Raw genomic sequence first — 461,373 nt, 5'->3', positions numbered from 1 at the left:
TGAAGCAATGCTGTTAATGCTTCGTTATAACGTGCACCACTTACCGATCCTAAAAAACAAGCAACCAATTGGTTTAATTGAAGTTAGCGATATTATTCGTTACGAATCTCAAAACAGTTTATTGATTGTAAGCAGCATTTTTCAGCAAAATAGCATCGATGATTTGGTGCTATTGTCGCATCAGCTAAAAGACTGTTTTGTACGAATGATTAACGAAGATGCCAACTCCCATATGGTGGGGCGGGCGATGTCGGAAATTGGCCGAAGCTTTAAACAGCGCTTGCTAGAGTTAGCAGAAGAAAAGCTAGGCCCGCCGCCAGTTCCCTATTGTTTCTTAGCATTAGGCTCTATGGCGCGAGATGAACAGCTGATCGTTACCGATCAAGACAATGCGATTATTCTCGACAACGAGTATCAAGAAGCTGAGCACGGCCAATATTTTGAAGAACTCGCTAAGTATGTGTGTGACGGCTTAGCTGCTTGTGGTTATACCTATTGCACCGGCGACATTATGGCCACTAATCCAGAGTATCGAAAAACCCAAAGCCAATGGGAAGAGTGTTTTGCAGATTGGATTGATAACCCTAATCCTCAGGCGCTGCTTAACTGCTCTATCTTCTTTGACCTTAACGGGGTGTATGGCAGGCCTAAATGGGCTGAGCAGCTCAATGCGTTTATTTTAAGAAAAGCCAAAAAGAACAACCGTTTCTTGGCATGTTTGGCCAGAAATGCCCTAAATCGAACACCACCGCTCGGTTTTTTTAAAGACTTTGTGATGGAGAAAGACGGGCGGCATAAAAACTCAATAAACTTAAAACGACGTGGTACTGCGCCTTTAGCCGATCTTATTCGAGTGCATGGGTTGGCGATTGGCTCTCAATCTCAGAACTCGTTTGACCGCTTGGAAGACATTATTGAAGCGGGAATTTTGCCGCCTTCAAAGGGTAAAGACCTACAGCATGCCATGGAGTTTATTTCTTTGGTGCGTATTCGACATCAAGCCTTAGACATAGAGTCTGACCAAGAGCCTGATAACAATATTGAGCCAGAGAACATGTCTGATTTTGAAAGGCGGAATCTAAAAGATGCCTTTTTGGTATTAAGCAGTGCGCAAAACTTTTTGAAGTTTCGCTACACCGCCAACAGCATGCAGCAGGGTAAATAATGCCCAATATTAACAATCAAGAAATCTTAAACTGGCAGGCCTTTTTAAAGATTAAGGCCGCGGAAAGCAAAGATAAGCGCTTAAGTCATTTTTATAATGCCAGTACTTATGATGCAGAAACCAAAGTTAGAGATATTGATTTTGTTGCTCTAGATTTTGAAACCACCGGTCTAGACGCCAAAAAGAATAGCATTATCAGTATTGGTTTAGTGCCATTTACCTTGCAGCGCATTGCTTGCAAAGAGGCTAAGCATTGGTTTGTAACGCCAGAAGATAAACTTCAAGAAGACTCAATTGTGATTCATGGTATTACCCACTCCGACTTGAAAGGTGCGCCTAGCTTGTTGCGTATTTTGGAGCAATTATTGGATGAGTTGGCCGGCAAAGTGGTGGTGGTGCATTACCGACGTATTGAGCGTGATTTTTTACACGCCACGCTGCGCGGATTAATTAACGAAGGGATTATTTTTCCCTTGGTGGATACCATGCAAATTGAAGCCGACATTCAAGCTGCACGGCCTAAAAAGGTGATTGACTGGTTTAAAAAGCCGCAAGCGGTATCAATTCGTTTAGGTAGCAGCCGAACACGTTATAACCTACCTACTTATCCTCCGCATGATGCATTAACCGACGCCATTGCCACGGCTGAGTTACTGCAAGCGCAAATTTACCATCATTTCAGCCCTGATACGCCCATCAATAAATTGTGGTTATAAAATCTGCTCTACAAAAGCTAGGCAATAAAAAAGCCGAGTGACCTAAGTCATTCGGCTTTTTTGTTTTCAATGGTTAATGATTAACCAAGGCGTTTCTCTGTGCGTAAACCCATTAACAAGCTGATACACATCACCAATAAAATAATGGTGAATGGCAAGGCCGTTGAAATGGCGCCGGCTTGTAAGGCTTGAATGGCTTCTGTGCCACCTACCCATACTAGAGCGGCAGCAATGGCACCTTCAATAGTGGCCCAAAATACTCGCTGAGGAACAGGCGCATCTACTTTACCACCAGAGGTAATGCTATCGATGACCAGTGAACCTGAGTCAGACGAGGTAACAAAGAACACCAACACCAATACCACGGCAAGCAGAGATAAAATGCTGCCCATTGGTAATGCATCAAACATTTGGAACATAGCCAGTGGTACTTCGGTTAGGCCATCAGCGCCTAGGGTACCTACTTTATTAACGATTTGATCAATCGCAACACCACCAAATACAGACATCCATAAAGTGGTTACTACCGTTGGAACGATAAGCACTGCAGTAACAAATTCACGAATTGTACGACCACGTGAGATACGTGCGATGAACATACCAACAAATGGGGACCATGAAATCCACCATGCCCAATAGAACACAGTCCAGCCGTGCATCCACGCTGAATCTTCACGACCAATTGGGTTACTCAGTGGAATAATGTTTTCTAGGTATCCCATTACCGTAGTAGGTACGGTGCCCATAGATACTGCAAATGTTACCAGAGCAACAAATACCACCAAGGCAAGTGCTAACACCATGTTGATGTTACTAATGACTTTAACGCCGCCGTCAATCCCACGAACAACCGATACTACTGCTAACAAGGTCACCAAGAAGATGATACCAATTTGCATCAGCAAGCCGTTGTCTAGGCCAAACACGTGGTGGAAGCCGCTGGCTGCTTGTTGAGCGCCAAGCCCTAGCGAGGTGGCTAAACCAAACAAAGTGGCAAGCACTGCTAATATGTCAACTACGTGCCCAGGCCAGCCCCACGTGCGGTCGCCTAAGATTGGGTAAAACACCGAGCGCATAGAAAGCGGCAAGCCTTTGTTGTAAGCAAAAAAGGCTAACGACAGTGATACCACACCATAAATGGCCCATGGGTGAAGCCCCCAGTGGAACATGGTGGCACCCAGTGCTAATTTTGCAGCTTCTGGCGTGTTGGCAGTCACATTAAGAGGGGTTTCGTACCAACCTGTAAAGTAGGCAACGGGTTCAGCAACTCCCCAAAACATTAGGCCAATGCCCATGCCTGCAGCAAATAGCATGGCTATCCACGACAGCATTGAGTAATCCGTTTTAGCTTCATCACCACCGAGGCGAATTTTGCCAAACGGAGAGACAATCATAGCCAAACAAAAAATGACAAAAATATTAGCAGACCACATAAATAGGCCGTCAAATGCGCCAATAATTTTCCACTTAATTCCGTCTAATGCGGCTTTGGATACTTCTGGGTCAACCAGTAATATAGCGATTAAAAATATGCTGATTAAAGAGGCGCTAATCCCAAAAACAGGGTTATGTACATCAAACCCCCATTTCTGAACATTATCCTGTCCTACGGTGTAATCAGTATTATCAATACTGTATTTATCTTTATTGGTATTCATTAATCCTCGTTTAGCACAACTTCCATGCGATTTTGTAAACGTAGTTTACTTTATTGGGCGATAACTTGCCGCCTATTCTGAAGACAATAAGAGCTGATATTACTGTCTAGATCATAGACAAGAAATTCTTGAGGGTAGGTTTTAATCAGGTATTAGAGCATTCAGTACGGCTATTTCGTTAGAGGAATTGCCTGTAAAGGCGCGATACTCATCGCTTGTCTAAGCCTGAACATTTAGCCTAAGTAGGCTTTGTGAAGGTTTAATGAAGTTTAATTGGAGTAAAACACTGCTAGGTTAATTGCTTAGGATAACAACAAAAGGCCTTAAGCTTATTTATCCTTATTGGCGATAATATCGCTAAGAGCATGTTCTGGCATATCTAATATCTCTACCAAAATAATAAATAGATCTGTGGGTAGGGTGCCTGCATACACCTTACTGCGCAGGTTGCCTTCTTTCATTTCTATATCGCGTTTGGCCAGTTCGTCTGACAAATATTTATACTGAACCCCTTTTAATTGCATCGCCGAACGAATATATCGCTTAATACTGTCCTTATAAGGCTGCAAGGCTTGTCGATTTCTAATACTCTGTTCTGGGTTCATTGCTCTTCGGGCGCTTATAATTTTTGATAACTTGCAACGAATGTTAGTAAACGTTGACACAAGAGTCAAACTTGCTATATTTGTTAGCTATAACTAACACATAAGGAAACGTTATGTCGTGGAATTCAGCATCACTTGAATTACTTGCTAAGGCTCATCCTGATTGGACAGTAGATAATGACGGTGGCTGTTTGTGTATCACCAATGATGAAGGCATTGATGCCTTTGCTTACATTGGCGAGCAACAAATGCTTATTGAAGTTGTGCTATTTGGCTGCGATGTCGTAACAGACAGTGCCAAACTGAATGCCTTGATTTTACGCTCTCATCACTTATTACCGTTATCGGCCATTGGCATTAAGCATATTGGTGATCAAGATTACTACATCGCATTTGGCGCCTTATCAACTAAGAGCCTAGATGAAGTAGTAATAGAAGAGATAGAAACGCTTTATTCAAATGTTAGTGAATTTGTCGAATTGTACAGCGAGTTTACCCAGTAGGAGAGAACAGTATGAGCTTGAAACGAATTTGGAACGCACTTCGAGGCGCAACCAATGAAGGCTTGGAAGCAGTGGCAGACAGCCAATCTATGCGTATCTTAGATCAAGAAATGCGCGATGCTAAATCAGAGCTTGAAGCCTGTGATCGCAACCTAACCACTATTATGGCTAAACGTAAGTTAGCGCAAACTAAAGTTGAAAGCTTAACGTCAGACATTGACACTTACACCAACCATGCGGTTGCAGCGAGTGAGAAAAATGATGAAGCTCTAGCCTTAGAATGTGCAGAGCGAGTAGCGAACTTAGAAGTGCAATTAGCCACTGAGCAAGAGATTTACAACAGCTACCTAAATACCGAAACTTCGCTTAAAGCGAATATTGCGACTGCTAAAGCTAGCGTTAAGCGTTTAGGTATTCAAATTGACCAAGTAAAGGCTACTGAGTCTTTGCAAAAAGCCCAAGTTGCCGGTTCTTCGCACCATGTAGGCGCTAACTCTAAAGTGAAAACGGCTTTAGATAGCCTAGAGCGAATTAAAGAAAAACAAGCGCTACGCAGCGCTGAATTGTCAGCAGCCGAAGAGTTAGCGGCTGAAGATAGCGGTAGCAGTTTAGACGCAAAATTGAAGCAAGCGGGCATTGAGTCTGGCGGTCAATCTTCAGGTAGTGATAAGCTTAAGCAGATACTGGCCCAAAAACAGGCAAAATAAGTGCTGCTTTATAAAGTGCGCCGAATATTTTCGGCGCTTTTTTTTCGTGCTAATGGCACCGCAATAGCTCTCTCGGTGCTATTTTACGTGCTAATTTCCTACTTCAGCTTAATGCTGGTAGGCGAGCATGACCTCATCAACAGTGAAACCTTTCTTTATTGGATGGTCGTTACCGCTTCTACAGTAGGTTACGGCGATTTTGGCCCGTCAACTCCCTTAGGGCGACTTATTGTTAGCTTGTGGGTAATCCCCATTGGCATCAGTATTTTTGCCATTGTGGTGACTAAAGCCGGATTTATCATCAACGACATCTACACCAAAGGAGCGCGAGGCCATCGCATGCTGAAACTATCAAATCATACCGTTATTATTGGTTGGAATGGCAATAGAACACTGCGTTTAATTGAGTTGCTTAAGGCGTCTACCAATGGCTCTTCAGACTCAATTCTATTGTGTGTAGATAGCGAGATAGAAAATCCCTTACCCGGGCAAATAGAGTTTGCTCAGGTTGATTCATATTCTCATGCAGAAACAATGGCGCGGACTAATTTGGCGGAAGCCAGCCGAATTATTATCGATACCGATCAAGACGATGTCACGCTAACCTGTGCATTGTATTGCGCCAAACTTAACCCTAGTTGCCACAAAACCGCGTATTTGCAAGACCAAACCGTTGCCGACTTATTGCGCAGCCATTGTCCTAAAGTAGAAGTTATTCCCTCGGTAACGGTTGAGATGCTGGCGCGTTCGGCAATGGATCCTGGCTCTGCGCAAGTTCATCAGCAGCTGTTGGATACCACCCATGGTATGACCCAATATTCGGTACAGTATTCAGGCTCTGCCTCAATTGAGTTTGCCGCTGTATTTCGTCACTTTAAAGAAAATTTACAAGCCACTATTATCGGTTTTAAAGCTGCCGGAGATAGCCAGCTACAGTTAAATCCCAGTTTAGATACTCAGCTACATCAGGCCGACTCGTTGTATTACATTGCCGAGCGGCGCTTAAGTGACGCTGAGTGTTTTAACTTCAACAATGGATAAACATCATGTTTAAGTCTTTGTTTAAAAGAAATAAACCCGAAACAGATAAGTATGCGGGAACACCCAATGTGATGGGGCTTAAGTTAGGCGGAAGCTTTGAGCTAGACGCCTTAGCGCTTAGGTTAGTGATGGCTGATATGGTAGTGAGCAAAGTAGCCGCTACGCAAATTATTCAGGCTGCCGGCATTGTTGATTTAGACGGTACCACCTTGTACCGTTTCTACACCGACGACGAAGGTTTCTTGCAGGTTGTGGCAAATGGTAGCGGCGAAGAAGACGTAGTTGATGTGAAAATGTTCCACTACTACGATACCTTAGACATTGCCAATCAAGCTGAGTGGGACCAGCTGCTAAACAGCAAAATAGGCGCCAGTAGTTACCAGCTAGAAGGGCATACCTACCACCGCGTATGGACATCTACCACTGAGTACCACAACCCGGTACACATGGAAGAGAAAACCTACCAAGACAACACGGATTTTTCTACTACCGACCAATTCACCATGCTGTTTGAGCGAGAGCTAGATAATGGTGAAATGGAATCGTTATTTTTGTCTGCCGAAGAAGTGGTGAATAACAATGCGCTAGAGCGCTGTTTAGTTATTAGCACTGGCATGACCGTATCATCAACCCAAATTACTATTCACGGATAAAGGACCAGAAAATGGAACAGTCTGAATTACTTATGGCCGTTGCAAACTTTGCAATTTACTTTGCTGCATCAATTGTTTTCTTAATGCTATTTAAAGTGATTTATGTGCGAGTGACGCCACATGATGAGTGGGAGTTAATTAAGGAAGGCAAAAATACCAGTGCGGCGATTGCCTTTGGTGGCGCAGTATTGGGCTTTGCATTGGCATTAGCTGGCGCAGCCAGTAACTCCATCTCATTTGTTGATTTTACCTTATGGGGCGCAATTGCTTTAATCGCACAAATTGCCGCGTTTGTCATTGTTCGTTTTGTCTTTATCCCTGGCATTGTGTCGCGCATTGAAGCCAACGAAGTGAGTGCCGGTATTATGCTAGCCGCTACCAGTGTGTCGGTAGGTATGTTAAATGCAGCCTGCATGACCTACTAGGAGGCCTTATGAAACGTTCTAAGTTTATAAACTTAGCCGCAATGCGTAAGCTGCCCGCGGCTAGGCCTTCGTTTATTGTTAAACCTTTGGTGGTTGCGGTATCTACCGCGATACTGAGCGCTTGTTCAGAACCTCAAGACGATGCCATTGTTATTGAATCGGTAGATGACTGTGTCACTAAAACCACACTCAACGAACAGCAGTGTGTAGCGGTTTATCAAAATGCTGAGGCCGAAGCGGCTCGCACCGCGCCTAAATACAATAGCCGTCAAGACTGTGAAGAAGCCTTTGGTTATGAAGGTTGTCGTGCCAGCAGCAACGGCATTTTTACGCCAATTATGTACGGTTACTTATTTGGCCGAATGATGGATACCAACCGTCCTTCGTCGGTGTATAAATACAATCAACGTGGCTCGTCGTACCGTGATTCTATTATTACCGCCGATGGTTCGGTGATTGGTAAAGCCGGGCAGCGCAACTACAAAGTTAGTCAGTCGGCTTACAAACCTAAAGCTACAGTAAGCCGCACAGTATCGCGTGGCGGCTTTGGTGCTAAGGCCTCTGCCAAGTCATCTTGGGGCGGCTCTAAATCTAGCTGGGGCGGTTAAACGTGCTACGAGTACCGATAAAAGAACGACTCAATTGGCAAGAGCAAGCCAAAGAATATGGCTTTAATTATCACACCATGTACGGTGACAAGTACTGGGATGAGTCGGCCTATTATCAGTTTAGCCTAGAGCAAATCGAAAACGGCATAGAAGCGCCCACCGAAGAAATCCACCAAATGTGTTTAGAAGTGGTGGATAAAGTGGTGCGTGACGAACAGCTAATGCGCCGCTTTTGTATTCCTGAAAAACACTGGGATTTTGTGCGTCAATCATGGCTCAACGGCGAACCTTGTTTATATTCGCGTTTAGACTTTTGCTACGACGGCAAGGGCGACGCTAAGTTATATGAGAATAATGCCGACACGCCTACCTCGGTATACGAAAGTGGCTTTTGGCAATGGTTATGGCTAAAAGACAATGTAGACCAAGGCGTGCTTAACCCCGCCAGTGATCAGTTTAATAGCTTGCAAGAAAAGCTGGTTAATCGCTTTAGCGATTTGCAGTACCTCACCCCCGGCAGAGAGCTACATTTTGCCTGCTGTAAAGATACCGACGAAGATCGCGGCACCGTACAATACATGGAAGACTGTGCCAAAGCGGCCGGCTTAGATACCAAGTTTGTATTTGTTGAAGACATTGGCATCGACGCTGAACAACGCTTTACCAACCTAAACGATGAAGTCATTACCTGGATGTTTAAGCTTTATCCATGGGAGTTTATGTTTGATGAAGAGTTTGGCGATAGTTTAGGCCAGCAAAATACTCGTTGGTTAGAGCCCGCTTGGAAAAGCATTATTTCTAACAAAGCCTTGCTGCCAATGTTGTGGAAAATGTTTCCTAATCATCCCAACTTATTGCCATCATTTTTTGAAGACCAACTTTCGCAAGCCAACTTTAGTGCTGGCATTGTAAAGAAACCAATATTCTCGCGAGAAGGTGCCAATATCTCGATATTGCGCGGCGAAGAGAAAATAGCCAATACCCACGGCCCTTACGGTGAAGAAGGCTACATATACCAAGCCCTGCATGAGCTACCACGCTATGGCGATAACTTTACCCTAATCGGCAGTTGGCTGGTGGACGACCAAGCAGCAGGGATATCTATTCGTGAAGACAGTAGCTTGGTAACCCAAGATATGAGCCGCTATCTACCGCATATTATTTTGTAGGATATTATTCAGGTTCTAGCAGTACTATATAGAAAAGGGAAATCCATTTCCGGTCTCTTGCTACTTATCTATATTGTTATTGGTGCTGCAGTCTCTGTTTGCTCTTGCGAATTTTTGCCCATTTACATCGATCACATGGAAATCGGGATGTCGTCCAGCATTGATTTCTTTTACTAGCTTAGAGCGAGACACTACTCCGCGACCACGAATTGTATAGGATTGGTTTTCACCATTAGTGCCATCTTTGTTACCATTAATGTTCTTAGCCATATTTCATCCTCATTGTATTGTGGGGTAACCACTACTTGATTATAAAACATCCACTCACCTCTGCCTATTGATTTTTTATTTTTAATCGCTAGTGGCTATTGAATGGTTTGTTTCATTTGCTTCAAGCCTGCTACAATACTTGCCTTATTTGATTGAGTGCGCCGTATTTGGCGACAATTGAACCTCACTTTTTTACTATCTGAAGGAAGGGCGAATGCGTTTAGTATCATGGAACGTGAATGGCATTAGAGCGGTGATGAAGAAGGAATTCTTGGCATCGCTAGAATCAATGCAAACCGATGTATTGTGTTTACAAGAAACCAAAGCTCAGGATGACCAAGTGCTAGAAGCATTAGCTGCACTAGAGGGTTACCACATCTACAGTAATTCAGCGGTAAAAAAGGGCTACTCTGGCACAGCCATTCTTACTAAAGAAAAACCGCTGAGTGTTGAGTACGATATGGGCATTGAAGAGCACGACCAAGAAGGTCGAGTGATTGCCGCAGAATACGAGCAGTTTATTTTAGTTACTGTATACACGCCTAACTCTGGCAGTCAGTTAAAACGTTTAGAGTATCGCCAACAGTGGGATGCAGACTTCTTGGTTTACTTGAAAGGTTTAGAAGCACGTAAGCCGGTATTTGTGTGTGGTGACTTAAACGTAGCCCATAAAGATATTGATTTGGCTCGACCAAAGCCTAATTACAACAAAAGTGCTGGTTATACTCAGGCCGAGATTGATGGCATTGATAACTTAACGGCAGCAGGCTTTGTAGATACCTTCCGTTTGAAGAAACAAGATGAAGTTAAATACAGTTGGTGGAGTTACCGCGCGGGTGCGCGTGGGCGTAACATTGGCTGGAGAATTGATTACTTCTTGGTGAGTGAAGCTTTTGCTGACAAAGTGAGCGATGCAGACATTCTTAATGATGTAATGGGTTCAGATCACTGTCCAGTGCAGGTGGATGTGGCGCTTTAAGCTAATAGAGAGATTTACTAAAGGCTGCTCGGTATATTGAGCAGCCTTTTTTTATGGCTGACTAATCGGTGTTCGCCAGTTATTAGCCGAGCATTTGGCTCGTATTCAGGGTGAGCAAGTTCTGGTTGGCTTTTACTGATTTGCTTAAAGCAGCCCAGGTTTTTGCATGCTCAGTTCTTGTTCACTTTGTATTGCTCTCATTGTCATGTTTACTCAGTGATTTATTGCTGAGCGCGCTGTCTATTTGCTTAAAGTACTCATTGCCTGCTTTCATATCATCGTAGTTGGGTAGGCCATGCCTGTCTCTCCAATCACAGCTGCGCTTTACTTGTGCTAACCATAATCGAGTTTGCTGATATTGGTCGTCTACATAAGTTTGCTCTTGGGTTGATAGCGCCGAGCGCTGCGTAAAGTGCTGCTCCAAAACACTATTAACAGCCAAAGAGCGACGCAATTGAGTAAGCCAAGAAAAATTGCAGCGGTGTAGCGCGCTGGGGGCGGAGTCTTCTAGTAATGGCTCACCCTTTAACTCGCTTTCAACAATTATGCTGCTTAACGTGAGCGTTTCTAAATGATGCATTTTAACCGATGCTTCAGCCAATAACTGATAGCGTAAAGGCCCTTTTTCTATAAACAAGGGGTAGTAATTAAAGGCATGACCGGCCATTAGCCAGCTAGCCTCTACTTGGCTTTCTGCTGCTAGGGTAAACTGCCCATTGGTATCTGATTCAACCGCTTTTTCAGGATACTTGCGGTGATAAATGTTGCTCTTTGCTAAGGGGAAGAATTGCGCGCTTGCTCCATTTTTTAGCACCACCACCTGTCCCTTTACCTCTGGAGTAAGATAAACCGTTTGTACGCTAGGAGCACAGCCGTTCAACAACCAAGCTAAACCGACAAATGATAGGATTTTTGCTAACAAGGCAGGTATTAACGCTAATTGGGTCATTCGCATTGCTTACTCCCTAATAGTCATCTTAAATGACTAGTTATATCAGATGGCTAAATAAAGCGCTTCCACAATTGCCGCTTTGGATGAAAACTGTGAACAGTTCAAATTTCCATTACTGCTTTAGCTCTCTGTGGTGAAATGGTTTGAACTTAAGGTAAGATGAAACCCGCCATTTTTACTTAGTAAACTGCCATGATAAAGCTCATTCCTGACCCTAAAAGCTACGATATAGTGCCGCCCGACATGGACTATCGCTATTTTAATGATGCGTCTGCACATCCCTTTGAGGCCAGTAATACTGAGTTTTCTAAAGTTAATGCTTGGTGGTTGGCCGATTGCTCGTTGTTGGCCTATACCCACCCAGGTTTTGCGCGAATGGCCTATCAATTGGCGGGCTTTAATCAGTTTAGTTTTTTCCAAGGTAAAGGCACAGAGTGCATGGCGGCTGGTAACCAAAAGGCACTAATTATTAGTTTTCGCGGTACTGAATTGAAGTCGCTATCGGCATTGTATGAATTGCGAAGTGATTTAGATGCATTGCCTACTCGATTTAGTGAAGGTGGCAAAGTGCATACCGGTTTTCAAAAAGCCTTAGATGAAATCTGGGATGGCGAGCAAGGCTTAGCAGCCTTTATTGAACAACAAATTGCCGAGTATCCAGAACGGCCGATTTGGATGACTGGGCATAGCTTAGGAGGCGCTTTGGCGACCTTGTGTTTTGCCAAAATAACCCAAGCCACCGGTTTGTACATTTATGGCGCGCCGCGACTAGGAGACAGCGACTTTACCCACTTACTTAAGCAGCGACCGGTGTGGCGAGTAGAGCATGCGCGTGATCCTATTCCAATGTTGCCGCCGAACGTACCTGCTATTAAGTTTTGTTTTGAAGATACTGGCGAGCTGGTTTACATCCACAGTGATCAGCGTATTGATTACCAACGGCCAGAGATGAGTTCGGAACAATATAAGGAACTGATTGTAAGTACTTTTCAGGCCCAAGAAGCACGCCGTAAAAGCCTGAGCATAGACCTAGCAGAAATAAACCAGCACCTTTTGGATTCTTTTAAAGAATGGCGTGACAATCTTAAGCGTTTGCATGGTGATACCTCCATAAGCTTTACCGATCATATGCCGATTTATTACTGCTTAAAACTATGGAATAGCTTGCAGGGCGAGCAGGCGGCTGGTGTTTTGGCTGATGCATCCTCAAAACCGAGTGCTTGAGCTTGAAAGTCTTAGCTGAAAAGCACCAACGCCTATTACCGTAGTTGTTTGAACATGGGCGGGGGCCCTTTAAACACTGATTCTACTTATTGATAACCTAAAAGCTGTTGACTGTTTTGAGTTTGGGCATGATTTGGAATGTAACAAATAGGTCTTTAATGACGGGGTTTTGTTCCAGCATTCGTGTTTAATTTCACGAAGAATATGATTAAAACATGCTAGCATCTCTGCCATTCCAGTGCCGAGAATGCGCTAAGCCTCTTTGCCATCGTAAACGTGAAAGAGAATAATCAGGTTTTAAATTTGTATGGACATTAACAACTATCAATTGTCGTTTTCTTCTTTAGGGATGTTTAGAAAACTTTTTCTTATCGCTTGCTGGGCTATCGTAGCGATACTCAGTTTAGGTTGTGCAGTTTGGCTTTTCTTCCCGAATATAATGGGAGAAGAATTAGGCTTTTCTATTTCCTATTTGTTGGTTATGACAGCCGGCGCTATGTCGTATGTATATTGGATTCACAGCGCTATTGCTAAAAGGAAAACTGGCCAGCTATTGGCACTTATCGGTATTCAAATTATTCCATTTTTAAACCCAATTACTGCCTTAGTATTTATTGCCGTTTACCGCTTGAGCAAGCAAGAAATAGAGCTTAACCAACAGTATCAATTACTGCAGAAAACAGCATAGCCGTGTGCTTTTATTCTGGCTGAAGGCCAGTTGTTTGCTGCTGATTAAGCAATAAAAAACCGCAGGCTAGCCTGCGGTTTTTTATCGTTCTAAGACGTTTGAGCGTGGCTTACTTAACTCGGCACAAAAAGCCTTTTAGGTAGTGGCCTTCTGGGTAGGGGCCGCCTACGGGGTGATCTTCCGCTTGCTCTAGGGTTTTCAAAAATTGCATTTCTCGTTTGGCATCAATGGCTGCATCGGCCACGATTTTTTGGAACAAGCTAGTTGGCATAAGGCCAGAACACGAGTACGTGAGTAATATTCCACCCGGACGAAGCATTTGCATGGCCAGCATGTTGATGTCTTTGTAACCACGGCTAGCGCGGTTTAAGCTGGCTTTACTGTCAACAAATTTTGGTGGGTCTAGCACTATCATGTCGAATTGCTCGTCACAGTCGCGGTAAGCGCGCAGCTGCTTAAATACATCAGCATTTAACTGAGTAATCTTGTTTGCATCTAAACCATTTAGCTCAACATTTTGATTGGCAATCTCTAAGGCCGCATCAGACACGTCAATGTTTACTACTTTTTTCGCGCCGCCAGCTAAGGCATAGGTGCCAAAACCACCAGTGTAACAAAAGCAGTTGAGGATCTTTTTGCCCTTGGCCAGTTGGCCAACTAGTTTGCGGTTATTACGCTGATCAAGGTAGTAACCGGTTTTGTGACCAGTTTCTACGTTAATTAACAAGCGCAGGCCGTTTTCTTCTATTTCCATCGGTTGAGCTGGAAGCTCACCATGAATGAGACCTTGGGTTTGTTCTAGGCCTTCTTTTTTGCGCACAGCTACATCTGAACGTTCGTAAATAACATCGTCTGGGAAGCAGTGTTTTAGGGCCTCTACTAAGTTAGCGCGTTGAAACTCTGCGCCAGCGCTTAATAGCTGCAAAACCAATACATTGGCATAGCGGTCAATAGTAATACCCGGTAAGCCATCGTTTTCGCCAGCGACTAAGCGGTAAGCATTGGTATCGGCAAATTCTGGCAAAATGCTACGAGCAGCATCGGCATCTTGTAAGCGCTGAATAAAGTACTGCTTATCAATTTGTTGCTGTTGATCAAAGCTCCATACTCGTGCGCGAATTTGAGAATCAGGCGAGTAAGCGGCGGTGGCTAAGTATTTCCCCTCAGCACTGTATACTTCAACCGTTTCACCGGAGAGCGGCTTGCCCGACACTTTATGAATGCCGTTAGAGAAAATCCACGGATGGCGACGCAACAATGCTTTGTCGCGTTTGGCTTTAAGGGTAATGATGCCGCTCATGTTTTGCTTCCTAATTGGTAATGCCGCGCATTATAAGCGTCTTGCTTGGCAAAACCCAAGTATAGTCTGGCTTTATTCAGCAAAAGCGGGCGTTTTTAGTGGCTTAAGCCGAAATCGAAAAAGCCAAGCTTTAGGGCTTAGCTTTATTAACTACTCACTAAGATGAAGCGGCTTACAAATTGCTCATGGCCTTGCCGTTCATTTCTTTTTCAAGGCCGGTATTTAAGGCCGAGCGCTGGCTGGTGCGTTTACGGTATGCCATTAACTTTGGGGGAAGTTGTTGTTGAAAGCTCATTGCCCAATTTAGGGTGTGACAGAGTAAAACATCTGCCACGGTAAACTGCTCGCCGCATAGGTAGCCTTCTTCTGGCACCCAAAGCTCGGCAATGGCAGCCGCTTTATTAAATTCCCAAGTAGCGGTTTCTAGCATTTCTGGTACGCGTAGTTCTTCAGGTAAAGCAAAGCGATGTTTGCCCATGCTCCAAAGTGCTTGCTCTAATTCGCAAATAGTAAAGCTTACCCAGCGATGATGTAGAGCGGATTGATCACTGCCCGGAGTGGGCAAAAAGTGCGGGCCGTATTTCTCGGCTAAATAAAGGCAAATTGCGGCAGATTCATTAAAGACTAGCTCGCCATCTTTTAATGCAGGCACTTTACCGCAGGGATTAATGCTTAAATATTCTTCGCTGCGGTGTTCACCGGCTTGAAGGTTAAGGTAGTGATAACTCCATTCGAGTTGTAATTCTTCCAGCATCCACGATACGCGCAAAGAGCGAGTGCGTGGCGAGCCATACAAAGTAATCATTGAGGCAATCCTTTTTAGCTACAACAAGGGCAAATTCAGCTATAGCATAGAAGCAAGTGGAGCCTATCGCTATAGTTTAGTGGCTTTAATTGATTAAAAAGCTATCAGTGGCTAAGTGCAGATAGTTAAGCGCTTCAAGCGTTTATCTTATCTCTGCTCTCTTGAATCTAGATGATATTTATTTTCAATCACTTAAAGATAATAGATGTCGGTAGCCTAGGCTCGTTTTCTGGGTCTGAACTGGGTAGACTATGTGCTCATTTTTTAGTGGTAGACGGACTCATCATGCAACAGCAAGTGGTTAAAACTGTTCGCAAAGCAACATGGATTGGCTCTATTGCCAATGTGTTTTTGGCGATTCTTAAGATTGGTGTGGGCAAGCTTACTGGTAGCCAAGCGCTGGTCGCCGATGGAGTACACAGTTTTTCTGATTTAGTCACCGATGCTGCTATTTTAATTGGCTCTCGTTATTGGGCTGCCCCTGCCGATAAAGAACACCCCTATGGTCATGGTCGTTTTGAAACGCTCACTAATATTTTTATTGGTGCATTGTTAATATTGGTCGGCGTTGGCATTGCTTGGGATTCGATAAATTCCTTAACCGCCAATGAAACCAGTAACCCTGGGGTATTAGCCTTAGCGGCTGCATTGGTGTCGATAGTCGTAAAAGAAGTGTTGTACCGTTGGACACTAATTCAAGCCAAACGTGTTAACAGCCGCGCTTTGCACGCCAACGCTTGGCATCATCGCAGTGATGCCCTAAGTTCGTTACCGGTTGCAGTAGCGGTATTGGCCAACTACTTCTTTCCGCATTTGCATTATTTGGATCAAATTGCTGCTTTATTGGTTACAGCGATGATTCTAAAGGCCGCGTGGGAAATTATATGGCCGGCTATGCAAGAGATTACCGAAAAAGAAGCAGATGAAAAGTTAGAGCAGAAAATTCAGCATCATGCGGTTAGTAATGATGAGATAAAAGAAGTACATGCGATTCGCAATCGCCGCGTGGGCAGTGCCATTTTGGTAGACTTTCACTTATTGGTTGACCCAGACATGAGTGTGGATAAAGCACATACCATTAGTGAAGAGTTTAAAGATCATTTGATGCAAGAGTTAGATGAAGTGGTGGATGTAATTATTCACATTGAGCCGTTTAATTGTGCCGAACGAGTCTTAAACCCTTGCTGTGACAGTTGTGATGATGAGCTCGCCAGCGAACAGGTATAGTTAACTTAAGCTAGCAGCAAAAAAGAGCGCTCTTTTTATTGCCTTGATGAAATTATTCTAAGCGCTTGCTATTTGTTTCATAAATATATGGAATCGGTTCCATTTTGCGTTTTTGATGCTTGAGGCTAGCCTGGCTGGTGCTCATGCTGGTTGTAACAGCAATGAGCAAAGCAGAGCGAGCAAATGGCGACCATTAAAGATGTGGCAAAATTAGCCGAGGTTGGCGTAGGCACGGTATCGCGTTCCTTGTCGGGAAATGGTGGAGTATCGGCTAAAGCACAACAGCGAATTAGCCAAGCCATGCTCCAACTAAATTATCGGCCTAATAGCTTTGCTCGCGCCTTATCAACACAGCGTTCCAATATTATTGGCGTGTGGTTACCTTCTTTATCTGGCTCTTTTCACCAGCATATATTGCACGCCATAGAGTTAGAGCTACGACGTCACGATAAACACCTCATTTTGGCCAATGCCGAAGGTGCAGGCAGCAATGAAGCTTGCTTACAGCACCTCGATTACTTAATTCGTCGCGACTGTGATGGGGTATTAATGGTATGTCCAGAAATGGCTGTATCCGACTTGCTTAGCGCACAAGCCAGCTACCCGCCGTTAGTCTTTATTAATCATTCGGTAGATTTACTGTCTGCAGAGTCTTTTAGTGTTGATCATTACTTGGGGGGCAGATTAGCTGCCATCGCGTTACTTGAACAGGGCCACCAAAACATTGCCTGTATCACTGGGCGATTAAGCGCCCAAGATGCCCAGCAGCGCCAGCAGGGCTTTGTGAATGAGTTAGCCAGACAAGACCGCCCAATTAATCCCAGGTTGGTTATTGAAGGTAGCTTTGATTTTGAAGAGTGCAGAGCAGCCATTCATCAATTGTTAAGCAGTGGCCTCGCGTTTGACGCATTGTTTTGTGGTAACGACAAGGTGGCGTTAGTGGCGTTATCAATGCTGCAAAGTGCCGGCATTAAGGTACCTCAACAAGTGGCGGTATTGGGTTACGACAATGTCGACTTTGCTGCTTATGCTTCTCCGCCCTTAAGCACCATTAGCATTCCTATAGAGCAAATGGCCAGTGCTGCCTGTCGGCGAGTACTCAACATGGCTTACGATTTGCAGTTAACGATTCCTAAAGTGGAATCACCTCGTTTTATCGCACGTGCTAGCACACCTTAGAGTCCTTTGATAATCACTAACAAGAGTTAAACCATGGCTAAGTTTATTGAAGACGGAACGCGTTATCAGCTTGACGACCCATGCATAGCGCCGAATAGCGCCGCTTATTTGTGGAACAAAAAAATGATGCTGCATATGAACTGTCGTGGTTATGCAGTGAGTCAATATATGGATCCTGAACCACGACAATACACCCATGTACCTAACTTAGCTGCGCAAAGCTTTATGCAGCCCGAGCAGCCTTATTTTAGTCATCATCCAGGGCGCTTTTTTTATTTAAGAGATAACCAAACGGGCGAGATGTTTTCGGCACCTTATGAGCCGATGCGGGTAAGTTTAGATGCTTATGCATTTGAACCTGGCTTGGCAGATATTCGCTGGAAAATTGAAAAACTGGATATTGAGCTCACTATTACGCTTAGTTTGGCAGCGAATGATGTACTAGAGCTCTGGCAAATACGCGTGGTTAATGTAAGTAACCACCTTAGAGACATTTCGCTTATACCCTATTTCCCGGTGGGTTATGCCTCGTGGATGAATATGGGAGGGCAATACAACACTGAGCTAAATGCGATTGTGTGTAGCAGCGTAACCCCTTATCAGAAAGTAGATGATTACTTCAAAAATCAACACCTAAAAGATCTGACGTTTTTGTCTGCTAGTCGAATTCCTGATTATTATGAAGTATCGCAAGCTGCCTTTGAAGGCGAAGGAGGCTTACATAACCCTAGTAGCCTTCAACATGGCGGTAACCTTGCTAACGGTGAGGCCCATTATGAATTGCCTGCGGCTATTATGCAGTTTCAATATTTGTTAGCGCCTAAAGCTAGCGACAGTTTGCGTTTATGTTTTGGGCCCGCTAAAGATAAGCCTGAAATTCAAAAACTTAATCAACGCTATTTGCAGAGTGATGAGCAGCAAATAAAAGCGGAATCTGAAGATTATTTCTCGCAGGCGCAAGGCTGCATGAAAGTGAACACACCCGATCAGCAGTTTAATCACTTTGTGAATAATTGGTTACCTCGACAGGTGTTTTATCATGGCGATAGCAATCGCCTTACTACCGACCCGCAAACACGTAACTACCTGCAAGACGCCATGGGCATGGTGTATCTCAACCCCCAAGCCTGTAAAAAGGCCATAATCACGGCGCTTCAACAACAGAAATTTAGTGGTGAAATGCCTGATGGCATTTTGCTTAGTGAACAAGCTGAGCTGAAATACATCAATCAGGTGCCGCATACCGATCACCCCGTTTGGCTAGCTATTGTATTAAGTGCCTACCTTCAAGAAACCAATGATTACAGTCTGTTGGAGCTGCCTTTAGCGTGGGCAGACCAAGCAATGCAGAGCAGTGTATTTGAACATGTTTCTAAGGCGATGCAGTTTTTATGCGAGGCTAATGATGAGCGAGGTTTACCGTATATTGCTCAAGGTGATTGGTGCGACCCAATGAATATGGTGGGTTACCAAGGCAAAGGGGTGTCGGGTTGGTTAGCTGAAGCCATTTCTTATGCCTTACAGTTGTGGGTACCAGTTTGCCATAAGCTTGAGCAAACTCAGCTAGCAAACCAATTTGAGCAACATGCCACACAACTTAATCAGCGTATTAATCAGTATTTTTGGGACGGGCAGTGGTATGGCCGAGGGATTACCGATAAAGGCGTATTATTTGGCGTAAGTAAGGATGTTGAAGGGCGTATTTTTCTTAATGCTCAAAGCTGGGCCTTATTATGTGGAGCCGCTAATCAGCAGCAAAGCCAACAAATGGTGGCAGCGATTGACGAGCAGCTCGACACGCCTTTTGGGGTAATGGTGAGCGCTCCTGCATATACCCAAATGCGCGATGATGTTGGCCGAGTGACCCAAAAGTGGCCCGGCAGCGCAGAGAATGGTTCGGTGTATAACCATGCGGCGGCGTTTTATGCGGCATCGCTGTACGCCAATGGTCTGGGTGAACGCGCGTTTAAGGTATTGCGAAAAATGATCCCCTCCAATGAGAATGAGGATTTAAGTATTCGTGGTCAGCTTCCGGTGTATTTGCCAAATTATTATCGTGGTGCTTACTACCAATACCCGCGTACTGCTGGTCGCTCTAGTAACTTGTTTAATACAGGAACCAGTGCTTGGTTTTATCAATTACTGGTTGAACAGTTATTTGGCATGCGCGGTTGCAGCGAAGGCTTGCTGGTAAGCCCGCAGTTACCCAAAGAATGGTTACATGCCTCGGCTCAACGCAAGTTTCGCGGCGCGACATTTGATATTGAGTTTGTGCAACAAGCTCTGTCAGAAAACGCTATACAGAAGTGTATTTCAGTAAGTGCTAACGTTTCGCAAAGTACTACACTTACCCTCTCGAATAAAAGCACCAATACACTGCTAATCAGTGGATTCACACCAGGTGAGCATTACTCGCTAACGGTAACACTAAGCGGTATAGAGACAGAACTTTCGGCTCAAACAACACGTGCGGAAAAGGTTGAATATGACGAACATTAAGCCCCCTATTATCTATATTATTATGGGCGTATCCGGGTCTGGAAAGTCTAGTGTTGGTAAAGCACTGGCGGAATGTTTGGGTTTTCAGTTTGTAGATGCAGACGATTTACACCCCACCAGTAATATTGAAAAAATGAAAAGCGGCCAGCCACTTGATGATCAAGACCGCTGGCCTTGGTTAGAACAAGTGACCCTATCTGCAGCTTCGTTTAGCCAGCGTGGGCAAAGCGTTGTGATTGTATGCTCAGCCTTAAAAAAAGCCTATCGCGATAAATTGAGAGAGATGTCTGGCACAGTGGGCTTTATTCATTTAGTTGGCACGCAAGCTTTAATTGAAACCCGCTTGCGACAACGAGAGCAGCATTTTATGCCCAGTGATTTGTTAAGCAGCCAATACCAAGACTTAGAGTTACCTACAGCTGCGGAGCACGATGTAGTGAATGTTTCGATAACCGGGCGTTTTGATATGGTTATGCAGCGTTGTATTCATGCGGCGAGTCATCTCGCTGAGGCGAGCAAACCATGAACTCGATTATTCAGCAAGTGACTCAAACCATTCGCCAGCGCAGCAAAACCTTACGTAATGATTATGTGCAACGAATGCAGCAGCAAGCCGCAAAAGGCAGCTCTAGGGCGCGTTTAAGTTGCGGTAATTTAGCACATGCTGTGGCTGCCTGTAGTGAGCAGCAAAAAGGGCGCTTGCTAGATTTTACTCGGGTTAATATTGCGATTATTAGTGCTTATAACGACATGTTAAGCGCACATCAACCGTATGCGGTATACCCGCAAAAGATTCAGCATTACTTGGCGAGCTTGGGCCACAGTGCTCAAGTGGCGGGTGGCGTGCCAGCAATGTGTGATGGGGTTACCCAAGGTCAAGAAGGCATGGATTTGTCTTTGTATTCACGTGATCTAATTGCTCAAAGTACCGCTATTGGCTTAAGTCACCAAGGCTTTGATGGGTGTTTGCTGTTAGGAGTGTGTGACAAAATAGCGCCTGGCCAACTGATGGGCGCCCTGTCTTTTGGTCACTTACCTACGGCTTTTGTACCGAGTGGACCAATGCCTAGCGGCATCTCAAACGAGCAAAAAGTGGCTGTTCGTCAGCTATACGCAGCGGGTGAGCTGGATAAATCAGCCTTACAAGAGACCGAAAATAAAGCTTACCACGCACCCGGCACTTGTACCTTTTATGGCACTGCGAATACTAACCAATTGGTATTTGAAGCCATGGGATTAATGCTACCGGGCAGCGCCTTTGTTGAAGTGAATTCACCTCTTCGAGAAAAACTCACCGAGCAGCTTGCTAAACACATGGTAAAAATTGCCATGGGCAGCCCCAATTATCAGCCTTTGTATCGAGTGCTTGACGAAAAGGCTTTGGTGAATGGTTTGGTTGCGCTAATGGCATCGGGCGGCAGCACTAACCACACCCTGCATATGATAGCGATAGCCCGTGCTGCAGGGTTGATATTAACCTGGGATGATTTTGCGCAACTGGCTAAAGCAGTGCCGCAACTCTCAAGTATGTATCCTAATGGCCCAGCCGATATTAATGCTTTTGAGCATGCGGGCGGGGTACCTTGCCTATTGCGTTTGTTAGCGCAACGCGGTTTGTTGCATATGGACGCGAATACCATTTATGGCCAGCTTAGTGATTACTTACAATCTCCTTATTTGGAGAATGGCGAGCTATGTTGGCGCAGTGCAAGTGAAAGCCTAAATAGCAGCGTGATTGCCGCTGACAAGCATCAGTTTGCCGAAAACGGTGGCTTACAATTACTCAGCGGTAACCTAGGCAGGGCAGTGATTAAAACCAGCGCTGTAGCCGTGAGCCAGCAAATAATTACAGCGCCCGCTAAAATCTTTGATTGCCAGCATCAAGTGGTAGAAGCTTACCAACAAGGTCTATTGAATCAAGATGTGGTGGTAGTGGTTCGTTATAACGGGCCTGCAGCCAATGGCATGCCAGAACTGCACAAGTTGATGCCGATACTGGGTAACCTTCAGAAACAAGGGTTTAAAGTGGCATTGGTAACAGATGGTCGTTTGTCGGGTGCTTCAGGAAAAATACCCTCTGCCTTACATTTAAGTCCTGAAACAGCTAAAGGTGGTATATTGGCGAAGTTACGCGATGGAGATTTGATTCAGCTCGATGCAATAAATGGCACTCTTAACTGCCAATTAGATCAGCAGCAGTTAAGTGCGAGAGAGATTGAGCAAGACAGCAAAACTCTGCAGCACTTTGGCACCGGCAGAGAGCTATTTGAACCATTCCGCCGCTTAATTGGCAGTGCCGAAAATGGCGCTAGTGTATTGTTTGATTAGTTAATATTAGTAAGAAGGTGAGACGGCTTAGCCAACACCATTGTTTGGCTTGTGTCGGCACGCTGTGCGGAGCTAAGCGTTAGCTTTACTCTGCACAACTAACGGCGAGTTTAGCGAAATGCCATGACTCACTTTAATACCTACCGCAATGCTCAAGGCTATTGGGATCAATAGCAATATAGTAAGAGTAATTCTGTTCATAAAGGCGACCTCTTGCTACCTACATTACATTAGACCGCGTAAACGGCAATTCCATTCATAAATTAACGTGAACAAGTCCCGCTTAGCCCACTCAAGGCTACTTTATTTGTTGATTTTGGGTTCTTCGTAGTCCTTTTTTTATCGTTTTTCGGTGCTTCAGCTATTCGTGTTCAGCTTTTGATGTAGCAAAATATTTATTCCTATAAGCTCCGCTTACACCTGCTCATTTTCCATTTCTCTTACTTATCGCCACACTTGTGCCATAAAAATCAATTACTTAAGAGAAGTCTCATGAGAAAGAGTAACAAACAGCGTAAACAGCCACCTTCACAGCGTGTATTTGTGGCGGCCGCTTTAGTGTTCGGTGTGTTTAATACTGCGTTAGTTAGCGCTAATCCCTGTGATGGCAATGTGATTACTGATGCGGTAGATGGCGCGATTATTGGTGGTGTAGCGGGGGCTATTGTAGGCAATGCTGGCAATGGAGCGGCCATAGGCGCTGGGGCTGGGGTGATTGCTGGCGCTTATGATGAAGAAGAGTGTGCCCGTTATGAACGCGAGTTTGTTGAAGATGCAATGGCTGAAGATATCTACCAGCAGCATTTAGATGATGAGATTGACGCAGAACTTATTTACGGTGAGTAAGTTAATGATTAGCCTTTTTAAGGCCTGCGTTCAATGCCCCCTTCAGAGTGTGTCCGTATGTTAAAAAAATACGTTTGGACCTTAGCCCTGCTAGCGGGAACGATTAGCGCTAAATCGACCTGGGATCAATTTCGTGACCCCTTAGATGGTAAGCTAGATGTCTCTGAGTGGGCTTTAGAAAATGCCCACGGCTTTTTACTGTTTCCGGCGCTAATTACCGATCCAGCTATTGGAAATGGCGGGCTATTAGGTGCCATTTTTTTCCACGAAACAGAAGAGCAAAAAGAGGAACGCCGGCGAACGAATACTGCAACAACTATCTCGCCGAGCGTTTCTGGCATTGTGGGTGGCGGTACCAACAATGGTACCCAGTTTTTTGGGGCTTTCCACTCTGGTAACTGGCTCAACGATGGCATTCGTTATGAAGGGGGCATATTCCAAGGCTTAATCAACATTGATTTTTACGGCGCGGGAGATCCGGTAAAAATGACTGCCGATGGATTTCTTACTCAGCATGACCTAGATATTCGTATCGCCAACAGTAACTGGTTTGTGAATGGGGGCTACAAGCTGAGTGGTGGAGATCTAAACTTTGAAGGTGTGGGTAAAACGGAGTCTAGAGATGCGGCTTTTTCTTATGGCTTGCTGTACGAATCCTTAGACAACCAGTTCTCTCCAAACAACGGTATTAAGGCTCGCGTAAAAGTATCTGAACACGGCAGCTATGCTGGAGGCGACCACGATTTTACTCGATTTAACTCGTACATTAATGCTTATCAAACGTTGTCGGATAAGTGGCGAGTCTCTGGCCGTGTGGTTGCTACCGCAGTTAGTGAGGGGGCGCCTGCTTGGGAGCTTCCATTTATCGATATTCGCGGTATCCCGGCGATGCGCTATCAAGGTGAACAGGTAGCGTCTGCAGAAGTAGAACTTGCCTACGCGCTAAATTCGCGCTGGGAATTGATTGGTTTTACGGGCGCAGGCTCGGCTTATAATTAAGGCCAAGATAGCGAGTTACAAACTATTTATGGTGGTGGGTTTAGACACTTAATCGCTCGCCAATTAGGCTTGAAGTGGGGTATTGATATTGCGCAGCACAAAAACGATACCGCTGTGTATTTGCAGTTCGGCTCAGCATGGTAGCGCTTAAATGTATGGTAAATCTGAAATAAAAAACGGAGCATTACGCTCCGTTTTAAGTTTATTGTTCAGCTAGCTTATTTAGCCGGTTTTAATTAACTGATTCATATCTTTCACTAGCTTATTAAAGGCTGTTAGCTCTTGTTTATCAATTGCCGATGCCAGCGGGATTTTAGCTGTCATTGCGTTTACCGCACGGCCATTTATATGAAACTCATAATGTAGGTGAGGGCCGGTAGAACGTCCGGTATTACCAGACTCTGCTATGATTTGACCGCGTGTGACTCGCTGACCTTTTCGCACTTTAAATTTATTTAAGTGCAGATAGCGCGAGCGATATTTGCCGCCGTGTTGAATCACTAAGTATTTACCGGCATAAGGGTGGTTTTCTATTCGCGTCACCACACCATCGCCTGCTGCGAGAACCGGGGTGCCAATGGCTACCGGGAAATCTGTACCGTTGTGCGGGGATATTCGCCCTGTTACCGGGTGCTTGCGACGAGGGTTAAACCCGGAGCTAACTCGTTGGGCGCGTTTTAATGGTACCCGCATAAAGGCTCGTGCAAGGCTTTCACCATCTTTATCGTAGTAGTTGCCGTTACTAAATAGGTAAGCGCTATATTCATTGCCACGATTAAACATGCGCACCGCGCTAATTTCGCTCTGACCGGTTAACTCATCATCAATGTATTGGCGGTTTCTTACCACTTGGAATACATCACCCGCTCGAAAATCACGTGAAAAACGAATTTTGTCTTTGAACATGGTGGCCACTTGTTCCACTTCACTTGGGCTTAATCCGGCTTTACGGGCAGATACGTAAAAGCTGCCTTCAATGGTGCCGCTAATGGCTTGTTTTTGCCATTGACCTTCAATGCTAACGGTTTCGTATTCAAAGGTAGTAGGGTCGACACGTTTAAAGACAATTTGTTGAGCAGGGTTAAAAGCCAGTTGTAGAGCTTGTAGCTCCTGTTTGTCGTGATCGATAGTAAAGGTAAGTTCATGCCCTGGGCTTAGAGTATCAAGTGCCAACACCGAGATGTCAGCTTCTAATACTTGATACATTGTGGTTTGCGTTATCTCGAAACGGGTGAAAATCTTACCTAAAGTATCACCTTCTTTGATGGTGTACTGGTAACTGCGTACGCCGCCAACTAGTGGCTCGCTGTTTGACGCGGTAGTGGACTCTGGCGATTGAACTGCTGAGTCAGCTTGTTGCTTGCTAGTGTTTACTGCTGACTGTTTAAACTGCGCTGAACTGGGTTCTGGGCGAGGTTTTTGTTTAACTAAATCAATGGCTTCACGTGAGCTACTGCTTAAGTCGAAAACTAAACCATCGTTTTGTTTAGTGAAGCTGTTTTGTGGCAGCTCGATCAGTTGGCGAGAACCCGCACTTGAAGTGGTGGTTTTTGACGAGGGCCAAAAGCTTGCGATGGTGATAACGGCTCCGCAGGCCAAAATGAGTTGCCAATGTTTGTTGGGCAGCCTGCTTGGGCGGCCAAACAGTTGGGCTTTACTGTTAAACATAGTGTCTTTTACCTATTAAACGCTGTCTTAATGCAGCTGTTGTTATAGTATTTTTAGTGGCTATGGTTGCCATAATCAGTGCTATATTCATGCGCTCTGTCTAGGTTGGCAGCTGGCGCACAAGCCTTGAAATTCGTAACTTTGAGGATGCAGACTAAACCCTTGTTGCCCTGCAAAATGATCTAACTCTAGCTTTAGCTCACTGGATAAATTCATTTGAGTCACACTTTTACAATCGGTACATATAAGTAAGGGGTGCGGTGCAAAGCTCTCTTGCTGCTGGCTTACTAAGTAACGACTTGTAGATTCAATATGCTGAATGAAGTGATGCTGAATTAAAAATTCTAGAGCTCGATAAACCGTTGGCGGTTTGGTTTTAGGCTGCTGCTGTTGCAGCTCTGCGAGCACGTCGTAGGCGCTAAGAGGTGCATTTTGTTTATGTAAAATGGCTAACACGGCGGCACGATTAGGAGTGAGCTTGAGTTTCTGCTGATGACAGTAATCATTTACGCGTTGTATATAATTAGCAGTAATCATGAAATACCGAGTAAAAACAAGGGTTAGCGAGGGGAGCTGTGAACACCCTCAAAATTTGAGCGTTACATTATAACATTGGTCGTGGTTTAGCAAGCTACAAGCCCTATTGAAAGGGCTGTTTGTGATTGTTAGCTCAGTATTTAAGTCTTTGTAAAGGCTGGATTAAAAACCGTCGTTGTTTAGCTACATGTCATCGCCACTTTAATCGCTAAACCACCTTGTGAAGTTTCGCGATATTTGGCGTTCATGTCTTTACCGGTGGCATACATGGTTTCGATGACTCTATCGAGGGATACGCGAGACTCGATGGTTCGCCTCAACGCCATGCGGCTTGAGTTAATCGCTTTTACTGCGGCAATCGCGTTACGCTCAATACACGGCACTTGTACTTGGCCAGCCACTGGATCGCAGGTTAGGCCCAAATTGTGTTCCATACCAATTTCGGCCGCTTCACAGACTTGCATTGGGCTACCACCAAGTAGCTCTGCTAAACCCGCGGCAGCCATGGAGCAGGCAACACCCACTTCGCCTTGGCAACCAACTTCTGCACCCGATACCGACGCATTGGTTTTATACAAAATGCCAATGGCACCTGAACACATCAAAAAACGTTGAACGGTTTCTTCATTTAAGGGTTCGATGAACTTGTTATAGTAAGCCAAAACCGCGGGGATTATACCCGCTGCGCCATTGGTGGGGGCGGTTACCACTCTGCCGCCAGCGGCGTTTTCTTCACTGACTGCTAAAGCAAACAAATTCACCCAATCAATAATGTCCATAGGGTCTTTGCTCATTGAACCGCGCCCTTTTAGTTGGCGTAGCAAAGAAGCTGCTCGCCGTGGCACGCGTAATGGACCCGCCAGTATGCCTTCGGTTTTGCAACCTCGGTCGATGGCTTGTGACATGGTTTGCCAAAGTGTGCTGGTTTGTTGGTTGATGATGGTTTGGGAGTTAAATGCTCGTTCATTGGCTCGAACTAAACCACTTATCGACATTCCGTTTTCGCGGCATTGCTCCAACAAGGATGCTGCTGAATTATAAGGAAAAGGCACGCTAATTGTTTGAGTGTTTGTTTGGCCAAAGTGTTGTTCTTCTACTACAAAGCCACCGCCAGTAGAGTAGTAGGTTATCGATTTGATGTTCTGGTTGCCTTGCCAAGCATGAATCACCATGCCGTTTTCGTGTAACGGCAAACAAGTGGAATGAAAAGTTAATGCCTTAGCAGGAAACGCCACTTGGTGTTGATTGTTGGCTACCTTAAGTATTGCGGTTTGTTCTAAGTGTTGTACAAAGCCCGCAATAGCATCGATATCTACATTGTGGGGTAGATTTCCTGCTAAACCCATAATAATGGCTGTGTCAGTGTGGTGGCCTTTGCCTGTTAACGACAAGGATCCATATACATCAACGGTAATGCTATCTACTTGTTTAAGTATCTTGGCTTGGGTTAACTGTTGAATAAAGTTATGAGCGGCAATCATCGGCCCAACGGTGTGTGAGCTAGATGGGCCTATACCCACCTTAAACACATCAAAAATACTAAGCATCAATTCTCTCGAATAAAAAAGGCAGAAGCACGTGACTTCTGCCCCAAAAATTAGCTGATAAATCTATAGGATCAGGCGGTTTTAAGCCTTAAAGGGTAAAACGGCTGGTGGCTACAATTTATGGCTAGTGAATAGCGGCGCCTAGGGTAATGAGAAAGCGTGATTCGGTAAACTGATTTTTGAGGGTTTTACGCTAAACAGACTTAGAATGCGTAAATATTTAATAAAGGTGGCTTAGATTGGTGGATTTTTAGAAGCTTTGCTCGCTTTGTGGTCACTCAACACTAATTTTGGAAAAAGCGGTTGACTTGTTTAGGCTAAAAACGTTTAATAGCCGCCGTTGCCCGGATAGCTCAGTCGGTAGAGCAGAGGATTGAAAATCCTCGTGTCGGTGGTTCGATTCCGCCTCCGGGCACCACCTTTTAAAAGCCTGCTTTTTAGCAGGCTTTTTTCATTTCCGTCCCTTGGAAAATAATGACACCTTAGTTGCCTGTATTTGGATAATGAATGATGTCGTGAAACACCGCTGTTTGCGGGTGCAAATTTCTATAACCATGTTCTTGATCTGCTGCAAAGCGAAGCGCTTGGCCTTTTTGCAAGCTTAGCCATAGCCCGTTAACCAGTACTTCCATTTCTCCACTTATTACAATGATATGCTCGCTCACACCCGGTTCGTGAGGCTCGGATACGCGTTGATAACCCGTTAATAGGGTGAGCTCGTACATCTCAAAGCCGTATTTTTCTTCATAGGGAAAGAGAGTCGCTACTAGCATGTTGTCGCTGGCAGGTTGTTGACGAAGCTGGTCAGCAGTTCTTATTTGTAGCGAACTTTGTTCACTGATACTGGGCTCTAAAAAGGTAGACAGTGAAGTAGAAAAGCCTCCCGCTATTTTCCACAAGGTGGCAATAGTAGGGCTAGATTCCCCACGTTCTATTTGGCCTAGCATAGCTTTACTCACGCCAGTTTGTTTGGCTGCGGTGTCTAAGCTCCACTTTTTTTGTTGACGTTGTGTTTTTAAGGCTTGAGCGAGGTATTGGTTGAGTGCGTGCAATTAGCCACCTAATGAATTCAAAAAATAATTTGTACGTTATAACGCACAGGTGCTAGGCTTGTCCACACCGTGCGCTATAGCGCACACAAGGTTAACGAGCAAAAGGAGTGCTTAACAATGCGTGACTGGTTTGTTGCTTCCCGTGTTTCAGCGGGTTTTATTGTGGTGTTGGTTGGCTATACCAGTTCCGCGGTGATTGTGTTTCAAGCTGCTGCTGCGGCAGGAGCCAGTGAGCAGCAAATAAGCTCTTGGTTATGGGCCTTGGGAGTGGGCATGGGACTGAGCAGCATTGGCTTATCTTGGTATAGCAAAAAGCCAATTCTTACTGCCTGGTCCACGCCTGGAGCAGCCTTGCTGGTAACTAGTTTACAAGGATTGTCGATTAACGAAGCGATTGGCGCATTTTTGTTTAGTTCTTTGCTGATAACTCTGAGTGGATTGAGTGGCTTTATCGATAAGTTGATTCGCTGGATCCCCCAGTCTTTAGCTTCGGCCATGCTAGCCGGGGTATTACTGCAGTTTAGTTTGCAATTGTTTAGTGCTTTAGAGAGCCAGTTAATCTTGGTAGTGGCTATGATTGCGTGTTATCTCATTGGTCGCCATATTGCTCCGCGTTATGTCATGTTGCTAACTTTGTTGGTGGGATGTGGCGTAGCTTATCAACTAGGTTTGTTAGATTTGTCATCAGTGAGTTTTCAGCTTGCTAAGCCCGAATGGGTTAGCCCAGATTTTTCTTGGCAGGCGCTGATTGGCGTTGGTTTACCTTTGTTTGTTGTGACCATGGCTTCACAAAATATGCCGGGAATAGCGGCTTTGCACGGTAATGGCTATCGCCCTGCCATTTCACCTATCATCGCTTGGACTGGCGTTACTGGCTTGGTTCTAGCACCCTTTGGAGGTTTCGCGTTTAATCTTTCAGCCATTACTGCGTCTATTTGCATGGGTAAGGAAGCCGATAGTGATCCAAGTAAGCGTTACCTAGCGTCTATTTGGGCTGGTATTTTCTATATCGCTATTGGCTTGTTGGGAGCAACGGTGGTGAGTTTATTCGCGGCATTTCCTCAAGAGCTAGTAACAGCAGTGGCTGGTTTAGCGCTATTAAGCACTATTGCCAATAGTTTGGCTGGTGCACTGGCTGATGCAGAGGGTAGGGAAGCGGCGATATGCACCTTTTTGTTAACTGCTTCTTCTGTGAGTTTCTTTGGTATTGGCAGCGCATTTTGGGGGTTAAGCTTAGGCATGTTGGTGCATTATTTCACGCAAGCTGTTAGTAAGAAAAAGCAGTTAATGAAGACTTAAACAGGTGGAACCTAAGACCATTTAGGTATACTAAGGTGATGAGTTGACTGAAGACTATATGTAAACAATATGCTGAAAAAAATAGCGGCTAAGATTGGCTACGGTTTACTTATACTCATGGTGACTGCTGAATTACTGGTATTGAGCTTACGCTGGATTGATCCCCCGATGTGGTCTTGGCGATTGCATCGAAGCTTATACCCACCCAGCAGTTATCCGGAGGATGTTGCTCATCAATGGCGAAACCTGAATGCGATTTCGCCAAGTATGGTGTTAGCTGTGGTGGCGGCAGAGGATCAGCGTTTCCCCCAGCATTGGGGTGTGGATTATTCCGCTATCATGATGGCGTTTAAGAATAATCAGCAAGGTGGCAAGTTGCGTGGCGCGAGTACCATAACCCAACAAACCGCTAAGAACCTTTGGTTGTGGCCCGCTCAGAGCTATTGGCGAAAAGCTTTTGAAGCTGGCTTTAGTCTGCTGCTTGAGTTGAGTTTACCCAAACAACGAATACTTGAAATTTATCTCAATGTGGCCGAGTTTGGACCTGGTATCTACGGAGTAGAAGCTGCCAGCAAACATTACTTTAAGCTGCCTGCTGCCAGATTAAGCCATTATCAATCTGCTAGTTTGGCTGCCTTATTACCAAGTCCCTATCGTTACAGTTTGTGGCCAAAAACGCCATACATGCAAAAGCGAGTTACCTGGATTCAACAGCAAATGCGCCAGCTAGGTGGCGCATACCTCAATTTTACAAAGTAACGTTATAAGGCTGCCTGGTACAAACCTATAGCGAACTGCGACGACAACTTAAGCGCCAGCAAAATTAAGAAAATCGATAAAGAAATGAGAGTAGCTTTAGACAGTGTTTTTAGGAATCCGATGAACATAATGACCTCACTTGTGTTTAGCCATCCTTGGAAATAATTCACTAATAATTATACTCAAGTGCCAGTGAATACTGAACTTACCAACTTGTCTTAGATCAATTTTTTCTGCTGTTTTTTTGTACGATTAATAACACTGTGATCGTTAACTCATAAGGGGTTAAATGTGACACTATTACTTATTGTGATTTAAATCTAAATGATAACGCTTGTTATTACTTTTATCGTAAGTTAATGAAATGTAAATATAATATGCGAAATTATTTGGATAGGTGTATACTTTTTCGATAGCTTAAATGGCAGTATGGAGTGAAGAAATGAAAGCCGATCCGAGCATAATAGCCTTACTAAATAAGGTGTTAACTACCGAACTCACATCAATAAATCAGTACTTTTTACACGCCAGAATGTACCGCAATTGGGGCTTAGAAGCGCTCAATGAGAAGAACTATAAAAAGTCGATTAAAGATATGAAACAAGCCGACAAAATTATGGAACGCATATTGTTCCTTGAAGGCTTACCTCATGCTCATATGTTGGGTACATTGCGGATTGGTGAATCAACGGAAGAGATGTTGCAATGCGATATGGACTTTCAGCTTGAGCAGCTTCCGGTACTAAAAGATGCTATTGCCAGTTGTGAAGCTGCCAAAGATTTTGTAAGTCGTGATTTATTAGAAGAAATTCTAGATTACGAAGAAGATCATGTTGATTGGATTGAAACTCAGCAATATCAAATTGATAAGATGGGCATTGAAAATTACTTAGCTGCTCAAATTACTGAAGGAGACGACTAATGAAGGGTAATAGTGAAGTAATTGACGCGTTAAATCGCCTGTTAATGAATGAACTAACAGCAATGGATCAATACTTTATCCACTCTCGTATGTACGAAGATTGGGGACTAAATAAGCTCTATGAGCGAATCGACCATGAGTTTGATGATGAGAAAGGTCATGCTTCGTTGTTGATCCAGAGAATTTTGTTTTTGGAAGGTACTCCTGATTTAAGTCAGCGTGAGCCTTTACGCATTGGTAAAGATGTACCAAGTATGCTGGAGAACGACCTTAAAGTTGAATATGAGGTCGACGCCTTGCTGAAAGAAACGATGGCCTTGTGCGAAACTAAACAAGACTACGTAACGCGTAATATGCTACAAACTTTAATTGACGATACAGAAATGGACCATGCTTACTGGCTGGAACAACAGCTTGGTTTAATTAATAAGATTGGATTACAAAATTATATGCAAAGCCAGCTATAAAATTACTGGTTTTATTTAGAAGCCGAATGCAGATGCTTTCGGCTTTTTTGTATGTTTCATTACTATGTTTTCTATAGTTGCCAACTCAACATTGACCACGATTTCTCCATAGCAAGTCGTTTTAGTTTAGGGCAGGGGTTTACCACATAGGCCTTGTCTACATGTTCCAATAGCGCTCGGTCGTTAATAGAATCAGAATAAAAGTAGCTACGCTGGTAAGCTTGTGGCTTGTTTTCCTGCCATTCTAGTAAACGAATTACTTTACCTTCTCTAAAGCTGGCAACACCGTCTATATGTTCGCTATAGCTGCCATTTTTAAGCTTTAAATCTACCCCTAGAAAGTCTTTTACGCTTAGCTGCTTGGCGACTTGTTTGACAATAAAGCTTACCGTTGCAGAGATAATAAGCACCTGATGTTGCTGATAAAGGAGAGCATCGATTAGCTTTTGACCTTCAGGGTAAATAATCTGTCGAATGTGTTGTTGTATAAAGTCTTCGACTAACTGATCTATTTGACTACAGCTAAGTGATTGAATAGGACTGAGGCTAAAACGGATGTATTCTTCAAGTGCCAGCTCTCCCTGGGCGTACTGCTCCATCATTGCGGCATCCTGCGCTAAGAAACCAGCTTGAGTGACAATACCTTGTTCTACTAGATACTGGTGCCACAACACTCCACTATCACCCGCTATAAGGGTATCGTCTAAATCAAATATATGTAAGTCCACTCAAACGTCTTCCATTTTCAAGGCTGCTAATTGCCATGCTAGATAAATTGTTGGGGAGGCTCAATGATATTGGGTGAAGCAGATAAAGAAAAGGCCAGCTAAGCTGGCCTTGATTGATTATGCAGAGTCTTTCTTGAGATTCTCTGGCAAGCTGTCAGGTAACGGTGACCAACTGCGTTGCTGAGCTTCTCCATGCAATACCTTACGAAGTTTTTCGTTAGCGGCTGCTGCGTAGATTTTCTCTGTTTTAATTTCTTCTTCTTTACGTTTTAACGCATCTTCCATATCTAACTGAAGATCTTTATGGCGTTTGCTTGTGGCAAAGAATACTAAACCTATAAGTGCTACTAATACCGCAACCACAGCGCCAAATAACCACCAGGCAATGCCTGATTGTTCTGGTTGACCTGCGTCTTCGGTACGTTGCACCAATTCAACAATATGAGCACTTAGCTTATTGTTTTGGTCACGTAATTCGTCACGCTGAGTCTGCATTTGGTTGAATTGGTCTTGTAACTGTTTCTGTTGCTCTGAATTACCAGTATTCTCAGAAATTGTTTTTTGAAGACCTAATATTTGCTCGTTTACACCAGCCAGTTGATTCTCTAGCTGTTGGTTACGCTCAAGTAGTTGAGCTTCAGCATTACTGCTACCAGCTTGCTCTACTTGGCTGTACAAACTTTGGTTAGATGCAGTTAAAGTACGGTTCTCATTACTGATCTTATCGTTAAGCTGTAACAACGCTTGGTAATCAATTAGTTTGCTATTTAAGTCATTCTGCAAACGTTGGTTGATTTTTTGAGTATCATTAAGTGCCGATTGCAACTTATTAATACTACGATTCTTTTTCGTTAAATCGTCTTTTAATACCGCTAACGTGCGCTTCATTTCAGGGCTTGGACCAGAACTCTTAGCTACTGATTTTGCTTTCGGTTTTGGTTTTGGCGCTACTTTAGCTTTAGCGGTAGTCGTTGTTGCTTTTACTTTAGGTACCGGTGGCGGCAACACAGTTTTAGCTTTAGGTGGGGTAGTGGTCTTTTTCGCTGTCGCTGTTTTAGCATTATTAGCGAATTGTCTAGGAAGACCCGTGTAGATTTTTGGATCTTTTTCTACAATCCAAATATCCATACCGTGTTTACTTTTAATCCACTTCCACTCTTCAACTTTCATATGGTGAAGTTCACCGTTAGTTAAAGTGTAAGAAAACTGTTTCGCATCAGGGCGAACAGGAATAGTAAATGCCACACCGAAGTCGTCAAACTTGCTTGGCATTAGTGGATCGGCAGGGGTTGTACCTTTACGCAAGCGAAAATCGGTTCTGGCACCTACTTCTTTGCCATTAACCATTTCTTCGCCAGCCCAGATGTGAAGACCCCAACCATCATAGTTGTTAGTGATACTTTTATAATGCACTGTGACGTTGGCCGCAGTGGCAACTGTACTCACACACCAGAAAAGTAATATAAATATTGATGCTCTTTGCACAATTACTCCATTAACTTGTTAAGTCGCATAACGCCATAGTAACTAAAAAAACAGTAAAGAAGTAGCAACTAGATCACCAATATGGTGTTAAATTTTAAAGAAAAATTGACCTAGCTCCAATTGCAGTAGATTTTTGTACAAAAAAAAGACAGTTTTTGCTGTTGATAAAAATTGCAAGAAAGCAATGGGTAAGATCTTTAGAGGAACAAACTATGAAATATCGTCAACTCGGCGACTCAAATTTAAATGTGAGTGAAATATGCCTAGGAACCATGACCTGGGGTGAGCAAAATTCTCAAGCTGATGCCTTTGCTCAGTTGGATTACGCCTTAGCAAATGGTGTTAATTTTATCGACACTGCTGAGATGTATCCGGTTCCTCCGCAGCAAAGCACTCAAGGTGCTACGGAAACCATGATTGGCAAATACTTCGCTCAACGGGATTGCCGAGATGAGGTTGTTTTGGCATCTAAAGTGGCTGCCCCCTCTAAGAGTGACCGCGGTGGCTACATTCGCAACGATATGAGCTTAACTTGGAATGGTATTCACCAAGCAGTAGAAGATTCATTAAACCGACTACAGACAGATTATTTAGATTTATATCAGGTGCATTGGCCAGATCGCGCGACTAACTTTTTTGGTCAACTGAATTATCAACACCAAGAAGACGCCGCTCAAACACCGATCATCGAAACCTTAGAGGCTTTGGCTGATCTCGTTAAATCCGGCAAGGTAAGATATTTGGGGATCTCAAACGAAACGCCTTGGGGAGCAATGCGATATGTTCAGCTAGCTGAGAAGCACAACCTGCCTAAGATCGTGTCGATCCAGAACCCTTATAATTTGCTAAATCGTAGTTTCGAAATCAACTTGGCTGAAGTCTCTCACCGTGAAAACTTACCTCTATTGGCTTATTCGCCATTAGCATTTGGTGCACTAAGCGGTAAATATTTAAATAATCAGTGGCCAGAGGGGGCGCGTTTAACTATTTATAAACGTTTTGCCCGTTACGGAAGCGATATCGCCGAAGGGGCTATTCAGTGTTATGTAGATGTGGCACGTGAGTTTAAGTTAAGCCCCGTTCAACTCGCACTGGCATTTGTTAATCAGCGTAGCTTTGTTGGTTCTAACATTATTGGTGCCACTTCCTTAGCGCAGTTAAAAGAAAACTTATCGAGCACTCAAGTAGTGATCTCTGATGAACTTGAGCGGCGCCTTCAGGAAATTGGCGACGAGTTTCGTATTCCTTGTCCTTAATAGGTGAGTGAGATGATCAGCGCTGATCGAAAAAATAACTTGGTGCCTTTACTTGAGCAAGTAAGGGCCTGCACCTTGTGTAAAGCTCAGCTTGATCCTCGGCCAGTTATTCAAGCGAGTCCTGAAGCTCGTTTGTTGATCATTGGTCAGGCACCGGGCAGCAAGGTTCATAGAAGTGGCATACCTTGGGATGATATGAGTGGTGATCGACTACGCCAGTGGCTTAACCTAGATAAAGAGATATTCTACAACCCCCAAAAGGTGGCTATTGTTCCGGCTGCATTTTGTTATCCGGGGAAAGGAAAACAAGGTGATTTACCGCCACCTAAACTGTGTTTTGACACTTGGCATAAACGGGTATTGGCAGAGCTGCCTAATATAGAACTTACCTTATTAATTGGCCAATATGCGCAAGCCTTGTATTTGAATACACCCAGTAAAACATCGTTAACCGAAAATGTGGCTAATTTTGCATATTACAATAAGCAGGCCTTATGGCCTTTGCCCCATCCTTCACCACGCAACCGGCATTGGATAGCGAACAACCCTTGGTTTGAGCAGTCTTTAGTTCCTCAGTTACAAAATGCACTAGCAAAGCTGGCGCTTAGCTAGCAGCATGCTTGAGATTTTGGCCGTCTAACCATTGTTTAGGTGACATTTGGGTTTTACTGCGAAAAGCTCGGTTAAATCCCGATAAGCTTTGGTAGCCAACAGACGATGCTACCCACGCTATGCTTTTACCTTGTTTTAGTAGTTGCTGAGCGTGGTGAATCTTCCAATCTACCAGGTAATCCCCCGGTGAGCTGCCAATTACTTTAGTAAAGGTTTCAATGAAGCTAGTGCGAGACATGGCTGCAGCGTGGGATAGAGTCTCTAAGGGATACGTTTTACTTGGGTCTTCATGTAATAAAGCCAATGCTAGGCTGAGCTTAGGATGTATTAACCCGGCTAATAGGCCAGTATCAAGGTTTTGCTTATTAACGCTGTAGCGCAGCAATAAGCTAATTAGCACCTCTACTAAGCGGTCCATAATCACCAATGAGCCATCGGCAGGCTGAAAGGCTTCACTAAATAGTAAATCGATAGTTTTTGAAAACTGTGGGTGTTCAGCTAGCGGCAATACTATTTGCTTTGGGAGGGCGTTGGCTAAAGGGCTACTGTTAGCATTCCCATATCTTATGGTTGCGCACACTAGTTCTGCGGGTTGTTCTGAATCAACCAATAAACGATGTGCAAGCGGTTTAGGAAAAAACACCAAACTGGGCTGAGTCACTTCGATTTTTTTATTGGCTTGCAGAATGCTTAATTTACCTTGGTTCAACACATGAATATGACCCACTAAGTCATCACCGGTTTCCACATCAGATAAGCCACATAATTGGCCTGAATAAAAAACACCAGCAGTAACAGAGAACTGCCTTAGCAAGCCAGATAATTGGTCCATCAATAACACTCCGTACTTTTCGCACCAACAAGCGGACGATTGTATCCCAACAGACCGGACTAAGCGGTTAAATTTTCACTATCGCAGTTAGCGGTTAATTTATGGAGAAATAAAATGAACAGTTTGAAAGCCCTAATCAGAAATACCACCTTAGTAACAGCATTGGCATTTAGTGGCGTGAGCGCAGCTGCAGATATTGGAATGAGCGTAGATAGCAACGATTTAGCGATACAAGGTTACGACCCCGTTGCATACTTTGTTAGTGGCCAACCAACTCAAGGTTCTGGTGATTTTACTGCGAGTCATAACAATGCTATTTACCATTTTGCTAGCGCTAGCAATCGGGACGCATTTAAAGAAGACCCTGCTAAATTCGCGCCTCAGTATGGTGGTTACTGTGCCTTTGGTGTAGCCATGGAGAAAAAGTTTGAAACTGACCCTACGGCCTGGAAAATTGTTGATGGAAAGCTTTATCTAAACTTAGATAAAAAAGTGCAACAACGTTGGTTAGAAAATACTAACGAGCTGATTGTGGATGCTAATCAACATTGGCCAGAGATTAAGCCGATTGATGCTGCCAAACTATAATCTTTTTTGAGCCATTGAAGCCCAGCACTTCGATGGCTCAATAATATTTTTGGTAAAGCTCTTCGATCAATGTGGCCAATTTAAAATCTCGCTCGCTTACTCCGCCTAACTCATGAGTGGTGAGTGCGATATTGACGCGGTTGTAGCAATTACTCCAATCCGGATGATGGTTTTGTTGTTCGGCGTAGTCAGCGACATGGCCCATAAACTCAAATGCTTGTACAAAATCTTTAAAACGGTAGCTGTTTTCAATGCTATTGTTGTTAAATTGCCAGTCAGGTAAATGTTTTAATGCCATTTGAATAGCCGAAGGACTTAAGGCTTGTTCATCACTCATAGTATCTTCCTAAATCAATCACACTTCTATTTAGCCTAGATTAGCTGGGGTGAACTGCCAGTTTCACCAGCATTGGCAAGAGATAAATAGGCAATTGAATTGCGCCCATGTATATCATGTATTCTAAGCCTAAAAAGCTGCCAGTAATGCTGTAGGTTAGCAATACATTGCGGTTGGTTGCGGTAATGGCACTGATAATCGCTAGGTTTTTTCCTTGTCGGTAATACAGCAAAAAACTACTGATAAACAATACTAGGCACACCCCGCTGGCAATGAGCAAATATTCCAGTGCTTTACTGGGAGTTTCATCGAATATTTCTCTAAAAGCTCCCATCAAACCTAAAGGAAAGAAAAACACTAACACGATGGTAAACGGGCGAATTTGCTTTAAAGCTTGTTCAATCAAACTTTGTTTTAGTAGCTTGTGGACTAACAAACTGATCATGATGGGCAAAACAATAAAGATAGCTAAACGCAGACTATAGGTTTGCATATCAAGCTGTAACTGCTCATTGCCGTTAAAGCGACTAAACAGCCAGCCGTTGAGTAGCAATACCAAAGGCATCAGCAAGGTTGAGGCAATGGTCATGGCCATACAGCGCTGCGCATCTAACCCTAAGGACCGCACAATAGCCGGGCTGGCAAATAAGGAACCGGTTGCGCAAGTAGCGGCAATGGCGAGGTAGAGTTTGCTATCAATATTAAGTAACCACGCTAACGTCATGATCAAAATGGTAACGCCAAACGTATGCCAAACAGCGTACAACCAAACAGAGGCTTGAGCTAAGTCGGTTACCAGAGTTTTAATGTTGAGGCTAACAATGGTGAGCAGCATCAGAAAAAACAATACCGCGGGTAATAAGGGTAATAAAGCATTTGAAAAGTTAGGTAGGGCAAAACCTACTAATACGCAGCTAGCCAGTAACTGTGTTGAGAATCGAGAAATAAATGCCAGCAAATCCTTGCCTCTTTAATAGGTAAACTAAGCCCTGTTTACTCTGGTTTACATTATTAAACTGTAATTGGTAATTCAGTTCAAACAAGTGTTTGAAAAATACTATCAAAGAGTTGTATGATTGCAAATGCTACGTTTGGCCAATTGTTTATCTAGGCCCTTATATGGGATGCTAATCTGACAATTATTGTAGGTCGAGCTTCGAACCTGCTGCAAGAAACTAAGGGTAACATGAATTAAAGCGCGAGGTTGAATCCATCGTGCAACACATAATAACTATAAAATAAGGGACAATTGGATGACTAAACCGACCACTGCGGCATCAAGCTACCACAAGCTGGAACACTTCCAAGTATCTAACTTGCTGTACCAGTTTATTAACCAGGACGTACTGCCAGAAACCGGTGTTGACCAAGCCTCGTTTTGGTCAAGTTTAGAAAGCTATCTGCAACACTTCATACCTAAAAACAAGTCTTTGCTTGCTAAGCGTGAACAGCTACAAGCCCAAATAGACCAATGGCACCAACAGCATCCAGCCCCGTTTGATGCCAACCTTTATCAACAGTTTTTAAGCGATATTGCCTATTTAGTTGATGCTCCTGAAAATGTGACCCTAAGCACCTCAAAAGTCGACCGAGAATTAGCCTTGTTAGCCGGCCCTCAATTAGTGGTGCCGGTTATGAATGCGCGTTATGCCCTTAATGCAGCCAATGCTCGTTGGGGGAGTTTATACGACGCACTGTACGGTACAGACGCTATTGACCGAAGCGGGGAGTTGGCACCTGGTAGCAGTTATAACTCACAACGCGGTGCCGCCGTTATTGCTTATGGTCGCGCTTTGCTCGACCAACATTGCCCGCTTGCTCACGGTAGCCATGCCGACGCCACACGCTACAGTGTATTATCAGGCGGCTTGTTAGTGAGCCTAAAAGATGGCTCTAACACTACCTTAGCTGAAGCGTCTCAATTAGCGGGTTTTCAGGGAGATGCTGAACAGCCAAGTGTTATTTTGTTGCAACATCATGGCCTTCATATTGAAATTCAATTTGATGCTGAGCATCAAATTGGTGAGCAAGATAGTGCCAATGTTAAAGATATCGTTTTAGAATCCGCGCTAACCACTATTATGGACTGTGAAGATTCTATCGCGGCGGTTGATGCTGAAGATAAAGTCGAGGTATATAAAAACTGGCTAGGATTAATGCGTGGCAGTTTACGTGAATCCCTCAGTAAAAATGGCCAAACCATCACTAGAGAGTTAGAGCCAAATCGCCACTATGTTAACAGCCAAGGCCACGGTTTTAGCTTAAGTGGCCGCTCACTTATGTTTGTGCGCAATGTTGGCCATTTAATGAATAGTGATTTACTGCTCGACGCCGATGGTAATGAAGTGCCAGAAGGGCTGCTTGACGCCGTATTTACTAGCTTAATTGGTAAACATGATTTGCTTGGTAATAGCCCTTATCGCAACTCGCGCGAAGGCTCTATTTATATTGTAAAACCTAAAATGCATGGCCCTGAAGAAGTCGCTTTTAGTAATCAGGTATTTGGCGCGGTTGAGGAGTTTTTAGGTTTAGCGACTAATACCATCAAACTTGGCATTATGGATGAAGAGCGCCGCACCAGCGTAAACTTACGGGCATGTATTGCCGAGGCAAACCAACGGGTGGTATTTATTAATACCGGTTTCCTAGACAGAACCGGTGATGAAATTCATACCAGTATGCACGCAGCAGCGATGGTGCCAAAAGGTGAGATTAAAGAAAGCGCTTGGATTAAAGCTTACGAGTTAAACAACGTAGAAGCAGGTTTAGCATGCGGTTTACAAGGTAAAGCACAAATAGGTAAAGGTATGTGGGCGATGCCTGAAATGATGGCCGCTATGATGCAAGCTAAGCAAGCTCACCCACAAAGTGGTGCTAGCACCGCTTGGGTACCGTCGCCTACTGCAGCAACTTTACATGCGATTCACTATCATCAGGTGGATGTGTTTTCTGTTCAGCAGCAACTTGCCCAGCATCTAGAACAACACAGTACTCAGCGCCTAGCTGATTTACTGACTCCGCCATTGGCCGAGCAAACAGATTGGTCTGAACAACAGCTTATTGCAGAACTAGATAACAATATACAAGGTATTTTGGGTTATGTGGTTCGCTGGGTTGAGCAAGGTGTGGGGTGCTCAAAAGTGCCAGACATTAACGGTGTGGGCCTAATGGAAGACCGAGCCACCTTGCGTATCTCTAGCCAGCATGTGGCTAACTGGTTAAAGCATGGGGTGGTGAGTGAAAGTTTAGTTAAGCAGCGTTTTGAAGTTATTGCTAACTTGGTTGACCAGCAAAATGCAGGTGATCCGCTGTATTTAAATATGGCTGGTAAGGCGCAGAGTAGTTTTGCTTATCAAGCAGCTTTAGATTTGGTGTTTAAAGGGTGTGAGCAGCCTAGCGGTTATACCGAACCTTTGTTACATGCCTGGCGACGCAAGTTTAAAGCTAGCTAAATTAGAACTTGGTAATAAAAAAGCACCTAAGGGTGCTTTTTTTATATTTAATCGGCCCACTCTGCATTTAATCTATTGATTATTATCAATATAAGATAAATAGAATACTAGACTCAAAAACAAATAATGGTATCGTAGCGGCGCTATTTAACCAGTAATAGCTCACATCAACGATTAGGCATGGATATGCCGTAATGTAGAAAGAATAAAGGATTAACATGTTGTTTATAAGGCTATTATTTGTATTAGTCGCGGCCTCGCTTAGCGCTTGTTCAAGTATTAAAACAGATCAACTTGAAGCCAGTGAGTCGCTATCGCTGGCCGATAAAACCCTCGTTTATACTCGCTATGAGTCACTACCTGATTTTACTGCGCAAACTGCCGCTAATGTTCAATTTGGTTTGTTAGGTTTAGCCACGGCTATATCTAACGGTAACGCGATGATTGTAGATAACAAAGTAGAAGACCCCGCGCTAGATATTGCTCGAGAGTTAGCCAGTGGTTTAAGCAATAGTTATAAGGTTAAGGTGGTTGATGATGCATCAAAAAGCCTAACCAGCCCGGAGATTCCACACATCATCCAATTATACGGTGACTATGACTATATTTTGGATGTTCGAACTCTAGGCTGGGGATCGATTTATTACACTAGCGATTGGGATAACTACCGCGTGAGCTATCAAGTGCATGCTCGTTTAATTGATAGGGAAAAAGGCAGTGTTATTGCCGAAGAAGCATGCGGAAATTTGCCTGAATATGCAGATACAGAATTGGCTCCATCTTATATCGATCTTCAAAATGGTGATGGATTGAAACAGGAGCTGGCACGTTCGGTTGAGTTTTGTGTCGCGCATATTCGTAATATGGCTAAGCTAAACGACGATACCAATGCAAGTAGCGTAAAAGCTAAACAACTGCAGAGCGAAGCTGATTCTACAACTTTGTAATACCTCTACAGCCTCTTAACTTTAAGGGGCTTTTTTGTGATTAAAAATCGAGGCCTATGCCAATAACTACCCGGTAGTCATTTTTTTCTGGCGTAATGTCATCTGCATCCGGCGTGGGGGAGGCAGTGTAATCCCAAATAAAATCGATATCTAAATCTAAATCGTCGGTAATATCTATCGCAAAATTGAGGAGATTATGGTGTTGATAACCACCAGTTTTGGTTTGTGATAAGGTCATTTGATAATCATGGTTGAGCTCAATATCTTTCGTTATATCGATTTCAAAGTTGGAACCAAAAGATAAACCTAAACTGCTTTCTTTATTAGAGGTGCCAGCGGTCACTTCTTCAAAACGGGTTTGTTGCCATGACGGACCCACCGATAACTCCCACTTTTTGTCATCATCCTCAACGGCAATGTAACCCACTTGAGAAGCGAGTTGGCTTTGTAACTTAATGTTTTTAAGGGGAGCGTGATAAAAGTCGGCTAATACCGGGCGAAAGAACCAATCTTGGTGCTTGTATAAATCGTGAGATAACGTAACACGGTGATTGCGTGCCGTGGTTTCATCGTTTGATTCCGACACAACGCCTAGGTAAGTAATAATGGTACGACTTAGGGCGGTTTTGCGTTCGCTGTTTAATTTTCCGTTAATTTCGAGGGTATTGGTATTGCCGCTGGCAATGTTTGCACTCAGCGTGGCTTTGTTTTCCCATCGGTCGGCTTCGCTTTCTGCCACTTGATAGACCGAGATAACGTCGTAACGTGAGGCAAAGTGGGTATCTTTACCTACTATGGTGACTTTTTCTTCATCTACCATTAAGCGGCCTCGAACCACGCCTAATCCTCGTAGATTTACTTGAAACCATTTAGCTGTGCGCAGTCGCTGAATATCTTCAATGTCGATGGATAAGTCATCTAGCTCGTCACTGTCGAATAAGGCTTTTTTCTGATAAAGCTCTTCGAGTTCACCTTGAATCACTTCACCAGAATCTAACTGGATCCAGTCTTTGTCTTCATCTAAGTCTAAAGCACTAAAATAGTCCTGTTGAAACTGCTCGCTCACTGAGGGAATATCTTCAGGTGGGGTTGCCGGCTCATCTTCTGCACTTAAACAAGAGCTAAACATAAGACTACAGGCAAGTAAAACAAGCAGACGCATCAATTTTGCAAGTGCTCCATTAAGCAAAGTGAGAATAGTGCTTTGATATTAGCGGCTTTTTACTCATTACGAAATAAACTCTTTAAGGACAGCGTGTTTTGTTTAAAAACGTTAAGTGATCGTGGCACTTAACGTTTTTAACTGCGCTTTGCTCTATTTTACTTCGGCCTGACGCATCCATTCACGATACTGGTCTGCCCCTTCTTCACCTTCGGCGGGAGACCAAGGCGCAAAGTCGTCGTTTGGTGTTGGTACGTAAGCACCTTCTTTTATCTCTAAGCCAACTGTTCCTGGTTGCATGCAGGCGTAACCATGCCAAGTCTTGGGTGGAATTTCGATAGCGCGGTTAGTGTCGGGCGAAAGGCTATGGCGCTGGATTAGCTCGCCTTCATCATTAAAAATAAGTAAATCTAATTGCCCTTGTAATACCAAAAAAAGCTCCCATTTATGCGCTTCACTGTGGCGGTGAGGGCGCATATAGGTATTTGGCTCAGTAGCAATAAACAAGCGCTGTACGTTGGCATCGAGAGTGTCGTGGAGGTTGTGGTGGCTGCGCTGGCGCGGCGCGGCTTTGGCATTATCACTAAAGTTTGCAAAGTCCTTAGTACTGATGATTTTCAACATCGAAAATAGTCCTATTTATTATGGTGTCTGTGCGGTATTCAGCACGAGCAAATAATTGGCAATATGGTGGCACAATTACCTTCACTCAACAAATGCTTGTTTTGGGTGTAGGGTGTATAGATGTGCAGCGTTAGCATTAGCGAAGAGGAATTAACATGGATGGATACACCGGACAGTGTTTATGCGGTCAAGTCTCTTACCGAGTCGATCACTTAGAGCCTAGAATGGGGCATTGCCATTGCAGTATGTGCAGAAAATTTCATGGTGCTGCTTTTGCCACTTATGGCGAAGCGAAAGCTGAAAATTTTCATTGGTTAAGTGGTCAAAGCAAATTGCAGCAATACCAAGCCGAAAACGGCACTGTGAGACAGTTTTGTGGTCATTGCGGTTCAAGCCTAACCTTTGCGCCAGCGAATGATAGTGGCGAGTTTATTGAATTTAGCTTAGCAAGCTTAGACAGCGAGGTTACGCTAAAACCCGACGCGCATATTTTTGTGGAATACAAAGCCTGTTGGCACGACATTACCGATCACTTGCCTCAGTTTAAAGAGGGCAGAGAGTAAATTCCGTTAGCTTTTTTACAAGTATGAGTTGCGCCTAATACCATGGAGGCGTTTGTAGTGGGTAGAGAAAACGCTCAGTCGCTTACTTCCTTAGCCTTTATTATTTAGCTTTTGTTGGTATTGGTTCGGCGTAATGCCTCGCAGTCGTTTAAAGGCTCGCGAGAAGCTTTGTTCATTGCTGTAAGCTAAAAGCTCTGCAATGGCACTAATGGAGTAGCCTTTAAACATATATTGTATGGCTTCATTACTCAGCACATAGCTGGTCATTGAGGAAAAGTTCCAGCCGTGAACTAATAAACGACGCTGTAACTGTTGCCGTGACATACCCAAGCAATCGGCTAAAAAATCCACTGTAGGTCGGCCATAATATCGAGAGAAATTCACCAATGAATAAAGAGATTTGGCAATATCATGGGGTTGAGGAATATTGATTAGGTCGTCTAGCTGAGCATCGTTAAGTCGCAAAGGAGATTGTTTTTTCCATTGATTATTATCACTCGGCTCTACTACCGAGGCGTTAATCCACACCTCGGTTTGCGCGCTGGAGACGTTCACCTTACAACCAAAAAACGCCTCTAGCTTGGCTTGGTTGCTACTCGGGCCAGTAAGGTTGATTTGCAAGGGGACATAGTTATCTCCGTGATAATAAGTCAGCATGTTTACCATCATCAATGCGATACGAATACTGTCGTGCAGCCGTCCCTGTTTGTTCAAGTATGGGTTGTTGTAACACCACTTAATAATGTGACCCGATTGTAAACCGTGGAAGGTGGAACCCGATTGTAAGCAAGAGGTGCCGTAATTCACTCGACGAAAAGTAATGGCCAGATCTGGAGTGAAGTAGACCCAATTACTAAAGTACTGAATGTTTTCAAAGCGTAAATAATCAACCAGTTTGAGCATAAATAAGGGGTCGTTAGTGAGTTGCTCAGCTCTTTCTAACCAGCGGTTCAAAATGGTGACAGGAATGATTGATAGAGGCTCTTCTAAAAGCTTATTAGGAATGCCTAAATCTTGGCTAGTAATAGCGAACTCGGCTTGCAAGCCATCAATAATAGGCTTGATAAAATTCAGTCGTATAAACGAAATGTTAATGTCTTTCATCAAGCCCTGCTCTTTTTATCGTTAATATAAGTACACTTTAAATCAATATTTTATAGATATGCACTCAAAGTGTACTTTATACGGATATTTTCAACTCTCGACAAGCCCTGGGCGCAGGGATAGTTAAATGTAAAAATCGAGAGGATGAGTCTGGTCATATTTTTTGCTCGAATGGCTAATAAGGCAGTGCTTTGACCACGGGTTTTACTCAGGGTAGGCTGGTTACAAGTAAGTTGGTTCACCATCAAGGACTGTATGAAACCGCTAGACATCGTGTTTGCTCTGCTTGTTGCCAGTATTTGGGGCGTAAATTTCTCGGTGATAAAGCTTGGCTTGTTAGAGCTTCCGCCGGTGCTGTTTTCCGCGTTACGTTTTGCCATTGTTGCTATTCCGGCTGTTTTGCTAGTGCCTTTTCCCAAAACAGCTTGGCGTAATGTTCTAGCGGTGGGCTTTTTCCTCGGCGTCATTAAATTTAGTTTACTGTTTGTCGCGATGAAAGTGGGAGCGTCAGCCGGGCTTTCGTCACTGCTGCTGCAAGCTCAGGTCATGTTTACCATTGTGCTTAGCGCTGTTTGGTTTAAAGAGAAGGTGACTAAATATCAGCTTATCGGGATCCTCATTGCTTGTACGGGTTTCTTGCTGTTTTTTACCGCTAGCTCAGAAAACTTAAGTTTAACTGCCTTGTTATTACTGCTGCTGGCGGGGTTATCTTGGGCAGTGTCTAACCTATTTATGAAGCAAGCGGGCGGAGTAAATGTATTGCACTTTATGGTGTGGGTGAGTTTAATTCCACCTCTGCCTTTGTTGCTGTTTTCTTACCATTTTGAAAATGACCAGCCGCTACAACTACTGCTGAATGCAAGCGGAACTACTTGGCTGGCATTAGCCTATGTAGGCTTTATCTCTACGTTGTTGGCTTTCGCATGGTGGGGGCGTTTACTGGCTAAATACAGCGCAGCCACGGTTACTCCTTTTGCTTTGTTAGTGCCCGTGGTGGGAATGTTTACCGCAAGTTTGGCTTTTGAAGAGCGTTTAACAGGGAGCGAATGTGCGGGAACTAGCTTGGTATTATTGGGATTAATATGCTGTGTATTTGGCGCAAAATTACGCGCTCGTTTAGCGCGATGAGTTGTTGCACTAAATAGCAATTGAAAGCGAGGGCGCTAGGCTCTAAAGTGGCGCTATTGTTACCAAGAGATTTTATGATGTCTGGATTTAAAGAGCTGAATAAACGCAGTGCTAACTCTTATCAGCAGCAACGCCAATTGATTAAGCAAGTATTGGCAGGGAAACCAAAACAGTGTGAAAGCTGCAAGCAAGCCTTGTTTGTGGTATTGCCTGGGCAAGAAAAAGCCCCAGGTGTTTATTGCACCAAGGGCTGTACCGCTATTGAATTAGAAATATCTTTACCTAAGTAAGCTAGTTGCGAGGTCCTTGGCGGCGGTCTTGCTCTAGAAACTGTAAACACTCTTCAATAGCAACTTTAGTTTTCTCTACTAGTTGCTCACGTTCGGCGTCGCTAATAGCACTGAGTACGTCTACATCGTGTCTTATGTAACGTGGCGGCAAGCGGTTAAGCACCAAGCAGCATAAATCCTGTAGAGTATCTAAATCACAGCGCTTGTGAATTCCTAAAGCATGCAGTTGTTCACCCACTAGGAACTCAGTAAAGTTATGAATTTCCTCTGATAAGCGCATGTAATATCCCTCAAATAAATGTATACATTCAGGTTATATAAGAATAGCCAGAGTCGCCACTCTCTGGGTCATTATTGTTATTGTTGTTGAACCGGATTCACATTTAAGGCGTCATTGTATAAAGCTTCGTATTGCCAAACCGATTGTTGCCAGTGAAATCTAGATTGCATGGCGCGACGACGCATCGCTTGAAATTCCTCTGGGTGCTCTAGATACAACAACAGCGCTCGGCGCAAAATATTCAGTAAATCGCTGGGTTCAGGATCATAAAAAATATGGCCAGTGGCTTGGCTAGGATCTTCATCATAATCTGAAACCGTATCTCGTAACCCACCAACGCCGCGCACAATAGGTAAAGTGGCATAAGCTAGGCTGTACATCTGATTTAAGCCGCAAGGCTCAAACAATGATGGCATTAAGAAAAAGTCTGCCCCTGCTTCTACTAAGTGAGCAAGCTCGTTGCTGTAGGCGTGAATAAAGCGCAGTTTGTCTGGCCATTGCTGTTGTAAGGCTTCTAGTTCGGTAACAATACCGCTGTCGCCAGTACCTACAATCACCACCTGTACGTTGTGACGCAAAAATTGTTGCAGTGCCGGTAGTAAAAGATAAAACCCTTTCTGCTCGGTTAAGCGACATACCATGCCAAATATTGGCACATCAATTTGCGCGAGTTGAGTCTCTAATTGCAGAGCTTGCCGACAAACGGTTTTTCCGCTTAAGTCACTACTTGAGTAGTTGGCAGGAATTAGCTTGTCGGTTTCGGGATCCCAATCGGCATATTCACAGCCATTTAAGATCCCCACTAAATCAGAGCGCCGCTGTTCAAAGTAATCACACAAACCGTGAGAGCCTAAACGGGTGAGCAACTCTTGGGCGTAATTAGGGCTTACCGCGTTAATTTTGTCGGCAAATCGAATCCCTGCTTTCAGCAGGTTGATGCAGTTATAGCCATCTAGAATCTGATCCACTAAGCCATCAGCTAAACCTTCTAGTAACTGGAATTGATGCTTCTCAAAAATGCCTTGGAAGGCCGCATTGTGAATCGTAAGAACTGATTTACTGTTGCAAAAAAATGGATGATGGGCGTATTTTTGCTTGAGTAAGTAAGGCACTAAAGCGGTGTGCCAATCGTTACAGTGGAATACGTCAGGTCTGAAGTCTAAAGCTTCAGCTACTTGAAATACAACGCGAGAAAAAAAGGTGAAACGTTCGCCATTATCATCATAAGCAAACTCGCCTTCACTGTAGAGTTGGTCGCGCTCGAAATAGTCATTATGCTGAATCAGGTAAACGGGCACATCTTCCAGCATTAAGCGGTAAACCGCATAATCTATATCGGCACAGCCTTCTGCTGTAGGTAAGCGTAAATCGAGAATCTTCTCGGCTTCGTCGTGGCGTTTTATGGTTTTATAAAACGGCATAATAATTCTTACGTCTTGTCCGTGTTCCTTTAGGGCAAGCGGTAAGGCTTTAGCTACGTCGGCTAAGCCGCCAGTTTTTGCGAGGCTTTCAACTTCTGAGGCTAAAAACAATATCCTGACAGGATGGGCTGTCACAGAGAACTCCTTAACGATTAAGGCACCAAAGGGTGCCTTATATGGTTCAATATTAGAGTAATTGCTTATGTGTTATCAAGGCAATTTAATGCCTAGAAACCAACCTTGGCGTTTTTCGGTATCACTACAATTCCTTCTGGAGATACCGTAAAGCGCTTGCGATCTTCTTCCAAGTTTTCACCAATGATGGTGCCTGGAGCAATTTCAGCGTTTTTATCAATAATGGTGCGGCGAATCTGACAGCCTTCACCAATTCTACAGTTGCCAATTAATACCGACTCACTGACTACTGAGCCTGGGCGTACGTGACTTCTGAAACCCAATACACTGCGATTCACTTCTGAGCCTAAAATAAAGCTTCCTGCAGAAATCAATGATTGGCTCACACTCACTTTTTTGTCGCCAACATCTTTAAAGGTGGCTGGCGGAAGTGGTGGGTAATGGGTGTGTAATGGAAACTTGGGGTTGTACAACGAGAACGCAGGTTCTTCGTCTAACAAATCCATATGAGCGGCCCAGTACGCATCTAGCGTACCTACGTCGCGCCAATAACCGCTGGCGGTTTCACCTGGAATATTGTTTTGAGTGAAGTCATAAGCGAACACTTTACCTTTGGGATAAAGCTTAGGAATAATGTCGTTACCAAAATCGTGGCTAGAATCATCTTCTTTGGCATCATCGTGCAGCGCATCCAGTAGAACTTTTCGTTCAAATACGTAGTTACCCATAGAGGCGAGTACGTGGTCTGGATCACCGGGAATTGTTTTCGGGTTTACCTTAGGTTTTTCCTCAAAGCCTATCATTCGGCCTTCGGTATCAACCTCGATAATACCAAACTGATCGGCTTGGTCTTTAGGCACTTTAATCGCAGCAACGGTGAGGTCAGCTTCGTTATGTTTATGGTTATCAACCATCTGGCGCACATCCATTTTGTAGATGTGGTCACTACCAAAAATACAAACATGGTCAGGTTCGTTAATCTCAATGAACCGAGCGTTTTGATAAATCGCATCAGCCGTACCGTCATACCAGCGTTTACCTACGCGCATTTGTGCCGGCACTGCATCAATAAAGCGGTCGGTAATGCCGGATAAATGCCAAGCTTGGCGAAGGTGAATATTGAGTGATTGCGACTTAAATTGGGTAAGTACATAGATCTTAAGAAAATCTGAGTTCACAAAGTTGTTTAAGGCAAAGTCGATTAGCCTATAACTGCCTCCAAATGGAACCGCGGGCTTAGTACGGCTGTCGGTAAGTGGATAAAGGCGTGTGCCTTCACCACCGGCGAGAATCATCGTTAATATACCTGCCATGGGACTTTGTACCTCTAATAATTATGTCAGTTTCGTGAAATCGTTTTCAAAGTGGCTTGGCTTAGTTTCCAGATATTTACCTTAATGTAAATAGCAGAAACTAGGGTTTTATTAAATCCACAATAAAAATAATGTTCTTGCTAAACACAACAACGCAAAATCTTAAATTTTTTGTTGTCGAGTATGCTTTCGTAGCGCGCGAAGTGTTGCTTTATTAATGCTTCGTACTGCAGGAAGCTATTGGCAACCAACCATAATTCGCCTTGGGCATTTAAGTGCTGTTTGGCTTGGGCAAGAAACGTTTCAGTGGTTTCGTACTGAGTATCTATTCCAGCATGAAATGGTGGATTACTCACGATGAAATCAAAGCGTTGGTTTACTTCGCTTAATCCATCAGAAGCAATTACTGTTCCATTCAACTGGTTTTGTTTTAGCGTGGCTTTAGTGCTAGTCACAGCGTATGCACTTACATCGAGCAGAGTAATGTCTACTTTGTGTAACAAGGCTTGGCTTGCACCAATAATGCCCGCACCACACCCAAAGTCGAGCACGCTACCGTGCAAGGCAGGCAAATTATCTAATAGCAGTTGACTACCGTCGTCTAGTTTACCGTGGTTAAATACACCAGGCAGTGACATCACTTGCAAGCGAGTACTTGGCAGAGCGACTTCAAATTGGCTTAACCACTGTTCAGGCTGAAAGGCGGGAGCCGCTTTAGTGAGAGAACCAAAATATAAACCGCAGCGTCGAGCACTGTCGATTTTGTTCATTTTAATGCCAAACTCCGCGAGCAGTTTTTCGCAGCTTTTAACTCCACCACGGTTTTCTCCCACCACAAATATGTCGGTATCATCACTTAGTTGCGGCAATATGCTGGCAAACAAGTAGGCGGCTTCTTGCTTTGCTTTAGGCATAAAAAACAGCAGCGCATTGCTGTTTTTGGCTAACCGAGGCTCAACTGAAAACTGACAAGAGAGTTTGTCATCATCCGTTTTCTTAAAGTGGGTAAAGTGACCGTAATGACTACAGCAAATTTGCAACGACGCGACTTGCTCAAGCAGGCTAAGCGGGTAGTTGTCGGCGAGTTGGCCAGCTACCACTAAATGCCGATCGGCAAACAGTTGGTCGTGGCGGGCGAGTACTTGGCTGGTAGCGTGTAGCGAGGTGTTCATAATAGGGCTTTATCGCGGTCATAATTGGCTGCAATAATAGAAAGTTTTCGTTGAAAAGGCTATCTCATCGCCGCTTCTAAGTATTTATTTTTAAGGTTACTTGACTTTTAGTGCGTGCTAAGGAAACTAGCTAGCAAGAATTTCGTTTGTTAAGGACACATCTGTGATGTCGATTTCTTTAAAGTTAAAGAAATATAAACGGCCCGAATTAAAACGCGGGTGGTTAACGGCTGGGTGCAACTAAATCGAAATAGTATTTTTGAACCCGGCCACTGTGACCGGGTTTTTTTATTTTAGAAGTAAGTGATGGAGCGGGCATGTTTAAAGGATCGATAGTAGCGTTGGTTACTCCCTTTATTGAAGGTGAGGTTGATTATGCGGCGATTCGCGAGTTAGTTGAATGGCACATTGGCCAAGGGACTCATGGCATTGTGCCAGTGGGAACTACTGGCGAAAGCCCAACCCTAACTCACGATGAGCATATTGCTGTAGTGAAAACGGTAGTAGAGCAAGCTAAAGGGCGTGTGCCTGTTATCGCGGGTGCTGGCTCAAACAACCCTATTGAAGCTATCGAGTACACCAAGGCTGCCCAACAAGTGGGTGCCGATGCAACTTTGCATGTAGCGGGTTATTACAACCGCCCTAATCAAGATGGTTTATTTCAACACTTTAAGATGTTGCACGACGCCACCGATATTCCGATTGTGCTTTACAACATTCCACCACGCGCGGTGGTAGATTTAAGCCCGGTAACCATTGCTAAACTGGCGCAGTTACCGCGTATTGTTGGTGTGAAGGACGCTACCGGCGATTTGTCTCGCCCACTATTTGAACGCCAATTGATTGAGCAAGACTTCTGCTGGTTAAGTGGGGAAGACGCCACTGCGGTTTCTTACAATATTAGCGGCGGCCAAGGTTGTATCTCTGTAACGGCGAACGTAGCCCCTAAACTGTGTGCGCAAATGCAACAAGCCACTTTAGACGGTGACTACGCTAAAGCTAGCGAGATTCAAGATAAGTTGATTCCTCTGCACCAAGCAATGTTTGCTGAGCCAAGCCCAGCTGGCGCTAAATATGCGATGTCTTTACTGAACAAGTGTCGAGCAGAATGTCGCTTGCCAGTTACCGAATTGTCGGACTCTACCAAAACGCGTATTCGCAATGTTATGCAGAGTTTAGAGTTAATCTAATATTATTGTTTTTGTTTATAAGGCCGAGCTTGCTCGGCCTTTTTATTAACTTAGCTTTTTCCCGCATGCTGCTTGGCTGACTTAAGCTAAGCCTATGATTTAACTTTGCTATAGTTAAGTTTACGCAAACTAAAGGGATGTGTTGTGGCAGAGCTAGATCTAGTCAGTTTTTTCCATGGAATTGTTGAGGCCGATAGTGGCTATTGGTTATTGCAGCCAGAAAATGGCAAAGTCTCGGTGCGTTACCCTTGGCAAGACCAACAGTCAGAACACCTTGATTTAGAGCAGTGGTTGGAGCGTATTGATTCCCGCTGTCGAGCTGCCTTTCAGCAAGCCATGCACGCAAGTTTAGCTAATAACCAAGCGTTTTTTTGTCACTACTGCCACAGCGAAGATGAATGGTTGCGGATCCATGGTATGCCGGTTGAAATCCAACAACAGCAATATTTGTTGGCCAGTGTGCTTCCACTCACCATGCCGGTGATTAACGATGAAACTAACCTTCGCGATCCAGAAAGCGGTTTGCTGTCGGCGCCATTGTTTAGAGAGCTGTTGATTCAAGCGATGCGCTTAAGTAAGCGAAATCACGAGCCCTTTGCGATTCTAACCTTACATTACGCCAGCCATGACTCGTCCTTAGTCTGCGCAATTGTTGCCCAAGTGCTTCAGCAACAGTTACGCCGTTCAGACAGCATTGCTCAGTTTAGTGAGGGTGAGTTAATTGCTTTGTTATACGGAGCGAGTCGCACAGCGGCAGATAACGTTGCTAAAAAGCTTACGGGCGAATTACAACGACAGTTAGAGGGCGTGGCCTTAGATAGCCTTAAAATTGGTTGGGCTTATTACCCAGAGCACGGTGATAACGCAGATACCTTGTTAGCGCACCGTTTAGACGCGGTTCAGCAATTATCCCCTTAATCACATTTGCTTGGCTGTTGTTAAACAAAGAACGCTAAACAGTGTTTAGCGTTCTTTGTGATAAACCTAACTAATAAGGCTTACTTCGCGTTCTGAACAATAGTGGCGCTGTCTTTCAACATTTCTAAGTATAAGTCTTCATACTCAGTAGGGTTTAAAATGAGACCATTCGCATCGCTATACTGAGTCACCGTTCCGGTTTCAGCAATACTGCGACTGTCGATGAAGTTAGCCATAAAGTAATCTTGCTGATCTGCAGAAAGCTCGCTGTCGATTAAGGCGATTTCAATACTGTCGATTTGGCTAGTGGCTAGCTCTAGGGCACTACTTTGCATTAAGGCTTGTTGAGCTTTAGGCGCAGCGTAAATTGATTGATAAAAGGTGCGACTATTGTTGTGTGAACGCAATCTTACTTGGCTGCGTTGTAAGGCAAAGTCGCCGCTGTTAAAGCTGTTAGCATTATCGATACAATGATTAGCGTGGCTAAGTTCAACCGAGCAGTTCTCTATCAAATCTAAGTTATCAATGCTGTTTAACTCTGCAAGTTCTAGGTCTAACGCCGCGTTATCAGCGTTAATGGCCATTACGCTATTAAACTGCCAATTACTGTCGTTGGTGGTACCTGAAAACAAGCCAACCCAATGGCTTACTTGGTCGTAATTAGGGGCAATGGTGAACTGGTCTACATCTTTGTATAAGGTTTGCCACTGGTAGCTATTGTTGTTGTGAATGGCCAATACAGAGCTACCATCGTCTACTGCTAAGTTGCTAGCCACTTGCCAATACATTGGCTCTAGGTCAGCGTTACTTAGGCTAGCGGCTACGATGTCGTTACTTTCATCGGTATCGTAAACGTAGCTAGGTTCTAGAAAACCGAAGTAGGCTAAATCGGTATGTTGGCCGTTTTGGCTGGAATAAAAGGCGGTTACTAGTGTGTCTTTTACTGCTGGTAGGGGAGAGCGTACAGGGATGTGAGCTGATAGATCATGGCCGCTAACCAAATCAGCGGAGTAACTGGTTTGATAGTAGCTTACGCTACTTTCTTGCAGTACCGATAATGCTGCGGTATCACTAATATCGGTGACCGAACGGTAGTCTTCACCCGCATAACAATTGCTACCGGTTTGTGATGAGCGAACATTTAGTACTTTGTTACCTAAATACTGTTTCTGCACGCTATACATATATACATCGGGCTCTCCGCTTAAGTTACGGTCTACTTCTTCTAGAGAAACATAGCCTTCATCGGGTACCCATCCGCTATCAAAATTCACGATACCGTTGCTTGGTACATCGGCAGCTTGAATGGTGTGTTCTTCAATAATTGAACCGTCAGCATTGTGAAATAAAACGTTATAACCTGTATTCGCTATCGACGCGGTAATCACTCGGCTGTTGTCGGTCTCAGAGGTTCCGTAGATGACACAGCCCGATTTAACATCGCTTTCTTTTAGTGTTTGTAACTGAATGATCTGCCAGTTATAACGTGGAGTTGAAGGACCAGGTGATGAGCTATCGCTACCCCCACATCCGCTTAACAAAAAAGTGGCGACTAAACTGGGTAATATGGCTTTTTTCACTACTGCTTCCTCAAACTACGAGTCAAAATATTGTTGTTGTCGCTTTATTAGCAATATTCGCACCGTTTATTGCCCATTCATTGCCTTTGAATATGGGTTTCACTTTTATTTTATATTTTTGTTTGCTGTTAATTTAGTGTTTGGCTTTGCTTTGTTACGAGATTGTTAGCTAAAACTGTGCCTTAGCAAGCATTTGTGGTGTTAATTGGTTTTTCGGGTTTGATGTTTGTTTTATATTGCCCCTGTGTAGAGCAAAGGAACCTGAAATGCTGCGATGGGCTAGAAAAGGATGGTGTTTGTGTTTACTACTGTGGCCAATAGGTCTTTTTGCCGCGCCCATTGAAATAAAAGTTGGCGGTTATGACTTCCCTCCCTATGTCAGTCACAACGTTTCAACTAACCGCTACAGCGGGGTGAGTTTAGATATACTTCGCGCGCTTAATCATCTTCAAGACAAGTTTACCTTTCGATTTGTGTCGACTTCTCGGCATAACCGCCATGCAGCTTTTATCCGTAAACGTTTCGACCTCATTTTGTTTGAAAACCTAGAGTGGGGCTGGCAGAGTCTCAATGTTCAGCAAAGCCTTCCATTGGTCTTAGACAATTATTTGTTGCTCACTCATCAGCAAAACCTTAGTGAGCAAGAGCAGTTGTTTGCACCAGGACACAATTATACTGTGGTGCTGTTTGACGCTGCCTATCAAAGCCCGCATTTATCCGATGAAGGGTTTGCGGTAAAAAGCTGCTCCCATGTCATGAACTGTATTAAGTTAGTGGTAAAGCGGCGGGCTGATTTCACCATGGTAAACGAGAGTTTTTATTTGCCCCTTACTCGGCAAAAACCGAGTTTACTTCAATCACTAAAAAGCATTGCGCATTTTAGTCCGGTGCATAGCTTACATGCTCTACAACGGGCTGATTCTTCGTTAAGTGTTGAGCAGTTAAATTTCTTCTTTAAGCAGTTGAGTTTATCTGGAGAGTTGCAAGCCATATTGAGTCACTATGATTTAGCGATTGCAGAATAAGCTTTTAGGCTCTTGCTAATAGCTGTGGGCCGCGAGTGCCTTTTTCTTCCATATACTGAAAATACAAACGAATATGGGTCGCTGATTGATCTACGCTGCGTCCCATTGCTTCGCGAATAGCTTTGCGATTGGCTTGTTTAGCATCATCACTATCGCGCAATTGAGTGGCGCTTAAACCTGGTTGAACGTCGTTATTGCCAAACACTGCCGTACCGGGGTTGGTCATTTGGCGTTGCGCGGTGTATTCAGTAATGGTTTGCCGTGGTGCGCTGTTTTCTATGCGTTGGCGAGCGGCATAAGTTGATTCGAGTGATGCAGCTTGAAGGTTATTATTCACCTGCATAAGTCTTCTCTCCTTAAGTTAAAAAACACAGCCTTAAGTGTTTATCGGCCAGCATTATTTAATCTTTAACTACAGGCTAAATATCGTGCAATGTGGGCATTGTTTGGTGAGGCTAATAGCTCTGCTGGGCTAGCAAATTGACGGGTGGTTCCGGCTTCAATAAATGCCACTCGCTCGGCCACACGCTGGGCATCTTGCCATTGATGAGTGACCATTATTACCGCTAGTTGCCACTCTTCGGCCAATTGCTTAACCAGCTCTAAGCACTCTAAACGTAACATGGGATCTAAGGCGCTAAAGGGTTCGTCTAGCAACAAAATAGGCTGCTGACGGACCAAACAACGGGCCAACGCAGCACGCTGCTGTTGACCGCCAGAGACTTGGTCGGGGCGTTTATTTAGTAAGCCTGCAATACCTAAGTTGTTGGCAATTTGGCTAAGCTGCTCTCGCTGTTGCGCATTAAGTGTCAATGACGGTGAAAGCCCCAGCGCAATGTTTTGCTCAATGCTTAAGTGGTGAAACAAATTGTGCTGTTGAAACAAGCTCGTAACGGGGCGTTGCTTAATCGGTAAGTCTAATAAATCTTCACCTAACCACGACAAGCTGCCACTGCTGGCAGGAACAAAGCCTGCAATAAGCTCTAACAGGGTGCTTTTACCGCAACCACTGGCGCCTAACAATGCCACCACTTCACCGGGGTTCACCTCCAGTTGGTAATGAAACTGCTGTTGCTGGCGAACACAGCATAGTTTAGAGATGCTTAACATGGTGGCGTCCTAGGGTAAGTTCGAGCAAATAAAATATTACCGTGCAGAGCAGCAGCATAATTAAACCGGTAGCGCTGGCTAAAGCATATTGGTAGGTGCTTAGTTGTTGGTAAAGCAGCAACGGCAAGGTTACCACGTCTACACTGCCAATCAGCGCAATTACGCCCATGTCACCTAAAGACAAGACCATACATAAACTTATGGCTAGTGCTAATGGCCGACGGATAAGCGGCCAATAAATTAAATGCAATTGGCTGATTGCCGGTAAATCTAAACTTTGGTTTAGCTTAGCGTATTGTTTAATGGCATCACTTAAGGCCGGTTTTAAGCTGCGAATAAAAAACGGCAGGCTCATTAGTGCGTTAATTAGTGCCACCAAAGGTGCGGTGTAGGCATTGATGTCGGCTCGGCTGATCAGCAAGAAAAACAAGCCAGTGGTGATGACCATCGCGGGCGCTAACAACATGATAGAGGCCAATAGCTCTTGGCCTCTGCCAGCTAACATACGCCGTTGTTTGACAACATTGCTACTGTATTGCCATAAAATAGCCCCGCCCAATATCACTACCCACAAGGTGCTTTGCAAGGCAATGAGCAATGACCAGCCAATACCACTAAGCCATTTATCCCAAGGTAGTTGCTGCCAATTAAGTTGGCTAAGTGGGCTGAATATGCCAAGTAAAATGGAGCCTATAAACAGGTAGTAACCCAGTACCACCGCTTGATGAAGTCGCCGCTGAGTTTTACTGAGTTGATGTTGAACAAGAATGTTCTGTTGAATGCGCTTTGCTTCTTGTTGTTCGCGGCCCAGTAACAACCAACCAAGGCTAACTGCAATCAGCAGTTGTAACACCGCACATTGCATTGCAAATAATGGGTCGAAGTCGTAGCGTAGAGCTTGGTAAATGGCCACTTCAAGGGTGGTGCTTTTAGGCCCGCCACCCAGCGCTAATACAACGGTAAAACTGCCAAAACACAGCAAAAATACTAAGCCAAAAAGTCCGGCTAAACGTGAGCGCAACATGGGCCATTCAATTATCTGCCAACTACGCGATTGGCTAAAACCAAGTTGCTTGGCTTGGCGCCAGTAGCTGGCGGGAATATCGTTATATTGCAAGTAACAATATCGAGCAATAAGTGGCATATTTAAAAAACAGTGGGCAATTAATATCCCGGGTAAACCGTATAACTTCCACGAAAATGGACTTAATTGCTGCCAAAAACCGTTAATGCCAAAACTACCTACGCAGCCTAGCACCACCAAGATTACTGGGCTTACAAAACATAAATTGGCCAAACGCAGCTGCCAATTTATCGATTTAGGCTGTAAATAAAACCAAGCTCTAGCAATGGCCACGCCTCCTATACAAGCAAGGCTTGCCGATAATAAAGCCTGCCAAATACTAAAGCGCAATACGCGCCATAGGTAAGGGTCGTTAAACGCCGACCAGCTTAGCACTTGAGCTTGTTCAGCCAAGCCCCAAAATGCTGCCGCTACCACTAGCGCTATAAATATGCTGGCGCAGTACCCGGCTATTGAGGCAGGCTTAATCATTGAGTAGTTACTGACTTACCGCGTTACGCCACTCTTTAGTCCATTGCTGGCGCTGTTGGCTAACGGTGTGTTGCTCAATACTTAATGGCTTAGGTTGCACTAGCGTAGAAAATGCTTCTGGTAGTTCGGCATCAGGATTAACCGGTAGCATCCAGTTTGTTGTGGCTATAATTTTCTGCGCCGGTGCGCTCACTAAAAAACTGAGGAATTGCTGAGCAAGTTCTACTTGCTGGCTGGTGGCACTAATCGCGGCCACCTCTACTTGGCTCATGTGGCCTTCGCTAAATTCAGCAGCCTGGTAACGGTTTTCTTGCTCGGCCACCATATGGTAAGCCGGCGAGGTGGTGTAGCTTAGTACCAAATCAGCTTCGCCTTTTAGGAACATGCCGTAGGCTTCGCTCCAGCCTTTAGTTACGGTGACTGTTTTATCTTTTAGTTTGCTCCAAGCTTGGCTTGAATCATCACCATAAAGGGCTTTAACCCACAACATTAAACCTTGGCCGGGCGTACTGGTGCGTGGATCTTGATACAAAATGCTGCCGTTAAATTCTTCTACAAGCTGCTTCATCGAGCTTGGCGGGTTTTTGAGTTTTTCGGTGTTATAAATAAACGCGAAGTAACCATAATCAAAGGGCACAAAGTTGTTGTCTTGCCAGTCAATGGCGAGCTTTGGAAGGGTAAGCTGGTGGGCTTGAACCGCGTTAATCGCTTCAGTCTCTGGAATGAGGTTAGTATCTAAGCCCAAAATTACGTCGGCTTTGTTGCGTTTACCTTCTAATTTTAGGCGATTCAAAATGGCTACGCCGTCGTCTAAACCTACCCAATCAATGGTGCAGTCACATTGCTGCTCAAAGCTTTTAGTTAAGGCTGGGCCCGGGCCCCAATCGGATACAAAACTCTGGTAGGTGTACACCGTTAACTCGCTGTTCGCTTGGCTGTTAAAGCCCACAACACTCATCGCACAGCATGCTAGCCATAGCAAATTTTTCATCTTACACTCCTTGATAATAGATTTATGACCGTTGATGGAATCACTCGCTTTGCCTACTTCCGCACTAGAAAAAAACCTACTTAGTTACCTTGAGCGGCACCTAGGATGCATCTTAAAGGTAGACCGTTTAGCGGGAGGGCATCAGCATTCTTGGTTGCTAGAAACCAATACAGAACGTTTGGTATTACGCTTAAATCAACAACAGCCTTGTTATGGCTTGGATTATCAACGCGAAAGAGAAGTATTACAACAGCTTAACCACTTGCCTTGGGTAATTAACATGCATCCATTGAGCTTAAACGGTGAGTTTTTGCTGTATCAGTTTCAAGAGGGTGAAGTAGTAAGCCTTACACAATGGCAACAACCCACGCTTTGGCCGCAATTATTAAAGGTATTGCAGCAACTTCCTCCAGCCGGTAAGGGCTTACCGCATTTTGATATGCTCAAGTACCTACAACGTTATGTCAATGACATTAGTGCCAGCGAGGCTGCAAGCTTTAGACGCCAAGCCTTGCAGTGGATTAAGCAGCAAAATTGGCCGCAGCAACAGGCGTTTAACCACCACGACTTACATCTTGATAATCTACTGCTGAGTAGCGAGCAAAAGTTGTTAGTGTTGGATTGGGAATATGCCGCAACGTCTATGCAAGGCTGGGATGCCGCCAGTGTTGCGCAAAGGTGCCCGGTAACGGCTGAGCAGCGCGCAGATTTAATCGCAATATCGGACTTAAACAGTGGGCAATTTGAGCTACTAGTTGTTGCAGTAGCCTTATTAGATTTAGCCTGGTATTGGCAATATCAGCCACAGTGGCAGGGTTTACATTTGCGCACTCAGCAATGGCTGAATGCGCAAGGTTTAGCTAATTCAATTTAGCAGCTTAGCTTATTCTTCAGCTAAGATTTCGGCGCGCCAATTACCTTCACCGTTTTCACCTAACGTTTCTGCTAGGTAAGGCAGTACTTCCTGCATCTCTTTCATTAATGTCCACGGAGGGTTAATCACAATCATACCGCTGGCAGTCATACCAAATTCGTCACTGTCGTGTTGAATACCTAACTCGAACAGTTGAATGTTACTTATGCCGCTGCGGATCAGAGCTTTTTCAAGTTTGTCGATACGGAAGCGCTCAACAACCGGGTACCATAATGCATAAGTGCCAGACGCAAAACGCTTATGCGATTCAACTAGCGTTTTTACTACTGTTTGGTACTCGTCTTTTACTTCGTAAGAAGGGTCAATTAACACCAAACCGCGGCGTTCTTTTGGTGGCAGCAAGCCTACACAGCTTTGGTGGCCATTCTCTTGGCGAATTTTGCAGCGGCGGTCGCGTTGAAACAAACTGGCAAGCGGGGCTTGTTCGCTAGGGTGTAATTCGTGCAAGAACAAACGGTCGTCGCGGCGTAGCATCATTTTGGCTATCCACGGTGAACCAGGGTAATGCTGGCGGGTTTTCTCAGGATGAATTTGATTCACCAGCTTGAGATAGTTCTTTAATATAGGAGGTAAATCATCGGCGTCCCACAGCTTACCAATACCGTTTTCGTACTCACTTTTCTTTTTCGCTTCTGGGCTATTTAGGCTGTAAGCACCTGCTCCAGCATGGGTGTCGATATAGCAAAGCGGCTTATCTTTTTGGGTTAGGTAAGAAATGATCCGTTGTTGTACTAGGTGTTTAAGTACATCGGCGAAATTACCCGCATGGTAGGAGTGGCGATAGCTTAGCAAAGTGTTATCTCGATATTGATAGAAAAGGGCGCGCAGCAGTGGCTGGCGATATTGCGCTAGTCTAGGTAGAGACCAGCGCAGATGCAAGTTTAACCGCATAAAGCAGCGGCTTAGATGATCTGCTAACGAGATCGCAAAGCGGTTTTTGACAACGAGGCAATGTTGAGCAGAGCCTTGAGTATATTTAGCTTATTTATTGATGAGAAATGAGAGGAGGACATTAAGCTGATTTATATGTAACTTTTTTTGTGCAGACCTGATTTAACCCAAGTGTACTAAGAAGTTACTGGACAAAGGTGAGTTAGAGGTTAATGCCCAGCTTTATCTTTGAATAATTTAGTTTAGGTATTTTATAAATCTGAATCTACTTGTATTACTCCTTGCCTTTTGCTTCTAATTTTCTGGCTTTGCCCAACGCGGAAGCGATAATTCCCGCTGGAATAGATACGACGCCCAGTCCAATCATAAGTATTCCAAATGTAAAAATTCGCCCGCCAACTGTAATTGGGTAAATATCCCCGTAACCAACGGTCGTCAGTGTGATTACCGCCCACCACAAGCTATCAAAAATAGACGAAAAGCCTTCCGGCTGCATTGCATTTTCGAAATAGTAAATACCGACCGATGATAGAAAAACCAACATAATAGTGACAGAAAAGAATAGAACTAGCTCTTCTTTGGCTAACCGAAAAGCGATATGAAAACGCTTTAGGGCATTACTATATTTGGCGAGCTTTAAGACCCTGAATAGACGAAGAAGGCGGAAAACCCTAACCGATCTCAAGTCCAGACCAAGTGATAGATAAAACGGCAAGATTGCAAGTAAATCGATTACCCCAGAAAAAGAGGTGACGAAGGCTGTCTTATTTTCTGCCACCCAAAGTCGCGCCAGATACTCCAAGGTAAAAACAGCAATACAGAATACCTCAATATATCTTAGGTATGTTCTTTCACTCAGAGCTAAACTAGGCAAGGTTTCTAGTGAAAAAGTGATTATTGAAATGATAATCAGTGCTTGGATGAAAGAATCAAATAGCTTACCAAGCTTTGTTCTTCTGGTTTCAACGACTTTTTTAACCGAAGATTTAAATGTATTCATTTATATCTCTTTTGTTTGGTATCTAGTTAGCTTTATTGTACTGAAATAGCGTATAGCAGTATTAGGTGATAGCTAGCGTATAAAGTCTGAACAGAAGCACTTTTGGGGCTTTTGAGTCAGATGGATTCAGCAAATACAGGACCTTTAGATTCAGTATCAATGACCGTTTGACCTGAGCGTAAAGCTTCTTTTAACTCCGCTTGCTTTAACATAGCTTTTGTTTCGTAATAATCCTGTGCTATAGCAGTTTCAATGAAACTAGCCTCTTCATTTGAAAACTGTTCAACAGCTTGTTTTATCTCAGCAAGGTCTACGTTGAAAAATTCTTTACGGCGATTGACCATGTTTAGCCTTTTGTTATCGAATTGACGATGCAGCCCTTTCTCCAATGAGGGAGCGTCTTTAGTATGAATCATTGCATGCACATCGAAGCTGAATGGCACTGACGCATCACCTAACTCTTTAACTCTATCCATTGGTTCCAATCGGCGTGTCATACCAATTTTATATACGTCCTCTCCAAAGGAGCCTATGTTACTAATAATATACACATGTCCTTGCTTGGTTTGCTCTGCCATACTTTGCGCACGCTGGTGTTTTTGTTCCGCCGATTCTAGATCTGATTGAAGTTGAGCAATTTGTGCTTCTAGCTGAGCTTTGGCTTCCTCACTCGCAGACTCTAGTTGCTTCTGTGCGACTTTAAGAGCTTTTTGATATCTAGCTTCTTCCTTGATAGCCTCCTGTTCGGCCTTTTTAATCTCAGCTTCAATTTTAGCCTCCTCGCGCATCTGAGCCTTTATTTCAGCCTGTTCTTCTTTTTCGCGTTGCTTTTTCTCTTTGTACTCATGAGTGAGTCGAAGCTCCTTAAGCTTTTGCTTCAAGTACTCATCTGAAATAATGACTCTATTTGATTCGTTGAGATTATTAATGGCTTCAAAAGCTTTTTGGATACGAGCTTCCATCTTAACTGCATTTTTCCATGTGCAATTCGCAATGGCCGCTTCACACTCGTTATTGAATGCTCTAGCAGTAAGGCGAATACCTCGATTTGTCATTTTGCGGCCTTCAGCCTTCGAATCGCCAACTGTCCACTCAGTTGTGCAGTAGATAGCTCCTGTAATTTCCTTATCGCGAAGTAACTGCTTTTGCTCTTCCTTGCATTCACGGATCTCGCCCTTGAATGCCTCTGATGTTTCGAAGTCAAAATGAGACTCATAAAAGCCTAACTCGAGTAATTCTACATCATCATTGTAAATGCCAATTTGATGGACTAGAGAATCAAAAATAGTTTTCTTTTGTTTGTATTGAGTTTGAAGGTCAGTGATATTTTCATTTACTTGAGCATATTTAAGTTCTGCTTCTTTTTGATACTCAGATAGCTGTTTCTTTCGAAGCTCAACTTCCTTATCTATATCAATAACGCCTGAAAATTTTTGCTCGTAATCTGCAAGGGCTTGATAACTTGCGGCTGTCTCCTCTTTAGTCGATGAAAGTTGCTTCTTTATAGAGTTAAGTTTTGCAACAGCGACTACTAAAGCGATAAAAAGTACACCAGTTGCAACGATAAAAGGCAGTGATGGCAGTGTTTGGAAGAGTGTTTCAGGCATCTTAACTCCACGCGATAAATATCAGTAGGTACAGTTCGTATCTCGATGTGATCTGGTAAAGAGCTAGGTCGGAAAATAAACCTAGTCATTATTTACTATGAAGTCATTAGTATGCTCGACTCAGAGAATATCAGTCAAACAAACTAAAATGGAATTGTGAACGAACACGGTTGTAACAAGAAGTGGGGCATAAACGTCTTAAGAGTCTGCAAAAACAGTTCACCTTCTTTGGGGAGACTAAATAATCTGCTGGCTGGGTTGCGGCGCTGTTTTTAGTAACTTAGCTAAAATGGCTAAACCTTGGTCGAGTTGTTGATTCGATTCGGCTTGTCCTAGCGAGATCCTTACCGCATTAGGGCTGGCTTGATTGTCTACCACAAAGTGTTCGGCCGAAGCCACTTCAACCCCTTGCTGTTGCGCTGCTTCTACAAACTGTGCGCAACGCCAACTGGCAGGTAAACGCAGCCAGCAATGCAAGCCACCTTCTTGGTAGGTGTAATCTAAACCCGCCATGTAGTGATGCAGCAATTGGGCGCGTTGGCCTACTAATCTGCGCTGTTCAAGCAGGGCTTTATCGGCTAATCCGGCTTGAATCCATTGAATGGCTACATCAACCAGTAGTGGGCTAATGTTCCATGTGCTGCCTCTAATTGCGCTGTTTATGGCAACTTGAAGGTGCTGTGGGGCGTGTAAGTAAGCAAAGCGTAAACCCTTAAAAGCGCCTTTGGAAAAGCTGTTTAGGTAAATCACTTGCTCTGGTGCCAGTTCTACAAAAGCTTTAGGGCGTTGGTCGGGCAGTAAACCACATACATCGTCTTCAATAATAATCACTTGGTGTTGTTGGCAAATATCAATAATTTGCTGGCGGCGTTGCTGCGACATAATGGCTGTGGTGGGGTTTTGCAGCGTAGGGGTGAGGTACAAGGCTTTAGGGTGGTATTTTTCAATGTGATTAAGCAGGCTGTTGGGGCAAATGCCGTCATCATCTAAGGTTACGCCTTTTAGCTCTATTTTTAGCTGTTTAGCTAAGGTAATTAAGCCGGGGTAACACAAGGCCTCACACAGTAGCCGCTCGCCTACTAACTCCATAGCGATTAAACATAGATTTAAACCGTGTTGAGCGCCGTAGCTAAAAAAAAGTTGTTCAGGCTTAAAGTGGCTGCCTTGTTGGTTTAGCCATTGGCAAACGGCTTCTCGTTGGCTGGGTAAGTTTTGGCTGTGGTCGTTATCTAACAGTGTATCGAGCTGATCGCCGGCGAGGCTGTAGCTTTGCAGTAAGGGGGTTAAGTGTTGGGCGCGTGATTGAGTAAACGCGGTGTTTTGCCATAACTCAATATGTTGGCTATTGCCCTTTAAGCTTCCCCATTGTTGTTGATAATTGGTGGGACTTTTTACGTAACTGCCGCTACCGGTTTTTGATTCAATTAAGCCCTGATGCTCTGCCTGAGCATAGGCTCGGCTAATGGTGCCTACGGTGACCGCTAAGTGCTCGGCAAGATGCCGCTGTGGCGGAAGTTTATCGCCAGCCTGTAGGTGTTGCTGCTCAACCAGTGTTCTGATTTGTTCCACAATTTGAGCGGCTTTGTTGCCTTCGCTTTCTAACACTTGCCAAATTGTCATCATGACAATAAACCTTTTGATCTCTTCTACACAGTATATTAGCGTGAATATTGTGAGTTGTAGACGGTTTTTTGCGTTTTTGGCTATTTTGTATCGATACAATTATTTGGAGGAGTAGATATGGATATTGCGTTGTTTTCATCAATGATTTTGTTTGGGGTGGTAATGGCTGGTACTCCTGGGCCTAACAACATGCTGCTAACTTTTTCTGGTGCCAACTTTGGTTATAAGCGTTCGGTGCCTCAGATGGCGGGGATCCCAACAGGAATTGCCACCATGATACTGCTGATGGGATTAGGCTTAAGTTGGGTTTTTCAGCAATACCCTAGCGTGCATTTAGCCTTAAAAATCTTGGGCAGCGCCTATTTGCTTTATCTTGCCTTACGTATTTTGCGTCAAAGCAAACTGGCTAAACAAGAAATGGCGAAACCGCTGAGCTTTTTCGAATCCTTAGGCTTTCAGTACTTAAATCCTAAAGCGTGGATGATGACTTCTTCTGCAGTCGCCAGTTTTGCGATTCCGGGCGAGGCTTATTGGGAATCAATTTGGGCCTTAGTATTAACCTTTTTTTTAGTGAATCCGGTTACGGGCTCAATTTGGGTAAGTTTTGGTAAGTTCATCTCTCGTTGGTTAAGTGCGCCTATTGCTAGGCAGCGATTTAATATCACTATGTCTTTTCTTACAGCCGGTTGCGTAGTGCTGTTGTGGGTGTAGTGTTTTCCCTGTAACCATTTAGCTCAGCCTTAGTGTCTATTGGCGTAAATTCACTAAGGCTAAGTTTCCAACTTAAGTCCTGTCTTATTGATCTTCCTTAATAATAATTATGTAAATAGTTGATAGGGTTTTTACTTTAGCTGGCCTATGGCTAAGCAATTATTTACTACAAGGATTGTGTAATGAGAAAGATACTTGGATTGTTACTTTTTGTTGTTATGGCGTCGGCAAATGCTGGGGTGTTGCACTACGACGAAGCGTTAGATGGTCATTTTAATACGCAGCTGTTAAGCACTTTACAGCTAGGGCGAGGGGTAAATGTAGTTACGGGGACATTTGCTACTTCAGCGATAACTAAGTTGGATGCTGAATACGATGCTTACTTGGAGTCGATTGGCTATGGGCGTTTACGTCCCGAGGGCTTTGATTATTCCTCATTGGCTTATGACGATGGCGATATCTTCGATGTACTATTCGAGCTTGAAAGTAATTACAAAATCAGCAGCATAAACTTTAGTATTTTGGGCCAAGAAGCTTTAGTGCAAGGAGGCCATAGTTACCTAGTTACTCAATACTCTTTCGCTGATTTTAACAGTGAAATATATGGATCTAGGGATCGTACGCACTCAGGTCTAGATTTAGGCGTATCTAACCAAGGTTTGTTTCGCTTTCAAGCCACTGGCAGGTCGGCTGATATTTTTCCCGGCTGGGCTGAGTACGTTGGCCAAGAACGAGTGAGTTACCAGTTATCATTAAACGTAGTTAAGGTTACAGAACCGGTGAGTGCTGCACTGTTTGGTTTATGTATGTTGGGGATTGCGTCAAAGCGTAAAAAATTCACAGTGACTTCTTCAATAAAAGCCTAGGGTTTGATGAAGGGTTTTGGTGAAGGTTTAATGTGATTAGAGGCAGATTGATTAACTTAAGTACATTGAGCCGAATTGCCACTGGGAATACGGCCGAGGTATTTGCCTTTGAAGATAGCAAGGTGCTGAAAGTGTATTTTCCGGGGTATCCGGAAGATGAAGCCGAGAATGAGGCGGCGAAAGCACTGTTTGCTTATCAGCAAGGCCTGCCTACGCCAAAGGTGATTGATGTACTGGAGGTGGAATCTCGCCAAGCGCTAATACTTGAAAGGTGTTTAGGGCCAAGCTTAGATAGCTACTTGCTCAAGCACCCTAATGACATTGTGCCTATGGGTGAGCTATTTGCTGGTTTGCATGCAGATGTTCATCGCTGTCAGGCTCAGCCTTTGGACACCACATCACAGCGTTTGGCTTTAAAGATTCAGCGGTCTAATATCGCAGAGCCACTCAAGCTAAAGGCGATTAACCAGCTTAATCTGCAAGCCTTAGATAGCCGCTTATGTCATGGCGATTTTCATCCTGCAAATGTATTGCTGTCGAGCAATGGCCCGGTGATTATTGATTGGGTAGACGCAACTCAGGGGCTGCCAATTAGCGACGTAGCGCGAACTGTGCTGTTGATTTCCACTAGCCAAATAGCCGGCAGCCACGCTGAGCAGCAAGCCTACCAATTGAAGAAACAACAATTTTTAGCGGCTTACCAGCAGCATTATCATCAATTGTGTTCCACCAATAACCATCAACTCAGCACTTGGACGCCAATAGTGGCTGCAGGAAGGCTGTCTGAAAAGCTACCTGTTGCCAGTGCAGCGCAAACTTTAGAGATCGCCCAACAACTTGTTTAGGGTTCATTGTGGCGAGTTAGCCGATGAAAAACAGCTTTTCACTACTTTTTCTAACCACAAATATTTAGCGCTACGATGCTGGTTGTTACTGAAGTTCAGTGAAATATCTAGGTTTAAGCGCTGCTCAGGATCTTCAAAGTGAATAAAGGCATAGTCATCTTTAGCTAGGCCTTCCATAGTGGTGTGTGGCGCTACACATACTGCATTAGTTTGTGAGGTATATTTCAAAATATTACTTAATTGCTGGCTTCGGAATTTGGGCTGCAGTTTTACACCCTCAGTAAACAACTGCTGGATTTGCATAAACTGGTTGTTGTATCCGGGTAAAATCATCCCTGCTAATGGATAATCAAGTAACTGGTTGAGCTTAATGGTGCTACCTGCTAGTTGGTGGCTGGCATTACATATTCCACCAACAATGGCTTTGGCAACCGGGATCTGGCGCAGCTCTTTTGAGACTTCAATGGGGTAAAAGCTAATTCCCGCATCTAACTCTTGGTTGATCAGTTGGCTCTCTGTTGTCGGGCTGTAGCTATATAACTCAAATTCAATGTTAGGCGCATCTTGCATGATCGCCAGAGCAATTTTAAGCCCATGGCTTTCAGACAAATAGCTATTTATCGCTAAACGAAAGCGGCCGGTGAGTGTCGAAGGGTTAAACTCATCGCCTTGTAAAGTAGCCTCTAACAAACCCAATACCTTAGGGAGCTGCTGTTCTAGCTCAACCGCTTTATCGGTGAGTTTTAAGCCTCGCGCTTGGCGCACAAATAAGGGGTCGTCAAAACTACCGCGTATTTTTGCTAGTGCTCGGCTAACGGCTGCTTGGCTTACACCTAAGCGTTCAGCGGCTTTACGGGTGTTTTTTTCTTGTAGTAATACCAACAAGGTCTTCAAAAGGTTTAAATCGAAGTCGGCGAGATTCATGGCTTTCCTTAACGAAGAGTGTGCGCCTCAATACCTAAATGTACCGCATTTTGTTAGCGTGTTGTTAACTTGTCCTCTGAGCACATTTATTAAGAGGCAAATCTGCTAGTGTAAAGCTTGGCTAACAGGGGCAAGGAAACCACATGTTAGCAAGTTGTTGATTTGTATGAGTCAAATCAAGAGAATCTACTTTTTTGTCAATTAGAACATGGACGTATTAATGCGAAATCTAGTTACTATCGCTTTATTTCTGTCGCTGTTTGCTTGTGGTGGAGGTGGGGGAGATGAGTCAAACCCAAGCCAGCCGCAAAATCCCAGTGTTGAAGTAGAGCTAAGCCAAACCGCACGTAAAGGCCAACCAGTTACTTTGCGCGCTAAAGCTTCTGGCGTAGGTACCATTAACAAAATTGAATGGCGCCAAGTTGCTGGGCCTATCATTAGTTTTGAGCAAACCGACAGCTTAGAGTTGCCTATTACACCTGCCAGCAACGCCGAGTTAGCGGCCGATAGTTACACTTTTGAAGTTGCTATTACTAACGACCAGCAACAGGTGACTCGCCAGCAATTAAGCTTTGAAGTTAAACGGGCGATGAGCTCGGCACAAGCGGCGCGTTTGCTGCATCAAGCCACGCTTGGGCCAAAAGGTAGCGAAATAACTCACGCTACAGGAGTCAGTGAGGAAGAATGGTTAAGCGAGCAAATGCAGCTGCCAATCACCGAGCATTTACCCTTAGTACAAAACTATCCCGATAGAGACGAACCAAACCAAATCAATCGCATTGACGCATGGTGGAAAGCATCGCTGAATGCTCCGGACCAACTGCGCCAGAGAGTGGCATTTGCCTTGAGCGAGATTTTAGTGGTGTCTGACAGCAACAATGCCTTGCGCGGCGAGCCTGAGGGCATGGCGCAGTACCAAGACATATTGTTAAAACATGCTTTTGGTAATTACCGAGAACTACTGGAAGAAGTAACGCTATCGCCAGTAATGGGGACGTATTTAAGCCATTTGGGGAATGAGAAAGCCGATGAAGCTTTAAACATTCGCCCAGATGAAAACTATGCCCGTGAAGTGATGCAGTTGTTCACCATTGGTTTAGCTGAGTTGAACCAAGATGGTAGCCCTAAACTTGACGGTGAAGGCAACACCATTGCCACTTACGGCCAAGATCAAATTGAAGGTTTTGCCAGAGTTTTTACCGGCTGGACCTTTGGCGCGAGTGCTCGCTGGAAGCGACCTAGCCGTAACTTCACCATTCCCATGGAAGCCTATTCTGATTACCACTCAGAAAAAGAAAAGGTATTGTTAAATGGCGAAGTATTAGCTGGTGGTCAATCCGCTGAGGATGATCTTAGCGCGGCATTAGACAATTTGTTTAACCACGCTAATGTTGGTCCATTTATAGGAAAGCAATTAATCCAACGTTTGGTCACTTCTAACCCAACGCCACAATACGTAGAGCGTATTGCCAATGTTTTTGACGACAACGGCAGTGGTGTACGAGGCGATTTAGGAGCCGTTGTTAGCGCGATATTATTGGATGAAGAAGCAAGGCAAACCTCTGGAGTATTAAACTATTACGGCAAAGTGCGTGAGCCTTTGTTGCGGACTGTACAGTTTTGGCGTGAGCTGGATGCTAACAGCCCTGCCAATTTGTACTTTACTTGGTCGTTAAACGACAGTCATGGTCAAACACCTCTTGGTTCTCCTTCGGTATTTAACTTCTTTAGACCTGATTATCAGCCTGCTGATTTGTTGGAATTAGGAATAGTGGCACCAGAGTTACAAATTGCTAACGATGCCGCGTTAATTGGCCAGTTTAATAACCAATACAGCAACTTCTTATGGAATATTAAAGAGGTGATTACTGAGCCAAGTGATAAACGCATTTTGCTTAGTATGCAAAACCATGCAGATATACTGGAACTACAAGGTTTAGAAGCCTTACTCGACTATTACGATACCCTGTTTTATAGCGGTGCCATGAGTACGGCACAGCGACAAACCTTGCGTGAAGTACAAGATATTTATGCTGATTGGGGTTTATACCACCAAGTGGCGCTTTTGTTATTTACCGTGTCGGTTTCACCCGACTACGTCATTCAGCTATAGGAGCCTGAGATGAATTATAAAAACAGGCGAGAGTTTCTGTCGCTGTGCCTAAAAGGCGGCGTATCAATGGCAGCGCTTACCAGCATGCAGCTAAAAGCAATGACTAGCTTGGCAACGCCAGCCGCTAGCGCTGGCGACTTTAAAGCGTTGGTGTGTATTTTTCTCAAAGGAGGCAATGACTCCTTTAATATGCTGATCCCTCAAAGTGGTGACCCGCTCGATGCCTATTTAAATAGTCGCCAAAACTTAGCGGTAAGTGACGCTATTGCGATTAACCCGACTACTGCGGTAGACGGTGGAATAGGCCTTAACCCTGCTCTCTCGCCAATAGCGCCGCTATTTAACGCGCAAAACTTGGCGGTGGTTTCTGGGGTGGGTAGCTTAGTGGCCCCGATCACTTTGGAGCAATACAAAGCAAAAAGTGCGGCTATTCCTAATAACTTGTTCTCGCATAATGACCAGCAATCAACGTGGATGCAGGGGCGCGAGAAAGAGAGTATTAACTACGGTTGGGGCGGACGTATTTTAGAGCTGCTTAATCAAAATAATAACTTTGGTTCTAACATCTCGTTGTCGGGTAATAACCTTTGGCAAACTGGCCCTAACGCGATTCCTTTTGCTATGAATAAATCAGGTATTACTCGGGTTCATGCCTACAATAATAGCGAATCGCCGCGCACCCAAGCTTTGCGTCAGCAGCTTGAGCAAATGTTTAACCAAGCAAGCCATCCTTTAGCCAAAAGCTACAGTGACAAATTGGATACCTCAATTGGCAATACTGAGCAGCTCAATACTGCGTTAGAAAGTGCCTCAGAATTTACAGATGTATTCAGCGACAGCAACCTCTCTAAGCAACTATTAGCGGTAGCGAAAACCTTGTCGGTGCAATCGCAGTTTGGCGTAGGCCGACAAGTATTCTTTGTTGGCATGGGCGGCTTTGATACTCACGACGACCAAAATGTGAATCACCCGAACTTATTAATGCAGCTTTCACAAGCCATGGCTGAGTTTGATGGCGCTATGAGCACCTTAGGTTTATCAAACCAAGTGACAACCTTTACCATGTCGGACTTTGGCCGAACCTTGAGTTCAAATGGTGATGGTACTGACCACGGCTGGGCAGGTAACCAATTGGTGATGGGCGGTGCAGTCAACGGCGGCGAAATCTACGGTTCGGTTATCGAGCAGGCTTTAGACAGTGCTTACGATGTAGGTGGTGGCAGAATGATCCCACAAGTGGCCAATGAGCAATATTTTGCCAGTTTGGCTCGCTGGTTTGGTTTGAGTGATAGTGAAGTATTGGACTTGTTCCCAAGCCTAAGTAACTTTAATCAAACTCATCTCTCGATGTTTAGCTAATACCTTACATAAGTAATAAAAAAGGCCAGCTACTGGAGCTGGCCTAAAAACCGTCAACCTATTTTAGGACGGGTCAAAATAAAGTTTATTTGGCTTTAGCTGCTTTATCTTCGTGAGGTAATACCAAGTTAAGAATAATGGCCACAATGCCACACAGGCCAACACCTTTAAGAGTAAATTCACCGAGGCCAACAGCCATGCCACCAATACCAAATACTAAAGTGACTGACACAATCACAAGGTTACGTGGAATAGACAAATCCACTTGCTTGTTAATTAGGGTATTTAAGCCAATTGCTGCAATCGCACCAAATAGCAGGCACATAATGCCGCCCATTACTGGCACCGGAATAGACAATAACAAGGCACCCGTTTTGCCGATAAATGCTAAACCAATGGCAAATACTGCTGCCCAAGTCATGATGATAGGGTTGTAGGTTTTAAGCAGGCTTACCGCGCCGGTTACTTCGCCGTAACTTACTACCGGTGGCGCACCAAAGCTGGCGGCTGTCATGGTGGCTAAACCGTCGCCTAATAATGAGCGGTGAATCCCTGGGTTTTCCACAAAGTTTTTGCCAGTCACATTAGAAATAGCCAGTATGTCGCCAAAGTGTTCAATAGTAACAATTAAGCCGATAGGCGCGATAAACAAAATGGCCTGCCAGTTGAATTCAGGCGTAACAAATTCTGGTATCGCAAACCATGCGGCACTAGCTACTGCACTAAAGTCAACTAAACCAAAGAACAAACTCAATACATAGCCCACAGCTACACCACTGATAATAGGCATTAATTTGAGCATGCCTTTAGCAAAGATAGATACCACAATGGTGGTAAACAACGATGCTAAAGAAATCAGCAAGGCGATGTCTTGCTCTACTAAAACTGCCGAGCCATCGCCTGTTTTACCTAAGGCCATATTTACAGCAACCGGGGCTAAGCCTAAACCAATGACCATAATCACTGGGCCAACCACTACCGGCGGTAAAAAGCGCTCAATAACCTTAACACCGCGTACTTTTACAATGGCACTAATAATAATGAACATAAGGCCTGCAGCCATTAGGCCACTTAAGGTCGCGGGTAAACCAAACTGCTGAATACCTAAAATAATTGGTCCGATAAAGGCGAATGAGCTGCCCAGAAAAATAGGAATTTGGCGACGCGTACAAAACTGAAAGATTAGCGTACCTATACCTGCACCCAATAAGGCGAGGTTAGGGCTAATGCCTGTTAGTAGTGGTACCAAGGTAGTAGCACCAAATGCAACCAGTAGCATTTGCGCACCAAGTAGTGGGGTGTTCATCCGTTTTGTCTCCCTGAACAAAAAAATTCATCTAGTGTAAGCCGAAGGGCGTGATAAAAAAATGATCAAGGTGCTTAGTCTAGAAAAAAGTCTTTGTTTTATTATAGTTGCGCGATCTTTTAGACTTATGTAGCGGTTTGGTTCAAAGTAATCGAAAACCTTAGGAGGTAATGTGGCTAAAGCAAACAAGAATAAAGTCTCTGATGAAGTGGTGGCAACGGCAGACGCCTTAACCAAGGCGAACCAACGCCCTGGCCAAACTAAAGAGCAAAACAAATTAATCTCGGCGGGTATTCAAAAAGGCATTGAGCAGTATAAAAAGCAACACAAAGCCAAAATGCGCGAAGCCGACAAACAGCGTAAAAAGCAATCGAGTAAAAACGCGGAGCAATGCGCTGGTGCTGATCACTTAGCAGAAGCTAAAGATAATACTAAGCCATCTATATTGCCTTGGGTGTTACTGGGCTTGTCATGGTTAGGTTTTGCTGCCTATGTTTATAGTTATTCGCCAAGCTAGGAGAGCATGATGCGTGGCCAGCAAATACTCATTAGACCTTACCTACCAGAAGATGCCATTGCTCATGCTGAGGCCGTGCGTGAAACCGCTGCTGGCGGGCACCGCTGGTTAGATTGGATGGAAGAAGATTACCCAGAAGAAGAGAGTCGATCTTGGCTAGCACTGAGCCAAGCGGCGATAGCTAAAAACATTGCTTTTGATATGGGGATTTTTGCCAATCAAGGTGGACAGTTTTTAGGTGCTATTGCTATTAACCGCATTGAGTGGAATTACCGCGCAGCTAATTTGGGCTATTGGGTAAGAGACAGTGCCAGTGGTAAAGGTATTGCTACCGAAGCGGTGCGTTTAATGGCCGATTACGCTTTTAATGGCTTGCAGCTAAATCGCTTAGAATTAGTGATTGCCGAGCAAAACATTGCCAGCCGTCGAGTGGCTGAAAAAGCCGGCGCACATTACGAAAGCTTAGCTAGGTCACGAGTTATTGATTTTGGCCAACCCTGCCACGCAGCGATTTATTCATTGATCGCCGATGACTTGGCCGCGCCGCAATAAGCTAATTGTCGATACTTTTTAAGGTGCTGCTACTGCGGCTGCGTTGGTTAATAAACTTCAGCATCGATTTGCCCAATAGCCACGGTAAGTCTTGGTTTACCGCTTGGTAACCTAAGTGACTAGCAACATGGTTGGTAAATTGGCTCCAACCTACATTGGCTAAGCGCCAGGCAACGCTTTTTTGCTGCGAAGCATCAATAAACAAATGCACAATGGCGCGAAACCGAGGGGACTCTAAACTGTCGAGCCAAGTCAGCCGCAAACTCTCGCGTGAACTTAAATCCAAATGTTGGATAAAGTTTTGAGTTAAACGGCTATTTACCGCAGAAGTAATAGATTGCAGGGTAGGGAAGCACTCATTGAGTTCTGCTTGGCTAATGCCACACTGCCTAGCAATGTTGCCCATTTCTATTTGTTGCCAATCGCCTTCAAGCAAAAATGCCAATACCTGATCAAGGATCCGTTCCTTAAGTTGTTGCTGTGGCGACAAGCTGACTGGGGACATGATTCGCTTCCTGCGAAAGAGCCCAAGTGTTAGCTTGTGCTCATGGGCTCGTTAAATCGCTCAGGAAAGTCACTGATAACCATATCTAGCCATGGTAACAATGCGGTGATTTCGGTGGGCTCATTTACAGTGTATGTAGACAAACGATAACCCGCCAGTTTGATTTGTTTGGCCTGGGCAACGCTCAAGGTCTTATAGTCGCAATGGCAGGCTAGCGCATTAATGTCTTGAAGTTGTTGCTGCCAATTCTCGGGGATTTCTTCATAGAGCTGGGCTAAGTCAAATTGGCTAGCATGGCGATGCATAAACAGTAACAATTGGTGATCGAAGCTAGAAATAAGCAAACGGTCGAGTGGAAAATCACAATGGGCTATTTCGGCGACTACAGCTTCAACCAATTGTTGACGCGGTTGGTTGTGATACTTCATCTCTAAGTTGAGCTTTAAGCCCAGCTTTTTGGCATGGATGAGGTACTGGCGTAAGCTTGGTAAGGCTTGGCCGGAAAACGAAGGAGAAAACCAAGCGCCAGCGTCTAGCGAATGTAGTTGCGCTAAGGTGTATTCGGTGGCTTTGCCGCTGCCATTGGTGCAACGTTCTAAATGCTCGTCGTGAAACACAATAGGCTGGTGGTCTTTGGTTAAAAAGGTATCAAACTCGACCCATTCTAGGCCTAACTCTGCGGCGCGGTCTAAGCCCGCGAGGGTGTTTTCCGGGGAGCTGCCTGCTACGCCACGGTGTCCTGCAATAACTGCCATGCTAATTCCTCTTTGGTTCTCAGGCGCATGCCATCAATCATTTTAGTGTAGCTGGGTAATGTAAGCAGGCAGTTATACATTTTTATGACACATTTAACAAATCGGCTCCACAATGTTTACAGTAATCAGCGTCGTGGTCGTGACCAGCGCGTTCACAGTGCACACAACGGTGTTCACTTTGCTCACGGCGCATCTCATTAACTAGCTCTGCACCTACAATGCCGGTAGGCACGGTAATAATCGAAAAACCGGTAATCATGACCAAGGCTGCCAGTGCTTGGCCTAGAGGTGTGGCAGGAGAAATATCGCCATAACCTACAGTAGTAATGGTGACAATGGCCCAATAAATACTGCGAGGAATGCTAGTGAAGCCATTTTCTGGCCCTTCAATGGCATACATTAAGGCACCATAAATAGTGGTGGTTAAACAAATACAAAATAAGAATACTAAAATCTTACGACGAGCCAGCATCAGTGCTCGCAATAGCACGTTGGCTTCACTCATATAACGCACTAGTTTTAATACGCGAAGTATCCGTAGGATCCGCAATAAGCGAAATAGCAGCATTACCTGCGCAGCGGGGTAGAGCAGGGCTAAATAAGTGGGCAAAATTGCCAGCAAATCGACCACACCATAAAAACTCTTGGCATATTCTTTAGGTTGCGGCGAGCAGTATAAACGGGCGATATACTCGAGGGTGAAAAACACCGTAAATACCACTTCAATGGCGATAAACCAGGTGTGGTAGAGCTGTTCAAACTCACTCACTGAATCGATAATTACCACGATGACACTGCTGATAATGGCGCTTACTAGCAGTAAATCAAAGCGCTTTCCGGCTGGGGTATTGTAGCCAAAAATTATATCGTAAAGCCGTTTTTGCATAGGGCTTTGGGTAGTGGGTTCACTAGACACAGAGTTCATCCTTGAAGGTTTTAATAGGCTAAGTATATCGATAAATGTTTGAATTTGAAGTGAGTCGCTAAACTCCCGCTAAATATCTATCCTGTCTATTTAGCCGAATGCTTGTGGCTAATATTTGTGTTTTTTGTTCCATTTTTATATTGATACAGTAGCGCATCTAAAATTATGGCATCAAGTGAGACACAACTATGACATCAGTATTAACGCTTAAATCAAGTATTTTGGGAGAGCACTCAAGCTCATCGGCACTGATTGACCAACTGAGTAATCGTTACATTGCGCAACATGCAAAGGTGGTGAGTCGAGATTTAGCCGCAGAGCCTCTGCCGGTGTTGAGTGCTGAAGTAATCTCGGCACTGCAAGGTGGGGATGAACTAAGCGAACAACAGCGGAAAGTATTCGCTTTATCAAACAGTTTAGTGGATGAGCTTAAAGCCGCCGATGTGGTGGTGATTGCTGCGCCAATGTATAACTTTTCGATTCCTACACAGTTAAAGAATTGGCTAGATTTAGTGGTGCGAGCTGGACTTACTTTTCAATATAGCGAACAAGGCCCAGTTGGTTTGATAAAGGATACGAAAGCGATTGTGGTCACGACACGAGGCGGGATTCATAAACACGCTGCTACCGACACTCAAATTCCTCACTTAATGGTAGTGCTAGGATTTTTAGGCATCACTGATGTTGAAGTGGTTTATGCCGAAGCTTTGAGTATGGGTGATGAAACCGCCAAGCAGCAAATGGATGCCGCACAAGAGCAACTAGCTGCCCTCGTTTAGAGTGCAATTCTCCAACACAAAATCCTTAAACCTCTGATTGGCGCGCGACATATACGCATCGCGTCGCCAAGCCAGCCCTAGCTCTAAGTGAAACGGCGGATCAAAGCTTAGCGAATGCAGAGAGTCACCCGGTTGAACTACCATGCTAAGTAGGGTAGTTATGCCAAAATCTCTGGCAACAATCGACTTAATGAGCGGGATCAGGTTGGTTTGAAAAGAGACTTGTGGCACCTGTTGCTGTTCACGACTGATCTGTTCAATCACCTTATGGTGAAAGTACCCCTCGCGAAACAGCACCAATTCATGGTTTAGAAATTCGCGGTGGCTAATGCTGCTTTGTACGCTTAACGGATTATCTTGGCTGCAACAAGCCAGTAGTTCACCTTTGTAAATAGGTTCACAGTGCAGTTCTGGCGGCACATCTTGAGTGACAACAATGCCTAAATCGAGTTCACCGCTAAGCAATTTTTTCCTAACTAACTCGGTACCTGCATCAATCACAGAAAGGTTGAGTTGTGGGTAGAGACTTTTAAAACCCATGAGCAAGGGTGGAAAGAAATAAGAGCCCATCATGCTAGGGATCCCAATGGTTACGGTACCGCTGTCCAGCCCCTTTAGAGACTGCATCGCTTGCTCGGCGTCTTCAGCTTGTTTAAGCAGTTGAATGGCGTGTTGGTATAGTACTTTTCCTTCAGTACTTAAGCTGACATTTCGCTCGTTACGTTGTAGCAGTTGTATCGATAGTTGTTGCTCGAGTTTTTTGATTGTGGCGCTAATCGCTGGCTGGGCAACGCCCAACTGTTTAGCCGCTGCAGTAAAGCTACCCAGTTGCACCACACTGACAAACTGGCGTAATTGTCTTAATTCCACAATCATTGCTCATAAGTAAAAGTTATAGCTTCGATAATACTAATATATTTTATTTATTCAAAGCGGAGGCATAGCATTAGTACATCAGAGCGTGAAGAACGTGCTATTTAAGAGTGTGCTAATGAAGTATCAGCAAAACAGTAAAGGTTTTTGGCAAGTTACCGCTGCGGTGTCTACGGCCTCTTTAGTTACCTTCTTCAATCTTTACCTTGTTCAGCCTCTATTGCCTATTTTTGCTCAGAACTACGCTATTTCACCTTTAGCCGCTAGCGCCATGTTGTCGGCCGCTATGTTGGGTATGGCCTTGGGGTTATTATTCTTGGCCTCGCTGTCAGATGCCGTAGGTCGACGCAAAATTCTATTGGTATCGATTGCTGTTGTTCCGTGTTTAAGCCTGTTTATTGGCTTGGCTCATCCCCAGTCTTTTTATGCCATTATTGCGCTACGTTTTTTACAGGGCGTATGTTTAGCCGGTGTTCCTGCGGTAGCAATTGCTTACTTAGCCGAACAGTTAGACTCACGCGCGTTGATTAAAGCGGTGGGTATTTTTATTGCGGCTAACTCATTAGGCGGCATTGGCGGGCGCTTATTGGGCGGTTGGAGTGCCGACTTACTCGGTTCATGGCAAATGGCCTTTATCGTGGTGGCGCTACTGAGTTTATTAATGGTGGTGTTGGTGTTTGTATTGCTGCCACAAGAGTCAGCCCATACTCGCCAAACTTGGCGCTTATGTAGCAGCCTGGCGAACTATAAACGTCACCTAAGGAATCCCCAGTTAGTATGTGCTTACTTAGTGGGAGGGGTTGCCTTTGGCGTATTCATTAATCAATTTTCTTACCTGACTTTTATTTTGGCCGACGCACCGTATTCGCTACCTGCAAGCTTAACCTCTTTATTATTTTTAAGTTATTTAGGCGGTACATTTACCGCATCTTCAGCTGGGCGAATTGCTCAGCGTTACGGCAGCAAGTTATGTATTTTGCTGGGCTTGTTAGTTATGGCCGTTGCTAGTGCATTGAGTTTATTTGAGCCACTTTGGATGATCTTGCTGGCGATGGTGGTGTCTTCTATGGGTTTTTTCTTTAGCCATGCACAGGCCAGCGCTTGGGTGAATCAACACGCCACTAAAGCCAAGGCCAGCGCGTCGGCTTTATATACGATTAGTTATTATGTGGGGGCTGCTGGTGGCGGTGTGTTAATGCAACCATTTTATAGTGCTTGGGGCTGGCAGGGTATTGTGGCGTTTAATGTTAGTGCGTTGCTTGGTGTAACATTATTGGCTTATTTCATCTTAGAAAAACCGACAGACCAGCTTCATCCAGCTAATCCGTAAGTCATGTTTGTAACTGGTAATTTGGCTAAAGTACGCCGCCTAATCACACTGCTACCTGCTCATCAATAAGGCTATTTAACTCTCCACTAAATGGCTTTTTCTTGCTTATCTCTTTGTATTTATTGTTTTTTGTCAACAAAATGTCACATTTTGTTCGCAGTTATTGTGTTTTTCTGTCATCAATTCTCGTCAGGCTAGACCAGTTAATGGCGCCACTTCGTTGTGGCATTTTTTGTTTTCTCAGGGACGAGTATTATGAACCCCAATAAAATAATGTTAGTAGGCCTATGTGCGCTAAGTGCTAGCTCACAAGCCGATGTATTGATTAGTGAATACATTGAAGGAAGTAGTTTTAACAAAGCGATTGAAATTGCCAACTACGGCGACCAAGCGGTGGATTTAGCCAGTGCTAATTACCAGCTTCGTTTGTTCTCAAATGGTGCCACTAGTGCTACCAACACCCAAGATTTAAGCGGTGTTTTAGCACCTGGCGACACCTTGGTATATGTAAATAGCAATGCAGTTATTGGCAATAATGACAATGCTTTAATTCCTGTAGGCGTAGGTATTGAATCAAGCGTGGTTAACTTTAATGGCGACGATGCGCTTGGTTTGTATGCCAACGATGTATTAGTGGATCGTGTTGGCCAAATTGGCGTGCGAGAAACTTGGAGTGATGGTGGTGCGTCTACTAAAGACCAAACCTTACGCCGTTTAGACGAAAGCACGCCAGACAACAATAATAGCCAAGAGTTCGTGATTTCCTCACGCTGGTTTAACTACGCTAAAGACACCGTTAACGGCTTAGGTTGTATTGGCCAACAAGCTTGTGACGACACTGGCGGTCCAATTGACCCGCCGGTTTCAGACATCGGTCAATGTGGTGACCCTAGTACGGCTATTCACAGCATTCGTTCTGGCAACATATTAGGTCAAGAGATTGTTGTAGAAGCGGTGGTGGTGGGTGATTTCCAAGGGAATGGAACGGATAACCAATTGTCTGGTTTTTTTGTTCAACATGCCAATGCTAACTGGGATGCTGACGCTCAAACCTCAGAAGGTATTTTTGTCTACCACTTTAATGACCCCGTTACCGTGGGCCAACGCGTTAGAGTACAAGCTACCGTGGCTGAGTATAGCGGTGGCAATCAGCTTAAAGATGTGGCGGCTTTATTGGTGTGTGGCAATGAGGATTTGCCTAGCGCAACAACACTAACGTTACCCTTAGTAGACCAAGACTTATATCACTTAGAAGGCATGCGTGTCAGCCTGCCGCAAACCTTGCACGTTACCCCTGCTTACACCTTTAACCGTTATGGTGAGTCGGTGTTGTCGTTAGGTAAACGCTTTAAATCAACACAAGTATACCCAGCAAATACGCCTGAAGCGGCAGCCTTGGCTGACGCTAACATGCTTAACCGATTGGTATTAGACGATGGTTTAAGCTCGCAAAACCCAGACGAGATCAGCTACTTTCCTAACTTTTCTGCTTTGAACAGCTTACGCGCAGGCTCACAGATGACGGGCGTAGAAGGGGTGATTAATTACAGCTTTGGTCAGTTCCGTGTGCAGCCAACAGCGCTTCCAACTGTGATTGATGCTAACCCAAGAACGGCGATTCCAGAGCTTGATGAACTCGGTAACCTTAGTGTTGCCAGTTTTAACGTGCTTAACTTCTTCACCGATTTGGACATTGATAATGCGACGGATTTTCGTGGTGCAGATACCGCAGAAGAGTTCGAGCGTCAGCGAGCTAAAATAGTGTCGGCCATGGTTGCCATGAATGCCAACGTTGTGGGTTTGATGGAAATTCAAAACAATGGCTTTGCAGCAGACAGTGCGATTCAAAACCTGATTGACGCCGTGAATGCGCAATTGCCAGAAGCACAGCATTATGTTGCAGTTAAACCCCAAGTTGATCGTATCGGTAACGATATGATTGCAGTGGGCATCATTTACCAACCAGAAGCGGTGCAAGCCAATGGCGATGCAGAGCTAATTCGCGCTTACCCATTTGATGCTGATACAGCTAAACATCGCGTTCCATTGGTGCAACAATTTAGCATGGTAGATGGCGGCGAAAGCTTTTACGTTGCGGTAAACCACTTTAAGTCTAAAGGCAGCAATTGTAACGCTTTAGGTGATCCAGACATGGGCGATGGGCAAGGTAACTGTAACGGCCAACGAACCTTAGCTGCGCAAACTCTAAGCCAGTTCTTTAGCGAAAAACAAAATGTACTGCTTTTAGGAGACTTTAACGCCTACGCCAAAGAAGACCCCATGTTAGCCTTTGAAGCTGCAGGCTTTAACAACCTAGTTCCAATGTTTGAAGCCAACAGCTATTCATACTATTACGATGAAGAAGCCGGCAGCTTAGACCATGCTTTAGCCGATGCGGCCTTAACGGCGCGGGTATTAGATGCCACCGATTGGCACATTAATGCCGACGAACCTACAGGCCTGGATTACAACACTGAATACAAATCAGATGCGCAATTGGCTAATTTTTACGCCCCAAATGCTTACCGCGCATCAGACCATGATCCTGTGGTGATTAGTCTAGATATGCGCAGCGCAGGTACCATTAGTGTTGCGGCTCAAACCAACTTGGTTGAAGGAATCACAAGCTCATTAGTATTTGAGCGCCTAGAGGGTGATTTTGGTGAAGTAGTGGTGAATTACCAAGTTGTTGCAGGCAATGCCGATGCTAGCGATTTAGCGCTAGTAAGCGGGGAGCTTGTTTGGGGGGCAGACGACATGAGCAGCCAAACGCTTAGCCTTGCTGCCTATGCCGATGAATTGGCAGAGGGCCAAGAAACGGCCTACCTAATGCTAAGTATTGAACAGGGCTCTGCTAAATTGGCCGTATCACAAGTAGAGCTGTTGATTGACGACGCTACCGCGTTAACAGTGTCTATGGCGCAAGCGCAAATAGAAGTAGACGAAGCCGCTGGCAGCATAAATATTCCAGTGGTGCTTAATGGTGAAGCCACTAGCAAGACCAGTGCTTGGGTATTAGTCCTGCCGTCTTCTGCTAGCTGGCGTGATTACCGCGCACCGTTTATTCAACGAGTTACTTGGAATGAAGGTGAAAGCGGTGCTAAAAACGTTCAAGCTCGCATCGTTGATGATCGCCGCAGCGAAGCTGAGGAGCGCTTTAAGGTACTGTTATTCGGTGCTTACCCAACGGCACTAGGCAATATAACTAGTACTTGGGTCACCATTAAAGATAACGATTAAACGCTAGATGTAGCCAATAAAAAAAGGCGAGCTAATCAGCTCGCCTTTTGTTTGAATTGCTTTAACAAGGCCTAGCGTTTGCTGGCAACAATGCTATAAACCAAAGGTGATTCGTAATGCTCGTGCTCATAAATAAACTCACCGCTTTGGCGTTCTTTTAAACCCTCAAAACAGTTGTAAGGGCTATAGTCATACTCATTCAGCTGCTCAATCACCAAGCCTGCTTTTATTAATGCATTCACTACGTCTGATACAGGGTGACCCCAGGTTAACATAGGGCTTACTTCGCCATCATCGTTCTCGGTGTAGGTGCCTTCTTCGTCTAAATCTGCGTCTTCTCGGTGAAAATAGCCATAACCGCTAATTAAGTCGTGTACTGGGTGAAACTCGGCTAAACACAACTTGCCGCCCGCCTTTAAGCTATTGGCCACTACTTGCGCCCATTGGTCTATATCAGGTAACCAGCATAACGCCCCGTAAGAGACAAAGACCCAATCATGAATAGGCTTAGTTTCCTCGCCATAGTGGTAAACATCATCACAAATAAACTCGGCCGTTAAGTTTGTTTTCTGGGCGAGCTCTTTGGCTTGGTTAATCGCTTCGCTGGATAAATCTACCGCTGTGACTTCTGCGCCTAAACGTGCCCAAGAAAGGCTGTCTAAACCAAAGTGACATTGCAGGTGCAGCAGTTTTTTGCCCGCTACATCGCCCATTAGATCTAGCTCGATAGATTTAAGCGAGCTATTGCCCGCGATAAAGCTAGGCGCGTCGTAAAACTCAGAATCTACATGCAGCTCGGTACGTTTATCCCAAGCGGCTTTGTTTAAGGCTAAATAATCCATCGCAGTTACTATTTAAAAGGTGACAATGCAGTAAGTGTACCCAAATTTTGAATAGTTTAGTGGATAAAAAGGGCTCTGCGGCAAAGTTTTTATGATGAATTGTACCGATATATCTTAGTGTTCGCGATTAACGAAGCGATGGTGATTCACCAATAGATCTTCTAGCAAAATAACACCTAAGCAGACGCCGTTCGCTCCTTCTACCACTACGACAGTATTAGGTTTGCTTATGAACTGTGTGAGTAGCAACTCAAAAGATGTATCCATGTCTACAGGTAAATGATCTTTATGCATGACTTGGTGAACCCGTTTGTTTAAGGTCATTAAATCTCGATTCTGCTCGCCTTTAGTATTTAGGTAGGGACTAACGGCTGCGTTTACATCGCTTTGATGCAATACCCCAATACATCGACTTTTCTCGGTAACTAATAAGTACTTTGAATTATGCTTTTTAAGCTTTTCAAGTGCAGTTTTTAGTTTGTCGTCAGGGCCAACTTTGGGGAGTTCTCTTTGCATTATGGTTTGAGCGTTAACAATGTCATCTTTGTGAACATACTGAGTCAGCTGCGGGTAAATATTATCTTCACCATCAGCCAGTATATCTTGCAGGCTTCTAGGCTTACTAAAAATATAACCCTGTAACATATCCACATTTAATTTAGAGAGTAAAAAGAGTTCCTCTTTTGTCTCTACGCCCTCTGCAATGACTTGCCCGCCCATTTTATGGGTGAGCTTACAGAGCATATCTATCATCGAATACTCATTCGACTGCTCGGTTAAACCTGATACAAAGGAGCGGTCAATCTTAACTATATTTACCGGAATTTGCCGCAAATAGGAAAATGAAGAATATCCTGTTCCAAAATCATCGAGAGCAATCGCAATATTATGTGCTTTTAGCTTATCTAACCATTCAGAGTGGTAGTAAGAGTCATCAAAATAGGCAGACTCGGTAAGCTCAAGAGTGATTAGGCTCAAGTCAATACCACTATTCTCAAAAATAGTTAAGGTGTCTTCTAAACAACAGTGTGAAACGCGGTCATTTACCACTGAACGATTGATCGACATGCCTAGCCTAGCGCTGTGGTAGTGTTTTTGTAAAATGGGTAAATCGTTTAAAGCTTGTTTTGTTACTGCAGCGTCAACTTGGTCTATCCAGCTGTATTCTTCAGCAATTTCAATCAGCTCTTGCACATTATAAGGGACTTTTGTGTCTAACTTGATTCTAAACAAGGCTTCAAATTTCGCTATTTTTAGCGAGGGTGTAGCGACAATGGGTTGATAATAAACTTCTATTTTATTTTCTGTTAATGCTTGCTTGAGTAAAGCAGCTAAAATCGACTTTCTGTCGAAACGCTTGGCTAAGCGTCGGTCAAAATAATACAAGGACGATCCATTATCTTGAGGGTTAGCAATGAGTGCCTGAGTGGCATGGCTTAGCAATTGAATCGGTGAAGTCGCATCAATTTGCAGTACCGATACACCACCGTTCACTGTGGCAGATAAGCCTATATCTTCATTGCTGTTGTTTCCTTCAAGGGCTTTCATTGCTTGCTTTAAAGTGGTTTCAATGTCTTCCATTTTTTTAGGTACCACCCAGTATGCAGAAAACATTCTGGCATTAAGTATTCCAAGGTGACCTTGCGAAACCAGGCTACTGAAGCGCTGAGCGATAAGCCATTGGCGAGTCATTGAGCTAGCGGTTTGGGCGAGGGAGACGTTAAACACTAAGCAAATAATGGTGACTTCGTTTCCGAGTTGTTGATAGTCAGCGTTGAGCTTTTTCGTAAAGGCATTTTTGTCGGGCACATGTACTTTGGTACTGCCATTGGGATCATCTTCATCCCAAAGGTCTGTTGCAGTATCTAAACGGTGACTAGAGGATACGTAAACATGGGTATCGCCGGGCAAGTCTATACGCTGTATTCGAGCTTCGTGAGCATACACTTCACCAAGTTTAGTTTTGGCCAGTAGCTCACCTGTCCAAATCTTATGTTGGTCAACATGTTGCCAAAGTTTCTGATAGAAGGTTTGGGTATAGCGGCCGCTTTTCATTATTGCTGCGGGTTGGCCTAGCAGCTCATGTTCGGGGTAGCCGGTGTTGCGACACATCGCTTGGTTCACTTTAAGAATGGTATGGTTTACATCCGCAATCATGAACCCTTCATTCGATTTGTTGAATATGCTTTTAAGAAACTCCAGCTCTTGTTGCTTAGTGAGAAAGTATTGTTTTAGCTCTATTGTTCCGGTGACTTCTTTATTATCTGCCGTTGACCCATCAATAACTATTTCAGCAATATAGCGATGTTGATAGGCGTTAAGTACCGCCGTTTGAATGATTGACTCGCCGGTTTTTAAAGCCAGTTTGATGTGCTTTTTTAGCTGCGTTAGTTGTGCTTTCTCAAAGGCAGCGAATAGTTGAGATAGGGTGAGAATGGTCTGATTTGGGTAGCCCAGTGTTGATATAAGCTGTTGTGGGCAGTTGAATTGGTTTGTATCAAGATTTATTGACCACGCTTGTGGAGTAAATCCTTTTACTCTTTGAAAGGCTGTATCATCTATTACCATTAACCCAATCCCTACCCATTATTACTAATGTCATCATTCCAACATCAAACCTAGCAATAGATTCATTAGAGACTATTAACAATAGCAAATACTTAGAACTTAACTGATTAATTACTTAAGATAGCTATTTTTCCTTATAACACTCAAATCAACCTATAACTTAAACTTATAGGTGCGGGTTTCTGCTTTCTTATATTCCTCGTTAATCTACACCCATCAACGAAATGCAGACTCAACAAACCAAGGGTGAAATGATGAACAAAACACTTATTGCACTAACTATCGCAGCGTCAACTTTCGGCATCTTGCAAACAGCCAACGCGTGTACTACTGCGGCTTATCACAACGGCGAAGCACAAGTTACTGTTCGCACTATGGATTGGAACGGCTACGACAACGCCACTGTGGTAGGCAAGGGGCGTGGCATGGAACATAGCTACAGCGACACCGATGGAGTAAGCACTAAAGCCAAATACGCCGCTATTAAAATTGAATCATTCGCCGATGCAACGGTAGCAGAAGGCATCAATGAGGAAGGCCTTGAAGCGCGTATTTTGTACCTAAGTACTGCTGCTGGCACCGAGTTTCAACAAGATGTTGCAGGCACGCCAAATGTAGATGCTGGCCAAGTTCCTAACTTTGTATTAGATAACTTTGCTAGCGTGGCCGAAGCGCTAGAAGGCTTAAAAGCGGTAGATGTTATTCCTACTGGCATTACCGGCATTCCAGGTCATGAAAATGAAGCCTTATACCCACCGGTGCATTACCAGCTGGTGGATGCCACAGGTGATGTAGCGGTAGTAGAGTACATTGGCGGTGAAATGAAAGTGTATACCGAGCACGGCGCCAGCTATATGAGCAACGACCCAGCTTTTGATTTCCACTTAAACTTAGACAAAGAGCAAGTAGAGCCAAATTCCACCATTCGTGCTTCCGACCGTCGTTTACGTGCCAAGTTAATCACTGAAGATTTATACCAGCGTGGTGTTACCGACAGCCAACAAGCGCTTGTCTCGATGAAGGCGACCCAAGCAACTATTTTCTCAGGCTATAACGAACAAGACCCCTACGCCGATAATGCTACTTTCCCCAGCTTATGGACCGTGTTCACCGACCGTACCAACAAAACCATAATGTTGGACCGCGCGCATACCTTTGCGGTAGAAAGCTACAGCTTTGAAATGTTTGACACAAGTGAGCCTGCACGAGTGGTATTGGGCGAGAACCCAACACCGAACGCTAACTTTACCAAGTCTTTAACAGAAAAATAAATTCATAAGCACATGAACAAGGCGGCCTCGGCCGCCTTTGATGGATAAGCCACCTTGCGAATGAAAATAGTGCAACCTACTTAGTACATAGCGCGTATCATAGGCTCTCTCCTTTCTACCCCTGGGTTGTTTATGTCATTTAGTGCCTTAGGCTTGTCTGATGAACTATTAAAAGCCGTCGCCGAACTCGGTTACACCAAGCCATCACCGATACAAACCGCAGCCATTCCGGCAGCGCTTAAGCAACAAGATATTATGGCAATAGCGTCGACAGGCACGGGTAAAACTGCGGGTTTTACATTGCCGGTTGTACAGCTGTTAGCAGGCGGGTTTCAACCGCAGCCTAAGCATATACGCGCCTTAATACTAACACCAACGCGCGAGCTAGCAGCTCAAGTCGCGGAGAGTGTAAAAAACTACAGCCAATACATGAACCTTAGCGCCGCCGCTGTATTTGGGGGCGTGAGAATAGAACCGCAAAAAGCCCAATTGCAAGAAGGGGCCGATGTATTGGTTGCCACACCTGGGCGCTTAATCGACCTTTATAATCAACAAGCAGTGAGCTTTGACCAGCTAGAAATATTGGTGCTAGACGAAGCTGACCGCATGTTAGATTTAGGCTTTATTGACGAAATGAGCCACATACAAACATTGCTACCTAGCAAACGCCAAACCTTACTGTTTTCTGCCACCTTTTCTAAACAGATTAAATCACTTGCCAAAGGCATGTTAAACAATCCGCAGTTGATTGAAGTGGCCAGCGAACAAAGCAACATTGATAAAATCAAACAAAGGCTATATTCAGTAGACAAAGCACGAAAAAGTGAGTTGTTAATACACCTGATAAGAAAGAATAAGTGGCGACAAATCTTGGTTTTTAGCCGCACTAAAGTGGGTGCTGACGCTCTGGTTACTCAGTTAGAAAAGGCCCGAATCAGCGCTGCCTCTATTCACGCAAATCGTACCCAACATGCTCGAACCCAAGTATTAGAAGGTTTTAAAAGCGGTAGTATAAAAGTGCTGGTGGCTACTGATATCGCGTCTCGTGGTATTGATGTAAGCCAACTGCCTTGTGTGGTGAATTTCGATCTCCCTTACGAGGCAGAAGACTACATACACCGCATTGGTCGCACAGGCCGTGCTGGCAACTCGGGGGTGGCCATTTCATTGTTTTGTGAAGAAGAAACCAAGCGCTTACACGCTATTGAATCCTTAATTGGCCGTAAGCTATCGGGAGAAATTGTTAAAGGTTTTGCTCCTAAACCAAAAGCTATTGCACATTCAGCAGATGACGACGAATATGGCAACTTTGAACCCGACCCAGAGCCGCAAGGCAAGGGCAAAGGGCGCGGTGGTAAGTCATCAAATAAAAAGGGTAATAAGCGCAGGTAAGGTGCTATTAGCAATTTGCTAAACAAAAGCTGTTACGCGTACGAGCGATAGCCTAAGTTGCTTCTAGTTTTATTCTTAAATGAGATTTTTTGCTGGTTTTTCGACGCAGCACTTTACAATTTTTGTTTCTACAAACATCTGATTTCTTCTTAAGTTTATTGTCAGTTCTTGGCTTAGGTAGCTGATGATTCGAGAAAAAAATGATAATCTCACTTCCAATAAATGTGTGTTGAGAGGAAAGGGCCTTTGTTTAAACAAGAAATTTTTCCTCTTAATAAACAGTTATGCAGTTATCAAAATTCAGATTAGATATTAAGGTTTAAGGAAAGTTATGAATTGTACAAGTTGTAATAATGGAGCTTTATTTCCTAGTTTTATTGATGGCCAGTTTCGAGCACATACGTGTTCAAATTGTGGTGGAAACTGGGTTTTAATTGAAGATTATGTTTCTTGGAAAGAAAGGAACGAAGACTACAACTTTTCTGAAGATATCTCGATTGAAGAATCAGAAATCACAGATACCAAAAAAGCAATTCTGTGTCCGTCTTCAGGAACAATAATGCGAAAATTCAGAGTATCTTCTGAAAATGAACATAAAATTGATTACAGTTCTGTTGTTGGTGGGTTGTGGTTAGATAAAGGTGAATGGGAGTTATTAAAGAGTGAGGGATTAGCTGGTTGCTTAAATGCCGTAGTCACACAAAACTGGCAGCGCAATATTCGTAAAGACAGTGCAAAACAAAACTTCTCTGATATTTATGAAGCTAAATTTGGTAATGAAACATACGCTAAGCTGAAAGAAATGCGTTCTTGGTTAAAGTCTCAAGATCATAAAGCAGATTTGAGAGCGTATCTTTTAGCTGAAGATCCTTATTCAGCAGAAAAGTAGTCAAGCAACAAAACAAGAGACTATGGCATCAATAGCTACTATGGATTAGTTGTTGTCGATGTTTAAATCAAAGTCATAGTCATCAAATCTGGTCGTCTACTTTTTTTCAATACCCAACTCCGCGCGTTTCTTCTTGGTCAGCCCTGAGGCAACAATCCGATAAGATTCCGACAGATAATATTCAAGTTCTTCATCTAACTCACTGGATGTATCGGTTTGTTGGATCCATTTCATACCCCTGCTGGCAAAGTAAGGGGCAGGGCGGTGGCCTTCTGATTCAGATAGATAGTCGAAGTTAAGATCGGATGTTTTAAAGGTAAATGCTGGCTTATCTTCTTTTAAGGTAAAACCAATGGCGAACACTTTGCCGCCCACTTTCCATACATGCGCCCCTCCCCATTGCACCACGTAAGTGGTGGCGACCAAAGCTCCACAAAACTGATTAAATTGCTGATGATCCATTGGTACTCCTTGCGATGAGTGTTTGTATAGCTAAGTAAACGGGGCAGGCTATATTGCCTGCTCAATATGGCTTTTGGGTAAGGCTAAACTAATCACGCTAGTTATTACCAGCATGCCAAAGCTCACCCACAAACAAGCGGCTAACCCGGCCATTTGAAACACTACGCCAGACAGTATTGTGCCAAGCAAGCGGCCCATGGCATTAGCCATGTAGTAAAAACCTACATCCATAGATACGCCGTCTTCGCTGGCATAACTTACCACTAGGTAGGAGTGCAGCGACGAGTTAACCGCGAACACTAATCCAAAGATTAGCAAGCCAACAATAATCGTTAATTGTGGTTGCCAGCCTAGTTGAATGAGGTAAGCGAGTACACCAGTGACTGCACTGAGTATTAGTACCCAACTAAGAACCGAAGAGCGACCTGGCACTTTACCTGATTTACTGCCTGTAATTCGTGGTGCAAAACCTTGTACCACGCCATAGGCCACCACCCAGCAAGCCATAAAACTGCCGGTTTGTATGTGCGACCAATCTAAGCTTGCACTTAAAAATACCGGTAGGGCGACGACAAACCATACATCACGAGCGGCAAACAAAAATAAACGTGCCGCTGCCAGAATGTTAATTTGTGGGCTTTTAGAGAATATTTGCGAAAACTTAGGTTTGCTTTTGGCTTTGCCTAAGTCTTTTTCTAGCAGCTTTAAGCTTAATAGCAGCACCACAAACAATACCGCCGCCATGGCCAGCATCGATAGCTGAAAGCCAATTAAGTTAAGCAGCGCACCACCTAGAAAAAAGCCAAAGCCTTTTAGGGCGTTTTTTGAGCCCGTTAAAATAGCCACCCACTTGTATAGGCTATGTTGTTGGTCGCCGCTCACCAAGCCTTTAATGGAGCTTTTGGCGCTCATTTTATTTAGATCTTTAGCTATGCCCGACAAGGCTTGCGCTGCCATAACTAAGGGAATAGATAAAAACGCAGAGGGCAAACCCAATGCCAACAATGCAACAATTTGCATGGCCAAGCCAATGTTCATGGTGTGGTTAAGGCCAATACGCGCCCCTAACCAGCCACCAATTAAATTGGTTACTACCCCAAAAAACTCGTAAAACAAGAACAGCATGGCAATCGCAATCGCCGAATAACCTAGCTGGTGAAAATACAGCACTACCAGCATGCGCAATGCACCGTCGGTAATGGTGAAGTTCCAATAGTTAAAAGTAACTAATAGGTATTGTTTAAGTTGTTGAGGTAGTGCTTTTATCATGTTTGCCTAGGGCCTGTTGATCTTTGGTGTTGAAATTTTGTTCGAGATAAGCGGGCTTTAATTGCGGCGAGCACTTTGAAGCCTAGTGGGCTAAGCGAGAAGTGCTCAACAAAGAGTAAAGTTCGCTTATCTGAACCCTTCGGACAGCATTTATTAGCCATTTATTCAGCGTTAGCGAGTGATTATTAAGCCCACTTAAATTCACACTCACTGCCTTGCCTAAATGGCTAATAAATTGCTGCAAAAAACATCAGCAAGGTTCAACAGGTCCTAGCTTTTATCTGCTAAACCAACTTTGCGAATAAGCTCGCTGGTGCGGGTTGCGTAGCCCATCTCATTGTCGTACCAGGCATACACTTTAAGCATGCGTTTGCCCACCATCATGGTGGATTGCGCATCTACAATGCTAGAGCGTTGGTCACCTTTGTAGTCAATAGAAACTAGCGGCTTTTCTTCGTAACCCAAAATACCTTTTAGCTCGCCTTCGGCTGCTTGTTTAAATAAGCTGTTTACTTCTTCAGCGGTAGTATCACGCTCTAGAGTGAATACCATGTCGGTAAGAGACGCATTGGCTAAGGGGACGCGTACAGCATGTCCGTTTAGCTTGCCGTCTAACTCTGGGAAAATGTCGCAAATTGCTTTAGCGCTGCCGGTAGTGGTAGGTATTAACGATATGCCACAAGCGCGGGCGCGGCGTAAGTCTTTATGCGGTGCATCCAAAATGGTTTGGGTATTGGTTAAATCATGGATGGTGGTCATGCAGCCAGACTCAATGCCCAAGTGCTGTTGAATCACCTTAATTACTGGCGCCAAACAGTTGGTGGTACAAGATGCGGCAGTAACAATTTGGTGTTGGCTAGGCTCAAAAATATCGTCGTTCACCCCCACAACAATGTTGGCTACACCGTCTTCTTTAACCGGCGCAGATACCACAACACGTTTCACGCCCTGGGCTAGGTAAGGTGCTAATTTGGCTTTAGAGCGGTGAACACCGGTAGACTCTAGTACCACATCACAGCCCGACCAATCTACTTTGCTTAAGTCTTTTTCTTGGTAGCATTTAATGGTGTTGTTGTTAATCACAATGCCTTCGGCGTTGTGCTCAACGCTGTGGTGCCAGCGCCCTTGTACTGAATCAAACTCGAGTAAATGGCCCAGTGTTTCGGCATTGCCCGCAACATCGTTAATCATTACAAACTCAAGTTCTGGCCAGTCGTATGCGGCGCGTAGCGCTAAGCGACCAATGCGGCCAAAGCCGTTAATTCCTACTTTAATCGTCATTTAAGGTGGTCCTATTTGGCGAATTGCTGAATGTAGCTAAGTTGTGCGGGAACCGTGAAGGCGTTAGGGCGTTGCGCTTTAACTTTTGCAATGGCGTCGTCTAGTTCAAAACCCATGGCTAACATAATGCGCGCGGCTAACATGCCAGTGCGGCCGCTGCCGCCTTTACAATGAATTGTCAGGTTCATGCCATTGTTTAGCAGTTGTAAAAAGCGCGGCAGTAAGGTTTGAAGCTGTTCTTCCCAGGCTGCATCGGGAACGGTGTCGTCGGCCAGTGGTAAATGAAACCACTGCATATCGTAAGTAACGGCATGCTTTGGTAAATCATCTAAGTTGTTATCTGCCAGCTCTTGCTTGGTCATCATTGTGATAAGTGCAGGGCTATTTTTATAGCAAAGTTGCTGCAGTGAAGTAGATAAATCTACACCTTTAGTACCCGGGCAAGGGGTTAACAATAATTGAGCGCTATCGCTAACATCAACGGCAAAAACAGGATGTGAAGACATAAACGTACCTTAATCTTGATTAACAAATGGGGTGGTTAAATTGGGATTAGCCAACTCTCTAATTCGAGTAATTGGCTGGTTGATATAACTGGGGTTTGCCACGCGAGTGGTAGACAGCGTTTGTGCTACCCACTTTGGTAGCAGTGGATTTAAATGGTAAAAAACCTGTTGACCTTTGCGAGTGGTAGACAGCAATTTGCAGTCTCTTAGCAGCGCCAAATGGCGTGAAACCTTAGGTTGGCTTTCTTCTAGAGCCACACATAGCTGATTAACGCTAAGGCGTTGTTCATCTTCAATCAGCATTAAAATCTGTAGCCGAGTATTGTCACTAAACTGCTTAAATACATCGATAGGGGCTATTTGTAAGGCTGCTGCAGGGTTGTGGTTAAAACGCACAAACTCTGCAAGGCGCAACTCTAATTCAACAAAGACTTGCTCAAATAAAGCATCGCCATTTTCTGCGGCAGGATCAGGTAAATTCCAATGCAAAATTGCCGCATCATTAGGCAGTAGGGCACATTCTTGTTTGGCGCTATCACACAAAGTGATAATAAAGTTAAACAGCACAGGTTGGCCTTTTTGCCGCTGCAGTTGATTCTCTAGCTGTTGAATGGTTTTACTGCTTAAAGCCTTACCACTCAAGCCTTGTTGTGTTAGTAGCGTAAGAGTGCGCGGGTCAATCCCTTTGGGGTGCGTACCGGCACTGTAAGCTATAAAGTGCTTAGCGTAACGCTGGTTAACTATCGCTTCTGCTAACTGAGAGCGAGCAGCATTTGCAGTACACAAAAACAACACAGACAACATGAATAAGACCAAATATGTGAAAAATCGTATATATGATATTTCGTATATTGGGTGGTAGCAAGTTTTTTTGCACTTATTATATGGGGGTCTGTAGGTTTTACTTACAGTGCGATTTTTTACAATCGGATGTAATTCTTATAGATCAAGAGCTTATCTATTTACGATGGTTTCTCGCCATTATGGTGGGATCTTATAACTCGTTTGGCTTAGTTTTATTACTTTGAAGTTGGTGAGTATACAAAGTGCACAACCTAACTCATCTTTGCTGAATCTTAATACTTATGACGTACAATCAAAAGGTTCTATCTTCCAGCGAGGTCAATGTACTCAGCAAAAATAGGTGCTGATTAAGTATTGATAGTAAAAGAATAAAGCCCTGTTCAAACTGAATGAACAGGACTTCTTTATTGCGTTACACACGTCTTGCTAAAATTTTGTTAATAACTAGAAGTGATATCGAGTTCCGAATGCCACTTCAGTGATCTCACTACCTTTAAGTGAAACGTAGTTATAGTCTAGATGCAGTTCAACATTGGATAACACCTGATAACCGAGTCCCAAGCCTAGCGTGAGATCCCCTCCCTGAGTTTGAGTGCGCTTTAGCTTCTCACCTGCAACTTTAGTATCGTAATCTGCTTGCCATTGTAAGTAGCCTAATTTTGCTGCTACTTGCCACTTATCAGTCAACGCAGTTTTACCAATGAGGTTAAGATGAGCACCATGTCCCGAGCTAACATAACCAAATTGTGCTTGATCTAAATAGCTATCGCTATCACTGCTATTTTGCTCAAAAGAGACTTCACGAGAGCCAAGGTTCCAATAGCCAAACTCAACTGCAAAATGATTAGTCACTTGGTAGCCAAGATAAAGAGAACCACTGACACCATTGTCATCAATATCAATATTGGAAGCAGATCCATAGCTGTTTGATATTGCTGTGCCCACATTATCTAGGTCATGGGTTGTTGCTAACCCAAGGTTTGCATTGGCATACCAGCCATGATCCGTCGTGTTGTCCAAACCATTTTTTGCATGAGAGGGCAAAGATACAGCAAGGAAAAGTGACAAGATAGCTTTAGGCAACACCTTTTTTTTATTACGAAAGAGACCACAAAGTCCAAGTAGAGTTAAGGAAAATAACCCCGTAGAGCCGCCTGAAATTATAGTTTCGCTGCTAACATTTGAGCTAATAATTAGTTTAAGGGTGCCTGTAGTACTCTCTCCGTTTGAGTCATAAACGGTATAAGTAATGATATCTTCACCTTCAAAGTCGGCTAAAGGAGTGTAGGTAACAACACCATCAACAATGGAAATACTGCCATGCTCCGCAACTGCCGTGTCAATGAAGATTTCATCACCGTCAACGTCCGAAGCGTGTGCTAATAGATCAAGCGTGACATCAGGGCTGTTTAGTGGCAGTGTTTCTTCGGCATGAACAATGACTGGTGCATTATTAACAGGCACAGATTCATCATAGCTACCGTCAGCATTGAGTCGAACCACAAAAGCATCTCTACCGTTTGTACTGTTGTGCAATTTATAATCAATGGTCTCTACATTGTTTGTTCTTGGTGTTGGGTCAATATCCATCGAACCGGTAAACTGACCACTCATAATCACTTCACCCGTTGTGGATGTTGCGAAGGCACGAACGATTTTATAGCTAAGATCACCGTTCCATTGTTGTATCCATTTGGCATCGCCTTCTTTGTCGAGTTTAACGATGGCAATGTCTTGAATTAATGTCGTAGGGCTGGGGCTATAAGTGGTTACGATCTCATTGGCCCATGTTTGGACATTTTTTGCATCGCCTGTTACTTGTAATCGATCCGTCTCGCCACCTCGGTTGCGAAGAGAAAAACCAAAATAGATAGAATCACCAAAGGCGGCTAAATCATGTGAATAAACCTGAGACCAATTGGTCGAGCCATCATCAGCAGCAGGGTGATTGAAGGTTGCATACCATTCTTTGAGTCCATTGTTTTTATTAATGGCAAGAATGAACGAGTTATGGTTAGCGTTGCTCACACTGGTTGCGACCTTGGCCTCAGAAGGATCAAAGTCCAGAATACCGTCATAGCTACCATTAATGGAGACCAGCGAATCCCCCACAGCAATCATACTTGGTGCGCAATCACCACCTAGTTGCTCGACAGATGGCCCGGTTTCAACTGTTTGTGTCCAAATAGTTTCACCAGTAGCGGCATCAAATTTTTGAATAGCGCAGAAATCCTCATCTTCTTTTGAACCTGTGACTTCATAAGAAGGCTCTGAGGCATGGGAGATTGTTTGGTATGCACCATCAAAACTCGTGCCGTCTTCCGTTGATTTGTGTTTACTGACACTGTAAATGAACCCATTATCAGCTTCTATGTCAATAATGGTATCGGTTTGATCTGAGCCAATATATCGGCTCCAAAGATATTGACCATCAAAGTTCATCTTTAAGATAAAGGCTTCATCAGAAGTATCACCATCCTCTCTTTTGCCGACAACAGATTTATCATCAGGATTAAAATAGACTTCACCTTCAAAATTCCCCGCAATATAAAGGCCGCTATCATCAACAGTTACTGTATTGGGATCAATTTCGCTATCAAGATCGTTATTTGAGTCGTTTTGTAATTTTGCCCATATATTTTTTACCCATATAATATTACCTAAAGGCGATAATTTTATAACCGCTGAAGCTTGTCTGCTTAAAGCATAGGTTTGTTCGTGAAGTAGGGTTTTTGTGCCGTCTTGATTTAAGCGACTAAATGCAATATCTTTTCTTACTTCAGCAATGATATAGACATTATTGTCTCTGTCAGTCGCCGCCGCACGCACTGCTACGTCTTCTTCCCCCTCGACTAAAAATGTCCACTGAGCAACACCACCGGCATTAAATTTTGTCAAGAACCCATCAGATTCATACGCTTTATAGTAAGGATGAAGGGTGGTATTGGTCAGCACCATATTGGGATTGGAGCCATTGGCTGAAAAGTTGATATTTTCACCCCCGGTCTCTCCCCCCACATAGGTATTCCTGTTTTTGTCTAAGACTAAGACATAGGGATCATCGCCAAAATATGCAATCTCATGCTCAATGGTGTCATAAAAATTTTCCCCGCCAAAGGTAAAGATTGGTGAGCGTGAATCCAAGCCTGCATGTGCCAAGGTACTGACTAAGCAGAGGCTAATAAGTAATGGTTTTGCCAACATTACAACTCCGTTTTGTAATTAATGCTTTTTTATTGTGTATGAAGACGATAAACACGGTAGATCGTGAATAGCCATTCATAGATGAGAATGGATTATTTCTTTTATAATGAATACGTTATGAGAAGTGTTAGAAAATAAGTCTTGTAGCGACTTAATTAGCTTATTTATCCATAAGTGCTTGATATTTAAACACTATTAGCTAGTTATTCATTCGTCATCCATACGATCGGCGGTATTATTCACAACAGGTAGTTTAAAAGCAACTAAAATCACTGACTAAATTATATATATAACTAATATTTTAAGGTATTGTGTTTTAATGTTGATGTTTATGGTTGTTTATTGGCAGGTTGCAGGATAAAACTCTAAATTGCTACAGGGCGCAAATGGGCCTTAGGTATTGCTAAGTTGACACCTACAACATACCCGCGTTAGAGACAGGTTAGAAGAAATCCCGAGGTAAGGCGTCGATCTTCATATTGGTTATGGCTGTTTTACTTGCATAAACTTACCGCAAAGGTACTGGGCTGTTCTATCTAAGGCTTGGTTGCCCAAGTTATATAGGTCTATTATCAGATTTCTGTTCGTAACAACCAAGTTTTGCCGTTTGCTCCCTTCAGATCCCACCTCTCAGTGTGCACCTTAGTATAGGCTTACGGGTCTAGATTGAGCCGGTAGAGGACTTTTACTAATCCTAATAGAGAGTGTTTGAATTGATACCCTGACTCATTTCTGTCCAATTTCGAGTTACGGGATGTAAACAACAGTTGTTTGAGAACCTAGAACGTGTCTGCGGTTCTCAGGCCTTACAAGCAGTGGAGAAAGACATTATTAACTATTTCTATAAACTGTTTAATGTAACCGCCTGATTATCAATTTCTCATACTGCTGCTAATCTTTAGCGCATTGAAGCAATATTGCTCCCAGCTTTATTTAAGGAATGTATCCATGCAAAAAACGATATTGATTACTGGCTCTACCGACGGCATTGGTTTTGAAACTGCAAAAATGTTGTTGGCTCAGGGGCATCAAGTTTTATTACATGGGCGCAATGCCACTAAATTGCAGCAAGTTGAGGAGAATTTGGCTGCTTCGGTAGAGGGTGCCAAGGTACAAGGTTATGTTGCCGATTTGTCTAACTTACCGGCTGTTAAGCAACTGGCTGAGGCGATTAGTCATGATCACTCCAAGTTGGATGTGTTAATTAATAATGCGGGTGTATTTAATGTTCCCAATGCCATGACCCAAGAGGGTTTAGACCTGCGTTTTGTGGTGAATACTTTTGCGCCATATTTGCTCACAACATTGTTGTTGCCCTTAATGAATGCGAGTGGGCGAGTGGTTAACTTATCGTCGGCGGCACAAGCCACGGTAAACCTTAATGCTTTAGCGGGGGAGGGTAAGTTGTCTGATGGTGAAGCCTATGCGCAAAGTAAGCTGGCGCTGACTATGTGGTCTCGCTTGATGGGACTCGCGCAAAAATCGCAGGGCCCAATGATGGTATCGGTTAACCCTAAATCACTATTAGGCAGCAAAATGGTGAAAGATGCTTACGGTATCGCGGGTGGCAGTTTAAGCATTGGTGCAGATATTCTTTGCCGCGCCGCTTTAAGCGAAGAGTTTAACCATGCCCACGGCCTGTATTTTGATAACGACCTAGGTCAATTCGCCTCACCTCATTCAGATGCCTTAAACGAGCAAAAATCTGAGGCTGTATTGGCGGCCATTGAAGCGCAAATTGTCAAGCTGGTGTAAGGCTTAACAACTTATATCTTCGCTAGTTGTTAGATTCTTACGCTTTAAGCTAAGCTTTTAGTTTCTGTGGCCTTAATTTGAAAGGAGTTTTTATGTTAGGTGAAGATCATTCCTTAGTGAACGAGTTCCCTGAGTTTTTAGATACGATTACTGCTTTGGTAAAAAGTGACGCTGGTTTTGCTAAAGATACTAAGCATTACAATATCTTAGATAAAGAAATTAGAGTGCTTGAGCTGCAAGGTGGGCCGATTGATGATGAAGCAATGCATAAGCTAAAACATGACCGGTCAGTATTAAAAGATGCGCTTTACCAACGGTTGAAAAGTGCCTGAGTAGCTAACAGTGGGTCGATGGTATCTTTAATAGCTTGATAGCTGGTTATGCCTAAAGTACTGTCGGCCCTTGGCCTATTTGCTGTGATAAACATTCCCACCTTGGTTTATTCTTTCAATCCTCTTTTTTGTTGATACATGCTTTTGTCAGCGTCTGATAGGAGTTGTTTTACATTGGTTTCTTGGCCTTGATACAAGGTAAAGCCAACGCTTAAAGACGGTGAAATACGCTGTTCGTACCAAAGCAAGTCACTGGCTTCTACTGCTTGTTGAATTTTGCTGATGATCTTCTTCGCGCTGGCGTCATTGGTTATGCCACGCAGTACAACTACAAACTCATCTCCGCCAAATCGTGCAACGGTATCCGAGCCGCGAACATTTGCAATAAGTTGAGCAGAGACATGCTTTAACAATTCGTCACCCGCTTGGTGTCCAATACTGTCGTTTACCCGCTTAAACCCATTTAGATCTATGTTGAGTAGCGCAAAGTTGTTGCGCACCATGCTTTTTGTAGTGAGCTCGTCCAGTAAGTTGAGCACGTAACGCCGGTTAGGCAGTTGGGTGAGTTCGTCTAACAAAGAGGCTTTATGAACTTGTTTATAATGCAAAAAGTGCAATACCAGCATTAAGTAAACCAGCAGTGTGGCAATGCCGCCAATAGCGTTGGATAGATCTTTGGTTTCTTGAATGTGCTTAAGCTCATCAATATTGAATTTGGCAGCCATTAACCAACTGCCCGAGGGTAAGCGAATGATGTGCTCTACATCTGCTTGTGAGAAGGTTGACTCTTCACCATAAAAAACCTCGCCTGCTGCGCCGTCGATGGTGTGTTTTCTCAGAGAAATACTGGCGCCGTCAAATCTGTCTAAGCCGGTATCACTGATCATTTTCTGGTAATCCATCACAACACTCACGCCTCCCCAGTACTGTTTGTTCACTGGGTAATCCGAAAAAATAGGATAGCGCGCAATTAAGCCAATTCCTCCCTGCACCAACGGCAGGGGACCTGCGATATAAACCTGCTTCATTTGTTTGGCTTTTAATACGCTTTTTAGCTGTTCTGGCTTGGTTCTAAAATCAAGCCCAATGGCGCCTTCGTTGCCGTCAAGTGGGTAAACCATAGAGATAATATTGTTAGGAGCAATGCCTACATTTCTTACAAAGTTGGCTTTGTTGAGTAACTTTTGGGCAATGGTTTTCCAGTGATTAGTGGCTAGGTCAGGGTCTATGGTAACTACAGTGGCAAGGCTGTCGGCTAAATAGGTATCTTGAAAGATGTTGGCTTCAAATTTTGAACGAACAAGTGCTAAGTTTTTGCTGAGCACCGCCTCTACTTTTTTAGATTCATGAGCCACAAAATATTGAGTGGCGAATTGAGTGCCCGCAATGGCTGCGCTAAAAAATAAAATAGACGATAAAATAAAGACTAAATTAGCTTTCTTTTGTAAGCCTACAAACACTGCATGTTGCTCTATGGGTTGCTTAAGATGTTTATACTTTAGCCTAAGGAAACTGCTTGTTTATAAACGGGCTTAAGTAAATATAGAGTTTGTGATGTTTAACTCTAAGCAGATCACTTTGTTGCTCAAATTAGCAGCATAGTGAGCTAAATAGCGCAATGCAGAGCTGTGTATTGTCACTTAATCATTTCCTGCGCTGCGTTTGCTCGGTATATTAGCCAGCAAATAATCAAAAGAGTTCGTCATGGCTAAAAAGTATTACGTAGTGTGGCAGGGTCGCGAAACCGGCATATTTACCGATTGGCCTACCTGTAAACGACAAATCGATAAGTTTGCAGGCGCGAGATATAAATCCTTTCCTACGAAAGCTGAAGCAGAAGCGGCGTTTGGTGGCAAAGCCAGTACTAGTGGTAGCTCAGGAGCCGCTGCGCCAGCAAGAAAACGTAGCGCCGGGCAAACCGTTAAAACCTATACTGCAGCCGAGATAGATAAACTGGCGGCAGAAGTGAAAATATTTACTGATGGCGGCTGTGAGCCTAACCCAGGTAAAGCGGGATCGGGCATTGCTTTGTATCGGAACAATAAAGTGGCTGAGCTGTGGTACGGTTTGTATAACCCGATGGGGACCAATAATACTGCTGAGTTAAATGCCTTAAACCAAGCATTAATCATGGCCAAACAAGAATTGGCCAATGGTAACCGAGTGGCTATTTTATGTGATTCTAAATATTCGATTCAGTGCGTCACCCAATGGGCGGCAGGCTGGAAGAAGAAGGGATGGAAAAAAGCTTCAGGTGAAATTAAGAACTTAGCACTTATTCAAGAAATGTTTGAACGCCACCAAGAGCTAAAAGACAAGATTCAGGTGTTACATGTTAATGGTCACGTGGGGGTTGAAGGGAATGAGTTGGCCGACCGTATGTCAATTCATGCTATCGCCGAGAAAGACCCGCAGTTTTGCGCTTACCCTCAGCCAATTGATTTAAAAGCTATTTTAGCTTTGCGCGCGGGGTGATGTAATGGAAAACACGCAAGCAAAATCGCTCAGCGAGCAACGTTTAGTCAGTCTTTCTGATGTGGCTAACTTGGCGCATTTTCGTATTCAGCAAGATTTTAAAGATATTGACCCGGTGATTGGCATAAGCCGTAACATGCGAAAAAATGGCGTGCCAGCAGATATTATGACCATTGATTGCTTAAAATCAGGCAAACGAATTATTGTGGTTTTACATGACCAAGATCCCGAGCAAGTGTCTTATCAGTTCTCTTATAAAGACCAAGACCCAGATGGTGAGTTTATAAGTTTGGCTAACGCTGAACTGTCTGAAGCGGTTTTTTATGAATGGATAAAAACTTACTTCACCCCTGCTAATGAGTGAGTGATACATGAGAGCTTAAAAGCCAGAGCGAACAACGGTTCACTCTGGCTTTTTTATGTCTTTAATTTACCTAATCTGTTAACCGTTTCAGCACTGGTACACGAGATAGTAAGATAAAATCTAACAGCAGTACGCTAAGCAAACTGATGCCTGCTAAGGGGAACATGAGCGATACTGCAATCATTACTAGGCTGGCAGATTTCCATAATGGCAGGTTTTGTGGCAGTGGTGGCGCAGCAAGATTCAACGCCCCTTTAGGCCTGCGTAACCACCACATCACCACCCCAGATATCGCAATAAAGACAAAGGCTACACATAGTAAAGTGTTGGCAATAACATTTGCTAACCCCATATCACCTTGGTGAAGCGCAATGCCAGCAGCCATAAACTTAGCCATTAGGCTGTAGTCTGGCCAGGCAGCTTCAGCCAGAACTTCACCGCTGTATTGGTCTATATGGGTGGTTCTATCTTGGGTGGCATCGCTAATATCACCACTCATGGTATTGGCTGAAACGGTAAAAACACCTGTCTCAGAGCTAGGAAAGTTAACTCTGAATCGGCTAAACCCATTGGCTAAAGCAAAGTTTACCACCTGATCGATATTCAATGAGTTAGCTGCATGTAGCGTATTGAGCTGCGCCTTCGAGTTGGGCATTGGGGTTTGCTCTAAGTTCCAAGCTACCTCTTTGCTTTGGCTGTGGTTCATGCTGCTGTGGTCGACTTCAGATAGCGGCACATTGTCCCACTTTTCTGCAGGAAAACTGTTCCACGGTTTTACGAATTTGCCGCCCCAAATACCGGCCCAAGATAAGCCAGACACCAAAAATAGCAGCAAAAATACACCTGTAATAACACCGATGTTGGCATGTAAATCACGCCACAATAGCCTTTTCCCGCTATTGAAACGAATTTTTAGAAAGCCCGCTTTACTGGCTTTGTCTCTTGGCCACCAAAGATATAAGCCGGTGATTAGCAATACAATGCTTAGGCTGGCAGCTATTTCAATTAGCCTGTCTCCTGTATCACCGATGAGTAAAGTGCCATGAATGTCGTTGGCTAGGCTGTACCAGCTTTCATCTCGATTTATTTCGCCTAATACCTCTGCGGTATAGGGATTAACGGTGATAAATAAAGCCGCATCACTTTGGTTTGAAATGGCAAAACGGCTGGCTTTATCTGGCGCGGGTGGAGTGAGGTATTGTTTTACTTGTGTATTGGGATATTGCGCTGCTACTGCAGCCAATTGTACAGAAGGGGCCAGCGGCGTTGTTTGAGGTTCGATATTTATAATTTGCGAGTATTCAGCTTGTTCAATGGCATCGTCGTAAAGCATGACTAACCCAGTTAGCGATAGCACAATTAGAAATGGCACCACAAATAGGCCGGCGTAAAAATGCCAGCGCCAGGCCACAAAATAAAATAACTTCGGGTTTTTAGTTGTTGTTTTTAGAGGTGTTTCAGTCTGTACAGCAGGTTTGCTTAACATGACATTTATCCTTTACATAGCTGCTAAATAGCCTGCTTACACCTTCGATTTGTTATAAATAAAGGCGCAAATACACACTATTCAGATTACTTATTAGTGACTAAATTGGCTTAGAAAAAAGTATCAGTAAAGAATGTTGTGGGAGGTGAGCGTGGGCTTTGCACTAGGTAACGCGTATTACTGGTTTCCAGCCAATAGCTTGGGGTAATGGCCACTAAAGCAAGCAGTTGATACAGCGAATGGGTAAACGCCGAATGACCAACAGTGCTGAACTGACTTAAAGAACAATGATTGCCTTTTGAGGAATGCGGTGAGTTGTCGCTGGCACCTTCTACTTGAACCAGTTTAAAGCCACCTAAAGTACAAATAGACTGCCAAACGCCAGCACTAGAGCTGTGCGCGTTAATCACTGGCATAAGGGTAATCAACAGCCAACTGCATAACCAGGCTGATAGTACCCAATGTTTAATATTTGTACGTTTTATGTTGACTCATCCCTGAGGCGCAGCAAATTCAGCACTTGCTGAAATACCACCGTTAACTTAATTGGTGATCTTATTTAACATTTGCTTATTTGCAAGCAGATGTCGCAATAAAATTGTCAAAAAGGTGAGTAGAAGTCACTAAGCGGCATGCAGCAAGAGTATGGAGGTGGTGTGCGAGAAAGCCGAGCAACGTAAATGTAGGCCTATTTTACAGATCTTTAGTTGGTAAAGCGGGTTTGCTAGCACATTCAAGAAGGCTCAAATTCGGGATGTTTCGCACCAATCGAGTGCAAGGTTTATCTCAGACTGTTTTTTTGAGGGGGTTTTAGCGCCAATATCTGCTTTTTCTACTCCTTAAGTAATAGGTTTTTTAGCGCTTTTTGTTGGTTCATCTCTTGCTATGTATTCCTTATAAAACGCGGGCGAAGAGCATCGACTCGCGAATGAATACGGTGAGGAGTATACAGCGTGTCTCAACAGCAATCTCAACAATGGATTAAAACCACCTGCCCATATTGTGGCACCGGGTGTGGCGTAGAAGCGAAGGTAGCGAATAACGGAACGGTTGAAGTGAGAGGCGACCAAGCCCACCCCGCAAACAGTGGTTTGCTTTGTTCAAAAGGCTCGGCTTTAGGCGAAACAGTGATTAAAGAAGGGCGCTTGCAAAGCGCTTACATTAAAGGTCATAAAGAGCCCCTAGATAAGGCGCTAAGTTATGTGGCCTCTCGCCTAAGCCAAACTCTTGCCGAACATGGTTCTGAATCTGTGGCCTTTTATGTATCCGGCCAATTGTTAACCGAAGACTACTATGTTGCCAATAAGCTTATTAAAGGCTTTATCGGTAGCTCAAATATCGATTCTAACTCTCGGTTATGTATGTCTTCAGCGGTGGCTGGCCACAAACGTGCTTTTGGTGAAGACATTGTTCCAGGAAGTTATGAAGACTTAGAGCATGCTGAATTAGTGACCTTAGTGGGGTCTAATCTTGCTTGGTGTCATCCCATCGTTTATCAGCGGTTAAAGCGCGCTAAGCAAGCAAACCCCAACTTAAAGGTGGTGGTGATCGATCCGCGTCGTACCGACAGTTGTGACATTGCCGATTTACACCTTCCCTTAAATGGCGGCACTGATGTCGCTTTGTTTAATGGTTTGCTCGCATATTTGAGTGAGCACGGAAAACTAGATGCCGAATACATTGGCCAGTTTACCGAGGGTTTTGAAAATGCAGTAGCGAGTGCGGTAGAAGATGCAGGTGATTTACCCGCACTAGCAAAAACGTGCGGTGTTGAGCCCGAGGCTCTGCTGCGTTTTTTCCAGTTGTTTGCGGACAATCAACGCTGTGTAACGGTATTTAGCCAAGGGGTGAATCAAAGTAGCCAAGGCGTAGATAAAGTTAACGCCATTATTAACAACCACTTAGCAACCGGAAAAATAGGTAAGTTGGGTGCTAGTGCATTCTCTATTACGGGCCAGCCCAATGCCATGGGAGGGCGCGAAGTTGGTGCGCTGTCTAATTTATTAGCAGGGCATTTAGATTATGTGCCAGAGCATTTGGCGGCGTTATCGCAGTTTTGGAAAACCGATACTCTTAGCCAAAAGCCAGGTCATAAAGCGATAGACCTCTTTGAAAAAGTGGGCAGTGGTGAGATTAAAGCAATATGGATAATGGGGACTAACCCAGCGGTAAGCTTGCCTGAGTCGGCAAAGGTGAGAGAAGCCTTACTCAATTGTCCCTTAGTTGTCGTGTCAGATTGTATTGCTGAAACAGATACCACGCGTTACGCCGATGTTCTTTTACCTGCAGCAGGTTGGGGGGAGCGTGATGGCACGGTAACCAATTCTGAGCGGATGATTTCTCGCCAACGTGCGTTTGTTAAGACCGAGGGTGATACTAAGCCCGATTGGTATTTGCTGAGCCAAGTGGCTAAAAAAATGGGCTTTGCGCAAGCTTTTGACTTTCAAAGCTCTGCTGACATTTTTAGTGAGCATGCAGCCTTATCGGGGGTATTAGCCGATGACAGTAAACGAAAATTCAATATCAGTGGTTTGAGTGGTAAAGATCAACAGGCCTTTGATGAAATAGAGCCACAACGTTGGCCTATTACCACATATAAAAAAGCCGCTAACCGCAGTTTGTTTAGCGACGGCCGCTTCTCGACTGATTCTGGCAAAGCGCAACTTATTGCGGTAACTAACCAAACCACTCAGCAGCCATTGAGCCAAGCGTTCCCGCTGGTTCTCAATACCGGCCGTGTGCGCGATCAATGGCATACCATGACACGCACAGGTTTGGCACCGCAGTTAAGCAGTCACGCTTCAGAACCTTTGTTAGAGGTTCACCCACAAGATGCTGCTAACCAAGGTTTATGTGATGGTGACGTAGTGAGCCTAACCAGCCAAGTGGGGGCGCTTAAAGTACGTTTAAGTATTAGTGAAGGGCAAAAACCTGGGCACTTATTCATGCCTATTCATTGGAACGCACAATACTCCAGTGATGGCTTAGTTAGCCAAGTGGTTGATAGCTCAGTTGACCCCATTTCTGGTCAGCCTGAATCGAAACATACACCCGTAAAATTAAGCTCGTGGGACTATGTCAGTGAAGCCGTATTACTAACGGCAACTCCATTAACAAAGCAGCAATGCCAAGATTTACCCGCAGACTATTGGGTAAAACAAGGCTTGGGCGATGGCTATTTATACCGTATTGCCGATACTAGCCAAGCGGTGGAGTTAGCCAGTAAATTGAAGCAGTTTTTGCTCACCAATAGCAAGCTGCAAAGCCTCGATTTTGCTGATACCGAGCAACAACGTTACCGTTCAGCCTTAGTGATTGAAGGTGAGCTGTTCTCAAGTTTTAGTGTTACTGCCAAGGGCCAGCTAAATGCCAGTTCTTGGTTAGAATCATTACTACAACAACCTATGTCGGACAATATTCGCCGAGGCGTATTAGCGGGCACTAGTCCAGCTCCTGATTTGGGTAAAATAGTTTGTTCTTGTCATCAAGTGCGCGAGCAAACTATTGCCGATGTGATTACCGAACATGCTTGCGAGAGCGCCGACCAGGTGGGTAGCCATTGCAAGGCGGGTACTAATTGTGGATCATGTGTACCAGAAATCAAACGTATGATAAAAACAGTTACCGTGGAGTAGCGACTAAGCTATTCATAAATAAGCGCAAATTGTCGCTACGGTTTGCGCTTATTTTTTGCGATAGCTTTTTCTCAACACTTCAAGGATGAGGGTATTGGACAATATTAGTCATAAGGTTGTGAGTATCAAATCGGCGATAAAAGCCGAAGACCGTCCGCTGTTAAATCCGCACCATTACTACCCGCATTTTCAACCGATTGTGTTTTTGCCTACCGGTAAAATTGCCGGTTACGAGGCGCTAGCCAGAACACATAACAAAAATGGCAAGGTAGTGAGTGCCGGTGAGATTTTTATTAACAGCCAGTATTCCTTGAGTAATCGCCGAGATCTTGACCGCTCCATTCGAAAAAATGCCTTAGAGCAATTTGCTAACTCGGTGCAGGGCGGTTTCCTCACCATTAACATTGTGCCCGACTGGGTCGATATGCTGAGTAGCAAACTGTGCACCCCCACTATTTCAATGATAGATGAAATAGGTATTGACCCTGCTCGCGTAGTGATCGAAATTACTGAAGCTAGCGGTAACGTGGATAATTTAAAGCGAGTAGTGAAGGCTTATCATCAAGCGGGCTTGAAAGTGGCCATTGATGACTTTGGTGCCGGCGCGTCACAGTTAGACCGTATTATTGCTTTAGAACCAGACATTATTAAATTAGACATGCGTTTGTTTAAAAATGCCACTCGAGGAGGCTTGCCCGCCGATGTGGTATTGTCGGTTTCTGATTTGGCGCAGCGCGCTGGATGTGAGCTAATTTGTGAAGGCGTAGAAACTGAGCAAGAGTTTCACTTTGGCGTAGAATGTGGTGCTAAATACATGCAAGGTTGGTTGTTCCATAAAGCTGATCTTAATTTTCTAGCCCCAGATCTTAGCCAAGACAAAGTAAAAGACTTACTCGCGAGTTATTTAGACCGAAAGAGTCTGAAAACGCTGGAAACCGTTAGGCACAATGCCGAAGTAAAAACCAGTGTGCTAGCTTTGAAACACGCCCTGCAACAATTGCAATCTACGGTGAGCTTAGCTGCACAATTGATGCAAGCGGGTATTCTTAGGTACTTTCTTTGTAAAACCGACGGTACCCAAATTTCGCCTAACTTCGATGTCAATCAGCAAGGTATTACTGAAGATGAGCAATTTGTGGGTTTTAATTGGAGTTTCAGGCCTTACTTTCATGCTTTGGTTGCGTTGGATGCGGTAAAACCTCAGCAGTTAATACTATCGAAAATTTACCGAGACTCAAGCAGCCATATAATGTGTAAAACCTTTAGCACTTACTTAAGTAATGACGTGGTACTGTTGGTGGACTGTAAGGTAGAAGACGACACTTTATTTGTCGAATAAACAGCACTAGCAAACGTAACGGTTTGCTAGTGCTGAATAATTTATTTTAGCATTTCACAAGCAACGAGTATTACCCCGCCCTTAGAGACGGTGAAACGGCGGCGGTCTTCTTCTTCGTTGTAACCAATCACAGTGCCGTCTGGCACTACGCAGTCTTCAGCAATAATTGCTTTGCGAATTTTACAGTTTTTACCAATGCTACAACCATTGAGAGCGATCACTTGGTCAAGTTCGGTATGTTCTTCCACTCGCACGTCTAGCGAGAGCAACGAACGATTTACCTTAGCTCCAGAAACAATGGTACCCGCCGATAATAGCGAATCTGTAGCGTAACCACGGCGATCATCTTCGTTAAATACAAACTTTGCACCCGGACGCTGTTTTTGATCGGTGATGATTGGCCAGTCGCGGTCGTATAAATCAAGCTCTGGATCAGGGTCGACTAAATCCATATTTGCAGCAAAGTATTCGTCGATATCACCTACATCACGCCAGTAAGCGGTGCGGCCTGGGTGGCCTTTATCTGCAAATACATAACCATAAACTTTACGGTTCTTAATCATGTTTGGAATAACGTTGTGACCAAAATCATGAGAGTAACCAGGGGTTAGCAAGCCTTGACGCAGTTCATCGTCTAATACGTCCATGTTGAAGATATAAACGCCCATAGACACTAGCGCCAGCTCAGGATTGTGAGGGTCTGATTTGGGATTTTCAGGCTTTTCCTCAAAATCAACAATTTGTCCTTCGCTATCTAGACCCATTACGCCAAATGAAGACGCTTGAGAAAGTGGTTTGCGAATACAGGCCACCGTTACATCTGCGCCGTTTTCAGCATGAAAGTTAATCATGCGTGAGTAGTCCATTTTGTAGATATGGTCGCCGCCTAGAATCAATACTCGGTCATAGTGCTCATGGTCAATAATGTCGAGGTTTTGATATACCGCATCGGCGGTGCCGCGATACCAGTTTTCTCCAGTACGCTGCTGAGCAGGAATAATGGATACACGCTCATTAAGTGCAGGATTGAGAATTTGCCAACCAGATTGAAGATGCATGATCAAGTCGTGAGCCATATATTGAGTGAGTACTCCAATATTTCGTACTCCCGAGTTGATGCAGTTAGATAAGGTGAAATCAATAATGCGGTACTTGCCGCCAAAAGATACAGCTGGCTTGGCAACTTTGTTGGTGAGTTCTTTTAAACGAGTGCCTTTACCTCCAGCAAGAACCAAAGCAACAGAACGTCGAACTAAGCGGTTACTAGAAGTATGGGAATAGCGGTTTTCGGACATATCGAAAATTTCCTCATGGGCGTGATTGAATTACTATGATAGCGTTTTCATGCTGAATGTAACTGTCATTTATGACAGTTTTGACCCTTTTCTTTTATTAGTTAACTAAAATAAAGGTGATATTTCTATAAAGTGATCTGATACATGTCTTTAAGCCTTAATAACACAGACGGTGTTGCTAGTTTAAGCTTGTGTGATTAATAAACTGTTAATTTTTTGTTATGCGCAATAAGGTTGGAAATCAGCAAGTAAACTGTAAAAAATAAACGCTTTTTTCTAATTGTAATACCAAAGCGATATTTTCACTGGTTTAGCCAGTTTGGCTATTGCTATCGCTCACTCGGAGTCTTTAACTCGCTGATCATTGAGTCGTTTTAAACCAAGATTAAACTGGTCGCGTAACGCTGCTTGATGAAAACCTAATAAGCGAGGGGAGGGTTCAAAAATAGTATGAAAGCTAACCTTTTTAACGGGCTTTTTTTGCTTTAATCGTTGCTTGTTTAAGTAAGAGAATATGCGTTTATCCATAATGATTACATCAACTTGACCGCGATATAAACGTTCTAGTTGAGCATATTGATTAGCCACTTCTGTATAAGACTTAGCGTGGGCAACTGCGTTAGCATATTGCTCGCCTAAGTACTTCTTTGCATTTTGAAAAGCCAGTAGTTTGTACTTAGCAAGCTGACTAATCTGTTGTAAATCTACATCTTGGCTACTCAGGCTAATTGCTACGTTGTGATAAAAGATGACGGGGTCGGAGAGAAAACTATGTTGAACAGTATTGGGGGCGTTAACAATGGCATCAACTGCTTGTTGTTTAAGCATCTTTTCGGCGCGAATATTTGAGGTGAAAATAACCTGATCGACCTGATGCCCGGCTAACTCAAAAGCTTGTTTGATGATGTCCAGTTGAATGCCTGATTGGCTATTTTTAATGATGTAAGGTGGGACCGATTTGCTTGTGGCGAGAGTAATCGTTTTAGCTTGTAAAGTGCCACTCAGTAAGCCGCTGCTGAGAATGAACGCTAAGGTGAGAATGATATTGAGTGGCAACATAGCAAATCCAAAAACGATCCCTTCTCAAGTATGGCAGAAAGGATGGTTTTTTCATTTTACTCTGTGCGTCGCAAAACCTCTTAGGCTAAAGCGGGTGACTCTTGTTTTTTAGTTGAGAGCAGCTGCTTCCAGTGAATCACGCGCAAAGGCAGCTCTGGCGATGCCTCGGTATAGTCAACCAAGCCGAGTAATTCACTCATTGGCACTGGCTTTTTACCTTTTAAAAATACTCCGCGCACCAGTATGCTGGCATATAAGGTTTTGTTGGCAATAAAGCGATGTTCAAAATACCAATATTTCTCATCCCAACCTAATAATTTGCTATGAAGCTCAATTTTGCTCATGGGTTTAATTGGGCGAATATAGGTGACCGATTGCGCGTTGACCACGCCTAGCCAACGTTTTTGTAGGGCAACTGATCCCAACTTGGTTTTGAGCATCATGTCGATGCGACCTAAGTCCCCAAAGCTAAAGTAGCGAGAGTTAGTGAGGTGCATATTTGCATCACAGTCTAAGGGCAATGCACGTAGCGAAATAACAAAGTCGTCGGTAGGATCTTGATGGGTTTTGCTGCCAAACCAATGGCGGATAAACATGCTTAACAAGCGAAAATAGTGATTCATTGGGTACTTAGTTTGCTTTTTACAAATTTTTAACACACGAGGTCGGATGAGTAAAGGGGGGGAAAGAAAAGTCTTCCAAGCTGATGCTCGGAAGACTTAAGTATATTTATAGCGTTATTCTATAACAATACGCTTATGGGTTAAGCCTTGGTGGCAGTCTACGCAGGTTTCACCACGTGCCGCAATTTGCTGGTGGTTTAAGCGAGCACGTTGTGGCTGAGTAGATAGATCAAAATTATCCCCCTGGTGGCAATGTCTGCAGTTGGCTGAGTCATTAGCTTGAAAATCTCGCCATACCGTCTCAGCAAGTGCTGGCCTATGCTCCTCAAAGTTTTCCTTGGTAATGGTGCCTACCATCATGTGGTAAATGTCGGCGGTGGCGGCAATTTTAACTTTGAGCATCTCAAAATAAGGGTGGGGTACATGGCAATCTGCACAAGTAGCGGCGATATTGCTGCCGTCCCCATAGTGACTTGATGCTTTGTACTCCTGCACTATCGTATCCATTTTTAAATGGCAGCTAAAACAAAACTCATTAGTGCTAGACAAGACCAAGCTGCCTTGCACTGAAGCTAAGCCCAGTACCAACACAAATACACCAATGGGTATGCCTATAATGAGTGGTTTTTTGAGCCAAGCCCAAAGCCGTTGCCACCGAGTTGCCTGCTGTTTATTTGTCATATCAGCATCCTCTTTAATAAGGCGGGAGCATTGCTGCTCCCCCTAGTGGCTATTTGCTTTCACTCAAGTAGCGAGCTTTAAAGGATGCTTGCGCTTCTTTACGCGCTTTTTTCACCTCTTCGGGCTCATTGCCGCTAAACCAAGCGTGCTCTGGTCGGTCGAGAATTTCTGCCAGTATTGCACGGGCTTTTTCTGCACCTTCGGTATTGCCTGCGTGCTCTGCTTTTTCTACTGTTTCTAGGAACTGAGGAACCAATTCAATATAGAAACGCTCTGCGACTTCAAACATACCGTGCCATTGAACGTAGTCGGGTGCTTGCATCGCTGCGCCGTGGCGAGCGCGGCGACCTTCGTGGTGCCATAGGTAGAACCATGTCCACTCTATCTCTTCATCAAAGGCTGTTTCGGTAAGCATTTTCTCGCTCTTCAGTATGTCCATCAACTCTTTACCGGGGCGAGCAAATTTGTCGTTATATAAGTTAACTAATGAGTCGAACTGCTGGTAGAAATTATCAACCATCGACTTGGTATGGCAAGATTCACATACATTCATCATGTCGCCACGACGGGCTTCCCAAGATTTAACTTCCTTGCCTTGAGCTTTCGCTTTGGCGTCAATCTTCTCAGAAATGGCTGGGCGTAGTGTCCAAGATATTCTATCGCCTACATCGTGAGTTACTGGTAGCTCACGGGTTGCCGACATATGACAAGTGGCGCAGGTTGGCGCTGCGTCGTAGTCTTCACCCACTATCCATTTGGCCGAGTCTAAGTTCATTCGATTTACATTGGCGTAGAAATTAATACCGTGTTTCGATTCTTCATAGATTTCTTTTTGTGGATGATCTGGGCCTAAGTGACATTTACCACAGGCTTCTGGTCGGCGAGCTTGCTCCATGGAAAACTCGTGGCGTTGGTGACATGCCGTACAAGCCCCTAAGGAGCCATCTGGGTTAATTCGACCAATCCCTGTATTTGGCCAAGTGGTGGGATCTAAATCACCGTTTTCTAATACTTTTACTTCTGAACCATGACACTGCCAGCAGCCATTTACTGCCGCTGGTGATTGGCCGTTAAAGGTGAGTGCGCCTTCTACCACTTCTGCGAGGAAGTTATCTAAAGAGCCGATAATTTGAGCAGCCTTAGCGTGATGGCTTTTGGCAAATTCATCCACTTCTTGGTTGTGGCAAGTTGAGCAATCTTTAGGTGAGACAATAACGGCAATGGTTTGGCCTTCGTGGGTAATGGCGTCTTTATCTTCAGGGCTCGCTTGGTGGCATTCATAACAGCCAACGTTAGCACCATAGTGTTTGGAGCGCCCCCACTGGGCGTAAATGGAAGGATTTTTCTCTTTATGACAAGCGGCACATTCGGCGCTTTCCGTACTGAGTTGTTTAAATGGTTTAAGCACTAAGGCTTTAGGTTCTGCGCTAGTGGCAAATGACATTACCAAGCACAAGGCTGCTGCCAAAGTAAGAATGGCAGTGATAAAACTAGAACTACGGGGATGGTTGTCCATATTTGTACCCTCTGTGGCTTCCTGCTAGAAGTTCTTGTTGTTTGCTTTTTAAGCAAATTAACCTTAGTAGATATATGGATAAAGGAGGGCGATCTAAATCAATTTAATGTGAATTATTTGTAAACTGTTGCGGACGGTTTTTAACTAAATCATTAAGTCCTTGATTAACAGAACTAAAAGCAATGTTGTTAAAAGGCAGCTTTTTAAGAGAGTGCCATTGCAAACTGGCCACATCGTCTTTGGCGTGTAGATTAGGTTTGTGGCTTAACTGGCAAATAAAGAAAGCATCGCAGGTATGATACAGCACCTCGTTATAGCGATATTGATTGGCATAAGAACCAAAGTACTGCAGTTGTTGGCTGGTAATGAGTAAACCTAGCTCTTCTTCTAGCTCTCTTTGTAGACCTTGCTCTAGGCTTTCATGGTATTCAACAAAACCGCCCGGTAAATCCCAACATCCCTTTTTAGGATTAATCGCCCGTTCTACCAGTAATAGCTCTTGCTCAACAATGATCAGTGCTCCCGCGGTGGAAGCCATATTATGAAAATAGCTAAATTGACACTGCTGACAAGCCCACTTTTTAGCATCTCGCTGTTTTAAGCTAGTTTGGCCACACTGAGGGCAAAAACGAGGAGTAGGCAGGTGAATACTCACTTTCTAAGACAATTTGATTGATAGTAGCGAGCTTTATTAGCGATGAAAAGCCCTGTCTATTTGATAAGTTTTATCTGGTGAATTTTACGTTTAAAACAGTGAGAAGGTTTATGAGATGAAGGTTTTTACCGTTTAACTTTCTGATTTTTGTTTGGTTTTCCATTGATTGTATTGAAGTTTTTGACGGACAGTAAAACTGGTGCTAGGTCATTTTCTAGCCGTGAACTCTGGCATATACTGCCTTTAGCTTATTTTCATTATTGCCACTGGCATTCACCTACAAGGATAGTCAATGAAACCGCAGTTAAAACCCAATTGCCCAAATTTTTCATCTGGGCCTTGTGCTAAACGACCCGGCTACCAGCTCGAACAATTAAACAACGATGCTTTGGGGCGTTCACACCGCAGTAAGATTGGTAAGGCACAATTGGCTCAAGCCATTGAGTTAACTCATCAATTATTAGACCTTCCAGAAGGTTACCGTGTAGGCATCGTTCCCGGTTCTGATACTGGCGCAATGGAAATGGTGATGTGGTCACTGTTGGGCGAGAAAGCGGTAGATTTGTTTTCCTGGGAATCGTTTGGCAAAGGTTGGTTTACCGACGTGACCAAGCAACTTAAGTTGGAGCAGGTTAATCACTACAGCAGTGACTATGGTCAGTTGCCAGATATGAACCAAGCGAATCCTGACAACGATTGCATTTTTACATGGAATGGCACCACCTCGGGTGTGGCTGTGCCTAATGGTGATTGGATCAATTCGCAGCGCAGTGGCTTAACAATTTGTGATGCTACCTCAGCGGTATTTGCTATGCCATTGCCATGGGAAAAGTTAGATGTAGTAACTTATAGCTGGCAAAAAGCCTTAGGCGGAGAGGGGGCTCACGGAGTGATTATTCTCAGCCCTAGGGCAGTTGAGCGCTTAGAAAGTTATCAACCTACTTGGCCAATGCCAAAAGTATTTCGATTAACCCAGGGAGGGAAACTCATTGAAGGTATATTCAAAGGCGAAACGATTAACACGCCGTCGATGTTATGTGTGGCGGACTATGTCGATGCCCTCCAGTGGGTGGAATCGCTCGGGGGAGTCAGTGCCAGCATCAAAAAATCCCAACAAAACCTCGAAGTCATAAAGCAGTTTGTAGCCGAAAATGACTGGATTAGCTTTTTAGCTCAACAACCCGAAATCTTATCTAATACCAGTGTATGTCTAACCTTGAAGGCGAGTAGCGATCAAGTTAAAAGCATTATTGCTTTACTCGACCAAGAGCAGGTGGCGTTTGATATAGGGGCATATCGCGATGCGCCAGCGGGCTTGCGTATTTGGTGTGGCGCTACGGTAGAGCAAGAAGATTTAAGTCGCTTTATGCCATGGCTAGCGTGGGCTTATCGGCAGGTGTGCTTATAAGCGTAATGTAAAAAATTAATACATTTTCGTGCTGCAGTTTGTCACGGAAAACACAAGATTTGTTGTTTAGGGAGAAACTGTATGCCGAATATTCGGACCATTAATAATATTCACCAACAAGGGTTGGCGTGTTTTACTGAGCGCTACCAAGTGGCCGAGGGCCAAGCTGCGCCAGACGCTATTATGCTGCGCAGCGCTAATTTACATGACTATGACTTTCCAACAGAAGTTAAAGCCTTGGCGCGTTGCGGAGCGGGCGTTAACAATATTCCCATTCAGCGTTGCTCCGAACAGGGCATCGTTGTTTTTAATACCCCAGGTGCTAATGCTAACGCTGTTAAAGAGTTGGTGTTGGGTGGCATGTTATTAAGTGCTAGAAATATTGCATCGGGCCTTAGTTTTATCAATAGCCTTGATAGCGAATTAGATGCCAGTGCCTTGCAACTGACTGTTGAAGGTGAAAAGAAGCGTTTTGTGGGCTCTGAGCTAACCGGGAAAACCCTCGGTGTCATTGGCCTAGGGGCTATTGGCGCTGAAGTTGCGCATGCTGCTTTAGCTTTAGGGATGAAGGTTGTCGGCTTTGATCCGGCACTTAGTGTTCAAGCTGCTTGGCGTTTGTCATCAGATGTTGAGTGTGCTGATGAATTAAAAGATTTATTAGCGCTGAGCGATTACGTCACTATTCATGTACCTGCAAACAAAAATACAACAGGGCTAATTAATAGTGATAACTTAGCGTCGCTAAAACGTGGCGCAGTGTTACTTAATTTTGCTCGCGGTAGCATTGTGGATGAAGACGCCTTATTAACCGCTTTGTCGCAACAGCAGTTAGCGCAGTATGTAACGGACTTCCCAAGCCTTGCTTTGTTGAATCATCCGCAAGTACTTATGCTGCCGCACTTAGGTGCTAGTACCAACGAAGCAGAACAAAACTGCGCGGTGATGGCGGCTAGGCAGCTTATTGATTTCCTAGAGAATGGCAACATTCACAACTCTGTAAACTTTCCTAATATTAAGCTCAGCCGCACTGAGGGCTTCCGTATCGCTTTTGCTAACGATAATGTACCCAAAGTACTCAGCAATGTATTAGCTTTGCTCTCAGACATGGATATTAACGTTATCGATATGTTGAACAAGAGCCGTAACGATATTGCTTATACCTTGATGGATATTGCCACGCCTGCCACCCAAAGCTTGTTAGACGCCATTGCCGGCGTAGAGCATGTATTCCATGTGAATGCGATTGGAGAGCACGCTTAAGGCTTGTGTTGTTGTTTACGAATTTCCCGGTTTTGCAGCTTCGATAGTGTAAAACTGGGAAACCTTAAGTCCAGCTCAATGGCTAGAATGCGCAACAAAAAGGCTGCCCCACTCGATAGCAATATATTGGTTAACTCTGGTACTTCAAAATACCCCAGCACAACATAACTAACACTGCCTAACAGGCAGGCTGTTACATAAATTTCCGGTTCAAATATCACTAGCTTGGTCTGTAGCATTAAGTCTCGAATGGCCGAGCCTAGGGTTGAACTAATCACTCCCATCAATATCGCTACCAAAGGCGAAACCTCATAACTTAAGGCTTTACTGGTGCCTAATACTGCAAACAATGCAATGCCTGCACCGTCCATCCACAGCAAGATGCGGTCAATTTTGATTACCCAATGGGCAAAGAAGTAAGTCATTACCGAGGCAACAATGCACACAGTTAAGTAGCTTGGATCGGCTATCCAAAATATGTGGTCTGTACGTAGCAGTAAATCACGAATCGTGCCGCCACCAATGCCGGTGACGATACCAACAAATACAAAGGCTAATATATCTAGCTCGCGTTTGGCAGCGGCTAAAGCCCCCGTTAAAGCAAATACAAAAACCGCAATTAAGCCAAATTGATACAGTGTGGAGTGAAAATCTAAAGTCATTATGAAATCGTAAGCCAGTTAAAAACCGCTAAAGTATAGTGAGCTAATGCCAACTAGGCTTTGATTTTTAACAATTGAAGCCTAGCTGTTTTGAGCATATTAGATTAGAGCTGATGACTCTCTAGGTTCAGCTATTCTCTTAAATCATGCCCATTAAGGCGGCTTTTACTGTTGCAGCGGTTTTATTTACTACATCGAGCTTTCGCATAGCCTGACTAATATGAAAATTAACAGTGCGAGCCGTGATATTAAGAATGGTGGCAATTTCTTCAGCGGTTTTACCGTCGGCAGTCCATTTCAGCATTTCTAACTCGCGCATGCTTAAATCAGGCATGTCTATTTTCTCAGTGGTAATTCGTGAAGAAAGACCATGGTGGGCAACCTGAGTTAACCATAATAACTGATAGCGGTAACGTTCTAGTTCTGCGGGGGTAAGCATGTCTGCGGAGCGAGCTAATGTGAGCATTCCAACGGTTCCGTTGGCTTGGCGAGAGGACTGAGCCCAACCATACTCCAATCCAAAAGCGCGAGCATCTTCCATTAATTCAGGCGCTTGAGAAAAAACTTGGTCGCTCCATACAATCGGCAACTGTGAGCTCATTCCATGATGAACAGTAGGATCTACCGTTAAATAATTTTTGGCCTGGTAGGTCTGCTGCCAGATGGTGGGGTAGTTATTGAGCATTTCTGTACGAGGGGCAGATAGGGGGTAAGGAACTCGCAAGCCATACGCACAAAAATCAAAACCTAAAGCATTGGTAATTTTTGATAACTCTTTAAAAAAGGCATCGCTAGAACCTTGAGTCTCTAACAAGCAGAATTGTTCTTCTAACCAAGCTTCCATGAGCGGGCTATCATCTCCTAGTTATGCATATATTGAGCATAATCATTTTGTTGTAGAGTAACCAGTATAGCGCAACTGTTAATGTTGACAATTGAAGCCTTGCCGTCAGAATGCTTTGATGAGGGAGAGTTCAAACAAATAAACAAAAAATATTATGAAAACACAGGCAAGTGTACAGAATGTAATCGATTCTGAAAGATATCAGGTTGTTCCTTCTGACGACGGATTAGTCAGAATTACGATTGAACAACTCAGCGTACTAAATTTTAGCCATATCATCTCTGGCTTAGATAACATTAGCGCTGATGATTTTAATAGTGAACATGCAAAGTTTACCGGCTATACCGAATGGTTATTCGAAAGCGTTAGCGCTATTACCATCGGTTGGGACTGGCATTGGGTGTGGAAGAATGGCGCAATGAAATGCTGCTTAAAAGATCTTCCGCGCAGTAATTTACAGCTTCAAGAAAGCGGCTTTGACGTTAGCCCAAGGCGTAATGATCAATTATTAAAGCAGGCGATTGAACAGTTCTCTTGGCAGGCAACAACTGCAGCAGCGATCAGAAATCGCTACCGCGAGTCACCTATGAACAACTATTAAGTGATATCGATGTAGCAGGCAAATAGCGCATAACCGTTTATTATTTTTGGTGGTCCTGCTCGGTGATAGCGAAATCCTGCATTGCGCAGCATTCGCTCAATACCTAAAGGCGAAACCGATATTAAGCGTTTTGCTCCGTGTTTCTTAGCGCATTCAATCGATGCGGTGAGTAACGCCAAAGCTTCGCTCGACATAAGTTGAGTGGGTGCTTGGCTGTGATTGTCAAAATCGACAGCCGCAAAGCGAGACAGCTCCCAAGTGTCATTGTCTTTGGGACATGCAAGGCCATTAAGCAGCTCAGGAAACACTTCTTCAAGTAAGTAAGGTTGAGTGGTGGGTAATAGTCTTGCACAGCCACTAATATGCTGTTGGTCGTTTTGAGCGATGACATATACCGTGTCTTCACGGTCAAATTGATCTTGTTCTATGCCTTCTGGGGTATCAAGTTCCCAGCCGAGCATTTCTACAAATACTTGATGACGGTAGTGATTTAGGTGTTGGAATGTTGAGGGTGTAAGTTGTTCTGCAACGCCGTTAACAAAGTCCATTAGCATCTCTCCCTTGGTGATGATGCTATGAGTACAATCCAGCTTGCTCACATTTTAAACTGTCAAACCTAACAGCTAGCTAAGCGCTTTAAATTCAGCTATGGCTTTGTTTTTGTTGAATTTATCAATTGAAGCGATCTCGTTTTATTTCTCATTCCGTTAAAAAATTAAACTTATTGGAATTCAATTAGCTAGCGTAGCACCTCACCATTTTGGTGAAGTGCAGTTCTACATTCTTCGATTAAAATATTAGGGAATTGACGGTAATCAGGGTAGGGAGTGAGATAAATATTGGGCGGTAAAAAAAGCCATGTTTTTTGACTTAATTCACCTTTGTTAGCGTTCAAATGATCAAACCTACACCAGTTATTTTTGCCTGCAATGATGTGTGTTGATGCTTCTTTAACCAAATTAGCATCAAAGTGAATCTGGTTTTCGCTCAATAACTTAGTGTGTAAATGGTTTCGCCAATCTTCATTTGGTGCCGTTAATTTTGCGTAAATGGTGAGTATTTTTCGCCAATTATTATTATTGTTTTGCAAAATCTCTTGGCTTAGTTGAGCTGGCGCTAATTGTTGATAGTTAAGCGGCAGCTGAGGGGGCTGACAATTCAAATATAAAACGGCCTTGGGGCGTTCACTGCCTATCATCACGTAAATTCCTTTTTAGTGTTTAGCTTTTAGCATATTTGTCTCTAGCTTTACGCTGATTCCCTGTCATACAACTGCCATAAAATTGTTGCTTCTTTGTCACGTTCTACTTCTAGCCTAACGGCGAATAGAGGGAGAGAGCAATGATTTCAGCGCAGCAGGTACTTAATCAACATTACCCCAGTTTGTCACAGCATCCGCGACGTTATTCACTTGCCAAGTGGTTTTTTTCAAAAGTGTTATTTGAAGATGAGTTTCAATCATTTGGGGAAAAACATCCACACCTCAAAGGGGTTGCTTTTATCGACCAGGTGTTTACCGAGCTCAATATAAGCTATCGAGTAAGCCAAAATGAGCGTGAGCGGATCCCAAGTGAAGGGCGGGTAGTGATAGTGGCTAATCACCCTATTGGTTCCATTGATGGCCTCGCTTTGCTGCACCTAGTTAGCCAAGTACGTAAAGACGTAAAAATTGTTGCTAATGAAATTCTCTCTGCAATTAAACCCTTAGATGACTTATTACTGCCAGTAGATAATATGCGTCGCAATAGCCAACGTAAGCAGCTTAATGCGATTAAAGACTTATTAGATGAAGAAGGCGCGGTAATTATTTTCCCGGCTGGTGAAGTCTCTCGTTTAAAGGGGGTTAAGGTTCAAGACGGCAAATGGACCAAAGGTTTTGTCAGCATCGCTAAAAAAACCAATACGCCTTTACTGCCCATTTGTGTAAAGGCTAAAAATAGTCACCTGTTTTATTTGAGTTCTTTTATCTATCGTCCTTTATCGACTCTACTGTTGGTGAAAGAACTATTTTTTCACCGCAACAAAGTGTTCTCAATGGTGGTTGGCGAGCAAATACCGGTTAAAAGCTTTGGCTTAAGTGGTCTCGATCGTTCCACTCAGGCGCAGTTAATCAAAAAGCACTTGTATCGCATTGGTAATAATAAAAAAGGCCTGTTTCACACTGAAGCCGCTATTGCTCATCCTGAGCAACGCTTAGCGCTAAAAAAAGCCATAAAGCAGTTAGAGAAGATAGGCGAAACGCCGGACGGGAAACAAATTTGTATTTGTTATGGCAATTCCCAGCCGTTGATTTTGTCAGAACTAGGGCGCTTGCGTGAATTAGCTTTTAGAGCGGTTGGCGAAGGAACTGGGCGACGCACCGACACCGACAAATATGATGCTAATTATCTGCATCTCATATTGTGGGATGCTGAACAACTCGAGATAGCTGGTGCATATCGCTTTGCAGATACCAAGCGTTTAATTGAAGAACAAGGCATTAATGCACTGTATAGCCATTCCTTGTTTGAATATGATGTAGACACTAGTCACTTTCTTGAATTAGGAATAGAACTAGGCCGCAGCTTCGTTCAACCTAAGTATTGGGGGAAGCGCAGTTTAGACTATTTGTGGCTAGGTATTGGTGCATTTCTAGCACGGAATCCGCAGTACCGTTATCTATTTGGCCCGGTGAGTATTAGCGCGGCGATGCCAGAAGCAGGACGAGATTTACTGATTCATTTTTATCAGACCTACTTCCCCGCAACTAACAATTACGCGCGGTCTCGCCAGCCTTACCAATTGGCTAAGCAAATCAAAAATAGCATCAATATGTCGTTTAGTGGTGACGACTACAAAGCAGATTTTGCCCAGCTTAAAAGCGCCTTAGCTAGCATGGGCACAGCCGTGCCTACCTTGTATAAACAATATACTGAACTATGCCAACGTGGTGGTGTTCAGTTTATTGATTTTAACGTAGATCCCGATTTCAATCAGTGTATTGATGGTTTGGTATTGGTGGATTTACACCAACTTAAAGAAAAGAAAAAAGCCCGTTACATTGATGCCCACTTAGAAGACGCGTAGAACAAAGGCGGCATTAAGCCGCCTTTTAGAATCTACCATAGTGAGCTTTACTTACGGCGAAGCATCACCACAATTGCTACCGCGGCTAAGATCATTGGGTACCAAGCCGCACTTACCACGACTATTGGGCTTAACGAGAATAATGAACCTATTAACAGTGCTTGCGCGCCATAGGGAATTAAGCCTTGAATGACACAAGCAAAAATATCCATTAGGCTGGCGCTACGAGCCGCTTCAATCTGGTTTTCTTTGGCTAGTTGTTTAGTCAGATCGCCGGCCACTAAAATGGCTACGGTGTTATTAGCTACTGCTAAGTTGGTGAGCGCAGTAATTAAAGCAATGGCGTTTTGTGCGGCAAAAGAACGCGACTTGGCTTTGTTTACTCGTTTCCCAACCCATTGTTGAATGAAGCGTAAGCCACCCTGTTCGCGCATTAGCGAACTTAAACCGCCAATGAACAATGACAGTAAAAAGATTTCCTGCATGCCACTAAAGCCCGCATAAATGTCTTTACCAAAGGTTAATAGTGGGTAATCACCCGACAGAGTGGCAGTACCGCCAGCCAGCACAATACCACTGAACAAGACCACAAATACGTTCACCCCAAAAACTGCCATTAGCAAGATCACGAGATAAGGCAAAGCACTTAAAGGGTTGTTTATTGCTAGGTTTTCTAATTGTGCACTGTCATTTAACACAAACAATAGAACGATGGTTAGTAAGGCAGCAGGTAAAGCTATCCCTAGGTTTTGCCTAAATTTATCCTTCATCGCACAGCCTTGGGTGCGAGTGGCGGCAATAGTGGTGTCAGAGATAATCGATAAATTGTCACCAAACATAGCGCCGCCTAATACAGCACCGGCCATGTACACAGGATCTATTCCAGCGGTTTGGGCAATTCCCAAGGCTATTGGTGCAACAGCCGCTATGGTGCCCATAGAGGTGCCCATGGCGGTGGCAATAAGCCCAGCTACAACGAATATACCTGGTAGTAAAAACCAACTAGGTACGCCATTTAAAGCAAGGTTTACCACTGCTTCTGCGCCACCACTGGCTTTTGCTACCGCACTGAATGCGCCCGCTAATAAGTAAATCAAACACATGGTGATAATATTGTGGTTAGACATGCCCCCCACAAACTGTTCTATGGCTTGGTTGATATTGTGCTTGCTAAGTATTATCGCCAATACAATGGCTGGAATAATCGCAATAGGCGCGGGCAGTTGATAAAAAGCAAACTCAACCCCTTGCCAATGCAAATAGCTACCTACACCAATAAATAGGCATAAGAACAACATAATTGGCAGTAAGGCGCGCGCTGAAGCAGGGGCTTCTTGGGAATTTGAAGGTAACATTAGAACAACACTCTGAAATAGTAAGAGCGTTTAGTGTAATGAATTACAGAGCTCTGTCAATCTAGATGGCTAAACGTCTTTACCTCTTTTTGAAAGAACTAAAGACGTTTAGTTTGTTTAGCCGCTAGCTTGGCTTTGTTGCATTACCGTGGCTAAACGAATGACCGCTTGTTCTAAGTCCTTACTGTCTAAAGCAGTAAAGTTCAAGCGAATAGCTTGGTCGTTTACTGTTGAACGAGCAGGCCAAAACTCATCACCAGGGACTATAGCTACCTTAGCTTTTAGAGCCGCCGTTGCAATGTGTTGGGCTTGGTGTTGCTTTAAACGACACCAAACAAACATGCCTCCTTGCGGTACTGCAAAATCTACATAGTCGCTTAAGTGTTTTTGTAAGGCGCTTACTAGCGCATCGCGGCGGCTGCAGTAATGGGATTTAAGTTGTTCAAGGTGCAGGCCAAAGTCTGGGTGACTAATGGTTGATAGCAACATTTTTTGCATGGGCAGTGCCGAGTGAAGGTCACTGGCCTGTTTTACTTTTATGAGTGGAGCCAGCAGAGGTTTAGATGCCATAGCGTAACCAACACGCATACCCGGGGTCGCTATTTTTGAAAATGAGCCTAAGTAAAAAGCATCGCCTTTACACAATTCGGTCACCGTAGTTAAGGGTTCTCCTTCGTAACGCAGTTCACGATAGGGCGCGTCTTCCACAAATGCGACCTTGTATTTTGCCAGTAAATCCGCCACAGCTTGTCGTTTACCTAGGCTCCAACAACGGCCGCTGGGATTTTGAAAATCAGGCACTGCGTAAAAGAATTTAACGTTGTTGGCTGCAAGTACTTGTTCGAGGTGGGCTAAATTCGGCCCATCTTTTTCGCTATCAACAGTTAATGTTTCTGCTTCCGCTAAGTCAAAAATCTGTAGCGCTCCCAAATAGCTTGGCGTTTCACACAATACTTGGTCGCCGGGGTTTAGATAACAGCGAGCAATTAAATCTAAGGCTTGTTGAGAACCGCTGGTAATAATGACCTCTTCGGCGAAGGGTTTACTGGCGAGAATAAACTCACGCAATTCTGTTAATCCTTCGCTAGCGCCATATTGGTAGATGGTTGGCTGGTTGGCTAATTCCGCCGCAGCTTGAGCCAGTATAGATTGTGGAAATCGATGAGCATCGGGTAGGCCACCTGCCAACGACAACATACCGGGTTGTTGAATGACTTTTAATATATTGCGAATGTAAGACTCTTTAGTGTGTTTTACTCGATTACTTGGCTCTATCATGTGTGCTCAGTTGCGTTAGGCATGCTGTGTATTTGAGTTGACACAATAGCGAGTTTGTAAAATGTAGGTCTTAGTATTTATGTGCAAATACTTGTCCATTTGTGCTAATTTTTGAGACTTGCCAAGATACACAAGTGCCAGGAAGAACGATGTCGCTGAATACAGAGCTAAATAGACAAAGTCGAATAAATGATGTGTTGTATCATATCCATCAAACTATTTCTGAGCCGCAAAATGCGACTGAACTGGCGCAAATTGCTGCTTATTCAAGGTTCCATTTTCACCGTTGTTTTAAGCAACTCACTGGCGAAAATGTTAACGACTATATTCGCCGTACTCGCTTAGAGCGTTGCGCTAATCTATTGATCTTTTCTCCTGGGCTTACTGTGCAGGATGCGGCACTTCAATGTGGCTTCCAATCTCCGGCCTCTTTTTCTCAAGCATTTAAAAAGCACTTTGGCCGTTCGCCTAAGCAATGGCGAGATGGTGGTTATGACGATTACAGTCGTAAAAATTACCAGCAAAGCTGGAGCGAAGAGTTGCAACAGCGAATGCAACATGCCAAGCACCTATCATTGCCTATGGTCACTATTCAGCGCTTAGCACCACAAACTGTGGCTTATGTTAGGCATCAAGGTTAGGGCCGCAGTATTCGTCAAGCTTATGAAAAGCTGCAAATGTGGGCTGATAACCAAGGCCTTGAATGGCACCAGAATAGACTCTTAGGTTTGTACCATTCTAATCCCGATATTGTACCTGCCCCATTGTGTCATTATGTTGCGTGTTTAGCGGTAGACGTGCCTGTTTTGCGAAGAGGGCCTGTGAGTTGTTTAACCATACCAGGTGGAATGCATGCCACTTTAAATCTGTCTGGACAATACGGTGAACTGCTACCGATGTTGCATAAGTTTTATGTTGAGTGGCTGCCAGATAGTGGTTATCGGCTAGGTGATATACCGGCGTTTGTGCGTTACCAACGTTGTCAATTTATTGATAAGGATGAATTATTTGATTTACAACTTTGTGTTCCTATCTCTTTGTAGTTAAAAGATTTTACTTTTTGTTGTTATCGTTTTTGTTGTTTACTATTCTTTTTTAATATAATTGTTATTGTCATATTTATGTCACATCACGGTCATAAAATCTTCGCCCAATTTGGAGCCTAATAAGGCTCCTCTCAGGGAAGAATGCAGATTTCATTTACTGAACTGCTATTGGAGTTTTTATGCGCGTATCTCGATTCTCTCGGTTGTCGGCCTTTGCGTTATTGGCTGTTAGTGCAGTGCTCATTGTTGCGTTGTACTTTTCATTAGTTGAATTGTCTGTCTCAAATCAGCAATTACAAAACTATCAATCTCTTAAGTCTCAATTTAACAGCCAACTAGTGGCTAAGGTAAATAACTACCTTAACACCGGGAATGCCTTGCAACTAAGCGAAGCAGAAAGCTTACTCGAGGATCTAGTTGAGCAGTCAAAACAGCAGCAACTTAGTGGTTTATCGGTAATGCTTAAAGAGTTACTCACCGCTCTTCAAGAGCGTTATCTTGCCTTAGGTAAATTGAGCGGAAACGAACAGGGTCTATTGATTAATGCCGAGCGAGAAATGTTGGGCTGGGCCGATAGCACTGTGGATTACGGCCTAAAAGCGACAGGAAGCGACGCTACTGCTTATATTCAGAATGGCAGTGAATTAATGAATGCCTTAGTGAGCCTAGCCATGCAGCGCAATCGCTATTTCTCTCATCCTAGCGATGTGAGCAAATTGGCTTACGATGATGCGTTTATTCAAGTGAGTGAGTATGCAAGGTCTATTAACCGCCTACCTTTGCTGGGTGTGATGAGCGAAGTTGAAGTGGATGAATTTGCTTTAGGTGACCCTGAAGAGGCCAGTGATTTAGCTGAGGAGTTAAGAGGCGAACTACTGAGTTTGAGCCAGCGTTATCCAAGAGAGTTGCAATCAACCAACGCGCTGATTGAGCAACGGCTGGTTTTACGCAGCGCCTTAAGTGCCGACATAGAACAATTAACGCAGCAAATTTCTCAGGCCGAACAAGGCGTTATTGAACAAAGAAACATGGTGATGGCAAGCGTAGAGATAACCCTGTATAGCGTGGCTGGACTCATTGTATTACTGGCCTTTGTTATGCAGCTAGTCATGCAAACAGCGGTGCTTAAACCACTTCGCGAGCTGCGCAATGGTTTTGCCTTGTTGGTTGAAAACGGTAGTATTCAACGCTTACAAGTACGCCGAAAGAATACCGAAATCGGCGAAATTGCCACTTTTTTCAATCAACTTTTAGCTAAACAAGGCGATCTTGAAGAGCTTAAAAATCAACAATTGTCGGTTGTTTCTAGCTCCTTAGATTCAGTTTCAGAACAAGTTCGCCAAGTTTATTTAACCTCAGAGCAAACGGATCTGCAGGTGGCTGAATCACAACAATTGATGGAACAGTTACGCGCGCTAACAGAGCAGTTAAATCAAGTATCAAGTGATGTTGAAGACAACGCCAACGCTACCAAAAATGCCATGAACGAATCGCAGCAAGACGTTGAACAAGTTATTAGCGCCAGTAAACGTACAACGGCCTCGGTGGTAGAAGGGCGTGAATCACTGGCTACTTTGGTTACCGCCGTTACCGACGTAAGTGCCATTTTAGATGTGATTCGCGGCATTGCCGAGCAAACCAATTTGTTGGCACTGAATGCTGCCATTGAATCGGCGCGAGCGGGCGAGCATGGCCGCGGCTTTGCGGTAGTCGCCGATGAAGTACGTACCTTATCGATGCGTACTCAAAGCTCTTTAGAAGAAATTACCGGTATCTTAAATCAACTTAAACAGTCATCTAATAGCTTAGAAAACAATATTGGTGGCATAGAGGAAGCCAGCGAGCATCAGCAGTTGATTTCATCCAAGCTGATGGAAACCACGCATCAAGTACGTGAACAGGCCCAAACTTCAGCCAATGTTGCTCACCAAGCCAGCGAATATATTCGAGAGCAAAGTGAGCATGTCGACAGTTTTACCTCGAAGATGAATACCGTAAAAACGCAGGTAGAATCGGCCTATAAGCTAGCCACCAAAATTGAGTCAGATGTAAGCCTGCAAGTCACCACCATTGTGAACACCCTTAAACCCGCGTAAACAATAAAGCTAAGGGCTTATTGCCCTTGGCATGTTATACTGCAACATTGGCTCAGTTGGGGCCTATTGCATGCGAAAAGAGAGTGAAAATGCTAGAAATTGGACGCCTTAATCAATTAGCCGTGATTGAAATGGCTGACTTAGGTGCCTACCTAGACGGTGGCGAATTTGGTGACATACTGTTGCCCACTAGAGAGCTTAGTTCTGAGCTGGGTATAGGTGATGAGCTAGAAGTCTTTGTTTATCGAGATGGTGAACGAAATTTATTAGCCACCTTGAAAAAGCCACTGGTTCAGGTGGGTGAGTGCGCCAACCTACAAGTTAAAGAAATTAACGATGTAGGCATTTTCCTTGATTGGGGCTTAGATAAAGATTTGTTCCTGCCATTTAGCGAACAACAGCAGCCAATGGAGGTGGATCGCCATTATGTTGTATACGTTTATTTAGACAATGAACAACGCATCGCTGCCAGTAATAAGTTGGATCGCTTCATTGATAAATCTGACCACAAATATACGCGCGGCGAAAAAGTTAACTTATTAGTCGCTGGGCGTACCGAGCTTGGTTACAAAGTGGTGGTGAACAACCTGCATTGGGGCGTGTTGTATTACGACCAAGTCTTTAAACGTATTCGAGCTGGTTACGCGTGTGCTGGTTATATTCAAAAAGTACGTGAAGACCAAAAGCTTGATCTCAGTTTAGAGCCAATTGGTATTCAAAAGGCGATTGATATTGGCGATAGCATTATTGCCAAATTACATGAAGAGCAGGGCTATTTAGCGCTTAGCGATAAAAGCTCGCCTCAAGCAATCTCTGCGATTTTTGGCGTGAGTAAAGGCACCTTTAAAAAGGCTATTGGCAAGTTATATAAAGACGGCTTAATTACCATTAGTAAAACCGGTATTGTGCTTAACGAGAAAGACTAATTTCGGCAGAAATTGAGTTTAATAGCCCGCTTATGCGGGCTTTTTTGTAAGGCTAAACCCTAAATAGCTTCTTCAAAGTTATGTTCAGTCACTTCACCAGCAATCACCGTTAGTTCAACGTCTTGGTCTTGTGGGTCTGCAATAACAATAGCATCATAAAGTTCTGGGTCATCATCTACTGCGCTACAACTAAAGGCCAGCGTATAGTCCCCAGCGGGAAGGTGAGCAAAACTATAGCTATATAAGTTGGTTTCACTGTCTTGTTGCACCATTTTTGATGAATATGGCGCAACAATGTCAGTGGGTACTTCGGTATCAATTTCAGGGTCAAACTCATCACCCAGCACAGAAAACCCATCAATCGGTTGATTATATAAGTAAACAACGTTGCCGGTATCGGCTTGGCAATCTCCCGCTGAAAGCAGGTTTGGGTCAATGCTGCCAGAAATCTCGCCGACAGTGGTATTGTCAACAATAGTGACACCATGTGGTTTGAGGTTATAGCTTTGTCCATTGGCGGTGCTGACTAAAGATTTTCTTAAGTTGAAGTCAATGGTATAGGCTTGAGTGCCTTCGGTGGTCACTGTAAAACCGCCAAGACGCAGTTTGTTGCTAGGTGTCTTAAGTGGCAAAGTAGCATTGGAGTCTTCCACTACATTACAAAACTCAGTGCTCCCATTTTGATTTTGAGGACATTCAAAAGTATTGATGATTAATTCTCTATAATCACCCACTGGCAGTTCTGTATCACTAAGTACAAGCAGGCTTTCCCCGTTTTGGTAGTCCAGCAAATTAATAGTGATAGGGTCGCCATTGTCATCAACGATTGGCAGTTCTATATCATCTTCCCCTGTGCGCTCTAAGGTGATTGATGTATAGCTCACATTTACTTCTGCAGCGCTATCCACAGGTGCATCTGCTATTGAAAACGACACCATTGCAGTGCTTGGTGGAGTAATATCTGAACCACCATCGCCTCCACAGGCAATTAAACTAAGCGTTAACGACGCAATAAGCGATACGTTGAAAGTATTTTTCATTGGATATTCTCTATTTAGCGTTTATATCTGAATATGCGTGGTCTAGTTAATTTTTGTTATCTCGCCTTTAAGTATAGTTTTGTTGGCGACTCTCGCCATTTTAACACAGTAATAACTAAATAATCTTGTGTAGGGAGGAGCAGCTATAGCAGATAAAAAAAAGCCCAAACCATGTAGTTTGGGCGAACAATTGCAGTTAAGAATTACAGACTATAACGAAGCTTTAACTCGCTAGGGTGAGGGGCTAAATAGGCTTGTTTTGCCACATAGTGTTTTGGGTGCTCACGCAAATAGTGTTGAATAAGGCTGATTGGCACCAGCAGTGGCATTAAACCTTCACGATATTGATGGATCCGCTCAGACAGTTCTTCACGCTGTTGTGAACTTAGGTCGCGCTTGAAGTAACCTTGCAAATGTTGCAATACATTACAGTGATTTTTGCGGCTGCAGTTATGTTTGAGTATGCCCATAAAGCCTTCAATGTAAGCAGCAAAACCATGCTGGTTTTTATTGCTTAAACTGGCTACCAAGGGGCCTAGTTCACGGTATTTGGCAGGGTGATGCGCCATTAAGAGGTACTTAAACTTAGCGTGAAAGGCTTGTACTTTAGCGACCGTTAAACCCTCATGCTCCATGGTTTTCCACTCATGGAAAGCAAATACTCGGTTTACGAAGTTTTCGCGTAGCACTGGGTCGTTTAAGCGGCCATCTTCTTCTATTGGAAGCAGTGGATAAGCCTCCATTAATTTGGCAGTGAACAAACCTACGCCCTCTTTGCTGGCGTTGTTTTTTGCAGGAGAATATACACTTACCCGCTCCATGCCGCAGCTAGGTGACTTAGCTGCCACCACATAACCACTTAAATGACCAAGCTGAGGTAGGCGGCGGTCGGCGTAGTTGTTCATCTTTTCGCTAACATCAAAGCTGCCATCGCTAGCTTGAAGGCTAATCACGTCTTCATGTTGAACTAAGCGAATGGTTTTACGAGGAGTGCCCATACCAATGGCCATTTCTGGACAGGTAGGTTCAAAATCAAAGTAGTTGGCTAACTCGGTTCTGCAAAAGCGAGATTGTTTGTGGCCGCCGTCGTAACGTACTTCTTGGCCAAGTAAGCAGCTGCTAATTCCTACTGAAATTTTGTCGCTTGAGAATCGGTTCATAATGGCATCCCCTGAGAGTAATATTAAGTATTACGTAGCTCAGTGTTTTGCGATCACTATGAGTGAAATTATTTTTTAGTTTGTTGTAGCAAGTAGTTGGTTAAGCTTGCTGGCGAGTCTAGTTCCGGCGCGTATTAGTTGTCTCTCGAGGCTTGAGCGGTGTTGCTCGGCATATTCATCAGCCAGCTTGATGCTGGAGAACTGGTAAGCTGCGGGCACTAAGGCACGAGTTTCTTTTAGCCAGTCTTCATAACTACCTTGAGTGTTTGTTAGCGGATAACTTTGCGTCAAATATTGCGCATATTGCTCTACTGAACCGTGTTTGGTATCAAGCAGTTGGGTATCCCATACTCGGTGCAAATTAGAGGTTTTCCCGTACCATTTTACTCTTGTACTGTTCCCACCACGATCTTTGGCGTAGGCCACATGCAAGGGCTGGTGTAAATCGCCAACAAAATGAATGTAAAACTTTAAGGCTTGTTGGCGCTCTTCATTGTTTAAAGTTTGATCTAGCAAAGTGCTTTCAAAATACTTAAGTTGACTTAATACATCACCCTTACTGCTGCGTTTAGCTTGCTGAAGGCTTTGTCCTTCTGGAATGTTTATGTAATGCCAAGGTCCAGTATGCTTCCATAAAGCGGTTCTGCGTGCTTGGTCAGCCCAGGTTGAAGCGTTAACCAATGACTGCCCATTAAGTAGCAGTTCAATCTGATGGTTTGCTTGTGGGGTTAGTTGTTGCTGAGCGATATAGGCAATGAGCTGATGCCCAAGCACTCCAAAGGCATGGCTAGGTAAGCTAATGAGGGTAACAATGAAGAGTAAGGTTAAGCGGTTCACATAACATCCTTGAAAATAAGAAGGCGCTAGGGCGCCTTCTCAACAAGTTTATAATAAGCTTAGAATAGTCTCAGCACTGCTTACTTCAAAGCTCTTAGCCTGCTCAACATTAACAGTGCTAACGGTTAAATCATCGATGATGATGGCGTAACGCTGTGAACGAACGCCACCAAAACCCGCTGTATCCATTTCCAAGCCGAGGGCTTTAGTGAAGCTGGCATCGCCATCGCCCAACATCATTATTTGCTCTGCGTTTTGAGCTTCGCCCCAAGCATTCATTACAAAGGCGTCGTTTACCGATACACAGGCGATAATATCAATGCCTTTAGCTTTAATGTTGTCGGCTAACACTACAAAGCCAGGTAGGTGGGCCTCGGAGCAGGTGGGCGTGAAGGCACCGGGCACCGCAAATAACACTACTTTTTTTCCTGAGAATAGCTGGTGAGTTGAATGGTTTTGCATACCTTCTTGGTTTAGCTCGGCAAGATTAGCTTCTGGAATGGTTTGACCTACTTCAATCATGTTGCTCTCCATGTGTTGTTGGATACATCGTATTATTCGTAATAACTTTTAAGCGCGGCTTTAGCCTAGAGCGAATAAGCGCTGCTCGCAAGTTACTGCATATTATGGTTCGCAGCAGGCTAACAACTGCTCGCTAAGGTGCGTTTGATCAAGGGCTTGCGAGGCAATCAGCTCGATGCGATTTTCTTCACTAGGCGCTAAGGTTTGTAACTTACCTTGGCCGTTAACTTGATTAATTAGTAATGTGGCTTGTGGCGTTTGTAACACCGCTTTACAGCGTAATAAATCTAAAGATTCGAGCCAAGTGAGCAGTGCAGTTTGCTTAAAACGAGTGTTAGCAGGAAGCTGCCAACCCAGCGAATAAACACCATCTTGATGATGCTGCTTAACGGCAAAGGGCTGCGGTTCCCCAGCAATTTCTGGGTTATCTTCAACCCTTGGTGTGGCGATTGAATTTGCAGTGAGCGACCAGGACTTTAATTGAGGGGATAGCTTAGCTACTGGGCTCAATAACACACTCATATCTAATTGACCATGTTGGCTATATACAAGGGGTTTATCTTGCAGGCCTTGGTGATGTAGGTAATTGGTTAAGGCAAGCTTGTCTTGCGCTTGATACAAGTCATTTTTACTTGCCACAATAGCGTCGGCAATGCTTAACTGCGCCGGAAAGTTCTCGTGTTCAGTGTAACGTTTATCGGTTAATACGCGCGCGTCAACTAAGGCTAAGCTTGTCCCTAATTGAATGGTACCTTGCTTAGCCAGCTGTTCTAAACGTTGCTTAATATTGACCGGGTGCCCTAAACCTGTGGGCTCTATGATTAAGCGTTGCGGCTTAGCCAGTTTGATTAGTTGGTTTAAGGCGACTAGAAAAGGTACACCGGCAGCGCAGCATAAACACCCTCCGGGAACTTCTTTTATAAACACATCTTGTTGCGGTTGTTGGGCTTCTAGTAAGGCTGCATCTAAACCTATTTCGCCAAACTCATTGCTCAGCACAGCCCAGCGCTCATGCTTGGGTTTGTTCGCCAATAAGTGCTGAATTAAGGTGGTTTTTCCTGAGCCCAAGAAGCCACTGACTAAATGGCAAGGAACGGCATCAGCAATAATTTTCACGCCAGTTTACCTACATTAAGTATCTAAATATTCGTTAATTTACAGTAACACAGTTAATGCGAAGATTAGCCTTGGCTGGAGTAAGGGGAATGGTTTACTTGAGCTTAGTGGGTCACGTTTAATCGGTAAAATGTAGATTGAACAAAATCTTCTGCCTGGTCGGATTTTTTCTAAGCATACACACCCGATTTGAAATACATGTACTGGCCACCTTCGTCGTGGTCACTGCCTAACATGTCGACTTCTTGGTATAAATCAGCTTTACCTGGGAGGGTAATGGTGACGATTAGCTTGGTATTTTACACTTGGATGCGGTAGCTCATGGCTGTTGCCTTTAAGTGAGCGTGGGCAAAGTAAATTGAGTCCATTTCATGATGCGGTAATAAAAACGAATAAGTTCATCTTTATTAGTTCGGAACTGACAATAATTACGTGACCTACTTGTCAGTTTTCGCCAGTAGGTCATATTGCCAAAACTGTATCAAGCTTCGCTACTATTCATAAAATACTTCACCTTCTGCGCCACCTGCTAGCCTCTTCAGCTTGTTGTACTTTTTCACATATATACTGAGCAATTGGAAATGCTGAAGTAGCCGCTGGTGAAGGCGCGTTGCAAACATGAAGGCTGCGTGGGCTATTAGCAAATAAAAAGTCATGCACTAAACTGCCATCTTTTAGCACCGCTTGTGCCCTAATGCCTGCTGGGTAGGGGCGTAAATCATGAATGTTTAAACTAGGACAGTACTTCCTTACTCGTTGTAAATAGCCTGATTTAAACAAAGAGTCCTTTGTTTCCTTAAAGCCACTGCCTAAATGCTGTTTAGCCACTTTCCAAAAACCGAGGAAGCTCAGCATTTGTTTAGTATCTGCTAAGTTAAAAGAGGCTTTGTTATAACCCTCTCGTGACCAGCCTTGCACAGCGTTGGGTCCAACCGTTACCGTTCCATCAATCATTTTAGTCAGGTGCACCCCCAAAAATGGCAATTCGGGATCAGGAATGGGGTAAATGAGGTGTTTAATTAACTGATTATGGCGGGGCTGCAGTTGATAGTACTCGCCTCGGTAGGGAATGATTTGGAAGTTGATATCAATGTTTAGCATCTTACATAAACGGTCTGCCATAAGGCCACCGCAGCTAACGAGATACTTGCCGCTAAACTGGCCATGTTGTGTATTCACAGTTATTTGAGAGTCACTCTCTGTTAGCCCGCTCACCTGATGTGAAAGTTTAATTTCACCACCTTGCTGGGTAAAAAATTCAGCTATTTTTTGGCAAATTTGCGGGTAACTCACAATACCAGTATCGTTAACCTTAAGCGCGCCTAAGCCTGCAATATTTGGTTCCAGCTCAGTTAGTTGCTGGGCTGATAACTGGCTTATTGCTATTTCGTTTTCTAAGCAACGAGCGGCTAAATCGTGCATACGGCTTAATTCGAGAGGGGTAGTCGCAACCAGCAGTTTCCCGCACTGAAGGTAAGGAATATCGTGTTGTTGGCAAAACGCGATGGTTTGCTTCAAACCTTGTTTACAAAATTGCGCTTTTAAACTGCCCGGTGGGTAGTAAACCCCGGCGTGAATGACTCCGCTATTATGCCCGGTTTGATGAAAAGCCAACGAAGGCTCTTTTTCTAGAACCACTATTTTGGCTTTGGGGTGATTTTGCTTTAGCTGCCAAGCTGTGGCTAAACCCACAATTCCGCCGCCAATTACGATGTAGTCGTAACTCAATGGATAATCCTTTTGACTCATTACTCAAGATGTTAGGCCTAGTTATTTTGGCACAAAAATTCGAAGCTTAGACTAAAGATATCGATCTGCTGCTGAATTCCAGCTAATGCAATGATAAGGTCAAACTTATCAATGCCCTATAGAGAACTGTAAATGGACTTTACTATTTATCATGGTTTATTACTGCTGGTGGTAGGGCTAATCGCTGGTGTGATTAACACCCTAGCAGGCGGCGGCTCCAATTTAACCTTGCCAGCGCTAATGGTTATGGGGATGCCAGCAGAAGTGGCTAATGCCACTAATCGAGTGGGCATTTTTTTACAATGTTTAACCGGTGTTCTGGGTTTCAAGAAGCATGACAAACTTGATACTGAAGATGTCGTACCTATTTTGTGGCCCACTTTGGTGGGAGGACTAATGGGAGCGGTTGCTGCTTCTTATTCACCAGCTTGGATTATCAAATACCTGTTACTGGGGGCAATGTTGGCAATGGCGGCATTAATGCTGTTTAAACCTAGTGCCGTTGCGCCAGAACCGGGCACCCTTGCTCGCAAAATGGATGATACGCCTTCAGCCAAGTGGAGCTTAGGTTTAGCAGGGTTTTATGGCGGCTTTGTTCAGGCCGGCGTAGGGTTTATTTTGATCGCAGCATTGGCCGGCAGTTTGCGCTACGATTTAGTAAGAGCGAATGCGCTTAAATTAGTGTGTACCTTATCTTTTACCAGTATTGCTCTGCTGGTGTTTATTGCCAGAGGGCAAGTGTTGTGGTTGCCGGGTTTAGTGTTAGCGGTGGGTTACATTATTGGTGCCCATTATGCTGTGAAGTTTGCTATAAAAGCGGCGACTAATACGCTTAAATGGTTTCTGTTTGTTATGACTTTGATTGGCTGTGTTGCCGCCTTATGGTTTTAGTTGAAAGGATGTACTGATGAAAAAGACAGTTATTTTTATTGCGGTATTGTTGGTAAGTGCATGTAGCGGCAAACCAGAAGGCATTGAGCCGGTGAGTAATTTTCAGCTACAAAAATACTTGGGAACTTGGTATGAAGTTGCTCGTTTAGACCACTCATTCGAGCGTGGCATGAGCCATGTGACCGCAACTTATAGCTTACGTGATGACGGCAAAGTAACGGTACTAAATAAAGGCTTTTCTGAGCAGGAGCAACAGTGGTTTGAAGCCGAAGGCATTGCTCAGTTTGTTGACTCACCAGACATTGGGCATCTCAAAGTGTCCTTTTTTAGACCATTTTATGGTGCTTATGTTGTGTTTGCCTTGGATGAGCAAGACTACCAATACGCGTTAGTTGCCGGCCCGAACCGAAAATATTTATGGCTGCTTGCTCGAACGCCTGACTTAGCTCACCAAGTGAAAAGCGACTTGGTTCATGAGGCTAAAGACTTGGGTTACGATGTAGATGCGTTGATTTATGTCGATCATCACTCTGAAGTGATTACTTCTCAAGAATAAGAATTTGTTTTAGTAAAGGAATAAGTATGTGGACTGAGGGTAAAGTAATTGAACGTATTGATTGGAATGATGAGCTATTCAGTTTACGAATTAAGGCCGATATTACGCCATTTATCGCTGGGCAATTCATTAAATTATCAGAGTTAAGGGAGGGTAAGCGCGTAGCTCGTGCCTATTCATTAGTAAATCCTCCTGATACCGATTACCTAGAAGTGCTTGCGATTAAGGTAGAACATGGCTTGCTGTCACCTAATCTTCATCAATTGAGTGTTGGTGATGCCATCGATGTTTCAAGCAGTGCGGCAGGGTTTATGGTGTTGGATGAAGTGCCCGAGGGGAAGCACTTGTGGTTAATTGGCACCGGAACAGGAATAGGACCGTATTTCTCAATGTTAGAAACGGCGCAAGCTTGGCAACGTTTTGAGAAAATTGCGTTGGTCTACGGCGTGAGAAAAATCAAAGATATCGCTTATAAAGATCTTATTGATAAATACCAAGCAGAACACCCCACACAGTTCCAGTTTCAAGCCATGGTTACTCGTGAAGACTGCGCAGGTGCGCTTAAAAGTAGAATCCCTGAAGCCTTAGCGAATGGGTCGTTGGAACAAGGGCTTGGCCTTACATTAAGCGCAGAGCATTCCCAAGTGATCATGTGTGGTAACCCCGAAATGATTACCGATGCGCAAGTGATCTTAGAGCAAAAAGGTTTGAAGAAAAATTTACGACGTAAACCAGGGCAAGTAACGGTGGAGCGTTACTGGTAGTGCGTTTTATGAGCATTGATGTTAATCTGCTCGCATCAAATTTTTAGCTCCTGAACATCAACCTAGTTTTTGGTGGTTACAAAAGCAACGCTTGTTGTCAGTTTTCTTTACAATGTTACAGTTTTACTGAATTTTTGAACTGTAAAGTATTGGAAATAAAGACTTAATTTTATTGGCTTGTTTATTGCTTTGTATTGGTTAGGACGGTTTTTAAATAATATACAGAATGCTATTTTGGGGGCGCTGTGTTTAAACAAATTTTATTAGTAGCAACGTGTGCTGTGTCTATGTCAGCTTTCTCTGCGGAGCAAGTTTGGGATTTTGATGATGGTTCACTATCCGGCACTGGAAACGGTAACTCTCTGGATATGTCTGGATTAAGTGTTACTGGTTGGTCGGATACCGCCAACCCTAATGACGGACGTATTAAAAATACCAAACTTAGATATTCGAACTCATATGGCTTGATGTCTGATAATAGAGATGAGCCGAACAATACTCCGCAACATTCTATCGACAGCTACGGCAACGATTTTGATATGGTTTTGCTAACTTTTGATGAAGCGGTAAATCTAGCGGGCTTCACTTTAGGTTGGGCCAGTGAAGATCACGGAACTAATAGGCAAGCTAGTCACGCAGATGTTTCAGTATTGGCTTATTCGGGTAGTGATGTTGCTACTGTGAATAATCAAAGATGGGCTGATTTAGCTGGTTTAGGTTGGACAACTGAAGCCGAAGTAAGTAATGCCGACGATTACGCTTATCAAGCTATTGATTCAGATGCTGTGTCTAAATATTGGTTGATTGGTGCATACAACCCTATATTCGGTAACTTGAACTGGTCTGCTAACAATGATGGATTCAAGCTTGCTGGTGTAAATACCGAAACACCTCAGTTTGCTGCTACTGTTCCAGAACCAGGTACAGTACTGTTATTTGCAGCGGGCCTATTTGGTATTGCACTACGTACCAGAAAGCGCCAAGCTTAAATATAAAATTCCTTTTCCTGTTTAACGAAAAATACGAAATACTCTGTATTTCGTATTTTTTTGTCTTTTTTTTGCCTCTGGTTCATTAGATACTGTTTGTCGGTTAATTGATTGACCCTCGCTGTAACAAGGAACCTGTTTGCCAATGAAAAAGTCTTTTCTCTCTTTCTTACTTTTGTGTGTTGCCGGCTTTAGCTCTGCTAATGAGCAAGCAAATGAATACGAGTTGGCCGTTAAAGCCTTTCATAGTGGGGAAGAAAACGAAGCTTTTATTCATTTAAAAAATGCCTTAACGGCTAACCCCGAACATCTTTCTTCAAAACTGTTACTCGCAAAGGTGTATTTCAACGCTAATAATTTAGGCTCAGCTGAAAAACAACTGGAGGAAGCACTCAACCTTGGTGCTGATATTAATTTAGTATTGCCAATGCTTGGTAATGTTCTATTGCTGCAAGGAAAGACCTCCGAAGTATTGGCTTTTGAAGAACGAGCGAGCGAGTTTTCGCGACAAACTCAGTTTGAGTGGAAGCTGTTGCGTGGACGGATCTACTTATTAAACTCGCAAGCTGATTTAGCGCGTAAGGAGTTTGAGCAAGCGACGAAGTTAATCCCTAATAAACCTAGTGCAATGAATACCTTGGCTACTTTATATCTGCAGCAGAAAGAGTATGTTCTAGCTGAGCAGTGGGTTAAACGTTCTTTAAGTATTGCTGAAAACAATGAGCGAACGTGGCTATTAAAGGGAAACTTAGAAGCGAACCAAGGCCAGATGAGCGCCGCGCTAGAAAGTTATCAGAAAGCCTATAGTTTAGATCCTGAAGATCCTAAAGTTTTACGTAGTTTGGTGATGACCCACCTTAAAGCTAATCAGCTAGAAGAGGCTAAGCGCTACTTAAAGAAAGTCCAAGAACAGACTCCTAACGATCCTACCGCTATTTTAATAAGTGCTACCTTGTTAAGTGATGAAGATAATGCCGAGTTGGCTGAGCAAGCGCTTACTGAATTATCTCAAAAGGTATCTGCTGCCGAAGGCGAAGAACTGACTGATGCCAATACGCTGTTGTTTATTCAAGGCGCCTCAGAATTTATTTTAAAGAATGATGAAAAAGCCCAGCAGTACCTGAGCCAGTATTTACGGCAGAAACCCAGTGATTTAGGCGCAACAAGAATGCTTGCTAAGGTGTATTTGCGTTCGGGCGAGCCTTATAAACTGCAGCTACTCCTTCAAGAAAACTTTGATTATATTATTCGCGACCTCGGTTTGTCGGTACAGTTGGTATATCTCTATATAGACGCAGGGCGGTTACGTGCCGCGCAGCAGGCTTTTGAGCAAATTCGCGCTTATCATAGCGATTCGAATTATGTGGTTATATTAGAAGCTGAGCTAGCACGAGCGAGTGGTGAAGCAGAGCGAGCTTTAAGTTTGTTGCAAACTTTACCTTATAGCGAAGTAGACGCCCCGATAAAGTGGCTGCAGTTGAAAGGTGAGTTGGCTCTACAAGTTAATAATTATGCCCAGGCTAAATTAGCAGTAGAAGAGCTTATTGGCCGAAACATTAAAACCAGCCCTACGCAAAATTTAATCGCGGCTTACTACATTAAAACTCAGCAGTTTGATCTGGCACTGCGTTATCTTGATGACGTTTTAGCGAGCAGCCCAAGTAATTTGGGCGCACGTTTTAATAAAGCTTTGGTGCTAAAAAGCCAAGGTAAGCCGGAACAGGCTTTAGTATTGCTCAAGCAAATTCTTACTACTCAAAATGACCATGTGGCGAGCTATTTGCTGGCCGCTCGTATTTACTTGCAGCAGCAAGACTACCCACAAGCTATTGAGCAATTGGATAAAGTACTGCTTTATCAGCAAGACAATAGAGTGGCTAGGGAGTTGAAGTTAGATACATATATGCAAACTCAACAGTGGTCTTTGGCATTAGCCGAGGTTGAAAAATTAAATCGTGAATATATTTTAAATGAGCAATATTTAAGCTCTTATGCTGAAATATTGATTCGTTTAGAGCGTTACGACGATGCCGCTTATCCTATTGGATTACTGGACAGTATTTGGAAAGAGCAACCGGAAAACTTAATTACTTTGGCTCAAATGCAGATTCAAGCAAAGCAATTGTCTGCTGCAAAAGCGAGCTTGCTTAAATCTCACGAACTTGACCCTAAAATAATGACAACGTTAGTCTTGTTAGCCAAAGTTGAATTGGCGCAGCAACAGATTGAAGACGCCGAGAAAACGGTCGTTAAACTACAGCAATTGTTCGGTGATAGCAGTGAGTTATATGCACTAAAGGGCGATATCTTGCTGCGTAAAAGTCTACCGCTTGATGCTCAAAAACAATACAGCCAAGCGGTGGCCTTAAACCATTTCAATCGCGAAGCAGTGGTGCGTTTGTATCAATTGTCTAAGCAAGGTGTAGCTGTGAAGGCATTTCATCAGCAACTAGAAGTCTTGTTGGAAGATAGCACCAAAACAGCTTGGCATCGCCGTTTATTGGCAGACAGCTATTTGCAAGACAAGCAATTGAGTCAGGCGCAGACACACTATGAAGCCTTACGAACTATTCCTGAGTTAGAAAATGAGCCGGGCATCTTAAATAATTTGGCTTATATCTACTCTAAAACTGATTTAGACAAGGCTTACAGTACTATTGCTATTGCGGTAGAGCAGGGCTCTAAGAATGCGGCAATTTTAGACACCATTGGGTGGATTGAAATACAGCGAGGTAAGTTTGACCAAGGTTTAGTGTTTTTGCGCGAAGCCTACACAATGAATTCTTCGGATGCTGCGATTCGTTACCATCTTGCTTTTGCGTTGGATAAGTTAGGGCGAAAAGCAGAGGCTAAGCGAGAAGTACAGGAAGCCTTAGAATTAGAACAACAGTTCTCTGAGTACGAAGACGCTAAAGCCTTATTAGACAGCTTAAGCTAAAGGCTTCGCTTCCAATAAAAAAGCCACCTGTAGGTGGCTTTTTAGTTTCACAAATTAGCTTATTCGTTTGTATTTTATACGATGAGGCTGTGCGGCTTCTTCGCCAATGGTTTCTTTAAGCCAAGCTTCATACTCAGTAAAGTTACCCGCATGGAAGTTCACTTGGCCTTCATCGCGGTAATCAAGAATATGAGTTGCGATGCGGTCTAAGAACCAGCGGTCATGCGAAATAACCATGGCACAACCAGCAAACTCTAATAAGGCGTTTTCAAGTGCACGTAGTGTTTCTACGTCTAGGTCATTGGTTGGTTCATCTAGGAGTAATACATTGCCACCGGTTTGAAGCAGCTTAGCGAGGTGCAAACGACCACGCTCACCCCCAGATAACTCACCCACACGTTTTTGTTGATCGCCACCTCTAAAGTTAAAGCGACCCACATATGCACGACTTGGTACTTCAACGTTACCAATTTTTAGAATGTCAGAGCCACCAGACACTTCTTGCCAGACTGTGGCTTTGTCATCCATTGCATCACGGAATTGGTCTACACTGGCGATCTGAACCGAGTCACCCACTTCTACAGTACCTGAGTCTGCTTGCTCAGCGCCGGTTATCATCTTAAATAAGGTTGATTTACCGGCACCGTTAGGCCCAATAATGCCTACTATCGCGCCCTTAGGGATGCTGAATGATAGGTCATTAATAAGAACTCGGCCGTCGTAAGATTTGCTTAGCTTAGTGACATCAATCACCTTGTCACCTAAACGCTGAGCGGCTGGAATGAACAGTTCGTTAGTTTCATTACGGCTTTGGAAGCTTTGAGTATTAAGCTCTTCAAAGCGTGCCATACGTGATTTACTTTTGCTTTGACGACCCTTCGCGTTAGAGCGAACCCATTCCAATTCTTTTTGAATGGATTTCATGCGGGCCTTCTCTTGGGACGCTTCTTGGCTTAAACGATCTTCTTTTTGTTCTAACCAAGATGAGTAGTTACCTTCCCATGGGATGCCTTCGCCGCGGTCTAGCTCTAAAATCCAACCTGCTACGTTATCTAAGAAATAGCGATCGTGAGTTACTGCTACAACGGTGCCTTCATAGTCATGCAGGAAACGTTCTAACCAAGCAACAGATTCAGCATCTAAGTGGTTGGTAGGTTCGTCTAGTAACAACATGTCTGGCTTTTCAAGCAATAAACGACATAGCGCTACGCGACGGCGTTCACCACCTGACAGTTTCTCAATTTTTTGATCCCACTCCGGCAGGCGCAAGGCATCGGCTGCTCGCTCTAACTGGTTCTCTAAACTGTGAGAATCGTGAGTGGCTAAAATAGCTTCCAATTCGCCTTGTTCTTTAGCAAGTGCATCAAAATCAGCGTCTGGTTCAGCATATTCTGCATAAACTTGATCTAAGCGAGTTTGGGCACTTTTAACCACCGCTACCGCTTCTTCTACCACTTCACGAACGGTCTTGTCTAAGTCCATTTGTGGTTCTTGCGCTAAGTAACCGATTTTGGTGCCAGGGTTGGCGCGTGCTTCCCCTTCAATTTCGGTATCGATGCCAGCCATAATACGTAATAACGTAGACTTACCTGAGCCGTTAAGACCTAACACACCAATTTTGGCGCCAGGGAAAAAGCTTAAAGAGATGTTCTTTAGAATGTGCTTTTTAGGGGGGACGATTTTACCGACGCGGTTCATCGTATAAATAAATTGGGCCATTTGCCGTTCCTATAGAATGTCAAAACTAGTGTTTGGTGCAGCTAAAGCATACACCCAAATCAGATTGTTTTTATCTTCCGCTATGATACTGGCTTCCTTGCTGGATGCTAGCTTTGCCAATCACTTTATTCAGCCTGTTGTTGATGTTGTCACTGTTTTATATGAAAAGCGGCTAAATCTGCTGTTGGCCACCGTTGATAACCGAGTGGGTGATGGCTTCGAGTCGAATTTGCTAATAATTAATGCTATGTTGCTGTTATCACTATTTGAAGTAACTGACTGATGAAAAGATTGTTGTTAGCTTGCCTAGCGCTTAGCCTGGCGTTTACGGCTTCCGCCTTAACTTATGACCTACCCAATGATGGTAGCCGTTTATTGGGGGGCAACCAGTGGCACCGGATCCAAAAAGGTGAAACTATCGCGCTTATTGCCGAGCGTTATGGCGTAGGCTTTTTGGCTGTAATGGCAGCCAATAAGGGTGTCGACCCATTTTTACCTGAAGTGGATAGCCAGCTGCTTATCCCCACTCAAATACTACTACCTGATGTTGAGCATAAAGGCGTAGTGGTTAATTTGGCTGAACTACGTTTGTACTACTTTCGACCAAATAACCATCAAGTAGATGTATTGCCAATTGGCATTGGTCGAATTGGTCGTGAAACACCTGAAATGAGTACTTATATTAGCCAGAAACGAGAAAAACCAACTTGGACACCAACTCAGAATATTCGAAACGAATACGCTGCAAAAGGCATCATTCTGCCGCAAGTGGTTCAAGCTGGACCTGAAAACCCATTGGGCGAATATGCGCTGCGATTGGCTTATGGCAATGGTGAGTATTTGATTCATGGCACTAACAAAGAATTTGGGGTTGGCCTGCGAGTGAGCTCTGGCTGTATTCGCTTGTTCCCGAACGATATTGAGTATTTGTTTTCTCAAGTTAATGTGAAAACACCCGTACGTATTATTGATCAATCGATTAAACATTCCTTAGAGCCAAGTGGTGAGTACTTGTTAGAAGTGCATCAGCCGCTAAATCGTTCACAAGAAGATGTAAGCCAAGCAACTTCATTAAAGCTAAGTAGAGATGATATTAAGTTTATTACTCAAGCGGGGGTTGATTCTTCGGTTGTCAATCAAGCGCTGAAAAACCAGCAAGGCATTGCTTTAATGGTGGGTGAAAATCAGGGATAAAAAAAGGAGATGCCATAGCATCTCCTTTTTCACATCGGTTTAAACTTACTTAGTGTAAGAAGAAGCGATGTTGTCGATACGCTCGTTAGCGCGCATAGCTTCAGCTTTAGCTTGGTCAGCACTCATTTGAGCTGACTTGATGTCGCCACTCAAAGAGCTTTGCTCTGCTCGAAGAGCTGCAACTTCGTTAGATAGTGCATCAACTTTGTCGCTTAGAGATTGTACGTTGTTTTCTAAAGCGGTAGTGTTTGAAGAACAACCCGCTAGTAAAATGGTAGAAGCAATAGCGCCTGCAACTAAAAACTTATTCATGGTAAGTCCGTCCTTTATGTTCAAGTCTAACGAATGATATCAATCGTCAATTCGTATTAAGCAAAGCCATTCACTGCGTTGAGTGAGCCGCTGATATGATTATGGCTCAATATTATTAAGCTGCAAGCCCTAGATAGTAAAAGTAAAAGAAAAATAGGGTGATAACAGGGATTTAAGTTATTTTGTTAACATTTTTGCAACAAAAGATGTCGCCTAGTAGGGACATTTCAGGATTATTGCTAGCCTGCTGTTAGTTAATGCTTTTACATTGTTTATTAGAGCGCTGCTTAATATGTTGGTATTCCGCCTTGCGGTTGTCTGCACTTTGGTAACGTTTGGGTAAACTTAACACCACGATAAGGTAGTCCCCCTTAGCTTGTTGCTCTTCTATAGAGAGTGCCAAAAACTCTTGCTGACTGACTGCAACCACTGAGCTTATTTTTGAATTTGGTAAACGTTGTTGCACCCGTGAGTAGGTGCCTTGTTTTTGTTCGATATGAAAATTACCCACAATGTGCATGACTTGTTGGTTCTCTTCATTGCCAAAGTGAGCGGCAATAGACTCAGCCATGGTCTCGTCCCAGGCTAACATGGCTAGAAAATGATTTTGGCTTTGTTGGCTGTCGCCATGATGAGCATTTCCAAATAAGCGTTGCTGGTAAGCGGGATCATCTACGGTAAATTCTTGGCTCAACAAAAGGCGCTGCTCCGAGTCTAGCGTGTCTAAATAGGCCAAACCCTCGTTACCTATACAAGTCACATGCGCTTTAGGGGCGTTGGCGGCAATAACGTTTAAGTGCTTAGCCTTCGAGAATTCAACTAAGGGCCGATAATCGGAACGGTAATTTGGCCAAGCGTTAGTTTGCTTAATCAACCATTCTTCACCGATCTCATTGTTTAAATACTCGTTTACTAAAGCTTGTTGGCTACGATCAAATTGTTCCAAAGATAAGCTTAATTGATGGTGTTGCGCATGCAGAGATTGGAATAAACGTAACTGTGCTAAATGGATCCCTGGGTGACTATGGTACTCACCAAATAACACCACATTTGAATCTGCAAGCAAACTGGCTAGTGTTTCAGTATCGTTGAGAACTTGCTGAGCATGTGGGTCAAAAAGGAGGTAATCATAATAAGTCTCTAACGGGGCAGCGATGCTCGCTTGTTGAAGACCAGTGTTTGGTTGGCTAGTACTGCAGGCCGTTAAGCTGACCAAGATAAACAGTAAACTTGAAAGACGAAATAACATAGGGGTCAATACTCTAAGTGTAGATGATAATCATTATCATCTTAGCCTTTATTAAACCTAAAAGTAATGCTTAAATTAACGTGAATTTATTTCATAAAGATCAAAGCAGGCGGTGAGAGAATTGCAAACAGGTGCCTTTACACTCACTATCTCACTTCGATGCGCCATACGGGGTTTATGTTAAGTTTATGCTATCAAGGTAAACCTAGAGCTTAAAATTTTGCTGTGATCTGAAAAGGACTCAGGTTAGAATGCGCCTTCGAAAAATCACCCACCAACATGTAACAAAAGAGTCAGGAGATACTGATGTTAAAGCGTGATATGAATATCGCCGATTACGATGCCGAATTATGGCAAGCCATTACTAAAGAAGAAGTTCGCCAAGAAGAGCACATTGAGCTGATTGCTTCTGAGAACTACGCCAGCCCACGGGTAATGGAAGCGCAAGGTTCTTACCTTACTAATAAGTACGCCGAAGGGTACCCTGGCAAGCGTTACTATGGTGGTTGTGAGTATGTAGACCAAGCTGAAGAACTTGCTATTGAGCGTGCTAAACAGCTATTTGGTGCAGACTACGCAAACGTGCAACCTCATGCAGGTTCACAAGCTAACTCAGCTGTTTTTATGGCATTACTAAATGCTGGTGACACTGTGCTAGGCATGAGCCTTGCTCATGGCGGTCACTTAACTCACGGTGCCAGCGTAAGCTTCTCAGGTAAAATCTATAATGCTGTTCAGTACGGAATTAATCCGGAAACTGGCGAGCTAGATTACGCTGAAGTTGAAAAGCTAGCTAAAGAACACAAACCAAAAATGATTATTGCTGGTTTCTCAGCATACTCAGGTGTGGTTGACTGGCAGCGTTTTCGCGATATCGCTGACGAAGTAGGTGCTTACCTATTTGTTGATATGGCACACATTGCTGGTTTAGTGGCTGCAGGTTTATACCCAAACCCAGTTCCTATTGCAGACGTAGTGACTACCACTACGCATAAAACCTTAGCTGGCCCACGTGGCGGTTTGATTTTGGCTCGTGCTAACGAAGTTATCGAGAAAAAATTAAACTCTGCAGTATTCCCTGGCGGCCAAGGCGGTCCTTTAATGCATGTTATTGCAGCTAAAGCAGTAGCTTTTAAAGAAGCTATGGAGCCTGAGTTTAAGCAATACCAACAAGCGGTATTGGATAACGCAAAAGCGATGGTGGCGGTGCTACAAGAGCGTGGTTACAAAATTGTATCTAACGGTACTGAAAACCACTTGTTCTTAGTTGACCTTATCGACAAAGACATTACTGGTAAAGACGCTGACGCAGCACTAGGCCGCGCCAACATCACTGTTAACAAGAACTCGGTTCCAAACGATCCTCGTTCACCATTTGTGACCAGTGGTTTGCGTATCGGTACGCCTGCGATTACCCGTCGTGGTTTAGATGTAGCTGCTGCTAAAGACTTAGCGGGCTGGATCTGTGATGTACTAGATAATTTACAAGATGATGCAGTTATCGAACGTGTTAAAGGCCAAGTGTTAGAACTTTGCCAGCGTTTCCCGGTCTATGCTTAAGTAAGCAATCTATAGTCAGGGACTGACAAGATAAATGAAAGGAGGCTTATGGCCTCCTTTTTTGTATCTGTTTTTTAGTCCAACTTAGGGTTTCTACGGGCTAAATGTGAATAGGAACACAAACCAAGGAGGGATAGTTTAGATCTACGCTTAACAAACATGCAGTTGGTATTGTTTTTGCTGAGTTTTTAGATCTAATTGATAAGTCAAATTACCAGCATTGTTGGTAGTTTCAAAAGAGAGAGAATAACAATGGACATGAATCCAGTGGCCAGCGCAAAAAGAATGGTTTTTCTACAGTTTGTAATTTGGGGAAGCTTTATGCTGTTAATCATTGCTCAATAGCGATGACTACACAGTGTTATGGGCAAAGGATTTGCCTGCTGTTTGCTCAATAGTACCTTGATGCAGCACTAAGCGCTTGCCCTGATTTAAATGGGTAGTACAGGCGACCCTTAGTAATGAAGTGAAATTGCCCACTTTGCCTTCTCGCTGCAAAACTTCATGGTAAATTTGGGTTAGAAAACCAGCTAGGCTCAGTTCCGCTTCATCGGCTATTTGCTCTAAAAGCTGCCAGAAAATCGCTTCTAAACGAACACTCGTGACCACACCGTCTAAACGCACCGAACGCGACTTTAACTCAAATAATTCGGCTTCAGTACCTGAATAGATCTCACACATAACAAATCTCACCATGATTAGATCGAAGTCTAATCATGGTACAAAACGTCAAAACTTGCTCTTTCACTTAGGTTATTTTAACAATGCGTTAAATTGAGCTAGCCATTGAGGATGGGCGGGCCATGCGGGGGCGGTGACCAAGTTTCCGTCTGTTATTGCTTGGTCTACGGCAATATCAGCATAGTCGCCGCCGGCTGCGGTTACTTCTGGCGCACAAGCAGGGTAGGCAGAAATGTGTCTGCCAGAGGCAATACCTGCCGCCGTTAACAACTGGGCACCATGGCATACCGCCGCTATGGGTTGCTGCTTATTGGCAAAGATTTTGATGATCTCTAGCACTTGAGGGTTTAAGCGCAGGTATTCAGGCGCACGGCCGCCAGGCAACAATAGTGCGTCAAAATCATCGGCAACTATTTCATCAAAGCTGCCGTTAAGAGTAAAATTGTGCCCTGGCTTTTCGCTGTAAGTTTGGTCACCTTCGAAATCGTGAATCGCGGTTTTTATCTGCTCACCTGATTGCTTTTCTGGGCAAACGGCAACAACATTATGCCCTACCATTTGTAGTGCTTGAAACGGCACCATCAATTCATAATCTTCAACAAAATCGCCCGCAATAATAAGTACTTTAGCCATCACTCTCACCTTAACAATTTGTTTACATTTCAATGGCAGGATAAGGGCTAGCAGAGTGTAAGGGGTAGTAATTGGTTACTACATTACACTTGGGGATCAACGGAACTAATAAAAGTCTATTTCATTCAACAGTTTATATTTGGCTATTTGGGATTATAATTTTTAGATATTTAAAGCAAACTGAGCGTTGGTCTTCGCTTTTCACTTATTAAAAAAACAGTGCTAATGAAATGTTACTTGCTGCAGAGCACTCGTCCATTAATCCTTAAGTTTTCAGCGCTTAAGTTTTTACTGATCTGTACCTTGGCCTGTTAAGCGGATAAAATCGTTACATATCTAACTAAAGGAACACCCATGCACTGTCCATTTTGCTCCGCCCATGAAACTAAGGTTATTGACTCACGTCTAGTGGCTGATGGCCATCAGGTGAGAAGACGCCGTGAGTGTTCAGAGTGCCATGAGCGCTTTACTTCATTTGAGTTAGCTGAATTGGTCATGCCTCGAGTCATTAAAGGCAATGGGATAAGAGAACCTTTTAACGAAGAGAAAATGCGAGCAGGCATGATGCGAGCGCTAGAGAAGCGTCCGGTGAGTGTTGACCAAGTTGAGCAGTCAGTAAATAAAATTAAGTCTCAACTCCGCGCCACCGGCGAGCGTGAAGTTGAAACCAAGTTCATTGGTAAGATTGTGATGGAGCAGCTAATTAGCCTCGATAAAGTGGCTTATGTGCGCTTTGCTTCGGTATACCACTCCTTTGAAGACATTAAAGAGTTTAGTGACGAAATTGCAAAATTGGAAAAATAAGTGAGTTTTAGCCCTCAAGATTGCCAATATATGGCAAGAGCGCTACGCCTTGCTGAGTTAGGAACTTACACTACCGCGCCTAATCCAAATGTGGGTTGTGTACTGGTGAAAAATGGCCAGATTATTGGTGAAGGTTATCATCAAAAGGCTGGTGAAGGGCATGCCGAAGTTAACGCGGTAGTAAAGGCTAAAGAAGCTGGTCATAGCGTAGTGGGTGCACTTGCCTATGTCACCCTAGAGCCTTGCAGCCACGTAGGCCGAACACCCGCTTGCGCAAGCATGTTGATAGAAGAGCAAGTCGCCGAAGTGATTATTGCGATGGTTGACCCTAATCCGCAAGTCGCTGGTCGAGGCATTGGTATGTTAGAACAGGCGGGCATTAAAGTTCGCACTGGCTTAATGGAATCAGCAGCGAGGGCGCTAAACCCTGGCTTTTTATGCCGAGTGGAACGTAAGCGCCCATTTGTACGTTTAAAGCTGGCTGGCTCGATAGATGCCAAAACCGCTTTATCGAATGGCGAAAGTAAGTGGATTACTTCTTCTTATTCACGGAGCGATGTTCAACGTGAACGCGCTCGCAGCCATGCTATTTTGTCTACCGCTACCACTGTGCTTAGAGATAACGCGAGTTTAAATGTTCGCCATAATGAGTTAGGTAGTTTAACCCACCATTTAGAGCAACAGAGCTTACGCCAGCCATTGCGTATAGTGGTGGATCGTCAGCAACGTTTATCTGCGGCTTCTCAATCTTTAAACATATTCAAACATCCCAAGTCACTGTGGCTAGCGGGAACCCAACTTCAGTCGCAAGTAGCCGCTGATAAGCAATTTATCATAAGTGATTCAGACCAGAGCTTGAGTGAGTTGATGCAACAGCTAGCGGAAGCTGAAATCAACGATGTGTGGGTGGAAGCAGGAGCAAATTTTGCGGCCGCACTGATTAAAGCAAAGCTGGTCGATGAGCTAATTTGTTATCAAGCTGGTAAGTTGATGGGCGCCGATGCACAAAGCTTAATAGGCCTAGAGGGTTTTACTGAGATGAATCAGTTAAATTCTTGGCAATGCCTTGAAACCCGCCGCGTAGGCCCCGACATTAAAACTATCTGGATCCCACAAGCAAAGGGTGCACAATAATGTTTACTGGAATTATCGAAGCCCTTGGCATTATCAAGAGCATTGAAAAGCGCAGCGGAGACGTGCGTTTACATATCGCCTGTTCCAGTTTAGACATGGCTGATGTGCATCTGGGCGACAGTATCGCCGTAAATGGTATTTGCTTAACGGTGGTTGAATTTGGTAGTGATTACTTTTGCGCCGATGTTTCCACCGAGACTCTTAGTTTAACCTCTTTGGCTAAATGTAAGCAGGGCGATAAGGTGAACCTAGAAAAAGCCATGCTCGCCACTAATCGTTTTGGCGGCCATATTGTTAGCGGCCATGTAGATGGCTTAGCGGAAGTGGTGAGTATTAGCCCTAGTGCTAGGGCAGTAAACATTTGGTTAAAAGTTCCTAACGAGCTGGCTCGCTATATTGCTCATAAAGGCTCAATAACCATAGATGGGATTAGTCTTACGGTAAATGAAGTTCAACAACAGCAGCTGCGTTTAACCATTATCCCCCACACCGCAGAGCAAACGACTATCTCGCAATGGGCGCCAGGGCAAAAAATTAACCTAGAGGTTGATGTGATTGCCCGTTATGTTGAGCGCCTAATCGGCTATGCTGAAGAGAGTAAAAACGAATCAAACATCAATACTGCATTTTTGGCGCAACATGGCTTTTTAAAGTAGCCAGTAGCAATAATGAAATGCACTAATAACTATAAATAACACCCCTTAGGTAAGAAAGGTTTTGCTATGTCACTAAGCAGTATCGAAGAAATTATTGAAGATTTACGCCATGGCAAGATGGTAGTACTCATGGACGATGAAGATCGCGAGAATGAAGGCGATTTAATCATGGCTGCTGATATGGTGACGCCTGAAGCCATTAACTTTATGGCCACCTATGGGCGTGGTCTGATTTGTTTACCAATGACCAGAGAGCGCTGCCAGCAACTTAAGTTGCCGTTAATGGTGGATGTAAATACCGAGCAATTTGCCACTAATTTCACGGTGTCTATAGAAGCCGCTCAAGGCGTCACTACAGGTATTTCTGCTGCTGATCGCTCACGCACCGTTCAAGCGGCTGTTGCTCGCGATGCAAAACCTAGTGACATTGTTATGCCTGGGCATATTTTCCCGTTAATGGCACAAGAAGGCGGAGTACTAACGCGTGCTGGTCACACCGAGGCCGGAACTGATTTAGCCCGTTTGGCTGGGCGGGAACCTGCTGCAGTGATTGTTGAAATTCTTAACCAAGATGGCACCATGGCGCGTCGCCCCGATCTAGAAGTGTTCTGTAAAGAACACGACTTAAAAATGGGCACGATTGCAGACCTTATTGAATACCGCAATAACAATGAAACCACCATTGAGCGAGTGGCAGAATGTAAAATGCCTAGCCGTCATGGTGATTTTAAGCTGATTACTTACCGCGATACTATCGACGAGAAAGTACACTTTGTGATGCAAGCTGGCGAAGTTAAAGAAGATCAAGCCACTTTGGTTCGTGTGCACTTGCACAATACCTTTAGTGACTTATTAGGCAGTGACCGAGCCGGAAAAATGAGCTGGCCGCTGGATAAAGCATTAGAAAAGATCTCTAATGAAAATGGTGTTTTGGTGTTGTTAAGTACCGACGACGATGCTGAAAACTTGATTGAACAAGTCAAAGCCTTCGCGTTGCAGGACCGTGGCGAAACACCACCACAAAAGCGTCAGCAAAGTGCCTCTCGCACCGTGGGTGTAGGCTCTCAAATATTGGCTGATTTAGGTGTGAGTAAAATGCGTTTGTTAAGCTCTCCGAAACGTTATCACGCGCTTTCTGGCTTTGGTCTTGAAGTTGTTGAGTACATTGACCAGGAATAATTTCCGATGCGCTTTGGCGTAAAATTAAATTAAGGGTCTATCACTTTAGTTGTGCTAGAATGGCGCGATTTTTTTGATGGACTCAAAGAATAGGCAGAACAACCATGAAAGTAATTGAAGCAAACTTGGCGACTCCAAACGCTAAAGTAGCCATTGTTATCGCCCGTTTTAATAGCTTTATTAATGAAAGCTTATTATCTGGTGCCGTAGACACGCTAACCCGTCAAGGCGGTGTAAGCGATGACAACATCACTGTTGTTCGTGTGCCTGGTGCGGTAGAGATTCCGCTAGCAGCTAAGCGTATTGCAGCGTCTAAAAAATACGATGCTATTATTGCTTTAGGTACGGTAATTCGTGGTGGAACTTACCACTTTGAATTGGTAGCTAATGAATGCCACAAAGGTTTAGCGCAAGTGATGATGGAGTACGATATTCCAGTAACATTTGGTGTGCTAACCACTGAGTCTATTGAGCAAGCGATTGAACGCGCTGGCACTAAAATGGGTAATAAAGGTACCGAAGCCGCCCTAAGCGCTTTGGAAATGATTAACTTAGTTAATCAGATAGAAGTTTAATTTGAGGAATTCTCTGTGAAACCAGCTGCACGTCGTAAAGCTAGGCAATTTGCTACCCAAGCAATTTATCAATGGCAAGTGACCAAGGACAGCGTTGCTAACATCGAACATCAGTTCTTAACCGAACAAGACATGAGTAAGGCTGATGTTCCTTATTTTTCTACTTTAATTTCTGGTGTAGTGGCTAACCATGAAAAACTAGATAAAGCGATGAGCTCTTCGCTGTCGCGTAAGTTAGAAGAATTAGACATCGTTGAGCATGCGATTTTATTAATCGGTGTTTATGAGTTATTGATGGTGACTGACGTTCCGCCAAAAGTTGTCATTAATGAAGCCATTGAACTGGCTAAATCATTTGCTGCTGAAGATAGCCACAAGTTTGTGAATGGTGTACTAGATAAAGTTCTACGCTTACAGCAGTTTAAGTCTTAATTAATGTCGTCTCAGCCGTCACTGGGTGAATTCGATATTATCGACAAATACTTCCAGAAAAGCGCGCCTCGCCAAGATGTAATTCTTGGCGTAGGTGACGATGCTGCGGTAGTTGCCTTACCCGATAATAGTCACATTGCCATTTCAACCGATACCCTGGTTGAAGGCGTGCATTTTTTTGCCGATATTCCCCCACGCGCTTTAGGGCACAAAGCATTGGCTGTTAACCTTAGCGATATGGCCGCCATGGGCGCAGAACCGCGCTGGGTGACTTTGGCGATTACCTTACCCGAAATAAATGAAGCGTGGCTGGCCCAATTTAGCAAAGGCTTTTACGACTTAGCCGAGTACTTTAATGTGAGCCTGATTGGAGGTGATACCACCAAAGGTCCGCTTAGCATTACTGTTACGGTGCATGGAGTGGTGCCTCATGGTAAAGCGCTGCGGCGAGATGGGGCTAAACCAGGTGATTGGATCTATGTGACCGGTAACTTGGGGGATTCGGGTTTGGCCTTAGCGCATTTACAAAATCAGCTGAGCTTAAGTCCGCAGCAATTAGAGTTGAGTTTAAAGCAGCACTATTTCCCTCAGCCGCGGGTACTAGCCGGTTATGGATTACGCGATATTGCCTCTGCCACAATCGATATTTCTGATGGTTTATACAACGATTTAGGCCACATCTTAAGAAAAAGCAGTTGTTCAGCGACTTTAAAACTTGAGCAATTACCTTTATCTGAAACCATGAACGAAGCCGTAAGTATTGACCAAAGCATTGCTTTTGCCTTAAACGGTGGAGAAGACTACGAGTTGTGCTTTACCGTGCCGGAATCTAATAAAGGCTCGGTGGATACTTCGCTATCGTTTAGCGGCATACAATATACTTGTATTGGTCAGTTAGCGCCGGGTAAGGGCGAAATAAAATTACAATATAAAGACAAGCCTTATCAGCTAGATCAAGCTGGTTGGGACCATTTCGTATAAGCAAGCTATTCACGAGAACCAATAATGGATAAGGCTTTAGCCCGTTTAAATTTGCGTAACCCCTTACATTTGTGTGCGGTTGGTTTTGGTAGCGGCTTAGCCCCTAAAGCGCCAGGCACTTTTGGCACTGTAGCAGCTATTCCCCTCTATTTACTGCTCGCACCGTTATCGTCATGGTTGTATATCACTTTGGTTGTGTTGAGCTTTATATTTGGCGTGTGGTGTTGTCAAAAAGCCAGTGACGCTATGGGGGTTCATGATCACGGCGGCATAGTGTGGGATGAGTTCGTTGGTTACTGGATTACAATGTTTATGGTGCCCTTGTCACCGCTGAATGTATTGCTTGGTTTTGTGCTATTTCGCTTTTTTGATGTATTAAAGCCCTGGCCGATTAAAGTTTTAGATAAAAAAGTTCACGGCGGCTTTGGTATAATGATAGACGACGTATTAGCTGGTGTTTTTGCCGCCATCTGTTTGCAAGTTGTGCTGTTTGTTCTCGCTTAATTAATCAAATTCTCTAGTTCCTGAATTCTACTGCCCCTCAATCTAGTTGAATCTGCTTATGTAAATCACGCATAAGCTTATTCTTTTCTGCATAAATATGACAATATATCGACTTCCTAATCACTTTAACTGGCTCGGCTTTGATTTGGTTTATAAAATGCTGTTTATGCTATTTACAGTGGCAGATAAAAATACTAGTTTATTACGGGCAAAAAGCGGATCAGGCTTGTTTAGGTCTTACTCAGTTCACAAATGTTGGTGTAATACCGACAATTTGCAGAACAGGGTCTAGATTTATCAAGAACAATAATTATTAGTCTATTCGCAAACACACCGGAAATGCGGCCATAACGGCGGCATACATGACAAGATGTCACACGGAGAATCATAATGAAAAAAGGATTAGCTAAGCTGTCTATCGCACTTGTAGCAAGTGCAATAGCGATGAGCGCGCAAGCTAAAACACAAACGTTTGTCTTCTGTTCAGAAGGCAGCCCAGAAGGTTTTAACCCAAGTTTATACACTGCAGGCACCACATTTGATGCGTCTTCTAAGACCATCTTCAACCGTTTGGTTGAGTTTGAAGTAGGTACAACCAATGTTGTTCCTGGCCTAGCTGAATCTTGGGACGTGTCTGAAGATGGCCTTGAGTATACTTTCCACTTACGCAAAGGCGTAAAATTCCATACTCAAAAGAAAGGCTTCAAACCTTCTCGCGACTTTAATGCTGATGACGTATTGTTCACCTTTGAACGTCAAGATGATCCAGAACATCCTTACCACAAAGTGTCTGGTGGTTCTTACGAGTACTACAGCGGCATGGGCATGAACGAGCTTGTGAAAGATATCGTTAAAGTTGACGATTACACCGTAAAGTTTGTATTAAGCAAGCCAGAAGCGCCATTCATCGCTAACATGGCAATGGACTTTGCATCGGTATTTTCAGCTGAGCAAGCCGACGCGATGCTAGCCGCAGGTACGCCAGAGAAATTAGACTTAGACCCAGTGGGCACAGGTCCTTTCCAAAAAGTACAATACCAAAAAGATTCAATCATTCGTTACGTTGGTAATGCTAACTACTGGCAAGGCGCTCCAGCCATTGACCGTTTAGTATTCTCAATTACACCGGATGCTTCAGTACGCTACGCCAAGCTTAAAGCGGGCGAGTGTCATGTAATGCCTTATCCAAACCCTGCTGATGTTGAGCAAATGCAAAAAGATGCCGACATCAACTTGCTTAGCCAAGAGGGTTTGAACGTTGGTTACTTGGCGTTTAACACTCAAAAAGCACCGTTTGATAACGTTAAAGTGCGTCAAGCATTGAGCCTTGCTGTTAACAAGCAGGCCATTATTGATGCGGTTTTCCAGGGCAGCGGCAAAATCGCTAAAAACCCAATTCCACCAACAATGTGGTCTTACAACGAGAAAACTGTTGATTACGCTTACGATCCTGTAAAAGCCAAAGCTTTATTAGCTGAAGCGGGTATTACTGATCTTAAGACCAACATCTGGGCTATGCCGGTTCAGCGTCCTTACAACCCTAACGCTCGTCGTATGGCTGAAGTAATTCAAGCCGATTGGGCCAAAGTAGGTGTAACCGCTGAGATTGTTAGCTACGAATGGGGTGAGTACCTTAAGCGTTCTAAGCAAGGCGAACACGACACAGTATTATTAGGTTGGACTGGTGACAATGGTGACCCAGATAACTTCCTAAGCGTATTACTAGGTTGTGATGCTGTTGGTGGTGGTAACCGCGCTATGTGGTGTCATCAACCATTTAATGACGTGATCATGAAAGCTAAGCAGATTTCTGCTCAAGCCGAACGTGCTCCGCTATACGAAGAAGCACAGTTGATTTTCAAAGAGCAAGCTCCTTGGATCACTATCGCTCACTCAGTTGCTTACAAGCCTATTCGCAAAGAAGTTCAAGGCTTTAAGGTTGACCCTCTAGGCGGTCACCACTTCTACGGCGTGTCGCTAAAATAAACATGCTTAAGGGGCTGGCAACAGCCCCTTTCCTTCCTTCTGACACAGAGCTGTAGTTATGTTCCAGTTTATTATAAAAAAATTGATGTTGGTGATACCCACCTTCATCGGCATTACTCTTTTAACTTTCACCTTAATCCGCTTGATTCCTGGCGACCCGATTGAGGTAATGGCAGGAGAAAGAGGCGTGTCACCTGAGCGCCACGCAGCATTGCGTGCCGAATTAGGCTTAGACCAACCGTTATTGGTCCAGTATTTTGATTACGTTAAAAACATTGCTAGTGGTGATCTTGGCCGTTCATTAATTACCAAGACACCGGTAACCGAAGAATTCTTAACGCTGTTTCCCGCAACTGTGGAACTGGCGTCTTGTGCTGCTTTATTTGCCATTTTGGTGGGGCTGCCCTGTGGCATTATAGCGGCGGTGAAACGAGGGTCGGTATTCGACCACTCAGTCATGACCTTTTCCTTAACCGGCTATTCGATGCCCATATTCTGGTGGGCGCTACTGTTAATGCTAGTCTTTTCAGTGAACCTAGGGATAACCCCCGTCTCCGGTAGGCTTGATGTGACTTATTGGATTGATGAAGTCACCGGTTTTATGTTGATTGACACTTTGCTGTCTGGCGAAGAGGGCGCATTTGCTTCTGCTTTGCACCACTTAGTGCTACCAAGCATTGTGCTGGGTACTATTCCAATGGCGGTTATTGCCCGTATGACTCGCTCATCTATGTTGGAAGTATTAGGCGAAGATTATATCCGTACCGCGCGCTCAAAAGGCATGGCGCCAATGCGAGTGATTGTGGTGCATGCGTTGCGTAATGCGCTTATTCCGGTGATTACGGTTATTGGTTTGCAGGTGGGTATTTTGCTCTCTGGAGCGATTTTAACCGAGACTATTTTTGCATGGCCTGGCATTGGCAAGTGGCTTATTGAGTCTATTGGTCGCCGCGATTACCCGGTAGTACAAGGCGGTATCTTAATCGTTGCCACCATCATTATTGTAGTTAATTTGCTAGTAGACATTATGTACGGCGTGGTTAATCCACGGATCCGTCATAGCAAATAACGGAGCATAATTTAATGTCAGAACAAACAACTAGTCCTGCCACGACAGGGCCGCAAGTTCAAACACCTTTACAGGAGTTTTGGGGCTACTTTAGCCAAAACACTGGGGCGGTGATTGGCTTGGTTTTTATCATTTGTATTCTAATCGTAGCGATATTTGCCAGCGTTATTGCGCCGCATTCACCGATTGAGCAATATCGTGATGCCTTGTTACTACCGCCAGCTTGGTTAGATGGTGGCAACAGTGCTTACTTGCTGGGCACCGATGACGTAGGCCGGGACATTTTGTCTCGTCTTATCCACGGTGCGCAGTTATCACTATTTATTGGTGTATTGGTCGTGACTCTTTCACTAGGCCTAGGAGTAATACTGGGTTTAACCGCTGGATTTTTCCGTGGTGCAGTAGAAACCGTGATTATGCGTGCTGTAGATATCATGCTAGCAATGCCAAGTTTGTTGTTGGCTATCGCTATTGTGGCAATCTTAGGTCCAAGTATCTTCAACGCCGCGATGGCGATTGCCATTGTATCCTTGCCACACTACGTGCGTTTAACACGTGCCTCTACCATTGCCGAACTAAACAAAGACTATGTAATATCTTCTCGCGTAGCGGGTGCCAGTTCGTTGCGTTTAATGTTCATTACTATTTTACCTAACTGTACTGCACCACTTATTGTGCAAGCGACTTTAGGTTTTTCTAACGCTATTTTAGATATGGCTGCTTTAGGCTTCTTAGGTTTAGGTGCTCAACCACCGACACCTGAATGGGGAAGCATGTTGGCGGATGCCTTACAGTTTGTGCAACGCGCCTGGTGGGTCGTAACTTTCCCTGGCCTTGTTATTCTGTTAACGGTATTAGCCTTTAACTTAATGGGTGACGGCTTACGCGACGCACTCGACCCTAAATTGAAGCAGTAGGAGATTAGTTGTGTCTTTATTAGAAGTTAATAACCTCACTGTTGAATTTGGTGATGGCGATAATCCGTTTCGCGCGGTAGATCAAGTGGGTTACAGCGTAGAGAAAGGTGAAATTGTTGGCATTGTAGGCGAGTCTGGCTCAGGCAAGAGTGTAAGCTCACTGTCTATTATGGGCTTGATAGAATACCCAGGTAAGGTAAAAGCCGATACGCTTAAGTTTGAAGGTCAAGATTTATTGGCCATGTCAGAAAATAAGCGCCGTGCGATTACTGGTGCCGAAATCGCGATGATTTTCCAAGAACCAATGTCGAGCCTTAACCCTTGTTATACGGTTGAGTATCAAATTAGCGAAGCGCTCAAAATTCACCAAAGCGGTGATAAAAAATGGCGCCGTCAACGAGTGATTGAATTGCTTGACCAAGTGGGCATTCCTGACCCTGAATCACGTTTGAAAACTTACCCGCACCAGTTGTCTGGTGGTATGAGTCAACGCGTGATGATTGCGATGGCGATTGCTTGTGATCCTAAACTATTGATTGCTGATGAACCTACCACCGCATTAGACGTGACTATTCAGGCGCAAATTGTAGATTTGTTATTAGATCTGCAAAAGCAAAAGAACATGGGCTTGGTGTTAATTACTCACGATTTGGCATTAGTAGCAGAAGCGGCGCATCGAGTGATTGTGATGTATGCCGGCCAAGTAGTAGAGACGGGCCCGGCGGAACAGATTTTTTCTAAACCTAAACATCCCTATACTCAAGCGCTATTGCGATCGTTGCCTGAGTCATCACTGGGCAAAGACCGCCTAGATGCACTGCCAGGTGTAGTGCCAGGCGCATTTGATCGCCCGATAGGTTGTTTGCTTAATCCACGTTGCCCTTATGCCACAGAGCGTTGTCAGAAAGAACAACCCACTATGCAGGGAGAGGGCGTTCGTCAAGTGCGTTGTTTTACGCCACTTGATGAAGCAGGGAGACCAAGCGCATGAGTGACACTATTATGAAAGCGGCTGCGTTAGATTCAGAGCAACCCGCGAATCAAGAGCAAGAGTCGGTATTGTCGGTCAACGGGGTGAAAAAACATTACCACGTTAAAGCGGGCATGTTTAAGCCAGACGCTACAGTAAAAGCCCTTGACGGGGTAAGCTTTAGTCTTGCAAAGGGGAAAACTTTAGCGGTAGTAGGGGAGTCTGGTTGTGGTAAATCAACCTTGGCTCGCGTACTCACTATGATTGAAACACCTACCGCTGGTGAGTTGTGTTTTGATGGCAAAGATATCTTAAGCTTGGGTAAAGATGCCGCTAAAGCATTGCGCCAAAAAATTCAGATTATCTTCCAAAATCCTTATGGTTCACTTAACCCCCGTAAGAAGGTGGGGACCATTTTAGAAGAGCCTTTGGTCATCAATAGCGACATGAGTAAAGCTGAGCGTAAGCAAAAAGCCCTAGCGATGTTGGCCAAGGTGGGTTTACGCCCAGAACATTATGACCGTTATCCGCATATGTTTTCTGGCGGTCAGCGTCAGCGTATCGCTATTGCTCGCGGTTTGATGCTAGACCCTAAGGTTGTGGTAGCCGATGAGCCTGTCTCTGCCTTAGACGTGTCTGTACAAGCTCAGGTGCTAAACTTAATGATGGACCTGCAAGAAGAAATGGGCTTAAGCTACATTTTCATCTCGCATGATTTGTCGGTGGTGGAGCATATTGCTGATGAAGTGATGGTAATGTATTTGGGTAAAGCGGTTGAATACGCCTCTTGTGAAGAGTTGTTTGCTAACCCTAAACACCCATACACTCAAGCATTGTTGTCGAGTACACCGCGTTTAGACCCAGCCCATCGCCGCGAAAAGATTAAACTAGAGGGTGAATTGCCTTCGCCACTTAATCCGCCGCAAGGTTGTGCGTTTCATGCACGCTGTCGTTACGCCAACGACCGCTGCCATAAAGAACAGCCTGCCTTAGTTCGCGAAACAAATGCACAAGTGGCATGTTTTGCGCGAGAAGAGGGGCGAATCGCCTAAGTATCTCGAAACCAAACAAAAAGCGGGCTTGTCCCGCTTTTTTTATTGCCTCATCCCGTGTAAGTTAGCTGGATAAACTTACCAAGGACTCTTCACGTTGGCATTGTTAGATAAAACCAAAGCTAAAATACACAAAATAGCGCTGTTATTGGTGTTAATTGTAGGCTGGGTAAATGTTTCACCAGCCAAAACCTTGGTTTGGGGAACGGCTTTTCATGCTGAGCCTAACGTAATTGTTGAGGAAGTGGATGCTAACAGTAATTTTATCAACCACTTGTTGTTCGACCCTTTGTTTTTACTTGATCAACAAGGAAGAGTCGCCCCACGCTTGGTGACCAAGTGGAAAATAATATCGCCTACTCAAATTCAGTTTGAGTTACGTAATGATGTTGTTTTTCATTCGGGAAATCCGCTTACAGCTGAAGACGTAGAGTGGACCTTTAACTACATTCAGCAACAGCCTCACTTACAAAGTTTGTTTGCACCAATTAAAAGCTTAAAAGCTTTAAATAGTTCGCAGTTTGAAGTGCTCACCTACCGACCATTCTCAGAGTTGATTCAGCGTTTAAGTTATATATTCCCGGCAGACAAACAGTTTTATCTAGCAAACCAGGAATTAGAAAACGTCGAGATAGTCTCCTCGGTATCGGGAACCGGACCTTTTAAATTGGCCCGTTACATACCGGGCATTGTGACCGAGTTTTCCGTCAACCCTGAATATTGGCGTAACAAGCGCAGTAATATTACGCAAATTAAAGTGGTGCCAATTGTGCAGTCGGAAATGCGCATGGCGAGCTTATTTTCTCGCGATGTGGATGTGGTAGACCATGTACCCGATAACTATGTAGAGCTGTTAAATAAAGACCCGCAACTATCGGTTATTCAGACCGAGGGGCTAAAGTGGTTGGCCATTGAATTAAATCAACGCCATCCCGCGCTGGATAATCGGCGGGTACGCCAAGCGTTAAACTTGGCGATTGATAATGTTAGATTAGCTGAAGTGTTGGGGCCTTACGCTTTAGCTTCTACCCAGTTAAGCATCCCTGGCCTTCCTGGTTACAATAAAGAATTGTTGCCACGCTATAACCTATTACTGGCGCATCAATTGCTGCAGCAAGCGGGTTTTGAAGATGGCTTTACGCTTACTATTGCAGTCCCCAAACAGCTATTTGGCGAGCAGTCTAAAGTGGTACCGCAATTGGTGTCGATGTTGGATCGGGTCAACATCACCCTCGTGCCAGAATGGTTAGATGAACAAGAGTATCAAGCCAATATTGAAAACTGCGCAAGTGATGTGATGTTAACGCGCCGCCAAAGTGATGCTGGTGATGTATTAAGTATTGCTCGTTCTATGTTCATTGAGGATACCGGCACAAGCTTGCAAACGGCTGGTTGCTTGTCTTACCGGAATGAAAAGGTGACCCAGCTTATATTGGCTGGCGAGCAAGAGCTTAATGAAGAAAAACGCGACAAAATTATTCAATATCTCGAGCAGCAGTTATACCAAGAAGCGGTGTTTGTGCCTTTATATTGGCAACGAAAGATATGGGCATTGAACCAGCGGATTAATATTGAAAATATGAATCGGGCTAGTCCATTCCCATTGTTTGAACGTTTACAGGTGTTAGATTAACGAGAAGGCTTATTGTTAAAGTCTTCGATTTTTTGTTGAATGCCTACGCTGTCTAAACCTAGCATTAGGTATATTTCATCTTGGCTACCTTGCTCAACAAAATTGTCGGGTAAGCCAATATTGAGTACTTTTACTTGGTTAAGTTGTTCAGCAAATAAAAACTCATTAACTGCCGAACCCGCCCCGCCCAAAATGGCATTTTCTTCAACCGTTACAATTAGCTCATGGCTTTCGACTAACTGGCGAATACAGTCTTTGTCTAGCGGCTTAACAAAGCGCATGTCTACCAGTGTTGCGTCTAAGTGCTCGGCTACAGGAGCGGCTTTACATAACAGGCTACCAAAGTTGAGAATGGCAATCTTTTTACCTTCGCGTAATACCCTGGCTTTACCAATCTCTATGGCGCTCATTGCATCGTTGATTGGCGTATTGTCTGCGCCGCCACGAGGGTAGCGAACCGCAGCAGGCCCCTGATGTAAATGGCCTGTGTAGAGCATTTGCCTACATTCATCTTCGTTGGCGGGTGCCATAATTACTAAGTTAGGTACTGCTCTTAAGTAGCTTAAATCAAAAGCACCTTGGTGAGTTGGGCCGTCTGCACCAACAATGCCGGCGCGGTCGATAGCAAATAACACCGGCAAGTTTTGAATGGCTACGTCATGAATCAACTGGTCGTAGGCACGCTGTAAAAAGGTACTGTAAATAGCCACAACTGGTTGATAACCTGCAATGGCTAATCCAGCGGCAAAGGTCACTGCGTGCTGCTCAGCGATGGCTACGTCGAAGTATTGTTCAGGGAACTCTTTAGAAAAGCGCACCATGCCCGAACCTTCGCGCATCGCTGGGGTAATCCCCATTAGCTTTTTATCTTTGGCGGCCATGTCACATAACCAATCGCCAAATACTTTAGAGAACGTAGGCGCGGCACCTTTGCTTTTAGGCAGGTTACTTTGGCTAGGGTCAAATTTAGGCACGCCGTGGTAACCAATGGGATCTTGTTCGGCGGGTAAATAGCCTTTCCCTTTTTTGGTCATTACATGCAAAATTTGCGGACCTTTTAAGTCTCGCATATTGCTTAATGTTCGCACTAAGCCTTTTACATCATGGCCATCAATAGGGCCAATGTAGTTAAAGCCAAATTCTTCAAATAAAGTGCCAGGTACTACCATGCCTTTAAGGTGTTCTTCAGCGCGGCGAGCTAGCTCTTTAATCGGCGGCATACCGCTGAGTACTTTCTTCCCGCCTTCACGGAGCGAAGAGTACAACGAGCCTGAAAGAATGTTTGCTAGCGAGTTATTGAGCGCGCCAACGTTTTCCGAAATCGACATCTCGTTGTCATTTAATATCACTAACATGTCGTTGTGGATTGCGCCCGCGTGGTTTAACGCTTCAAAAGCCATACCGGCGGTCATGGCGCCATCGCCAATCACGGCCACCACTTTACGGCCCTGTTGTTCTTTTTCAGCGGCTATCGCCATGCCTAAGGCTGCACCAATTGAGGTGCTAGAGTGGCCTACGCTTAATACGTCGTACTCACTTTCACCACGCCATGGGAAAGGGTGTAAACCTTTAAACTGACGAATGGTTGACATTTTTTCACGGCGACCAGTAAGAATTTTGTGCGGGTAAGCCTGATGACCAACATCCCAAACCAATTTATCAAAGGGTGTGTTGTATACGTAATGCAAGGCAACTGTGAGTTCAACTGCGCCTAAGCCTGAGGCTAAATGGCCACTCGACTGGCTAACACTGTTAAGTAGATACTGGCGAAGTTCGTCACATAGTTCGGGAAGCTGCTGTTGCTCTAGTTGGCGCAGCTGCGGAGGCAGGTCTGCAAGAGCAAGAGTTGGGTAATCTTTAATATTCAGTGTCATATAAAATGCTTATCATTATTTTTATTGTTGACGACTAGTTGTTTCGATGCACGACATAATCAGCCAATGAGGCTAGCAACTCACCATTGTAAGGCAAACTCTCTAAAGCTAACAGCGCTTCTTTACCTAGCAATTCAGCCTTTTCTATGGCGCCGTCCAAGCCTAGCAAACTTGGGTATGTGCTTTTGTTTAGCGCCTCATCAGAGCCTTGAGGTTTACCTAAAGTATCGGTATCACTAATTATATCTAAAATGTCATCTCTAACTTGAAAAGCTAAGCCTAACGCATCGGCATAACGAGCTAAAGCTTGTTGTTCATTTGGCTGGGTAATATTGGCGCAAATTGCGCCTAGCATCACCGCTGCTTTAATAATAGCGCCGGTTTTATGTTGGTGAACGGTTTCTAACTGCTGCAAGCTTATTGTTTGATTGGTTGCTGCAATATCTAAGGCTTGTCCGCCACACATGCCATTATATCCGGCTGCCTGGCTTAACACTTTTAGCATAGCGACTTTTTGCGCATCACTGGCTGGAGCATCAGCAATTAAACTAAACGCCAAACTTTGCAGGGCATCACCGGCTAAAATTGCAGTGGCTTCGTCAAAGGCGATATGGCAAGTTGCTTGGCCGCGGCGAAGATCATCGTCGTCCATGGCAGGTAAATCATCATGAATAAGCGAATAAGCGTGAACGCATTCAACGGCTGCTGCTGCAGTATTAAGTAGCTCTGTGGAAGCTCCGTTTAATTGACCTACGATATAAACAAGCAGCGGGCGAACTCTTTTTCCGCCTAGCAATAAACCATGGCGCATAGCGGCCAATAAACGCGGGTCGTTTACTGTTTGCTGCTCTAGTATTTGGTCTAAGTGCGCATTAATTTGTGATTGATAGTCAGCGATGGTGCTGGCTAAAGTAGTATTCACTCAGAAGACTCCTGAGACAGCGGTTCTAAAGTATCGCCGTTTGGACCTTGACGAAGTATCTCAACCTGTTGCTGAGCTTGCTGCAGTTTTGCTTGTCCAGCGTTAGCAAGGCCGATACCGCGCTCAAATTGTTTGAGTGAATCTTCGAGGCTTAACTCACCTTGTTCTAATTGTTGAACAATGTCCTCAAGTTCATTTAAAGTCTCTTCAAACTTCATCTTTTCTGGTTTTTTTGCAACCACAGCCAAGGCCTCTCTCATACTTATGCTGGCGCAAAGTTACCCTAGGCGTATAGGCAGGTCAAACATGCGACTCAAGTATTTTTATTTTGGTCGATAAATATAGAAGAGCTTGGTGTGTCAAGATATTGATATGCGAACACAAAATTACCTTCGATTCTGTTTTGGGAGTAGACTAGTATTAGTTTAATTAGAATCTCTAGGCTACAGGTTAAAAGGAAAAAGCAGTGGATTTAGCAACGCTGATTGGGATTATCGGCGCCTTCGCGTTTGTTGTAATGGCGATGGTGATGGGGGGCGGGATTGAGATTTTCATCGATATCCCTTCGGTACTGATTGTTTTTTGTGGTTCGTTATTCGTTGTATTGATGAAATACAACCTCGGCCAGTTTTTGGGTGCAATTAAAATTGCGGCCAAAGCTTTTATGTTTAAGGCCGACAAACCCGATGACTTAATTGAGCGCTCAGTTGAAATGGCTGACGCTGCCCGTAAAGGGGGCTTTTTAGCTTTGGAAGAAGCTGAGATCACCAATCCCTTTATGCAAAAAGGCATTGATATGCTAGTTGATGGTCACGATGCTGACGTAGTGCGTGCCACCATGGAGAAAGATATTTCTCTCACCTCTGAACGCCACGAGTTTGGCGCTGGCATATTTAAAGCACTCGGCGATGTGGCGCCGGCAATGGGTATGATTGGTACGCTAATTGGTTTGGTAGCGATGTTGTCTAACATGGATGACCCTAAGTCTATTGGCCCTGCCATGGCGGTAGCCTTGTTAACGACCTTGTACGGTGCCATTTTAGCCAATATGGTGGCGATTCCCATTAGTGAGAAGTTATTGCTGCGTGCCGGTGAAGAAAAGCTAAACCGTAGTCTTATTTTAGATGCGGTATTAGGGATCCAAGATGGGCAAAATCCACGTGTGATCGAAGGCGTGTTGAAAAACTATCTGCCGGAAGGTAAGCGCTCTCTTGGTACAACCGACGAATAGGTGACGCAGTAATGGAAGAACCTTGCAAATGTCCCCCCGAAGGTTTGCCCGCATGGATGGGCACCTTTGCCGATCTTATGTCTTTGTTGATGTGTTTCTTTGTATTGCTATTGGCATTCTCGGAGATGGACGTATTAAAGTTTAAACAAATCGCTGGGTCGATGAAGTATGCCTTTGGTGTGCAGAACCTGTTGGAAGTAAAAGACATTCCCAAAGGAACCTCGGTGATTGCCCAGGAGTTTCGCCCTGGTCGCCCAGAACCTACACCAATTGAAACCATCATGCAGCAGACCATTGACATGACTCAGGCCAAGCTTGAGTTTCATGATGGTGAAGAAGCCGATGCGGGCGGGCAGCAAAAAGCTGCAGGCCAACAGACCGGCGGCCGAGCCTCTGCTACTCAAGCTCAATCTTCACAAAGCCAGTCAGAGACTCAAGCCCAGCAAAATGAAACCGCTAAGCGGATTGCTCAACAATTGCGAGACCAAATTGAAGATGGCGCGATTGAAGTGGAGTCATTAGGTCAGCAAATTATTATTCGAGTGCGCGAGAAAGGCGCATTTCCTTCTGGTTCGGCATTTTTACAGCCTAAGTTTAGGCCGGTAATTCGCCGCGTGGGCGAAGTGATTAAAGATATTCCGGGCATTGTTACGGTGTCTGGGCATACCGATAATCAACAAGCAGAATCGGAGCTGTATCGTTCAAACTGGGATCTTTCTAGCCAACGCGCGGTGTCGGTGGCACATGAGCTGATTAAGGTACAAGGGTTTGCCGAAGAACGCTTGATAGTAAGTGGCGTGGCAGATACTCAACCGCTGCTTAAAAACAATACTTTGGAAAATCGTCGCCGCAACCGCCGTGTAGAAATAGGCATTATGCAAGGTAAAGCCTCTCAATCTGGTGAGATCGCGGTCTCCGACACACAATAGTTATTTACCTCGCCGCTAATACCGGCGAGTTTCTTTTTTTGTCCTCTCTTTTTGCTTCGCTTTGCGTTTTATTCACCAAAGTATTGCACTTGTTCTTAGCCTAAAATAAACAAGATTGGCTCACTGCCATAACTCGCGGTATAATTCGCGCCCAAATTTATCAAGGCCCCAGAGTTATGAAGTTCATCGTTAAACTATTTCCAGAAATTGCTATGAAGAGTAAGCCGGTTCGCAAGCGCTTCAGCAAAATCCTGCAAAGCAATATTCGTAATGTAATTAGTCCTATCGATGAAACGATTCGCGTACGCCTAGACTGGGATCGAATGGTGGTTACTTCGCGTAACGAAAGCGAAGAAAACCGAGCGGCAGTTATCGAAGCCTTGTCGTCTACACCGGGCATTGTGCATTTTCTAGAAGTATCTCAGCATACTTTTACTGATTTACACAGTATTTATGAACTGACTTATGAGGTGTGGAAAGACCGCTTAAAAGGTAAAACCTTTTGTGTTCGAGTAAAACGTAGCGGTAAGCATGACTTTTCATCAATTGAAGTAGAGCGTTATGTTGGTGGCGGTCTTAACCAGCATTGCGAAAGCAATGGGGTGCGCTTAAAGAATCCAGATGAAACGGTAAAACTAGAGATATCTGACGAAGATGTTTATCTGGTTAAGGCCAAACATGAAGGCCTAGGCGGTTTCCCGATAGCCACACAAGAAAGTGTTCTGTCACTCATCTCTGGCGGCTTTGACTCTGGTGTATCAAGTTACCAGCTCATTAAGCGTGGCGCCAAGGTGCATTATTGTTTCTTTAACCTTGGTGGGCGTGCTCACGAACTAGGTGTTAAACAAGTTGCTCATCATCTTTGGAAACGTTTTGGCTCTTCTCATCGGGTGAAATTTGTCGCCGTAGATTTTGACCCCGTGGTAAACGAAATTCTTGAGAAAGTAGACAACGGCCAAATGGGTGTTGTGCTTAAACGAATGATGGTACGGGCTGCTTCTGAAGTGGCTAAAAAACTGGATATTCCAGCCTTGGTGACCGGCGAAGCAGTTGGCCAGGTGTCTAGTCAAACCTTAGTAAACTTAAGCATGATTGACCGGGTATCTGAAACCTTGATATTGCGCCCGCTTATCGCTACCGACAAGCAAGACATTATTGATGTTGCTAAGCGCATTGGCACCAATGATTTCGCGGAAACTATGCCGGAGTACTGCGGTGTTATTTCAAACAAACCGACGGTGAAGGCGGTTGAATCTAAATTGCTTATTGAAGAAGAGAAATTTGATTTCTCTATACTTGAAAAAGTGGTTGAAGATAGCCGCATTACCGATATTCGCGACATTGCTAAAGAAACCGACGAGCAAGTCACCGAAGTTGATAGCGAAGAGGTTGCGCAAGATAAAGAAGCAGTAATATTGGATATTCGCTCTATGGAAGAACTAGAGCTAAAACCCTTTGCAATAGATGGCGTTGAAGTGAAACATATTCCCTTCTTTAAATTAGCCACCCAGTTTGGCGATTTGGATCAAAGTAAGCACTACATGTTGTACTGTGATCGCGGTGTAATGAGCAAACTACAAGCCTTGTACTTACAAGACGCTGGCTTTAAAAATGTTGGTGTTTATAGCAACAAATAGTTCATTTAGTCCTGCTTGAATTAAGCCGACTTTCGTCGGCTTTTTTGTCTGCTAAATAGTTAAAAGTCATTAAAAAATATGAATTTTTGCTAACAGTTAGCATTTTAAACAGCTTTTACTGATAATTGCCTCAAACTAGGAGTTTTATCACACCGTTCACTCTCAGGTGGTATAAACTTAAAGTAGGTTTTAGCACAAAAAGGGGTAGAAGTATGAGCGCTCTATTTTTAGTTACCGCAGTGGGCGAAGATAAACCCGGTACGCTAAATCGCTTAGCCGATATAACGCATTCTCAGCAGGGAAAGTGGCTAAGCAGTCGCGTAGTTAACCTCGATGGGCAATTTGCCTGTATCTTCAAAGTTCAAGTTCCACAAAAAAATAGCCAAACCTTACAAGATGCGCTTCTTAATGTAGACGGTGTTCAGCTTGATATTCACGATTGTAAACCTGCGCATCTATCGCAATCAGAATCTTTGCACTTAGTAATTGATGCTGAAGATAGACCAGGACTGATTAACGATATTACACGTTTGTTGGTGGGGCATGGGGTGAACGTTAATAAGCTCGAGTGTCATCGTGTTAGTGTGCCGGAGGCAGGAGGTAATGTATTTACTGCCGAGCTTGATCTTATGGTGCCAGACAGTGAAAACACAGCGAGCATTATTGCTGAGATTGAAAGTTTGCAAGCGCAAATGGTGGTGAACCAAGCTCACTAAATGTGCGTTAAGCGGGTAAGTTGTAAAGGGCGGCAATAGGCGGCCCTTTTTGTTATCTGCTACTTGAGATTAAACTCTTTCACCGCGTTAAGAATACTGCGAATACTGTATTGGCCAATAAACTTACCATTTTGTACTACGGGCATTCTGCGGCGTTTTTCCTTAATCAGTTTTTCTGCTACTGCCAGTATGTCCATGTCAGTGCCAATAACATCCACCTCTTCAGTCATAAAATCGGCAACACTTCCACCAATCTCTCCGTGGTAAGTACCTTTTAAAATCGCCTGTAAACAGTCTATTTCAGAAATGACTCCAACCACTTCACGTTGCTGGTTTATTACTGTGGCACCCGATACTTTTGCCGCAAGCATGATGTCGATAGCCTCAAACAACGAGGTAGTAGGTTGTACCGTTACCGGATTTTTAGTCATGTAATCGATCGCGCGAATAGAGGTTAACGCCATGCTTTCTTCCTTAAAATTGCAGGGTTTCTTTAAGATATGAATAAAAAAAACGCTTTTTGTCCAGTTGTTTGTATAAAAAACTAGTGCGAGTTAAAAAAACCAGGGTGACTTTAAAATAATTGTAGATGCTATGTTACGTAATAGCCTGATTATTTAGCTTAAAGGCATTTTCGTTCAAAGTACTTACCCAGATAACACTCGGTAGACTGCGACCTTGGTAGTAGAGTGTAAATACTGTGAACAATGAATACCTTAGTCTTTTAAGATAAGCGTTACACTTAAGCCTAATTAGCTAAAAGCAAAAGCGAGACAGCTGGAATGAGCCAACGCAAATTGCATGACTTGTTTTCTCCAAAATCTATTGCGGTGATTGGTGCATCAAACCGTGCTTTACGCCCCGGCAACGTGGTGATGAAGAACTTGATGAGTGCTGGGTTTAATGGCCCAGTAATGCCGGTAACCCCTAAGTATAAAGCCGTGCTGGGCGTGCTTGCTTACCCGAGCATTGAGAAGTTACCGCAGCGGCCCGATTTAGCGGTGGTGTGTGTGAACGCCACTCGCCTGCCAGAGGTAATAGAAAAGCTGGGTCAGTTTGGCTGTAAGGCGGCCATTATTACTGCCGGTGGTTTAGACATAAGTGTTGATGAACCACAGCAAACGGTTACCGAGCAAATACTCGCATTGGCTCAACGCTACGGTATGCGTATTTTGGGGCCGAACAGTTTAGGCATTATGCTGCCCCAGCTTGGGCTTAACGCGTCTTTTGCTCATGCCAATAGCCAAGTTGGAAAAATTGCTTTTGTGTCTCAATCTGCTGCGGTGTGTACCACAGTACTTGATTGGGCTAATGATAAAGGCATAGGTTTTTCCTCGTTTATTTCCCTAGGAGATGCGTTAGACATCGACTTTGGTGAGCTACTCGACTATTTGTCTCGAGATGCCAAAACCCAAGTAATTATGCTGTATATCGATTCGGTAAAAGATACTCAACGTTTCATGTCTGCGGCGCGGGCAGCCTCGCGTAATAAAGCAATTTTGGTGATTAAATCTGGGCGCAGTAGTGTGGGGGCCAAGGCGGCTTCTTTACATACTGGTGGCCTAGTGGGCAACGATGCGGTTTACGATGCGGCTTTTAAGCGTGCTGGTATGCTGAGGGTTAAAGATTTACATGAGTTATTCGCTGCAGTAGAAACGCTGACCTATGCCAATCCTTTGCAAGGTGAACGACTAGCCATTTTGAGTAATGGCGGTGGTCCAGCAGTATTGGCGGTTGATGCCTTGATGGAGCGCGGCGGTAAGCTAGCTGAGTTTTCCGAAGAGACCTTAGCGAAGTTGTCTGAAGTTTTACCTAGCGCATGGTCGGGGCAAAACCCCTTAGATATTGTTGGTGATGCCGATCCTTCACGTTATGCCCAAGCCTTAGACATTGTCGCAAGTAGCGGTGAAGCTGATGCCTTGTTACTAATGCACGCGCCGTCGGCATTGGCGGGAGCCGAGTCTACCGCTGAGGCGTTAATCAAGGTGATTAAGCAAGATAGCAAAGCACGGCGGTTAAATATTCTCACCAATTGGATGGGAGAAGCCACGGCGTACCCAGGGCGTATGGCATTTACCAAAGCGGGCATTCCCACTTACCGCACCCCAGAGGGTGCGGTGGGTGCGTTTATGCACATGGTAGAATTTAGGCGTAATCAGAAACTGCTCTCAGAAACCCCAAGTACTGCTGTGGAAACCGCCGTTGACCAAAGCGCGAAGCAGATTTTGCAAAGTGCTCTAGAACAGCAAAAATTTGTATTAGAAACCCATGAAGCTAAACCTTTGCTGCAAGCTTTTGGTTTGCAAACTATCGATACATGGTTGGTGCATGATGTGGCAGAAGCTATCGCGTGTGCCGAAGATATTGGTTACCCGGTGGCGCTGAAAATTCAATCCCCAGATATTTTGCATAAATCCGATGTACACGGTGTCAGTCTAAACATTAACAACCAACAAGAGCTTAAGATTGCCGCAGAATCAATGCTGGATAGGGTTCAGCAGGCCTACCCTCAAGCCAGAGTTGAAGGGATGGTTTTACAGCGCATGGCCTTAACCGCGGGAGCACAAGAGTTGCGAGTGGCAGTGATTAACGACCCGGTGTTTGGCCCTGCGATATTTTTAGGCGAGGGGGGCTCGGAGTGGGATGAAACCCAAGATGCCGCAGTAGCTTTGCCGCCACTGAATATGAGTTTGTCCCGTTACTTGGTAATTTCTGCCCTTAAGGCGCAAAAAATTAGAGACCGGCGTTTGCCTAATGGGCTAAAAATGGAAGCCTTATGTACCATGCTCACCCGCTTATCTGATTTGGTGATTGATTGCCCAGAGATTGCCCGTTTAGACCTAAACCCGGTACTCGCAGCAGGCGATAACATTACCTTGCTAGATGTAAATATGCGTTTGCAAGCGGCTGAGCAAGGCTTAGGACAACGCTTGGCGATTCGTCCCTATCCCAAAGAATTAGAAGAATATTGCCAGATTAAAAATGGTAGCAAAGTATTGCTGCGTCCTATTTTGCCAGAAGACGAACCCAAGCATTTAGCCTTTGATTCTTCACTTACCGAAGAAGACCGTTACAAGCGCTACTTTGGCGCGAGAGGGCAAATGACGCATGAAGAGATGGCGCTGCTTACGCAAATTGATTACGCCCGCGAGATGGCTTTTATTGCGGTAGACGAGAGCGCTGAAGACGACCGAGCCATCCTTGGCGTAGTAAGGGCGAGCATTGATCCAGATAACCTTGATGCAGAGTTTGCCATGGTGGTAAGAAGTGACTTACAAGGTCAGGGTTTAGGCAAGCAGCTACTGCAAAAGCTTATTGCTTATTATCAGGCAATGGGCACCCAAACCTTGAGTGGGATGACAATGATTCAAAACCGAGGCATGGCAGGCTTAGCCAAACATTTAGGGTTTAGAGTGAAGTTTGAACTGGAAGATGGGGTGATAGAAATGCAGTTAGATTTACAAACTGCTGAAAGAGTAACACCAGCCTAAGAGTGAATCCTTAGGCTTAAAAATGTAAAACTTAAGGGCCTAGAGACTAAAAGCAACAAACTGCTGCATTACAGCGCAGTTTGCATCTATCCGTTGGTCAAAGTCTTCCAGTGCAGGGGTTTCGCTACAAGCGCCCCTTTTAGCCCCTAATCTTACCAAGCAAGATTCAAACGAGGTATCGTAGTGGTTGTGGATTAAGCCCTTATCTAAGGGGCAACCATCGATACTGTTGTCCGCAGCCACTTCAAAAAAGCCCGCTAAGCTGTCGCGTAAACCAAGGCTAAATGCACCGGCGGCTTGTTCAGGCTCAAAAGAATAGACATAACAGTTATGCTGCAGCACGTCTTCGTGGCAAGTGAGTATGCCATCTGTACTAAGTGCTTTTAGCAAGTCTTGTTGAGCAATTAGCAGTTTGCCTTCTGCAGAGCTATCGGCACTTTCAAGCGCACGTCCGGCAGCAAACTCAAAACCTCGGTTAGGGTTTTCACCATATTGGTTGAAACGATGGCCGGCTTTAAACCCAGTAGGGTTTACCAGTGGCAGCAAACTAAGATTAATCTTGTTGAAAACCTCACTATCTAGCTGTGAGAGAAACTTTAACATGCCCCAAGGCCCAGCTGCTTCTTCACCGTGAAAACCAGCACTAATCAGTAAGTTTGGGCGTGAAGAGTGCGGGTTAGGAGATTGGTAAAGATCGAGTGGGTAAGCGTCAATTTCACCAAGTGTTTGCTGCTGCATTCCTAAACGCTGCATTTGCTCGGCGAGTAAAGAATAAAAGCTATCAATATCATTGCTGGCACTTTTGAACTGGCTCGATTGCCAATGAAACTGTTGAAATGAAGAACGGCTCACAAGCTAAGCTCCTGCATGTTATGTGATGAATAGGCTAACACTACCAGCACTTTTGCTTGAGCTCTAGTGTCATTCACTATTTTAGCCTCGGTATTGTTATTGGCTGGCCATAAGCTAAAGTGTTTTAGGAACATGGGCTTAAATGCGTTTTATAAAGATGGTTTTAGGTAGCAGGTTTAGCTGAATAATGAGAATGCTAAATATTAATCGTCATCATCATCGGGGTGTGAATTCACCACTTCTAATAGTTCTTGCTCCAATAGCTCGGCAATGGCTTGGTGTTTTTTATTCAGGTAAAAGTAGCTTGTGATTTCGATAAAGTGTTGGTTAAAGCAGGATTTGATTTGCTGTTTCTCTTGAGCGCTGTAGATAAATTCGACCGAGCGCTTGCTGGCTGCAAAGTAGTCGGCGCGACCTCGCCGCAGCATTTCTACCATTAGTTTTGGCGAGGATACTTTCTCAAAGCCAACGTCAGAGAGTTGATAAAAAATGTTGAAGTAGGGGATACCACTTAAACCAACCGGCTTAAAGTTACTCAGCTGGTCAGGGTGGGAGACGCAGTTCTGATCGTGAGGCACCCAAATCCACAACTTTGAAGATTCAATAGGCACATCTATTTTCAGCATGTTGTCAGTTTTTCTGCTGGGAATATCGTAAGGAAAAGCTTCACCATCTAATAGGTTTAACTCTAACAAGCGACTGGCTCGCGCTTCAGGCAGGGGGATTAGTTCGAGCTCAATATCAATTTGTCTAGCAGCCTCTACTAAGTAATCTAAACCCGGTTCATCTTCACCTTCATCTAAATCAAAGTCGAGCACAGCTACCTTCATTAGCGCCGCAGCGATAACTGAAGTACTGAGTAGACTTAAACTTAAACAAGCCACAAGGTTTTTCAAGAGATTGCTCTTACCAGTTGAATACCCTCAGTATAGGGGGATTTTTTATCTTAACTAACGAATACTACTCATTTTTAGTAAGTTGTGAAGCGCGCTAAAAATATTCGGCGATGGCTAAATAGCGCTGGCGAATATGCTCAATAAGTAATTTGATTTTTTTCGGTTGTTGGCGAGTGAAAGGATAGACCGCGTAAATACCGAGTACTTTGGCGGCTTGGCCTACCAATATCTCCTGTAAGCGCCCTGCGGCTAAGTCTTCATGTACCAAGCAGCGAGGTACATAAATTACCCCGTGTCCTGCTATTGCTGCGGTTCTTAAGGCTCTGGCATTGTTGGTACTAAAGCCACTGTTTACTCGAACGGCTTGAGTTTGCTGCTTGCTGTGAAACATCCACTCCTCAGCGCCACCTTCTTGGTAGCTGTAGCTTAAGCAGCGATGTTTGGTGAGCTCGTCGGGTGTCCACGGAATACCTCGCTTCGCCAAGTAGCGGGGGCTGGCAACCACCACCCAATGTGAGTCAATAATGTGGCGAGCAATTAGCGAGGAATCAGGCAAGCTGCCGGTTCTAATCGCCAAATCAAAACCGCCTTCTAATAAGTCTACAAAGCGGTTATCCATCGACATATCCACGCTTATGTCTGGGTATTGCTCACAAAATGACGCCAAGGCCTCTGCCAGCAGTAATTCGCCAGAAATGGTGGGCACACTGATTTTAATTTTCCCACTCAGGCTTTCTCCGTATTCGCCTACTTCGGCAAAGGCTTCTTGTGCACTTAGCGCAATATCTTTGGCTTGTAGAAATAGCGCTTGGCCTGCTTCGGTGAGCGAGAGTTTACGGGTAGTGCGATATAGCAGTTGTACCGATAACTCTTGCTCTAAACGAGCCACTCGTTTGCTAATCACTGAGTTAGTAAGCTCTCGTTGTTCCGCAACGCGGCTAAAGGATCCTTGCTCAACTACATCGGCAAACAAAATTAAGTCATCTACATTTGGCATTTTTTGGAAATAATTAATTTCTTTGTTTCTATATATGGATAAATGTCGAAGGTGTAAAGTAAATGTTAATAAAAAGTGTGTTTTAGCCTCGGCTTTGTGTGAACTCTCACATTTGGCCTTTGGCACTAAGGTCTTATTTTAGCCAGCGGAGCTTCAACTAAAATAAGCCAATAAACACTAAATCAGCATGACTAGTTTGCATGAGGTAGGGAATGAACCAAGTAGGATTAAGGATGTATCCGAGCAAGCCAAGCAAAGTGTATTTTTATGCCACTTGTTTGTTAGACGTGCTTGACCCCAACGGCGGATTAGCCGCAATTGAACTACTGGAACGCGAAGGCATAGAAGTGATTTGGGTGGAAAAACAAAGTTGCTGTGGCCAACCTGCTTACACGTCCGGTTATCAAGACCAAGCCAAAACGGTCGCCTTAAGTCAAATGGCATTATTCCCCAACAACTACCCGGTAGTGGTAATGTCTGGCTCCTGCGCAGGCATGATGTTTAAACACTATGCCGACTTATTTGCAGCCAGTGAACATGCCGAAAAAGCACAAGCATTTAGCCAAAGAGTGTTTGAATTTAGTGAGTTTTTGGCACGAGTATGCCGAGCAAACCTAACGGACACGGGCGAAGCAAGCTCAGTGGTATTGCATACATCCTGCAGTGGCCGACGAGAAATGGGCATACATACAAGCTCTGAGGCCTTATTGGCTCAGTTAGATAATGTTGAACTCAAACAAGCCGCTTACGATACCGAATGCTGTGGCTTTGGTGGCAGCTTTGCATTGCGGCATGCCGAGATTAGCCAAGCGATGGTGGAAGACAAAGCCTCTCATTTAAAGCTATCGGGAGCCGACTACTTAGTGAGTGCCGACTGGGGTTGTTTAGCTAACATTAATGGCCACTTAGCCTATCGTGGCGAGGCCAGCATGTTTAAAGGCCAACACTTAGCCAGCTTTTTATTAAAGCGCACTAAACCCGCTAGTGAGGCTAAAGCATGAGTGTACAACATTACCAAGCAAGCCAATTTAAACGCCAAGCCAGCGAATCGCTCGCCGACCAACAACTACGCCAGAACTTTCGCGGCGCCATGGATTACTTACAAAAAAAGCGCAAAGACGCCTTTAGTGATGAAGACGAATTAGCGCAATTACGCTTACACGCCGAGAACATTCGCCAGCGCTGCTTAAGTAAGTTACCGCAGTTGCTAGAGCAGTTAGAGCAAAATTGCCAAGCAAACGGTATTCAAGTGCATTGGGCCGAAGATACCCGCCAAGCCCAACAGCTGATTGCTGATTTAATCCAGCAAGCAGGGGGCAAAAAAGTAGTAAAAGGTAAGTCGATGGTTACCGAGGAAATCGAGCTAAATCACCATCTGGAAAGCCTAGGTATAGAGTGCGTAGAAAGTGATATGGGTGAGTATATTGTGCAGCTAGCAGAAGAAACGCCTTCGCACATTATTATGCCTGCTATCCATAAAAATAAGCAGCAAGTGGCGGATTTGTTCTTAGAGCATATCAAGGATTTTAATTATACCTTGTCGGTAGACAAGTTGATCCAAACCGGTCGAGAAGCCTTACGTAACAAGTTTAAGCAAGCCGATGTGGGCATTTCTGGGGTGAACTTTGCGGTTGCCGAAACAGGCACCCTTTGTTTGGTGGAGAATGAAGGCAATGGCCGCATGACCACCACCGTGCCACCCCTGCATATTGCGGTGACCGGTATAGAAAAAGTGGTGGAGCATTTAAGCGATGTGCCGCCACTGTTTAGTATTTTAACTCGCTCGGCCACTGGCCAGCACATTACCACTTATTTCAATATGATTTCGGGGCCGCGCCGCTCGCCAGAGCGCGATGGCCCGCAGCAAGTTCACTTGGTGTTATTAGACAATGGCCGTTCGCAAGCTTATGCCGATGACGTTTTGCGTAAAACCTTGCAGTGTATTCGCTGCGGCGCATGTATGAATCATTGTCCGGTCTATACCCGCGTGGGTGGGCACGCATATGGCACCACCTATCCTGGCCCCATTGGTAAAATTATTTCCCCACATTTACAAGGTTTAGAGCAAACCAGTGATTTAGTCACCGCCTCTAGTTTATGCGGTGCTTGTGAAGAGGTTTGTCCGGTGAATATTCCTATTCCCAGCTTGCTGCAGCGCTTGCGTCACGATGCAAAAATGCCTGCGGAGAGCGGCATTTCGTCACTAAAAGGCCAAGCCAGTGCTGCCAGTTTTAGCGAACACAATGCTTGGCGTTTTTGGGCGTGGTTAAGCACTCATCCAAAGATTTATCACCTCGCCACTCGCATGGTTTTAACCTTAGCGAGATATATTCCTTTACCTATGGGCGCGTGGACCCGTTGCCGTTCTAAACCAGAATTGGCATCACAGAGTTTTCATCAGCAAATGAAACAACGGGCAAATAAAGGAGCGAGCTTATGAGCAACGCAAGTGCATTGGCAAAAGCCAATATTATGCAGCGTTTAAGTGCGGTATCTGCGCTTAGCCCTAAACCGTCTGCTGGTAGCCATCAAGCGTGGCAAAGCCCTAGCCATGAGGTTTGCTTAACACGATTTAAGCAGCAACTAACCAACGCCCATGCTGAAGTGATAAGCATACCCAATGTAGAACAATTAACCGGAAGCTTGATTGAGTTAGCGGAGTTGCACCAATGGCAAAGCGCCATGTTAGGCACTGGGGGAGATTGGCATCAGCTGTTTACTCAGGCTTTAACATCGCGACTAAAACTCAGTGTTTTTGAGCAAAATTTCGAGCAGTACAAGTCAGATTTATTCAACAATACGTCGGTAAGCTTAACTGGGTGTGACGCAGGAATTGCCGACACGGGAACCTTGGTGCTTAAACCTAGTGCCGAAGAGCCGCGCAGTTTGTCGCTATTAGCGCCGTGCCATGTGGCTGTTATCAACGCCAGTCAAATCGTAGATAACTTTGCTTTGTTAATGGCTCAGCAGCAATGGCACCAAGGGCTGCCCAGTAATGTGGTGCTTATATCTGGGCCATCTAAAACGGCTGATATTCAGCAAACCTTAGCGTACGGCGCGCACGGCCCCAGCGAATTAATTGTGATAGTGATTGAGGGCGAATAAGCCGCCAAAAAGTATTTAATTGCCAATTATTGATAATAAATGGAATAGGATTACACCATGAATCAAGCCAACAGCCCGGCGTTAGAGGGATCTTACCAACAACTGTTTGACCAGCTTGCCGCAGAGCTGTTGCCCGAACAGCTGATGACCAGCCACGCTCAAACGCTGGCTTACGGCACCGATGCCAGCTTTTACCGTTTGATTCCCAAGTTAGTGGTAAAGGTAAATAACTTAGCGCAGTTGCAGTTGGTCATGGCTAGCTGTGCCCAATTAGCGCTGCCTTATACTTTTCGCGCAGCCGGAACCAGTTTATCGGGGCAAGCCATTTCAGATTCGGTATTGATATTATTAAGTGATGACTGGCGCCAGCATCAAATTCTGGAAGACGGCGATAAAATTAGCTTACAGCCCGGTGTTATTGGCGCAGATGCCAACCGCTACTTAGCGCCTTTTCAGCGAAAAATAGGCCCAGATCCAGCCTCAATTAACGCGTGTAAAATTGGCGGTATTGCGGCCAATAATGCTTCGGGAATGTGCTGCGGCACGGCGCAGAATTCTTATCACACCATGGCGTCTATTACGGTGGTATTTTCCGACGGCACGGTATTAAATACCGGTGATCCGCACAGCGTAGCAGCCTTTAAACGCAGCCATCAAGGTTTATTAGAAGGGCTGTCTGAACTCGCTCAAAGCACTCTGCAGAATAAAGACTTAGCCGACAAAATTCGCCATAAATATCGACTGAAAAATACCACTGGTTACAGCCTTAATGCGCTGGTGGATTTTAGTGACCCCTTCGATATTTTGCAGCACCTAATGATTGGCTCTGAGGGCACTTTAGCCTTTATTGCCGAGCTGACTTATAACACCGTGGTAGAACATCCACACAAAGCATCAAGCTTGTTGGTATTTGCCGATAGCGACACAGCATGTAAAGCGGTACAAGTATTAGCCGACCAGCCCGTAGCCGCGGTAGAACTAATGGATGGCCGCGCGCTGGCCTCTGTGGCAGACCAACCGGGCATGCCAAATTTTATTGCCAGCTTAGACATGCAGGCCTGCGCTTTACTAGTGGAAACGCGCAGTAGCCAAGCCGATGAACTGACCACACTCTGTCAACAAGTGATGGATAGCGTGGTCAGTTTCCCCCGCATCGGTGAGGTTGCGTTTACCACTAAATCGTCAGAAACCGCCGCCCTATGGGCCATTCGTAAAGGCATGTTCCCCGCAGTGGGGGCAGTGCGGGAAACCGGCACAACGGTGATTATCGAAGATGTTGCCTTTCCGGTAGAGCGCCTAGCCAATGGTGTACATGAACTACAAGCCTTGTTTACTGAGCATGGTTATCACGAAGCGATTATTTTTGGCCATGCCTTAGCAGGCAACCTGCATTTTGTATTCACTCAAGGTTTTGAAGACCCAGCAGAAGTCGCGCGTTATGGCCGCTTTATGGACGCCGTTAGCCAACTTGTAGCGGTTAAATACCAAGGTTCGTTAAAAGCCGAGCACGGTACAGGCCGCAATATGGCGCCGTTTATCGAGCTAGAGTGGGGCAGTGAGGGAGTAGCGCTTATGCAACAAATTAAGCAGCTATTTGACCCCCAAGGTCTGCTTAATCCCGGGGTGATTCTTAATCAAAATAGCCAAGCGCATCTAGAAAATTTAAAACCAATGCCAGCCGCCAACGAGCTGGTGGATAAGTGTATTGAGTGTGGTTTTTGCGAACCCGTGTGTCCATCGCGCAGTTTGAGCCTTAGTCCACGGCAGCGCATTGTATTATATCGAGAGCTTAGTGAATTGCGCCGCAGCGGCAGTAATGCTAAGCGTTTAACCCAACTAGAAAAAGACTTTAAGTACCAAGGCGTAGATACCTGTGCCGCGGTAGGCTTATGCGCCGACCGTTGCCCTGTGGGGATCAATACCGGAGATCTAGTTCGCCAATTACGCGAGCAACATTACGCCAAGTATAAAAATATCGCGCGTTGGACAGCCGATCATTTCTCAAGCGTGGCTAGCATCACGCGTTTAGGTTTAGGAACCGCTGAGTTAGGCCAAAAAGTGCTTGGTTCCAGCGCGATAAGCTCTATTAGTAAAGGCATTACAAAAGTCTCAGCGGGTAAGGTGCCAACCTGGAACCCCGCTTATCCCACCCGCGCTAAATACCAGCCGCCACAGCCGCGTTTTCACAAAGATAAAGTGGTATACATTCCCTCTTGTGCGGCGCGTACTATGGCGCCACAAGCTGATGCCATAGATCCTCGGCCATTGGTAGAGGTAACTTGTAACGTATTAGAAAAAGCCGGTTTTGAGGTAATTATTCCCGACAAGGGAGATGATTTGTGTTGTGGCATGCCTTATCACAGCAAAGGCATGCTCGATATTGCTACAGATAAATCCCAACAGCTTGAGGACATTATTTGGCAGCTTAGCGAGCATGGTCGTTGGCCTGTACTCATGGATACCAGCCCTTGTGCTAAGCGCAGCCAAGAGCAATTTACTCAGCCTCTCGATATTTACGAACCGATTGGTTTTATTCATCAGCATGCCCTAGATAAACTAAACATCGCCAAGCTAGAACAACCCATAATGCTGCATTTAACCTGCAGCTCGCGCCGTATGGATATGCACGATCCCTTGCTAGACATCGCCAATCGCTGCGCCCAGCAAGCTATATTGCCCGAGCATATCTATTGCTGCGGCTGGGCGGGCGACAAAGGCTTTACCACTCCTGAGTTAAATCAAGCTGCGCTAGCGCCATTAAAAGCCCAAGTACCAGAAGGCTGTACTCGTGGTTACAGCAATAGCCGAACTTGCGAAATTGGTTTATCGCACCACAGCGGCGTTGCGTATCAGTCTATTTTGTATTTGGTAGATGAAGTGAGTTTGTGATAAATGTTTTTAGGTGGCGAATAGTCTCTAGTTGTTCGCCATATGATTACTATTCGATGTTGCCTGCTAATTCGATAAGTGCTTTTAGGTCATCCCAGAGCCAGTACTTGCTCTGGGATGATTTGTTATTATATAACGAGGTATTTTTTGATAATGACATAAGCCAATTGTGTTTTGCTTGATGCTGGCGCGGTGAGTGGTTGAGCCCTAAAACTCCACCATCGGGTAGATATTCATACTCATAAGTTTGCCCGTAACCGCTTTCTTTTGTTTCTTTTGACAATATAACGCAGCTCATCGCTCTTGTTATATACTCCGAGATAGAAAGCTCTGGGACTACATTAAAACTATGATTTTCCGGAACAAATTTGGAATTATAATAATTAGTCCTAGTGCTATATGCATCTATCCCTTTATCCTGTTCAATTAAGCCTATAACTAAGGCTACTATATTAATGTGTTGAGTTTTATTCGACTGTCGTTTTGTCACGTCTACAGTTCTTAAACATGCATCTATTTTATTGATTAGCTGGTCAATATCTCGAATTTGTAAATCATAAGCTCTAGCTAAAACTGTGACAGCATTTTGTGTAGGTGACTCTGGCTGAGAAGAAAAATATGGGAATAAATCTATATTGGGATACTTAAAATCTGTACTACTCAAATAATGTTCTAAATCTGGTTCAGGCAAGCTCGCTTTTCTATCAAAAAAGCGTTTTAAATATTGCTGTGATTCGAATTCATTACCGTAAACGGCCTTGATTGAGTGACACAATTGCTTGGTATCGGTGGCAACCACAAATACAAAATTCTTTGTAGAGAAGAAGTGTTTGATTACTTCTAACATTTCGATCGCATAAGTAGGCCTACAGCGATCTAGCTCATCTACTAACACTACAACAGGAAGAGTGGCAGAGTAGTTTTGCTGAAGAATTTCAGCCAGTTGTCCTAATCCTGTACGAATTTCTTTAATAGCTTCTATTTGCTCAGCATAATCTTTAGTTAGCTGAGATCTGAAATTATCGGAATCGTCTTCAAATAATTGTTTGACGGTTTCCATTCCAATATTTGAATCGTTTAAGAGCTTTGCGCTGGCTATACCGGCAAGCCCTATAAGTGAGCCTTTTAAAGCTTTACTAAGAAATTGTTTTACTTGCTTAGTTTTTTCTTCTGAGCCTATACCGCTATTGAAGCTTTCCAATTGTGTCAGTAACTCGCTGGCAACAACTGTTAAAGGGTCTTTTGAAAAATCACTTTCCCATGCATCTATGTAGATAACGGGATGCTTCCTTTGTAGCAATAACGTGTAAAATCGTTTCAGAAACTCAGTTTTACCGGTCCCCCATGCACCATTTAGATTTAATACAAAACCATGTTTCTCACCAGTGATGTAATTAGCTAAAAACTCCCCATATTCATGTCTTTTCAGTTTGCAATTGCTGAAATTATGAGTGCTTTGCCATTTAGAAAATTTGGCATTTGTTATTGACAGCTCTGACATTTAGGTTGCTCGGTTAAGGAGGCAATATCCTTCGATGCTACAATTCTAAAACTTAAGATAAAAGGTATTAGCTACTTTATTGTCAAATTTATTGATACGAATGGGAGGTTAATCTAAAGAGTGATTTTATTTACTGTCCTGAGATCAATATCCTTTTTATCATACAAATACCCTTGTATCATGTTTTTACTCGTTTCCATCAATAAGATCCTGTAATGAACAAAGACACTAGCCTGCAAGCCGCTAAGGTATTACTTAGCAATCGCAATACCGATCAAAAAGTTGCGCGTTTAGCGCCTGAACTTCGCCCTCACACCATTGATGACGCGCTAGAGATACAAGCGGCAATGGCAGAATTACGCCACGATAAGATTGGTGGTTGGAAGTGTTTATTGCCGCCAGCAGAAGACAAAGTGATTGTGGCGCCTATTTTCACTGCCGATGTGCAAAGCGGTGCTCAGTGTGAGCTAATGGCCGATACTGGCATTGCCAAAATTGAACCAGAAATCGCTTTTGTTCTCGCTAAAGACTTACCGGCTCAAGCTGATGATTACAGCGAAGCGCAGATTAACGACGCGATTGGCGATTGCCACATGGCTTTAGAACTTATTCAGCGTCGCTTTGCCGACAGTGAAGAGGCTGCTTTTTTAGAAGTGCTAGCCGATGGCTTAGTTAACCGAGGTTTGTACTTGGGGCCTAAACTAGATAAAGCCAAGGCGTTTGCCGCCAGCAGCATTCAACTAAGCCTTAGTCAAAACGACAACAAACAAAGCTTTGAGGGCAAACACCCAAATCAACACCCTGTCAGCCCTATTTACTGGCTAATTAACTTTATGAGCAAGCGAGGCGTAAGCTTTAAGGCAGGAGAAGCGCTTATTACTGGCTCTTACGCTGGCATTGTAGAGTTGGAGTTTGATGTTGATACCTTGATTGAGTACCAAGATTTAGGCGCTTATCAAGTTAAGCTGGTAAAAGCCCAAGCTAGCTAGGCTTACCGAATGCTTTGGTAAACAAGCTTTCATCTAGAAAAGAGCCTTAGGGGCTCTTTTTTTATGTTTACTGTTAGCCTTTGGGGTTAATGCAGGCCTTTAAAGTAATGGGTATAGGCTGTTCTTTAATGAGGGCGCTTAAATAAATGGCAGAAGCTTTAGAGGGCTGTGATGTGGCCATGAAACCGCAAGTTAGAGGAAGGTGGTAAGGTTATAGGGCAATAAAAAAGGGAAAAACTATGCTTGGCCTTTCCCTTATTAGCGATTAACTCAGTGCTATTTATTTAGCAAAGTTAATAATTGGGAAACACTTGAAGAAACCATTGTCTGCACAGTTGATTAAACCAATTTGAACGCCGTCAATAGTATTTGTTTTGTTGAATATGCCTAACTGGAAGTTAGATTTTTCAGAAATACTGGCAACACCTATATCTGCTTTGGTGTAGCCTTCAGAGTAGTTAACCGCACTCCAGTTTAAGCCATTCACATCGTTAGTTACGTTCACTGCCGCTAAGTTAACACCGGTAGTTGAGCCAGTGTTCCAGTTAAACAAACCTAAAGAAGCACCTTTCATTTCTTCGGTCACTTTAGCGCCACCAAAGAATAAACCAAAGTTAACACCGGTGGTGCGTTTGGTTTCAGACATACCTAGTACAGAAAAATCCACACCTTTTACTTCGTCTACCTGGCCGTGAAGAACCGATAAACGTACGCCGCCAACAGCGTCAGCATCAGGTGCATTGTAGCCATTCATTGTTGAGAACATAACAGGTGCGCTAGCCATTGCAGGGGCAGAGACAAAAGCAGCTAAAGCTAAAGCAGGGATGAATTTTTTCAAAGGTAAATCTCCAAAATACACATCGATATCTTTGCTCTCATATCAATGTGTTAGTCAATTAAATAGGGCGCGAAGTATACATTAGAGATAGGTAATTGAAATACCGCATTGCTTATATCTACTATACGTCCTGTGTAAACTATTTGTTCCTAGTTAAATGGATCGCTGTATTTCTCATCGGCCAGCATATCGTGGTCGCTTAGGGTGTTTAAAAACGCGATCAGTGCTTGTTTTTCATCTTCGCTAAAGTTGAATTTTACCGCTTGGCCATCTGAGCCTAATAATGGCGCTCTTAAATTGGGATGAAGCTGAATACCGCTGCTGTAGTGCTCTATTACTTCATCTAAGTTGGTAAAACGGCCGTCGTGCATATAGGGCGGGCGAATGGCAATGTTACGCAGTGACGGCGCTTTAAATTTACCGTTATCGTTAGCTGTGCCGGTGGTTTCTGCAATACCTAAATCGTCACTAGATTCTGCATCTATCCCGTTAACGGTTGATGTAGTCGTACCTACTGGGCCATTTGGTATCGGGCCAACAAAGGCTTCGCTTACATGGCATCCGGCGCAGTTAGCACTGTCACCATTTTCAAGCTCTCTTGGTAGAAGGAAAAGATCTTTGCCAAGGTTTTCTTGAGCGCTAAAGCCGGGAAAATCCAAGCGTGGAGATTGTACTTCGGCTCTAGCGATATCGTATTTGGCGGTGGTGCTTACCATGCTTCTTATAAACTGTGCCAAGGCTTTTGATATGCGGTCACTTGAAATGCTTTGGTCGCCAAAGGCATCGTTAAATAGCGCAGGGTAATAGGCTTGATTAGCCACTATTTCTTCTAACTCGGCTAAAATAAGCCCCATTTCTACCGGGTCTTGAAAAGGCATAAGTACTTGCTCTTCTAAGGTGGCGGCACGTTCGTCCCAAAAGAAGCTGCCGCTAAAGTAAAAGCGCGCATTGACTATGCTCATCGAATGACGACGGGTTAGCTCACCGTTAAAGCCTTGGCTGAGTACCTTGGGATCGGAAAAGCCGTGCTCGGCTAAGTGGCAAGAAGCGCAGGCCGTAGTGCCATTGGCACTCAGTTTTTTGTCGTAAAACAATACTCGGCCTAGGGTTGCACCGGCATCGGTTATTGGGTTGTCTACTGGGGTATTGTCGAATTCAATAGCGGCATGTTGAAACTGAGATTGCGCGGGGAAGTTGTTTTCGGTGTAGTGCGTTGGCAGCGCAATGTTGGCGTAATTAAAGTGTTCACTGGGTAAGTTGAGTTCAGTTTCTGTTTCGATACCTGGTGGAATAGTCTCTGAGTCATCGTTGTTGCTGCTGGATTCACCTCCTCCACCGCATGCGCCGAGTAGTAAAACCATGCTTAGTTGTAACGCAATGTGCTTGTTCTTCACTGAAATGTACCTTAAAAATCCTTTTTTTTAACATAACAGTTGCTGTGTAAAGATACGTAAACCAGCGCAAACTCTGTTAATAATGTGACGAGTTTCCGCAAATTAGCGGGCTGTATTCGCTAAGCGCTTTTTGCGAAACCAAAGCCTGCTTAGGCTAAACAATTTTGCCGGGGGATATTCCCATCACTCGTTTAAAGGCGCGCGAAAAGGCGGCTTCAGAGTTGTAGCCCAGCTCTTCAGCTAACACCATTAAAGGGATGCGTTGCTGCTTTAAGCGTTGGTGAGCTAAGTTCATTCGCCATTCAGTCAGGTAGTTTTTAACGCTGTTGCCAATAAGCTGGGTAAAGCGAGCAGAAAAACCAGAGCGTGACATGCCACACTCTTGCGCTAATGAATTTACTGTCCAATTTCGTTCTGGCTGGTGGTGAATGGCGCGTAAGGCAATGCCTATGTGTTTGTCGCGTAGCGCGCCTAACCAACCTTCGCTGGCTTGGGGGGATTGCTCAATCCAATGGCGAATGAGCTGAATCACCAGTATGTCGGCCAGGTGAGTAATAATGGTTTCTCCACCTGGCCTTAGCTGCTCAGCTTCAGACGAAATAAGCGCCAAGCTGCTACTTAACCAATCTTGGTGTCCCAGCTCGGTGTGTTGCAATACCAGCACTGGCGGTAGCTGCTGAATAAGCCGCTGGGCAGCCAGTAAATCAAAGCCTAGAACCCCACAGGTTACCTCGGTGAGTTCGCCCGTTTGGTTGATCTTAAGTACTTCGTAACGCTCACTTATCCGTTCCACGCCAGCATCAAACAGCGGCGTGGGAGTAAGTTGTGGATCGCTGCTTAAGCTATGGCCTTTGGCATGGGGCACCAATACTAAAGTCCCTTGCTTAAGTCGCTGAGGTGCTAGGCCCTCTATGCTCAACCAGCATTGGCCTTTGGTTACGATATGAATCATTAATTTACCCGGCAGAATAGGCATGTCGAGTGACCAGTCGCCACGCACCGTTGAGCGGCAATAAAGGCTGCCATCTACGCGTAGTTGGTGCAGAGTCTCGCCCAAAGGATCGTTGGCTTGTGGAAACACCGGTGTGTTAACCCTGGTTGCTGATGGCATAGAGATTACGGCTATTTAGGACGAATAGTTAAAAATTGTAGATGTATAAGCATTAAGTATCCAGTTTTAACACGCGATACTAAGCCCGTGGATGAGCCACTACTTACTTATCTTTAACTAGGAGCACCCAAATGACTTCACACACAACTTTGATTGTTGGCGTAAACGGTAAAACTGGTCGACGCGTAAATAGTTTATTAACAGAGGCTGGGCGCCTTACCCGTGGGGTATCTCGCTCTACGTCTCCCTCTTTTGATTGGTTAAACCCTAGCACTTGGCAAGCCGCTATGCAGGGCTGTGATTCAGCGTATGTATGTTACCAACCCGATTTAGCAGTACCCGCTGCACAAGCGGCGATTGCTGAGTTTATTGAGCATGCAAAACAAGCCGGCATTCAACATGTTGTTTTGCTCTCGGGGCGCGGGGAAGATGGCGCGGTTGCTGCCGAGCGACAGTTAATTAAAAGCGGCTTAAGCTGGAATGTAGTGCGCGCTAGCTGGTTTTCGCAAAACTTTAGCGAAGGCTTTTTAATTGAGTCGGTAAACAGTGGCCAAGTGGCGCTACCACGCGCAGATGTACTAGAGCCTTTTGTTGATGTAGACGACATTGCTGAAGTGGCGGTAGCGTGTTTAACCCAACCGGCATTACACAATCAACTGTTTGAGGTAACAGGGCCCGAGCTGCTGAGTCTACGAGAATGTGTGGCAATGATCGCTAATGCCAAACAGCGCCCCATTGAGTTTGTTGAACTCAGCGTAGAGCAGTTTGTGGGGGCTTTAAAACAACAGCAATTCCCAGACGATATGCTGTGGTTAATGAATGAGTTATTTAGCGAAGTAATGGATGGCCGAAATAGCCATTTGTGTCACGGGGTCGAGCAAGCGCTTGGGCGACCCGCTAAATCATTCGCAGACTATGTAAGCGCAACAGCAGCGCAAGATATGTGGTCATAATTAGTGCCAGCCAGTGGGGAGCAATGTGCCGTTTGCTATCGTTCCTCACTGACTTACCTAGGTGAAGGTTTGAGCTTAGCGCGAATAGCAGGCGCAAAGGCTTGGTATTCAAGACGTTGATAACTGGGTTAATAAACATAGGACAACTATGCTCAATACATGAAAAGCTTTCTCTTTAGATTACGCGCTGGCTTATTGCTTACTTGCCCTATAGCGATTGCCTTCGCGTTTCCCTTTGTTATGCCGCTGATTCACTCTAGTGAGTTTTATGGTCATGGCAGTAATGCCGCGGCTTACAATATTCAACTGAACAATGGTGAGTCTTTAAGTGATTATCAAGGGCGCTTCACTTATTTGTTTTTAGGCTTTCAGGGCTGCAGCCAAGCTTGTCCTCGGCAACTTCTCAACTTAGCCGCACTGGCTAATTCAAATCAGCTCAAGCAGGCACAGTTTCTTTACGTAGACTTAGTAGCAGGTTCGGCGTCCAATGTCGTGGCCGAGCATTCTGTAGACAATGTGCTGTTTCGTCAGGTGGCTAATTTTCAGCAGGCCACAGAAGTGTCTCAGCAATTTCCTGGGTATGTTGCAAGCAACTTCGATGCTCAAATTGTCGATCATTCGGCTTATCTGTATTTGCTCGATCCTCGTGGTGAGGTAAGCCTAGTTTATACCCAAGTGAATCTTGAAATAGACAAAGTAATACAGGATTTCAAACAATTACAACAAGGTGAAATACTATGAACGCAAACCCTGCGCAATTAGCAGATAAGCAAGTGCTGTATATCTTATTGGCTCACCTTCCGGTAGTGGGACTATTAGTGCCGATTGGTTTTGCCAGCCATAGTTTTGCCTTAACGATGTCGATGCTAATATCGATTATTGCGTTACTTAATTACGCGTATTTGCGCGGCAGTCGAGTGTCTTCATGCATTAACGCTATGCTGTTGATGGTGTATTCCATGGTGATGATTCAAGCCCAGCTTGGCCGATTGGAGATGCATTTTCATATTTTTGCCGCCCTTGCATTTGTGCTTATTTATAAAGATTGGTTACCGATAATTGCTGCTGCGGGCATTATTGCCGTGCACCACCTCGTTTTTACTTATATGCAGTTGAGTGGCGTAACAGTGGCAGATGTTCCACTGATGATATATGCCACTGGCTGCTCTTGGGGAACCGCTATTGAGCATGCGGCCTTTGTGGTATTTGAAAGCGGGGTATTGGTGTTTTACGCGATTAATATGGCCAAAGATGCCAAGGTGTCCAATTCAATCATTGTGGCGGTAGGTAAGCTGGCTGCCAACAAAGATTTAACGGCGACTATCAACAACAACAAAGAGCACCCCACGGTTATCGCTTTTAATACCTTAATTAGTGAATTTAACGCCTTATTTGGCGACTTAAAACAATCGATTGTGGATATTAATGGTTTGGTGAGTGGGCTAAATCAACAAAGTGCTGAGACTAAAAACGTTGTATTGCAGCAAATGGAGCAGAGTGATTCGGTAGCCAGTGCATCGGTAGAATTATCTCAAGCTGCACGAAATGTATCTGATAACGCAGAGCATGCCGCAGGCGCCGCTGAATCGGTAGAGACACAGATTAAGTCTGGTTCGCAGCAAGTAGGCGAGTCGGTGGAGGCCACTCAAACCTTGAATAAACTGCTGAGTGAGTCTGAGGTATATACCAGACAGCTGAACGATAACGTTCAAGGGATTAATGCGGTGATTGAGGTGATTAAAGCCATTTCAGAGCAAACTAACTTATTGGCCTTGAACGCTGCCATTGAAGCCGCTCGAGCCGGAGAATTAGGCAGGGGCTTTGCCGTAGTGGCCGATGAGGTGCGGGCGCTGGCTGCGCGCACGCAAAAGTCTACTGGAGAGGTGAATCAAATAATCGACACGCTACAAACGAATGCTTCACAAGTGGTTGATTCAATGCAAAAAGGCTTAGTGTATTCCGACGAATCCAAAGCCAAGATAGAAACCGGTGGCAGTACTTTATCGTTAATTAATCGAAGCGTGAGTGACATGCGCGATGTGAATGCACAAATTGCTAGCAGTACTTCAGAGCAAACTGACGCATGTGATCAAATTGAACGAAGCATTAATGAGATTAGAGATAAGAATGAAACGCTGATGGGGCAAAGTCAGTTGTTAGCTGAAACGGCCAGCACAGTTGCTAATACTCTGGCATCGTTAGAGCAGCGTGTTGCTGTGTATCAAACTCAGGTGTAATTTATTGCTAAACGGCAAAGTATAGGCCTTTGCCGTTTATTATCGCTACTCAGTTAACGGAATTAACTGCGCTTGCTGCTGTTCAGGAATACTGTTTAGCATGGCAATAGTAAGCGATTCTTTGTTTTCTTTTTCGCTTTCTGTTAGCTCGGCAATGGCATTTTCTGGCAACTTGTACATGGCACCTGTTGCTGGATCTACGATTAACATGCCGATTAAGCCGCCAAACAAAATGTTACCAAAATACCAACCGTCTACACTGCTTTTAAGCTCGATAATTTGTTCTTCATAACCTTCTTTATTAAATACTAGCTGGTAGGTTTCGCCTTTAAAAAAACCAGCAGAAGCCTTTAACGTAAGGGTTTCTGGTGTTTGTCCATTCTGAACTGTTACTCCGGCTCTGTTTTTAATAGAGAAGCTGGCTTGGCTGGGAGTAGAATCAATAGCCACTAAATACTTACTGTCACTAACGATACTTGAGCAGCCTGACGCTAATAGAATAGAAAGGGCTATAACACTTTTCTTAAGCATGGATATTTTTCGTCCTTGATGTTTAAAGGTAAAACTTAGCAACACTAAGCAAGCCAAATAGAGAGCACTTAGCCGCCGCTACGTTTGGGTATATAGTAGTAAATTGGTTTAACGATTTATCTTTTGGTTGGCCAATTTGATGTTAGGGTGAGGATTTTAGTGTTTTTATACTATAAATCTATATAAGTTTACGCTGTATCGTGTAATTGTGAGCTGAGCCAATGTTAATGTCTGTGACATTAAGTTGATGTAAAGAAAAGGGAAAAACTATGTATCAAGGAAGTTGTTTGTGTGGGGCTATTCAAGTTGAAATATCGGGAGGTATCAATTCAATTATTCATTGCCATTGTTCTTTATGTAGAAAAAACAGTGGCACTGCATTTGCTACCAATGGCTTTGTGGCGACCAAAGGATTCAAAGTGCTAGAAGGGGTCGAAGATTTTGGTCACTATCAAACCTCTCCGGGGAAGGTGAGGCATTTTTGCAAAGTATGCGCATCACCTATTTATAGTTCCAACCAAGCGGATCCTAGTCGCTTAAGAATACGCTTAGGCATGCTTGATTCGGCGATAGTTGAGCGGCCAACATCACACAACTTTGTTAGCTCTAAAGCTAATTGGGAAGACTTAGATGCAGACCTCATTCGTAACGATGAATACGAGGACTCGCGCTTTTAAGTAAGATGAGAAGTAGAGACTAGCTAGCGCCCATCGTCGAGCAGTTTAAGTAATTCGTTCACCAACCAAGTAGTGAGTTTACTGTCTGGGCTATCGCAGCGTTTTACTATGCCAATTTCAAACTTCATATTTGCTAATAATGAATCACAATGCACCACTTGAATGGCATCTTTTATCCAATCATTTTGCGCAATATGCTTGGGTACAAAGGCCCAGCCTTGGTTTTTGGCCACCAACTCACTAATTAAATAGTAGCTGTCGATATACCAATGGCTGGGGCTAATAGGAACAGAGCTACCCAGACCAGCACGGTTACACTGCACTAGCTGCCGATACTGTTGTAGGTCCTGATAACGCAGTGATTCTAGCTCAACGAAAGGGTGCTGTTTACCCACAATTAGCGCTAATTCAAAATAGCCTAACGAGCCAAACATCACGTTGTCTGGCAAGGCTTTTTGACTCAGCATTAAGCCAATATCTAGCTGTCTATTTTCTATCGCCGCCGAGATGTCGTCTTGGGTACCGTTGGTTACCGTTAGCTGTAGGTAAGGAAACTGCTCGCCTAAACGCATAAACATCGAATGAATAGCTTCAATAGGAATCGCTTCATCAATCGCGATTTTTAAAGCTATTGGCTCTTTATTGGCGGCGGTTAAAGCGCGCGACTGTAATCGATGACATTGTTCTAATACCTGTTGAGCCTCAGGCAGCATTTGTTGACCAAGGGCGGTAAGAACCGGCAGCTTGGCACTGCGATCGTAAAGCTCGAAACCTAAATCGGCTTCTAAATTAGCAATGGCGCTGCTAATGCGTGACTGTGCTTTACCTAGTTTGCGAGCAGCAGCCGAAAATGAGCCTAATTGTGCTGCACTTACAAAGGCTTGTAGCTGATCAATGCTCCAATTCATACTAACTCACTTTTCTTATCTATCCGATATGCGGATAGAAGCTAACTCTTATGTATCTTTAAATCAACTATAATACTCGGTCTTAACCTTGAGTGAGTGGCATGCAGCAGTCTATTTCTATCCCTAATGAGCAATCGGTAAGTGCTAACTTTTGGCGCTTTGCTATTCCGTCTGTAGTGGCGATGTTAGTGAGTGGCTTGTATCAAGTTATCGACGGCATTTTTGTAGGGCATTATGTGGGCGCGCAAGGGCTTGCAGGCATTAATATGTCTATTCCCGTTATGGCGCTAGTTACCGGTGTGGGCCTAATGATTGGCATGGGTGGCGGCAGTATGTTGTCAATGTATCGAGGAGAGAACAACGACCGAGCCTGCCAGAATAGTTTAGCTTCAGCCTTGTTGCTGGTGGTGCTATTGGGATTGCTAATTAGCATAGTTCTGCAATTTGGTGACTCTCGCTTAATTGCTCTGCAAGGCGCAGAGGGCGAAGCGCAAAACATGGCGCAGCAATATTTGGGCATTATGTCGGCCGGGGCGTTAGTGTCTATCGCGGCAAGTGCTTTGCCATTGCTGGTTCGAAATGACGACAAACCCAATTTGGCCACCTTGTTTATTGTGCTAGGCGCTTTACTGAACATTGGGTTGGATTACTTGTTTCTCGCGCATTTTTCTATGGGCTTACGCGGCGCAGCTATTGCAACCTTAATCGCCCAGTCAGTCACTAGCTTATGTTGCGTGCATTACTTTTTCTCAGCTCAAGCTAATACGCCATTAAAAGGCAGCCGGTTTGAATGGACTAGTGCATCACGCATGATACAGCTGGGGTCTTCTAGCTTAATGATGTTTGTGTACTTTGGCTTTGTGATGGCCTTGCACAATAAATTGTTTATGAGCTATGCCTCGGCCACTCATGTAGCGGCTTTTGCCATAGTGGGTTACCTAGGCAGTGTGTATTACTTCTTTGCCGAAGGCGTCGCCAGTGGTTTGCAGCCGCCAGTAAGTTATTACTTAGGGGCAAAACAAATCAATAAAATTGCTCAAACCGTTACCTTAGCATTTTCGGTGACAGTGGGCTCTGGTATTGCCATTGTGGTGCTTCTTAACCTCTTTCCAGAATGGTTTATTGCGGTTTTTTCTAGTGGCGATGAAGCCTTAATGCAAGCCAGTAAAGCCGGCGTGCGTTGGCACTTAGCTGGCATCTTTTTAGATGGCTTTTTGTTTATCAGCGCTGTCTACTTTATGGCAGTGGGCGAGGCGAAAAAAGCGCTATTTGTATCGGCGGGAAACATGCTAATACAGCTTCCATTTTTATGGCTATTGCCACAGTTTATTGGCGTTACAGGCATTTGGATTTCGGTGCCTTTGTCTAATTTAGTGCTTAGCGCAGTGGTATTGCCGATGTTGTATTTTAATCTGCGCGATCTGCAGCAAAGGGCTGAGCCAGCGCCGAGTTTGGTCTGTTTAAATTCGTAAATCACTCGAGCTTAGGTCAAAGCGTTTGGACAGTAAGCACTTTAAACACCCAACAAACACAGAATTAACGTTTTAATTTAAAAAGGAATAGCAGTAAATGACAGGGAAAAGTCTTGCCAAATATGAACAAGAATTGAAATGGTTGGCGCTTGCCTTAGGTATTGTAAGTACTGTGGCCGCTGTGCAGGATTGGTATCCACTCACTATTTTTGTCAGCTTGCCTTTTTGTTTAATTTGGATTTATTGTGCGTGGTTGCATAGCGAACGTCAGCTTAAATACATTAACATCATCTTCTCTATTGTTTATGTCTACGGCATTGTGCGTTATTTTTTAGTGGGCTAACTCGCATCCTGCTGGCTACTGGTGTAGCGTAGGCACATCTTTTGAGTTGTATACGCTACCCGCTGAGTAAATATGGATATTAAACAGTACATTGATTATTTCGACGACATTTCAGACTTAGCGCGCGAGCAGCAATTTACTTTGCTGGAGCAAGCACTAGAGAGCATTAACGCCCGCTTTTCGTTTCCAATTTTTATGGTAATTCGCTACTTGGTGCGTATTGGGTTTATCGCTGTATTAAGTGGTGGAACATACCTTTTATTTGGCTATTCAATCTGGTTATTGCTTGTGTCTATTTTACTAGCCTTACTAGGTGCTAGGCTGCTTATAACAGAAATTACCGATTCACTTATCGCGAAAGCCCTTAAAAACATAGTCAGTAAGAATTAGTATCTTAATGCTGCTATTCTTTACTTTTCTCACCGTTACTAATTAGCGCAAACTGTTGATTATTATGATTTATATCAATTGCTTAGCCTGCTTATTTTAGTAGTCTTTTGAGACTTTTGTAGCCTCAAGGAATAGAGCAATGAGCAAGTGTGGGCAATGTCGCCAATTTACCCGAACTCCCGAAAACCAAAAAGATTTGTGTGGCGCGTGGGAACAACCAACAATGGCAGACCGCCAAGCTTGTGATTTTTTTGCACCTAAAGCAGCAGCGCGAAATTCCGCGTCGTTAACTTCCGAAAATCGCGAATAATTGTGGGTAATGGGTGTGTTCAGTAAGCTAGGTTCTACGTACTTTTAAGCTTGGCGCCAACCTCGTCATTATTGGGATATCTCCGTCTTTCTGCCACATTTTCTCCAATAGCTGCATAACCTGTTGGGCTATTTCTGGCACCGGCTGAGCAATTGAGCTTAGCTGGTAACCTTGCCAAGAAGCTGGTGGTACATCGTCACAGCCTACCACTCGCAGCATTTCTGGAATCGCAACTTTACTTACTTCACGGCAGCTATCTATTAAGCCCATCGCCAGCGCATCTGAGGCGCAGAAAATACCTTCTAATTCCCGTAGTGTGTCTATAGAGCGTACGCCTAACTCAAAACCTGCGCTGTAGCCATAGCGCCCTGCATCTAAACGAATTGGTGGCGTTGCACCTCGTTGGCTGAGGATTTCGCAAAAGCCTTGGTAACGTTCAATCGAGGCTTGACCATCGCTACGCCCAGCCACAAAACCAAGTTTGTTTAAGCCTTGGGTTAATAAGTGCTGGGCAGCTAAACGACCAGCCTCTACGTTGTCGGTTTGTACCGAAGGAATAAGACCGCGTTGGTCGGCTCGGCCCAGTGTAATTAAGGGTAAGGAGAGCTTTTGGCATTGCGCAAAGCTGTCGGCTGGTAGGGAGCCCATTACCGCAATAACGGCGTCTACTTGGTAGCCTGACAGACGTAAAATTGCGGCGTCTAGGTCTTCTGCTTGTTTCACATTTAATAGCATGGGTTGCTTGCCATTAAGCTGCAAAGTAGTGGAAAGCTCCTCAAATAGAAACGATTGAAAAGGGTTGGAGAAATCACTTATCAAAATCGCAACTAAATGGGAGCGTGAACGGGTTGCTGGGGTGCTTAAGGTACGGGCCAAAAAGTTAGGCTGGTAACTTAATTCTTTGGCTGCGGCCAAAATCTTTTCCCGCTTAGCTGGATTGATGCTGGCCCCTTCGGTAAAAGCGCGTGATACCGCAGAACGTGATAGGCCTAAATGGGCGGCAACATCAGATGCGGTCACTTTTTTATTTAACTGATTGATGAGCTTGCTCCTTGTGATTGTCGATACTTAGTAAGTCGCTAATCGCAGCATCTTTAGGCCAGGCCCAAACAGGGCCATGCAGCTGTTCAATAAGATGAGGAGCGGTGCTTAGATTGGCTTCTTGGCAGATAATTTGGGCAGCCATGGCATCCCAGATATTTACTTCCCCCATGTAGCAGGCATCTAACTCGCCAGTGGCAACTTGAGTTAAGCCCCAAGCAGCTGAACCATTAACCCTTACTTGGTGGCCTGCATCAATTAGTGCTTGGCTATGCGCCATATATTGCTGGGGAATGCCTGGTTGATAGTTAAGATTTAAACCCACCACTAACTGTTCTTTGGCCGCTGCCCGCGGCTTTAGTGCCTTAGCTTTTCCATCCACTATTTCAAATGCACCTTTGCCACGCACTGCGTAAAGTAGTCGCTGCAGGGCAGGGGCGACAATAATGCCTAAAGCAGGCCCTTGTTCATCGGCGAAGGCTAGGCTAACTACGAAGTCGGCTTGGCCATAAAGAAAGTTGGTCGTGCCGTCGATGGGGTCAACCACCCAACAAGGGGGCTGGTAGCGGCCACCATTTTCTTCACCTAAAAATTGATGCTGGGGAAAAGCGTTAAGCAAGGCTTGGCGAAGGTAGCTTTCTACCTCTTGATCAGCTTGGCTTACCCAATCTTGGTGACCTTTGCTGGTTATAAGTAATGCGTCGCGTCGCTTAAACCAATCTATAGCTAATTCACCGGCGTGTTTTGCGATGGGTAAGGCGCTGGCTAATATTCGGTCTAGTGAGTTAGGCGACATGGCTAGTTCCTTGGTTTGTTGGATGCTCGATGCTGCATAACACTGTTCCCTCTTCGGCCAAACGGATGTTTGCGGTTGTTTGGACTAATTTGGCTAACCTAGCTCGTACGCTTGGGTCTATGTGATAAAGCCGCCACAGGCTATTTGCTTTACAAGGTAAGCCTTTAATATCTTGCCAAGAGCCATGGCTAGAGTGGTGTTCTAAGGTTTCACATTCCAAAAATACCCAGTCTGATTGAGCCGCTAGTTGTTCGCCTTGCTCTGATAACAGGCCATCGCCAGAATAAAACAAGCGGTGTTGGTCGGTATTACTTAGTTGCAAACTCAAATTGCTGACTGCGTGGCGAGTCGCGGCAGTTTTTATGCTCCAAGGACCAATGGTTGATGTGGTTGCGCTGTCTTGCCAAATAACTTGAAAACCCAACTGCGTTTGCGGCCAATAAGCAAATTCAATTAAAGGTTTTAGCACTGCCCATTGGGTTTGCTGGGCAATGATGTAAATGGGCTTTTTACGGCCTTGGGCATCCATCCAATTTATTAAGCTGGTTAAGCCCAAGCAGTGATCTGGGTGACTATGGGTTACATACACCGCGTCAATTTGCTCTGGCGTTATCTGCTTGGCAAATAGTGCCTTGGGTACCGACGGTCCACAGTCTATTAGCAAACTAAAACAGTCTTGTTTGAGTAACAAACTAGCATTGGTATGCTGGCCGTCGTAAGCGTCTCCACAGCCAATCACTTCGGCACTAAACTTATGCGGCATTAGATACCTCTAGTGCGTTAATACGTTGCTCATTGTGATCAAAAAAATGTAGTGTTGAATCGCTCAGTTTTAGCGGCAGCTGTTGGCCACAGTTATAGAGTTCGCTGCTTTCCACTACAAACTGGCTACCTGCTAGCTCGCCGTAATAAAGCCGAGCGTGGCCTAATGGTTCAACTACCGAAATTGTCATATGGCAATCGGGGTGCAGTTTATCAACAGTTACTTGGTTTGGCCTTAAACCTACCGATTGAGTATTACTAGGCAAGCTAATGTGATTAAGCAGCGAGCTAAACGCATCATGTGGAATAAAGTTCATCACCGGTGAGCCAATAAACGCTGCGACAAACTTATTGGCCGGTTGGTTATAGAGTGTTTCTGGTGCGCCAATTTGAGCAATCTCACCTTGGTTAAGCACCACTATTTTATCGGCGAGAGTCATCGCCTCTACTTGATCGTGAGTAACATAAATCATGGTGGTTTTTAGTTGCTGATGCAGCTGCTTTAAGTAAACCCGCATTTCGCTGCGAAGTTTTGCATCTAGGTTAGACAAGGGTTCATCAAACAAAAACAAAGCTGGCTCACGCACAATGGCGCGACCAATTGCCACCCGCTGGCGTTGTCCACCAGATAATGCCCCCGGCAAGCGTTTTAGCAGCGGGGTTAGTTGCAGTTTTTCGGCGGTTTCGTTTACCAACTGCTTGGTTTTACTTTTGCTTACGCCAGCCATACGCAATGGAAAAGCCATGTTTTTTTCTACCGACAAGTGCGGATAAAGTGCATAGGATTGAAACACCATGGCCACTTCTCTGGCGGATGGATGCACGCCATTTAGGGTTTTGCCGTTAAGGGCAATGCTGCCTTTGGTGATCGATTCTAAGCCTGCAATCATGCGCAGCAGGGTAGATTTTCCGCAGCCCGAGGGTCCAACAAACACCACAAATTCACCATCATTAATGCTTAAGTTTATCTCTGGGATAACTGTGTGGCCGTTGTAGGCTTTACCAACTTGTTTTATTTCAAGAGTTTTCATTTGTAAATGTCCTATTTCAATCCCATGGAAAAACCACGTAACAAATAGCGCTGCATGTAACCTGCGAGTGCCAGCATGGGTAACGAAGACACAATGCCGATGGCCATTAGTTCTCCCCAAGCGGTGCCGTCTTCGGTCATAAAGTTTGAGATAAATAAAGGGATGGTGAATTTGTCGGGGGTATGAATAAACAGTAACGAGAAGAGAAACTCGTTCCAGCCTAAAATCATGGCAAAAATAGCCGTAGCAACTAATCCGGGGGCGCATAGTGGAAATACCACAAAGGCTAAACGTTTGAGCAAGTGAGCTCCGTCCATTGCGGCAGCTTCTTCAATTTCTAGAGGAATATCGCGAATAAAGCTCAGCAACATCCAAATACAAAATGGCAGGGTATAAACCTGATAAGCCAATACCAAACCTAACTGACTGTTTAGTAGCCCAAGGGTATTCATTAAAGAGTAAAGCGGCACGGCAACTACAATTGGTGGCATCATTTTTACTACTAACACCGCCAGCAAAAATAGGTTGTCTAGCTTTGCTGGGAATCGATAACGTACTAGCGCGTAGGCTGCAAAAAAGGCAATGCACAGCGACACCACGGTGGCAGAAAGCGCAATAAATACTGTATTGGCCACCAGTATTGGCAGCTCTCCATTTAGCAGTGCTTGAAAAGAAGCAAGACTGATTTGCTGTGGAATTAGGTTAGCTCCAGCATGGAAGATCTCGCCAGGCGATTTAAAGGCAGTGCTAAACATCCAAACAATGGGCAGAATAAATAGAGCTACCGCAGACCAAACAAAAAAACGGTGTAAATAGCGGCTCATTGTTTGCCTCCCTTCATTACTCGGTGGGCGTAAAACAAGGTCATTAATAGCGAGATGGCTAGCATGACTAATGCTGCCGCACTGGCCATACCTAAGTTAAAGAAACGAAAACCATATTTATAAACAAACATTGAAAGGGTTTCGGTGGCGTTGCCTGGACCTCCTCCCGTCATGACATAAACTTTATCGAAGAGTTTGAAAGCGTCGATAGAGCGCAATAAAAACGCCAACATTAACTGCTTTTGAATTAGTGGCAGTGTGATAAAGGCAAAGGCACGCCAGCCTTTAGCACCATCTACCATCGCTGCTTCGCCAATGTCTTTGGGGATAGATTGCAAGCCTGCCAATATGATTAAAAAAGCCATGGGGGTCCACTGCCAGGTGTCTACTAGCGCAATGGCGTACAGCGCTAAATCGGGGTTAAATAACCATTCTTGAGCTGGTAAGCCAATGGCTACAAGTGCACTGTTTAAAAGGCCAAAATCGTAGTTATACCAGGAACGCCAGATTGATGAACATACCAGTGTAGAAATCATCATCGGGTAAATGATTATGGGCAGAGCAAAGCGGCGGCCAGAGAACTTTTGGTTAAATAGCAGCGCCAGCCATAAACCAAGTAGTACCTGAGCAGAAGAGGCTACAAGTGTAAAAACTAAGGTGTTTTTCATGGCGGCGATGAAAAAGAAATCTTCAAACAATTCTACAAAGTTAGCTAAGCCAACAAACTGATATTGTTTGCTTAGATAATCTACGCTGCCAAAGGCGTTAATCATTACCGAGCCAATAGGGTAAACAGCCAACAGCCCCAGTATTGTTAGGGATGGCAATAACAGTGCGGTCAGCTGTTTACGATTCTCAAATAACATTCAATCACTCCAACTTGGCTCTACTAAGGTAGAGCCAAACATCATGGATGGGTTTTACACTTTTATGACACGGCTAATACGGCGTTGAGCTTGCTCTAAAGCTTGCTCAGGTGACATTTGGCCTAACATGGTCATTTGTAAAAAGTCACCAAGGATGCTTTCTACTTCTGCCCAGTTATGAATACGTGGGCGAGCCTTGCCGGTAGTTAGTGCTTTAGCTTGTTGCGGGTACCAACGGTACTTGCTTACAACCTCAGCATCGTTGTAGATACTCTCGCGTGTAGGAGGGATGCCATAATCTAGCGCCAAGGTTTTTTGAATTGCTGGGCTGGTGGCAAATTTTAAGAACGCTGCCGCTTCGGTTTTGTTTTTGGCGTCAGCTGGGATCGCCAGTTGCCAAATTCCTAACATAGGAGCCGGTGCACCTACTTCTGCTGGTGGGGCCATAATTTCCATATCGCCCACCACATTAGACATTTCTGGGTTATCTAAATTAGGCACCCATGCTGGCCATACTTCAATTGCCATGGCGGCGCTGCCTTTTTGTAGCGAGTCGCGCACCTCATCGGCGTTGTATACGTCAACCCCACGTGGTGCATATTGTTTCATGGCTAAAAAGGCAGTTAGAGCTTGTTTGGCTTCAGGAGTATTCAAGCTGGCTTGGCCGTTAGCGTCTACTACATCGGCGCCGTATCCCCATAAAATAGGTAAAAAGCCAGTTACAATTGGGTTGCCTTTCACCCCTCTAAATACAATGCCGTTAGTATCTTTGGCGCTGTTGGCGTTTATTTTTTTTGCTGCGGCTAATACTTCTGACCACGAGCTTGGTTTTTCAATGTTGTTGGCATCAAATACCGCTTTGTTCCAGGCGAACATAGCGACATTGCCTACCATAGGCATGGCGTACGCTGCGCTGTTTGCGTTTGGGTAGCGGCCAATATCAAAGGGCGCTTGAATAAAGTCTTTATCTTCAACTTCTTTAGGTAGGGCGGTAAGCCAATTGTTTGATAAAAACTCTGGAGCCCAGGTATCGTCCATCAAAATCACATCGTAGTTGCCGGTTTTTTCGCGCATCGACAAACTAATGCTCTCGTATAAACCTTTGCTTGGGCGCTTAACCAGTTTGATATTGGTGCTAGGGTGGGCTTTTTGATATTCATCCACAATGTGTTGCATAGCCTGCCCATAACTACTATCGCGACCGGCAATAACTAATTCTGTAGCGGCACTGCAAAAGGTGGCACTGGCTAGGGCTGTTGCCACAAGTAAGCGTTGAAACATGCTGTATTCCTCGTCCTTTGAAAATAAATAGTGTGATTGCACGCGCGTTCATTTTTCGTTATCCAAGTTAGTCAGCGAAAATGTCAATTGCATGACAGCAATATGAAACTTATGGTCTGGCTTGGTTTTGCTAGATAAAAGAATGAGGAAATGTTGAGGGCTATGAGCCTTGCCATAGCTTATTCGCTCGGCGGTACACGCTGTTTTTATATACTTGGTAAGAAAAACATCATCGATTGGTAAAGAAAGTTTCGGTTAGCCTTCACCGAACAGTCATGATCTGAGAGGTAATTTAGTGTTCCTTTTTTGAACGCGAGTGCAAGGATGAACACATGATTAAATCTATTACTGGTTTAGCGCTTTTGCTGAGCAGCTCTTGGTTATTAGCGGCGGCGCCCTCAGTGACGCTAATCGATCCTAATCGAGATCGCTTTAATGATATTTACTACATGCAACAGCACAATACTCAAGACTACAGCAATCAGTTAACTGATTGGTTGAACTACGGTTTTGGTGCGGTAGAGCTGGATGTCATCGATCGAGGGCAGTGGGAAAACGAGGCTCTAGGCCCTTATGTTTCTCACTCTAGTAGCCCAGGTAAACGCAATTGTTCTGGCGGCAGTAATACCCGCCTAGGTGATTGTTTTAACGATATAAAGCAATGGATTGATAGAAATAACTCAAACTTTCCGGTAGTTGTTTTAGTGGACATGAAGGTGAGCTGGGATCCTGCCAACGCCTGGAACCATGACGAAGTAGCATTGTTAGATGAATGGATGTCTAACCATCTTGGATCTTACCAATATCGCTTTTCTAATTATTTACAAAACTACCTAGTGCCTAAGGCTAGGCAAGCTAATTCTAGTCTTGCTAATTCGCCTGCCAAAAATGTTAGAGCATTAAGCAAAGCCTATGGGTGGCCACTCATTAAAGATATGCGTGGCAAAATTGTAGTGGTGTTAACTGGCGGAAAAATTGGCAGCAAAAATCAAAACTTTCGCTCTGGCTGGGATTGGTTGTGGAATAATCGCGGCGTTTACCCTGCAAGTTTTATGTGCCCTGAAGGCAGCACCGTTGACCATGTAAAAGTAGGTGGTAGCTTGAGCGGAATTTCTCGTGATGATTCGCAACGTTTTATTTGTAACAACATGGCTCAAACCAAGCATTACCAAGAGGTCGCTAACGAGGTAGCAAATAACAAACAAATGATGCATTTGTGGGGCACCTCGCCAGCCGCACCCGATAGTTTTGAATACAACTACGCCGCAGTGGCGCATGGAGTTCAGTTTATCAATCGAGAGAAAAATACTCCGCAGCAGCACACAACTTGGAACAATAGCATTCCTCTAGTGGGTGTTAGACGATCAACTCCTGGTTTTTTTCAGCTTTATAATGCTCAGTCACAACGCTGTTTAGCGGTTAAAGACGGAAGTTATCGCAAAGGTGCAGCCTTGGTGAACGAAACCTGCCGTAACACCGCTAGCCAGCAGTTTGTTTATACGGCCGAGTCACAGTTACGGCCTAAAGGAAATGCCAGTTACTGCGTAGACGTTGACGGCGGACGTGCAAGAAATGGCGCCAAGTTACACTTGTGGACTTGTGATGGTGGCGACAGCGAGCGTTGGTTACTTAAACAAAATGGCAGCTTTACCAACAAACATAGTAGCAATGGCGGCAACAGTGGCAATGGCTTTTGCATGGATACCAACAACGGTGGTTTACTCACCCAATATCATCTTTATTCGTGTAATAGCTACAATGCCAATACACGGTTTGAGTTACGCCCAGTAAGCCGTTGGCAAACCACTCACTAGTGGTATTTGCTTAGCAAGTTAAAAGGCAGCCGTGTTGGATTAAAGGCTGCCATAGCCAATTAGGATAGGCAGTTGTTAAGTAAGTGACTACTCTGCGTGTTAGCTTGTGGCATTTATTGAGGGGCTAGCGCTGGCATTGTCTACAATGACGCACTTTTTACGTATTTCAGGTAGTTAACATGAGCGACAACAACGCTAAACCTGCTTTGCCAGATCATCTTGCGGGCAACCCTCGCAGCCCTTTCCATGTTGCCGAGTGTTTCGAGCACGACATTGGCATTAAACTTAATGGCAAAGAGCGCACCGACGTTGAAGAATACTGTATTAGCGAAGGGTGGGTAAAAATCCCTTCACCTAAAGCTAAAGACCGTGTTGGCCAGCCAATGCTCATTAAACTTAAAGGCGAAGTGGAAGCGTTTTACAAGTAGGCCCGCTACCACAAATAGGTAAGCCATAGTGCTGTTAAGCCATAACGCCTTAACAGTACTATGGCTTTTTTATTGGCTAAAGCAGCCGATAAAGATTAAAAGTGATAATCTGCATTTTATTAGCTTGTTCCGAATAAGGATAAGCTCTTAGATGAAAAAATTGTCCTCCAAATTGCAGCGATATATTCAAAGAGAACTTAGTGCAACTATTTGAAACACCAAGGTTGGTAGTAAGGCCATTATCTTATCAAGACCTTACGGCTTTAGCTGAAATACTACGTGACCCAGAAGTTATGAAGTATTCAGTTCGCGGAGTCTGTGATGAAGACGCTACGCGAGACTTTATAGGCTGGTGTTTAAAATGCTACTCATCTCATAGGCTTGGCCCATGGGCTTTGGTTGAGAAAATATCAGATAAGTTTATAGGCTTTTGTGGAGTTTCACCTGAGATAGTCAGCGGCGTTGAGGAGATCAACTTAGGCTACCGTTTAGCACGTTCATATTGGCATCACGGCTTTGCAACAGAAGCGGTTAAAGGTGTAATAGAATATGTTTTCGAGCAAGAAAGGCGTGAATCCGTAGTTGTTCTTATCGAACCAGAACATGCTGGGTCAATTAGGGTGGCAGAAAAGGCTGGATTCGTTGAATACAGTCTTCAGCAATTTCATAAGCGACAAGTGCGCTTGTATCGAATGACTCGTCAACACTGGAAATTGCGCAATTGATTGTCGTGGCGAACGGTGTCGCGAATTTTTATCTGTTGTCTATTAAGCGATGTGATTTGTTAAACAAGAATTGGTTGAATACAAAATGATGAAAAAGTACATCTTATTAACTTTGTTGAGTTTTTCGTTTGCCATTGGAGCAGCGGATGAACCTCTTGATTGTGAGAATGCTATTTCTACCTTCGACACTAATCAGTGTGCTGCTATTGAGTTGGAAGCGGCAGATGCAAAGTTAAGCCAGTATTTGCAAGCTAGCTTTAAGCACAATGCTTATGATCCTGAGTTGATCATTGCTATTAAGGCAGCTCAAACGGATTGGAAAGCTTATATGTCTTCTCATTGTGACTCTATTTATACACAATGGCGAGAAGGGTCGATTCGAGGTGTTATGGCTATCTCTTGTAAAACGGCCTTAACTAAGCAGCGAACTCACGATATTTGGTCAAACTTTTTAACTTATATGGACAGTACGCCCCCAGTTTTACCCGAGCCTAAATAAGCTGCAGCTTTTCACATTTATCTCAATCAGTTAACGCAAGCACCACCTTCACCTCTACCCCGACCCCGACCCCAATAGTGCCTCTGGCTTAAATGTTCTGTTGACCTAGGTAGAGTGTTTATTCTACCATCGCAGGTAGAATGAACACTCTACTTGAGAACATCAATGCTTGAACAACAAATTGCCGAACAACTTGAGCGGGCATTTAGTGACTATGGGTTTACCGAGCCTAGTGTGGCTAAGTTGCAAAAAGCCTCTGGGGTAAGCTTGCGAACCTTATACCGTTATTACCCTTCTAAAGAATCGATGGTAATTGGCGCTTTGCAGCATAGACATGCTCGTTATATTGAGCTGCTTTCAGCTGAGCAAACAAACTCGCGAAAAGACAATCTGTTAGCAATATTTAGGCAACTAGAACAGTGGATGCAAACACAAGCACCCAGCGGGTGCATGTCGATGAGCGCATTGGCAGCATACCCCGATAACACCTTAATTAGCGAAGCAGTAAAGCAACATAAGCAAGATTTGTTAGCCCTGTTTGAAACGTGCTGTGGCGATGAAGCGCTAGCCATGCAGATCTTTTTGCTGCACGAGGGCGTAAGCGCTGCTTGGCCGGTAATTGGTGCTCCCAGCTTTGAAGCTGCTCAACTCACTTTAGAACAACTTTTAGGTAATTCGTAATGACAACTCTTCCAAAAGTAATGTGTGCCGTGCATATGACCGGTCACGGAGATACCGATAAACTGAGCTATCGCAGCGATGTAGCAATGCCAATTATTGGCGCGCGTGATGTATTAATTAAAGTAGCGGCCGCCGGGGTAAACAATACCGACATTAATACCCGTATTGGTTGGTATTCGAAAAGTGACAAGGCCGAGGACGCCTCTTGGTCGAGTGAGGCTTTGCAGTTTCCGCGTATTCAAGGTGCCGATGTTTGTGGTTACATTGTGGCGGTAGGTGAGCAGGTTGATCCGAGTAGGGTAGGAGAGCGGGTACTTATTGAGCCTTGTTTAACTGAGGTGAATGGCAAAGCGCTAGAGCAAGCTTGGTATTTTGGTTCGGAGTGTGATGGCGGCTTTGCCGAATACACTAAAGTAGCGGCTAGCCATGCCTACAAAATAACCAGCAAATATAGTGATGCAGAGCTGGCGTCGTTTCCTTGCTCTTACTCTACCGCAGAAAACTTACTGACCCGCGCTAAGGTGAAACAGGGTGATAAGGTATTAATTACTGGTGCTTCCGGCGGTGTTGGTTCGGCGGCCATTCAATTGGCTAAAGCACGTGGTGCGTATGTGCTTGCGCTGACTAGCCCAAGCAAGCAGCAAATGATTGAAGAGCTTGGTGTTGATGAAGTGGTACTGCGCAGCGACAAGCTTAGCGATGTGATGTCCGCAAACAGTGTTGACGTAGTCATTGACCTAGTTGCGGGTAGTTTATTTCCTCAGTTGCTTGAGGTTTTAAGGCCAAAAGGCCGTTACGCGGTATCGGGCGCGATTGGCGGAGCCATGGTGGAATTAGACGTTCGCACCTTGTACTTAAAAGACTTAAGTTTCTTTGGTTGTACCGTGATAGAGCCGGAGGTTTTTGGTAATTTGATTGCTCACATCGAGCGCGAAGATATCGCGCCGCTAGTTGCGCATACTTACCCATTAAAAGAGATAGTGGCTGCGCAAACCACCTTCTTAGAGAAAAAATTCTTAGGTAAAATTGTGCTAACGATGTAGCTAGCTACGCGCTATACATTTTGTTTGTCTATTAAGTAAAGCACTTAATCAAAAAGCCCCGAAGTAAAGTTGCTTCGGGGCTTTCGGATCTGCAGAGCGTTACTAGCTTTTGAGTTAATGAGTTAAAGGCTTAAGTGCAAAATGGGGAAAGGTTTTCCCATGTCATCAAGCGGGGAGCGAGAGACAAGCTTAAATCCCATATGTTGATAGAAACCTACCGCAGCTGGGTTTTGTTCATTCACATCTACTTTAGTGCAGTTTAAGGTGTCGATAGCATATTGCAGCAGCAGTTTACCAATGCCTTGCTCACGAGCAGAATTGGCAATAAACAGCATTTCAATTTTTTCATCGGCAGCGCCAACAAAGCCAATAATAGCACCCTTGGCATCTTTAACGCAGCGTAGGGCTACAGCAGGAAAGGCCTGCTCAAGGATGATAGGTTTAAAAAACTCAATGTCATCTTCTGTAATGAAGTCGTGGGTTACTCTCACAGAGTCTTCCCAAAGACTAAGCATTTCAGCGTAATCTTCAGCAAGCACATTTTCTACAATCATTATCTTGCTCAATATTTTTAATCAATTCGAACGGCCAAATAAACCGTATTTTTACCCGCCAATATTAGCAAATAAATGGCTGTGAGTGATAAGTATCGGGTTGGGGCATGGCTGATTGATTAGGAGGCTATTTGCTTTACCTAGTGTTAACAAATCTAATGCGGATATGTCGTAAACCATTTTTATCACTAACGCTTTTTAATATAGGTATTCCGTTATTTTACAAGCGAAGCCTTTGTTGATCCGCGTCAATTCATTTACTGCTCTGTGCTAACGCAAACTAGAGGTATTAAAAAACCAAGGTCAAAAGACCCAAGCACCCGTGGAGCGAGTGATGATAAATATCCCACAAGTAAAATTAGGTATTGTTGCGGTAAGCCGTGACTGTTTCCCTCTTTCATTGTCTGAGCAACGCCGTAAAGCGGTGGCTGCAGCCTGTATAGAAAAAGATATTGAAGTGGTTGAGCTACAAACCATTATCGAAAATGAAAACGATGTAGTGAAGGCGCTGGCCGAAGCGAAGCAAGCTGGCATTAACTCTTTGGCTATTTACTTAGGTAACTTTGGCCCAGAAGGACCACTAAGCATTATGGCGCAGCGATTTGCTGGCCCAACTATGTTTGTCGCTGCCGCCGAAGAAGCCACCGCTGGCCTTAAAGATGCGCGCGGCGATGCTTATTGTGGGGTGCTTAACGCCTCTTACAGTGCGGGGTTGCGCAACTTGGCCGTACATATTCCAGAGTACCCAGTAGGCACGCCTACTGAAGTTGCCAGCATGATTGGTGATTTTGTGCCGGTAGCTCGCACCATACTGGGTTTGCAAGGCTTGAAGATTTTCTCGTTTGGCCCACGACCACAAGATTTTGTGGCTTGTAACGCGCCAATTAAAGCTTTGTTTGATCTTGGCGTAGAGATCATGGAAAACAGTGAGCTTGATTTGCTGGATATCTATCAAGCTGCCGAAGGCCATGCCGACATTCCTAAAATTGTTGCCGAGATGGAAGCGGAACTTGGTGATAACAACCCATACCCAGATTTGTTACCTAAGCTTGCTCAGTATGAAGCTGCCTTGCTAGATTTTCATGCGGCTAATATGGGCGCGTCTACCTTTGGTGTGTTTGCCAATAAGTGTTGGCCGTCGTTTGAGAAGTTCTTTGGTTTTGTGCCATGTTACGTAAATGCACGTTTAGCGCAGCGCGGTATTCCGGTTGCTTGTGAAGTGGATATTTATGGTGCGCTGTCTGAGTACATGATCACCTGTGCCACTAATCACCCTGCTACCTTGTTAGACATTAACAACACTGTGCCACAAGATATGGTTGACGCTAGTGCAGCGGTAATGGGTAACTATACGGCGAAAGACCTATTCATGGGCTTCCACTGTGGTAACACCGCGCCAAGCTGCATGAAAAACTCGCAACTTCGTTTCCAAAAAATTATGCATAGCTTGATGGAGCCGGGCAAAGAGCCTGATATCACTCGTGGCACCTTGGAAGGACAAATTAAACCGGGTGAAATAACCCTATTTCGTTTGCAATCCACCGCTGATACTAAGTTACGTGCCTACGTTGCGCAGGGTGATATTCTCGATATCGACCCGCAATCGTTTGGTGCAATTGCTGCCTTTGGCATTCCTGAGATGCAACGTTTTTACCGCCATGTATTGGTTGAGAAACGCTATCCGCACCACGCTGGTATTGCTTTTGGCCATGTAGCTAAAACGCTGTACCAAGTGCTTAACTTATTGGGCGTGTCTGACATCGATTACAACCAGCCTGCTCAAGAGCGTTTTCCAAACGAAATCCCAAGTGTGTTTTTATAAACGCCTAAATAGGTAAAATTGCAGTCTTGAAAGCCGACCTTAGTCGGCTTTTTTGTTTGACTTATCTAACTTAAATGAGCAGATATTAAACTGTAGAATACATCTAAATTTGCTTATAGTTAGCTTGTCCATTTGGTTCGGCGTAGGGATAAACTAATGAGCAAGCTAAGTAATCGTATAAGTTTTTTATGGCTTTTTGGGGGTGTACTTGCAGCAATGCTTTTTACTCGTGAGCTTAATGCGAAGCCGACTCAACACGCCAGCCAAGATTACAACTTACAAGTAGAGGCTCTCACTCAACTGCCTGGTGTGCCTTGGGGTATGGCTTGGCTTAATGCCGATACATTGGTTATTACTTTGCGCCATGGTGAGTTAGTAAGTGTTAACCTTACTCAAGCTAAACAAGGGAAGAAAGCCTGGAAGAGCATTGCTGGTTTACCGGCAATTTGGGCGCAGGGTCAAGGTGGATTGTTAGATGTTGTACGTGGACCCGATGGAAGCTTCTATTTTACCTACAGCAAGCCACTCAATGGCAGCGGCGTAACAACCCTAGCTAAAGCGCAAATTAAGCAAAATGAATTTGGCCAAGTGATGATGAGTAACTGGCGAGATGTGCTCGTTACCAACTCTGCAGGTTCTACTAATCGCCATTACGGCAGTCGAATTGCGTTCGATGAATCTTATCTGTATTTCTCTGTTGGAGATAGAGGAGAGCGTGATAATGGCCAGAATACCGCTAACCATGCGGCCAGCATTATTCGACTAAATCTTGATGGTAGCCTACCAAGCAACAACCCTTTTGTAGCTAATAGAAAAGTAGCCGACGCTATATATAGTTACGGTCACCGCAATCCTCAAGGTCTCGCTTATGATACAAAGCACCAGCGCCTATGGGCCATAGAGCACGGCCCACGTGGTGGTGATGAGCTTAATTTAATTGAAGCAGGCGCTAACTATGGTTGGCCGATTACCTCTCATGGTAAGGAATACTGGGGGCCGTTAAAGGTTGGCGAAGCAGAAATAAAAGAAGGAATAAACTCACCCTTAAAAGTGTATGTTCCCTCTATTGCGCCTGGTTCATTAATGCTTTACTTCGGCGCTGCTTTTCCGGCCTGGCAAGGTGACTTATTAAGCGGAGCATTAAAGCTACAGCACATTAACCGCATCATTATGGATGAAAACGGTATGCCCGTTGGTGAAGAACGTTTACTTGAAGACTTGAATGAACGGGTGCGCGCACTACTTAGCGATAGCCAAGGAAACATCTATTTTAGTGGTGATAGCGGCAATATCTACAGGCTTAGCCCATTGGCCGTGCCTTAAATCTGTTTTTCAACATAGAGCCTTTGTGTAGTCTAAGCCATAGTATCGACAGATATTTTGGCTACTAGCTGAGCCTTGCCATGCAGTGTTAACCAACAGAGTATTGAAGATTAGCCTAGCGGGTTCGACCGCAACTAATAACTCTTCAGTGGCTCGTGCCAATATCTCAAAATCTTGAGGGTTAATCGGCTGAATACGAGAATAAGTTGATGACTTATTGCGTGAGTAGTATTGGCCAAATATACGTAAAAATGCAGAAAGCTGTTGGAATAAGTTGCGTTTTAAGTTCTCTAAATTTGAATCTTGGAAAAATGGCGGCTGGCAAACAATTTGAGAGATACTGTCGATAAATTCAGAGCTAAACTGCTTGGTTATGTAGGCATTTTCAGTAACAAATAAGCTTGCTTGTTCAGAGTTATTTCGGTTGCCACTTAAAGCATTAATTAGTTGGCTTATACATTGTTCATCATTGGCCGATAGCTGGGTTTGAGCGGTTTGGTTCAAACATGAGAGCTCAGGGTAAAATTGACTAAGTAAGGGCTTATTTTGAGTGATCTTATTTTGAATTTCTGGCCAAAAAATAATGCTGATAGATAGCTCTTGGCTAGATATAGATTCAATATAGTTTTGTATATGTGTGTCTCTATCGTGGCTTACGGCAAACACATAGTCACGATACTTTTGCTGGTCATCTTCAGGCCAAAAGCGACCATCTTTAAACTTGCTTAGTTCAGCATCAATAATTTGCTGAGTGATAATACTGCTTAACAATTTGCACTGTATTGCTGTTTTAGTTTCAGAACAAAATACATCCACCCCATCTTGCTTCTGCCCATTACGCCCATAACGCTGAAACGTTGGAAAAACAGCTGTTTGTGAACTGTTATAAACAGCTGTAACCATGTCTTCAAATTCATCGTCGCTGCGGGGAAGAGGGAGTTTACTAGCTTGAAATGTAGGCATTATTCATCACTGTGGTTACCTGAAAAATGGCAATATATCAAATTGAGCAATTACCAACATCACTCTTTACAGCAACTGTTAAGCCGCTTGGGCAAAGCTGTTTAACAGAACTTCAGCCACTGCTTTCGCGTGTTTTGCTGATGCCGAATCGTTAGTGGTGTGAGCGCCTACTATCGCGCCATCGGCTAAAATAGCTAGCTGTTTGGCAGTCTCTAAAGGTTGGGTGAGTGCTAACTCACTTAACTGTTGTTCGATAAGCTTTATCACCAAGTTTTTGTGTTCGGTGCAGGCAATATGTACCGGATTATCCGCTTGATGGTATTCGGCAGAGGCATTAATAAACATGCAGCCAAAAAAGTTATCTGAGTTAATCCAACTATCAAGAGCATCAAAAAAGGCCATGATGCGGGCAAACTGTGGCTGGCACTTTTGCTGGGGAGCAAGATGTTCAATGCTGTTTTCTAAAAGCGCTAACAGCTGCTGATCACGCCGATATAGGCAAGCAACGATAAGATCTTCTTTCGACTTAAAATGGTTATACAAGGTTTTTTTGGCCACACCTGATTCAGCCAAAATGGTATCAATACCCGTAGCTCTAAAACCGTGTTGGTAAAACAGCCCTTGGGCGGTGTCGATAAGTAAATCGCGTTTAGTACTGGCCATAATGTTTCCTGATTGCTTCGTGATAAGTATACCGCTCTGTCTCCTGATTCGGCAAGCTCTCTGGCTCACAAATTTTTCAAATTTAAATTATCTAATTAAAACAGCTTGTTAGCAGGATATTCAAATTTGTCTCTGCCCTTTTGATGATATTTTTATTGACATGGACAGACCTGTCTCCTAATTTAGGTGGAAAGTAGACAGACTTGTTTACTTTGCTAAAGCGAAGTCATCAGGGTTGTCAGCCAAGAATGTTTAATCAACTAAGGATAAGGTTATGTTAAAGCTTTACGATTTCGAGTTGTCTGGTCACGCCCATCGAGTGAGATTGATGCTGGCTTTGCTAAAACTGCAGTATCAAAAAATTCCAGTTAACTTAGCGCAAGGAGAGCACAAACAAAACGCTTTTCGCTCGATTAATCCTTTTGCTCAAGTACCAGTACTGGACGACGATGGCTTGGTGATTCGAGATTCCATCGCCATTATCATTCACCTTGCCAACACCTATGCGCCGAGCTGGAACCCGAAAAACAGCGAACAACAAGCGCAAATTCAACAATGGTTGGCGCTAGCTGCACGCAACCTCGCCGAAGGGCCAGCTCGCGCTCGTTTAATTACTGTATTTGGCGTCAAGTTTGATCAAGAGGCAGTCATTGAAGCCAGCCACCAAATGCTGTCGATTATTGATGGTTTGCTTGAAGGTAAAGCGTGGATGGTAGGTGAGCGAGCTAGCATTGCCGACGTAGCATGTTACTCCTACATCGCTCATGCACCAGAAGGCAAGGTTGAGTTAGATGCATACCCAAATATTTTGCGCTGGTTAGCGAATGTAGAAGCGCTTGATGGATTTGTTGCAATGCAAAAAACACCCTTAAAAGAAGCCGTTTAAGTTAACGCAAATAGCTCGGCGTTTAGCGATGTAAACGCCGAGCTAGCCTAAAAATTGCTTAAACAGAACGCATTCAATGAATTACGACTCAAATATAGGAAAACAGTATGACCATAGAGCAACGCCTTCCATTACCGCCGTTTAATGCCGACACAGCTGCACTAAAAGTGCGCATGGCTGAAGATGGTTGGAATTCACGCAACCCAGAAAAAGTGGCTTTAGCCTATACCAAAGATAGCCAGTGGAGAAACCGCGATAGCTTTATTGAGGGCCGCGAGCAAATTCAGCAGTTTTTAAGCGAAAAGTGGGAAAAAGAGCAAGCTTACCGTTTGATTAAAGAATTATGGGCCTATAGCGGTAATCGTATTGCGGTGCGATTTGCCTACGAGTGGCAGGACAAAGCTGGCCAATGGTATCGCGCTTATGGCAACGAAAACTGGGAGTTTGATGAAAATGGCTTAATGCAAAGCCGTCATGCCAGCATTAATGACCTAGCAATAAGTGAAGAAGAACGGCTGTTTCATTGGCCGCAAGGGCGCAGGCCAGACGATCACCCAAGCTTGAGTGATCTAGGTTTATAAAAATAACGGAGACATTCATGGGTGTTTTTCATCAAGGCGAATTGGTGGTACAAGCGCGTGCTGGCGTAAAAGAGCATATCGGGCCGATTGGCGACAAGTTTATTCGTGACTTTATGCCCGATCAGCATCGCGATTTTTTTTCGCAGCAAGCCTTGTTATACGCAGGGTTACTCGACAACGAGGGGCACCCATGGGCTTCACCGATATTGGGCGAGCAAGGGTTTATTAGCTCACCCAATGCTCAAACCTTGTCTATAGAAGCGAGAGCATTAATCGAGTATTCGGGGCTAGCCAGCCTAAGTGCTGGCGACAGCTTGGCTTTACTGGGTTTAGAGCTTAATACCCGCAGGCGTAACCGAGCTAACGGGCTGATTAGCTATGCTAGCGACCAGTTGCTGCGTTTTGAAGTAGAGCAAAGCTTTGGCAATTGCCCTAAGTATATTCAAAAGCGCGAATTACAGCTTGATGCTTTTGCAGGGCTAAAAGCACCCAGAGTTACTGATTTCAAAAAACTAGCATCAAACGACCTAGTATTAAAGCAACACCTAGAGCAGTGCGATACCTTTTTCATTACTTCGCGCGCAGTTATAAAAGGGCAAGCAGAAAGCGGAGGTGTTGATGTATCTCACCGTGGCGGAAAACCAGGGTTTGTGGCCATGCTCAAGCAAACAAATAGCTCCAAGCAAAGACTTATCTTTCCAGACTTCTCAGGTAACAACTTCTTCAATACCTTAGGCAATATAGTCGCCGATTCTCGAGTGGGGCTGTATATCCCAGATTTTGAAACCGGCTGTGGGTTTTGGATAAAAGGCCATGCAGAAATACTGTGGGACGAACCAAAGGAATTTACTTATGCAGGCGCTCAGCGTTATGTGCAGGTAAATATAGAGCAATGTTTGCGTTTAGATATTGCAACCTTAGTGCAGCGCTCTGACGTGGAGTATTATCCCGCGCTAGACTTTTGATGGAATAAAAGTAAGCCCTCCTTTCAACTCTGTTTGTTTTCACATTTCTTGTCCACAAGGTCTGGCATTCTTTTGTGCTGATGTTTTTGTTATTTTTCGAGCTAGGTGACTAACGTAGTTTAGGAAAGATGATAATCTGGGTTTTATCAAATGTATGATAAGAGGGAAATTGCCTTGTTTAAACAAGGCAATTTCCCTCTTAATAAGTTGTTAGGTTTACGAATGTCAGAGTCAGAATCACTATTATCAAAAATTAGGAATTCATGCTTGTGTGAATCTAACTCTGTGATAAAAGAGTTGGATAATGGGGCGGTTATAAGAATTGGAAGTGGCGTAGCCAAAGCTAGAAAAGAACAACTGTATAAAACATACGAAATAAGGCTTAAATTTATAAGTGATAGGAAGGGCCTACATGCACAGCGGATCAGCAATAGTATTTCTGAGTTTGTGGAAAATTTAATACTGGAAGACCCTGAATATCTTCAAACAGCTAGAGTGAAAGTTAATCCATACGGCTCATATTTAGTTTGGTTTATACCAAATACATTTAAAATAATAGGTTGCATGTTTACAATATCGCAGAGCGAAGTCAGTGATGGAAAACTAGAAGATTTATGGGACGGTAAGATAACCTAACAAAAATACGCACTGGCAAAATTAAATGTTGGCCCATTTTTTGCTTAAGTCAAAGGCCGCAAAGCAGTCCAACATTCAATTTTCTGTGATATAGGCGTTGATGCTTAGGTATTCCCAATGAACCGCGAGTTTATAGAAACAAACGTTGTCAATTTAAACTCCGAAATGTTCGAGAGTACATTTCTAAATGATTGGAGTTATATACTAATAGATCCTGATTTCTTCTTTGGTGGTGAGCTTGCTGATATTGGAATAGATATATTACGAGATTTAGAAAATGCTAGCAAAGATAGTCTATTGTTTTTCTATTTGACGATGTTTTCAGATATTGAATATCCACCGCCTAACTGGGAAGAATTCTATACAACTTTTAGTATCAATGAATCAGATAAATCTCAATGGCAAATGGCTTTTTCTGGTATGTATTTTACTTCAAGTTCATTGAAGTGGTGTGGGGTATATGTAGATACTTTGGGACAAGAATGTGTTGTTTTTGGATCTGATAATCAATTCCTCGAACAACTTAAAAATAATATTCCAGTGTCCGCAGTTTTAGACGCTGAATACATTATGGATATTCAGCGACGCAGGGGCATATAACAATTTAACAATAAAATCCTCAAATTAGGGCGTTGCAAAAGCCGAAGTTAACAAGGCTACTGGGCCAGCGTACTTGGGAACTCGCCAAATTCATCCCCTGTTGGGACATTGCCAAGGTAACAATAAATGATTGAATTATCTGATGAAAACTGGTCTGGGAGTTTACTTTTGGATGCAACATCAAAAGCCCGTGGGCGAATTGATGGGTACTCGTGGTATTTTCAATTAAAAGGTAAATCGCTAGTGGTAGAAATTGCTGATGACCCACAGATTTTACCAAAAGAGTTGCCATTGGTGGGTTTTGGTTGCGGTGGTTGGTTATATGAAAATGAGCAGGTTTCTTCTACCACAAATGAAGAGGCGCTGATCGAGTATATAAACAAGGAATTGTTGCTTGTATTTTCGCTGTTTAAACAAAATAAACTTAACTATATTCCAGCGGTAAGTTGCCCCTGTAGTGAGTGATTAAACCGAAGAAACACCGAATACGCATCAAGTAAGCTTGCTCACATTGTTTAAATTAATGGGTAAAAACAAAGGCGCTTTCATCTATTTTCATTGGCTCAGTTTGTTGGTGTATCTAGCCGCTTATCACTACTTATTATGCCTCTAGCTAAGAAGCTTGAGCTGCAACACAGCAACAGCTACAACGCTGAAATTGGCCTTTCCGGCTGTGAAAATAGTACACCCACTGCATTTATCGCAGAATATTTGCAGTTTGGACGAGTCTTAAGCTTGATCGCAGTGCCATAAGACCACATACTCTTTTACCATTCAGCGAACCCAGTTTATGGATAAATTGGCAGTGGTTGTTCTGGTATATCGGTTGTAAATAGTGCGAACTCATTTAGTCCCACCAGCTTTCTACTCCATTTCAGTAAAAATATAAAAAGGGCGTTTAAGCCCAAGCATAATTAGGAACACAACATGGCAGCTTTTGGTACGGTTTTTATGCCACAAATGGCATTGGCAAAATACGAAGATCAACAATGGGGTGATAGTGAAATTGTCTCGTCTGACAGTATTAGCCTGCACCCTGGTGCACACGTACTTCATTACTCAAGTACTTGTTTTGAAGGCCTTAAAGCCTTTCGTCATGAAGATGGTAGCGTGCATGTCTTTCGTATGGATGCCAACATTAAACGTATGGCGCAATCTGCCGAGTTATTGAGTTTGCCGGCTTTTAAACCTGAGCTATTAGAGCAAATGGTTAAAGACATAGTGGCTAAATTTGCTAGCGAAGTACCCGCTGCACCGGGCTCTATGTACATTCGTCCCACTTTTATCGGCACCGAGCCTGCAATTGGTAAAGCGGCGGCCCCCACTAACTCTGCATTGCTATATGTATTGCTTTCTCCAGTGGGCGACTACTTTGCAGTAGGTGCTAAGCCTTTGCGTTTGTTGCTTGAAGAAAACGGCATGCGCTGTGCGCCACACATGGGTATGGTGAAATCTGGCGGTAACTACGCCAGCGCATTAGGACCAATTAGCCAAGCGCGTAACGAAGTAGACGCCGACCAGGTATTATTCTGCCCAGAGGGTGATGTACAAGAAACGGGCGCAGCAAACTTTATTTTGATTGATGGCGACGAGCTCATTACTAAAGCGCTAGATAGTAGCTTTTTACACGGCGTAACGCGTAACTCTATTCTTACTCTGGCTCGTGATTTAGGCCTGAAGGTAAGCGAACGCCAACTCACCGTAGATGAATTATTAGAACGCGCTGCTAAGCCGGGTTGTGAAGCCGCTTTATCGGGAACAGCTGCAGTACTTACTCCAGTAGGCACCTTAATTCATAAAGGTAAAGAGCATACTGTGGGTAGTGGCGAAGCGGGTGAAACCACCTTAAAACTGCGCCAAGCATTGAATGACATTCAATGGGGTAAAGCCGAGGACCAACATGCTTGGTTAACCACCATTTAGTCTCTTTATCTAACGTTACTATCAGCCCGCATTATGCGGGCTGTTTTGTTTTATAAAGGCGCTATTTTTGCTGCCTTTAAAAATATTTAAATTTTTTTAAATTAATTTAGCCTCGCTTTTGTTTTAGCTGCGATTACTTCGTTGAGATTGTCTTAAACCCTAATTCGTCACAACAAGGTATTCATACAATGCAAAACTTATCTTTCACCTATTCGCCTGTCGCTCGCTCTGTTGCCATTGGCATCGCTCTCGCGGCCTTGACCGCCTGTGGCCAAACTGGCGATGCAGAACAAGCGCAAACCAACCAGCAACCGCCTGCGACTTCTCCCGCTATTCAAGAGCATCAGGCCTTAGTTAAACCTATGCAGCCGATTGCAAAGCTTGAGCAAAGCCAGAAAAGAACGCGAGTGGCTCAGCAATCTCACATGGCCCTTGCTTCGCACTACGCAAACGATGCGGTTTATTATGAAGTGCAAAACAGCGAAAACTACCAAAAATTCGATAACTTGGCGGTTATCTCGGTGGCCGAGCAACCGGTATCTACCTTTAGTGCCGATGTAGACAGCGCCAGTTACGCTAACATGCGTCGCTTTATTAATAATGGGCGACTACCGCCAAAAGATGCGGTGCGGGTAGAAGAGCTGATTAATTACTTCTCTTACGATTACTCTCAATCAGCAAATCAGCAGCTTAGTGAAGAGCAACCGATTGCTATCGATACTTTGCTAACCGCTTCGCCATGGAATGAACACAACCAACTGATTCGCATTGGTGTTAGTGCTTACCAGCCCGATACCGACATTCGCCCGGCGGCTAATGTGGTGTTTTTGGTGGACGTATCGGGTTCGATGCAGTCTCAAGAAAAATTGCCACTGCTTAAGCAATCAATGTTGCTAATGCTTAATCAACTTAAAGCTCATGACAGTGTGGCCATTGTGACTTATGCCAGTGGCACTGGTGTGGCCTTGCCAGCAACTAAAGTGAGTGACAAGCATGCCATTGAAAACGCCATTAATAGTTTAAGTGCCGGTGGCTCAACCAACGGTTCAGCGGGGATTGAATTGGCCTATAGCCAAGCGCAACAAGGCTTTATTGAAGGTGGAATCAACCATGTGTATTTAATGTCTGACGGTGACTTAAACGTGGGCATTACCGATATCGACGAGCTTAAACATAGGATTAGCCAAAAGCGCAAAGCTGGAGTGCAGTTCTCAACCATTGGTTTTGGCACCGGCAATTACAACGACCATCTTATGGAGCAGCTGGCGGATAACGGTAATGGGGTAGCGGGTTATATTGATACCTTGCACGAAGCGCAAAAACTACTGGTTGATCAGCTAGGGAGTAGTTTGTATACCGTGGCGCACGACGTTAAGTTTCAAGTAGAATTTAATCCCACCATGGTGTCTGAATACCGTTTGTTGGGTTACGAGAACCGCCAGCTAGACAGTGCTGATTTTAATAACGACCAGAAAGATGCCGGAGATATGGGGGCAGGCCATAGCGTTACCGCAATTTACGAAATTACTCCAGTAGGTAAGCCGGGTTTAATTGACCCACTGGTATTTCAGCAACAAAAGCAAAACAAAATGGCGGTAAAACCTAAAAATGAAGCCTTAGCTGAAGTGAGGGTTCGTTACAAAAAAGCCCAGTCGGAGGCTTCCAACAAATATACTCAGCGGGTGAAAAACCAAGACTTCACTCACTTTGATAAATTAAGCACCGACGACCAATTTGCTATTGCAGTCGCGGCCTTTGGTCAAAAACTCCGAGCTAGCGAACACCTTGATGATTTGGCTTATCAGGATATTATTGAATGGGCAAACAGCGGCAAGGGCCAAGACCAATTTGGTTATCGCGCAGAGTTTGTTAAGTTAGCAAGGTTAACCAATACCTTAGCACAGCAGAACAATACTCCTCAGCCTGTGCAGTTGCCAGAGCATGAGTACGCTGTGCAGCCATTACCCGTTACTTTACCGGCAAGGATTAATAACTAACACTATGAGCTCAATGAGTGATGAACAGTTGATGCTTGATTATGGACAGCGCGGTAACTTAGCCGCGTTTGACCAACTCTATCAGCGTTACCGAAAAGCCTTGTTTGTGTTTATTCACCAAAAGCTGCCCGAGGCCGCCTGCAATGAAGTATTTCAAGAGGTGTGGGAAGTTATCATCACCCAAGCGGAAGCCTATCAGCTGCCTATTCAAGACAATGCCAGTGAGGTGCCTACGCGGCACTTTAGGGGATTTTTATACACCATTGCTCGGCGACGTATTGCTGATTACTGGCGGGCCAAAGATCGCAAGACTGACGATGCTGAGCAAAATGTTGATGAGTTTGTGTCAGCCTCCAGCCCTGAAGCTGAGCATCAACAGAGCTTGGATAAACAAGTACTGCTGCGTTGCGTATCCTTATTACCGCAAAAGCAGCAAGAGGTATTTAGTTTAAAACAATCTGGCTTGGCGGTAGCGGAAATGAGTCAAGTATTGGGAACCTCTTTTGATGCGATAAAAAGCCGACTTCGAGTCGCTTACCAACAACTTCGCGAATGCTGGGAGAAACATCATGGTTGATAAGCCGACAACAGATTCAACCCCTAGCGACGATGAGATAGATGCCATCTATCAGCAGGCAACAGAGAATATTCAGCCCTCGGAGCTGCTTGATAAACGCATTCAAGCGATGGCAAAAAAACAGGCGGAAACACTAAAGCCAAAGGCTAAGTCTTATTCTTGGGCGAGTGCCCCTTGGTGGGCTAGCGCTGCGTCATTCGCCTGCGTGGGTGTATTAGGCTGGTGGCTGGTTAGTGAAACGAGTGTGCCACCTAGCGAAATACAGTATCAAAGCCATGTGAGTTTGCTACAAGCTCCGCAGCTTGAAGCGCGTAGCGAAAGTGATGAGGCTTTATCTGAAAGTAAACGGAAACAACATGAGTTTATGGTGGCCGAAGCGCGTAAACGCGAAGAAAAGGCGCGCCAGCAGCAAGCCAAACCCAGCACCAAAACAGCCAAAAGACAGGCGGCGGAAGTGCCTGAGCAAGTGATGATAATTCAAGAACGCGCTTTATTTGATGCCGCCTCTACCCAAATGCCCGCTAGTGTAGTTACTGCTAAAGCCACTGAGCAACAGCGCTCCTGTATTGAAAACATCTTGCAAGGTGTTGAAGCAGAACAACTCAAACCGCTATTGGCTAGTGACCTGGCAAAACTAACTGATCTTGTTAAGCCGCAAGACTTACAAGAGATAAGGTGGCAAGGGCGCACTTGGCAGATATTCGAATACGATTTGGCTTGGTTAGTGACTCAGCAAAGCCCAGACGGAAATTTCAAAGAAGGCTATCGTATACCGGGTGGTTTAACGAGAAATTGTCAGCCCTAATTTAGCCTTAGCTGGCAAAAGTGAAAACTGAACTAGACTTGGCTAAGTAAGGTTTAGGAGCTAAGCAAGCTAAATAGCTGGCTTGTGGTAGGTATTATCTTGGAGGTTTCATGAAAGGAATGATTCGACGTTTAATATTGGCTGTTAGTATTGCGGCTGCGGGAGTTGTAGGCGGGGCAACTGCCAATAGCGAGGGCGTGATTAATGTTGCAAGCCAGCACACGGTTAGCCAAACCGCTGAACGGATGCTGCAGATACTCGAGAAAAAAGGCATGACGGTGTTTAATCATATTAAACATGCAGACGGGGCAGCCAAGGTAGGCATTGAGCTTAGAGATACTGAATTAGTGATTTTTGGTAATCCCAAAGTGGGCTCACCGTTAATGCAATGTCAGCAGTTAATGGCCTTAGATTTACCGCAAAAAGCCTTAGTTTGGCAAGATGAAGCAGGCAAAGTGTGGATTTCTTATAACGATCCTCAGTATTTGGCTAAGCGCCACAACATGCAAGGTTGTGAAGCGGTGTTAAGCAAAGTTAGCGGAGCACTAGCGGGTATTTCTAAAGCCGCCGCTAATTAATTGTTGCTGTAAATTGGCAAGCGTAAGCAAAAAGATAGGCTTTGCTTACGCTATTTAAGCCTAAAACTCGTTTTAAAGTTCGAAAGCTCACAAAAAAATCAATGGTTGTTTTGTGAGCTTTACCTCCCAGTTAAATATTGTAATAGGCCTTGGTTCATGCCTGCCTTAAGCACTTATTGATGTAAAACAAAGAAGCCTCCCATCACATTCATATGACATTTACATCATCAATTGAATTAAATAAATTAACCCTAGTGATATTTAGTTGACTAAACTGTCAGCTTATAAGCATCAAAGGGAGTTAGATATGATTAATGGGTTCAAGAGCCGAAGCATTTCAATACAACTACAGTTGATTATTGGATTGATTATTCTGCTCGGACTGAGCGTTATGGCGGCGCTGGTATACAACAAAGCGTCTAAAGCTTTGTTTGAACAGGCGATGGTTGATCATCAGTCTAAAGTTAACGCTGTTGCTTCAATGGTTGCTGGGCAATTTGATGGTTACCTTGAACGGGCTCACGATCTTGAGGCAACATTTCGCAATGGTTACATGAACGGTGTTACCGTTGCCAACCGTGAAGTGAGCTTTGAATCTACTAGCGTTAAAGACATTCACATTCGCGGAGCGTCGCTAATAGGCGCAAACGGTTTTGTTGACCGTTTTACGCGAGATACCAATGCGGTAGCTACTCTGTTTAGCGCCTCTGGCAATGATTTTGTGCGAGTGTCTACTTCGTTGAAAGATAGCCAAGGCGAACGAGCGGTTGGGACCAAACTAGGCGTTAATCATCCCGGTTATAAGGTGCTACTCAGCGGTCAACCTTATCATGCCAAAGTGAGTCTATTTGGTAAGGATTACCTCACCTATTACTACCCCATTAAAAATGATCAAGGAAAAGTGGCAGCCCTAAGCTTTATTGGGGTGCCGATTGACCAAGCCACTGAGGAGATTTTTAGTAATCTCTCTAAGATTAAGTGGGGCGATACGGGCTATACCATTGTGGTGGATAACGATGCTAGTCACCTACTGGGTAACTATTTATTGCACCCTTCGGTTAAGCCTGGCGAGTCTATTATTGACCGCAGAGATTACGCAGGTAATCAGCCCTTTAAAGCGATTTTTAAAGAACCTTCTGGCAGCGTGTTTTATCCCTATGAATATCAAGGTGTAGTCGGCGAGAAATACCTAGTATTTGCTGAAGTGGATGGGTGGAATTGGAAGCTACTGGGTGGCACTTTTGTTAGTGAAATCACTAAGGCGAGCAGCGATTTATTATGGTTGATTGTAGCGGTGTCTATTTCGGTCGCGGTGGTGGTGCTGATTGGTTTGGCTATGCTACTGCGAAGCATGACCAGACCCTTAGAGTTATTAAGTGAAAACATGCAGCGCATGGGCAATGGCGAAATTAGTGTGAGCTTTCAAGGCGGCCGAGCAGAATCTAGCAATGAGGTAGAGCAGCTTAGTGCCGGTGCAAAAGAGATGGCCAACAAATTGAATGTGTTGGTGAGCAGTATTCGAGAAACTAGCAGTGATTTGCAGAGTAAATCTAACGGTGTTTATAAAGATGCTGAGCATAGCCTAGGCCAGTTAGACTCTCAGCAAGCACAAGTTGACCAAGTGGCTGCCGCGATTGAAGAAATGTCGTCTTCTGCGGCCTCTGTAGCTCAGCAAGTCGAGGAAATTGCGGTGAGTGTGAGAGAGGCAGACAACAATACTCAGGAGGGCGCACAACTGGTTGAGCGCATGGTGAATGAGATTGATTTGCTCAATCAACAACTGCATTCATCTGCTGAAGCCATTGAGCTAGTGGGCCAAGAGAGTAACAATATTCAAGATGTTACTCGAATGATTAACGATATTGCCGACCAAACCAACTTGTTGGCCTTAAACGCCGCGATAGAAGCCGCTCGCGCTGGCGAACAAGGCCGTGGTTTTGCGGTGGTTGCTGATGAGGTGAGAACCTTAGCACAACGTACTCAGGAATCGGTGAAAGAAGTCGAAGGCATTATTGGCAAACTACAAAACAGCACCAATAACGCGGTGAAAATGATGAGCGAAAGCCAAAAACGCGGAGAGTTTTTTACCGAACATGCCGCACAAACTGGCGAAGCACTTAATGGCATTACTGAGCAAGTGGCGAGCATTGCCAGTCAGTCGGTGACCATTGCAGCGACTACTGAGCAGCAATCGCAAGTATCACAAGAAATTGCGGCTAATGCTTCTCAAATTAGTAACTTAACCAGCGATAGCCGCACTACCGCGGCGCAAACGGCAAATAGTGCGACTCATCTACAAGATCTGTCGCAAGAGTTACACCAGCAGGTGGCGCAATTTAGTTAACACGACTAATACTATCGTCAGTGTGGCTGGCGATAGTATGTTGTTATCCGCTAAAGCGGCGACGAAACTCACGTGGGCTTAAGCCGATCACTTTAATAAACACTTTTCGAAACGCTCCTGGGTCTTCGTAACCCACCTTTAGCGCAATAGCCTCAAGTTTAAGCTGACTATTTTCAATTAACTCGCAGGCCTTTTGCACTCTTAACTTTTGCAAATATTGAATAGGTTTTAAGCCGGTTGCTTTTACAAAGCGGCGTAACAAGGTACGTTCAGTAAGAAAGCACTGTTGGCAAAGTAGGGCAATGTTGATTGATGTGGGGTAATGGCTCTGCAAAAAATGCTGCACTTTAATGATGTCATTATCGCCATGCTCGAAACTAGGTTTAAAACTTTGATAATAACGCTGCTCGCGCAGCCCAGTATCAATCACCATGTTTTTACCCAGTTGGCGCATTATCCCTGGGTGGGTACATTGTGCAACCAACTCCAAGCCTAAATCTAACCAAGACATCACGCCCCCTGCGGTAATAACATCTCCATCGTTGATGAGTATGGCGTCACTTTGCAGTTTTACATCTGGGTAATGCTTAGCAAATTCATCGGCTAGGCCCCAATGAGTAGTTACAGTGCGCTGCTTTAACACACCCGTTTTGGCAAGAATAAATGCGCCAGCACAAGCAGAACTTAACAGCACCCCGTGTTGATGTTGCTTGCTTAGCCAGTTGATAAAGTTTTGGCTAGGCGCTAAGTAATACTGATCTTTCAGGCTCGGTGGCACAACAATGATTTGCTGTGAGTTGTTCGCTTTTTGCGGAACCTTATCTGTACATTGTTCTGGTGTAAGCTGTTGGCAGGTAAAGCGGTGGTTATGCTGCATTGATTCCGTTATATCGTTGGCTAAGCTAAGCATTTCTTGAAGGCCAAACACTGCTGATTGTAATGCTCCCGGATAATTAATAACAGTAATAGACGTTGATGTAGTCATGGTAAAAGCTTACTCACATTTAGTATGTTTTGAGGACGAAGGTCTTATAGAACAAACACCTAGCTTCGACCATTGGTAAACTACGAAGTTGCATTTCTCTGGGAATAAAATGCGGGTTTCCCGGTCTTATAGTTTGTTGCTGTATTACTTACAGCTTTACTTGAAAACCAATGTTGGTATAAGTACTCACTTGCTATTGCCTTATTAGTCCAAACTATGTTGTTTAAACAAGAACAGTTTAAAGCCACCGTAAGCCTATTACTGCTCGCAGTAATGTTAAGCGTGTGCGTGGCGAAAAACATCGGGCTTAAGGTAACGTGTCCACAAGCACATGTGGCGAGTGAAGAGCTTGCTGGTGGGCTTGTTATTAATGAAGGTTGTCAACTTAGCGAGCACGTTTTACAGCAGCAACAAAATGTAGAGCAAGTATTTGTGGTGGTGTTGTTTTTGGCCTTCGCAACTTTGGCTGCCCAGAGTGCAGGCTATACACTGCCTTTTGCTAAACCCACTATTCCTCCTCCGCGACGGCTGTATTGTAGCCAGTGTCATTTTCGAGAATAAAACTGAACGCTTTCTCTCGCGTTTACTTTTTTCATTTTTGGAGATGATATTGAACATTTTATTACGACTAATGCTGCTGTTTAGCTTGGCGTTTTCTACCATGGTATTTGCTCAAAGTACTGCTTGGCTTAGCTCACCTCAACATCCCCCTGCTCAAGTACGGCTTATGCTTACCGGCGAGTTAGACGCCGCAACCCAGCGTTTACCTGCGGTTTTGCAAGTTAAGTTGGAAGACGATTGGAAAACCTATTGGCGCTCACCTGGTGAGGGTGGTGTTGCTCCTAGCATTGATTGGCAAGGTTCGAGCAATTTCGAATCGGCTGAATGGTTGTGGCCAGTTCCACAGCGTTATTCATTGCTAGGTCTAGAAACTTACGGTTATCAGCATAGTGTTGATTTCCCGCTATTACTGACTGTGGCTTCCTTAACCCAAGCCACTAAGTTGCAAGGGGTTCTTACCTTATCTACGTGCACCAATGTATGTGTGCTTACCGACTATCCCTTCAGCTTAGATTTTATTCCTGAACAGCTACGGGTAGACAGCGAAGCCATGTATTTATACAACAAGGCCAAGGTAGCGGTTCCACAGGTAGTGAGTGGGAATAACAGTGAGTTTATTTGGGATGCAAATCAGCAACGGCTGCAAGTAAATTTGGCCAAAGGCGTAGATTGGCAACAACCTACTGTGCTGGTGGACGGTGACCCTGATACCACCTTTAAGTTGTTGCAGTTAGAACAAAGTGCCAATGGCCTGAGCGCCATATTCAATGGCGAAAACTGGCTTGGTGAGCCAGAACTATTGGGTAATACGCTCAAGGTAAGTGTATTTGATAAGCAGCACGCTTATGAATATCACGCAACAGTACAAGCTGGCGCAGTAATGCTTGAATCTGTTTCTTGGTTTAAGTTGTTGGCGTTTGCCTTATTGGGCGGCATAATCTTGAACATTATGCCCTGTGTATTACCGGTACTTGGCATGAAGCTTAGCTCGGTGATTGCTGCACCTCATCAACAACAGGCACACATTCGCCGTCAATTTGTGGCGTCTGCCGCGGGTATTGTGGCGTCGTTTTGGCTGTTGGCGGGCTTTGTATTGTTACTTAAGTTTAGTGGCCAAGCCGTGGGGTGGGGCGTGCAGTTTCAGCAGCCTTGGTTTATTGCTTTCATGGTACTGGTGACAGGCTTGTTTGCTATAAACATGCTCGGTGCTTTTGACATTAGTTTACCTTCTTCTTGGCAGACTCGCTTAGCCACCAGCGGCGACAACAACTACTTAGGGCACTTTTTACAGGGCATGTTTGCTACCTTGCTAGCCACGCCATGCAGTGCGCCATTTTTAGGCACTGCGGTAGCTTTTGCATTAGGCGCCGACACCACGAGCTTATTGGTGATATTTACAGCCTTAGCATTAGGTATGGCCTTGCCTTGGTTATTGGTCGCTGCTTTTCCTCGTTTAGCTCAAGCGCTGCCAAAGCCCGGTAAATGGATGGGCACAGTGAAGCTAATTTTTGCACTAATGCTGCTGCTCACCTGTTTATGGCTAGTTAGTCTATTGGCAAACTATGTAGCAACGCCAATATTGCTTGCTGTTGTGACTTTGCTGTTGTTGGTATTTGTTTTGATTTTAGCTAAACAGCATGGCGCAAAAGTACTGCTGATTAGTTTAAGTTCAATGGTCTTGTTAGGCGGTGGTGTCGCTTTACTTGGTGCCTTAACCAGTGAGCGGTGGGCTAAAGCCTTGCCTACCGATTTAGTCTGGCAGCCTTTACAACAAAGCAATATTGCTGAGCAGGTTAAGCAGGGAAACGTTGTGTTTGTAGACGTCACCGCCGACTGGTGCATTACCTGTAAAGCCAATAAAGTAGGGGTGATATTACAAAACCCTACTTATAGCTTATTAAAGCAGCCTTCGACCCGCTTAGTGAAAGGCGACTGGACCAAGCCTTCTAATCAGGTGAGTACATTTTTGCAAAGCTATCAGCGCTTTGGCGTGCCATTTAACATTGTTTATGGCCCTGCGGCTCCACAAGGTATCGCACTTCCCGTTATATTAAGCCACCAAGCCATAGAGCAAGCGTTCGCTCAAGCTGCTGGCTCTGCTATTCGAATTCAGGAGTAAATCTATGATGACTTCAATCACTATTTCCATCATTAAAGCAACGATGAATAAGGCGGCTTTTTTGCTGATCAGCCTAGTATTTTTAGCATTCAACAGTGCACAAGTAAATGCTGAAACATCGAGCTTTAGTGATGAACAACGTGCCGAGCTTAAGCTACTTATCCGCGATGCGATGGTAGAGGATCCAGAGATACTGCGTGATGCGATTATCGCCTTTCAAGCATATCAAGAGCAGCAACAGCAATTAGGTGTAAAAGGCGTCATTCAACAACAAGCAGACCATTTGTTTAATAACCCCAATGACCCTTGGATGGGCAGCGATAAGCCGAGTATTACCATTGCCTATTTTACCGATTTTAACTGCCCTTACTGTAAGCGAGTAGAACCTTCGCTGGCCAAATTAGTTGAAGAATATCCGCAACTGCGGGTGGTGATTAAAATGGTACCGGTATTGGGCCCAAGCTCAGAAGAAGCGGCAATGTTTGCTCAAACTCTTTGGTTAGAACAACCGCAACAGTTTATGGCTTTACATAACAAGCTAATGGCTAGCCCAAGCCGTTTGACCAGTGAGTCTATCGCCAAAGTCGCTAAACTAACGAGCAGTGAAAAGTCACTCGAAGCCTCTAAACAAAATGCTCTGGTAAAACAGATTCTCGATGGCAATATTCGATTAATGGAGCAATTAGGCATTGGTGGTACGCCAAGTTTGGTTTTCTCCAACGATGTGATACCCGGTTTGGTGGCTTACGAGCAAATAAAGCAGGCAATTGACGCTGAGCTAAATACTAAGGAGCAAACACATGGCGAATAAGATTTGGAGCGCCTTTAAACAACTTATATCGCTACTGTTTTTTGTTACGGTGATAAGCATTGGTGTAGACCTTTGGCGCTCACAAGATCTGCCAGAAGGTCAGCTGCCTCAGCTAAGTGCTCAAGGTGTTAATGGCGAGTCGATTGATTTACATGCATTAAGCGAAAATGAACCGGTACTGGTATATTTTTGGGGCTCTTGGTGTGGTGTATGCAACTTTGTTAGCCCTGCGGTAAACACCATGGCTAATCACTTTAACGTGGTTACGGTGGCGTTACGCTCTGGTAATCAAAGCAAGGTGCAAGCCTACTTAAACCATCATGACTATCAATTTAACGTAGTTAATGACCCGCAAGGGCAGTTGGGGTCGCTATGGGGCGTTGGTGTAACACCCACTTTGATGGTGATAAAAGACGGCGAACTGAAACACTACACTGCTGGCTTTACCACGTTGCCAGGAATGTGGTGGCGCATGCTGGTGTCTTAACTGTATTGAAACGAGAGAAAAGCCACATCTAGCGTTGTGGCTTTTCCTATTCTAGTGTGTCTAAAGTCGCGTTATCTACAATTTGTTGATAACGGCCAGAGCTTTTTAACTTAGCGAGGCCACGGTTAAATGCAGCTAATAGCAGTTGATTTCGCTCACTATTTTTCTTTGAGAAAATCACATGGGTATAGGTTTGTTGTACCGACTTAGGATGGTAGGTAAACAGAGCGGCTTGTTCCGCGGTAAAGTGTTGTTGAATGAGTGTTTTTCCCACCATGATGTCGGAAGGAAACAGCTGAACTCTATCAAGCAGCATTTTCTTAAAGTTAAGCAAATCCGAAGAGACATATTCTACATTAATCTCTTCATTTTTAGCCGCAGAGTCAAAGGCATGACCATATGTATAGAGTTCGGTCGCGCCAATTCTATATCCATGTAAATCGCTTATATTTTGCCATTCAAATGGCTCACTGCTGAGATGAAAAAATACCTTTGTGTGCCAAAATACCGGGTCACTAAACAGCACTTCTTGCTCTTTTTGCTCGGTTTTAGCCCAGGTTAAAGAGCCATCTACCTCTCCTTGTTTCACGTACATGTAAGCGCGTGCCCACGGTAAAAATTGGTATTCAACTTGGTAACCCTCTAAGGCAAAGGCTTGACGAACTATCTCAGAGTAAAAACCTTGGTGAGGAAGGTGTTTAGAGGTAAAGGGTGGCCACTCACTATTAGTAAGAGTGATCAGTTCTGCACTTTTAAGGGGCGTAGATAACACTCCTAGGCCCACACAGCCTGCAAATATTAATCGGCGAAAGTACTGAGAAATAAGCAAACCCAATCCTTAGTTTAGGGAGACTAGCGAAATCCATTTCATTGTTTATTAAAGCAGCAATTAGCGTTTAGTGATAGTGTGTTTATTATGTAATTAAATAATAGCGATATAGATCTGAACAAAGTTGCTGAGCCAAATTACGGCTCTCGAACGTAGTGACTTTGAACTAGTTGGTCTAGCAATACAGTAGTTTTTTGGTGCTTGAAGCGTTTGATGCTAGGTAGGTCACCAAACAGAGGGGCGCCTCCACCTAAAAGCATAGGAAAGCGCGTAAGAATAAGTTCGTCGATGAGGTCTTGAGCTAAAAACTGCTGAATGGTAAGTCCTCCATCAATATACAAGTTATTGAAACCCTGTTGATTAAGCTGATTTACTAGAGTTGTTAGCTCACCGTTCATTAGCCGCACATCGCCTGTAAACCCTTCTGGTAATTTTTTTAGGCTGTTACTTAATACCATTACTGGTTTGCTGTAAGGCCATTCACAATCAAAGCTGATTACCTTTTCAAAGGTGTTTCTGCCCATGACTAAAGCATCAATACTTTCAATAAATGCGTTGTAACCTAAGTCCATCCCTTCTGGGTTTGGCACGCTTTCTAACCACTCTAAACCATCATTTTTATCGGCGATAAAGCCATCTAGGCTGACTGCGATGTATACGATATTCGACATTTAATTGCTCCCGATAATCAAAAAGATCTTTAAGTGAGTGCGTCTAACGCTTGAAATAGCGTGTATTACACATATAATTCTACACTGTAGAATTATATGTGTAGGTTAACGAATAATGACTAAAGTGGTCAAGCAAAAACAGCGTGGCAGGCCTAAGCAAAATGCCAACTCACTGACAAAGCAGAAGATTTTGTTGCAGGCAACAGCGTTACAGCAAGAGTCTGGTAAAGTGCCTAGCATAAGGCAGCTAGCCGCAGCTTTACAGGTTGACCCAATGGCTATTTATTACTATTTCGATAATAAAAACGCCTTGTTAGAAGCGTTAACGCTGACCTTGATTGAAGGCATTTATCAGCCGCAAGCCTCTGAGTTGGATCCACTAAGTAATCACTTCTGGAAGTGGGAGTTAACACGTTTATGTGAAAGCTATTTACTGCTGTTACAACAAAATGCGGGTTTATTGACTACTTTGCTGTCGATGAAAACACATGGCCCTGCAGAGTTATTTAGCCAGCGTTTTAGTTTGATATTAAGGCCGCTGAACCTTAGCCAAGAACATATAGAGCAAGCATTGCATTTATTGGTGGATTACCTACATGGTTTTGCTTTAGCAGTAAGTTGCAACAAGACCGAAGACCCTCTAACCATGCGAGTAGACGACAAGGTGATGGCATTTTTTGTTGACGCGCTAGCAGCTAAATCGACTGGTTAAATTAATTGCTGAATAATCCCCCTTAAGGGAAGCTCACTTCTTGTTGGCTGTCTAACCAGGTCGGGTATTTTTGCATGATTGAACGAAACAATGCCGAATCAATGAACTGCTTTAACCAAGCTTGTAGCTGTGGGTAGGGGGCTTGCTCAAACCACTGTAAATCTACCGAGGCAAACTGGCGAATAAAAGGTAATAAGGCCATATCTGCGAGGCTTAATTGCTCGCCCATTAGGTAGCGACTTTGGCTAAGTTGTCGTTCCATTTTTAGTAAAAACAGCTCGCCTTGCTGGCGGTAGTCTTCGGGGCTTTGTTCGGGAAAGCGCACCGCGTATTTGTATTTATCGAGTGCAGTTTTAAATTGTCCGTCGTTCTCTTCTACCCATTGCAGCATTTTGTTGTGATTGGGAGAAAGCCATGCTTGTGGATCGGCTTGTTCAAGTGCCCACAACATAATCTCAACGCTTTCTTCAATCACTTCACCGTTTTCAAGCTTTAATACGGGCACTGTGCCCTTGGGTGAAAGCGCGAGCATTTCCTCTGGCTTGTTTTTCAGCAGTATTTCTCTGAGCAACACAGGTGTTTGGCTTATAGCAATGGCTAGGCGGGCGCGCATTGCATAAGGACAACGGCGAAAAGAATAGAAAGTGGCAGGCATAAGAGATGTTTAGTTTAGGTTCTGTTGGGCTGACCATACCCAGTTGCTCTTTAGCTGGCAAGTGTTGCTTGGTCTGTTATTTCTTTATTAATTTTCGCAGTGGTTGATGAAAAGGTGTTTATTCAAGCGGTAAAAAATAGCGAGAATGGGTTAATTGTGAACTTGCGGTTTTATTTAAACGCAATTTTGTCTCATTCGTAGCTAAAGGGTGTTGATAAAGATTTGATTTAATATTATTTTTTCTACCGCTAGAAAAAATGGAGTGAGAAAGTTCTTTAGGAACCTTTCTTACATTTACGTTTGTAAGCTCGTTTACAGATGTCTCAATTGATTGAACTAGGAAAGTACATGAAATTTATTTTTGCGTTTGTTGCTCTTTTTACCCTCTCTTTTTCATCTAATGCTGCGTACACCGCTAACGTTACCTCAACGATTCAATGGGTAAAGATTTATAACAACAGCACTATTTACTTCAAGTTAAACGACCACCCTGACACGGCTTGTGATTATGATTACTTCATTGTTGATTCGTTAATGGATGATGCGATGACAGAACGATTTTATACAACTCTTTTATCAGCAAAAACAACCAATGCAACAGTACTAGTTGGTTATGGAACTGATGTTGAAGATTGCCGTAGTGGTCGTTCACTCGCTTACGCTTTAACTCATTACTAAGCTATATCGGCTAAAAGAAAAAGGAGGCGCTGAGCCTCCTTTTTTTATGGTTCTTTAAGTAGGAGCGACTTAGTTACAAACTGAGCCAGTTACTGTTGGGATTGGGGCGGGGGCGTTGGCTACGCCTTTATTGCCTTGCAAACCAAAGGTAACAGATTGCCCAGGTTGTATTTGGCCATTCCATGCTAGTGCTACTGCATTGTATGGGTTTGCACCGCTGATGGTGGCATTCCATCCGTTGCTCATGGTTGAGCCGTCACTATAGCTCCAGTTTACATCCCATGAGTTAATCACTGAGCTTGTATTGTTAGCAATGGTAATATTTGCAACAAAACCAGAGCCCCATTCGTTGTCGATGGTGTACGTACAATTAGCGACTACAGGTGCTTCGCTTACGATGATGGTTTTGCTCGTGGTATCTACACCGCCTTTACCATCATCAACACTAAGCATTGCGCTGTAGCTTCCCACTGCCTGATAGCTGTTGCTTGCATTGACTCCAGTGGCGGTATTGGTATCACCAAACGCCCAGCTGTAGCTAAGGGTATCGCCATCTGCATCGCTTGAGCAGCTAGCATCAAAGGCCACAGGGTCACCAACATACGCTGAGGTTGGTGTTGCGGTAAAACATGCTTCTGGAGGAAAGTTACTATTTGGGTCTTCTATCGTTACCGTCACCGTTGCTGGATCTGAGGTAAGCTGCTCATCATCGGTAACCGTATAGGTAAAGCTATCCACTCCCACATAGCCAGTATTAGGCGTGTAAGTTACTTGCGGACCAGTACCACTTACCACGCCATTGCTGGCTTGGCTGTAGCTGTAACTAACAATGCTACCGTTGCTGTCGCTACCTTCTAAGGTAATGCTGGCAGGCGTGTCAATATTCGTGCTGGCGCTAATATCTTTAGCCGTTGGTGGGCAGTTCACATCACAGCTTATCGGGAACAAATCCTCAAATAGAGCATTGGCTGTAGCTACGTCAACCTGTGCCCAGTATCGGTGATAGGTGTATGTTGGGTCGCGGTCTTCGCTAATCGCATTTTGTAATTCAACGTAACCTGGATCGGTATCGTTATAGAAAGGACGCATACTGCTAAAAGTAGTGTTTGCGTTTAGGTCTGCGCCTACTGCATTTACGCCGCTCCAGCCTGCAGGGAAGTATACCGGGTCGTTAATTCTGTCTCGGTAATCGCCGCGTGATTCAGGTGCTGATACCCCTTTGTCGGTGCGGTGGTTTGCCCAAAATCTGTCTAAGATATTCTGAGCAGCATCTTTAGCACCTTGGTGAACTTGCCCTTGGTGTTTTTCTTCAGCGGCCGCGTAATACATCAAGGCTTTAGCTAAGCTGTGAGCTACACCTACATCTTGGTTTTGCGACGTCACCGTTACGTGTAAGTTGGTATTAGCTTGTGGGTTTGCTGGGTCCCATTTTTCTGGTAAGCCGCTAAATTCGAGGCCAGCAGCCAACTTAACATCGTTATTGCTAAAGTCGAGTACTGCTAAGCCTGTAGCTGGAGTGCTATCTAGGATCCAGCCAATCCATTTATCCATAATCGCTTTAGCACGGGTTTCGCCAGTAATGTAGTAGTACTCGGCTACGCGCTCGGTACCCCATGCTTGCCAGCCAAACCACGTGCCTGAACCTGGATCTTCATACACTGGGTTTTCGTCGTACACCATGCCGTAGAAGGTCGCGTCTTGGCGCTCTATCGGATAAGTAGAGTAAGTGCCGTTCCAACTATTGGTTGCCCCGCCAGAAAATGCACCTTCTGCCGATTGAGTCCATTGGAAAAACTCGAGAGAGCGCTCTAAACCTACCGTCCAATCTTCTACCGAGTTAGGAGCCAGTGGTTTTAGCTCTGGGATTTGAGATAGTGCGTACGCAGCCATAGGGTTTTGGTAGGCGTAGTGAATATGGCTAGAGCCAATGCGCCAGCCCCAGTTCTGGCTAGTATCAATTGGGCCGCCCCAAGAGTAATACCACGACATTAAATAGTGGGCAGAATCATAGCCAGTGCCTGCGCTACCTTGTTCATCTTGTGAGCCAATTTTTTTGAAGTATTTATCAAACATGGCTAAACGCAGGTAGTCGCCCATTTTTGAGGTTTTAGCCATTAAGCCAGGCGCCACTACTTCTGGGTCTACACCTTGGTCTTTCATCCATTGCAGTGCCCAGTACATAACTTGTACCACACGTGCATCGGCATCGGGTGCATTGGTGTAACGCCACTGCGCAGCAGGTGCTTGCGGCTCCGACACAAACAAATCTAAAAAGCCGTACTGGCCACCCCACTTAAACTCTTCCCAAGACGGGTGGGGGACAGTTTCCCACACCGATTCTTGCTCGCCACGTTGAAAGGTATTGATGTAAGAAGGGGTAGAGACGCCGTCGCCTAAGTTGCCATATTTGTAGGTATTGTCCATATCCAGTAGCCAGTGCATACCGTATACGTCCCAGGTTCCGTAGGTGCTTGCTAGCCCAGCACTAATGGGGTCTTCACCCACTGCTGCGCCTGAATCAAGCGCCAGTGGATAACTGGACGGTAATGGTCCCTCTGGCACATAAGTGGCTTTGCCTGATGCATAATTTGCTGCCGTTGGCTGCATGGCCGAAGTAGGAATAATTTGGGTTTCAATGATTTCCCAAGCGTCGATTAGTGGTTGCCAATCACCGGTAATTTTACCGTGCACTGCTTCTAACCACAGGATGTATGAGTAGGCTTCTGAGGTTGACTCATGGCCATGGTCTGGCGCTTCAATAATAAAGGTTTCGATAGAATGGTAAGGGCCGCCGTCAGCGCTTAAGTAGCCATTTTCGGGATTATAGATCTCGTTACGCATTTCGGTAAATCTATCTTGATATACCCCTGCATTTGCCACGCTACTTAAACCTGCTGTAGCAAGTGCAACGGCAATAGATAGGCGTAAAGAGGGGCGTTTAATTTTGCTTTTAGCCAGCTTGGACTGCTTGCTAGATGTTTTAGATAAAAACATGTGAATCTCCGTTTCATGTGAAAATACTCATCGTGTAGATGAGTTGAGTATTATCAATAGCAGGCGAGTCGTGGCTGGGCAGCTCTGCGCTAAAAGCTGTATTCTTCGTTCGCTAGCTATTTACCATTTGCTATGCATGTATGTTTATTCAACTTATTTGTGAGCTAGGCTAGTGTTCGCTCTCCGGCGAAGTCTTTGCGGCAAATTGCGCCCTCACGGTATTGACTAATCACATAATTCCCCCATGCGAATAAAGGTATAATTCACCTTTTTTATTTTTATTTTGTATTTACACAATAAAAATTAGAACTGTGAGCGAAGCACAAACTAAAAGAACGGTAAGAAATTTAGCGGGGATATTTCAGGCAAATGCCTCAGAAAATGAGAACTTGCTTAGGCAGCTAAACGTGATTAGCGGAGATTAAATACAAAAAAGGAGGCGCGAGGCCTCCTTTACTTACGGATTATAAAACGAACGGTGGATCTAGTTACACACTGCACCGGTTACGGTTGCTACAGGAGCAGGACCGTTAAATACAGCTTTATTACCTTGCAGGCCAAAGGTTACCGATTGACCCGGTTGGATTTTTGAATTCCAATTTAGTGAGCTGGCTGAGTATGGGTTGCTACCACTAAAGTTAGCATTCCAACCGTTGCTCATTTCTGAGCCATCAGCGTAGTTCCAGCTTACATCCCAACCATCAATCACTTCGTTGCCGTTGTTGGTAATGGTTACTTTAGCCACAAAACCAGCGTTCCAATGGTTTTGAACTTCGTACTTACAGCTTGCACTTGATACTGGCGCATCAGCAATAGTAATGGTTTTGCTCGCGGTATCCACACCACCTTGGCCGTCATCTACGGTTAATACCGCATTATAGCGACCCGCTTGGGTGTAGCTATGTTGAGCAGAAGCACCAGTGCCCTTGCTGTTATCACCAAAGGCCCAGCTGTAGCTTAGCGTGTCGTTATCAGCATCGCTTGAACAGCTTGCTTTGAAGCTGATAGCGTCACCAATGTTGGCACTGCTTGGTGTAGCGCTAAAGCAAGCTTCTGGTGGTAAGTTACCGGCAGGCTCTTCAATGGTAATGGTCACGTTGGTGCTATCTACACCACCTTTACCGTCATTTACCGTTAACATCGCATCGTAAGTACCCGCCATTGTATAGCTATGCTTAATTGACGCACCACTGCCGTTGCTGTCGTCGCCAAAGGCCCAGCTGTAAGTTAAGGTATCGTCATTAGCATCACTTGAGCAGCTTGCTTCGAAGTTGATGATGTCACCTACCATTGCGCTGCTTGGAGTAGCGGTAAAACAGGCTTCTGGTGGAACGTTGCTGTTAAGATCTTCAACGCTAATCGTCACCGTAGCTGGTGCAGAGCTAAGTTGCTCATCATCGCTTACTGTATAGGTAAAGCTATCTACCCCTACAAAACCACTTTGTGGCGTGTAAGTGACTTGTTTACCATTGCCACTTACTGTGCCATTCGCTGGCTGAGTATAGCTGTAAGCTTCAATAGTGCCGTTGCTGTCATTGCCTTCTAAGGTAATGCTAGCTGGCGTACCTACTGAGGTTTTAACCGCTATATCTTTAGCTGTTGGTGCGCAACCATCGGCACAGTCAGCTTCAGGGAACAATTCAGAATACAAGGCGTTTGCTGTTGCAACATCTACCTGTGCCCAGTAACGGTGATAGGTATAAGTTGGATCGCGACCTTCGGCCATGGCGTTTTGTAGCTCTTGATAACCAGGATCCGAACTATCATAGAATGGACGCATGCTTGAGAACGTTGTATCAGCGTTTAAGTCTGCGCCTACTGCATTCTTACCAGTCCAACCCGCAGGGAAGAATACTGGCTCGTTAATACGCTCAGGGTAGTCACCACGAGTTTCAGGTGCCGAAACGCCTTTATCAGTGCGGTGGTTAGCCCAAAAACGGTCCAAGATCATCTGAGCCGCATCTTTAGCTCCTTGGTGAACATCACCTTGGTGTTTTTCTTCTGCTGCAGCGTAGTACATCAGAGTTTTAGCCAAGTTGTGGGCAACTCCAACGTCTTGTCCGTGATCAATAACTTCTACATGTAAGTCGTTGTTAGCTTTAGGATTAGCTGGATCCCATTTTTCTGGTATACCAGAGAAGGCCAGTGTAGCGGCCAGTTTTACATCGTTATCACTAAAGTCTAGAACTGGCAGGCCTTTTTCTGGTGTAGCGTTTAGTACCCAAGCTACCCATTTGTCTAGAATGTCTTTGGCGCGTTTCTCACCCGTAATGAAGTAGTACTCAGCGACTCGCTCAACACCCCATGTTTGCCAGCCAAACCAAGTACCTGAACCTGGATCTTCATATACTGGGTTTTCATCGTATGCCATACCGTAGAAGGTATTGTTAGCGCGATCGGCAGGGTATGTGTCGTACTTGCCATTCCAGCTGTTGGTTGCACCGCCAGAGAATGCACCCTCGGCTGATTGTGTCCACTGGAAGAATTCTAGAGAGCGTTCTAAGCCGGTGTCCCAATCTTGCACAGAGTTAGGCGCTTTTGGCTGCAGTTCAGCAATTTGAGATAGCGCGTAAGCGGCCATTGGGTTTTGGTAAGCAAAATGAATGTGGCTTGAACCAATTCGCCAAGCCCAGTTGGCTGAGGTATCGATTGGGCCGCCCCAAGAGTAGTACCAAGACATTAAGTAGTGAGCAGAGTCATAACCCTGGCCAGCACTACCTTGTTCGTCTTGAGAACCAATTTTTTTGAAGTACTTATCAAACATGGCTAAGCGCAGGTAATCACCCATTTTAGCCGCTTTGGCCATTAAGCCAGGCGCAACTACTTCAGGATCTTGGCCACGTTCTTTCATCCATTGCAGTGCCCAGTACATTACTTGTACAGCACGAGCATCGGCATCAGGAGCGTTGGTGTAACGCCATTGTTTAGCAGGTGCTTGAGACTCGGCAACAAATAAATCTAAGAAGCCGTATTCTCCGCCCCAGCTAAAGTCTTCCCACGAAGGGTGAGGAACAGTTTCCCATACAGACTCTTGCTCACCACGTTGGAAGGTATTGATGTATGAAGGCGTTGAGGTTCCGTCGCCTAAATTACCGTATTGATAAACATTATCCATGTCTAACAACCAGTGCATACCATATACATCCCAAGTACCGTAAGTAGAGGCTAAACCAGCACTAATAGGATCTTCACCAACCGCTGCGCCATTAGTAAGTGGTAGTGGATAGCTTGACGGCAATGGCCCTTCTGGAACATAAGTCGCTTTACCGTTGGCATACTTATCTGCAGTAGGTTGCATTTCAGACGTAGGGATAATTTGTTCTTCGATAAGATCCCAGGCTTTAATTAGAGGCTCCCAGTCACCGGTAATTTTACCGTGAACGGCTTCTAACCACAGTATGTAAGAGTAGGCTTCTGAAGTTGACTCGTGCCCATGATCTGGTGCTTCAATAATAAACGTTTCAACAGAGTGATAAGGGCCTCCATCAGCACTTAAATAGCCGTTTTCAGGGGCATAAATCTCATCACGAATCTCGGCAAAGCGATCCTCATACACTGAGGCGTTAGCAATACCAGAAAAGCTAACACCAATCAGTGCGCTAAGAATTGCAGTGGTTAGTTTAGAGCGTTGTATTAATCCTGTAGCTTGATTTAAACCATGCTGATGGTTCAAACCCAAACGTTTAGCAAATTGCATTGTAAACTCCATTTTAAAAAAGAAGCCCTTTGCAAGGGCGTCGCTGTCACCTTTAGAACACATTGGTCACTGTTGCTGTGTGGGGCTTTATAGCCGCTTCACTTTGCAACAATTATGTATACAGCTCGGTAAAGCAGAGTTCATCGCCAATCCTTTGGTTAGCTTGGGCGTGTTACTTTTTTCACAGGGGAGTAAACACCTAACCAACTGATTGCACGATAAACCCGCGGCTAAAGGTTTAAATTAAATAACAAAAATATCTATAGTTGATTTTGTTACCAAATCTTTAGGTGTGATCTAGAACAGCGAATGATTAAAAATAGAACGGATTTAGCTTGCGGTTTCATGCTGGATTGCATAAATATGTGATTTTGATCGGATTGAGTGTTGCCGTGAATATCAATTATTTAGCAGATTTATACAATAATTACTGCTGTTATAAATATTAACTTATGACTTAAAAGTAGCTTTTATTAACATTTATTGTAATAAAATTAACCATTTATGATCATTTCGATAGGTGTTTAAGTGTTCCTCTATGTGAACATTTCGCGCTAAAAAAGCGAATAAACCGTTAATGTAAGTGTAGCTATTAAATGATATTTATGCATTTTTGTCAAATAAACTGTCTCCTTATTGAGACAGGCTAAATGTTTGTACCTAGCTAGGAATAGACTGGGCTGTAAACGATTTTGGTCAGTTATCTGTTTTTAAGGCGATAGTGCTGTCTTAAATTGGCGACAATGGTGAGGCTTATTTTGCTTAGGCGGTGGGCCAAATGAACTTGGGTAGATTGAAGTAGATAAAGTAGCGCAGTATTGAATTGGCTTAGTTTAGGGCAGTGTTTACGGCGAAACCAATATATGAAGTTTATTTAGGTAAGGCTCGGTTATTTAACCAGGCTAGCTTTCGCAATTTAAACGCGAAAAATGCCGCTGCGAATACAGCTAAACATAGCAAGCCGCTGCTGCCTATAACCAATAATATAAGGCCACAGAATAGTGCTGAAAAGCCTGCCGCGTAACGCATTGCTCCTTTTAGCAATTTTACACCCGCTAAGGCAGCGGCCAAATAAATCACTACGAATAAGCCATTGGCGTATTCCAACAAATAGGCGAAAGAGAAATCCCAATAATCTCGAGCAATCAACACTAAGGCAATTGACGCAGTTACAATACAAGTAGCGACAATTGGTGAGCCGTTGGCGCTGCATATTCTTAAAGGGTGTTGATTGCCTTTTTCCTCAGCCGTGCTGTAAAGCATATTAGCAAAGCTGATGACATAGAGGTTGACCGCACAAAAGCAGCCGAAAAATCCTACCGCAGCCACTAAACTTGCCGCCCATTTTCCACTAGATAAAGCGGCGATATGGGTAATAGAAAGCAGGTTTTGTTGCTCGCTGCCATAGGCATGCATAACGACTACCGCATAACTAACCAGCACATACACAAATGCCGCACTGCCTACGCCCAGCAATACCGACTTAGCAAAATCACGTTCGGGGTTACTGAACTGCTTGGCCACATGGCAAATGGCTTCTATGCCAACAAAACACCAAAACATTAGTGCCATTGACTGGCCCAGCGAGTGTAAAGAAAAACCAGCATGCGTAAATTGTTCGCGTGGGAAAGGCTGAGTGCTCATCACCTTAAAACAAATAAACAAAATGGTGCCAATTAAGGCAAGGCTTAGCAAAGACTGTACTTTAGCAGAGGTTTCTATACGGGCTAGGTTCATACAAAAAACTAGCGCTAGCATGGCGAGTTCTAAGTAGATTAAGGGCAGGCCAAGCCCTCCAAACACTTGTCCAAAGTAGCTGGCGCCGGCAATAAATACTACCGGAGGGCCGATGGGGGCGATGGACAAATAGACCCAGCCAATCGCCTTGGCAGCGTCTTCGCCAAAAGCTTGTTTAACGTAATAGGCGGTGCCGCTTTCGTGTGGGTAACGTTTGCCTAATGCAGCAAAGGTAAATACTACCGGCAACATGGCAATAATCATGATTACCCACGCTAATAAAGAGTACGCTCCCGATTGATCGGCGGCGAGGGCAGGGATAATGAGTACACTAGAGCCAAGCAGTGCCGAGACTAATAAGCTGGCTCCTTGAATTACCGATAAACGCCCTTGAGCCAAGATTAATCCTTAATCACTGTATCTTGCAGAATGCTAATTTAACAAAGTACTTTGTTAATAACCATGCTTTAGAAGTGCTGCTGTAAATGGTTAATAAAAGCGCTCACTTTTTTGGTGAGATATTGGCGATGTGGGTAAATAGCATACACACCAATGCCGTCGTTGAGGTAGTCATCAAACAGGCTCACTAAGCTGCCGTTGGTGAGTTGCTGTTGCACGGCAAATGCCGGTGACAGACAAATACCTAAACCTTGCTCGGCTGCAACAGCTGCTGCTAAGGCACTGTTTACATTGAGTTGCGGATTCACTTTTACACTGTGTATTGAACCTTGGCGGGTAAACTGCCATTTGTTCCCACCTCGGCGGTTGCTGTCTACGATGCAGGCAAGGGTAGATAGCTGCTCGAAGTGAGTCACTTGGTGCTTTGTTACAAATTTAGGGCTGGCGACGAGTACTTGTTGGTAGCTGGCAATCTTTCGCGCAATCAAATTTGAATCGTCTAATTGGCCAATACGTATGGCGAGGTCGAAGCCTTCTTCAACAATGTCTACATAGCGGTCATTTAGCACCAACTCTACTTTTAGCTGAGGGTGCTTTTGCATAAAGCTGGGCAGTATTTTCATTAGGTTTAGCTCGCCAAAAGTTTGCGGCGCACTTAAGCGTAACCGTCCCGACAATTGCTCATTTTGTTGTTGGCTGTATTGGCTCAAATCGTCCACTTGCTCAAGAATAGCTCTAGCCCGTTGATAGACCTCTTTACCCGATTCGGTAATCGACAAAGCACGAGTGGTTCGGCTAATTAAGCGACTATTGAGCTGCGCTTCTAGTTGGCTAACTTGCCGACTGACTATCGCTTTGGTTTTGCCTAAGTGTTGGGCGGCTTGAGTAAAACTGCCGTGTTCTACCACCGCAACAAAACTAGAAAATAACGCTAAGTGATTCATTCGTTCGCCTTGACTGTATACAAATAGTAAACAATGTGTCGATTGTAATGGCTATTGTTTACGAGTGGAAGCGGGACGATACTTTCTTTACGCCAGCCACTTGGTTTGGCCTTAATCAAAGTCACTAGGAGAGTAACAATGGATAACAAACAAGCCTTATACGCTGGCACTTTATTACGCATCAGTTTAGCGGTGATGTTTTTATCTCACGCATGGTTAAAGATTGCGGTGTTTACTCCTGCGGGCACAGCCCAGTTTTTTAGCTCATTAGGTTTACCGGGTGCGCTTGCTTATTTAACCATTGCTGCTGAGTTGCTGGGCGGTATAGCGCTATTGCTGGGGGTAAAAACTCGTGTGGTTACAGCGGGATTGCTGCCAGTGTTATTAGGTGCTTTGTTTTTTGCTCATGCTGGCAATGGTTGGTCGTTTTCAAACCAAGGCGGTGGCTGGGAGTATCCGCTATTTCTCGTGATGGCTTCATTTGCGCAAATACTGCTAGGCGATGGTGCTTATACCTTAAAACCTAAAGTCCTATATAACAACACCGCGAGTGCTTAGCCCGACTCACCGATTCAATCGTAAAAACCACAACTAAGGAACGAATATGTTAATGAATGGCGAGTGGCAAGCGGCCTGGGACCCTTATCAAAAAACCAATGAAAACGGCGACTTTATTCGCCAAGCATCCAGTTTTAGACATTGGGTTACCAAAGATGGAAGCGCAGGTAGAACCGGGCGGGCAGGCTTTAAAGCTGAACCGAATCGCTATCATCTTTATGTGGCCTTAATATGCCCGTGGGCCAGCCGAGCCTTAATGGTGAGAAAGCTCAAAAAACTGGAATCGGTGATTAGTATTAGCATTGTTGACCCGCGCATTACTGAGCAAGGCTGGGGTTTTGCTGGCAAAGGGCTTACGGGGCTAAAGGGCGCGAGTGAAGACCATTTACACCATAAGCAGTTTATTCATCAGCTTTATACGCATGCGGACCCTAAGGTCTCTGGTAGAGCCACTGTGCCAGTGTTGTGGGACAAATTTACCGACACCATTGTAAATAATGAATCGGCAGACATTATCGAAATGCTAAACAGTGCGTTTGACCAATGGGGAGATGCCAGTGTTAATCTGCGTCCCCTGCATTGGTTGGCAGATATTAATCAACTTAATCCATGGTTATACGAGCATATTAACAATGCAGTATATCAAGCGGGGTTTGCCCAAAGCCAAACCGCTTATAAAGAGGCAGTGAGTAGGTTGTTTGCGGGCTTAGAAACACTAGAACAACGTTTAAGTGATGGCCGCAATTACCTATTAGGCGATGAGTTGAGCGAAGTTGATGTAAGGCTGTTTGTTACCTTGGTACGTTTTGACGCTGCTTATGTAGGTGCATTTAAATGTAACCTTAAGCAATTGCAGGATTACTCATTATTGAGTGATTACTTGCAGCGTATTTATGTGCTTCAAGGCGTGTCGGAAACGGTAAATATTGAGCACATCAAGCAAGGTTACTATTCAGTTAAAGCTTTAAATCCTAGCGGTATAGTGCCGATAGGGCCGAAGCTAGCCTTCTTGCCCGCTAATAAGGTGACTTTATGAACAACACCTTAGCGCCGGTACTGTTTTTATCTCATGGTTCGCCAATGCGAGTGCTGGAGAGTAGCCCTGCGAATACCTTTTTAAAAAGCTTAGCGGGGCGAATAGCTACCCCAAAAGCGATTGTTGTAGTGTCTCCCCATTGGGAAACTACCGGTTTGCATTTTACTCAGCAAGCGCAGCTAGAAACGATTTACGACTTTTGGGGCTTTCCTAATGCGTTAAACCAAATTAAGTATTTGCCTGACAGCCCTGAATGGTTGCACCAAACACTTAAACGGAGTTTGCCACACGTTGCGGGAACCAAGCGGGGCTTAGATCATGGCGCGTGGTCGCTACTGCACTTGATGTACCCCAAGCAAAATGTGCCAGTGGTTGGGCTAAGTTTGCCTCGTGACGCAAGCTTGGCGGAGCTATATGCCCTGGGTGAGCAACTGGCTGCTTTACGGGCTCAAGGTATCATGTTGGTCACCTCTGGCATGGCTACGCATAACTTGGCAGCGTTGGCTTACCAAGGTGAACCCTATAGCTGGGCACTGGCGTTTGTAGAGTGGCTTCAGCACGCAGTGGAGCAGTGCAACATTCAAGCCTTGCTTAATTATCGTCAGCTAGCGCCTGGCGCTCAGCAATCACATCCGCGAGATGAGCATCTAAGGCCGCTATTTGTTGCTTTAGGCGCAGCAGGAGCACAGCCTGCTAAGTTAATACACGATTCTTGGGAGCTAAAAAACGGCAATAACTCTAGCTGGCTTTGGGGGGAACTTAATGAATAATCGCGGTATTACTTTACGCCAAGCCCGTAGCCTAATCACAGAGTCTCTAGCGTTAGCGAGAGGCAAGGCATTACCGCCTTTGTCGATTGTTGTTCTGGATAGTGGTGCACACCTAAAAGCCATGGTTAGTGAAGACGGTGTAGGGACTCAGCGCTATCAAATTGCCTTAGGCAAAGCTCACGCAGCATTAGGCATGGGATTTAATACTCGGCAGTTTTATCAATTGGTTAAATCAGAGGTACTGCCAGAAATGTTTGCTGCAACTATTAACGGGGCAACGGGCGGTGAGTTTATTCCTTTACCAGGCGGCGTGCTTATTGTTGAGCAACAACAAGTGATGGGGGCAATCGGTATTTCTGGCGCATCGTCTGATCTAGATGAATGGGTCGCGACTAACGCTATCTCAAAATATTCCTCTTAAACCGCTATGTAATGCGAGGGCTATGTTAAAAAAAGCAAAGCGCTGTTAGATGCCGTTTACTCCTAGAGATTTTAATTTGGCTTTTAGGTAATCTATTGATGGTTTAAATAATAGCTTCTATTGGCTATTCATAGAAAGTGGCTTATTGCCTATTACAAAAGGATGTGAAAAATGAAAGGGCTTATTCTGTTTTTATCACTGGCGCTTAGTTTGTGTTCGCCCGCTATTTGGGCTAATGATAGCGCGTTACAACAAGCCTATGATTACCAACAAAGCGACATCCAATTGCAAGGCTCTGGCGTTGTTGAGCGGATACTTCCCGATGATAATAAAGGCTCTAGGCATCAGAAGTTTATTTTGCGTTTAGACAGCGGCCAAACCCTACTGGTGGCACACAATATTGATTTAGCGCCGCGTATCCCTTATTTAAAAGAGGGTGATACGGTAGCGTTTTATGGTGAATATGAGTGGAACCATCAGGGCGGCGTTATGCATTGGACACATAAAGACCCAAGAAATAACCATGAGCATGGTTGGTTAAAGCATGGTGGTAAAACTTACCAGTAATTATAAATTTTGTAGTGGTTAACCAAGTTAGTCGAACGATGAGTTTCTGAAGTTGTGCTTTTATCTCTATTTTACCTTTGAGCGAAAGGAGAGTAGGGAGTTACACTCTTTTAAGTGCACAGCTTTGTATCGCTGGTTGGGTAAGAGCATTGGTTTAAGGGGAAGAAATAAGTGGCCACATTAGTATTGGCCACTTTTTTTTGCCGGTGGTTTACTGAGTTAGTGATGTATAGCTAACTCAGTTTAAAATGCGACAGTTCGCTAAGTTGCTGCTGCGATTGCTGTTGTAATGACTCACTGACTTGCTGGGTTTGATTGGCATCGCGGTTGGCCAATTCACTAAGCTCAACAATTTTTTCCACATTATTCGCCACTTGTAAGGCCACGGTGTGTTTATCTTGGGCGTTGTTGGCAATTGCCTCACTGCGTTCTTGAACGGTACTTAACAGCTGGGCGACTTGTTCTAGCTGTTGCGAACTTTGCTCGGCTTCTTCAATACAGCTGCCCACCATGGTTTCACCCTGTACCATCATGTCCATAGCCTGTTGTGCTCGACCTTGTAGTTGCTCAATCATGCTAAGAATTTCTTGGGTTGCTTCGCGGCTTCGGGTGGCTAAGCCGCGCACTTCATCGGCCACCACGGCAAAGCCTCGGCCTTGCTCTCCAGCACGAGCAGCTTCAATGGCTGCATTTAAGGCTAGTAAGTTAGTTTGCTCGGCAATGCCTTGGATAACATCTACGATGCGATTAATGTCGTCACTTTGTTGTTTAAGCTCGCTAACTTGCTGGCTGGCTTCCACCACCGTAGTTTGTAATTGGTTAGTGGTGGCTAGGGTCGATTGAGCCGCTTGATGGCTTTGACCAGTAAGTTGATTCACTTGGCCAATATCGTCTCGGCTTTGTTGCGCCTGTTCAGATACTTCATTTACGCCTACTTCCATTTGGCTTACTGCTACGGCCACCAATTGGCTTTGGTCTTGTTGTTCTTGAATTACTTTGTGAGAGTGTTGGCTGGTTGCTAAGCCGCTTTCCGCACTTGCCGCAAGCTGTTTAGCGTTGTTATTCATTTGGCTAACCACGTGATTCATTTGCTCACTTAAATGAACCAGTTGCGTGGCAATCTGGCCAAATTCATCATTAGATGGTTTCCCTTGGTAAGCGCTAAAGTCACCATCAACCATACGTTTTATTTGGCTAAGGGTGTGGCCTAAAGGAATTCGAATATGGCGGCTTACACTCCACGCGACTAATACGGTCACTAACACTGAAAACAGCAATACCGCCAATGTTTGGATTAGTGCGGAGCTAGCACTTTGCTGAGCCGTTTGGTGAGCGGAGGTAATAATCTCACTGAGTTGGTTTGATAGATCGTCTAGCTGCAACAATACCGTGTCGGTTTGTTGATTGAGCTGAACTAAGTGTTGATTTTGACGGGTAAGAATGAGTTGCTGGTTCTTTAAATGATCAAATAGACCATTACTAGCAAATGCTTGAGTAAGCAGTTCAAAGTAGCTACTTAACTCTTCTGCGCTGCCAGGGTCGAGCTTGATGAGTTGTTGTTGCTTCTCTTGCAGTGACGAGTTGTAACTGTTTATTACGCTGAATAATGAGTTAAATTGAGCTTCGTTTTGAGCGTAAAACAGTTTTTCTAATGAAGCAGAGAACGCGCCTATATCTGCTTGCATGCCGGTCACTACCCACTCGGCATTTTCTTCCACCATTTCAATCATAAACTCCATATCGCCTGGAAAGTTCTTCCATTTGTTGGTGAAGTTTTGACGTTGGTTGGTTAGCGTTTGTTGGGCTTGGAGTGCTTCATTACCTAAGGTTAACTGGGCCAGGCTGGTGGTTTTAATGTTGCTCACATCTTGATCTAGTGAACGTAAACCATCAAGAATTGCTGGGTAAGGTTTAGCCAGCTGAGACAGGGAACTCATTCGCTGACTGTAACTACTAAACAAGCTTGATACCTCTTGTTCTAGCTGCTGTGACTGTTCGGCATGTTGACTGCTACTGTGTAAGCCGACTTTACGTGCAGAGTTAAGTAATAGCCCAGAGAGCTGATTAACTTGTTCAGCCATTGGTGCTAATCGACTGACTGTGTTATCCAACTGGGTTTCCAGTTGTCGCATGTTTAGTTGGCCAATTAAGGCTACCACTAGTAGTAATGCTAACAGCACGCCAAAACCGAGCAGCGTTCTGGTTACAACTTGTAGTTTCATTCTGGGCTTCCCTGTTTATTGCTATCCTGCAATCACATCATTAACCATAGTAAGCATTTAGTGTTTGGCTACTTGCTTTCTAATTGATTGATTTTATGGATAAACCTAACGATTCATTCGTTGGTTAATATAAATACCATAAGCTGATATTGGTTGACCAGATAAAAAATTGTAAATTAAGTGAAATCTAGTCGATAAGATTTAACACCAATGGTGAACTGAGTGAATCACCCTGTAATTAAGCCTTAGCATGGTTTTTGTTTGGCGTAGATAATTGCTCGTATATAAGAATAAAATAGCGCTATTTTTAGACGATTTATTTGTTATGGCGATGTTAGTTATTCGGTAGTGCTAAAACCACAAAAAACCAAGTTGATTTATGTGTTAGTGCTCCATTAGTGCTTAACTATTGTAGATTTCTTCATAGATCTCATTCGCTTATTCAACTTACTAAGTTGTTTAGCTTTTATTAAAGGGCTTAGTTATGATGTGCAATATTGATAAGAAAGCTGTCATTAATACTCTTTCAGCTTTAAGGATGAAGATGAAAAAAATACTCACTGCTCTAATTGTTTCAAGCCTATCTGGTGTGGCTTTGGCTAATTCCTGTGATAACGCTGGTTTTGACAATGCCTCTCGCGGAAACGAGCGCTTACGGGGTGATATTAAAGCCTTGAGTGAGCAATATGTTGAAGCGTGTTCTTGGGATTACGACATGCCGCGTGAAAAAGTATGCAGCCTGTTTACCGGTAAGCTTAAGCAATTGAACACGATTAATGACGCGCCGCTAGCAAAGGTATTAAGTCAGGCTGAAATGGCAACCGATGCATGGTATGCCGTGCATGAAAATTGTGCTGATAAGGGCCTTAAAGGCAATGCCGACAGTGCCTTCGAGGCTTATGAAGAAAGCTTTGATGCCTACAACAATCTGATTAAAGAAATCGATACTCGCTATAACCAAAGTTGTCGTCAGCAAATAGAAGAAAACATTAGTAAATACTGCAAATGATTGGCTGATGAGAAAGTTACTCTTCTTTTATACTCCCACTTTGCTAACAGCACAGTATTTAGGAAGAGGCTAGCATGCTTATTTTCAGCATGCCTTAGATTAATTGTTTAACAAGGTAATAAGGACGATTACTGAAATTGCCTATAAACTCAATTATCTGAGTACGACTCATTTTATTCGCACACTTAAGCGCCAAGCAGGCCTTCGCACTGGAGACTACCTACCTTATGTTTTATATGGTTAAATCTTTTCGTTTGGTAGCGAGCGTAATTTGCGGGCTACTGATATCAACGACGAGTGATGCTGCTGAAGAGTTGGGAGTGGAAACACTCGCTTTATCTCAATCGCAATCGCTTACTTTGGTTTTAATGCCTAGCAGTGGCAAACAGCGTGAAGCCTATAAACGCTTGATTGAGCAATTTAGTGAGAACTACCCAGATGTGGCAGTGGGAACCCTTGTTTACGAAAGCGAATACTACAAAAAAAACATTGAAAGCATTTTGCAAAGTAACGACGGCGAAGGTGATTTGTTCTTTTGGTTTGGTGGGGAGCGCTTACGTAAACTCGCCGAAGAGGACTATCTGCTTGATATTAGCTCTTGGTGGCAAAAAGGTGAGTGGAGCGAAAAGTTTAGTGCATCTTCAGAGCAAGCATCTCAGCTGAATCAAGCCCACTTTGCTTTGCCAATTAATTATTATCAGTGGGGATTTTATTATCGTCATTCGATGATTCGCCACTATCCAGATACCTTTACCTCATGGCCGCAACTGCTAAACACTTGCCAAGAGTTAGCCAAACAGGGTAGGCACTTGGTGAGCATTGGAACCAAAGATGCGTGGCCAGTAGCGGGGTGGTTTGATTATATTAATTTACGCCTGAATGGCTTAGCTTTTCATCAGCAATTGTTAGCCGGGGAAATCTCATTTTACGATCCTCGTGTTGAACAGGTTTTTAGCTTTTGGCAGCAAGCCATCTCCGCTCAATGTTTCATTCCTAGTAGCGATCAGCTGCGTTGGAAACAAGCGCTTCCGGCGATGTATCGTGGTAAAGCCGCGTCAGTACTAATGGGTAATTTCTTTGTGGCTACGGTGCCAGAACGGGTAACAAATGATTTAGCGTTTGCGGCGTTTCCGCCACTCAAAGCGGGACAAGACTATTATGAGGAAGCCCCAATTGATGTGATTGTGGCTCATAAGCAAGCTGAAGGAAATGTAGCGGCTTATCAATTTTTAGATTTCTTAGTCTCAAGCCAAGCTTTAGTTGCCCTTAACCAAGACCTAGGCAAAATTAATCCATTGCTCAACGCGCCAGCTAGTAGCGACAAATTTATAAAAGAAGGCGAGCAGTTGCTGCGTAATGCCAAAGGTGTGTCGCAGTTTTTTGATCGTGATAGCCCAAGAGAATTTGCCAGCCCAGCTATGGCAGTGATGGTTGATTTTTTGGAGCAGCGAATTGATGCTAAGCAAGCAATGCAACAAATAGAAGCTATTCGCAGTAAGGTGTTTGATTCCGCTGATTAAGTTTTATCTTTTAGTTTGGGTTTCTGCCTAAGGACTTAATATAGTTCTAACTTTACAAAGATGTTGGCAATGACAATAATGTGATTATTCAAGCCTTAGGAATTTCCCATGAAAACCACAGATAACATCTTATACCGTATTAAAAGCCAAGGTGGCCAAACGGTAAAGATGTTGGCCGAGCAACTGGCTATAACCAGTATGGGTGTAAGGCAGCACTTACAAAGTCTTGAAAAAGAGGGCTTGATTGAACATTTTGACCAAAAAGTAAAAGTAGGTCGGCCCACTCGGTTCTGGCAACTTACTGATAAAGGCCATGGCCGTTTCCCCGATTGCCATAGTGATTTAAGTGTTCAGTTGTTGGGCGCGGTACAACAAGTGTTTGGTGATGCAGGCATGGAACAGCTTATTAGTCATCGCGAGCAACAAAGCTTTAGTGCATACCAACAAGCGCTAGCAGGGCACACGGACATAGCCGATAAACTTGAGCGACTCAGTGCCAAACGAAGCCAAGAAGGTTACATGGCTAGCTGGCAAAAAGATCAGCAAGATTACTATTTTATTGAGGACCATTGCCCAATATGTGTAGCCGCTACCGAGTGCCAAGGTTTGTGTCGCTCAGAGTTAGAAATGCTGCAAAAGCTGTTTGTAGAGTGCCAAGTGGAGCGCACTGAACATATTGTTACTGGTTCGCGCCGCTGCGCTTACAAACTCAGCCCGTTGGATAAAGCATGATAAAAGTTCAGATTTGCTTGTTGTTATTGAGCCCTTTGTTTAGTTCGTTTATAGCGGCCTGTGAGTTGGCGGCTATTCCTTTTAGTGAGCAACGTATGGGTTGTGGTTGTAGTTACTACTTCCCCGCTAAACCGCCGATTAGGCCAAGCATTGTGTTGCAAACTGACCTTGATGGCACGAATCCAATAATGATGCGCAATGGTAAATTGGTGAACCTTTGGGGGGCGCGGCCTAGCGCCCTGTTAATTGAGCCTGGTTATCGTTCGCTGCAAGGTTTTCGCTATCACGCGACTTCAATACAGCTTGAGAATATGATTAGACCAGGCTGTACTTGGGGCGAACCAGGCTGTGAAGTAGTCGGGTATCTAAGCCAAATTGCTACGGCAGAAAACTATCAGCAATGCCAATGGGCCTTACAAGGTGATTGTGGTTGTTAACTTGGACAAAAAGGCATCAAGATGAAGTATGAAGAAGTACTCGAGTTTTGGTTTGAGCAATTAAGTCCCCAGCAATGGTTTAGTGTTGATGAAGGCTTAGACAAGCTTATTTCTCAGCGTTTTAGCGCCTTGTTTGAACAAGCGACACAATGTGAATTGTTTAGCTGGCGTGAGAGTGCAGAAGGCTGTTTAGCTGAAGTGATTGTACTTGATCAGTTTTCTAGAAACATTTATCGCGGCTCGTCTAAAGCATTTGCCAGTGATTCCTTAGCGCTCGCCTTAGCACAGCATGCGGTGAGTAATGGCCAAGATCAGCAGCTAGCAAGTTCACAGCGAAACTTTTTATATATGCCTTACATGCATAGCGAATCTTTGTTGGTTCATCAACAAGCTGAATGCCTGTTTAATCAAACAGGTTTAGAGCAAAGCTATCAATTTGAACTGAAACATAAAGTGATTATTGAGCAGTTTGGTCGTTACCCTCACCGCAATAAAATACTAGGTAGGGAGTCTAGCCAAGCCGAGTTAGATTTTTTAGCCGGGCCAAATTCTTCTTTCTAAACGATCTCATAGACTTAAAGCGCTGACATAAAAATGTCATGTTTTTTTGTGCTGCCAAACCCACTTAGACACTAAGCTTTAAAGGTATTAGTTGGTGTTGGAGTAGTGGGTGAGAAGGTTGCTGTTTAGCCTATTGGTGAGTTTATTTTCAGTTAATGTATACGCTAGCGTGAGTTTGCTGGGGCCGAGTGACGAGCCTCAAAACGTATTTAAACAAGCCAATCAGCAGCCGAGCAACAGCACAGCAATGCCAAGTCATTCTATTGTTGTTAAAGGTGCGCAAACCAATGAAGTGGGCCTTGGAGAACGTTTACTCAGTCGGCTTAATTGGCCTCCTTATGATCCGCAATCGAACTTGCTCGTTACCGATATTAGCGCTTACCAATTGCGTTACCCACAGCTTCAGCAGTCAATTCAGTACTTTCATCCGGAGCCTCTATGGTATGGCTACCCTCAGGCAAGAAATGCACGTGACCAATTACAATGGTTACTGCTGGAGTTAAGTCTCGCGGGCGGGCCTAAGCAGCTTAGTGATTGGTTAAGGCAAATTAATCATGTAGATAACGACAGCCCACAATGGGAAGCTTTGTATACCGATGCTTATCTTGGTGTGATGGCCTTTAGCCAGCAGCTGATGCGTTTAGATTACGCCCAAAGCATGGCATTAAATGACATCGCGACGACGCCATTACACATTTTAATTGATGAGCCGTGGTTAGCACGATTAAGCCGTAGCGATCTTTACCAGCAGCTAACCGGCTTAAGAGGTGAGCTTGACATAGAGCGTTTGCGCTATCGCCAGCAGATTTTATATTGGGTCAATGCTCAGCAGCAGCGTCAGTCTGCAGATAACATTAAGCGCGGCCAGCTGATTCATGCTGGAGGCCGCGACTCTCGGGTTCCGTTAGTACGCCAACGTTTAGCTGAGTTTGATATTGCTAATCAGTTTAGTGACGATTTGGACCAAGCAGAACTAATGGACCAAGCTACAGTGAACGCCTTACAACAGTTTCAGGCACAGCATGGGCTAAAAGCAGATGGTATTGTGGGCAACGATACTTTGTATTGGCTTAACTTTAAGCCGATTCATCGCTCTAAAATGTTGGCTAGAAACTTACTGAGAAAACAACTGTTACAACGCTTTATGCTAGTGTCTGACCAGCAACGAATAATGGTAAATGTGCCTGCTTATCAAATGACGTATATGAACAAAGGTGCAGAGGTGTTTCAATCTAAAGTGGTGGTTGGTCGAGCTTCACGCGCCACACCGCTATTAGTGAGTGAAATTAGCAGTGTGGTTATTAATCCCTACTGGAACGTACCTAGAACCATTGTGCGTAGAGACATTATTCCTAAGCTTCGCCGTGACCCTAGTTATGTAGAGCAACAACGTTTTGAGTTGTTTGATTATCACGGAGCCGCAGTACAAAGTGAGCAGATTGATTGGACTCTGGTAAAAGATACTGGTGCTTTCCCATATCGTATGCGTCAGCGTCCAGGGCCAGGTAATGCCTTAGGGGCTTACAAGTTCCACTTTGATAACCAATTTGCGGTATACCTGCATGATACCTCTTCACCTGAATTATTTTCGGAGCAGCAACGAGCGTTTAGTTCAGGATGTGTTCGAGTGGAAGCGGCTGAAATACTAGCGGCTACCTTGTTAAAACAAGCCGGTTATAGTGATCAGTATAAACAGCATTTAATTGCTAAAGGAGAGCCCAAATGGGTGCCTTTAAGGCAAAAGGTCCCTGTTTATCTCGTTTATTTTACTTCGTGGTTTGATGGCTCTGGCGGTTTGCATTATCGAAAAGATATTTATAACTTTGAAGCTAGCGAAAGCGCTCTGGCAAGCTAAAAAAGCTCAATTTAACAGAAGCTTAATCCAACTGTGTAAACAATGTTTGCTTGCATAAGGCAAATGTTTCTTAGTGCTTTGTTTGATTTTTAGGTCTCTTATCGGTATTTTGCTCCAAAATGGTGGTTTTTTGATCTATTGGGGTGAGTGTAAATGTTAGACCGAAAGATGAAACGGCGGTCGTTGTTGTTGGGTTTGAGCGCTGGGTTAATCGGTCTTGGAATACCAAAAAGCTTCGCAAGTTCAAGTATTGCTAGAGAGTTACCTGGCGAGCGCTTCCTAAGTATGACTAGCTTACATACCAATGAAAGTTGTGAGGTATGTTTTTGGAAAGATGGTCAGTTTCAAGAGAAAGAAGTAAAGCAGTTAGATAGCTTGTTGCGAGATTTTAGGCGCAATGAAGCCACCGATATGGATAAGGCGCTATATATGCAAATGGCACTGCTTCAAGAACGTCTTGGTGGCAATGTTAAGTTTGACATTATTTCTGGATATCGTTCGCCAGCAACTAACGAAATGCTACGCAGTAAAAGTGGCGGTGTGGCGAAGAAGAGTTTTCATATGACCGGGCAAGCCATCGACTTAAGGGTGCAGGGGTATGACTTAGCTAAAGTTCATCGCGCGGCACTAGAGTTGAAATTAGGCGGGGTGGGGTATTACCCACGCAGTGGTTTTATCCACCTTGATACCGCAAGAGTACGCAACTGGCGTGGCTCTTAAGTTAAAAACACCGTCACATGTTAGAAGGCGTAAGTAATTATTACTTACGCCTTTTTTATTACCTGATGTATCGCTGCGAAGGTGGAGTACCGGCTTAATAATCTGAATCATATGCTTTTTTTAGTCACAAGCTTCTTATTGTTTAGCGATTTGTGGTTAATACCATGTAAATTAGGTATATGAATAGATAAAAAATCTATAAATAACCTGAAACATTTCCCAAAAGTTCTTTTTGTAATGTTTTTGTCATATTGGGTTGTTTCAATGCATCCCGACTTAGACAAACTGATTGTTAATTTTTAATTGCGAAGAGAAATCTTATGAAAACCAAGTTAATCACGGCATTAAGTGCTGCTTCTATGTTGTTTGCTGCAAGTTCATTTGCTAGTAACACTGTTACGGTCTCAGGTTCTACTTCAGTATCTGGCATCATGGAAGTACTTGCTGAGAGGTATCAGGCTACTCAGCACGATGTGGTTGAAGTACAAAGTACTGGCTCGTCTGCTGGTATTCGCGCTGCTAAAGAAGGTACCAGCATGATTGGTATGTCTTCTCGTGATGTTAAAGATTCAGAGAAAAACCAAAGCACTCAAGAAGTGATTATGGCGATGGACGGTATCGCAGTAGCGGTTAACAATGCTAACTCAGTAAAAGATTTAAGCATTGAGCAAGTTAAAAAAATCTACATGGGTGAGATTAAAAACTGGAAAGAAGTAGGTGGCGCTGACCAACCTATCGTGGCAGTAACGCGTGAAGTAGGTTCAGGTACTCGTGGTGCATTTGAAGACATCATGGGTCTAACCCGAAAAATTAACGATATTACTGTTACTGCCATCTCTCCACGCGCTCAAGTGGCTAGTGGTAATGGTGCTATCAAAACCTTAGTGGCTAACAACCCATACGCTATTGGTTTTATCTCTCTAGGTTCAGTTGACGGTTCATTAGCTGCTGTATCTATTGAAGGTGCTGCTGCTACTAAAGACAACATCAAGTCTGGTGCTTACGGTATTGCCCGCCCATTCGTATTGTTGGTAAACAACCAGCCAGCCGCTGAAGCACAACAGTTCCTTGATTACATCATGGGTACTGCTGGCCAAGCCATTGTAGCTGAAGAAGGCTACATCGAAGTTAACTAAGTTTCCTATTCGAAACGAAGAAAAGAGGCATAGCAATATGCCTCTTTGTTGTACGTTGATTTTGGAATGAAAATAAAATGAATCAAACGATTGCTGCTCCAACTCAAGAATTTGAGTTTAAAAATCCGGCGCTGATAGATGCGCTTAACCAGTCTGCTCAAAAGGTCGACTGGGTTGGTCGTATTTTTAACTTACTATTTTTGGTGAGTGCATTAATTGGCGTGATATCAGTGGCCACTATTGGCTACTTTTTGGTGCTTGAAGGTTTACCGGCGATTCAGTTTGCTGGCTTAACCAATTTCTTATTAGGTGTAGATTGGTATCCACCTGCGCTATACGGCATTGGAGCAATGATCGTTGCTTCGGTGGTATCGGCTTTAGGTGCGGTAGTCATTGGTGTTCCGGTTGCCTTGTTAACCGCGATATTTTTAGCAGAAGTCGCGCCTAAATGGTTAGCTAACATGATTCGACCAGCGGTTGAGTTGTTAGCGGGTATCCCTTCTGTTGTCTACGGCTTCTTTGGTTTAGTGATTATCGTACCAGCCATCGAATCAACCTTTAATGTGCCAGCCGGTAGTACGTTGTTAGCAGGTATAGTTGTACTGGCGGTGATGATTTTACCCACGGTTATTACTATTGCTGAAACCTCGATTCGCGCCATCCCTAAAACCTATAAAGAAGGCTCTTATGCCTTAGGTGCATCGCCAATGTTCACTATTTTAAAAGTGATGTTGCCGGCTGCGCGCTCGGGTATTTTGGCGGGTGTTGTGTTGGGGGTAGCACGTGCAGTAGGCGAAACCATGGCCATTATTATGGTCATGGGGAACTCAACAGCTATGCCAGGTTCGTTGCTGGATTCAGCTCGCTCATTAACGGCGAATATTGCTTTGGAAATGTCTTATGCAACAGGCATTCATGCAAGTTCGTTGTACTCAACCGGTATTGTGCTATTGGTGTTTGTGATGCTGCTAAATACTAGTTTGCTTGTATTAAACCGTAAGAGGGTGAAGTAATGCGCCGTCGTATTGAAGATAATGTTGCGCTAAGCCTTATTTGGGGCGGAGCCGGCATGACCATTTTATTTTTAGCGTGGATGCTTTGGCATATTCTTAGCAACGGCCTAAGCCATGTTAGTTGGGAGTTCGTTAGCTCTGCGTACACTACTATTGGTGAAACTTCGGGGATTTTCTCGATGATTGTTTCCACCATTTATATGGTGGTGTTATCCATTTCTATTGCTGCGCCCATTGGCATTATGACCGCGCTGTACTTAACCGAGTACGCCAAGCCAGGCAGTCAATTAGTTAAAATTATTCGTTTTTGTACAGAGTCATTGGCGGGTATTCCGTCAATTATTTACGGCCTATTTGGTATGACCTTTTTTGTGGTGACCTTAGGTTTAGGCTTTTCAATTTTATCTGGCGCGTTAACGCTGGCTATATTGATTTTGCCAGTGATTATTCGAACCACAGAAGAAGCGCTGATTGCCGTTCCACAATCTTACCGTGAGGCGTCTTACGGTTTAGGTAGCTCGCGAATCTACACTATTTGGCGAGTGATTTTGCCATCTGCGATGCCGGGTATTGTGACAGCAGTTATTTTAAGTACTGGTCGAATTATCGGTGAATCTGCCCCGGTGTTTTTAACCGCAGGTATGGTAACCAGAATCCCTGAATCAGTGCTGGATTCTGGCCGTACCTTAACGGTTCATTTGTACAAATTAACCCAAGAATTGTTCACTGTTAATGAATGGAATCAAGCCTACGCAACTGCCACCGTACTTATTATTTTGGTGCTTGCTATTAACCTACTGACTAAATTGATCGCGAGTCGATTCAACAAAGCTGCTTACTAAGAGATTGATATGAATAAGTTTGACGTTAAAGAACTTGATTTACATTACGGCGACACCCACGCATTAAAAGGCATTAACTTACCGATCCCTGAAAAGAAGGTTACAGCGTTAATTGGCCCTTCAGGTTGTGGGAAATCTACCTTATTACGAACCTTAAATCGTATGAACGATTTAATTGAGAACGTCACCATTAAGGGCGATGTAAAACTAGAAGGTAAAGACATTTACCAAGATCGCAATGTAGCAGCACTGCGTATGAAAGTAGGTATGGTTTTTCAAAAAGCTAACCCGTTTCCAATGAGCATATACGAGAACGTAGCTTATGGTTTAAAGGCCCAAGGGATCCGCAATAAAAAGGTCTTGGATGAAACTGTAGAAACGGCACTTCGTAGCGCTGCATTGTGGGATGAAGTGAGTGATCGTTTAAACAGCCCAGCATTTGGTTTGTCTGGTGGTCAGCAGCAGCGTTTGTGTATTGCACGTACTATTGCTATTCAACCCGATGTGATTTTGATGGATGAGCCAACCAGCGCGCTAGACCCTATCGCGACTCACAAAATTGAAGAGTTAATGGATGAGCTGCGTAAAAAGTTCACCATTGTGATTGTTACGCATTCTATGGCGCAGGCTAAACGCATTTCAGATAAAACTGCATTTTTCTGGATGGGTGAATTAGTTGAGCATGGCGACACCGAGCAAGTATTTACAGCACCAGTAGACGAGCGAACCCGTGGTTATGTAAACGGCGACTTTGGTTAAGTTTATTGCTTAATAAAAAGCCGCTGGTTACGCAGCGGCTTTTTTGTATTTAGCGATTAATAGGCAAAGACTCTATATGCCATTTAGGGGCATCTCTTCGGCGTTGCTCACAACGCTTCAAAATGGCTTTTTTCGCTTCGTTATTTACCCCTGTCCACGCACAAATTTCATCTAGACGACGAAAGCAACCGACACAAACATCTTCACCATCGAGGGTACACTGGCGAATACAGGGTGATTCAATTTGCTCTTGTAAGTCCATTTTCGTGTACCTCGACAGTTATAATCTGCTCACTCTACCAAGCTATAAGGAAGCTGGGCGATGGTATACAGGCTTTGCTCATCACCTGCTAAGCGAAACTTAGCTTCTGCATCGGTATCATTATTAAGCACCGCTAATAACTCTATATAGCCAGGCTCAAGTTGTACCGCTTGTAACACAGTGCCTTTACCGCGCCAATTGTCACCCATTTGCTGCTCTAAGCGATCACCCGCTTTGGGTAATGTATTGCCATGACCAGCAAGACGTAACGAAGCGCGTTTATTGGCTCCACGATATTTAGCGCGGGCAATGGTTTCTTGGCCTGTGTAGCAGCCTTTAGAAAAGCTTAGTGCATCGAGGTGCTGCAAATTAAGCGCTTGAGGAATGAATTGCTGCTGAGTTTGCTGCTCAATGGTAGGCAAGCCTGACACAATTTGCAGTGCTCGCCACAACTCGTTAGCGTCTAGATCACTGCTCGGTGCATCTTGCCCCCAGTCAGCCGCTTCGGTAATCACCAAATAACGGCGCTTAGGGCCGTCGATATGCACACAAATACCTTGTTCGATTAATCCGCCATGGCTAGCAATTTCTTCACCAAACTTCTCGGCAATGTAATGCGGTGCTTCGCTGCCCATTACTGCCGTGGTATGTAAGGTGGTTTCGGTTTCGATATTTACTTTTGAGAATACCGCATACTTTTTTAATTCTTTTAACTGAGATTCAGCCAAGGATTGAGGCTGCAGGTAGAGGTAGTCTTGCTCTAGGCGCAGTAAACGCAGTACCGACCATATTTTGCCCGTTGGATCGCAATGAGCAGCAAGGCTTTGTTGACCAGGAGATAAGCTATTTACGTCACAGCTCAATTGGCCTTGTAGGTAGCTATTAGCATCTTCGCCGCTCACTCTAACCAAGTGCCATTGGTCTAATGGTTGAACTAATAATGGAGGCAAAGTACATAAAGTTTGTTGAGACATAGTCGACTTCCGTTGAGAGCTAGGTCAAGCTTATTAAGGTGTAATTTGGTGGCTGAAATGGTATCTTCGTTAATACTTTTACAGCGCCGCTAATAAGCCTTTTAATGGGCTTCAGTATTGCTGACCAGTGTAACTCATGTCTACAAGGAACAACATGCAGGAAAATAAGTCACGTTTAAAATGGGCCTGTCGTAGGGGAATGTTAGAGCTTGATGTGTTGTTTATGCCTTTTGTTGATGAGGCTTATGACGAATTAAGCGACGAGCAAAAACAAACCTTTAAACGTTTATTGGCTTGTGACGATCCTGATTTGTTCGCTTGGTTTATGGGCCACAAAGAATGTGAAGATCAACAACTCGCAGACATGGTTGATGTTATTCTCAAGCGCGTCAAAGTGTGAGTTCTCGGCAGCGCGCTCGCGCTGCTACTTCTATTTAGTCTTCGCCAATGGCTTGCTGCAAGTTACTTTGCTGTTAGCTTTTCCTGAGTTGATGCCGCTCTTTGCTTTGTGCCTTTTGGCGACAAGCTGCTTTTTTTACCATTGGTGGCATTACCAACCTAGTGGGTACTTTAGTGCTGAGCAGATTGTGTATCAGCAAGGTGAACATCACGTTAAGCACTTATGGTTGGCCAATTCTCGGGTAGCTTTTGGAGCGTGTTTGGTGGTTTCTAGCACTCAAGATAAGCCTACTATCAAAGTGATTTTTGCCGACAGCTTACCCAATGATGTTTACCGCCAGCTGTGCTTTGTTATCAACTTCCCGCAAGCTTAGTAACTATCTCCTGCTTTAGAGAGCGACAGAGACAAAAAAGGCTTACCGTAGTAAGCCTTTTAAAGCGCGTTTAAGCGTCGTTATCATCTTCTTGGTAGAAGGTTTCTGGGTCTAAAATAGTGGGTTTAATTTTGTCTAGCTTATCTGGATAATCTAGATTGTAATGCAGGCCGCGACTTTCATGGCGGCGCATGGCACAACCTACAATTAACTCAGCAACTTGCAACAAATTACGTAGTTCTAGCAAATTATTGCCCACTTTAAAGTTTGAGTAGTACTCAAAAATTTCTTGCTGCAGCAAGTGAATTCTTCGCATTGCTCGCTGTAAGCGTTTATTAGTACGAACGATGCCTACGTAGTCCCACATAAACAAGCGCAGTTCGTGCCAGTTGTGGTTAATAATAACTTCTTCATCTGAATCACTCACTTGGCTGTCGTCCCAAGGTTGTATTTGATGGCAAAGCTCAACATCATTTAAGTGCTGCTTAATGTGCTGGCTGGCGGCATGAGCAAACACTACACACTCCAGCAAAGAGTTACTGGCCATGCGGTTAGCGCCATGTAAACCGGTATAAGCCACTTCGCCAATCGCGTATAAGTTGGCTAAGTCGGTTTCGCCTTGCAGGTTGGTGACCACGCCACCACATGTATAGTGGGCAGCGGGCACTACCGGGATTGATTGTTTGCGAATATCAATGCCCAGTTCTAAGCAGCGTTTGAGAATAGTAGGGAAGTGAAGCTCAATAAATTCATCGTCACGATGGCTAATATCAAGGTATACACAATCGGCACCTAGGCGCTTCATTTCATAATCGATAGCGCGAGCCACAACATCACGTGGGGCGAGTTCTTCGCGTGAATCAAAGTCTGGCATAAAACGGCTGCCGTCAGGACGTTTTAATAAGGCTCCTTCACCACGAAGCGCTTCGGTAAGTAAAAAATTACGCGCTTCAGGATGGAATAAACAGGTTGGATGGAACTGATTAAATTCCATATTACCCACACGGCAACCTGCACGCCAGGCCATGGCAATACCATCGCCGCTGCTTACATCTGGGTTACTGGTGTACTGATAAACTTTGCTGGCGCCGCCAGTCGCCATTGCCACAAATTTGGCTTTAACTACTTCTACGCGTTCTTTATTACGGTTCCAAACGTACGCGCCAACAACCCGTTTTTCATTACTGGTGGTTTCGGTGATTAAGTCCACGGCATTAAAACGTTCTAGCAAAGTAATATTAGGGTGGCTAAGCACTGCTCTTACTAAGGTTTTTTGAACGGCCTTACCAGTGGCGTCTGCAGCATGCAGAATACGGCGGCGGCTATGACCGCCTTCACGCGTAAGGTGGTACTTGGATTCGCCGTTAGTGGCGGTTTCTTGGTCGAAGGGCACACCAAGGTTAATGAGCCAATCAATACACTGCTTGCTGTTTTCTGCGGTAAATTTAACCGCTTCTTCATCACATAAGCCGTCTCCGGCTATCAAGGTATCATTGACATGTTCTTCTACGCTGTCATTCTTATCAAACACTGCGGCGATACCGCCCTGAGCATAATAAGTGGAACCTTCTTTCAGTGGCCCTTTGCTCAGCACGTGGACTTTGGCATAATCAGCCAAGTTTAAGGCCATAGTTAAGCCTGCAGCGCCACTGCCTATTATTAGAACATCGCTAGTGTATTCCATAGATGCGCTCTTATACGTAGTTAAAAGAAAAATTGGAGTATAAGCTAGTTTAACTGAAACTTACTCAAGTTTGCAGTGTCTCACAGAGGCGCAAAATTTTATTTGGTTGGAAGAGAACTTTTTTGAAAACAAGCAGTCTGAAGAGATGTGCCGCCAAAAAAGCTACCGAAACTCAAGCATTAGGGAGACGGTAGTTACAGATGTCAGAACAGTGGACAGATCAAACGTTGGTCGAACGGACACAGCGTGGCGATAAAGCGGCATTTAATTTGTTGGTACAAAAATACCAACATAAGGTAACAAACCTTATATCACGTTATATCGTGAATCATGGTGATGTAGCAGATGTAACGCAAGATGCGTTTATCAAAGCTTACCGTGCTTTACCTAACTTTCGAGGCGAAAGTGCGTTTTATACTTGGTTGTACCGAATTGCGGTTAATACTGCGAAAAACCATATTGTGGCTCAAGGGCGTAGACCCCCAGCAAATGATGTGGATGCGGAGGAAGCAGAGTTTTACGATGGCGCTGAAGCTTTAAAAGAAGCTGACACTCCAGAAACTTTGTTGTTATCCGAAGAAATAAAAGAGGTAGTTTTTGCTACAATGGAAGGACTACCTGATGATTTGCGCACAGCAATTACTCTTCGAGAGATAGATGGCTTAAGCTACGAAGAGATTGCAAATGTAATGGATTGTCCTGTCGGAACCGTGAGATCACGGATATTTCGAGCAAGGGATGCAATTGAAAAGCGAATACAACCGCTTTTAAGTAGGTAACTTTGGGGATTAATGACCAATATGGCAAATAAAGAACAGTTATCCGCACTGGTTGATAACGAATTAACCGACGCAACACTGTTAGATCTGTTAGCCAATGAGCCAGAGCATACAGAGCAGTGGAGTAATTACCATTTGATTGGTGATGTACTTCGAGGCGACGCGCCAAAGCAAATCGATATAGATATTGCCAGTAAAGTTGCTTCAGCCCTAGAGCAAGAGCCTGCTATTGTAGCGCCTAAACCTCAGGTTACAGAGACTAAAGAATCTTCTGTTAAGGTGGTTCGTTTCTTTAAATACGCTGGCCAATATGCAATTGCTGCCTCGGTAGCTGTAGCGGCGATTATCGGTGTTCAACAATATTCTTTCCAAGCGGGCGATGCCGAACAGCCTCTGCCGGTTTTTAATACCGTGCCAGTGGGTGGTGCAGTAGCGCCAGTTAGCTTGCAGTCTAACCCACAGCCTCGTGAATTAAGCGAAGCTGAGATTATCGAACAACGTAAACGTATCAGTGCCTATTTACAGGACCACCGTTTTCAGCAACGTATCGTAGAGTAATAATATAGCCTATGCGCTTTAAGACTATCGGGATGCCAGTAATGTTGTTGCTGGCATCCTTTTCTGTTTCAGCAGAAACTATCAACACCTCATCCACCGTTGATGCTAGTTCTAGCATTGTTACTCAAACTAGCCCCGCTATTAGCTTGCTTCAAGATTACCAACAAGCTTTTCAGCAGCGACAATATGAAATTTCATACATTATCGTACGCCAAGGCCACATAGAACCAGTGCGGCTAATTCATGGTGTGGTGGATGACGTTGAAGTGGCTCATCGAGTCTACCTCAATGGCCCCGCTAATGAAGCAGTGTATCGAGACGGAACCGTTGCATTCTTTGAACCTGGCCAAACTCCTTATAGCCTTGACACTACTCGCTTGCCGGGTATGTTTGGCAATTTAGCTGCGGTTAATTTAGATAACTTACAAGCAAATTATGATCTAGTGATTGCTGGTAAGAGCCGCGTAGCAGGGCGTCCCGCTCAAGTGATGCGGATTGTGCCTAAATCTTCAGACTTATACGGCTTATATTTTTGGATAGATTATGGATCGCAGCTACCTTTGCGTTTAGACATTGTTGACCAAAATGGTGAGCTAGTAGAGCAGCACATGGCTGTGACTTTATCTGAGTTTGAACAGCCAAGTGAATGGATGATAGAGCTCTCGAGCTTAGATTTACCTAGCACGGTTGTGGGTAAAGAAGCGGTTAACAACGAAGAACATAAAATTAATTGGCGTTTAGGCTGGCAGCCCAAGGGAATGAATATTGCGCAACAAGAGCAGCATTCTTTGGCTGTGCTGTCTGAATCTGTTGACTACATCAAACTCAGCGACGGCTTATTTGATATCTCGGTCTATGCCAACGCAATTGGCCAAACGAATCCTTTACGTGAGCAACTGGTTCGTCAAGGTGCGACAAGTTTGCACACCGTTGTGAGAAAAGGCATTGAAATTACGGTTGTGGGAGAGATTCCTCCAGAAACTGCGTCAAAAATTGCTGACTCCGTAGTTATCGGCCCATACCTAGAGAAAGCTAATGAGCCTGCTCAATAACAGCCCACTGATCATTGAAACCGCCAAAGTGGTGGGAGTTAATGATGGCTATGCAACCGTAGAGTGTGTCAGTAAAAGTGCCTGTGGTAGTTGTGGAAGTGCTGAGCATTGCGGGAATAGCGCTATCGCTAAAGCTTTTCCAACTCGAACTCACCAACTTAAAGTAAAGCTCACTGATTCAGTAGAATTAGGTGACCAGATTGAATTGGGTTTGGTGGCAAAAAATATGCTGCAAAGTGCTTTGCTCGTGTATTTACTGCCCTTGATTATGCTTATCGCTGGTGCCGGTATCGGAAAATGGTTAAGCCAACAGAATATGGCGGGTGATTTGCTTATTGCTTTAAGCGCGTTTAGCGGTTTGTTACTTGGCTTTTTATCGGTACGTTTGATGGCTAGGTATTTTATCCATCATTCGCGTTATCGACCACGAATGCTGAGTCGGCAAAGTTAAGTTTTTTAAAGCGTCCAAAATTGGGCGCTTTTTTAGTTTTATTACTGGTAAAACATTTACTGAAATAAGTACGCATTTTTTTTGGATTTTGATGGATTGTGGTAGTATCCGCGTCAACGATACAATGCGCGATTGCTGCATTTTAAAGAAAGTTGAGCTTTGGTTTGCTCATTGATGATTTTACAAAGGTAATATCTTGATAAATAAGAATATTCGTAACTTTTCGATTATCGCTCATATCGACCATGGTAAATCGACCCTATCCGACCGCTTAATCCAACACTGTGGTGGCTTGAGTAATCGTGAGATGGAAGCGCAAGTTTTAGACTCTATGGATTTAGAGCGTGAACGCGGAATTACCATTAAAGCACAAAGTGTCACCTTGGATTACACGGCCAAAAACGGTGAAACTTACCAACTTAACTTTATTGATACCCCAGGGCATGTTGACTTCACCTATGAAGTATCACGTTCTTTGGCGGCTTGTGAAGGTGCTTTACTGGTAGTTGACGCAGCGCAAGGCGTAGAAGCGCAGACCTTAGCTAACTGTTATACGGCGATGGAAATGGAATTAGAAGTCATTCCTGTGCTTAACAAAATTGACTTGCCACAGGCTGATCCTGATCGCGTAGCTGAAGAAATTGAAGACATTGTGGGGATTGACGCCACCGACGCTACAGTTTGTTCGGCTAAAACGGGTTTAGGTATTGAAGACGTATTAGAAACCATTGTACGTGACGTACCGCCACCAGAAGGTGACGATGAAGCGCCGCTACAAGCACTAATTATTGACTCATGGTTTGATAACTACCAAGGCGTAGTGTCGTTAGTTCGTGTCACTAATGGCGAGCTAAAAGCCGGTGAACGCATGGTCGTGATGTCTACCGGACAAGCTCACGTAGTGAACGAAGTAGGTATTTTTACGCCTAAGCAAACCAATACTGGCGTATTGAAAACGGGTGAAGTGGGCTACATTGTGGCAGGCATTAAAGACATTCTTGGTGCACCAGTGGGCGATACGCTTACCACACTTAAGAATGGTTCTGAGCAAGCTTTACCGGGCTTTAAAAAAGTTAAACCTCAGGTATATGCAGGTTTGTTCCCAACCAGTTCAGATGATTACGAAAACTTTCGTGATGCCTTAGGCAAACTAAGTCTGAATGATGCTTCTTTATTTTATGAGCCAGAAAACTCTACCGCTTTAGGTTTTGGTTTCCGTTGTGGTTTCTTAGGCATGTTGCACATGGAGATTATTCAAGAGCGCTTAGAACGCGAATACGATCTTGATTTAATTACCACTGCACCTACTGTGGTTTACCAGGTTGAAATGAACAGTGGTGAAGAGCTGTTTGTTGATAGCCCAGCTAAATTGCCGCCAACCAATAATATTGCTGAAATTCGTGAACCCATCGCTGAAGTAAACATTTTGGTGCCACAAGAGTACTTGGGTAATGTGATTACCTTATGTGTTGAAAAACGCGGCATGCAAATCAACATGGCTTATCACGGTAAGCAAGTTGCACTAACTTACGAAATTCCAATGGCTGAAGTGGTATTAGACTTTTTCGATAAGCTGAAATCGACTAGCCGTGGTTATGCCTCGTTGGATTACAATTTTAAACATTTCCAAGCGGCGAATATGGTGCGTGTAGACATCATGATCAATGGTGACAGAGTGGATGCCCTAGCATTAATTACTCACAAAGATCACTCTGAGTCTCGTGGTCGCCAGGTCGTAGATAAAATGAAAGAATTGATTCCGCGTCAGATGTTCGATATTGCTATTCAAGCCTCAATTGGCATGCATATTATTGCACGCTCTACTGTTAAGCAGTTGCGTAAGAACGTTATCGCCAAATGTTATGGCGGCGACGTTAGCCGTAAGAAGAAACTATTAGCGAAACAAAAAGCGGGTAAGAAACGAATGAAGCAAGTAGGTAACGTGGAAGTACCTCAAGAAGCATTCTTAGCCGTACTACATATTGGAAAGGACTAACATGGCCACTATATTTCCGCTAATTCTGGTATTGGCTACATTTGTAACCGGAATTATCTGGGCTTTAGATAAGTTTCATTGGGAAAAGCAACGTGCCGCTAAGTTGCTAGATGCTCGAACTGCCGCTGGCGGTGAGTTACCTAGTGACGCCGAAGAGAAGATCACTGCGCCTCCAGGGTGGATCGAAAACGGGCGTTCAGTATTCCCGGTTATTGCCATTGTGATGGTGTTGCGCTCGTTTATTTATGAGCCTTTTCAAATTCCATCTGGCTCGATGATGCCGACTTTATTAGTGGGTGATTTCATTTTGGTTGAGAAGTTTGCTTACGGATTGAAAGATCCGGTAACTCGTTCAACCTTGTTGGAAACCGGTAGCCCAGAGCGTGGTGATGTAGCGGTATTTAAGTATCCTCAAGATACTCGCATTGATTACATCAAGCGCATTGTAGGTTTACCCGGCGATCGAGTGATTTATCGAGGCAAACAGCTATTCATTCAGCCAAAGTGTGAATCCACACCTTGCCCTGAGTTGAAGCCTGTTCCGCTAGACTTTGAAGTGTCAGGTCGCTTTAAACAAGGCCCTATGTCACTAGAAAATTATCATGAGCAACTGGGCGAAGTGAGTCATGAAATATTGATTAATCCAGCAGCTCCAGATCGCGTGCAATACTTTTATCAGCAGCCAGGTACGGCTAAAGATGAGTGGATTGTTCCAGAAGGTCATTACTTGGCCTTTGGCGATAACCGCGATAACAGTACAGACAGCCGTTACTGGGGATTTGTTTCTGATGAGAACCTAGTAGGTAAAGCCGTAGCTATATGGATTAGCTTTGAATTTGAGCGCGCCGAAGATTCAATATTACCAGGATGGATACCCACCGGTGTTCGATTTAATCGCATTGGTGCGATCAAGTAAAAGGTAGATGATGATTAGCTCAAACCCAGAACGCTTGCAGCGTGCGATAGGGTACAAATTTAAAGATGACAGCCTGCTTAACTTAGCATTAACGCATCGCAGTGCCGGAGGTGTACACAATGAACGCCTTGAATTTTTAGGCGATGCGGTACTGAGTTGGGTGATTGCTGACGAGCTTTACCACCGTTTTCCCGATGTATCTGAAGGCGACTTAAGCCCTATGCGCTCTACCTTGGTTAAGGGTAAAACCTTAGCTGAGCTAGCCCGTAATTTTGAGTTGGGTGAATACATTAAATTGGGGCCAGGTGAATTGAAAAGCGGCGGCTTTCGTCGTGAATCTATTTTAGCCGATGCGGTTGAAGCAATTATTGGTGCAGTATACTTAGATAGTGGCACTGATAGCGCCAAAACTATGCTACTGAATTGGTACCAAGATCGCTTAAACACAATTGAACCGGGTTTAAGTCAAAAAGATCCTAAAACTCGTTTACAAGAGATTTTGCAATCACGTAAACAAGCTTTACCTGACTACCAAGTAGTAGACATAAAAGGTGAGGCACATAATCAGCAGTTCACCGTGAGTTGTGCTGTAGAAGGCTTAGATGAACCTGTTGTTGGCACTAGCACTAGTCGCCGTAAAGCTGAACAAGTTGCCGCTGAGTTGGTATTGGAGCGTTTAGTATGAATTATGATACTCGTTGTGGCTTTGTAGCCATTGTTGGTCGCCCAAATGTAGGTAAATCCACTTTACTTAACTCTATTCTTGGCCAAAAGGTAAGCATCACTTCTAAGAAGCCACAAACCACTCGTCACCGTATTCTAGGTATTGATACCGATGATATCTATCAAACTATTTTTGTAGATACTCCCGGTTTACATATTGAAGAACAGCGTGCCATTAACCGCTTAATGAACCGCGCTGCGACCAGCTCTTTGGGCGATGTGTCAATGGTGGTGTTTGTGGTTGAAGGCACCAAGTGGACAGCCGATGATGAATTGGTGCTGGGAAAATTACGCCATTTAAAAGTGCCAGTAGTATTGGCAATTAATAAGGTGGATAACGTACAAGATAAAGAAGAGTTATTCCCGCATATGAAGTTGATGCAGGAAAAATTTGATTTCTCACACATACTACCGATATCAGCCAAGCAGGGGAAAAACATTGAGCAAATTCGAGAATGGGCGCAACAAACCCTGCCTGAGAATGTGCATTTTTTCCCTGAAGACTATATAACCGACCGTTCTTCGCGCTTTATGGCTGCAGAGATTGTACGTGAAAAACTAATGCGTTTTACCGGTCAAGAATTACCGTATTCAACCACCGTAGAAATTGAACAGTTTAAGATGCAAGAGAATGGCGTGTATCAAATCAATGCCCTGATTCTTGTTGAACGCCCTAGCCAAAAACGAATGATTATTGGCAGCAAAGGCGACAAACTGAAAACCATTGGTAAAGAAGCCCGCTTAGATATGGAGCGTTTGTTTGATAACAAAGTGTTCCTAGAAATGTGGGTGAAGGTTAAATCTGGTTGGGCCGACGATGAGCGCGCTTTGCGTAGCTTAGGTTACGGAGACGAATAAGCTTGCCTGAACAGGCACTTACTCCCGCGTTTGTTATTCATACGCGGCCTTATCGTGAAACGAGTTTGTTGGTTCAGCTATTCACGTTAGAATTTGGCAAAGTAAGTGCTGTAGCAAGAGGCGCGCGGGCTAAACGGTCTAAATCGCGCGGCATTTTGCAGCCTGGCGTTCCTTTGCTGGTTGAACTTGCTGGCAAAGGTAGCTTACTCAATTTTAAACAAGTAGAGGCCAGTAATTTAGCTTTGCCTTTGTTTGGCAACTACTTATACAGCGCCCTCTACCTGAATGAACTATTGTACTATTTGCTCGACGAAAACACCGCTTATCCCGGCTTGTATCAGCTGTACCAAGATAGTTTAATGGCACTGGCGAAGCAGCAACCTTTGGAAGCCTGTTTACGTGAATTTGAATTGAACTTGATAGCTGATTTAGGTTTTGCCTTAACTGAGCCAGAACAGCTTGCCGATGGTGTTAACTATCAGTATCGTTTAGACCAAGGATTTGTAGTAACGTCTCTTCGCTTAAGTAATGTTATTTTTAGTTACCAAGAAGTGCTGATGTTGCTAAGTTTTGATCCGCTACAAGCGTCACACCTTGCTTGTGCCAAACGTTTTTGTCGGATCGCGATTGCGCAGTTACTCGGTGGAAGAGAACTAACCAGTCGTAAGCTATTTACCCCAATTAAAACTACCAATAAAGCTGTTCGATAACAGCATTGTTGAAGAAGGAAAGTACGTGAGTGACATTTTATTAGGCGTTAACGTCGACCATATCGCCACTTTACGCCAAGCGCGTGGCACCACTTATCCAGATCCTGTTTTGGCTGCTGGCATTGCTGAAATGGCCGGTGCCGATGGCATTACCATTCACTTGAGAGAAGACCGTCGCCATATAGTGGATCGTGACGTAGCGGTAATGAGCCAAACAGTGCAGACCCGTCTAAACCTTGAGATGGCTGTTACCGATGAAATGATAGAAATTGCTTGTCAGCATAAACCTCATTTTGTATGCCTAGTGCCGGAAAAGCGTGAAGAGCTAACTACAGAAGGCGGCTTGGATGTTGTTGGTAATCTTGAGAAGATTACCGCCGCGGTGAGCAACTTATCTAAAGCGGGTATATTAGTGTCGCTGTTTATCGATGCAGATGATGAGCAAATTGATGCATCGTTAGCCTCAGGCGCACCGTTTATTGAGTTGCATACCGGCCATTATGCCGATGCAAAAGATGAAGCTGCCCAGCAATCAGAATTAAAGAAAATTGCAGCAGCCGCTAGCTATGCCGCTGATAAAGGCCTAAAAGTGAATGCTGGCCACGGTTTGCACTATCACAACGTATTGCCTATTGCGGCATTACCAGAAATTATTGAGTTGAATATTGGCCATGCCATTATTGCTCGCGCGGTAATGGTTGGCATGACTGAGGCCGTAAGCGAAATGAAAGCCTTAATGGTACAAGCGCGCAAGAGCGAGCAATAAGTCGTGGCCGTGGTAGGTTTGGGCACCGATATTGTACAGGTAGCGCGCATTGCTAATAGTAAGCAAATGCAAGCCCTAGCAAAGCGTGTTTTAACCGAAAGCGAACAGCTACGATTTGCTGAACATTCTTCAGCGGCTCGTTTTCTTGCTAAACGCTTTGCTGCTAAAGAGGCTGCTGCCAAAGCTTTGGGAACCGGCATCGCCAAAGGCGTTGGTTTTCAGCAAATTGAAATTAGTAACAACCAATTGGGTAAACCCGAGTTGCATTTTAGCGGAGCCGCTTTAGCGTTAGCAGAGCAGCTAGGGGTAACCAGTCAGTTTATTAGTATTAGTGATGAGCGCGATTACGCGGTGGCTACCGTAGTACTAGAGCGCGAATAAAGGAGAAGTATCTTGGTTGAACGATATCGCGTTCAGTTAGACTTATTTGGTCTAATGAAGCTGTTGGCTTTAGTGGGTTTTGGTGTAGGTGTAATAGCTGGCTTGGCTTTGTTAATCTATACCATTATGAATGGTGGAAACATTATTCAGGCGATATTGCCGATGATTATTTCGCCGTTCAGTAATGCTTTAGTGACGGCTTTATTTGGCCTAGTAAGTTACCCCTTCTACAACTGGTATTGTAATCGCAATAGAGGGCAAGTGCTCACCGGGCGATTCTTAAAAGAACAACAAGACCAAGCTAAAATAGAAGAAGAACAATAACAAAAACCGCTGCAAAGCGGCTTTTTTCTTGGAGTGAATCCCATTGAGCGATTAGTTGAGTTGTTGGTTGATTTGCTTAGCAGCGAGTTTCACTTTTTCAATCTCATCACTTAGCTCAAGCAGTTCAGGCTCAACCCTAGCCACCTCTCCGTGCTGACGTAAGCTATCTTCAATAGTGCCAGCTAAAGACTCTAGACGTTTACAGCCGCTGTAAGCACAACCGCCTCTAAAGCGATGGATCAGCAATACAAATTCATCAGCGTTTAGCTGCTGAGCAAGTACTTGCTCAATGCCGCTTTCTATTTCAGCAAAGCTTTCTTGAAGCATCACAAACATATCTAGCGCAAGAGTTTGATTATTGTTGGCACGTTGCATGGCTAATTGCCAAGACAAGCTGGCGTTTTCAAACTCCAATATCTGCGGTTGCTCTAAGGTAGACACTAAGTTTTCACGACTGAGCAATTTGGCGTTGGGTTGCCAGCGATGAATAAGCTTCTCTAAAGAGGACTCGTCGATAGGTTTGGCAAGGTAGTCGTCTACACCTTGGCCGAGCAGCTGTTCCTTTTCACCGGCTAAGGCATGCGCCGTTACCGCAATAATTGGTGTTTGCTGGTTTTTACTATTTTCACGGATTTTTTGTGTGGCGCTAATACCGTCTAAAATCGGCATTTGAATATCCATCAATATCAGGTTGTAAGAGTTTTCTTCGGCTTTAGTTATTGCCTCTAAGCCATTCGTACAGGTATCTACTTCGGTCACCAACTCTTCCAACATGGCTGAAATTAGCTTGAGGTTGGCGGCGTTGTCATCAACTGCGAGTACTCGCAGGACCAGTTTTGAGCGCGATACTTTGGCGATTGGCGTAACAACAGGAGAGTCGTCGATGCGGTCATCTACCAAGGCGTGTGCGAATTTACGATGATTAATGGGCTTGCTAATGCAGTGTTTCGCACCTGCTTGTAAAATCACTTGGTGAATATCGGGATCGCTTGAGTTAATCAGCGCAATCACTTCGTAAGACACTTTAAGTGCTTGGGTTATTTTTTGTTGAAGAGGCGCTAAATCTTTCCAATCGCTATGGCCGATGACCAAGGTGCCCTGAAAATCGACAAGGGCATTGCGCCACTGTTGCTCAGTGTTAACGGTTTGCAGTGGTAACTGCCACTGCTCTGCTAAGCCAGACACTACCGCTTGGCTAATCTCGTGCGGTTCAAACAATAACACCGAGGTCTTACTTAAGGCGGTAAGTGGAAGCGGTGCACCCAATACCATTTCGGCAAGCTCCATATGGAGCTCAAAACCAAAAATAGCGCCATGTTCAGGCTCAGAGCTTAGTTTAATGTCGCCCCCCATTTGTTGCACTAGCTTCTGGGTAATCACTAACCCTAATCCAGTACCACCATATTCGCGGTTAATGCTGGTGTCTGCTTGTTTAAAGGCTTGGAACAGCTGAGACTGTTGCTCTTTAGAAATACCAATACCAGTATCTTGTACTGAGGCACCAAGTATTACTTTCTGACCTTGTTGTTTAACTAAGCCAACGTTTACAGTTATTTGCCCTTGGTGAGTAAACTTAATGGCATTGCCCAACAGGTTGGTAAAGACTTGTTGCAGCCGCAAAGGATCGCCTCGCAAGCCTTCGGGAACATTAGGTTCAATCAAAAGGTTTAATTCTAGGTTTTTATCTTGAGCGCTAGGAGCGAGTAGGGTGACTACATCGTTTACGGTATCGCGAAAATTAAAGTCGATACGTTCTAGCTTTAGTTTACCGGCTTCTAATTTTGAGAAATCTAGAATGTCGTTAATGATAGCTAATAGGTTGTTAGCCGACTTTTCAATGGTGAGCAGGTAATCTGCTTGGTTATTGCTCAGTTGCGTTTTTAGTAGTTGGCGAGCAAAACCAATGACGCCATTTAATGGCGTTCTAAGCTCATGGCTCATATTGGCCAAGAATTCAGATTTAGCTTTTGCCCCTTGTTGGGCTTCTTTCTTAGCAATATCCAACTCAATGTTTTGAATTTCAATCTGCTCTAAGGTTTCCCTTAGATCACTGGTGGCTTGGTCAATGCTCTGATGCATTTCTTCGTGGTATTCGGCCAAGGATTTCGCCATGGAATTAATACCATGTTTCAGTAAACCCAGCTCACCTGTGTAACTGCCATCTACCCGCGCATCTAAGCGCCCTTGGCGAATTCTATCTACAATACTTACCATGTTGGTGATGGGCTGAGTGACTTGTTTACTTAATTGGAAAGCAAACAACACACTAATCAGTACACCAAATAAAACAATAAATAGGGCAACGGTGGTATCTCTAAACTGCAGTAACAAGGCCCTGTCTTTGTTGTACTGCATTGAGATATAGCCCAATAATTCGGGCTTACCATTGCTAAATGCTGCGAAGCTACCCTCGGCTTCAGCCCAAATGGGGGCGCGTAAAATAATGCGATTGGGGTAAATCTCTACTTGAGTCGATTGCGGGAGCGGTAATTCTGGATCGCTTTGCAACAAACGAATATTGCGGTGGTAGTTACTGGTGACAAATAGCTGATTGTGTTTATCGTAAACCGCAATGCTCTTGATAAGCGGAGACATTTTACGGTGAGTTACACTGATCAGTGATTTAACTTTTTCTCGGTTGTAACGGCTTAAACCTACTTCACTGGCAATAGCCAGCGGTTCAATAACGTTAACCCCTTGTTCAATCACAAAGTTATCGAGTTGCTGATTACGGTTAAAAGTAAAGTAACTCGCTAACAAGATCCCCACGAACAGAGTGGGTATAATGGTGAGAATATATACGCGGGCACGTAAGCCATACTTGGTCATAAACGTTTCTTATGGGAAAATGACATGGTTCCAATCGCTTATGATGACATAAGCCCACCCCTTTTTGTATTCACAGGTTTAATAAGTCTCTTCTATGGCGCAATTTTTTAAAGCTAAACCCAAATCGAACAATGTTAAAGCTCTTAGAGGTGTAGAGGTTTTGCAGCTCGATCACCACTTAAAGGGCGTAGTTAAAGCCAATGGCCAAACATTTTTTGTCGACGATGTGCTGCCAGGAGAGCGCATAGATATTTTGCCGGCGAGTAAGTCTGGCCCTGCTAAGTTGTTAAAACGCTTGAGTTCTTCACCTCAGCGTATAGAACCTGAATGTGAGTTTTATCAACGTTGCGGCGGCTGTAGTGCACAACATTTAGGCGCCGCCGAGCAGCGTGAATACAAACAGCACGCGGTGGCTGCACTGATTTCACGCTTATCCGGTTTTACCGATTTACCGAAGATTGAAACGATTTATGGCAATGAATGGCAATATCGCCGGATTGCTCGATTAAGTTCTTGGTTTGATAAAACCACAGGCTGGCAGTTGGGTTTTAGGCAAAAAGCCAGCAAGCAATTGGTGGCTATTTCAGCATGTAAAGTGCTAATACCCCAACTTTCGGAACTAATTCCTGCTTTACAGCTCTTAGTTAAGGCTTGGCCTAAAACGGTTGGCTTGGGGCATATTGAGTTAATCGATTGCCAACCTCAAACCGTTTGCAAAATTCGCTTAACCAAAGTGCCTAGTGAGAAATTAGAGCTGCAATTAAAGCAGTTTGCCGAACTACATAATATTGGCTTGCAACTGCACACTGAGGAACAGCGATGGCTAGTAGGCTCTGATGCCTATTACACGTTAAACGAGCAACAGCTAAACTTGGCGTTTATGCCCGGTGACTTTATTCAGGTGAATGAAGCAATGAATCAACAGATTGTATCTACTGCTATAGGTTGGTTGCAGCTAAACAAAAGCGATGTGGTATTGGATTTGTATTCTGGTATTGGCAACTTTAGTTTGGCGATTGCCCAGCAAGCTCAGCAAGTGATTGCGGTAGAGGGCGTAGCGGCCATGAGCGAACGTGTGATGTTTAATGCAATACGCAATGATATTAGTAATATTCAAGCCTTTAGTGGTGATTTAGAACAGGCTGAAACCGCAACAGTATGGGAAAATTCAGCAGTCACTAAAGTCTTATTAGATCCTGCTCGTGCAGGAGCAAAACTTGCTATTACTCAGGTTGCCAAGCTTAGCCCAAGCACCGTAGTATATGTGTCCTGTAACCCTGCAACACTAGCTAGAGACGCAGCAGTGCTTAAACAGGCTGGGTATCGGTTAGTTAAATTAGCGCTGGTAGACATGTTCGCCCACACTGAACATGTTGAAACAATGGCCTTGTTCGAACGCTAGGTATTGGCTAGTTTGTTAATAGAGAATAATAAAACAAAGGAAACGTAGCTGTATGGTCTCGGTTCGAGAAACACACCTTAATCAAGAGCTCTTGTTTGATGAAAATCAATGGGTTGAAAGCTTAGATATAGCGGTTGAAGACCAACAGCGCTTATTTGTTGCCTGTAATTATTTTCGTGCCTTAGATGCAGATAAACAGCAAATCCACAGTTGTTTGAGTAAAGGCAAAGAGATGGTGGAGATCCTTGTTACTTTGAACATGGATCTGCCAACCTTAAAAGCGGCGTTGCTGTTTCCTTTTGTGGATGCAGGTCTGCTTTCTAAAGCTAAACTAAGCCCACAGTTTCCCGATGAGGTGATAAAGCTTCAATACGACGCGGCGCAAATGGATGCGATGAAAGTACTGCGCACCGGGCAAAACAAGAGTTTATCTTCAATCCAAATTGATAACGTTCGTCGCATGTTATTGGCGATGGTCGGTGATGTACGTGCCATTGTAATTAAGTTGGCCGAACGTATCTGTTTTTTACGTGAAGTTAAAAACGAAGAAGAAGATGTGCGAGTACTGGCAGCTAAAGAGAGCCAAGACATTTATGCGCCATTGGCTAACCGTTTAGGTATTGGTCAGCTTAAGTGGGAATTGGAAGATTTCACTTTTCGCTATTTGCATCCCATTACCTATAAACAAATTGCCAAGCAGCTCGATGAAAAACGTTTAGACAGAACCCAGTACATCGATGATTTTGTTGCCAAGCTACAACAAGAAATTGAAGGCGCAAAAATTGATGCCCAGGTTTATGGGCGACCAAAACACATTTACAGCATTTGGCGGAAGATGCAGAAGAAGGATCTATCTTTCGATAAGCTGTTTGATGTTCGCGCAATTCGAATCGTCGCTGAAAAGCTGCAAGACTGTTATGCCATTCTAGGTATTGTACATACCTCATGGCACCATATTCCTAGCGAATTTGATGACTATGTTGCTAATCCTAAACCTAACGGTTATCAGTCGATCCATACGGTAGTTATTGGCCCTGAAGGCAAATCTATCGAAGTGCAAATTCGTACTAAACAAATGCACGAGGATTCCGAGCTGGGCGTGGCCGCGCACTGGAAATATAAAGAGGGCGGTGCTGGCTCTGCTGGGCGCAGTGATTTTGAAGATAAAATCGCCTGGCTACGCAAGTTACTGGCTTGGCAAGATGATATTGCTGAAAACGGTTCAATGTTAGAAGAGCTTCGCTCTCAAGTATTCGACGACCGTGTGTATGTATTCACACCTAGTGGCGAGGTGATTGACTTACCATCGGGCTCTACGCCATTAGATTTCGCTTATTACGTGCATAGCCAAGTGGGTCACCGATGTATTGGCGCTAAAATAGGTGGGCGCATTGTGCCGTTTACCTACCAGTTACGCACAGGTGAGCAAGTTGAAATTATTACTCAAAAAGAATCTAGCCCAAGCCGTGATTGGCTAAACCCTAATCTAGGGTATGTGAAGTCGTCGCGGGCTCGAAACAAAATTGCCACTTGGTTTAAGAAACAAGATAAAGATAAAAATCAAGTTGTTGGTAAAGAGTTATTAGAAGCTGAGCTTAACAAGCATGGCTTTAAGATGAGTGACGTAGAAAGCTGTGTAGAGCGCTTTAATGTTAAAACCTTAGATGACCTGCTGGCGGCTATTGGCGCTGGCGACGTGCGTTTAAACCAACTGATTCATCATCTGCAGGCTACTCTTCATAAACCAACAGCTGAAGAACTTGACCGCCAAGCACTTGAGACTATTACCAAGAAAGCCGAACATCACGGACAAAAGAAGAAACGTGCTAAAGATGCCATTGTTATTGACGGTGTCGGTAACCTAATGACCCATATTGCGCGCTGTTGCCAGCCCATCCCAGGCGATCTCATTAAAGGGTTTATCACTCAAGGTCGTGGTATCTCAATTCACGGGGCCGATTGTGAGCAATTAGCTGAGTTGGTTAGTCGCACTCCGGAGCGGGTAATTGACGCGGTATGGGGGGGAAAAGATTCGGGTGGATATAACCTCACCATTCGTATTGTTGCTAATGATAGAGGGGGGTTATTACGAGATATCACCACGGTGTTAGCTAATGACAAGGTGAACGTAATGGGCATGCAAAGTCATTCAGATGTGAAAAGCCAAACTGCCACTATTGATATGGAAGTAGAGATTTATAATCTCGAATCTCTGTCTCGAGTGCTATCTAAGATAAACCAGCTTAACCATATTATTGAAGCTCGTCGTTTACGTTAAGCCTGTTGGAAGCAATAACAAATGAATCAGCGCCCTTACACTATGGATACGCTGCTTGGCATTATGGCTAAGTTGCGAGATCCCGAAGTTGGTTGCCCATGGGACCAACAACAGCACTGGCAAAGCATAGTGCCGTACACAATAGAAGAAACCTATGAGCTGGTTGATGCGATTAATCAGGCGATAGAAAGCAAAGATTTTTCAGACGTAAAACTGGAACTGGGTGATGTGCTTTTTCAAGTGGTTTTTTATGCCCAGTTTGGCCAAGAGCAAGGAGACTTTAACTTTGCTGACGTGGTTGATGGTATATGTGAGAAGCTGATCCGCCGTCACCCCCATGTGTTTACTGAGCAAGACTTTGCCGATGAAGCAGCCATAACAGCCAATTGGGAAGCTGAAAAAGCCAAGGAGCGCGCGGGTAAATCGGCTAGTAAGGCGAGTGTGTTAGACGATGTGCCAATGGCATTACCTGCATTAAGTCGTGCACAAAAGCTACAAAAGCGTTGTGCTAATGTAGGATTTGACTGGCCAAGCGTTGAGCCAGTCATTGATAAAGTGAAAGAGGAACTTGAAGAAGTTCAAGAGGCTATCGCCTCTAAACAACCCCAAGATGTAGCCGAGGAAATCGGTGATTTGTTGTTTTCTTGCGTAAATTTAGCTCGCGCCTGTGATTTTGATGCGGAAGACTTATTGCGCCAAGCCAACCAGAAATTTTCTAATCGATTCAGGGGGGTAGAGGCTCTAGCGGCTGAAAGTGGCAAAGATCTTAAGCAGATGAGCCTTGAAGAGATGGATGCGCTTTGGGATAAAGTGAAAGAAAATTACAAAAATTGATTTACAACAAAACCACTAAATCTTAGTCTTGATACAGTGACATTGATTGTGGTGTTAAAGAGGCTTTGCTATACTATGCCCCCGTCCAAGTATCGCAGATACGCCCTTAACACATCCAACTTCTCAGGTTAGACATGACAACAAAGTACATTTTCGTCACTGGAGGCGTAGTATCCTCCTTGGGTAAAGGTATTGCCGCTGCATCATTGGCTGCTATCCTCGAAGCTCGTGGTCTTAAAGTGACCATTATGAAGCTTGACCCGTACATCAACGTTGACCCCGGCACGATGAGTCCGATCCAACACGGCGAAGTATTTGTGACCGAAGACGGCGCTGAAACTGACCTAGATTTAGGTCACTACGAGCGTTTCATTCGTAACAAAATGACTAAGCGTAACAACTTCACTACGGGTCGGGTTTATGAAGATGTACTACGTAAAGAACGTCGTGGCGATTACTTAGGCGCGACTATTCAGGTTATTCCTCACATCACCAATGCCATTAAAGAGCGCATTGTAGCGGGTGGCGAAGGCGTAGATGTTGCCATTGTAGAAATTGGTGGCACGGTGGGTGACATTGAGTCACAACCTTTCCTAGAGGCAATTCGTCAGTTAGGTACTGAAATTGGCCGCGAGCGCGCCATGTACATGCATTTAACCTTAGTGCCATATCTTGGTGCTGCTGGCGAAGTGAAAACTAAACCGACTCAGCACTCAGTGAAAGAGTTGCGTTCTATTGGTATTCAGCCAGACATTCTTATTTGTCGTAGCGACCGCGCTATTCCGGCTAATGAACGCGCTAAAATTGCGTTATTTACTAATGTGCCAGACCGCGCCGTTATCTCACTGAAAGACGTAGACAGTATTTACAAAATTCCTGCGTTACTTAAATCACAAGGCTTAGACGCGTTGGTGATTGAACGTTTTGGCGTTGAATGCCCAGAAGCTGATCTAAGCGAATGGGAACAAGTGATTTATGAAGAAGCCAACCCAACCAATGAAGTAGTAATTGGTATGGTGGGTAAATATGTTGAGCTTCCTGACGCTTACAAGTCAGTTAATGAAGCACTTAAACATGCCGGCCTTAAAAATCGCTTAAGCATTAAAATTCAATACGTAGACTCTCAAGATCTCGAAGTAAAAGGCACCGATGTTCTGCAACATCTTGATGCTATTTTGGTTCCAGGTGGTTTTGGCGAGCGTGGCGTTGAAGGTAAAATTTTGGCTGCCCAATATGCCCGTGAAAACAAAGTGCCTTATTTAGGTATTTGTTTAGGCATGCAAGTGGCGTTGATTGAATACGCCCGTAACGTAGCTGGCCTGAAAGGCGCACACTCTAGTGAGTTTGACGCTAAGTCTAAATATCCGGTAGTAGGTTTAATCACCGAATGGATTGATGAAGACGGAAAAGTAGAAACACGTGATGTAGATTCAGACTTAGGCGGTACTATGCGTCTTGGTTCACAGCTATGTCACCTAACTAAAGGCTCTAAAGTAGCTGACTTGTACGGTAGTGTAGAGATTTACGAACGCCACCGTCACCGCTACGAAGTGAACAACACGATATTGCCTAAGATTACTGCTAAGGGCTTGCAAGTAACGGGCCTTTCGTCAGATAAAAAGTTGGTAGAAATAATAGAAAACCCAGCTCACCCTTGGTTTGTTGCCGCTCAGTTCCACCCTGAGTTCACCTCAACTCCTCGCGATGGACACCCATTGTTTGAAGGGTTTGTGAAGGCTGCTGGTGAATTTAATAAAGCTCGCTAGAATCAATTAGCGGGTAACGTTTTTTAGAGAGTTAGAAGTTCATTTATATAGAGGAAATTAGTAATGTCTAATATCGTAAAAGTACTTGGTCGCGAAATCATGGATTCACGCGGTAACCCAACTGTAGAAGCTGAAGTTCATCTTGCTGATGGTTCTATCGGTATGGCTGCTGCTCCTTCAGGTGCATCAACGGGTTCTCGTGAAGCCCTAGAATTACGTGACGGCGATAAAGCTCGTTACTTAGGTAAAGGCGTATTAAAAGCAGTTGAAGCTGTAAACGGCCCAATCGCTGAAGCGCTAGCCGGTAAAGATGCATTGGCTCAAGCTGCTCTTGACCAAATCATGATCGACCTAGATGGCACAGATAACAAAGCTAAGTTTGGCGCAAACGCTATCCTAGCTGTATCTCTAGCTGCTGCTAAAGCTGCTGCTATTTCTAAGAAAGTACCACTATACGCTCACATTGCTGACCTAAACGGTACTTCTGGTGTTTACTCAATGCCTCTTCCAATGATGAACATCATCAACGGTGGTGAGCACGCAGATAACTCTGTAGACATCCAAGAATTTATGATTCAACCTGTTGGCGCTGCTAACTTCCGTGAAGGCCTACGTATGGGCGCTGAAGTTTTCCATAGCCTAGCTAAAGTTCTTAAAGCTGGCGGTCACTCAACTGCTGTTGGTGATGAAGGTGGTTTCGCTCCAAACCTAGAGTCTAACGAAGCGGCACTTGCTGCAATTAAAGTTGCTGTTGCAAACGCTGGCTACGAGCTAGGTAAAGACATCACTTTAGCGATGGATTGTGCTGCATCTGAGTTTTACGACAAAGAAGCAAACATCTACGACCTTAAAGGCGAAGGTAAAAAATTCACTTCAGAAGAGTTCAACGTATTCCTACAAGAACTTACTGAACAGTACCCAATCGTTTCTATCGAAGACGGTCTTGATGAGTCTGATTGGGATGGTTTCGCACACCAAACCAAACTAATGGGTGATAAAATCCAATTAGTTGGTGACGATTTGTTCGTAACTAACACTAAGATCCTTAAGCGCGGTATCGACAACGGCATTGCTAACTCTATCCTAATTAAATTCAACCAAATCGGTTCTTTAACTGAAACTTTGGCTGCAATTAAAATGGCGAAAGACGCTGGCTTCACTGTTGTTATCTCTCACCGTTCAGGCGAGACTGAAGACGCAACTATCGCTGACCTAGCTGTTGGTACTGCTGCTGGCCAAATCAAGACAGGTTCATTGAGCCGTTCTGATCGTGTTGCTAAGTACAACCAATTGCTACGTATCGAAGAAGCTTTAGGTTCAAAAGCACCTTACAACGGTCTTAAAGAAGTTAAAGGTCAGTAATTCTTTTTGAATTAAGCCTATAGCTTTATAAAATCCTCGCTTTGGCGGGGATTTTTTTTGCCTTGGATTTAGATAAATCATACAACGCTTATGGAGTAACAATCGGCTTTATGGGATTATCTCTGTCAGGGAGGAACCATGCGTTCGTTTAAAATTTTACTGATACTGATTGTTTTGCTTTTACAGTACCAATTATGGTTTGGCAAAAACTCATTAAATGACTATTTTGCTTTGCGTGATGAAGTGGCAAAACATGCAGTTGCTAACCAAGACCTTGGTCAACGCAATGCAGTGTTGGTTGCAGAAATCGCCGATTTGCGTAGCGGCTTAGATGCCGTGGAAGAGCAGGCGCGCAACGAACTAGGAATGATTAAAGAGGGTGAAACCTTTTACCGAATTATTCCTTCCTCAGAACTTGAATAATGGTTGACTCCGAGTATCACTAATAAATGATTTCTTCTATTAAGCAATATACTGCATTGCTACCAGCGGCAGGTATTGGTAGTCGCATGCAAGCAAGTATCCCAAAACAGTATTTGTCTTTGGGTGAGAAAACAATTCTTGAAACAACCGCTGCTGCTTTTCTCAGTCACCCTGCTATCGCGAAGGTGATTGTAGTTCTCCATCCAAATGATCGTTGGTTTAAAGACTTATCAATTGCTAGTTCTCCACGCATTCAAACAGTTGAAGGTGGTGATGAACGAGCTGATTCTGTACTTGCAGGTCTACAAATCATTAATGATGATGAGTGGGTATTGGTACATGATGCAGCACGGCCTTGTATTACTCATCAAGACATTAGTTTACTTATCGCAAGTTGCGAGCAACATCAGCATGGCGGCATATTAGCCAGCCCGGTGCGCGATACTATGAAGCGAAGCGCTGATGGTAAAGTTGAACACACAGTGTCACGAGAGCGACTTTGGCATGCCTTAACGCCACAAATGTTTTTGGTTCAATCGCTAAAACAAAACATCAGCAATGCTATGGCTGCTGGTGAAAAAATCACTGATGAAGCGTCTGCTATGGAATGGGCGGAACAGCCAGTGAGTATTATTGAAGGTCGCAGTGACAACATTAAAGTGACTTGCCCTGAAGATTTGGCCTTAGCCAAATGGTATTTAAGTCAGCAACAACAAAAAGAGGTAGTAGGGTGAGTATTCGCATTGGGCACGGTTTTGATGTACATAAATTTGGTGGTCAAGGGCCGCTGGTAGTTGCTGGTGTGGCAATTCCTTATGAACAGGGATTTATTGCTCACTCTGATGGCGATGTCGCCTTACATGCTTTGTGTGATGCTTTGTTAGGAGCGCTAGCGTTAGGCGATATAGGGCATCATTTTCCTGATAATGACCAAGCGTATGCGGGGATAGATTCCCGCATTTTGTTACGCCGAGTCGTCGAACAAATTACTCAGCGAGGTTATAAGTTAGCCAACCTCGATTTAACTATTGTTGCTCAAGCCCCAAAAATGGCACCGCACATTGAAGCAATGCGCCTCAATATTGCCGAAGATTTACATGCCAGCATTAGCCAAGTGAACGTGAAAGCCACTACCACTGAAAAACTTGGTTTTGAAGGGCGTAAAGAAGGGATATCGAGTCATGCGGTTGTATTATTGGAGAGTATTTAAATGAGTGATTATTTAACGCTTATTTCGCAGCTTAACTACCTGCACGGTAAACCGAGCTGTAGTGGTTTGCTCAAGCAACACGCCATAGATTTTAAAGTTGATGAAGTGCTGCCGTTCGAGTTCAGTGGTGACGGCGAGCATATGTTGGTGAAGATTGAAAAAACGGGCGAAAACACCTCTTGGGTAGCAAAAATGCTAGCAGAAGCCTGCCAGGTAAACCCCAACGTTATTAGCTATGCAGGCCTAAAAGATCGCCATGCGGTCACCACCCAATGGTTTAGTATTCAAATACCGGGCAAGGACAATGTTGCGTTACCTGAAGAGTTAGGCGAAGGGGTTAGAGTGCTTGCAACCGCAAGGCACAACCGCAAACTCAAGCGTGGTTCTTTGTCGGGAAATAATTTTGTGATTCGCCTACGAGACGTATCGGATATTGAGCAAGCTTTAGAGCGAGCAAGCAAAGTTGCCGAATCTGGTGTACCTAACTACTTTGGCTCTCAACGATTTGGCCGAGGTGCTAGCAATATTGATAATGCTTTAAGCATGTTTGCTGGCAAACGAATTCGTAGCCGAGAAAAACGCAGCATGTATTTATCTGCCGCGCGCAGTTTGGTTTTCAATCATGCTATTAGCCAACGCATTGAGCAGCAGTTGTTCACTCAGGTACTCAACGGTGATGTGATGAAGTTTGCTACGAGCAATGCACACTTTGTAGCCGAACAAGCTGACCAAGATATTCTAGAGCGTTATCAGCAAGGCGAAATTGAGTTGTCTGCCCCCATGGTCGGAAAGGGTGAGCTAGCGAGCCAAGATAAAGCCTTAGAGTTCGAGAGCTCCGTGTTAGCGGCCTATCCAGAAATAGTTTCAGGCCTAGCAGATGCTGGCTTAAAAATGGAGCGTCGCGCATTAGCTCTTCGTTCAAAAGACTTTTCATTTAAAGCCGAGGGTAATGATTTAGTGCTCAGCTTCTTTTTAAGCGCCGGCAATTACGCCACAAGTATTTTGCGTGAAATTGTTAATTGTGAAGGCGAAGGCAATGACCATATTAGTGAGTAACGATGACGGCGTATACGCGCCGGGCATTGTATGTTTGGCTCAAGCGTTAAAGCAGCTTTCACCAGTATTAACCGTTGCACCCGATAGAAACTGCAGCGGCGCGAGTAATTCTTTAACCCTTGAAGACCCGCTGCGGATTGTTTATCTCGATGAAACTACCATCTCAGTAAAAGGCACGCCAACCGATTGTGTTCACTTAGCGATTAATGAGTTAGTCGATGAGTTACCAGAAATAGTTGTTGCTGGAATCAACGCAGGTGCTAATTTAGGTGATGATGTACTCTACTCGGGAACCGTCGCTGCGGCCATGGAGGGGCGTAATTTAGGGCTTCCTGCTATTGCAGTGTCTTTGGTGGGACGCGAGGGCAAACACTATGACAGCGCCGCTAGCGTAACCTTAAAGTTGTTAGCGCAATTGCGCGAGCATGCGCTTCCAAGCAACCAAATTCTTAATGTGAACGTTCCTGATTTACCTTTGACAGAAATCAAAGGCTTTAAGGTAACGCGATTAGGCAGTCGTCATCGCGCAGAGGTCATGGTGAAACAACAAGATCCTAGAGGCCACGATATTTATTGGCTGGGTCCTCCGGGTGAAATGCAAGATGCTGGCGAAGGAACCGACTTTGCGGCAGTCGCAGCAGGCTACGTTTCTATCACACCATTGACGATAGATATGACAGCACACAGCTTTATTGGCAAACTAGATACTTGGATCAAGGATTGGGAGGCAAGGTAATGCAATTTGGCGAAAGCCCGAATAGTTTGAAATTGGTTAATCAACTGCGTCAACACGGAATTCAACATACCGCTGTGTTAAACGCCATCGCTAAATTGCCACGACAGTATTTCATTGATGAAGCCTTAGCTCATCAAGCCTGGGATAACACTGCTCTGCCAATAGGTCAGGGGCAAACGCTATCTCAGCCTTACATTGTGGCAAAAATGACCGAAATACTGTTACAAACTAACCCTAAGAAAGTACTAGAAATTGGTACCGGTTCAGGTTACCAAACAGCGGTATTAGCATCGCTGGTTGACCAAGTCTATTCAGTTGAACGTATTAAAACCCTTCAGTTTCAAGCTAAAAGACGCTTAAAATTGTTGGATTTACATAATGTTGCAACAAAACATGGCGATGGTTGGAAAGGCTGGTCAAGCAAAGGTCCGTTTGATGCGATCATCGTTACTGCTGCAGCTGCTGCTATACCAGAGGCACTTGTTGCGCAGTTAAGTGTTGGCGGCCGAATGATTATTCCAGTGGGTGAGCAACAGCAACAACAAACACTTGTCCAAATCGAAAAACAAGCACAAGGTTTTACTCAACACAATTTAGAGCCTGTGCGTTTTGTTCCTTTAATTAATGGTGAATTAGCGTGAAAATTTTTAGTGCCTTATACGACAAAGTGATGACTTGGTCTGAGCATCGCCATGCCGTTCGATATTTGTCGGGCATGAGTTTTATCGAATCTATTTTTTGGCCGATCCCTGTTGACGTAATGTTAGCGCCCATGGCTTTATCACGTCCAAACAGAGCCTGGCGTTTTGCTATGCTGGCCACTATTTTCTCGGTACTCGGTGCCGCTTTAGGTTATGCACTTGGGCAGTTTTTTTATGAGCCAGTTGTAGAGCCACTGATTCGATCGGTAGGTTATCAACACAAAATGGATGTCGCATTTGAATGGTTTGAACAGTGGGGCGTATTGGTTATTTTTGTCGCCAGCTTTACGCCAGTGCCATATAAAGTGTTTACCTTGACTGCAGGCATTCTAAACATGGCTTTTATTCCTTTCATTCTGATTTCTTTGGTCGGTAGAGGATTACGCTTTTACTTGGTTGCTGGTTTAATGAAGTGGGGCGGCGCCAAAATGGAAGCTCAATTACGTAAGTATGTTGAAATTCTCGGTTGGGCAGTTGTTGTGTTAGCTGTAGTGGCTTATTTGCTACTGCGTTAACTGAATGGTTTATCTGCGTTATGTTTGCCTCATATTAGCCATTAGCTTACTGCAGGGATGTAGTCGAGAAGGTGGTCCAGCGCCAGTAACCGATGCTGGTGTGTATAACGCAGATACACGCGGCGTGTTAAACAGCTCGCAGTATAAAGTTAAAAAAGGCGAGACTTTATACTCTATTGCATGGCGAGCTGGGCTGGACCCCAAACAATTAGCAAAAAGAAATAATATTCCAGCTCCTTACACAATTTATGTCGGTCAAACTATTAATTTGAAAGCTAGCAGTGTTAAAACCAGCAAAGCTAAAACGAATAAGCATAAAACTGTGAAGCCGCAAGTTAAAGATGTTAAGAAATCGTCAAAAAAACTTGAATCAACGTCAACAAAGGCATACGCTAAAAACTCGCCTAAGGTAGTAGTAAGCAGCCAAAAAGGTCCAGTTAAAGGCTGGGTTTGGCCAACAAAAGGTAGAATTATCAAAGGTTTCTCTAATAAAGAGAATGGCAATAAAGGCCTTGATATTCGCGGCAGCCAAGGGCAGAAAATTGTAGCTTCAGCACCGGGTCGAGTGGTGTACGCGGGCAGCGCGTTAAGAGGTTACGGAAAACTTATAATAATAAAGCATAATGACGATTACTTAAGTGCTTATGCACATAACAGTCGTTTACGTGTAAAAGAAAAACAGCAAGTAGTAGTAGGGCAACATATCGCCGATATGGGCGATACAGGAACAACCGATACGCGATTACATTTTGAAATCCGTTTCAAAGGAAAGTCAGTAGATCCAAAGAAATATCTACCGGCACTCTAGCCTAGATTGCACATAATAATAACAGCAATCAGGTCTTGTTCAGGGAGGTTATGCTATGACCCAAGTAAAAACTGCTGTAAAACTAAAAAGTGTTTCAACTGGCGATGCTAAAAGCGCAAGGGTTGACAAAAAAGCTAACAAAGACGACATCATGCAAGCCGATGTTTCCAAGAGTTTAGATGCTACTCAGCTCTATCTTGGCGAAATTGGTTTCTCACCTTTACTTACCGCAGAAGAAGAAGTTCTGTACGCCCGACGTGCCCTTAGAGGTGACGAAGCCGCGCGTAAAAGGATGATTGAAAGTAATCTGCGCTTAGTAGTTAAAATAGCACGACGATATAACAACCGCGGCTTGGCTCTGCTGGATTTAATCGAGGAAGGGAACCTTGGTTTGATTCGCGCAGTAGAAAAGTTCGATCCAGAACGTGGTTTCCGCTTTTCAACTTATGCTACTTGGTGGATCCGCCAAACTATTGAACGAGCGATTATGAATCAGACTCGTACAATTCGTTTGCCTATTCATGTGGTTAAAGAGTTGAATGTGTATCTTCGTACTGCACGGGAACTGGCTCATCGACTAGACCACGAACCTACTGCAGAAGAAATTGCCGAAACACTGGACCGCCCAGTAGAAGATGTGACTAAAATGCTTCGTTTAAACGAGCGTATTAGCTCGGTTGATACCCCGATTGGTGGTGATAACGATAAAGCATTATTAGACATTATCTCTGATGAAAATGATCACGGCCCAGAACACAAAACCCAAGATGATGATATGAAAAATAGCATTGTTGGTTGGTTAGGCGAGCTTAATAGCAAACAACGCGAAGTATTGGCACGCCGCTTTGGGTTGTTAGGTTACGAAGCCTCTACCTTGGAAGATGTGGGCAGAGAAATTGGTTTAACTCGCGAGCGAGTAAGGCAAATTCAAGTGGAAGCATTACGCCGCTTACGTGACATACTGTCGTTACAAAATCTATCTATAGACTCACTATTTAAAGTCTAGTGATGTCATCAAATAAAAAAAGGAAGCTTGGGCTTCCTTTTTTGTTTTTCGTTTGGTGCTGTTAACTATTTGCTTGCTGCTTTAAATTAAACAATAAATCTAATGCCGCTCGTGGCGACAATTCATTTGGGTCCAAATTACGCAGTTGATCTAGTATCGGGTGTTCTTCAACACTGCCTAAGTCCATGCTTAATTGAGCTGCTAAGTCACTTTCTGGAATGCTTGGGGTATCTACCGGTGCAGGGTTAGCCGCTTCTAACTGTTTTAACTTACGTTTAGCTTGTGAAATTACAGCTTTAGGTATTCCAGCTAATGCGGCAACTTGTAAGCCGTAACTTTTACTGGCTGCCCCTTCCTGAACTTGGTGCATAAAGGCGATAGTATCTTGATGTTCCACGGCATCTAAATGAACATTAGCCACACCGTCTAGGATTTCTGGCAATTGGGTTAACTCAAAATAGTGAGTAGCAAATAGTGTTTGCGACTCTATTTTACTTAAGGCTTGTGCTACCGCCCAAGCTAAAGACATACCATCATAGGTACTGGTTCCACGGCCAATTTCGTCCATCAATACCAAACTGTTGGTTGTGGCATTATGCAAAATATTGGCGGTTTCAGTCATTTCCACCATGAAGGTAGAGCGGCCACTGGCTAAATCATCTGACGCGCCAATACGAGTGAAAATCTTATCGATGGGGCCTAGCGTTGCGCTTTCTGCTGGCACAAAACTTCCCATGAAAGCCATCAAACATATCAGTGCGGTTTGGCGCATATAGGTAGATTTACCACCCATATTTGGACCTGTTACAATCAGCAGTCTGCGCTTTTCTGCAAGCGTTACAGGGTTCGCAATAAACGGAGTATCGTTTACGTGTTCAACCACTGGGTGTCGGCCACCCTCAATACTAATTCCCGATTGTTCACTAAAGTGAGGGCGTACATAGTTTAGGCTTTCCGCTCGCTCGGCTAAACAACACAGTACATCAAGCTGAGCTATTGCTTGAGCGCTACGCTGCATATTGCTCAAACTTGGCATGAGCAAATCCAACAGTTCCTCATATAGCCGCTTTTCTAATGCCAAAGCTTTACCTTGGCTAGAGAGCACTTTTTCCTCGTGTTCTTTAAGTTCCGCGATAATGTAGCGTTCCATATTCTTTAGCGTCTGCCTGCGAATATAGTGCTCGGGTACTTGTTCGGAATAAAGGCGGCTTACCTCAATGTAAAAACCGTGTACTTTGTTATACCCAATCTTTAGGTTGGCAATTCCGGATTGTTCGCGTTCCCGTTGTTCTATGTCTTTTAAGAACTGAGTCGCTCCCTCGCTTAGGTCTCGCCACTCGTCCAACTCTCGATGGTAACCTGGTGCAATCACTCCGCCATCCCTAATGAGCACAGGAGGGTTATCAATTATTGCTCGCTCTAACAAGGCTAAGGTATCGGGAAACTCACCAATATTTTTAGCTATTGGCGCTAGTGCTTGTGTAGAACTTAAATAAGATTGCAGTTCTGGTAGTAAACTAAAGGCGTTACGCAACCTCGCTAAATCACGCGGTCGGGCAGAACGAAGGGCTAAGCGGGCCAATATTCGCTCAATATCGCCAATCGACTTAAGCACAGTTTGCACTAGAGGATAAAGGTCGGTTTCTAGTATTTCAGCAATGCAATCTTGGCGCGCACTCACTTGTTGCTGGTTGCTTAAAGGCTGGTGTAACCAGCGATTTAGCAAGCGGCTTCCCATGGCAGTGGAGCTGCGGTCCAATATCGAACTTAGGGTGTTTTCGTAGCCGCCAGCAAGGTTACGGGTTAACTCTAGGTTTTTACGGCTTGCGGCATCAAGTTGAATAAACTGATTTTGGCTCTCAACGATAATTGCATTGATATGCGGTAGGGCAGTGCGCTGAGTATCTTGAACATACTGCATTAAACAACCGGCTGCTGAAAGGGCTAGCGGGTATTCACTTACCCCAAACCCGTCTAAATGCCGAGTACCGAACTGCTGATTTAATACTTTTTGTGCGGTGGCTAAATCGTATTCCCATTCTCCACGACGTCGTAAACCTTTGTATGCTTGCAGCTCCGAATAAAACTCGAAGTCATCAGGGTAGAGCAGTTCCGCAGGGTTTAAGCGTTGTAGTTCGGCTTGTAGTTGTTGTTCACCGGTAAATTGATTAATCACGAATCGGCCACTGGCAATATCTAAATAAGCAAGACCAATTTGTTGTTGCTGGTTTATTACGCTGACTAACAAGTTATCTTGTTTCTCTTCCAGCAAGGCTTCGTCGCTCACCGTGCCTGGTGTGATAATTCTAACAACTTTTCTTTCCACCGGCCCTTTACTGGTAGCCGGGTCGCCAATCTGTTCGCAAATAGCGACTGATTCACCTAATTGAACCAGGCGCGATAAATAATTCTCTGCTGCGTGGTAGGGAATACCTGCCATTGGAATAGGTGTACCAGCAGACTGGCCACGTTTTGTTAAGGAAATATCCATTAACTCAGATGCGCGTTTGGCATCGTCATAAAACAATTCGTAAAAATCGCCCATTCTATAGAACAATAAAATCTCGGGATGTTGAGCCTTTAACGTTAGGTATTGGCGCATCATAGGAGTGTGTTTTTCTAGATTTGTCTCAGTCATGGGTCTTATCGAACTACTCGGTTAATGGCTAAACGAAGCAGCAAGGATAAAAGCTGTCAGCCGAATAGGCAAAACTCTTTTATGAATTTTCTGGAATAAACTTGATACTGTATGAATACCCAGTATACTACTGGTCATTAAGATAGTTAAAAGCACCTACGAGGGCGATATGGATCAGAACAAACAAAAGGCATTAGCTGCGGCCCTAGGCCAAATTGAAAAACAATTTGGTAAAGGCTCAATCATGAAGCTTGGTGACAACCGTACCATGGATATCGAAACCATTTCTACAGGTTCTTTATCCGTTGATATTGCCTTAGGCGCTGGCGGTTTGCCAATGGGTCGTGTGATTGAAATCTATGGTCCTGAAAGTTCTGGTAAAACTACTCTTACCTTAGAAGCCATTGCTCAAGCTCAAAAAGTGGGCAAGGTATGTGCGTTTGTTGATGCCGAACATGCCCTAGACCCTATTTATGCCAAAAAGCTTGGTGTAGATGTAGACAACTTATTGGTATCTCAACCTGATACTGGTGAACAAGCCCTAGAGATTACCGATATGCTAGCGCGTTCTGGTGCCGTTGACATGATTGTAATTGACTCGGTAGCAGCTTTAACGCCTAAAGCTGAAATTGAAGGGGACATGGGTGATAGCCACGTTGGCCTGCAGGCACGTTTAATGTCGCAAGCGTTACGTAAGCTAACTGGTACGCTTAAGCAAACCAACTGTATGTGTATTTTCATTAACCAAATCCGTATGAAAATTGGTGTAATGTTTGGTAATCCAGAAACTACATCTGGCGGTAATGCACTGAAGTTTTACGCATCTGTACGTTTGGATATTCGTCGCATCGGCGCGGTGAAAAGTGGCGATGAGATCGTTGGTAACGAAACTCGCGTTAAAGTGGTTAAAAATAAAATCGCTGCACCATTTAAACAAGCCGAGTTCCAAATCATGTACGGTGAAGGTTTTAACCGTTACGGCGAGTTAGTTGATTTGGGCGTAAAAGAAAAATTGGTCGACAAAGCTGGTGCTTGGTTCTCTTACAAAGGGAACAAAATCGGTCAAGGTAAGGCGAATGCTTCAAATTACTTGAAGGAGCACCCAGAAGTTGCTCAAGAGATTGAAATGACGATTCGTAACAACCTGCTTAACAACACCGAAGTTGTTGAAGAAGATACAGCTACTGAAACTCCGGCTGATCAAGAAGCATAAATTGATTAGGAGCCGAAAGGCTCCTTTTTATTATGACCAATCGTAGCGCACTTCACACCACCATCGATCTGCTCTCAAGGCGTTCATATAGTCAGCAGCAATTGTTGCAGAAATTGCGACAAAAGGACTACCAAGAAGCTGAAATCGCAGATGCGATTAACTATGCCATTGAAAATGCTTGGCTTAACGATCATAACTACGCTAGTTCTTTAACTCGCGCTAGATTAGCTCGAGGTTACGGGCGTAATTACATAAAACAATACCTGCAAAGCAAAGGCATCAATAGCGACTTAGCTAATCAGGTCCTGGCTGATCCTGAATGGGATTGGTATCAAAGCTTAACCTTATGTTTTGAGCGAAAGTTTAAACAAGGTCTCCCTTCTGACCGCGTACTTAAGCAAAAATGTACTGCATATTTATACCGCCGCGGTTTTGACTTTGAGTTAATCAATACGCTATTTAGCGAACTACAACAGCAATAAGCCCTCAACACTTTGCCTGCATGGGTCTGCGTGATATATTGTCGCGATTAATTACGGTTTCACCTATTTTAGCGCCTATCGACGAGTAACCCCGAGTTTTACCACGATGTCGAGTTGCTACAAACCCCCAGGAAATAGATTCATGAAGATGACTTCAGCTGAAGTAAGAAATGCATTTTTAAGCTTCTTTAACAGCAAAAATCACCAAATAGTTGCCAGTAGTTCGTTAGTTCCTCACGACGATCCCACCTTACTGTTTACCAATGCGGGTATGAATCAATTTAAAGATGTATTTCTAGGCATTGATAAGCGTAACTATTCACGAGCTACGACCTCGCAACGTTGTGTACGTGCCGGTGGTAAACATAACGATTTAGAAAATGTTGGCTATACCGCACGTCACCATACGTTCTTTGAAATGCTAGGTAACTTTAGCTTTGGGGATTACTTCAAAGAAGAAGCTATTGGCTACGCTTGGGAATTCTTAACTGATGTGGTCAAGTTACCTAAAGAAAAGTTGTTGGTTACGGTTTACCAAACCGATGACGAAGCGTTTGATTTATGGGCCAACAAAATCGGTGTGCCTAAAGACCGTATTATTCGTATCGGTGATAAATCTCCAGAGAAGAAGTTTGAGTCAGATAACTTTTGGCAAATGGGTGACACTGGACCGTGCGGTCCATGTACCGAGATATTCTACGACCACGGCGAACACATTTGGGGCGGACCTCCAGGAACGCCTGAAGAAGATGGCGATCGTTTCATCGAAATCTGGAACGTTGTATTCATGCAATTCAATCGTCAAGCAGACGGTAGCATGGAACCACTGCCTAACCCGTCAGTAGATACTGGTATGGGTCTAGAGCGTATTGCTGCTATTTTGCAGGGCGTGCACTCAAACTACGAAATCGATATTTTTCAGAATCTAATTGCTGCCGCGGCCAACATTATTGGTACCAGCGATTTGGAAAACAAATCACTGCGAGTAATCGCAGACCATATTCGCTCTTGTGGCTTCCTCATTGCTGATGGTGTTATGCCCGCCAACGAAGGTCGTGGTTATGTATTACGCCGGATCATCCGTCGCGCTGTTCGCCATGGCAATAAACTGGGTGCAACAGAAGGTTTCTTCTACAAACTATTACCCGCCCTAATCGCTGAAATGGGCGAGGCTTATCCTGAGCTTAGTACTCAACAACCAGTTATTGAGCGAGTCCTTAAGCTTGAGGAAGAGCAATTTGCAAAAACATTAGACCGCGGTTTAATCATTCTTGACGAAGCCTTAAATGAGCTCGAAGGTTCGGTAATTCCTGGCGACTTGGTATTTAAGCTTTATGATACTTACGGCTTCCCCGCTGACTTAACAGCAGACATCGCGCGCGAGCGTGAACTGAGTGTTGATGAAGCTGAGTTTGAAGCTGCAATGCGCGCGCAGCGAGAACGTGCCAAGCAGGCTAGCAATTTTGGCACTGACTACAACGATAACTTAATTATTGATAGCGAAACTGAGTTTTTGGGTTACCTCCACTTAGAGGCGGAAGTTAAAATCGTTGAGATGTTTAAAGACGGTGAAGCTGAATCAACCGTTCGTAGTGGAGAGCAAGCGATTATCGTTCTCGATAAAACGCCTTTTTATGCAGAGTCGGGTGGCCAAGCTGGTGACGCTGGCGAACTGATGTATGAAGGCGGCAGCTTTGTGGTGCAAGATACCATTAAAGTAGGCAAAGCTTTTGTGCATAAAGGTTATGTGCAAGGTGGAGACTTATGTTTACAAAAAGTCGTTAAGGCTAAAGTAGATTCTCGTCGACGTTGGAACACGGCGTTAAACCACTCGGTCACGCACATATTACATGCTGCATTACGCCAAACCCTAGGTGAACATGTTACTCAGAAAGGCTCACTGGTAGAAGCTCAGCGCTTACGTTTTGACTTCTCTCATTTTGAAGCTATTTCGATGAATTCAATCCGCCAAGTTGAGCATTTAGTTAACCAGCAAATTCGCCGCAATCTGCCGGTAATAACTAAAGTTATGAACCTTGATCAAGCTAAAAAAGCTGGTGCTATGGCTTTGTTTGGCGAGAAGTACGATGACGATGTTCGTGTTGTTAGCATGGGCGACTTCTCTACCGAGCTTTGTGGCGGAACCCATGTTAACCATACCGGTGACATAGGCTTCTTCAAAATTACCAGCGAAGCCGGGATTGCAGCGGGCGTTCGCCGTATTGAAGCGGTAACGGGACAGTTCGCAATAGACCTAATACACCGTATTGCTGAAGAAATGGAGAAAGCAGCCAACTTAGTGAAAGGCGACCAGTTCAGCATTGGCGAAAAAGTGATGCAGTTAGTTGACCGCAATAAGATGCTTGAAAAAGACGTTGCTCAACTAAAAGCTAAACTAGCAAGCGCCGCTAGTAATGATGCCGCAGATCAAATACAAACAATTAACGGTGTGAAAGTATTAATTGCCTTCTTAGATGGCGTTGAAGGTAAAGCCTTACGCAGTAGCGTAGATGAGCTAAAAGTGAAACTTGAGAGTGGCGTGATTTTATTGGCCACAGTAAACGATGGAAAAGTAAGCCTAGTGGCAGGTGTGACTAAAGATTTAACCTCTCGTGTTAAAGCTGGTGAAATGGTGAACATTGCCGCCCAATGTGTAGGGGGGAAAGGTGGTGGTCGCCCAGATATGGCGCAAGCAGGCGGCTCTAATCCGGATGGATTGCAAACTGCACTTGAGAAAGTGAAAGAGTGGTTAAACGAGCAGCTGTAATCAACTAGGCATTAAGTGTTAAAGAAAAAGGAAAGCAAGTGGCACTAATTGTTCAAAAATATGGTGGTACCTCGGTAGGCACGCTTGAGCGTATTCAAGCGGTTGCTGACCGAGTTATTCGCAGTAAAGCAGCCGGCGATGATGTGGTTGTGGTTCTTTCAGCAATGTCTGGTGAAACCAACCGTTTATTGGGTCTTGCCAATGAAATAGACGAAAATGCCGCCGAACGCGAAAAAGATGTACTGGTATCGACGGGTGAGCAGGTCACTATTGCTTTACTTAGTATTGCCTTGCAGAAGAAAGGTTGTGACGCTGTATCGATGACAGGCGATCAAATTCGCATGCATACAGACAATGCCCACGGCAAAGCGCGTATCACTAGTATTGACGATCACAACATTCAAGCACATTTGCAGCAGAATAAAGTGGTGGTTATTGCAGGTTTTCAAGGACGCAGTCCAGAGAACCACATAACAACGCTTGGTCGAGGTGGTTCCGATACTACCGCTGTAGCAATTGCTGCGGCCTTAAAAGCCGATGAGTGCCAAATCTACACAGATGTAGATGGCGTTTATACCACCGACCCACGGGTTGAGCCTAAGGCGCGCCGCCTTGAAAGCATTACTTTTGAAGAGATGCTAGAAATGGCGAGCCTTGGTGCTAAGGTTTTGCAAATCCGCGCAGTTGAGTTTGCTGGCAAGTACAATGTGCCGCTACGTGTTTTATCTAGTTTCACTGAAGGTAACGGTACCTTAATCAGTTATGAGGGAAATAAAATGGAGTCACCCGTAATTTCAGGCATTGCGTTTAACCGCGATGAAGCAAGCTTAACAATTTTGGGTGTGCCAGATAAACCTTCTGTAGCAGCGTCTATTTTAGCCCCAATTGGTGATGCTAATATCGACGTGGATATGATCATCCAAAACTCTATGGGCGACAATACTGCCGACTTTACCTTTACCGTTCACCGTAACGATTACAAGCGGGCTAAAGAGCTGCTAGAGGACACCTCTAACAAGTTGGGCGCACGTGAAGTTCAAGGTAAAGATTCTCTGGCGAAAATTTCTATCGTTGGGGTAGGGATGATGAATCACCCTGGTGTAGCGAAAACAATGTTCGAAACTTTGGGTGATGAGGGGATAAATATGCAACTAATCTCTACTTCTGAAATCAAAGTATCGGTGGTAGTTGACGAAAAGTATTTAGAGTTGGCTGTGCGTGCATTGCATAGTGCATACAACCTAGAGCAATAATGATGACTCTTTGGCTTAAACAAGCTAGTCTATACGCTAATAGCAGAAAAATAATAGCTTTGATAAGTCGCTAAAGAACAAGAAAACGAATTTAAGGAGATAATGAATGCTAATTTTGACTCGCCGTGTAGGCGAAACGTTGATGATTGGGGATGAAGTAACAGTTACTGTATTGGGCGTGAAAGGAAACCAAGTACGTATCGGTGTGAACGCTCCTAAAGAAGTATCTGTGCACCGTGAAGAGATTTACATGCGCATTCAAGCCGAGAAAAACGCTAGCGCCTAAGCGCACGTTTTATCGCCATGATTTGACTATAGGAAGCCTCTGGCTTCCTTTTGTTTTTTAGGGCTTTGCTCAAGCCATTTTGATGTTGGGTAATCTATAATGTTTGCAGTCCCCGCTTAGCTTTTAAGCTGTTAGCTAACAAAAAGGCAGCGAACTGTTCGAAAGCTGAACGAACAAGAGAAAAGTGGTAAAAAAGGTTTGACTATATTTTTGGAAGCAGTAATATCTGCATCCGAAATCGCGGTGAGGTGGCCGAGTGGCCGAAGGCGCTCCCCTGCTAAGGGAGTATAGGGTTTGTAGCCCTATCGAGGGTTCGAATCCCTCCCTCACCGCCATCGATTTCAACGCGCGTGTAGCTCAGCTGGATAGAGTACCTGGCTACGAACCAGGCGGTCGGAGGTTCGAATCCTTCCACGCGCGCCATCTTTTTTCTTTTATTATCCATTCTCTTAATACTCCTAGATCACTATTCACCACTTATGCACCTCAAATTTCCAACTCTTGTGATCGCGATTACTACTTTTGGAGTAGTTAAGCTGCTAAATTACTAACAGTAATACGCTGTCAAGCTACTGTGAATGGCATGTTAATCATTTGTTAAGCTTTGGGCGTTTACCCTGTATAAGAGCTAAAGTCTTGGATTATTGCGGATTTTGTCATTGATAAAATAAAGTTAACAATACCAAGGTTTTGAATAATTATTCAAAATTCAAGTTTGATTTTTGTCGTTTGACATGTAATTCTTACGCCAATCTCAAAGGATGTGGATTATATAATATGATGGATATGACTGAGGTGCTCTTAGAAGCAGCAACGTTAATGGGGGTCGGGATGATCGCCGTATTCTCGTTTTTGTCGCTATTAATTGTGGCTGTAATGGGTTTAGCTAAACTCGCACCACCTTTAGCTGACATTCCCGAACCTAGCCAAGCTTTGCCAACGTCTCCCCAACCCGCCAATAATGCCACTGTTGTCGCTGCAATTACTGCTGCTGTTCAACAGTACCGGAAGGCCCAATAACTAAAGAGGATTTAACGCAATGTCTAAACCACTTGCATTAACCGATGTTGTATTGCGCGACGCGCATCAATCATTGCTAGCAACTCGTCTTCGTATCGAAGATATGTTGCCTATTGCTGAGCAACTTGACCAAATTGGTTATTGGTCTTTAGAAACTTGGGGCGGCGCTACCTTTGATGCTTGTATTCGTTACCTTGGTGAAGATCCTTGGGAGCGCCTACGCGAACTTAAAAAGGCGATGCCTAACACTAAACAACAAATGTTGTTACGTGGACAAAACCTATTAGGTTACCGTCATTATGCCGATGATGTAGTAGAACGCTTTGTAGAACGTGCTGTTAAAAACGGTATGGACGTATTCCGTATCTTTGATGCGATGAACGACCCTCGCAACTTTCAAACAGCAGTTAAAGCGGCACTAGATTGTGGCGCACACGCCCAAGGTACGATTTCGTACACGACTAGCCCAATTCATACCTTAGACAACTGGGTAGATTTAGCCAAGCGTTTAGAAGATATTGGCTGTCACTCTGTTGCAATTAAAGATATGTCAGGCCTGTTAAAGCCTTACGAAGCCGAAACGCTAATTAAACGTCTTAAAGCTGAAACCGATGTAGAAATTGCACTGCACTGTCATGCAACAACCGGCTTGAGCTTACCTACGCATATTAAAGCCATTGAAGCGGGCGTAGACATTATTGATACGGCTATCTCGTCAATGAGCTGTACTTACGGCCACAGTCCAACAGAAACCATTGTAGCGATGCTAGAGGACACTGAGCGCGATACTGGCTTAGACCTTACTAAGCTAGAGTCTATTGCCGCTTACTTCCGTGAAGTGCGGAAGAAGTACGCGAAGTTTGAAGGTAGCTTAAAAGGTGTTGATTCACGCATCCTTATCGCTCAAGTACCAGGCGGCATGTTAACCAACATGGAAGGCCAGTTAAAAGAGCAAGGCGCGGCCGACAAGCTTGACGAAGTATTGTTAGAGATCCCTAAAGTACGTAAAGATTTGGGCTACATTCCGCTGGTTACACCAACCTCGCAAATTGTTGGTAGCCAAGCCGTGCTTAACGTTTTAACTGGTGAACGTTACAAAACGATTACTAAAGAAACTGCCGGTATTCTTAGTGGTCAATATGGTAAAGCGCCGGGCGAAATTAACGCCGAGCTACAAGCGCGCGTATTAGACGGTGCTGAAGCAATTACTTGTCGCCCTGCTGATTTACTGCAAGCAGAAATGGAGCGTCTTGAAACAGAGGTTGTTCAGCACGCAAAAGACAAAGGCTTTAAATTGGCTGATGCGGTAATCGATGATGCGCTTACTTATGCCTTATTCCCACAAATTGGTTTGAAGTTCTTAGAGAATCGCGGCAATGCTGATGCCTTTGAACCTGTACCAAGCGCTGATGACGTAAAGGTTGCCGCTCCTGTTAAAGCCGGTGCAGTAGAAACTTACTCAGTGCGGGTTGATGGTCAAGTGTACAGTGTTGATGTTGGTCCTGAAGGCTCAATTGATGGTGTTAAAGCCGTTGCTCAAAGCACACCAGCCTCTGCGCCAGTCGCGAGCAGCGCTAGTGGCAATGGTGAAGCGCTACCAGCTCCACTTGCGGGTAACATCTTCAAGGTTCTGGCTAAGCCAGGAGCCAATGTTCAAGAAGGTGACGTATTGCTGATTATGGAAGCAATGAAAATGGAAACTGAGATCCGTTCCGCTAAAACCGGGGTTGTTGACGAGGTTCTAGTTAAAGAAGGTGATGCGGTTGCAGTGGGCGAAGTCCTGCTAAGCATCGCGTAAGGGAGCCATAAAGTGGAAGGATTAATTAAGCTATGGTCTGAAACAGGCCTAGCTAACTTTGAGTTTGGTCAGCTGGTCATGATGGCGGTAGGTTTACTGCTGTTGTATTTAGCTATCGTGCGTAAGTTTGAACCATTGCTGCTATTGCCAATTGGTTTTGGTGCAGTATTAGCAAATATTCCAAATGCGGGATTCAATGATGAAGGTGGTTTGCTTTACTACATCTACCATGTAGGGATTGAAACTGGGGTATTCCCATTATTGATCTTTATGGGAGTTGGCGCGCTGACAGATTTTGGTGCGCTTATCGCCAACCCAAGAATGTTGTTATTGGGTGCTGCGGCGCAGTTTGGTATTTTCGCTACCTTGTTTGGCGCTATTTTACTAAACGCCATTCCGGGCTTCGATTTTAGCCTTGCTGATGCATCGGCCATTGCCATTATTGGTGGTGCCGATGGCCCTACAGCGATTTTCTTGGCATCTAAACTAGCACCAGACCTGCTCGGCGCTATTGCCGTAGCTGCATACTCTTACATGGCATTGGTGCCGATTATTCAACCACCGATCATGAAAGCGCTAACCACAAAAGAAGAACGCGAAATTCAAATGGAGCAGCTTCGCCCGGTGAGCATGCGTGAGAAGATTATCTTCCCAATTGCAGTGCTTGGCTTAACTATCTTGTTCTTACCAGCAGCAACACCACTTGTCGGTATGTTCTGTTTAGGTAACTTGATGCGAGAAAGTGGGGTGGTGGATCGTTTGAGCAAAACTGCTCAAAACGAACTTATCAACATTGTGACTATCTTCTTAGGTTTAGCTGTAGGTTCTAAACTGTCTGCTGACAAATTCTTAACCGTAGAAACCTTGGGTATTCTTGGCTTAGGTGCCGTGGCGTTTGGTATTGGTACTGCCTCAGGCGTATTAATGGCTAAACTCATGAGCCGCTTGAGCGGTGGTAAGATTAACCCATTGATCGGTGCGGCTGGTGTATCAGCGGTACCTATGGCTGCACGAGTAGTGAACAAGGTTGGTTTAGAGTCTAACCCTCATAACTTCTTGCTTATGCATGCTATGGGTCCGAATGTGGCCGGTGTACTAGGTAGTGCTGTAGCGGCGGGTGTATTGTTGTCGCTTGTTGGTGGCTAAACACGTTATTAGCTGAACCAAAAAAGCTTGCCTCGGCAAGCTTTTTTATTGGCTAATTAATGGGTTATCCATATCATCAACGAGAAGAAACCGATCAACGCAGCACTCAAACCAATAATCCAATAGTAGCCTTTTCGGCCTTGTTTAAAGCTCAAGCCAAAATGAAAAAGAAAGAGCGTCCATAATATCGTCAACAACAAAGGTATTAAGAAAAAACGCACCATAGTCTTACCTATTACTTCGCTTAAGTGATTGAACAGCTTTTAGTTTACCTGCATTAACGCTGAATAGAAGCGCTTTACGCTACAACTTCGTTTGGCTTCACATACAATCATTTTAGTTTATCTCTTTGCTTGATATTCAGTATCTGAAGCCTTTGTTGTTTGCTTGCTTAGAATTTAGTCCACCTTTGTCAAAGCTTATTGGTATGATGCAGCATGAATCGGCTGCTGTTCAGTCCGAGTAGTTTACGAGTGCTCAATGAATATCCAACAATACCAAGATTATGAAGCCTTTATCTTTGATATGGACGGAACCCTCATCGACTCAATGAAGCAACACCAACAGGCTTGGGAGTTTGCTTTACAACAGTTCAATATCCCTTATACCTCCGAGCAAATGCTAGCCATGAGCGGCATGCCTACGGGCTTATCGGTTGAAAAGCTGCTTGCCGATGCCCATATAAGCAATATTGATGTTGCTGCAGTAGCTGAAGCAAAAGAACAGCGTTATCACCAATTGGTAAACAGTGAGGTATTGGCGACACCGTTGATTGAAGTATTCGAATACTACCTTGGTAAAAAACCAATGGCGGTGGGCACTGGTGCTAGTCAGCAACAAGCTGAGTTGATATTGGCTAAGCTGGGTATTGCTAAGCAGTTTGAAGCGATTGTGGGGGCAGATCTCGTCGCCGAGCACAAACCAGCACCAGACACTTTTTTAAAATGCGCAGAGTTAATGAACGTTCAGCCGCAAGCCTGCTTGGTATTTGAAGATGCCGATGCAGGCGTCGTTGCCGCTAATGCCGCGGGTATGGATGTTGTAGATGTAAGAAATTTATGGCCGGCGAACTATTTTGTTGATTAAGTCGTTCTATTGTTAGCCTTATTATTTTTTAGCGCCTTTGTCTCCGCCACTTTGCTACCGGGTAGCTCAGAGGTGTTATTGCTTGGTTTAGTGAGCCAAGTGCCTGAGCAGTGGATTAGCCTATTAGTGGTTGCCAGTATTGGTAATACTATTGGCGGATTAGTCACCTTTGCCATGGGCTGGGGCTCTTTTAATTACGGTAATCGACATTTTACTTGGTTACCTAACTTAAGTGAGCAGGCCAAAGCTAAACCTTGGTTAACAAAATACGGTGCTTGGAGCTTGTTAATGAGCTGGGCGCCGGTTATTGGAGATGCGTTGTGTTTTGTTGCGGGAGCCGCCAAGCTTTCAGTATGGCAAAGTACTATTGCAATGTTGATTGGTAAAACCATTCGCTACGCCTTGCTAATATGGCTGGGCAGTTCTGTAGCTAATTTATAAGAGAGAGGACAATTATAGTGCTTAGATGGTTAAGTGTATTTAGCATCTTGTGGTTAGCAGCTTGTACTCAGATAGATCCCAAGCCCGGCGATACCCTGCCTAAGGGAGTCCAATTAATAGAGGCTTCGCAGGCCAATAATAGTGATATTAAAATCGCTTATAAAAAGTACCGTTTGGAAAACGGCTTAACGGTATTGCTGTATCAAGATGATAACGCACCACTGGCACATGTTGATGTGACCTATCACGTAGGCTCAAATCGCGAAGAGCCAGGTAAATCTGGTTTTGCACATTTCTTTGAACACATGATGTTTCAAGGTTCAAAGCATGTTGGTGATCAAGAGCATTTTCGTATCATCAACGAAGCGGGTGGCACCATGAATGGTTCCACTACCAAAGATCGTACTAATTACTACCAAACTGTTCCGGCTAATCAGTTAGAAAAAGTACTGTGGTTAGAAGCCGATAGAATGGGCTTTTTACTTGAGGCGGTCAGTCAAAAGAAATTCGAGATCCAACGAGATACCGTTAAAAACGAACGGGCCCAGCGGGTAGATAACGCTCCTTATGGTTTGTTGTCGGAACGTGTTGATGAAGCCTTGTATCCTCGTGAACACCCTTATTCCTGGCAGCCAATCGGCTACATTGAAGATCTAAATCGAGTAGATGTGAACGACCTAAAAGCCTTTTTCCTTCGCTGGTATGGGCCAAATAACGCGGTCATCAGCATTGGTGGTGACATTGATGAACATCAAACACTAGCTTGGGTTGCTCAGTACTTTGGCAGTATTCCAAGTGGGCCCGAAGTACCTGAGATAACCCCTCTTCCTGCTCAACTTAGCGAAACTCGCTATATCTCTTTGGAAGACAGAGTGCATATTCCGTTGTTATACATTAGCTACCCAACGGTTTACGCAGGTGCAGATGACGAAGTTGCGCTAGATATGTTCTCTGAGATCTTAGGTGGCGGCAAAAACTCATTGTTGCATCAGTCTTTGGTTGAAAGTGGTAAAGCGCTATCGGCGGGTAGTTCTCATTATTGCCGTGAAATGGCCTGTACTTTATCAATTTACGTACGCGCCAATCCGCAAGCCGGTTTAACGTTGGCGCAGCTACAACAAGACGTAGATCAAGCAATTAATGATTTTGCTGAACGGGGCGTAAATGCCGAAGATTTGCAGCGAGTACGGTCTTCATTAAAAGCTTCAACCATTTACAGCTTAGAAAGTGTCTCTGATGTTGTCACTCAGCTCGCCTTTGGTGAAACTTTCTTTGGTCAGCCTTTGTATATTAGCCAAGTGCTAGAACAGTTTAAAAATGTTGATGACAAGCAGGTGCAGCAAGCTTATCAGCAATACATAATAAACAAACCTCGAGTGGTGATGAGCGTAGTGCCTAAAGGGCAAACACAACTGATTGCAGGGCCTGATAACTACCAACCAGAGCCGCGCCAACTGCCTGAGCACCAGCATTTAGATGATAATCAACTCGCGCTGCGCGAGGTCACCGATAACTTCGATAGAAGTGTTGAGCCTGCCTCTGGGCCAGCGGTTGCTGTAAAACTACCAGACTTATGGCAAGCTAAATTGAGTAACGGTTTGCAAGTACTAGGCACCTCAGAACAAGCTACACCTACCGTAACTCTGCAGTTTCGCTTAGCCGGTGGCAGTGTATCGGAGCCTGCGGGTAAAGAAGGTTTAGCTAAACTTACTGCGCAAATGCTGATGCAAAGTACTCAACAAACCTTAGCCGCAGATTTAGCCGATGAACTGGTTGAGTTAGGTGCATCGGTAAGTTTTAGTGGCGGCTTGTACAGTCAGAATGTCAATTTAACATCATTGACCGAAACATTGCCTCAAGCCTTAAATGTGTTAGAGCAACGTTTATTAACTCCCGCTTTTGACCCCCAAGAGTTTGAACGAGAAAAAGCGCGCCATCTACAAAGCATTGAGCAAAAATTTAACCAGCCTAGTTGGTTAGCCAGCATCGCTAGCCAAGGCTTGTTCTTTGGCGAAGGTAGCCGTTTAGCCACTTCAAGTTATGGCAGTCGCGAGAGTATTGCCTCGCTAAGCCTTGAAGATGTGAAACAGTTTTGGCAACAACATTACCAACCTGACGGAAGCCAATTGGTCGCGGTGAGTAACTTAAGCCAGCAACAACTTGAAACAGCACTTACGCCTTTACAGCAACAGTGGCAGGGTAAAGCTAGCCAAGCCGCGCATTTAGTAGCGAAGAAATCGGCCAGCAACAACACCATTTATCTACTTGATAAACCCGGTGCGGTGCAGTCTGTTATAAGAATTGGTCGTTCAGCGATGCCCTACGACGCGACCGGCGAATACTTTAAAGCCAATTTGATGAACTTTAACTTTGGCGGTAATTTCAATAGTCGTATCAACATGAATCTACGTGAAGACAAGGGTTACACCTACGGGGTGAGCAGCGGCTTTGGCGGCTTTAAAGACGGTGGTAGCTTCGTGATTTCTACCGATGTGCGCCAAGACGCAACGGCGCCAGCGATAAAAGAGCTGCTGACAGAGTTAGACGCCTATTCAAAGCATGGCCCTAGTGAGCAAGAGCTGGCTTATATGCGCAGCGCCGTATCGCAACAAGAAGCGTTGGCCTATGCCACGCCTTCGCAAAAAGCCTCGTTTTTGATGCAAATGCTAGCCTTCGATCTAACCCCAGAGTTTGTGGCCACGCAAAATCAAATTACTGCCACCATTAGCCAAAGTGAATTACAGCAGTTAGCTGCAAAGTACTTTTCACCAGAGCAAATGATAGTGGTTGTGGTAGGTGACAAAGAACAGCTGTTACCCGAATTAAAGAAAATAGGTATGCCAGTTCAAGAACTTGCATTGTAAAGGACCTACGCGGACGGTGGTAAAAGGTGAGTGAACTCGCTATGCTTTGCCACATTACGCGTTACAACAAATAGTGAGTTCAACTTGACTCAACAGTTTACAACTCGGCTGACGCAACTGAGCGCAGCAATGGCTGATACCGGTGTGCTAGGCATACAACGTGGTATTGAACGTGAAGCATTACGTATTTGTGAACAAGGGAAGTTGGCGCCAAATGGCCACCCTAAAGCACTGGGCGCTGCTTTAACGCATCCTCTAATTACTACCGATTACGCCGAGACATTGCTGGAGTTTATTACGCCAGTATCAGATAGCGTAGAACAGGTGTTGTCGCGGCTTACCGATATTCATCACGAAACGATGAAGCAGCTAGACGGCCAGCGTTTATGGCCGTTGAGCATGCCTTGTTACATTGGTGATGAAGAAGACATTGTATTAGCTGACTATGGTCAGTCTAATATTGGCAAAATGAAACACGCCTATCGCCAAGGGTTACGTCATCGTTATGGCAGTGCCATGCAAGTGATTTCGGGTGTGCATTATAATTTCTCATTACCAATGAGCTTTTGGCAGAATCTGCAAAAAGTGGAGGGTGATCAGCAAGATATTGCTGAATTTATCTCTCAGCGTTACATGGGCTTAATTCGTAACTTTTATCGTTACGGGTGGATGGTTGCCTACCTATATGGTGCTTCACCGGCTTTATGTGGCTCGTTTATGAATGCAGGCGACAGTGAACTGGCATTTGAAACCATGGGTAAAGGTACCTTGTACTTGCCTTATGCTACGTCATTACGTTTAAGTGATTTAGGTTATACCAGCTCGGCTCAGCATCAATTAGACATCAACTACAACAGCGTTAGTGAATACGTTAAAAGTGTCCGTAAAGCAGTAAGCACTCACTCCGATGAGTTTGCCAATATTGGTGTGAAAGTTGAGGGTGAATACCGCCAGCTTAACGCTAATATTTTACAAATCGAAAATGAGTTATACGCACCTATTCGCGCTAAGCGGGTGGCTAAACCTGGGCAAACACCTTCTCAAGCATTGGCTGAAGACGGCATTGAATATATCGAAATTCGTGCTTTAGATGTTAACCCGTTTAGTGGTGTAGGCGTAACAGAGTCACAAGTTAGAGTGATTGATAGTTTATTGTTAGCGTGTGTATTGATGGACTCACCAGAGATGGACCAAAACGAGTTACAGCAAAGCCGAGATAACTTTAATATAGTGGCTATTCAGGGGCGTAATCCGGCACTAGAGATGACCATTGCCGGGCAAACTCAAGGCTTACCTAAGCATATTGAGCAGCTGCTTGAGCAGATGAGTAAAGCCGCTGAATTGCTGGATGTTCAACGTGAAGCCGCTGATTTCTCGAATGCTCTAGAAGAGGTGATCGCTGATATCAGTAATGACAATACCTATTCATCTCGTTTCTTACGTTTGCTTAAAGCTCAGGCTCAAGATAACAGCGGCTTAGGCTTGCAATGGGCTGCACAATATCGCGAAGAGATGCTTGGTCATACGAGTATTAACTGGCAAGATCAAGACTTTAGCGCGATGGCTGAGCAAAGCTTTATTGAGCAACAAGCAATAGAAGCTGGTGATGACCTCGATTTTGATGACTTTTTAGTGAAGTACTTTGAGAATGCCAATAAATAAGGAAGTGCCTGTAGTTAAGTTTGCCAAGGCTTTGGTAGTCATTCTAGGTTTAAGTGTATTGGCGGGATGCAGTAGTGCGCCGCCGCAAGACCCTGAAAACTTGTGTAGTATTTTTGAAGAAAAGCGCGATTGGTATAAATCAGCCAAGAAAATGAACAAGAAATGGGGAACCCCTGTGCATGTTCCTATGGCAATGATGTATCAAGAGTCTAGCTTTAAGCATAATGCTCGCCCACCGATGCAATATTGGTTTGGTTTTATTCCGGTTGGTCGAGCAAGTACCGCTTACGGTTATAGCCAAGCCAAAACCATGACTTGGGATGATTATGTGCGGGAAACAGGAAACTCTTGGTCTTCGCGCACTAACTTTGATGATGCGATTGATTTTATGGGCTGGTTTACCAACAAAACCCATAAAATAAACGGCGTATCTAAGTGGGACGCACGCAACCAATATTTGAACTACCACGAGGGCTGGGGTGGCTATAAACGTGGTACTTATCACCAGAAACAATGGTTAGTAAAAGTAGCCGGTACGGTAGACCAACGTTCTAAACGTTACGCCGCACAGTATAATAAATGTAAAGAAGATCTAGATAGTAGCTGGCTATGGCGACTGTTTTTTGGTTGAATACACCCCATTAAGTCATCTTGGCTTAGCTAGGATTTGAAGAGAGATAATCATGCCTTTATTAGATAGTTTTACCGTTGACCATACACGTATGCATGCTCCTGCAGTTCGCGTAGCAAAAACCATGGCAACGCCAAGCAAAGACACCATTACTGTGTTTGACCTTCGTTACTGTGTGCCAAATGAAGAAATTCTGTCAGAAAAAGGCATTCATACTTTAGAGCACCTTTACGCTGGCTTTATGCGCGAGCATTTAAATTCTGCGAATGTAGAGATTATTGATATCTCGCCAATGGGTTGTCGTACTGGTTTTTACATGAGCTTAATTGGTAGCCCTAATGAATCTCAGGTTGCTGAAGCGTGGCTAGCGTCTATGCACGATGTATTAGCGGTAGAGCAACAAAATGACATTCCAGAGCTAAATGAATATCAGTGTGGTACTTACTCTATGCACTCGTTAGACGAAGCAAAAAGTATTGCTAAGAACATCATAGACCGTGGCATTAGCGTAAATAAGAACGACGAGCTAGGTTTGTCGGATGAGATTTTAGGCAAGTTGTAATTAACAATTGCGATTAAAAAGCCAGCTTAACGCTGGCTTTTTTGTTAGATATTTTTATCCAATTATTGTGGACTAATTGGTTTTCTCTTTTGGCTTAGCGTAAAAGGCTGGCATCACTCGCGCTAAGCTTACAGTATTGTTTTCTATCTCTACAATCTCGATAGGGTATCCAGCTAAGCGTAAGCACAAGTTGGCCTCGGGAATATCTTCCAGATGCTCTACAATCAAGCCATTTAGTGTTTTGGGGCCATCGGTAGGTAGCTTCCAGCTCATCTCTTTGTTTAAGTCTCTAATGTTCACCGTGCCGTCGATTAGGTAGCTACCATCGATTTGCGGGTGGATCTCTTCGCTCGGCGCAGGTGCGATGCTAGTGGTAAAGTCACCCACAATCTCTTCTAGAATATCTTCTAGTGTAACTAAGCCTTGAATATCCCCATACTCGTCAACAATCAGCCCAATTCGCTCTTTGCGTCGTTGAAACTTCAACAACTGAACATTCAGCGGTGTACCTTCGGGAATAAAGTAAATCTCTTTAGCTGCACGCAGCATGGACGTTTTATCAAACTGTTCGCGAGACAACAAACGTAATGAGTCTCTTGAATGCACAAAACCCACCGAATCATCAATGCTGTCGCGGAACAATAAAATCCGAGTATGGGTACTTTGAGTCAGTTGCCGGAGAATACTGTCCCAATCGTCGTTAATGTCGATGGCGGCAATTTCGTTACGTGGGATCATAATGTCATCCACGGTAACTTTTTCAAGGTCAAGAATACTTAACAGCATGTCTTGGTGGCGCTTAGGTATCAGTGTACCGGCTTCATCCACTACAGTGCGTAACTCCTCAGGGTTAAGGGCCTCGTCGTCTTTGCTGTTAGGGTTTACTCCCAATAAGCGAAGTAGGCCATTAGTAACACCATTGGTGGCCCATATTACCGGAAATAGTAACTTCATGAGCGGGCGCAACAAAAGCGAAGCAGGAAACGCAATGCGCTCTGGATAAAGCGCCGCCATGGTTTTAGGCGTGACTTCAGCAAAAATTAAAATAACAAAGGTGAGTGCTAAGGTGGCAATGGCGACACCTACATCGCCAAACAAGCGCAATCCAATAATAGTGGCAATTGCCGAGGCGAGAATATTCACCAAGTTGTTACCAATAAGGATTAAGCCAATTAAGCGGTCTGGACGTTGCAGTAATTTGTCGACACGGCTCGCTGCACTGTGTTTGGTATTCACCAAGTGACGCAGGCGATAGCGATTAAGCGACATCATGCCAGTTTCAGAGCTAGAAAAGAATGCAGAGCAAATAATGAGGAATACGAGCAGTATCAGTAAGCTACTCGTAGATATGTCGTCCAAGCAGGAAAATCCTTGATTTATATAACCGCCCTAATTTATATGCTGGCTTCAAGGGCTGTCAAGGTTAGATTGTTAGCTAAGGATGATTTCCTTAACAAAGCGTGAGCCAAAATAGGCTAAACTCAGCAAGATTGAACCAATTACCGTCAAGATCACCACCGATTTACCCCGCCAACCTCGATAATGGTGGCCCCAAAGTAATGCTGAATAGATAAACCAAGCGATTAAACTAAAGATAGCTTTATGGCCGCGGCCATTAGCAAAAAAGTCGGTGAGAAACACAAAACCGCTAAGCAAAGAAATACTCAGCAATATCAAACCAACTCTAATTAGCGTGAATAATTGTTTCTCAATACCCATCAATGAAGGCATAGCCGGGTGAATAGCCCCAGGTTTGTGGCGCTTTAAGGTCCAGTCTAAATAGGCCATTTGTAAGGCATATAAACTCGCTATCATCAGCACTGTAAAAGCTGCAAGAGCTACACTAATGTGTATTAGAACTTGTGGTTTAAGCTCCAAATGAATGATGTAATCACTGGGAATAAGCACCGCGAGTAACATCGTTACTATGGCAAATAGATACACAACCGGCAGAACAAACCACAACTTAAAGGGCTTGGCTAACGCTGTTACGGTCATCGTGATAAGTAAACTCACTAAACCTGCTACATTAAAAATGCTTAAATCTTGGCCCTGCGCCAAAAACAAATGTTGGAATTCCCAAATACCATGCAGCAGCATAGCGCAGCCGGCACTTAGCCAAAGCCACTTATTTGCGCCACTTCGTTTATTCAGTAAACCGGTTATGCAGACATACGCGGCCAACAGATAAAACACAGTGGTAGGAAGAACCAATACATTCATGATTTAACGCTAACTAACTGATTGTTTGGGTTCAGTATACGCGCCCAATACAGTCAGGGCTAGAATTAGCTTTTAGAATATCCTTGCTAAGGTATAATGTGCGCGCTGAACTATGCTCGCTATATGATCAACAGGAAAAAGCATGTTTGAAAACTTATCTGATAGACTCTCGAAAACGCTAAAAAATATCAGTGGCCGCGGCCGATTAACTGAAGACAATATTAAAGATACGCTGCGTGAAGTGCGTATGGCCTTGCTAGAAGCCGACGTAGCCTTGCCGGTTGTTCGTGAGTTTGTTAAACGAGTAAAAGAACGCGCCTTAGGTCAAGAAGTCAATAAGAGCCTTAGTCCTGGTCAAGTCTTTGTTAAGATTGTTCAACAAGAACTTGAAGCCGCCATGGGCGAATCTAACGAAAGCCTAAATTTAGCTGCGCAGCCGCCAGCGGTTGTAATGATGGCTGGTTTACAAGGCGCGGGTAAAACCACTTCGGTAGCCAAACTTGCTAAATATTTAAAAGAGCGCGAAAAGAAAAAAGTAATGGTGGTGAGCGCCGATATTTATCGTCCCGCCGCGATTAAACAGCTAGAAACATTAGCTGCTGAAGTAGACGCCATTTTCTTCCCGAGTAACGAACAGCAAAACCCGGTTGATATTGTGAATGGCGCGATTGCTGAAGCCAGAACTCAATTTGCCGACGTATTGCTTGTAGATACTGCTGGTCGTTTACATGTCGACGAAGACATGATGGCCGAAATTAAAGCGCTCCACCAAGCTGTTGAGCCAGTAGAAACCTTGTTTGTGGTCGACGCCATGACCGGTCAGGATGCTGCCAACACCGCTCAAGCTTTTAACGAAGCCCTGCCACTCACTGGTGTAATTCTTACTAAAACTGATGGTGATGCGCGCGGTGGTGCTGCATTGTCGATTCGCCATATTACTGGCAAGCCAATTAAATTTATGGGTGTGGGTGAGAAAACCGACGCCTTAGAACCTTTCCACCCAGATCGAATCGCCTCACGCATTTTAGGCATGGGTGACGTGCTGTCTTTAATCGAAGAAGTCGAGCGTAAGGTTGATAAAGACCAAGCGCAAAAATTGGCCAAGAAAGTACAAAAAGGCAAAGGCTTTGATTTAGAAGACTTCCGCGAGCAGCTGGTGCAAATGAAAAGCATGGGCGGCATGATGGGCATGATGGATAAATTGCCAGGCATGGGCCAAGTGCCAGACAATGTTAAAGATCAAATGAATGATAAGCTCACCAATCAAATGGAAGCCATTATTAACTCAATGACGCCGGGTGAGCGTAAGCGCCCTGAAATCATTAAAGGCTCACGTAAACGCCGTATCGCAGCAGGTTCTGGTACTCAGATCCAAGACGTAAACAAGCTGCTGAAACAATTTACCCAAATGCAAAAAATGATGAAGAAGATGTCGGGTAAAGGCGGAATGCGTAAAATGATGAGCCAAATGAAAGGCATGATGCCTCCAGGTGGAATGGGCGGCATGGGTGGTATGGGCGGCGGTGGTCGCGGCCGATTCTAAGTTGCTATCAAAAAGATGATAAAAGCCCAGCTAGATGCTGGGCTTTTTTGTGTAATAACACTACCGTATTAGATACTACTGGAAGCAGGGGACGGGCTAATGAGGTTTGAACTGAAAACCCACGCTAGCAAAGAAGAGATAGAAGAGATTAGAACTGAGTTAATTAGCTTTAATCAGCCCTTCCTCAAGGGAGTTAAAGAGGAATCTCTTGCTCTTTTTAGCTACGATGAGCATGAGCAGAAAATCGCTGGAATAACCGCAGAAATATTTGGCGAGTGGTTATTAATTAAGTTGCTCTGGGTAAAGGAGTCTCATCGAGGCCAACACTTAGCCACTCAGTTAATCTCGCAACTAGAGCAACATGCTGTTGGTTTAGGTTGCCGCTATGCTCATGTGGATACTTTTAGTTTTCAGGCTAAGCCCTTTTACGAAAAACAAGGTTACCAATGCCAAATGACGCTAGATAATTACCCGGTTTCAACGGCAATGTTTGTGTTAACGAAAGCCTTAAAGTAAAGATTATTCTCAATAAAAGCCCAGCTAGATGCTGGGCTTTGTTAGTTTTGATCTAGCCTAGTAAAGTTCAGCCATTAATTGTTGTAGTTGGCTAAAGTCTAGTGACTTATCAGCATCTACACTGGCATCACTCGGTGATGGGTGAGCGCATAACACAATGCCGTCAGCGCCTAATAGCTTGGCGGCTTTGGCCATTGGAGCTACCGAGCTTAAATCTTCTACTGCTTCGCCAGGGTTTACCACAATCGGTAAATGGGTGCGTTCGCGTAGCAAGCTAATGGCGCCTAAATCTAAAGTGACTTTGTTTTTGCCTTCGAGGGTTCTTACGCCAGCTTCACACAAAATAACTTGTTGATTACCTTGAGCCAGAATGTAGTCGGCGGCATGTAACCATTCATCAATAGAGGCCATATTGTTGCGTTCTAGCAGTATAGGGCGAGTAGATTTACCGAGCTCTTTGAGCAGGTTGAAGTTTTTCATATGGCGAGAGCGCACGTGCAATATATCCGCTTTGGCAGCTAGAGTGACTACTTGGTCAACAGCGCTTACTTCGGTCATGGTTGGCAGTTTGTACTTTTTACCTGCAGCATTTAAGTAATTTAACCCTTCTTCGCCTAAACCTTGGAAGCTATACGGTGAACTACGTGGTTTAAAGCAGCCGGCAGCTAAAACCGCAGCGCCGCTTTCTTTGGTTGCGCCTGCACAGTTAATAATCTGCTGTTCTGATTCCACCGCACTTGGGCCGGCAAAGGTCACAAACCCGCCGTCACCAATTTTTACATCGCCAACTCGAACTATGGTGCTGGTTGATTTATGTGAGCGACTTGATAGCGCGCCATCAGATTGGATAGTGCTAATCAAGCTTGGCGCCACTTTGTTTTGGTCACGTTTGTTGGCCAGTGCTTCTAGTGGAATTAGGGTAGGGTCAACATTCTCACTGGGGTAGCAGCCAAGCACTTTTATATAACGGGTTAGGCGAGTGAGCTCGGCTAAGGCCGATTGCATTTGCGCTGATTTAACGTTGGCAGATACATCCACATAAAACATCTCTTCCCAGGGATTACCTTGAACCGGACGAGACTCTAACTTGCTCATGTTTATATCGTGTTCGCGAAGTACTAATAGTGCTTCAACCAAAGAGCCTGCATGTTGCGCGGTTGACATAATAAAAGTCGTTCTCGCAGGTACTTGCTCAGCAACCTCCACCGGTTTACGAGAAACCACAATGAAGCGGGTATAGTTTTGCTGTTGATTGGCAATGTCGGTTTTAAGGGCTTGTAGGCCATACATTTCGCCACCCACTTTACTACCAATAGCACCTACTGTGAGATCATCGCCACTGGCAACAACCTCCATGGCTTTTGATGAGCTATCTACAAAATCGACGCGGGTACTGGCCAAAGTACGTAAGTACAAATTACATTGTGCGTAAGGCTGTGGGTGTGCATATAAGGTGGTAATTTGTTCTAGGTTGGCGGCAGGGTGGGCCAATATACAGTGATCGATGGCAATAGACAGTTCACCTACAATCGACAAACTGGTGTGCTGCATCACATCGTACACTTCGTTGATGCTACCTGAGCTGGTGTTTTCTATCGGTAGCATGCCGTAGTCTGCTTGGCCAGATTCCACAGTATCAACAATGTCTTGAAAACCACTGCAGCCAAACTCAACAATTTGCTTTTTGTAACGGGAGAAATACTGATGAGTAGCAATGTTGCTGTAAGAACCTTTATTGCCTAAAAAGGCGACTCGAACTGCTTGGGCGTGAATGTCTGGGTTGGTAATACCTTGCAAAAAAGCTTGCTGTGAGAGCACCGAGTCTTCAATGATTGTGTGATAAAGCTGGGTCACATAGTGAGCGTCTAAACCCAGCTCGCGACCTTTATTGATTAATTTTACTAAAAGCAGTTGCTCGCGCTCTTGGTCGCGGATCGCTTTTGGGTTTTCTATTTTGCTTTTGGCTACTTCTACACTAAGTTGGCGACGCTCGGTGAGTAAATTTAATAGCGATTGATCGAGCTCTGTTATTTTTGTTCGGATCTGCTCTAAGTCAGCCATGTTGTATTCCCTGTCTAAAAAAAAAGCCCCCTAGTAGGAGGCTTTATGGATTCTGTGTGTTTTCTTTTTTACACCAATTCCGTCCGCCTCCCTAAAAGGGTGGAGTAAAAAAGAAACCAAACAAAAATCGGGTGTTTAATAATTTCATGCTGTCAGACTAAAAAGCAATCTCTGTAAAGTCAAGTAATACCAAGCGATTAGTTACTTGGCATTACCTGTATTACTTAGCCTTATGCGGCTTGTTCATCCTCGGTACTCAGCTCGTCTTCAACGGGCTCTCGTAAGAAATCTTTCCCTGAGCGGCTAGCGCGGTGAGCGTTGGGCTTATCTTGGAAGCGGTGTAATTGGCGTTCCAGCTTTTGCCCTAGGTTGTTAATGGCCACACTCAAATCTTGGTGCGCATCACTGGCAAACAGTTGTCCGTTTGGCAGGTTAATCTTCGCTTCTATTTTTACCTTTTTGTTGTCAGTGGTAATGGTCACTTTTGGTGAAATGAGCGGGATTTGGTTTTTTTCCAATTTTTCAAAGCGCGCGGCAATGTGCTCGCGAATGGTTGGGGTAATAGAAATGGTTTTACTGGTAATATCAATAATCATAAGCCTCCCAAAGACTATCTAGTAATTATTTCACTTCCAGAATACGATTTTAAGAAATAAAAAACTAGATCTAGATCACTATTTCTTAAGGGTTAGCTTTAGCGGATTAAGCAATGTGACTGCTTAGCAAAAAGTATTATAAATTCCTCAAAATCGCTTGAATCTTGATGGCTAATTCGGCACATTGGAATAGATAACAAGCGGTTGATGTTAGTCGGTAGTTAGAATTTCTCTTAAACCCAAGGACAACTAGCTTTATCTTTAACCACTATGGACAGTAAAAAGCCCATTAAAGCTGTACTGAACTCCTCTTTTTCATCTTCTGAGTTTATTGCTTCCCTCTCCCAACTCGCGCTGGCCTTAGCGGCCCAACCTAGCGAGGGTTTCTTTAATGAGCTACTTTCCCAGTTAGCCAAACGCTGTAATGCTTATGAAGCTTATATAGCCCGCTTTGACTCTCGTGCTCCTCAATTACCCTGTATTGCTTATTGGCGCGGTGGTCAGTTTGTTCAAAACAAACTGAGCCCTGCTTCTCCCAAGTTGTTGGCGGCAATTAGACAACATTCAAGGCTGACCATTAGTGATTTTTCTGCATGTTATCCCGATTATGCCAGTGTTCAACCCGAACTTACGGTCAACATAAATGGCTATTGGGCGCAGCAAATTGTTGAGCAAGATAGGGTTGTTGGTTATATAGCGTTTAGCTTTATTGATGAAGACTTCGACGCTGAACGGCTAAGCCATTTGTGCCAACCATTCATCGCCCGTTTAAACGCAGAGTTTTTGCAATATCAACAGAATGAGGCATTGAGCCTGTCGGCTGTGGCTTTTGAAAGTAATGAAGGCCTTATTATTACCGACGCCAGTTATCGTATTGTAAAAGTAAATAAGGCTTTCGCTCAAATTACCGGTTACCCATCAAGTGAAGTATTAGGTTGTGAGTTAAGCGCAATATTTGCCAGCCCTAATCCGGTTTTTATTGAAGAAGTTAACGGCACGGTTCGGCGCAAAGGCGAAGTGCAGCGAACCCGCAAAAATGGTCAGCAATATACTCAATTGGAAACCATAACTGCGGTGCATAAAAAAGGCTCGGCAGTCACTCACTATGTTGTGTGTATTCAAGATATCTCTGCCAGTATTGAATCAGAACAAAAAATTCAGCACTTAGCTTTTTATGATGAGCTCACTGGTTTACCTAATCGGCGTAAGCTGCATGAAGAGTTATCGATATGTTTTAGTCGTGCCAAAAAGCAGCATGTTATTGGTGCTTTGCTATTTATCGACCTTGACCATTTTAAGAATATTAATGATTCGTTGGGGCACGCTGCAGGGGATTGGGTATTGCAACAAGTGGCTAATCGTTTACAAGATTTGATTCGAGAAGGGGATGTTTTAGCGCGTTTAGGCGGAGATGAATTTGTTTTGCTACTGGCCGACTTGGGCGAGAGCCCGCCTCATGCTGAGCAGCAAGCCAATATTGTCGGAAAACGACTGATTCAAACTATTTCTGCTCCTTATCCATTTGATGGTCAATCGCTGCATATAGGCGCCAGCGTGGGAATTACGTTATTTCCAGGTAAAGGCCAAACCGCTGAAGATTTGTTAAAGCAAGCTGACACAGCCATGTATCAAGCTAAATCGGCCGGGCGACGCACTGTAATGTTCTTTGATGATGGCATGCAGCGCCAAGCCGATAAACGTTTGCAAATGAACAATGCCTTACGCAACGCCTTGGCTAATAAAGAGCTGCTGCTTTATTTCCAGCCGCAACATATGGTGTCTACTGGTGAATTAGTGGGTGCAGAGGTCTTAGTTCGTTGGCAGCCAGAGGGAAAAAGCATTGTTTCGCCCACCGAGTTTATTCCTATGGCGGAAGAATCTGACCTGATTATCGATATTGGAATGTGGGTATTAGAGCAAAGCTGTAAACACATGGCTAAGTGGCAGAAGATGGGCCTGTTGCTACCTGAGTTATCAGTAAATGTGAGTGCTAAACAATTACATCACCCTGATTTTGTCGATAAAATTGAAGAGCTTATGTCTCGTTATCAATTGGATAGCGCGATGCTCAACTTGGAAATTACCGAATCGGTGGTGCTGGGGCATGCTGAAGATACCATTCGCAAAATGGAACAGCTAAAAAATATTGGTTTGCGTTTTTCAATTGATGATTTTGGTGCTGGGTATTCCTCTTTAAGTTATTTGAAACGCTTGCCAGTGGATGAGCTCAAGATTGACCGCTCCTTCATTAGAGATATTCCACGAGATAGTCGAGACATGGCTATTGTTGATGCGGTGTTAGCCATGGCTAATCATCTAGGCTTTACTGTTACCGCCGAAGGAGTGGAAACTCGCCAGCAATTGGAATTCCTTAAACAACAAGGATGTACCTTTTATCAAGGCTATTTATCCAGCAAAGCAATCCCTGCAGGCGCTATGGAGCGATATATTCAACGTTTTCAGCGGAAATATTCCCAATAGCCCTTTATCTTTTGCTTTCGAGTCGGGTATAACTAGGTGTAGATATTAGTTAAGTTGATGTTTCAACTCACTCAATAAGGAAGCGCCCATCATGAAACGGCTGTTATCGGCTTTTTGTATATTGGTTTTTAGTTTTGCTCATGCCGAGGAATTTAGTCGTTCTCACGCTTTAGTGATGCACGGTGAGCCTGCCTTACCTGCTGATTTCACGCAGCTTCCCTATGTAAATGTGAATGCGCCCAAACAAGGCAGCATGACTCATGAAGCGCAAGGTACATTTGATACCTTTAACCCGTTTATTGTTAAAGGGAATCCCGCCGCTGGCGTAGGCCAAATATACGATACCTTGCTCACCGCTAATAATGATGAAGCCTTTGCTCAATATGGCTTGCTAGCTAAAAGCATTGATATGCCAGAAGACCGTTCTTGGGTGCGCTTTAACTTGCGCCCTGAAGCTCGCTTTCACGATGGCCAGCCAGTGACCGCAGACGATGTGGTATTTACCTTCAACTTATTGCTAGAAAAAGGTGCGCCGTTTTATCGCGCTTATTATGGCAGTGTGAAGGAGGTGGTCGCGGAATCAAAACAAAGCGTACGCTTTAACTTTGTTGATGGTACTAACCGTGAGTTGCCGCTTATTTTGGGGCAATTACCCATCTTGCCTAAACATTTCTGGCAACAGCATGATTTTTCTAAAGCCGATCTTACCTTGCCATTGGGTTCTGGTCCCTATCAAATAGCCAAATTTGATACTGGCCGTTCAGTGAGTTACGCCTTGGTAAAAGACTACTGGGCTAAAGACTTACCGATTAGCCGTGGCCGTAATAATATAGCTACCATTAACTATGAGTATTACCGAGACTCTTCAGTTGCCCTTGAAGCATTTAAAGCAGGGCGTATTGACTACCGCATAGAAACAAGTGCTAAAGATTGGGCAACAGCTTACACAGGGCCAATGTTTGATAGCGGAAAAATCCACACCGACACGTTATTAAACGAAAACCCGCAGGGTATGCAAGGCTTTGTTTTTAATACTCGCCGCCCCTTATTCAACCAACCAGAAGTACGCAAGGCCATTGGTTTGTTGTTTGATTTTGAGTGGACCAACGAACAGCTTTTTTATGGTGCTTATAAACGCACCGACAGTTATTTTGCCGCCTCAGAGTTAGCCGCTACCGGTTTACCACAAGGTGGGGAGCTTGCGTTGTTGGCTCCTTATAAAGACCAATTGCCTGAAGAAGTATTCACTAAAGAGTTTAGCCTAGAGAAAACCCGCGGCGACGGTAATATTCGCCCGCAAATGCGTGAGGCTTTGGCTTTGCTGAAAGGCGCCGGATGGACCCTGAGTAAAGGCCAATTAGTTGATGCTAACGGCAAACAAATGCACATTGAGTTTTTAATTTACCAAAAAACCTTTGAGCGCATAGTGCTGCCATATACCCGTAATCTACAGAAAATCGGTATTAGTACTGAAGTACGGGTAGTGGATGTATCGCAATACGTTAACCGAGTGCAAAAGTTTGATTTTGATATGGTGGTAGGCAGCTTTGGCCAATCATCTTCACCGGGTAACGAACAACGCGATTTTTGGGGAAGTAAAGCCGCAGAGCATGTAGGTTCTCGTAACATTATTGGGGTAAATAGCCCGGTAGTAGACAAACTTATTGAAGCGGTTATTGGTGCTGATGATAGACAAGCTTTGGTTGATGCTACACGTGCTTTAGATCGCGTATTATTGTGGTCGTATTACGTGGTGCCACAATGGCACTTAAATGCTTGGAGGGTGGCTTATTGGGATAAGCTTAAGCGCCCAGAGCGTAATCCAAAATTCGCCTTAGGTCTTGATAGCTGGTGGGTAGAATAAAACCTCAATGACTAGCTACATTCTGCGTCGCCTTTTATTAATGATCCCTACCTTGTTGGGGATTATGACTCTTAACTTTGTGATTATTCAGTCGGCCCCTGGTGGGCCCGTTGAACAAGCCATTGCCAAAATTCAAGGTATTGATACCTCGGCAACCCGCCGCGTTGATTCTGGCGTGGACACCGAGATTATTCAAACCAACAACGGCGGTGGCGGCTCTAGCCAATATCGCGGAGCCCAAGGTTTACCGCCAGAGTTAGTCAAAGAACTTGAGCAACTTTATGGTTTTGATAAGCCAGTGCACGAGCGCTATTTTGATATGCTGGGCAACTATCTGCGCTTTGATTTTGGTGACAGTTTCTATCGTGATAGCTCAGTTGTAGATCTCATCCTTGAGAAAATGCCGGTCTCTATTTCACTTGGCTTATGGACCACACTATTGGTTTACGGTATCTCTATTCCTTTGGGGATCCGCAAAGCGGTGCAGCATGGCAGTCGCTTTGATGTATGGAGTTCGACATTGGTTACTGTCGGGTTTGCCATTCCTAATTTCTTGTTCGCAATTATGTTGATTGTGTTATTTGCTGGAGGCAGTTACTGGGATTGGTTCCCGCTGCGTGGATTAACCTCCACTAATTGGGAAGAACTCAGTTTACTGGGTAAAGTGGGCGATTATTTTTGGCATTTAGCCTTGCCTGTTACCGCCATGGTAATTGGCAGTTTTGCTACCTTAACCATGTTAACCAAAAACTCCTTTTTAGATGAAATTAACAAGCAATATGTACTGACCGCCCGTGCTAAAGGTTTAACCGAAAATCGCGTGCTCTACGGTCATGTATTCCGTAACGCTATGCTATTGGTTATCTCCAGTTTGCCAGCCACTCTTATAAGCATTTTCTTAACGGGTTCATTCATGATTGAAGTGATTTTTTCGCTCGATGGCCTGGGCTTGTTGGGCTTTGAAGCCGTGGTGAATCGTGATTATCCAGTGGTATTTGGCACCTTGTATATGTCTACCTTAATTGGTCTAATCTTGAAGCTTATTAGTGATATTACCTACACTATGATTGACCCTCGAATCAACTTTGAGGGGAGGCAGTAGCATGGGTGTAGTTGCACAATGGAAACGTGCCAAAGCTAGCCCGCTTAATCAGCGAAGATGGTTACAGTTTAAGGCTAATAAACGCGGATATTGGAGTTTTTGGTTATTCTTGCTGTTGTTTGTGGGGAGTATGTTTGCAGAATTTATTGCTAACGACAAACCGGTGTTAATTCGTTATCAACAGCAATGGATGATGCCTATTGTTAGTCACTATACCGAGCTTGAATTTGGTGGTGATTTAGATATAGAAGCTGATTATTCAGACCCTTACATTCAAGAACTGATTAAAGAACAAGGTGGCTGGATGATCTGGCCTCCGGTGCACTTTTCTTATGACACGATTAATTACAACCTCACCGAACCCTCTCCGTCGCCACCAACGCTAATCAATTGGCTAGGCACCGACGACCAAGGCAGAGATGTATTTGCCCGCTTGCTTTATGGCTTCAGGTTGTCTGTATTGTTTGCTTTAGTATTGGCAATAAGCAGCTCTGTGATTGGCGTAGCGGTAGGTGCCATGCAGGGGTATTTTGGTGGGCGAGTGGACTTGTTAGGTCAGCGCTTTATTGAGATTTGGTCGGGCATGCCACAAATGTTCTTGCTGATTATTCTGTCTAGCTTGGTACAGCCTAGCTTTTGGTGGCTATTAGGTATTTTGCTGCTGTTTAGTTGGATGAGCTTAGTGGATGTAGTGAGAGCAGAGTTTTTACGCGGCCGAAACTTAGAATATGTAAAAGCCGCACGGGCTTTAGGCGTGGGCGATAGGGCTATTATGGCTCGACACATTCTGCCCAATGCAATGATCGCTACGTTAACCTTTATGCCGTTTATCTTTATTGGCGGCTTAACAGCATTAACGGCCTTGGATTACCTAGGCTTCGGTTTGCCTCCTGGCTCTCCCTCACTAGGAGAAATGGTGGCTCAAGGAAAGAATAATCTGCAGGCTCCATGGTTGGGTATTACTGCTTTTTTCTCTATGTCGATAATTTTAATCCTGTTGGTGTTTATTGGCGAAGCGGCGCGAGATGCATTTGACCCGCGTAAACGAGTATAGGTAGCTGCAATGAATAAGTTATTAGAAGTAAAACAGCTATCGGTGTGCTTTGGCCTGCCTGAACCAGTAGTAAAGAAAGTGAGCTTTGATGTATTTCAAGGGGAGACTTTGGCCTTGGTGGGCGAGAGTGGTTCTGGTAAATCGGTAAGTGCTTTATCGATTTTATCCTTACTGGGTGAAAATGCTGAAGTGACAGGCGACATTTTGCTTAACCAGCAATCGGTACTTAATCAACCGGTTAAATTGTTGCAAGCGCTGCGTGGCGATCAAATTGCGATGATCTTTCAAGAACCACTCACGTCGCTAAACCCACTACATAGTGTTGAAAAACAAATTAGTGAAGTATTGTGTTCGCACCGCGGCATGCATAAGCAGCAAGCGCGGGAGCGTGTGCTAGAGTTACTTGATTTAGTGGGTATTGTTGAACCAGAGAAACGTTTATCGAGTTTCCCTCATCAGTTATCTGGCGGACAACGGCAGCGAGTAATGATTGCCATGGCATTAGCGACAGAGCCTAAACTGCTGGTTGCCGATGAACCTACCACAGCCTTAGACGTTACCATTCAGCAACAAATTTTAGAGTTACTGCAAGAGCTACAACAAAAATTGGGTATGGCGATATTGTTGATTACTCACGACCTAAATGTAGTGCGCGGTTATGCCGACCGTGTCGCGGTAATGAAGTGTGGTGAGCTAGTGGAAGTTAATAACTGCAAAGCGCTATTTGCAGAGCCGCAACATCCTTATACCAAAATGCTGCTCGATTCAGAGCCAGTGCGAGAGTTTTTGCCTGAGGCCAAGCAAGAGATGTTGCTTGATGTAAACAAACTCAAAGTATGGTTTCCAATAAAGCGCGGTTTTTTACAGCGCACGGTTGATCACATTAAAGCGGTCAACGGTATAGATTTTCATTTGAAGCGTGGAGAAACTCTAGGCATTGTTGGCGAGAGTGGCTCTGGTAAAAGCACCTTAGCTCAAGCGGTATTAAGGCTTACCGACAGTGAAGGAAGCATTGCCTTTAAACGGGAATTTATTCAAGACCATTCAGTTAAACAAATGCGCCCATTGCGGCGTTTCATGCAGATTGTTTTTCAAGACCCTTTTTCTAGCTTGAGTCCACGAATGTCGGTATTGCAAATTATCGGCGAAGGGTTGAATCTTCATTTCGATTTAGACGAACAAGCCCTTAAGCAGCGTGTATCAGAGGCGCTCATTGATGTCGGTCTAGAGCCCGATACCATGCATCGTTACCCTCATGAGTTTTCTGGTGGGCAGCGGCAACGTATTTCTTTAGCTCGCGCGCTAGTATTAAAGCCTGAAGTGTTGATTCTCGACGAACCTACCTCGGCATTAGATTGCACGGTACAAAAGCAATTGTTGGAGTTATTACGAAAACTTCAGCAAAAATATAACCTTAGCTACTTGTTTATTAGCCACGATTTAGCGGTTATTCGCGCCTTAAGTCACCGCGTGATGGTGATGCAATACGGGCAATTGGTTGAGCAAGGCGAAACCGAACAACTTTTTTCGCAACCTAAGCAAGAATATACTCGCCGATTAATCAATGCTGCGTTAATCTAAATATCAGTAGACTCAGTGATAGGGTGCTATAAGCAATGCTTCAGCGGTTGTGGCAAGTAGTAGTTTGTATGATTTGTGGAAGCAGTCTGAGTTTAGCGCAGGCTGTTGATTTGACTCCGCAACAGCAAGCTTATAATGAAGTAAGAAAGCTGCAGCGCAGCCAAAAGTGGGATAAAGCGGAGAAGTCTCTCACTAAGCTAAGTCAATATCCTCTTTATAATTACCTTCAGTATTACCAGTTACGCGGCCAAATGCGTAAGGTCTCTCAAGACCAGGTAGAACAATTCATGCAAGATAACCCACAGTCCTACCTTCGCCACGCCATTCAGCGACGATTTATGGTGGAACTGGCTCGGCGCAAAGAGTGGCAAAGCTATCTCGACTTTTACCCTAAACTACCCAATAGTACAGATTTACAGTGCTATCACTATTACGCCAATTTAAAAGTTGGCGACGCTGAATACGCTTGGCAAGGTGCCGAAAGCTTGTGGCTACATGGGCGCTCCCGTCCTAAGTCTTGTGACCCTTTGTTCGATAGTTGGCAAAAAGCCGGCAATATTAGCGACAAGTTACGTTGGCAGCGGATGTTACTGAGCTTTCAAGCGAATCAAGTTAGCTTACTCAAATACCTCTCTAAATCTTTATCAGACTCAAAAAAATCTGATGCCAAGTTGTTGATTGATGCTTACTCCAAACCAATGGTTGTTATCAGCTCCGGTAAACTTAAAATAAACCAATCTAGCCGCCATCAAGAAATTGCATTGTTAGCCATAAAACGCCTAGGGCGCAAAGATTTAGTGGCTGCGGTAGAGCATATCGAACGTTGGTCGAAGCCCTTAAGCAAATCGAGCTCTTTATTCCATAGTACAGAGCGTTACTTAATTGGAAGGGTGATAAGTGATCCCAGCCCTGAGTTGCTCAAATGGGCCGACCGCCAGCTACGTTTACAACCCCATACCAGCACGATAGAGCGGCGGCTCCGCTTGGCCATTTCGCAGCAAAAATGGGACCAAATTGGTTTATGGATTGCGCGCTTGCCAGAGGCTAAACAGCAGCAAGAACGTTGGATTTATTGGCAGGCTCGCTCGCTAGTGGCACTTGGCCAGAAAGAACTCGCCACCCCAACCATAGAAAAATTGGCCGAAGAACGTAGTTATCATGGATTTCTAGCCGCGCAGTACTTGGGTCAAGATTATCAGTTAGGGGAGCAACTCCATCAAACCTCTGACGATACTTTAGTGCAGCTAAATCAGCACCCAGTGGTACTTAGAGTGAAAGAGCTATTGGCACTTGAGGAGTATTACTCGGCGCGCACAGAATGGGATACCTTGCTGCGTCGCTCAAGCTTGTTACGCCAGTTAGATTTAGGAGTATTAGCCTTAAGCCATAATTGGCAAGATTTTGCCGTTCAAGCCTCTATTGTTGCTAAGCAGTGGGATCAGCTAGAAATGCGCTTCCCTTTAAGTTTTGCTAAAGAGTTTGAGTACTTTGCTAATAAGCGCCAAGTAGAAGCTAGCCTGTTATTCGCAGTCGCGCGACAGGAAAGTGCCATGTATCCGCTAGCTCAAAGCACTGTAGGTGCTCGAGGCTTAATGCAGTTGATGCCTGCAACTGCAAAAGAAACTGCGCGTAAAATTGGCTTTAAATACCGTTCACGCACGCAGTTATTTACGCCTGAAGACAATATTAGATTGGGTAGTGCGTATTTAGATGGTTTGCTTAATCGATATAAAGGCAATCGAATTTTGGCCGCCGCAGCTTACAATGCAGGCCCACATCGGGTGAGCCGATGGTTAGCCGATAGGGGAGATGTTCCTGCCGATGTATGGGTAGAGTCTATTCCTTTTAAGGAAACCCGCCATTACGTGCAAAGTGTATTAGCTTACCAGGTGGTGTATCAATATCGGCGCCAGCAAGAGATTACGCCATTCCTAACGCCAAAAGAACTGGGTTACCCTTATGGCAAGCCGAAAGGCTAAGTCATTAGTACTCGACATTGGGTTTAAGCGTTTTGCTTTGCTATGGAAGCCGTGATGGGATGGTTGAGTCAATAGAGTTGTTAAAGGCGTATGCGAGAGCTTACGCCTTTTGTTTAGCGCTCTATAAAACAGCCTAGGGACTAAGGCGGTCGACTTTCCAGCCTTTTGCATCACTGGTGTAGCGAAACCTGTCGTGTAAACGATCGGCTTTACCCTGCCAAAATTCAATGCTGTCTGGCACCACTCTATAGCCACCCCAAAACTCGGGTAAAGGAATGGGTTTGTTAGCGAACTCTTGTTTGTAGTGTTGTACTTGTTGTTCTAGTACTTCACGCTCAGCAATGACTTGGCTTTGGTGGCTTGCCCAGGCACCTATTTGGCTGCCACGGCCACGGCTGTGAAAGTACGCTTCAGATTGCTGGTGGCTCACTCGTTCTACACGACCTTCAATTCGAACTTGGCGTTGTAGGATGTTCCAGTGAAAAGTGATACAAGCTAGTGGTTGATGATCTAATTCTTGGCCTTTTCTACTGCCATAATTGGTATAAAAAACAAAGCCTTGCTCATCAAATTCTTTGAGTAATACCACTCTAGCAGAGGGGCGACCATCTGGCCCAACTGACGATACCGTCATCGATTCTGGTAATACAATGCCAGACTTCTCTGCCTGCTGTAGCCACTCGCCAAACAATTCAAATGGGTCTTCGTTTCCTGTTGGCTCCGGTGGTGACAACAGTACGCCTTGGCCTAAGGTTAACGCACAACGTATTTTACTTAACAGTGACATAATCAATTAGCTTAATTGGTTGATGCAACGAACAAAATGTTGCATGAAGAGATAAAAAGTGAATAGCCGATTTTGGATCATAGTTTACACTCAGAAACACAGTTTAACTATCAAGTTTTGCTTTGGCTTGGTATAGTTTTGCCTGGTTCGGATTTCAAGTTTAATTCTGCTTTGCAGACGAATAGAGGGTAAGTAATTTGGCCACAATTAAAGATGTTTCTCAGTTGGCGAATGTTTCGATATCAACAGTATCTCGTGTTATTAACAATACTGCTCAAGTCGCACCCGAGAAACGAGAGGCCGTACTCAGAGCGATGGAAGAACTGCATTATCGCCCAAATAGCTTTGCCCAAGCTTTAGTGAGCAAACGCTCCGACTGTATTGGTCTTATCGTTGGTGATTTAGGCGGTGGTCCGTTCTTCGTGCAAATGATGAAAGGCATTGAAGAAATTGTTGATGAGTCTGACAAGTACACTATTGTGATGTCTGGTCACCATAGCGCAGAAAAAGAGCGCCATGCCATCGACATTTTATTGCAGCGTCAATGTGATGCAGTGATTGTTCACTCTATGGCACTAAGTGACCAAGAATTACGAGAGGTTGCAGATTGCGATACTCCGTTTATTTTTATCAATCGCTTAATTCCAGGTTTTGAGCATCGTTGTGTTTATTTAGATAATCATGAAGGTTGTTACAAAGCCACATCGTTCTTGTTGGAAAAAGGGCATAAAGACATTGCCTTTATTACCACTGATGATTTGTCATTCTCCGATGGTGTAGAGCGTTTGTCGGGTTACCGTCATGCCATGGAAGAATCGTCTGGTCCGTTAAACGAAGAGTTAATTGCTCGCGCTTACCCAGATGAAATAGGTGGCAGTCAAGCAGTAGAGAAGCTACTTGAACGTGGCGTAGAGTTTAGTGCCATTGTGGGTTACAACGACTCAATGGTAGCTGGTGCTTTATCTGCTCTGCGTGATAAGGGTTACGATATCCCTGGTCAAATCTCGGTAGTAGGCTACGACGACAATCACTATGCGCGTTTTGTTCATCCTAAGCTGACTACGGTTCGTTACCCAATTGAAGATATGGGTAAACGCGCTGCGCAGTTAGCCATTGATATTTTAGAGACTAAAGGTCAAGAGATCGGTCCAAATGTTATGGATCTAAAATTCCTTCCAGAGTTGATCGTTCGCGACTCAGCTGCTAAAAAATCGTGATCTAATTCAAATAAACATTAATAAGGCTGCTTGCAGCCTTTTTTATGACTTGTCTTGAAACCGTTTTCTGGTATCGTTTTCACATCGAGTGCAAACTGTTAGCCGCATTTGAAGATTGAGTTTGAGATGACTTAATTGAAACTTTCCCGCTGTATAGAGTTGTTTGAATTACTTAGCTTTTCTAGGTATCAACAATTCTAAAAAACTTGCTGTTACGACCTAATTCATTAGGTCGTTTTTTTTTGCCTACGTTTCACTGCATAATGGTGCTAAGTAAGGTAAAAAGGGAAAGTAAGTGATTAAACGAATTAGTATTGTTGGTTGTGGCTGGTTAGGCTTGCCACTAGCAAAGTCCCTGATAAAAGATGGCTACTCAGTGAACGGCTCTAAACGTGAGTTGCACGAGCTCGCTAAACTGCAGGCGCAGGGCATTAAGGCCTATCAATTAGAGCTAAATCCCCAAGTGGAGTCTAATGATATAGCGGGCTTACTTAACTGCGATTTATTGATCATTAATATTCCTCCTGGCAGAAAAACTAATACTGCTGAATTCCATATCGCACAAATAAACGCGCTGTTACGTGCAGCCGAGCAGCAGACGGTTAAGAAAATTCTCTTTATATCCTCCACTTCAGTGTATGGATCTCAACAAGGTGTAGTTGATGAGCTAAGCGAACGCTTGGCAGAAACCACTTCAGGTAGGGCTTTAAAACAGATTGAAGATCAAATATTCAGTCATTCTGCTTTCCAAGCAACGGTGTTGCGTTTTTCAGGCTTGGTAGGTGGGCAGCGTAAGCCCGGCCGATTTTTGTCGGGAAAAACCGTTAGCGGCCCTTTAAGCCCTATTAACATTATTCATCGAAGTGATTGTATTGGCTTAATCACTCAGCTGATCAAGCGTGACCAATGGGGAGAAGATTTTAATGCCAGTGCTAGTGAACACCCCAGCAAGCAAGCGTTTTACCAGTTAGCCGCCGAGCAGCTAACGCTTCCGCCTCCTCATTTTGTTGAAGGGGCGAGTTCCAATAAAGTTATTTCCAATCAAAAAATTAAAACAACCTTAGGTTATCAATTTAACTACCCTGATCCCATGCAATGGTTACAGGCTAATATCCAAGAGGCAGAATAATGAGCGATTTTAGAAGTGATACAGTAACTCAGCCTAGTAAAGCAATGCGGGATTTAATGAGTCGTGCGCTTGTAGGAGACGATGTTTATGGTGATGATCCTACGGTAAATAAACTACAAGATTACGCTGCAGAGCGAATGGGCAAACAGGCTGCGTTATTTTGTAGCTCGGGCACCCAAGCTAATTTGTTGGCTATTATGGCTCACTGTCAGCGGGGCGATGAGTATATTTGTGGTCAAAATGCGCATAACTACAAATACGAAGGCGGTGGAGCCGCTGTATTAGGCAGCGTGCAACCGCAGCCGGTAGAGAACAGCAGTGACGGCAGCTTGTGTCTAAGCAAAGTTAAAGCAGCCATTAAATCAGACGACTTTCATTTTGCTAAAAGCCGTTTGTTATCTCTGGAAAACACCATTGGTGGGAAAGTGCTGCCCATGGACTATGTAAACAGTTTGCGCCCCTTTGTTGATCAGCACAATTTGGCACTACATTTAGATGGTGCGCGTGTATTTAACGCCATTATAAAAAGTGGCCAAGATGAACGTAAACTGGTTGCTCCTTTCGACAGCTTTACAATTTGTTTGTCTAAAGGCTTAGGTGCGCCAATCGGTTCATTGTTACTGGGTAGTGAAGAGCTAATTACTACAGCCACTCGTATTCGCAAAATGCTAGGTGGCGGTATGCGCCAAGCCGGGATTATTGCCGCCGCTGGTCATTATGCCTTAGAGAATAATGTGAAACGCTTAGCTGAAGACCATGCTAATGCTGTTTTTTTAGCTGAACAGTTGGCGAGTATAGAAGAACTTGAGTGTGACCCAAGCGCCGTTCAAACCAATATTGTTTACGCTAATTGCCGCAGGAACCAATCGGGGCCTTTAGCGGAGGAACTAGCTAAACAAGGCATACTGATGACGGCTGGCTCGCCAATGCGTTTTGTGAGTCACTTAAATGTGAATCAACAAGACATTCAAACGCTCATTGCGGCCATAAAACAGTTTTACGTTAGTCACTAAATTAAGGCGAACCATGAAGATTGAAATGCTGAGTACTGGCGATGAAGTGCTGCAAGGCGATATTGCTGATACCAACGCCGCGTGGTGCGGCCAAGAGTTAAATGACCTTGGTTTAAGCTTTAGCCGCCGCCAAACGGTCGCAGATAACTTAGACGATATTGTTGATGCCTTAAATCAAGCCGCAGAACGTAGCGATTGGGTATTAGTAAATGGCGGTTTAGGCCCAACTTCAGACGATTTGAGTGCCGATGCTGCAGCCAAACTGGTAGGCAAAGCGCTTACCCTTAATCAACGTTGGTTAGATAAGTTGCAGCAGTGGTATACCGATCAAAATGTCATTATGCCAGAGAGCAACATTAAGCAAGCTATGTTGCCCGCTGGAGCAGAGCTAGTTGATAACCCCATTGGTACCGCCTGTGGTTTTATTGTTGAGCATGCTGGTGCAAAGTTGTTATTTACTCCAGGTGTGCCAAGTGAGTTTAAACGTATGCTAAAAGAGCAGTGGTTTCCTATGCTTAAAGCGGCTGCGCCAAGTGCTCAAGGTGAAGTTAAGCGCTTTTATACTTTTGGTTTGTCTGAGTCTTCTCTTAACGATCGCTTTAATGATCTAGTGTTACCGGAAGGGGCGCGTTTAGGTTATCGCTCATCAAGACCAAGCATTGAAGTAAAGTTGTTTTACCCCCGCCAAGATGAGCAGTTTACTCAGCTTAGCCAGCATATTCGCCAGGAGCTAGCGGAGAACGTATTTACCGAAGACCAAGGTAATTGGGCGCTGCACATACAGCAAATGATGATTGCTCAAGGGAAAAAGTTGGTGCTGGCCGAGTCATGTACTGGTGGCATGCTAGCTGCGGAGTTAATCGCAGTGGCGGGGAGCTCGGCGTATTTAGAGCGTGGCTTTGTTACTTACAGTAATGAAGCTAAGCAGCAGAGCATAGGTGTTGCTAAAGAAACTATTGAGCAATTTGGAGCGGTATCTATCGAAACCAGTCAGGCAATGGCTTTGGGGGCGTTACAACACAGCCATGCCGATATAGCACTTTCCATTACTGGTATTGCCGGCCCAGAGGGTGGCAGTGAGGAAAAACCAGTGGGTACGGTGTGCTTTACTTTAGCCGAAGGCGACTGCTGTATTAGCCAACAGTTACTATTAAGTAATCGAAGTCGCTCTGTTGTACGTATTATGGCTACCGCTGTGGCAATGGACATGTTGCGCCGTTACCTTACGAATTTACCTGTAGCAGGTGACTATCAACACCTAAAGCGGATAGCCAGCAGAAATTAACCCACCACGAAATTTATTCAATACATACGTGGTCTGTTATAAAAAGGAGATGCTATGTGGTTGAAATTTAAGCGTGATTGGGAAGAGTCTGAATCTTCCGTAACCCCCGAGGCGTTGTTTAAACAGCGCCGCAATATTATCAAAGGCTTAGGTGTCGCAGGCGCCAGCAGTTTACTGCCGGTTACCGGCCATGCGGCTTCGTGGTTTGGTAGTGACGACGATGAACCAGCTGCCATTGTGCGTAGAGCCTTACAGAAAACCGATATTGCGCCGCTGCACAATGATGCGCTCACTCCAGAATCCAAAGCCATTAGCCACAATAACTTCTATGAGTTTGGTACCGCTAAAGACGACCCAGCAAAAAACAGTCGCAACTTTAACCCTACACCTTGGTCTATCACCATTGATGGCTTAGTCGAAAAGCCAGTCACTTTAGATCTCGACGATGTGATGGCCAAAATGGCCTTAGAGCAACGGATTTATCGCTTACGCTGTGTTGAAGCCTGGTCGATGGTCATTCCTTGGGTTGGCTTTTCGCTTAGCGACTTATTGAAAATGGCCAAACCTTTGTCTTCGGCCAAGTATGTTGCCTTTGAGACTCTTTACGATCCAGAACAAATGCCCGGGCAAAAAAGCCGCTTTGTCGGTGGCGGTATAGATTACCCTTACGTAGAAGGCTTACGCCTTGATGAAGCAATGAATCCACTCAGCTTTATGGCGGTGGGCATGTATGGCAAAACTCTACCTGCGCAAAATGGTGCGCCGCTGCGTTTAGTTGTGCCTTGGAAATATGGCTTCAAAAGTATTAAATCTATTGTAAGGATCCGCTTTTTAGATAAACAACCACCAACAACCTGGAATCTTTTAGGGCCCAGTGAATACGGCTTTTACGCTAATGTTAATCCTCAGGTTGACCATCCTCGTTGGAGCCAAGCCTCGGAACGACGCATTGATGATGCTGGCTTGCTTGGGCGCAAACGCATCGACACTGAAATGTTTAATGGCTACAGCAAACAGGTAGCCCATATGTACAAAGACATGGATTTGAGTCGTTATTATTAATGGGAGCCGATGTGAATAAGCGCATTAACCAGTATTTAGCCAAGCATCAATGGCAAACGCGGCTCGCTCTGCATGTATTGCTGCTCAGCCCTTTTGCATACTGCGTAGCAGCTGTTCTTAATGAGTGGTGGGGCGGCGACCCTGTACAGGCTATTATTCATTATTTTGCTAACAGCGCGCTAAACATACTGCTGATTACCTTGTGTTTAGCGCCGTTGTCACGGCGTTTTAAATTGCCGAGCTTGTTAGCGTTTAGACGGCTTATTGGATTGTATGTGTTTGCTTATGCCTTGCTGCATTTAGCCGCTTACTTGTTAATAGATCTAGGCTTAGACTGGGGCTTGTTTTGGCAGGAAACGATTAAGCGCCCGTATATTTGGTTAGGCATGCTGGGTTTTGTGGTATTGCTGGCAATGAGTATTACCTCGCTTAAAAAGCTACAGACGGGCTTGGGGCGCCGCTGGCTGCAGTTACACGGCTTTATCTACCCAATTGCTTTACTGGTGGTGATTCACTTTTGGTGGTCACTTAAATCTGGTTGGCTGGAACCGGTGATATATTTAGCGATTATTGGTATTTTGTTTTTTGTGCGTAAAGTGCAAATTCAGCGCTGGTTAAGCAGCTTTGCTAAATAGTTAACTTTTCGCATTCCAAAATGAAAAGTTGCTTTTCCCATTGCGTTTTACTTGGTACATAGCTTGGTCGGCACGGTGAAGTATTTGGCTGAAGTCTTCATTGTGACGATGAAAACTACATACGCCAATGCTTAAGCTCACGGCCACTTCTATATGATTGTATTTAAAGGGCTGATCAAAGCTTTTCAGTAATTGCAGACAAAGCTGTTGCAACTTTTGTGGTTCGCTATAGGGAACGAGTAGGGCGAACTCGTCACCACCAATCCGTCCACACTTCCCGTGAGCAGGACTGTTTTTTTGAATCTGTGCCGCGCAAGCCTTAAGAATATGATCTCCTGCGGTATGGCCATGTTGGTCGTTAATTGGTTTAAATTTGTCTAAATCAATAAACATTAAGGTGCCGCCTTCATCCCCAATGTTTTGGCAGTAGTCATTAAACTGCGCTTCAAAGGCATGGCGGTTTAGCAGGCCAGTTAAGTTATCTTGATGGGCCAGTTTCGATAAACGATGTTGATCCAAGCGCAACTGGGTAACATCGATATGGGTACCAATCACTCTTAGCGGGTGGTTATCGTCATCATATTGTTGAACGGTGCCGCGGTCTTTTATCCAGCGAGTACTGCCGTCTTGGTGAAGCATCCTATATTCAATATTGTACTCATCACTATGGCCATGAATCATCGAGTCAAAGGCTTTTATCGCCAGCTCTTTATCTTCTGGGTGAAGATTAGACTTCCAGTTTTCGTATAGCGCTTCTTGTTTTGTGGCGGATATACCACAAATTTTTCCGTATTCAGAATTGTAAAGGCTCAGCCGTCCACTAGGGATATGTTGCTCCCATAGTACTAAACCACTGTCATTTAAGGTGATATTGAGAAGATTTTTGGTGTCTTGTAACTGGTGGGTCAGTTGACGATTTTTCTCTCTTAATTGAGCGATAATCTTGTCGCTTTCATCCATAAATTCGACTTTACAATAGTTTTACAATTGTAAGCAGCATATCAAAAAATGGTATGTCATTCCCATACAACTTTTGACTGCTCGGTCAAATAAACCAAGTGATTCACTTTTTTTTGGTGTATCACTTGGTTTACATATGGTGTTAGTGTCTGCTGAAAATTACCATGAACCCGTACTAGGCATAGACAACCAAGGTTCTTGTGCAGGCAAAGACTCGCCTTGCTGTAATAGTTCTACTGAAATACCATCAGGCGATACTACAAATGCCATGTGGCCATCACGAGGCGGGCGGTTAATGGTAACGCCGGCATTTTGTAGCTTTTCGCATAAGCCGTAAATATCTTCTACCGATACTGCAATATGACCAAAGTTACGACCGCCGCTGTAGCTTTCTTGATTGCCATTTTCGTCTGGCCAGTTGTAAGTAAGCTCTAGGCAAGGTGCGTCTTCGGCTTTTACGCGGGCTAAGTCTTCATCTGCGGCCAAGTAAATTAAAGAGAAGCGACCTTGTTCGCTCTCGTAGCGACGGGCTTCGGTCATCCCTAACAAGTTGCAATAAAAGTTAAGTGATTCATCGAGGTCTTTTACTCGAACCATGGTGTGAAGAAACTTCATTTTTATCTTCCTATCGTATGTAAACGTTTATAAATTTATGAGTTACTGAATGTCATATTAGTCTTGAGTAATACAAACATCGCTTGTTGGAATACAACTGCAGCTAAGAATAAAGCCCTGTTGTTTTTCATCGTCGGTTAAGCCGCTATCTTCCAATATCTTAACGTCACCACTTTGCAGTTTTACTTTACAGCTTCCACAAAATCCGCCGCGGCAAGAATAGCTTAAGTTTAAACCAGCCTGTTCGGCTTGCTCTAATAAGTTCTGCTGATTATTGCCTTGAACATAAGTATCCCAGCTATCAAACAGAATATTGACAGGTTTGGTCTCCACCTTCTCTGTGAGCTGGTGGCCAAAGCTTTCTTCAAAGTAATCTGACTCGTACACCCCAAGAGCTAGTAGCTGCTCTTTCGCGCTTTGCATAAAGGCTTGTGGGCCACAAACAAACACTGTTCGCTGATCTAAATCAGCAATGTCCATTAACATACCGCGATTTAAGCGGCCTTGGTAACCTTGCCAATTGGCTGGGGCATTCTGAGTAAGGGTGTAGCGAATACTGCAGTGTTTAAAGTTATTGCTGAGCTGGGCTAGCTCCGCTTCGGCAATTAAGTCCTGCTCGCTATGGGCACTGTGTAAAAACACGATGTCTTTTTCGATATTCATGTCACTTAAGTAACGAAGCATCGATAGCATAGGCGTTATGCCACTGCCAGCAGACAGCAATAGCAGCTTTTGGTTGTTACTTTGCTCTAGGTGGAAGTCGCCACTTGGCGCGTGAGTGTTTAAGTGCATACCCGGTTTAAGGTTATCGTGCAGCCAGTTAGACGCTTGGCCGCCGGTCACTCGTTTTACGGTAATGGCTAAGCGATAAGGGCGGCTAGGTGAGCTTGATAAGGTGTAATTACGATGAACAGGCTTGCCGTCGATCTCAAGTTCAAGCCCCATGTATTGGCCGGGTAGGTAAGTAGCTTGTAAATGTTTAGGTGGCTCAAAGACAAAGGTTTTTACATCGTGGGTATCTTGCTGAACTGCAATGCAACTTAGCTTAACCGCCTCACCTTGCTGCCACTGTTGAGCTGAGGGAGTGCTGTTAGCTTGCCGTTTTTCAGAGGTATCTGGATATACCTCTGCTTGGCGCGTTTCTAGTACTTCAATGCTGTCGTACAAGCTGATTTTGCCACTATTTAGAGCCACAACATTTTGCCCAAAATACACATTGCCGCCGTCTCCTTGGCGATATTTGGCGAAGGTAGCAAGCGGCTCTTTATTCGGATGAAATTGACCACTGGCTTGGTCGAGAGTTGTGAATATACAGCGAGAACAAGGGTTTTGTACTTCAAATTCAACTTCACCAATTTTAAAGCGCTTCCAGCCATCTTCGGCAAAAGCCTCGGTATTTTTTACCACAATGTTAGGGCGAAACTGTTCCATACTGTGAATAGCGCTAGAGCGCAAATTGAGATCCTCAAGCGACGCTTCAGAAATCAGTAGCAATGGATAGCCATCGGCAAAAGAAACCTGACTCTCTCGTTGTTTTACTTTGCGCTGAGATTGCTGACCAAAAAACACCAAGTGACAAGGTTCGCCTAAATACTCACTAAACCAAGCATCGTAAGAGCGGTGGCAATGTTGCGCTTGTACGCTGTCTTTCCAAATCATTACCTCACGGTAATCCTCTGAGAACTCGCTATAAACAATATCAAGCGCTGCCATATTAGGTGCGCGCAAATGCAAACCATCGCGATTTAGCGCGCTATGGACTTGTGCCAATTTAGGGTGAGTTCTCGCGGTAATCTGTATGCCGTCTGGCTGGCAAACAACAAATCGGCGGTCAAAAGCTAAACCGTGTTCCTCAACATAAGCATGATTAAGGTGGATACCGGCCGTTGATTTAATGGGATAAACACTCAGTTGGCTTAGTCGTGCATCACTCACAGTTTTACTTCCTTCAGCAAATTGGTTTTTCAATACTACTCAAGCTCTTGCGTTCAAGCCATAGTAATTTGGCTGGTTAGCATGCTAAAAACTGCTCAGTGTTACTTGGTAATTCCGTATATCAGCTTTATACTGTTTGCATATACAGTTATGAGTGCGGCATATTGACAACACCAGCTTCAATTCAGCGTAAGATTATCCATGTAGACATGGATTGTTTTTATGCGGCTGTGGAAATGCGTGACCAGCCAGAGTTAGCCAATGTGCCTCTGGCTGTTGGTGGCATGCGTAGTGGTCGAGGGGTATTAACCACCTGCAATTACATTGCTCGCCAATATGGCATTCGCTCGGCGATGCCAACTCATAAGGCTATGCAGCTTTGTCCTGATTTAGTGCTAGTGCCGCCACGTATGGCCGCCTATCAAGACGCCAGCCAACAAGTGCAGGCAATTTTTCATGATTATGCTGACGCAATAGAGCCATTATCTCTCGATGAAGCCTACCTAGACGTAACCAGTAGCCAAGCCTGCCGTGGTTCAGCCACCTTAATTGCCGAGCAAATTAGGCAAGATATCTTTGATAAAACCGGTTTAACTGCTTCGGCAGGGGTCGCTCCTGTGAAATTTCTTGCCAAAATTGCTTCAGACTTAAACAAACCCAATGGTTTATTTGTGATTAAACCTGAGCAAGTAAGCGAATTTATTGAAACCTTAGCCCTAGAAAAAATTTCTGGTGTAGGCAAAGTGAGCATTGAAAAACTGCATCACCAAGGGCTTTACACGGGGGGAGATATTCGTCGTGCCGAGCGAGATAAACTAAAACAAATTTTTGGCAAGTTTGGTGAGATGTTATGGATGCGTTGCCAAGGCGTGGACGAGCGGGCGGTCAGTAACGACCGGCAACGTAAATCAGTAGCGGTGGAGCGTACCTTTGCGCAAGACGAAGGTGACCAAGGTATTTTGGTGGAACGTTTAATGGCTTTGCTGCCAGAGTTAAAACGCCGCAGTGAAAAGCACCTTAAACAAGCCAAAATGAATAAATTAGGCGTAAAGGTGAAATTCGCTGATTTTCAGCAAACCACCAAAGAGCAGCAATGCCAACAGATTGATGAAACAACCTTATTGGAGTTGTTTAACGAAGCGCTAGCAAGAGGTAAGGGCAAAGCCGTACGATTGATTGGTTTGCATATTGGTCTAGCGCCAGAGCAGCAAAACCAGTCACCGCAACTGATTTTGCCGTTTTAGTTCTGTTATTTAGTGATCTCGCGGTCGTAACTTAATCGCTTAGCGGCATCTAGTGTCAGCATTTGCATAAAGGCACGAGTTTCTGCATCGCTGCCTGATGGTGTGCCTGAATTACCCCCTGCACCAAATACGTTGGTGGGCACATTACGTTTAGCAAAAGCATCAGCCCAAAGCGCTTGAATTTTCACTTCTGCTTCCAGCTTTTGCGCCAAGGCGTTATCGGCTTCTAAAATCACTCGTTTTTGGTACGCTTCAGCTTCGGCCAATGTTTGCTGGGTTTCGGCTTCAATACGCGCTTTTTCTAAATTGATTTCAGCGGTTTCTTTAGAAATTTTCGCTTGAGCTTTTAATTTTTCAGCATTGGTAATCGCTAACTGCTTATCAGTTTGTGCTTCAGTGGTTTTTTGTATTTGCTCTACTTTCGCTTTGGCCTGACGTTCGGCAACTTCACGCTCACCGCGAGCAATGGCTAACAAACGTTGCTCTTCCTCTTGAACACGTTGCTCTCTGGCGATTGCTCGGTCGGCTGATGCCTTTTGTTTTAATTGCATACGCTCGATAAATTTAGCATTAGGGCGCATATCGGTGATGAGAGCAGATACTACGGTTACCCCAAAATCGGTGAACCGTTGTGATTTACGTAAAGGTAGTCCGTCTTCCCCAAGTACTTTATTTACCACAAAAACGGTTTTGCTATTATCGCCATACTCATCTTGGTCGGTACCTAAAGCGGCATTAGCACTGCCTGTTGATTGTTTAGAATGAATGATAATTTCTTCTCGTTTAACCAATAAAATACCGCTGTTCATTTGGTTTTCAAATTCAGAGTTGAATTCGGTGCGTCCGCCTGCGTAATACTCCTCAGCTGCCATTAAAGACGCGTTGGCTTGCAAGGTTTCTTTAAATGCAGGAATGAGGGCGGTGCGTAGCAAGTTTTCTGGTGATCTAAACTCGTGGGCTAGGTGGAGAAAAGATTCATGATCTGAAGGGATTGAAAAGCGCACTGTCGCTTCAGCATGGGCATCAACTTGGTCCAAAAACATGATGCTCATTGGTGGCAAGCTAGCTGAAGAATTGTCAGAATCTTTTTCGGCTCGAATTGAGTTGGTAGATGAACCCGATAAGGCCTGAACCGTCATGGCTCTTTTCCATGAATTATATCGACCAAAAGGATAAAACTTATAGCCGACCTCGGTTACTACCGCTTCGTTACCGGTTACTGTTCTTACGTGATAAATGTAACCTGGCTCAGCGTAGAAAAATGAGTTACTTAAGGTGTAAATGAGTCCCGCAATCATCACTAATACAGCCACAAATTTAACGTTAAATTTGAAACCACTGCTTAGCTTATTGATTTTATCCAAACTTAGCTTTTTATCTAAGGTGTCTTCACTCATTACTAGATCCTTCTAATTGTTTTATATCGATATTTAATGGCGCAGGATACTAGCACAAGTTGATTAATGCTTGATGGAAATATCATTAAAATAGAGAAGTAGTTTAGAAAATAGCGAGAGGGGCTAGTTGATTTGAAAATGTAACGAGTAATTAAGATACCAAGCTGACAGGATGCCAGCTTGGTGGGTATTGCTTATGCTTTTACGGGAACGTTTTTCAATACGGCTACCAGTAGTTGCCAGTACTTTTCTACAGCGGCAATTTCTACTTTTTCGTCTGGGCTATGTGGGAACTTGATGGTTGGCCCAAAAGACGCCATATCCCATTCAGGGTAAGCACTTTTAAATAAGCCACACTCTAGTCCTGCGTGAATCACCATTACATTCGGGCATTTGCCAAACAGTTCTTGGTAACTGTCTTGAATGAGAGTTTTCATTACCGAGTCAGTTTCTGGCTTCCAACCTGGATAAGCACCAGAGAATGAAACGGTAGCTGAAGTAAGGCTGAACAAAGAGGCTAGGCTGGCTTCTACTTGTAAACGGCTAGAGTCAATTAGCGAGCGAACCAATACTTTAATATCGATGCTGTCTGCGCTTTGGCTAATTACACCAAGGTTAAGTGATGTTTCTACCACGCCTTCAACTGCTTGGCTCATGCTAACAACGCCGTTGCTACAAGCATTTAAGCTGGCAACAATTTGCTGAGAAAGCTCGCCAGTCAAGCTTTGGCTTGGCGTATCAATGGCGGCTGCGGTGATCTCTAAGTCAGTTTCTACTGCACCAAATTCACCGACAATGTCGTCGATTTGGCTAGCAATAAACTGCGCTAAAACGGCCTGTTGTTCAGCTTTATAAACCAGCTTAGTGCTAGCTTCGCGTGGAATAGCGTTACGTAAACTACCGCCTTGAATATTGCACAATACAGGTTCAAAACCTTGCTGTTGCATGGCAGCTACAATGCGAACTAGTAGTTTATTAGCATTGGCTCGGCCGGTATCGATATCACAGCCAGAGTGACCACCTTTTAAGCCTGTAACACTTAACTCAATCGCTAGTTGTTGGGTGTTGGTAGCTTGATATTCGCTAGCAAAGCTAATGCTGGTATCGCCGCCACCCGCACAACCCATGTACACTTCGCCTTCTTGCTCAGAGTCGGTGTTAATTAGCAGCTTGCCTTCTAATACACCCGCCTGTAGGCCAAAAGCGCCGGTCATGCCTGCTTCTTCATCAATGGTAAATAGCGCTTCAATTGGGCCATGCTCAATGTCGTTGCTGGTAAGTACCGCTAAAATTGACGAACCACCGATGCCGTTGTCAGCGCCTAAAGTGGTACCTTCTGCGGTAACCCAGTCGCCATCAATGTAGGGGCGAATAGGATCTTTAGTGAAGTCGTGTTGGGTATCGTTGTTCGCTTGCGGCACCATATCTAAATGGGCTTGTAGAATCACACCTTGGCGATTCTCCATGCCAGCGGTAGCAGGCTTTTTAATGATCACATTACCAACAGCATCTTGAAAATGTTCAAGCTGATGCTCGCTAGCTAAACCTGTCACCCAATCGATCATGGCTTGTTCATGCTTAGAAGGGTGAGGAATAGAACACATGGTTTCAAAATGCTGCCACAAGGCCTGTGGTTTTAGCGAAGATAGTGTAGACACAAAGTCACCTTAAAATCTGTATTTGTAGAATGAATGAGACTGTAGCAGCTCAATTCTATGAATATAAGCCTGTATTAAGCTATTTAGCTGGAATAATTGTTTATAAACAAGTTCTGATTCAGTAGAGCATTAAATTCGCCTTGATGGTTAGCATGATAATCACTATCAAAAAAGTCCTAACGCTGGCAGATAATCCAAATAAATGTGCTGCTCTAGCGGATATTAACGCTGTGAGTTGGTGATTTTAGGTTTTTTTGCTGATCTAGCGCAGGTTGGCTTCATCATCCAGTAGCATCTTACTTAGGCCACGAATATAATGCCTCGCGATTTCCGCTGTTAGCTTTAATGGAATGCCTAACAACGGCCAACTAAACCACTGTCTGTCCAAGGAACATACACTGCTATGTTAGAGAAACTATTTAAATTGAAAGCGCATGGCACTGATGTGCGCACAGAAGTCATTGCGGGTTTAACCACCTTCTTGACCATGGCCTACATCATTTTTGTAAACCCTAGCATGCTGGCTGCCACAGGGATGGATCAAGGCGCAGTATTTGTTGCGACTTGTTTAGCTGCAGCGGTTGGTTGTTTCATTATGGGCCTTTATGCCAACTATCCTATCGCTCAAGCGCCGGGTATGGGCTTAAACGCATTCTTCACTTATGGCGTAGTGCTTGGCATGGGTCATAGCTGGCAAGTAGCGCTAGGTGCGGTATTCTTATCGGGTGTTATTTTCATTTGCTTGAGCTTGTTTAAAGTTCGTGAGTGGATTATCAACTCAATTCCGCAAACATTACGTGTAGGTATTGCTGCAGGTATTGGTTTGTTCCTTGGTTTTATCGCCCTTAAAAATGCTGGCATTGTGGTAGACAACCCCGCTACGTTGGTGAGCTTAGGTCACGAGAACCCACATCAGATGATTCTAGCGGCATTAGGTTTCTTCCTGATTATTGGTCTTGAGTACCGCAAAGTTAAAGGCGGCGTGCTTATTTCTATTTTGGCGATTACGGTATTGTCGATTGTATTGGGTTACACCCAATATGGCGGTATTGTTTCTATGCCACCTAATCCAGCTCCTACCTTTATGCAGCTAGATATTATGGGCGCTTTAGATGTGACCATGATCAGTGTTATTTTTGCTTTCTTGTTTGTTGATTTATTCGACACTGCAGGCACCTTAACTGCGGTTGCTCAGCGCGGTAAATTACTGGATGAAAACGGCAATTTACCAAATCTTAGAAAAGCACTGTTAGCTGACTCTAGTGCCACTATTGCAGGCTCTATGTTGGGTACATCTAGCACCACTTCTTACGTTGAAAGTGGCGCGGGTGTAGAAGTGGGCGGCCGTACTGGTCTTACTGCTGTAGTGGTTGGCGTGCTATTTATCTTAGCGCTATTGTTCTCGCCATTGGCTGGAATGATCCCTGCCTACGCGACCGCTGGTGCCTTGTTCTACGTATGTACTTTAATGCTGTCGGGCCTTATCAACGTAGATTGGACCGACTTAACCGAAGCCGCTCCGGCTGCGATTGTGGCTATTTTAATGCCGCTGTCGTTCTCTATTGCCGACGGTATCGCAATTGGTTTTATCTCTTACGCCGCGATTAAGCTGTTAGCCGGTCGCCATAAAGAAGTACCGTTAAGCGTTTGGGTACTGGCTGTAGTATTTGTTCTTAAGTTTGCTTTTTTCTAAAGCTGACTAAAACCTTATAACAAACAAGGTCGTCACAATGTGGCGACCTTTTTTTATGGTATATTTTATTTATTAATAAGACTGCGAGTAAGTTGTTGTGAAGGAAAATCTATCCGAAGTATTGTTTAAGCCACGTATTAATGTGGTAGAAACCTCCACTGTTTCAAACTCTAATGCGGCTCAATCAACCGCTATAGGCCAAGAAGAAGGCAGAAACTGGTATCGCTTGTTACGCCGAGAATACTGGGCATGGTTAGGCTTAGATCCCATTGAAACCGAGCGTTTGTTTGCCAGTATCGCCATGTGCGACAAACCACGTACCAGCGAGCTGTTAGACACCATTGGCGGTTACCAACCGGGTAACTGGAATTATGAGTGGATGCAACGTGCGGTAGGGCATCAAGTTAAGGCTAAACAAGCCGCTGAAGAAGGTGAACAACAGCAGGCCTACAGTGAGTTTTTGCAAGCCAGCTACAGCGCCACTGTAGCGGCTTATCCGCATTTTAAAGGGGACGATTTAGCTACCTCTGCACATGCGCTTGCTCATAGTAATTTTGTGTCTGCTATGGAGCACAGCCAGTATCAATGCAAAATTATAAATGTGCCTATTGAAGGCAAACAAGTGCCTTGTTATTTGCATTTACCAGACACTGATTCGGTAAAACCGGTGGTGTTAGTGAGCGGCGGCTTAGATACCATTCAAACCGAGTTGTATCCGTTTTTTGAGCGATTCTTAGCACCAGCTGGCATTGCCATGCTGTGTATCGATTTGCCAGGTGCAGGGCATTGCTCTCACTGGAAATTGCAACAAGACAGCAGCAAGATCCACTTAGCCGTGCTAGACCACCTCCCTGAAGTGCCATGGGTTGACCATGCCCGGGTTGCCATGTTGGGTTATCGATTTGCTGGCAACGTAGCAGCACGTTTGGCATTTATCGCTTCCCAACGTTTGCGCGCAGTAGTGACGGTGGGTGCACCAGTAGACCGATTGTTTACCGATATTCAGCGTTTCCAAAACTTGCCACAAATGTATCAAGACTGTTTAGCCAATCGCAGCGGGAGCAACGCAGGCAATACCGAAAGCTTGTTTTATCGTTGCTTACCCTTGTCCCTCAAAACCCAAGGCATTTTAGGTGGGCCACGCACCAAGCTGCCTATGTTTGTGGTGGGGCGTAAGAATGATGCAATTAGCCCGCAAACCGATATCTCTTTGTTAAATATGGCTTCATCTCATTGTGAAGTTGAAATGCTAAAAGAGGTGGATTCACTAGAAAATTACAACCAAATCTTCACAAAGGTCACGCATTGGCTACAAAAGCAATTGTGATTTCAGTTAATTGTGGTCATTATGGTGATACAAAATGTTGTTGAACAACCATCACTGTGGAGAGATTAAGCGCATGGAAGTGACTTGGCCAAGCCATGGAAAGTTGACCTCGAGATTTACCGCTATGGGGCCGTACTTTCGCAAGGAACATAGTAGTAAAGAACAGTACTTTTTTGATTGCCTAGCCTCTTGTGTTAGTGACAAACCAGCAGCAGAAGAACGCGAGTTTTTTGGCTGGTGGCTAGAGCTACGTGTGAGCGAAGACAATTTTGAATATCATTACTGGTTCGGACTATACGACAAGCAGGGCGAGTGGCAAGAATGCGCCATTCCAGCAAAACACCAAAAAGAAGTTCAAGACTCTTTAGACGTGTTTTACCAAAAGCTGCTAGTAACCCTACAAAAGTTAGAACTTAGCGTTAGCGCTGCTCCCTCGTTATCCCCCAATTTGGCTCTCCCGGCAGCTTAAGCCGAAGAGTTCCGCAAAAAAATGGCGCACAGAGTCTGTGCGTCTTATTAATATCAGGTAGAATACTCGCTTTGCGTTTTAGCCGAGTTGGAATAGTTAACAAGCATGTTGAAGCAAACCATTGTAGTTAAGTTAGGCACCAGTGTGCTTACTGGAGGCACCTCTAAACTTGATCGCGCCCATATGATCGAATTGGTGCGACAGTGCGCATTGTTGCGTAAAGCGGGTCATCAGCTAATTGTGGTCTCTTCAGGCGCCATTGCGGCCGGGCGTGAACACCTTTCGCTCACGCACAATAACATTGCGCCCACTATTGCCAACAAGCAAATGCTGGCAGCGGTAGGCCAGAGTAGATTAATTCAAACCTGGGAAAGCCTGTTTGGTATTTACGATATGCATGTTGGGCAAATGCTACTCACGCGAGCAGATTTAGAAGATCACGAACGCTTTCTCAACGCTAAAGATATGCTCAAAGCGTTGTTAAAGCACGGTATTGTGCCAATCATTAATGAAAATGATGCAGTAGCAACGGCTGAAATTAAGGTTGGTGACAATGATAATTTGTCGGCGCTAGCCGCTATTTTGGGTGAAGCGAACAAGCTACTACTGTTAACCGACCAACCCGGTTTATATACCGCGGATCCTCGCAACAACTCTGATGCTAAATTGATTGAAGTAGTACCGGAAATTAGCGCGTCTATTATTGCCTTAGCAGGTGGCAGTGTGGGGGGCTTAGGAACTGGTGGTATGGCGACCAAGTTACAAGCCGCTGAAGTGGCTGGCAGAGCAGGGGTTGAAGTGATTATAGCTGCGGGCCATGCTGAAAATGTGATTACGCGTTTAGTCGAAGGGGAAAGTGTGGGTACACGTTTCCCTACTTCCAATACCTCTCTCGAAAATCGCAAACAGTGGATTTTGGCCGGTTTTCCACCAGAAGGTGAGTTGGTATTGGATGATGGTGCTTGTAAGGCCATTATGGACTGTGGTTCAAGCTTGTTACCAAAAGGCATCACCGCTATTCGAGGCAAGTTTAGTCGCGGAGATGTAGTGCGTATTGTCGATAGCAAAGGTTTAGAAGTTGCTCGCGGTGTTTGTCGCTACCAAGCCAAAGCGATGGACTTAATAAAGGGCTTACATTCAGAGAAAATTGAAGAAACCCTGGGGTATGGCTACGGGCCTGTTGCTGTTCACCGTGACGATTTAGTATTGAAATAGGAATTCCAAATGAGTTTACAAACACTAGGGCAACAAGCCAAACAAGCTAGCTTTGATTTAGCAACCTTAAGTACTAGCCAAAAAAATGCAGCGCTAGCGGCCATTGCCGATCAGTTAGAAGCTCAACAAGAGCGCATTCTGGCGGCTAATAAAATTGATTTAGATGCAGCTCGTCAATCGGGTTTATCTGAAGCTTTACTCGATCGCTTAATGCTAAGCAGCGAACGCTTAGCGGGCATTGCTGGCGACGTGCGTAACGTTATTTCACTTAACGACCCTATCGGCAGCGAGATGGATTGCCGCGTATTAGAAAATGGCCTGCGTTTATCACGACGCCGTGTGCCATTAGGCGTAGTAGGGGTCATTTATGAAGCACGCCCTAACGTAACCATTGATATTGCCGCTTTATGTTTAAAAACCGGCAACGCCAGTATTTTGCGCGGTGGTAAAGAAACCTTCCATTCAAACATGGCGCTTGTGTCGGTCATTCAATCAGCCTTAGAGCAAACAGGTTTGCCAGCGGCAGCAGTGCAATACATTGAAAAACCAGATCGCGAGCTAGTAGGCGAATTGCTGCGCTTAGACGATTACGTGGATATGATTATTCCGCGTGGCGGCGCGGGTTTGCATAAAATGTGTCAAGAGAACAGCACCATACCGGTGATTATTGGCGGCTTTGGCATTAGCCATATCTATGTAGATAACTCAGTGGATTTGGCTGCTGCTCTTAATGTTATAGAGAATTCAAAAGTTCAGCGTCCTTCTGCCTGTAATGCACTAGACAGCCTATTGGTGGACCAAAATGTTGCCGCAGAGTTATTGCCAATGTTAGCCGAGTGCATGAACAATTCATCGGTTAAATTAGTGGCTACCGAAAACGCCATGGCGGGTTTAGCCAATGCTAAAGACTTACAAGCAGCGGGCGAAGGTGACTTTGATACAGAATGGCTAAGCTACACCTTGGGTGTAAAAGTGGTTGCCGATGTAGAAGAAGCAATTGCTCACATGCGTACGCATAATGCGAGCCATTCAGACGCAATTTTGTCGAATAACTTAAACTCGGTAGAACGTTTTGTGAATGCTGCTGGTTCTGCCGCTGTTTACGTTAATGCTTCAACCCGTTTCACCGATGGCGCGCAATTTGGCTTAGGTGCCGAAGTGGCAGTATCTACCCAAAAGCTGCATGCTCGCGGCCCAATGGGCTTAGAGGAGTTAACCTCTTACAAGTGGATCGGTATTGGCGACATGTTAGCTCGCCCTTAAGTTTTTATTCACTTATGCTAAAAGCCTGCTTTGCAGGCTTTTTTGTTTTTGGGATGCAGGAGTATGCGTATGTCTCGCCAACTTTGGTTAATTCGCCATGCTAAATCTAGTTGGGACGATCCAAATTTAGGTGATAGACAACGCCCCTTAGCGGAGCGCGGCCACAAGGCCGCAAAGCTTATGGCAAGTCACTACGCTAGCCAGTTTTCTCAGCTTGAATTAGTACATTGCTCACCAGCACTGCGAGCCCAACAAACCTGCGAATATTGGTTAGCACAGCGCAGCCAATACCTCAAAGGCAGTGAATTAGAGGTCGACCTTCAAATCACTTGTGAAAACAGCCTATATACATTTCGCTGGGCAGATTTGCTGGTACATATTCAAAGCTTACCTAAGCAAATAAACAAAATTGCGCTAGTAGGGCACAACCCTGCCTTTGAAGACCTCGTTAACTACTTAACGGGTGAAGATTTAATTAAGTTTCCTACCGCTAGCCTGGCGGTAATTGAGGCTGAGTTAGATTGGCAAAATTGGAGTGAGGAGAGCGCCGATTTATGTTTGTTTGATACACCGAAGAAGTTGGCTACAAGGTTATAGGTTTGTGAGTACCGAATTCGGCTTGTGCAAGTGGGTTTACTAAGTGGGTTTACTAAGTGCAATCGAAGGCTTGATAAAGCTCCATATCAAAGGGCTGTCGCCAAACGTCATTTATAACAATGTAATTTGGATACAACGCAGCTTTAAAGTTTTCTGAGCGAAGTATTTTTTGTGGGAGGTAAGTGGCAGGTGCTTTGTTCCAAGTTCTCTCGTTGCTGGAAAACCAAGATTTGAGTTGATTATATTCACCGCTACCTAACTGAATTAGGCATTCTGCCGTTTGTCGTCCATTTTTGTGAATACTTAGATTTAGGTTTTCACTGGGGATGTTCAAGCTTTCTGCGTCTCGGCATGAGACTAAAAGAAGCCACAATGGAAGCAAAGTGCGTTTCATTTTCCTAACTTCCTCTAGTCCACGAAATCCGTCCGCGTGAGTTGGTTTGTTATGCGCTGCGGGTGAGGTTAAAACGGATGACATCGTTGTGAACACCATAAACCATTGCCAAACCTTCTGCGTCATTAAAGTGATAGCGCATCCATCCATTGTCCTGACGCATATCCCAATTACTCAGGTCGCCGTACCTTTGGAGATACAAATCTACTTTCTTGGACTTTCCTTTTGACCATAGGCGGCCGATTGGGTCATTGTACCAAACACCAATTACAATACCCTCTTTCTCGTAAATGGCCACGTCGAACTCTGGCGAATCAACTCGAAACGAATGCCCATTGTCATTGCGAGTTTCAACGGGTTCCCCAAACTCTCGGAGAACAGATAACCCTCTCTCCAGCGAAATACCTAGCTCGATGTGGGGTGAATACAGTTTTCTAGGCCAGAAGATGTTCATGATTCCATTGCCGCGTTTGTTAGCATGTCACTTGGCACTTTTCTCATCCCAAGTCTCTAATACAAATAGTGCTAAGGTATGTGCGGAATGAATAGCCAGCCGGGCATGCCTTGGCTTTAGCTTATACAGTTTACGACCCTCTCCGTGAGCCGAACTAGCGTGAGTTCTGAAAGCTCCGATACCGTCCACAACAGATAGAATACCGCTTAACACCTTCTTTAAGTCATCGTCTTGTACAAGACTGGGGTCAAATCCTAGATTAGCGCGAACTACCTTCCATACGTTCTGTAAGTCCTGCTTCTGGGGCATATCCAAGTGCTCATCTGAAATATAAGTCTTAAATATAGATTCTAGGATGTTGCATGCGGCGGATACTGCCTCTCTAGGCTCGGAATTGACTTTAGATAATGCTCTATTGAACTCAGTGTCAATTGCGGGAATATCTCTACCTTTAATGAGCTCAGCTAGTGACCTACTAGGTGCTGAGCTTCCATCAGATACATAACCACCCGACATGTAAGTTAAATGGCAACGGCTTAAGATTGATTCTAATTTTTCTTTAAATTCCTTTTTGGGGTTTTCGAATGTGTTCCCAAAGAGTGTGCTTTCACTTTCATCCTGCTCAGGGATTTCCATATAGCACTCAATTAGTTTTCCGAGTGCAATCAGTGGATTTTCTGATTTTTTATTAATTCTACGTAGCCATGCTTGAGTCTTAACCGGTTTAGACCCTTCCGGAGGATCACCGGGAGCGTCAGCGTGAAGAAACAAATTGTCCAATCCTGCGTGGGTTTCAATAACTGGCAAATGATCCGCTAACACTGCAATAACCGGAGCTGGGATTTCCTTTCTCATACTTAATTGATTCCTAACATTAAGATGCTTTTAATTGTTGGCTAAAATGTGGAACCAACCTTTACGAATCCGACTTGATTGCCTGGCTATATGTTTTAAGCGATGCTTAATGATATTCCAATTCAGCCATTTGATTAAAGCTAGATTATCACCTTTATTAAGCTACATCAGCCACCTACCTATAAAAACTAAAATTATCAGCAATAAATAATGCAAGCCTTTGGGAAAGGACAAGTTAGGTTCCGGGAAGTACAGGTAAGGGCTAGAGCAAATTGGTTCTGGGCATACGCAGCTTATAAATTTCCCTCCTTTCTCTTGAAACTCCGTCAGCCAACACCAATAATTTTTGATGCTTCCCACAAAGCATTTTTATCTAAGTTGTCGCCCTTATACGCTATGCGTAGGCTGCTTAATAAAGCAAAGCGGTATCGCTCAGTAAGGGGCTAAATGACTCGTCTAAACCTAAGCCAAAATTGGCGGTTAACTTCTCCTGATTATCCTGAGATTGATGTCGCCTGCCAAATCCCTGGTGATAATCATTCAGCCTTGCTAAATGCAGGCTTGATACCAGATCCTTACTCGAAATGTAACGAGCAAGATGTGCAGTGGGTGGGGCAAGCTGATTGGCAACTGAGTACTGAGTTTGAGCTGAGTGATGAACAGCTAAATCATGATTTTATTGAGCTGGCCTTAAGCCGAGTAGATACGGTGGCCAAGGTTTACTTAAATGACCAACTGCTGGCCAGTTGCGACAACATGTTTCGCTTATGGCGCTTTAACATAAAGCCCTATGTTAAAGCTGGGTCTAATAAGCTTCGGGTGTATTTCCATCGCGCCGATGTTGCCGCCAAGCAACGCGCTGACACCCTGCCTTTTGTTGTGCCTTCGTCCATGAGCAATAACCAAATCCCCTATATGAACAGTTTGCGTAAAAGCCAATGCCACGCCGGTTGGGATTGGGGTATTTGTTTAATGGTGAGCGGTATTTATGACCCGGTGCAAATTAAGCTGGCCAATCAAGCGAGATTGTTAAGTACCCAAGTAGAGCAGCACTGGCAAGGGCAAGCTGTTGAGTTGGTGATTACCATAAAGCATGACCTTGATTGCTTGCAGCCTATTCACCTTAGCTTTGACGACCAACATGTAGAGGTTATCCCAGAGCTAGATAGCCAGACCAGCGTGGCGAGCATTCATTTAGACAACCCAAAGTTGTGGTGGCCAGCAGGTTACGGCGAGCAGCCCTTATATACGCTGCAAGTGAGTTTGGCTGAACTGCGCATTGAGAAAAAAATTGGCTTGCGAAGTTTGGCGTTAGAGACTCAAAAAGATCAACATGGTGCTGCCATGACCTTTATTGTTAACGGTTGCCCCATTACTGCCAAAGGCGCTAACTGGATCCCGCTTGATGCGATGCCATCGAGGCACACAGCAGAGCGTTATCGCCAGCTATTAACTGATGCTAAAGCCGCCAATATGAATATGCTGCGGGTATGGGGCGGTGGCCAGTACGAGGCTGATGAGTTTTATCAGCTGTGTGACGAATTGGGCTTAATGGTATGGCAAGACATGATGTTTGCCTGTTCATTGTATCCCTCTACCGGTGACTTTGTGGCCAATGTGCAGCTTGAGTTAGCCGACCAAATTCAACGTTTACGTGACCATAGCTGTATTGTGCTGTGGTGTGGTGACAATGAAGTGATTGGTGCCATTAATTGGTACCCCGAATCTAAAGCCAATCGCGAACGTTATGTGGTGAATTACGACAGGCTTAATCGCGCCATTCAGCAGGTAGCAGAGCAACATGATGCTAGCCGGGTATTTTGGCCTAGTTCGCCTTGTAATGGCGCTTTATATTACGGCGATGCCTGGCATGATGATAGCCAAGGCGATATGCACTTTTGGGATGTATGGCATTCGGGTAAGTCCTTTGCGGCGTATCAAAAAATTAAACCACGTTTTTGTTCAGAGTTTGGTTATCAATCTTGGCCATCCTTGGCCGAGGTAAAAACCTTTGTGGAGCCTGAAGACTGGAACGTAACTTCACCCACCTTTGAGAATCATCAAAAGAATCCAAGCGGTAATAGCATTATTACTGAGATGTTTACTCGGCTGTTTCGCTTTCCTGCCTCTTTTGAACAGATGTTGTATTTAAGCCAAGTGCAACAAGCCTTGGCGATTAAAACAGCCTGTGATTTTTGGCGAGCTAATAGCCCCCAATGTAGAGGCATGCTGTATTGGCAGCTTAATGATAATTGGCCGGTAAGCTCGTGGTCGAGCATTGAATATAGCGGCCGCTGGAAGCAACTGCATTATCACGCAAAACGCTTCTTCGCCCCGCAATACCTAAGCTTTGTAGAAAGTGATAAGGCTTTAGAATTACGCCTTATTAACGATAGCGTGAGTGCGAGTTTACTAGATTGCCAATTGCAGTTTGTTAGCTGGCAAGGGGATCTAGGCTTTAGTAGGGCGCTAGAGCTTAATATAGCTGCCGATGCTAACGATGTGGTTTGGACGATGCCTTTGGCTGAGCTTGAGAAACAGTGCACTCAAGGCTTTTACATTGTGCAATGGCGCTCAAACGGAGACGAACTGCAAAACACTTGGGTGGGCGAAGCCTACAAAAGCTTAGCGATAGCCAAAGCAGAAGTGAGTGTTCAGCTTGATGAGGCAAACCAACGCATTACTTTAAGCACTAACAAACCTGCTTTTTTTGTGCATTTAGAAAGCGACGCAAGCGGACGCTTTTCTGATTCAAGTTTTACTTTGCTGCCACAGCAACCAATAAGCCTTAACTATATGGGTGATGAGTTTGAGCGCATGGCGGCTAGCTTGAGGGTGTATCACCTAGCAGATAGCTATTAGCGCCCGATTAGTTTACCTCCCAAGTTTTAGCCGCGTCTAGCAGCGCGCTTAGCTCTGGCTTTGCGCTGGCACTGGCTTTTATGCACAAGCCTATACTGCGATACATGCGTGGCGCGAGCAGTTTTACTTGTTGTAAATCGGCGGCGGTTTCTAATACGCCGGTAGGCAAAAATGAAATGCCTACACCGGCGCTGACTAGGTGTTTTACTTGGGTTTTATGTTGGGCTTTGGCCACAAGGTTTACTGCAAAGCCTTGCGAGGCCAGCAGACTTAAGGTTTGCTGGTGGGCTTCGCAGGCCACGCATTCAATAAAGTCGTAGTTGTTTAGCGCGGCAATCTCTACTTGCTGCTGCTTGGCAAGTTCGTGCTGCTGAGGCACACACAGTACATAGTCTTCATCCCATAATGGAATAAATAATTCGTCTTCTTGCTTCAATACATCAAGGCTTAACCGAGCTTGCGCTTGAGTATCTTGATCGTCCAATAATTCAAATTTAAACAAGGGCTGTTGTTGCTTACAGTGAGCGATGAACTTAGCAAACAAGCTGGGGCTAATATCGTGAAAGTTAGCTAGCTTTAGCGGCAAACTAGCGGGAAGGTTGGCAAACAAACTAGACATTTTATTCAATTGCCCCAGCGCTTGAACCGCCAAAGGATATAAATGGTGAGCTTGGTCGGTTAAATCTACGCCGCGTTTGTGGCGCACAAACAGTTGCACCTCTAGCTCTGCTTCCAGTTGTTTAATGGCCGAAGACAGTGACGGTTGCGACACAAAACAGCGCTCGGCCGCTGCCGTCATCGAGCGTTCTTCAAACACCGCCACAAAACATTTAAGTAAACGTACATCCATAATTAAAACCTATGGTAACCAGAGGAAAACGATATTTTACACCTATATAAACCAGAACTATAGTTAGCGCCATTACCGAGCAGCAACATTTTTTAGCTGTTTGAGTCCTTAATAAATGTAGATTTGGAGAGTTACTATGTCTAAGCCTTTAGTGGTTATTACGGGTGCAAGTTCTGGTATTGGCGAAGCTTGTGCAAAAACACTGTCAGCAGCCGGACACCCTTTATTGTTAGTCGCTCGACGCATTGAGAAATTAGAAGCTCTAAACCTACCAAATACCCTTTGTCGTAAAGTGGATGTAACTGAACTGGGTGATTTTGAAGCGGCGATTAAAGATGCGGAAGCACAATACGGCCCGGTAGACATGTTATTGAACAACGCGGGTGTAATGTTGCTAGGAGCTGCTCACGAGCAAGCACCAAGCGAATGGAAAGCCATGTTAGACGTAAACGTGATGGGTCTTCTAAACGGTATTCACCTTGTGCTAGCGGGCATGAAGCAGCGCCAGCAAGGTACCATTATCAACGTTAGCTCTATTGCTGGTCGTAAAACCTTCCCAAGCCATGCAGCATACTGCGGCACTAAATTTGCTGTTCACGCAGTAAGTGAAAACATTCGTGAAGAAGTAGCGGGTGACAATGTTCGGGTAACCGTTATTGCCCCTGGCGCGGTAGAAACCGAGCTGCTTAGCCATACTACTAGCCAAGAAATTAAAGACGGTTATGAAGTATGGAAAGAAGAAATGGGCGGTGTACTGAATACTCAAAACATTGCTGACGCAGTAGCTTATGCTTACGGACAACCGCAAAACGTATGTATTCGTGAAGTAGTATTAGCGGCTACTGGGCAACCTGCTTAGTATTGGCCGTTGAAAGAAAAGAGAGCCTAGGCTCTCTTTTTTGCTTTTTGGATTGCTTTGAGTGTTTGTTGTTAAGAGCTAAAAAAAGCCTAGCGGGTTTATGTCGTAACTTATTAATAAGTTTTTAGTATTTTGGTAGTGCGATATCGCCACTTGGTGGGTTTCGCGACCAATTCCCGAGCGTTTATAGCCGCCAAAAGCAGCGTGAGCAGGGTAGGCGTGATAGCAATTTATCCATACGCGGCCTGCTTCAATTTTTCGTCCCATGCGTTGAGCTAGGTTCATGTCTCTGGTCCACACTCCGGCACCTAATCCATATTCACTATCGTTCGCAATTTTTAGTGCTTCGGCTTCATCTTTAAAGGTGGTGACAGAAATTACCGGGCCAAATATTTCCTCTTGGAATACCCGCATATCGTTGGTGCCTTTTAGTATGGTAGGGCGAACGTAGTAACCATTGTTGTGTTCCCCCTCTAAGCTAGCGGTAACGCCTCCGGTTAACAGCTCAGCGCCTTCATTTTTGCCAATTTCGAGGTAGCTCATAATTCTGTCTAGCTGCCCTTTAGAGACTTGTGCGCCTACTTGGGTATCGGTATCAAGAGGGTCACCTTGTTTAATGGTTTTGACACGCTCTAATACTCGCTGCATAAATTTGTCGTAAATAGATTCTTGAATTAATGCGCGAGACGGGCAGGTACATACTTCACCTTGGTTGAAGAACGCCAACAGCAAACCTTCAATGGTTTTATCTAGGTACTCATCTTCGTGATCCATGACATCGGCAAAGATGACATTGGGTGACTTACCACCAAGCTCAACGGTGGAGGGAATCAGTGATTCAGCCGCACATTTTAAAATGTGTTGGCCAATTTCGGTGGAGCCAGTAAAGGCTAATTTAGCAATACGCGGGCTAATGGCTAAGGCTTGGCCAGCTTCTTCTCCCATGCCATTAACAATGTTAATGACGCCTTTGGGCACTATGTCTTCAATTAGCTCCATTAATACTAAAATGGATGCCGGAGTTTGCTCTGCCGGTTTTAGCACCACGCAGTTACCTGCCGCCAAGGCTGGGCCGAGCTTCCAAGCCGCCATTAACATTGGGAAGTTCCAAGGGATAATTTGACCCACTACGCCTAATGGCTCTGGGAAGTGATAACTCACTGTATTGGCGTCTAGATCGGCAGCACCACCTTCTTGAGCCCGAATACAGCCAGCAAAATAACGGAAATGATCAACCACCAAGGGTAAATCGGCGTTTAGTGTTTCGCGAATGGCTTTACCGTTTTCCCATGCTTCGGCCACTGCCAAATACTCAAGGTTTTGCTCAATTCTGTCGGCAATACGCAATAACATATTTGAGCGCTCGGCGACTGAAGTATTGCCCCAGCTTTCTCTGGCAGCATGGGCTGCGTCTAGTGCGAGGCCGATGTCTTGGGCATCTGAGCGAGCAACCCGGCAATATACTTCACCATTTACTGGTGAAGGATTATCAAAATATTGTCCATTTACTGGGGCGACCCATTCACCACCAATAAAATTGTTGTAGTGCTCTTTAAATGTAATTAATGAACCGCTCGTACCAGGCTGTGCATATAGCATCGTCAATTCCTTTTATAATTCCATTTGTTATTAAAGTGTTTCATTTTGTGGCGCGCTTATGGTGCGCGCTAACCCTATAGAGCAAGGCTTGCACCAAGTTGCAGAAACTTGTTGTTAATGAAATGTAAAGTTATGATTGGCAAGGTAAACAAGTTTCTTGGGCGTGACGGGCTATAAAGCAGCGGAATGACTTAGCGTGTCACACTGTCATTATCTGACACAGTGGAAGTGTTACATTTTGGAACAACGCTATGATTAGCAAGCCGCAATTACCTCGCTCTATTGATGCTTCTTGGCTTCGCAGCCAGCATGCGGGTTTATCTGAGCAAGCCGCACCTACCGAGTTACGCTTATCGTCCAGTGATCTTCAGCAGCGCCACTATCAAAACCAACAGCTCATTACCTTGGTAGAGCGTTACGCCTATCCTTTGTTTGAACAGCTTATGGCACATACATCGAGCCGTTTGATTTTGTCAGACATGGATGGCTATGTGATTCATTATTGGGGAATTGAGCGCTACAGCGATAAGTTGGCGAATATTGCGCTAGAAACTGGCGTGAATTGGCTGGAGCAATACAAAGGCACCAATGCAATTGGTACCGCTATTGCTACCCAAAAAGCGGTGGCAGTAATTGGTGAACAGCATTTTATAAAGCAACATCGTTTTATGAGTTGCACCGCTAGCCCTATTTTTTCGCCAAGTGGAGAAATGATAGCGGTGTTAGATATCACCAGTGAACAGCAGCGACATAATCAACAAACTATGCATCTTAGTAGCAGCTTAGCCCAGCAAGTTGAAACAGCCTTGTTGTGTCAGCTACCGCAAAGCCACTACAGAATTGATTTGGCGGCGCAAGCTCACTTACTTAACTCTGGCTGGCAGGGCATTGTTGTTGCAGATAGTGAGGGCAAGATTGTTGGTCATAACCCAATGGCGCAGCAGCTTATTAAGCAGCTCAGTATTGGCGAATCTTTAGCTGAGCACTTAGGTGAGCGATGGAGTAGTGAGGGGCAATCTGATAAAGCCAAATTACATTTACATACTCGATCGCTTAAACCAAGTACAGCCAAGTATGAGGCGATTCACGCGGACAGCGAGCAAGATTTTAGCCTTGACCCAACGGTAAATAAGGCTTGGCAGCATGCGTTAAAAGTAGTGAGCAAATCGATTCCACTGTTAATTCTGGGCGAAACAGGTGTAGGCAAAGAACGCTTTGTTAAGCGCTTGCATCAGCAAAGCCAGCGCTCGGGGAAATTGTTGCAAGCAGTTAATTGTGCCGCTTTACCTAATGAACTGGTGGAGGCTGAGTTGTTTGGTTACCAAGCGGGTGCCTTTACCGGCGCTAACCCAAAAGGTTTTATTGGAAAAATTCGCCAAGCCGATGGTGGATTTTTGTTTTTAGACGAAATTGGCGAAATGCCTTTAGCGGCACAGTGCAGATTATTGCGTGTGCTGCAGGAGCGTGAAGTGGTGCCTATTGGCGGCAATCAAGCCTTTCCTGTAGATGTACAAGTGGTGGCGGCTACTCACGTTAATTTAACTGAACACGTGGCGAGCGGTTTGTTTCGAGAAGATCTTTATTATCGGCTGAATGGTTTACAGATATGCTTACCAGCACTGCGAGAGCGCAGCGATAAAAGCCAATTACTCAGGCAGTTACATCAGCGTTATTGTACTAGTGAACAAAGCATTGACCTTGCACTGTTTGCGAAGCTGCTGGCCTATGAATGGCCAGGAAATATGCGAGAGTTAGATAACTTTATGCAGGTAGCGTGTTTACTGGCCGAGCAGCAAAGCCAGTTGAATTGGAATGATTTACCTGACTCTTTACAAAAGCAGCTAGCGAATTTGTCGTTAAGCAGTGATTCATCACCAAACGATCTAAAACAAACCATTGATGAGAATATTGTGTCGGTGTATCAACGCTGCCAAGGCAACATCACTAAAGCCGCCAAGCTATTGGGGATTAGCCGAAATACGCTGTATAGAAAGTTACGGAAATTGAAATTAAAGCACTAAGCAAAAAAAGAGAGCCGAAGCTCTCTGTGATTCGGCCTACTTAATGCAATCTATTGAGTCGCGTCGGTTGGGCCGTATATTTTGTATTCACCTGCCATTTGTAGTACCGAGAACATATGTAATAGGCCGTCGTAGTAACGCCATTTACCGGTTGGCGTGGCTTGCTTCCATAAACGTTCGGTAAACTCTTTTGCTTCTTGGCTGTTAGTGATCATAGCTGCGGTGCCGTTCATGGCGTTTTGGCCAGAGCTGCCCCATTCAGAAACAATACGACCATCCATTTCATGGACTGCGTAGTTTTGTCCTTTACGCTTGTATTCATCTGCGTAGAAACCAATCATGCGGTCAGCGAGTTCTTGCTGTCTTGGGTCTGCGTTAAACCAATGGTGGTCCATGGCAATGTTACCAATCACGCGGAATGCGTCGTAACCCGATTTATGGCTAATGTCGTTAAACGACGTTTCTTGCGGGGTACCGTCAAAGGCTGCGTACTCTGGGTACAAACCTGTTTCAGGGTGTGCAGCGTTGTATAGGTAATCACGACTTACTTGCGCTGCGTCTGCCCACAGTTGATTGTCTTCATCAGCCCAGCGAGCTAATAGTTCGTAAAACGCGGCTACGTGGTAAGAAGGGTCTGTGTAAACACCTAGGCCTTTCTCAGTTACAAACAAAATTTGTTTTTCGTCGCGGCTGAACATTGTTACTTGCGAGTCGGTTTCTGGCTTGTTTACCATCGCTTGCAAAATTACATTGGCTTCATCTTTGTATTGGTTAATGCCTTCACCTGCACCCCAACGGTTTTCTGCAAAGAATAAGGCCATGGCAAAGTAAAGTTCGCCGTCTGGTGCTGGATTTTCTGATTTGTGACCAAATGGCGCTGTCGCATTAAGGTGCCATGCAAAATAATCTTGGTACCAACCATCCTTGTGCTGCATGTAAGTTTTAGAAAACTTCCATAGCTTGTTAAACATTTCTTGGTCGTCCATTTGTACAGCGATCATCATGCCGTAAGACATACCTTCTGAGCGGATATCGTTACTACCAATGTCTTTAATAAAGCCCATGTCGTCGCCAACAGGGAAGAATACTGCTTTACCGCTTTCGCTACGCGAATCTGAATAAAAGAGTTGTTGGTAGGTTTCGTTAACTTTTTTGCTCACTTGTTCTGGGCTAGCAATACCTAACTCGACAAATGCATTGCGGTATTCACCGCTGTAAAATGCACCAGGTGCAGTGTTAGCTACATTCGCTACAGCTGTGCTTTGCGCTGGTGTTGACGACTTCTCTACTGGCGCAGCGCAAGAGGCTAGGCCTAGCGGTAAAGCGAAAAACGCCACCGTTTTTACAAGCTTGATTAAAGCATTGCTTTGAGTACTGGAAATATTCATTGTCATAATAACGTTCGCTACCTTTTACTCAGGTTATTGGTTTTCTACGGGTCTATTTGGGAATGGAACTGACTCGTATTTCTACTCCAGACTAGAGTAACTGTGATATTGCTCATACTGTGAATTTGCGTAAATCCCTGTGAAATCTGGATTGTTTGCGTGGCTTCTCATAACGTGGTTTACGTTTTTTCTTGTTCGCGATTTGCAAATAAAGGCCTGCAAACAACTACCTTAGTAAAGTGTCGGGTTTCTTTACAGTTGTGCTTTTGTAGTAATTTAAGCAATAAATAGAATTTTTAGCCAATCAGCTTGCGTCATAAACTTTTCATAAAAAAACAGTGTAAAAGTAGTGATTTTGTAGGTTTTTAATAAAGCGATGGATTGTTCTGCATTTTAAATTTTATCTTATAGAAGCCAGTGCTTCTTGCTTTATATTTTCAATCATTCCGAATTTTTAAAATTATCAGTAGTGAGTATTTATAGCCGATCTGCTTAGTCATAATGATTAATTGTCATATAATCCCCTAATTTTATTGAAGATTTAGTTATAAGCATTGTGTCGGTTAAACTTACATTAGATGTGATGTGGATCACTGTGTTTTTTTGAGTGAATAGTTAATTAGCGATATAAAACAATATCTTAGATGGGTTTTTAGGTTTTTTATAGAACTGGCTTATTACTTGCGATAGTTGAGGTGCATAAAAGGAAGACTTTTTTTCAACAGCAAAGGACTTGAGCGATGAAAGCACTACTTTCAACCCTAACGACACTCTTGATGGCCGTGTCTATAAATGCAAATGCAACAGTGATGTTAACCAGTGAAAATCCAGCACAAGCACCGGGAGTGGCAACTTATTTAGGTGATTTTCCAACACCTTTTAGTGACCCAGCTTCAGTTATCGGTGTTCCAATGGCTCAAACAGTATTTGATGTAGGCAGTGATATTCGTGCCGCATTCATGTTAGACCTTGATATGTTGGATCAAACGCAAGATGAAGGAACAGGTGGCTACTTAAACGGACTATTGGACCTAGAGTTTTACTGGTTTAATGGCGGCGATTTAGTGTGGCAAAACTACAACCCTTACACATGGCTTCAAATTGAAGATTGGCAAGCAGATTTTGATGTACTGTCGGTATGGAGTGATACCTCTTTGTTTGATGCTGGTCTAGTGACTAGTGGCGAATGGACAGTAGTTGCAGCCGTTGAGGGCGCGGTAGTAGGCGGGCAGCAGTTTTCTGTTCCTGAGCCAGCGAGCTACGCCTTAGCTTTGTTTGGTTTACTGGCTATTTTTGGAAGAAAAACACGTAATACTTTTTTTGCTAAATAAACATATAACGACTGACAAGGTCATTAAATGGTCATTTAATTAATCTTGTCAGTAGGTGTTTTTATATGTATTTTATGTTTTATTCGATGTTGTAACTGAAGGAGCCAATTATGGTTTATTTGAAACGGACTTTGACAGCGGCTTTGTTGTTTTCAAGCGGCTATGCCATGGCGGTTGATGCGCCAGCGGCAGCTACGTTGCCGTCTCCAAGTGATTTGTTTGCGGCGATCAATGCGGGTACTCCAATTAGCACTGCTGATTTATTGGCTAGCGCTGGTTTACCCGATTTTGTGCCTAGCCTACCAGGTAACGGTGGTGGCCCTGGCGGCGGTGGTTTAACAGCCTCGCCAAATTAGTCGCTTATAAATTAAAAAGAGAGCCTTGAGGCTCTCTTTTTTTATCTTTAATTTAGTGGTGCTTACTTAACTTCTTCGCCTTTGGCTTGTAAGTCAGCATGATAGCTTGAACGCACCAATGGGCCACAAGCAGCATGCGTAAAGCCCATGGCTTCTGCCTTAGCTTTTAGCTCTTCAAACTCTGCTGGTGGTACATAGCGCTCAACAGGCAAATGGTGGCGACTAGGTTGCAGGTACTGGCCTAGTGTTAGCATGGTTACGCCGTGGTCGCGTAAGTCTTGCATCACTTGCAAAATCTCTTCGTTGGTTTCGCCTAAACCCATCATTAAGCCCGATTTAGTCGGTACCTCTGGGTGTAGCTCTTTAAAGCGTTGTAGCAAGGTGAGTGACCATTGGTAATCTGAACCTGGGCGCACTTGTTTGTATAAACCAGGTGCGGTTTCTAGATTGTGATTGAAAACATCTGGTGGAGTTTTATCAAGAATTTCTAATGCGCGATCCATACGACCTTTAAAGTCTGGCACTAGGGTTTCAATTTGAATATGCGGGCTATGCTTGCGAATTTCGCTTACACACTCTGCAAAGTGGGCAGCACCGCCGTCGCGTAAATCATCTCGGTCAACTGAGGTGATCACCACATATTTCAGCTTCATATCCGCGATGGTAGCAGCCAGCTTGGTTGGTTCGTCGGCATCTAAGGCAAGCGGTTTGCCGTGGCCAACATCACAGAACGGGCAGCGACGCGTACATATGTCGCCCATAATCATAAAGGTAGCGGTGCCGTGGTTAAAACACTCTGCCAAGTTAGGACAAGAAGCCTCTTCACACACCGAGTGCAAGTTATGCTTACGCATTGCACTTTTAATTTCGTTAATACGGGTGCTGTCTGATGGAAGTTTGATACGCATCCATTCTGGCTTGCGTAACATGGTTTCCTTTTCAGAGGGTATTACCTTCACTGGAATAAATGCCATTTTGTCGGCATCTCGAAGTTTTACTCCGGGCTCCATACGCGCTTTTTTTGCACTCATAGTGTGGGCAGTCCTTGTTGCTGTTCTGTATTGTTGTAAGCCAGTTGCGTAACCAGTGCTTGGGTAAGGGTTGTGGCAAGCTGCTCAACGGTGAGGGTCTTGTTAAAGTCACTGACTTGAGCCATTTCTAGGCCGGCGTAGCCGCATGGGTTTATCAGCAAAAACGGACTTAGGTCCATGTCTACGTTTAATGCTAATCCATGAAAAGAGCAGCCTTTGCGAATACGTAAGCCTAAAGAAGCAATTTTCTTGTGGTCTACATAAACGCCGGGTGCATCTTTTTTGGCATAGGCTTCAATCTGGTAAGCGCTTAGTGTTTCAATAATGCTCTGTTCAATAATGGTGACTAAATCACGCACACCTAGTTTGCGACGACGAATGTTCAACAGTGGGTAAGCCACTAATTGACCAGGGCCGTGATAGGTTACTTGCCCTCCTCGGTCGGCTTGAACAATCGGAATATCGCTGCTGGCTAGCAGGTGTTCTGGTTTACCAGCTTGGCCTTGGGTAAACACCGCTTGGTGTTCAACCAGCCACAACTCATCAGCCTGTTCAGCACCGCGTTGATCAGTAAAGTCACGCATTGCTTGAAAGACTTGATTGTATTCTTGTAAGCCTAAATGGCGAACTACTAGGGTGTTTTGGTCAGGCATTACAGTACGTGGCGTACGTCTTCAATAGCACCAATTTGCGTGTAGAGGTTTTCAATATGCTCTTTGCTCGTCACTTTTACGACGAGAGAAATTGCTTTGTAGTTACCTTTACTGCTTGGGCGCGTTTTAGGGCTGTAGTCACCAGGTGCTAAGCTTTGGATTACGCTTAGTACTTGATCTTCTAGGGTGTCGTTATTTACCCCCATGATTTTGAACGTAAAATCACATGGGAATTCTAAATACTCATCGAATTTGGTTTGCATATCTGACCTAAGAAAACTGATTTAAGCTGCGACGTTGAGTCGAGCTAAAAATAAAAAACGCGTTATTCTAACGCGTTTTTGTGATCTTTGCCTAAGAATTCCGCATATCGCTTTCGCGAGTATGCATGGGGCTATTGGGTTTAGCTAAACAATGAAGCAAAGAACAGTTTTATGTAGTCGAGCAAACGTTTGAAAATACCACCTTGTTCTACATCTTGAAGAACCACTAGCGGGTATTCTGCCACATCTTGATCACCCACTTGGAAGTAAACAGAACCAACAGTTTGGCCTTTACTCAGTGGGGCTTTTAGCTCTTCTTTTAGCTCAAAGCTGGCTTTTAGTTGTGCCGCTTGACCACGTGGCAAGGTTAACGCGATGTTTTGATTAACGCCGAGTGATACAGAGTCTTGCTCCGCCATCCACACGGTTTGCTCTACAAAGCTATCGCCCGCTTGATAAGGTTTAACGGTTTCAAAGAATCGAAATCCCCAGTTAAGCAGTTTTTTACTTTCCGCTGCGCGTGCTTTTGATGAATTGGTACCCATCACAACGGCCACTAAACGCATGTCATTATCGGTAGCTGACGACACTAGGCTGTAACCCGCTTTGCTGGTGTGGCCGGTTTTCATGCCATCTACATTTAGGCTTTTATCCCAAAGTAGGGTATTGCGGTTATGCTGAGTAATGCCATTAAAGGTGAACGCTTTTTCTTTGTAGATGGCGTACTCGTCTGGCACATCTCGAATCATAGCGGTGGCTAATACGGCCATATCTTTCGCGGTAGTGTATTGCTCGGTGCTATCTAAGCCGTGGCTGTTGGCGAAGTGAGTATTCACCATGCCTAGATGGTCGGCCCATGAGTTCATTAAGCTGGCGAATGAATCTTCACTACCGGCAATGTGCTCGGCCATAGCTACACAGGCATCGTTACCAGATTGGATAATGATGCCACGGTTAAGATCGGCGACCTGAACTTGCTTACCCACTTCAATGAACATTTTTGAAGAGTCGGGGAAGTTTTTCGACCACGCCTTTTCACTAATAGTTACCATATCGTTAGGGTTAAGTTTGCCTGACTTGATCTCTTTACCAATAATGTAGCTGGTCATTATTTTGGTTAAACTGGCCGGTGCTAGGCTATCTTCTTCGTTTTCTGAAGCCAGTACTCGGCCTGAATCGAAATCGACTAGGTAGTAGGCTTTGGCTGAAATAATAGGGGCGTTGGGAATGACTTGTGGAGCCGCGAAGGCCACGCTCACGCTGCTTGCAATCAGAAGCGCTGAGGCGCAGCTAACACGCTGAAATACATTTTTAATCATGGTTGGCTCTTTGGCTTGTTAGTCAATAAAACACGGACGGCAAACACTATAGCAAAACTTAGGCGGTGTTTGTTAGTATCCTGCTGTAAATCCGCTAGTTTGCTTTTAGATTAATAATATAGGCATCTTTATAGTGGCCTTTTTTCATATTAGCTAAGTACTTTTCGGCGCTAAGTACATCGTAATAAGGCCCTAAACGAAGCTTTGTCCAGCCGTTTTCATCAATGAGTTGGGTGGGTAGCCCATCGGCTTCTAGTTGGTTTTGGTGTTGTTTAATAACTTGCTGATTTTTACTGGCCAGCAGTTGCACGTAATACTGCTTACCATCACCAGAAGCGGCATCTAGCTCTTTATTGTTGTCGAAGCGTAGTAGCTTTATTTTAACCTTGGCGGTGCCTGATTTGAGCATGTCTAGCTTATAGGCTGCTGCGTAAGATAAATCGATAATACGTTTTTGGTGGAAGGGGCCGCGGTCGTTCACTCGCACAATAACGGTTTTGTTATTGGCCAAGTTTGTCACTTCAACATAGCTCGGTAGCGGTAGATTTTTATGGGCCGCCGACATGCTGTACATGTCATAAATCTCGCCATTGGAAGTGAGATGGCCATGGAATTTTTTACCGTACCAAGAGGCTTCACCTTCAATTTCGTGTTCTTCAATTTCACGCCATACTTTGTAGCTTTTACCACGCACCGTGTAATCTCGATTTCCTTGGCGGCTGTATGCCTCAAAACGAGGGATAGGATCTTCTAAATGTGCTAATTCGGGCGCGGAATCTGGGGCTTGGTCGTTGCTCATCCCATAGCGCTGATTGCTACTGGGCGAAGAACTACATGCGTTAAGCGCTAAGACCAGCATTACACTGGCCATGTAAGGGCTTAGTGATAGCACACCTGATAAACGCTTATTTTGCATTTAGTTTTGCCTTGGCTTCTCTTAACTGTTCGCTGAATTGATAAACCGCCATTGCATACAGAGGGCTGCGGTTATAGCGAGTAATTACATAAAAGTTGTGCTCGGCAAGCCAATAGCTATGTCCATTGGCTTCTTCTAACTCTAGCAGTTTGACTGGGGTTTCAGCGGCAAGCTTTGTAGTGCTGGTAATGCCGCTTTGCTCAAGTTGTTGCCAGCTATCTTTTATCTTTAAGTCACTGCTTAACCAAGGCTTCGCTTGAGTGGCTGTAGATTGAGCAGAATGCACCACTGGTTCACCCAGTTTCCAACGGTGTTCGCTAAAGTAATTTGCTACGCTGCCAATTGCATCAACAGGGTTATTTAGCATATCAATTTCACCATCTTGGTCAAAATCGACACCGTAATGAATGTAGCTTGATGGAATAAACTGGCCAAAGCCCATTGCGCCTGCGTAAGAGCCTTTTACTTCATCTAGCTGCCAGCCTTGCTGTTCTGCTAGGCGAATAAAGTAGGCGAACTCTTTACTGAAAAACTGGCCGCGTTTAGGGTAGTGAAAGCCTAAAGTATATAGGGCGTCAATCACTGGATAAGTGCCTTTGTGGCGGCCGTAGTAAGTTTCTACGCCTATTATCGCCACGATAATCTGGGCAGGGACATTAAACTCTTTTTCAGCTCGTTCAATGGTGACTTGGTGTTCTTGCCAAAAGGCAAGACCGGCCTCTAACCGTTCTTCAGTGAGAAATAGATCACGATATAAATGCCAAGGTCTGGCTTCCCAAGGACGAGTAATCGCGTCAATCACTGCTTGCTGATATGTGGCTTGTTCTGCCGCTTGCTCTAAACTAGCGAGCGGAATATTGAGTTCTTGGCTTAATGCTTCAATACGTTGCTGTTGTTCGTTATTGGCGAGAGTGGTGCTCGACCAAAGTTGAGACAAGGCAAGTACTAAGCAACAACATAAGCGCATAACAATCCTTATTGGGCATAAAGCCGTTTGTGGGTGTGAACAGACATCAGAATGCCAAATCCTGCCATCAGTGTCACTATTGAAGTGCCACCGTAACTCACTAAAGGTAAAGGAACCCCAACGACTGGCAATAGGCCACTTACCATTCCAATGTTTACAAATACATAAACGAAAAAGGTGAGGATAATACAGCCCGCCAGTAAGCGACCAAAAGCGGTTTGTGCTTGAGTGGCGATAAACAAGCCGCGACCAATAATGTAAAAGTACAAACACATTAATAACACCACACCAATAAAACCAAATTCTTCGGCAAACACCGCAAAGATGAAATCAGTATGTCGCTCAGGTAAAAAATCTAGCTGTGATTGGGTGCCTTGCAGCCAACCTTTACCGGTAAAACCACCCGAGCCAATGGCAATTTTAGACTGAATAATGTGATAACCTGCACCGAGAGGGTCGCTCTCAGGATTCAGTAAAGTTAGTACTCGCTGACGCTGATAGTCACGCATCAAAAAGAACCATAATAGAGGGATGAAGGCCGCCACTAAACCGCCTGCAGCAGCCACCAGACGCCAGCTCATACCTGCTAGGAATAAAGCAAAAATACCCGATGCGGCTACCAATAAAGAGGTGCCTAAATCGGGCTGTTTAGCAATTAATAACGTAGGGCCAATGGCGATGGCTGCCCCAACACATAAGTGTTTAAAACTTGGCGGAAGAGGGTGTTGGCTGATATAGCGGGCCACCATTAGTGGCACTGCTAACTTCATGATTTCGGAAGGCTGAAAACGTATCACACCTAAATCTAACCAGCGCTGCGCTCCTTTACCTACATCACCCACTACTAAAACCGCTATAAGCATAAGTAAGCCACTAAAAAAGAATAGAGGCGCCCATCGCATATAAACATCGGGGGGAATTTGTGCCAGTACAAACATCACTACAAGGGCTAAAGAAATGCGTACGAATTGGCGGTTTAGCATGGCACTGCTTTCGCCGCTGGCACTGTATAAAACAAACAGACCTAAACCAATTAAGGTAACTAAGCCTAGTAGTAGTGGCCAATCTAGGTGCAGCCTCCACCATAAAGAGTTTTTTTGCTCTTGGCTGTAGTTGCCCATGCTTACAATTGATCCTTAGCGTCAAAATAACTATCGAATAACTCACGGATAACCGGCGCTGCATTTGAACTGCCTCCACCCGCGTTTTCTACAACCACAGAGGCCACAATCTCGGGTTGTTCAAAAGGTGCGTAGGCAACAAACATGGCGTTATCTCGGTGTTTTTCTTTTAGGCTTTCTGCGTCATATTCTGCGTCATCGGCGATGCTAACAATTTGCGCGGTGCCCGACTTACCAGCTGCTACGTAGCTTGTATCTTTAAACGCTTTACGCGCTGTTCCGTTGCTTTTGTTGATGACCCCATACATGCCATCTAAGGCTACTTGCCAATTCTTCTCGCTGTTTAGTGCGATTGGTGCTTGTACCTGTGGTGGCAAGCCAATGTGTGAGTTGGCATCTCCCACGCTTTTAAGTATTCGCGGGGTAATAATTTTGCCTTTGTTAACCAAGATGTTGGTTGCTTGGGCTAGTTGCAAAGGAGTGGTTGTCCAGTAACCTTGGCCAATGCCTACCGAAATTGTGTCGCCTTGCCACCAAGGTTGGCGATAACGGGCACGTTTCCACTCGCGGCTGGGCATATTCGCGCGACTTTCTTCGTGAATATCAACGCCGGTATATTTACCAAAACCAAACTTGCTCATATAAGCATGCATTTCATTAATGCCGGTTTCGTAAGCCAATTTGTAGAAGTAGGTATCAACACTTTGTTCAATGGCTTTATATACGTCTACCCAACCATGACCCCAACGCTTCCAATCACGAAAACGGCGCTTGGTATTAGGGATTTGGAACCAGCCTGGATCCCAAATACGTTGCTCTACGCTAATTTTACCCAGTTCTAGGCCCATTACCGCTAGCTGCGGCTTTACGGTAGAAGCTGGCGGGTAAACCCCTTTTGTTGCGCGGTTTATAAGAGGGCGGTCGGTAGAGTTGAGTAGCTTATTGTAGTTCTTACTGCTGATACCATTTACGAATAGATTCGGGTCGTAGCTTGGGCTAGATACCATTGCTAATACGCCGCTGGTTTTAGCGTCTAATAATACTGCAGAACCACGGCGACCAGCCAACAAACGCTGGGCTTCTAATTGCAGGCGAATATCTACGTTGAGATAGAGATCTTTGCCGGGAATAGGCGGCACGATTTTCATGGTGCGAATAATACGACCACGGTTATTTACTTCTACTTCTTGGTAACCAACGCTGCCATGCAGAATTTCTTCGTAGTAACGCTCAATGCCTTGCTTGCCAATGGTTCGAGTCGCATCGTACTCAGCCAGTTTGTTTTCTTTCTCGAGGCGCTCTAAGTCTTTCGCATTAATTCGGGCAACGTAACCGAGTAGGTGAGTAAGGCTATCGCCGTAGGGATAGAAGCGAATTAAACTCGCATCAATACTTGCCCCATGAAATTTGTGTTGCTGCACGCTAAACATTGCCACTTGTTCGTGGCTAAGTTGCGATTTAAGCACTACCGGTTTAAAGCGACGAGTATGTTTACGGTTTTGCTCAAAGCGTTCAATATCGTTTTCGCTCAGTTCCAGCAATTCGGATAACTCAAGGATCATCTGATCCAAATCGTCGACGTTTTCGGGGATGATTTCTAAGCTAAAGTTAGGGCGATTCTCGGCCAATAGGGCACCGTTGCGGTCAAACACCAGCCCACGAGGTGGCGCCAATGGCAGTACTTTAATGCGATTATCATTTGAGCGGGTGGTGTAAGTGTCGTGTTGCTCAAATTGGAGGTAATGAAGGTTACCAAGTAATACACAGATTAAGGCAAAAGTACCAATAATCGAGACGAGTGAGCGGCGGTTAAATAACCGTGATTCCGCCGAGTGGTCCCGCATTGCGACGCGTTGTCTTGCCATATCTTAGTGATTATTCTCTATGGTAGGGGTGATTGGCTGTTACGCTCCAAGCGCGATATAGCGTTTCGGCTACTATCACTCGTACCATGGGATGAGGCAGTGTTAAGGCTGACAAAGACCAGCGTTGCTCGGCAATCGCTGTGCAACTAGGGGCAAGGCCTTCTGGCCCGCCAATCAGTAAACTTACGTCGCGGCCGTCCATTTTCCATGCGTCTATTTGCTTAGCGAGCTGTGGCGTTGTCCAAGCTTTACCGGTGACTTCTAAAGTCACCACTCGGTTACCTTTAGGAATGACCGCCAAGGTAGCTTCACCTTCTTTATCGAGTATGCGCTTTATATCGGCATTTTTACCGCGATTTCCGGCTTTTACCTCGATTAACTCTAGCGGCATATCCTTTGGGAAGCGACGTGCATATTCTTGATAGGCAGTCTCAACCCAGGCAGGCATCTTAGTACCTACCGCCACTAACTGGATTTTCATCCGGCTTTAGACTCAGAAACAGCTGGAGCCCATAGCTTTTCTAATTGGTAGAAGTCACGCGCGCTGTCTTGCATTATATGCAATACCACATCGCCTAGATCAACCAATACCCATTCAGAGTCATCAACGCCTTCAATGCCAATCACTTCTAATTCAGATAGCTTGGCTTCTCTGATGACGTTGTCGGCAATAGATTTAACGTGGCGTTTTGAATTACCGCTACAAATGATCATTGTATCGGTTACGTTAGAGAGTTGGCTTACGTCTAGATTTTGAACATCTCGACCTTTCATATCTTCGATTTTGTCTACAACAAAATCAATCAGTTGTTGGTTTTGCAACAAAAGAACCCCAATTTTGGACTAAAAGATAAGTATATCACGCTCTGTCAGGCTAGGTTAAGCACCGTAAAGCTTATGTTGGATAATATAATTTACGGCAGATTTAGGCAGTTGATTTTTCAATGATTCAAGATCAGTTTTTTGGGCGAGTTGTAAGCGAATTTGGCTAGAAGATATTGCCATTGGTTGTAATTCGCAAAAATACACGTAACCCGCTTGCTGTTGATGCAATGTCTCAATGTTTTCACATCGCTTTGGTGCCAACCAAGCGCTAAGTTGTGAAGATATATCCAATTGGTAACCGGGCCGAGCAATGACAATGATATGGGTATGTTTGGTGAGGTTTTGCCAATCTCGCCATTTATCTAAGTGATTAAAGGAATCTAACCCCATCACAAAGGCGATATGATTATTGGGGAACTCTTCGGCAAGCTCGGCCAAGGTATCGCTAGTATAAGAGGCCCCTCCTCGTTCTACCTCTCGCCAATCTAGGTTTAGTTGAGGATAGGCTTCAAGCGAGGCTGCTAACAGCTGCTTGCGATGCAAAGGCGAACTAAATTGTTTGGCTTTTAGCGGCGATAGCGCATTGGGGAGTAAAGTAATATCTTGTGCTTGAGTGGCTGCTAGTAATAGCTCTGCACTACGAATATGACCCAGATGAATGGGGTCAAATGATCCACCAAAAAAAAGCTTAAGCGTGCTCATGAGATGGCGAAGCAAGCTCGAATACTAAGCGTTCTAATTGATGCCAAGCTAAGTCACCGGCAAATTGTTTAATGGCTTGGTCAATAGCTGCAACTTGCAAGCGCGCTTGATTAATTTGCTTAGCGCTATAGCGTTTTGCCGCGCTGCTTATTAAGCCTTGGCGTTTGTTCCACACACCATGTTGCTTAAACAAACTTGAATGATGGCTAGTGGGCTGTTCTTGAAGCAGTTGCAATAACTTAAATTCTTTGTCTAAACCCCAGTTAATCAGGGTCGGTTCTTCGCCTTCTAGCTGTAGCTGTTTGATAATTAACAGGCTGCGTTGAAAGTCAGCAGCGAGCAAAGCATCAACTAACTGAAAGCTGGAAAAGTGGTTGGCATGAGACAAGCCCGCTTCAATTTCTTTTAAGGGAGGTAGTTGCTGCCCCCAGCGCAAGGCAATGTTGTTAATTGCTTGGCTAAGCGCTAACAGGTTTCCTTCATAGTAGTGCACTAATAACGCGATTAAGTCGTTATTTGTTGGAAGTTGCTGCTGAGCTAATCGTTGTCTAACCCAAGCGTGTAGCTGCCCACCCTCAGGTGGGTAAATCATCACAACCAAACCTTGCTGGTCAATAAATTTGTACCAGTTTTGCTTTTCGTTGGCTTTGGTTACTTTAGGCACACTTAATAACAAGCGTGTTTCTGGATTGATCAGCGGCAGTAGCTCATCCAGTTGATTTTGAATGGCTTTGTCTGGCACGCGATCTAATTGCAGCTCAATCAGTCGATATTGGCTGAATAGCGATAGCTCCGACATGGCGTCAAATATGCTCGACCATTGAAACTCTGCATCTAAAGTAAATTTTAAGCGCTCTTCGGCTAAACCCTGCTGTTGCAGTTGCTGACGAATGCTATCAATACTTTCGATTTTGATTAAAGGCTCTTCTCCCGCCACTAAATAACAGCTAAATTTAGCTGCATTTTGTTGTGACAAGCGGTCGGCATAAATTTTCATTTACCAACTTACCGTGGCAAGTTGACGCATGATTTGGTCGGCGGCCATTGTGCGCAGTTCATCGTACAATAACTCTCGCTCGCGTTGTTTAGCCAAGGCGGCTAGCGGGTTATCTTGGAAGTCTCGGTGCAGCTGTACGCTAATCGGGTAGTTACCTTCTTCAGCAATTTGTAGGTAGCCACCCACTTGATAGCTCAGCTCGTATTCCGCTACTTGGCCATTTTCAAAGAGTGAAAGCGTACGTTTGCTAATATTTTCGCCACTTAAGTGCAGGGTGGGGACGTCGCCTTGTGGAAACTCAAATACTGCTACATTGTTTTGAGTGAGCTGGCGCTTTACCTCACGAACCAATGGGCTAAATTCATCGCTGGAAGACACATAAATTTGGGTGAGTTTATCATCGAGTAAATAACTGCCGCGTGGAGCAAAGCCACAAGCACTTAATAAACTGATGCTCAATATTAAAAAGCCGTAACTAAAAGTTTTTAAAGTCATGCTATCTCGCAATAAAAAACGGCGGGTTAGTAGCCCGCCGTAAGGTTTAGTTAGCTACAATGTTTAGCAACTTGCCGGCAACATAAATTACTTTGCGAACGGTTTTCCCATCCACAAACTTACTGACATTTTCATCGCCCATGGCTAATGCTTGAACAGTGTCTTGGTCAGCGTCAGCTGCCACTGTTAATTTAGCGCGCAATTTACCATTTACTTGAACAACAATAAGTTTGCTATCTTCAACCATGGCTTTGGCATCGGCTTCTGGCCAGCGTGCGGTATCAATATCACCAGCATTGCCTAGTAGTGTCCACAGTTGGTCACAAATGTGCGGTGTAATTGGCGACAGCATTAATACCACTGCGTTAATCGCTTCACGTGTTACCGCGCGATTATTGGCATCGGTTTGGTCGGCTTTAGTCAGCTTGTTCATCAACTCCATAATTGCTGCAATAGCAGTATTGAAGGTTTGACGGCGGCCAACATCATCACTCACTTTGGCAATGGTTTTGTGTACATCACGGCGCAAATCTTTTTGAGCAGCGTTGAGGCTAGCGATGTCTACGGCACCCGCTTCTCCGGCATTGATATGGTCGTAAGCCAGTTTCCATACGCGACGTAAGAAACGTAATGAGCCTTCTACAGCGCTGTCTTGCCATTCTAGTGTTTGTTCTGCTGGTGCGGCAAACATCATGAATAAGCGAACGGTATCAGCACCGTACTTATCTACCATTACTTGTGGGTCAATGCCGTTGTTTTTCGATTTCGACATTTTGCTCATGCCTGCGTAAATTAAGGCTTTGCCTTCGGCGGTTTTAGCGCTGGTAATACGGCCTTTTTCGTCTTTCTCGGTTACCGCATCTACTGGCGATACCCACACTTTTCCGCCTTTCTCATCTTCATAGTAGAAGGCATCAGCCAATACCATGCCTTGAGTCAGCAAGCGTTTGAATGGTTCGTCAGAGTCAACCAAGCCGCTATCACGTAATAACTTGTGGAAGAAGCGCGCATACAATAGGTGTAAAATTGCATGCTCAATACCGCCGATGTATTGATCGACAGGTAGCCAGTAGTTTGCTTGTTCTGGGTCAAGCATCATGTCTTCGTTGTTGGCGCTACAGTAACGGGCGTAGTACCAGCTAGATTCCATGAATGTATCGAAAGTATCGGTTTCGTGGAAAGCTTCTTGGCCTTCAAATTCAGTTTTTGCCCACTCAGGGTCAGCTTTGATTGGCGAGGTCACGCCATTCATCACTACGTCTTCTGGTAATACAACCGGTAATTGGTCTTCAGGTACTGGCACTACGTCGCCGTTAGCAAGGTTTAGCATTGGGATTGGCGTACCCCAGTAACGCTGGCGGCTTACCCCCCAATCCCGCAGGCGGAAGTTAACCTGTTTGCTACCTTTACCCATAGACTCAAGCTTAGCGGCCACTGCATCAAAAGCTGCACTAAACTCTAAACCATCAAACTCACCAGAGTTAAACAATATGCCTTTCTCGGTGTAGGCCGCTTCAGTTAAATCTAACTCGCTATCGCTTGGCTTAATAACACCAACAATGTCTAAACCGTAAGCATGAGCAAACTCAAAGTCACGTTGATCGTGAGCCGGTACGGCCATTACAGCGCCAGAGCCGTAACCCATTAATACAAAGTTAGCCACCCAAATAGGAACCAGCTTACCAGTAAGTGGATGAACAGCATTTAGCCCGGTGGCCATGCCTTTCTTCTCCATGGTCGCCATATCGGCTTCGGCTACTTTGTTGTTTTTACATTCTTCGATGAACGCGGCTAACTCAGGGTTTGTTTTAGCGGCTTCTAAGGCGAGTGGGTGCTGGGCAGCTACACCTACGTAGGTTACTCCCATTACGGTGTCTGGACGGGTGGTGTAAACCGGAACAAGCTGCTCGCTGTTCTCTAAACCAAACTGCATTTCTACGCCTTCAGAGCGACCAATCCAGTTGCGTTGCATGGTTTTAACTTGCTCTGGCCAGTCGTCTAACTGGTCTAAATCGTCAAGCAACTCTTGGGCGTAATCGGTGATTTTAATAAACCACTGAGGAATTTCTTTTTGTTCAACTAAGGCTCCTGAGCGCCAGCCTCGGCCATCAATCACTTGCTCGTTAGCCAATACTGTTTGGTCTACTGGATCCCAGTTTACCGTGGCCATTTTTTTGTAAACTAAGCCTTTTTCATAAAGCTTAGTGAAGAACCACTGTTCCCAGCGGTAGTAATCTGGTTTACACGTAGCAAGTTCACGATCCCAGTCGTAACCAAAACCCAACTGCTTAAGCTGGGTTTTCATGTATTCGATGTTTTCGTAGGTCCATTTAGCGGGCGCAGTATTGTTATTAATGGCGGCGTTTTCTGCTGGAAGACCAAATGCGTCCCAACCCATTGGTTGCATAACATTTTTACCCTGCATGCGCTGGTAGCGAGAGACTACGTCACCAATGGTGTAATTGCGCACGTGACCCATGTGCAAACGGCCACTTGGGTACGGGAACATTGACAGGCAGTAAAACTTTTCTTTGCCTGGTTGCTCTACAACTTTAAAGGTTTGCGCTTTTTCCCAGTGCTGTTGCACTTTGGTTTCTATATCACGTGGACTGTATTGCTCTTGCATCTAAGGAATCTTCCAGAAATAACCAAAAATTTGGACTGAGTAGCACTCGGCTACTGTACTCGATCCGCATAGGATACCGAGTCCGCCTGCCGACAACAATAGCTAGCGCACATTTGCAGTGAAACAAAAGGTCTATGCTTAATAATGATGATGCACTTTAGACAGTGGGTGATTTATGCCAAAGCGAGTTAAAGCCTATCAAGAGTTTGTTGAAGACTTAGAAAAACGCATCCAAGAGAGCGGGGAAGTGGGTCAAGAAGAGCTGTCTAAGCTGATTGATACCACCCAAGAATATCTACAAGCAGCCAGCGATTTGAGTCAAGACGAATGGCAACTAATTGCTAATTATGTTCGCCGTGATTTAAGCGATTGGCGTAACGACTATCGCCGTGCTTACGATGAAAGCCCCGGCATGGCGCTGCTTAAAGAAAGTATTTGGTATTGGTTAGCGAAAATGAGCGACCAAAGCCAAGTTGAGTGGCACGAGCTGATTGGCGATTTACAGCATCAAGGTATTTATCACAGTGGAGAGCTGATTGGTTTAGGGGTGATTGAATGCGCCGAATGTGGCGATAAGGTGCCATTGTGGCACCCAACCGTTATTAGTCGATGTGAGCATTGCCAAGGGAAGCGTTTTTATCGCCACCCGATTAGTGAGCAATCGGCTTAGTTTGCTTTAACACGCCATAACTTTGGGCAGTGAGCAAACTAAAGATAATAGGCGAACGCTACATAGAACTGTGTGGCTCTACGCTAATTTGTCTGCTGCTGGTTTAAGTAAACGCTGTCTTAGCCTTGGCACTAAACCACTGGCTAAGCCAAGCAATACCACCAAGCTTATTGGCCACAAGCCAAAGCGTTGATATGGCGTGATACCGGTGGCTGGCGTAACTTCGCCACTCAGTGTGAGTTGCTTATACTCTGGCGCGTGTTGCTGCACCTTGCCAAATCTATCGATGATCGCCGTAACACCAGTATTGGTTGAGCGAACCACAGGGCGACCAAACTCTAAGGCGCGCATTTGCGCTATCTCTAAATGCTGTTTAGGGCCAATCGAGGTACCAAACCAAGCATCATTACTTACCGTTACAATGGCATCGGTTTGCTCGCTAAATTGCGGGCGTAACAGTTCGCCAAAAGCTATTTCATAACAGATAGCGGCTAGCCATTGATGTCCTTTTACTTCTAAATTGGTTTGCTGTGTATCGCCACGATTGAACGAGGACATGGGCAAATTAAAGAAGGGCGCGAGTGGGCGCAACAAGTCTTCAAAAGGCACAAATTCACCAATTGGTAATAGGTGGTTTTTGTAGTAGCGATTTGGGTTTTCGTAATAATACGCTGAGCTTGCACCGGCTTCTTTAGATTGCTGACCCAAGGTGACCAAGGCGTTGTAATAGGCATTGGTTTGTAAGTTATGCGCAATAACGCCGGTAATCAGCGCTTGTTGTTTATTCAGTAATTGGCCATCCAGTTCATGCAGAAAATCAATGACTTCATATTCTAGAGCGGCAATTGCTGACTCAGGCCAAACAATCACATCGGCATTTTCAATGGCTAGCGTTTCTTGTTGGTACATAAGCAAGCTAGCAGCGCGATTTTGAGGTAACCATTTTATATCTAGCGGCACGTTACCTTGCACCAAGGCTACAGTGAGCGGCTGTTGAGCGGTTGTCCAGCTATGGCCTTTGAAGATCAAACCAATCAATAGCGGTGTTACTACAACGGCACTGGCTAGCCAGCGAGTTTTACCTGACTGACGGATAATCAGTGCGCCACCGGCAGCCAGTAGCAGCACCAACCAAGTGACACCATACAGTCCAAATATTGGTGCAATGGTGGATAATGGCGAGTCAATTTGGCTATAACCGGGTTGAAGCCAAGGAAATCCGGTGAGTACCCAACTACGCAACCATTCGCTTAATAACCAGCAGGCGGGAAACCATAGTAGGTAGAACATTGCCGAGCGTTTGCCTTGCCACTTATTGGCTAACCAGCAAGCCAGCGCGGGGTATAGCGAAAGATATCCTACCAGCAATACCATCAGTGCTAGGCTGACAAATAGGGGCATTCCACCAAACTCAGCCATGCTCACATGTACCCAGTGGATACCGTAACCAAACCAGCCTAAGCCATAACACAAGCCTAATTTAAAACCCGATTGCTCAGGTTTTAACAGCAGCAGCAAAAACAGTAGTGAAAGCGGCATTAATGGCCAGAGGCCATAGGGAGCAAAGGCGAAGGGGGCAATTAAGCCACTAAGCAAAGCGGCTAACAGGCGTAGCCGCGGTGTTAAAACAGGCATGTTATTCTTGAATACTCAGCTGCAAGGCTTTCTCTTCTGGAATGCTCACTTGAAGCTGAACCACACGGCGGCGGTCAGCAGTGCGAACTTTAAAGTGATAACCTTCAATTTCAATTTTTTCGCCGCGCCCTGGTAAGTGGCCAAAGGCATGAGTGACTAAACCACCCACGGTATCCACTTCTTCATCGCTAAACTCACAGCCGAAGTATTGGTTAAAATCTTCAATGTCGGTAAGGGCATTAACCGCAAAGGTTTTGTCATTGATGCGGCGAATATCGTCTTGTAAGTCTTCTTCGTTGGCAAACTCATCTTCAATGTCGCCAACAATTAACTCTAGAATATCTTCAATGGTTACTAAGCCAGATACGCCACCAAACTCATCCACCACAATGGCCATGTGGTAGCGCTCGCTGCGAAACTCTTTCAACAGTTTGTCGATGCGTTTACTCTCGGGAACAACGACAGCAGGGCGAATCACTTCACTCAGGGGAGTGGTTGAGGCTTCTTCGGTAAAGGCAAACTTGAGCAAGTCTTTAGCAAGTAATACGCCTTCGATATGGTCTTTATCTTCGTTGATCACCGGAAAGCGTGAGTGACGCGCTTCGGTAAGCGTAGGTAAACTTTCGGCAATGGTTTGATTGACATCTAAGGTCACCATTTGCGAGCGGGGGATCATGATGTCACGAACGCGTTGGCTTGATACATCAAGTACACCTTCAATCATTTCTCGGGTGTTTTGGTCGATCAGTTCTCGTTGATTGGCATCTTGAATAACTTCTACCAATTCCTCTTTGCTTTTCGGTTCCCCTTGCACCAGTTGAATAATTCTCTCTATCCAACCTTTTTTAGTGGAACCGCTGCTCGAGTGAGGGTTGTCGTCGCTCATATTCTTTCGTTTTACCTAGTTTGTTATAACGAATATTAGTAAGGGTTACTAATACCCAATTTGGTGAGCACTGCTATTTCTAGTGCTTCCATTTCTTCTGCTTCTTGATCGTCGATATGATCATAACCTAGCAGATGAAGGCTGCCATGTACAACCATGTGCGCCCAGTGGTCAAACACCGCTTTTTGTTGCTCTGCGGCTTCGCGTTCTACTACTTGGCGACAGATAACTAAGTCACCCAGTAAAGGTAGCTCTACGCCGGGAGGAGCTTGAAAAGGAAAAGATAACACGTTAGTTGGTTTATCTTTATTACGGTACTGCGAATTTAACGCTTGGCTTTCGGCTTCGTCAACAATACGAATGGTTAATTCAGTATCTTGATCATGTTCCACCAAGGTTGCATGCAACCACGCTTCAAAAGCGGTAATGGTTGGCAGGTTCTCTTCATCGCCGGTGGCAATTTGCAGGTCAACGTAGGGCATGTTTAGTCATCGTCTCGCTGGTTTAGCTTTTGGGCGGCTTCGCGGCGCTGCTTTTGTTTTTCTTCGGCAATGCGGTCACGTTCATCTTGTTCTTCATAGGCTTCAACAATGGCGGCCACAATAGGGTGGCGCACTACATCTGCAGCTTGGAAGAAATTAAAGCTAAGCGCGGGTACTTCACCTAATACTTCAATTGCGTGGCGCAGGCCCGATTTTTGGTGGCGAGGTAAATCAACCTGAGTGATGTCACCGGTAATTACTGCACGTGAGTTAAAACCAATACGGGTTAAGAACATTTTCATTTGCTCCACCGTGGTGTTTTGGCTTTCATCTAAAATAATAAAGGCGTCATTTAAGGTACGGCCACGCATGTAAGCTAACGGCGCTACTTCAATAACGTTACGCTCAATCAACCGTTCTACTTTTTCAAAACCAAGCATTTCGAATAGTGCGTCGTATAGTGGGCGTAGGTAGGGATCTACTTTTTGGCTTAAATCACCCGGTAAGAAACCCAGCTTTTCACCGGCTTCTACCGCAGGGCGAGTGAGCAAAATACGGCGTACTTCCTGGCGCTCTAATGCGTCTACTGCGCAAGCTACAGCTAAGTAAGTTTTACCTGTACCAGCAGGGCCGATACCAAAGGTGACATCGTGACCTAGCATGTTCCCAATATAGGCGGCTTGGTTAGAAGTACGCGGTTTAATCACACCGCGTTTGGTTTTTATATTGAGTTCTTTACCGTAATGCTGAGTGGTTTCATCATCTTGATCAAGCACATGGCTTTCTTGAATTGCCAAATGTACTTGCTCAGGGCTTAACTCAGGGATATCGCCGCCTTTAAGCGGGGCGGTTTCTATGTATAAGGCGCGCAAAATAGTGCCCGCAATCAAACACATACCGTGGCGACCAGTAATTTGAAAATTATTGTTTCGATAACTAATTTCTACACCTAAACGGCGTTCTAGTTGTTTCAAATTATCATCAAGTGGGCCGCAAAGTTGCGCGAGGCGAGGGCTAGAGGCTGGCTCTAAGTAGATCTCAATAGAATTGATTTTATTACTCAAATTGTTTTATGGGCTGGCTATTTAAAGCCAGCCGCAACTCCTTAAAAGCGTATCTGCGACTAAGGCGTAAAGCTGGCCACGCCTAAGTGGTTAGCTTGCCCATCGGTTTTGTCGATAATAGTGGCAGGCGCAACGTCATTACGCAACTGCATTTGTTGCTCTGTTCTTAGTAACTCGCCACGCAATGAGTGGGCGAATACATCAACAATTTTTACATCCACGAACTGACCTATTACGTCATGGCTGCCCTCAAAGTTCACTACCCGGTTGTTTTCAGTTCGACCGCGTAGCTCCATTGGGTTTTTCTTTGAGGGGCCTTCAACCAAAATACGCTGCTCGGTATCGAGCATACGACGGCTCACTTGCATGGCTTGTTGGTTGATGCGTTCTTGCAATATGTAAAGACGCTGTTTCTTTTCTTCTTCAGTGACGTCGTCAGGCAAGTCGGCTGCTGGCGTACCAGGGCGAGCGCTGTATACAAAGCTGTAGCTCATATCAAAGTTTACTTGCTCGATAAGCTTCATGGTATCAGCAAAATCTTCAGTACTTTCGCCTGGGTAACCTACGATGAAGTCAGAGCTAATTTCAATATCTGGGCGGGCTTTACGAAGCTTACGAATAATTGACTTGTACTCAATGGCGGTGTGGCCACGCTTCATTAAATTAAGAATGCGGTCGGCGCCACTTTGTACGGGTAAGTGTAAAAAGCTCACTAGCTCAGGCGTATCGGCGTAAACTTCAACGATGTCATCGGTAAATTCGATAGGGTGACTCGTGGTAAAGCGCAAGCGGTCGATACCGTTAATACTGGCGACATAACGCAGTAGCTCAGCAAAACTACAAATACTGTCGTCGTGTTGTAATCCTCGGTAGGCATTTACGTTTTGCCCTAACAGATTTACTTCGCGTACGCCTTGCTCGGCGAGTGAAGCAATTTCGTAGAGTACGTCATCCAGTGGTCGGCTAACTTCTTCACCACGGGTATAAGGCACCACACAGAAAGTACAATATTTACTACAACCTTCCATGATTGACACAAAAGCACTGGCGCCTTCGGCACGGGGCTCAGGTAAGCGGTCAAATTTTTCAATTTCTGGAAAGCTCACATCAACGACTGATTTCTCGCCGCCTTTTACTTGCTTGATCATTTCTGGCAAGCGGTGCAGGGTTTGCGGGCCAAATACAATATCTACGTATGGTGCGCGTTCGCGAATGGCTTTTCCTTCTTGCGAAGCAACACAGCCGCCAACACCAATTACCAAGTTAGGGTTCTTTTGTTTTAGGGTTTTCCAGCGACCAAGTTGATGAAAAACTTTTTCCTGAGCTTTCTCACGAATAGAACATGTATTCAGCAATACAACATCTGCTTCGGAGGCTTCTTCAGTTAACTGAAAACCATGGGTCGCATCGAGTAGGTCGGCCATCTTCGACGAATCGTACTCGTTCATTTGGCAGCCCCAAGTTTTGATATGCAGCTTATTTCCCATCGTTTTACTCATCATTACATCGCTAAAAAAGGACGCGTATTTTACTGGTTTATGTTGAGCCTTACTAGTAACAATCGGCGCTTTGCCAGAAAAAGATTAAAAAATGGCCGCTGCGTAAAGCCAGCAAGCGACTCCACATTATCATCAGCAAGATTCGCAACCTTTTACGGCTTCGGGTTACACTGCAATAAATAGTGAGAATGAATTGAAATACCATGGAAAATTTTGATGTTGTGGTGGTTGGCGGTGGCATGATCGGTGCCGCTAGCGCGCAGGGCTTTGCTCAGCAAGGTTTGTCGGTGCTGATGCTAGAGTCTTACCAGCCTAAAGCCTTTGACACCAGCCAAGCTATAGATTTACGGGTAAGTGCCATTAGCCAAGCTAGTGTAAATTTGCTGAAGCAACTCGACGCATGGTCAGCCATTAGTGCAATGCGATTGTGCCCTTACCAGCAGTTGCAAGTGTGGGAAGACCCACAAAACAAACTGATATTTGATTGCGCGCAGCTAGACTTACCCGAATTAGGGTTCATGGTTGAGAATCGAATTATTCAACTTGGACTATGGCAGGCCAATGAGCAAGCAGGCGTTACCCGTAGAATCGTTCATAATAGTCAGCTTCAAACTAATACCGCTGAAGGTGTCAGCCTAAAAATCGATGACACTGAAGTGTTTGCTAAATTGATGGTGGTAGCTGATGGCGCTAATTCAAGTATGCGCCAACAACTTGGTTTAGGCATTAGTGCTTGGGATTACCGGCATGACTGTTTTGCGATAAACATTAAACTGGATGCCCCCCAGCAAACGGCTACTTGGCAGCAATTTTACCCTAGTGGCCCGCGCGCCTTGTTACCTTTAGCCGAGCAGCACGCTGCGCTAATTTGGTACGACAGCAAAGACACTATTCGCGGTTTAAAGCAGCTAACAAGCAACCAGCTTAAACACCGTATTGAAGCAGAGTTTCCTGCTCTACCGGGAGACTTCGATATTTTAAATAGTGCCAGCTTCCCACTAACTCGTCGCCACGTTAACCAATATGTAAAACACCGAGCAGTAGTAATTGGCGATGCGGCGCACACCATTAACCCATTGGCAGGGCAGGGGGTAAACTTGGGTTATCGAGACGTGAAGTGCTTACTTGAGCAAGTAGAACACTGTGGTTTAGAGGAGCTAGATAAAGCATTACGCCGTTTTGAAGTACGTCGCAAGCCAGATAATTTAAGCATGCAAACCAGCATGGACGTATTCTACCTAATGTTCTCTAATTCCTTATCGCCGTTACAACAGCTACGTAAGTTAGCGATTAAAGGAATGCAGCATAGCGGGCCCATAAAAAACTGGACCCTGAAATATGCGCTAGGCGATATTGGGTAAAGGTATCAATCGGAATGCAAAGCCTGAGTCATGCGGGCTTTTTTGTTTCTGAAGAAAGGCTTAAGAAAACGGTTATAGAAGTGTGTGGCTACTAATACCGAATTTAGAAAGAAAAAAGGCCTGCTAAAAAGCAGGCCTTTTAAGGTGGCAGGGATAGCTGGATTTGAACCAACGAATGGCGGCATCAAAAGCCGCTGCCTTACCGCTTGGCGATATCCCTACAAAACTCTTTGAACTGGATTCTTCATTAAGAGAAGAATGGTGCGGAAGGAGAGACTTGAACTCTCACACCTTGCGATACTAGAACCTAAATCTAGCGCGTCTACCAATTCCGCCACTTCCGCACGAAATACTTCTAAAACTAATGGTGGCTATGGCGGGACTTGAACCTGCGACCCCAGCATTATGAGTGCTGTGCTCTAACCAGCTGAGCTACATAGCCATCTGTATTTTCACTTAAGTGAAGCTACAAATATTTTGGCAGGGTATAAATGCTAGTCTACGACATAGTACTTATTCTCTTACCAGGGCAATTGCCCTTCAGTTACTGCGTTCTCAAATTATAAACCTGAGCACAATAAAAGTGGCAGGGATAGCTGGATTTGAACCAACGAATGGCGGCATCAAAAGCCGCTGCCTTACCGCTTGGCGATATCCCTGCAGAAACTGTTCGAAACACGTATTGCTACAGAGTTTCTGTGTCTTAATCTTTCAATTTAGACTGGCAATCTAAAACCTAAGTTCTGATTGCTTAACTCAAGTATACATACTCAAGCTATAAATGGTGGCAGGGATAGCTGGATTTGAACCAACGAATGGCGGCATCAAAAGCCGCTGCCTTACCGCTTGGCGATATCCCTACAGGGTGTTACTTTTTGGCTTCTTCTCTAAGAGAAGAATGGTGCGGAAGGAGAGACTTGAACTCTCACACCTTGCGATACTAGAACCTAAATCTAGCGCGTCTACCAATTCCGCCACTTCCGCATTTTTCTTACCGTTACTTTAATAGTATACAGTAATGGTGGCTATGGCGGGACTTGAACCTGCGACCCCAGCATTATGAGTGCTGTGCTCTAACCAGCTGAGCTACATAGCCTTGTGAACGACGCTTTGCGTTGTTAACGGCGCGTATTATGCGTATCAGACCCAATAGCGTCAACCGTTTTTTTGCCAAAAAACCGCAAAAAAGTTTGTTTGTGCAGTTTGTGTACGCGATGCTGGCTGTTTGTTCAATATGCCTGTTTGCTTTATGTGCAATTGCCGATTTTGGTTAATGGAAGGTTTAGTTTTTAGCCTTTGCATTTATGCGGCTTGAAATATTCATTATTGCTTAATTGAAGATGTGGTGAGCCAGTTAGTAAGATAATGGGTTTAATTGGATGAAGTATAAGGAAGTGAGTGGGGCTGAAGGTAAACCAAGTCTCGTTTAGCTAGGTTACGGGTTGGCTAAAACCTAAAGTACAGCAGCTTGAAAGTGAAGTTTGTAGGATAGAACGTACTGGCTAATGCGGTGAAGTAAGTTTGAAATTTGCTGGCGCTAATAAAAAAGCCAACTCGAGGTTGGCTTTTTTGATGGGTTTGGGCTTATACGTTAAATAAGAAGTGAATCACATCACCATCTTTTACCACATAAGTTTTACCTTCTTGGCGCCATTTACCCGCTACCTTGGCTCCAGACTCACCTTTATGTTCGATGTAGTCATCGTAACCAACGACTTCAGCGCGAATGTAGCCTTTTTCAAAGTCGGTATGAATCTTACCAGCAGCTTGTGGGCCAGTAGCACCAACAGGTACTGTCCATGCGCGAACTTCTTTTACACCTGCGGTGAAGTAGGTTTGTAGATCAAGTAGCTCGTAACCGGCTCGAATAACGCGGTTTAGGCCAGGCTCTTCTAAGCCCATCTCGTCCATAAACTCCGCTTTTTCGTCAGCGTCTAGTTCGGCAATCTCGCTTTCAATTTCGGCACAAACCGCCACCACAACTGCATTTTCTGCCGCTGCAATTTCTTTTACTTTATCTAAGTAAGGGTTATTTTCAAAACCGTCATCGTTAACGTTGGCGATGTACATAGTTGGCTTAGCAGTTAAGAAGTTCATATAAGCAATGGCTGCTTGTTCTTCTTTGCTTAAGTCTAAGCTGCGTAGCATTAAATCTGCTTCTAAGTGCGCTTGCACTTTTACTAAAATTTCGGCTTCAAATTTGGCGTCTTTGTCGCCACCTTTGGCCTTCTTCGCGACTCGGATCTGAGCTTTTTCACAGGTATCTAAATCAGACAGCGCTAACTCAGTGTTAATGGTGTCGATATCTTCTGCAGGGTCTACTTTACCCGCTACGTGAACGATGTTGTCGTTTTCGAAACAACGCACTACGTGACCGATTGCATCGGTTTCGCGAATGTTGGCTAGGAATTTATTTCCTAAACCTTCACCTTTAGATGCGCCCGCTACCAAACCTGCAATGTCTACAAATTCCATGGTGGTAGGAAGAATACGTTGTGGGTTCACAATGGCTGCCAGGGCGTCTAAACGCGTATCTGGAACAGGTACTACGCCAGTGTTTGGCTCAATAGTACAAAATGGAAAGTTAGCAGCTTCAATGCCGGCTTGCGTCAGAGCGTTAAAAAGGGTTGACTTGCCTACGTTTGGCAAACCAACGATGCCACATTTAAATCCCATAATAATACCTATTTGTTTAAGGGGCTTAGCCCGCTTTGTAACTATGTAATCGATTCATTGCTTTGCTTAAACCATCTTTAAGCAAAATATCGGTACTGCGCACCGCTTCATCAATTGCATGATCAATCAGTTCTTGGTCGGCTTTAGGTGCTTTACCTAATACATAACCTGAAACACGGTCTTTGTGACCGGGATGTCCAATACCTATCCGCAAACGATGAAAATCTTTGTTATTGCCAAATTTACTGATGATGTCGCGAAGCCCATTGTGACCACCATGACCACCACCTTTTTTGAAGCGCGCTACGCCCGGTGGCATATCAAGTTCGTCGTGAGCAACCATAATTTGCTCAAGCTCTATGCGATAAAATTTAGCTAAAGAAGCAACAGATTTGCCGCTTAAATTCATAAACGTTGTGGGGATTAACAAACGTAACTCTTGATCGGCGAGTTGAATACGGCCGGTGAGTCCGAAATGTTTACTGTCTGGTTTTAATTGGACGTGATGATTATTGGCTAGCTGAGTCACTAACCAGGCGCCAGCATTGTGGCGAGTTGAAGCATATTCGGGGCCTGGATTACCCAGGCCCACGAGTAAACGAATATCGTTTATCACTATTCTTCAGTAGCTACTTCTTCAGAATCAGATTCAGATTCAGGAGCTTCTTCAGCCACAGCTTTAGGAGTAGTAATAGATACTACTGCTTGGTCGTGGTTTTCACCTTTAGCTAATTCAACAGATGTTACGTTAGCAGGTAGAGTGATGTCAGAGATGTGTAGAGAGTTACCTAGTTCTAGGTTAGCTACGTCTACTTCGATGTACTCTGGAAGATCTTTAGCTAGACAGCTAACTTCGATCTCTGTTGCCAAGTGATGTACTTTACCGCCATTCTTAACTGCTTCTGCTGACTCTTCGTTTAAGAAGTGTAGAGGAACTGCTTTGTGGATAGCTTTAGTATTGTCAACACGTTGGAAGTCAATGTGTTGTACACGTGGCTTAAATGCATGACGCTGCATGTCTTTTACTAATACGTCTACGGCTTCACCAGCAACATTCAAAGTAATGATGCTTGAGTAAAACGCTTCAGCTTCTTGCGCTTTCATCACGTGACGTTGTGCAAGAGTGATTGATACAGGCTCTTTGCCAGCACCGTATACGATAGCAGGAACTTTTTCTTCGTGACGTAGGCGGCGGCTCGCACCTTTCCCTAGGTCTGTACGCAGTTCAGCGTCAAGTTTAATGTTAGACATTTGTGTTTCTCCAAATAAAAAAATGAGGCTAAAGTTTCGCGACCAAACTCTAACCAGTACCTTATTGAACAGTGAAAAAGTGACTTGCACTGACCCACTTCAATTCAAAAGGCGCGGCATTCTACCATTGGCGTTTTTGAAAGCCAATAAAAAAGCGCGGTAATTCACATTACCGCGCTTTTTAAAATCTTTCGCTGAATGTTACTTAGAACATTGCTGAGATTGACTCTTCGTTACTGACGCGACGAATTGCTTCTGCAAGCATTGGCGCTAGAGATAGTTGACGTACTTTCTCTACGTTGCGCATTTCATCGGCTAGCGGAATAGAGTCAGTAATAATTACTTCATCTAAGGCTGACTCTGTAATGTTTTGCGCAGCGTTACCCGAGAATACTGGGTGAGTAGCATAAGCAAATACGCGCTTAGCGCCTTTAGCTTTAAGTGCTGCTGCTGCCTGACACAACGTACCGCCAGTATCAATCATGTCATCAACCATGATGCAGTCACGACCATCAACGTCACCGATGATGTTCATTACTTGCGCTACGTTGGCGCGTGGACGACGTTTGTCGATAATAGCCAGGTCACTGTCGTTAAGCATTTTAGCCACGGCGCGAGCACGTACAACACCACCAATATCAGGTGATACTACTACTGGAGACTCTAGGTTTTTGTCTAGCATGTCTTGCAGTAATACAGGGCTACCAAAAGCGTTGTCTACTGGTACGTCGAAGAAACCTTGAATTTGTTCGGCGTGAAGATCAACAGTAAGTACGCGGTCAACACCTACACTCGATAGGAAGTCTGCTACTACTTTCGCAGTAATTGGCACACGTGCACTACGTGGACGACGGTCTTGACGAGCATAACCAAAGTAGGGAATTACCGCAGTAATACGACCCGCAGAGGCACGACGTAGAGCATCAACGATTACAATCAGCTCCATGACGTTGTCGTTAGTTGGAGCGCAAGTGGATTGGACAACAAAAATGTCTCCACCACGAACGTTTTCGTTGATTTGTACACTAATCTCGCCATCACTGAATCTACCTACTGAAATATCACCTAGGGTGGTATAGAGGCGGTCAGCAATACGCTGGGCAAGTTCGGGCGTGGCGTTACCGGCGAAGAGTTTCATGTCTGGCACGATGGAAACCTCAGATTTATCGGGTCAATAGAGCGTTACGTTTTTTAAGAACCTAAGAATGAAATTTCTTAAGCTCCTGCGGTGTTTTCGAGTGTTTTTTCGTTTTTCAACTGCTCATGTAAGGGCGATTGATTACAGGCTTTACACACAAAACCAGAAACATTTTTAGGGCGTTTTTCTAGCACTGACAAGGCTTCACGCTCTGTATCAAAGGCAGCAAAAACACAAGAACCTGTTCCTGTCATCCTCGACGGCGCGTATTCTAACAACCAGCTAAGAGCTTGTGCAACCTCCGGATAAACTTTAGCCACAATTTCTTGGCAATCATTTTGCCAATCACTGTTAACTAATTGTTGCCAGCTTCGCTTTGCGGTGTTTCTTGGTAGGAGAGGGTGACCAAATACACTTTCTGTAGAAACATGCACTTGCGGATGCAAAACCACATACCATGGTTCTGCTACAACTACGTTTTGTAGTTGTTCTCCCACGCCTTCGGCAAACGCACTATGACCATGAATAAAAATAGGCACATCGGCGCCAAGTTGCAAACCTAAAGTGGCTAGTTGATCGAGGCTTAAGTTGCATTTCCACAAGTGGTTAAGCACCAGCAAGGTGGTTGCGGCATTTGACGAGCCGCCACCAATTCCGCCGCCCATTGGCAAGTGTTTATCTAGGGTAATACTTACCCCTTGTTGAATATGACTATATTGCTGTAAAAGGCGGGCGGCTTTCACCACCAAGTTGTCTTCCACCGGAAAATCTAATTGGCTGTTTAACTCTATGCTACCCGATTGAGTAGGCGTGAAAAAAAGCTGATCGCAGCAATCAATAAATTGAAACAAGGTTTGTAAGTCATGGTAGCCATTATCACGTTGACCGGTGATGTATAAAAAGAGATTAAGTTTGGCGGGTGATAACCACGGACCACTATTTGCTTGTTGAGTCATTAATCTGCCATTTATGAATATTGAGTTTTAGTAAGTTGTCAGTCGAGCGCATTTCTAATTGGCGGGGCAGTGCATGCGTATTGTATTGGGCGTAATTAACATAGCTAATTTCCCACTGCTCATCGGTGGTAAAACCTGCCAAACGGTGTTGAGGGTTTAGCTGGTAGTCATTTTGAGTGGGTATGCCCAGTAGCCACTTAGGAAGTTGTTCAACAGGAACTTGCCAGCCAGTGAGCTGGTGAACTAACAATTGCGCATCTTTACCTGAGTATTCTTCGTCTTTGGTTTTTACCCACACTTTTCCAGGTTGGTAGTGCAGCTCTATACCTTGTATTCCTAAGGGGCCGTTAATTCTTAAAATGCTTTTGTCGCCTTGCTGTTGCCAATATAGGTTGGCCGCTTGGCGCGAGGCGTCGCTAATAAACGCTATTTTGCCACTCAGTTGCCAACTATTTAAGCGATTGAGATCGGCTAAATGGCTATCCCATTCACTGTTTTCAGTGCTAATAGGTGGCGCAATGGTACAAGCGGTTAAGCTCATCGTGAAGATGATGATAAAAACGAGTTGGCGCACAGTGATTCCGACTTTTTTTTGCAGTATAAAAGTTCAAGGTGCTTGCTGTAAATTGCTTATCAGCAAAGATGTGTCGCTAATTGAGATTAAATTTAGTGCATCAAGCGCTGCTTAACGTGCGAGTTTCTTTTATTTAAGTCCACATTCCCGTACAATTTGTGTTTTTACCCCATTAGGAAACGGCGCTGCAAAGCCCCCACAACGATGACTCTGCAAGTCTTAGGTATTAATCACAAATCGGCTCCCGTCGGCTTGCGTGAAAAAGTCGCGTTTAGCCCCGAGCAGGTCAACCATGCGTTGAGTCACGCTAGTACTCAGCTTGGTGTGGAGATGGTGATTGTATCTACCTGTAACCGAACCGAGCTGTATTGCAATTTAGGCGATCTAGATTGCCAAGCGGTTGTGCAATGGTTAATTAACTACAAGCAGTTATCAGAGCAAGAGGTTAAGCCCTGTTTATATCAATATGAGCAGCAGCAAGCCGTAGCGCATTTAATGCGTGTGGCCAGTGGCTTAGATTCTCTTATATTGGGTGAGCCGCAAATTTTAGGGCAAATTAAACAAGCCTATACCGAATCTCGAGAAGCTGGCGCAGTGGGCAGCGTATTAGAGCGTTTCTTTCAGCGAGCGTTCTCGGTTGCGAAGCAAGTGAGAACTGATACTGATATAGGCGTGAATGCTGTATCAGTGGCGTTTGCTGCGGTGAGCTTGGCGAAACAAATTTTTGATGACATTAGCCAGTCTAAAGTCATGTTAGTAGGTGCTGGTGAAACCATTGAGCTAGTGGCTAAACATTTGGTTGACCAAGGTGTAAATAAGTTAATCGTGGCCAACCGTACGGTATCTCGGGCTAAAACCTTGGGTGATAAGTTTGGTGCAGAGGTCATTACACTAAACGAAATCCCACAGCACTTGGCGGCTTCAGACATCGTGATTAGTTCTACCGCCAGTCCTTTACCCATTATTGGTAAAGGTATGGTGGAAACCGCGTTAAAGAAACGCCGTTTTCAACCGATGTTTTTGGTGGATATTGCAGTACCACGCGATATTGAAGAACAAGTAGGCGATTTGCGTGATGCTTACTTGTACACAGTAGATGATTTACAAGGCATTGTTGAACAGAATATGGCCTCGCGCCGAGAAGCTGCTGAACAAGCTGAATTTATTGTTAGTGCTCAAAGTGAAGACTTTATGGCTTGGTTACGCTCGTTAGAGTCGGTAACCACCATTCGTGATTACCGCAGCCATAGCGAGCGAGTTCGTGATGCTGCAGTAGAGAAAGCTATGGAGTCCTTAGCCAACGGTAAAGACCCCGCAACAGTGATTCGCGAAACCGCCTTCCAACTCACCAACAAGTTGATTCACGCCCCTACCGAAGCCATTAATAAGGCTGGCCGCGATGGCCGTCTCGAAGAGCTGGCTGTAATACGAGAGGCTATAGGCCTAAGAAAATAACCCATTTGTGGTCGATGTTTCGTTGCTAGCTAAAGCCGACGGAATATTGCGTTTATAGAGAGAAAGCATGAAAGCGTCAATTATAACAAAACTTGAAACCCTGAAAGAGCGTTACCAAGAGGTTCAAGTATTACTCGGCGAACCAGAAATTATTTCTGATCAAACTCGCTTTAGAGGCCTGACAAAAGAATATTCGCAGTTAGAAGAAGTGGTAAATTGCTTTACTGCTTATCAGCAAGCTCAAGAAAACTTTGAGTCGGCTAACGAGATGATGCAAGACGACGACCCAGAAATGTGTGAGATGGCTGAGATGGAAGCCTCTGAAGCGAAAGAAAGCATGGCAACCTTGTCGGATGACTTGCAGTTATTGTTATTGCCTCGCGACCCGAACGATTCTCGCAGCGTATTTTTAGAGATCCGCGCAGGCGCGGGTGGAGATGAAGCGGCTATTTTTGCAGGTAACTTATTCCGCATGTACAGCAAGTTTTCAGAGCAGCAGGGCTGGCGTATGTCGGTCATGTCGGCCAACGAAAGTGAGCAAGGCGGTTACAAAGAAATGATCGCTAAAATTGACGGTGAAGATGTATTCCGCTTAATGAAGTTTGAATCTGGTGGTCACCGCGTTCAACGGGTACCAGAAACTGAATCGCAAGGCCGTATTCATACTTCTGCCTGTACCGTTGCAGTATTACCAGAGATTCCTGAAGCTGAGCAAATTGAGATTAACACCGGTGATTTGCGGGTTGATACCTTCCGAGCGTCTGGCGCAGGTGGTCAGCACGTTAACAAAACCGACTCAGCCATTCGATTGACTCACTTACCTACAGGCGTAGTGGTGGAATGTCAGGAAGAGCGCTCTCAGCATAAAAACCGTGCTAAAGCGATGTCGGTACTGTCGGCCCGCTTGCAAGCTTTAGAAGACGATAAACGTCGTGCAGAAGAAACCAGCATGCGTCGTGAATTGGTTGCCAGTGGTGACCGTAGTGAACGTATTCGTACTTATAACTACCCACAAGGCCGCGTGAGCGATCACCGTATCAACCTTACTTTGTACCGTTTAAACGATATATTGGAAGGTGAGTTACTGGCCTTACTTGACCCTATTCTACAAGAGTTCCAAGCTGACCAACTGGCAGCGTTAGCAGAAGGTGAAGGCTAAATTGCCGAGTATTGCCCAGGCTCAAGAGTGGGCCAAGCAAGCTCTAGCGGGAGGCGAGTCACCGAAGATTGATGCTAAGGTGATTTTGCAGCACGTATTACAATGTGAGCAAACATATTTGCTCACTTGGCCTGAGCGTACGTTAACGACCGGGCAGTGGCAGAATTATCAACAACTGGTGGCCAAACGCCTGGCGGGTGAGCCAGTGGCTTATATTGTTGGATCACGCGAGTTTTGGTCGTTAGCCTTAAAAGTCTCACCTGCAACCTTGATCCCGCGCCCAGATACTGAAGTTTTAGTTGAACAAAGCCTAAAGAAACTACTTAATCACGCCGATACTAAAATAGTCGACTTAGGAACCGGCACTGGAGCAATTGCTCTTGCGCTTGCCAGCGAATTACCGCAAGCGAGTGTATATGCCAGTGATTTAAGAGACGAAGCGGCAGCATTGGCGAAAGAGAATGCTGCGCTGTTAAAGCTTGCAAATGTAGAGGTTAGACAAGGCTCTTGGTTTGCCCCCTTTAGTGAGCAAAAATTTGACATGGTGGTGAGTAATCCACCTTATATTGACCCACAAGACCCACACTTGTCGCAAGGTGATGTGCGCTTTGAGCCTAGCTCAGCGCTTACCGCAAAGCAGCATGGCTTGGCTGATATTCAACATATTGTTGAACATGCACCAAGCTACTTAAAAAGTGATGGTTGGTTAATGTTAGAACATGGTTTCGACCAAAAAACGGCGGTTCAGCAGCTTTTAATACAAGCTGGGTTCAAAGATGTATTTACTGAGCAAGACTATGGCGGAATGGATCGCGTAAGCGGTGGCCGGTTTAGTGGCTAATGTGGTTCTGGATTAGCGCTGCCAGTAAAAGAATAAAGTAAGGAAAGAAACGAGTGATTTTTCGCATTTTAGGTATTGAAGAAGAGATCACTGGGCAGTCCTTTGCGTTGGTTCGTAAAACCTTGCATAGGCTGTGGTTAGATTGGCTCAAACTCAACCCACTAGAAGACACGGTTGAGCTTCGATTTGAACAGCTCAAAACGCTTTTTTATAAAGACTTGGGCTTTAGCAGTGATTGGCAGTCTTACTATCACAGTAAGAACTGGTTGATTAGTGATGCCTTGAGCCGGCGTTGTGGTAATGGCACCAGTTTAGCGGTGTTACTGCATTACTTTGCCCGTAAACTCGATATCGAATGTCACGCCTTAGCCTTTCCGGCACAAACAATTTTGGCAGTAAAGCTGACCGATAGATTTATCTATTTTGATGCCTTTGCGGGTGAGCAAAAAAGCCTAAGCCAACTTGAAGTGATTCATCGCGGACATAAAGGTAACTTGGCTCGATTACTGAGTGACAATTTAGAACCGATTAGCTCTTCACAAGTGACAGAGCGCTGGCTGGGCGAATTAAAGAGTGCCTGTTTACGCGAAGATGAGTTTGAGAAGGCGTTGCGGGTTTCTCAAGTGTTACTACGCTTAAAGCCTGGTGACCCACACGAAATGCGCGACAGAGGGTTTATCTACCAACAACTTGATTGCAATAGCGTTGCAATTAATGACTTTGAATATTTTATTGAACAGTGTCCCGACGACCCATTGTCGAAGATACTAAAGGTGCAAATCCACTCCATGGATTCGCAACCTGCCATTTTGCATTAAGAGGAATAGCATGCAGCAGAAAACCGTTAATATTGGCGCAATCCCCGTAGCCAATAACGCGCCATTTACTTTGTTTGCCGGAATGAACGTATTAGAGTCTCGTGAATTAGCGATGCGTATAGCCGAGCATTTTGTAGAAGTAACCAGCAAGTTAGGTATTCCTTACGTATTTAAAGCGTCGTTTGATAAAGCAAACCGTTCATCGGTGCATTCTTACCGTGGCCCAGGCATGGAGCAGGGTTTACGTTTGTTAGAAGAGATTAAGCAGCAGTTTTCTATTCCGGTGATTACCGATGTACATGAAATAGCGCAAGCCGCTCCAGTTGCTGAAGTGGCAGACGTTATTCAATTACCTGCCTTTTTAGCACGCCAAACCGACTTAGTTGAAGCAATGGCTAAAACGGGCGCGGTAATTAACGTAAAGAAACCTCAGTTTTTAAGCCCGTCACAAATGGGCAATATTGTTGATAAGTTTGCTGAGTGTGGCAATGACAAGATTATTCTGTGTGAACGTGGCAGTAACTTTGGTTACGACAACTTGGTGGTTGATACGCTAGGTTTTGGTACCATGAAAAAAGTTAGTAATGGTTCGCCAGTTATTTTTGATGTTACCCATGCGCTGCAATGTCGCGATCCATTAGGTGCTGCCTCTGGCGGTCGCCGTGAGCAAGTTGGCGAGTTGGCTAAAGCCGGTATGGCTACCGGACTGGCTGGATTGTTTTTAGAGGCTCATCCAGATCCAGATAATGCACAATGTGATGGACCAAGTGCATTGCCCTTGTCGAAGCTAGAGCCATTTTTAACGCAGATTAAAGCCTTGGATGATTTGGTGAAATCTTTCGACGTTTTAGATACTCATTCAAAATAAGAAATTTGTCGATAATGGCAACTTTCGGTTTCCCTAATCTTCTTCTCTTGCTAGGGTAAACAACATAAACAGGGCTGAAAGTCGCTATTTTTCAGCCCTTAGCTCAACGAGAAAAATGGAAGTGATATGTTAATTAAAGCCTTGCGCACCGGGTGTATGTTAGTGACTTTTGGTTACCTTAGCGCTTGTGCCAGCACTTCAAGTCAAGCTCCGCAAACGGTGGTATTAGCCACACCTTTACAAGTTAATTATCAATCTGAAGTCGCTCTAGCGCGCCTTGGACAAATGCTTAACTCTGGTGAATACAATCAAGACCAAATGGCGCAGCTTTATTACGAGCGCGGCATTGTATTTGACCGCGTTGGGCTGAGAGCCTTAGCACGCTTCGATTTTAACCGGGCTATTCAGTTAAAGCCTGACTTTGTAGAAGCCTACAATTTCTTAGGTGTTTATTTCACCTTAGCCGAAGAGTTTGATAGCGCATTTGAAGCTTTTGACTCGGCGGTAGAGTTGGCTCCAAATTATAGCTTTGCTTATTTCTATCGTGGAATTGCGCTTAATTATGCCAACAAACCTGAGTTGGCCATCGTTGATGTAAAACACTATGCAGACCAAGCACCTAATGACCCTTACCGTGTGTTGTGGCGCTACCTTATTCAGCTTGAAGCTGGTGAAGAAGGCGCAGCTGCAGAGCTAAGCGAAGCCTTAGAAACGTATCAAAATGAAGATTGGGGTTGGGAAATTGTTCGTTTGTATGCCGGCGAAATCACTCAACAAGAGTTTCTACGCAGCACCATGGATGTAGAGGGTGATAACCGCGCTTTGGCTGAGCGTTTATGCGAAGCTTATTTCTACATGGCTAAATTAGCCCAGCGCGCTGGCGACCCACAGTTGGCAAGCAGTTACTTCAAATTATCGTTAGCCAACAACGTGTATGATTTTGTAGAACACCGTTTGGCCTTGTTTGAACTAAACCGTTATGAGAGCCAGATTTAACTCGCTCTCATCACGATTAGATTTGGTTTAATCTTGCTGGCGAATGCCAGCAATTTGGTGCCAGTAGCCGTTAACACTGTCGGGAGTGGGGAAAGGTTCGCTGGTTTCTGTGCGACGTCGAAAAGCTTCTAAGTGTTCAATACTCTCTTCACCCAGTGGACTAATCCGCACTATATCAACTAAACCCTGCATGCTTTGTTGGTCGTTAATCAAGTCGTAGCAATCACCAGAAAGCGTTTGAATACCGTTAAGTACAAACAGTGGCTGGCCTTCTTGGCTGTCTACTCGACGACCGTTAGGGTAGTTAATACAGCAGGTTTCGCAGTTGTCTTTGCTTTTGCCTTCAGACTGTGCAGTGAAGCAACGCGCGGAATAGGCTAGTGGCAAATGCCCATAAGCAAAAACCTCTATTTCAAAGCGTTCACGAATACCCATTTCAGTACACTCGTCACTGAGCTTTTGAAGCCAATCTCTCGATAGCTCAACTGGCATTACCCAGCGTTGCATGCCTTGGTCTGCTAATACTTTTAAGGCATAAGCGTTGTAAATATTAATGGCTGGGCCACAAACAAATGGCAATTTAGCTTTATGGGCTTCTTCGATAGCGCTGAAGTCATTGGCTTCAATGATAAAGTCACCGTTATCAATCAGCTTTTTTAAGTTACGGATCTCAGACGGTGCCTCTAGTAAGGCCATGGTAGAAATCGCGACTTGCTTACCTGCTTGGTTCAGTTGTTTTGCCAGGTCTATCCAATCTTGTGCTTTCATGTTGCGACGTTTGCTACAAACAGTTTCGCCAAGGTAGATAATGTCTGCGCTACTGGCTTTAGCCAAGTGGTAAAACTCTTCAATTTTATGGTTTGGCCAATAATACAAAATTGGCCCAAGTGCATACTTCATAATGTACCTATTTCTATTGCCAAGCTTTGTGATAAGCGCCTAAGGTAGTTTGGCTGCCTTCAGACAGTTTCGCTAATTGGCTCATCCATTGATTTTTTGCTGCATACTGCTCAGGGTCACGCTGGTAGCTATCAATAGCTTCACGCCACACTTGAGTCACTTGCGCGACATAGGCTGGGCTGCGTTGCCGGCCTTCAATTTTTACTGCAGAGATATTGGCAGAAAACAGTTCTGGCAATAATTCGAGGGTATTTAGGCTAGTAGGTTCTTCAAGCGCATGATAACGGTGGCCATCTACATCGAAACGGCCCTTACACAGCGTTGGGTAACCAGCTGTTTCATTGGGCCCATAGCGGTCAATTAGAATGTCATTCAGGCGAGATTCTAAGCCTTGTTCGGTTTCTTGCCAGCGAACAAAAGAAGCTGGTGAACAGGCTCCAACCGTATTTGGTGATTCGCCAGTTAAATACGATGACAAATAACAGCGCCCTTCTGCCATGACACACAAGCTACCAAAGGCGAATACTTCAAGCTCCATATCTGGGCAAGCTCTAGAAAGTTGCTTAACTTGGTGTATCGATAGCACGCGTGGCAATACCACCCGTTTTACATTGAAGTTACGTTGATAGAATGCAATTGCCGAGGCATTAGTGGCCGAGGCCTGCACCGATAAATGTACCGTTAAATTAGGATGACGCTGTTTAGCATATTCCAGTAAAGCAATGTCGGCCAAAATCACCACATCGGCACCAATTTCAACGGCGCGATCAATGGCTGCAAACCATAGGTGGTGTTGCTGAGGGTGAGCAAAAGTGTTGATTGCTACATGCAATTGGCGCTGGCGGCTTTTTAGGTAATCAACGGCTTTATCTAGTTTTTTGCCTTCGAAGTTTAAACCCGCAAAGTGGCGTGCGTTAGTGGCATCTTTAAAACCGATATAAATGGCATCGGCGCCGTGGTCTACCGCTGCTTTAACTGCAGGTAATGAGCCGGCAGGACAAAGTAATTCCATATGTCGCTCTACTAGAGATTTTTTGTCATTCTACTGGGCTTAGTTCTATTGGATATTGACTCAGCGCAGCTTTGCGCTATGCAAACTTGAGTAAACTGAGCCACTTATATACGTTGATTTTATTTTTATGAGGTAACTAAGTGCTTACTCGCTTGAAACGGTCTTTAGTGAAAGAAATGCCAAGGGTATTGAGTTTACCTGCCAAATATTGCCCTTTTTCTTTACAAAGTTTAGTGATAGAAAAAGCCTTAGCAGTATCCTTTGCCGAGGCCATTGAAGACGGTGACTTGGACTTTCTAGAACAGCGCCATTTAAAGCTGACAGTGAGTGATTTAAACGCGAGTTGGTACATTACTTTTAGCCAGCAGAAATTGCAGGTACAAGCCAAAGCTGACACTGTTGATGTGAGTTTTTCCGGTGAACTAAATGACTTTGTGTTGATGATGGGGCGTCAAGAGGATCCTGATACGCTTTTTTTCCAACGCCGATTGAAAATAGAAGGCGATACTGAATTAGGTCTAGAGCTTAAAAATCTCTTGGATAACTTAGACATTGATGACTTGCCTAACTGGGTAAAAGCAGCGCTTACTCAGAGTGCTGAATTAGTGGCGCAATACCAGCCTGCATAGACCCAAAATAACCAAACTGCAATCACTTAAGTGATTGCTATGTCTCGAATTATAAGCCCATTTTAGGCGCAAACAGCTTCATTTGAACTACACTCAATGCAGGGTGGATGAAGAAGAGGTTTGCATGCGAGTTGGGTTGCTGCTTTTATGTCTATTAGGGCAAGGCGCTAGCGCAGTCGAGATAAGTTTTTTGTACTATCGAGAACAAGGTAGCGCTACCTTCCGAGCGCTGCTTGAAGAGTTTTCTCGAGACCATAACCATCTAGTTACGTTATACCAAATCACCTCAGAAAGTTTAAAACCCTCTTTAATAAAATCAGTACTGCAAGGTACTGCGGCCGATGTGGTTTTTGCCCCTTCAGACTTCGTAGGTATTGCCGAACAAGGCAAATTTTCTGAGGTTCCGCAGGCGCTCATTAGCCAGAAAACCAATGCCGAAATTCAACTCACTGCCAGCATCGATAATACGCTTTACGGTATTCCCATTTTACAGGGGAATCACCTCATGCTGTTTTACAATCGCCGTCTAGTAAAAGAACCAATAACGACTTGGCAGTCTTTGTTAGAGCAAAAGGATCAGTTTGATGAGGCTGGTGTGGCTGCTATTGGTTGGAACTATTCTGAGATGTATTGGTTTGCGGGCTTTTACAATACTTTTGGTGGGCGAATGACTCGTGGAAAATTGGTGACCTTAAATGACCCGCCAATGAATGATGCGCTTAATTTTTACAAAAGCTTAGCTACCCGAGGGTTGGTGAGCTCTGAGTGCACCTACGACTGTGGATACAAAGATTTCATTGAAGGCAAAGTAGCATATGCAATAAACGGTGAGTGGGCAGTTGCTGATTTTGAGAAGCACTTAGGGGATGACTTAGGTATTGCGTTAATTCCCAATATTGGCAAAAAAGCCTTTCGACCGTTGTCTTCTAGCTTAGTGTTAGTGTTTCCTGATAACAGTTTAGATGGCCCCAAAGCCGAGGCGCTTAAGCAATTAAGTGTATTTTTGCAAAGCGAAAAGGTTCAGCGCGTACTTTACGAAAAGGCGCGTTTCTTACCGGTAGATAGCCAACTAATTAGTGAAATAAAAGTAAACTCTGATGAAAACGAAAGCGCAATGCTGGCTCAACTAGAGTTAGCGGTACCGATGTCGGCCGAGGCAGCACAAGGCAGTGCTTGGATTGGCTTGCGTAAGGGATTTGAGTTATTTAATAAAGGCGTCATTGATGCAAATAAGGCCGGAGAGTATATGCAGCAATATGCCGAAAGAGATTATGGACAGCATCTAAAAAATGAGAATTAAGGCCAACCAACTTAGAACCATTTTAGCGCTTAGTATTTTACTTGGAGCCTTGTTGCCCAGTACGCTTATTGGCTCGTTTATGCTCAAGCAAATTGCTGAGCAAGATCAACAGGCTATTACTCAAACTTTGTATTTAAAAGCTAATAACATTGCTCAAAACATTCAGCACAGGGTGCGCCAATTACTATTAGATTTGCAAAGTTTGGCGCAGGTAAATGATGTTGTATTAACACCCACCTCAGCAATTTTTGGTTTCCATTCTAATCAGCTAATAACTGAAGTACTGCAACAAAACGATTGGGCCTCAGCGATTTATATTGTTGATTTAGATGGCCGAATTATTGAAGGTGCGCCACTTCAAGCTGAAATTCTAGATCTAAAAGCGCATTTACCTGCAGTTCGCAGGCTCAATCAGTTAGTCAAACAAGGTAGTAATAATGCGGTGGTAGAAGTATATCAAGACGCCGAGTTTGCCCAATTAGTAGAAAATGGCGAGGCAATAGACAGCGATTCGGGTTTGTTGCTGATGCAACCTTTAGTACAGAAAAACTTAAACGCGATAGAGAACAGCCAACAGGTGGGGGCGTTGTTGGTTTTTGTGCCGATGCAATCGCTATGGAAAGAAGCTGAGTCGAGGATTTCTCAGCACGGAAGTTTAGAGCTATTTCACTCGCAGCGTTTGTTATTTAAAGGCACTAAAGGCGAAGAACCGATTCGTAGGTTTTACATAGATGTAGACTTAGATTTGAGTAATATGTCGGAGCCCTTGTCGCTATCACTAAGTGCTGAAAGCCGCTCGTTTTGGGGCTTGTTGGTAGAGCGCCAATCTAATGTTGTGATTATATTGTTGGTGATTTTTGTTTTGGTGGCGATTATCGCGCTAATGCTAACTCGACGTATTGTGGATCCCTTAGAGCACCTTAGTCGTTTGGTGGCTAACTACTCAGAAGGCCGCTACGACAGTAAAGCGCCGTCGTTGGCCTATGAAGAGTTCAATCAAGTGGGGAGTTTACTTAATAGCATGGCGGAGAGAGTGACTCGAGATCAGGAACAACTGGAGCAACGAGTTACCGAGCGCACTTATGAGCTCGAGCAAGCAAATCATACTCTACAAGATACATTGGGTAAGTTAAACGATACCCAATTAGAACTGGTGGAAAAAGAGAAAATGGCAGCCTTGGGTGGCCTGGTAGCTGGAATGGCTCATGAACTTAACACCCCCTTAGGAGTAGGAATTACCGCGGCCTCTCAGTTGGTGAGTAACTTTCAAACGATAGGGCAAAGTTTAGAAAATGGAACCTTAGCCCGCTCAGACTTAGAAGCGTTGATACGCCAAGGGGCAGAGGGCGGTGAATTACTTGAAAGCAGCTTGCAGCGCTCGGCAGCCTTAGTTAATACTTTTAAGGCCTTGGCTGGCAGCGACATTGATGCCAGTTTGCAGCGACTAAATCTAAAAACATGGTTGGAGCAACAGCTACAAATGTTTTTGCAGCCTTTTTCGGAGCGACAAATTCAGTTGTCTATTTCTGGCGCAAATCCAAATATGTTGCTTAATCAGCGCGCAGTAGAATTGGTATTTTCTTGTCTAATTGATAACTCAATTCAACATGGTTTTTCTAGCCAAACCTTCCCGCATATTAAAGTGGATATTAGCGCCTCACATGAGACTGTTGAAATTGTTTATCAAGACAATGGAACAGGCGTGCAAGCCGAAGATATAAACCTCATCTTTAATCCTTTTTATACAACTGGGCGCAGCTCTGGCAATGTGGGCTTAGGGTTAAATCAAGTATATAACTTGGTGCATCAACACTTACTTGGCAGCGTAGAGAGTTTTACCGCTGAGCCGCAGGGTTTGGGTTTCAAAATCAATTTGCCTAGAGAATACGGTAAGTAGTTGAATGTAAGGTACTTCCCTCTTAGCCCTTTTGAGGCCAAGTAACGATTTTTCCATTATCAAAAATAGTCCCTGACTGGGCGACCTGCAGTGATATAAAAATGTTGTTTAGCGCAATATGACTGTGCTGATGAATGAGCTTAGCTAGCAAGCTTAATAGCTGCTGCTGGCGCTTCTCACTGTGTACATCGGGTACGATCAATTCTGCAATGAGAGGAGGTTGATGAACATGTTGCTGCATGTGTACTTGCTGGTTAACGAAGTAGTGCCCTGGCTGAATGTATTGCCAGTCAAGGCTAATATGCTCTAGTTGAATCTTGGCCTGTTGGGCAAAGTCTTTGGCCAGTTTGTTCAAAAGCGCTGGCATATCTACTGAGTCGGTCAGTGCTAGGGAGCGAATATGCACAATTGGCATTAACAACTTCTCCTTTTACGAGTTAAGCAATACGCTTAGCCTAACTCATTGGCTAAATTGTTCAAATTGTTGTTGAATTTGTTTATATAGCTCACCGGTCCATTCGGGTAAATGATCTGGTACTGGGAATAAGGATAACAGTCGTGGATCGTGAGGGGCAATGACCACTTTACTGTTGTTGGGGCCAATTCTCTCCACCAGTACAAACAAGTCTTCGATGTTTTGGTCACCCATGGCTAAACAGCCTACCGATGAGGTTTTACCGTGAATAAAAATATTGGAGCCGGGCTGATGGCGCTGTTCTAGTTTAGCTTTCTCTAAATCAAAACTGTTGGGATAGTTTAGCTTCATCGAAAGGTGGAATTTGCTATTTGGATTTAAAGCGTTTATTTCGTAAATCCCTTCGGGCACTTGTAAGTCGCCTTCACGCAGTTTTGGGCCTGCAGTGCCGCTGGCATGTCTAATCCAATAGGTATTTATATACTTAAACCCCTCTCCACTGTCTGCCCAAAGCTCCAGTCGGCGTGACCGTTTGCTGGCCAATAAAGTTATTTTTTGTGGGGGGTAGTCCACTTTAGCGGCGACAAATAGCGGTAATAGCCGCTTTAGACTATCGTTATGATAAGTCTTAATCACTTGTTTAATAGAGCGTTTACCCGCGGCAGTCGGCTGGCTTTCATGCCAAGCTGAGGCATGCAGAGAAGCGCTGCAAAAACTGAGTAACACTGCGCAGCACAGTCGATAAAAACTCAAAGGCTAATACTCTATCGAATAAGTGAGTGAGAAGTGTACTTGTACTTAATCAGAAGTGCTATAGCTGGCCAGTTTGCAATGGCATTATCGCCATTATCATCAAAGGCCGTTAGCCTAAAGAGGACATTTGTTTGCTCAATATCAAGCCTTTTGTCTTTGCTATGTTGTTTTCCAGTACGCCTCTTTATGCCCATACTTTGGAAGAGTTGCGGTATTACAGCGAAGAATATTTCCCTTACAACTTTACTGAGCAAGAACAGGTAAGTGGTTTTTCTATTGAGCTTTTAACGTTAGTCTTTAAACAGCTTGGTAGCCCAATGCCAAAGGTAGAAATGGTGCCTTGGGCACGTGGCTATTCTATTTTGCAGCAACAAAGTTATACGGTGTTGTTCTCCACAATTAAAACTCATCAACGTAAAGACTACTTTAAGTGGGCTTGCCCGATTAACTCTGCCAAAGGCCAGTTTTATGGCTTGTCTGATAGTAAATTGAAGATTTCCCAACTGAGTGATGCTGCGAGCTATAAAATTGCGGTGATTAAAGGGCAAGCAATAGACGGTTACTTAAGTAACACCGAGTTAAAAGACAATCTGCACAGGCTAAAAACTGTTGAGCAAGCGTTTAAGTTGTTAGCCTTACGCCGAGTCGATTTAATTGCGCTTGCCGAGCAAAGCGTAGTAGGGCATGAATCAAGTTTTAAACCCATTTTTCGCTTATTTGAACACCAATATTGTTTTGCCTTTAATCGCTCAATTAGTCAGCTAGAGTTACAACGCTTTCAACAAGCCTTGGCGCAGGTACGTGAATCTGCCGAGTTCGCCGCTCTCTTTAAAAAGTACTTTGAATAGCGTTATTTACCATTTGCAACTTTAGTCGAATAGCTATGTTAATAGCTTGTTAATTTAAGCCGCGATGTCTAGGATGAAAATTCATTAAATCATTGTGATTTCATAATCAACACCGTGTTTGGCTCGAGTTGTATCTGGGCTGCTTACTAAGGAGAGTAAAACCATGCGTAACTGGCTTGGCAAGGTCGCGTTAATCGCGAGTGCATTATCTTTTTCAGTACACGCTGACACAGGCACTAATTACCTGTTAGCAACAGCCAGTACTGGCGGTACTTATTACCCAGTGGGGGTGGCGTTAGCCACTTTAACGAAGGTGAAAATTCAACCTAAGCACAAAGTGAGTGTTTCGGCGATTAACTCTGCAGGCTCTGGTGAGAACATTAAGCTTTTGCGTGACAAAGAAGCGCAGTTTGCCATTTTACAAGGTTTGTATGGTTCATATGCGGTAAATGGTACTGGACCTTTGGAGAAGGAAGGCAAGCAAACTCACCTTCGTTCTATCACTATGTTGTGGCAAAACGTTGAGCAATTTGTGGTGAAAAAGGAGCACGCTAAAAACGGTGATTTAAGTGATTTACTGGCGTTGACGGGTAGCAAAGTAGCTTTAGGTAAAAAGAACTCGGGCACCATTGGTTCCAATCGTTTTTTACTGAGTAATCTTGGTGTGGATATAGATAAACAAATGGAGCTGTTTTCAGCAGGTTATGGTCCATCAGCAGAAGCCCTGCAAAATGGCCAAGTTGAAGGCATTAACACACCTGCTGGTGCACCTACTGGTGCGGTAACCAAGTTGTTTGCAGCCGCTGCAGCGGATGTTATGCCCCTTGCGGTGACTGATGAACAGATGAAAAAGGCCAATGGTGGTTTAGGTTTGTGGACCCGTTATGTTATCCCTGCCGGTACTTATCCAAATTTAAGCGAAGATTGGAATACTATGGCGCAGCCTAATTTTCTGGCAGTACATGCTGATGTAGATGAAGAGTTTGTCTACCTGCTCACCAAAACCGTTTACGAAAACTTAGGCTTTTTGCAAGCCATTCATAAAGCGACTAACGCTATGGCCTTAGACAAAGCGCTTGCCGGTTTACCCGCTCCGCTACATCCAGGCGCTGCTCGTTACTACCGCGAAGCAGGCTTAGATATTCCAGATCACCTTGTTGCCAACTAGTTAGCGTGGCTTAAAGCCTAGGTGTAGTGCCTAGGTTTTTTCTTTTTAGATTCTTCTACCTTCAGGATCCTTAAGCATGCAGTGGAACGCCGTACCTGACAGTATTCGTCAGGAAATTGAAGATACCCGTGCTGTACCCGTGGTTTATGGTTTGGGTATTGTAATTAGCCTCGCTCATGTTTATTTCAATATCTTTGCCGACATCGCAGTGCTACAACAGAACATCTTACACTTCGCTGGTTTTGTACTGTTATGTGGCCTACTTAAGCCGTTAACAGACAATAGATTTGTTTCATTGCTTGATAAGGTATGGGTGTTAGCGATTGCGCTATCTGCAGTTTATTTACTGTTTGCTGAAGACCTAATCTATGAGCGTGGAGTACGTTTAGTCGCTTTAGATTGGTTGTGTGGCACGGTAGTGATACTCGGCGCTATCGATATGACTCGCCGAGCAACCGGTTGGGTTATCCCCATCTTAATTGTAACCGCGATTTCTTATTTAGCATGGTGGGGGAATTTTGTTCCTGGGGTGTTTCAGTTTAAGGGTCTTAGCTTAGAAACCCTTTTGTTTAGAAGTATTTATGGCGACGATGCCATTTTTGGCAATATTGCTCGAATTTCGGCCAGCTTTGTATTTATGTTTATTTTGTTTGGCGCGTTCTTACTGCGATCTGGGGCTGGTGACTTTGTCATTCACCTATCTAAAAGTATTGCGAGTCGTTTAGTCGGAGGGCCGGGCATTGTTGCGATTATTGCTTCGGGGTTAACCGGGACTATTTCTGGCAGTGCTGTGGCCAATACCGCATCAACTGGTGTAGTCACTATTCCACTGATGAAAAATGCCGGCTTTAGCCCTCGATTCGCTGCAGCAGTAGAAGCATCAGCCTCAACAGGTGGGCAAATTGTTCCGCCAATTATGGGGGCAGGGGCTTTTGTCATGGCCAGTTATACTCAGATCCCTTACAGCACTATTGTTATGGTGAGTATTTTGCCCGCGATACTCTACTTCGCCTCGTTAGTGTTTTATGTGCGAACCGAGTCTTACAAGGCCGGGCTTACTCGCACCATGGAAAAGGCACCACCGCTGTTACCAATGGTGATGCGCGAAGGTTTGTCGTTTATTGTGCCAGTTACCCTGCTCATTGTGTTGTTAGTGATGGGGTACACACCCACCTATGCAGCAGTAATCGCCATCATCGCTGTTATTGTTAGCTCTTGGTTTACCCCCAATAAAATGGGCTTGCGGGCTATTGCCGATGCTTTTGCGCTGGGTTCTCGAAATATGGTGGTTACGGCGGTATTGCTTTGCTCTGTAGGCTTAATCGTTAACGTTATTGCCACTGCTGGTATAGGCAATACATTTTCTTTGATGATTACCGAGTGGTCGGGTGGCAGCTTACTTATTGCTTTGTTACTGGTGGCTATTGCTTCCTTGGTATTAGGCATGGGGTTGCCTGTTACCGCCTCATACATTGTACTGGCTACTTTGTCTGCGCCAGCTTTACTGCAACTTATGGCTAATGCTGAGTTAGTGAATGTATTGAGCTCTGGAAGCATCAGTGCAGAAGTTCAAGCAGTGTTAATGCTGGTAGGCGTTAGCCCTGAGCAAGGCAGTTTAAGTTTGGCTGAAGCGCAGAACGTTATTGCGCAAATGCCAGACGAAATGATGGCCTTATTGCGTCCGATGCTGCTTGATGAGGCGACTATTTCAATGTTGCTGTTAGCATCCCACTTAGTCATTTTTTGGTTATCGCAAGACAGTAATGTTACGCCGCCAGTATGTTTATGTACGTTTACCGCAGCCGCTATTGCTAAATCCCCCCCAATGGCTACTGGCTTTACCTCTTGGAAAATTGCCAAGGGTTTATACATTATTCCGCTATTGTTTGCCTATACGCCACTTGCTCACGGTAACTGGCTAGCTGCGCTTCAAGTGTTTGGGTTTGCTTTACCCGGTTTATATGCTTTTACCTTGGTGATGCAAGGCTGGCAAAAACGAAAATTACAGCATTGGGAGAGGGCATTAATGGCCTGTATAGCATTAGTGCTGCTTTGCCCATTGGCGCTGCAATGGCAGATTATCGCCTTGGCCGTTTTAGCGATAGCCATGGTTTACTTTAGTTGAAGCTCGCAAGCCGTAGTGAGTGCTTAGCATGATGTTTTTATTGATTTAATCATGAAAAGTTTCATTGAAAAAACGTGCTAGTCGATGCGCTTCACAGTTTGTTATATGTTTTAGGTGCAAGCGGGAGCGTGACTGGCAAGTGAACATAAACGGGTTAAAATAAACCTTTATTTGACTTATCAAAGAGAGCGAACATGACAGATCGCGCATTTAATTGGGGGCTCATCGCTCCTGGTCGTATTGCCCGTAATTTTGCTGAAGCTTTAGCTGTAGTTCCTAACGCTGAGTTATATGCGGTGGCGAGTTCAAACTTAGCGCGAGCTCAAGCATTCGCTGATGAGTTTTCTGGCCAATATGCCTATGATGATTACCAGCGCTTAGCCGAAGATCCAAATGTAGATGCTATTTACATTGCCAATCCCCACCGGTTTCATTTTGACAGTATTAAAATGTGTCTAGAGGCTGGCAAGCCGGTGCTATGTGAAAAACCCCTCACAGTAAATGCCGCGCAAACTCAAGCCTTGGTTGATATCGCTGAGCAGAATAAGGTGTTTTTGATGGAAGCCTTATGGACCCGTTTCCAGCCTGTCTGGCAACAAGTTCGCCGTTGGTTAGATGAGCAATTGATTGGTGATATTAAGCTAATGAGTTCTAGCTTTGGTTTTAACATTCCGCGTGATGATAATGACCGCTTACTAAATATCGACTTAGCGGGTGGCTGTTTACTGGATATGGGCGTGTATAACGTATCGATGTCCCAGTTTATTATGCAAAGCAATCCGACTAAAATTTTAGCCGATGGCATTGTCGGTGAAACGGGTGTTGACGAGCGTAGCTCGGTGATTCTGAATTACGGTAACGCGGCCAGTCAGTTTACCTGCAACTTTCTGGCTACCACCGAAAATGATTTTACGATTTATGGGACTAAAGGTTCTATTCGAGTGCCAAACATGTTCTGGGTAGGTACTAAAGCCAGCTTGCGTGTTGGTGGTCAAGCTGAGCAGATGCTTGATTTCCCATTTAAGGCCTCTGGATTCGAGTATCAGATTGAAGAAGTGATGCAATGTGTTGCGGCAGGCAAGTTACAAAGTGAAGTCATGGGCTGGCAAGACAGTATTGCTACGATGCAAACATTGGATGAAATTCGTGCTCAAGTTGGCGTTCGTTATCCGTTTTTAGGTGAATAAAAGGTACTAATTAAGTCTTTGGGTTAAGGCTAAGCATTTGCTAGTTGACCTAAAAAAGACGAGGACTGGCGAATAATTCAACGAGCAGAGAAAAACTTACGCTTAATTGACTGAATTGCGAGCGGTTAAACGGTTTTAGTCTTTACATTCTAAATTCATATACGTAATATTCACACCGCTGCGGAGGGGTGGCAGAGTGGTCGAATGCACCGGTCTTGAAAACCGGCAAGGGTTAATAGCCCTTCGAGAGTTCAAATCTCTCCTCCTCCGCCATTTTTAAAAAGCCACGCTATTGCGTGGCTTTTTTCGTTTTAAACAGTATAAAAACATTTCCCGATTTTAAATATCTGAAATTAAAGCTATTTCTTCCACCTATCTTTACAGTTTCAAACATATTTTTTTCGCCACATTGGTGACATTCATATTCTTGACATGTTATGGTCATAAAAATTAAATTTATCAATTATAAGGTGTGTGGCACATAAACTATTAGTCAAATAATGGCTAAAAAAATGTTGTTGTGCTTTATATTTTTTGTTGACAAATACAATACAGATACCTATAAATGGATTTCTTAGTTATTTTTTTTGAGATCTCGATCACCTTAAAGTCTGTGTTGTTTTTAAGTTTTGTGATTTAGGTCTGCTTCGTTTTGACCTGTATGAAGAGTTCAGCTAAAGAGCAGAAAATGCCAAGCTTGAATTTAGTAACGACCCATTTGAGACACAGATATACAAGCACAACATGGATTTTCAGCTTGATTTAGAGGTATGCAAATGGATATGCAGAACCAAAATGGTGTCGTTCGATCTAATGAATTTGAACTCGCTGTCGTTTATCGAATCTCAGATGTTTTTCTTATTATTGCCGCTCTGGCAGGTTTATCTTGGCTCAAAAATGGCAGTTACGAATTTGCCTTTCAACTGATGGGGGTTGGACTTTCAGCCATCTATCTGGTGGTTGCCGAGTCGTTTAATCTTTATCGCTCTTGGCGAGTTGCTTCACTCAAAGAGCAGGCGATGGTTAGCTTGTGGGTTTGGATTGTAAGCATAGCGTTATTGTTTGCAGTTAATTATTTCCTCAAAGTATCTGCTACTTATTCTCGTGTTGTGGTTGGATCATGGGTGTTGATTACACCTATGTTGCTGATTTTGTCACGTTTAGTGTTTCGAGAAAGCTTAGCGGTGTTACGCCGTTTTGGTTACAACACAAGGCGCGCTGCCATTATTGGTGTTTCCCCTAACGGTATTCAACTTAAAGAAACCTTTGAAAACAGCGATGAACTGGGTATTCAGTTTGTTGGTTTCTTTGATGACCGCGATAAATCTAGATTAGAAGACTCTGGCTTTATTGGCCCTATTGCTAAAGTCGACACCGTATTAGATATGGCTAAGTGTGGCGAAGTTGATCATGTCTATATCGCTCTGCCTATGCATGCAAAAGAGCGGATTACTAAGTATCTACAACAGCTCTCAGATACTACTACCACCACTTTCATTGTTCCTGATTTCTTTACTTACAACTTACTGCATTCGCGTTGGAGCTCTCTGGGCGATATTCAAACCATTAGTGTTTTTGATAGCCCGTTTAGAGGCGGCAGTATGTTAGTTAAGCGGATCCAAGACATCGTGCTTGCTTCCATTATTATCATGTTAATTAGCCCATTACTGTTAGCGGTAGCCATTGGGGTTAAGCGTTCATCTCCTGGCCCCATTTTGTTTAAGCAAGATCGCTATGGTTTAGATGGCAAAAGAATTCGAGTTTGGAAGTTTCGCTCTATGAGCACCCAAGATAACGGCGCGGTGGTTAAGCAGGCGACTAAAAACGACCCTAGAGTTACCAAATTTGGCGCGTTTATTCGCCGTACTTCTTTAGATGAATTGCCTCAGTTCTTCAACGTACTGATGGGGAGCATGTCTATTGTTGGACCTCGTCCACATGCGGTATCGCATAACGAAGAATATCGCCAAATTGTTAATCGTTACATGCTACGTCATAAAGTGAAGCCTGGTATTACCGGGTGGGCACAAATAAACGGTTATCGTGGTGAAACAGATACCTTAGAAAAAATGGAAAAACGGGTTCAATACGATTTGGAGTACATTCGTGTTTGGACATTGTGGATGGATATTAAAATTGTTTTTCTCACCATTTTTAAAGGTTTTGTAGGCAAAACAGCTTACTAGAAACAAGCTTGTACAAGGAGTTTTGATGAATAGGGAACGTTTGTTGGCGTCGGTTAAGCTGGCCACTCATAAGTGGCAAAGCTGGTTAAGCATAGTGTTAGGTTTACTGGTGCTTAGCTCTCCTGTTAGTGCCGATGACTTAGATCTGAGCTACCGCTTGGGCGCTGGTGACCGCATTCAGATTGTGGTTTACGGCGAGAGCGACTTGTCGATGGAGTTATTGGTGACTAACAGCGGCAAAATCGATTACCCCTATTTAGGCCGTATTCCGGTAAATAATCTTACTGCTCAGCAGCTTAAAGAGAGTATCGAGCGCGGTTTGCTTGGTGATTACCTTATTAATCCCAAGGTGGCCGTTAACATTATTGGTTACCGTCAGATTTTTATTAATGGTGAGGTGGAGCACCCTGGTGGTTACGCTTACCAACCAGGGCTAACGGTAGAAAAAGCGATCGCTTTAGCGGGAGGCTTTACCGAGCGAGCATCTAAAACCAACATCAATATTACACCAGGTGATGGTGATAATGATTTGGTTAAAGCCGCGTTGAAACACAAAATCACACCCGGCGATATTATCGTGGTGAAGGCGAGCTTTTTCTAAGCTCGGTCAGTTAAATATTTTAGACGGTTTTACCAACAGGGAAGTAGGTAGTTAATGACAACAGCAGTGAATGGTGCATCGACATTTCGTGGCAACAATCGAAACGATGATGAGTTTATCAATGTGATGCAATACCTTGTGATATTAAAGTCGCGCTGGTTAATGATTATTGGGTTTACTTTCATTAGCGTTTTGCTGGCGATATTAGTGGTATTTGCCATTAAACCTACCTATCAAGCAACTGCTGTACTGCTCATTGAGGCAGAGCAACGAAAAGCAGTATCTATCGATGATGTGATTGGTATTGATACGTCAAAACAAGAATACTATTTAACCCAGTTTGAGCTTCTTAAATCGCGCAGTATTGCTCAGCGAGTTATTGATGAGTTTAAACTCTATGACAATCCGGAGTTTAATGGTGAAAACGACGGAAAAGGTTTAAGCCTTGATGGTATAAAAGCCATCTTACAATCTGTGCCATTAATCCAAAGTTTTATGCCAGTGGATGAACTTCCAAATTTAGAGCAACAGCAAGAAATTGCTCGCCAAAAGGTAATGAAAACATTTCGCGATAACCTCCATATTAATCCGGTTAAAAAAACCCAACTGGTTAATATTAGTTTTGACTCTCAAGACCCTAAGTTAGCGGCCAAAATAGCCAATGCAGTGGGCGAAACTTACATTAACAGCAATCGCGAAAGTCGTATTATCGCTAACCAAGAGGCGACGAACTGGCTGGCTGATAGGATTGGCGTATTGCAAGCGGCGGTTATTCAATCACAAGGGCGCTTAAGTGAGTTTTTACAAAGAGAGCAATTAGTTGATGTTAGCGGAATCGACAGTTTAGCCAGCTCTGAGTTGGGTAATTTAAGTCGTCGATTAGCTGACGCTCAAGACCGTCGTACGGCTTCTGAGTCAATTTATTATCTATTACAAGATAACAAAAATACTGCTATTTCTGAGTTGTCGTCGGTTACGGCTATTTCTAACCACCCGCAGTTACGTGATATACGTTTAGCGCAAATAGAAGCCGAACGTTTAGTGTCTGAACTGAGTAAGCGTTACGGACCAAAGCATGACAAAATGATCCGCGCTCAAGCCCAGTTAGCCTCTGTTAAAAATCGCTCTGAAGTATTATTAAGGGTGCTAGCATCTGGCGTAGAAAAGGAACTCCGTAGCGCGCGAAGCCAAGAAAATGCGATTCGCAGCGAAATGGAAAACAAGAAAGCAGAATTTCAAGATATTGCCTTAAAACGTGCAACCTACAATGCCTTAAAGCGCGAAGTGGATAGTAACCAAAATCTTTATGATTTGTTTGTTACTCGACAAAAAGAAACCAGCGCGACCAGTGACTTTCAAGCCGCGGTTGCCCGCTTTGCTGACCGTGCCGTTACCCCATTATTTCCAGCAAAACCTAAAAAAGGCATTATTATTTTGTTGGCCTCGGTGATGGGGATGATGTTAGCCATCGTTTTAGCCTTGTTAGGCCAGTCTTTAAACAACACTATTGAAAGTGCCTCAGGTATCGAAGATAAGTTACGCTTAACCCCATTAGGCGTGATTCCTTTAGTTAAAGGTTCTCGTTTTAATAAAGACACCTTGCCTTTAGAGCAGTTCTTCGACGAAAAGCAAATCAACTTTAGTGAGGCAGTGAGAAGCATTCGAACTTCGGTCATGCTAAGCATGATGAGTCAGCAACGTAAGTTGTTGTCTATTACCTCATCGGTACCTAATGAAGGTAAAACCACCACCGCATTAAACTTGGCCGTAGCAATGGCAGGTATGGAAAAAACCCTGCTCATTGATTGTGATTTACGTAAGCCTTCGTTAGGTGAACGTTTTAATTTAAACCGTGCCCATCCTGGTTTAAGTAACTTGCTGGTGATGGAAGCTGAGCTTGATGATTGTATTGTGCATCACGAGCGCTCTGGCTTAGATTTATTACCGGCCGGTATGCAAACCGCTAATCCGCAGGAGCTGTTAGCCGGGGTGAAGTTTAAAGCTCTGATTGATGACCTCAGCCAACATTACGACAAAATCATTATCGATACCCCGCCCATTGCCGCGGTGAGTGACGCCTTAATTGTGGGGCAAATTACTAAGTCGAGCATTGTTGTGGTGAATGCTGGCCGTACTAAAGTAAGCCAAATTGAGCATACATTGTCGCAACTGATTAGCCACAACGTGGTGGTCGATGGCGTTATCCTCAATCGGGTAAATCCAAAACATGAAACCCGCTACGGCTATTACCGCGAATACGGTACTACTACATGAATGGCTTTAAGCGAATAGAGTCCTTAGTGAAACGCTTTGGCAGTATTACTTTGCTGCGCGCCTTTAGTGCAACAGGCTTAATCTTGTTTTCGTCGGTGATTACTTGGCTCTACGGCATGGACAGTTTTGGCAAGGTTTCTTTTGCTATTTCTATCGCTAACCTGATTCTGGTGATTGGACGTTATGGCTCTGAGTATTCTTTCTTCGGCCAGTATTTTGACCTCTCAACCCAAGGGGAAACGTTAAAAGCCTCTAGAGTCTTATTTGAAAAATGCCGTTTATCATTGGTATTAAGTTTAATTTTATCGGTGATTATTGTTCCCTTAAGCTTTGAGCAACCTGAGGTGATGTTGTTCTGCTTTTTATATATAGCAGGCTTTTCTATTGTTCAAATGGTGTCTTTATCACATCGAGTGATTAAAGAGTTCTACCGTTCCTACCTGTTTGAAGCGGGCGTGTTTTTTGTGTTTAGCTCGCTCATCTTCTTACTTGCGGCACTGTGGTTTAAACAAAGCAATGTGTTTGTTGTTCTTAGCGTGTGCTTAATGGCGTATTTTGTTTTGTTCGCTATTTTTGGGCTAAGCAAATTGCTACAAGGTTTTAAGCAACACGACCCGCAGCCAAAAGGGGCTTTGGGTCAGCAACTTAAACAAGACTCCAAGTTTCTTGCGTTCACTTTAAGTGAATACGTATTGTTTTGGGGCATCATTTTAATCAGTGGTTACACCTTAAGTGAATACGACACCGGGGTGATTGCATGGGGAGGGCGAATTTTTCAGTTGTTCGTTTTTATCTTAGCAATACGCAACAGTGTGCAGGTTCCAGAAATTCTTGCCTCTAAAGACATTAAGAAAAGCTATTTAAAAGTACGTAAAGACGGGGTGTTTTTAAGCTTTGCAGGATTGGCTTTATCGGCGCTTGCTGTACTGATACTTTTTCAGTTTTCAGAGTTGGCTGGGTCAACAATTTTAGTATGGGGTCTATTTGCATTGGCCGCTTGCGTGCGACTTTATTTCGGGCCGGTTTATCATATTTTCGTCAAGTTCTCCGCTGATAAGCAGGTTTACACAAACTGTTTGCTTACTCTGTTGGTGTGCCTAGTGTGTTCGGCTGTTTCACTCAAGTTTTCAGCTGGAGTGCTGGGCTTAGCGGTTTGTTATTTGGCCACTTGGTTAGTCTCGTTAACGTATGCCGATAAGCAGTCTTCGGGCGGATCATATGCTCGAATTTAGACGCACCAAGTTGGGTGTTTGCTACTTACTGTTTTGGTCGCTAATGCTGCTGTTTTTGATGACTGTCGGTAAAGACTTTTTGCCCTGGAAGTGGGGCTACGACGCGATGAAAATCGAAGGTCGCTTTGTTTTCTTTGAATTAGACGGCTCCTTTCAGGCAACTCGTGAACTGCTTTATTTTCTTGGTAGAGAGAGTGCAGTCGCCTCTACAGCGATAATCGGCTTTTTATGGATTTTGGTGATTTCAAAGTTTGTTGTCACACTGAAAGACTTTCTTATTGTTAGCTTATTTACCCTACCAAGTATGTTACTTAATGTTATTTGGCCAGCTAAAGAAACCATAGTAATGGCGCTATGTTTAGTGGTTTTCTACTCCACCTATTTTAGTCGAAAAGCTTTTCTGGTTTGCGTAATCGTGTTCTACATTGCCTATGCAGTGCAAGTGCGCTCCTACTACTTTTTAATTTTAGGCGTGTTTGCTGCGGGTTATGTGATTCAATACTTTAGTGATAAGGGATTTCCAATACGCAATAGCCTTAATCGTACCGCCTTCCAATTAGCCAGTTTTAAACCCGTTTGGTACTTTTTAGCATTTTTTGTATGTTTAGCGTTTTTGCTTCCCGATGCCTTTTATCAAATGTCTCAAGGGCAACGAGACATTTCCAATAACTACGCAAAGTTAGAAGGCAGTTTCAATGTGACCGCATTTGATAACTTGGTTGATGTTGCCCGCGGGATCCCTTTTATCATCAACTTTGGCTGGGCTTTATTGCAACTTAGCTTACCCCTGCTATTTGCCCAAGGCTTAAACCAACTGTTGTTATTGCTGTTCAGTGTCGGCGTGATAGTCATTTGTGGCCAAATGCTTAAGCGCAAACAGGGCGATTTACTGCTGACCTTATTTTGTTCTCATATGTTTGTGCTGTTGTTGTTTGAACCAGACCAAGGAAGTTATTTCAGGCATATCTTATCAGCAGCAATTTACCTGCTTCCTAGCTATTCATTATTGTTTGGAAGTTCACGACAAGGAGTCTTAGATGACCAATAAGGATACCCATTATCTGATTGCGGCTGTGCCCTACAGTGACAATTATGGTGATGCGCTCATTCATCATTCTTTAGCATGGAAGCTAGGTAATTATGACATTTCAAGTGACGCCTTAGATATTGCTGGGCGACACGACTTCGCGCGCAGCGCATCGCAAAATGCGATTAAAGATAAGATTCTAAAAAGTCGTTTTGAATGGGTAAGACAAGTATTTATTCCTTTGAATGGCATGCTGGTGGCACTAAAAAACTACCGCGTATGGATGGCAAAAATTAAAGCGGCCGATGTGGTATTGATTGGTGGCGGCAATTTGATTAGCGATGTGTATTTAAACTTTCCGTTAAAGTTGTATTTTTTATCGCTGTTTTGCTACTTCTCAAATACTGATTACGCCGTGGTCTATGTCGGCGTGGCTAAGCGGATGTCGGGTTTAGGGCGTTGGTTGTTTAAAAAGCTGTTTAGTGCCAAAAAATGTCGTTATATCTCAGTGAGAGACGCCGCTAGCAAAGCCAACATAGAGCAGCTATTGGGTGCTGAACTGGCGAGCAAAGTGGTCGTGAGCATAGATCCCGCGGTGAACTTAAACCTCACTTATAGTGATTTAGCGAGTTCTGAACTCTCTTCAACACCCTATGCGGCCATTAATATTGTGAATCCTACGGTGTTAATGGTGAACTCTGATCACGATGTTAATTTTAGCGAACAGAGCTATTTGCAGTGGTTGAAGACGACTGTAGATAAGGTTAAAGCGGCGGGATTAGTACCGGTGTTATATACCAACGGCGCGCAGGAAGACGAGCAATACATGAGCCACATTGCTACACAGCTTGCTGATGCCAAAGTGGTGAATACCGAGAAGGTAGAAGATTTAGTCTCTGTGGTTAGCCAAGCGCAATGTGTATTTGCCACCCGTTTACATTCTGCCATTAGCGCATTCTCGTTTTCGGTGCCTTTTACGGTGATGAGCTGGGACAGTAAAGTGAGCTCGTTTGTTGCTGCCGCTAAGCTGCCCACTAGCATGTTGTTTGATTTTTCCACAGAGGGGATGAAGCAACATGCCGAGCAAATACAGCTAGCGGATATGAGTGAACTTAAGGAACAGGTTGTTCAAGCTCGCCATCAAGTAGTAAGTGCGTGGGATGTTGAATTTCGAGATATGTTGCAACGCCTAGACAAATACCAAGCAGAGAGCCAGTTATCATGAAAATACTACATGTTACCGAGACTCTGGTTGGCGGAGTGGAAACCTACCTCAATACTATTATTCCCTACCAAGTTGAGCGTTATGGTTCGGAGAATATTCAGGTTATTGCGCCTAAACAGCACATCGCCGAAGATGCGCCGTTAAAGGCTTACTATCAAAGCTTTGAACGACCAAGCCGCAGCCTAGGTTCGTGTGCTAATTTGGCTAAATTGTTCAAACAAGCGGTTATCGATTTTAACCCCGATGTGATTCATATTCACAGTACGTTTGCCGGTGTGGTGTGCCGTATACCGGGCTTAATCTCAAAGCGCAATCATCGCAAGGTAGTGTATTGCCCCCATGGTTGGTGCTTCGACGGCTATACCGGCGTTAAAGCCAAAGTTTTTTCTTTGATTGAAAAAGTACTGGCTTACCGAGTCAGCTCTGTCATCAATATTTCTCATCATGACTATCAAAGCGCACTGCAACAAAGCATTCCTGAGCACAAAATGGTGGTGTTTGAAAACGCCCTTAATGACTTAGAACTTGCCAAGAAAAGTACCACCAAGCAAGGCATGTTAAAGCTATTGTTTGTGGGGCGACTAGATAAACAAAAAGGCGTCGACCTGCTGATTGACGCAATCGCTGATGTAGATAGTGAGGTTGAATTGCATATTGCGGGTGCGAGTGTGGTGTCTAATCAGCAGCTTAACCTGTCTGATGGCCGAGTGGTTCAGCATGGTTGGTGTAGCCAAGAACAGCTTCGCGATTTATACGCCTCGGTGGATGCCTTAGTGGTGCCGTCGCGCTGGGAAGGGTTTGGTTTAGTTGTGATTGAAGCGTTTCGCCAAGGCTTGCCAGTAGTGGTGAGTGATGCAGGAGCTTTACCAAGTTTAGTCACCGAAGGCAGCACGGGTTACGTATTTGAAAACAGTAACAGCGATGCATTAGCCAAAGTGATTTGCAAGCTTAACCGTGAAACGCTTGAGGCGATGTCTCAACAGTGTCGAGAGGTATTTGTTAGTCGTTTTGAAGCGAAGCGCTTAAACGCCCAACTGAGTGATTTGTACGCAGCTGAGTAAAGCCGCGATGCATGTAATAGCCGAAAGCGGTAAACCAAAGAGAAGGTAGTAATGGCGCAAGTTAGAGACAAGTTGTGTTTGTTAGGAGTGCTGCTGGTGTCACTGTGGGTAGCGGTTGTGTCGGTGCAATATGGTTTAGCCAATGCCAATAGTTATGCCGTTGATGCTTGGCATAAACGCTGGCAACAAAACCTAAGTTCACAACTTACTGCGAATAATCTAGACGTTGCAGAACAAGTTACCCACGACATGTTAGCGTGGCAAAATACTCATCCTCACTACCAAGTACTGGCGGCTAAACAAGTAGAATGGAACAATTTTTTCAAGCTGGTTTTAGCCTCTGAAACAGCCAATAAATCCATACTTAAAAAGCACAACTTACTAAAAGCCCAAAAGTACTATTTGCGCTCGGTTGAACTCAGACCAACTTGGCCTAATACCTATGTTGATTTAGCAAAAAATGCCTTGTATCGAAAAGCCGGTAGTCAAGAAGCAATGCATTATTTAAGCATGGCCCGCAAAGTGGGAGAGAACGCGCCTGTTACCTTGTTTGCCTACCTAGAAATTGGTTTAAGCCTGTGGCCTGAATTAACGGTCGCCCAGCGTACTCAGGTGGCGGAGGCGCTACTAAAAGTTGAGCAACATGATTTTATGCATCGTGGCCTTAGCCAAGCAATGTTAAAACCGCAGTTTAAGCAACGCGCTTGTGCCTTATATTTATTAGCTGGAGTAGATTATGCCGCTTGCGCAAAGGCTTAATCAGCGACTTTGGCAAATTGCTTGCGGCTGCGTTTGTATAGCGCTGCTGGTGGCCACAGGCTTAAAAAGCTCCGGTAACTACAGCGTGTTTTTTGCACGCTTAGAAATCTACTTAGGTGGCGATACGGTGGTTCATTTTGTGGCGGCATTAACCTGCAGTACGTTGTCAATGATGGCGGTGAGTGAGCGTATTTACGCGGTTAAATTTGCGGGTATTCGGGCAATTGTGTTGCTGTTGTGCTTAGCATTTACTGTCGATGAAGGCTTGCAGGCATTCTCGGTGTATCGCCAGTTTTCTTGGGGTGATCTTGGCTTTAATTACGCAGGCTTATTGTCTGCCAGCGTATTGGTTATGTTCTTAAAACGACCTTCTACGTGGGACTCAGCAGGAGGTGAAAATGTTCATTGATTTACATAGCCATATTCTTCCAGGCATTGATGATGGTGCGCAAAACCTTCAGCAAGCCATTGAAATGGTAAGCATGGCGCAAGCCAATGGTACTAAGGTAATGGTGGCCACACCACACATGCATCCGGGCACTTACAACAATACCCCTGCAACCATAGAAGCCGCCTTTAATACCTTACAGATAGCGCTATCGCAACGAGACATTGATGTCGAGTTGCGCAGCGCGGCCGAGGTTCATTTGTGCCCAGAGGTGATGCAATGGGCAATGCAAGAAAAGCTGCCTTTTATTGGAGAGTATCAGCAAAAGCCTTTGTTGTTGTTGGAGCTTCCTCACGGCAGTGTGCCACAAGGTACCAGCACGCTTATTCGTTGGTTACAAAAGAACAGTATTCAAGTGATGATCGCTCACCCTGAACGTAACCATGGGATCTGGAAAAACCCGTATCAGCTGTCTCAGTTGATTAAGCTCGGCTGTTTGTTCCAAGTTACTGCAGATTCGTTTTTGGGTAAGTTTCGCCAACAAGCGCAATCTATTGCTGAGAGTTTATTAAAAGCAGGCTCTATTCATATTTTGGCCAGCGACGCTCACGATATAGAAAAGCGCACCACAAACTTAAATCCAGCGTTCGAACGTATAAAGCACTTAAGCAATGAAGAGCATGCAAAGCGTTTGTTGTGGGACAACCCGGCTCAAATATTGGGTATTAGCTAAGTATCTCTTGGCAGTTTACTAGAGCACTAGCTAACCCGAGTGGCGTATTACATTTATGATCAAGCAAAATACAGGAAGTAGTTGAAATGCGAGTAGCGTCGGCGAAATTAGAAGCGATAATTTTTGCTAGTTTCATATTTTTGTTGGTATGGCTGCCAATACCGTTAGGCAGTAATCGACCATGGGCTTGGTCAATAATGGAATTATTGATTGCCATGCAAAGCTTGGGTTTAGTGTATTGCTTTCGTCATAACATTCCTTGGCATTACCTACGACCCGGTGTGTTCTTGCTGGTGGCGTTAGCGCTGTTCCAGCTGTTTACTGTATTACAGTTGGTGTCGCTGCCCGCTGGCTTATTAGAGTGGTTAGCACCTAATAATGCAGAGCTACGTCACCGAGTATTGTTAGATGCGTCGGCTAACGCTGCTGCACAGCCCTTATCCCTCGACCCAGAGCAAACCAAAATCAGTTTGCTAAAGGGAGTAAGCTATTTGCTGTTGGCATTAAATACGCTATTGCTGGTTAATCGACCAAAGCGGATCCGCACTGTACTGGTTGCTATTGTGGTGAGTGGTACTTTTCAGGCCTTTTACGGTGCGATGTTGCTGTTAAGCAATACTGAACAAAGCCCTGTATTTGGCATGGACATCGGTCCCGTTGCAACGGGCTCTTATGTGTATAAAAATCACTTTGCTAATTATCTATTGCTTAGCTTAATGATGGGGCTAGCGTTGATTGTGGCTGATTTAAAAGTGAATACTGCCAACTCTTGGCGAGTGCAGTTATCTGGCCTGCTAGACGCCGCCTTAAGTCCCAAAATGTTAGTGCGTATGTGCATGATCATTATGGTTATTGGCTTAGTGATGTCTCGCTCGCGCATGGGCAACAGCGCGTTTTTTGCCACAACGCTTATTGGTGGTGTACTGGCTTTGCTGCTTTACCGACAGCGACCCAAAACACTTACGGTATTAATTGTCAGTATGTTGTTGATTGACGTATTAATCGTGAGTTCTATGTTTGGTTTAAGCAAGGTACGAGAGCGTTTGAGTTCTACCGTACTGGTAGACGAGGGGCGAATATACATATTTGATTGGGCGCTAAATATGTTTAAAGATTTCCCGGTATTTGGCAGCGGAGCGGGGAGTTTTTACTCAGTGTTTCAGGCCTACTTACCTCAGCCAATTAGCGCGTTTTTCGATCATACCCATAATGATTACCTACAATTTGCTATTGAATCAGGGCTGCCTATCACTCTGCTGTTAGGTGCTGCAGTGTTATGGGTTGCTTATCGCTGTTTAACTACCTTGAATAAACGCAACGATCCCTTAATGAAAGGCACCGCGCTAGGATGTTTTATGGCGATAACGGCGATGCTTATTCACATCAGTGTTGATTTTAATTTGCAGGCACCAGCCAATGCCGCAACCTTTGTTGTGATACTTAGCTTAGCGTTAATTGCCAGCCATATGCCAAAACAAGGTTACGACACCAAAAAACTTAGTTCAACGTAGCCTTAGTAGAGGGAGAAGGCTTGTTGGTATTGTGGCGAATGGCATTGCGAATTTTTTCTACTGGCTCGTCTATGCACTTAATCACCAACAGTGAAATGGCAATTAGGCCTAAGCAAACTAGGACTAGCGCCCCTAAGTTAAAGGCATCTTTAAACTTAGAGACTTCTCCCAGCAACAATACACTGGCTAGCATGCTTACTTGGTAGTGAAGTAAATAAATGGGGTAGGAGAAGTCACCGACAAACTTATCAAAACCTTTGCTTATTTTGTTACTAATGCTGTTACCCATGGCTAAGCTCAATACCAACAGCGCACTCACCAACATGTTTAGGTAAAACATCAACTCTACAAGTGCTGGATTAATGCCCTGAGGGATTAACCAAGCCACAATGGCTGAAATGCTCACCATGCTAATCAGGATAAGGGCTGGGCGTGTTAATAGGCATTGTAAGCCCTGCGGTATCTTTTCAAGTTTAACGATGAAATAAATAAGCGCGCCAATGGAGAAGGGCAAAGAACCTGCTGGAATAGAGAAGTAACGAGCATGCCAATACAAGTTGGCTGCGTAACTAAAACCGATAAACAGCAGCGACAAGCTTAACCATATTATGGTGCGTTTAAATGTTTTAGAAATACCTAAACAGATAGCAACATAAAAGAACAATTCAACGGTAAGCGCCCACGCAGCGGGTGATAACCTTGGTGTAATGGAGTGGGGGATCCAATGAGCGAATACCATGGTGATATTGCCAAAAACACTCAACATATTGTTCGGCAATGCAATGGTAGAAAAGCCACCTCTAGGCATTTGAGTTGCAAATACTAGCAACAACACAAAACTGATTAAACAAGCAAACCAATAGGGTGGGTAGAGCCTTAAAAAGCGATTAAGTGCGAAACGTTTTCTGCCGCTGGCATTGTAACCATAGCTATTATGCATAACGTAGGTCATTAAATAACCGCTTAGAGTGTAAAAGCCAAATACAGCAAAGCGACCGAAGTCGCTAAGCCAAAATAAATGACCAAATACCACCATTAATGCCCACAGTGTCCTTACCGTGCCAAACATTTATTGCCTATTGTTTATTCTAAAAAGTGAATAAGCATCATGGCAGTAGTTTATAGTTTCATCAATGTTTTACTCAGCAAGCGCTAACTCTTTTAAAGGATACTGCTGTAAGTAGCTGGTCATAGCATTGGCTAAATTTACCGACCAAAACTGTCCCGCTAAGCTTAGCTTCACACTGTTATTCTCTTTATTTACTAGCCCATTCTTTTGCCATGCTTCAAACAAGGGTAAGCAATGTGTAAAGAGTTCATGGCCATTAGGTAATACCTTAGCGCTTATTATGCCTTTGTCGCAGGCACTGGTTATCGCTGCTTTTAACTCAGCGTTTTCTGCAGGTAAGCTCAACTGTTCAAAGGCCCAGTTGTGTTGTTGGATACCTGCTTTCCAAGCCTCAATATCGCGGGTTTGCATTAGGGCGTATCCGTTTATATTGCCGCCAGCACCGGCGCCAATAGGCAGGATTTCTGCGCCTTGTTTGACTAAAGAGTTGTAACGGCTTTGCTCGCGAGAATGACTGGCCCAGTGGCAGTAACTCAGTTGCTTAAAATCTCGTTGGTTAAAAAACTGGTGGCCTTGTTGGTACATTAACGCTTTATCGCTAGAGCTTAAGGGCACCGCTTCGCGCCCTGCATCAATATTGCGTTGTAGGCCACTGCCTCCAAAGGTGAGTAATTGGTATAAATCCACACCATGTACGCCGCTATCAATTACATCTTGTAAGTCTTGCTGCCAGTTTTGTGGAGTTTGATGTGGCAATCCATAAATCAAATCTATAGCAATTGTCGCGCTATTTGAGGCGGTGAGTTGCTGCAAGCGTTCTAGAATGTATTCTCGGTCATCTAATCTTTTGGCTGCTCTGCGTACTTTTGAGTTAAAGCTCTGCACACCAAAGGAGAAGCGGGTGAAGCCGCCTGCTAACGCCGCTTGAAACTTGTCTTCGCTAAACTTATTGAGCCTGCCCTCTAAGGTGATTTCGCAATTAGCGCTGAGCGGAAAGTAAGTGAAAATTAGCTGGCCTAGTCTATTTAGCTGCTCGGGGTTTAAATCGGTTGGGGTGCCTCCGCCTACGTACACCGCATCAAATGGTTTAGCTTGGCTCCATGGGTAGCGTGATTTAGCAATTAGCTCTTGCTCTAGCAGAGTAAAGTAATCATCCATCATTTGCTGGTTGCTGGCGTACTGGAAAAAACTACAGAAGGTGCAGCGAACGCGGCAAAATGGAATATGAATATAGATAGCGCGCGGGCGAGGGCTTGCATCTTTATTGGCTAATTGTTTAGTGAGCTGCTCACGAGCTTGCTCACCACTTAAGGCTTCGCGTTTGCCATGGTTGGCATGAGCACCTGTTTTTTTAGTGAAGGCAAATTGTAACGGGGAGGGGCTAGCTTGCCCCGTTAACGCTTCCGACAGGTGCGCAGAATTTACAGGAATGGCAGTAGACATGGTGTGCTCAAAAAGTTATTTAATCTAAATGTAAATCATTATCATTTCTGTTTGTTTGATCTAAACCAAGTATTCTTCTTTTTGCTTCGCTTTTGTTAGATAATTTTTGGCTATCAACACTTTTGGCAAGGATGGCTTAGCGGCTTTAGGCTTTAGCTATTTGTTCGCGTAGACTGGTTGTAAGCGATTGTTGTTGAACTATGATTAGCTTATTCACTTCATCATCAAGGAAGAAAGATGAACCTGCATTCAGGCATTGCCCTCGTCCCTACTTTATTAGCTGCTAGTTTGTTAGCAGCCTGTAGCTCAGCCCCACAACAAACTTGGAAGGTTGACCAAAATTACAAAATTACCGTGTTGCATACTAACGATCACCATGGTCGTTTTTGGCAAAACAAATACGGTGAATATGGCTTAGCCGCACGCAAAACCTTGATTGATAGTATTCGTGAAGAAGTAGCCGCCGAAGGTGGCAGCGTACTGTTGCTGTCGGGCGGCGATATTAATACCGGCGTGCCAGAGTCCGACTTGTTAGACGCCGAGCCAGACTTTAAAGGCATGAACATGTTGGGTTACGACGCTATGGCCTTGGGAAATCACGAATTTGATAACAGCCTAGAAGTATTAGCCAAGCAGCAACAATGGGCAGGCTTTCCTTTTCTATCCGCGAACATTTACCAAAAATCTAACGGCGAACGTAAATTTAAGCCTTACCATATGTTTGATCTGCAAGGGGTAAAAGTAGCGGTTATTGGCTTTACTACCGAAGATACTTACAAGCTTGTACATCCAGATAATGTCGCCGATTTAGAGTTTCGCGATCCGAAGCTTGAAGCAAAACACGTTATTGCAGAGCTAAATCAAACAGAGAAACCTGATTTGGTGTTTGCGGTGACACATATGGGGCATTACGCCAATGCTAAACATGGGGTAAATGCGCCGGGCGACGTGAGCTTGGCGCGCTCACTTAATGAAGGTGAATTAGATTTAATTGTTGGTGGTCATTCACAAGAGCCTATGTGCATGGAAGGCCCCAACATGTACACCCAAACGTTTAAGCCGGGTGACGAATGTAAACCCGATAAACAAAACGGCACCTGGATAGTACAAGCTTATGAATGGGGCAAGTACGTAGGACGCGCTGACTACAGCTTTAAGAACGGTGAGTTCACCCTCGATAGCTATAAGTTAGTGCCGGTTAACTTAAAGAAAAAAATAACAGTAGATGGCAAAAAACAGCGGGTATTTGTGCAGGATAAAATACCCCAAAATCCTGAGGTACTGGCGCTACTCAGCCCTTATCAAGAGCAAGGTCAAGAACAGCTGGGGGTTAACATTGCCGAGCTAAGTGGCCGCCTAGTAGGGGACCGCAACAAGGTTCGCTTTGGCCAAACTAATTTAGGCCATCTTATTGCCACCGCGCACAAAGAGCGAGTGAATGCCGACTTCGCTGTGATGAACTCCGGTGGTGTGCGCGCCTCAATTGAAGAAGGCGAAGTAAGCTATAAAGACGTACTCACGGTACAACCTTTCTCAAACACTATTACCTATGTAGATATGAGCGGCAGTGAGGTGATGGACTATTTGTCGGTAGTAGCTGCCATGCCGGTTGATACTGGCGCTTATGCGCAATTCTCAGGGATTGGTATGAAAGTAGCTGCTGGCAAGGTAAGCGAAGTAGTGATTGGTGGTAAACCTTTAGACGAAACAGCCAGTTACCGTTTTACTATTCCTAACTTCAACGCTTCTGGTGGCGACGGCTACCCGAAAATTACCGGCCACAGTGGTTTTGTTGATACTGGCTTTGTAGATGCCGAAGTACTTAAAGCCTACCTAGAGCAGCAAAGCCCAGTGAATGCAGCTGACTACAATGATAAAGGCGAAATTACCTACAAGTAACTAGGTCTTTTGATTAGAAAAGGCCTCGATTGAGGCCTTTCTGTTTCAGAAGTGCTAAGGAAAAATGGTGAATAAACCCGAGCAATTGTATTAGAAGTGCAAGCCTTGGTGCATCTTATGCTTTCTTTACGAACTGCGCCGTAATCATCATTTCTCCTGCGCCATCAACCTTACAGTCCAATTGATGGTCTTTGCCGTCGACTATGCGCCTGACAAGGGCTTTGGTGCCAATTTTTAAAACCAAAGAACTGCTTTTAACTTTTAAGTCTTTGGCTAATGTCACCTTGTCACCTTCAGACAACAGCGTCCCGTTTGCGTCTTTTACGTTAATCGTTTCAGCTTCGGCTGCTTCTGCTGGGTTCCATTCGTAAGCGCATTCAGGGCATACAAGCTGGCTTTGATCTTGATAAACATATTCGGAGTGACAGTTTGGGCAAGGTGGGAATGACATGGTTTTCGACTTCTGAAATTGGATTAAAGCGCTATGGTACTGTGCTAATTCAACAAGAGCGAGTTTAGAGAGTTACAAAATTCAAGCGAGTATTGCTGAGTCTTGTTAACCATTTTATAAGTTAGCATAAACACCTCATCTTGTTTAAATGAAGTGCCTATGGAATTAGATGAATGATGGTAGTGTATTTGATCCGATTGTTATGTGTTTTTAGCATCGCCAAATCAAACTAAATACCGGTATAAATGCTGATAATCTCAGAGTGAACCAATAGCCCCAATAAACTATACATTTACAATGGATTTCACATTGGGAATTGGGTGGTCAAGAAATGTACATCATTAAAGCACCTGAAATATAGTAAGGCCTGAAGCTTGCCACTACGCAAGCCGGCAACTGGGTTAGCTAAATGAGCCTTTTAGGAGTCAACAAGAGTGCTTGCTAAGCTATTTAGGGCTTACTTCAAGCTCCATGTTCTATTATATCTAGTAGGTAACTTTTAGCAGAGTAGTGGACAATAATGGGTATGCACCTAAAACAAAACAAAGCGAACGCCGTAGCATTTTACCAAATGGCTTATTTAGGAGAGCCAGCAAAAGCCGTTGAGCTGTATGTGGGTGATGAATATATTCAACACAATCCCTTAGTGGCAAATGGCTTGCAGGGCTTCATTGATTATTTTGAAGAGATGCAACGTGACTACCCAGACAAACAGATTCGATTTTTGCGCACCATTGCTGAGGGTGACATGGTTGCGCTGCACACTCATCAAACTTGGCCGGGTAACGATCAATATGTCACCATGGATTTTTTCCGCTTTGATGAAAACGGTAAAATAGTGGAGCACTGGGACAGTATTCAACAAGTGCCAGAAGGCTCTGCCAATGGCAATAGTATGTTTTAGGGCACTGCTGCAACTAAAGAGAAACCGACTTGTGAGTCGGCTTTCTTATTGGTCATTTAGCGCAAGCGAGCCGAGTTAACGGCTGCGATTTTACAGGTATTTTACCCAAGCTTGTTTACTGGCATGTTTATAGCGAGCAAAGGCGCGAGTAGGGAAGTACAGCAACACAACCAGTATGGCAGTGAGTAACCACACTTGCCAAAGCGCAGCAAATCCAAATATATCTCCAGCGTTCGGGCCAATCCCCCACATGGCTAGCTTGTAGCCAATTAACAATACGTATAAATGAAATATGTAGAAGAACATGGGCGCTGAACCATAAGTTTTTAGCGCGTCTGTGAGTTTATTTTGGGTCTTTTCAAAAAGCGCTAACAAACTTAAGGCTATGCCTAGCGTGAGCAATATAAACATTAAAGACGGCGGGTATTTAGTGAAGTTTAGAAATGACATCACGCTTTCTAACCAAGTTGCACCTGCTTGCCACGGCAAGTCTTCCCCGTAAATATTAAATCCACGCAACACTAACATTAAGCTCAATGCCAGCAATGACAGTTTTACTAAAAAAGCTGGGCGTTGCTCACTGTTAAAGCTACGGCTAAATACTGGGCCAATGGCATAACCCAACAGTATTACACCAATCCACGGTAGTACTGGGTAAGAAGCAAACACAGTGAATGAGTCGCTGCTATAAAGTGGCCCACGGTCGTGCAAAATAGTCCATAAGCTGTAACCCCACTCACCGAGAGAAAATTGAATAAACTCCAAGCTATTATGGCCAAATACAATGGCTAACCCTAAGGCGGCAATCCACTTGTGTGGCAGTTTACTTAGCAAACCTAGGGTAATCATGCTTATGCCAATCGCCCAAATAACTTGCAGGTAAAGCGCGTTATAGGCACCAAACCAAGAGAAGTTAATTAAGGTTACTTCAAGCAGGACTAAAAATAGCCCTCGTTTTAACAAAAACTGCTGCGCAGAGCGCGGTGGTTTGTTAGCGGGGTTTGCATAGAGCCAGGCAGAAACACCGGTAAGAAACACAAATATTGGCGCACATAAGTGAGCCAAGATACGAGTGAAAAATAGCTCTGCTTCGGTGTCTTCTATGGTGATAGGGTCGGTGATTTTATGCTGATAATAAAAGCGCTCGCGTACGTGATCGAGCAGCATAAATACCATGACCAAACCGCGCATTATGTCGATGGAGGCGAGCCTTGGCCCTTTAACTGGGCTGTTTTGGGGAGTCACTGTGTGTGTATTCATTAATTCTTTTCGTTTTGTGTTCGGCTTCGGGTTCGGCTTCAGCCATTGTTACTGGGCGAATACTTCGCCCTAGCCAAGGCTAGTTACCAAATAAGTAAGCTTGCTTAAATCTTAATTAAAGCACTAAGCGTAGTCGTCAATGCTTAAACAAAAAGAACCGGGGGCGCGCGAATGCTTTTCCCGTGGCAAAATAATGGGGAATAGAAGGTTGCTTGGGCAGTGCTAATGTCTAAATAGTTGGCTTCTACTCGATGAGCGGGTGGGCTGACGAGCAAGCTTATAGCACAGCTGTGCAATAGTGATTGCGAGTGACATTGGCCATTTTTATGCTGCTCTACGCTGCCACTGTTTACATGGGAGTGGTGACCTGCTTCATGCATTAACTCGGCAAGCGCCAATAGACTAGTGGTTTGGCCTAAACCCACTGTCCAAATAATAAGCGCTATAGATAAAATACGATGCTGAAACATGTTTTAGTATATTTGTGTCGGTGATTCGGGGGTATGACAGAGCTTTTTACCAAAGCCGGAGGCTGTAAGCAATTTTTCATTGGCTTACTTTAAGCTTTGCTGAGTTGCTGAATAATCGGTGTTTACGCTTTTGCTTTCGTGTTGGGCATTTTGTAACCCGGTAGTTTTCGAAAACCCTTCGCCTGAAATTGGTTTTTAGTAGTCTTAGCGGGCAATGCTTTTAAATTAAAAGGTTTAGGCTGCTTACCTTGAGATTGATTTAACGCGTCTACCAAGGCCTCGTGATTGTGCATGTGTGGAGCCGAAAACAACATATCGTGGCTGCAGGCGTAACTGGCTATTGGGCTTAGTGCGATAAATGCAACGAGCAGATATTTTCTCATATTAGCCTCTGGGATGTGATTGAAATAAATAAGAGCGCCAAAGGCGCTCTTTAAGTCACTACCTAAGCGATTAACGCAAAGTGATTTTTGGGTTTTCTGCTGGTTTGTCTAGCAAGCCAAAGAATGCAGGAACGGTTGCTGCGTCGCCATCTAAGGTGATGTAGCCCGCTTTCACTGCTTCAGCAAAATCTACTTTACCTACTAATAAACCTAGGAATACTGGTTTAGTAAGATTAACTGTTGCTTTCGCTTCGCCGTTATAGCCCTTGTGGAATTGCGCCACAGAGCGACGAACTTCTAGTGCATGAACTTCTTTAGTGTCTGAGAAGTTAAACGCAATGGTGAAGTGTTGGTCGGCGCTGCGCTCGGCGTTTAAGCTAAAGCGAAGTGCGTTAACAAGTTGCGAAGGTTCAAACTCAGCCATTAAATCAGGGGCTTGAAGGTTGATTTTCTTCGAGTAATCAATGGTACCGTCTAACTCTTGAGCAGAGGTTAGGTACCAGTTACGCCAGTTGTTATTGGTTTCACGGTAACCTAGTTCACGTAAGGCTTTAGCTTTAAGCAGACGAGGTTGCATGTCATTAAGATCGACACGAATGACGTGAGTAGTAAGCTCTGCGCTCCATTGGTAATCGCCATTGTCAAATGCGTCGATAGCGAACTTCATCATTTTGGCTTTGCCGCCTACCATCTCAACATAGCGTTGAGAGGCGTCTACCGAGTAGGTTGCGTTTAGTGTTGTTGGGTCACCATCAAACCAGCCCATTTCACCTACAAAGATTTGCTTAGCTGCATGGCGAATAGAACCGTAGAAGTCACCTAACCAAGGGTGGTTTTCAAGGTGCTTAGGCAACTTAATTTCACGGATCAAATCTTCTTGAGTAGAGCCGTTGTTAATCGCTTTAATTGATTGGTCGTAAGTAAACTGAATCGCATCTCGGTAAGCCGTTAGCGTGTTGTCTACGTGCTTAGCACCAACCACTGGGCGACCATGAGATAACATCATTGTTTCTGCTTGGTACTCACGAAGTACGTCGATACCAGGGAACCAAATGCTTGGGTCACGGTATTTAGTGCCACGAATGGTGTGCAAGTTAGGGAAGCTTTCGCCTTGGATTACTTCAGAACCAAACAGTAAGTTAGCTTCTGGGAAGTAGGCAGTGATTTCGTCAGACGCTTCAGAAGGAACGTGTTTGAACTCAACCTTAACACCAGCAATGTCCATCTCTAATACGCCGTTAAAACCTTCAACTAGGGTATTAGGGGCAATAAGGCTGTGCTCGCGAATTTCAAAATCTGGACCTAGGCCACCGTTAATTCGGCCACCTTCTTCTACGCTAAGTAGAGTTCCTAATGAGTAGTCAACGCGGAAACCAAGTGCTGGACCAGTACCACCCATAGAGCCTTTAACAACGTTAGTCATAAAGGTATCGTGAGCAATAATTAAGGCATCTTCTGCGCCTTCAATACCACGTACGCCGGCGTAGTGATCTGGGTGCCAGTGCGAGTACATAACTGCTGCAACAGGCTTTTTGTTGCCAGTTACTTTACGGAAATCAGCCATTACGTCTTGCATTTTGTCTACTGACTCAACCGGATCAAGAATGATAAGGCCGTCGGTACCGTCAACAATCATTGGAGAGGTTAAGCCGTAACCGTAAACTTGAAAGTACTTATCTTGGTATGCAAATAAACCCTTATCCATTTTCTGCGAGTGTGCAGTTAACTGTGGGTGAACTTTGTCTGATTTAGCATCAAAGGCATCGTTACCACCGGTAGGGATCCACTTCATGTCTTGGTTTTCACCATGCCAGTAGTGAGTTGCACCAGAGTCTTCACCTAAGTAGTAATCGTGTGAAAGAGTAGGAATGGTAATTTCTACGCCATCAAAACGGTGACTATGGTTGTCGCCCGCAACCGCTAGGTTTGCTAAGCCAGAGGCAATAAGTACAGATAAAGCAATGCTTGTTTTTTTCATATCGAAGCTAGGCCTTGTTTACGTTTAAGTTGGCACTAAGCTACGCCAAAGCATTATCGCTTTGCTGATATGTGATATAAGATATCTAATAATTGATGAATGAAAATCAGAATTCTTAACTCATGAAGCATTCAGACTACAGTTTAATTCCTACTTTTGTGGCGATAGTGGAAGAGCGAAATTACAGTAAGGCAGCCAAACGGTTGGGCATTAGCCAATCGGCTGTGAGCCAGAGCGTAACTCGCTTGCGCGACATTTTTAAAGATAACTTGTTTACTCGCGGTAGCCACGGTGTAGAGCCCACCCCCTATGCCATGGATATTTATCCTGCCTTGGCCAACTCGGTAGAAAGTATTGCTCATATGTTGCCAGAGCAACGCCACTTTAATCCGGCTAAATGCCAACGCCAGTTTACTATTGCGGCTTTAAGCGTATTCAGTTTCACGTTATTTCCTCAGTTATCAAAACGCTTATTTGAACAAGCCCCGTTGGCCTCGGTAAAAACCGAACCTTTGTTTGGGCAAGATATGATCAGCTTATTGCGCACCCATCAATGTGATTTGCTGATTGAAGCTGAATCAAACCGCTACCCCAATTTACGCTCGCAAGTGGTCATGCAAGATAAGTTAGCGGTGGTGTGCAGAGCGCAGCACCCAAGAATAAGTGGTAGTGAAATTAATCTAGAGCAATATTTGAGTGAGCAACATGTCATTCACTCCCAGCCGGAGCAAAAATTCGGCTACCTCGGTGACATGGGAATAGCGGGCCTAACAGAGAGGCGGGTTGCCTGGCAGGCGAGCGGCATTATGGACATGTTACCGCTGATAGCCCAAAGTGATTGCATGGGCATATTACCTGAGCGATTAGCCTCTAAGCATTGCCAGCACTTTGGCTTAAAACCCTTACGTGCAGACTTTTTGCCTGCGCAAATAGTGGTGAGCATGTATTGGCATCCTTCTCGTACTAATGACCCAGCGCATCGCTGGTTAAGAGATCAATGTTTGTTGTCGGGTCAGACATGAGCCGATTTAGCATGCTTTGGTAATTAGGTTAAGCTATTGATTTAAATGCTATTTTTAAATAGGGTTTGTTGCTAAAGTAGCGCTGCTTTTATTTGATAAATAGGAATTTTAATGAAACAAGCAGTACTATTCATCATCGGTGTATTGGCGGTAAGCGGATGAAATTCTCAAGCGACTCCCACTGGCGAAGCCTGTATGGGATCGCTAGGCGACTCATTGGTAGAGGGCTTAAATAATCAGTGTAAAGCCGGCGATGCCATTGCCACTAAAGAGCCAACTTATTATTGTGATTTTAATTATGCGATTGCCTACAACGACTATAATTCGGCCATGTGTATTTATAGCGGCAAGCTCAAAGATGAGCGCACAGCAGGTTAGCCGTTACTTGCTTCTCTAATAACTAAAAAGGCAGCACTTATTGTGCTGCCTTTTGTTTTTCGGTTTGTTTCGTCGCGTTTGGCGCGTTAGCTGTTATCTATCACTTCAGCGGTGACTTCATTTCCGCTACGTTGGCCTTCGCTAAATGCTTTTACGTTAAGCAAAGTTGTGTCGGCAATGCTCTGCAAGGCTTCTTGGGTTAAGAAGGCTTGGTGGCCAGTAAAGATAACGTTATGACAAGCCGACAAGCGGCGGAATACGTCATCAAGGATCACTTCAGCTGACAAGTCTTCAAAGAACAGCTCTTTTTCATGCTCGTACACATCTAAAGCTAAGCCGCCTAAGGTGCCGTCTTTTAGCGCTTCAATACAGGCTGTAGAATCCACCAATTTTCCGCGACTCGTGTTAATAAGCAGGGTGCCTTTTTGCATTTGGCTAAAGGCAGATTTACCAATTAAATAAGTATTTTCGGCGGTAAGTGGGCAGTGCAAGCTAATGATTTGTGATTGTGCCAAAAGCTCTGCCATAGTCACGTATTCAATACCCAAATCAATTGCTGCTTGGTTTGGATAAGGGTCAAAGGCGATAACTTTACAGCCAAAGCCTTTTAAAATACGCGCAGTAGCCAAGCCAATTTTGCCGGTACCTATTACCCCAGCGGTTTTACCGAAGATGTTCATGCCGGTTAACCCTTCTAACGAGAAGTTGGCATCGCGGGTTCGTTGGTAGGCTTTGTGAATACGGCGGTTTAGCGTCATCATTAATGCTATGGCGTGTTCGGCCACAGCTTCTGGCGAGTAGGCAGGTACTCGAGAAACGGTAATGCCTAGCTGTTCTGCTTTAGCTAAATCAACATTATTAAAACCGGCACAACGCAGCAATACCAATTTAATGCCGTGATTGTGCAGCTCTTCTAAGGTTGCTGCCGACAGGTCATCGTTTACAAAGGCACATACTGCATCTGCGCCATGCGCTAAACGCGCCGTTTTAGCAGACAAGGCGATGTCGAAATATTCTATGCTAATGGCTGAAGAAGTATTTTGTGCATCAAAATGGTCACGGTCGTAGCGCTTAGCGCTGAAAAAACTGATCTTCATAGCGGCTCCTAAAACAATAGTAGCTAACGATAGCTTGTTTTGTAATTTTATTACATAATAGCGTCATTGAATAACAAAAGTCGACAGAAGTTATGAGAAAGTTTCAGAAATCAGCTGTTCTAGAAATTGCCTCCGGCCTATTGGTTATTTATGCCGCTTTATGGCTTGGTCGTTGGCTGGGCGAACTTAGCGGAAACCTTCTCCCTGCAAGCATTATGGGTATGTTGCTGCTTACTACAGCTTTGCAACTCCGTTGGGTAAAGCTGGCTTGGGTAGAGCGTACCGCTAATCAATTTGTGCGCTGGATGTCCCTGTTGTTTGTGCCTATTAGCATCGGCTTAGTGGAGCACATTGAAACTTTATTACAGGCTCTGCCGGCTATGTTGGTCACCTGTGCCTTCGCTACCTTAATATTGTTAGTGGTAATTGGTAAGCTTTACCAGCATTGGGAGCTAAAAAGCGACTCAAATAATACCCAGCAATCAGCGGTAAATGAGGATGCTAAATAATGATTAACTTCCTCTATCTTCCACTCACTATTGCCTTATTTATTGCCGCTAAGCATTTTCAGCAGCGCTTTTCTGTTACCTGGCTTAATCCGGTTCTTATTACCCTAACTATTTTGGTTATAGCCTTACTGGCCTTAGATATCCCTTTTGCCGATTACAACCAATACAGTGGTTGGCTAAGTAAGCTATTAGAGCCAGCAGTGGTGGCCTTAGGTGTGCCGCTTTACAAGCAGCTTTATGAGATAAAGTCAGAGTTACCACGTATTGCTATTACCATATTGGTAGCGGCCGCTGTTGCTATTAGCTCAACGGTAGCAATGGCGTTAATGGTAGGTGCTTCGCCGAAAATAGCCGCCTCACTAGCACCCAAGTCGGTTACCACACCAATTGCAGTTCTTATTAGTGAGCAAGTGGCGGGTGAGCCAGCATTAACCGCCATTGCTGTTCTGATTACCGGCTTGGTGGGGGCGGTAGTTGGTATTCCAGTATTAAAACTATGTGGTGTGCATTCAAGCAAAGCGCAAGGCATTGCTATGGGCACCGCTTGCCACGCCTTAGGCACCGCAAGAATCGCCGAAGAAGGCCACCAACATGGCGCTTACGGCGCATTGGCTTTAGTACTTAGTGCCACCTTTAGCGCGCTGCTTTGCCCGCTAATTGTACCGCTGTTTGCTTAATGCAGGCTTGAGCCTTCTATTTTATAGTTTATGGAACTGCTTTTGGGTTTGGTAAAAGGGAAGTGTTGGTACGCGAAGATGCTTAAAAGCCTAACTCGTTTCTGGACAAAAGCTTGTTACGATCTTCAATAGGGAAATGTCCCGAATAACCTTTTTTAACTCAAAATATTCAAGCTACCAATCAAAGTCCCCACAGCCTAAGAAATCTTAGCTTGCGGACAACAAATTATAAATTCTTGTAAGTAATCCCTTCCGTAAGCACGGAGTCATCGAATCTAACTGTAACTTCAGTAGAATTGGTAATTGCTCTCTATTGTCTTTTCCAAAAAATTGGTCGAGGCTACTGACTCGATGAACCTCTATACAGAAATCCCAAAATAGCTCTAGGTCATGATGATCCCATTTGCCGATAGCATCAAGCCAATCATCCGCCTTTAAAGTCAGTGGCTCCTGACAATTAGTTGCATGCGTATATGCTTTTCTGTCAACTTCGATCCATTTTGATGTAACTATTTCTTCGATAAGTTGAGCATGATTATCTTTACTCTCTTTTTCCTTGAAGTATGACCTCAACTCATCGATATTTTTTGGTAAACCAGAATTACAAGAAAAAGTTTGAAAATGTCGCTCTTCTGACGGAGTTATGTACTCAAGCCTTTCTTGAGCTATGTTGACGATATTAGATAATCGTTCGTCGTTAGATGCATCCAATGAGTATAAATAGGCAAGGAAATTAACGGCGCTATACCATAAGCTCAGCGATGGGTTGGTTTCATTCGATACATAATCAATTAAAGATGATATTTTTACTTCAAGCTCTTCATCAGAATACCTACTTAACCCTTTCGCATGAATGAAATCTGATAACTCATTAGTTTTTGGGTGAAGATTATGTAGGTCAGAATCTCGCAATGGTCTCGATAAACAGCCAAGTGTAAACTCAACAAATGAATTGCTTTCATCATGAAATATGTATTGCTTATAAAATGGATGGCGTTCATCTTGCTCATCATGCATGCATATAGTATTGATTTGTTCAACTATTTCATCCAAACCTTGATCTTGTTGATGATGCAAAAAAGAAAGGTATAGCATTTTATGGAAAAGCGTTTGCTTAGAACTCTCGACATCAATTTCATCCTCCATAGAGTCTAGCATTCTAGACACCTGTTTCATCCTGTCACATAGCCTAATAAGTACTCGTAAGTTCAAAGGCTGTATCTCATCTAATCGTTTAATCATAAAACGTTGAATGTCAGGGGAAACATCTAAAGTTCTGAAAGCGATATCGAATGCATTTTCACTAGAGATCTCATACTTAAATTTCCAGCAAATTACCTTTTCGATAAGAGACTTACTGACTGATGACTTCGAATCATTCATAACCACTATTGCTTTAATGCTGCTTTCGGAACTGCACATATCATATAGGTCCCCAAGTATAAGGGATGCTAGAGAGCCATCTTCAATACGTTCCAGGTCATCAACGATAATTGTCACGTCGTTAATTTTTGAAATTATGGATTGTTTCACTAAGCCAGACACTGACTCAATCAATTGACTGGATTTTGTAACATCACCAAGTGCACTAACAGCTTTTGAAAATATGCTTACGGTTTTTTCTGCCGTGTCTGATTCAGACTCGCCAGCTAAAGACAAGTATCTTCCTATTAGCTTCTCGTGAAACTGCTGTAACGATTGGACACCTAGCACCGATATTAGTAAGCAATCTTGATCTGAGTGCGTGCTGTATTCATGAGTTATAAAATGAGTTTTGCCAACTCCCCAAGCACCATCCAACAGGACAATTGGCGCAAGAGAGCAGTTCTCAAACACGTCAGTAATTTGTTTTGCTAAGTCACTCATTTATTACCTTAAATCCAATATCTAATGTAGATTTGATTAGCAAACCACATTACAAAAACTTGGTCAAATGAAGGTTGAAACAACTTTCGCAGTGAGCTAACTAAACTCACTTTGGGGCATTTGCATGTTAGCTTTCACTTGCCCCTTTCATTCACTATCGCCGAGTCGCGGAAGTGACAAGCGATTAAGCCGAGCACTGATTGAGCGTAGCGAGTTGCGCAGGTGCGCTTGGCACTGAGGAACGTAGGATAAAGATAATGCAGGGCGACCTTTCTTTTTGCTTCGTTTATCTTTGGTCGCTAAAGAAAAATGACGTCGTCGAGAGGTGAAATCCAATACAGCTGCCAAGGGAAAGCAGCATCAAGTTAACAAGCTTTGGGGCGATGAGCTAACACGCTGACAGTTGTGGTATGGCTCTGTTAGTTAAACATGCCCAGTAAGCTAATAGTTAAACCATTCCCAAGAAGACACAGAACGTGGATTAATTACGTTCTGTTTCTTTATCGGTTTTACTGGCTAAGCCCTGCGCTTTTTAAACGCCAGCCAGCCGGCACTTAAGATGGTTTTACATACCACACCAAGTGCACTTAATTTAGGATCGGCATTTTTACCTGCAGCAATACGCCACATTTGGTGTTCGTACCATACCAGCCCTACCATTGCCATTTTGTCTAGCGCAGGTTTGCCAGTGGTAGGCACAATTAGCGGCATTCCGTGGTTTGGGTTTTCTATTAACTTATTGGGAAAATCGGGGTCAACAGCCATGGTTCGTGCAATGCCAATAAAGTCTGTGGCCGATGTACTTAGAGCTTCATTCATTGCTGGTCCAGTTCTAAAGCCACCCGTTACCACTAATGGTGTGCTAACCAATGTTCTAACTTTTACCATGTAATCCATAAAATAGGCTTCACGTTTTATGGTGCTTGCCTTTACCGGGTCACTTTTATTTTTAGACCCCATCATAGAAGGGCTTTCGTAGGTGCCACCCGATATTTCGATTAAATCGATACCATTATCACTGAGTGTTTGCACAACCTGCATTGATTCTTCTTCAGTGAAGCCGCCTTTCATAAAGTCGGCGCTGTTAAGCTTAATACCAACCGAAAAGTCATCACCTACCTCTTTGCGGATTGCGCGATAGACTTCGAGCACAAATCGAAGTCGATTGTTTAATGAACCACCCCATTTATCGCTGCGTTGATTGTGCCTCGAGGACAAAAACTGGCTAACTAAATAACCATGAGCGCCATGAATTTGTACCCCAGTAAAGCCGGCTTGTTTTGCAAGCTTGGCACTGGTGGTAAATTTATTAATAATTTCATGGATCTCGGTATCATTTAGTTCACGCGGAGTATTAAAGCTTTTTTCTAATCCATGCCCTAACGATATAGCAGAAGGTGCAACTGGCTGCTCGCATAAAAATGTCGGGATTTGTTTACCTGGGTGGTTAAGTTGCATCCATATTTGTGAGCCATTTTGTTTTCCTGCCTCAGCCCAATGTCTAAATAACGCTAAGTCACTTTGCTCATCTAAAACAATATTTTTGGGTTCACCCAGTGCAGATCTGTCCACCATTACATTACCGGTAATCGCTAAACCAATTCCACCTTTTGCCCAACGCTGATATAGGGTTACTACGCCGGTAGTAGGGTTATGTTGCTTATCGCCGAGCTGTTCACTCATCGCTGATTTAAACAGGCGATTTTTAATCACTTGGCCATTACTAAGGGAAAAAGGTTCACTGAGCTTAATTGCATTCATGCTGGTTGTTACTGCTATATTCTTTTTATTGGATTGGCTCAGTATGCGTTATTTTATGGTTATTTCCGAGCATTTAGCGTCTATTTAGACCCCATTTAAGCTTCCGCTTTGATTTAAGCAGACATAGCTGGGTATCAACTCTAAAACGCACTTTGGGTTGCAACACGTTAAAGACTTTTGATAGTCGGCTGGCTCTTCTTTCGCTGGAGCGTGTTAACAAGCTTTGCTGTAAGTAGTTAAACTATAGTGTTTGCTAAGCACCAGTAGATAAACAAAAGCCGCAACGGTTAGCTGCGGCTTGTTAGTTTAGCAGTGGGCAATTAAGCCTAAGCGGAACCTTTAGCAATAAGTAGTTCGCCGTGCAGCGCCACAAACTTATCGTAAAGTTGGTCTTCGGTCTCTTTGTGTGCAGGGTCTACGGCAATGCAATCTATTGGGCATACATCAATGCAAGTAGGGCGCTCGTAGTGGCCTTTACATTCGGTGCAGCGCTCTGGGTCGATAACCGTAATAATGCCATCGTAAGAAATAGCTTGGTTGGGGCACTCTGGCTCGCACATGTCGCAGTTAATGCATTTTTTGCTGATCTTTAAGGCCATAATATTTTTACTATCTTCATCTGTTACTGGTGTTATTCAAGGTGGTTAAACTGTCCGTGAGGCTAAGTAACCAAGCTGGTTAAGCTGCTTAATACCAAAGATGATGTGTAGTGGTTGACTATAATGAGTGTAGCTTAAGTCAACGATGTTTTAATTATGATCACGCTAGGGGCAAGCTGCGCGCATTCTAACACAAGCTAAAAAAAAACCAATATTGTCACACAATTTGTCATGTTTTAAGGAAGCAAGTGGACGAGTGGGTGAGCAGAAGAATACAGAAAGGGTGAACCGGGGTAGTTACCGCAGTGAAACACTACGGTAATGCTACAAATAGTATTGCTTAGTCTCGCCTTGGGCCACCTTCGGGCATGCAGCTAAGTTCGTCGTTGTCTGGTGGCGAACCACATATACCATTAAGCGCTTCATCATCGCGGCCATAAAAGCTACAGCTGTCGCCATCGTTAGCGCTTTCGCAGGCTTCTACCGCTTCTTTCGGTGGCTGACGCTTTTCTTTTGCTTCGGCTAAATTAACCGTGCCGGTAATACAAACAAATAGCAGCGTGGAGAATACCGCTTTTCCAAGGTGAGTTTTAAACCACATATCCGTTTCCTATTCTTAAATGAGAGTGCATAAGTGTATAAATACAAAGTGCAGAAACCATGCAGGAATGGTGTAAACACGGTGGTTTTATTTACTCAACTTTATACCCCAGTCCGTAAATAGAGTGGATGATGTCGCAGTTATCGTTTTGTTCTGCCATTTTTTTGCGTAGGTTTTTAATATGGCTGTTAATGGTTTGCTCGCTCACAATTCGATTGTCTGAGTAGCAATGCTGCATGAGTTGTTCTCGTGAATAAACTCGTCCAGGTTGCTCCATTAAAGTCTGTAGTAGTTTAAATTCGACTGGTGTGAGCTCTAAATCGAGACCATTCACCCGGCATTTAAAGGCATTCGGGCTGAGTTCTACATTGCGGTATTTGACAGAAGAATGACGCTCTTTGGGGGCATTAACACGTCTTAATATTGCATGCACTCGGGCTACCACTTCACGTGGTAAAAAGGGCTTACATACGTAGTCATCAGCGCCCAGCTCTAAACCGAGTAGGCGGCTAATTTCATCTACCCGTGCGGTCAGCAGCATTATGGGCACATCGCTAAATTCGCGCACTTGTTTACATATAGTTAAACCATCAACCCCTGGTAGCATGAGGTCTAGGATAACAAAGGCGGGTTGTGAGGCTTTAATTGCGCTTACTGCGTGGTTGCCTTCGTTAAGAGTGCTCACTTGAAAGCCGTCATTCTCTAAATAGTCTGCTAATAGCTGGGCGATTTTTTGTTCATCTTCAATGATCAGAATATGCTGTTTAATCATTATTTTCTCTGGCTATGAGGGGTAAACGGACCTCTATTTTTAAGCCACCCAAGGGAGATTGTTTGGCTGTAATATTGCCTTTATGGGCGTTAACAATGTTTTTGCATATCGCCAAGCCTAAGCCAGCACCCGCGGTCCGTCGGCTCCGTGAAGCATCGGGTCGGTAAAGCGGCTCGAAGAGCAGTTCTAATGCACCGCTATCTATACTTGGGGCGGTGTCGTTAAAACAAATGATGACTTCACTGGCTGTAGCTCTGAGCTGTATATCTATATCGCCGGGAGCAGCCGTATAGGCGAGAGCATTTTCTACTAGGTTGGTGAGTAGCTGTTGCAGCCGTATTGGGTCAGCGCTTATCTCATTATTGTTGCTACAACTTAATGTAATGTTTAATCCGCTTTGTTTGGCTCTTGTGGTCACTGACTCAACGATTTGCTCTAGATGCTCTGATACCTTGAGTGTTTCAAAATGATATTCTAAGCCACCAATATCCGATAGCGAGAGTAAGTAAAGGTCTTCTATGAGCCGCCGTAGACGCGAGACTTCGTTGTCTATGGAGTTAACTTGAGACATGTTTAGTGGGCGAATACCGTCTTTTATAGCTTCAATTTCTCCGGTTAGTACCGTGATAGGCGTTCGCAGCTCATGAGATATATCGGCTAAGGATCGGCGGCGCGCGCTACGATTGCTCTCTAGCTGAAGTCCTAAATTATCCAAATCGCTCATCAACAGGCCTAATTCGTCGTGACGTTTTTCGCTGATGGGGTTGGAGTAATTACCTTTAGATAACTCAGAAATACCGGTTAATAAACGTTTTACTGGTGCTAGCAACATTTTGGCTAAAAGTGCCGATACTAACGCCGCCATCGCCAAACATATAAGTCCAATAGCGATGCTAGCTCTGGCTTGATGCTGGGAAAAGGCGGTTTCCTGTGGCGAGTGAAACTCTCGCCTTGGTGTACTGCGAAGCTCCCCTACTATTTGCTGGTTAGAATAAACGTTTACGCTAATAGGTTGCGGGCTGGCAGCAATTTGAGGGCCAGCTAAGCGCTCCCCTTGTTGGTTATACAGCGACGTGGGAGTGATGAAATGCGGTGGTGGCGAAAATGGGTCAAATGCTTCGTCGAAATGAGGCGGCGGGTGTCTTGGGCCGCGTGGCTTTGTACCCAGCTTGGTGAAAGAGTGGATGCTTAATTCTTCAAAGGTATCTGACGGCAGGGAGGCCCAATCGTTGTTGGCTTGTTGGTATTCGAGCGATAAGGCCGAGGCCAAGCTTTGCAAGCGTTGTTGTTCTAATGCATTTACGTAATCAAGAAATCCGCGCTCAAAGCTCCAACGAGCCAATAGCATGGTTACGCAAAGGATAAAGAGAGTAAGGCCAATAAAGGCTGTGCTGAGTTTTTGAGTTAAGGACATAGTCGTTGAGTTTAGCCGCCGCATAATAGCGCTACTGCTGTACACCGCAAGGATTAAGCTTTGTGGGTTAATTATGCCAAATTTTTTGTAATGAAAAATGGATAAAACATGCAGATTCACTTTCTCGCCTTAGAAAAATCTGCTTAAGTCAATGTTCGCATATTCTAGTAACTGCATTCTTTTTCCCTACTTACTCCACGTTATCTGCATTTTTGCGCATAACACTAGACGCTTAATCAGCAATTAGAAAGGATAAGGCATGCTGGGCGAACGCCATTTACACCCGTTAACGAAGTCTCAATGGCTAATACTGTTCGGCTTGGGTGTATTACTCAATGCTTGTAACAGTATCGACAATCCTTTAAGCCCCAAGGAAGAAGAAGCGAGTTTGGGCTTTCAACTAGTAGATACTGGACAGACACATTGCTCCGATAACGACGGAGAAATCATCGATTGCCCAAGTAGTGATGCAGCCTTTTTTGGGCAAGACGCTCAGTATTCAGGAAGTGCCTTTAGCTTTACCGACAATAATGACGGCACCGTGAGTGATAGTGTAACTGGCTTAATGTGGCAACAAGTGCCCAGTGATGAAAGTTTTAGTTACCAAGAAGCGGTGGATTATTGTAACGAGCTTGAATTAGGCGGTTTCAGTGACTGGCGTATTCCAAATACCAAAGAGTTGTTTTCGATCAGTGATTTTTCTATTGGTTGGCCTTATTTGGATACGGCGTATTTCGCTATTGCTAGTTATACGGTGAGTAAAGATGAGCAGTACTGGACAGAGCGTTATGTAGGTACCACAGCAGACGGGGGGACTGAAGCCGCCTTTGGGGTGAACCACGCAACCGGTCACATTAAGGCTTACCCTGCTAGCGTGTCTGGCGCAATGGGTAACTATGTTCGCGCTGTACGTGGAGGGAGTTACGGTGAGAATGAGTTTGTAGATAATGTGGATGGAACGATTACAGATAATGCCACGGGCTTAATGTGGGCGCAGGCCGATAGCGGGTATGGAATGAATTGGCAAAGTGCTTTAGCTTACGCTGAAGAGTCTTATCTTGCTGGCTTTACCGACTGGCGCTTACCTAACATTAAAGAGCTACAAAGCATTGTTGATTACAGTAAGTCGCCTAGTGCTGAAGATGAAGCCAATTTAGGCCCCGCCATTGATAGCGAGTTTTTTGAGATAACGGTGCTGACATCAGATGTAACAAATACCTCCACTGATTATGGCTACTTTTGGTCAAGTACTAGTGCTTACTTTGGCGGCGACAGCTTAGATTACTATTATGCTTGGTATGTTGCTTTTGGTACTGCTCCAGATGATGAGGGGAATGATTTTCATGGGGCGGGTGGAATGCGTTTTGATACAAAATATGCAGATGGACCCTTAGGCGAAGGGGGCGAGCGTTTTTATAATTTCGTACGTTTAGTGCGTGACGCCTCTTAGTTAAAGCTAATAGTTAAGGTTAAAAAAGCCGATAGTTAAAACTATCGGCTTTTTTTAGTTTATTTCAAAGCCACCAATTAAGCTTTTACTTCGCTCGCTTGATGCGGGTTACGCGTATCTTGGCCAGATTGTAAGTTACGCATGATCAGGGCGTGGTTTAAATCTATGTTTTCTGGCACTGGTAAAAATACCGTGTGGCCGCTGCCTTTAGCGTCATCTATTAGCTCACCCTTCTTATTTTCTAGGTGCTCTAGTTTGAAGTTAAGGTTGCCTTGTGGCGTCATTAACTCAAGGGTGTCACCTAATAAGAACTTGTTCTTAACGGTGACTTCAGCAAGGCCAGCAGCGTTACGACCCGCTACTTCTCCAACAAACTGTTGGGTATCGCTAATCGAATAGCCATAGTCGTAGTTTTGGTACTCGTCGTGAGTATGACGACGCAAGAAGCCTTCGGTGTAGCCGCGGTGGGCAAGGTTTTCCAAGGTACCCATTAGGCTTGGGTCGAAAGGCTTGCCTGCAACTGCATCGTTAATCGCTTGGCGATAAACCTGAGCGGTACGGGCGCAGTAATAGAAAGACTTAGTACGGCCTTCAATTTTAAGTGAATGCACACCCATTTTGGTTAAGCGCTCTACGTGTTGAATGGCACGTAAATCTTTTGAGTTCATAATGTAGGTGCCGTGCTCGTCTTCAAAAGCGGGCATGTATTCGTTAGGGCGGCCTTGTTCTTGTAATAAGAACACTTGATCACTTGGCGTACCTGAACCCAAAGTTGGCTCTACTATTTGTGGCTGCGCGGCAATAATGTCGCCCACTTCGTTTTCTTTGGCTTCGTGTGCGTTGTATTTCCAGCGGCAAGAGTTAGTACAAGTGCCTTGGTTAGGATCGCGCTTGTTAATGTAGCCAGACAACAAACAGCGGCCAGAGTAGGCCATACATAATGCACCGTGTACAAATACTTCAAGTTCCATTTCTGGTACTTGCATACGAATTTCTTCGATTTCGTCTAGCGATAACTCGCGCGACAAAATAACCCGTTCAACCCCTTGCTGGTGCCAAAACTTAACGGTGGCCCAGTTAATCGCGTTAGCTTGAACCGATAAGTGAATAGTTTGGTCTGGAAAGGCTTCTCGCACCATCATAATCATGCCTGGATCAGACATAATTAAGGCATCAGGCTTCATGGCAATAATTGGCTCAATATCGCGCAGGTAAGTTTTTAACTTAGCGTTGTGCGGGGCAATGTTACTTACCATGTAGAGTTTTTTGTTTTGCGCGTGAGCTTCGTTGATCGCTAGCTGTAAATTCTCGGCATTAAATTCGTTATTTCTCACGCGTAACGAATAGCGAGGTTGGCCAGCGTAAACCGCATCTGCACCGTAGGCAAAAGCGTAACGCATGTTTTTTAAGCTGCCAGCAGGTGACAGTAATTCTGGTGTAAACATCAAAGCTCCGGGTCTGAGTCGAATCATTGAGGAAGGCTGCGAGCAGCACAATAAGGGCGCGCATTTTACGCGGAGAGAACAGGGCTTGCAATGCTTTTGGCTAAAAAATCACCAACCAATTAATAAGTACTTGAAACTATGTTAATGGTTGGTGAATGAGGTAAGTAACTGTGGGGACTTAGCTGGTTAATTCGCCGCCTAAGGCTGCGATGAGATCTGGGATCATTTTAGTCAGCTCGCCACTGGTTAGGGCGAAATCGGCATCAAACCGAGCGGCAACATCACTTTTGTCGATGTCTTCGTTTTGCTCTGTGATGGTATCTGTAAACTTAACCCCTTTAATGCTCATGTCTTCGCTAATTAAAAAGCGAATAGAATCAGCCCAAGTCAGCTCTAGTTTAGTCACGAATTTGTCGGCATCTAGGTGTACTTTGATTTCGTCGCTGAATAAGTCTTGTTCTTTACAACGAATAATACCGCCGCCTTCTAGCGCGCTGCGCAACTCGGCTTCTTCACCTAGTTCAAAGTTAGCGGGAATGGCTTTTTCATTTAGCCAATCAGTCATGGTTACGTCTGCTTGGTTGGCTAACTTAATCGGGGTAACCGGCAAACTGCCTAAAGACTTACGCAATAATGAAATCACTTCTTCGGCTTTTTTGGCGCTACCTGCGTCAACAGCGATTAAGTTGTTATCTGGGCTTACCCAAGCGTAAGTTAGGCTAGTGCGAGAAAATGCGCGCGGTAATAGCGTCATCACAATTTCTTCTTTTAGTGCGTCTTTCTCCGCTTTTTTAAGTGGGCGCTGCTGCTCTTGCTCAATTAACTCAACTTTGTCGGCTAAGGTATCGCGAATCACCGATGCCGGTAGCATCTTTTCTTCTTTCTTGGCACATACCAAGTATTCGTTACCGATAACGTGAGTAAGGCTTTGGCCAAATTTGCCCATTGGCGTTACCCAACCAAATTTGCTGATGTCTTGGCTTCCGCAAGGGCTAAAGCTTAGCTCGTCTAGCGTAGCGTCTAGCTTTTCTGGTTCAAGTTCCAGTTCTTTGGTAATTCGGAACAGCATTAGATTTTTAAACCACATAACGGAATAGCTCTTTGATAAATTAGGGGCGCTATTCTACCAAAACTGATTGACTTGTCAGGCGGCAATGTTGGTTTTTTTGAGGCGCTGAATGTGGATTTAAAATTAACCTTGGGGCTTTAACAAGAGCGGTAAATCAAAAGCATGGCTTATTGTGCTTTCTTGTACGCCTTTAAAGATGCCGTAACTGTATATTTCCTAAATGTATTTGATCTTGAGAGAGCAGAGTAATCTACCTATTATCAATATATTAGCGCCAGGTTGCAGAGTGAATTAGTGAATAACTACACCGTCGAATCTTTCCGCTATTGCTTAGTGCTATTTGAGTAAACAAAGGAGATAAATTGCCTAAAGTATTTGTGTTTGGAACATTGAAAGAAGGATTCCCTAACCATCGGTCGAATAGAGGCGTTCGATTTCGGAGTGAGTTTGAAACAATAGAGCGCTACCCTTTGTATCTTGTGGGAGATCGCTATTCACCTTGGTTGATTTTGCAAAAAGGTTCAGGAAGTCGAGTTTCAGGGCAGGTATTTCAAGTCTCTGATGAAGCACTCGCTGTAATGGATAAATTGGAACGTATTACCGAGCCAGATGGCTATAACAGGGTTGAGATATGTGTTCGTTGTAAGATTAGCAATGACCAGTTTGTTGTATATGCTTATGGTAAACCTAGACAGCAGATAAACCCTAAGGACGTTAAACGCGAACTAACGGGCGAGTACTCAGCTGAGGATGCACTGCTTTACAGTCGTCGTTCTTTCTAGCGCTTGGTTTGGCATAGGGCGGAGTGAGTTAGGTTCTTTTTACTTTGTATAAGCGATAGTGCTGTCGCTAGCGATTAACCATTCTATGTTATTCAGGAGTAGCTGCTTGTCTACAGTCATTCTGCAAGGCTTTATCATGGTTAACGACGCCGATCTTGAAACGGTAAAATGTGCGCTGATTCATCACAAACAACTCACCTTAGCCGAGGAAGGCTGTTTGGTGTTTAGGGTTGAGCCTGATGAGATTAATCCGAAGCAATTTAATGTGTATGAAGTGTTTATTAGCCAAGCAGCATTTGACTGTCATCAAGCTAGGGTTAAAGCCTCTTATTGGGGAGAGGTAACCAAAGATCTTGAAAGGCATTATCGGATAACTACAGCCTAAGGTAAAATTGAAAGCCTTACTTAGAGACTGCGCAAAGCGCTGTCTTATAAAAAAGGCCTCAAACAGAGGCCTTCTTTATTACTTAGTTATTACTTTTTATTGCTCGACTAACACCGCTTCATCTAGCATAAAAGAGCTTCCGCTAGCGGGACCAAAGAAGTGCAGGGCGGCTTCTTTTAGGGTGCCTGTATAATTAAGCGTAAATTGGCTGCTAAGTGGCGACCATGCCGTGGTGCCAGTTACTTGGTCAAGGCGTACCCAGTGGTAACCGTTGCTATCTTGGTAGTAAAGGCGGGTTTCAATTTTATCCGAACCTGATGCCATGCGAACCCAAGCGTCTAATTGGTAGGTAGCGCCGTTTTTAAGTTTAGTGGTGATTAGCTGTTTAGGGCCGTGATACCACTCGGTTCGCTTGCTACTAGATAGTCCATAGTTACCTAAATAGGCGGTATCTGTAACGCGAGTAGTGGCCGAATATCCCGACAGCCAACTCGCAGCGTTGCCTGATTCAAAGCTACCATTACCTAATAGGTTTACTGGCTCTTGAGGCGGAATGTCTGCTCCTAAGTTCACTACCGATACTTGGTCTAAATAAAATTCGCGACCCGCTTCTGGGCCATAGAACATCAAATAAGCTGACTCGATGCTGGTGGAGCTAGACAAATCTAACTCTGCAACAAACTCGCTCCATTGCTCACCGTTCATCGCGCTTTTGCCAAGGTTTATGAAGCGGAAGCCATTGTTATCGGTAATTGCTAAAGTAGCCTGAGCGGGTTGAGAGCCTGTACCCAGCAGTTTAACCGAGCCTTTAATTTGATATTTTTGCCCCGGTGTTAGCTCATTGCTTAAGTAGATAGCAGGGCCCGCGTAGTTTTTCGTTCGCCCATGCGAGCGTAAACTGTATTCGCCAGTTGCGCGGGCCATCGCCGATTCGCTCACTTGTGAATTGTACTGACCAAGCCAAGGTGCTAATCCTTGTTCAAAACTGGCATTACTTACCAAGTTGCCTTCAATCTCTGGCACTGGATTGATGGGGTCGGCTTCTTCACCGCCATTAGGATTTTGGTTTACTAAGCTAACTTGGTCTAAGTAGAATTCACGGCCTACTTCTGGGCCGTAGAACAATATATAAGCGCCTTTTAGGTTTGTGCTAGTGGTTAAATCAATAGTGCCTTCAAGCGTTACCCAGCCATCTGGGTTAATCATTGTTGCGCCAATTGATTGAAAACGATGTCCGTTTTGGTCTTCTACCGACAGCGTGGCATTTAGTTTTTGACTGCCTTCACCAAGCAGTTTTATCGCTGCTGAGTAATTGTATTTTTCACCCGCTTGTAATTTGTTGTTTAACTGAAACGCTGGGCCTGCATAGCTGTATTTTCGGTCGTATGAACGTAAGCTTTTCTCACCGGTAAAACGACGTACATCGTTAAGGACTACCGCTGAATCATATTGACCAAACCACGGCGTTAAGCCTTCTTCAAAGCTAGCGTTAGTGATGATGTTGTCGTCGATAACCGGTACTGGGTTAATTGGATCTGGCACTATCGGTTCAACAGGGTCTACGGGGTCTACCGGGTCAACGGGGTCTACCGGGTCAACAGGGTCTACCGGATCAGTAGGGTCGACAATCTTAGAAGGATAGAAGGCGGCCATTTGTGCAGAAATTTGGTTTACCGCTAAGGCTGAGTCTGCGCTGTTAGAGAAGGATGCGTCTACCCCGCAAGGTTGGTTCTTACAACTGGCAATGCGTGGATTAGAGAATACGTCTACCGATGGCGCATTATATAAGTGAGCGTAAGCCATAATAGTGGCAAAACTATAATCTACGCCGTGGCCCATGCCATATGGGAAAACGCCACCAGCGGTGTCTTGTTTGCGGTCGTGGGCTAGGCCCATATTGTGGCCAACCTCGTGAGCAAAAGTTGCCCCACCGCAGTTAGAGCCTGAGATAGAATACATGTAGTTTTTGAACCAATCGTTCATTTTCCCATTACTACCAGTACCAACATAACCTAAACCACAAATGCCTCCCGTGGCTTTGGTTAGCATGGCCACTACATCAGCGCCATATTCGGCGCGCAGTTCTTTTACTTGGGCGTTATTTACTAAATTGTCTAAGGCTGTTCCATCTAATGCGGTAGCGTTTACGCCGGTAAATTTTTGTTGATGTACTAAACGCATTCGAACACTCATGTTACTGGCTTCGTATGCTGAGTTGCTATATGCGACTATTTGGTTGATGTAGGTTTCTATCGCACCGCGGCGATCAACTTCTGCTGCATCATCGTAAAGCACCATTACATCAATGGTATCTAGCGCCAGCGCTTGGTTAGCGCTAAGCGCAATAGTGCAAGTTAATGCTGCACCTGAGAGTGATTTTAACCACGATGACTTAATTGTTTTTTTCATCTCATTTCCTTTGATTCGCCACTAAGCTCGCGGCATCCTTGCTGTGTAAGTATGTTTTATTGTTGTTATTTAGATTTCTGGTGTTGGTTGCAGATGGTTATTTGGATTTGGCACGATGTAATCAGGTTTAGAAAAGTCTTGTAGATTGTGTAAGTCAGTCGCCGAGGCTATCCACCCGTCGGCGTTATTGCTTTCTATTACATATGACCCCTGCGGTGTGGTGACATTGCCAAAGGTGCCATGTTCGCCGTGGGTGAATACCACTGAATAACTATGTCCATCAAGGTCAAGTATCTTGCCAGTAATCGTTCGGTCACCGTTTTGGTGAAATTCTACTTGGGTACCTAACACTTCAAAATGTTGATCTATTTGTGGAATATGCAGGTCAAATTGTTTGCCATCGGTAATCGATGTGAATGCTAATGAGTTGAGCTCAAAGTACGCTCGATTTACTCGAGGATCCTCAATGTCCTGATAATCACTGGGAACTCCTTGTTCTGAACCGCGCCATAGTGTTAGGTCTGCGGTTTCGGTAATGGCAGAGGGGGGAACGAGGCTCGGCTCGGCGATGTTTTCCGGTAATTTAGGCTGCTGTAGCGTTGTTTGAGAAAGTGATGGCTCATTTGCGCTGGGTGGGGTTGGTTTGGGTTGAGTAACTGTTCCTGCTAAGGAATTGTCTGGGTGAAGATGATGGACTTGTCCTGGTTGGCGGGCGTTAGAGCTGATGTAATAAACACTGCCACAAACCACCGATAAAACAATATAATATGACAATTTGTTAAAGCCCATAAAAACACTCCTTGTGCTACTTAAATTTGGGTGAATCGATAGATGATTGCGATTATATATTTTGCTGAAAAACGCTCAGAAGGTGACGTGTCGGTTAGTCACTTATATGCGTAAATCTAGAATAAAAAATCATGTTTGTTCCTCGTTTTTGTCAAATGTAAACCACCGTGATGGCTACATTATCAAAAGAGCAAAAAATCTACATCTTAACCACAATTCTATTTTTACAGTTGGTTACGAGTTAATTGAGCGAATAGTAAATAATATTAAACGTATTTGCCAGAGACTTTTACAAAAAATATAGCATCTGCTGATGTTTTGTATTTATGCATTTTAAATCGGCTTTTAGGAGATTTTGAAGCGTATCGCGCTAACTACCTTGTAAAGTGGCGAACTCGGTAAGTAACTGTAGCTGGCGGAGATTATTTCCCTCATGTTTTATTGCTAACGGTAATGAATTTTTTCTTAGGGTTATTTTGCTGTGGCTGGTTTAGCAAAAATGCAGTGAATACCTAGGGCGGCTTGCTGGTTTGGCGTAAACTAAGTTGGTTAAGTGCATTATTAACCTCGTTGTTGTTGGAGATATTTATGAGAAAAATTGTTTTGGCGTTTGCCTCCTTGCTGTTTATATCAACGTCACATGCTGAATTAGCTAATTTGCCTTCGCAGTTAAGTATCGAAAATGTGAAAGAAGTTAAACAAGGCCTTTTGGTTGCAGTGTTACCTGCACCTAGCATCAATAGTTGTCCCGCAAGCCAAGGGGGCTTGTATTTACTTAGTGAGCACCCGCAGTTTGAAGAATACTCTTTATTGCTAACCCAATTGGCTGGTTCAGGTAAGAAAGTAAAACTGGAAGCCCAAACCCGTCAATATAATAGCTTTTGTGACATCTCTACTATTACCCCAGTACCGTAAGCCTTAACTGAAGCAGCATCACAGAGTCAAACTGTCATTTGGTTATGGCTTCTGTAAACCTGAAACCAGTAAACGTTGATAGGTGTTAAGCGAATCATTTGTGATTTTGTTAACACCTTGTGATCTATGTCGGGCATGAGCAAGGAGAACACGATCTAATTCACACTGCTATTTTTCCTTATTACCCATAATGATTAATCTATGAACAGAAAGTGAAGCAAGTCCTTTGAACTCTTTTACTAACGCTGCGGGATTAACACTTCGCAAAGCCGAGCAAAACGATTACGAAGAAATTGGCGATATTTGGCTTGCTGCCAGTTTGCGCGCACATGATTTTTTGCCCGGTAAATATTGGTGGGAGCGACAAGACGCGCTGCAGCGTTTGTACCAATTTAAATCTGAGGTTTGGGTTGCCGAAGTGGCAGGACAGGTTTGCGGCTTTTTAGCACTGATGGACGAAAAGCTCATCGCATTATTTGTGTCGCCAAGTTGGCAACGTAAAGGCATTGGCTCACAGCTATTAGAGCTAGCTAAGAGTTTGCGTTCGCGATTGGTTCTACATTTATTTGCCGATAATTCAGAAGCCTTTAGCTTTTATTTGCGCCATCGTTTTGAGGTAGTGTGGAAAAGGCCAGAGCGTTATACCGGTTATACTCTGGTTCACATGGGGTTTAATTTACAACCGGCTTTGGTAGAACCAGTGCCAACGCCTTAACGCTGGCACTGGTGTTAGTACTTACTTACCGTATAAGTTCTCGAAGCAGTAATTGGTGGCTTCAACAAAGCCCTCAACACTGCCGCAATCAAAACGTTTCCCTTTAAATTTATACGCCATTACACAACCATTTTGTGCCTGGGTTAACAGCGCATCGGTTAATTGAATTTCGCCATTTTTCCCTGGTTTGGTATCGCGAATTAAGCTAAAAATATCGGGAGTAAGAATATAGCGGCCAATTACCGCAAGGTTAGAGGGCTCTTCGCCTTTGGCGGGTTTTTCTACCATTGAAGTAACACGGAATAAATCGTCTCGTAAGGCTTCACCTTCAATGACCCCGTATTTATGAGCCTCTTCAAGGGGCACCTCCATTACGGCAATAATTGAGCAACGGAATTGTTCGTAGAGTTTGGTCATTTGGGCCAATACGCCACCGTCATCACCAAAACATAAATCGTCGGCTAACACTACGCCAAAAGGTTCTTGGCCAATCAGTGTTTCGCCACAAAGAACCGCATGGCCTAATCCCATCATTTTCTTTTGGCGAGTGTAGGTACAGTTAACATTGTCGACCAGGTGGCGAATTTCTTTTAAGTACTCTTCCTTGCTGGTGCCTGCAATCTCGTTCTCTAACTCATAACTAATGTCGAAGTGGTCGGCAATGGCGCGTTTACCTCGACCGGTAATAAAAGCCATGTCGCTCATATCTGCGGCAACCGCTTCTTCCACGCCGTATTGCACGAGTGGCTTGTTTACAATAGGAAGCATTTCTTTCGGCATAGACTTAGTGGCCGGTAAAAAGCGGGTACCATAGCCAGCTACGGGAAATAAACATTTCTTTATCATGGTCATTGGAACTCCTTGTAACCTTACATTCTTAATGAGTGCGGGTTTATTAACGTCTACTGTTACCCAGCAAGAGCGATGCCAGCAAGCGGCCACTATAGTGCTAAGTGTTTGTTTTTATGATGAATGATAGATTTTCCTTTGATATCACTTAAGGGTTACCTAGGTTGTGCTTGCACCTTGTTGGTGCGAAATAGATGAATGCATCATTAGCTTGCGTTAAAAGCGAGCATTGATGCCGGATGACCCGCCTTGCGGTTTAGAGATAAGTGTTGCTTTAAGTGCAATCAATTTGATTAAAGGTCTTTTTATACAGTCACTTATGATTGTGCAGCGAATCGAGTTTGATTATTGAGTGATTGGCACAGTAATTGGAAACGTTCTTAGATGAGAATCAAAAGCCATTATTGAGGACCCTACATGGATGAACTCGAGCAGCTGCTTACTAAAATCTACGGAACAGAACTAGACACAAATTTAGCCCAACAAATCTTGAGTAAAGTGGAGCGGGCTAAATCAAGCTTTCCTCGTTATCAAGCATGGTCTGAGCAAGATCTCATTCTCATTACTTATGGCGATAGCGTGCTCAGCAAGGGTTTAATGCCTTTGCAAAGTTTGCATCAATTTTTGCGGGAATATCTATCTGGTTTAATTAGCTCAGTACATATATTGCCGTTTTTCCCATTTAGCTCAGATGATGGCTTTTCTGTCATCGACTACAAACAAGTGAATTACAACCTTGGCGATTGGAGTGATATTGCCACACTTAACCAAGATTTTGAGCTTATGTTTGATTTGGTCATGAATCATTGCTCGCGCCAAAGCTTGTGGTTTAACGATTTTGTGAATGGGTCGGGTGAGGGCAAAGACTACTTTGTAGAGTCTGATCCTAAGCTAGATTACAGCGCGGTAACCCGCCCTAGAACTAGCCCACTGATTGTTGATGTGTATACGCGCGAAGGTTTGAAACACGTTTGGGCGACCTTTAGTGACGACCAAATCGACCTAGACTTTTCTAATCCAAAAGTGATGTTAGCCTTTCTCGATATTTTTATTTACTACTTAGAACAAGGTGCACGATTTGTGCGCCTAGATGCGGTGGCCTTTGTATGGAAGATACTGGGTACCAACTGTATTCATTTACCGCAAACTCATTCAGTAGTGAAGTTGCTGCGCTGGGTTATGCAGCAGTTGGATCCCAACTTGGTATTGATTACCGAGACTAACGTGCCTCATCAGGAAAACATCAGTTATTTTGGCCAAGGTGACGAAGCGCATATGGTTTACCAGTTTGCACTGCCACCCCTGTTATTACATGCCTTAAACCGTGGTAATGGACACTACCTTACGGCTTGGGCGCGTGATTTAGTCGCACTGCCTAAAGGCTGTAACTATTTTAACTTTGTTGCATCGCACGACGGAATTGGCGTGAGAGCGGTAGAGCAAATCATTCCTAAGCATGAAATTACAGATTTAGCCGAATCGGTTCACAACTTTGGTGGTTTTGTGAGTATGAAGTCGAACGGCGACGGCACACAAAATCCTTATGAATTGAATATTTCATTATTTGATGCCCTGCAAGGTACCCGTACTGGTTCAGACCAATGGCAAGTAGAGCGCTTTTTATGCAGCCAAAAACTGCTGTTGAGTTTGCAAGGCATACCGGGTGTGTATATTCATAGTTTAACCGCTACGGCTAATGACCATACCTTGGTTGAGCAAACTGGCCGAACTCGCTCGATTAACCGCCACCGTTGGCAGCGTGAAGAGTTTGAAGCTTTACTTGCTCAAGAGCACAGCTCACAAGCCCAAGTGTTTCAACGTTATCGTGACTTATTGGCCTTACGTAAAACCATTGGGGCTTTTCATCCTGAATCGGCGCAACGGGTTTACGACTGTGGCGATGCTTTATTTGTATTGCAGCGTGGCGATGCGCCAAGAGATAATGAAACTGTTGCTAGGCAGTCACTCCTAGCGGTATTTAACTTAACAAAGTACCCGCAACAAGTTGAGCATCATGCGCAACTGCCAAAGGCTTATTTGGGTGAGTGTGAAGACTTGTTGGGCGATACCGTTATTGAGTTAGCCAGTTGCAAACTGAAACCCTATCAAGTGCTTTGGTTGGTGCCTAGCTGTTAAGAAGCCAAGAATCTAAAATGCCCCCGGATTTGGAAGCATTTTAGTGTGTTTTCATTAAGCGGCTTTGGTGACCTCAAAACGCTCCACCAGTTGATGTAGGCGAATAATCGAGTTTTTAACCAAGGTCGTTCGGCGGGTAAGTTGTTGCGAAGACAGTTCAAGCGAAGAGGTGGTGACTTGAGCCTGCTCTGCGGTTTCGCTATGCCGCTCGCTGTTTCCGGCAATCAGGTTAATGGTGTTAAACATGCTTTCCACTGCGTGTTGCAGTTCTTCGCTACGTTGGCCGGAATCGAGTAGGGCAGAGCTTTGGTCGACATTTTTAACGCCTTGCTCCATGTAGTCCACTGCGGTCTCTGTTTGTGAACGCAGCTTACCCATGGTGTTACCAATGTGGTTGGCGGCTTCCGATGTTCTTGTGGCAAGGTGCCTTACTTCATCGGCGACCACCGAGAAACCTCTACCGTGTTCACCTGCGCGGGCTGCTTCAATGGCGGCGTTTAAGGCCAGAAGATTGGTTTGTTCTGTAATACCCGTAATCAGTTTAACGATGTCTTCAATCTGCTTCATTTCGTTGTTTACGTGGTTAACACTTTTGGCTGATGCCTCAACTATTCGTTTGATCTCTTGGGTATTTTCTACTGCATGTTGGTATTCAGTTTCGGCGCTTTCAACCATATTGCTCATTACTTGTTGTAGGTTTTCTGCTGATTGAGTGGCTTTGATAATTTCGCCTTGTTGGTGTTGAGCGAGATTAAGTAATGAATCGATAGAGTTTGATGTTTGCTGAGTGCAGTTATCTACCACTCCACAGCGGCGGAGCATTGAGCTACTCACTTGTTTTACTTCATTTGAGGCATAGATAATACCGCCTACTACGCCTTCTAGATTATCAATAAAGCTATTGATCCAGCGGCCTAGGTCGCCGGTTTCATCGGGTCGAAACCTGCTGGCATCTAGGCGACGTTTTAAATCGCCATCACCTTCGGCAATGGTTTGAATGACGCCACTCATTTTCTCTAAACGCTTAGCTAAAGGTGCAGCAACAATTTGCTTAAACGCTAGCCAGCTAAGGGCTGAAAACAGCAACAGTAAACCGGCCAGTTGATTCACGCTTAAGCTGAATTGATTGGCGATTACTAGCGGCGGCACAATGCTAAATAGAGAGCTAAGTAAGTATTTATTACTTAACTTGTGGCTGAGTGAACGGTGACGATAAACCTCTTCCAAATCGGCTTCACACATCATACCCCACACATCGGGTGAACCGCGTAGTTGAAAGGTTATGCCTTTACCTACCACGGGGATGTGGCGGTAATCAGAATAACCGGGGTAATCGATGAATACATTGCTGCCATTCTTGATGGTTTCACGCACGCCAGGGTGTAGGTCTTTCGTGGCGGGATCGGTAAAACGGATCTCAAACTCAGTGTGCTTAGCCACTTTAACTGTCCCCCAATCGGTACTTACGCCCGATTTAAGGTTTTCGCCGTGAGAAAAGGTGTTGTCTTCAAACCGGGATCGCGATAAAGCGATGCCTGGTTTTATAGAGCGGTCGAAGTTTGCATCAACCATAAAGATGTAGTTATCGCCAGATTCGCTATAAATATGTCCGGCTTCACGTTGAATTAAATCACCTAATACATCATTAGGTACCCGACCGCATAAGCAACCGGCAATTTGACCATTCACCTCTAGCGGTTGGTAAAACATTAAGGTGACTTGGTCATGGAATTTTGAGCTAGATGCGCCAGGAGCAAGTGTGCGTGGATCTTGATAAGGTCCGTGCAGAAATTGTTTTGCTATACCTTGCTCTAGGGCTTGTTTACTGGCAGCTATTTGTCCGGTGTGTGGCTGGAAGCTGCTGGCGGTAACTTTACCTTGTAGGTCTACAATAAATAGCTCCGAAAAATCGTTGTTTCGGCTTAGCAGCTGAGACAATACTTCGGGCTGTTGTTCTAGCGGTTTGGTGGCCAAATAAAACATGGCGTCTTGTAAGAAGTCCCATTGAGTATTTGCCCAACTATGCAGCAGTTTTACCCGCGTGCTAGAAATGCTCTCAAAGGTTTGCTTTAGCTGTTCTTTACGTTCTCTATTTAGCCAACATGCTTTACGCATGGCCAGTTTTCCGGTCTGTCCAAATATGGGCAACCAGTGTTTTTCTTGTGATGTTAAATACATTGAGCCTAAGTCCATTTATATTATTTTTGCATGATTAAGCAAAAAATATGCCCTTGCATCTATTTGGGGCTCGCTAGTGGTGATAGTGGGATTGATAGATTTTCATATGATATTTTAATATATATTTCGAACCGTTTTGGTGCCTTTGTTTTATTGTGGTGCAATAAATGGAGCTTAGGTGAATGCTCGTACGCCAGTTTATCAGTATGCAAAAACTAAAGAGTTTTAAGAGTGTGACGTGCATAGGCATTTATACTCGGCTGATTTAACGGTATTTTGATATATTGGTTTACCAATTTTATTGTATGTACTGACTATGACCGCACTGACTGTTTTAGGCCTGATTGCTGCCGCTTGCACCACTTTTTCTTTCGTGCCACAAGTATTGCAAATTATTAAAACCAAAAATGTTTCAGGTATTTCCTTGTCGATGTATAGCATTCTAACTACAGGTGTGGGTTTATGGATGTTATACGGCTTCTTGATTCAAGATTTGGCTGTGTTTGTGGCTAATGTTATTACTTTCATTCTTGCGTCCTGGGTGCTTATTCTGACTATTATTGAACGTGTTAGAGCAACTAAAAACCAATCAAAGCGCTAGTCTGCTATTGCTTTCGCAATGCCGACGGTGAGGCTGACTACACTTAAAAGGTTTTAGGTCGTTTACCGTGGCGAGTGAGTTACAGGCTATAAGCATGCAAATAGCATGAAAGGGGAGTAAGTGAGAGCGTGGATAGCGAGTGTTTTAGTTTGTCTTAGCCTACACTCTGTGGCTGCAACAGAAGTAAGCATTATTGGTGATATAGGTACTATCAGCAACTACCAACAGCTGTTGGAACTGAAAGGTGGAGACCCTGCAAAAATCACCGATTACCGTTCTGCGGTTTCTGACCGAGCAACAGTGAGCCTATTGTTAATGGTGCAAGCACTGAGTTTAAGTTCGTTAAACCATTCATTAGTATTTACCTATTCCCCTAACACAGGCCGCAGCCTTCGCGAAGTAAAAAAGGGAAGTGTGGCCGTTTATCAATCTGATATTTGGGAGAGTGAGTTTGATACAAGCACTTATAAGTCGCGGGCAGTTATTGCTAAAAATACCTTTGAGAAAGGCTTTTATGTAAAACAAGGTTCGGCCTTACTTGAGCAAGATCTAAAGATTGAGCAGCTTCTAGACTCGCAGGTTGCACTTGGTAAAACCTGGTATCAGGATATTGCTCAACTTGAGCAAATTGGTTTTACTAAAATTAAGAAGCTTAATCGTAATCAGTCATTGTTTGGTTTGTTGAGTAAAGAGCGAATTAGCATTGCCTTTCTGGAGTTTCCTAATAATTCTGAGTTAGCCATTTATGATCAATATGGCGTGTTTTTACCTATCCCCAACTACAAGGTTAGTTTTACTCAAAGCCGTCATTTTATGGTGTCGAAGCAACACCCTAGCGGCAAAAAAATTGCCGAAGCCATTGATCAAGGCTTAGACATTTTGTTTAGTATGGGTTTGGTACAAAAAGCCTTAGAGCAATCGGGAGTTGCACAAAAGCGGGTGGAAAATTGGCAAGCACTTACTCAAACAGGAGAATAGCGCTGCTTGTTGACAGCGCCATAAAAGAGCGATTAGAAACAGGTTTTACTGTAAGAGGTAAAGCGAGGGTTATCACCGCTTACATAGGCGCAGCCATTTTTAACATCGAATACCATCGCCTCTACAGTAACAAAGTCTTTACCCTGATATTTAGAGAGGTTAATGGGCTTTTTGTTAAACAACCACTGCATAGATTCAACACTGAGCTCAGGTGAGTAATCTAAGAAAGAGAAGACGGCTTGCTCACGAGCGAAGGTATTGAAGAAAGCTTGATTCGCTTTAAAGCTACCCATGTTGTCTAGCATGGTTTGTTTAAACTGCTCGGTATGATTAGCATGGCCGATACCGCGTTCATTACCGCTAAGCAGTTCCATACCGTCGGCATGGATACGAATAGCGGCGTGGTTACCTTGGTCATCTGCTAGAGTGAAATTAAGCGGCGTAATGCTAGTGTACCCTTCAATGGTTGTAATAAAATCTTGAATAGATTTAGCGCCAGTAGCTGCGGCAAATATTGCATCGGTAGAGACTAAGTTACTGCGACCTAAACCATCTTCGCCAGCGGTTACCCCTAAGAAATTAATCACAATACCTACATGTTTGCCCATGCCTTGAAAGTGAGCACCATCGGTAGGTAAAAATATCACGTCATCCGTTTTTACTATGGTGGTATTTGCGCTTAACGCGGCTATAGCTAAATCGTTAGTTTGGCCAACGATGCCATTGTTAAACGCTACTGTGGTGCAGCCATTCATATCTTTAACCGCTTGCTGTTGTTGCATCGATTTAATGATTTGTTGGTTCACCGCCCAATCGATCATGCTGGCTTCAGCAAATAGTTGTTCTACTGGTACGCCTCGGATAACGGCTTGTTGCTCCATCATTGCGGTATACTCAGGGGCAATTTTTCGGTTGTTTTCAACCGCAACTTTAAAGCTATTTATGATGTTTTGAGGCGCTTGTTCTCTAGGTTGTTCCGCTAGGTAAGTAGCCAGTTGTTGTTGCGATTTCCCTGTGAAGTCTGCCACCTCAACAGTAGGCTGGGCAGTTGTTCGTTGGGCGTTAAAGTAAGGTAAATCGTCGCCCGGTTTGTTAGCCGCTAAAGCAAGGTTAGCAGCCGACATGAGCAATATTGCTGCGCTTGCTTTTAGTGTATACGAAGGTAGATTTTTCATTGTATTTGCCTCAGTTAGTTCGGTCTGATTTGTTAACTTAGGCTTAGCTTAACAAAGCGTTTTTCTATATATTGGAAGAGTGATAAGGCAATGTTACGGATTATGGAATGCCAAATTTAGACAGTGAAGGCTACGAGTTTTTTGGTTTAAAAGACGCCGAAATAAGAGGTATGTTGATTGAGCGAATAGAGTTTTTAATGGCCAACTTATCATGGTCGAAAAAGACCTTGGCCGATAAGGCCGGTTTACCCACTAGCTCTATATATACCAAGCTAGACAGAGAAAGCACCGGCCAGCTAACGTTATTAGATATGTGTGCAATCGCAAAAGCGATGGATATCAGTGTGATACAGCTTTTACCCCTAACTGCCGCCGAGCGCGTGGCGGGGGGCAAACCGCCAGCAAAAGCCTCTATGTTGAAAATGTGGGATGTATTGCTTTCGCGCAGCGCCGAAGAACTGGAAGTGATTTATCAAATAGACAAGTTGTTACATGCTAAAAAAAGCTGAGGCTCAGCAGCGGTTTGCATTTGGTGGATACAAATGACTCCCCAGTAAAAAAGCATGCGGCGCTGTTCTGCGCAGCAAAAGGCTAGGCAGCAAAGCCAGGGTGAGTAAATAAATTTAGTTTGTTGAACATTGCTGTTAAATGCTTATTTGTTTCAAACTGAATACCCACACGTAAGGTATTAGAAGCGCTATGTTGTTGGCTCTTGATTTGACCATTTAACACAATCGGCTTTTCTGGGGTTAGTGGAAAGCGCAAAATGAGTTGCACAAATACCATGCTTAAGCGATGTTGGTTTGCAGGTGCGGCTACCTCAATTCGACAGCCCCCTTCAGATAAATCTAACACTACGCCTTCAAGCCGTTGTGTAATATTTTCGGGCAAGGTATTGGTGTCTTGTTGCTCGCTCACAAGTACCGGTAGGTGAGTGCTAATGCGGCTATTGCTGCGTAAGCTAAAAAACTCAATTTGCTGTGGATATTGAACAAACAGCAAAATCTGTGGCTTTTTATTTAGAGTCATTACCTGGGTTTTGAACGCTACACATACCCCTACGTCGCTTTCAGCCATCATTCTTACGACACAACTTTTACCTTCAAAAACACGCTGCATATTTTCTGCATACACTTGCTGGGGGATAGAAAAAGCAAAATAGCCACCCTCTTGGTAACCCACCAGTTTAGCTTTTATTCGCTGACTGTCGCCTGCAG

Annotated in this window: 430 protein-coding genes, 11 tRNA genes and 1 other annotated feature (2 of these 442 only partly in view); of the genes, 258 read left to right on the top strand and 183 right to left on the bottom strand. The window is 44.4% G+C overall.

From position 1 onward, the window contains the following. Positions 1 to 1,165, top strand: the 3' portion of a protein-coding gene (locus FFR00_RS02960) for a DUF294 nucleotidyltransferase-like domain-containing protein (RefSeq protein WP_137671863.1). The gene continues 725 nt to the left of window position 1, outside the view; 1,165 of the gene's 1,890 nt are visible here — the last part of the coding sequence; its start codon lies beyond the left edge, outside the window; it ends in the stop codon at positions 1,163 to 1,165. Beyond that, positions 1,165 to 1,881 carry a 3'-5' exonuclease gene (locus tag FFR00_RS02955; protein ID WP_137671862.1) on the top strand — a complete coding sequence of 239 codons (717 nt, stop codon included), beginning with the start codon at positions 1,165 to 1,167 and terminating at the stop codon, positions 1,879 to 1,881. Before FFR00_RS02960 ends, FFR00_RS02955 begins: the two co-directional genes overlap by 1 nt. A gap of 80 nt (positions 1,882 to 1,961) precedes the next feature. On the opposite strand, the gene FFR00_RS02950 is transcribed toward FFR00_RS02955, so the two are convergent. Continuing rightward, the gene (locus tag FFR00_RS02950) at positions 1,962 to 3,539 is read right to left on the bottom strand and encodes a BCCT family transporter (protein ID WP_137671861.1); all 1,578 of its coding nucleotides are present in this window, start codon (positions 3,537 to 3,539) and stop codon (positions 1,962 to 1,964) included. Between the two features lie 329 nt (positions 3,540 to 3,868). After that, a complete protein-coding gene (locus FFR00_RS02945) occupies positions 3,869 to 4,144 on the bottom strand; it encodes a DUF6471 domain-containing protein (protein WP_137671860.1) in 276 nt (91 codons plus the stop codon). Between the two features lie 113 nt (positions 4,145 to 4,257). Between FFR00_RS02945 and FFR00_RS02940 the strand changes: the two genes are divergently transcribed. The 7 genes from FFR00_RS02940 (at position 4,258) to FFR00_RS02910 (ending at position 9,250) form a co-directional block, all read left to right on the top strand. Then, positions 4,258 to 4,647, top strand: a complete 390-nt coding sequence (locus FFR00_RS02940; RefSeq protein WP_137671859.1) for a DUF2170 family protein — start codon at positions 4,258 to 4,260, stop codon at positions 4,645 to 4,647. Between the two features lie 11 nt (positions 4,648 to 4,658). Continuing rightward, complete coding sequence (locus FFR00_RS02935; RefSeq protein ID WP_137671858.1) at positions 4,659 to 5,354, top strand: PspA/IM30 family protein; 696 nt, start codon at positions 4,659 to 4,661, stop codon at positions 5,352 to 5,354. Between the two features lie 87 nt (positions 5,355 to 5,441). Then, positions 5,442 to 6,395 carry an ion channel gene (locus FFR00_RS02930; RefSeq protein WP_201798672.1) on the top strand — a complete coding sequence of 318 codons (954 nt, stop codon included), beginning with the start codon at positions 5,442 to 5,444 and terminating at the stop codon, positions 6,393 to 6,395. 5 nt (positions 6,396 to 6,400) lie between these two features. Continuing rightward, positions 6,401 to 7,048: a YjfK family protein gene (locus tag FFR00_RS02925; RefSeq protein ID WP_137671856.1), complete on the top strand. Its 648-nt coding sequence runs from the start codon at positions 6,401 to 6,403 to the stop codon at positions 7,046 to 7,048. A gap of 11 nt (positions 7,049 to 7,059) precedes the next feature. Continuing rightward, a complete protein-coding gene (locus tag FFR00_RS02920) occupies positions 7,060 to 7,473 on the top strand; it encodes a DUF350 domain-containing protein (protein WP_137671855.1) in 414 nt (137 codons plus the stop codon). 8 nt (positions 7,474 to 7,481) lie between these two features. After that, positions 7,482 to 8,081 carry a DUF1190 domain-containing protein gene (locus FFR00_RS02915; RefSeq protein ID WP_137671854.1) on the top strand — a complete coding sequence of 200 codons (600 nt, stop codon included), beginning with the start codon at positions 7,482 to 7,484 and terminating at the stop codon, positions 8,079 to 8,081. Positions 8,082 to 8,083: 2 nt separating this feature from the next. Further along, positions 8,084 to 9,250: a glutathionylspermidine synthase family protein gene (locus tag FFR00_RS02910; RefSeq protein ID WP_137671853.1), complete on the top strand. Its 1,167-nt coding sequence runs from the start codon at positions 8,084 to 8,086 to the stop codon at positions 9,248 to 9,250. Positions 9,251 to 9,310: 60 nt separating this feature from the next. On the opposite strand, the gene FFR00_RS02905 is transcribed toward FFR00_RS02910, so the two are convergent. Further along, the gene (locus FFR00_RS02905; RefSeq protein WP_137671852.1) at positions 9,311 to 9,520 is read right to left on the bottom strand and encodes a DUF3892 domain-containing protein; all 210 of its coding nucleotides are present in this window, start codon (positions 9,518 to 9,520) and stop codon (positions 9,311 to 9,313) included. Between the two features lie 214 nt (positions 9,521 to 9,734). On the opposite strand from FFR00_RS02905, the gene FFR00_RS02900 reads away from it, so the two are divergent. Further along, positions 9,735 to 10,499, top strand: a complete 765-nt coding sequence (locus FFR00_RS02900; RefSeq protein WP_137671851.1) for an exodeoxyribonuclease III — start codon at positions 9,735 to 9,737, stop codon at positions 10,497 to 10,499. 181 nt (positions 10,500 to 10,680) lie between these two features. On the opposite strand, the gene FFR00_RS02895 is transcribed toward FFR00_RS02900, so the two are convergent. After that, positions 10,681 to 11,454: a hypothetical protein gene (locus tag FFR00_RS02895; protein ID WP_137671850.1), complete on the bottom strand. Its 774-nt coding sequence runs from the start codon at positions 11,452 to 11,454 to the stop codon at positions 10,681 to 10,683. A gap of 189 nt (positions 11,455 to 11,643) precedes the next feature. Here FFR00_RS02895 and FFR00_RS02890 point away from each other — a divergent pair, with 189 nt between their 5' ends. Further along, on the top strand, positions 11,644 to 12,675 hold the full coding sequence (locus tag FFR00_RS02890; protein WP_137671849.1) for a lipase family protein: 1,032 nt from the start codon (positions 11,644 to 11,646) through the stop codon (positions 12,673 to 12,675). Positions 12,676 to 12,982: 307 nt separating this feature from the next. Then, positions 12,983 to 13,363, top strand: a complete 381-nt coding sequence (locus tag FFR00_RS02885; RefSeq protein WP_137671848.1) for a hypothetical protein — start codon at positions 12,983 to 12,985, stop codon at positions 13,361 to 13,363. Positions 13,364 to 13,472: 109 nt separating this feature from the next. Here FFR00_RS02885 and FFR00_RS02880 read toward each other — a convergent pair whose 3' ends face one another. Further along, positions 13,473 to 14,663: a class I SAM-dependent methyltransferase gene (locus tag FFR00_RS02880; protein ID WP_137671847.1), complete on the bottom strand. Its 1,191-nt coding sequence runs from the start codon at positions 14,661 to 14,663 to the stop codon at positions 13,473 to 13,475. 172 nt (positions 14,664 to 14,835) lie between these two features. Then, positions 14,836 to 15,468 carry a glutathione S-transferase family protein gene (locus FFR00_RS02875; protein ID WP_137671846.1) on the bottom strand — a complete coding sequence of 211 codons (633 nt, stop codon included), beginning with the start codon at positions 15,466 to 15,468 and terminating at the stop codon, positions 14,836 to 14,838. A gap of 171 nt (positions 15,469 to 15,639) precedes the next feature. Here FFR00_RS02875 and FFR00_RS02870 point away from each other — a divergent pair, with 171 nt between their 5' ends. The 5 genes from FFR00_RS02870 to edd all read left to right on the top strand — a co-directional run bounded on the left by FFR00_RS02870 (position 15,640) and on the right by edd (position 22,701). Further along, positions 15,640 to 16,695 (top strand): cation diffusion facilitator family transporter, encoded by a 1,056-nt coding sequence (locus FFR00_RS02870; protein WP_201798671.1) that lies wholly within the window; start codon positions 15,640 to 15,642, stop codon positions 16,693 to 16,695. A 183-nt stretch (positions 16,696 to 16,878) separates the two neighbouring features. Continuing rightward, positions 16,879 to 17,874: a LacI family DNA-binding transcriptional regulator gene (locus tag FFR00_RS02865; RefSeq protein ID WP_137671845.1), complete on the top strand. Its 996-nt coding sequence runs from the start codon at positions 16,879 to 16,881 to the stop codon at positions 17,872 to 17,874. A 33-nt stretch (positions 17,875 to 17,907) separates the two neighbouring features. Continuing rightward, a complete protein-coding gene (locus tag FFR00_RS02860) occupies positions 17,908 to 20,373 on the top strand; it encodes a GH36-type glycosyl hydrolase domain-containing protein (RefSeq protein ID WP_137671844.1) in 2,466 nt (821 codons plus the stop codon). Further along, complete coding sequence (locus tag FFR00_RS02855; RefSeq protein WP_137671843.1) at positions 20,360 to 20,899, top strand: gluconokinase; 540 nt, start codon at positions 20,360 to 20,362, stop codon at positions 20,897 to 20,899. Before FFR00_RS02860 ends, FFR00_RS02855 begins: the two co-directional genes overlap by 14 nt. Then, positions 20,896 to 22,701 (top strand): phosphogluconate dehydratase, encoded by a 1,806-nt coding sequence (edd, locus tag FFR00_RS02850; protein ID WP_137671842.1) that lies wholly within the window; start codon positions 20,896 to 20,898, stop codon positions 22,699 to 22,701. The genes FFR00_RS02855 and edd overlap by 4 nt, the downstream gene beginning before the upstream one ends. A gap of 72 nt (positions 22,702 to 22,773) precedes the next feature. Here the strand turns inward: edd and FFR00_RS21955 are convergent, their stop codons facing one another. Beyond that, entirely contained in the window at positions 22,774 to 22,902 is a 129-nt protein-coding gene (locus FFR00_RS21955; RefSeq protein ID WP_255437648.1) for a hypothetical protein, read from the bottom strand. A 291-nt stretch (positions 22,903 to 23,193) separates the two neighbouring features. Between FFR00_RS21955 and FFR00_RS02845 the strand changes: the two genes are divergently transcribed. After that, on the top strand, positions 23,194 to 23,547 hold the full coding sequence (locus tag FFR00_RS02845) for a glycine zipper family protein (RefSeq protein ID WP_137671841.1): 354 nt from the start codon (positions 23,194 to 23,196) through the stop codon (positions 23,545 to 23,547). A gap of 57 nt (positions 23,548 to 23,604) precedes the next feature. Further along, a complete protein-coding gene (locus FFR00_RS02840) occupies positions 23,605 to 24,546 on the top strand; it encodes a BamA/TamA family outer membrane protein (RefSeq protein WP_161985074.1) in 942 nt (313 codons plus the stop codon). A gap of 222 nt (positions 24,547 to 24,768) precedes the next feature. Here the strand turns inward: FFR00_RS02840 and FFR00_RS02835 are convergent, their stop codons facing one another. The 3 genes from FFR00_RS02835 to FFR00_RS02825 all read right to left on the bottom strand — a co-directional run bounded on the left by FFR00_RS02835 (position 24,769) and on the right by FFR00_RS02825 (position 28,298). Beyond that, positions 24,769 to 26,214: a peptidoglycan DD-metalloendopeptidase family protein gene (locus tag FFR00_RS02835; protein ID WP_137671839.1), complete on the bottom strand. Its 1,446-nt coding sequence runs from the start codon at positions 26,212 to 26,214 to the stop codon at positions 24,769 to 24,771. A gap of 87 nt (positions 26,215 to 26,301) precedes the next feature. Next, positions 26,302 to 26,751 carry a Fur family transcriptional regulator gene (locus tag FFR00_RS02830; RefSeq protein WP_137671838.1) on the bottom strand — a complete coding sequence of 150 codons (450 nt, stop codon included), beginning with the start codon at positions 26,749 to 26,751 and terminating at the stop codon, positions 26,302 to 26,304. A gap of 179 nt (positions 26,752 to 26,930) precedes the next feature. Beyond that, complete coding sequence (locus tag FFR00_RS02825) at positions 26,931 to 28,298, bottom strand: L-serine ammonia-lyase (RefSeq protein ID WP_137671837.1); 1,368 nt, start codon at positions 28,296 to 28,298, stop codon at positions 26,931 to 26,933. A gap of 342 nt (positions 28,299 to 28,640) precedes the next feature. Here FFR00_RS02825 and FFR00_RS02820 point away from each other — a divergent pair. After that, a tRNA-Phe gene (locus FFR00_RS02820) sits at positions 28,641 to 28,716 on the top strand. Between the two features lie 64 nt (positions 28,717 to 28,780). On the opposite strand, the gene FFR00_RS02815 is transcribed toward FFR00_RS02820, so the two are convergent. Then, a complete protein-coding gene (locus FFR00_RS02815) occupies positions 28,781 to 29,350 on the bottom strand; it encodes a helix-turn-helix domain-containing protein (protein WP_137671836.1) in 570 nt (189 codons plus the stop codon). Between the two features lie 117 nt (positions 29,351 to 29,467). Between FFR00_RS02815 and FFR00_RS02810 the strand changes: the two genes are divergently transcribed. The 4 genes from FFR00_RS02810 to bfr (FFR00_RS02795) all read left to right on the top strand — a co-directional run bounded on the left by FFR00_RS02810 (position 29,468) and on the right by bfr (FFR00_RS02795) (position 32,797). Next, positions 29,468 to 30,649: a benzoate/H(+) symporter BenE family transporter gene (locus tag FFR00_RS02810; protein WP_137671835.1), complete on the top strand. Its 1,182-nt coding sequence runs from the start codon at positions 29,468 to 29,470 to the stop codon at positions 30,647 to 30,649. A gap of 69 nt (positions 30,650 to 30,718) precedes the next feature. Then, a complete protein-coding gene (mtgA, locus tag FFR00_RS02805; protein ID WP_137671834.1) occupies positions 30,719 to 31,408 on the top strand; it encodes a monofunctional biosynthetic peptidoglycan transglycosylase in 690 nt (229 codons plus the stop codon). Positions 31,409 to 31,850: 442 nt separating this feature from the next. Continuing rightward, positions 31,851 to 32,330 carry a bacterioferritin gene (bfr, locus tag FFR00_RS02800; protein ID WP_137671833.1) on the top strand — a complete coding sequence of 160 codons (480 nt, stop codon included), beginning with the start codon at positions 31,851 to 31,853 and terminating at the stop codon, positions 32,328 to 32,330. Continuing rightward, positions 32,330 to 32,797, top strand: a complete 468-nt coding sequence (gene bfr / locus FFR00_RS02795; protein ID WP_137671832.1) for a bacterioferritin — start codon at positions 32,330 to 32,332, stop codon at positions 32,795 to 32,797. The genes bfr (FFR00_RS02800) and bfr (FFR00_RS02795) overlap by 1 nt, the downstream gene beginning before the upstream one ends. A 71-nt stretch (positions 32,798 to 32,868) precedes the next feature. Here bfr (FFR00_RS02795) and FFR00_RS02790 read toward each other — a convergent pair whose 3' ends face one another. Both FFR00_RS02790 and FFR00_RS02785 read right to left on the bottom strand, forming a co-directional pair. Then, positions 32,869 to 33,525, bottom strand: a complete 657-nt coding sequence (locus FFR00_RS02790; RefSeq protein ID WP_137671831.1) for an HAD family phosphatase — start codon at positions 33,523 to 33,525, stop codon at positions 32,869 to 32,871. Positions 33,526 to 33,642: 117 nt separating this feature from the next. Beyond that, positions 33,643 to 35,010 carry a pullulanase-associated domain-containing protein gene (locus FFR00_RS02785; protein ID WP_161985073.1) on the bottom strand — a complete coding sequence of 456 codons (1,368 nt, stop codon included), beginning with the start codon at positions 35,008 to 35,010 and terminating at the stop codon, positions 33,643 to 33,645. A gap of 212 nt (positions 35,011 to 35,222) precedes the next feature. Between FFR00_RS02785 and FFR00_RS02780 the strand changes: the two genes are divergently transcribed. Both FFR00_RS02780 and FFR00_RS02775 read left to right on the top strand, forming a co-directional pair. After that, positions 35,223 to 36,266: an NADP(H)-dependent aldo-keto reductase gene (locus FFR00_RS02780; RefSeq protein WP_137671829.1), complete on the top strand. Its 1,044-nt coding sequence runs from the start codon at positions 35,223 to 35,225 to the stop codon at positions 36,264 to 36,266. 12 nt (positions 36,267 to 36,278) lie between these two features. Then, complete coding sequence (locus FFR00_RS02775; RefSeq protein ID WP_137671828.1) at positions 36,279 to 36,878, top strand: uracil-DNA glycosylase family protein; 600 nt, start codon at positions 36,279 to 36,281, stop codon at positions 36,876 to 36,878. On the opposite strand, the gene FFR00_RS02770 is transcribed toward FFR00_RS02775, so the two are convergent. Continuing rightward, the gene (locus FFR00_RS02770) at positions 36,871 to 37,710 is read right to left on the bottom strand and encodes an AraC family transcriptional regulator (protein ID WP_137671827.1); all 840 of its coding nucleotides are present in this window, start codon (positions 37,708 to 37,710) and stop codon (positions 36,871 to 36,873) included. The genes FFR00_RS02775 and FFR00_RS02770 overlap by 8 nt on opposite strands. A 114-nt stretch (positions 37,711 to 37,824) precedes the next feature. Between FFR00_RS02770 and FFR00_RS02765 the strand changes: the two genes are divergently transcribed. Next, a complete protein-coding gene (locus FFR00_RS02765) occupies positions 37,825 to 38,298 on the top strand; it encodes a YHS domain-containing (seleno)protein (RefSeq protein ID WP_137671826.1) in 474 nt (157 codons plus the stop codon). Positions 38,299 to 38,335: 37 nt separating this feature from the next. Here the strand turns inward: FFR00_RS02765 and FFR00_RS02760 are convergent, their stop codons facing one another. Continuing rightward, a complete protein-coding gene (locus FFR00_RS02760; RefSeq protein WP_137671825.1) occupies positions 38,336 to 38,635 on the bottom strand; it encodes a 4a-hydroxytetrahydrobiopterin dehydratase in 300 nt (99 codons plus the stop codon). 40 nt (positions 38,636 to 38,675) lie between these two features. Continuing rightward, entirely contained in the window at positions 38,676 to 39,593 is a 918-nt protein-coding gene (locus FFR00_RS02755; RefSeq protein ID WP_137671824.1) for a hypothetical protein, read from the bottom strand. 295 nt (positions 39,594 to 39,888) lie between these two features. Here FFR00_RS02755 and FFR00_RS02750 point away from each other — a divergent pair, with 295 nt between their 5' ends. Both FFR00_RS02750 and FFR00_RS02745 read left to right on the top strand, forming a co-directional pair. Beyond that, entirely contained in the window at positions 39,889 to 42,087 is a 2,199-nt protein-coding gene (locus tag FFR00_RS02750; protein WP_137671823.1) for a malate synthase G, read from the top strand. A 218-nt stretch (positions 42,088 to 42,305) separates the two neighbouring features. Next, complete coding sequence (locus FFR00_RS02745; protein WP_137671822.1) at positions 42,306 to 43,034, top strand: hypothetical protein; 729 nt, start codon at positions 42,306 to 42,308, stop codon at positions 43,032 to 43,034. A 40-nt stretch (positions 43,035 to 43,074) separates the two neighbouring features. Here FFR00_RS02745 and FFR00_RS02740 read toward each other — a convergent pair whose 3' ends face one another. Both FFR00_RS02740 and FFR00_RS02735 read right to left on the bottom strand, forming a co-directional pair. After that, positions 43,075 to 44,196 (bottom strand): DUF481 domain-containing protein, encoded by a 1,122-nt coding sequence (locus tag FFR00_RS02740; protein WP_137671821.1) that lies wholly within the window; start codon positions 44,194 to 44,196, stop codon positions 43,075 to 43,077. 153 nt (positions 44,197 to 44,349) lie between these two features. Further along, entirely contained in the window at positions 44,350 to 44,820 is a 471-nt protein-coding gene (locus tag FFR00_RS02735) for a WbuC family cupin fold metalloprotein (protein WP_137671820.1), read from the bottom strand. 155 nt (positions 44,821 to 44,975) lie between these two features. Here FFR00_RS02735 and FFR00_RS02730 point away from each other — a divergent pair, with 155 nt between their 5' ends. Further along, the gene (locus tag FFR00_RS02730) at positions 44,976 to 45,383 is read left to right on the top strand and encodes a GFA family protein (protein ID WP_137671819.1); all 408 of its coding nucleotides are present in this window, start codon (positions 44,976 to 44,978) and stop codon (positions 45,381 to 45,383) included. 90 nt (positions 45,384 to 45,473) lie between these two features. Here FFR00_RS02730 and FFR00_RS02725 read toward each other — a convergent pair whose 3' ends face one another. Beyond that, positions 45,474 to 46,487 carry an AraC family transcriptional regulator gene (locus FFR00_RS02725; protein ID WP_137671818.1) on the bottom strand — a complete coding sequence of 338 codons (1,014 nt, stop codon included), beginning with the start codon at positions 46,485 to 46,487 and terminating at the stop codon, positions 45,474 to 45,476. Between the two features lie 255 nt (positions 46,488 to 46,742). On the opposite strand from FFR00_RS02725, the gene FFR00_RS02720 reads away from it, so the two are divergent. Further along, positions 46,743 to 47,615: an EamA family transporter gene (locus FFR00_RS02720; protein WP_137671817.1), complete on the top strand. Its 873-nt coding sequence runs from the start codon at positions 46,743 to 46,745 to the stop codon at positions 47,613 to 47,615. Positions 47,616 to 47,689: 74 nt separating this feature from the next. Then, positions 47,690 to 47,905: a hypothetical protein gene (locus tag FFR00_RS02715; protein WP_235836139.1), complete on the top strand. Its 216-nt coding sequence runs from the start codon at positions 47,690 to 47,692 to the stop codon at positions 47,903 to 47,905. Position 47,906: 1 nt separating this feature from the next. On the opposite strand, the gene FFR00_RS02710 is transcribed toward FFR00_RS02715, so the two are convergent. From FFR00_RS02710 to rsmC, 4 genes are all read right to left on the bottom strand, one after another. Then, positions 47,907 to 48,185, bottom strand: coding sequence for a late competence development ComFB family protein (locus FFR00_RS02710; RefSeq protein ID WP_137671816.1), 279 nt, complete (start codon positions 48,183 to 48,185; stop codon positions 47,907 to 47,909). Between the two features lie 77 nt (positions 48,186 to 48,262). Continuing rightward, a complete protein-coding gene (glgA, locus tag FFR00_RS02705; protein ID WP_137671815.1) occupies positions 48,263 to 49,741 on the bottom strand; it encodes a glycogen synthase GlgA in 1,479 nt (492 codons plus the stop codon). A 92-nt stretch (positions 49,742 to 49,833) separates the two neighbouring features. Then, entirely contained in the window at positions 49,834 to 51,054 is a 1,221-nt protein-coding gene (gene glgC, locus FFR00_RS02700; RefSeq protein WP_137671814.1) for a glucose-1-phosphate adenylyltransferase, read from the bottom strand. 140 nt (positions 51,055 to 51,194) lie between these two features. Next, the gene (rsmC, locus tag FFR00_RS02695) at positions 51,195 to 52,226 is read right to left on the bottom strand and encodes a 16S rRNA (guanine(1207)-N(2))-methyltransferase RsmC (protein ID WP_137671813.1); all 1,032 of its coding nucleotides are present in this window, start codon (positions 52,224 to 52,226) and stop codon (positions 51,195 to 51,197) included. 317 nt (positions 52,227 to 52,543) lie between these two features. Here rsmC and dapA point away from each other — a divergent pair, with 317 nt between their 5' ends. Together dapA and FFR00_RS02685 are read left to right on the top strand one after the other, a co-directional pair. After that, positions 52,544 to 53,416 (top strand): 4-hydroxy-tetrahydrodipicolinate synthase, encoded by an 873-nt coding sequence (gene dapA, locus FFR00_RS02690; RefSeq protein ID WP_137671812.1) that lies wholly within the window; start codon positions 52,544 to 52,546, stop codon positions 53,414 to 53,416. 144 nt (positions 53,417 to 53,560) lie between these two features. Further along, entirely contained in the window at positions 53,561 to 54,334 is a 774-nt protein-coding gene (locus FFR00_RS02685; RefSeq protein ID WP_137671811.1) for a diguanylate cyclase domain-containing protein, read from the top strand. An 80-nt stretch (positions 54,335 to 54,414) separates the two neighbouring features. Here FFR00_RS02685 and FFR00_RS02680 read toward each other — a convergent pair whose 3' ends face one another. After that, positions 54,415 to 55,914, bottom strand: coding sequence for a hypothetical protein (locus FFR00_RS02680; protein ID WP_137671810.1), 1,500 nt, complete (start codon positions 55,912 to 55,914; stop codon positions 54,415 to 54,417). Positions 55,915 to 56,180: 266 nt separating this feature from the next. Between FFR00_RS02680 and FFR00_RS02675 the strand changes: the two genes are divergently transcribed. Next, positions 56,181 to 56,939, top strand: a complete 759-nt coding sequence (locus FFR00_RS02675; RefSeq protein ID WP_137671809.1) for a transporter substrate-binding domain-containing protein — start codon at positions 56,181 to 56,183, stop codon at positions 56,937 to 56,939. A gap of 4 nt (positions 56,940 to 56,943) precedes the next feature. On the opposite strand, the gene FFR00_RS02670 is transcribed toward FFR00_RS02675, so the two are convergent. The 4 genes from FFR00_RS02670 to thiB all read right to left on the bottom strand — a co-directional run bounded on the left by FFR00_RS02670 (position 56,944) and on the right by thiB (position 60,595). After that, complete coding sequence (locus tag FFR00_RS02670; RefSeq protein ID WP_137671808.1) at positions 56,944 to 57,282, bottom strand: hypothetical protein; 339 nt, start codon at positions 57,280 to 57,282, stop codon at positions 56,944 to 56,946. 65 nt (positions 57,283 to 57,347) lie between these two features. Further along, positions 57,348 to 58,049, bottom strand: a complete 702-nt coding sequence (gene thiQ, locus FFR00_RS02665; RefSeq protein ID WP_137671807.1) for a thiamine ABC transporter ATP-binding protein — start codon at positions 58,047 to 58,049, stop codon at positions 57,348 to 57,350. Continuing rightward, the gene (locus FFR00_RS02660; protein WP_137671806.1) at positions 58,033 to 59,604 is read right to left on the bottom strand and encodes an ABC transporter permease subunit; all 1,572 of its coding nucleotides are present in this window, start codon (positions 59,602 to 59,604) and stop codon (positions 58,033 to 58,035) included. The genes thiQ and FFR00_RS02660 overlap by 17 nt, the downstream gene beginning before the upstream one ends. 7 nt (positions 59,605 to 59,611) lie before the next feature. Next, complete coding sequence (thiB, locus tag FFR00_RS02655; protein WP_137671805.1) at positions 59,612 to 60,595, bottom strand: thiamine ABC transporter substrate binding subunit; 984 nt, start codon at positions 60,593 to 60,595, stop codon at positions 59,612 to 59,614. A 34-nt stretch (positions 60,596 to 60,629) separates the two neighbouring features. Between thiB and FFR00_RS02650 the strand changes: the two genes are divergently transcribed. Beyond that, entirely contained in the window at positions 60,630 to 61,469 is an 840-nt protein-coding gene (locus FFR00_RS02650) for a phosphotransferase (protein ID WP_137671804.1), read from the top strand. A gap of 9 nt (positions 61,470 to 61,478) precedes the next feature. Here FFR00_RS02650 and FFR00_RS02645 read toward each other — a convergent pair whose 3' ends face one another. The 4 genes from FFR00_RS02645 to FFR00_RS02630 form a co-directional block, all read right to left on the bottom strand. After that, positions 61,479 to 62,321 (bottom strand): 23S rRNA (adenine(2030)-N(6))-methyltransferase RlmJ, encoded by an 843-nt coding sequence (locus FFR00_RS02645; protein WP_137671948.1) that lies wholly within the window; start codon positions 62,319 to 62,321, stop codon positions 61,479 to 61,481. Between the two features lie 373 nt (positions 62,322 to 62,694). Beyond that, on the bottom strand, positions 62,695 to 63,420 hold the full coding sequence (locus FFR00_RS02640) for an ion transporter (RefSeq protein ID WP_137671803.1): 726 nt from the start codon (positions 63,418 to 63,420) through the stop codon (positions 62,695 to 62,697). Between the two features lie 116 nt (positions 63,421 to 63,536). Beyond that, positions 63,537 to 65,027, bottom strand: coding sequence for a DUF4041 domain-containing protein (locus FFR00_RS02635; RefSeq protein ID WP_137671802.1), 1,491 nt, complete (start codon positions 65,025 to 65,027; stop codon positions 63,537 to 63,539). 237 nt (positions 65,028 to 65,264) lie between these two features. Then, on the bottom strand, positions 65,265 to 66,650 hold the full coding sequence (locus FFR00_RS02630; protein ID WP_137671801.1) for a PLP-dependent aminotransferase family protein: 1,386 nt from the start codon (positions 66,648 to 66,650) through the stop codon (positions 65,265 to 65,267). A gap of 117 nt (positions 66,651 to 66,767) precedes the next feature. Between FFR00_RS02630 and FFR00_RS02625 the strand changes: the two genes are divergently transcribed. From FFR00_RS02625 to FFR00_RS02615, 3 genes are all read left to right on the top strand, one after another. Then, on the top strand, positions 66,768 to 67,361 hold the full coding sequence (locus tag FFR00_RS02625; protein ID WP_137671800.1) for a LysE family translocator: 594 nt from the start codon (positions 66,768 to 66,770) through the stop codon (positions 67,359 to 67,361). Positions 67,362 to 67,543: 182 nt separating this feature from the next. Continuing rightward, positions 67,544 to 68,227 (top strand): hypothetical protein, encoded by a 684-nt coding sequence (locus FFR00_RS02620; RefSeq protein WP_137671799.1) that lies wholly within the window; start codon positions 67,544 to 67,546, stop codon positions 68,225 to 68,227. 32 nt (positions 68,228 to 68,259) lie between these two features. Continuing rightward, entirely contained in the window at positions 68,260 to 69,072 is an 813-nt protein-coding gene (locus FFR00_RS02615) for a phosphotransferase (protein WP_137671798.1), read from the top strand. A gap of 3 nt (positions 69,073 to 69,075) precedes the next feature. Here FFR00_RS02615 and FFR00_RS02610 read toward each other — a convergent pair whose 3' ends face one another. Beyond that, a complete protein-coding gene (locus tag FFR00_RS02610; RefSeq protein WP_137671797.1) occupies positions 69,076 to 69,996 on the bottom strand; it encodes a LysR family transcriptional regulator in 921 nt (306 codons plus the stop codon). 220 nt (positions 69,997 to 70,216) lie between these two features. Between FFR00_RS02610 and FFR00_RS02605 the strand changes: the two genes are divergently transcribed. After that, entirely contained in the window at positions 70,217 to 72,109 is a 1,893-nt protein-coding gene (locus tag FFR00_RS02605) for a DUF1800 family protein (RefSeq protein WP_137671796.1), read from the top strand. Positions 72,110 to 72,118: 9 nt separating this feature from the next. Further along, positions 72,119 to 73,468, top strand: a complete 1,350-nt coding sequence (locus FFR00_RS02600) for a DUF1501 domain-containing protein (RefSeq protein ID WP_137671795.1) — start codon at positions 72,119 to 72,121, stop codon at positions 73,466 to 73,468. 85 nt (positions 73,469 to 73,553) lie between these two features. On the opposite strand, the gene FFR00_RS02595 is transcribed toward FFR00_RS02600, so the two are convergent. Further along, a complete protein-coding gene (locus FFR00_RS02595) occupies positions 73,554 to 74,774 on the bottom strand; it encodes a uracil-xanthine permease family protein (RefSeq protein ID WP_137671794.1) in 1,221 nt (406 codons plus the stop codon). Positions 74,775 to 74,946: 172 nt separating this feature from the next. Here FFR00_RS02595 and FFR00_RS02590 point away from each other — a divergent pair, with 172 nt between their 5' ends. Both FFR00_RS02590 and FFR00_RS02585 read left to right on the top strand, forming a co-directional pair. Further along, positions 74,947 to 75,291, top strand: coding sequence for a DUF2956 domain-containing protein (locus FFR00_RS02590; protein ID WP_137671793.1), 345 nt, complete (start codon positions 74,947 to 74,949; stop codon positions 75,289 to 75,291). Positions 75,292 to 75,297: 6 nt separating this feature from the next. Next, positions 75,298 to 75,843 carry a GNAT family N-acetyltransferase gene (locus FFR00_RS02585; RefSeq protein WP_137671792.1) on the top strand — a complete coding sequence of 182 codons (546 nt, stop codon included), beginning with the start codon at positions 75,298 to 75,300 and terminating at the stop codon, positions 75,841 to 75,843. A 1-nt stretch (position 75,844) separates the two neighbouring features. Here the strand turns inward: FFR00_RS02585 and FFR00_RS02580 are convergent, their stop codons facing one another. The 3 genes from FFR00_RS02580 to FFR00_RS02570 all read right to left on the bottom strand — a co-directional run bounded on the left by FFR00_RS02580 (position 75,845) and on the right by FFR00_RS02570 (position 78,019). Next, positions 75,845 to 76,348, bottom strand: coding sequence for a TetR/AcrR family transcriptional regulator (locus tag FFR00_RS02580; protein ID WP_137671791.1), 504 nt, complete (start codon positions 76,346 to 76,348; stop codon positions 75,845 to 75,847). Between the two features lie 29 nt (positions 76,349 to 76,377). Beyond that, a complete protein-coding gene (locus FFR00_RS02575) occupies positions 76,378 to 77,103 on the bottom strand; it encodes a glycerophosphodiester phosphodiesterase family protein (protein WP_137671790.1) in 726 nt (241 codons plus the stop codon). 82 nt (positions 77,104 to 77,185) lie between these two features. Further along, a complete protein-coding gene (locus FFR00_RS02570; RefSeq protein ID WP_373681401.1) occupies positions 77,186 to 78,019 on the bottom strand; it encodes an ion transporter in 834 nt (277 codons plus the stop codon). Positions 78,020 to 78,216: 197 nt separating this feature from the next. Between FFR00_RS02570 and FFR00_RS02565 the strand changes: the two genes are divergently transcribed. Further along, positions 78,217 to 78,807 (top strand): FMN-dependent NADH-azoreductase, encoded by a 591-nt coding sequence (locus FFR00_RS02565; RefSeq protein WP_137671788.1) that lies wholly within the window; start codon positions 78,217 to 78,219, stop codon positions 78,805 to 78,807. Here the strand turns inward: FFR00_RS02565 and FFR00_RS02560 are convergent. Next, on the bottom strand, positions 78,790 to 79,677 hold the full coding sequence (locus tag FFR00_RS02560; protein WP_137671787.1) for a LysR family transcriptional regulator: 888 nt from the start codon (positions 79,675 to 79,677) through the stop codon (positions 78,790 to 78,792). The genes FFR00_RS02565 and FFR00_RS02560 overlap by 18 nt on opposite strands. A 121-nt stretch (positions 79,678 to 79,798) precedes the next feature. Here FFR00_RS02560 and FFR00_RS02555 point away from each other — a divergent pair, with 121 nt between their 5' ends. Together FFR00_RS02555 and FFR00_RS02550 are read left to right on the top strand one after the other, a co-directional pair. Continuing rightward, positions 79,799 to 81,010 (top strand): MFS transporter, encoded by a 1,212-nt coding sequence (locus tag FFR00_RS02555; protein WP_137671786.1) that lies wholly within the window; start codon positions 79,799 to 79,801, stop codon positions 81,008 to 81,010. A 255-nt stretch (positions 81,011 to 81,265) separates the two neighbouring features. Then, positions 81,266 to 84,250, top strand: a complete 2,985-nt coding sequence (locus tag FFR00_RS02550; protein WP_137671785.1) for an ExeM/NucH family extracellular endonuclease — start codon at positions 81,266 to 81,268, stop codon at positions 84,248 to 84,250. Positions 84,251 to 84,321: 71 nt separating this feature from the next. Here the strand turns inward: FFR00_RS02550 and FFR00_RS02545 are convergent, their stop codons facing one another. Further along, positions 84,322 to 85,092 (bottom strand): class I SAM-dependent methyltransferase, encoded by a 771-nt coding sequence (locus FFR00_RS02545; RefSeq protein WP_137671784.1) that lies wholly within the window; start codon positions 85,090 to 85,092, stop codon positions 84,322 to 84,324. A 114-nt stretch (positions 85,093 to 85,206) separates the two neighbouring features. Continuing rightward, on the bottom strand, positions 85,207 to 87,660 hold the full coding sequence (locus FFR00_RS02540; RefSeq protein ID WP_137671783.1) for an EAL domain-containing protein: 2,454 nt from the start codon (positions 87,658 to 87,660) through the stop codon (positions 85,207 to 85,209). Positions 87,661 to 87,911: 251 nt separating this feature from the next. On the opposite strand from FFR00_RS02540, the gene FFR00_RS02535 reads away from it, so the two are divergent. The 3 genes from FFR00_RS02535 (at position 87,912) to FFR00_RS02525 (ending at position 91,212) form a co-directional block, all read left to right on the top strand. Next, on the top strand, positions 87,912 to 88,931 hold the full coding sequence (locus tag FFR00_RS02535; RefSeq protein WP_235836138.1) for a linear amide C-N hydrolase: 1,020 nt from the start codon (positions 87,912 to 87,914) through the stop codon (positions 88,929 to 88,931). A gap of 132 nt (positions 88,932 to 89,063) precedes the next feature. Then, entirely contained in the window at positions 89,064 to 90,323 is a 1,260-nt protein-coding gene (locus FFR00_RS02530) for a DEAD/DEAH box helicase (protein ID WP_137671782.1), read from the top strand. A 331-nt stretch (positions 90,324 to 90,654) separates the two neighbouring features. After that, complete coding sequence (locus FFR00_RS02525; RefSeq protein WP_137671781.1) at positions 90,655 to 91,212, top strand: zf-TFIIB domain-containing protein; 558 nt, start codon at positions 90,655 to 90,657, stop codon at positions 91,210 to 91,212. A 96-nt stretch (positions 91,213 to 91,308) separates the two neighbouring features. On the opposite strand, the gene FFR00_RS02520 is transcribed toward FFR00_RS02525, so the two are convergent. The 6 genes from FFR00_RS02520 to FFR00_RS02495 all read right to left on the bottom strand — a co-directional run bounded on the left by FFR00_RS02520 (position 91,309) and on the right by FFR00_RS02495 (position 98,738). Then, positions 91,309 to 91,674 (bottom strand): MmcQ/YjbR family DNA-binding protein, encoded by a 366-nt coding sequence (locus FFR00_RS02520; RefSeq protein ID WP_137671780.1) that lies wholly within the window; start codon positions 91,672 to 91,674, stop codon positions 91,309 to 91,311. A gap of 48 nt (positions 91,675 to 91,722) precedes the next feature. Further along, entirely contained in the window at positions 91,723 to 92,943 is a 1,221-nt protein-coding gene (gene arsJ, locus FFR00_RS02515) for an organoarsenical effux MFS transporter ArsJ (protein WP_137671779.1), read from the bottom strand. A 270-nt stretch (positions 92,944 to 93,213) separates the two neighbouring features. Beyond that, on the bottom strand, positions 93,214 to 94,224 hold the full coding sequence (locus FFR00_RS02510) for an ArsJ-associated glyceraldehyde-3-phosphate dehydrogenase (RefSeq protein WP_137671778.1): 1,011 nt from the start codon (positions 94,222 to 94,224) through the stop codon (positions 93,214 to 93,216). An 11-nt stretch (positions 94,225 to 94,235) separates the two neighbouring features. Continuing rightward, positions 94,236 to 94,730 carry a protein-tyrosine phosphatase family protein gene (locus tag FFR00_RS02505; protein WP_137671777.1) on the bottom strand — a complete coding sequence of 165 codons (495 nt, stop codon included), beginning with the start codon at positions 94,728 to 94,730 and terminating at the stop codon, positions 94,236 to 94,238. A 9-nt stretch (positions 94,731 to 94,739) separates the two neighbouring features. Continuing rightward, the gene (locus FFR00_RS02500; RefSeq protein WP_137671776.1) at positions 94,740 to 95,534 is read right to left on the bottom strand and encodes a metalloregulator ArsR/SmtB family transcription factor; all 795 of its coding nucleotides are present in this window, start codon (positions 95,532 to 95,534) and stop codon (positions 94,740 to 94,742) included. Between the two features lie 444 nt (positions 95,535 to 95,978). Beyond that, positions 95,979 to 98,738, bottom strand: a complete 2,760-nt coding sequence (locus FFR00_RS02495; protein ID WP_137671775.1) for an Ig-like domain-containing protein — start codon at positions 98,736 to 98,738, stop codon at positions 95,979 to 95,981. Between the two features lie 948 nt (positions 98,739 to 99,686). Here FFR00_RS02495 and FFR00_RS02490 point away from each other — a divergent pair. Together FFR00_RS02490 and FFR00_RS02485 are read left to right on the top strand one after the other, a co-directional pair. After that, positions 99,687 to 100,493: an SDR family NAD(P)-dependent oxidoreductase gene (locus FFR00_RS02490; protein ID WP_137671774.1), complete on the top strand. Its 807-nt coding sequence runs from the start codon at positions 99,687 to 99,689 to the stop codon at positions 100,491 to 100,493. Between the two features lie 92 nt (positions 100,494 to 100,585). Next, positions 100,586 to 100,825: a YdcH family protein gene (locus FFR00_RS02485; RefSeq protein WP_137671773.1), complete on the top strand. Its 240-nt coding sequence runs from the start codon at positions 100,586 to 100,588 to the stop codon at positions 100,823 to 100,825. Positions 100,826 to 100,932: 107 nt separating this feature from the next. Here FFR00_RS02485 and FFR00_RS02480 read toward each other — a convergent pair whose 3' ends face one another. After that, positions 100,933 to 102,285 carry a diguanylate cyclase gene (locus FFR00_RS02480; RefSeq protein ID WP_137671772.1) on the bottom strand — a complete coding sequence of 451 codons (1,353 nt, stop codon included), beginning with the start codon at positions 102,283 to 102,285 and terminating at the stop codon, positions 100,933 to 100,935. A gap of 244 nt (positions 102,286 to 102,529) precedes the next feature. Between FFR00_RS02480 and FFR00_RS02475 the strand changes: the two genes are divergently transcribed. Next, a complete protein-coding gene (locus FFR00_RS02475; RefSeq protein WP_137671771.1) occupies positions 102,530 to 103,300 on the top strand; it encodes a ribonuclease H family protein in 771 nt (256 codons plus the stop codon). 4 nt (positions 103,301 to 103,304) lie between these two features. Then, complete coding sequence (locus FFR00_RS02470) at positions 103,305 to 103,664, top strand: hypothetical protein (RefSeq protein ID WP_137671770.1); 360 nt, start codon at positions 103,305 to 103,307, stop codon at positions 103,662 to 103,664. A gap of 70 nt (positions 103,665 to 103,734) precedes the next feature. On the opposite strand, the gene FFR00_RS02465 is transcribed toward FFR00_RS02470, so the two are convergent. Together FFR00_RS02465 and FFR00_RS02460 are read right to left on the bottom strand one after the other, a co-directional pair. Further along, entirely contained in the window at positions 103,735 to 105,150 is a 1,416-nt protein-coding gene (locus FFR00_RS02465; RefSeq protein WP_137671769.1) for a PepSY domain-containing protein, read from the bottom strand. Positions 105,151 to 105,260: 110 nt separating this feature from the next. Beyond that, a complete protein-coding gene (locus FFR00_RS02460; RefSeq protein ID WP_137671768.1) occupies positions 105,261 to 105,566 on the bottom strand; it encodes a hypothetical protein in 306 nt (101 codons plus the stop codon). Positions 105,567 to 106,103: 537 nt separating this feature from the next. On the opposite strand from FFR00_RS02460, the gene FFR00_RS02455 reads away from it, so the two are divergent. Together FFR00_RS02455 and FFR00_RS02450 are read left to right on the top strand one after the other, a co-directional pair. Beyond that, positions 106,104 to 108,785, top strand: coding sequence for a nitrate reductase (locus tag FFR00_RS02455; RefSeq protein WP_137671767.1), 2,682 nt, complete (start codon positions 106,104 to 106,106; stop codon positions 108,783 to 108,785). A gap of 94 nt (positions 108,786 to 108,879) precedes the next feature. Further along, positions 108,880 to 110,124, top strand: a complete 1,245-nt coding sequence (locus tag FFR00_RS02450; protein ID WP_161985072.1) for an EAL domain-containing protein — start codon at positions 108,880 to 108,882, stop codon at positions 110,122 to 110,124. Between the two features lie 41 nt (positions 110,125 to 110,165). Here the strand turns inward: FFR00_RS02450 and glgC (FFR00_RS02445) are convergent, their stop codons facing one another. The 6 genes from glgC (FFR00_RS02445) to FFR00_RS02420 form a co-directional block, all read right to left on the bottom strand. After that, entirely contained in the window at positions 110,166 to 111,419 is a 1,254-nt protein-coding gene (gene glgC, locus FFR00_RS02445; RefSeq protein ID WP_137671765.1) for a glucose-1-phosphate adenylyltransferase, read from the bottom strand. 336 nt (positions 111,420 to 111,755) lie between these two features. Further along, entirely contained in the window at positions 111,756 to 112,478 is a 723-nt protein-coding gene (locus FFR00_RS02440; RefSeq protein WP_137671764.1) for a transporter substrate-binding domain-containing protein, read from the bottom strand. Between the two features lie 80 nt (positions 112,479 to 112,558). Further along, on the bottom strand, positions 112,559 to 113,101 hold the full coding sequence (locus FFR00_RS02435) for an acyl-CoA thioesterase (RefSeq protein ID WP_137671763.1): 543 nt from the start codon (positions 113,099 to 113,101) through the stop codon (positions 112,559 to 112,561). A 114-nt stretch (positions 113,102 to 113,215) separates the two neighbouring features. Continuing rightward, positions 113,216 to 113,782: a NapC/NirT family cytochrome c gene (locus tag FFR00_RS02430; protein ID WP_137671762.1), complete on the bottom strand. Its 567-nt coding sequence runs from the start codon at positions 113,780 to 113,782 to the stop codon at positions 113,216 to 113,218. Positions 113,783 to 113,831: 49 nt separating this feature from the next. Beyond that, entirely contained in the window at positions 113,832 to 115,298 is a 1,467-nt protein-coding gene (locus tag FFR00_RS02425; protein ID WP_137671761.1) for a multiheme c-type cytochrome, read from the bottom strand. A gap of 103 nt (positions 115,299 to 115,401) precedes the next feature. After that, positions 115,402 to 115,836 carry an NUDIX domain-containing protein gene (locus FFR00_RS02420; protein ID WP_137671760.1) on the bottom strand — a complete coding sequence of 145 codons (435 nt, stop codon included), beginning with the start codon at positions 115,834 to 115,836 and terminating at the stop codon, positions 115,402 to 115,404. 409 nt (positions 115,837 to 116,245) lie between these two features. Between FFR00_RS02420 and FFR00_RS02415 the strand changes: the two genes are divergently transcribed. Together FFR00_RS02415 and FFR00_RS02410 are read left to right on the top strand one after the other, a co-directional pair. Then, positions 116,246 to 117,361: a phosphoserine transaminase gene (locus FFR00_RS02415; RefSeq protein ID WP_137671759.1), complete on the top strand. Its 1,116-nt coding sequence runs from the start codon at positions 116,246 to 116,248 to the stop codon at positions 117,359 to 117,361. 81 nt (positions 117,362 to 117,442) lie between these two features. Next, positions 117,443 to 118,621 carry a 3-phosphoglycerate dehydrogenase family protein gene (locus FFR00_RS02410; protein WP_137671758.1) on the top strand — a complete coding sequence of 393 codons (1,179 nt, stop codon included), beginning with the start codon at positions 117,443 to 117,445 and terminating at the stop codon, positions 118,619 to 118,621. On the opposite strand, the gene FFR00_RS02405 is transcribed toward FFR00_RS02410, so the two are convergent. Together FFR00_RS02405 and FFR00_RS02400 are read right to left on the bottom strand one after the other, a co-directional pair. Further along, complete coding sequence (locus FFR00_RS02405; protein WP_137671757.1) at positions 118,618 to 119,283, bottom strand: trimeric intracellular cation channel family protein; 666 nt, start codon at positions 119,281 to 119,283, stop codon at positions 118,618 to 118,620. The genes FFR00_RS02410 and FFR00_RS02405 overlap by 4 nt on opposite strands. A gap of 139 nt (positions 119,284 to 119,422) precedes the next feature. Beyond that, entirely contained in the window at positions 119,423 to 120,127 is a 705-nt protein-coding gene (locus FFR00_RS02400; protein ID WP_137671756.1) for an autoinducer binding domain-containing protein, read from the bottom strand. Between the two features lie 154 nt (positions 120,128 to 120,281). Between FFR00_RS02400 and FFR00_RS02395 the strand changes: the two genes are divergently transcribed. Next, positions 120,282 to 120,728 (top strand): DUF4902 domain-containing protein, encoded by a 447-nt coding sequence (locus FFR00_RS02395; RefSeq protein ID WP_137671755.1) that lies wholly within the window; start codon positions 120,282 to 120,284, stop codon positions 120,726 to 120,728. Here FFR00_RS02395 and FFR00_RS02390 read toward each other — a convergent pair. Together FFR00_RS02390 and FFR00_RS02385 are read right to left on the bottom strand one after the other, a co-directional pair. Next, complete coding sequence (locus FFR00_RS02390) at positions 120,725 to 121,276, bottom strand: acyl-homoserine-lactone synthase (protein ID WP_137671754.1); 552 nt, start codon at positions 121,274 to 121,276, stop codon at positions 120,725 to 120,727. The genes FFR00_RS02395 and FFR00_RS02390 overlap by 4 nt on opposite strands. Before the next feature lie 191 nt (positions 121,277 to 121,467). Continuing rightward, complete coding sequence (locus FFR00_RS02385; RefSeq protein ID WP_373681404.1) at positions 121,468 to 121,926, bottom strand: hypothetical protein; 459 nt, start codon at positions 121,924 to 121,926, stop codon at positions 121,468 to 121,470. A gap of 143 nt (positions 121,927 to 122,069) precedes the next feature. On the opposite strand from FFR00_RS02385, the gene FFR00_RS02380 reads away from it, so the two are divergent. Continuing rightward, on the top strand, positions 122,070 to 123,794 hold the full coding sequence (locus tag FFR00_RS02380; protein ID WP_137671752.1) for a lysophospholipid acyltransferase family protein: 1,725 nt from the start codon (positions 122,070 to 122,072) through the stop codon (positions 123,792 to 123,794). Positions 123,795 to 123,841: 47 nt separating this feature from the next. Here the strand turns inward: FFR00_RS02380 and FFR00_RS02375 are convergent, their stop codons facing one another. Both FFR00_RS02375 and FFR00_RS02370 read right to left on the bottom strand, forming a co-directional pair. After that, a complete protein-coding gene (locus tag FFR00_RS02375; RefSeq protein ID WP_137671751.1) occupies positions 123,842 to 125,149 on the bottom strand; it encodes a Na+/H+ antiporter NhaC family protein in 1,308 nt (435 codons plus the stop codon). A gap of 117 nt (positions 125,150 to 125,266) precedes the next feature. Then, positions 125,267 to 126,427, bottom strand: coding sequence for a PLP-dependent aminotransferase family protein (locus tag FFR00_RS02370; protein WP_137671750.1), 1,161 nt, complete (start codon positions 126,425 to 126,427; stop codon positions 125,267 to 125,269). Between the two features lie 149 nt (positions 126,428 to 126,576). On the opposite strand from FFR00_RS02370, the gene FFR00_RS02365 reads away from it, so the two are divergent. The 4 genes from FFR00_RS02365 (at position 126,577) to FFR00_RS02350 (ending at position 130,495) form a co-directional block, all read left to right on the top strand. Continuing rightward, a complete protein-coding gene (locus FFR00_RS02365; protein ID WP_137671749.1) occupies positions 126,577 to 127,068 on the top strand; it encodes a helix-turn-helix domain-containing protein in 492 nt (163 codons plus the stop codon). A gap of 9 nt (positions 127,069 to 127,077) precedes the next feature. After that, on the top strand, positions 127,078 to 127,470 hold the full coding sequence (locus FFR00_RS02360; RefSeq protein WP_255437670.1) for a GyrI-like domain-containing protein: 393 nt from the start codon (positions 127,078 to 127,080) through the stop codon (positions 127,468 to 127,470). 182 nt (positions 127,471 to 127,652) lie between these two features. Next, positions 127,653 to 129,569 carry a methyl-accepting chemotaxis protein gene (locus FFR00_RS02355; protein WP_137671747.1) on the top strand — a complete coding sequence of 639 codons (1,917 nt, stop codon included), beginning with the start codon at positions 127,653 to 127,655 and terminating at the stop codon, positions 129,567 to 129,569. An 89-nt stretch (positions 129,570 to 129,658) separates the two neighbouring features. Next, a complete protein-coding gene (locus FFR00_RS02350; RefSeq protein ID WP_137671746.1) occupies positions 129,659 to 130,495 on the top strand; it encodes a S1 RNA-binding domain-containing protein in 837 nt (278 codons plus the stop codon). Between the two features lie 59 nt (positions 130,496 to 130,554). Here the strand turns inward: FFR00_RS02350 and FFR00_RS02345 are convergent, their stop codons facing one another. From FFR00_RS02345 to lhgO, 6 genes are all read right to left on the bottom strand, one after another. Further along, positions 130,555 to 131,535, bottom strand: coding sequence for a DUF4382 domain-containing protein (locus FFR00_RS02345; protein WP_137671745.1), 981 nt, complete (start codon positions 131,533 to 131,535; stop codon positions 130,555 to 130,557). Between the two features lie 203 nt (positions 131,536 to 131,738). After that, positions 131,739 to 132,695, bottom strand: coding sequence for a DUF523 and DUF1722 domain-containing protein (locus FFR00_RS02340; RefSeq protein WP_137671744.1), 957 nt, complete (start codon positions 132,693 to 132,695; stop codon positions 131,739 to 131,741). A gap of 75 nt (positions 132,696 to 132,770) precedes the next feature. Continuing rightward, positions 132,771 to 133,532: a S1/P1 nuclease gene (locus FFR00_RS02335; RefSeq protein ID WP_137671743.1), complete on the bottom strand. Its 762-nt coding sequence runs from the start codon at positions 133,530 to 133,532 to the stop codon at positions 132,771 to 132,773. Positions 133,533 to 133,580: 48 nt separating this feature from the next. Beyond that, complete coding sequence (locus FFR00_RS02330) at positions 133,581 to 134,054, bottom strand: peroxiredoxin (protein ID WP_137671742.1); 474 nt, start codon at positions 134,052 to 134,054, stop codon at positions 133,581 to 133,583. 102 nt (positions 134,055 to 134,156) lie between these two features. Beyond that, entirely contained in the window at positions 134,157 to 135,170 is a 1,014-nt protein-coding gene (locus FFR00_RS02325; protein ID WP_137671741.1) for a GTP-binding protein, read from the bottom strand. A gap of 510 nt (positions 135,171 to 135,680) precedes the next feature. Continuing rightward, positions 135,681 to 136,898 (bottom strand): L-2-hydroxyglutarate oxidase, encoded by a 1,218-nt coding sequence (gene lhgO / locus FFR00_RS02320; RefSeq protein ID WP_137671740.1) that lies wholly within the window; start codon positions 136,896 to 136,898, stop codon positions 135,681 to 135,683. A gap of 153 nt (positions 136,899 to 137,051) precedes the next feature. On the opposite strand from lhgO, the gene FFR00_RS02315 reads away from it, so the two are divergent. The 5 genes from FFR00_RS02315 (at position 137,052) to FFR00_RS02295 (ending at position 143,057) form a co-directional block, all read left to right on the top strand. After that, a complete protein-coding gene (locus FFR00_RS02315; RefSeq protein WP_137671739.1) occupies positions 137,052 to 137,810 on the top strand; it encodes a sulfite exporter TauE/SafE family protein in 759 nt (252 codons plus the stop codon). Positions 137,811 to 137,826: 16 nt separating this feature from the next. Next, complete coding sequence (locus tag FFR00_RS02310; protein ID WP_137671738.1) at positions 137,827 to 138,366, top strand: lipocalin family protein; 540 nt, start codon at positions 137,827 to 137,829, stop codon at positions 138,364 to 138,366. A 26-nt stretch (positions 138,367 to 138,392) separates the two neighbouring features. Then, complete coding sequence (locus FFR00_RS02305; RefSeq protein WP_137671737.1) at positions 138,393 to 139,130, top strand: ferredoxin--NADP reductase; 738 nt, start codon at positions 138,393 to 138,395, stop codon at positions 139,128 to 139,130. Between the two features lie 245 nt (positions 139,131 to 139,375). Next, the gene (gene xdp1 / locus FFR00_RS02300) at positions 139,376 to 140,119 is read left to right on the top strand and encodes an exosortase-dependent surface protein XDP1 (protein WP_137671736.1); all 744 of its coding nucleotides are present in this window, start codon (positions 139,376 to 139,378) and stop codon (positions 140,117 to 140,119) included. 145 nt (positions 140,120 to 140,264) lie between these two features. Next, a complete protein-coding gene (locus FFR00_RS02295; RefSeq protein ID WP_137671735.1) occupies positions 140,265 to 143,057 on the top strand; it encodes a tetratricopeptide repeat protein in 2,793 nt (930 codons plus the stop codon). Between the two features lie 54 nt (positions 143,058 to 143,111). Here the strand turns inward: FFR00_RS02295 and ettA are convergent, their stop codons facing one another. Beyond that, the gene (gene ettA, locus FFR00_RS02290) at positions 143,112 to 144,776 is read right to left on the bottom strand and encodes an energy-dependent translational throttle protein EttA (RefSeq protein WP_137671734.1); all 1,665 of its coding nucleotides are present in this window, start codon (positions 144,774 to 144,776) and stop codon (positions 143,112 to 143,114) included. 16 nt (positions 144,777 to 144,792) lie between these two features. Here ettA and FFR00_RS02285 point away from each other — a divergent pair, with 16 nt between their 5' ends. After that, positions 144,793 to 145,059: a hypothetical protein gene (locus FFR00_RS02285; protein WP_137671733.1), complete on the top strand. Its 267-nt coding sequence runs from the start codon at positions 144,793 to 144,795 to the stop codon at positions 145,057 to 145,059. Beyond that, a complete protein-coding gene (locus FFR00_RS02280; RefSeq protein ID WP_137671732.1) occupies positions 145,059 to 145,970 on the top strand; it encodes a L,D-transpeptidase family protein in 912 nt (303 codons plus the stop codon). Before FFR00_RS02285 ends, FFR00_RS02280 begins: the two co-directional genes overlap by 1 nt. A 45-nt stretch (positions 145,971 to 146,015) precedes the next feature. On the opposite strand, the gene FFR00_RS02275 is transcribed toward FFR00_RS02280, so the two are convergent. Next, the gene (locus tag FFR00_RS02275; protein WP_016402681.1) at positions 146,016 to 146,282 is read right to left on the bottom strand and encodes an Lpp/OprI family alanine-zipper lipoprotein; all 267 of its coding nucleotides are present in this window, start codon (positions 146,280 to 146,282) and stop codon (positions 146,016 to 146,018) included. A gap of 250 nt (positions 146,283 to 146,532) precedes the next feature. Next, the gene (locus FFR00_RS02270) at positions 146,533 to 147,531 is read right to left on the bottom strand and encodes a ChaN family lipoprotein (RefSeq protein ID WP_137671731.1); all 999 of its coding nucleotides are present in this window, start codon (positions 147,529 to 147,531) and stop codon (positions 146,533 to 146,535) included. A gap of 306 nt (positions 147,532 to 147,837) precedes the next feature. Here FFR00_RS02270 and glyA point away from each other — a divergent pair, with 306 nt between their 5' ends. Further along, positions 147,838 to 149,091 (top strand): serine hydroxymethyltransferase, encoded by a 1,254-nt coding sequence (glyA, locus tag FFR00_RS02265; RefSeq protein ID WP_137671730.1) that lies wholly within the window; start codon positions 147,838 to 147,840, stop codon positions 149,089 to 149,091. A gap of 351 nt (positions 149,092 to 149,442) precedes the next feature. Here the strand turns inward: glyA and FFR00_RS02260 are convergent, their stop codons facing one another. Together FFR00_RS02260 and FFR00_RS02255 are read right to left on the bottom strand one after the other, a co-directional pair. After that, positions 149,443 to 149,772, bottom strand: coding sequence for a ribbon-helix-helix domain-containing protein (locus FFR00_RS02260; RefSeq protein WP_137671729.1), 330 nt, complete (start codon positions 149,770 to 149,772; stop codon positions 149,443 to 149,445). 72 nt (positions 149,773 to 149,844) lie between these two features. Beyond that, positions 149,845 to 150,405, bottom strand: a complete 561-nt coding sequence (locus FFR00_RS02255) for a DJ-1/PfpI family protein (RefSeq protein WP_137671728.1) — start codon at positions 150,403 to 150,405, stop codon at positions 149,845 to 149,847. A 354-nt stretch (positions 150,406 to 150,759) separates the two neighbouring features. Between FFR00_RS02255 and nrdR the strand changes: the two genes are divergently transcribed. The 14 genes from nrdR to FFR00_RS02185 all read left to right on the top strand — a co-directional run bounded on the left by nrdR (position 150,760) and on the right by FFR00_RS02185 (position 164,297). Further along, positions 150,760 to 151,209 carry a transcriptional regulator NrdR gene (nrdR, locus tag FFR00_RS02250; RefSeq protein ID WP_137671727.1) on the top strand — a complete coding sequence of 150 codons (450 nt, stop codon included), beginning with the start codon at positions 150,760 to 150,762 and terminating at the stop codon, positions 151,207 to 151,209. After that, positions 151,210 to 152,343 (top strand): bifunctional diaminohydroxyphosphoribosylaminopyrimidine deaminase/5-amino-6-(5-phosphoribosylamino)uracil reductase RibD, encoded by a 1,134-nt coding sequence (ribD, locus tag FFR00_RS02245; protein ID WP_235836137.1) that lies wholly within the window; start codon positions 151,210 to 151,212, stop codon positions 152,341 to 152,343. Next, positions 152,343 to 152,999, top strand: coding sequence for a riboflavin synthase (locus tag FFR00_RS02240; protein WP_137671726.1), 657 nt, complete (start codon positions 152,343 to 152,345; stop codon positions 152,997 to 152,999). Before ribD ends, FFR00_RS02240 begins: the two co-directional genes overlap by 1 nt. 66 nt (positions 153,000 to 153,065) lie before the next feature. Next, on the top strand, positions 153,066 to 154,178 hold the full coding sequence (ribBA, locus tag FFR00_RS02235) for a bifunctional 3,4-dihydroxy-2-butanone-4-phosphate synthase/GTP cyclohydrolase II (protein WP_137671725.1): 1,113 nt from the start codon (positions 153,066 to 153,068) through the stop codon (positions 154,176 to 154,178). A 104-nt stretch (positions 154,179 to 154,282) separates the two neighbouring features. Continuing rightward, a complete protein-coding gene (gene ribE / locus FFR00_RS02230; protein ID WP_137671724.1) occupies positions 154,283 to 154,753 on the top strand; it encodes a 6,7-dimethyl-8-ribityllumazine synthase in 471 nt (156 codons plus the stop codon). Positions 154,754 to 154,768: 15 nt separating this feature from the next. Then, positions 154,769 to 155,185, top strand: coding sequence for a transcription antitermination factor NusB (gene nusB, locus FFR00_RS02225; RefSeq protein ID WP_137671723.1), 417 nt, complete (start codon positions 154,769 to 154,771; stop codon positions 155,183 to 155,185). A gap of 3 nt (positions 155,186 to 155,188) precedes the next feature. Then, positions 155,189 to 156,166: a thiamine-phosphate kinase gene (gene thiL / locus FFR00_RS02220; protein WP_137671722.1), complete on the top strand. Its 978-nt coding sequence runs from the start codon at positions 155,189 to 155,191 to the stop codon at positions 156,164 to 156,166. Positions 156,167 to 156,190: 24 nt separating this feature from the next. Continuing rightward, positions 156,191 to 156,670 carry a phosphatidylglycerophosphatase A gene (locus tag FFR00_RS02215; protein WP_137671721.1) on the top strand — a complete coding sequence of 160 codons (480 nt, stop codon included), beginning with the start codon at positions 156,191 to 156,193 and terminating at the stop codon, positions 156,668 to 156,670. Positions 156,671 to 157,060: 390 nt separating this feature from the next. Continuing rightward, positions 157,061 to 158,656, top strand: a complete 1,596-nt coding sequence (locus FFR00_RS02210) for an ABC transporter substrate-binding protein (protein WP_137671720.1) — start codon at positions 157,061 to 157,063, stop codon at positions 158,654 to 158,656. 58 nt (positions 158,657 to 158,714) lie between these two features. Next, positions 158,715 to 159,725 carry an ABC transporter permease subunit gene (locus FFR00_RS02205; protein WP_137671719.1) on the top strand — a complete coding sequence of 337 codons (1,011 nt, stop codon included), beginning with the start codon at positions 158,715 to 158,717 and terminating at the stop codon, positions 159,723 to 159,725. A gap of 14 nt (positions 159,726 to 159,739) precedes the next feature. Next, positions 159,740 to 160,642, top strand: coding sequence for a dipeptide ABC transporter permease DppC (gene dppC, locus FFR00_RS02200; protein ID WP_137671718.1), 903 nt, complete (start codon positions 159,740 to 159,742; stop codon positions 160,640 to 160,642). Positions 160,643 to 160,652: 10 nt separating this feature from the next. After that, positions 160,653 to 161,633, top strand: a complete 981-nt coding sequence (gene dppD, locus FFR00_RS02195) for a dipeptide ABC transporter ATP-binding protein (protein ID WP_137671717.1) — start codon at positions 160,653 to 160,655, stop codon at positions 161,631 to 161,633. Next, positions 161,630 to 162,664 carry a peptide ABC transporter ATP-binding protein gene (locus tag FFR00_RS02190; protein ID WP_174235917.1) on the top strand — a complete coding sequence of 345 codons (1,035 nt, stop codon included), beginning with the start codon at positions 161,630 to 161,632 and terminating at the stop codon, positions 162,662 to 162,664. Before dppD ends, FFR00_RS02190 begins: the two co-directional genes overlap by 4 nt. A gap of 97 nt (positions 162,665 to 162,761) precedes the next feature. After that, positions 162,762 to 164,297, top strand: a complete 1,536-nt coding sequence (locus tag FFR00_RS02185; RefSeq protein ID WP_137671716.1) for an ABC transporter substrate-binding protein — start codon at positions 162,762 to 162,764, stop codon at positions 164,295 to 164,297. On the opposite strand, the gene dxs is transcribed toward FFR00_RS02185, so the two are convergent. The 3 genes from dxs to FFR00_RS02170 are packed head-to-tail and all read right to left on the bottom strand — an operon-like array spanning position 164,294 to position 167,353. Continuing rightward, positions 164,294 to 166,171 (bottom strand): 1-deoxy-D-xylulose-5-phosphate synthase, encoded by a 1,878-nt coding sequence (gene dxs / locus FFR00_RS02180; RefSeq protein WP_137671715.1) that lies wholly within the window; start codon positions 166,169 to 166,171, stop codon positions 164,294 to 164,296. The genes FFR00_RS02185 and dxs overlap by 4 nt on opposite strands. Before the next feature lie 34 nt (positions 166,172 to 166,205). After that, the gene (gene ispA, locus FFR00_RS02175; RefSeq protein WP_137671714.1) at positions 166,206 to 167,093 is read right to left on the bottom strand and encodes a (2E,6E)-farnesyl diphosphate synthase; all 888 of its coding nucleotides are present in this window, start codon (positions 167,091 to 167,093) and stop codon (positions 166,206 to 166,208) included. Next, positions 167,090 to 167,353 carry an exodeoxyribonuclease VII small subunit gene (locus FFR00_RS02170; protein WP_137671713.1) on the bottom strand — a complete coding sequence of 88 codons (264 nt, stop codon included), beginning with the start codon at positions 167,351 to 167,353 and terminating at the stop codon, positions 167,090 to 167,092. The genes ispA and FFR00_RS02170 overlap by 4 nt, the downstream gene beginning before the upstream one ends. Before the next feature lie 206 nt (positions 167,354 to 167,559). Here FFR00_RS02170 and pomA point away from each other — a divergent pair, with 206 nt between their 5' ends. The 4 genes from pomA (at position 167,560) to FFR00_RS02150 (ending at position 171,606) form a co-directional block, all read left to right on the top strand. After that, positions 167,560 to 168,324, top strand: coding sequence for a flagellar motor protein PomA (pomA, locus tag FFR00_RS02165; protein ID WP_137671712.1), 765 nt, complete (start codon positions 167,560 to 167,562; stop codon positions 168,322 to 168,324). Between the two features lie 11 nt (positions 168,325 to 168,335). Next, the gene (locus FFR00_RS02160; protein WP_137671711.1) at positions 168,336 to 169,253 is read left to right on the top strand and encodes a flagellar motor protein MotB; all 918 of its coding nucleotides are present in this window, start codon (positions 168,336 to 168,338) and stop codon (positions 169,251 to 169,253) included. 176 nt (positions 169,254 to 169,429) lie between these two features. Next, a complete protein-coding gene (gene thiI, locus FFR00_RS02155; protein WP_137671710.1) occupies positions 169,430 to 170,890 on the top strand; it encodes a tRNA uracil 4-sulfurtransferase ThiI in 1,461 nt (486 codons plus the stop codon). A 212-nt stretch (positions 170,891 to 171,102) separates the two neighbouring features. Continuing rightward, positions 171,103 to 171,606: a glycine cleavage system protein R gene (locus FFR00_RS02150; protein ID WP_137671709.1), complete on the top strand. Its 504-nt coding sequence runs from the start codon at positions 171,103 to 171,105 to the stop codon at positions 171,604 to 171,606. A gap of 59 nt (positions 171,607 to 171,665) precedes the next feature. Here the strand turns inward: FFR00_RS02150 and FFR00_RS02145 are convergent, their stop codons facing one another. Beyond that, entirely contained in the window at positions 171,666 to 172,070 is a 405-nt protein-coding gene (locus FFR00_RS02145; RefSeq protein WP_137671708.1) for a CBS domain-containing protein, read from the bottom strand. 318 nt (positions 172,071 to 172,388) lie between these two features. Here FFR00_RS02145 and FFR00_RS02140 point away from each other — a divergent pair, with 318 nt between their 5' ends. Then, complete coding sequence (locus tag FFR00_RS02140) at positions 172,389 to 175,097, top strand: bifunctional acetate--CoA ligase family protein/GNAT family N-acetyltransferase (protein WP_137671707.1); 2,709 nt, start codon at positions 172,389 to 172,391, stop codon at positions 175,095 to 175,097. 39 nt (positions 175,098 to 175,136) lie between these two features. On the opposite strand, the gene FFR00_RS02135 is transcribed toward FFR00_RS02140, so the two are convergent. The 3 genes from FFR00_RS02135 to FFR00_RS02125 all read right to left on the bottom strand — a co-directional run bounded on the left by FFR00_RS02135 (position 175,137) and on the right by FFR00_RS02125 (position 177,842). Beyond that, positions 175,137 to 175,949, bottom strand: coding sequence for a M14 family metallocarboxypeptidase (locus FFR00_RS02135; RefSeq protein WP_137671706.1), 813 nt, complete (start codon positions 175,947 to 175,949; stop codon positions 175,137 to 175,139). A gap of 203 nt (positions 175,950 to 176,152) precedes the next feature. Beyond that, positions 176,153 to 176,845, bottom strand: a complete 693-nt coding sequence (locus tag FFR00_RS02130) for a hypothetical protein (protein ID WP_137671705.1) — start codon at positions 176,843 to 176,845, stop codon at positions 176,153 to 176,155. A 94-nt stretch (positions 176,846 to 176,939) separates the two neighbouring features. Next, positions 176,940 to 177,842 (bottom strand): LysR family transcriptional regulator, encoded by a 903-nt coding sequence (locus tag FFR00_RS02125; protein ID WP_137671704.1) that lies wholly within the window; start codon positions 177,840 to 177,842, stop codon positions 176,940 to 176,942. A 233-nt stretch (positions 177,843 to 178,075) separates the two neighbouring features. Between FFR00_RS02125 and FFR00_RS02120 the strand changes: the two genes are divergently transcribed. Genes FFR00_RS02120 through FFR00_RS02105 form a run of 4 tightly spaced genes read left to right on the top strand, consistent with a single transcriptional unit; the run spans position 178,076 to position 183,836 of the window. Next, positions 178,076 to 178,843 carry a (Fe-S)-binding protein gene (locus tag FFR00_RS02120; protein ID WP_235836136.1) on the top strand — a complete coding sequence of 256 codons (768 nt, stop codon included), beginning with the start codon at positions 178,076 to 178,078 and terminating at the stop codon, positions 178,841 to 178,843. After that, a complete protein-coding gene (locus FFR00_RS02115; protein ID WP_137671702.1) occupies positions 178,840 to 180,282 on the top strand; it encodes a LutB/LldF family L-lactate oxidation iron-sulfur protein in 1,443 nt (480 codons plus the stop codon). The genes FFR00_RS02120 and FFR00_RS02115 overlap by 4 nt, the downstream gene beginning before the upstream one ends. Then, a complete protein-coding gene (locus FFR00_RS02110) occupies positions 180,279 to 180,947 on the top strand; it encodes a lactate utilization protein C (protein ID WP_201798669.1) in 669 nt (222 codons plus the stop codon). The genes FFR00_RS02115 and FFR00_RS02110 overlap by 4 nt, the downstream gene beginning before the upstream one ends. A gap of 57 nt (positions 180,948 to 181,004) precedes the next feature. Further along, entirely contained in the window at positions 181,005 to 183,836 is a 2,832-nt protein-coding gene (locus tag FFR00_RS02105) for an FAD-binding and (Fe-S)-binding domain-containing protein (protein ID WP_137671701.1), read from the top strand. Positions 183,837 to 183,885: 49 nt separating this feature from the next. On the opposite strand, the gene FFR00_RS02100 is transcribed toward FFR00_RS02105, so the two are convergent. Then, on the bottom strand, positions 183,886 to 185,337 hold the full coding sequence (locus FFR00_RS02100; protein ID WP_174235916.1) for a P-loop NTPase fold protein: 1,452 nt from the start codon (positions 185,335 to 185,337) through the stop codon (positions 183,886 to 183,888). A gap of 215 nt (positions 185,338 to 185,552) precedes the next feature. Here FFR00_RS02100 and FFR00_RS02095 point away from each other — a divergent pair, with 215 nt between their 5' ends. After that, the gene (locus FFR00_RS02095; RefSeq protein WP_137671700.1) at positions 185,553 to 186,326 is read left to right on the top strand and encodes a fumarylacetoacetate hydrolase family protein; all 774 of its coding nucleotides are present in this window, start codon (positions 185,553 to 185,555) and stop codon (positions 186,324 to 186,326) included. Between the two features lie 280 nt (positions 186,327 to 186,606). Here FFR00_RS02095 and FFR00_RS02090 read toward each other — a convergent pair whose 3' ends face one another. The 3 genes from FFR00_RS02090 to FFR00_RS02080 all read right to left on the bottom strand — a co-directional run bounded on the left by FFR00_RS02090 (position 186,607) and on the right by FFR00_RS02080 (position 189,669). After that, the gene (locus tag FFR00_RS02090) at positions 186,607 to 187,164 is read right to left on the bottom strand and encodes a VC2662 family protein (protein ID WP_137671699.1); all 558 of its coding nucleotides are present in this window, start codon (positions 187,162 to 187,164) and stop codon (positions 186,607 to 186,609) included. Positions 187,165 to 187,313: 149 nt separating this feature from the next. Beyond that, the gene (locus tag FFR00_RS02085; protein WP_235836135.1) at positions 187,314 to 188,558 is read right to left on the bottom strand and encodes a cytochrome-c peroxidase; all 1,245 of its coding nucleotides are present in this window, start codon (positions 188,556 to 188,558) and stop codon (positions 187,314 to 187,316) included. A 154-nt stretch (positions 188,559 to 188,712) separates the two neighbouring features. Continuing rightward, positions 188,713 to 189,669 carry an AraC family transcriptional regulator gene (locus FFR00_RS02080; protein ID WP_137671698.1) on the bottom strand — a complete coding sequence of 319 codons (957 nt, stop codon included), beginning with the start codon at positions 189,667 to 189,669 and terminating at the stop codon, positions 188,713 to 188,715. Between the two features lie 131 nt (positions 189,670 to 189,800). Between FFR00_RS02080 and FFR00_RS02075 the strand changes: the two genes are divergently transcribed. The 3 genes from FFR00_RS02075 (at position 189,801) to FFR00_RS02065 (ending at position 192,859) form a co-directional block, all read left to right on the top strand. After that, positions 189,801 to 190,622: an SDR family oxidoreductase gene (locus FFR00_RS02075; protein WP_137671697.1), complete on the top strand. Its 822-nt coding sequence runs from the start codon at positions 189,801 to 189,803 to the stop codon at positions 190,620 to 190,622. A 159-nt stretch (positions 190,623 to 190,781) separates the two neighbouring features. Then, positions 190,782 to 191,363, top strand: coding sequence for a hypothetical protein (locus FFR00_RS02070; RefSeq protein WP_137671696.1), 582 nt, complete (start codon positions 190,782 to 190,784; stop codon positions 191,361 to 191,363). Continuing rightward, positions 191,360 to 192,859: a methyl-accepting chemotaxis protein gene (locus FFR00_RS02065; RefSeq protein ID WP_154675866.1), complete on the top strand. Its 1,500-nt coding sequence runs from the start codon at positions 191,360 to 191,362 to the stop codon at positions 192,857 to 192,859. Before FFR00_RS02070 ends, FFR00_RS02065 begins: the two co-directional genes overlap by 4 nt. Before the next feature lie 45 nt (positions 192,860 to 192,904). Here the strand turns inward: FFR00_RS02065 and FFR00_RS02060 are convergent, their stop codons facing one another. Beyond that, positions 192,905 to 193,390 carry a hypothetical protein gene (locus FFR00_RS02060; RefSeq protein ID WP_137671695.1) on the bottom strand — a complete coding sequence of 162 codons (486 nt, stop codon included), beginning with the start codon at positions 193,388 to 193,390 and terminating at the stop codon, positions 192,905 to 192,907. Between the two features lie 269 nt (positions 193,391 to 193,659). On the opposite strand from FFR00_RS02060, the gene FFR00_RS02055 reads away from it, so the two are divergent. Continuing rightward, positions 193,660 to 194,067 (top strand): GFA family protein, encoded by a 408-nt coding sequence (locus FFR00_RS02055; protein WP_137671694.1) that lies wholly within the window; start codon positions 193,660 to 193,662, stop codon positions 194,065 to 194,067. Positions 194,068 to 194,090: 23 nt separating this feature from the next. Here FFR00_RS02055 and FFR00_RS02050 read toward each other — a convergent pair whose 3' ends face one another. Further along, positions 194,091 to 194,975 carry a LysR family transcriptional regulator gene (locus FFR00_RS02050; RefSeq protein WP_137671693.1) on the bottom strand — a complete coding sequence of 295 codons (885 nt, stop codon included), beginning with the start codon at positions 194,973 to 194,975 and terminating at the stop codon, positions 194,091 to 194,093. A gap of 101 nt (positions 194,976 to 195,076) precedes the next feature. Here FFR00_RS02050 and FFR00_RS02045 point away from each other — a divergent pair, with 101 nt between their 5' ends. The 4 genes from FFR00_RS02045 to FFR00_RS21745 all read left to right on the top strand — a co-directional run bounded on the left by FFR00_RS02045 (position 195,077) and on the right by FFR00_RS21745 (position 197,490). After that, positions 195,077 to 196,447, top strand: coding sequence for an MATE family efflux transporter (locus FFR00_RS02045; protein WP_137671692.1), 1,371 nt, complete (start codon positions 195,077 to 195,079; stop codon positions 196,445 to 196,447). A gap of 97 nt (positions 196,448 to 196,544) precedes the next feature. Further along, on the top strand, positions 196,545 to 196,790 hold the full coding sequence (locus FFR00_RS02040; protein WP_137671691.1) for a peptidase: 246 nt from the start codon (positions 196,545 to 196,547) through the stop codon (positions 196,788 to 196,790). 72 nt (positions 196,791 to 196,862) lie between these two features. After that, entirely contained in the window at positions 196,863 to 197,180 is a 318-nt protein-coding gene (locus tag FFR00_RS02035) for a hypothetical protein (RefSeq protein WP_137671690.1), read from the top strand. 139 nt (positions 197,181 to 197,319) lie between these two features. Next, positions 197,320 to 197,490: a hypothetical protein gene (locus FFR00_RS21745; protein WP_174235915.1), complete on the top strand. Its 171-nt coding sequence runs from the start codon at positions 197,320 to 197,322 to the stop codon at positions 197,488 to 197,490. Between the two features lie 27 nt (positions 197,491 to 197,517). Here the strand turns inward: FFR00_RS21745 and FFR00_RS02030 are convergent, their stop codons facing one another. Genes FFR00_RS02030 through FFR00_RS02000 form a run of 7 tightly spaced genes read right to left on the bottom strand, consistent with a single transcriptional unit; the run spans position 197,518 to position 204,091 of the window. Then, positions 197,518 to 198,510: a substrate-binding domain-containing protein gene (locus FFR00_RS02030; RefSeq protein ID WP_201798668.1), complete on the bottom strand. Its 993-nt coding sequence runs from the start codon at positions 198,508 to 198,510 to the stop codon at positions 197,518 to 197,520. A gap of 4 nt (positions 198,511 to 198,514) precedes the next feature. Next, a complete protein-coding gene (locus tag FFR00_RS02025) occupies positions 198,515 to 199,327 on the bottom strand; it encodes an inositol monophosphatase (protein ID WP_137671688.1) in 813 nt (270 codons plus the stop codon). Further along, the gene (locus tag FFR00_RS02020; RefSeq protein WP_137671687.1) at positions 199,317 to 200,090 is read right to left on the bottom strand and encodes an MBL fold metallo-hydrolase; all 774 of its coding nucleotides are present in this window, start codon (positions 200,088 to 200,090) and stop codon (positions 199,317 to 199,319) included. Before FFR00_RS02020 ends, FFR00_RS02025 begins: the two co-directional genes overlap by 11 nt. Continuing rightward, on the bottom strand, positions 200,080 to 201,120 hold the full coding sequence (locus tag FFR00_RS02015; RefSeq protein WP_137671686.1) for an ABC transporter ATP-binding protein: 1,041 nt from the start codon (positions 201,118 to 201,120) through the stop codon (positions 200,080 to 200,082). Before FFR00_RS02015 ends, FFR00_RS02020 begins: the two co-directional genes overlap by 11 nt. A gap of 11 nt (positions 201,121 to 201,131) precedes the next feature. Next, on the bottom strand, positions 201,132 to 201,944 hold the full coding sequence (locus FFR00_RS02010; RefSeq protein WP_137671685.1) for a carbohydrate ABC transporter permease: 813 nt from the start codon (positions 201,942 to 201,944) through the stop codon (positions 201,132 to 201,134). Next, the gene (locus FFR00_RS02005; RefSeq protein WP_137671684.1) at positions 201,941 to 202,810 is read right to left on the bottom strand and encodes a carbohydrate ABC transporter permease; all 870 of its coding nucleotides are present in this window, start codon (positions 202,808 to 202,810) and stop codon (positions 201,941 to 201,943) included. Before FFR00_RS02005 ends, FFR00_RS02010 begins: the two co-directional genes overlap by 4 nt. Positions 202,811 to 202,864: 54 nt before the next feature. After that, positions 202,865 to 204,091, bottom strand: coding sequence for an extracellular solute-binding protein (locus FFR00_RS02000; protein ID WP_137671683.1), 1,227 nt, complete (start codon positions 204,089 to 204,091; stop codon positions 202,865 to 202,867). Between the two features lie 332 nt (positions 204,092 to 204,423). Between FFR00_RS02000 and FFR00_RS01995 the strand changes: the two genes are divergently transcribed. The 6 genes from FFR00_RS01995 to FFR00_RS01970 all read left to right on the top strand — a co-directional run bounded on the left by FFR00_RS01995 (position 204,424) and on the right by FFR00_RS01970 (position 209,281). Then, positions 204,424 to 205,905 carry a ricin-type beta-trefoil lectin domain protein gene (locus tag FFR00_RS01995; protein ID WP_137671682.1) on the top strand — a complete coding sequence of 494 codons (1,482 nt, stop codon included), beginning with the start codon at positions 204,424 to 204,426 and terminating at the stop codon, positions 205,903 to 205,905. Between the two features lie 179 nt (positions 205,906 to 206,084). Continuing rightward, positions 206,085 to 206,333 (top strand): DUF3297 family protein, encoded by a 249-nt coding sequence (locus FFR00_RS01990; RefSeq protein WP_137671681.1) that lies wholly within the window; start codon positions 206,085 to 206,087, stop codon positions 206,331 to 206,333. Between the two features lie 200 nt (positions 206,334 to 206,533). Next, positions 206,534 to 207,058 (top strand): GNAT family N-acetyltransferase, encoded by a 525-nt coding sequence (locus tag FFR00_RS01985; RefSeq protein WP_137671680.1) that lies wholly within the window; start codon positions 206,534 to 206,536, stop codon positions 207,056 to 207,058. Between the two features lie 85 nt (positions 207,059 to 207,143). Continuing rightward, complete coding sequence (locus FFR00_RS01980) at positions 207,144 to 207,557, top strand: lysozyme inhibitor LprI family protein (RefSeq protein ID WP_235836134.1); 414 nt, start codon at positions 207,144 to 207,146, stop codon at positions 207,555 to 207,557. 165 nt (positions 207,558 to 207,722) lie between these two features. Continuing rightward, positions 207,723 to 208,238 (top strand): TetR/AcrR family transcriptional regulator, encoded by a 516-nt coding sequence (locus FFR00_RS01975; protein ID WP_137671679.1) that lies wholly within the window; start codon positions 207,723 to 207,725, stop codon positions 208,236 to 208,238. Beyond that, a complete protein-coding gene (locus FFR00_RS01970; RefSeq protein WP_137671678.1) occupies positions 208,238 to 209,281 on the top strand; it encodes an alcohol dehydrogenase family protein in 1,044 nt (347 codons plus the stop codon). The genes FFR00_RS01975 and FFR00_RS01970 overlap by 1 nt, the downstream gene beginning before the upstream one ends. Positions 209,282 to 209,403: 122 nt before the next feature. Here the strand turns inward: FFR00_RS01970 and FFR00_RS01965 are convergent, their stop codons facing one another. Further along, entirely contained in the window at positions 209,404 to 209,835 is a 432-nt protein-coding gene (locus tag FFR00_RS01965; RefSeq protein WP_137671677.1) for a GNAT family N-acetyltransferase, read from the bottom strand. 334 nt (positions 209,836 to 210,169) lie between these two features. Here FFR00_RS01965 and FFR00_RS01960 point away from each other — a divergent pair, with 334 nt between their 5' ends. Both FFR00_RS01960 and FFR00_RS01955 read left to right on the top strand, forming a co-directional pair. Then, on the top strand, positions 210,170 to 211,657 hold the full coding sequence (locus tag FFR00_RS01960) for an L-fucose/L-arabinose isomerase family protein (RefSeq protein ID WP_137671676.1): 1,488 nt from the start codon (positions 210,170 to 210,172) through the stop codon (positions 211,655 to 211,657). 156 nt (positions 211,658 to 211,813) lie between these two features. Then, positions 211,814 to 212,980 carry a PQQ-dependent sugar dehydrogenase gene (locus tag FFR00_RS01955; protein ID WP_235836133.1) on the top strand — a complete coding sequence of 389 codons (1,167 nt, stop codon included), beginning with the start codon at positions 211,814 to 211,816 and terminating at the stop codon, positions 212,978 to 212,980. Between the two features lie 9 nt (positions 212,981 to 212,989). On the opposite strand, the gene FFR00_RS01950 is transcribed toward FFR00_RS01955, so the two are convergent. Both FFR00_RS01950 and FFR00_RS01945 read right to left on the bottom strand, forming a co-directional pair. Then, positions 212,990 to 213,943 (bottom strand): hypothetical protein, encoded by a 954-nt coding sequence (locus FFR00_RS01950; RefSeq protein ID WP_137671675.1) that lies wholly within the window; start codon positions 213,941 to 213,943, stop codon positions 212,990 to 212,992. 78 nt (positions 213,944 to 214,021) lie between these two features. Then, positions 214,022 to 214,606 (bottom strand): TetR/AcrR family transcriptional regulator, encoded by a 585-nt coding sequence (locus FFR00_RS01945; RefSeq protein WP_137671674.1) that lies wholly within the window; start codon positions 214,604 to 214,606, stop codon positions 214,022 to 214,024. A gap of 274 nt (positions 214,607 to 214,880) precedes the next feature. On the opposite strand from FFR00_RS01945, the gene FFR00_RS01940 reads away from it, so the two are divergent. The 12 genes from FFR00_RS01940 (at position 214,881) to FFR00_RS01885 (ending at position 226,498) form a co-directional block, all read left to right on the top strand. Continuing rightward, positions 214,881 to 215,492 (top strand): glutathione S-transferase family protein, encoded by a 612-nt coding sequence (locus FFR00_RS01940; RefSeq protein WP_137671673.1) that lies wholly within the window; start codon positions 214,881 to 214,883, stop codon positions 215,490 to 215,492. Between the two features lie 107 nt (positions 215,493 to 215,599). Then, positions 215,600 to 216,073 (top strand): nuclear transport factor 2 family protein, encoded by a 474-nt coding sequence (locus tag FFR00_RS01935; RefSeq protein ID WP_137671672.1) that lies wholly within the window; start codon positions 215,600 to 215,602, stop codon positions 216,071 to 216,073. 17 nt (positions 216,074 to 216,090) lie between these two features. After that, positions 216,091 to 217,038 carry a pyridoxamine 5'-phosphate oxidase family protein gene (locus FFR00_RS01930; protein ID WP_137671671.1) on the top strand — a complete coding sequence of 316 codons (948 nt, stop codon included), beginning with the start codon at positions 216,091 to 216,093 and terminating at the stop codon, positions 217,036 to 217,038. 222 nt (positions 217,039 to 217,260) lie between these two features. Beyond that, entirely contained in the window at positions 217,261 to 217,674 is a 414-nt protein-coding gene (locus tag FFR00_RS01925; protein ID WP_137671670.1) for a hypothetical protein, read from the top strand. Between the two features lie 117 nt (positions 217,675 to 217,791). Further along, on the top strand, positions 217,792 to 218,274 hold the full coding sequence (locus FFR00_RS01920) for a hypothetical protein (RefSeq protein WP_137671669.1): 483 nt from the start codon (positions 217,792 to 217,794) through the stop codon (positions 218,272 to 218,274). A gap of 126 nt (positions 218,275 to 218,400) precedes the next feature. Beyond that, positions 218,401 to 218,739, top strand: a complete 339-nt coding sequence (locus tag FFR00_RS01915; protein ID WP_137671668.1) for a hypothetical protein — start codon at positions 218,401 to 218,403, stop codon at positions 218,737 to 218,739. A gap of 462 nt (positions 218,740 to 219,201) precedes the next feature. Continuing rightward, positions 219,202 to 220,197 carry a branched-chain amino acid aminotransferase gene (locus FFR00_RS01910; RefSeq protein WP_137671667.1) on the top strand — a complete coding sequence of 332 codons (996 nt, stop codon included), beginning with the start codon at positions 219,202 to 219,204 and terminating at the stop codon, positions 220,195 to 220,197. Between the two features lie 188 nt (positions 220,198 to 220,385). Next, positions 220,386 to 222,194 (top strand): VWA domain-containing protein, encoded by a 1,809-nt coding sequence (locus FFR00_RS01905; RefSeq protein WP_137671666.1) that lies wholly within the window; start codon positions 220,386 to 220,388, stop codon positions 222,192 to 222,194. A 13-nt stretch (positions 222,195 to 222,207) separates the two neighbouring features. Further along, a complete protein-coding gene (locus FFR00_RS01900) occupies positions 222,208 to 222,771 on the top strand; it encodes an RNA polymerase sigma factor (protein ID WP_161985071.1) in 564 nt (187 codons plus the stop codon). After that, entirely contained in the window at positions 222,764 to 223,576 is an 813-nt protein-coding gene (locus FFR00_RS01895; protein ID WP_137671664.1) for a hypothetical protein, read from the top strand. The genes FFR00_RS01900 and FFR00_RS01895 overlap by 8 nt, the downstream gene beginning before the upstream one ends. A gap of 110 nt (positions 223,577 to 223,686) precedes the next feature. Continuing rightward, a complete protein-coding gene (locus tag FFR00_RS01890; RefSeq protein ID WP_137671663.1) occupies positions 223,687 to 224,154 on the top strand; it encodes a DUF302 domain-containing protein in 468 nt (155 codons plus the stop codon). A gap of 307 nt (positions 224,155 to 224,461) precedes the next feature. After that, positions 224,462 to 226,498 carry a methyl-accepting chemotaxis protein gene (locus FFR00_RS01885; RefSeq protein ID WP_137671662.1) on the top strand — a complete coding sequence of 679 codons (2,037 nt, stop codon included), beginning with the start codon at positions 224,462 to 224,464 and terminating at the stop codon, positions 226,496 to 226,498. Positions 226,499 to 226,541: 43 nt separating this feature from the next. Here FFR00_RS01885 and FFR00_RS01880 read toward each other — a convergent pair whose 3' ends face one another. Further along, positions 226,542 to 227,483, bottom strand: coding sequence for a GlxA family transcriptional regulator (locus FFR00_RS01880; RefSeq protein WP_137671661.1), 942 nt, complete (start codon positions 227,481 to 227,483; stop codon positions 226,542 to 226,544). A gap of 216 nt (positions 227,484 to 227,699) precedes the next feature. Between FFR00_RS01880 and FFR00_RS01875 the strand changes: the two genes are divergently transcribed. The 4 genes from FFR00_RS01875 to FFR00_RS01860 are packed head-to-tail and all read left to right on the top strand — an operon-like array spanning position 227,700 to position 231,461. After that, entirely contained in the window at positions 227,700 to 228,044 is a 345-nt protein-coding gene (locus tag FFR00_RS01875) for a hypothetical protein (RefSeq protein ID WP_137671660.1), read from the top strand. 43 nt (positions 228,045 to 228,087) lie between these two features. Beyond that, complete coding sequence (locus tag FFR00_RS01870; protein WP_137671659.1) at positions 228,088 to 230,163, top strand: protein-disulfide reductase DsbD domain-containing protein; 2,076 nt, start codon at positions 228,088 to 228,090, stop codon at positions 230,161 to 230,163. 4 nt (positions 230,164 to 230,167) lie between these two features. Beyond that, entirely contained in the window at positions 230,168 to 230,974 is an 807-nt protein-coding gene (locus tag FFR00_RS01865) for a DsbA family protein (RefSeq protein WP_137671658.1), read from the top strand. Then, the gene (locus FFR00_RS01860) at positions 230,964 to 231,461 is read left to right on the top strand and encodes a protein disulfide oxidoreductase (protein ID WP_137671657.1); all 498 of its coding nucleotides are present in this window, start codon (positions 230,964 to 230,966) and stop codon (positions 231,459 to 231,461) included. Before FFR00_RS01865 ends, FFR00_RS01860 begins: the two co-directional genes overlap by 11 nt. Positions 231,462 to 231,507: 46 nt before the next feature. Here FFR00_RS01860 and FFR00_RS01855 read toward each other — a convergent pair whose 3' ends face one another. Together FFR00_RS01855 and FFR00_RS01850 are read right to left on the bottom strand one after the other, a co-directional pair. Continuing rightward, positions 231,508 to 232,290, bottom strand: a complete 783-nt coding sequence (locus tag FFR00_RS01855) for an ABC transporter substrate-binding protein (RefSeq protein WP_161985070.1) — start codon at positions 232,288 to 232,290, stop codon at positions 231,508 to 231,510. A 137-nt stretch (positions 232,291 to 232,427) separates the two neighbouring features. Then, complete coding sequence (locus tag FFR00_RS01850) at positions 232,428 to 232,961, bottom strand: dihydrofolate reductase family protein (protein ID WP_137671655.1); 534 nt, start codon at positions 232,959 to 232,961, stop codon at positions 232,428 to 232,430. Positions 232,962 to 233,076: 115 nt separating this feature from the next. Between FFR00_RS01850 and FFR00_RS01845 the strand changes: the two genes are divergently transcribed. Next, positions 233,077 to 233,673 carry a TetR/AcrR family transcriptional regulator gene (locus FFR00_RS01845; protein ID WP_137671654.1) on the top strand — a complete coding sequence of 199 codons (597 nt, stop codon included), beginning with the start codon at positions 233,077 to 233,079 and terminating at the stop codon, positions 233,671 to 233,673. Positions 233,674 to 233,695: 22 nt separating this feature from the next. Here FFR00_RS01845 and FFR00_RS01840 read toward each other — a convergent pair whose 3' ends face one another. Next, complete coding sequence (locus FFR00_RS01840) at positions 233,696 to 234,328, bottom strand: glutathione S-transferase (protein WP_137671653.1); 633 nt, start codon at positions 234,326 to 234,328, stop codon at positions 233,696 to 233,698. 348 nt (positions 234,329 to 234,676) lie between these two features. Between FFR00_RS01840 and FFR00_RS01835 the strand changes: the two genes are divergently transcribed. Further along, entirely contained in the window at positions 234,677 to 235,006 is a 330-nt protein-coding gene (locus tag FFR00_RS01835) for a hypothetical protein (RefSeq protein WP_137671652.1), read from the top strand. Positions 235,007 to 235,075: 69 nt separating this feature from the next. Here FFR00_RS01835 and FFR00_RS01830 read toward each other — a convergent pair whose 3' ends face one another. The 4 genes from FFR00_RS01830 to FFR00_RS01815 form a co-directional block, all read right to left on the bottom strand. Then, positions 235,076 to 238,000, bottom strand: a complete 2,925-nt coding sequence (locus FFR00_RS01830; protein WP_137671651.1) for a glycoside hydrolase family 48 protein — start codon at positions 237,998 to 238,000, stop codon at positions 235,076 to 235,078. A gap of 484 nt (positions 238,001 to 238,484) precedes the next feature. Next, positions 238,485 to 241,697: a glycoside hydrolase family 48 protein gene (locus tag FFR00_RS01825; RefSeq protein ID WP_137671650.1), complete on the bottom strand. Its 3,213-nt coding sequence runs from the start codon at positions 241,695 to 241,697 to the stop codon at positions 238,485 to 238,487. Between the two features lie 870 nt (positions 241,698 to 242,567). After that, positions 242,568 to 243,833: an L-methionine/branched-chain amino acid transporter gene (yjeH, locus tag FFR00_RS01820; RefSeq protein WP_161985069.1), complete on the bottom strand. Its 1,266-nt coding sequence runs from the start codon at positions 243,831 to 243,833 to the stop codon at positions 242,568 to 242,570. 68 nt (positions 243,834 to 243,901) lie between these two features. After that, positions 243,902 to 244,777, bottom strand: a complete 876-nt coding sequence (locus tag FFR00_RS01815; RefSeq protein WP_137671648.1) for a LysR family transcriptional regulator — start codon at positions 244,775 to 244,777, stop codon at positions 243,902 to 243,904. A gap of 138 nt (positions 244,778 to 244,915) precedes the next feature. Here FFR00_RS01815 and FFR00_RS01810 point away from each other — a divergent pair, with 138 nt between their 5' ends. The 5 genes from FFR00_RS01810 (at position 244,916) to FFR00_RS01790 (ending at position 248,129) form a co-directional block, all read left to right on the top strand. After that, the gene (locus FFR00_RS01810) at positions 244,916 to 245,335 is read left to right on the top strand and encodes a DoxX family protein (protein WP_137671647.1); all 420 of its coding nucleotides are present in this window, start codon (positions 244,916 to 244,918) and stop codon (positions 245,333 to 245,335) included. Between the two features lie 46 nt (positions 245,336 to 245,381). Further along, positions 245,382 to 246,371: a glutathione S-transferase family protein gene (locus FFR00_RS01805; protein ID WP_137671646.1), complete on the top strand. Its 990-nt coding sequence runs from the start codon at positions 245,382 to 245,384 to the stop codon at positions 246,369 to 246,371. Further along, entirely contained in the window at positions 246,368 to 247,141 is a 774-nt protein-coding gene (locus FFR00_RS01800; protein ID WP_137671645.1) for a class III extradiol ring-cleavage dioxygenase, read from the top strand. Before FFR00_RS01805 ends, FFR00_RS01800 begins: the two co-directional genes overlap by 4 nt. Beyond that, positions 247,134 to 247,562, top strand: a complete 429-nt coding sequence (locus tag FFR00_RS01795) for a heme-binding protein (RefSeq protein WP_137671644.1) — start codon at positions 247,134 to 247,136, stop codon at positions 247,560 to 247,562. The genes FFR00_RS01800 and FFR00_RS01795 overlap by 8 nt, the downstream gene beginning before the upstream one ends. Before the next feature lie 171 nt (positions 247,563 to 247,733). After that, a complete protein-coding gene (locus FFR00_RS01790; RefSeq protein ID WP_137671643.1) occupies positions 247,734 to 248,129 on the top strand; it encodes a DUF3465 domain-containing protein in 396 nt (131 codons plus the stop codon). Positions 248,130 to 248,362: 233 nt separating this feature from the next. Here FFR00_RS01790 and FFR00_RS01785 read toward each other — a convergent pair whose 3' ends face one another. Then, positions 248,363 to 250,351, bottom strand: coding sequence for a methyl-accepting chemotaxis protein (locus FFR00_RS01785; RefSeq protein WP_137671642.1), 1,989 nt, complete (start codon positions 250,349 to 250,351; stop codon positions 248,363 to 248,365). A gap of 544 nt (positions 250,352 to 250,895) precedes the next feature. Between FFR00_RS01785 and FFR00_RS01780 the strand changes: the two genes are divergently transcribed. The 11 genes from FFR00_RS01780 (at position 250,896) to pstB (ending at position 260,935) form a co-directional block, all read left to right on the top strand. Continuing rightward, entirely contained in the window at positions 250,896 to 251,360 is a 465-nt protein-coding gene (locus FFR00_RS01780; RefSeq protein ID WP_137671641.1) for a hypothetical protein, read from the top strand. A gap of 320 nt (positions 251,361 to 251,680) precedes the next feature. Continuing rightward, the gene (locus FFR00_RS01775) at positions 251,681 to 252,880 is read left to right on the top strand and encodes an ABC transporter substrate-binding protein (protein ID WP_161985068.1); all 1,200 of its coding nucleotides are present in this window, start codon (positions 251,681 to 251,683) and stop codon (positions 252,878 to 252,880) included. Positions 252,881 to 252,988: 108 nt separating this feature from the next. After that, positions 252,989 to 253,612, top strand: coding sequence for a metalloregulator ArsR/SmtB family transcription factor (locus FFR00_RS01770; protein WP_137671639.1), 624 nt, complete (start codon positions 252,989 to 252,991; stop codon positions 253,610 to 253,612). Next, entirely contained in the window at positions 253,609 to 254,049 is a 441-nt protein-coding gene (locus FFR00_RS01765) for a hypothetical protein (protein ID WP_137671638.1), read from the top strand. Before FFR00_RS01770 ends, FFR00_RS01765 begins: the two co-directional genes overlap by 4 nt. 21 nt (positions 254,050 to 254,070) lie before the next feature. Then, positions 254,071 to 254,610, top strand: a complete 540-nt coding sequence (locus FFR00_RS01760) for a DUF924 family protein (RefSeq protein ID WP_137671637.1) — start codon at positions 254,071 to 254,073, stop codon at positions 254,608 to 254,610. A gap of 109 nt (positions 254,611 to 254,719) precedes the next feature. Then, positions 254,720 to 256,465 (top strand): murein L,D-transpeptidase, encoded by a 1,746-nt coding sequence (locus FFR00_RS01755; RefSeq protein ID WP_137671636.1) that lies wholly within the window; start codon positions 254,720 to 254,722, stop codon positions 256,463 to 256,465. A 153-nt stretch (positions 256,466 to 256,618) separates the two neighbouring features. Further along, entirely contained in the window at positions 256,619 to 257,185 is a 567-nt protein-coding gene (locus FFR00_RS01750; RefSeq protein ID WP_161985067.1) for a DUF882 domain-containing protein, read from the top strand. A 320-nt stretch (positions 257,186 to 257,505) separates the two neighbouring features. After that, positions 257,506 to 258,321, top strand: a complete 816-nt coding sequence (locus FFR00_RS01745) for a phosphate ABC transporter substrate-binding protein (protein ID WP_137671635.1) — start codon at positions 257,506 to 257,508, stop codon at positions 258,319 to 258,321. Between the two features lie 77 nt (positions 258,322 to 258,398). After that, positions 258,399 to 259,334 (top strand): phosphate ABC transporter permease subunit PstC, encoded by a 936-nt coding sequence (gene pstC, locus FFR00_RS01740; protein ID WP_137671634.1) that lies wholly within the window; start codon positions 258,399 to 258,401, stop codon positions 259,332 to 259,334. Further along, positions 259,334 to 260,176, top strand: coding sequence for a phosphate ABC transporter permease PstA (pstA, locus tag FFR00_RS01735; protein ID WP_137671633.1), 843 nt, complete (start codon positions 259,334 to 259,336; stop codon positions 260,174 to 260,176). The genes pstC and pstA overlap by 1 nt, the downstream gene beginning before the upstream one ends. 9 nt (positions 260,177 to 260,185) lie before the next feature. Further along, the gene (gene pstB, locus FFR00_RS01730; RefSeq protein WP_137671632.1) at positions 260,186 to 260,935 is read left to right on the top strand and encodes a phosphate ABC transporter ATP-binding protein PstB; all 750 of its coding nucleotides are present in this window, start codon (positions 260,186 to 260,188) and stop codon (positions 260,933 to 260,935) included. 49 nt (positions 260,936 to 260,984) lie between these two features. Here pstB and FFR00_RS01725 read toward each other — a convergent pair whose 3' ends face one another. Together FFR00_RS01725 and ygfZ are read right to left on the bottom strand one after the other, a co-directional pair. Beyond that, complete coding sequence (locus FFR00_RS01725) at positions 260,985 to 261,197, bottom strand: DUF1289 domain-containing protein (protein WP_137671631.1); 213 nt, start codon at positions 261,195 to 261,197, stop codon at positions 260,985 to 260,987. Between the two features lie 29 nt (positions 261,198 to 261,226). Beyond that, positions 261,227 to 262,171: a tRNA-modifying protein YgfZ gene (gene ygfZ / locus FFR00_RS01720; RefSeq protein WP_137671630.1), complete on the bottom strand. Its 945-nt coding sequence runs from the start codon at positions 262,169 to 262,171 to the stop codon at positions 261,227 to 261,229. Positions 262,172 to 262,325: 154 nt separating this feature from the next. On the opposite strand from ygfZ, the gene FFR00_RS01715 reads away from it, so the two are divergent. After that, positions 262,326 to 262,571 (top strand): succinate dehydrogenase assembly factor 2, encoded by a 246-nt coding sequence (locus FFR00_RS01715; protein ID WP_137671629.1) that lies wholly within the window; start codon positions 262,326 to 262,328, stop codon positions 262,569 to 262,571. After that, positions 262,543 to 262,944 (top strand): protein YgfX, encoded by a 402-nt coding sequence (locus tag FFR00_RS01710; protein WP_137671628.1) that lies wholly within the window; start codon positions 262,543 to 262,545, stop codon positions 262,942 to 262,944. The genes FFR00_RS01715 and FFR00_RS01710 overlap by 29 nt, the downstream gene beginning before the upstream one ends. Before the next feature lie 70 nt (positions 262,945 to 263,014). Here FFR00_RS01710 and nadB read toward each other — a convergent pair whose 3' ends face one another. After that, positions 263,015 to 264,628: an L-aspartate oxidase gene (gene nadB / locus FFR00_RS01705; RefSeq protein WP_137671627.1), complete on the bottom strand. Its 1,614-nt coding sequence runs from the start codon at positions 264,626 to 264,628 to the stop codon at positions 263,015 to 263,017. A gap of 200 nt (positions 264,629 to 264,828) precedes the next feature. On the opposite strand from nadB, the gene rpoE reads away from it, so the two are divergent. The 12 genes from rpoE to FFR00_RS01645 all read left to right on the top strand — a co-directional run bounded on the left by rpoE (position 264,829) and on the right by FFR00_RS01645 (position 274,142). Further along, a complete protein-coding gene (gene rpoE, locus FFR00_RS01700; RefSeq protein ID WP_137671626.1) occupies positions 264,829 to 265,407 on the top strand; it encodes an RNA polymerase sigma factor RpoE in 579 nt (192 codons plus the stop codon). A 21-nt stretch (positions 265,408 to 265,428) separates the two neighbouring features. Then, positions 265,429 to 265,965, top strand: a complete 537-nt coding sequence (locus tag FFR00_RS01695; protein WP_137671625.1) for a sigma-E factor negative regulatory protein — start codon at positions 265,429 to 265,431, stop codon at positions 265,963 to 265,965. Between the two features lie 32 nt (positions 265,966 to 265,997). Then, a complete protein-coding gene (locus tag FFR00_RS01690; RefSeq protein WP_161985066.1) occupies positions 265,998 to 267,017 on the top strand; it encodes a MucB/RseB C-terminal domain-containing protein in 1,020 nt (339 codons plus the stop codon). After that, positions 267,001 to 267,468 (top strand): SoxR reducing system RseC family protein, encoded by a 468-nt coding sequence (locus FFR00_RS01685; protein WP_137671623.1) that lies wholly within the window; start codon positions 267,001 to 267,003, stop codon positions 267,466 to 267,468. Before FFR00_RS01690 ends, FFR00_RS01685 begins: the two co-directional genes overlap by 17 nt. A gap of 196 nt (positions 267,469 to 267,664) precedes the next feature. Beyond that, positions 267,665 to 269,464, top strand: a complete 1,800-nt coding sequence (gene lepA, locus FFR00_RS01680) for a translation elongation factor 4 (protein WP_201798667.1) — start codon at positions 267,665 to 267,667, stop codon at positions 269,462 to 269,464. Position 269,465: 1 nt separating this feature from the next. Next, positions 269,466 to 270,380 carry a signal peptidase I gene (gene lepB, locus FFR00_RS01675; protein ID WP_137671622.1) on the top strand — a complete coding sequence of 305 codons (915 nt, stop codon included), beginning with the start codon at positions 269,466 to 269,468 and terminating at the stop codon, positions 270,378 to 270,380. Between the two features lie 10 nt (positions 270,381 to 270,390). Further along, positions 270,391 to 271,065 (top strand): ribonuclease III, encoded by a 675-nt coding sequence (rnc, locus tag FFR00_RS01670; protein ID WP_201798681.1) that lies wholly within the window; start codon positions 270,391 to 270,393, stop codon positions 271,063 to 271,065. After that, a complete protein-coding gene (gene era / locus FFR00_RS01665) occupies positions 271,062 to 271,961 on the top strand; it encodes a GTPase Era (protein ID WP_137671621.1) in 900 nt (299 codons plus the stop codon). Before rnc ends, era begins: the two co-directional genes overlap by 4 nt. Positions 271,962 to 271,963: 2 nt before the next feature. Beyond that, positions 271,964 to 272,671 carry a DNA repair protein RecO gene (recO, locus tag FFR00_RS01660; protein WP_161985065.1) on the top strand — a complete coding sequence of 236 codons (708 nt, stop codon included), beginning with the start codon at positions 271,964 to 271,966 and terminating at the stop codon, positions 272,669 to 272,671. Positions 272,672 to 272,696: 25 nt separating this feature from the next. Then, entirely contained in the window at positions 272,697 to 273,437 is a 741-nt protein-coding gene (gene pdxJ / locus FFR00_RS01655; RefSeq protein ID WP_137671619.1) for a pyridoxine 5'-phosphate synthase, read from the top strand. Between the two features lie 3 nt (positions 273,438 to 273,440). Next, positions 273,441 to 273,818: a holo-ACP synthase gene (gene acpS / locus FFR00_RS01650; RefSeq protein ID WP_137671618.1), complete on the top strand. Its 378-nt coding sequence runs from the start codon at positions 273,441 to 273,443 to the stop codon at positions 273,816 to 273,818. A 12-nt stretch (positions 273,819 to 273,830) separates the two neighbouring features. Next, positions 273,831 to 274,142, top strand: coding sequence for a hypothetical protein (locus FFR00_RS01645; protein WP_137671617.1), 312 nt, complete (start codon positions 273,831 to 273,833; stop codon positions 274,140 to 274,142). A gap of 51 nt (positions 274,143 to 274,193) precedes the next feature. Here the strand turns inward: FFR00_RS01645 and barA are convergent, their stop codons facing one another. Next, positions 274,194 to 276,971, bottom strand: coding sequence for a two-component sensor histidine kinase BarA (barA, locus tag FFR00_RS01640; RefSeq protein ID WP_137671616.1), 2,778 nt, complete (start codon positions 276,969 to 276,971; stop codon positions 274,194 to 274,196). Between the two features lie 94 nt (positions 276,972 to 277,065). Between barA and rlmD the strand changes: the two genes are divergently transcribed. The 14 genes from rlmD to rpoS all read left to right on the top strand — a co-directional run bounded on the left by rlmD (position 277,066) and on the right by rpoS (position 291,068). Continuing rightward, complete coding sequence (rlmD, locus tag FFR00_RS01635) at positions 277,066 to 278,373, top strand: 23S rRNA (uracil(1939)-C(5))-methyltransferase RlmD (RefSeq protein ID WP_137671615.1); 1,308 nt, start codon at positions 277,066 to 277,068, stop codon at positions 278,371 to 278,373. A 52-nt stretch (positions 278,374 to 278,425) separates the two neighbouring features. Further along, positions 278,426 to 280,651: a GTP diphosphokinase gene (gene relA / locus FFR00_RS01630; protein WP_137671614.1), complete on the top strand. Its 2,226-nt coding sequence runs from the start codon at positions 278,426 to 278,428 to the stop codon at positions 280,649 to 280,651. A gap of 21 nt (positions 280,652 to 280,672) precedes the next feature. Next, positions 280,673 to 281,485 carry a nucleoside triphosphate pyrophosphohydrolase gene (gene mazG / locus FFR00_RS01625; RefSeq protein WP_137671613.1) on the top strand — a complete coding sequence of 271 codons (813 nt, stop codon included), beginning with the start codon at positions 280,673 to 280,675 and terminating at the stop codon, positions 281,483 to 281,485. A 134-nt stretch (positions 281,486 to 281,619) separates the two neighbouring features. After that, positions 281,620 to 283,251 (top strand): CTP synthase, encoded by a 1,632-nt coding sequence (locus tag FFR00_RS01620; RefSeq protein WP_137671612.1) that lies wholly within the window; start codon positions 281,620 to 281,622, stop codon positions 283,249 to 283,251. 63 nt (positions 283,252 to 283,314) lie between these two features. Continuing rightward, a complete protein-coding gene (gene eno, locus FFR00_RS01615) occupies positions 283,315 to 284,613 on the top strand; it encodes a phosphopyruvate hydratase (RefSeq protein WP_137671611.1) in 1,299 nt (432 codons plus the stop codon). A gap of 138 nt (positions 284,614 to 284,751) precedes the next feature. Then, on the top strand, positions 284,752 to 285,036 hold the full coding sequence (gene ftsB / locus FFR00_RS01610; protein ID WP_137671610.1) for a cell division protein FtsB: 285 nt from the start codon (positions 284,752 to 284,754) through the stop codon (positions 285,034 to 285,036). Positions 285,037 to 285,062: 26 nt separating this feature from the next. Then, positions 285,063 to 285,770 carry a 2-C-methyl-D-erythritol 4-phosphate cytidylyltransferase gene (gene ispD / locus FFR00_RS01605; RefSeq protein ID WP_137671609.1) on the top strand — a complete coding sequence of 236 codons (708 nt, stop codon included), beginning with the start codon at positions 285,063 to 285,065 and terminating at the stop codon, positions 285,768 to 285,770. Then, entirely contained in the window at positions 285,728 to 286,246 is a 519-nt protein-coding gene (ispF, locus tag FFR00_RS01600; RefSeq protein WP_137671608.1) for a 2-C-methyl-D-erythritol 2,4-cyclodiphosphate synthase, read from the top strand. Before ispD ends, ispF begins: the two co-directional genes overlap by 43 nt. Continuing rightward, positions 286,247 to 287,302, top strand: coding sequence for a tRNA pseudouridine(13) synthase TruD (gene truD / locus FFR00_RS01595; protein WP_137671607.1), 1,056 nt, complete (start codon positions 286,247 to 286,249; stop codon positions 287,300 to 287,302). After that, complete coding sequence (gene surE, locus FFR00_RS01590; RefSeq protein WP_137671606.1) at positions 287,283 to 288,038, top strand: 5'/3'-nucleotidase SurE; 756 nt, start codon at positions 287,283 to 287,285, stop codon at positions 288,036 to 288,038. The genes truD and surE overlap by 20 nt, the downstream gene beginning before the upstream one ends. Next, entirely contained in the window at positions 288,038 to 288,679 is a 642-nt protein-coding gene (locus tag FFR00_RS01585; RefSeq protein ID WP_201798666.1) for a protein-L-isoaspartate(D-aspartate) O-methyltransferase, read from the top strand. Before surE ends, FFR00_RS01585 begins: the two co-directional genes overlap by 1 nt. Next, complete coding sequence (locus FFR00_RS01580) at positions 288,676 to 289,254, top strand: YqaA family protein (RefSeq protein ID WP_137671604.1); 579 nt, start codon at positions 288,676 to 288,678, stop codon at positions 289,252 to 289,254. Before FFR00_RS01585 ends, FFR00_RS01580 begins: the two co-directional genes overlap by 4 nt. Positions 289,255 to 289,258: 4 nt before the next feature. After that, positions 289,259 to 290,062, top strand: coding sequence for a peptidoglycan DD-metalloendopeptidase family protein (locus tag FFR00_RS01575; RefSeq protein WP_137671603.1), 804 nt, complete (start codon positions 289,259 to 289,261; stop codon positions 290,060 to 290,062). Between the two features lie 55 nt (positions 290,063 to 290,117). Next, on the top strand, positions 290,118 to 291,068 hold the full coding sequence (gene rpoS / locus FFR00_RS01570; protein ID WP_137671602.1) for an RNA polymerase sigma factor RpoS: 951 nt from the start codon (positions 290,118 to 290,120) through the stop codon (positions 291,066 to 291,068). 61 nt (positions 291,069 to 291,129) lie between these two features. Here rpoS and mutS read toward each other — a convergent pair whose 3' ends face one another. Next, positions 291,130 to 293,715 carry a DNA mismatch repair protein MutS gene (mutS, locus tag FFR00_RS01565; protein ID WP_373681403.1) on the bottom strand — a complete coding sequence of 862 codons (2,586 nt, stop codon included), beginning with the start codon at positions 293,713 to 293,715 and terminating at the stop codon, positions 291,130 to 291,132. A gap of 160 nt (positions 293,716 to 293,875) precedes the next feature. Between mutS and recA the strand changes: the two genes are divergently transcribed. The 17 genes from recA to luxS all read left to right on the top strand — a co-directional run bounded on the left by recA (position 293,876) and on the right by luxS (position 310,917). Further along, the gene (recA, locus tag FFR00_RS01560) at positions 293,876 to 294,919 is read left to right on the top strand and encodes a recombinase RecA (RefSeq protein WP_137671600.1); all 1,044 of its coding nucleotides are present in this window, start codon (positions 293,876 to 293,878) and stop codon (positions 294,917 to 294,919) included. 32 nt (positions 294,920 to 294,951) lie between these two features. Next, positions 294,952 to 295,401 (top strand): regulatory protein RecX, encoded by a 450-nt coding sequence (locus tag FFR00_RS01555; RefSeq protein WP_137671599.1) that lies wholly within the window; start codon positions 294,952 to 294,954, stop codon positions 295,399 to 295,401. 142 nt (positions 295,402 to 295,543) lie between these two features. Continuing rightward, positions 295,544 to 298,168 carry an alanine--tRNA ligase gene (alaS, locus tag FFR00_RS01550; RefSeq protein ID WP_137671598.1) on the top strand — a complete coding sequence of 875 codons (2,625 nt, stop codon included), beginning with the start codon at positions 295,544 to 295,546 and terminating at the stop codon, positions 298,166 to 298,168. Positions 298,169 to 298,206: 38 nt separating this feature from the next. Next, positions 298,207 to 299,421 (top strand): aspartate kinase, encoded by a 1,215-nt coding sequence (locus tag FFR00_RS01545; protein WP_137671597.1) that lies wholly within the window; start codon positions 298,207 to 298,209, stop codon positions 299,419 to 299,421. 106 nt (positions 299,422 to 299,527) lie between these two features. After that, on the top strand, positions 299,528 to 299,707 hold the full coding sequence (gene csrA, locus FFR00_RS01540; protein WP_137671596.1) for a carbon storage regulator CsrA: 180 nt from the start codon (positions 299,528 to 299,530) through the stop codon (positions 299,705 to 299,707). A gap of 242 nt (positions 299,708 to 299,949) precedes the next feature. After that, positions 299,950 to 300,042: transfer RNA gene (locus tag FFR00_RS01535), tRNA-Ser, on the top strand. An 11-nt stretch (positions 300,043 to 300,053) separates the two neighbouring features. Then, positions 300,054 to 300,130 (top strand) — tRNA-Arg (locus FFR00_RS01530). A gap of 354 nt (positions 300,131 to 300,484) precedes the next feature. After that, on the top strand, positions 300,485 to 300,727 hold the full coding sequence (locus FFR00_RS01525; RefSeq protein WP_235836132.1) for an OadG family transporter subunit: 243 nt from the start codon (positions 300,485 to 300,487) through the stop codon (positions 300,725 to 300,727). A gap of 19 nt (positions 300,728 to 300,746) precedes the next feature. Further along, positions 300,747 to 302,525, top strand: a complete 1,779-nt coding sequence (oadA, locus tag FFR00_RS01520; RefSeq protein ID WP_137671595.1) for a sodium-extruding oxaloacetate decarboxylase subunit alpha — start codon at positions 300,747 to 300,749, stop codon at positions 302,523 to 302,525. 12 nt (positions 302,526 to 302,537) lie between these two features. Beyond that, positions 302,538 to 303,671: a sodium ion-translocating decarboxylase subunit beta gene (locus FFR00_RS01515; RefSeq protein ID WP_137671594.1), complete on the top strand. Its 1,134-nt coding sequence runs from the start codon at positions 302,538 to 302,540 to the stop codon at positions 303,669 to 303,671. A gap of 59 nt (positions 303,672 to 303,730) precedes the next feature. Beyond that, positions 303,731 to 303,856, top strand: coding sequence for a hypothetical protein (locus FFR00_RS21950; RefSeq protein ID WP_255437583.1), 126 nt, complete (start codon positions 303,731 to 303,733; stop codon positions 303,854 to 303,856). A 295-nt stretch (positions 303,857 to 304,151) separates the two neighbouring features. Further along, positions 304,152 to 304,757, top strand: a complete 606-nt coding sequence (locus tag FFR00_RS01510; protein ID WP_137671593.1) for a beta-phosphoglucomutase family hydrolase — start codon at positions 304,152 to 304,154, stop codon at positions 304,755 to 304,757. 9 nt (positions 304,758 to 304,766) lie between these two features. Further along, entirely contained in the window at positions 304,767 to 305,198 is a 432-nt protein-coding gene (locus FFR00_RS01505; RefSeq protein WP_137671592.1) for a YqaA family protein, read from the top strand. A gap of 17 nt (positions 305,199 to 305,215) precedes the next feature. Continuing rightward, positions 305,216 to 308,062 (top strand): pitrilysin family protein, encoded by a 2,847-nt coding sequence (locus tag FFR00_RS01500; RefSeq protein WP_137671591.1) that lies wholly within the window; start codon positions 305,216 to 305,218, stop codon positions 308,060 to 308,062. Positions 308,063 to 308,146: 84 nt separating this feature from the next. After that, positions 308,147 to 309,724 (top strand): glutamate--cysteine ligase, encoded by a 1,578-nt coding sequence (gene gshA / locus FFR00_RS01495; protein WP_137671590.1) that lies wholly within the window; start codon positions 308,147 to 308,149, stop codon positions 309,722 to 309,724. After that, on the top strand, positions 309,711 to 310,355 hold the full coding sequence (locus tag FFR00_RS01490; protein ID WP_174235914.1) for a hypothetical protein: 645 nt from the start codon (positions 309,711 to 309,713) through the stop codon (positions 310,353 to 310,355). Before gshA ends, FFR00_RS01490 begins: the two co-directional genes overlap by 14 nt. Before the next feature lie 52 nt (positions 310,356 to 310,407). Beyond that, complete coding sequence (gene luxS / locus FFR00_RS01485; RefSeq protein WP_137671589.1) at positions 310,408 to 310,917, top strand: S-ribosylhomocysteine lyase; 510 nt, start codon at positions 310,408 to 310,410, stop codon at positions 310,915 to 310,917. A 72-nt stretch (positions 310,918 to 310,989) separates the two neighbouring features. On the opposite strand, the gene FFR00_RS01480 is transcribed toward luxS, so the two are convergent. Continuing rightward, positions 310,990 to 312,276, bottom strand: a complete 1,287-nt coding sequence (locus tag FFR00_RS01480) for an HlyC/CorC family transporter (RefSeq protein WP_137671588.1) — start codon at positions 312,274 to 312,276, stop codon at positions 310,990 to 310,992. Positions 312,277 to 312,348: 72 nt separating this feature from the next. Continuing rightward, complete coding sequence (locus tag FFR00_RS01475; protein ID WP_137671587.1) at positions 312,349 to 313,140, bottom strand: inner membrane protein YpjD; 792 nt, start codon at positions 313,138 to 313,140, stop codon at positions 312,349 to 312,351. Positions 313,141 to 313,282: 142 nt separating this feature from the next. Here FFR00_RS01475 and ffh point away from each other — a divergent pair, with 142 nt between their 5' ends. Then, the gene (ffh, locus tag FFR00_RS01470; protein ID WP_137671586.1) at positions 313,283 to 314,683 is read left to right on the top strand and encodes a signal recognition particle protein; all 1,401 of its coding nucleotides are present in this window, start codon (positions 313,283 to 313,285) and stop codon (positions 314,681 to 314,683) included. A 99-nt stretch (positions 314,684 to 314,782) separates the two neighbouring features. Then, positions 314,783 to 315,199: a GNAT family N-acetyltransferase gene (locus tag FFR00_RS01465; protein ID WP_137671585.1), complete on the top strand. Its 417-nt coding sequence runs from the start codon at positions 314,783 to 314,785 to the stop codon at positions 315,197 to 315,199. A gap of 57 nt (positions 315,200 to 315,256) precedes the next feature. Here the strand turns inward: FFR00_RS01465 and aroF are convergent, their stop codons facing one another. Continuing rightward, a complete protein-coding gene (gene aroF, locus FFR00_RS01460) occupies positions 315,257 to 317,260 on the bottom strand; it encodes a 3-deoxy-7-phosphoheptulonate synthase (RefSeq protein ID WP_137671584.1) in 2,004 nt (667 codons plus the stop codon). Between the two features lie 16 nt (positions 317,261 to 317,276). Next, positions 317,277 to 317,404, bottom strand: a sequence feature (Phe leader region). Positions 317,405 to 317,490: 86 nt separating this feature from the next. Beyond that, positions 317,491 to 317,856, bottom strand: coding sequence for a ribosome hibernation-promoting factor, HPF/YfiA family (hpf, locus tag FFR00_RS01455; RefSeq protein ID WP_137671583.1), 366 nt, complete (start codon positions 317,854 to 317,856; stop codon positions 317,491 to 317,493). A 270-nt stretch (positions 317,857 to 318,126) separates the two neighbouring features. Here hpf and FFR00_RS01450 point away from each other — a divergent pair, with 270 nt between their 5' ends. From FFR00_RS01450 to FFR00_RS01425, 6 genes are all read left to right on the top strand, one after another. Then, entirely contained in the window at positions 318,127 to 320,337 is a 2,211-nt protein-coding gene (locus FFR00_RS01450; protein WP_137671582.1) for a bifunctional diguanylate cyclase/phosphodiesterase, read from the top strand. A 91-nt stretch (positions 320,338 to 320,428) separates the two neighbouring features. Next, a complete protein-coding gene (locus FFR00_RS01445; RefSeq protein WP_137671581.1) occupies positions 320,429 to 322,201 on the top strand; it encodes an extracellular solute-binding protein in 1,773 nt (590 codons plus the stop codon). Between the two features lie 7 nt (positions 322,202 to 322,208). Beyond that, positions 322,209 to 323,303 carry a microcin C ABC transporter permease YejB gene (locus FFR00_RS01440; RefSeq protein WP_137671580.1) on the top strand — a complete coding sequence of 365 codons (1,095 nt, stop codon included), beginning with the start codon at positions 322,209 to 322,211 and terminating at the stop codon, positions 323,301 to 323,303. Between the two features lies 1 nt (position 323,304). After that, positions 323,305 to 324,357 carry an ABC transporter permease gene (locus FFR00_RS01435; RefSeq protein WP_137671579.1) on the top strand — a complete coding sequence of 351 codons (1,053 nt, stop codon included), beginning with the start codon at positions 323,305 to 323,307 and terminating at the stop codon, positions 324,355 to 324,357. Positions 324,358 to 324,366: 9 nt separating this feature from the next. Beyond that, positions 324,367 to 325,938 (top strand): ABC transporter ATP-binding protein, encoded by a 1,572-nt coding sequence (locus tag FFR00_RS01430; RefSeq protein WP_137671578.1) that lies wholly within the window; start codon positions 324,367 to 324,369, stop codon positions 325,936 to 325,938. 68 nt (positions 325,939 to 326,006) lie between these two features. After that, the gene (locus FFR00_RS01425) at positions 326,007 to 327,917 is read left to right on the top strand and encodes a transglycosylase SLT domain-containing protein (RefSeq protein WP_161985064.1); all 1,911 of its coding nucleotides are present in this window, start codon (positions 326,007 to 326,009) and stop codon (positions 327,915 to 327,917) included. A 133-nt stretch (positions 327,918 to 328,050) separates the two neighbouring features. Here the strand turns inward: FFR00_RS01425 and pdxH are convergent, their stop codons facing one another. Further along, a complete protein-coding gene (gene pdxH / locus FFR00_RS01420) occupies positions 328,051 to 328,704 on the bottom strand; it encodes a pyridoxamine 5'-phosphate oxidase (RefSeq protein WP_137671576.1) in 654 nt (217 codons plus the stop codon). A 197-nt stretch (positions 328,705 to 328,901) separates the two neighbouring features. On the opposite strand from pdxH, the gene FFR00_RS01415 reads away from it, so the two are divergent. The 6 genes from FFR00_RS01415 (at position 328,902) to FFR00_RS01390 (ending at position 335,045) form a co-directional block, all read left to right on the top strand. Further along, a complete protein-coding gene (locus FFR00_RS01415) occupies positions 328,902 to 329,921 on the top strand; it encodes a LacI family DNA-binding transcriptional regulator (protein WP_137671575.1) in 1,020 nt (339 codons plus the stop codon). Positions 329,922 to 330,216: 295 nt separating this feature from the next. Next, entirely contained in the window at positions 330,217 to 331,050 is an 834-nt protein-coding gene (locus tag FFR00_RS01410) for an NAD(P)H-binding protein (RefSeq protein WP_137671574.1), read from the top strand. Further along, positions 331,050 to 332,063, top strand: a complete 1,014-nt coding sequence (gene ltaE / locus FFR00_RS01405) for a low-specificity L-threonine aldolase (RefSeq protein WP_137671573.1) — start codon at positions 331,050 to 331,052, stop codon at positions 332,061 to 332,063. Before FFR00_RS01410 ends, ltaE begins: the two co-directional genes overlap by 1 nt. A gap of 13 nt (positions 332,064 to 332,076) precedes the next feature. Then, positions 332,077 to 333,348: a CinA family nicotinamide mononucleotide deamidase-related protein gene (locus FFR00_RS01400; RefSeq protein ID WP_137671572.1), complete on the top strand. Its 1,272-nt coding sequence runs from the start codon at positions 332,077 to 332,079 to the stop codon at positions 333,346 to 333,348. A 54-nt stretch (positions 333,349 to 333,402) separates the two neighbouring features. Next, positions 333,403 to 334,410: a protein-methionine-sulfoxide reductase catalytic subunit MsrP gene (gene msrP / locus FFR00_RS01395; protein WP_137671571.1), complete on the top strand. Its 1,008-nt coding sequence runs from the start codon at positions 333,403 to 333,405 to the stop codon at positions 334,408 to 334,410. A gap of 11 nt (positions 334,411 to 334,421) precedes the next feature. Then, positions 334,422 to 335,045 carry a sulfite oxidase heme-binding subunit YedZ gene (locus tag FFR00_RS01390; protein WP_137671570.1) on the top strand — a complete coding sequence of 208 codons (624 nt, stop codon included), beginning with the start codon at positions 334,422 to 334,424 and terminating at the stop codon, positions 335,043 to 335,045. Here FFR00_RS01390 and FFR00_RS01385 read toward each other — a convergent pair whose 3' ends face one another. The 3 genes from FFR00_RS01385 to FFR00_RS01375 form a co-directional block, all read right to left on the bottom strand. Continuing rightward, positions 335,046 to 336,005 (bottom strand): sensor domain-containing diguanylate cyclase, encoded by a 960-nt coding sequence (locus FFR00_RS01385; RefSeq protein WP_137671569.1) that lies wholly within the window; start codon positions 336,003 to 336,005, stop codon positions 335,046 to 335,048. A 159-nt stretch (positions 336,006 to 336,164) separates the two neighbouring features. Continuing rightward, positions 336,165 to 336,620 carry a lactoylglutathione lyase gene (gene gloA / locus FFR00_RS01380; protein ID WP_137671568.1) on the bottom strand — a complete coding sequence of 152 codons (456 nt, stop codon included), beginning with the start codon at positions 336,618 to 336,620 and terminating at the stop codon, positions 336,165 to 336,167. A 57-nt stretch (positions 336,621 to 336,677) separates the two neighbouring features. Then, the gene (locus FFR00_RS01375; RefSeq protein ID WP_137671567.1) at positions 336,678 to 338,555 is read right to left on the bottom strand and encodes a hybrid-cluster NAD(P)-dependent oxidoreductase; all 1,878 of its coding nucleotides are present in this window, start codon (positions 338,553 to 338,555) and stop codon (positions 336,678 to 336,680) included. A gap of 164 nt (positions 338,556 to 338,719) precedes the next feature. Here FFR00_RS01375 and dinB point away from each other — a divergent pair, with 164 nt between their 5' ends. Beyond that, positions 338,720 to 339,799: a DNA polymerase IV gene (dinB, locus tag FFR00_RS01370; protein WP_137671566.1), complete on the top strand. Its 1,080-nt coding sequence runs from the start codon at positions 338,720 to 338,722 to the stop codon at positions 339,797 to 339,799. 5 nt (positions 339,800 to 339,804) lie between these two features. Here dinB and FFR00_RS01365 read toward each other — a convergent pair whose 3' ends face one another. Both FFR00_RS01365 and FFR00_RS01360 read right to left on the bottom strand, forming a co-directional pair. Further along, positions 339,805 to 341,196, bottom strand: coding sequence for an SPFH domain-containing protein (locus FFR00_RS01365; RefSeq protein WP_137671565.1), 1,392 nt, complete (start codon positions 341,194 to 341,196; stop codon positions 339,805 to 339,807). Between the two features lie 194 nt (positions 341,197 to 341,390). After that, positions 341,391 to 342,854 (bottom strand): aminoacyl-histidine dipeptidase, encoded by a 1,464-nt coding sequence (locus FFR00_RS01360; protein ID WP_137671564.1) that lies wholly within the window; start codon positions 342,852 to 342,854, stop codon positions 341,391 to 341,393. 403 nt (positions 342,855 to 343,257) lie between these two features. Here FFR00_RS01360 and FFR00_RS01355 point away from each other — a divergent pair, with 403 nt between their 5' ends. From FFR00_RS01355 to FFR00_RS01330, 6 genes are all read left to right on the top strand, one after another. Continuing rightward, positions 343,258 to 344,547, top strand: coding sequence for an NCS2 family permease (locus FFR00_RS01355; protein WP_137671563.1), 1,290 nt, complete (start codon positions 343,258 to 343,260; stop codon positions 344,545 to 344,547). A gap of 97 nt (positions 344,548 to 344,644) precedes the next feature. Then, on the top strand, positions 344,645 to 345,874 hold the full coding sequence (locus tag FFR00_RS01350; RefSeq protein WP_137671562.1) for an alpha/beta hydrolase: 1,230 nt from the start codon (positions 344,645 to 344,647) through the stop codon (positions 345,872 to 345,874). A gap of 34 nt (positions 345,875 to 345,908) precedes the next feature. Further along, the gene (gene crl, locus FFR00_RS01345; RefSeq protein WP_235836131.1) at positions 345,909 to 346,343 is read left to right on the top strand and encodes a sigma factor-binding protein Crl; all 435 of its coding nucleotides are present in this window, start codon (positions 345,909 to 345,911) and stop codon (positions 346,341 to 346,343) included. Between the two features lie 105 nt (positions 346,344 to 346,448). Further along, positions 346,449 to 347,558 carry a glutamate 5-kinase gene (gene proB, locus FFR00_RS01340; protein WP_137671561.1) on the top strand — a complete coding sequence of 370 codons (1,110 nt, stop codon included), beginning with the start codon at positions 346,449 to 346,451 and terminating at the stop codon, positions 347,556 to 347,558. Between the two features lie 9 nt (positions 347,559 to 347,567). After that, positions 347,568 to 348,821 (top strand): glutamate-5-semialdehyde dehydrogenase, encoded by a 1,254-nt coding sequence (locus FFR00_RS01335; RefSeq protein WP_137671560.1) that lies wholly within the window; start codon positions 347,568 to 347,570, stop codon positions 348,819 to 348,821. Between the two features lie 69 nt (positions 348,822 to 348,890). Beyond that, positions 348,891 to 349,418: a histidine phosphatase family protein gene (locus FFR00_RS01330; RefSeq protein WP_161985063.1), complete on the top strand. Its 528-nt coding sequence runs from the start codon at positions 348,891 to 348,893 to the stop codon at positions 349,416 to 349,418. Between the two features lie 52 nt (positions 349,419 to 349,470). On the opposite strand, the gene FFR00_RS01325 is transcribed toward FFR00_RS01330, so the two are convergent. Genes FFR00_RS01325 through FFR00_RS01315 form a run of 3 tightly spaced genes read right to left on the bottom strand, consistent with a single transcriptional unit; the run spans position 349,471 to position 351,121 of the window. After that, the gene (locus FFR00_RS01325; protein ID WP_137671558.1) at positions 349,471 to 349,812 is read right to left on the bottom strand and encodes a hypothetical protein; all 342 of its coding nucleotides are present in this window, start codon (positions 349,810 to 349,812) and stop codon (positions 349,471 to 349,473) included. A gap of 49 nt (positions 349,813 to 349,861) precedes the next feature. Continuing rightward, positions 349,862 to 350,266, bottom strand: a complete 405-nt coding sequence (locus FFR00_RS01320; RefSeq protein ID WP_137671557.1) for a hypothetical protein — start codon at positions 350,264 to 350,266, stop codon at positions 349,862 to 349,864. A 27-nt stretch (positions 350,267 to 350,293) separates the two neighbouring features. Continuing rightward, complete coding sequence (locus tag FFR00_RS01315; protein ID WP_137671556.1) at positions 350,294 to 351,121, bottom strand: abortive infection family protein; 828 nt, start codon at positions 351,119 to 351,121, stop codon at positions 350,294 to 350,296. 447 nt (positions 351,122 to 351,568) lie between these two features. Between FFR00_RS01315 and FFR00_RS01310 the strand changes: the two genes are divergently transcribed. After that, positions 351,569 to 353,983 carry a glycoside hydrolase family 2 protein gene (locus tag FFR00_RS01310; RefSeq protein WP_137671555.1) on the top strand — a complete coding sequence of 805 codons (2,415 nt, stop codon included), beginning with the start codon at positions 351,569 to 351,571 and terminating at the stop codon, positions 353,981 to 353,983. A 7-nt stretch (positions 353,984 to 353,990) separates the two neighbouring features. Here FFR00_RS01310 and FFR00_RS01305 read toward each other — a convergent pair whose 3' ends face one another. Beyond that, positions 353,991 to 354,833, bottom strand: coding sequence for a LysR family transcriptional regulator (locus FFR00_RS01305; protein ID WP_137671554.1), 843 nt, complete (start codon positions 354,831 to 354,833; stop codon positions 353,991 to 353,993). A gap of 136 nt (positions 354,834 to 354,969) precedes the next feature. Between FFR00_RS01305 and FFR00_RS01300 the strand changes: the two genes are divergently transcribed. Continuing rightward, the gene (locus FFR00_RS01300) at positions 354,970 to 355,692 is read left to right on the top strand and encodes an SDR family oxidoreductase (protein WP_137671553.1); all 723 of its coding nucleotides are present in this window, start codon (positions 354,970 to 354,972) and stop codon (positions 355,690 to 355,692) included. 78 nt (positions 355,693 to 355,770) lie between these two features. On the opposite strand, the gene FFR00_RS01295 is transcribed toward FFR00_RS01300, so the two are convergent. After that, complete coding sequence (locus tag FFR00_RS01295) at positions 355,771 to 357,291, bottom strand: aldehyde dehydrogenase family protein (RefSeq protein ID WP_137671552.1); 1,521 nt, start codon at positions 357,289 to 357,291, stop codon at positions 355,771 to 355,773. A gap of 251 nt (positions 357,292 to 357,542) precedes the next feature. On the opposite strand from FFR00_RS01295, the gene FFR00_RS01290 reads away from it, so the two are divergent. Beyond that, the gene (locus tag FFR00_RS01290) at positions 357,543 to 359,312 is read left to right on the top strand and encodes a sigma-54-dependent Fis family transcriptional regulator (RefSeq protein ID WP_137671551.1); all 1,770 of its coding nucleotides are present in this window, start codon (positions 357,543 to 357,545) and stop codon (positions 359,310 to 359,312) included. 50 nt (positions 359,313 to 359,362) lie between these two features. On the opposite strand, the gene FFR00_RS01285 is transcribed toward FFR00_RS01290, so the two are convergent. Beyond that, positions 359,363 to 360,706, bottom strand: a complete 1,344-nt coding sequence (locus FFR00_RS01285) for a glycosyl hydrolase family 8 (RefSeq protein WP_137671550.1) — start codon at positions 360,704 to 360,706, stop codon at positions 359,363 to 359,365. 734 nt (positions 360,707 to 361,440) lie between these two features. Between FFR00_RS01285 and FFR00_RS01280 the strand changes: the two genes are divergently transcribed. Further along, positions 361,441 to 362,031 carry a PEP-CTERM sorting domain-containing protein gene (locus FFR00_RS01280; protein WP_137671549.1) on the top strand — a complete coding sequence of 197 codons (591 nt, stop codon included), beginning with the start codon at positions 361,441 to 361,443 and terminating at the stop codon, positions 362,029 to 362,031. Between the two features lie 110 nt (positions 362,032 to 362,141). Further along, entirely contained in the window at positions 362,142 to 362,387 is a 246-nt protein-coding gene (locus FFR00_RS01275; RefSeq protein WP_137671548.1) for a hypothetical protein, read from the top strand. 62 nt (positions 362,388 to 362,449) lie between these two features. Here the strand turns inward: FFR00_RS01275 and lipA are convergent, their stop codons facing one another. The 14 genes from lipA to leuS all read right to left on the bottom strand — a co-directional run bounded on the left by lipA (position 362,450) and on the right by leuS (position 376,167). Beyond that, the gene (lipA, locus tag FFR00_RS01270) at positions 362,450 to 363,418 is read right to left on the bottom strand and encodes a lipoyl synthase (protein ID WP_368411621.1); all 969 of its coding nucleotides are present in this window, start codon (positions 363,416 to 363,418) and stop codon (positions 362,450 to 362,452) included. Next, on the bottom strand, positions 363,415 to 364,071 hold the full coding sequence (gene lipB / locus FFR00_RS01265; RefSeq protein ID WP_137671547.1) for a lipoyl(octanoyl) transferase LipB: 657 nt from the start codon (positions 364,069 to 364,071) through the stop codon (positions 363,415 to 363,417). The genes lipA and lipB overlap by 4 nt, the downstream gene beginning before the upstream one ends. Continuing rightward, a complete protein-coding gene (gene ybeD, locus FFR00_RS01260; protein ID WP_137671546.1) occupies positions 364,071 to 364,334 on the bottom strand; it encodes a DUF493 family protein YbeD in 264 nt (87 codons plus the stop codon). Before ybeD ends, lipB begins: the two co-directional genes overlap by 1 nt. Before the next feature lie 140 nt (positions 364,335 to 364,474). Next, entirely contained in the window at positions 364,475 to 365,653 is a 1,179-nt protein-coding gene (locus FFR00_RS01255) for a serine hydrolase (RefSeq protein WP_137671545.1), read from the bottom strand. Positions 365,654 to 365,747: 94 nt separating this feature from the next. Further along, positions 365,748 to 366,569: a septal ring lytic transglycosylase RlpA family protein gene (locus FFR00_RS01250; protein ID WP_137671544.1), complete on the bottom strand. Its 822-nt coding sequence runs from the start codon at positions 366,567 to 366,569 to the stop codon at positions 365,748 to 365,750. Then, positions 366,559 to 367,536 (bottom strand): lytic murein transglycosylase B, encoded by a 978-nt coding sequence (mltB, locus tag FFR00_RS01245; RefSeq protein WP_137671543.1) that lies wholly within the window; start codon positions 367,534 to 367,536, stop codon positions 366,559 to 366,561. Before mltB ends, FFR00_RS01250 begins: the two co-directional genes overlap by 11 nt. An 8-nt stretch (positions 367,537 to 367,544) precedes the next feature. Beyond that, positions 367,545 to 368,657 (bottom strand): rod shape-determining protein RodA, encoded by a 1,113-nt coding sequence (gene rodA / locus FFR00_RS01240; protein ID WP_137671542.1) that lies wholly within the window; start codon positions 368,655 to 368,657, stop codon positions 367,545 to 367,547. 2 nt (positions 368,658 to 368,659) lie between these two features. After that, entirely contained in the window at positions 368,660 to 370,522 is a 1,863-nt protein-coding gene (gene mrdA, locus FFR00_RS01235; protein ID WP_161985062.1) for a penicillin-binding protein 2, read from the bottom strand. A 10-nt stretch (positions 370,523 to 370,532) separates the two neighbouring features. Next, positions 370,533 to 371,003: a 23S rRNA (pseudouridine(1915)-N(3))-methyltransferase RlmH gene (rlmH, locus tag FFR00_RS01230; RefSeq protein WP_137671541.1), complete on the bottom strand. Its 471-nt coding sequence runs from the start codon at positions 371,001 to 371,003 to the stop codon at positions 370,533 to 370,535. Continuing rightward, positions 371,000 to 371,344 (bottom strand): ribosome silencing factor, encoded by a 345-nt coding sequence (rsfS, locus tag FFR00_RS01225; protein ID WP_137671540.1) that lies wholly within the window; start codon positions 371,342 to 371,344, stop codon positions 371,000 to 371,002. Before rsfS ends, rlmH begins: the two co-directional genes overlap by 4 nt. A gap of 57 nt (positions 371,345 to 371,401) precedes the next feature. After that, positions 371,402 to 372,049, bottom strand: a complete 648-nt coding sequence (nadD, locus tag FFR00_RS01220; protein ID WP_137671539.1) for a nicotinate-nucleotide adenylyltransferase — start codon at positions 372,047 to 372,049, stop codon at positions 371,402 to 371,404. Further along, positions 372,036 to 373,046, bottom strand: coding sequence for a DNA polymerase III subunit delta (gene holA / locus FFR00_RS01215; protein WP_137671538.1), 1,011 nt, complete (start codon positions 373,044 to 373,046; stop codon positions 372,036 to 372,038). Before holA ends, nadD begins: the two co-directional genes overlap by 14 nt. Then, the gene (lptE, locus tag FFR00_RS01210; protein ID WP_137671537.1) at positions 373,047 to 373,541 is read right to left on the bottom strand and encodes an LPS assembly lipoprotein LptE; all 495 of its coding nucleotides are present in this window, start codon (positions 373,539 to 373,541) and stop codon (positions 373,047 to 373,049) included. A gap of 46 nt (positions 373,542 to 373,587) precedes the next feature. Beyond that, entirely contained in the window at positions 373,588 to 376,167 is a 2,580-nt protein-coding gene (gene leuS, locus FFR00_RS01205) for a leucine--tRNA ligase (protein WP_137671536.1), read from the bottom strand. A 175-nt stretch (positions 376,168 to 376,342) separates the two neighbouring features. Between leuS and FFR00_RS01200 the strand changes: the two genes are divergently transcribed. Further along, positions 376,343 to 376,837, top strand: coding sequence for a hypothetical protein (locus FFR00_RS01200; RefSeq protein ID WP_137671535.1), 495 nt, complete (start codon positions 376,343 to 376,345; stop codon positions 376,835 to 376,837). A gap of 78 nt (positions 376,838 to 376,915) precedes the next feature. On the opposite strand, the gene lnt is transcribed toward FFR00_RS01200, so the two are convergent. The 5 genes from lnt to miaB are packed head-to-tail and all read right to left on the bottom strand — an operon-like array spanning position 376,916 to position 382,391. Next, the gene (gene lnt, locus FFR00_RS01195) at positions 376,916 to 378,472 is read right to left on the bottom strand and encodes an apolipoprotein N-acyltransferase (protein ID WP_137671534.1); all 1,557 of its coding nucleotides are present in this window, start codon (positions 378,470 to 378,472) and stop codon (positions 376,916 to 376,918) included. A gap of 1 nt (position 378,473) precedes the next feature. Beyond that, complete coding sequence (gene corC, locus FFR00_RS01190; RefSeq protein WP_137671533.1) at positions 378,474 to 379,358, bottom strand: CNNM family magnesium/cobalt transport protein CorC; 885 nt, start codon at positions 379,356 to 379,358, stop codon at positions 378,474 to 378,476. A 35-nt stretch (positions 379,359 to 379,393) separates the two neighbouring features. Then, positions 379,394 to 379,840, bottom strand: coding sequence for an rRNA maturation RNase YbeY (gene ybeY, locus FFR00_RS01185; protein ID WP_137671532.1), 447 nt, complete (start codon positions 379,838 to 379,840; stop codon positions 379,394 to 379,396). Between the two features lie 2 nt (positions 379,841 to 379,842). Then, a complete protein-coding gene (locus FFR00_RS01180) occupies positions 379,843 to 380,904 on the bottom strand; it encodes a PhoH family protein (protein ID WP_137671531.1) in 1,062 nt (353 codons plus the stop codon). Between the two features lie 59 nt (positions 380,905 to 380,963). Next, entirely contained in the window at positions 380,964 to 382,391 is a 1,428-nt protein-coding gene (miaB, locus tag FFR00_RS01175) for a tRNA (N6-isopentenyl adenosine(37)-C2)-methylthiotransferase MiaB (RefSeq protein ID WP_137671530.1), read from the bottom strand. A 215-nt stretch (positions 382,392 to 382,606) separates the two neighbouring features. On the opposite strand from miaB, the gene FFR00_RS01170 reads away from it, so the two are divergent. Next, on the top strand, positions 382,607 to 383,764 hold the full coding sequence (locus FFR00_RS01170) for an FAD-dependent monooxygenase (RefSeq protein ID WP_137671529.1): 1,158 nt from the start codon (positions 382,607 to 382,609) through the stop codon (positions 383,762 to 383,764). A gap of 145 nt (positions 383,765 to 383,909) precedes the next feature. On the opposite strand, the gene FFR00_RS01165 is transcribed toward FFR00_RS01170, so the two are convergent. The 13 genes from FFR00_RS01165 to lolB all read right to left on the bottom strand — a co-directional run bounded on the left by FFR00_RS01165 (position 383,910) and on the right by lolB (position 390,359). Further along, positions 383,910 to 383,984 (bottom strand) — tRNA-Gln (locus FFR00_RS01165). Positions 383,985 to 384,023: 39 nt separating this feature from the next. Beyond that, positions 384,024 to 384,108, bottom strand: a tRNA-Leu gene (locus tag FFR00_RS01160). Positions 384,109 to 384,129: 21 nt separating this feature from the next. Beyond that, a tRNA-Met gene (locus FFR00_RS01155) sits at positions 384,130 to 384,206 on the bottom strand. A gap of 142 nt (positions 384,207 to 384,348) precedes the next feature. Then, a tRNA-Gln gene (locus FFR00_RS01150) sits at positions 384,349 to 384,423 on the bottom strand. A gap of 126 nt (positions 384,424 to 384,549) precedes the next feature. Beyond that, positions 384,550 to 384,624, bottom strand: a tRNA-Gln gene (locus FFR00_RS01145). Positions 384,625 to 384,663: 39 nt separating this feature from the next. Then, a tRNA-Leu gene (locus FFR00_RS01140) sits at positions 384,664 to 384,748 on the bottom strand. A 35-nt stretch (positions 384,749 to 384,783) separates the two neighbouring features. Further along, positions 384,784 to 384,860: transfer RNA gene (locus tag FFR00_RS01135), tRNA-Met, on the bottom strand. 488 nt (positions 384,861 to 385,348) lie between these two features. Then, positions 385,349 to 386,440, bottom strand: coding sequence for a redox-regulated ATPase YchF (ychF, locus tag FFR00_RS01130; RefSeq protein ID WP_137671528.1), 1,092 nt, complete (start codon positions 386,438 to 386,440; stop codon positions 385,349 to 385,351). Positions 386,441 to 386,465: 25 nt separating this feature from the next. Further along, positions 386,466 to 387,056, bottom strand: a complete 591-nt coding sequence (pth, locus tag FFR00_RS01125; RefSeq protein ID WP_137671527.1) for an aminoacyl-tRNA hydrolase — start codon at positions 387,054 to 387,056, stop codon at positions 386,466 to 386,468. Further along, entirely contained in the window at positions 387,056 to 387,691 is a 636-nt protein-coding gene (locus FFR00_RS01120; protein WP_137671526.1) for a 50S ribosomal protein L25/general stress protein Ctc, read from the bottom strand. Before FFR00_RS01120 ends, pth begins: the two co-directional genes overlap by 1 nt. A gap of 205 nt (positions 387,692 to 387,896) precedes the next feature. After that, positions 387,897 to 388,838, bottom strand: coding sequence for a ribose-phosphate pyrophosphokinase (locus FFR00_RS01115; protein ID WP_137671525.1), 942 nt, complete (start codon positions 388,836 to 388,838; stop codon positions 387,897 to 387,899). A gap of 68 nt (positions 388,839 to 388,906) precedes the next feature. After that, positions 388,907 to 389,785: a 4-(cytidine 5'-diphospho)-2-C-methyl-D-erythritol kinase gene (ispE, locus tag FFR00_RS01110; protein ID WP_137671524.1), complete on the bottom strand. Its 879-nt coding sequence runs from the start codon at positions 389,783 to 389,785 to the stop codon at positions 388,907 to 388,909. Then, positions 389,766 to 390,359 (bottom strand): lipoprotein insertase outer membrane protein LolB, encoded by a 594-nt coding sequence (gene lolB, locus FFR00_RS01105; protein WP_137671523.1) that lies wholly within the window; start codon positions 390,357 to 390,359, stop codon positions 389,766 to 389,768. Before lolB ends, ispE begins: the two co-directional genes overlap by 20 nt. Before the next feature lie 204 nt (positions 390,360 to 390,563). Here lolB and hemA point away from each other — a divergent pair, with 204 nt between their 5' ends. The 6 genes from hemA to nlpI all read left to right on the top strand — a co-directional run bounded on the left by hemA (position 390,564) and on the right by nlpI (position 396,496). Continuing rightward, a complete protein-coding gene (hemA, locus tag FFR00_RS01100) occupies positions 390,564 to 391,814 on the top strand; it encodes a glutamyl-tRNA reductase (RefSeq protein WP_137671522.1) in 1,251 nt (416 codons plus the stop codon). Positions 391,815 to 391,881: 67 nt separating this feature from the next. Beyond that, complete coding sequence (prfA, locus tag FFR00_RS01095; protein ID WP_137671521.1) at positions 391,882 to 392,973, top strand: peptide chain release factor 1; 1,092 nt, start codon at positions 391,882 to 391,884, stop codon at positions 392,971 to 392,973. A gap of 1 nt (position 392,974) precedes the next feature. Then, positions 392,975 to 393,814 (top strand): peptide chain release factor N(5)-glutamine methyltransferase, encoded by an 840-nt coding sequence (prmC, locus tag FFR00_RS01090; RefSeq protein ID WP_137671520.1) that lies wholly within the window; start codon positions 392,975 to 392,977, stop codon positions 393,812 to 393,814. A gap of 53 nt (positions 393,815 to 393,867) precedes the next feature. After that, the gene (locus tag FFR00_RS01085) at positions 393,868 to 394,632 is read left to right on the top strand and encodes a SirB1 family protein (RefSeq protein WP_137671519.1); all 765 of its coding nucleotides are present in this window, start codon (positions 393,868 to 393,870) and stop codon (positions 394,630 to 394,632) included. A gap of 10 nt (positions 394,633 to 394,642) precedes the next feature. Next, the gene (kdsA, locus tag FFR00_RS01080; protein ID WP_137671518.1) at positions 394,643 to 395,500 is read left to right on the top strand and encodes a 3-deoxy-8-phosphooctulonate synthase; all 858 of its coding nucleotides are present in this window, start codon (positions 394,643 to 394,645) and stop codon (positions 395,498 to 395,500) included. Positions 395,501 to 395,626: 126 nt separating this feature from the next. Then, positions 395,627 to 396,496 (top strand): lipoprotein NlpI, encoded by an 870-nt coding sequence (gene nlpI / locus FFR00_RS01075; RefSeq protein ID WP_137671517.1) that lies wholly within the window; start codon positions 395,627 to 395,629, stop codon positions 396,494 to 396,496. Between the two features lie 27 nt (positions 396,497 to 396,523). On the opposite strand, the gene FFR00_RS01070 is transcribed toward nlpI, so the two are convergent. Both FFR00_RS01070 and FFR00_RS01065 read right to left on the bottom strand, forming a co-directional pair. Further along, a complete protein-coding gene (locus FFR00_RS01070; RefSeq protein WP_137671516.1) occupies positions 396,524 to 397,396 on the bottom strand; it encodes a U32 family peptidase in 873 nt (290 codons plus the stop codon). Between the two features lie 13 nt (positions 397,397 to 397,409). Then, positions 397,410 to 398,408 (bottom strand): peptidase U32 family protein, encoded by a 999-nt coding sequence (locus tag FFR00_RS01065; protein ID WP_137671515.1) that lies wholly within the window; start codon positions 398,406 to 398,408, stop codon positions 397,410 to 397,412. A 140-nt stretch (positions 398,409 to 398,548) separates the two neighbouring features. Here FFR00_RS01065 and FFR00_RS01060 point away from each other — a divergent pair, with 140 nt between their 5' ends. The 3 genes from FFR00_RS01060 (at position 398,549) to FFR00_RS01050 (ending at position 402,234) form a co-directional block, all read left to right on the top strand. After that, complete coding sequence (locus tag FFR00_RS01060) at positions 398,549 to 399,037, top strand: SCP2 domain-containing protein (RefSeq protein ID WP_137671514.1); 489 nt, start codon at positions 398,549 to 398,551, stop codon at positions 399,035 to 399,037. A gap of 124 nt (positions 399,038 to 399,161) precedes the next feature. After that, on the top strand, positions 399,162 to 400,337 hold the full coding sequence (locus tag FFR00_RS01055) for an extracellular solute-binding protein (protein WP_137671513.1): 1,176 nt from the start codon (positions 399,162 to 399,164) through the stop codon (positions 400,335 to 400,337). Continuing rightward, on the top strand, positions 400,327 to 402,234 hold the full coding sequence (locus tag FFR00_RS01050) for a sensor histidine kinase (RefSeq protein WP_137671512.1): 1,908 nt from the start codon (positions 400,327 to 400,329) through the stop codon (positions 402,232 to 402,234). Before FFR00_RS01055 ends, FFR00_RS01050 begins: the two co-directional genes overlap by 11 nt. Before the next feature lie 22 nt (positions 402,235 to 402,256). Here FFR00_RS01050 and FFR00_RS01045 read toward each other — a convergent pair whose 3' ends face one another. Both FFR00_RS01045 and FFR00_RS01040 read right to left on the bottom strand, forming a co-directional pair. Beyond that, complete coding sequence (locus FFR00_RS01045) at positions 402,257 to 402,649, bottom strand: hypothetical protein (protein ID WP_137671511.1); 393 nt, start codon at positions 402,647 to 402,649, stop codon at positions 402,257 to 402,259. Between the two features lie 45 nt (positions 402,650 to 402,694). Further along, complete coding sequence (locus FFR00_RS01040) at positions 402,695 to 403,402, bottom strand: murein L,D-transpeptidase family protein (protein WP_235836130.1); 708 nt, start codon at positions 403,400 to 403,402, stop codon at positions 402,695 to 402,697. 131 nt (positions 403,403 to 403,533) lie between these two features. Between FFR00_RS01040 and FFR00_RS01035 the strand changes: the two genes are divergently transcribed. The 16 genes from FFR00_RS01035 to FFR00_RS00960 all read left to right on the top strand — a co-directional run bounded on the left by FFR00_RS01035 (position 403,534) and on the right by FFR00_RS00960 (position 421,727). Further along, complete coding sequence (locus FFR00_RS01035) at positions 403,534 to 404,250, top strand: ABC transporter substrate-binding protein (protein WP_137671510.1); 717 nt, start codon at positions 403,534 to 403,536, stop codon at positions 404,248 to 404,250. A gap of 163 nt (positions 404,251 to 404,413) precedes the next feature. Further along, the gene (locus tag FFR00_RS01030) at positions 404,414 to 405,418 is read left to right on the top strand and encodes a TAXI family TRAP transporter solute-binding subunit (RefSeq protein WP_137671509.1); all 1,005 of its coding nucleotides are present in this window, start codon (positions 404,414 to 404,416) and stop codon (positions 405,416 to 405,418) included. Between the two features lie 76 nt (positions 405,419 to 405,494). After that, positions 405,495 to 407,543 (top strand): TRAP transporter fused permease subunit, encoded by a 2,049-nt coding sequence (locus FFR00_RS01025; RefSeq protein WP_137671508.1) that lies wholly within the window; start codon positions 405,495 to 405,497, stop codon positions 407,541 to 407,543. 194 nt (positions 407,544 to 407,737) lie between these two features. Further along, positions 407,738 to 408,730 carry a Gfo/Idh/MocA family protein gene (locus FFR00_RS01020; protein WP_137671507.1) on the top strand — a complete coding sequence of 331 codons (993 nt, stop codon included), beginning with the start codon at positions 407,738 to 407,740 and terminating at the stop codon, positions 408,728 to 408,730. A 182-nt stretch (positions 408,731 to 408,912) separates the two neighbouring features. After that, positions 408,913 to 409,003, top strand: a tRNA-Ser gene (locus tag FFR00_RS01015). 503 nt (positions 409,004 to 409,506) lie between these two features. Continuing rightward, positions 409,507 to 410,916, top strand: coding sequence for an undecaprenyl-phosphate glucose phosphotransferase (locus FFR00_RS01010; protein WP_137671506.1), 1,410 nt, complete (start codon positions 409,507 to 409,509; stop codon positions 410,914 to 410,916). A 25-nt stretch (positions 410,917 to 410,941) separates the two neighbouring features. Continuing rightward, on the top strand, positions 410,942 to 411,517 hold the full coding sequence (locus FFR00_RS01005; RefSeq protein WP_201798665.1) for a polysaccharide biosynthesis/export family protein: 576 nt from the start codon (positions 410,942 to 410,944) through the stop codon (positions 411,515 to 411,517). Positions 411,518 to 411,571: 54 nt separating this feature from the next. Further along, positions 411,572 to 413,791 carry a polysaccharide biosynthesis tyrosine autokinase gene (locus FFR00_RS01000; RefSeq protein WP_137671505.1) on the top strand — a complete coding sequence of 740 codons (2,220 nt, stop codon included), beginning with the start codon at positions 411,572 to 411,574 and terminating at the stop codon, positions 413,789 to 413,791. Beyond that, positions 413,788 to 415,023: a hypothetical protein gene (locus FFR00_RS00995; RefSeq protein ID WP_137671504.1), complete on the top strand. Its 1,236-nt coding sequence runs from the start codon at positions 413,788 to 413,790 to the stop codon at positions 415,021 to 415,023. The genes FFR00_RS01000 and FFR00_RS00995 overlap by 4 nt, the downstream gene beginning before the upstream one ends. Then, positions 415,010 to 416,071: a hypothetical protein gene (locus FFR00_RS00990; protein ID WP_137671503.1), complete on the top strand. Its 1,062-nt coding sequence runs from the start codon at positions 415,010 to 415,012 to the stop codon at positions 416,069 to 416,071. The genes FFR00_RS00995 and FFR00_RS00990 overlap by 14 nt, the downstream gene beginning before the upstream one ends. Then, positions 416,061 to 417,275, top strand: a complete 1,215-nt coding sequence (locus FFR00_RS00985) for a polysaccharide pyruvyl transferase family protein (RefSeq protein WP_137671502.1) — start codon at positions 416,061 to 416,063, stop codon at positions 417,273 to 417,275. Before FFR00_RS00990 ends, FFR00_RS00985 begins: the two co-directional genes overlap by 11 nt. Continuing rightward, positions 417,272 to 418,336 (top strand): glycosyltransferase family 4 protein, encoded by a 1,065-nt coding sequence (locus FFR00_RS00980; protein WP_137671501.1) that lies wholly within the window; start codon positions 417,272 to 417,274, stop codon positions 418,334 to 418,336. The genes FFR00_RS00985 and FFR00_RS00980 overlap by 4 nt, the downstream gene beginning before the upstream one ends. Positions 418,337 to 418,387: 51 nt before the next feature. Then, positions 418,388 to 419,095: a hypothetical protein gene (locus FFR00_RS00975; protein WP_137671500.1), complete on the top strand. Its 708-nt coding sequence runs from the start codon at positions 418,388 to 418,390 to the stop codon at positions 419,093 to 419,095. Continuing rightward, the gene (locus tag FFR00_RS00970) at positions 419,073 to 419,504 is read left to right on the top strand and encodes a hypothetical protein (RefSeq protein ID WP_137671499.1); all 432 of its coding nucleotides are present in this window, start codon (positions 419,073 to 419,075) and stop codon (positions 419,502 to 419,504) included. Before FFR00_RS00975 ends, FFR00_RS00970 begins: the two co-directional genes overlap by 23 nt. Continuing rightward, positions 419,494 to 420,216, top strand: coding sequence for a tyrosine-protein phosphatase (locus FFR00_RS00965; protein ID WP_137671498.1), 723 nt, complete (start codon positions 419,494 to 419,496; stop codon positions 420,214 to 420,216). Before FFR00_RS00970 ends, FFR00_RS00965 begins: the two co-directional genes overlap by 11 nt. Before the next feature lie 86 nt (positions 420,217 to 420,302). Then, positions 420,303 to 421,727 (top strand): O-antigen ligase, encoded by a 1,425-nt coding sequence (locus FFR00_RS00960; protein ID WP_137671497.1) that lies wholly within the window; start codon positions 420,303 to 420,305, stop codon positions 421,725 to 421,727. On the opposite strand, the gene FFR00_RS00955 is transcribed toward FFR00_RS00960, so the two are convergent. Together FFR00_RS00955 and hutW are read right to left on the bottom strand one after the other, a co-directional pair. Further along, the gene (locus FFR00_RS00955) at positions 421,714 to 422,796 is read right to left on the bottom strand and encodes an acyltransferase (protein WP_137671496.1); all 1,083 of its coding nucleotides are present in this window, start codon (positions 422,794 to 422,796) and stop codon (positions 421,714 to 421,716) included. The two genes, FFR00_RS00960 and FFR00_RS00955, sit on opposite strands and share 14 nt — an antisense overlap. 69 nt (positions 422,797 to 422,865) lie before the next feature. Then, complete coding sequence (hutW, locus tag FFR00_RS00950) at positions 422,866 to 424,239, bottom strand: heme anaerobic degradation radical SAM methyltransferase ChuW/HutW (RefSeq protein ID WP_137671495.1); 1,374 nt, start codon at positions 424,237 to 424,239, stop codon at positions 422,866 to 422,868. Positions 424,240 to 424,476: 237 nt separating this feature from the next. Here hutW and ushA point away from each other — a divergent pair, with 237 nt between their 5' ends. Continuing rightward, entirely contained in the window at positions 424,477 to 426,138 is a 1,662-nt protein-coding gene (gene ushA / locus FFR00_RS00945; RefSeq protein WP_137671494.1) for a bifunctional UDP-sugar hydrolase/5'-nucleotidase UshA, read from the top strand. A gap of 115 nt (positions 426,139 to 426,253) precedes the next feature. Here the strand turns inward: ushA and FFR00_RS00940 are convergent, their stop codons facing one another. Further along, a complete protein-coding gene (locus tag FFR00_RS00940) occupies positions 426,254 to 426,589 on the bottom strand; it encodes a zinc ribbon domain-containing protein YjdM (protein ID WP_137671493.1) in 336 nt (111 codons plus the stop codon). Positions 426,590 to 427,109: 520 nt separating this feature from the next. Here FFR00_RS00940 and FFR00_RS00935 point away from each other — a divergent pair. Further along, positions 427,110 to 427,493: an ester cyclase gene (locus FFR00_RS00935; protein ID WP_174235913.1), complete on the top strand. Its 384-nt coding sequence runs from the start codon at positions 427,110 to 427,112 to the stop codon at positions 427,491 to 427,493. Between the two features lie 90 nt (positions 427,494 to 427,583). Here FFR00_RS00935 and FFR00_RS00930 read toward each other — a convergent pair whose 3' ends face one another. The 4 genes from FFR00_RS00930 to FFR00_RS00915 form a co-directional block, all read right to left on the bottom strand. Continuing rightward, positions 427,584 to 428,753 (bottom strand): DUF1624 domain-containing protein, encoded by a 1,170-nt coding sequence (locus tag FFR00_RS00930; protein ID WP_137671492.1) that lies wholly within the window; start codon positions 428,751 to 428,753, stop codon positions 427,584 to 427,586. 143 nt (positions 428,754 to 428,896) lie between these two features. Then, positions 428,897 to 429,223, bottom strand: coding sequence for a hypothetical protein (locus FFR00_RS00925; protein WP_137671491.1), 327 nt, complete (start codon positions 429,221 to 429,223; stop codon positions 428,897 to 428,899). A 122-nt stretch (positions 429,224 to 429,345) separates the two neighbouring features. Then, positions 429,346 to 429,606: a hypothetical protein gene (locus FFR00_RS00920; RefSeq protein ID WP_137671490.1), complete on the bottom strand. Its 261-nt coding sequence runs from the start codon at positions 429,604 to 429,606 to the stop codon at positions 429,346 to 429,348. A 70-nt stretch (positions 429,607 to 429,676) separates the two neighbouring features. Next, positions 429,677 to 431,584: an alkyl/aryl-sulfatase gene (locus tag FFR00_RS00915; RefSeq protein WP_137671489.1), complete on the bottom strand. Its 1,908-nt coding sequence runs from the start codon at positions 431,582 to 431,584 to the stop codon at positions 429,677 to 429,679. Positions 431,585 to 431,706: 122 nt separating this feature from the next. Between FFR00_RS00915 and FFR00_RS00910 the strand changes: the two genes are divergently transcribed. Continuing rightward, on the top strand, positions 431,707 to 432,606 hold the full coding sequence (locus FFR00_RS00910) for a LysR family transcriptional regulator (protein ID WP_137671488.1): 900 nt from the start codon (positions 431,707 to 431,709) through the stop codon (positions 432,604 to 432,606). Positions 432,607 to 432,801: 195 nt separating this feature from the next. After that, entirely contained in the window at positions 432,802 to 432,984 is a 183-nt protein-coding gene (locus FFR00_RS00905; protein WP_201798664.1) for a hypothetical protein, read from the top strand. An 86-nt stretch (positions 432,985 to 433,070) separates the two neighbouring features. Here the strand turns inward: FFR00_RS00905 and FFR00_RS00900 are convergent, their stop codons facing one another. Next, entirely contained in the window at positions 433,071 to 434,081 is a 1,011-nt protein-coding gene (locus FFR00_RS00900; protein ID WP_137671487.1) for a 2-hydroxyacid dehydrogenase, read from the bottom strand. A 92-nt stretch (positions 434,082 to 434,173) separates the two neighbouring features. Between FFR00_RS00900 and FFR00_RS00895 the strand changes: the two genes are divergently transcribed. Both FFR00_RS00895 and FFR00_RS00890 read left to right on the top strand, forming a co-directional pair. Next, positions 434,174 to 434,590: a CidA/LrgA family protein gene (locus tag FFR00_RS00895; RefSeq protein WP_137671486.1), complete on the top strand. Its 417-nt coding sequence runs from the start codon at positions 434,174 to 434,176 to the stop codon at positions 434,588 to 434,590. After that, positions 434,590 to 435,267 (top strand): LrgB family protein, encoded by a 678-nt coding sequence (locus FFR00_RS00890; RefSeq protein WP_137671485.1) that lies wholly within the window; start codon positions 434,590 to 434,592, stop codon positions 435,265 to 435,267. The genes FFR00_RS00895 and FFR00_RS00890 overlap by 1 nt, the downstream gene beginning before the upstream one ends. Positions 435,268 to 435,474: 207 nt before the next feature. Here the strand turns inward: FFR00_RS00890 and FFR00_RS00885 are convergent, their stop codons facing one another. The 6 genes from FFR00_RS00885 to FFR00_RS00860 all read right to left on the bottom strand — a co-directional run bounded on the left by FFR00_RS00885 (position 435,475) and on the right by FFR00_RS00860 (position 442,400). Further along, positions 435,475 to 437,133, bottom strand: a complete 1,659-nt coding sequence (locus FFR00_RS00885; RefSeq protein WP_137671484.1) for a P-loop NTPase fold protein — start codon at positions 437,131 to 437,133, stop codon at positions 435,475 to 435,477. 516 nt (positions 437,134 to 437,649) lie between these two features. Beyond that, positions 437,650 to 438,894, bottom strand: coding sequence for an NADH:flavin oxidoreductase/NADH oxidase family protein (locus FFR00_RS00880; protein ID WP_137671483.1), 1,245 nt, complete (start codon positions 438,892 to 438,894; stop codon positions 437,650 to 437,652). Positions 438,895 to 439,220: 326 nt separating this feature from the next. Next, positions 439,221 to 439,493 carry a YfhL family 4Fe-4S dicluster ferredoxin gene (locus FFR00_RS00875; RefSeq protein WP_137671482.1) on the bottom strand — a complete coding sequence of 91 codons (273 nt, stop codon included), beginning with the start codon at positions 439,491 to 439,493 and terminating at the stop codon, positions 439,221 to 439,223. 340 nt (positions 439,494 to 439,833) lie between these two features. Next, on the bottom strand, positions 439,834 to 440,094 hold the full coding sequence (locus FFR00_RS00870; protein WP_137671481.1) for a hypothetical protein: 261 nt from the start codon (positions 440,092 to 440,094) through the stop codon (positions 439,834 to 439,836). Between the two features lie 91 nt (positions 440,095 to 440,185). After that, entirely contained in the window at positions 440,186 to 440,866 is a 681-nt protein-coding gene (locus tag FFR00_RS00865; protein WP_174235912.1) for a response regulator, read from the bottom strand. Further along, entirely contained in the window at positions 440,859 to 442,400 is a 1,542-nt protein-coding gene (locus tag FFR00_RS00860) for an ATP-binding protein (protein WP_137671479.1), read from the bottom strand. Before FFR00_RS00860 ends, FFR00_RS00865 begins: the two co-directional genes overlap by 8 nt. A gap of 139 nt (positions 442,401 to 442,539) precedes the next feature. On the opposite strand from FFR00_RS00860, the gene FFR00_RS00855 reads away from it, so the two are divergent. Continuing rightward, on the top strand, positions 442,540 to 443,730 hold the full coding sequence (locus FFR00_RS00855; protein WP_137671478.1) for a DUF1566 domain-containing protein: 1,191 nt from the start codon (positions 442,540 to 442,542) through the stop codon (positions 443,728 to 443,730). A gap of 77 nt (positions 443,731 to 443,807) precedes the next feature. Here FFR00_RS00855 and yegQ read toward each other — a convergent pair whose 3' ends face one another. Both yegQ and rdgC read right to left on the bottom strand, forming a co-directional pair. After that, entirely contained in the window at positions 443,808 to 445,175 is a 1,368-nt protein-coding gene (gene yegQ / locus FFR00_RS00850) for a tRNA 5-hydroxyuridine modification protein YegQ (protein WP_137671477.1), read from the bottom strand. A 178-nt stretch (positions 445,176 to 445,353) separates the two neighbouring features. Further along, positions 445,354 to 446,262 (bottom strand): recombination-associated protein RdgC, encoded by a 909-nt coding sequence (gene rdgC / locus FFR00_RS00845; protein WP_137671476.1) that lies wholly within the window; start codon positions 446,260 to 446,262, stop codon positions 445,354 to 445,356. 344 nt (positions 446,263 to 446,606) lie between these two features. Between rdgC and FFR00_RS00840 the strand changes: the two genes are divergently transcribed. Together FFR00_RS00840 and FFR00_RS00835 are read left to right on the top strand one after the other, a co-directional pair. Continuing rightward, on the top strand, positions 446,607 to 447,026 hold the full coding sequence (locus FFR00_RS00840) for a gamma-glutamylcyclotransferase (RefSeq protein WP_137671475.1): 420 nt from the start codon (positions 446,607 to 446,609) through the stop codon (positions 447,024 to 447,026). A gap of 106 nt (positions 447,027 to 447,132) precedes the next feature. Next, positions 447,133 to 447,411, top strand: a complete 279-nt coding sequence (locus tag FFR00_RS00835) for a putative quinol monooxygenase (protein WP_137671474.1) — start codon at positions 447,133 to 447,135, stop codon at positions 447,409 to 447,411. 96 nt (positions 447,412 to 447,507) lie between these two features. Here the strand turns inward: FFR00_RS00835 and FFR00_RS00830 are convergent, their stop codons facing one another. Next, complete coding sequence (locus FFR00_RS00830) at positions 447,508 to 449,820, bottom strand: carbohydrate binding domain-containing protein (protein WP_137671473.1); 2,313 nt, start codon at positions 449,818 to 449,820, stop codon at positions 447,508 to 447,510. 69 nt (positions 449,821 to 449,889) lie between these two features. Beyond that, positions 449,890 to 450,609 carry a hypothetical protein gene (locus FFR00_RS00825; protein WP_137671472.1) on the bottom strand — a complete coding sequence of 240 codons (720 nt, stop codon included), beginning with the start codon at positions 450,607 to 450,609 and terminating at the stop codon, positions 449,890 to 449,892. Between the two features lie 588 nt (positions 450,610 to 451,197). Here FFR00_RS00825 and FFR00_RS00820 point away from each other — a divergent pair. Together FFR00_RS00820 and FFR00_RS00815 are read left to right on the top strand one after the other, a co-directional pair. Next, complete coding sequence (locus FFR00_RS00820; RefSeq protein ID WP_137671471.1) at positions 451,198 to 451,524, top strand: hypothetical protein; 327 nt, start codon at positions 451,198 to 451,200, stop codon at positions 451,522 to 451,524. A 226-nt stretch (positions 451,525 to 451,750) separates the two neighbouring features. After that, positions 451,751 to 452,239 (top strand): GNAT family N-acetyltransferase, encoded by a 489-nt coding sequence (locus FFR00_RS00815; RefSeq protein WP_137671470.1) that lies wholly within the window; start codon positions 451,751 to 451,753, stop codon positions 452,237 to 452,239. A gap of 21 nt (positions 452,240 to 452,260) precedes the next feature. Here the strand turns inward: FFR00_RS00815 and galU are convergent, their stop codons facing one another. Next, a complete protein-coding gene (gene galU, locus FFR00_RS00810) occupies positions 452,261 to 453,085 on the bottom strand; it encodes a UTP--glucose-1-phosphate uridylyltransferase GalU (RefSeq protein WP_137671928.1) in 825 nt (274 codons plus the stop codon). Between the two features lie 420 nt (positions 453,086 to 453,505). On the opposite strand from galU, the gene FFR00_RS00805 reads away from it, so the two are divergent. Next, positions 453,506 to 455,224, top strand: a complete 1,719-nt coding sequence (locus FFR00_RS00805) for a sugar phosphorylase (RefSeq protein WP_137671469.1) — start codon at positions 453,506 to 453,508, stop codon at positions 455,222 to 455,224. Between the two features lie 54 nt (positions 455,225 to 455,278). On the opposite strand, the gene FFR00_RS00800 is transcribed toward FFR00_RS00805, so the two are convergent. Continuing rightward, positions 455,279 to 457,402 (bottom strand): methyl-accepting chemotaxis protein, encoded by a 2,124-nt coding sequence (locus tag FFR00_RS00800; RefSeq protein WP_137671468.1) that lies wholly within the window; start codon positions 457,400 to 457,402, stop codon positions 455,279 to 455,281. 316 nt (positions 457,403 to 457,718) lie between these two features. Here FFR00_RS00800 and FFR00_RS00795 point away from each other — a divergent pair, with 316 nt between their 5' ends. Then, complete coding sequence (locus FFR00_RS00795; protein ID WP_137671467.1) at positions 457,719 to 458,003, top strand: SemiSWEET transporter; 285 nt, start codon at positions 457,719 to 457,721, stop codon at positions 458,001 to 458,003. A 120-nt stretch (positions 458,004 to 458,123) separates the two neighbouring features. After that, complete coding sequence (locus FFR00_RS00790; RefSeq protein WP_137671466.1) at positions 458,124 to 458,981, top strand: hypothetical protein; 858 nt, start codon at positions 458,124 to 458,126, stop codon at positions 458,979 to 458,981. 32 nt (positions 458,982 to 459,013) lie between these two features. On the opposite strand, the gene FFR00_RS00785 is transcribed toward FFR00_RS00790, so the two are convergent. Beyond that, positions 459,014 to 460,156 carry a hypothetical protein gene (locus FFR00_RS00785; RefSeq protein ID WP_137671465.1) on the bottom strand — a complete coding sequence of 381 codons (1,143 nt, stop codon included), beginning with the start codon at positions 460,154 to 460,156 and terminating at the stop codon, positions 459,014 to 459,016. Positions 460,157 to 460,263: 107 nt separating this feature from the next. Here FFR00_RS00785 and FFR00_RS00780 point away from each other — a divergent pair, with 107 nt between their 5' ends. Continuing rightward, positions 460,264 to 460,665, top strand: coding sequence for an XRE family transcriptional regulator (locus FFR00_RS00780; RefSeq protein WP_137671464.1), 402 nt, complete (start codon positions 460,264 to 460,266; stop codon positions 460,663 to 460,665). 82 nt (positions 460,666 to 460,747) lie between these two features. Here FFR00_RS00780 and FFR00_RS00775 read toward each other — a convergent pair whose 3' ends face one another. Then, positions 460,748 to 461,373 carry the 3' portion of a PilZ domain-containing protein gene (locus FFR00_RS00775; RefSeq protein WP_137671463.1) on the bottom strand. Its footprint extends 91 nt past the window's final position, so 626 of the gene's 717 nt are visible here — the last part of the coding sequence; the start codon falls outside the window, past its right edge — the gene reads right to left on this strand; it ends in the stop codon at positions 460,748 to 460,750.

The organism is Agarivorans sp. Toyoura001, assembly GCF_005405585.1.
GTDB lineage: Bacteria > Pseudomonadota > Gammaproteobacteria > Enterobacterales > Celerinatantimonadaceae > Agarivorans.
Note: the sequence above shows the minus strand (reverse complement) of the source record. Positions and strands in the feature narration are given on the sequence as shown.

Coding starts and splice junctions, on each gene's coding strand:
- FFR00_RS02955 (WP_137671862.1), top strand. CDS start 1,165: ATGCCCAATATTAACAATCAAGAAATCTTAAACTGGCAGGCCTTTTTA.
- FFR00_RS02950 (WP_137671861.1), bottom strand. CDS start 3,539: ATGAATACCAATAAAGATAAATACAGTATTGATAATACTGATTACACC.
- FFR00_RS02945 (WP_137671860.1), bottom strand. CDS start 4,144: ATGAACCCAGAACAGAGTATTAGAAATCGACAAGCCTTGCAGCCTTAT.
- FFR00_RS02940 (WP_137671859.1), top strand. CDS start 4,258: ATGTCGTGGAATTCAGCATCACTTGAATTACTTGCTAAGGCTCATCCT.
- FFR00_RS02935 (WP_137671858.1), top strand. CDS start 4,659: ATGAGCTTGAAACGAATTTGGAACGCACTTCGAGGCGCAACCAATGAA.
- FFR00_RS02925 (WP_137671856.1), top strand. CDS start 6,401: ATGTTTAAGTCTTTGTTTAAAAGAAATAAACCCGAAACAGATAAGTAT.
- FFR00_RS02920 (WP_137671855.1), top strand. CDS start 7,060: ATGGAACAGTCTGAATTACTTATGGCCGTTGCAAACTTTGCAATTTAC.
- FFR00_RS02915 (WP_137671854.1), top strand. CDS start 7,482: ATGAAACGTTCTAAGTTTATAAACTTAGCCGCAATGCGTAAGCTGCCC.
- FFR00_RS02905 (WP_137671852.1), bottom strand. CDS start 9,520: ATGGCTAAGAACATTAATGGTAACAAAGATGGCACTAATGGTGAAAAC.
- FFR00_RS02900 (WP_137671851.1), top strand. CDS start 9,735: ATGCGTTTAGTATCATGGAACGTGAATGGCATTAGAGCGGTGATGAAG.
- FFR00_RS02895 (WP_137671850.1), bottom strand. CDS start 11,454: ATGCGAATGACCCAATTAGCGTTAATACCTGCCTTGTTAGCAAAAATC.
- FFR00_RS02890 (WP_137671849.1), top strand. CDS start 11,644: ATGATAAAGCTCATTCCTGACCCTAAAAGCTACGATATAGTGCCGCCC.
- FFR00_RS02885 (WP_137671848.1), top strand. CDS start 12,983: ATGGACATTAACAACTATCAATTGTCGTTTTCTTCTTTAGGGATGTTT.
- FFR00_RS02880 (WP_137671847.1), bottom strand. CDS start 14,663: ATGAGCGGCATCATTACCCTTAAAGCCAAACGCGACAAAGCATTGTTG.
- FFR00_RS02875 (WP_137671846.1), bottom strand. CDS start 15,468: ATGATTACTTTGTATGGCTCGCCACGCACTCGCTCTTTGCGCGTATCG.
- FFR00_RS02870 (WP_201798671.1), top strand. CDS start 15,640: ATGATATTTATTTTCAATCACTTAAAGATAATAGATGTCGGTAGCCTA.
- FFR00_RS02865 (WP_137671845.1), top strand. CDS start 16,879: ATGGCGACCATTAAAGATGTGGCAAAATTAGCCGAGGTTGGCGTAGGC.
- FFR00_RS02860 (WP_137671844.1), top strand. CDS start 17,908: ATGGCTAAGTTTATTGAAGACGGAACGCGTTATCAGCTTGACGACCCA.
- FFR00_RS02855 (WP_137671843.1), top strand. CDS start 20,360: ATGACGAACATTAAGCCCCCTATTATCTATATTATTATGGGCGTATCC.
- edd (WP_137671842.1), top strand. CDS start 20,896: ATGAACTCGATTATTCAGCAAGTGACTCAAACCATTCGCCAGCGCAGC.
- FFR00_RS21955 (WP_255437648.1), bottom strand. CDS start 22,902: ATGAACAGAATTACTCTTACTATATTGCTATTGATCCCAATAGCCTTG.
- FFR00_RS02845 (WP_137671841.1), top strand. CDS start 23,194: ATGAGAAAGAGTAACAAACAGCGTAAACAGCCACCTTCACAGCGTGTA.
- FFR00_RS02840 (WP_161985074.1), top strand. CDS start 23,605: ATGTTAAAAAAATACGTTTGGACCTTAGCCCTGCTAGCGGGAACGATT.
- FFR00_RS02835 (WP_137671839.1), bottom strand. CDS start 26,214: ATGTTTAACAGTAAAGCCCAACTGTTTGGCCGCCCAAGCAGGCTGCCC.
- FFR00_RS02830 (WP_137671838.1), bottom strand. CDS start 26,751: ATGATTACTGCTAATTATATACAACGCGTAAATGATTACTGTCATCAG.
- FFR00_RS02825 (WP_137671837.1), bottom strand. CDS start 28,298: ATGCTTAGTATTTTTGATGTGTTTAAGGTGGGTATAGGCCCATCTAGC.
- FFR00_RS02810 (WP_137671835.1), top strand. CDS start 29,468: ATGCGTGACTGGTTTGTTGCTTCCCGTGTTTCAGCGGGTTTTATTGTG.
- mtgA (WP_137671834.1), top strand. CDS start 30,719: ATGCTGAAAAAAATAGCGGCTAAGATTGGCTACGGTTTACTTATACTC.
- bfr (WP_137671833.1), top strand. CDS start 31,851: ATGAAAGCCGATCCGAGCATAATAGCCTTACTAAATAAGGTGTTAACT.
- bfr (WP_137671832.1), top strand. CDS start 32,330: ATGAAGGGTAATAGTGAAGTAATTGACGCGTTAAATCGCCTGTTAATG.
- FFR00_RS02780 (WP_137671829.1), top strand. CDS start 35,223: ATGAAATATCGTCAACTCGGCGACTCAAATTTAAATGTGAGTGAAATA.
- FFR00_RS02775 (WP_137671828.1), top strand. CDS start 36,279: ATGATCAGCGCTGATCGAAAAAATAACTTGGTGCCTTTACTTGAGCAA.
- FFR00_RS02770 (WP_137671827.1), bottom strand. CDS start 37,710: ATGGACCAATTATCTGGCTTGCTAAGGCAGTTCTCTGTTACTGCTGGT.
- FFR00_RS02765 (WP_137671826.1), top strand. CDS start 37,825: ATGAACAGTTTGAAAGCCCTAATCAGAAATACCACCTTAGTAACAGCA.
- FFR00_RS02760 (WP_137671825.1), bottom strand. CDS start 38,635: ATGAGTGATGAACAAGCCTTAAGTCCTTCGGCTATTCAAATGGCATTA.
- FFR00_RS02750 (WP_137671823.1), top strand. CDS start 39,889: ATGACTAAACCGACCACTGCGGCATCAAGCTACCACAAGCTGGAACAC.
- FFR00_RS02745 (WP_137671822.1), top strand. CDS start 42,306: ATGTTGTTTATAAGGCTATTATTTGTATTAGTCGCGGCCTCGCTTAGC.
- FFR00_RS02740 (WP_137671821.1), bottom strand. CDS start 44,196: ATGCGTCTGCTTGTTTTACTTGCCTGTAGTCTTATGTTTAGCTCTTGT.
- FFR00_RS02735 (WP_137671820.1), bottom strand. CDS start 44,820: ATGTTGAAAATCATCAGTACTAAGGACTTTGCAAACTTTAGTGATAAT.
- FFR00_RS02730 (WP_137671819.1), top strand. CDS start 44,976: ATGGATGGATACACCGGACAGTGTTTATGCGGTCAAGTCTCTTACCGA.
- FFR00_RS02725 (WP_137671818.1), bottom strand. CDS start 46,487: ATGAAAGACATTAACATTTCGTTTATACGACTGAATTTTATCAAGCCT.
- FFR00_RS02720 (WP_137671817.1), top strand. CDS start 46,743: ATGAAACCGCTAGACATCGTGTTTGCTCTGCTTGTTGCCAGTATTTGG.
- FFR00_RS02715 (WP_235836139.1), top strand. CDS start 47,690: ATGATGTCTGGATTTAAAGAGCTGAATAAACGCAGTGCTAACTCTTAT.
- FFR00_RS02710 (WP_137671816.1), bottom strand. CDS start 48,185: ATGCGCTTATCAGAGGAAATTCATAACTTTACTGAGTTCCTAGTGGGT.
- glgC (WP_137671814.1), bottom strand. CDS start 51,054: ATGGCAGGTATATTAACGATGATTCTCGCCGGTGGTGAAGGCACACGC.
- rsmC (WP_137671813.1), bottom strand. CDS start 52,226: ATGAACACCTCGCTACACGCTACCAGCCAAGTACTCGCCCGCCACGAC.
- dapA (WP_137671812.1), top strand. CDS start 52,544: ATGTTTAAAGGATCGATAGTAGCGTTGGTTACTCCCTTTATTGAAGGT.
- FFR00_RS02675 (WP_137671809.1), top strand. CDS start 56,181: ATGCTGCGATGGGCTAGAAAAGGATGGTGTTTGTGTTTACTACTGTGG.
- FFR00_RS02670 (WP_137671808.1), bottom strand. CDS start 57,282: ATGCAGGTGAATAATAACCTTCAAGCTGCATCACTCGAATCAACTTAT.
- thiQ (WP_137671807.1), bottom strand. CDS start 58,049: ATGTTAAGCATCTCTAAACTATGCTGTGTTCGCCAGCAACAGCAGTTT.
- FFR00_RS02660 (WP_137671806.1), bottom strand. CDS start 59,604: ATGATTAAGCCTGCCTCAATAGCCGGGTACTGCGCCAGCATATTTATA.
- thiB (WP_137671805.1), bottom strand. CDS start 60,595: ATGAAAAATTTGCTATGGCTAGCATGCTGTGCGATGAGTGTTGTGGGC.
- FFR00_RS02650 (WP_137671804.1), top strand. CDS start 60,630: ATGGAATCACTCGCTTTGCCTACTTCCGCACTAGAAAAAAACCTACTT.
- FFR00_RS02640 (WP_137671803.1), bottom strand. CDS start 63,420: ATGAATACATTTAAATCTTCGGTTAAAAAAGTCGTTGAAACCAGAAGA.
- FFR00_RS02635 (WP_137671802.1), bottom strand. CDS start 65,027: ATGCCTGAAACACTCTTCCAAACACTGCCATCACTGCCTTTTATCGTT.
- FFR00_RS02630 (WP_137671801.1), bottom strand. CDS start 66,650: ATGATGACAATTTGGCAAGTGTTAGAAAGCGAAGGCAACAAAGCCGCT.
- FFR00_RS02625 (WP_137671800.1), top strand. CDS start 66,768: ATGGATATTGCGTTGTTTTCATCAATGATTTTGTTTGGGGTGGTAATG.
- FFR00_RS02620 (WP_137671799.1), top strand. CDS start 67,544: ATGAGAAAGATACTTGGATTGTTACTTTTTGTTGTTATGGCGTCGGCA.
- FFR00_RS02610 (WP_137671797.1), bottom strand. CDS start 69,996: ATGAATCTCGCCGACTTCGATTTAAACCTTTTGAAGACCTTGTTGGTA.
- FFR00_RS02605 (WP_137671796.1), top strand. CDS start 70,217: ATGCGAAATCTAGTTACTATCGCTTTATTTCTGTCGCTGTTTGCTTGT.
- FFR00_RS02600 (WP_137671795.1), top strand. CDS start 72,119: ATGAATTATAAAAACAGGCGAGAGTTTCTGTCGCTGTGCCTAAAAGGC.
- FFR00_RS02595 (WP_137671794.1), bottom strand. CDS start 74,774: ATGAACACCCCACTACTTGGTGCGCAAATGCTACTGGTTGCATTTGGT.
- FFR00_RS02585 (WP_137671792.1), top strand. CDS start 75,298: ATGATGCGTGGCCAGCAAATACTCATTAGACCTTACCTACCAGAAGAT.
- FFR00_RS02580 (WP_137671791.1), bottom strand. CDS start 76,348: ATGTCCCCAGTCAGCTTGTCGCCACAGCAACAACTTAAGGAACGGATC.
- FFR00_RS02575 (WP_137671790.1), bottom strand. CDS start 77,103: ATGGCAGTTATTGCAGGACACCGTGGCGTAGCAGGCAGCTCCCCGGAA.
- FFR00_RS02565 (WP_137671788.1), top strand. CDS start 78,217: ATGACATCAGTATTAACGCTTAAATCAAGTATTTTGGGAGAGCACTCA.
- FFR00_RS02555 (WP_137671786.1), top strand. CDS start 79,799: ATGAAGTATCAGCAAAACAGTAAAGGTTTTTGGCAAGTTACCGCTGCG.
- FFR00_RS02550 (WP_137671785.1), top strand. CDS start 81,266: ATGAACCCCAATAAAATAATGTTAGTAGGCCTATGTGCGCTAAGTGCT.
- FFR00_RS02545 (WP_137671784.1), bottom strand. CDS start 85,092: ATGGATTATTTAGCCTTAAACAAAGCCGCTTGGGATAAACGTACCGAG.
- FFR00_RS02540 (WP_137671783.1), bottom strand. CDS start 87,660: ATGGTAATAGATGATACAGCCTTTCAAAGAGTAAAAGGATTTACTCCA.
- FFR00_RS02535 (WP_235836138.1), top strand. CDS start 87,912: ATGATGAACAAAACACTTATTGCACTAACTATCGCAGCGTCAACTTTC.
- FFR00_RS02530 (WP_137671782.1), top strand. CDS start 89,064: ATGTCATTTAGTGCCTTAGGCTTGTCTGATGAACTATTAAAAGCCGTC.
- FFR00_RS02525 (WP_137671781.1), top strand. CDS start 90,655: ATGAATTGTACAAGTTGTAATAATGGAGCTTTATTTCCTAGTTTTATT.
- FFR00_RS02520 (WP_137671780.1), bottom strand. CDS start 91,674: ATGGATCATCAGCAATTTAATCAGTTTTGTGGAGCTTTGGTCGCCACC.
- arsJ (WP_137671779.1), bottom strand. CDS start 92,943: ATGATAAAAGCACTACCTCAACAACTTAAACAATACCTATTAGTTACT.
- FFR00_RS02510 (WP_137671778.1), bottom strand. CDS start 94,224: ATGACGATTAAAGTAGGAATTAACGGCTTTGGCCGCATTGGTCGCTTA.
- FFR00_RS02505 (WP_137671777.1), bottom strand. CDS start 94,730: ATGTCTTCACATCCTGTTTTTGCCGTTGATGTTAGCGATAGCGCTCAA.
- FFR00_RS02500 (WP_137671776.1), bottom strand. CDS start 95,534: ATGTTGTCTGTGTTGTTTTTGTGTACTGCAAATGCTGCTCGCTCTCAG.
- FFR00_RS02495 (WP_137671775.1), bottom strand. CDS start 98,738: ATGTTGGCAAAACCATTACTTATTAGCCTCTGCTTAGTCAGTACCTTG.
- FFR00_RS02490 (WP_137671774.1), top strand. CDS start 99,687: ATGCAAAAAACGATATTGATTACTGGCTCTACCGACGGCATTGGTTTT.
- FFR00_RS02485 (WP_137671773.1), top strand. CDS start 100,586: ATGTTAGGTGAAGATCATTCCTTAGTGAACGAGTTCCCTGAGTTTTTA.
- FFR00_RS02475 (WP_137671771.1), top strand. CDS start 102,530: ATGGCTAAAAAGTATTACGTAGTGTGGCAGGGTCGCGAAACCGGCATA.
- FFR00_RS02470 (WP_137671770.1), top strand. CDS start 103,305: ATGGAAAACACGCAAGCAAAATCGCTCAGCGAGCAACGTTTAGTCAGT.
- FFR00_RS02465 (WP_137671769.1), bottom strand. CDS start 105,150: ATGTTAAGCAAACCTGCTGTACAGACTGAAACACCTCTAAAAACAACA.
- FFR00_RS02460 (WP_137671768.1), bottom strand. CDS start 105,566: ATGCCAGTGATTAACGCGCACAGCTCTAGTGCTGGCGTTTGGCAGTCT.
- glgC (WP_137671765.1), bottom strand. CDS start 111,419: ATGTCCGAAAACCGCTATTCCCATACTTCTAGTAACCGCTTAGTTCGA.
- FFR00_RS02440 (WP_137671764.1), bottom strand. CDS start 112,478: ATGTTGCCACTCAATATCATTCTCACCTTAGCGTTCATTCTCAGCAGC.
- FFR00_RS02435 (WP_137671763.1), bottom strand. CDS start 113,101: ATGAATCACTATTTTCGCTTGTTAAGCATGTTTATCCGCCATTGGTTT.
- FFR00_RS02430 (WP_137671762.1), bottom strand. CDS start 113,782: ATGACAAATAAACAGCAGGCAACTCGGTGGCAACGGCTTTGGGCTTGG.
- FFR00_RS02425 (WP_137671761.1), bottom strand. CDS start 115,298: ATGGACAACCATCCCCGTAGTTCTAGTTTTATCACTGCCATTCTTACT.
- FFR00_RS02420 (WP_137671760.1), bottom strand. CDS start 115,836: ATGGCTTCCACCGCGGGAGCACTGATCATTGTTGAGCAAGAGCTATTA.
- FFR00_RS02415 (WP_137671759.1), top strand. CDS start 116,246: ATGAAACCGCAGTTAAAACCCAATTGCCCAAATTTTTCATCTGGGCCT.
- FFR00_RS02410 (WP_137671758.1), top strand. CDS start 117,443: ATGCCGAATATTCGGACCATTAATAATATTCACCAACAAGGGTTGGCG.
- FFR00_RS02405 (WP_137671757.1), bottom strand. CDS start 119,283: ATGACTTTAGATTTTCACTCCACACTGTATCAATTTGGCTTAATTGCG.
- FFR00_RS02400 (WP_137671756.1), bottom strand. CDS start 120,127: ATGGAAGCTTGGTTAGAAGAACAATTCTGCTTGTTAGAGACTCAAGGT.
- FFR00_RS02395 (WP_137671755.1), top strand. CDS start 120,282: ATGAAAACACAGGCAAGTGTACAGAATGTAATCGATTCTGAAAGATAT.
- FFR00_RS02390 (WP_137671754.1), bottom strand. CDS start 121,276: ATGGACTTTGTTAACGGCGTTGCAGAACAACTTACACCCTCAACATTC.
- FFR00_RS02385 (WP_373681404.1), bottom strand. CDS start 121,926: ATGATAGGCAGTGAACGCCCCAAGGCCGTTTTATATTTGAATTGTCAG.
- FFR00_RS02380 (WP_137671752.1), top strand. CDS start 122,070: ATGATTTCAGCGCAGCAGGTACTTAATCAACATTACCCCAGTTTGTCA.
- FFR00_RS02375 (WP_137671751.1), bottom strand. CDS start 125,149: ATGTTACCTTCAAATTCCCAAGAAGCCCCTGCTTCAGCGCGCGCCTTA.
- FFR00_RS02370 (WP_137671750.1), bottom strand. CDS start 126,427: ATGATAGAGCCAAGTAATCGAGTAAAACACACTAAAGAGTCTTACATT.
- FFR00_RS02365 (WP_137671749.1), top strand. CDS start 126,577: ATGTCGCTGAATACAGAGCTAAATAGACAAAGTCGAATAAATGATGTG.
- FFR00_RS02355 (WP_137671747.1), top strand. CDS start 127,653: ATGCGCGTATCTCGATTCTCTCGGTTGTCGGCCTTTGCGTTATTGGCT.
- FFR00_RS02350 (WP_137671746.1), top strand. CDS start 129,659: ATGCTAGAAATTGGACGCCTTAATCAATTAGCCGTGATTGAAATGGCT.
- FFR00_RS02345 (WP_137671745.1), bottom strand. CDS start 131,535: ATGAAAAATACTTTCAACGTATCGCTTATTGCGTCGTTAACGCTTAGT.
- FFR00_RS02340 (WP_137671744.1), bottom strand. CDS start 132,695: ATGAACCGATTCTCAAGCGACAAAATTTCAGTAGGAATTAGCAGCTGC.
- FFR00_RS02330 (WP_137671742.1), bottom strand. CDS start 134,054: ATGATTGAAGTAGGTCAAACCATTCCAGAAGCTAATCTTGCCGAGCTA.
- FFR00_RS02315 (WP_137671739.1), top strand. CDS start 137,052: ATGGACTTTACTATTTATCATGGTTTATTACTGCTGGTGGTAGGGCTA.
- FFR00_RS02310 (WP_137671738.1), top strand. CDS start 137,827: ATGAAAAAGACAGTTATTTTTATTGCGGTATTGTTGGTAAGTGCATGT.
- FFR00_RS02305 (WP_137671737.1), top strand. CDS start 138,393: ATGTGGACTGAGGGTAAAGTAATTGAACGTATTGATTGGAATGATGAG.
- FFR00_RS02295 (WP_137671735.1), top strand. CDS start 140,265: ATGAAAAAGTCTTTTCTCTCTTTCTTACTTTTGTGTGTTGCCGGCTTT.
- ettA (WP_137671734.1), bottom strand. CDS start 144,776: ATGGCCCAATTTATTTATACGATGAACCGCGTCGGTAAAATCGTCCCC.
- FFR00_RS02285 (WP_137671733.1), top strand. CDS start 144,793: ATGTCAAAACTAGTGTTTGGTGCAGCTAAAGCATACACCCAAATCAGA.
- FFR00_RS02280 (WP_137671732.1), top strand. CDS start 145,059: ATGAAAAGATTGTTGTTAGCTTGCCTAGCGCTTAGCCTGGCGTTTACG.
- FFR00_RS02275 (WP_016402681.1), bottom strand. CDS start 146,282: ATGAATAAGTTTTTAGTTGCAGGCGCTATTGCTTCTACCATTTTACTA.
- FFR00_RS02270 (WP_137671731.1), bottom strand. CDS start 147,531: ATGTTATTTCGTCTTTCAAGTTTACTGTTTATCTTGGTCAGCTTAACG.
- glyA (WP_137671730.1), top strand. CDS start 147,838: ATGTTAAAGCGTGATATGAATATCGCCGATTACGATGCCGAATTATGG.
- FFR00_RS02260 (WP_137671729.1), bottom strand. CDS start 149,772: ATGTGTGAGATCTATTCAGGTACTGAAGCCGAATTATTTGAGTTAAAG.
- FFR00_RS02255 (WP_137671728.1), bottom strand. CDS start 150,405: ATGGCTAAAGTACTTATTATTGCGGGCGATTTTGTTGAAGATTATGAA.
- nrdR (WP_137671727.1), top strand. CDS start 150,760: ATGCACTGTCCATTTTGCTCCGCCCATGAAACTAAGGTTATTGACTCA.
- FFR00_RS02240 (WP_137671726.1), top strand. CDS start 152,343: ATGTTTACTGGAATTATCGAAGCCCTTGGCATTATCAAGAGCATTGAA.
- ribBA (WP_137671725.1), top strand. CDS start 153,066: ATGTCACTAAGCAGTATCGAAGAAATTATTGAAGATTTACGCCATGGC.
- ribE (WP_137671724.1), top strand. CDS start 154,283: ATGAAAGTAATTGAAGCAAACTTGGCGACTCCAAACGCTAAAGTAGCC.
- thiL (WP_137671722.1), top strand. CDS start 155,189: ATGTCGTCTCAGCCGTCACTGGGTGAATTCGATATTATCGACAAATAC.
- FFR00_RS02215 (WP_137671721.1), top strand. CDS start 156,191: ATGGATAAGGCTTTAGCCCGTTTAAATTTGCGTAACCCCTTACATTTG.
- FFR00_RS02210 (WP_137671720.1), top strand. CDS start 157,061: ATGAAAAAAGGATTAGCTAAGCTGTCTATCGCACTTGTAGCAAGTGCA.
- FFR00_RS02205 (WP_137671719.1), top strand. CDS start 158,715: ATGTTCCAGTTTATTATAAAAAAATTGATGTTGGTGATACCCACCTTC.
- dppC (WP_137671718.1), top strand. CDS start 159,740: ATGTCAGAACAAACAACTAGTCCTGCCACGACAGGGCCGCAAGTTCAA.
- FFR00_RS02190 (WP_174235917.1), top strand. CDS start 161,630: ATGAGTGACACTATTATGAAAGCGGCTGCGTTAGATTCAGAGCAACCC.
- dxs (WP_137671715.1), bottom strand. CDS start 166,171: ATGACACTGAATATTAAAGATTACCCAACTCTTGCTCTTGCAGACCTG.
- FFR00_RS02170 (WP_137671713.1), bottom strand. CDS start 167,353: ATGAGAGAGGCCTTGGCTGTGGTTGCAAAAAAACCAGAAAAGATGAAG.
- FFR00_RS02160 (WP_137671711.1), top strand. CDS start 168,336: ATGGAAGAACCTTGCAAATGTCCCCCCGAAGGTTTGCCCGCATGGATG.
- thiI (WP_137671710.1), top strand. CDS start 169,430: ATGAAGTTCATCGTTAAACTATTTCCAGAAATTGCTATGAAGAGTAAG.
- FFR00_RS02150 (WP_137671709.1), top strand. CDS start 171,103: ATGAGCGCTCTATTTTTAGTTACCGCAGTGGGCGAAGATAAACCCGGT.
- FFR00_RS02145 (WP_137671708.1), bottom strand. CDS start 172,070: ATGGCGTTAACCTCTATTCGCGCGATCGATTACATGACTAAAAATCCG.
- FFR00_RS02140 (WP_137671707.1), top strand. CDS start 172,389: ATGAGCCAACGCAAATTGCATGACTTGTTTTCTCCAAAATCTATTGCG.
- FFR00_RS02125 (WP_137671704.1), bottom strand. CDS start 177,842: ATGCCAAATGTAGATGACTTAATTTTGTTTGCCGATGTAGTTGAGCAA.
- FFR00_RS02120 (WP_235836136.1), top strand. CDS start 178,076: ATGTATCCGAGCAAGCCAAGCAAAGTGTATTTTTATGCCACTTGTTTG.
- FFR00_RS02115 (WP_137671702.1), top strand. CDS start 178,840: ATGAGTGTACAACATTACCAAGCAAGCCAATTTAAACGCCAAGCCAGC.
- FFR00_RS02110 (WP_201798669.1), top strand. CDS start 180,279: ATGAGCAACGCAAGTGCATTGGCAAAAGCCAATATTATGCAGCGTTTA.
- FFR00_RS02105 (WP_137671701.1), top strand. CDS start 181,005: ATGAATCAAGCCAACAGCCCGGCGTTAGAGGGATCTTACCAACAACTG.
- FFR00_RS02100 (WP_174235916.1), bottom strand. CDS start 185,337: ATGTCAGAGCTGTCAATAACAAATGCCAAATTTTCTAAATGGCAAAGC.
- FFR00_RS02095 (WP_137671700.1), top strand. CDS start 185,553: ATGAACAAAGACACTAGCCTGCAAGCCGCTAAGGTATTACTTAGCAAT.
- FFR00_RS02080 (WP_137671698.1), bottom strand. CDS start 189,669: ATGCCATCAGCAACCAGGGTTAACACACCGGTGTTTCCACAAGCCAAC.
- FFR00_RS02075 (WP_137671697.1), top strand. CDS start 189,801: ATGACTTCACACACAACTTTGATTGTTGGCGTAAACGGTAAAACTGGT.
- FFR00_RS02070 (WP_137671696.1), top strand. CDS start 190,782: ATGAAAAGCTTTCTCTTTAGATTACGCGCTGGCTTATTGCTTACTTGC.
- FFR00_RS02065 (WP_154675866.1), top strand. CDS start 191,360: ATGAACGCAAACCCTGCGCAATTAGCAGATAAGCAAGTGCTGTATATC.
- FFR00_RS02060 (WP_137671695.1), bottom strand. CDS start 193,390: ATGCTTAAGAAAAGTGTTATAGCCCTTTCTATTCTATTAGCGTCAGGC.
- FFR00_RS02055 (WP_137671694.1), top strand. CDS start 193,660: ATGTATCAAGGAAGTTGTTTGTGTGGGGCTATTCAAGTTGAAATATCG.
- FFR00_RS02050 (WP_137671693.1), bottom strand. CDS start 194,975: ATGAATTGGAGCATTGATCAGCTACAAGCCTTTGTAAGTGCAGCACAA.
- FFR00_RS02045 (WP_137671692.1), top strand. CDS start 195,077: ATGCAGCAGTCTATTTCTATCCCTAATGAGCAATCGGTAAGTGCTAAC.
- FFR00_RS02040 (WP_137671691.1), top strand. CDS start 196,545: ATGACAGGGAAAAGTCTTGCCAAATATGAACAAGAATTGAAATGGTTG.
- FFR00_RS02035 (WP_137671690.1), top strand. CDS start 196,863: ATGGATATTAAACAGTACATTGATTATTTCGACGACATTTCAGACTTA.
- FFR00_RS21745 (WP_174235915.1), top strand. CDS start 197,320: ATGAGCAAGTGTGGGCAATGTCGCCAATTTACCCGAACTCCCGAAAAC.
- FFR00_RS02025 (WP_137671688.1), bottom strand. CDS start 199,327: ATGTCGCCTAACTCACTAGACCGAATATTAGCCAGCGCCTTACCCATC.
- FFR00_RS02020 (WP_137671687.1), bottom strand. CDS start 200,090: ATGCCGCATAAGTTTAGTGCCGAAGTGATTGGCTGTGGAGACGCTTAC.
- FFR00_RS02015 (WP_137671686.1), bottom strand. CDS start 201,120: ATGAAAACTCTTGAAATAAAACAAGTTGGTAAAGCCTACAACGGCCAC.
- FFR00_RS02010 (WP_137671685.1), bottom strand. CDS start 201,944: ATGAGCCGCTATTTACACCGTTTTTTTGTTTGGTCTGCGGTAGCTCTA.
- FFR00_RS02005 (WP_137671684.1), bottom strand. CDS start 202,810: ATGTTATTTGAGAATCGTAAACAGCTGACCGCACTGTTATTGCCATCC.
- FFR00_RS02000 (WP_137671683.1), bottom strand. CDS start 204,091: ATGTTTCAACGCTTACTTGTGGCAACAGCCCTAGCCAGTGCCACCTTT.
- FFR00_RS01995 (WP_137671682.1), top strand. CDS start 204,424: ATGATTAAATCTATTACTGGTTTAGCGCTTTTGCTGAGCAGCTCTTGG.
- FFR00_RS01990 (WP_137671681.1), top strand. CDS start 206,085: ATGAGCGACAACAACGCTAAACCTGCTTTGCCAGATCATCTTGCGGGC.
- FFR00_RS01980 (WP_235836134.1), top strand. CDS start 207,144: ATGATGAAAAAGTACATCTTATTAACTTTGTTGAGTTTTTCGTTTGCC.
- FFR00_RS01975 (WP_137671679.1), top strand. CDS start 207,723: ATGCTTGAACAACAAATTGCCGAACAACTTGAGCGGGCATTTAGTGAC.
- FFR00_RS01970 (WP_137671678.1), top strand. CDS start 208,238: ATGACAACTCTTCCAAAAGTAATGTGTGCCGTGCATATGACCGGTCAC.
- FFR00_RS01965 (WP_137671677.1), bottom strand. CDS start 209,835: ATGATTGTAGAAAATGTGCTTGCTGAAGATTACGCTGAAATGCTTAGT.
- FFR00_RS01960 (WP_137671676.1), top strand. CDS start 210,170: ATGATAAATATCCCACAAGTAAAATTAGGTATTGTTGCGGTAAGCCGT.
- FFR00_RS01955 (WP_235836133.1), top strand. CDS start 211,814: ATGAGCAAGCTAAGTAATCGTATAAGTTTTTTATGGCTTTTTGGGGGT.
- FFR00_RS01950 (WP_137671675.1), bottom strand. CDS start 213,943: ATGCCTACATTTCAAGCTAGTAAACTCCCTCTTCCCCGCAGCGACGAT.
- FFR00_RS01945 (WP_137671674.1), bottom strand. CDS start 214,606: ATGGCCAGTACTAAACGCGATTTACTTATCGACACCGCCCAAGGGCTG.
- FFR00_RS01940 (WP_137671673.1), top strand. CDS start 214,881: ATGTTAAAGCTTTACGATTTCGAGTTGTCTGGTCACGCCCATCGAGTG.
- FFR00_RS01935 (WP_137671672.1), top strand. CDS start 215,600: ATGACCATAGAGCAACGCCTTCCATTACCGCCGTTTAATGCCGACACA.
- FFR00_RS01930 (WP_137671671.1), top strand. CDS start 216,091: ATGGGTGTTTTTCATCAAGGCGAATTGGTGGTACAAGCGCGTGCTGGC.
- FFR00_RS01925 (WP_137671670.1), top strand. CDS start 217,261: ATGTCAGAGTCAGAATCACTATTATCAAAAATTAGGAATTCATGCTTG.
- FFR00_RS01920 (WP_137671669.1), top strand. CDS start 217,792: ATGAACCGCGAGTTTATAGAAACAAACGTTGTCAATTTAAACTCCGAA.
- FFR00_RS01915 (WP_137671668.1), top strand. CDS start 218,401: ATGATTGAATTATCTGATGAAAACTGGTCTGGGAGTTTACTTTTGGAT.
- FFR00_RS01910 (WP_137671667.1), top strand. CDS start 219,202: ATGGCAGCTTTTGGTACGGTTTTTATGCCACAAATGGCATTGGCAAAA.
- FFR00_RS01905 (WP_137671666.1), top strand. CDS start 220,386: ATGCAAAACTTATCTTTCACCTATTCGCCTGTCGCTCGCTCTGTTGCC.
- FFR00_RS01900 (WP_161985071.1), top strand. CDS start 222,208: ATGAGTGATGAACAGTTGATGCTTGATTATGGACAGCGCGGTAACTTA.
- FFR00_RS01895 (WP_137671664.1), top strand. CDS start 222,764: ATGGTTGATAAGCCGACAACAGATTCAACCCCTAGCGACGATGAGATA.
- FFR00_RS01890 (WP_137671663.1), top strand. CDS start 223,687: ATGAAAGGAATGATTCGACGTTTAATATTGGCTGTTAGTATTGCGGCT.
- FFR00_RS01885 (WP_137671662.1), top strand. CDS start 224,462: ATGATTAATGGGTTCAAGAGCCGAAGCATTTCAATACAACTACAGTTG.
- FFR00_RS01880 (WP_137671661.1), bottom strand. CDS start 227,483: ATGACTACATCAACGTCTATTACTGTTATTAATTATCCGGGAGCATTA.
- FFR00_RS01875 (WP_137671660.1), top strand. CDS start 227,700: ATGTTGTTTAAACAAGAACAGTTTAAAGCCACCGTAAGCCTATTACTG.
- FFR00_RS01870 (WP_137671659.1), top strand. CDS start 228,088: ATGATATTGAACATTTTATTACGACTAATGCTGCTGTTTAGCTTGGCG.
- FFR00_RS01865 (WP_137671658.1), top strand. CDS start 230,168: ATGATGACTTCAATCACTATTTCCATCATTAAAGCAACGATGAATAAG.
- FFR00_RS01860 (WP_137671657.1), top strand. CDS start 230,964: ATGGCGAATAAGATTTGGAGCGCCTTTAAACAACTTATATCGCTACTG.
- FFR00_RS01850 (WP_137671655.1), bottom strand. CDS start 232,961: ATGTCGAATATCGTATACATCGCAGTCAGCCTAGATGGCTTTATCGCC.
- FFR00_RS01845 (WP_137671654.1), top strand. CDS start 233,077: ATGACTAAAGTGGTCAAGCAAAAACAGCGTGGCAGGCCTAAGCAAAAT.
- FFR00_RS01840 (WP_137671653.1), bottom strand. CDS start 234,328: ATGCCTGCCACTTTCTATTCTTTTCGCCGTTGTCCTTATGCAATGCGC.
- FFR00_RS01835 (WP_137671652.1), top strand. CDS start 234,677: ATGAAATTTATTTTTGCGTTTGTTGCTCTTTTTACCCTCTCTTTTTCA.
- FFR00_RS01830 (WP_137671651.1), bottom strand. CDS start 238,000: ATGTTTTTATCTAAAACATCTAGCAAGCAGTCCAAGCTGGCTAAAAGC.
- FFR00_RS01825 (WP_137671650.1), bottom strand. CDS start 241,697: ATGCAATTTGCTAAACGTTTGGGTTTGAACCATCAGCATGGTTTAAAT.
- FFR00_RS01815 (WP_137671648.1), bottom strand. CDS start 244,777: ATGAATCACTTAGCGTTATTTTCTAGTTTTGTTGCGGTGGTAGAACAC.
- FFR00_RS01810 (WP_137671647.1), top strand. CDS start 244,916: ATGGATAACAAACAAGCCTTATACGCTGGCACTTTATTACGCATCAGT.
- FFR00_RS01805 (WP_137671646.1), top strand. CDS start 245,382: ATGTTAATGAATGGCGAGTGGCAAGCGGCCTGGGACCCTTATCAAAAA.
- FFR00_RS01800 (WP_137671645.1), top strand. CDS start 246,368: ATGAACAACACCTTAGCGCCGGTACTGTTTTTATCTCATGGTTCGCCA.
- FFR00_RS01795 (WP_137671644.1), top strand. CDS start 247,134: ATGAATAATCGCGGTATTACTTTACGCCAAGCCCGTAGCCTAATCACA.
- FFR00_RS01790 (WP_137671643.1), top strand. CDS start 247,734: ATGAAAGGGCTTATTCTGTTTTTATCACTGGCGCTTAGTTTGTGTTCG.
- FFR00_RS01785 (WP_137671642.1), bottom strand. CDS start 250,351: ATGAAACTACAAGTTGTAACCAGAACGCTGCTCGGTTTTGGCGTGCTG.
- FFR00_RS01780 (WP_137671641.1), top strand. CDS start 250,896: ATGAAAAAAATACTCACTGCTCTAATTGTTTCAAGCCTATCTGGTGTG.
- FFR00_RS01770 (WP_137671639.1), top strand. CDS start 252,989: ATGAAAACCACAGATAACATCTTATACCGTATTAAAAGCCAAGGTGGC.
- FFR00_RS01765 (WP_137671638.1), top strand. CDS start 253,609: ATGATAAAAGTTCAGATTTGCTTGTTGTTATTGAGCCCTTTGTTTAGT.
- FFR00_RS01760 (WP_137671637.1), top strand. CDS start 254,071: ATGAAGTATGAAGAAGTACTCGAGTTTTGGTTTGAGCAATTAAGTCCC.
- FFR00_RS01750 (WP_161985067.1), top strand. CDS start 256,619: ATGTTAGACCGAAAGATGAAACGGCGGTCGTTGTTGTTGGGTTTGAGC.
- FFR00_RS01745 (WP_137671635.1), top strand. CDS start 257,506: ATGAAAACCAAGTTAATCACGGCATTAAGTGCTGCTTCTATGTTGTTT.
- pstC (WP_137671634.1), top strand. CDS start 258,399: ATGAATCAAACGATTGCTGCTCCAACTCAAGAATTTGAGTTTAAAAAT.
- pstA (WP_137671633.1), top strand. CDS start 259,334: ATGCGCCGTCGTATTGAAGATAATGTTGCGCTAAGCCTTATTTGGGGC.
- pstB (WP_137671632.1), top strand. CDS start 260,186: ATGAATAAGTTTGACGTTAAAGAACTTGATTTACATTACGGCGACACC.
- FFR00_RS01725 (WP_137671631.1), bottom strand. CDS start 261,197: ATGGACTTACAAGAGCAAATTGAATCACCCTGTATTCGCCAGTGTACC.
- ygfZ (WP_137671630.1), bottom strand. CDS start 262,171: ATGTCTCAACAAACTTTATGTACTTTGCCTCCATTATTAGTTCAACCA.
- FFR00_RS01715 (WP_137671629.1), top strand. CDS start 262,326: ATGCAGGAAAATAAGTCACGTTTAAAATGGGCCTGTCGTAGGGGAATG.
- FFR00_RS01710 (WP_137671628.1), top strand. CDS start 262,543: ATGTTATTCTCAAGCGCGTCAAAGTGTGAGTTCTCGGCAGCGCGCTCG.
- nadB (WP_137671627.1), bottom strand. CDS start 264,628: ATGGAATACACTAGCGATGTTCTAATAATAGGCAGTGGCGCTGCAGGC.
- rpoE (WP_137671626.1), top strand. CDS start 264,829: ATGTCAGAACAGTGGACAGATCAAACGTTGGTCGAACGGACACAGCGT.
- FFR00_RS01695 (WP_137671625.1), top strand. CDS start 265,429: ATGGCAAATAAAGAACAGTTATCCGCACTGGTTGATAACGAATTAACC.
- FFR00_RS01690 (WP_161985066.1), top strand. CDS start 265,998: ATGCCAGTAATGTTGTTGCTGGCATCCTTTTCTGTTTCAGCAGAAACT.
- FFR00_RS01685 (WP_137671623.1), top strand. CDS start 267,001: ATGAGCCTGCTCAATAACAGCCCACTGATCATTGAAACCGCCAAAGTG.
- lepB (WP_137671622.1), top strand. CDS start 269,466: ATGGCCACTATATTTCCGCTAATTCTGGTATTGGCTACATTTGTAACC.
- rnc (WP_201798681.1), top strand. CDS start 270,391: ATGATTAGCTCAAACCCAGAACGCTTGCAGCGTGCGATAGGGTACAAA.
- era (WP_137671621.1), top strand. CDS start 271,062: ATGAATTATGATACTCGTTGTGGCTTTGTAGCCATTGTTGGTCGCCCA.
- barA (WP_137671616.1), bottom strand. CDS start 276,971: ATGACCAAGTATGGCTTACGTGCCCGCGTATATATTCTCACCATTATA.
- rlmD (WP_137671615.1), top strand. CDS start 277,066: ATGGCGCAATTTTTTAAAGCTAAACCCAAATCGAACAATGTTAAAGCT.
- relA (WP_137671614.1), top strand. CDS start 278,426: ATGGTCTCGGTTCGAGAAACACACCTTAATCAAGAGCTCTTGTTTGAT.
- mazG (WP_137671613.1), top strand. CDS start 280,673: ATGAATCAGCGCCCTTACACTATGGATACGCTGCTTGGCATTATGGCT.
- FFR00_RS01620 (WP_137671612.1), top strand. CDS start 281,620: ATGACAACAAAGTACATTTTCGTCACTGGAGGCGTAGTATCCTCCTTG.
- eno (WP_137671611.1), top strand. CDS start 283,315: ATGTCTAATATCGTAAAAGTACTTGGTCGCGAAATCATGGATTCACGC.
- ftsB (WP_137671610.1), top strand. CDS start 284,752: ATGCGTTCGTTTAAAATTTTACTGATACTGATTGTTTTGCTTTTACAG.
- ispD (WP_137671609.1), top strand. CDS start 285,063: ATGATTTCTTCTATTAAGCAATATACTGCATTGCTACCAGCGGCAGGT.
- ispF (WP_137671608.1), top strand. CDS start 285,728: ATGGTATTTAAGTCAGCAACAACAAAAAGAGGTAGTAGGGTGAGTATT.
- truD (WP_137671607.1), top strand. CDS start 286,247: ATGAGTGATTATTTAACGCTTATTTCGCAGCTTAACTACCTGCACGGT.
- surE (WP_137671606.1), top strand. CDS start 287,283: ATGACCATATTAGTGAGTAACGATGACGGCGTATACGCGCCGGGCATT.
- FFR00_RS01585 (WP_201798666.1), top strand. CDS start 288,038: ATGCAATTTGGCGAAAGCCCGAATAGTTTGAAATTGGTTAATCAACTG.
- FFR00_RS01575 (WP_137671603.1), top strand. CDS start 289,259: ATGGTTTATCTGCGTTATGTTTGCCTCATATTAGCCATTAGCTTACTG.
- rpoS (WP_137671602.1), top strand. CDS start 290,118: ATGACCCAAGTAAAAACTGCTGTAAAACTAAAAAGTGTTTCAACTGGC.
- recA (WP_137671600.1), top strand. CDS start 293,876: ATGGATCAGAACAAACAAAAGGCATTAGCTGCGGCCCTAGGCCAAATT.
- FFR00_RS01555 (WP_137671599.1), top strand. CDS start 294,952: ATGACCAATCGTAGCGCACTTCACACCACCATCGATCTGCTCTCAAGG.
- alaS (WP_137671598.1), top strand. CDS start 295,544: ATGAAGATGACTTCAGCTGAAGTAAGAAATGCATTTTTAAGCTTCTTT.
- csrA (WP_137671596.1), top strand. CDS start 299,528: ATGCTAATTTTGACTCGCCGTGTAGGCGAAACGTTGATGATTGGGGAT.
- FFR00_RS01525 (WP_235836132.1), top strand. CDS start 300,485: ATGATGGATATGACTGAGGTGCTCTTAGAAGCAGCAACGTTAATGGGG.
- oadA (WP_137671595.1), top strand. CDS start 300,747: ATGTCTAAACCACTTGCATTAACCGATGTTGTATTGCGCGACGCGCAT.
- FFR00_RS21950 (WP_255437583.1), top strand. CDS start 303,731: ATGGGTTATCCATATCATCAACGAGAAGAAACCGATCAACGCAGCACT.
- FFR00_RS01510 (WP_137671593.1), top strand. CDS start 304,152: ATGAATATCCAACAATACCAAGATTATGAAGCCTTTATCTTTGATATG.
- FFR00_RS01490 (WP_174235914.1), top strand. CDS start 309,711: ATGCCAATAAATAAGGAAGTGCCTGTAGTTAAGTTTGCCAAGGCTTTG.
- luxS (WP_137671589.1), top strand. CDS start 310,408: ATGCCTTTATTAGATAGTTTTACCGTTGACCATACACGTATGCATGCT.
- FFR00_RS01475 (WP_137671587.1), bottom strand. CDS start 313,140: ATGAATGTATTGGTTCTTCCTACCACTGTGTTTTATCTGTTGGCCGCG.
- ffh (WP_137671586.1), top strand. CDS start 313,283: ATGTTTGAAAACTTATCTGATAGACTCTCGAAAACGCTAAAAAATATC.
- FFR00_RS01465 (WP_137671585.1), top strand. CDS start 314,783: ATGAGGTTTGAACTGAAAACCCACGCTAGCAAAGAAGAGATAGAAGAG.
- aroF (WP_137671584.1), bottom strand. CDS start 317,260: ATGGCTGACTTAGAGCAGATCCGAACAAAAATAACAGAGCTCGATCAA.
- hpf (WP_137671583.1), bottom strand. CDS start 317,856: ATGATTATTGATATTACCAGTAAAACCATTTCTATTACCCCAACCATT.
- FFR00_RS01450 (WP_137671582.1), top strand. CDS start 318,127: ATGGACAGTAAAAAGCCCATTAAAGCTGTACTGAACTCCTCTTTTTCA.
- FFR00_RS01445 (WP_137671581.1), top strand. CDS start 320,429: ATGAAACGGCTGTTATCGGCTTTTTGTATATTGGTTTTTAGTTTTGCT.
- FFR00_RS01440 (WP_137671580.1), top strand. CDS start 322,209: ATGACTAGCTACATTCTGCGTCGCCTTTTATTAATGATCCCTACCTTG.
- FFR00_RS01435 (WP_137671579.1), top strand. CDS start 323,305: ATGGGTGTAGTTGCACAATGGAAACGTGCCAAAGCTAGCCCGCTTAAT.
- FFR00_RS01430 (WP_137671578.1), top strand. CDS start 324,367: ATGAATAAGTTATTAGAAGTAAAACAGCTATCGGTGTGCTTTGGCCTG.
- FFR00_RS01425 (WP_161985064.1), top strand. CDS start 326,007: ATGATTTGTGGAAGCAGTCTGAGTTTAGCGCAGGCTGTTGATTTGACT.
- pdxH (WP_137671576.1), bottom strand. CDS start 328,704: ATGTCACTGTTAAGTAAAATACGTTGTGCGTTAACCTTAGGCCAAGGC.
- ltaE (WP_137671573.1), top strand. CDS start 331,050: ATGAGCGATTTTAGAAGTGATACAGTAACTCAGCCTAGTAAAGCAATG.
- FFR00_RS01400 (WP_137671572.1), top strand. CDS start 332,077: ATGAAGATTGAAATGCTGAGTACTGGCGATGAAGTGCTGCAAGGCGAT.
- msrP (WP_137671571.1), top strand. CDS start 333,403: ATGTGGTTGAAATTTAAGCGTGATTGGGAAGAGTCTGAATCTTCCGTA.
- FFR00_RS01385 (WP_137671569.1), bottom strand. CDS start 336,005: ATGGATGAAAGCGACAAGATTATCGCTCAATTAAGAGAGAAAAATCGT.
- gloA (WP_137671568.1), bottom strand. CDS start 336,620: ATGAAGTTTCTTCACACCATGGTTCGAGTAAAAGACCTCGATGAATCA.
- FFR00_RS01365 (WP_137671565.1), bottom strand. CDS start 341,196: ATGAGTGAAGACACCTTAGATAAAAAGCTAAGTTTGGATAAAATCAAT.
- FFR00_RS01355 (WP_137671563.1), top strand. CDS start 343,258: ATGTTAGAGAAACTATTTAAATTGAAAGCGCATGGCACTGATGTGCGC.
- crl (WP_235836131.1), top strand. CDS start 345,909: ATGTTGTTGAACAACCATCACTGTGGAGAGATTAAGCGCATGGAAGTG.
- proB (WP_137671561.1), top strand. CDS start 346,449: ATGTTGAAGCAAACCATTGTAGTTAAGTTAGGCACCAGTGTGCTTACT.
- FFR00_RS01335 (WP_137671560.1), top strand. CDS start 347,568: ATGAGTTTACAAACACTAGGGCAACAAGCCAAACAAGCTAGCTTTGAT.
- FFR00_RS01330 (WP_161985063.1), top strand. CDS start 348,891: ATGTCTCGCCAACTTTGGTTAATTCGCCATGCTAAATCTAGTTGGGAC.
- FFR00_RS01325 (WP_137671558.1), bottom strand. CDS start 349,812: ATGAAACGCACTTTGCTTCCATTGTGGCTTCTTTTAGTCTCATGCCGA.
- FFR00_RS01320 (WP_137671557.1), bottom strand. CDS start 350,266: ATGAACATCTTCTGGCCTAGAAAACTGTATTCACCCCACATCGAGCTA.
- FFR00_RS01315 (WP_137671556.1), bottom strand. CDS start 351,121: ATGAGAAAGGAAATCCCAGCTCCGGTTATTGCAGTGTTAGCGGATCAT.
- FFR00_RS01310 (WP_137671555.1), top strand. CDS start 351,569: ATGACTCGTCTAAACCTAAGCCAAAATTGGCGGTTAACTTCTCCTGAT.
- FFR00_RS01305 (WP_137671554.1), bottom strand. CDS start 354,833: ATGGATGTACGTTTACTTAAATGTTTTGTGGCGGTGTTTGAAGAACGC.
- FFR00_RS01300 (WP_137671553.1), top strand. CDS start 354,970: ATGTCTAAGCCTTTAGTGGTTATTACGGGTGCAAGTTCTGGTATTGGC.
- FFR00_RS01295 (WP_137671552.1), bottom strand. CDS start 357,291: ATGCTATATGCACAGCCTGGTACGAGCGGTTCATTAATTACATTTAAA.
- FFR00_RS01290 (WP_137671551.1), top strand. CDS start 357,543: ATGATTAGCAAGCCGCAATTACCTCGCTCTATTGATGCTTCTTGGCTT.
- FFR00_RS01285 (WP_137671550.1), bottom strand. CDS start 360,706: ATGACAATGAATATTTCCAGTACTCAAAGCAATGCTTTAATCAAGCTT.
- FFR00_RS01280 (WP_137671549.1), top strand. CDS start 361,441: ATGAAAGCACTACTTTCAACCCTAACGACACTCTTGATGGCCGTGTCT.
- FFR00_RS01275 (WP_137671548.1), top strand. CDS start 362,142: ATGGTTTATTTGAAACGGACTTTGACAGCGGCTTTGTTGTTTTCAAGC.
- lipA (WP_368411621.1), bottom strand. CDS start 363,418: ATGAGTGCAAAAAAAGCGCGTATGGAGCCCGGAGTAAAACTTCGAGAT.
- lipB (WP_137671547.1), bottom strand. CDS start 364,071: ATGCCTGACCAAAACACCCTAGTAGTTCGCCATTTAGGCTTACAAGAA.
- ybeD (WP_137671546.1), bottom strand. CDS start 364,334: ATGCAAACCAAATTCGATGAGTATTTAGAATTCCCATGTGATTTTACG.
- FFR00_RS01255 (WP_137671545.1), bottom strand. CDS start 365,653: ATGATTAAAAATGTATTTCAGCGTGTTAGCTGCGCCTCAGCGCTTCTG.
- FFR00_RS01250 (WP_137671544.1), bottom strand. CDS start 366,569: ATGCAAAATAAGCGTTTATCAGGTGTGCTATCACTAAGCCCTTACATG.
- mltB (WP_137671543.1), bottom strand. CDS start 367,536: ATGCGCTTATGTTGTTGCTTAGTACTTGCCTTGTCTCAACTTTGGTCG.
- rodA (WP_137671542.1), bottom strand. CDS start 368,657: ATGGGCAACTACAGCCAAGAGCAAAAAAACTCTTTATGGTGGAGGCTG.
- mrdA (WP_161985062.1), bottom strand. CDS start 370,522: ATGGCAAGACAACGCGTCGCAATGCGGGACCACTCGGCGGAATCACGG.
- rlmH (WP_137671541.1), bottom strand. CDS start 371,003: ATGAAAATCCAGTTAGTGGCGGTAGGTACTAAGATGCCTGCCTGGGTT.
- nadD (WP_137671539.1), bottom strand. CDS start 372,049: ATGAGCACGCTTAAGCTTTTTTTTGGTGGATCATTTGACCCCATTCAT.
- holA (WP_137671538.1), bottom strand. CDS start 373,046: ATGAAAATTTATGCCGACCGCTTGTCACAACAAAATGCAGCTAAATTT.
- lptE (WP_137671537.1), bottom strand. CDS start 373,541: ATGACTTTAAAAACTTTTAGTTACGGCTTTTTAATATTGAGCATCAGT.
- leuS (WP_137671536.1), bottom strand. CDS start 376,167: ATGCAAGAGCAATACAGTCCACGTGATATAGAAACCAAAGTGCAACAG.
- FFR00_RS01200 (WP_137671535.1), top strand. CDS start 376,343: ATGCCAAAGCGAGTTAAAGCCTATCAAGAGTTTGTTGAAGACTTAGAA.
- lnt (WP_137671534.1), bottom strand. CDS start 378,472: ATGCCTGTTTTAACACCGCGGCTACGCCTGTTAGCCGCTTTGCTTAGT.
- corC (WP_137671533.1), bottom strand. CDS start 379,358: ATGAGCGACGACAACCCTCACTCGAGCAGCGGTTCCACTAAAAAAGGT.
- ybeY (WP_137671532.1), bottom strand. CDS start 379,840: ATGCCCTACGTTGACCTGCAAATTGCCACCGGCGATGAAGAGAACCTG.
- miaB (WP_137671530.1), bottom strand. CDS start 382,391: ATGGGAAATAAGCTGCATATCAAAACTTGGGGCTGCCAAATGAACGAG.
- FFR00_RS01170 (WP_137671529.1), top strand. CDS start 382,607: ATGGAAAATTTTGATGTTGTGGTGGTTGGCGGTGGCATGATCGGTGCC.
- ychF (WP_137671528.1), bottom strand. CDS start 386,440: ATGGGATTTAAATGTGGCATCGTTGGTTTGCCAAACGTAGGCAAGTCA.
- FFR00_RS01120 (WP_137671526.1), bottom strand. CDS start 387,691: ATGTCTAACATTAAACTTGACGCTGAACTGCGTACAGACCTAGGGAAA.
- ispE (WP_137671524.1), bottom strand. CDS start 389,785: ATGACTCAACAAGCAAATAGTGGTCCGTGGTTATCACCCGCCAAACTT.
- hemA (WP_137671522.1), top strand. CDS start 390,564: ATGACTCTGCAAGTCTTAGGTATTAATCACAAATCGGCTCCCGTCGGC.
- prfA (WP_137671521.1), top strand. CDS start 391,882: ATGAAAGCGTCAATTATAACAAAACTTGAAACCCTGAAAGAGCGTTAC.
- kdsA (WP_137671518.1), top strand. CDS start 394,643: ATGCAGCAGAAAACCGTTAATATTGGCGCAATCCCCGTAGCCAATAAC.
- nlpI (WP_137671517.1), top strand. CDS start 395,627: ATGTTAATTAAAGCCTTGCGCACCGGGTGTATGTTAGTGACTTTTGGT.
- FFR00_RS01070 (WP_137671516.1), bottom strand. CDS start 397,396: ATGAAGTATGCACTTGGGCCAATTTTGTATTATTGGCCAAACCATAAA.
- FFR00_RS01065 (WP_137671515.1), bottom strand. CDS start 398,408: ATGGAATTACTTTGTCCTGCCGGCTCATTACCTGCAGTTAAAGCAGCG.
- FFR00_RS01055 (WP_137671513.1), top strand. CDS start 399,162: ATGCGAGTTGGGTTGCTGCTTTTATGTCTATTAGGGCAAGGCGCTAGC.
- FFR00_RS01050 (WP_137671512.1), top strand. CDS start 400,327: ATGAGAATTAAGGCCAACCAACTTAGAACCATTTTAGCGCTTAGTATT.
- FFR00_RS01045 (WP_137671511.1), bottom strand. CDS start 402,649: ATGCCAATTGTGCATATTCGCTCCCTAGCACTGACCGACTCAGTAGAT.
- FFR00_RS01030 (WP_137671509.1), top strand. CDS start 404,414: ATGCGTAACTGGCTTGGCAAGGTCGCGTTAATCGCGAGTGCATTATCT.
- FFR00_RS01025 (WP_137671508.1), top strand. CDS start 405,495: ATGCAGTGGAACGCCGTACCTGACAGTATTCGTCAGGAAATTGAAGAT.
- FFR00_RS01020 (WP_137671507.1), top strand. CDS start 407,738: ATGACAGATCGCGCATTTAATTGGGGGCTCATCGCTCCTGGTCGTATT.
- FFR00_RS01010 (WP_137671506.1), top strand. CDS start 409,507: ATGGATATGCAGAACCAAAATGGTGTCGTTCGATCTAATGAATTTGAA.
- FFR00_RS01005 (WP_201798665.1), top strand. CDS start 410,942: ATGAATAGGGAACGTTTGTTGGCGTCGGTTAAGCTGGCCACTCATAAG.
- FFR00_RS01000 (WP_137671505.1), top strand. CDS start 411,572: ATGACAACAGCAGTGAATGGTGCATCGACATTTCGTGGCAACAATCGA.
- FFR00_RS00995 (WP_137671504.1), top strand. CDS start 413,788: ATGAATGGCTTTAAGCGAATAGAGTCCTTAGTGAAACGCTTTGGCAGT.
- FFR00_RS00990 (WP_137671503.1), top strand. CDS start 415,010: ATGCTCGAATTTAGACGCACCAAGTTGGGTGTTTGCTACTTACTGTTT.
- FFR00_RS00985 (WP_137671502.1), top strand. CDS start 416,061: ATGACCAATAAGGATACCCATTATCTGATTGCGGCTGTGCCCTACAGT.
- FFR00_RS00980 (WP_137671501.1), top strand. CDS start 417,272: ATGAAAATACTACATGTTACCGAGACTCTGGTTGGCGGAGTGGAAACC.
- FFR00_RS00975 (WP_137671500.1), top strand. CDS start 418,388: ATGGCGCAAGTTAGAGACAAGTTGTGTTTGTTAGGAGTGCTGCTGGTG.
- FFR00_RS00970 (WP_137671499.1), top strand. CDS start 419,073: ATGCCGCTTGCGCAAAGGCTTAATCAGCGACTTTGGCAAATTGCTTGC.
- FFR00_RS00965 (WP_137671498.1), top strand. CDS start 419,494: ATGTTCATTGATTTACATAGCCATATTCTTCCAGGCATTGATGATGGT.
- FFR00_RS00960 (WP_137671497.1), top strand. CDS start 420,303: ATGCGAGTAGCGTCGGCGAAATTAGAAGCGATAATTTTTGCTAGTTTC.
- FFR00_RS00955 (WP_137671496.1), bottom strand. CDS start 422,796: ATGTTTGGCACGGTAAGGACACTGTGGGCATTAATGGTGGTATTTGGT.
- hutW (WP_137671495.1), bottom strand. CDS start 424,239: ATGTCTACTGCCATTCCTGTAAATTCTGCGCACCTGTCGGAAGCGTTA.
- ushA (WP_137671494.1), top strand. CDS start 424,477: ATGAACCTGCATTCAGGCATTGCCCTCGTCCCTACTTTATTAGCTGCT.
- FFR00_RS00940 (WP_137671493.1), bottom strand. CDS start 426,589: ATGTCATTCCCACCTTGCCCAAACTGTCACTCCGAATATGTTTATCAA.
- FFR00_RS00935 (WP_174235913.1), top strand. CDS start 427,110: ATGGGTATGCACCTAAAACAAAACAAAGCGAACGCCGTAGCATTTTAC.
- FFR00_RS00930 (WP_137671492.1), bottom strand. CDS start 428,753: ATGAATACACACACAGTGACTCCCCAAAACAGCCCAGTTAAAGGGCCA.
- FFR00_RS00925 (WP_137671491.1), bottom strand. CDS start 429,223: ATGTTTCAGCATCGTATTTTATCTATAGCGCTTATTATTTGGACAGTG.
- FFR00_RS00920 (WP_137671490.1), bottom strand. CDS start 429,606: ATGAGAAAATATCTGCTCGTTGCATTTATCGCACTAAGCCCAATAGCC.
- FFR00_RS00915 (WP_137671489.1), bottom strand. CDS start 431,584: ATGAAAAAAACAAGCATTGCTTTATCTGTACTTATTGCCTCTGGCTTA.
- FFR00_RS00910 (WP_137671488.1), top strand. CDS start 431,707: ATGAAGCATTCAGACTACAGTTTAATTCCTACTTTTGTGGCGATAGTG.
- FFR00_RS00905 (WP_201798664.1), top strand. CDS start 432,802: ATGGGATCGCTAGGCGACTCATTGGTAGAGGGCTTAAATAATCAGTGT.
- FFR00_RS00900 (WP_137671487.1), bottom strand. CDS start 434,081: ATGAAGATCAGTTTTTTCAGCGCTAAGCGCTACGACCGTGACCATTTT.
- FFR00_RS00895 (WP_137671486.1), top strand. CDS start 434,174: ATGAGAAAGTTTCAGAAATCAGCTGTTCTAGAAATTGCCTCCGGCCTA.
- FFR00_RS00890 (WP_137671485.1), top strand. CDS start 434,590: ATGATTAACTTCCTCTATCTTCCACTCACTATTGCCTTATTTATTGCC.
- FFR00_RS00885 (WP_137671484.1), bottom strand. CDS start 437,133: ATGAGTGACTTAGCAAAACAAATTACTGACGTGTTTGAGAACTGCTCT.
- FFR00_RS00880 (WP_137671483.1), bottom strand. CDS start 438,894: ATGAATGCAATTAAGCTCAGTGAACCTTTTTCCCTTAGTAATGGCCAA.
- FFR00_RS00875 (WP_137671482.1), bottom strand. CDS start 439,493: ATGGCCTTAAAGATCAGCAAAAAATGCATTAACTGCGACATGTGCGAG.
- FFR00_RS00870 (WP_137671481.1), bottom strand. CDS start 440,094: ATGTGGTTTAAAACTCACCTTGGAAAAGCGGTATTCTCCACGCTGCTA.
- FFR00_RS00865 (WP_174235912.1), bottom strand. CDS start 440,866: ATGATTAAACAGCATATTCTGATCATTGAAGATGAACAAAAAATCGCC.
- FFR00_RS00855 (WP_137671478.1), top strand. CDS start 442,540: ATGCTGGGCGAACGCCATTTACACCCGTTAACGAAGTCTCAATGGCTA.
- yegQ (WP_137671477.1), bottom strand. CDS start 445,175: ATGTTTACACCAGAATTACTGTCACCTGCTGGCAGCTTAAAAAACATG.
- rdgC (WP_137671476.1), bottom strand. CDS start 446,262: ATGTGGTTTAAAAATCTAATGCTGTTCCGAATTACCAAAGAACTGGAA.
- FFR00_RS00830 (WP_137671473.1), bottom strand. CDS start 449,820: ATGAAAAAAACAATTAAGTCATCGTGGTTAAAATCACTCTCAGGTGCA.
- FFR00_RS00825 (WP_137671472.1), bottom strand. CDS start 450,609: ATGGGCTTTAACAAATTGTCATATTATATTGTTTTATCGGTGGTTTGT.
- FFR00_RS00820 (WP_137671471.1), top strand. CDS start 451,198: ATGAGAAAAATTGTTTTGGCGTTTGCCTCCTTGCTGTTTATATCAACG.
- galU (WP_137671928.1), bottom strand. CDS start 453,085: ATGATAAAGAAATGTTTATTTCCCGTAGCTGGCTATGGTACCCGCTTT.
- FFR00_RS00805 (WP_137671469.1), top strand. CDS start 453,506: ATGGATGAACTCGAGCAGCTGCTTACTAAAATCTACGGAACAGAACTA.
- FFR00_RS00800 (WP_137671468.1), bottom strand. CDS start 457,402: ATGTATTTAACATCACAAGAAAAACACTGGTTGCCCATATTTGGACAG.
- FFR00_RS00795 (WP_137671467.1), top strand. CDS start 457,719: ATGACCGCACTGACTGTTTTAGGCCTGATTGCTGCCGCTTGCACCACT.
- FFR00_RS00785 (WP_137671465.1), bottom strand. CDS start 460,156: ATGAAAAATCTACCTTCGTATACACTAAAAGCAAGCGCAGCAATATTG.
- FFR00_RS00780 (WP_137671464.1), top strand. CDS start 460,264: ATGCCAAATTTAGACAGTGAAGGCTACGAGTTTTTTGGTTTAAAAGAC.